This window comes from Rhizobium brockwellii, assembly GCF_000769405.2.
GTDB classification, from domain to species: domain Bacteria; phylum Pseudomonadota; class Alphaproteobacteria; order Rhizobiales; family Rhizobiaceae; genus Rhizobium; species Rhizobium brockwellii.
The window spans coordinates 3,065,910-3,523,567 of the sequence record NZ_CP053439.1; the positions used below are offsets into that span (position 1 = coordinate 3,065,910).

427 protein-coding genes, 2 tRNA genes, 1 rRNA gene and 3 pseudogenes (2 of these 433 cut by a window edge) are annotated in these 457,658 nt (G+C 60.5%); 219 read left to right on the forward strand and 214 right to left on the reverse strand.

Annotated elements, in window-relative coordinates; all coding sequences use genetic code 11:
- Both RLCC275e_RS15320 and RLCC275e_RS15325 read left to right on the forward strand, forming a co-directional pair.
- Positions 1-182 carry the 3' end of a sensor histidine kinase gene (locus RLCC275e_RS15320; protein WP_033180210.1) on the forward strand. It extends 1,687 nt beyond the left edge of the window, so 182 of the gene's 1,869 nt are visible here — the last part of the coding sequence; the start codon falls outside the window, past its left edge; the stop codon is at positions 180-182.
- A gap of 4 nt (positions 183-186) precedes the next feature.
- The gene (locus RLCC275e_RS15325) at positions 187-1,533 is read left to right on the forward strand and encodes a sigma-54-dependent transcriptional regulator (RefSeq protein WP_033180209.1); all 1,347 of its coding nucleotides are present in this window, start codon (positions 187-189) and stop codon (positions 1,531-1,533) included.
- A 31-nt stretch (positions 1,534-1,564) separates the two neighbouring features.
- On the opposite strand, the gene RLCC275e_RS15330 is transcribed toward RLCC275e_RS15325, so the two are convergent.
- Positions 1,565-2,032: an Lrp/AsnC family transcriptional regulator gene (locus RLCC275e_RS15330; protein WP_003541645.1), complete on the reverse strand. Its 468-nt coding sequence runs from the start codon at positions 2,030-2,032 to the stop codon at positions 1,565-1,567.
- A gap of 230 nt (positions 2,033-2,262) precedes the next feature.
- Between RLCC275e_RS15330 and trxB the strand changes: the two genes are divergently transcribed.
- From trxB to RLCC275e_RS15360, 6 genes are all read left to right on the forward strand, one after another.
- A complete protein-coding gene (gene trxB, locus RLCC275e_RS15335) occupies positions 2,263-3,237 on the forward strand; it encodes a thioredoxin-disulfide reductase (protein ID WP_029873321.1) in 975 nt (324 codons plus the stop codon).
- 22 nt (positions 3,238-3,259) lie between these two features.
- Entirely contained in the window at positions 3,260-4,156 is an 897-nt protein-coding gene (locus tag RLCC275e_RS15340; RefSeq protein ID WP_003561253.1) for a LysR family transcriptional regulator VtlR, read from the forward strand.
- Positions 4,157-4,709: 553 nt separating this feature from the next.
- Complete coding sequence (locus tag RLCC275e_RS15345; RefSeq protein ID WP_033180208.1) at positions 4,710-5,003, forward strand: ArsR/SmtB family transcription factor; 294 nt, start codon at positions 4,710-4,712, stop codon at positions 5,001-5,003.
- A 1-nt stretch (position 5,004) separates the two neighbouring features.
- A complete protein-coding gene (locus tag RLCC275e_RS15350; protein ID WP_033180207.1) occupies positions 5,005-6,171 on the forward strand; it encodes an MFS transporter in 1,167 nt (388 codons plus the stop codon).
- A gap of 25 nt (positions 6,172-6,196) precedes the next feature.
- On the forward strand, positions 6,197-7,321 hold the full coding sequence (locus RLCC275e_RS15355; protein WP_033180206.1) for an alkene reductase: 1,125 nt from the start codon (positions 6,197-6,199) through the stop codon (positions 7,319-7,321).
- A gap of 71 nt (positions 7,322-7,392) precedes the next feature.
- Positions 7,393-8,193, forward strand: coding sequence for an aminoglycoside phosphotransferase family protein (locus tag RLCC275e_RS15360; protein WP_033180205.1), 801 nt, complete (start codon positions 7,393-7,395; stop codon positions 8,191-8,193).
- Here RLCC275e_RS15360 and RLCC275e_RS15365 read toward each other — a convergent pair.
- On the reverse strand, positions 8,190-9,212 hold the full coding sequence (locus RLCC275e_RS15365; RefSeq protein ID WP_033180204.1) for an NAD(P)H-binding protein: 1,023 nt from the start codon (positions 9,210-9,212) through the stop codon (positions 8,190-8,192). The genes RLCC275e_RS15360 and RLCC275e_RS15365 overlap by 4 nt on opposite strands.
- A 94-nt stretch (positions 9,213-9,306) precedes the next feature.
- Between RLCC275e_RS15365 and RLCC275e_RS15370 the strand changes: the two genes are divergently transcribed.
- Together RLCC275e_RS15370 and RLCC275e_RS15375 are read left to right on the forward strand one after the other, a co-directional pair.
- On the forward strand, positions 9,307-10,206 hold the full coding sequence (locus RLCC275e_RS15370) for a LysR family transcriptional regulator (RefSeq protein ID WP_033180203.1): 900 nt from the start codon (positions 9,307-9,309) through the stop codon (positions 10,204-10,206).
- A 94-nt stretch (positions 10,207-10,300) separates the two neighbouring features.
- The gene (locus RLCC275e_RS15375; protein ID WP_033180667.1) at positions 10,301-10,816 is read left to right on the forward strand and encodes a GrpB family protein; all 516 of its coding nucleotides are present in this window, start codon (positions 10,301-10,303) and stop codon (positions 10,814-10,816) included.
- A 2-nt stretch (positions 10,817-10,818) separates the two neighbouring features.
- On the opposite strand, the gene RLCC275e_RS15380 is transcribed toward RLCC275e_RS15375, so the two are convergent.
- Complete coding sequence (locus RLCC275e_RS15380) at positions 10,819-11,100, reverse strand: DUF2188 domain-containing protein (protein ID WP_017965291.1); 282 nt, start codon at positions 11,098-11,100, stop codon at positions 10,819-10,821.
- Between the two features lie 231 nt (positions 11,101-11,331).
- Between RLCC275e_RS15380 and RLCC275e_RS15385 the strand changes: the two genes are divergently transcribed.
- The gene (locus tag RLCC275e_RS15385) at positions 11,332-12,429 is read left to right on the forward strand and encodes a calcium:cation antiporter (protein WP_033180202.1); all 1,098 of its coding nucleotides are present in this window, start codon (positions 11,332-11,334) and stop codon (positions 12,427-12,429) included.
- A gap of 96 nt (positions 12,430-12,525) precedes the next feature.
- Here RLCC275e_RS15385 and RLCC275e_RS15390 read toward each other — a convergent pair whose 3' ends face one another.
- From RLCC275e_RS15390 to RLCC275e_RS15410, 5 genes are all read right to left on the reverse strand, one after another.
- The gene (locus RLCC275e_RS15390; protein ID WP_033180201.1) at positions 12,526-13,395 is read right to left on the reverse strand and encodes a hypothetical protein; all 870 of its coding nucleotides are present in this window, start codon (positions 13,393-13,395) and stop codon (positions 12,526-12,528) included.
- Positions 13,396-13,441: 46 nt separating this feature from the next.
- The gene (locus RLCC275e_RS15395; RefSeq protein WP_033180200.1) at positions 13,442-14,347 is read right to left on the reverse strand and encodes a glycosyltransferase family 8 protein; all 906 of its coding nucleotides are present in this window, start codon (positions 14,345-14,347) and stop codon (positions 13,442-13,444) included.
- A gap of 180 nt (positions 14,348-14,527) precedes the next feature.
- Positions 14,528-14,914 (reverse strand): type II toxin-antitoxin system VapC family toxin, encoded by a 387-nt coding sequence (locus tag RLCC275e_RS15400; RefSeq protein WP_033180199.1) that lies wholly within the window; start codon positions 14,912-14,914, stop codon positions 14,528-14,530.
- A 4-nt stretch (positions 14,915-14,918) separates the two neighbouring features.
- Positions 14,919-15,179, reverse strand: a complete 261-nt coding sequence (locus RLCC275e_RS15405) for a type II toxin-antitoxin system Phd/YefM family antitoxin (RefSeq protein ID WP_011652922.1) — start codon at positions 15,177-15,179, stop codon at positions 14,919-14,921.
- Positions 15,180-15,278: 99 nt separating this feature from the next.
- Entirely contained in the window at positions 15,279-16,481 is a 1,203-nt protein-coding gene (locus RLCC275e_RS15410; protein ID WP_033180198.1) for a pyridoxal phosphate-dependent aminotransferase, read from the reverse strand.
- Between the two features lie 384 nt (positions 16,482-16,865).
- Between RLCC275e_RS15410 and RLCC275e_RS15415 the strand changes: the two genes are divergently transcribed.
- From RLCC275e_RS15415 to RLCC275e_RS15425, 3 genes are read left to right on the forward strand one after another with little or no spacing between them, the layout of a single operon-like run.
- The gene (locus RLCC275e_RS15415) at positions 16,866-19,247 is read left to right on the forward strand and encodes a marine proteobacterial sortase target protein (RefSeq protein WP_033180197.1); all 2,382 of its coding nucleotides are present in this window, start codon (positions 16,866-16,868) and stop codon (positions 19,245-19,247) included.
- A complete protein-coding gene (locus RLCC275e_RS15420) occupies positions 19,237-20,010 on the forward strand; it encodes a class GN sortase (RefSeq protein ID WP_033180196.1) in 774 nt (257 codons plus the stop codon). The genes RLCC275e_RS15415 and RLCC275e_RS15420 overlap by 11 nt, the downstream gene beginning before the upstream one ends.
- Positions 20,011-20,069: 59 nt before the next feature.
- Positions 20,070-21,212 carry a PQQ-dependent sugar dehydrogenase gene (locus RLCC275e_RS15425; RefSeq protein WP_033180195.1) on the forward strand — a complete coding sequence of 381 codons (1,143 nt, stop codon included), beginning with the start codon at positions 20,070-20,072 and terminating at the stop codon, positions 21,210-21,212.
- A gap of 4 nt (positions 21,213-21,216) precedes the next feature.
- Here the strand turns inward: RLCC275e_RS15425 and RLCC275e_RS15430 are convergent, their stop codons facing one another.
- Positions 21,217-21,687 carry a hypothetical protein gene (locus tag RLCC275e_RS15430; protein ID WP_033180194.1) on the reverse strand — a complete coding sequence of 157 codons (471 nt, stop codon included), beginning with the start codon at positions 21,685-21,687 and terminating at the stop codon, positions 21,217-21,219.
- 100 nt (positions 21,688-21,787) lie between these two features.
- On the opposite strand from RLCC275e_RS15430, the gene RLCC275e_RS15435 reads away from it, so the two are divergent.
- From RLCC275e_RS15435 to RLCC275e_RS15445, 3 genes are all read left to right on the forward strand, one after another.
- Positions 21,788-22,678 (forward strand): DMT family transporter, encoded by an 891-nt coding sequence (locus RLCC275e_RS15435; RefSeq protein WP_033180193.1) that lies wholly within the window; start codon positions 21,788-21,790, stop codon positions 22,676-22,678.
- A gap of 487 nt (positions 22,679-23,165) precedes the next feature.
- Positions 23,166-23,381 (forward strand): cold-shock protein, encoded by a 216-nt coding sequence (locus RLCC275e_RS15440; protein WP_003561293.1) that lies wholly within the window; start codon positions 23,166-23,168, stop codon positions 23,379-23,381.
- A 141-nt stretch (positions 23,382-23,522) separates the two neighbouring features.
- Positions 23,523-23,996: a BA14K family protein gene (locus RLCC275e_RS15445; RefSeq protein ID WP_027683600.1), complete on the forward strand. Its 474-nt coding sequence runs from the start codon at positions 23,523-23,525 to the stop codon at positions 23,994-23,996.
- Between the two features lie 147 nt (positions 23,997-24,143).
- On the opposite strand, the gene RLCC275e_RS15450 is transcribed toward RLCC275e_RS15445, so the two are convergent.
- Positions 24,144-25,037, reverse strand: a complete 894-nt coding sequence (locus RLCC275e_RS15450) for an oxidoreductase (protein ID WP_033180192.1) — start codon at positions 25,035-25,037, stop codon at positions 24,144-24,146.
- Between the two features lie 34 nt (positions 25,038-25,071).
- Between RLCC275e_RS15450 and RLCC275e_RS15455 the strand changes: the two genes are divergently transcribed.
- On the forward strand, positions 25,072-25,533 hold the full coding sequence (locus RLCC275e_RS15455; protein ID WP_082229717.1) for a winged helix-turn-helix transcriptional regulator: 462 nt from the start codon (positions 25,072-25,074) through the stop codon (positions 25,531-25,533).
- Here RLCC275e_RS15455 and RLCC275e_RS15460 read toward each other — a convergent pair.
- Genes RLCC275e_RS15460 through RLCC275e_RS15470 form a run of 3 tightly spaced genes read right to left on the reverse strand, consistent with a single transcriptional unit; the run spans position 25,530 to position 28,124 of the window.
- Positions 25,530-26,906, reverse strand: a complete 1,377-nt coding sequence (locus RLCC275e_RS15460; protein ID WP_003561297.1) for an ATP-binding protein — start codon at positions 26,904-26,906, stop codon at positions 25,530-25,532. The genes RLCC275e_RS15455 and RLCC275e_RS15460 overlap by 4 nt on opposite strands.
- A gap of 24 nt (positions 26,907-26,930) precedes the next feature.
- On the reverse strand, positions 26,931-27,632 hold the full coding sequence (locus tag RLCC275e_RS15465; RefSeq protein ID WP_003561298.1) for a response regulator: 702 nt from the start codon (positions 27,630-27,632) through the stop codon (positions 26,931-26,933).
- Positions 27,633-28,124 (reverse strand): MarR family winged helix-turn-helix transcriptional regulator, encoded by a 492-nt coding sequence (locus RLCC275e_RS15470; protein ID WP_003561299.1) that lies wholly within the window; start codon positions 28,122-28,124, stop codon positions 27,633-27,635.
- Between the two features lie 283 nt (positions 28,125-28,407).
- On the opposite strand from RLCC275e_RS15470, the pseudogene RLCC275e_RS34750 reads away from it, so the two are divergent.
- Positions 28,408-28,846 (forward strand): annotated as a pseudogene (locus tag RLCC275e_RS34750) (aminotransferase class IV); the annotation flags it as partial.
- Positions 28,847-28,892: 46 nt separating this feature from the next.
- Here the strand turns inward: RLCC275e_RS34750 and RLCC275e_RS15480 are convergent.
- Both RLCC275e_RS15480 and RLCC275e_RS15485 read right to left on the reverse strand, forming a co-directional pair.
- Positions 28,893-29,162: a hypothetical protein gene (locus RLCC275e_RS15480; RefSeq protein WP_003541697.1), complete on the reverse strand. Its 270-nt coding sequence runs from the start codon at positions 29,160-29,162 to the stop codon at positions 28,893-28,895.
- A gap of 183 nt (positions 29,163-29,345) precedes the next feature.
- The gene (locus RLCC275e_RS15485; RefSeq protein WP_033180191.1) at positions 29,346-29,963 is read right to left on the reverse strand and encodes a DUF1236 domain-containing protein; all 618 of its coding nucleotides are present in this window, start codon (positions 29,961-29,963) and stop codon (positions 29,346-29,348) included.
- A 287-nt stretch (positions 29,964-30,250) separates the two neighbouring features.
- On the opposite strand from RLCC275e_RS15485, the gene RLCC275e_RS15490 reads away from it, so the two are divergent.
- Entirely contained in the window at positions 30,251-30,910 is a 660-nt protein-coding gene (locus RLCC275e_RS15490) for an MBL fold metallo-hydrolase (RefSeq protein ID WP_033180190.1), read from the forward strand.
- Between the two features lie 13 nt (positions 30,911-30,923).
- Here RLCC275e_RS15490 and RLCC275e_RS15495 read toward each other — a convergent pair whose 3' ends face one another.
- The 4 genes from RLCC275e_RS15495 to RLCC275e_RS15510 all read right to left on the reverse strand — a co-directional run bounded on the left by RLCC275e_RS15495 (position 30,924) and on the right by RLCC275e_RS15510 (position 33,255).
- The gene (locus tag RLCC275e_RS15495) at positions 30,924-31,265 is read right to left on the reverse strand and encodes a tRNA-binding protein (RefSeq protein ID WP_003561302.1); all 342 of its coding nucleotides are present in this window, start codon (positions 31,263-31,265) and stop codon (positions 30,924-30,926) included.
- A 10-nt stretch (positions 31,266-31,275) separates the two neighbouring features.
- Entirely contained in the window at positions 31,276-32,103 is an 828-nt protein-coding gene (gene proC, locus RLCC275e_RS15500; RefSeq protein ID WP_033180189.1) for a pyrroline-5-carboxylate reductase, read from the reverse strand.
- Between the two features lies 1 nt (position 32,104).
- Entirely contained in the window at positions 32,105-32,605 is a 501-nt protein-coding gene (locus RLCC275e_RS15505; RefSeq protein ID WP_003541709.1) for a type III secretion system chaperone family protein, read from the reverse strand.
- 389 nt (positions 32,606-32,994) lie between these two features.
- Positions 32,995-33,255, reverse strand: a complete 261-nt coding sequence (locus tag RLCC275e_RS15510; protein WP_003541711.1) for an accessory factor UbiK family protein — start codon at positions 33,253-33,255, stop codon at positions 32,995-32,997.
- A gap of 201 nt (positions 33,256-33,456) precedes the next feature.
- On the opposite strand from RLCC275e_RS15510, the gene lgt reads away from it, so the two are divergent.
- From lgt to RLCC275e_RS15540, 6 genes are all read left to right on the forward strand, one after another.
- Positions 33,457-34,305, forward strand: a complete 849-nt coding sequence (lgt, locus tag RLCC275e_RS15515) for a prolipoprotein diacylglyceryl transferase (protein WP_033180188.1) — start codon at positions 33,457-33,459, stop codon at positions 34,303-34,305.
- Between the two features lie 16 nt (positions 34,306-34,321).
- Positions 34,322-35,422, forward strand: coding sequence for a class I SAM-dependent methyltransferase (locus RLCC275e_RS15520; protein WP_033180187.1), 1,101 nt, complete (start codon positions 34,322-34,324; stop codon positions 35,420-35,422).
- A gap of 111 nt (positions 35,423-35,533) precedes the next feature.
- Complete coding sequence (pgeF, locus tag RLCC275e_RS15525; protein WP_033180186.1) at positions 35,534-36,328, forward strand: peptidoglycan editing factor PgeF; 795 nt, start codon at positions 35,534-35,536, stop codon at positions 36,326-36,328.
- Positions 36,329-36,333: 5 nt separating this feature from the next.
- The gene (locus RLCC275e_RS15530) at positions 36,334-37,485 is read left to right on the forward strand and encodes a M24 family metallopeptidase (protein ID WP_011652944.1); all 1,152 of its coding nucleotides are present in this window, start codon (positions 36,334-36,336) and stop codon (positions 37,483-37,485) included.
- Between the two features lie 91 nt (positions 37,486-37,576).
- Positions 37,577-38,398, forward strand: a complete 822-nt coding sequence (locus tag RLCC275e_RS15535) for a hypothetical protein (protein WP_033180185.1) — start codon at positions 37,577-37,579, stop codon at positions 38,396-38,398.
- Between the two features lie 105 nt (positions 38,399-38,503).
- Complete coding sequence (locus tag RLCC275e_RS15540; RefSeq protein WP_003561319.1) at positions 38,504-39,436, forward strand: ribose-phosphate pyrophosphokinase; 933 nt, start codon at positions 38,504-38,506, stop codon at positions 39,434-39,436.
- Positions 39,437-39,680: 244 nt separating this feature from the next.
- Here the strand turns inward: RLCC275e_RS15540 and RLCC275e_RS15545 are convergent, their stop codons facing one another.
- Positions 39,681-41,225 (reverse strand): hypothetical protein, encoded by a 1,545-nt coding sequence (locus tag RLCC275e_RS15545; RefSeq protein WP_033180184.1) that lies wholly within the window; start codon positions 41,223-41,225, stop codon positions 39,681-39,683.
- 103 nt (positions 41,226-41,328) lie between these two features.
- Positions 41,329-43,413, reverse strand: a complete 2,085-nt coding sequence (locus RLCC275e_RS15550) for a putative bifunctional diguanylate cyclase/phosphodiesterase (protein WP_033180183.1) — start codon at positions 43,411-43,413, stop codon at positions 41,329-41,331.
- Between the two features lie 295 nt (positions 43,414-43,708).
- Here RLCC275e_RS15550 and RLCC275e_RS15555 point away from each other — a divergent pair, with 295 nt between their 5' ends.
- The 5 genes from RLCC275e_RS15555 (at position 43,709) to RLCC275e_RS15575 (ending at position 48,978) form a co-directional block, all read left to right on the forward strand.
- Positions 43,709-44,317 carry a 50S ribosomal protein L25/general stress protein Ctc gene (locus RLCC275e_RS15555; RefSeq protein ID WP_003561325.1) on the forward strand — a complete coding sequence of 203 codons (609 nt, stop codon included), beginning with the start codon at positions 43,709-43,711 and terminating at the stop codon, positions 44,315-44,317.
- A gap of 185 nt (positions 44,318-44,502) precedes the next feature.
- A complete protein-coding gene (locus RLCC275e_RS15560) occupies positions 44,503-46,854 on the forward strand; it encodes an EAL domain-containing protein (protein WP_033180182.1) in 2,352 nt (783 codons plus the stop codon).
- A 25-nt stretch (positions 46,855-46,879) separates the two neighbouring features.
- Complete coding sequence (locus RLCC275e_RS15565) at positions 46,880-47,593, forward strand: substrate-binding periplasmic protein (RefSeq protein ID WP_033180665.1); 714 nt, start codon at positions 46,880-46,882, stop codon at positions 47,591-47,593.
- 196 nt (positions 47,594-47,789) lie between these two features.
- Positions 47,790-48,521 (forward strand): aminoacyl-tRNA hydrolase, encoded by a 732-nt coding sequence (pth, locus tag RLCC275e_RS15570; protein WP_033180181.1) that lies wholly within the window; start codon positions 47,790-47,792, stop codon positions 48,519-48,521.
- A gap of 4 nt (positions 48,522-48,525) precedes the next feature.
- On the forward strand, positions 48,526-48,978 hold the full coding sequence (locus RLCC275e_RS15575; RefSeq protein ID WP_033180180.1) for a GNAT family N-acetyltransferase: 453 nt from the start codon (positions 48,526-48,528) through the stop codon (positions 48,976-48,978).
- 32 nt (positions 48,979-49,010) lie between these two features.
- Here the strand turns inward: RLCC275e_RS15575 and clpS are convergent, their stop codons facing one another.
- Positions 49,011-49,322, reverse strand: a complete 312-nt coding sequence (gene clpS / locus RLCC275e_RS15580; RefSeq protein ID WP_033180179.1) for an ATP-dependent Clp protease adapter ClpS — start codon at positions 49,320-49,322, stop codon at positions 49,011-49,013.
- A gap of 264 nt (positions 49,323-49,586) precedes the next feature.
- On the opposite strand from clpS, the gene ychF reads away from it, so the two are divergent.
- A complete protein-coding gene (gene ychF, locus RLCC275e_RS15585; RefSeq protein WP_012758451.1) occupies positions 49,587-50,690 on the forward strand; it encodes a redox-regulated ATPase YchF in 1,104 nt (367 codons plus the stop codon).
- Between the two features lie 72 nt (positions 50,691-50,762).
- Here the strand turns inward: ychF and RLCC275e_RS15590 are convergent, their stop codons facing one another.
- On the reverse strand, positions 50,763-51,875 hold the full coding sequence (locus tag RLCC275e_RS15590) for a hypothetical protein (RefSeq protein ID WP_033180178.1): 1,113 nt from the start codon (positions 51,873-51,875) through the stop codon (positions 50,763-50,765).
- Positions 51,876-51,956: 81 nt separating this feature from the next.
- Here RLCC275e_RS15590 and RLCC275e_RS15595 point away from each other — a divergent pair, with 81 nt between their 5' ends.
- Positions 51,957-52,448: a MaoC family dehydratase gene (locus RLCC275e_RS15595; RefSeq protein WP_033180177.1), complete on the forward strand. Its 492-nt coding sequence runs from the start codon at positions 51,957-51,959 to the stop codon at positions 52,446-52,448.
- Entirely contained in the window at positions 52,445-52,912 is a 468-nt protein-coding gene (locus RLCC275e_RS15600; protein WP_033180176.1) for a MaoC family dehydratase, read from the forward strand. The genes RLCC275e_RS15595 and RLCC275e_RS15600 overlap by 4 nt, the downstream gene beginning before the upstream one ends.
- A 24-nt stretch (positions 52,913-52,936) precedes the next feature.
- Here the strand turns inward: RLCC275e_RS15600 and RLCC275e_RS15605 are convergent, their stop codons facing one another.
- The 4 genes from RLCC275e_RS15605 to petA all read right to left on the reverse strand — a co-directional run bounded on the left by RLCC275e_RS15605 (position 52,937) and on the right by petA (position 56,366).
- Complete coding sequence (locus tag RLCC275e_RS15605) at positions 52,937-53,479, reverse strand: adenine phosphoribosyltransferase (protein ID WP_003561340.1); 543 nt, start codon at positions 53,477-53,479, stop codon at positions 52,937-52,939.
- Positions 53,480-53,594: 115 nt separating this feature from the next.
- The gene (locus RLCC275e_RS15610) at positions 53,595-54,479 is read right to left on the reverse strand and encodes a cytochrome c1 (protein WP_033180175.1); all 885 of its coding nucleotides are present in this window, start codon (positions 54,477-54,479) and stop codon (positions 53,595-53,597) included.
- 25 nt (positions 54,480-54,504) lie between these two features.
- The gene (locus tag RLCC275e_RS15615) at positions 54,505-55,773 is read right to left on the reverse strand and encodes a cytochrome b (RefSeq protein ID WP_033180174.1); all 1,269 of its coding nucleotides are present in this window, start codon (positions 55,771-55,773) and stop codon (positions 54,505-54,507) included.
- Between the two features lie 14 nt (positions 55,774-55,787).
- Positions 55,788-56,366, reverse strand: a complete 579-nt coding sequence (gene petA / locus RLCC275e_RS15620; RefSeq protein ID WP_003561343.1) for a ubiquinol-cytochrome c reductase iron-sulfur subunit — start codon at positions 56,364-56,366, stop codon at positions 55,788-55,790.
- 284 nt (positions 56,367-56,650) lie between these two features.
- Between petA and RLCC275e_RS15625 the strand changes: the two genes are divergently transcribed.
- Positions 56,651-57,583 (forward strand): endonuclease/exonuclease/phosphatase family protein, encoded by a 933-nt coding sequence (locus tag RLCC275e_RS15625; protein WP_033180173.1) that lies wholly within the window; start codon positions 56,651-56,653, stop codon positions 57,581-57,583.
- Here the strand turns inward: RLCC275e_RS15625 and RLCC275e_RS15630 are convergent.
- On the reverse strand, positions 57,539-59,452 hold the full coding sequence (locus RLCC275e_RS15630) for an ABC transporter ATP-binding protein (protein ID WP_033180172.1): 1,914 nt from the start codon (positions 59,450-59,452) through the stop codon (positions 57,539-57,541). The two genes, RLCC275e_RS15625 and RLCC275e_RS15630, sit on opposite strands and share 45 nt — an antisense overlap.
- Positions 59,453-59,614: 162 nt before the next feature.
- Between RLCC275e_RS15630 and RLCC275e_RS15635 the strand changes: the two genes are divergently transcribed.
- Positions 59,615-59,845 carry a CopG family ribbon-helix-helix protein gene (locus RLCC275e_RS15635; RefSeq protein WP_003561346.1) on the forward strand — a complete coding sequence of 77 codons (231 nt, stop codon included), beginning with the start codon at positions 59,615-59,617 and terminating at the stop codon, positions 59,843-59,845.
- A 111-nt stretch (positions 59,846-59,956) separates the two neighbouring features.
- Here the strand turns inward: RLCC275e_RS15635 and RLCC275e_RS15640 are convergent, their stop codons facing one another.
- Positions 59,957-61,813 carry an ABC transporter ATP-binding protein gene (locus RLCC275e_RS15640; RefSeq protein ID WP_033180171.1) on the reverse strand — a complete coding sequence of 619 codons (1,857 nt, stop codon included), beginning with the start codon at positions 61,811-61,813 and terminating at the stop codon, positions 59,957-59,959.
- Between the two features lie 385 nt (positions 61,814-62,198).
- Here RLCC275e_RS15640 and RLCC275e_RS15645 point away from each other — a divergent pair, with 385 nt between their 5' ends.
- Positions 62,199-62,660 (forward strand): tRNA (cytidine(34)-2'-O)-methyltransferase, encoded by a 462-nt coding sequence (locus RLCC275e_RS15645; protein ID WP_033180170.1) that lies wholly within the window; start codon positions 62,199-62,201, stop codon positions 62,658-62,660.
- A 216-nt stretch (positions 62,661-62,876) separates the two neighbouring features.
- Positions 62,877-64,523, forward strand: coding sequence for a Na/Pi cotransporter family protein (locus RLCC275e_RS15650; protein ID WP_003561350.1), 1,647 nt, complete (start codon positions 62,877-62,879; stop codon positions 64,521-64,523).
- 3 nt (positions 64,524-64,526) lie between these two features.
- Here the strand turns inward: RLCC275e_RS15650 and RLCC275e_RS15655 are convergent, their stop codons facing one another.
- On the reverse strand, positions 64,527-64,787 hold the full coding sequence (locus RLCC275e_RS15655) for a hypothetical protein (RefSeq protein WP_003561352.1): 261 nt from the start codon (positions 64,785-64,787) through the stop codon (positions 64,527-64,529).
- A 178-nt stretch (positions 64,788-64,965) separates the two neighbouring features.
- Here RLCC275e_RS15655 and hemF point away from each other — a divergent pair, with 178 nt between their 5' ends.
- The 3 genes from hemF to RLCC275e_RS15670 all read left to right on the forward strand — a co-directional run bounded on the left by hemF (position 64,966) and on the right by RLCC275e_RS15670 (position 66,550).
- Positions 64,966-65,877, forward strand: a complete 912-nt coding sequence (hemF, locus tag RLCC275e_RS15660; protein ID WP_033180169.1) for an oxygen-dependent coproporphyrinogen oxidase — start codon at positions 64,966-64,968, stop codon at positions 65,875-65,877.
- Between the two features lie 103 nt (positions 65,878-65,980).
- Positions 65,981-66,250, forward strand: a complete 270-nt coding sequence (locus RLCC275e_RS15665; protein ID WP_003561356.1) for a hypothetical protein — start codon at positions 65,981-65,983, stop codon at positions 66,248-66,250.
- 114 nt (positions 66,251-66,364) lie between these two features.
- The gene (locus RLCC275e_RS15670) at positions 66,365-66,550 is read left to right on the forward strand and encodes a DUF1059 domain-containing protein (protein ID WP_027683567.1); all 186 of its coding nucleotides are present in this window, start codon (positions 66,365-66,367) and stop codon (positions 66,548-66,550) included.
- On the opposite strand, the gene RLCC275e_RS15675 is transcribed toward RLCC275e_RS15670, so the two are convergent.
- From RLCC275e_RS15675 to RLCC275e_RS15685, 3 genes are read right to left on the reverse strand one after another with little or no spacing between them, the layout of a single operon-like run.
- Positions 66,551-67,804 carry a CCA tRNA nucleotidyltransferase gene (locus tag RLCC275e_RS15675; RefSeq protein WP_033180168.1) on the reverse strand — a complete coding sequence of 418 codons (1,254 nt, stop codon included), beginning with the start codon at positions 67,802-67,804 and terminating at the stop codon, positions 66,551-66,553.
- A complete protein-coding gene (locus RLCC275e_RS15680; protein WP_033180167.1) occupies positions 67,801-68,451 on the reverse strand; it encodes a CoA pyrophosphatase in 651 nt (216 codons plus the stop codon). The genes RLCC275e_RS15675 and RLCC275e_RS15680 overlap by 4 nt, the downstream gene beginning before the upstream one ends.
- Positions 68,448-69,071 (reverse strand): DUF1285 domain-containing protein, encoded by a 624-nt coding sequence (locus RLCC275e_RS15685; protein ID WP_033180166.1) that lies wholly within the window; start codon positions 69,069-69,071, stop codon positions 68,448-68,450. The genes RLCC275e_RS15680 and RLCC275e_RS15685 overlap by 4 nt, the downstream gene beginning before the upstream one ends.
- 158 nt (positions 69,072-69,229) lie before the next feature.
- On the opposite strand from RLCC275e_RS15685, the gene RLCC275e_RS15690 reads away from it, so the two are divergent.
- The 5 genes from RLCC275e_RS15690 to RLCC275e_RS15710 are packed head-to-tail and all read left to right on the forward strand — an operon-like array spanning position 69,230 to position 76,476.
- Entirely contained in the window at positions 69,230-70,240 is a 1,011-nt protein-coding gene (locus tag RLCC275e_RS15690) for an AAA family ATPase (protein ID WP_003541786.1), read from the forward strand.
- Positions 70,241-70,253: 13 nt separating this feature from the next.
- Positions 70,254-71,174, forward strand: a complete 921-nt coding sequence (locus tag RLCC275e_RS15695) for a DUF58 domain-containing protein (protein ID WP_033180165.1) — start codon at positions 70,254-70,256, stop codon at positions 71,172-71,174.
- Entirely contained in the window at positions 71,171-73,984 is a 2,814-nt protein-coding gene (locus tag RLCC275e_RS15700) for a DUF4159 domain-containing protein (RefSeq protein WP_033180164.1), read from the forward strand. Before RLCC275e_RS15695 ends, RLCC275e_RS15700 begins: the two co-directional genes overlap by 4 nt.
- Before the next feature lies 1 nt (position 73,985).
- Positions 73,986-76,055 carry a membrane protein gene (locus tag RLCC275e_RS15705; protein ID WP_033180163.1) on the forward strand — a complete coding sequence of 690 codons (2,070 nt, stop codon included), beginning with the start codon at positions 73,986-73,988 and terminating at the stop codon, positions 76,053-76,055.
- 4 nt (positions 76,056-76,059) lie between these two features.
- Positions 76,060-76,476, forward strand: a complete 417-nt coding sequence (locus RLCC275e_RS15710) for a GNAT family N-acetyltransferase (RefSeq protein ID WP_033180162.1) — start codon at positions 76,060-76,062, stop codon at positions 76,474-76,476.
- 44 nt (positions 76,477-76,520) lie between these two features.
- Here RLCC275e_RS15710 and RLCC275e_RS15715 read toward each other — a convergent pair whose 3' ends face one another.
- Positions 76,521-77,084 carry a GNAT family N-acetyltransferase gene (locus RLCC275e_RS15715; protein WP_082229730.1) on the reverse strand — a complete coding sequence of 188 codons (564 nt, stop codon included), beginning with the start codon at positions 77,082-77,084 and terminating at the stop codon, positions 76,521-76,523.
- Between the two features lie 194 nt (positions 77,085-77,278).
- Here RLCC275e_RS15715 and RLCC275e_RS15720 point away from each other — a divergent pair, with 194 nt between their 5' ends.
- Positions 77,279-78,289 carry a glutathione S-transferase family protein gene (locus RLCC275e_RS15720; protein ID WP_033180161.1) on the forward strand — a complete coding sequence of 337 codons (1,011 nt, stop codon included), beginning with the start codon at positions 77,279-77,281 and terminating at the stop codon, positions 78,287-78,289.
- 82 nt (positions 78,290-78,371) lie between these two features.
- Here RLCC275e_RS15720 and RLCC275e_RS15725 read toward each other — a convergent pair whose 3' ends face one another.
- A complete protein-coding gene (locus RLCC275e_RS15725; protein WP_003561377.1) occupies positions 78,372-78,848 on the reverse strand; it encodes an NUDIX domain-containing protein in 477 nt (158 codons plus the stop codon).
- A gap of 73 nt (positions 78,849-78,921) precedes the next feature.
- Here RLCC275e_RS15725 and RLCC275e_RS15730 point away from each other — a divergent pair, with 73 nt between their 5' ends.
- The 4 genes from RLCC275e_RS15730 to RLCC275e_RS15745 all read left to right on the forward strand — a co-directional run bounded on the left by RLCC275e_RS15730 (position 78,922) and on the right by RLCC275e_RS15745 (position 82,094).
- Positions 78,922-79,830: a metallophosphoesterase family protein gene (locus tag RLCC275e_RS15730; protein WP_033180159.1), complete on the forward strand. Its 909-nt coding sequence runs from the start codon at positions 78,922-78,924 to the stop codon at positions 79,828-79,830.
- 159 nt (positions 79,831-79,989) lie between these two features.
- On the forward strand, positions 79,990-80,550 hold the full coding sequence (locus RLCC275e_RS15735; RefSeq protein ID WP_033180158.1) for a tetratricopeptide repeat protein: 561 nt from the start codon (positions 79,990-79,992) through the stop codon (positions 80,548-80,550).
- A 186-nt stretch (positions 80,551-80,736) separates the two neighbouring features.
- The gene (locus RLCC275e_RS15740) at positions 80,737-81,246 is read left to right on the forward strand and encodes an RNA polymerase sigma factor (protein ID WP_033180157.1); all 510 of its coding nucleotides are present in this window, start codon (positions 80,737-80,739) and stop codon (positions 81,244-81,246) included.
- A gap of 2 nt (positions 81,247-81,248) precedes the next feature.
- Positions 81,249-82,094, forward strand: a complete 846-nt coding sequence (locus RLCC275e_RS15745) for an anti-sigma factor family protein (RefSeq protein ID WP_033180156.1) — start codon at positions 81,249-81,251, stop codon at positions 82,092-82,094.
- Between the two features lie 56 nt (positions 82,095-82,150).
- Here the strand turns inward: RLCC275e_RS15745 and RLCC275e_RS15750 are convergent, their stop codons facing one another.
- On the reverse strand, positions 82,151-83,131 hold the full coding sequence (locus RLCC275e_RS15750) for a quinone oxidoreductase family protein (RefSeq protein WP_033180155.1): 981 nt from the start codon (positions 83,129-83,131) through the stop codon (positions 82,151-82,153).
- Between the two features lie 5 nt (positions 83,132-83,136).
- Here RLCC275e_RS15750 and RLCC275e_RS15755 point away from each other — a divergent pair, with 5 nt between their 5' ends.
- A complete protein-coding gene (locus RLCC275e_RS15755) occupies positions 83,137-83,646 on the forward strand; it encodes a winged helix-turn-helix transcriptional regulator (protein WP_171816896.1) in 510 nt (169 codons plus the stop codon).
- Positions 83,647-83,737: 91 nt separating this feature from the next.
- Here the strand turns inward: RLCC275e_RS15755 and leuA are convergent, their stop codons facing one another.
- From leuA to RLCC275e_RS15770, 3 genes are all read right to left on the reverse strand, one after another.
- Positions 83,738-85,525 carry a 2-isopropylmalate synthase gene (gene leuA, locus RLCC275e_RS15760; RefSeq protein WP_406659696.1) on the reverse strand — a complete coding sequence of 596 codons (1,788 nt, stop codon included), beginning with the start codon at positions 85,523-85,525 and terminating at the stop codon, positions 83,738-83,740.
- Between the two features lie 429 nt (positions 85,526-85,954).
- On the reverse strand, positions 85,955-87,184 hold the full coding sequence (locus RLCC275e_RS15765; RefSeq protein ID WP_033180153.1) for a benzoate/H(+) symporter BenE family transporter: 1,230 nt from the start codon (positions 87,182-87,184) through the stop codon (positions 85,955-85,957).
- 432 nt (positions 87,185-87,616) lie between these two features.
- Positions 87,617-88,201 carry an ATP-dependent Clp protease proteolytic subunit gene (locus RLCC275e_RS15770; protein WP_003561390.1) on the reverse strand — a complete coding sequence of 195 codons (585 nt, stop codon included), beginning with the start codon at positions 88,199-88,201 and terminating at the stop codon, positions 87,617-87,619.
- Positions 88,202-88,530: 329 nt separating this feature from the next.
- On the opposite strand from RLCC275e_RS15770, the gene RLCC275e_RS15775 reads away from it, so the two are divergent.
- Positions 88,531-89,319 carry a DUF2076 domain-containing protein gene (locus RLCC275e_RS15775; RefSeq protein WP_033180152.1) on the forward strand — a complete coding sequence of 263 codons (789 nt, stop codon included), beginning with the start codon at positions 88,531-88,533 and terminating at the stop codon, positions 89,317-89,319.
- A gap of 105 nt (positions 89,320-89,424) precedes the next feature.
- On the opposite strand, the gene queF is transcribed toward RLCC275e_RS15775, so the two are convergent.
- The 6 genes from queF to RLCC275e_RS15805 form a co-directional block, all read right to left on the reverse strand.
- The gene (gene queF / locus RLCC275e_RS15780) at positions 89,425-89,889 is read right to left on the reverse strand and encodes a preQ(1) synthase (RefSeq protein WP_003561392.1); all 465 of its coding nucleotides are present in this window, start codon (positions 89,887-89,889) and stop codon (positions 89,425-89,427) included.
- Positions 89,889-90,803 carry a CDF family cation efflux transporter EmfA gene (gene emfA / locus RLCC275e_RS15785; RefSeq protein ID WP_033180151.1) on the reverse strand — a complete coding sequence of 305 codons (915 nt, stop codon included), beginning with the start codon at positions 90,801-90,803 and terminating at the stop codon, positions 89,889-89,891. Before emfA ends, queF begins: the two co-directional genes overlap by 1 nt.
- A gap of 154 nt (positions 90,804-90,957) precedes the next feature.
- Positions 90,958-91,629, reverse strand: coding sequence for a DUF2161 domain-containing phosphodiesterase (locus tag RLCC275e_RS15790; RefSeq protein WP_033180150.1), 672 nt, complete (start codon positions 91,627-91,629; stop codon positions 90,958-90,960).
- Between the two features lie 15 nt (positions 91,630-91,644).
- Entirely contained in the window at positions 91,645-91,884 is a 240-nt protein-coding gene (locus RLCC275e_RS15795) for a hypothetical protein (protein ID WP_003561395.1), read from the reverse strand.
- A gap of 120 nt (positions 91,885-92,004) precedes the next feature.
- The gene (locus tag RLCC275e_RS15800) at positions 92,005-94,194 is read right to left on the reverse strand and encodes an anthranilate synthase (RefSeq protein ID WP_130707834.1); all 2,190 of its coding nucleotides are present in this window, start codon (positions 94,192-94,194) and stop codon (positions 92,005-92,007) included.
- 264 nt (positions 94,195-94,458) lie between these two features.
- Positions 94,459-96,708: a TonB-dependent hemoglobin/transferrin/lactoferrin family receptor gene (locus tag RLCC275e_RS15805; protein WP_033180149.1), complete on the reverse strand. Its 2,250-nt coding sequence runs from the start codon at positions 96,706-96,708 to the stop codon at positions 94,459-94,461.
- Between the two features lie 209 nt (positions 96,709-96,917).
- On the opposite strand from RLCC275e_RS15805, the gene RLCC275e_RS15810 reads away from it, so the two are divergent.
- Both RLCC275e_RS15810 and RLCC275e_RS15815 read left to right on the forward strand, forming a co-directional pair.
- Positions 96,918-97,928 (forward strand): extensin-like domain-containing protein, encoded by a 1,011-nt coding sequence (locus RLCC275e_RS15810; protein WP_050516797.1) that lies wholly within the window; start codon positions 96,918-96,920, stop codon positions 97,926-97,928.
- A gap of 105 nt (positions 97,929-98,033) precedes the next feature.
- Positions 98,034-98,258: a CopG family ribbon-helix-helix protein gene (locus RLCC275e_RS15815; RefSeq protein ID WP_245485040.1), complete on the forward strand. Its 225-nt coding sequence runs from the start codon at positions 98,034-98,036 to the stop codon at positions 98,256-98,258.
- Between the two features lie 37 nt (positions 98,259-98,295).
- Here RLCC275e_RS15815 and RLCC275e_RS15820 read toward each other — a convergent pair whose 3' ends face one another.
- Positions 98,296-99,975 (reverse strand): formate--tetrahydrofolate ligase, encoded by a 1,680-nt coding sequence (locus RLCC275e_RS15820; protein WP_033180146.1) that lies wholly within the window; start codon positions 99,973-99,975, stop codon positions 98,296-98,298.
- Positions 99,976-100,234: 259 nt separating this feature from the next.
- Between RLCC275e_RS15820 and RLCC275e_RS15825 the strand changes: the two genes are divergently transcribed.
- The gene (locus tag RLCC275e_RS15825) at positions 100,235-100,765 is read left to right on the forward strand and encodes a TIGR00645 family protein (protein WP_012758496.1); all 531 of its coding nucleotides are present in this window, start codon (positions 100,235-100,237) and stop codon (positions 100,763-100,765) included.
- 82 nt (positions 100,766-100,847) lie between these two features.
- Here RLCC275e_RS15825 and RLCC275e_RS15830 read toward each other — a convergent pair whose 3' ends face one another.
- Entirely contained in the window at positions 100,848-102,530 is a 1,683-nt protein-coding gene (locus RLCC275e_RS15830) for a COG3904 family protein (RefSeq protein ID WP_033180145.1), read from the reverse strand.
- Between the two features lie 477 nt (positions 102,531-103,007).
- Here RLCC275e_RS15830 and RLCC275e_RS15835 point away from each other — a divergent pair, with 477 nt between their 5' ends.
- A complete protein-coding gene (locus RLCC275e_RS15835; RefSeq protein ID WP_033180144.1) occupies positions 103,008-103,733 on the forward strand; it encodes a helix-turn-helix transcriptional regulator in 726 nt (241 codons plus the stop codon).
- A gap of 46 nt (positions 103,734-103,779) precedes the next feature.
- Positions 103,780-104,241 (forward strand): PAS domain-containing protein, encoded by a 462-nt coding sequence (locus RLCC275e_RS15840; protein ID WP_033180143.1) that lies wholly within the window; start codon positions 103,780-103,782, stop codon positions 104,239-104,241.
- An 11-nt stretch (positions 104,242-104,252) separates the two neighbouring features.
- Here RLCC275e_RS15840 and RLCC275e_RS15845 read toward each other — a convergent pair whose 3' ends face one another.
- The 3 genes from RLCC275e_RS15845 to RLCC275e_RS15855 form a co-directional block, all read right to left on the reverse strand.
- On the reverse strand, positions 104,253-105,383 hold the full coding sequence (locus RLCC275e_RS15845) for a DUF2333 family protein (protein ID WP_033180142.1): 1,131 nt from the start codon (positions 105,381-105,383) through the stop codon (positions 104,253-104,255).
- 148 nt (positions 105,384-105,531) lie between these two features.
- Entirely contained in the window at positions 105,532-106,605 is a 1,074-nt protein-coding gene (locus tag RLCC275e_RS15850; protein WP_033180141.1) for a hypothetical protein, read from the reverse strand.
- Between the two features lie 75 nt (positions 106,606-106,680).
- Positions 106,681-107,283 carry a thymidine kinase gene (locus RLCC275e_RS15855; RefSeq protein ID WP_033180140.1) on the reverse strand — a complete coding sequence of 201 codons (603 nt, stop codon included), beginning with the start codon at positions 107,281-107,283 and terminating at the stop codon, positions 106,681-106,683.
- A 236-nt stretch (positions 107,284-107,519) separates the two neighbouring features.
- On the opposite strand from RLCC275e_RS15855, the gene RLCC275e_RS15860 reads away from it, so the two are divergent.
- The 6 genes from RLCC275e_RS15860 (at position 107,520) to aptA (ending at position 113,338) form a co-directional block, all read left to right on the forward strand.
- Positions 107,520-108,476 carry a choline ABC transporter substrate-binding protein gene (locus RLCC275e_RS15860; RefSeq protein WP_033180139.1) on the forward strand — a complete coding sequence of 319 codons (957 nt, stop codon included), beginning with the start codon at positions 107,520-107,522 and terminating at the stop codon, positions 108,474-108,476.
- A 72-nt stretch (positions 108,477-108,548) separates the two neighbouring features.
- Positions 108,549-109,394: a choline ABC transporter permease subunit gene (choW, locus tag RLCC275e_RS15865; protein WP_033180662.1), complete on the forward strand. Its 846-nt coding sequence runs from the start codon at positions 108,549-108,551 to the stop codon at positions 109,392-109,394.
- A complete protein-coding gene (gene choV / locus RLCC275e_RS15870; RefSeq protein ID WP_003561412.1) occupies positions 109,391-110,443 on the forward strand; it encodes a choline ABC transporter ATP-binding protein in 1,053 nt (350 codons plus the stop codon). Before choW ends, choV begins: the two co-directional genes overlap by 4 nt.
- 31 nt (positions 110,444-110,474) lie before the next feature.
- On the forward strand, positions 110,475-111,224 hold the full coding sequence (locus tag RLCC275e_RS15875) for a HugZ family pyridoxamine 5'-phosphate oxidase (RefSeq protein WP_033180661.1): 750 nt from the start codon (positions 110,475-110,477) through the stop codon (positions 111,222-111,224).
- 115 nt (positions 111,225-111,339) lie between these two features.
- The gene (locus RLCC275e_RS15880) at positions 111,340-111,657 is read left to right on the forward strand and encodes an ArsR/SmtB family transcription factor (protein WP_003561417.1); all 318 of its coding nucleotides are present in this window, start codon (positions 111,340-111,342) and stop codon (positions 111,655-111,657) included.
- 355 nt (positions 111,658-112,012) lie between these two features.
- A complete protein-coding gene (aptA, locus tag RLCC275e_RS15885; protein WP_033180138.1) occupies positions 112,013-113,338 on the forward strand; it encodes an omega-aminotransferase AptA in 1,326 nt (441 codons plus the stop codon).
- 87 nt (positions 113,339-113,425) lie between these two features.
- On the opposite strand, the gene RLCC275e_RS15890 is transcribed toward aptA, so the two are convergent.
- Positions 113,426-114,379 carry an ROK family protein gene (locus RLCC275e_RS15890; RefSeq protein ID WP_245485042.1) on the reverse strand — a complete coding sequence of 318 codons (954 nt, stop codon included), beginning with the start codon at positions 114,377-114,379 and terminating at the stop codon, positions 113,426-113,428.
- A gap of 15 nt (positions 114,380-114,394) precedes the next feature.
- Between RLCC275e_RS15890 and RLCC275e_RS34295 the strand changes: the two genes are divergently transcribed.
- The 6 genes from RLCC275e_RS34295 (at position 114,395) to RLCC275e_RS15915 (ending at position 121,084) form a co-directional block, all read left to right on the forward strand.
- Positions 114,395-114,745, forward strand: coding sequence for a hypothetical protein (locus tag RLCC275e_RS34295; protein WP_245485044.1), 351 nt, complete (start codon positions 114,395-114,397; stop codon positions 114,743-114,745).
- Positions 114,746-114,953: 208 nt separating this feature from the next.
- Complete coding sequence (locus RLCC275e_RS15895) at positions 114,954-117,539, forward strand: ATP-binding cassette domain-containing protein (protein WP_050516793.1); 2,586 nt, start codon at positions 114,954-114,956, stop codon at positions 117,537-117,539.
- The gene (locus tag RLCC275e_RS15900) at positions 117,539-118,549 is read left to right on the forward strand and encodes an ABC transporter permease (protein WP_130707835.1); all 1,011 of its coding nucleotides are present in this window, start codon (positions 117,539-117,541) and stop codon (positions 118,547-118,549) included. Before RLCC275e_RS15895 ends, RLCC275e_RS15900 begins: the two co-directional genes overlap by 1 nt.
- A gap of 51 nt (positions 118,550-118,600) precedes the next feature.
- The gene (locus RLCC275e_RS15905) at positions 118,601-119,605 is read left to right on the forward strand and encodes a rhamnose ABC transporter substrate-binding protein (RefSeq protein ID WP_033180137.1); all 1,005 of its coding nucleotides are present in this window, start codon (positions 118,601-118,603) and stop codon (positions 119,603-119,605) included.
- 67 nt (positions 119,606-119,672) lie between these two features.
- The gene (locus RLCC275e_RS15910; protein ID WP_033180136.1) at positions 119,673-120,437 is read left to right on the forward strand and encodes a glutamine amidotransferase; all 765 of its coding nucleotides are present in this window, start codon (positions 119,673-119,675) and stop codon (positions 120,435-120,437) included.
- Between the two features lie 11 nt (positions 120,438-120,448).
- Entirely contained in the window at positions 120,449-121,084 is a 636-nt protein-coding gene (locus tag RLCC275e_RS15915; protein WP_033180135.1) for a nucleoside triphosphate hydrolase, read from the forward strand.
- A 130-nt stretch (positions 121,085-121,214) separates the two neighbouring features.
- On the opposite strand, the gene RLCC275e_RS15920 is transcribed toward RLCC275e_RS15915, so the two are convergent.
- Positions 121,215-122,129: an HD-GYP domain-containing protein gene (locus tag RLCC275e_RS15920; RefSeq protein ID WP_033180134.1), complete on the reverse strand. Its 915-nt coding sequence runs from the start codon at positions 122,127-122,129 to the stop codon at positions 121,215-121,217.
- A 491-nt stretch (positions 122,130-122,620) separates the two neighbouring features.
- On the opposite strand from RLCC275e_RS15920, the gene RLCC275e_RS15925 reads away from it, so the two are divergent.
- Positions 122,621-123,724 (forward strand): branched-chain amino acid ABC transporter substrate-binding protein, encoded by a 1,104-nt coding sequence (locus RLCC275e_RS15925; RefSeq protein ID WP_033180133.1) that lies wholly within the window; start codon positions 122,621-122,623, stop codon positions 123,722-123,724.
- A gap of 72 nt (positions 123,725-123,796) precedes the next feature.
- Here the strand turns inward: RLCC275e_RS15925 and RLCC275e_RS15930 are convergent, their stop codons facing one another.
- On the reverse strand, positions 123,797-124,087 hold the full coding sequence (locus RLCC275e_RS15930) for a hypothetical protein (protein ID WP_012758511.1): 291 nt from the start codon (positions 124,085-124,087) through the stop codon (positions 123,797-123,799).
- Between the two features lie 150 nt (positions 124,088-124,237).
- On the opposite strand from RLCC275e_RS15930, the gene ade reads away from it, so the two are divergent.
- A complete protein-coding gene (gene ade, locus RLCC275e_RS15935) occupies positions 124,238-125,935 on the forward strand; it encodes an adenine deaminase (RefSeq protein ID WP_033180132.1) in 1,698 nt (565 codons plus the stop codon).
- A 71-nt stretch (positions 125,936-126,006) separates the two neighbouring features.
- On the opposite strand, the gene bglA is transcribed toward ade, so the two are convergent.
- Complete coding sequence (bglA, locus tag RLCC275e_RS15940; RefSeq protein ID WP_033180131.1) at positions 126,007-127,653, reverse strand: beta-galactosidase BglA; 1,647 nt, start codon at positions 127,651-127,653, stop codon at positions 126,007-126,009.
- Between the two features lie 285 nt (positions 127,654-127,938).
- Between bglA and RLCC275e_RS15945 the strand changes: the two genes are divergently transcribed.
- The 7 genes from RLCC275e_RS15945 to RLCC275e_RS15975 all read left to right on the forward strand — a co-directional run bounded on the left by RLCC275e_RS15945 (position 127,939) and on the right by RLCC275e_RS15975 (position 134,982).
- Positions 127,939-129,519 carry a peptide ABC transporter substrate-binding protein gene (locus RLCC275e_RS15945; protein WP_033180130.1) on the forward strand — a complete coding sequence of 527 codons (1,581 nt, stop codon included), beginning with the start codon at positions 127,939-127,941 and terminating at the stop codon, positions 129,517-129,519.
- A 48-nt stretch (positions 129,520-129,567) separates the two neighbouring features.
- Positions 129,568-130,491 (forward strand): ABC transporter permease subunit, encoded by a 924-nt coding sequence (locus RLCC275e_RS15950; RefSeq protein ID WP_033180129.1) that lies wholly within the window; start codon positions 129,568-129,570, stop codon positions 130,489-130,491.
- Positions 130,488-131,405 (forward strand): ABC transporter permease, encoded by a 918-nt coding sequence (locus RLCC275e_RS15955; RefSeq protein WP_003561446.1) that lies wholly within the window; start codon positions 130,488-130,490, stop codon positions 131,403-131,405. The genes RLCC275e_RS15950 and RLCC275e_RS15955 overlap by 4 nt, the downstream gene beginning before the upstream one ends.
- Positions 131,406-132,398, forward strand: coding sequence for an ABC transporter ATP-binding protein (locus RLCC275e_RS15960; RefSeq protein ID WP_003561451.1), 993 nt, complete (start codon positions 131,406-131,408; stop codon positions 132,396-132,398).
- Complete coding sequence (locus tag RLCC275e_RS15965) at positions 132,391-133,377, forward strand: ABC transporter ATP-binding protein (RefSeq protein ID WP_033180127.1); 987 nt, start codon at positions 132,391-132,393, stop codon at positions 133,375-133,377. The genes RLCC275e_RS15960 and RLCC275e_RS15965 overlap by 8 nt, the downstream gene beginning before the upstream one ends.
- A gap of 158 nt (positions 133,378-133,535) precedes the next feature.
- Positions 133,536-133,877 carry a hypothetical protein gene (locus tag RLCC275e_RS15970; protein ID WP_033180126.1) on the forward strand — a complete coding sequence of 114 codons (342 nt, stop codon included), beginning with the start codon at positions 133,536-133,538 and terminating at the stop codon, positions 133,875-133,877.
- 184 nt (positions 133,878-134,061) lie between these two features.
- Positions 134,062-134,982: a sugar kinase gene (locus RLCC275e_RS15975; protein ID WP_033180125.1), complete on the forward strand. Its 921-nt coding sequence runs from the start codon at positions 134,062-134,064 to the stop codon at positions 134,980-134,982.
- Positions 134,983-135,099: 117 nt separating this feature from the next.
- Here the strand turns inward: RLCC275e_RS15975 and gstI are convergent, their stop codons facing one another.
- Positions 135,100-135,291, reverse strand: coding sequence for a glutamine synthetase translation inhibitor GstI (gene gstI / locus RLCC275e_RS15980; RefSeq protein WP_018073894.1), 192 nt, complete (start codon positions 135,289-135,291; stop codon positions 135,100-135,102).
- Positions 135,292-135,724: 433 nt separating this feature from the next.
- Between gstI and RLCC275e_RS15985 the strand changes: the two genes are divergently transcribed.
- Together RLCC275e_RS15985 and RLCC275e_RS15990 are read left to right on the forward strand one after the other, a co-directional pair.
- On the forward strand, positions 135,725-136,765 hold the full coding sequence (locus RLCC275e_RS15985) for a glutamine synthetase beta-grasp domain-containing protein (protein ID WP_033180124.1): 1,041 nt from the start codon (positions 135,725-135,727) through the stop codon (positions 136,763-136,765).
- 248 nt (positions 136,766-137,013) lie between these two features.
- Positions 137,014-138,195: a glycosyltransferase family 4 protein gene (locus tag RLCC275e_RS15990; protein WP_033180123.1), complete on the forward strand. Its 1,182-nt coding sequence runs from the start codon at positions 137,014-137,016 to the stop codon at positions 138,193-138,195.
- 6 nt (positions 138,196-138,201) lie between these two features.
- On the opposite strand, the gene RLCC275e_RS15995 is transcribed toward RLCC275e_RS15990, so the two are convergent.
- Entirely contained in the window at positions 138,202-139,215 is a 1,014-nt protein-coding gene (locus RLCC275e_RS15995; RefSeq protein ID WP_033180122.1) for an alpha/beta hydrolase, read from the reverse strand.
- Between the two features lie 159 nt (positions 139,216-139,374).
- Here RLCC275e_RS15995 and RLCC275e_RS16000 point away from each other — a divergent pair, with 159 nt between their 5' ends.
- Positions 139,375-139,812 carry a MarR family winged helix-turn-helix transcriptional regulator gene (locus tag RLCC275e_RS16000; protein WP_033180121.1) on the forward strand — a complete coding sequence of 146 codons (438 nt, stop codon included), beginning with the start codon at positions 139,375-139,377 and terminating at the stop codon, positions 139,810-139,812.
- 78 nt (positions 139,813-139,890) lie between these two features.
- Here the strand turns inward: RLCC275e_RS16000 and der are convergent, their stop codons facing one another.
- The 3 genes from der to RLCC275e_RS16015 all read right to left on the reverse strand — a co-directional run bounded on the left by der (position 139,891) and on the right by RLCC275e_RS16015 (position 142,808).
- On the reverse strand, positions 139,891-141,315 hold the full coding sequence (der, locus tag RLCC275e_RS16005; protein ID WP_033180120.1) for a ribosome biogenesis GTPase Der: 1,425 nt from the start codon (positions 141,313-141,315) through the stop codon (positions 139,891-139,893).
- A gap of 18 nt (positions 141,316-141,333) precedes the next feature.
- On the reverse strand, positions 141,334-142,017 hold the full coding sequence (locus RLCC275e_RS16010; RefSeq protein ID WP_033180119.1) for a tetratricopeptide repeat protein: 684 nt from the start codon (positions 142,015-142,017) through the stop codon (positions 141,334-141,336).
- Positions 142,018-142,223: 206 nt separating this feature from the next.
- A complete protein-coding gene (locus tag RLCC275e_RS16015) occupies positions 142,224-142,808 on the reverse strand; it encodes an NnrU family protein (protein ID WP_033180118.1) in 585 nt (194 codons plus the stop codon).
- A 120-nt stretch (positions 142,809-142,928) separates the two neighbouring features.
- On the opposite strand from RLCC275e_RS16015, the gene RLCC275e_RS16020 reads away from it, so the two are divergent.
- Entirely contained in the window at positions 142,929-143,915 is a 987-nt protein-coding gene (locus RLCC275e_RS16020) for a polysaccharide deacetylase family protein (RefSeq protein WP_033180117.1), read from the forward strand.
- 269 nt (positions 143,916-144,184) lie between these two features.
- On the opposite strand, the gene sbmA is transcribed toward RLCC275e_RS16020, so the two are convergent.
- Both sbmA and RLCC275e_RS16030 read right to left on the reverse strand, forming a co-directional pair.
- A complete protein-coding gene (gene sbmA, locus RLCC275e_RS16025) occupies positions 144,185-145,450 on the reverse strand; it encodes a peptide antibiotic transporter SbmA (RefSeq protein ID WP_033180116.1) in 1,266 nt (421 codons plus the stop codon).
- Positions 145,451-145,575: 125 nt separating this feature from the next.
- Positions 145,576-146,760 carry a YbfB/YjiJ family MFS transporter gene (locus RLCC275e_RS16030; RefSeq protein ID WP_033180115.1) on the reverse strand — a complete coding sequence of 395 codons (1,185 nt, stop codon included), beginning with the start codon at positions 146,758-146,760 and terminating at the stop codon, positions 145,576-145,578.
- Between the two features lie 167 nt (positions 146,761-146,927).
- Between RLCC275e_RS16030 and RLCC275e_RS16035 the strand changes: the two genes are divergently transcribed.
- Positions 146,928-147,503 carry a PadR family transcriptional regulator gene (locus RLCC275e_RS16035; protein ID WP_003561481.1) on the forward strand — a complete coding sequence of 192 codons (576 nt, stop codon included), beginning with the start codon at positions 146,928-146,930 and terminating at the stop codon, positions 147,501-147,503.
- A gap of 68 nt (positions 147,504-147,571) precedes the next feature.
- Here the strand turns inward: RLCC275e_RS16035 and map are convergent, their stop codons facing one another.
- From map to RLCC275e_RS16060, 5 genes are all read right to left on the reverse strand, one after another.
- Positions 147,572-148,330 (reverse strand): type I methionyl aminopeptidase, encoded by a 759-nt coding sequence (gene map / locus RLCC275e_RS16040; RefSeq protein WP_033180114.1) that lies wholly within the window; start codon positions 148,328-148,330, stop codon positions 147,572-147,574.
- Between the two features lie 146 nt (positions 148,331-148,476).
- Complete coding sequence (locus RLCC275e_RS16045; RefSeq protein WP_033180658.1) at positions 148,477-149,538, reverse strand: LLM class flavin-dependent oxidoreductase; 1,062 nt, start codon at positions 149,536-149,538, stop codon at positions 148,477-148,479.
- 255 nt (positions 149,539-149,793) lie between these two features.
- Positions 149,794-150,261, reverse strand: coding sequence for an SRPBCC family protein (locus RLCC275e_RS16050; RefSeq protein WP_033180113.1), 468 nt, complete (start codon positions 150,259-150,261; stop codon positions 149,794-149,796).
- Positions 150,262-150,350: 89 nt separating this feature from the next.
- Positions 150,351-151,610, reverse strand: a complete 1,260-nt coding sequence (locus RLCC275e_RS16055; RefSeq protein WP_033180112.1) for an RNA polymerase sigma factor — start codon at positions 151,608-151,610, stop codon at positions 150,351-150,353.
- The gene (locus RLCC275e_RS16060) at positions 151,607-151,981 is read right to left on the reverse strand and encodes a YciI family protein (RefSeq protein ID WP_003561490.1); all 375 of its coding nucleotides are present in this window, start codon (positions 151,979-151,981) and stop codon (positions 151,607-151,609) included. The genes RLCC275e_RS16055 and RLCC275e_RS16060 overlap by 4 nt, the downstream gene beginning before the upstream one ends.
- A 202-nt stretch (positions 151,982-152,183) precedes the next feature.
- Here RLCC275e_RS16060 and RLCC275e_RS16065 point away from each other — a divergent pair, with 202 nt between their 5' ends.
- Positions 152,184-153,140, forward strand: coding sequence for a hypothetical protein (locus tag RLCC275e_RS16065; protein WP_130707837.1), 957 nt, complete (start codon positions 152,184-152,186; stop codon positions 153,138-153,140).
- A gap of 50 nt (positions 153,141-153,190) precedes the next feature.
- On the opposite strand, the gene glpK is transcribed toward RLCC275e_RS16065, so the two are convergent.
- Positions 153,191-154,684, reverse strand: a complete 1,494-nt coding sequence (gene glpK / locus RLCC275e_RS16070; RefSeq protein WP_033180111.1) for a glycerol kinase GlpK — start codon at positions 154,682-154,684, stop codon at positions 153,191-153,193.
- Between the two features lie 157 nt (positions 154,685-154,841).
- Between glpK and RLCC275e_RS16075 the strand changes: the two genes are divergently transcribed.
- From RLCC275e_RS16075 to xdhC, 4 genes are all read left to right on the forward strand, one after another.
- The gene (locus RLCC275e_RS16075) at positions 154,842-155,618 is read left to right on the forward strand and encodes a 3-hydroxybutyrate dehydrogenase (protein WP_033180110.1); all 777 of its coding nucleotides are present in this window, start codon (positions 154,842-154,844) and stop codon (positions 155,616-155,618) included.
- A 27-nt stretch (positions 155,619-155,645) separates the two neighbouring features.
- Positions 155,646-157,118, forward strand: coding sequence for a xanthine dehydrogenase small subunit (gene xdhA / locus RLCC275e_RS16080; protein ID WP_033180109.1), 1,473 nt, complete (start codon positions 155,646-155,648; stop codon positions 157,116-157,118).
- Between the two features lie 181 nt (positions 157,119-157,299).
- The gene (gene xdhB / locus RLCC275e_RS16085; protein ID WP_033180108.1) at positions 157,300-159,639 is read left to right on the forward strand and encodes a xanthine dehydrogenase molybdopterin binding subunit; all 2,340 of its coding nucleotides are present in this window, start codon (positions 157,300-157,302) and stop codon (positions 159,637-159,639) included.
- Positions 159,640-159,909: 270 nt separating this feature from the next.
- Entirely contained in the window at positions 159,910-160,725 is an 816-nt protein-coding gene (gene xdhC / locus RLCC275e_RS16090) for a xanthine dehydrogenase accessory protein XdhC (protein ID WP_033180107.1), read from the forward strand.
- Here xdhC and RLCC275e_RS16095 read toward each other — a convergent pair.
- Positions 160,701-160,892, reverse strand: coding sequence for a hypothetical protein (locus tag RLCC275e_RS16095; RefSeq protein WP_033180106.1), 192 nt, complete (start codon positions 160,890-160,892; stop codon positions 160,701-160,703). The two genes, xdhC and RLCC275e_RS16095, sit on opposite strands and share 25 nt — an antisense overlap.
- Before the next feature lie 101 nt (positions 160,893-160,993).
- Between RLCC275e_RS16095 and gcvA the strand changes: the two genes are divergently transcribed.
- Positions 160,994-161,890, forward strand: a complete 897-nt coding sequence (gcvA, locus tag RLCC275e_RS16100; protein ID WP_033180105.1) for a transcriptional regulator GcvA — start codon at positions 160,994-160,996, stop codon at positions 161,888-161,890.
- Between the two features lie 84 nt (positions 161,891-161,974).
- Here gcvA and RLCC275e_RS16105 read toward each other — a convergent pair whose 3' ends face one another.
- Both RLCC275e_RS16105 and RLCC275e_RS16110 read right to left on the reverse strand, forming a co-directional pair.
- Complete coding sequence (locus RLCC275e_RS16105; protein WP_003561515.1) at positions 161,975-162,307, reverse strand: hypothetical protein; 333 nt, start codon at positions 162,305-162,307, stop codon at positions 161,975-161,977.
- Positions 162,308-162,470: 163 nt separating this feature from the next.
- On the reverse strand, positions 162,471-162,608 hold the full coding sequence (locus RLCC275e_RS16110) for a hypothetical protein (protein WP_165404969.1): 138 nt from the start codon (positions 162,606-162,608) through the stop codon (positions 162,471-162,473).
- A gap of 65 nt (positions 162,609-162,673) precedes the next feature.
- On the opposite strand from RLCC275e_RS16110, the gene puuD reads away from it, so the two are divergent.
- The 6 genes from puuD (at position 162,674) to RLCC275e_RS16140 (ending at position 170,176) form a co-directional block, all read left to right on the forward strand.
- Positions 162,674-163,912 carry a urate hydroxylase PuuD gene (gene puuD / locus RLCC275e_RS16115; protein WP_033180104.1) on the forward strand — a complete coding sequence of 413 codons (1,239 nt, stop codon included), beginning with the start codon at positions 162,674-162,676 and terminating at the stop codon, positions 163,910-163,912.
- Complete coding sequence (guaD, locus tag RLCC275e_RS16120; RefSeq protein ID WP_033180103.1) at positions 163,909-165,219, forward strand: guanine deaminase; 1,311 nt, start codon at positions 163,909-163,911, stop codon at positions 165,217-165,219. The genes puuD and guaD overlap by 4 nt, the downstream gene beginning before the upstream one ends.
- A 122-nt stretch (positions 165,220-165,341) precedes the next feature.
- Positions 165,342-166,484, forward strand: coding sequence for an alpha-hydroxy acid oxidase (locus RLCC275e_RS16125; protein ID WP_033180102.1), 1,143 nt, complete (start codon positions 165,342-165,344; stop codon positions 166,482-166,484).
- Positions 166,485-166,614: 130 nt separating this feature from the next.
- The gene (locus RLCC275e_RS16130; RefSeq protein WP_033180101.1) at positions 166,615-167,772 is read left to right on the forward strand and encodes a PspA/IM30 family protein; all 1,158 of its coding nucleotides are present in this window, start codon (positions 166,615-166,617) and stop codon (positions 167,770-167,772) included.
- A 5-nt stretch (positions 167,773-167,777) separates the two neighbouring features.
- Positions 167,778-168,425, forward strand: coding sequence for an OB-fold-containig protein (locus RLCC275e_RS16135; RefSeq protein ID WP_033180100.1), 648 nt, complete (start codon positions 167,778-167,780; stop codon positions 168,423-168,425).
- Positions 168,422-170,176: a flotillin family protein gene (locus RLCC275e_RS16140; protein ID WP_033180099.1), complete on the forward strand. Its 1,755-nt coding sequence runs from the start codon at positions 168,422-168,424 to the stop codon at positions 170,174-170,176. The genes RLCC275e_RS16135 and RLCC275e_RS16140 overlap by 4 nt, the downstream gene beginning before the upstream one ends.
- Before the next feature lie 135 nt (positions 170,177-170,311).
- Here RLCC275e_RS16140 and RLCC275e_RS16145 read toward each other — a convergent pair whose 3' ends face one another.
- From RLCC275e_RS16145 to RLCC275e_RS16180, 8 genes are all read right to left on the reverse strand, one after another.
- Positions 170,312-171,052: a metallophosphoesterase family protein gene (locus tag RLCC275e_RS16145; protein WP_033180098.1), complete on the reverse strand. Its 741-nt coding sequence runs from the start codon at positions 171,050-171,052 to the stop codon at positions 170,312-170,314.
- A gap of 2 nt (positions 171,053-171,054) precedes the next feature.
- Positions 171,055-171,411 (reverse strand): hydroxyisourate hydrolase, encoded by a 357-nt coding sequence (uraH, locus tag RLCC275e_RS16150; protein ID WP_033180097.1) that lies wholly within the window; start codon positions 171,409-171,411, stop codon positions 171,055-171,057.
- Positions 171,408-171,929 carry an ureidoglycolate lyase gene (locus tag RLCC275e_RS16155; protein WP_033180096.1) on the reverse strand — a complete coding sequence of 174 codons (522 nt, stop codon included), beginning with the start codon at positions 171,927-171,929 and terminating at the stop codon, positions 171,408-171,410. The genes uraH and RLCC275e_RS16155 overlap by 4 nt, the downstream gene beginning before the upstream one ends.
- The gene (locus tag RLCC275e_RS16160; RefSeq protein WP_017994887.1) at positions 171,913-172,275 is read right to left on the reverse strand and encodes a HepT-like ribonuclease domain-containing protein; all 363 of its coding nucleotides are present in this window, start codon (positions 172,273-172,275) and stop codon (positions 171,913-171,915) included. Before RLCC275e_RS16160 ends, RLCC275e_RS16155 begins: the two co-directional genes overlap by 17 nt.
- Positions 172,272-172,772 (reverse strand): 2-oxo-4-hydroxy-4-carboxy-5-ureidoimidazoline decarboxylase, encoded by a 501-nt coding sequence (gene uraD / locus RLCC275e_RS16165; RefSeq protein ID WP_033180095.1) that lies wholly within the window; start codon positions 172,770-172,772, stop codon positions 172,272-172,274. Before uraD ends, RLCC275e_RS16160 begins: the two co-directional genes overlap by 4 nt.
- Positions 172,772-173,695: an allantoinase PuuE gene (puuE, locus tag RLCC275e_RS16170; protein ID WP_033180094.1), complete on the reverse strand. Its 924-nt coding sequence runs from the start codon at positions 173,693-173,695 to the stop codon at positions 172,772-172,774. The genes uraD and puuE overlap by 1 nt, the downstream gene beginning before the upstream one ends.
- 115 nt (positions 173,696-173,810) lie before the next feature.
- Entirely contained in the window at positions 173,811-174,518 is a 708-nt protein-coding gene (locus RLCC275e_RS16175; RefSeq protein WP_033180093.1) for a DUF1045 domain-containing protein, read from the reverse strand.
- Between the two features lie 114 nt (positions 174,519-174,632).
- Positions 174,633-175,811, reverse strand: coding sequence for an NAD(P)/FAD-dependent oxidoreductase (locus RLCC275e_RS16180; protein ID WP_033180092.1), 1,179 nt, complete (start codon positions 175,809-175,811; stop codon positions 174,633-174,635).
- Between RLCC275e_RS16180 and mnmC2 the strand changes: the two genes are divergently transcribed.
- The gene (gene mnmC2, locus RLCC275e_RS16185; RefSeq protein WP_033180091.1) at positions 175,810-176,553 is read left to right on the forward strand and encodes a tRNA (5-methylaminomethyl-2-thiouridine)(34)-methyltransferase MnmC2; all 744 of its coding nucleotides are present in this window, start codon (positions 175,810-175,812) and stop codon (positions 176,551-176,553) included. The genes RLCC275e_RS16180 and mnmC2 overlap by 2 nt on opposite strands.
- Before the next feature lie 87 nt (positions 176,554-176,640).
- On the opposite strand, the gene RLCC275e_RS16190 is transcribed toward mnmC2, so the two are convergent.
- Entirely contained in the window at positions 176,641-180,012 is a 3,372-nt protein-coding gene (locus RLCC275e_RS16190; protein ID WP_033180090.1) for a response regulator, read from the reverse strand.
- Between the two features lie 319 nt (positions 180,013-180,331).
- Here RLCC275e_RS16190 and RLCC275e_RS16195 point away from each other — a divergent pair, with 319 nt between their 5' ends.
- On the forward strand, positions 180,332-180,640 hold the full coding sequence (locus RLCC275e_RS16195) for a hypothetical protein (protein WP_033180089.1): 309 nt from the start codon (positions 180,332-180,334) through the stop codon (positions 180,638-180,640).
- Between the two features lie 126 nt (positions 180,641-180,766).
- Here RLCC275e_RS16195 and RLCC275e_RS16200 read toward each other — a convergent pair whose 3' ends face one another.
- A complete protein-coding gene (locus RLCC275e_RS16200) occupies positions 180,767-182,152 on the reverse strand; it encodes an MFS transporter (protein ID WP_033180088.1) in 1,386 nt (461 codons plus the stop codon).
- A 197-nt stretch (positions 182,153-182,349) separates the two neighbouring features.
- Complete coding sequence (locus tag RLCC275e_RS16205) at positions 182,350-183,297, reverse strand: dihydrodipicolinate synthase family protein (protein ID WP_033180087.1); 948 nt, start codon at positions 183,295-183,297, stop codon at positions 182,350-182,352.
- Between the two features lie 159 nt (positions 183,298-183,456).
- Here RLCC275e_RS16205 and RLCC275e_RS16210 point away from each other — a divergent pair, with 159 nt between their 5' ends.
- The 3 genes from RLCC275e_RS16210 (at position 183,457) to RLCC275e_RS16220 (ending at position 187,723) form a co-directional block, all read left to right on the forward strand.
- Positions 183,457-184,485 (forward strand): LacI family DNA-binding transcriptional regulator, encoded by a 1,029-nt coding sequence (locus RLCC275e_RS16210; RefSeq protein WP_033180086.1) that lies wholly within the window; start codon positions 183,457-183,459, stop codon positions 184,483-184,485.
- 154 nt (positions 184,486-184,639) lie between these two features.
- Positions 184,640-185,755 carry a DNA alkylation repair protein gene (locus tag RLCC275e_RS16215; RefSeq protein ID WP_033180085.1) on the forward strand — a complete coding sequence of 372 codons (1,116 nt, stop codon included), beginning with the start codon at positions 184,640-184,642 and terminating at the stop codon, positions 185,753-185,755.
- Between the two features lie 246 nt (positions 185,756-186,001).
- Positions 186,002-187,723 (forward strand): DEAD/DEAH box helicase, encoded by a 1,722-nt coding sequence (locus tag RLCC275e_RS16220; protein WP_033180084.1) that lies wholly within the window; start codon positions 186,002-186,004, stop codon positions 187,721-187,723.
- A 96-nt stretch (positions 187,724-187,819) separates the two neighbouring features.
- Here the strand turns inward: RLCC275e_RS16220 and RLCC275e_RS16225 are convergent, their stop codons facing one another.
- Positions 187,820-188,719: a DMT family transporter gene (locus RLCC275e_RS16225; protein WP_033180083.1), complete on the reverse strand. Its 900-nt coding sequence runs from the start codon at positions 188,717-188,719 to the stop codon at positions 187,820-187,822.
- A 218-nt stretch (positions 188,720-188,937) separates the two neighbouring features.
- On the opposite strand from RLCC275e_RS16225, the gene RLCC275e_RS16230 reads away from it, so the two are divergent.
- From RLCC275e_RS16230 to RLCC275e_RS16250, 5 genes are all read left to right on the forward strand, one after another.
- Complete coding sequence (locus tag RLCC275e_RS16230) at positions 188,938-189,105, forward strand: hypothetical protein (protein ID WP_165402813.1); 168 nt, start codon at positions 188,938-188,940, stop codon at positions 189,103-189,105.
- Positions 189,087-190,496 (forward strand): circularly permuted type 2 ATP-grasp protein, encoded by a 1,410-nt coding sequence (locus tag RLCC275e_RS16235; protein ID WP_003561791.1) that lies wholly within the window; start codon positions 189,087-189,089, stop codon positions 190,494-190,496. Before RLCC275e_RS16230 ends, RLCC275e_RS16235 begins: the two co-directional genes overlap by 19 nt.
- Positions 190,496-191,437 (forward strand): alpha-E domain-containing protein, encoded by a 942-nt coding sequence (locus RLCC275e_RS16240; RefSeq protein WP_003561792.1) that lies wholly within the window; start codon positions 190,496-190,498, stop codon positions 191,435-191,437. Before RLCC275e_RS16235 ends, RLCC275e_RS16240 begins: the two co-directional genes overlap by 1 nt.
- Before the next feature lie 12 nt (positions 191,438-191,449).
- Entirely contained in the window at positions 191,450-192,274 is an 825-nt protein-coding gene (locus RLCC275e_RS16245; protein ID WP_033180082.1) for a transglutaminase family protein, read from the forward strand.
- A gap of 361 nt (positions 192,275-192,635) precedes the next feature.
- The gene (locus tag RLCC275e_RS16250) at positions 192,636-193,697 is read left to right on the forward strand and encodes an HD domain-containing phosphohydrolase (protein ID WP_033180081.1); all 1,062 of its coding nucleotides are present in this window, start codon (positions 192,636-192,638) and stop codon (positions 193,695-193,697) included.
- Between the two features lie 69 nt (positions 193,698-193,766).
- On the opposite strand, the gene RLCC275e_RS16255 is transcribed toward RLCC275e_RS16250, so the two are convergent.
- The 8 genes from RLCC275e_RS16255 to chvE all read right to left on the reverse strand — a co-directional run bounded on the left by RLCC275e_RS16255 (position 193,767) and on the right by chvE (position 202,853).
- The gene (locus tag RLCC275e_RS16255; RefSeq protein WP_033180080.1) at positions 193,767-194,177 is read right to left on the reverse strand and encodes a type II toxin-antitoxin system VapC family toxin; all 411 of its coding nucleotides are present in this window, start codon (positions 194,175-194,177) and stop codon (positions 193,767-193,769) included.
- Entirely contained in the window at positions 194,174-194,416 is a 243-nt protein-coding gene (locus RLCC275e_RS16260; protein WP_033180079.1) for a type II toxin-antitoxin system Phd/YefM family antitoxin, read from the reverse strand. Before RLCC275e_RS16260 ends, RLCC275e_RS16255 begins: the two co-directional genes overlap by 4 nt.
- 113 nt (positions 194,417-194,529) lie before the next feature.
- Positions 194,530-196,269 (reverse strand): L-arabinonate dehydratase, encoded by a 1,740-nt coding sequence (gene araD, locus RLCC275e_RS16265; protein ID WP_027664014.1) that lies wholly within the window; start codon positions 196,267-196,269, stop codon positions 194,530-194,532.
- Positions 196,270-196,331: 62 nt separating this feature from the next.
- Complete coding sequence (locus tag RLCC275e_RS16270) at positions 196,332-197,765, reverse strand: aldehyde dehydrogenase family protein (RefSeq protein ID WP_130707839.1); 1,434 nt, start codon at positions 197,763-197,765, stop codon at positions 196,332-196,334.
- Between the two features lie 69 nt (positions 197,766-197,834).
- Positions 197,835-198,830, reverse strand: coding sequence for an AraD1 family protein (gene araD1 / locus RLCC275e_RS16275; RefSeq protein ID WP_033180078.1), 996 nt, complete (start codon positions 198,828-198,830; stop codon positions 197,835-197,837).
- A 118-nt stretch (positions 198,831-198,948) separates the two neighbouring features.
- Positions 198,949-200,160 carry a multiple monosaccharide ABC transporter permease gene (gene mmsB / locus RLCC275e_RS16280; RefSeq protein ID WP_003561801.1) on the reverse strand — a complete coding sequence of 404 codons (1,212 nt, stop codon included), beginning with the start codon at positions 200,158-200,160 and terminating at the stop codon, positions 198,949-198,951.
- Positions 200,157-201,695 carry a multiple monosaccharide ABC transporter ATP-binding protein gene (gene mmsA / locus RLCC275e_RS16285; protein WP_003561802.1) on the reverse strand — a complete coding sequence of 513 codons (1,539 nt, stop codon included), beginning with the start codon at positions 201,693-201,695 and terminating at the stop codon, positions 200,157-200,159. Before mmsA ends, mmsB begins: the two co-directional genes overlap by 4 nt.
- A gap of 93 nt (positions 201,696-201,788) precedes the next feature.
- Positions 201,789-202,853, reverse strand: a complete 1,065-nt coding sequence (gene chvE / locus RLCC275e_RS16290) for a multiple monosaccharide ABC transporter substrate-binding protein (RefSeq protein WP_003561803.1) — start codon at positions 202,851-202,853, stop codon at positions 201,789-201,791.
- 270 nt (positions 202,854-203,123) lie between these two features.
- Here chvE and RLCC275e_RS16295 point away from each other — a divergent pair, with 270 nt between their 5' ends.
- Entirely contained in the window at positions 203,124-204,128 is a 1,005-nt protein-coding gene (locus RLCC275e_RS16295; protein WP_033180657.1) for a LysR family transcriptional regulator, read from the forward strand.
- A gap of 63 nt (positions 204,129-204,191) precedes the next feature.
- Positions 204,192-204,662, forward strand: coding sequence for a hypothetical protein (locus RLCC275e_RS16300; RefSeq protein ID WP_033180076.1), 471 nt, complete (start codon positions 204,192-204,194; stop codon positions 204,660-204,662).
- On the opposite strand, the gene RLCC275e_RS16305 is transcribed toward RLCC275e_RS16300, so the two are convergent.
- The gene (locus RLCC275e_RS16305) at positions 204,663-204,944 is read right to left on the reverse strand and encodes a hypothetical protein (RefSeq protein WP_033180075.1); all 282 of its coding nucleotides are present in this window, start codon (positions 204,942-204,944) and stop codon (positions 204,663-204,665) included. It abuts the gene before it with no gap.
- A 425-nt stretch (positions 204,945-205,369) separates the two neighbouring features.
- On the opposite strand from RLCC275e_RS16305, the gene iolG reads away from it, so the two are divergent.
- Positions 205,370-206,362, forward strand: a complete 993-nt coding sequence (gene iolG, locus RLCC275e_RS16310; RefSeq protein ID WP_033180074.1) for an inositol 2-dehydrogenase — start codon at positions 205,370-205,372, stop codon at positions 206,360-206,362.
- A gap of 273 nt (positions 206,363-206,635) precedes the next feature.
- On the opposite strand, the gene RLCC275e_RS16315 is transcribed toward iolG, so the two are convergent.
- Positions 206,636-207,859: an ROK family transcriptional regulator gene (locus RLCC275e_RS16315; RefSeq protein ID WP_033180073.1), complete on the reverse strand. Its 1,224-nt coding sequence runs from the start codon at positions 207,857-207,859 to the stop codon at positions 206,636-206,638.
- Positions 207,860-208,087: 228 nt separating this feature from the next.
- On the opposite strand from RLCC275e_RS16315, the gene xylF reads away from it, so the two are divergent.
- The 6 genes from xylF (at position 208,088) to RLCC275e_RS16345 (ending at position 215,419) form a co-directional block, all read left to right on the forward strand.
- Positions 208,088-209,128 carry a D-xylose ABC transporter substrate-binding protein gene (gene xylF, locus RLCC275e_RS16320; RefSeq protein WP_003561809.1) on the forward strand — a complete coding sequence of 347 codons (1,041 nt, stop codon included), beginning with the start codon at positions 208,088-208,090 and terminating at the stop codon, positions 209,126-209,128.
- 264 nt (positions 209,129-209,392) lie between these two features.
- Complete coding sequence (locus RLCC275e_RS16325; RefSeq protein WP_033180656.1) at positions 209,393-210,706, forward strand: sugar ABC transporter permease; 1,314 nt, start codon at positions 209,393-209,395, stop codon at positions 210,704-210,706.
- A gap of 14 nt (positions 210,707-210,720) precedes the next feature.
- Positions 210,721-211,503: an ATP-binding cassette domain-containing protein gene (locus RLCC275e_RS16330; protein ID WP_003561812.1), complete on the forward strand. Its 783-nt coding sequence runs from the start codon at positions 210,721-210,723 to the stop codon at positions 211,501-211,503.
- Positions 211,504-211,708: 205 nt separating this feature from the next.
- Positions 211,709-211,785, forward strand: a tRNA-Arg gene (locus tag RLCC275e_RS16335).
- 1,030 nt (positions 211,786-212,815) lie between these two features.
- Entirely contained in the window at positions 212,816-214,192 is a 1,377-nt protein-coding gene (locus tag RLCC275e_RS16340; protein WP_033180071.1) for a peptidoglycan L,D-endopeptidase MepK, read from the forward strand.
- A 270-nt stretch (positions 214,193-214,462) separates the two neighbouring features.
- On the forward strand, positions 214,463-215,419 hold the full coding sequence (locus tag RLCC275e_RS16345) for an NAD-dependent epimerase/dehydratase family protein (RefSeq protein WP_033180070.1): 957 nt from the start codon (positions 214,463-214,465) through the stop codon (positions 215,417-215,419).
- 344 nt (positions 215,420-215,763) lie between these two features.
- On the opposite strand, the gene RLCC275e_RS16350 is transcribed toward RLCC275e_RS16345, so the two are convergent.
- Genes RLCC275e_RS16350 through RLCC275e_RS16365 form a run of 4 tightly spaced genes read right to left on the reverse strand, consistent with a single transcriptional unit; the run spans position 215,764 to position 220,454 of the window.
- Positions 215,764-217,131, reverse strand: coding sequence for a glycosyltransferase family 2 protein (locus RLCC275e_RS16350; RefSeq protein ID WP_082229715.1), 1,368 nt, complete (start codon positions 217,129-217,131; stop codon positions 215,764-215,766).
- Positions 217,124-218,308, reverse strand: a complete 1,185-nt coding sequence (locus tag RLCC275e_RS16355) for a glycosyltransferase family 2 protein (protein WP_033180068.1) — start codon at positions 218,306-218,308, stop codon at positions 217,124-217,126. The genes RLCC275e_RS16350 and RLCC275e_RS16355 overlap by 8 nt, the downstream gene beginning before the upstream one ends.
- The gene (locus RLCC275e_RS16360) at positions 218,308-219,609 is read right to left on the reverse strand and encodes an ABC transporter ATP-binding protein (protein WP_033180067.1); all 1,302 of its coding nucleotides are present in this window, start codon (positions 219,607-219,609) and stop codon (positions 218,308-218,310) included. The genes RLCC275e_RS16355 and RLCC275e_RS16360 overlap by 1 nt, the downstream gene beginning before the upstream one ends.
- Positions 219,606-220,454 carry an ABC transporter permease gene (locus RLCC275e_RS16365; RefSeq protein ID WP_033180066.1) on the reverse strand — a complete coding sequence of 283 codons (849 nt, stop codon included), beginning with the start codon at positions 220,452-220,454 and terminating at the stop codon, positions 219,606-219,608. Before RLCC275e_RS16365 ends, RLCC275e_RS16360 begins: the two co-directional genes overlap by 4 nt.
- A gap of 115 nt (positions 220,455-220,569) precedes the next feature.
- Between RLCC275e_RS16365 and RLCC275e_RS16370 the strand changes: the two genes are divergently transcribed.
- Complete coding sequence (locus RLCC275e_RS16370; RefSeq protein ID WP_033180065.1) at positions 220,570-223,620, forward strand: trifunctional glycosyltransferase/class I SAM-dependent methyltransferase/polysaccharide deacetylase; 3,051 nt, start codon at positions 220,570-220,572, stop codon at positions 223,618-223,620.
- Here RLCC275e_RS16370 and RLCC275e_RS16375 read toward each other — a convergent pair.
- Both RLCC275e_RS16375 and RLCC275e_RS34300 read right to left on the reverse strand, forming a co-directional pair.
- Positions 223,609-224,658, reverse strand: a complete 1,050-nt coding sequence (locus RLCC275e_RS16375; protein ID WP_033180655.1) for a glycosyltransferase family 2 protein — start codon at positions 224,656-224,658, stop codon at positions 223,609-223,611. The two genes, RLCC275e_RS16370 and RLCC275e_RS16375, sit on opposite strands and share 12 nt — an antisense overlap.
- 213 nt (positions 224,659-224,871) lie before the next feature.
- Positions 224,872-225,116: pseudogene (locus RLCC275e_RS34300) on the reverse strand (ATP-dependent DNA ligase); the annotation flags it as partial.
- Between the two features lie 1,207 nt (positions 225,117-226,323).
- Between RLCC275e_RS34300 and RLCC275e_RS16380 the strand changes: the two are divergent.
- A complete protein-coding gene (locus RLCC275e_RS16380) occupies positions 226,324-226,530 on the forward strand; it encodes a hypothetical protein (protein WP_003542083.1) in 207 nt (68 codons plus the stop codon).
- Between the two features lie 406 nt (positions 226,531-226,936).
- Here RLCC275e_RS16380 and RLCC275e_RS16385 read toward each other — a convergent pair whose 3' ends face one another.
- From RLCC275e_RS16385 to RLCC275e_RS16415, 7 genes are all read right to left on the reverse strand, one after another.
- The gene (locus tag RLCC275e_RS16385; protein WP_017994913.1) at positions 226,937-227,185 is read right to left on the reverse strand and encodes a hypothetical protein; all 249 of its coding nucleotides are present in this window, start codon (positions 227,183-227,185) and stop codon (positions 226,937-226,939) included.
- Between the two features lie 102 nt (positions 227,186-227,287).
- The gene (locus RLCC275e_RS16390) at positions 227,288-227,995 is read right to left on the reverse strand and encodes a TfuA-like protein (protein WP_033180064.1); all 708 of its coding nucleotides are present in this window, start codon (positions 227,993-227,995) and stop codon (positions 227,288-227,290) included.
- Positions 227,992-229,200, reverse strand: coding sequence for a YcaO-like family protein (locus RLCC275e_RS16395; protein ID WP_033180063.1), 1,209 nt, complete (start codon positions 229,198-229,200; stop codon positions 227,992-227,994). The genes RLCC275e_RS16390 and RLCC275e_RS16395 overlap by 4 nt, the downstream gene beginning before the upstream one ends.
- 42 nt (positions 229,201-229,242) lie before the next feature.
- Positions 229,243-229,455: a hypothetical protein gene (locus tag RLCC275e_RS16400; protein ID WP_033180062.1), complete on the reverse strand. Its 213-nt coding sequence runs from the start codon at positions 229,453-229,455 to the stop codon at positions 229,243-229,245.
- 20 nt (positions 229,456-229,475) lie between these two features.
- Entirely contained in the window at positions 229,476-231,323 is a 1,848-nt protein-coding gene (locus RLCC275e_RS16405; RefSeq protein ID WP_033180061.1) for a peptide antibiotic resistance protein, read from the reverse strand.
- Between the two features lie 9 nt (positions 231,324-231,332).
- Positions 231,333-231,758, reverse strand: coding sequence for a helix-turn-helix domain-containing protein (locus RLCC275e_RS16410; protein ID WP_033180060.1), 426 nt, complete (start codon positions 231,756-231,758; stop codon positions 231,333-231,335).
- Positions 231,759-231,930: 172 nt separating this feature from the next.
- Complete coding sequence (locus RLCC275e_RS16415) at positions 231,931-232,623, reverse strand: class I SAM-dependent methyltransferase (protein ID WP_033180059.1); 693 nt, start codon at positions 232,621-232,623, stop codon at positions 231,931-231,933.
- A 461-nt stretch (positions 232,624-233,084) separates the two neighbouring features.
- On the opposite strand from RLCC275e_RS16415, the gene RLCC275e_RS16420 reads away from it, so the two are divergent.
- Complete coding sequence (locus RLCC275e_RS16420) at positions 233,085-233,975, forward strand: DUF6030 family protein (RefSeq protein WP_033180058.1); 891 nt, start codon at positions 233,085-233,087, stop codon at positions 233,973-233,975.
- Between the two features lie 25 nt (positions 233,976-234,000).
- Here RLCC275e_RS16420 and RLCC275e_RS16425 read toward each other — a convergent pair whose 3' ends face one another.
- Positions 234,001-234,441, reverse strand: coding sequence for a hypothetical protein (locus RLCC275e_RS16425; RefSeq protein ID WP_033180057.1), 441 nt, complete (start codon positions 234,439-234,441; stop codon positions 234,001-234,003).
- A gap of 139 nt (positions 234,442-234,580) precedes the next feature.
- Between RLCC275e_RS16425 and RLCC275e_RS16430 the strand changes: the two genes are divergently transcribed.
- The 12 genes from RLCC275e_RS16430 (at position 234,581) to RLCC275e_RS16485 (ending at position 245,849) form a co-directional block, all read left to right on the forward strand.
- On the forward strand, positions 234,581-235,654 hold the full coding sequence (locus tag RLCC275e_RS16430) for an endo-1,4-beta-xylanase (RefSeq protein WP_033180056.1): 1,074 nt from the start codon (positions 234,581-234,583) through the stop codon (positions 235,652-235,654).
- Between the two features lie 31 nt (positions 235,655-235,685).
- Positions 235,686-236,837, forward strand: coding sequence for a glycosyltransferase (locus tag RLCC275e_RS16435; protein WP_003561850.1), 1,152 nt, complete (start codon positions 235,686-235,688; stop codon positions 236,835-236,837).
- A complete protein-coding gene (locus tag RLCC275e_RS16440; protein WP_003561851.1) occupies positions 236,837-237,343 on the forward strand; it encodes an acyltransferase in 507 nt (168 codons plus the stop codon). Before RLCC275e_RS16435 ends, RLCC275e_RS16440 begins: the two co-directional genes overlap by 1 nt.
- Complete coding sequence (pssM, locus tag RLCC275e_RS16445; protein ID WP_033180055.1) at positions 237,340-238,242, forward strand: exopolysaccharide glucosyl ketal-pyruvate-transferase; 903 nt, start codon at positions 237,340-237,342, stop codon at positions 238,240-238,242. The genes RLCC275e_RS16440 and pssM overlap by 4 nt, the downstream gene beginning before the upstream one ends.
- Before the next feature lie 151 nt (positions 238,243-238,393).
- Positions 238,394-239,896, forward strand: coding sequence for a lipopolysaccharide biosynthesis protein (locus RLCC275e_RS16450; protein WP_003561854.1), 1,503 nt, complete (start codon positions 238,394-238,396; stop codon positions 239,894-239,896).
- Between the two features lie 31 nt (positions 239,897-239,927).
- Positions 239,928-240,932: a polysaccharide pyruvyl transferase family protein gene (locus tag RLCC275e_RS16455; RefSeq protein WP_003561855.1), complete on the forward strand. Its 1,005-nt coding sequence runs from the start codon at positions 239,928-239,930 to the stop codon at positions 240,930-240,932.
- Between the two features lie 39 nt (positions 240,933-240,971).
- Entirely contained in the window at positions 240,972-241,793 is an 822-nt protein-coding gene (locus tag RLCC275e_RS16460; RefSeq protein WP_033180054.1) for a hypothetical protein, read from the forward strand.
- An 83-nt stretch (positions 241,794-241,876) separates the two neighbouring features.
- Positions 241,877-242,821, forward strand: coding sequence for a glycosyltransferase family 2 protein (locus tag RLCC275e_RS16465; RefSeq protein ID WP_033180053.1), 945 nt, complete (start codon positions 241,877-241,879; stop codon positions 242,819-242,821).
- A 24-nt stretch (positions 242,822-242,845) separates the two neighbouring features.
- A complete protein-coding gene (locus RLCC275e_RS16470; RefSeq protein WP_033180052.1) occupies positions 242,846-243,730 on the forward strand; it encodes a glycosyltransferase family 2 protein in 885 nt (294 codons plus the stop codon).
- The gene (locus RLCC275e_RS16475; protein WP_130707841.1) at positions 243,727-244,707 is read left to right on the forward strand and encodes a glycosyltransferase family A protein; all 981 of its coding nucleotides are present in this window, start codon (positions 243,727-243,729) and stop codon (positions 244,705-244,707) included. Before RLCC275e_RS16470 ends, RLCC275e_RS16475 begins: the two co-directional genes overlap by 4 nt.
- Before the next feature lie 210 nt (positions 244,708-244,917).
- Positions 244,918-245,376 carry a glycosyltransferase family protein gene (locus RLCC275e_RS16480; protein ID WP_033180050.1) on the forward strand — a complete coding sequence of 153 codons (459 nt, stop codon included), beginning with the start codon at positions 244,918-244,920 and terminating at the stop codon, positions 245,374-245,376.
- Complete coding sequence (locus tag RLCC275e_RS16485) at positions 245,373-245,849, forward strand: glycosyltransferase (RefSeq protein WP_033180049.1); 477 nt, start codon at positions 245,373-245,375, stop codon at positions 245,847-245,849. The genes RLCC275e_RS16480 and RLCC275e_RS16485 overlap by 4 nt, the downstream gene beginning before the upstream one ends.
- A 44-nt stretch (positions 245,850-245,893) precedes the next feature.
- On the opposite strand, the gene RLCC275e_RS16490 is transcribed toward RLCC275e_RS16485, so the two are convergent.
- The 4 genes from RLCC275e_RS16490 to RLCC275e_RS16505 all read right to left on the reverse strand — a co-directional run bounded on the left by RLCC275e_RS16490 (position 245,894) and on the right by RLCC275e_RS16505 (position 251,916).
- Positions 245,894-246,589 carry an SGNH/GDSL hydrolase family protein gene (locus RLCC275e_RS16490; protein WP_033180048.1) on the reverse strand — a complete coding sequence of 232 codons (696 nt, stop codon included), beginning with the start codon at positions 246,587-246,589 and terminating at the stop codon, positions 245,894-245,896.
- 144 nt (positions 246,590-246,733) lie between these two features.
- Complete coding sequence (locus RLCC275e_RS16495) at positions 246,734-248,041, reverse strand: HlyD family type I secretion periplasmic adaptor subunit (RefSeq protein ID WP_033180047.1); 1,308 nt, start codon at positions 248,039-248,041, stop codon at positions 246,734-246,736.
- A 15-nt stretch (positions 248,042-248,056) separates the two neighbouring features.
- Positions 248,057-249,823 (reverse strand): type I secretion system permease/ATPase, encoded by a 1,767-nt coding sequence (locus RLCC275e_RS16500; RefSeq protein ID WP_033180046.1) that lies wholly within the window; start codon positions 249,821-249,823, stop codon positions 248,057-248,059.
- 488 nt (positions 249,824-250,311) lie between these two features.
- Positions 250,312-251,916 carry a right-handed parallel beta-helix repeat-containing protein gene (locus RLCC275e_RS16505; protein WP_033180045.1) on the reverse strand — a complete coding sequence of 535 codons (1,605 nt, stop codon included), beginning with the start codon at positions 251,914-251,916 and terminating at the stop codon, positions 250,312-250,314.
- A gap of 685 nt (positions 251,917-252,601) precedes the next feature.
- Between RLCC275e_RS16505 and rapA2 the strand changes: the two genes are divergently transcribed.
- On the forward strand, positions 252,602-253,300 hold the full coding sequence (gene rapA2 / locus RLCC275e_RS16510; protein ID WP_033180044.1) for a calcium-binding lectin RapA2: 699 nt from the start codon (positions 252,602-252,604) through the stop codon (positions 253,298-253,300).
- 145 nt (positions 253,301-253,445) lie between these two features.
- Here the strand turns inward: rapA2 and RLCC275e_RS16515 are convergent, their stop codons facing one another.
- From RLCC275e_RS16515 to RLCC275e_RS16535, 5 genes are all read right to left on the reverse strand, one after another.
- A complete protein-coding gene (locus RLCC275e_RS16515) occupies positions 253,446-254,150 on the reverse strand; it encodes a hypothetical protein (RefSeq protein ID WP_033180043.1) in 705 nt (234 codons plus the stop codon).
- A complete protein-coding gene (locus tag RLCC275e_RS16520) occupies positions 254,150-256,426 on the reverse strand; it encodes a polysaccharide biosynthesis tyrosine autokinase (protein ID WP_033180042.1) in 2,277 nt (758 codons plus the stop codon). The genes RLCC275e_RS16515 and RLCC275e_RS16520 overlap by 1 nt, the downstream gene beginning before the upstream one ends.
- A gap of 51 nt (positions 256,427-256,477) precedes the next feature.
- Complete coding sequence (locus RLCC275e_RS16525; protein WP_033180654.1) at positions 256,478-257,176, reverse strand: hypothetical protein; 699 nt, start codon at positions 257,174-257,176, stop codon at positions 256,478-256,480.
- Positions 257,177-257,248: 72 nt separating this feature from the next.
- A complete protein-coding gene (locus RLCC275e_RS16530; protein ID WP_050516792.1) occupies positions 257,249-258,460 on the reverse strand; it encodes a polysaccharide biosynthesis/export family protein in 1,212 nt (403 codons plus the stop codon).
- Between the two features lie 300 nt (positions 258,461-258,760).
- Positions 258,761-260,185 carry an O-antigen ligase family protein gene (locus RLCC275e_RS16535; RefSeq protein WP_033180040.1) on the reverse strand — a complete coding sequence of 475 codons (1,425 nt, stop codon included), beginning with the start codon at positions 260,183-260,185 and terminating at the stop codon, positions 258,761-258,763.
- Positions 260,186-260,493: 308 nt separating this feature from the next.
- Between RLCC275e_RS16535 and RLCC275e_RS16540 the strand changes: the two genes are divergently transcribed.
- Complete coding sequence (locus RLCC275e_RS16540; protein WP_033180039.1) at positions 260,494-261,093, forward strand: transglutaminase-like cysteine peptidase; 600 nt, start codon at positions 260,494-260,496, stop codon at positions 261,091-261,093.
- Between the two features lie 268 nt (positions 261,094-261,361).
- Positions 261,362-262,690 (forward strand): UDP-glucose dehydrogenase family protein, encoded by a 1,329-nt coding sequence (locus tag RLCC275e_RS16545; RefSeq protein ID WP_003561875.1) that lies wholly within the window; start codon positions 261,362-261,364, stop codon positions 262,688-262,690.
- A 115-nt stretch (positions 262,691-262,805) separates the two neighbouring features.
- Here the strand turns inward: RLCC275e_RS16545 and RLCC275e_RS16550 are convergent, their stop codons facing one another.
- Positions 262,806-263,597, reverse strand: coding sequence for a metallophosphoesterase (locus tag RLCC275e_RS16550; RefSeq protein ID WP_033180038.1), 792 nt, complete (start codon positions 263,595-263,597; stop codon positions 262,806-262,808).
- 127 nt (positions 263,598-263,724) lie between these two features.
- Positions 263,725-263,856: pseudogene (locus RLCC275e_RS16555) on the reverse strand (TolC family protein); the annotation flags it as partial.
- 296 nt (positions 263,857-264,152) lie between these two features.
- Between RLCC275e_RS16555 and RLCC275e_RS16560 the strand changes: the two are divergent.
- Positions 264,153-264,395, forward strand: coding sequence for a KTSC domain-containing protein (locus tag RLCC275e_RS16560; RefSeq protein WP_012758625.1), 243 nt, complete (start codon positions 264,153-264,155; stop codon positions 264,393-264,395).
- 101 nt (positions 264,396-264,496) lie between these two features.
- Here the strand turns inward: RLCC275e_RS16560 and RLCC275e_RS16565 are convergent, their stop codons facing one another.
- The 3 genes from RLCC275e_RS16565 to ung form a co-directional block, all read right to left on the reverse strand.
- A complete protein-coding gene (locus tag RLCC275e_RS16565) occupies positions 264,497-265,102 on the reverse strand; it encodes an alpha/beta hydrolase (RefSeq protein ID WP_033180036.1) in 606 nt (201 codons plus the stop codon).
- A gap of 11 nt (positions 265,103-265,113) precedes the next feature.
- Positions 265,114-266,046 (reverse strand): VOC family protein, encoded by a 933-nt coding sequence (locus tag RLCC275e_RS16570; RefSeq protein WP_033180035.1) that lies wholly within the window; start codon positions 266,044-266,046, stop codon positions 265,114-265,116.
- Between the two features lie 135 nt (positions 266,047-266,181).
- Positions 266,182-266,883: a uracil-DNA glycosylase gene (gene ung / locus RLCC275e_RS16575; protein WP_033180034.1), complete on the reverse strand. Its 702-nt coding sequence runs from the start codon at positions 266,881-266,883 to the stop codon at positions 266,182-266,184.
- A 239-nt stretch (positions 266,884-267,122) separates the two neighbouring features.
- Between ung and RLCC275e_RS16580 the strand changes: the two genes are divergently transcribed.
- The 3 genes from RLCC275e_RS16580 (at position 267,123) to RLCC275e_RS16590 (ending at position 270,439) form a co-directional block, all read left to right on the forward strand.
- Positions 267,123-268,547 carry a phosphomannomutase gene (locus tag RLCC275e_RS16580; protein WP_033180033.1) on the forward strand — a complete coding sequence of 475 codons (1,425 nt, stop codon included), beginning with the start codon at positions 267,123-267,125 and terminating at the stop codon, positions 268,545-268,547.
- Between the two features lie 39 nt (positions 268,548-268,586).
- Positions 268,587-270,014: a mannose-1-phosphate guanylyltransferase/mannose-6-phosphate isomerase gene (locus RLCC275e_RS16585; protein WP_033180032.1), complete on the forward strand. Its 1,428-nt coding sequence runs from the start codon at positions 268,587-268,589 to the stop codon at positions 270,012-270,014.
- Between the two features lie 119 nt (positions 270,015-270,133).
- Entirely contained in the window at positions 270,134-270,439 is a 306-nt protein-coding gene (locus RLCC275e_RS16590) for a hypothetical protein (protein WP_033180031.1), read from the forward strand.
- A gap of 36 nt (positions 270,440-270,475) precedes the next feature.
- On the opposite strand, the gene RLCC275e_RS16595 is transcribed toward RLCC275e_RS16590, so the two are convergent.
- Positions 270,476-271,432: an endonuclease/exonuclease/phosphatase family protein gene (locus RLCC275e_RS16595; RefSeq protein WP_033180030.1), complete on the reverse strand. Its 957-nt coding sequence runs from the start codon at positions 271,430-271,432 to the stop codon at positions 270,476-270,478.
- 281 nt (positions 271,433-271,713) lie between these two features.
- Here RLCC275e_RS16595 and RLCC275e_RS16600 point away from each other — a divergent pair, with 281 nt between their 5' ends.
- Positions 271,714-272,730 carry an NAD-dependent epimerase/dehydratase family protein gene (locus RLCC275e_RS16600; RefSeq protein WP_033180029.1) on the forward strand — a complete coding sequence of 339 codons (1,017 nt, stop codon included), beginning with the start codon at positions 271,714-271,716 and terminating at the stop codon, positions 272,728-272,730.
- 45 nt (positions 272,731-272,775) lie between these two features.
- Here the strand turns inward: RLCC275e_RS16600 and RLCC275e_RS16605 are convergent, their stop codons facing one another.
- Positions 272,776-273,090, reverse strand: a complete 315-nt coding sequence (locus RLCC275e_RS16605) for a hypothetical protein (protein ID WP_012758634.1) — start codon at positions 273,088-273,090, stop codon at positions 272,776-272,778.
- A gap of 253 nt (positions 273,091-273,343) precedes the next feature.
- The gene (locus tag RLCC275e_RS16610; protein ID WP_003542181.1) at positions 273,344-273,496 is read right to left on the reverse strand and encodes a hypothetical protein; all 153 of its coding nucleotides are present in this window, start codon (positions 273,494-273,496) and stop codon (positions 273,344-273,346) included.
- 425 nt (positions 273,497-273,921) lie between these two features.
- On the opposite strand from RLCC275e_RS16610, the gene RLCC275e_RS16615 reads away from it, so the two are divergent.
- The 6 genes from RLCC275e_RS16615 (at position 273,922) to RLCC275e_RS16640 (ending at position 280,136) form a co-directional block, all read left to right on the forward strand.
- Positions 273,922-274,623 (forward strand): CerR family C-terminal domain-containing protein, encoded by a 702-nt coding sequence (locus tag RLCC275e_RS16615; protein ID WP_033180028.1) that lies wholly within the window; start codon positions 273,922-273,924, stop codon positions 274,621-274,623.
- On the forward strand, positions 274,620-275,633 hold the full coding sequence (gene hlyD / locus RLCC275e_RS16620) for a secretion protein HlyD (RefSeq protein ID WP_033180027.1): 1,014 nt from the start codon (positions 274,620-274,622) through the stop codon (positions 275,631-275,633). Before RLCC275e_RS16615 ends, hlyD begins: the two co-directional genes overlap by 4 nt.
- Positions 275,630-277,375 (forward strand): ATP-binding cassette domain-containing protein, encoded by a 1,746-nt coding sequence (locus RLCC275e_RS16625; protein ID WP_033180026.1) that lies wholly within the window; start codon positions 275,630-275,632, stop codon positions 277,373-277,375. Before hlyD ends, RLCC275e_RS16625 begins: the two co-directional genes overlap by 4 nt.
- On the forward strand, positions 277,372-278,499 hold the full coding sequence (locus RLCC275e_RS16630) for an ABC transporter permease (protein ID WP_033180025.1): 1,128 nt from the start codon (positions 277,372-277,374) through the stop codon (positions 278,497-278,499). Before RLCC275e_RS16625 ends, RLCC275e_RS16630 begins: the two co-directional genes overlap by 4 nt.
- 1 nt (position 278,500) lies before the next feature.
- Positions 278,501-279,610 (forward strand): ABC transporter permease, encoded by a 1,110-nt coding sequence (locus tag RLCC275e_RS16635; protein ID WP_033180024.1) that lies wholly within the window; start codon positions 278,501-278,503, stop codon positions 279,608-279,610.
- Positions 279,611-279,740: 130 nt separating this feature from the next.
- Positions 279,741-280,136, forward strand: coding sequence for a DUF1236 domain-containing protein (locus tag RLCC275e_RS16640; RefSeq protein ID WP_033180023.1), 396 nt, complete (start codon positions 279,741-279,743; stop codon positions 280,134-280,136).
- On the opposite strand, the gene RLCC275e_RS16645 is transcribed toward RLCC275e_RS16640, so the two are convergent.
- The 6 genes from RLCC275e_RS16645 to RLCC275e_RS16670 form a co-directional block, all read right to left on the reverse strand.
- A complete protein-coding gene (locus RLCC275e_RS16645) occupies positions 280,137-280,349 on the reverse strand; it encodes a hypothetical protein (protein WP_033180022.1) in 213 nt (70 codons plus the stop codon). It lies immediately after the preceding gene.
- A 98-nt stretch (positions 280,350-280,447) separates the two neighbouring features.
- Positions 280,448-281,983 carry a winged helix-turn-helix domain-containing tetratricopeptide repeat protein gene (locus RLCC275e_RS16650; RefSeq protein WP_033180021.1) on the reverse strand — a complete coding sequence of 512 codons (1,536 nt, stop codon included), beginning with the start codon at positions 281,981-281,983 and terminating at the stop codon, positions 280,448-280,450.
- Between the two features lie 149 nt (positions 281,984-282,132).
- Positions 282,133-283,176 carry a Gfo/Idh/MocA family protein gene (locus tag RLCC275e_RS16655; protein ID WP_003561895.1) on the reverse strand — a complete coding sequence of 348 codons (1,044 nt, stop codon included), beginning with the start codon at positions 283,174-283,176 and terminating at the stop codon, positions 282,133-282,135.
- 9 nt (positions 283,177-283,185) lie between these two features.
- Complete coding sequence (locus tag RLCC275e_RS16660; RefSeq protein WP_033180020.1) at positions 283,186-283,971, reverse strand: ThuA domain-containing protein; 786 nt, start codon at positions 283,969-283,971, stop codon at positions 283,186-283,188.
- 191 nt (positions 283,972-284,162) lie between these two features.
- Positions 284,163-284,504, reverse strand: coding sequence for an SMR family transporter (locus RLCC275e_RS16665; RefSeq protein WP_003542195.1), 342 nt, complete (start codon positions 284,502-284,504; stop codon positions 284,163-284,165).
- An 18-nt stretch (positions 284,505-284,522) separates the two neighbouring features.
- Positions 284,523-285,086, reverse strand: a complete 564-nt coding sequence (locus tag RLCC275e_RS16670) for a TetR/AcrR family transcriptional regulator (RefSeq protein WP_033180019.1) — start codon at positions 285,084-285,086, stop codon at positions 284,523-284,525.
- A gap of 169 nt (positions 285,087-285,255) precedes the next feature.
- Here RLCC275e_RS16670 and RLCC275e_RS16675 point away from each other — a divergent pair, with 169 nt between their 5' ends.
- On the forward strand, positions 285,256-285,666 hold the full coding sequence (locus tag RLCC275e_RS16675) for a group II truncated hemoglobin (protein WP_033180018.1): 411 nt from the start codon (positions 285,256-285,258) through the stop codon (positions 285,664-285,666).
- Positions 285,663-286,034, forward strand: a complete 372-nt coding sequence (locus RLCC275e_RS16680) for a DUF423 domain-containing protein (protein ID WP_033180017.1) — start codon at positions 285,663-285,665, stop codon at positions 286,032-286,034. Before RLCC275e_RS16675 ends, RLCC275e_RS16680 begins: the two co-directional genes overlap by 4 nt.
- A gap of 239 nt (positions 286,035-286,273) precedes the next feature.
- Here RLCC275e_RS16680 and hmuQ read toward each other — a convergent pair whose 3' ends face one another.
- The 5 genes from hmuQ to RLCC275e_RS16705 all read right to left on the reverse strand — a co-directional run bounded on the left by hmuQ (position 286,274) and on the right by RLCC275e_RS16705 (position 289,276).
- The gene (gene hmuQ, locus RLCC275e_RS16685) at positions 286,274-286,588 is read right to left on the reverse strand and encodes a heme-degrading protein HmuQ (protein ID WP_027663899.1); all 315 of its coding nucleotides are present in this window, start codon (positions 286,586-286,588) and stop codon (positions 286,274-286,276) included.
- Between the two features lie 8 nt (positions 286,589-286,596).
- Positions 286,597-286,869 carry a hypothetical protein gene (locus RLCC275e_RS16690; protein WP_003542206.1) on the reverse strand — a complete coding sequence of 91 codons (273 nt, stop codon included), beginning with the start codon at positions 286,867-286,869 and terminating at the stop codon, positions 286,597-286,599.
- Entirely contained in the window at positions 286,866-287,273 is a 408-nt protein-coding gene (locus RLCC275e_RS16695) for a DUF2325 domain-containing protein (protein ID WP_017989195.1), read from the reverse strand. The genes RLCC275e_RS16690 and RLCC275e_RS16695 overlap by 4 nt, the downstream gene beginning before the upstream one ends.
- Before the next feature lie 107 nt (positions 287,274-287,380).
- A complete protein-coding gene (locus tag RLCC275e_RS16700) occupies positions 287,381-288,700 on the reverse strand; it encodes an energy transducer TonB family protein (RefSeq protein WP_033180016.1) in 1,320 nt (439 codons plus the stop codon).
- 153 nt (positions 288,701-288,853) lie between these two features.
- Positions 288,854-289,276: a hypothetical protein gene (locus tag RLCC275e_RS16705; RefSeq protein WP_033180015.1), complete on the reverse strand. Its 423-nt coding sequence runs from the start codon at positions 289,274-289,276 to the stop codon at positions 288,854-288,856.
- A 176-nt stretch (positions 289,277-289,452) separates the two neighbouring features.
- Here RLCC275e_RS16705 and hemP point away from each other — a divergent pair, with 176 nt between their 5' ends.
- The 7 genes from hemP (at position 289,453) to RLCC275e_RS16740 (ending at position 294,484) form a co-directional block, all read left to right on the forward strand.
- Complete coding sequence (gene hemP, locus RLCC275e_RS16710; protein WP_012758649.1) at positions 289,453-289,635, forward strand: hemin uptake protein HemP; 183 nt, start codon at positions 289,453-289,455, stop codon at positions 289,633-289,635.
- An 8-nt stretch (positions 289,636-289,643) separates the two neighbouring features.
- Positions 289,644-290,693, forward strand: a complete 1,050-nt coding sequence (locus RLCC275e_RS16715; RefSeq protein WP_033180014.1) for a hemin-degrading factor — start codon at positions 289,644-289,646, stop codon at positions 290,691-290,693.
- Between the two features lie 11 nt (positions 290,694-290,704).
- Positions 290,705-291,634, forward strand: a complete 930-nt coding sequence (locus tag RLCC275e_RS16720; RefSeq protein ID WP_033180013.1) for a heme/hemin ABC transporter substrate-binding protein — start codon at positions 290,705-290,707, stop codon at positions 291,632-291,634.
- 2 nt (positions 291,635-291,636) lie between these two features.
- Complete coding sequence (locus RLCC275e_RS16725) at positions 291,637-292,749, forward strand: FecCD family ABC transporter permease (RefSeq protein WP_033180012.1); 1,113 nt, start codon at positions 291,637-291,639, stop codon at positions 292,747-292,749.
- 36 nt (positions 292,750-292,785) lie between these two features.
- Positions 292,786-293,580, forward strand: a complete 795-nt coding sequence (locus RLCC275e_RS16730) for a heme ABC transporter ATP-binding protein (RefSeq protein ID WP_033180011.1) — start codon at positions 292,786-292,788, stop codon at positions 293,578-293,580.
- Between the two features lie 148 nt (positions 293,581-293,728).
- A complete protein-coding gene (locus RLCC275e_RS16735) occupies positions 293,729-294,073 on the forward strand; it encodes a DUF883 family protein (RefSeq protein WP_033180010.1) in 345 nt (114 codons plus the stop codon).
- 9 nt (positions 294,074-294,082) lie between these two features.
- Positions 294,083-294,484 carry a hypothetical protein gene (locus RLCC275e_RS16740; protein ID WP_033180009.1) on the forward strand — a complete coding sequence of 134 codons (402 nt, stop codon included), beginning with the start codon at positions 294,083-294,085 and terminating at the stop codon, positions 294,482-294,484.
- A 641-nt stretch (positions 294,485-295,125) separates the two neighbouring features.
- Here the strand turns inward: RLCC275e_RS16740 and RLCC275e_RS16745 are convergent.
- Positions 295,126-295,683, reverse strand: a complete 558-nt coding sequence (locus RLCC275e_RS16745) for an RNA polymerase sigma factor (protein ID WP_003542247.1) — start codon at positions 295,681-295,683, stop codon at positions 295,126-295,128.
- A gap of 10 nt (positions 295,684-295,693) precedes the next feature.
- Entirely contained in the window at positions 295,694-295,900 is a 207-nt protein-coding gene (locus tag RLCC275e_RS16750; RefSeq protein ID WP_003542250.1) for a NepR family anti-sigma factor, read from the reverse strand.
- Positions 295,901-296,270: 370 nt separating this feature from the next.
- Here RLCC275e_RS16750 and RLCC275e_RS16755 point away from each other — a divergent pair, with 370 nt between their 5' ends.
- From RLCC275e_RS16755 to preA, 5 genes are all read left to right on the forward strand, one after another.
- Positions 296,271-297,065: a response regulator gene (locus tag RLCC275e_RS16755; RefSeq protein WP_033180007.1), complete on the forward strand. Its 795-nt coding sequence runs from the start codon at positions 296,271-296,273 to the stop codon at positions 297,063-297,065.
- 193 nt (positions 297,066-297,258) lie between these two features.
- Positions 297,259-298,254, forward strand: a complete 996-nt coding sequence (locus RLCC275e_RS16760; protein WP_171816909.1) for a sensor histidine kinase — start codon at positions 297,259-297,261, stop codon at positions 298,252-298,254.
- A gap of 103 nt (positions 298,255-298,357) precedes the next feature.
- On the forward strand, positions 298,358-298,597 hold the full coding sequence (locus RLCC275e_RS16765; protein WP_130707845.1) for a hypothetical protein: 240 nt from the start codon (positions 298,358-298,360) through the stop codon (positions 298,595-298,597).
- A gap of 64 nt (positions 298,598-298,661) precedes the next feature.
- Entirely contained in the window at positions 298,662-300,023 is a 1,362-nt protein-coding gene (locus RLCC275e_RS16770; RefSeq protein WP_033180006.1) for an NAD(P)-dependent oxidoreductase, read from the forward strand.
- Positions 300,024-300,038: 15 nt separating this feature from the next.
- Positions 300,039-301,352, forward strand: coding sequence for an NAD-dependent dihydropyrimidine dehydrogenase subunit PreA (gene preA / locus RLCC275e_RS16775; RefSeq protein WP_024319395.1), 1,314 nt, complete (start codon positions 300,039-300,041; stop codon positions 301,350-301,352).
- Between the two features lie 75 nt (positions 301,353-301,427).
- Here the strand turns inward: preA and ftrA are convergent, their stop codons facing one another.
- Positions 301,428-302,429, reverse strand: coding sequence for a transcriptional regulator FtrA (gene ftrA, locus RLCC275e_RS16780; protein ID WP_033180005.1), 1,002 nt, complete (start codon positions 302,427-302,429; stop codon positions 301,428-301,430).
- Positions 302,430-302,498: 69 nt separating this feature from the next.
- On the opposite strand from ftrA, the gene RLCC275e_RS16785 reads away from it, so the two are divergent.
- Positions 302,499-302,909, forward strand: a complete 411-nt coding sequence (locus RLCC275e_RS16785) for a rhodanese-like domain-containing protein (RefSeq protein ID WP_033180004.1) — start codon at positions 302,499-302,501, stop codon at positions 302,907-302,909.
- Between the two features lie 57 nt (positions 302,910-302,966).
- Here the strand turns inward: RLCC275e_RS16785 and RLCC275e_RS16790 are convergent, their stop codons facing one another.
- On the reverse strand, positions 302,967-303,989 hold the full coding sequence (locus RLCC275e_RS16790; protein WP_033180003.1) for a zinc-dependent alcohol dehydrogenase family protein: 1,023 nt from the start codon (positions 303,987-303,989) through the stop codon (positions 302,967-302,969).
- 101 nt (positions 303,990-304,090) lie between these two features.
- On the opposite strand from RLCC275e_RS16790, the gene RLCC275e_RS16795 reads away from it, so the two are divergent.
- The 3 genes from RLCC275e_RS16795 (at position 304,091) to RLCC275e_RS16805 (ending at position 308,229) form a co-directional block, all read left to right on the forward strand.
- Positions 304,091-304,990 (forward strand): LysR family transcriptional regulator, encoded by a 900-nt coding sequence (locus RLCC275e_RS16795; protein ID WP_033180002.1) that lies wholly within the window; start codon positions 304,091-304,093, stop codon positions 304,988-304,990.
- Positions 304,991-305,128: 138 nt separating this feature from the next.
- Positions 305,129-305,665, forward strand: coding sequence for a biliverdin-producing heme oxygenase (locus RLCC275e_RS16800; protein ID WP_033180001.1), 537 nt, complete (start codon positions 305,129-305,131; stop codon positions 305,663-305,665).
- Positions 305,662-308,229: an HWE histidine kinase domain-containing protein gene (locus tag RLCC275e_RS16805; protein WP_033180000.1), complete on the forward strand. Its 2,568-nt coding sequence runs from the start codon at positions 305,662-305,664 to the stop codon at positions 308,227-308,229. The genes RLCC275e_RS16800 and RLCC275e_RS16805 overlap by 4 nt, the downstream gene beginning before the upstream one ends.
- Before the next feature lie 5 nt (positions 308,230-308,234).
- On the opposite strand, the gene RLCC275e_RS16810 is transcribed toward RLCC275e_RS16805, so the two are convergent.
- On the reverse strand, positions 308,235-308,885 hold the full coding sequence (locus RLCC275e_RS16810; RefSeq protein ID WP_003561929.1) for a TetR family transcriptional regulator C-terminal domain-containing protein: 651 nt from the start codon (positions 308,883-308,885) through the stop codon (positions 308,235-308,237).
- A gap of 302 nt (positions 308,886-309,187) precedes the next feature.
- Between RLCC275e_RS16810 and RLCC275e_RS16815 the strand changes: the two genes are divergently transcribed.
- The 3 genes from RLCC275e_RS16815 to hydA are packed head-to-tail and all read left to right on the forward strand — an operon-like array spanning position 309,188 to position 312,535.
- Positions 309,188-310,441 (forward strand): Zn-dependent hydrolase, encoded by a 1,254-nt coding sequence (locus tag RLCC275e_RS16815; RefSeq protein ID WP_033179999.1) that lies wholly within the window; start codon positions 309,188-309,190, stop codon positions 310,439-310,441.
- Complete coding sequence (locus RLCC275e_RS16820) at positions 310,441-311,046, forward strand: hypothetical protein (RefSeq protein ID WP_033179998.1); 606 nt, start codon at positions 310,441-310,443, stop codon at positions 311,044-311,046. The genes RLCC275e_RS16815 and RLCC275e_RS16820 overlap by 1 nt, the downstream gene beginning before the upstream one ends.
- 34 nt (positions 311,047-311,080) lie before the next feature.
- Positions 311,081-312,535, forward strand: coding sequence for a dihydropyrimidinase (gene hydA / locus RLCC275e_RS16825; RefSeq protein WP_033179997.1), 1,455 nt, complete (start codon positions 311,081-311,083; stop codon positions 312,533-312,535).
- 58 nt (positions 312,536-312,593) lie between these two features.
- On the opposite strand, the gene RLCC275e_RS16830 is transcribed toward hydA, so the two are convergent.
- On the reverse strand, positions 312,594-313,007 hold the full coding sequence (locus RLCC275e_RS16830) for a cupin domain-containing protein (RefSeq protein WP_003542280.1): 414 nt from the start codon (positions 313,005-313,007) through the stop codon (positions 312,594-312,596).
- A gap of 94 nt (positions 313,008-313,101) precedes the next feature.
- Here RLCC275e_RS16830 and RLCC275e_RS16835 point away from each other — a divergent pair, with 94 nt between their 5' ends.
- From RLCC275e_RS16835 to RLCC275e_RS16865, 7 genes are all read left to right on the forward strand, one after another.
- On the forward strand, positions 313,102-313,878 hold the full coding sequence (locus tag RLCC275e_RS16835) for an ABC transporter ATP-binding protein (RefSeq protein WP_003561933.1): 777 nt from the start codon (positions 313,102-313,104) through the stop codon (positions 313,876-313,878).
- Between the two features lie 238 nt (positions 313,879-314,116).
- Positions 314,117-315,046 carry an ABC transporter permease gene (locus RLCC275e_RS16840; RefSeq protein WP_033180652.1) on the forward strand — a complete coding sequence of 310 codons (930 nt, stop codon included), beginning with the start codon at positions 314,117-314,119 and terminating at the stop codon, positions 315,044-315,046.
- Complete coding sequence (locus RLCC275e_RS16845; RefSeq protein ID WP_003561936.1) at positions 315,043-316,170, forward strand: ABC transporter permease; 1,128 nt, start codon at positions 315,043-315,045, stop codon at positions 316,168-316,170. Before RLCC275e_RS16840 ends, RLCC275e_RS16845 begins: the two co-directional genes overlap by 4 nt.
- A gap of 58 nt (positions 316,171-316,228) precedes the next feature.
- Positions 316,229-317,200, forward strand: a complete 972-nt coding sequence (locus RLCC275e_RS16850; RefSeq protein WP_003561937.1) for an ABC transporter substrate-binding protein — start codon at positions 316,229-316,231, stop codon at positions 317,198-317,200.
- 506 nt (positions 317,201-317,706) lie between these two features.
- On the forward strand, positions 317,707-318,897 hold the full coding sequence (locus tag RLCC275e_RS16855; RefSeq protein ID WP_033179996.1) for an efflux RND transporter periplasmic adaptor subunit: 1,191 nt from the start codon (positions 317,707-317,709) through the stop codon (positions 318,895-318,897).
- Positions 318,898-318,909: 12 nt separating this feature from the next.
- Positions 318,910-322,236 carry an efflux RND transporter permease subunit gene (locus RLCC275e_RS16860; protein WP_003561939.1) on the forward strand — a complete coding sequence of 1,109 codons (3,327 nt, stop codon included), beginning with the start codon at positions 318,910-318,912 and terminating at the stop codon, positions 322,234-322,236.
- 166 nt (positions 322,237-322,402) lie between these two features.
- Positions 322,403-323,086, forward strand: coding sequence for a Crp/Fnr family transcriptional regulator (locus RLCC275e_RS16865; protein ID WP_033179995.1), 684 nt, complete (start codon positions 322,403-322,405; stop codon positions 323,084-323,086).
- Positions 323,087-323,105: 19 nt separating this feature from the next.
- Here the strand turns inward: RLCC275e_RS16865 and ureG are convergent, their stop codons facing one another.
- From ureG to RLCC275e_RS16965, 20 genes are all read right to left on the reverse strand, one after another.
- Complete coding sequence (ureG, locus tag RLCC275e_RS16870) at positions 323,106-323,717, reverse strand: urease accessory protein UreG (protein ID WP_003542294.1); 612 nt, start codon at positions 323,715-323,717, stop codon at positions 323,106-323,108.
- Between the two features lie 190 nt (positions 323,718-323,907).
- Complete coding sequence (locus RLCC275e_RS16875) at positions 323,908-324,579, reverse strand: urease accessory protein UreF (RefSeq protein WP_003561942.1); 672 nt, start codon at positions 324,577-324,579, stop codon at positions 323,908-323,910.
- A gap of 6 nt (positions 324,580-324,585) precedes the next feature.
- Positions 324,586-325,182, reverse strand: coding sequence for an urease accessory protein UreE (ureE, locus tag RLCC275e_RS16880; RefSeq protein ID WP_033179994.1), 597 nt, complete (start codon positions 325,180-325,182; stop codon positions 324,586-324,588).
- 148 nt (positions 325,183-325,330) lie between these two features.
- Complete coding sequence (locus RLCC275e_RS16885; protein WP_033179993.1) at positions 325,331-326,194, reverse strand: GGDEF domain-containing protein; 864 nt, start codon at positions 326,192-326,194, stop codon at positions 325,331-325,333.
- A gap of 330 nt (positions 326,195-326,524) precedes the next feature.
- The gene (locus tag RLCC275e_RS16890) at positions 326,525-327,196 is read right to left on the reverse strand and encodes a TIGR02117 family protein (RefSeq protein ID WP_033179992.1); all 672 of its coding nucleotides are present in this window, start codon (positions 327,194-327,196) and stop codon (positions 326,525-326,527) included.
- Positions 327,197-327,227: 31 nt separating this feature from the next.
- A complete protein-coding gene (ureC, locus tag RLCC275e_RS16895; protein ID WP_003561946.1) occupies positions 327,228-328,940 on the reverse strand; it encodes an urease subunit alpha in 1,713 nt (570 codons plus the stop codon).
- 9 nt (positions 328,941-328,949) lie between these two features.
- Complete coding sequence (locus RLCC275e_RS16900; protein ID WP_033179991.1) at positions 328,950-329,360, reverse strand: type II toxin-antitoxin system VapC family toxin; 411 nt, start codon at positions 329,358-329,360, stop codon at positions 328,950-328,952.
- Positions 329,347-329,613 (reverse strand): AbrB/MazE/SpoVT family DNA-binding domain-containing protein, encoded by a 267-nt coding sequence (locus RLCC275e_RS16905; protein WP_033179990.1) that lies wholly within the window; start codon positions 329,611-329,613, stop codon positions 329,347-329,349. The genes RLCC275e_RS16900 and RLCC275e_RS16905 overlap by 14 nt, the downstream gene beginning before the upstream one ends.
- An 11-nt stretch (positions 329,614-329,624) precedes the next feature.
- Positions 329,625-330,263, reverse strand: a complete 639-nt coding sequence (locus RLCC275e_RS16910) for a hypothetical protein (protein ID WP_033179989.1) — start codon at positions 330,261-330,263, stop codon at positions 329,625-329,627.
- 16 nt (positions 330,264-330,279) lie between these two features.
- Positions 330,280-330,687, reverse strand: coding sequence for a lysozyme inhibitor LprI family protein (locus RLCC275e_RS16915; RefSeq protein WP_033179988.1), 408 nt, complete (start codon positions 330,685-330,687; stop codon positions 330,280-330,282).
- A 22-nt stretch (positions 330,688-330,709) separates the two neighbouring features.
- Positions 330,710-331,015 (reverse strand): urease subunit beta, encoded by a 306-nt coding sequence (locus tag RLCC275e_RS16920; RefSeq protein WP_003561953.1) that lies wholly within the window; start codon positions 331,013-331,015, stop codon positions 330,710-330,712.
- A 10-nt stretch (positions 331,016-331,025) separates the two neighbouring features.
- Entirely contained in the window at positions 331,026-331,277 is a 252-nt protein-coding gene (locus RLCC275e_RS16925) for a DUF1272 domain-containing protein (protein WP_033179987.1), read from the reverse strand.
- 10 nt (positions 331,278-331,287) lie between these two features.
- Positions 331,288-331,590 carry an urease subunit gamma gene (locus tag RLCC275e_RS16930; RefSeq protein WP_003561955.1) on the reverse strand — a complete coding sequence of 101 codons (303 nt, stop codon included), beginning with the start codon at positions 331,588-331,590 and terminating at the stop codon, positions 331,288-331,290.
- A gap of 33 nt (positions 331,591-331,623) precedes the next feature.
- On the reverse strand, positions 331,624-332,445 hold the full coding sequence (locus RLCC275e_RS16935; protein ID WP_033179986.1) for an urease accessory protein UreD: 822 nt from the start codon (positions 332,443-332,445) through the stop codon (positions 331,624-331,626).
- 151 nt (positions 332,446-332,596) lie between these two features.
- A complete protein-coding gene (gene urtE, locus RLCC275e_RS16940) occupies positions 332,597-333,292 on the reverse strand; it encodes an urea ABC transporter ATP-binding subunit UrtE (protein ID WP_003581844.1) in 696 nt (231 codons plus the stop codon).
- Positions 333,293-333,490: 198 nt separating this feature from the next.
- Positions 333,491-334,246, reverse strand: a complete 756-nt coding sequence (gene urtD / locus RLCC275e_RS16945; RefSeq protein WP_003561960.1) for an urea ABC transporter ATP-binding protein UrtD — start codon at positions 334,244-334,246, stop codon at positions 333,491-333,493.
- 5 nt (positions 334,247-334,251) lie between these two features.
- Positions 334,252-335,415, reverse strand: a complete 1,164-nt coding sequence (gene urtC / locus RLCC275e_RS16950; RefSeq protein WP_033179985.1) for an urea ABC transporter permease subunit UrtC — start codon at positions 335,413-335,415, stop codon at positions 334,252-334,254.
- The gene (gene urtB, locus RLCC275e_RS16955; RefSeq protein ID WP_033179984.1) at positions 335,412-337,049 is read right to left on the reverse strand and encodes an urea ABC transporter permease subunit UrtB; all 1,638 of its coding nucleotides are present in this window, start codon (positions 337,047-337,049) and stop codon (positions 335,412-335,414) included. The genes urtC and urtB overlap by 4 nt, the downstream gene beginning before the upstream one ends.
- Positions 337,050-337,163: 114 nt before the next feature.
- Positions 337,164-338,456 (reverse strand): urea ABC transporter substrate-binding protein, encoded by a 1,293-nt coding sequence (gene urtA, locus RLCC275e_RS16960; protein ID WP_003561963.1) that lies wholly within the window; start codon positions 338,454-338,456, stop codon positions 337,164-337,166.
- Between the two features lie 188 nt (positions 338,457-338,644).
- On the reverse strand, positions 338,645-340,549 hold the full coding sequence (locus RLCC275e_RS16965; RefSeq protein ID WP_033179983.1) for an acid phosphatase: 1,905 nt from the start codon (positions 340,547-340,549) through the stop codon (positions 338,645-338,647).
- 178 nt (positions 340,550-340,727) lie between these two features.
- Here RLCC275e_RS16965 and RLCC275e_RS16970 point away from each other — a divergent pair, with 178 nt between their 5' ends.
- Together RLCC275e_RS16970 and RLCC275e_RS16975 are read left to right on the forward strand one after the other, a co-directional pair.
- The gene (locus RLCC275e_RS16970) at positions 340,728-344,114 is read left to right on the forward strand and encodes a hybrid sensor histidine kinase/response regulator (protein ID WP_003561965.1); all 3,387 of its coding nucleotides are present in this window, start codon (positions 340,728-340,730) and stop codon (positions 344,112-344,114) included.
- On the forward strand, positions 344,107-345,024 hold the full coding sequence (locus RLCC275e_RS16975; protein WP_033179982.1) for a response regulator transcription factor: 918 nt from the start codon (positions 344,107-344,109) through the stop codon (positions 345,022-345,024). Before RLCC275e_RS16970 ends, RLCC275e_RS16975 begins: the two co-directional genes overlap by 8 nt.
- A 71-nt stretch (positions 345,025-345,095) precedes the next feature.
- Here RLCC275e_RS16975 and RLCC275e_RS16980 read toward each other — a convergent pair whose 3' ends face one another.
- The 7 genes from RLCC275e_RS16980 to RLCC275e_RS17010 all read right to left on the reverse strand — a co-directional run bounded on the left by RLCC275e_RS16980 (position 345,096) and on the right by RLCC275e_RS17010 (position 351,728).
- Positions 345,096-346,067, reverse strand: a complete 972-nt coding sequence (locus tag RLCC275e_RS16980; RefSeq protein ID WP_033179981.1) for a 2-hydroxyacid dehydrogenase — start codon at positions 346,065-346,067, stop codon at positions 345,096-345,098.
- Positions 346,068-346,202: 135 nt separating this feature from the next.
- Complete coding sequence (locus tag RLCC275e_RS16985; protein ID WP_003561968.1) at positions 346,203-347,318, reverse strand: branched-chain amino acid ABC transporter substrate-binding protein; 1,116 nt, start codon at positions 347,316-347,318, stop codon at positions 346,203-346,205.
- A 120-nt stretch (positions 347,319-347,438) separates the two neighbouring features.
- A complete protein-coding gene (locus RLCC275e_RS16990; RefSeq protein ID WP_003561969.1) occupies positions 347,439-347,792 on the reverse strand; it encodes a DUF6867 family protein in 354 nt (117 codons plus the stop codon).
- Between the two features lie 19 nt (positions 347,793-347,811).
- Positions 347,812-348,555 carry an ABC transporter ATP-binding protein gene (locus RLCC275e_RS16995; protein WP_003561971.1) on the reverse strand — a complete coding sequence of 248 codons (744 nt, stop codon included), beginning with the start codon at positions 348,553-348,555 and terminating at the stop codon, positions 347,812-347,814.
- The gene (locus RLCC275e_RS17000; protein ID WP_003561972.1) at positions 348,555-349,430 is read right to left on the reverse strand and encodes an ABC transporter ATP-binding protein; all 876 of its coding nucleotides are present in this window, start codon (positions 349,428-349,430) and stop codon (positions 348,555-348,557) included. Before RLCC275e_RS17000 ends, RLCC275e_RS16995 begins: the two co-directional genes overlap by 1 nt.
- Complete coding sequence (gene livM / locus RLCC275e_RS17005) at positions 349,430-350,821, reverse strand: high-affinity branched-chain amino acid ABC transporter permease LivM (RefSeq protein WP_003561973.1); 1,392 nt, start codon at positions 350,819-350,821, stop codon at positions 349,430-349,432. Before livM ends, RLCC275e_RS17000 begins: the two co-directional genes overlap by 1 nt.
- A 4-nt stretch (positions 350,822-350,825) precedes the next feature.
- Positions 350,826-351,728 carry a branched-chain amino acid ABC transporter permease gene (locus RLCC275e_RS17010; protein WP_003561974.1) on the reverse strand — a complete coding sequence of 301 codons (903 nt, stop codon included), beginning with the start codon at positions 351,726-351,728 and terminating at the stop codon, positions 350,826-350,828.
- 542 nt (positions 351,729-352,270) lie between these two features.
- Here RLCC275e_RS17010 and cysQ point away from each other — a divergent pair.
- Positions 352,271-353,068 carry a 3'(2'),5'-bisphosphate nucleotidase CysQ gene (gene cysQ / locus RLCC275e_RS17015; protein ID WP_003561975.1) on the forward strand — a complete coding sequence of 266 codons (798 nt, stop codon included), beginning with the start codon at positions 352,271-352,273 and terminating at the stop codon, positions 353,066-353,068.
- A 136-nt stretch (positions 353,069-353,204) separates the two neighbouring features.
- On the opposite strand, the gene RLCC275e_RS17020 is transcribed toward cysQ, so the two are convergent.
- Complete coding sequence (locus RLCC275e_RS17020; RefSeq protein ID WP_033179979.1) at positions 353,205-353,405, reverse strand: hypothetical protein; 201 nt, start codon at positions 353,403-353,405, stop codon at positions 353,205-353,207.
- 336 nt (positions 353,406-353,741) lie between these two features.
- On the opposite strand from RLCC275e_RS17020, the gene RLCC275e_RS17025 reads away from it, so the two are divergent.
- Positions 353,742-354,467, forward strand: a complete 726-nt coding sequence (locus RLCC275e_RS17025) for a sugar transferase (RefSeq protein WP_003561976.1) — start codon at positions 353,742-353,744, stop codon at positions 354,465-354,467.
- A 116-nt stretch (positions 354,468-354,583) separates the two neighbouring features.
- Here RLCC275e_RS17025 and RLCC275e_RS34755 read toward each other — a convergent pair whose 3' ends face one another.
- Both RLCC275e_RS34755 and RLCC275e_RS34760 read right to left on the reverse strand, forming a co-directional pair.
- Entirely contained in the window at positions 354,584-354,871 is a 288-nt protein-coding gene (locus RLCC275e_RS34755; protein WP_406660447.1) for a response regulator transcription factor, read from the reverse strand.
- A gap of 50 nt (positions 354,872-354,921) precedes the next feature.
- Positions 354,922-355,215 carry an autoinducer binding domain-containing protein gene (locus RLCC275e_RS34760; RefSeq protein WP_406660449.1) on the reverse strand — a complete coding sequence of 98 codons (294 nt, stop codon included), beginning with the start codon at positions 355,213-355,215 and terminating at the stop codon, positions 354,922-354,924.
- Positions 355,216-355,727: 512 nt separating this feature from the next.
- Here RLCC275e_RS34760 and sciP point away from each other — a divergent pair.
- Entirely contained in the window at positions 355,728-356,003 is a 276-nt protein-coding gene (sciP, locus tag RLCC275e_RS17035) for a CtrA inhibitor SciP (protein ID WP_007533628.1), read from the forward strand.
- Between the two features lie 23 nt (positions 356,004-356,026).
- On the opposite strand, the gene RLCC275e_RS17040 is transcribed toward sciP, so the two are convergent.
- Positions 356,027-356,593: a paraquat-inducible protein A gene (locus RLCC275e_RS17040; RefSeq protein WP_171816894.1), complete on the reverse strand. Its 567-nt coding sequence runs from the start codon at positions 356,591-356,593 to the stop codon at positions 356,027-356,029.
- Between the two features lie 55 nt (positions 356,594-356,648).
- Between RLCC275e_RS17040 and RLCC275e_RS17045 the strand changes: the two genes are divergently transcribed.
- On the forward strand, positions 356,649-356,927 hold the full coding sequence (locus tag RLCC275e_RS17045) for a GNAT family N-acetyltransferase (RefSeq protein ID WP_003561979.1): 279 nt from the start codon (positions 356,649-356,651) through the stop codon (positions 356,925-356,927).
- A 205-nt stretch (positions 356,928-357,132) separates the two neighbouring features.
- Here RLCC275e_RS17045 and RLCC275e_RS17050 read toward each other — a convergent pair whose 3' ends face one another.
- On the reverse strand, positions 357,133-357,483 hold the full coding sequence (locus tag RLCC275e_RS17050) for a hypothetical protein (RefSeq protein WP_003542353.1): 351 nt from the start codon (positions 357,481-357,483) through the stop codon (positions 357,133-357,135).
- Between the two features lie 436 nt (positions 357,484-357,919).
- Here RLCC275e_RS17050 and ctrA point away from each other — a divergent pair, with 436 nt between their 5' ends.
- A complete protein-coding gene (gene ctrA, locus RLCC275e_RS17055; RefSeq protein WP_003542362.1) occupies positions 357,920-358,621 on the forward strand; it encodes a response regulator transcription factor CtrA in 702 nt (233 codons plus the stop codon).
- A gap of 335 nt (positions 358,622-358,956) precedes the next feature.
- Here the strand turns inward: ctrA and RLCC275e_RS17060 are convergent, their stop codons facing one another.
- Both RLCC275e_RS17060 and chpT read right to left on the reverse strand, forming a co-directional pair.
- On the reverse strand, positions 358,957-359,319 hold the full coding sequence (locus RLCC275e_RS17060; protein WP_003542364.1) for a response regulator: 363 nt from the start codon (positions 359,317-359,319) through the stop codon (positions 358,957-358,959).
- A 121-nt stretch (positions 359,320-359,440) separates the two neighbouring features.
- Positions 359,441-360,088, reverse strand: coding sequence for a histidine phosphotransferase ChpT (gene chpT / locus RLCC275e_RS17065; RefSeq protein ID WP_003542366.1), 648 nt, complete (start codon positions 360,086-360,088; stop codon positions 359,441-359,443).
- Positions 360,089-360,282: 194 nt separating this feature from the next.
- Here chpT and RLCC275e_RS17070 point away from each other — a divergent pair, with 194 nt between their 5' ends.
- Both RLCC275e_RS17070 and RLCC275e_RS17075 read left to right on the forward strand, forming a co-directional pair.
- A complete protein-coding gene (locus RLCC275e_RS17070) occupies positions 360,283-360,870 on the forward strand; it encodes a DUF1134 domain-containing protein (protein ID WP_033179977.1) in 588 nt (195 codons plus the stop codon).
- A gap of 116 nt (positions 360,871-360,986) precedes the next feature.
- Entirely contained in the window at positions 360,987-362,153 is a 1,167-nt protein-coding gene (locus RLCC275e_RS17075; RefSeq protein WP_033179976.1) for a coiled-coil domain-containing protein, read from the forward strand.
- Positions 362,154-362,240: 87 nt separating this feature from the next.
- Here the strand turns inward: RLCC275e_RS17075 and RLCC275e_RS17080 are convergent, their stop codons facing one another.
- Positions 362,241-363,065: a TrmH family RNA methyltransferase gene (locus RLCC275e_RS17080; protein WP_033179975.1), complete on the reverse strand. Its 825-nt coding sequence runs from the start codon at positions 363,063-363,065 to the stop codon at positions 362,241-362,243.
- A 7-nt stretch (positions 363,066-363,072) separates the two neighbouring features.
- Complete coding sequence (locus RLCC275e_RS17085) at positions 363,073-363,459, reverse strand: membrane protein (RefSeq protein WP_033179974.1); 387 nt, start codon at positions 363,457-363,459, stop codon at positions 363,073-363,075.
- Between the two features lie 43 nt (positions 363,460-363,502).
- Between RLCC275e_RS17085 and RLCC275e_RS17090 the strand changes: the two genes are divergently transcribed.
- Together RLCC275e_RS17090 and rpoH are read left to right on the forward strand one after the other, a co-directional pair.
- Positions 363,503-364,528, forward strand: a complete 1,026-nt coding sequence (locus RLCC275e_RS17090) for an RluA family pseudouridine synthase (RefSeq protein WP_033179973.1) — start codon at positions 363,503-363,505, stop codon at positions 364,526-364,528.
- A 189-nt stretch (positions 364,529-364,717) separates the two neighbouring features.
- Entirely contained in the window at positions 364,718-365,626 is a 909-nt protein-coding gene (gene rpoH / locus RLCC275e_RS17095) for an RNA polymerase sigma factor RpoH (RefSeq protein ID WP_003561986.1), read from the forward strand.
- A 123-nt stretch (positions 365,627-365,749) separates the two neighbouring features.
- Here the strand turns inward: rpoH and RLCC275e_RS17100 are convergent, their stop codons facing one another.
- Both RLCC275e_RS17100 and RLCC275e_RS17105 read right to left on the reverse strand, forming a co-directional pair.
- Positions 365,750-368,242 (reverse strand): hypothetical protein, encoded by a 2,493-nt coding sequence (locus RLCC275e_RS17100; RefSeq protein ID WP_033179972.1) that lies wholly within the window; start codon positions 368,240-368,242, stop codon positions 365,750-365,752.
- Positions 368,243-368,302: 60 nt separating this feature from the next.
- Positions 368,303-369,601, reverse strand: a complete 1,299-nt coding sequence (locus RLCC275e_RS17105) for an adenylosuccinate synthase (RefSeq protein ID WP_003561988.1) — start codon at positions 369,599-369,601, stop codon at positions 368,303-368,305.
- 193 nt (positions 369,602-369,794) lie between these two features.
- Between RLCC275e_RS17105 and RLCC275e_RS17110 the strand changes: the two genes are divergently transcribed.
- Positions 369,795-370,712: a DMT family transporter gene (locus RLCC275e_RS17110; protein WP_033180650.1), complete on the forward strand. Its 918-nt coding sequence runs from the start codon at positions 369,795-369,797 to the stop codon at positions 370,710-370,712.
- 23 nt (positions 370,713-370,735) lie between these two features.
- Here RLCC275e_RS17110 and RLCC275e_RS17115 read toward each other — a convergent pair whose 3' ends face one another.
- From RLCC275e_RS17115 to RLCC275e_RS17145, 7 genes are all read right to left on the reverse strand, one after another.
- Positions 370,736-371,584, reverse strand: coding sequence for a GNAT family N-acetyltransferase (locus RLCC275e_RS17115; protein ID WP_033179971.1), 849 nt, complete (start codon positions 371,582-371,584; stop codon positions 370,736-370,738).
- Positions 371,585-371,956: 372 nt separating this feature from the next.
- On the reverse strand, positions 371,957-373,774 hold the full coding sequence (locus RLCC275e_RS17120) for a putative bifunctional diguanylate cyclase/phosphodiesterase (protein ID WP_130707847.1): 1,818 nt from the start codon (positions 373,772-373,774) through the stop codon (positions 371,957-371,959).
- 131 nt (positions 373,775-373,905) lie between these two features.
- Positions 373,906-375,690, reverse strand: coding sequence for an IlvD/Edd family dehydratase (locus tag RLCC275e_RS17125; RefSeq protein ID WP_033179970.1), 1,785 nt, complete (start codon positions 375,688-375,690; stop codon positions 373,906-373,908).
- The gene (locus RLCC275e_RS17130; RefSeq protein WP_033179969.1) at positions 375,687-376,598 is read right to left on the reverse strand and encodes an NAD(P)-dependent oxidoreductase; all 912 of its coding nucleotides are present in this window, start codon (positions 376,596-376,598) and stop codon (positions 375,687-375,689) included. Before RLCC275e_RS17130 ends, RLCC275e_RS17125 begins: the two co-directional genes overlap by 4 nt.
- A 206-nt stretch (positions 376,599-376,804) precedes the next feature.
- Complete coding sequence (locus RLCC275e_RS17135; protein ID WP_033179968.1) at positions 376,805-380,005, reverse strand: efflux RND transporter permease subunit; 3,201 nt, start codon at positions 380,003-380,005, stop codon at positions 376,805-376,807.
- Positions 380,006-380,122: 117 nt separating this feature from the next.
- A complete protein-coding gene (locus tag RLCC275e_RS17140; protein WP_033179967.1) occupies positions 380,123-381,313 on the reverse strand; it encodes an efflux RND transporter periplasmic adaptor subunit in 1,191 nt (396 codons plus the stop codon).
- Positions 381,314-381,359: 46 nt separating this feature from the next.
- Complete coding sequence (locus tag RLCC275e_RS17145; protein WP_033179966.1) at positions 381,360-382,172, reverse strand: alpha/beta hydrolase fold domain-containing protein; 813 nt, start codon at positions 382,170-382,172, stop codon at positions 381,360-381,362.
- A 163-nt stretch (positions 382,173-382,335) separates the two neighbouring features.
- On the opposite strand from RLCC275e_RS17145, the gene RLCC275e_RS17150 reads away from it, so the two are divergent.
- Positions 382,336-383,247 carry a LysR family transcriptional regulator gene (locus RLCC275e_RS17150; RefSeq protein ID WP_003561999.1) on the forward strand — a complete coding sequence of 304 codons (912 nt, stop codon included), beginning with the start codon at positions 382,336-382,338 and terminating at the stop codon, positions 383,245-383,247.
- 265 nt (positions 383,248-383,512) lie between these two features.
- On the opposite strand, the gene RLCC275e_RS17155 is transcribed toward RLCC275e_RS17150, so the two are convergent.
- Complete coding sequence (locus RLCC275e_RS17155) at positions 383,513-384,415, reverse strand: SDR family oxidoreductase (RefSeq protein WP_033179965.1); 903 nt, start codon at positions 384,413-384,415, stop codon at positions 383,513-383,515.
- Between the two features lie 87 nt (positions 384,416-384,502).
- A complete protein-coding gene (locus tag RLCC275e_RS17160; RefSeq protein ID WP_033179964.1) occupies positions 384,503-385,246 on the reverse strand; it encodes an SDR family oxidoreductase in 744 nt (247 codons plus the stop codon).
- Positions 385,247-385,365: 119 nt separating this feature from the next.
- Between RLCC275e_RS17160 and RLCC275e_RS17165 the strand changes: the two genes are divergently transcribed.
- From RLCC275e_RS17165 to RLCC275e_RS17175, 3 genes are read left to right on the forward strand one after another with little or no spacing between them, the layout of a single operon-like run.
- Positions 385,366-386,274 (forward strand): LysR family transcriptional regulator, encoded by a 909-nt coding sequence (locus tag RLCC275e_RS17165; RefSeq protein ID WP_033180649.1) that lies wholly within the window; start codon positions 385,366-385,368, stop codon positions 386,272-386,274.
- Positions 386,275-386,313: 39 nt separating this feature from the next.
- Entirely contained in the window at positions 386,314-386,628 is a 315-nt protein-coding gene (locus RLCC275e_RS17170; RefSeq protein ID WP_033179963.1) for a hypothetical protein, read from the forward strand.
- 52 nt (positions 386,629-386,680) lie between these two features.
- The gene (locus RLCC275e_RS17175) at positions 386,681-387,298 is read left to right on the forward strand and encodes a DNA-3-methyladenine glycosylase (RefSeq protein ID WP_033179962.1); all 618 of its coding nucleotides are present in this window, start codon (positions 386,681-386,683) and stop codon (positions 387,296-387,298) included.
- Between the two features lie 60 nt (positions 387,299-387,358).
- Here RLCC275e_RS17175 and RLCC275e_RS17180 read toward each other — a convergent pair whose 3' ends face one another.
- Genes RLCC275e_RS17180 through RLCC275e_RS17190 form a run of 3 tightly spaced genes read right to left on the reverse strand, consistent with a single transcriptional unit; the run spans position 387,359 to position 390,585 of the window.
- Complete coding sequence (locus RLCC275e_RS17180; protein WP_033179961.1) at positions 387,359-388,900, reverse strand: DHA2 family efflux MFS transporter permease subunit; 1,542 nt, start codon at positions 388,898-388,900, stop codon at positions 387,359-387,361.
- On the reverse strand, positions 388,893-390,128 hold the full coding sequence (locus RLCC275e_RS17185) for an HlyD family secretion protein (RefSeq protein ID WP_033179960.1): 1,236 nt from the start codon (positions 390,126-390,128) through the stop codon (positions 388,893-388,895). The genes RLCC275e_RS17180 and RLCC275e_RS17185 overlap by 8 nt, the downstream gene beginning before the upstream one ends.
- Positions 390,121-390,585, reverse strand: coding sequence for a MarR family winged helix-turn-helix transcriptional regulator (locus RLCC275e_RS17190; RefSeq protein WP_003562008.1), 465 nt, complete (start codon positions 390,583-390,585; stop codon positions 390,121-390,123). The genes RLCC275e_RS17185 and RLCC275e_RS17190 overlap by 8 nt, the downstream gene beginning before the upstream one ends.
- Positions 390,586-391,108: 523 nt before the next feature.
- Between RLCC275e_RS17190 and RLCC275e_RS17195 the strand changes: the two genes are divergently transcribed.
- The gene (locus RLCC275e_RS17195; protein ID WP_012758728.1) at positions 391,109-392,284 is read left to right on the forward strand and encodes an efflux RND transporter periplasmic adaptor subunit; all 1,176 of its coding nucleotides are present in this window, start codon (positions 391,109-391,111) and stop codon (positions 392,282-392,284) included.
- Positions 392,281-395,469 carry an efflux RND transporter permease subunit gene (locus RLCC275e_RS17200; protein WP_033179959.1) on the forward strand — a complete coding sequence of 1,063 codons (3,189 nt, stop codon included), beginning with the start codon at positions 392,281-392,283 and terminating at the stop codon, positions 395,467-395,469. The genes RLCC275e_RS17195 and RLCC275e_RS17200 overlap by 4 nt, the downstream gene beginning before the upstream one ends.
- A 29-nt stretch (positions 395,470-395,498) precedes the next feature.
- Here the strand turns inward: RLCC275e_RS17200 and RLCC275e_RS17205 are convergent, their stop codons facing one another.
- Positions 395,499-396,275 carry a metallophosphoesterase family protein gene (locus RLCC275e_RS17205; RefSeq protein WP_171816893.1) on the reverse strand — a complete coding sequence of 259 codons (777 nt, stop codon included), beginning with the start codon at positions 396,273-396,275 and terminating at the stop codon, positions 395,499-395,501.
- Between the two features lie 164 nt (positions 396,276-396,439).
- Between RLCC275e_RS17205 and RLCC275e_RS17210 the strand changes: the two genes are divergently transcribed.
- On the forward strand, positions 396,440-397,567 hold the full coding sequence (locus RLCC275e_RS17210; protein ID WP_033179958.1) for an acyl-CoA dehydrogenase: 1,128 nt from the start codon (positions 396,440-396,442) through the stop codon (positions 397,565-397,567).
- On the opposite strand, the gene RLCC275e_RS17215 is transcribed toward RLCC275e_RS17210, so the two are convergent.
- Entirely contained in the window at positions 397,568-398,032 is a 465-nt protein-coding gene (locus tag RLCC275e_RS17215; RefSeq protein WP_033180647.1) for an RrF2 family transcriptional regulator, read from the reverse strand.
- A 171-nt stretch (positions 398,033-398,203) separates the two neighbouring features.
- A complete protein-coding gene (locus RLCC275e_RS17220) occupies positions 398,204-398,992 on the reverse strand; it encodes an SDR family NAD(P)-dependent oxidoreductase (RefSeq protein ID WP_033179957.1) in 789 nt (262 codons plus the stop codon).
- Between the two features lie 142 nt (positions 398,993-399,134).
- Here RLCC275e_RS17220 and RLCC275e_RS17225 point away from each other — a divergent pair, with 142 nt between their 5' ends.
- Positions 399,135-399,905: a TIM barrel protein gene (locus RLCC275e_RS17225; protein WP_033179956.1), complete on the forward strand. Its 771-nt coding sequence runs from the start codon at positions 399,135-399,137 to the stop codon at positions 399,903-399,905.
- Here the strand turns inward: RLCC275e_RS17225 and RLCC275e_RS17230 are convergent.
- A complete protein-coding gene (locus RLCC275e_RS17230) occupies positions 399,902-400,921 on the reverse strand; it encodes a LacI family DNA-binding transcriptional regulator (protein ID WP_033179955.1) in 1,020 nt (339 codons plus the stop codon). The two genes, RLCC275e_RS17225 and RLCC275e_RS17230, sit on opposite strands and share 4 nt — an antisense overlap.
- A 180-nt stretch (positions 400,922-401,101) precedes the next feature.
- Here RLCC275e_RS17230 and RLCC275e_RS17235 point away from each other — a divergent pair, with 180 nt between their 5' ends.
- The 8 genes from RLCC275e_RS17235 to RLCC275e_RS17270 all read left to right on the forward strand — a co-directional run bounded on the left by RLCC275e_RS17235 (position 401,102) and on the right by RLCC275e_RS17270 (position 413,141).
- Entirely contained in the window at positions 401,102-403,027 is a 1,926-nt protein-coding gene (locus tag RLCC275e_RS17235; protein ID WP_130678232.1) for an ABC transporter substrate-binding protein, read from the forward strand.
- A gap of 87 nt (positions 403,028-403,114) precedes the next feature.
- Positions 403,115-405,223, forward strand: a complete 2,109-nt coding sequence (locus RLCC275e_RS17240) for a family 10 glycosylhydrolase (RefSeq protein ID WP_033179953.1) — start codon at positions 403,115-403,117, stop codon at positions 405,221-405,223.
- 104 nt (positions 405,224-405,327) lie between these two features.
- Entirely contained in the window at positions 405,328-406,314 is a 987-nt protein-coding gene (locus RLCC275e_RS17245; RefSeq protein WP_011653237.1) for an ABC transporter permease, read from the forward strand.
- A gap of 10 nt (positions 406,315-406,324) precedes the next feature.
- Positions 406,325-407,515 carry an ABC transporter permease gene (locus RLCC275e_RS17250; RefSeq protein WP_018481739.1) on the forward strand — a complete coding sequence of 397 codons (1,191 nt, stop codon included), beginning with the start codon at positions 406,325-406,327 and terminating at the stop codon, positions 407,513-407,515.
- 10 nt (positions 407,516-407,525) lie between these two features.
- Positions 407,526-409,253 (forward strand): ABC transporter ATP-binding protein, encoded by a 1,728-nt coding sequence (locus RLCC275e_RS17255; RefSeq protein ID WP_033179952.1) that lies wholly within the window; start codon positions 407,526-407,528, stop codon positions 409,251-409,253.
- A gap of 10 nt (positions 409,254-409,263) precedes the next feature.
- Positions 409,264-410,058, forward strand: coding sequence for a 2-oxo-tetronate isomerase (gene otnI, locus RLCC275e_RS17260; RefSeq protein ID WP_033179951.1), 795 nt, complete (start codon positions 409,264-409,266; stop codon positions 410,056-410,058).
- Positions 410,055-410,930 (forward strand): 2-hydroxy-3-oxopropionate reductase, encoded by an 876-nt coding sequence (locus RLCC275e_RS17265; RefSeq protein WP_033179950.1) that lies wholly within the window; start codon positions 410,055-410,057, stop codon positions 410,928-410,930. Before otnI ends, RLCC275e_RS17265 begins: the two co-directional genes overlap by 4 nt.
- Before the next feature lie 108 nt (positions 410,931-411,038).
- A complete protein-coding gene (locus RLCC275e_RS17270; RefSeq protein ID WP_033179949.1) occupies positions 411,039-413,141 on the forward strand; it encodes a beta-galactosidase in 2,103 nt (700 codons plus the stop codon).
- A 4-nt stretch (positions 413,142-413,145) separates the two neighbouring features.
- Here RLCC275e_RS17270 and RLCC275e_RS17275 read toward each other — a convergent pair whose 3' ends face one another.
- Positions 413,146-413,688: a carboxymuconolactone decarboxylase family protein gene (locus RLCC275e_RS17275; protein WP_033179948.1), complete on the reverse strand. Its 543-nt coding sequence runs from the start codon at positions 413,686-413,688 to the stop codon at positions 413,146-413,148.
- 268 nt (positions 413,689-413,956) lie between these two features.
- Here RLCC275e_RS17275 and RLCC275e_RS17280 point away from each other — a divergent pair, with 268 nt between their 5' ends.
- The gene (locus RLCC275e_RS17280) at positions 413,957-414,430 is read left to right on the forward strand and encodes a cupin domain-containing protein (protein WP_033179947.1); all 474 of its coding nucleotides are present in this window, start codon (positions 413,957-413,959) and stop codon (positions 414,428-414,430) included.
- An 86-nt stretch (positions 414,431-414,516) separates the two neighbouring features.
- Here the strand turns inward: RLCC275e_RS17280 and RLCC275e_RS17285 are convergent, their stop codons facing one another.
- From RLCC275e_RS17285 to RLCC275e_RS17305, 5 genes are all read right to left on the reverse strand, one after another.
- Positions 414,517-415,626 (reverse strand): sn-glycerol-3-phosphate import ATP-binding protein UgpC, encoded by a 1,110-nt coding sequence (locus RLCC275e_RS17285; protein ID WP_033179946.1) that lies wholly within the window; start codon positions 415,624-415,626, stop codon positions 414,517-414,519.
- Positions 415,627-415,638: 12 nt separating this feature from the next.
- Positions 415,639-416,553, reverse strand: a complete 915-nt coding sequence (locus tag RLCC275e_RS17290; RefSeq protein ID WP_033179945.1) for an ABC transporter permease subunit — start codon at positions 416,551-416,553, stop codon at positions 415,639-415,641.
- A 10-nt stretch (positions 416,554-416,563) separates the two neighbouring features.
- Positions 416,564-417,448, reverse strand: a complete 885-nt coding sequence (locus RLCC275e_RS17295) for a carbohydrate ABC transporter permease (RefSeq protein ID WP_033179944.1) — start codon at positions 417,446-417,448, stop codon at positions 416,564-416,566.
- A 222-nt stretch (positions 417,449-417,670) separates the two neighbouring features.
- Positions 417,671-419,026 (reverse strand): extracellular solute-binding protein, encoded by a 1,356-nt coding sequence (locus RLCC275e_RS17300; protein ID WP_033179943.1) that lies wholly within the window; start codon positions 419,024-419,026, stop codon positions 417,671-417,673.
- A gap of 361 nt (positions 419,027-419,387) precedes the next feature.
- Positions 419,388-420,593: an ROK family transcriptional regulator gene (locus RLCC275e_RS17305; RefSeq protein WP_033179942.1), complete on the reverse strand. Its 1,206-nt coding sequence runs from the start codon at positions 420,591-420,593 to the stop codon at positions 419,388-419,390.
- Positions 420,594-420,816: 223 nt separating this feature from the next.
- On the opposite strand from RLCC275e_RS17305, the gene RLCC275e_RS17310 reads away from it, so the two are divergent.
- The 6 genes from RLCC275e_RS17310 to RLCC275e_RS17335 all read left to right on the forward strand — a co-directional run bounded on the left by RLCC275e_RS17310 (position 420,817) and on the right by RLCC275e_RS17335 (position 426,874).
- On the forward strand, positions 420,817-422,055 hold the full coding sequence (locus RLCC275e_RS17310) for an extracellular solute-binding protein (RefSeq protein WP_033179941.1): 1,239 nt from the start codon (positions 420,817-420,819) through the stop codon (positions 422,053-422,055).
- A gap of 73 nt (positions 422,056-422,128) precedes the next feature.
- Complete coding sequence (locus RLCC275e_RS17315) at positions 422,129-423,010, forward strand: carbohydrate ABC transporter permease (RefSeq protein ID WP_033179940.1); 882 nt, start codon at positions 422,129-422,131, stop codon at positions 423,008-423,010.
- Positions 423,010-423,855, forward strand: coding sequence for a carbohydrate ABC transporter permease (locus RLCC275e_RS17320; RefSeq protein WP_033179939.1), 846 nt, complete (start codon positions 423,010-423,012; stop codon positions 423,853-423,855). Before RLCC275e_RS17315 ends, RLCC275e_RS17320 begins: the two co-directional genes overlap by 1 nt.
- Positions 423,852-424,874 (forward strand): SIS domain-containing protein, encoded by a 1,023-nt coding sequence (locus tag RLCC275e_RS17325; RefSeq protein WP_033179938.1) that lies wholly within the window; start codon positions 423,852-423,854, stop codon positions 424,872-424,874. Before RLCC275e_RS17320 ends, RLCC275e_RS17325 begins: the two co-directional genes overlap by 4 nt.
- Entirely contained in the window at positions 424,875-425,804 is a 930-nt protein-coding gene (locus RLCC275e_RS17330) for a PfkB family carbohydrate kinase (protein ID WP_033179937.1), read from the forward strand.
- Positions 425,801-426,874, forward strand: coding sequence for an ABC transporter ATP-binding protein (locus RLCC275e_RS17335; protein WP_033179936.1), 1,074 nt, complete (start codon positions 425,801-425,803; stop codon positions 426,872-426,874). Before RLCC275e_RS17330 ends, RLCC275e_RS17335 begins: the two co-directional genes overlap by 4 nt.
- 26 nt (positions 426,875-426,900) lie before the next feature.
- Here the strand turns inward: RLCC275e_RS17335 and RLCC275e_RS17340 are convergent, their stop codons facing one another.
- The 5 genes from RLCC275e_RS17340 to RLCC275e_RS17360 form a co-directional block, all read right to left on the reverse strand.
- Positions 426,901-427,728, reverse strand: a complete 828-nt coding sequence (locus RLCC275e_RS17340) for a glycoside hydrolase family 16 protein (RefSeq protein ID WP_033179935.1) — start codon at positions 427,726-427,728, stop codon at positions 426,901-426,903.
- A 51-nt stretch (positions 427,729-427,779) separates the two neighbouring features.
- On the reverse strand, positions 427,780-429,261 hold the full coding sequence (locus RLCC275e_RS17345; protein WP_033179934.1) for a lipopolysaccharide biosynthesis protein: 1,482 nt from the start codon (positions 429,259-429,261) through the stop codon (positions 427,780-427,782).
- Positions 429,262-429,332: 71 nt separating this feature from the next.
- Positions 429,333-430,577, reverse strand: coding sequence for a glycosyltransferase family 4 protein (locus tag RLCC275e_RS17350; RefSeq protein ID WP_033179933.1), 1,245 nt, complete (start codon positions 430,575-430,577; stop codon positions 429,333-429,335).
- The gene (locus RLCC275e_RS17355) at positions 430,574-431,920 is read right to left on the reverse strand and encodes a glycosyltransferase family 4 protein (RefSeq protein ID WP_033179932.1); all 1,347 of its coding nucleotides are present in this window, start codon (positions 431,918-431,920) and stop codon (positions 430,574-430,576) included. The genes RLCC275e_RS17350 and RLCC275e_RS17355 overlap by 4 nt, the downstream gene beginning before the upstream one ends.
- Positions 431,920-432,657, reverse strand: a complete 738-nt coding sequence (locus tag RLCC275e_RS17360) for a Crp/Fnr family transcriptional regulator (protein WP_003562054.1) — start codon at positions 432,655-432,657, stop codon at positions 431,920-431,922. Before RLCC275e_RS17360 ends, RLCC275e_RS17355 begins: the two co-directional genes overlap by 1 nt.
- Before the next feature lie 468 nt (positions 432,658-433,125).
- Here RLCC275e_RS17360 and RLCC275e_RS17365 point away from each other — a divergent pair, with 468 nt between their 5' ends.
- The 5 genes from RLCC275e_RS17365 to RLCC275e_RS17385 all read left to right on the forward strand — a co-directional run bounded on the left by RLCC275e_RS17365 (position 433,126) and on the right by RLCC275e_RS17385 (position 439,713).
- Complete coding sequence (locus RLCC275e_RS17365) at positions 433,126-433,827, forward strand: sugar transferase (RefSeq protein WP_033179930.1); 702 nt, start codon at positions 433,126-433,128, stop codon at positions 433,825-433,827.
- Between the two features lie 118 nt (positions 433,828-433,945).
- A complete protein-coding gene (locus tag RLCC275e_RS17370) occupies positions 433,946-435,712 on the forward strand; it encodes a polysaccharide biosynthesis tyrosine autokinase (RefSeq protein WP_033179929.1) in 1,767 nt (588 codons plus the stop codon).
- Positions 435,709-436,731: a glycosyltransferase family 2 protein gene (locus RLCC275e_RS17375; RefSeq protein ID WP_171816892.1), complete on the forward strand. Its 1,023-nt coding sequence runs from the start codon at positions 435,709-435,711 to the stop codon at positions 436,729-436,731. Before RLCC275e_RS17370 ends, RLCC275e_RS17375 begins: the two co-directional genes overlap by 4 nt.
- A 6-nt stretch (positions 436,732-436,737) precedes the next feature.
- Positions 436,738-438,123: a polysaccharide biosynthesis/export family protein gene (locus RLCC275e_RS17380; protein ID WP_033179928.1), complete on the forward strand. Its 1,386-nt coding sequence runs from the start codon at positions 436,738-436,740 to the stop codon at positions 438,121-438,123.
- A gap of 123 nt (positions 438,124-438,246) precedes the next feature.
- Positions 438,247-439,713, forward strand: a complete 1,467-nt coding sequence (locus RLCC275e_RS17385) for a hypothetical protein (protein ID WP_033179927.1) — start codon at positions 438,247-438,249, stop codon at positions 439,711-439,713.
- Between the two features lie 188 nt (positions 439,714-439,901).
- Here the strand turns inward: RLCC275e_RS17385 and RLCC275e_RS17390 are convergent, their stop codons facing one another.
- Positions 439,902-440,201: a hypothetical protein gene (locus tag RLCC275e_RS17390; RefSeq protein ID WP_033179926.1), complete on the reverse strand. Its 300-nt coding sequence runs from the start codon at positions 440,199-440,201 to the stop codon at positions 439,902-439,904.
- Positions 440,202-440,509: 308 nt separating this feature from the next.
- Here RLCC275e_RS17390 and RLCC275e_RS17395 point away from each other — a divergent pair, with 308 nt between their 5' ends.
- Positions 440,510-441,421 carry a glycosyltransferase family 8 protein gene (locus RLCC275e_RS17395; protein ID WP_033179925.1) on the forward strand — a complete coding sequence of 304 codons (912 nt, stop codon included), beginning with the start codon at positions 440,510-440,512 and terminating at the stop codon, positions 441,419-441,421.
- A gap of 177 nt (positions 441,422-441,598) precedes the next feature.
- On the forward strand, positions 441,599-442,621 hold the full coding sequence (locus tag RLCC275e_RS17400) for a glycosyltransferase family 2 protein (RefSeq protein ID WP_033179924.1): 1,023 nt from the start codon (positions 441,599-441,601) through the stop codon (positions 442,619-442,621).
- Between the two features lie 185 nt (positions 442,622-442,806).
- On the opposite strand, the gene RLCC275e_RS17405 is transcribed toward RLCC275e_RS17400, so the two are convergent.
- Positions 442,807-443,556 (reverse strand): Crp/Fnr family transcriptional regulator, encoded by a 750-nt coding sequence (locus tag RLCC275e_RS17405; protein ID WP_033179923.1) that lies wholly within the window; start codon positions 443,554-443,556, stop codon positions 442,807-442,809.
- A 453-nt stretch (positions 443,557-444,009) separates the two neighbouring features.
- Here RLCC275e_RS17405 and RLCC275e_RS17410 point away from each other — a divergent pair, with 453 nt between their 5' ends.
- Entirely contained in the window at positions 444,010-444,666 is a 657-nt protein-coding gene (locus RLCC275e_RS17410) for a sugar transferase (protein WP_033179922.1), read from the forward strand.
- Positions 444,667-444,815: 149 nt separating this feature from the next.
- On the opposite strand, the gene RLCC275e_RS17415 is transcribed toward RLCC275e_RS17410, so the two are convergent.
- Both RLCC275e_RS17415 and RLCC275e_RS17420 read right to left on the reverse strand, forming a co-directional pair.
- Positions 444,816-445,112, reverse strand: a complete 297-nt coding sequence (locus RLCC275e_RS17415) for a hypothetical protein (RefSeq protein WP_003562067.1) — start codon at positions 445,110-445,112, stop codon at positions 444,816-444,818.
- Positions 445,113-445,701: 589 nt separating this feature from the next.
- On the reverse strand, positions 445,702-446,922 hold the full coding sequence (locus RLCC275e_RS17420; RefSeq protein WP_171816890.1) for an acyltransferase family protein: 1,221 nt from the start codon (positions 446,920-446,922) through the stop codon (positions 445,702-445,704).
- Between the two features lie 143 nt (positions 446,923-447,065).
- Here RLCC275e_RS17420 and RLCC275e_RS17425 point away from each other — a divergent pair, with 143 nt between their 5' ends.
- Together RLCC275e_RS17425 and RLCC275e_RS17430 are read left to right on the forward strand one after the other, a co-directional pair.
- Positions 447,066-449,384, forward strand: coding sequence for a membrane-bound PQQ-dependent dehydrogenase, glucose/quinate/shikimate family (locus tag RLCC275e_RS17425; protein ID WP_033179921.1), 2,319 nt, complete (start codon positions 447,066-447,068; stop codon positions 449,382-449,384).
- A gap of 147 nt (positions 449,385-449,531) precedes the next feature.
- Entirely contained in the window at positions 449,532-451,325 is a 1,794-nt protein-coding gene (locus RLCC275e_RS17430) for an adenylate/guanylate cyclase domain-containing protein (RefSeq protein ID WP_033179920.1), read from the forward strand.
- Between the two features lie 95 nt (positions 451,326-451,420).
- Here RLCC275e_RS17430 and RLCC275e_RS17435 read toward each other — a convergent pair whose 3' ends face one another.
- From RLCC275e_RS17435 to RLCC275e_RS17445, 3 genes are all read right to left on the reverse strand, one after another.
- The gene (locus tag RLCC275e_RS17435; protein WP_033179919.1) at positions 451,421-452,203 is read right to left on the reverse strand and encodes a FadR/GntR family transcriptional regulator; all 783 of its coding nucleotides are present in this window, start codon (positions 452,201-452,203) and stop codon (positions 451,421-451,423) included.
- A 194-nt stretch (positions 452,204-452,397) separates the two neighbouring features.
- Entirely contained in the window at positions 452,398-453,384 is a 987-nt protein-coding gene (locus RLCC275e_RS17440; RefSeq protein WP_033179918.1) for a substrate-binding domain-containing protein, read from the reverse strand.
- Between the two features lie 48 nt (positions 453,385-453,432).
- Positions 453,433-454,413 carry an NAD-dependent epimerase/dehydratase family protein gene (locus tag RLCC275e_RS17445; protein WP_033179917.1) on the reverse strand — a complete coding sequence of 327 codons (981 nt, stop codon included), beginning with the start codon at positions 454,411-454,413 and terminating at the stop codon, positions 453,433-453,435.
- Between the two features lie 259 nt (positions 454,414-454,672).
- On the opposite strand from RLCC275e_RS17445, the gene RLCC275e_RS17450 reads away from it, so the two are divergent.
- Complete coding sequence (locus RLCC275e_RS17450) at positions 454,673-455,413, forward strand: ATP-binding cassette domain-containing protein (RefSeq protein ID WP_032987312.1); 741 nt, start codon at positions 454,673-454,675, stop codon at positions 455,411-455,413.
- Between the two features lie 40 nt (positions 455,414-455,453).
- Complete coding sequence (locus RLCC275e_RS17455; protein ID WP_003562077.1) at positions 455,454-456,452, forward strand: ABC transporter permease; 999 nt, start codon at positions 455,454-455,456, stop codon at positions 456,450-456,452.
- 903 nt (positions 456,453-457,355) lie between these two features.
- Here the strand turns inward: RLCC275e_RS17455 and RLCC275e_RS17460 are convergent.
- Together RLCC275e_RS17460 and rrf are read right to left on the reverse strand one after the other, a co-directional pair.
- Positions 457,356-457,432, reverse strand: a tRNA-Met gene (locus RLCC275e_RS17460).
- 209 nt (positions 457,433-457,641) lie between these two features.
- Positions 457,642-457,658 (reverse strand): 5S ribosomal RNA (gene rrf / locus RLCC275e_RS17465) (it continues 98 nt past the right edge of the window).

Here is a 457,658-nt window from a genome sequence, read left to right on the forward strand (position 1 = left end):
GCCCCGGTATTCCGCCTGATATTCGCAAAGGCTTGTTCACGCCGTTCAATACCTCGAAGGAAAGCGGTCTCGGCCTTGGCCTCGTCATCTCCAAGGATATCGTCGGCGACTATGGTGGCCGGATGGAGGTTGCAAGCGACAGCGACGGAACCCGGTTCATCGTTCAGTTGAGGAAGGCTTGAGGTCATGGACACACTTATGCCCGTTGCGCTGATCGACGACGACAAAGATCTGCGCCGCGCCACCGCGCAGACGCTCGAACTCGCCGGATTCTCCGTTTCCGCCTATGATGGTGCGAAAGCCGCGCTGGCGGATCTGCCGGCGGACTTTGCCGGCCCCGTCGTCACCGATATCCGCATGCCGGAGATCGACGGACTGCAGCTCTTCGCCACGCTGCAAGGCATGGATGTCGACCTACCGGTGATCCTTATGACCGGCCACGGCGATATTCCCATGGCCGTTCAGGCGATCCAGGACGGCGCCTATGATTTCATCGCCAAGCCCTTCGCAGCCGATCGGCTCGTGCAGAGCGTGCGTCGCGCAAGCGAGAAGCGGCGGCTTGTTCTGGAAAACCGCATGCTGCGGAAGGCAGCCGAAGATGCGCAGGAGAATTTGCCGCTGATCGGCCAGACGCCTGTCATGGAAAACCTCAGAAACATCCTTCGGCACATCGCCGATACCGATGTGGATGTGCTCGTCGCCGGCGAAACGGGCAGCGGCAAGGAAGTGGTTGCCCAGATCCTGCATCAATGGAGCCACCGTCGGAAGGGCAATTTCGTGGCGCTGAACTGTGGCGCCCTGCCCGAAACCGTCATCGAAAGTGAGCTGTTCGGCCACGAGGCCGGCGCCTTTACCGGCGCTCAGAAGCGCCGCACGGGCCGCATCGAACACGCAAGCGGCGGCACGCTTTTCCTCGACGAAATCGAAAGCATGCCGGCCGCCACGCAGGTGAAGATGCTGAGGGTACTGGAGATGCGAGAGATCACGCCGCTCGGCACCAATGAGGTGCGCCCCGTCGATCTTCGCGTCGTCGCGGCTGCGAAGATCGACCTCGGGGATCCCTCGGTGCGCGGCGATTTTCGCGAGGATCTCTATTACAGGCTGAATGTCGTGACGATCTCCATTCCGCCGCTGAGAGAACGTCGCGACGATATTCCGCTGCTGTTTTCCCACTTCGCCGCTCGCGCCGCGGAGCGCTTCCGTCGCGATGTCCCGCCGCTTTCACCCGACGTGCGGCGGCATCTCGCCTCGCACACATGGCCGGGCAATGTCCGCGAGCTCTCGCATTATGCCGAACGCGTGGTGCTTGGGGTGGAAGGCTGCGGAGCGGCAGCGGTCCCTCCGCAGCCAACGGATGCGACGCTTCCCGAACGGCTGGAACGCTACGAGGCGGAGATCATTCGCGACGCGCTGTCGGCCAATGACGGCGACGTCCGCCGCACCATCGAGGCGCTCGGCATTCCGAGAAAGACGTTTTATGACAAACTTCAGCGCCACGGCATCAACCGGGGCGGCTATATCTCGCGCAAGTAGTTGGCGATGACGGTCTATCTGCCGAGTGGCTTTAGACTTCCACCAGTCCCAGCTTCTTCACCTGCCGGATCGTCAGCATGGTGCGCACGGTATCGACATGTTCGTTCGCCGTCAGCACCTCGATAACGAAATCCTGGAAGCGGGTGAGATTCTCCGCCACGCAATGCAGCAGGAAATCGCTGTCGCCGGAAACCATCCAGGCCTGGCGCACCAGCGGCCATTCGGCGGTGGCAGCGGCGAAGGCTTTGAGATTTCCCTCCGACTGGTGCTTGAGGCCGACCATGCAGAAAGCGACGAGGTCGAAGCCAAGCTTCGGGCTGTTTAGCATCGCGTGGTAGCCCTCGATGATACCGGCTTCCTCGAGCTTGCGCACCCGGCGCAGGCAAGGCGGCGCCGAGATGCCGACGCGATCGGCAAGCTCCACATTGGTCATGCGGCCGTCGGCCTGCAGCTCCCGGAGGATCTTTATGTCGATGACGTCGAGTTCCGCACGACCCACATCATTGCCTTTCTTTAATTCTCCGCGGGGAGCTTCTATATAAAGCCGCGGAATACGCAAGAAAGTTTCACGCCGCTAACGGATTCTTGCACATCCGGGCGATTTGCCTTGTTGGTAACGCAAGGCTGCCCTTGAATAAAAGCATTGGACGTTCATAAATGGCGCAGGGACGCGAAACGGCCGCAATCGCTATTTAGCCGCCGCCCTCCTGCCAGTCGAAAGGAAATGACATGCCCGCCCGCCATACGAAGGTGCTCATCATCGGTTCCGGACCTGCGGGCTATACCGCCGCGGTCTATGCCGCGCGCGCCATGCTGAAACCGGTTTTGATCGCCGGTCTCGAACAGGGCGGCCAGTTGATGATCACCACCGATGTCGAGAACTATCCGGGCTTTGCCGATCCAATCCAGGGTCCCTGGTTGATGGAACAGATGCTGCAGCAGGCAAAACATGTCGGCGCCGAGATCGTCAACGACCTCGTGACCGAAGTCGACATGAATCAGCGTCCTTTCGTCGCCCGCACCGACAGCGGCCAGGTCTGGACCGCCGATACGCTGATCATCGCCACCGGCGCCAAGGCCAAGTGGCTCGGCATCGAGAGCGAGCAGCATTTCCAGGGCTTCGGCGTTTCGGCCTGCGCCACCTGCGACGGTTTCTTCTATCGCAACAAGGATGTGATCGTGGTTGGCGGCGGCAACAGCGCCGTCGAAGAGGCGCTCTATCTCTCCAACATCGCCAAGTCGGTCACATTAGTGCACCGCCGCGACTTCTTCCGAGCCGAGAAGATCCTGCAGGAGCGCCTTTTCTCCAAGGACAATGTCAAGGTCCTCTGGAATACCGAAGTGGCCGAGATAACAGGCACTCCGGCCAAGCCGCCGATGCCGCAATCCGTATCCGGCGCGCGCCTGCGCGACGTCAGAACCGGCACGATCACCGACATGGTGATCGATGGCGTCTTCGTCGCCATCGGCCATGCGCCGGCAACCGAGCTCTTCAAAGACAAGCTGAAGCTGAAGGACAATGGTTATCTCTGGACCGCGCCGGATTCGACTGCAACCAGCCTGGACGGCGTCTATGCCGCGGGCGACGTGACGGATGACACGTTCCGCCAGGCGATCACTGCCGCCGGCCTGGGGTGCATGGCAGCGCTTGAAGCCGAGCGATATCTGACGGGCCACATGCCCGTCGCCGTGGCCGCGGAGTAAGATCGGCATGAGGGGTGGGGGAATGCCATTGGATTGGGACAAGCTGCGTATTTTTCACGCAGCTGCCGAGGCGGGTTCGTTCACGCATGCGGCGGATAAACTGCATCTGTCCCAATCCGCCATCAGCCGCCAGGTCAGCGCGCTGGAGCACGATGTCGGCACCAAGCTGTTTCACCGCCATGCGCGCGGCCTGATTCTGACGGAACAGGGCGAGCTGCTTTACCGCACCGCCCATGACGTGCTGCTGAAGCTCGAAACCGTGAAGATGCAGCTTACCGAAACGACGGAAACCCCGTCTGGCAAACTGCGCGTCACCACGACGGTCGGTCTCGGCCAGGGCTGGCTGACCGACAAGATCCAGGAATTCCTGCAGCTTTATCCCGATGTGCAGATCCAGCTGATCCTCGACAATGAGGAAGTGGATGTGAACATGCGTCATGCCGACTGCGCGATCCGCCTGCGCCAGCCGCAACAGTCCGACCTCATCCAGCGCAAGCTCTTCACCGTGCACATGCATGTCTATGCGGCCCCGTCCTACATCAACCGCCACGGCGAACCGCAGAAGGTCGAGGATCTCGACAATCACCGCATCATCACTTTCGGTGAGCCGGCGCCGAGTTACCTGCTCGATGTCAACTGGCTTGAGGTCGCCGGCCGCTCATCCGACAACAAGCGTATTCCGCATCTGCAGATCAACAGCCAGACCTCGATCAAGCGCGCCGCCCTGCTCGGCATCGGCGTCGCCTGCCTGCCGGATTACATCGTCGGCCGCGACCCAGGCCTGATTCAGCTGGCGATCAATGCCGACGTACCCTCCTTCGACACCTATTTCTGCTATCCCGACGAGATAAAGAACGCCGCCAAGCTGAAAGCCTTCCGCGATTTCATCGTCAGCAAGGCCAGAAACTGGAACTTTTAAACCTGGTTTTATTGATGAATTGCCGACTATGCAGAACGTGCATGACTGGCATGCACAAATGAGGGTTGCCGTTTGCCCATTAAACCACCATATCGCACATAGCTGATGCACATGGTGGCTTTTCCTCCCAGTTCCACCGCATTAGCTGTTCCCCTCTGGAGGTTTTTGACCTTCACACTTATAAGGGCCCTGGTTTTCCAGTGGCCCTCTTTTTTTGCCCTTACTTCCTCGATAAATGCCGCATCGCAAAAAAATTGTGCGGCGCATAGCAGACATGCACAAAAAAGCATTGAAACCTGCTCAAGGAAGCACCATATTTACCTCAGCTGATGCATCTTGTGGTTTCTCTCCCAGTACCACCGCATTAGCTGTTCCCCTCTGGAGGTTTTTGACCTTCACAATTACAAGGGCCCTGGTCTTCCGGTGGCCCTCTTTTTTTGCCCAAAATTTGCGCACTAACCAAACACCGCAGCCTCACGCCTCCGTGATTTGCATATCGAAGCCTGACGATCGATATATCGGTCAGACACGATTTATAGTTCGGCGAACGACGATGGACAAAGACGAAATTATCAAGGCGCTCGCCCATCCCGCCCGGATGGACATTCTCAACTGGCTGAAAAATCCCGAGGAGCATTTCCCCTCGCAGGAGCATCCTTTCGAAATGGGCGTCTGCGCCAGCCAGTTCGAGCGCTGCGGCCTGTCGCAGTCGACGGTCTCGGCCCATCTCGGCACGCTGCATCGCGCCGGCCTCGTCACCACCAAACGCGTCGGCCAGTGGATCTTTTATAAGCGCAACGAAGAAACCATCGCCGCCTTCCTCAAGCAACTGACGCAGGATCTTTAGAATGCCCCTCGCCCTCCTCGTTCTTGCCTTGAGCTCATTTGCGATAGGCACCACCGAATTCGTCATCATGGGTCTGTTGCCGGAGGTCGCCGCCGATCTCTCGGTCAGCATTCCGCAGGCCGGATGGCTGGTGACCGGCTATGCCCTGGCGGTCGCGATCGGCGCCCCTGTGATGGCGATTTCGACTGCGAAGTTGAAGCGCCGTACCGCCCTGATTGCGCTGATGGCCTTCTTCATCGCCGGCAACCTGCTGTGCGCTCTGGCGAGCGACTACTGGGTGCTGATGATCGCCCGTGTCGTGACAGCACTCTGCCACGGCGCCTTCTTCGGTATCGGATCGGTGGTCGCCGCCGGCCTCGTCGCCGAAGACCGCAAAGCCCGCGCCGTCGCGCTGATGTTCACTGGCCTGACGCTCGCCAATGTTCTCGGCGTGCCGCTCGGCACCGCGATAGGCCAGGCATATGGCTGGCGCGCCACCTTCGGCGTCGTCACCGTCATCGGTATCTTCACCATTCTCGGCCTGATCGCCATCCTGCCCAGGGACAAGCAGCAAGAAAACGGCAGCATCCTGCGCGAGATCGCAGCACTCAGGAATGTCGGTCTGTGGCTGGCACTCTCCACCACCGTCTTCTTCGCCGCCTCTATGTTCGCCCTCTTCACCTATATCGCGCCGCTGCTGCGCGACGTCACCGGCGTTTCGCCGGAAGGCGTCACCTGGACGCTGTTCCTGATCGGCCTCGGGCTGACCATCGGCAACCTCGTCGGCGGCAAGCTTGCCGACTGGCGGCTCGGCGCGACGCTTGCCGGCGTCTTCGCCGCAATCGCCATCACCTCGATCGCCTTCAGCTATACGAGCCGCTTCTTCATCTCGGCTGAAATCACCCTCTTCCTTTGGGCGATGGCAAGCTTTGCCGCCGTGCCGGCACTTCAGGTCGGCGTCGTCGGCTTCGGCAAAGATGCCCCGAACCTGGTTTCAACAATCAATATCGGCGCCTTCAACACCGGCAATGCGCTCGGCGCCTGGGTGGGCGGCCTGGTCATCGACGCCGGTTTCGATCTGACCCGCGTTCCGCTCGCCGCGGCCTTGATGGCCATGATCGGCCTCGGCGCCACGGCACTCACCTATCTCTCCGCCAGGGGGCGGGCCGCCCTCGCCCCTGCCGAGTGATCCTCCCGCAAAAGAAAGGACCATCATGGCCAAGCTTTTCGAACCCACGAAAGTCGGCGACATATCCGTCAAGAACCGCATCGTCATGGCGCCACTCACCCGTAACCGCTCGCCGGGCGCGATCCCCAACGACCTCAACGTCGAATATTACCGCCAGCGCGCCACATCAGGCCTGATCATCACCGAAGCAACCGCGATCACCCATCAGGGCCAGGGTTATGCTAACGTGCCTGGTCTCTACAGCAAAGAGGCTCTCGACGGCTGGAAGCGCGTGACCGACGCCGTTCACGCAGCCGGCGGCAAGATCGTCGTCCAGATGTGGCATGTCGGCCGCATCTCGCACACGACGTTGCAGCCGAACGACGGCAAGCCGGTTTCATCGACCAACCGCGTCGCCAAGGCCAAGACCTATCTGGTCAATGCCGACGGCACCGGCAGCTTTGCTGACACTTCCGAACCACGCGCGCTCGAAACCGCCGAAATCCCCGGCATCATCGAGGATTACCGCAAGGCTGCCCGGGCGGCGATCGACGCCGGCTTCGACGGTGTCGAGATCCACGGCGCCAACGGTTACCTGCTCGACCAGTTCATCCGCGACGGCGTCAATGACCGTACGGATGCATATGGCGGTTCGATCGAAAACCGCACCCGTCTGACCTTCGAAGTCGTCGATGCCGTGGTCAAGGAAATTGGCGCCAGCCGCACGGCGATCCGCATCTCGCCGGTGACACCGTCCGGCGAAAGCTACGATTCCAATCCGCAGGCGACCTTCGCAAATGTCGTCGAAGGACTGGCGAAATACGACCTCGCCTATATCCATGTCATCGAAGGCCAGACCGGCGGCGACCGCGACTACAAGCAGGGCGACAATCCCTCCTTCGATTACAAGGCGCTGTGCCAGACTTATGAAAAGGCCGGCGGCAAGGCCGACTGGATGGTCAACAACGGCTACGATCGCGATCTGGCGATCGACGCCGTCGAAAGCGGCCGCGCCGATCTCGTCGCCTTCGGCAAGCCTTTCATCGCCAATCCCGATCTCGTCGAGCGCCTGGAACACAACCTACCGCTCAACACGCCCGACCAGTCGACCTTCTATGGCGGCACCGGCAAGGGCTATATCGACTATCCCATTCTCGAAAAGGTTGCCTGACCTTCACGCGAACGCGAATCCCGCCGAAAGGCGGGATTTCCATCTTCGACGTGTTTTTGTAGGGTGCCGCCATGTTTGCTCCCTATCTTAATCGCTGGTCGCTGATAGCAGACGGCGAGCCTATCATCACCCACTCCAGCCGCCTCCTGCCGGTCCTCTGGCAGGACAGGCCTGCCATGCTGAAAGTGGCGGCCGATATCGACGAACGATACGGCGCGCTTCTGATGCAATGGTGGGACGGTGACGGCGCAGCCTATGTCTATGCCCAGGAGGGCGATGCCGTGCTGCTCGAAAGGGCGACGGGAAAACGCTCGCTGCTTGCCATGGCGATGAACGGCGAGGACGATGAGGCAAGTCGCATCCTCTGCGCGACGGCGGCACGGCTGCATGCGCCGCGCAAAAAACAGCTTCCCGATCCCATCCCCCTTACTCGCTGGTTCCGCGATCTGGAGCCGGCAGCAGGCAAGCATGGCGGCACGCTTGCCGATTGCTCGGCGATCGCCAACGCCCTCCTTGCCGATCAGCGTGATGTCACCATCCTCCACGGCGACATCCACCACGACAATATCCTCGATTTCGAGGCACGCGGCTGGCTGGCAATCGATCCGAAGCGGCTCCATGGCGAGCGCGGCTTCGATTTCGCCAATATCTTCGCCAACGAGGAACTGCCTGTCATCACCGATACCGCCCGTTTACGCCGCCAGCTCGCCATCGTCTCAGCAGAGGCGAAACTGGAGCCGAAGCGGCTGCTGCAATGGATCGCCGCCTATTCCGGTCTTTCCGCCGCCTGGTTCCTCGGTGATCCGAATATTCAGCAGGCAGAAACGGCCCTGACGGTCGCCCGGATCGCGCTGGCCGAACTCGAGAGCTAACCGGCGTTCTGCGACGGATGCCCGATAAGGGCGGCTGCGGCTTGACGGTGCGGTTCGGGCAGGCAGCCAAGCGCCACGAGCGAAGCCCTGACCGCCTCGTCGATCGGCGTCTGCGGTTCCCTGCCGAGTTCGGCCGTAAGCCTGGTATTCCGCATCCGCACCGGCACCTTCCAGAGATAGCGCATTTCCTTGATCTCCCGCATCACAGGAACGAAAGGAGCGGCAAGTGGCACGATCCACCAGGGGAAGTTGCCGATCTTCGCCTTACCGCCGACGACGCGCTTGATCGCTTCGGCCATCTGCATGCCGTCCGCATCCCAGAAGCCCTCCATGTGATAGACGGCGAAAGCCGGCAGCCGGTCGGCCCGCTCGACGAGTTGGGCAATGGTTTCTGCCATGTCTGGCAGGTAAGCCCATTGATGACCGATGCCGCGCCGTGCCGGGTTCCTGATCGTACCGACCGGCTTGCCTGGGGTCACGAGACCGGACGAAAACCAGCTATTGGCCGTCGTGCCTGGACCGAAGAAATCCCCTGCCCTGACGATGATGGCGCCGGCGCCGGACTGCGACGCGGCCTTCAGCCGCTTCTCCATTTCGACGCGGATCGCCCCTTTCTTCGTCACCGGATTCTGCGGGCTTTCTTCCGTCGGCGCCGACAGGGCATCGGGACCAAAATTATAGACGTTGCCCGGCAGCACGATGCGCACGCCGACGGCGCGAGCAGCGGCGATGGTATTGTCGAGCATCGGCAGCACCAGCGTTTCCCAGTCGCGATAACCGGGAGGATTGACGGCATGGACGATCAGGCCGACGCCTTCAGCCGCCCTCAGGACGTCACCGGCATTCATCGCATCGCCCTGCACCCATTCGAAAGCCGGCTCGCTGCTCGACGCCTTGGCTGCGCCGCGGTTCAGCGCCCGGATGCGCCAGCCGCGCGCAAGCAGCTTGCGGGCAACCGCGCCGCCGATACCGCCGGTGGCGCCGAGAACGAGGGCCGTCCTATTCATTTCGCTGTTCATGACAATCATCTCCTTCGATCGGATGAGAGGATCATGCCACCAGAATGGCGTAAACGAAATTGACGAAATAAATGCATCAGCTATACATAAATATATGAATGTCGAACCGAGTTGGGATTTCTACCGCAGTTTCCTGACCGTGCTCCAGCAGGGGTCGCTTTCGGCCGCCGCCCGCGAACTGGGGTTGACTCAACCGACCATAGGCCGCCATGTCGATGCTCTGGAACTGGCAATCGGCGCCGAACTCTTCACCCGCTCACCGAACGGGCTGCTGCCGACCGACGCCGCATTGGCACTGAAGCCCTATGCCGAAACGCTGGCGGCAACCACCGCCGCCCTTTTGCGCACCGCATCCGGCCAGCGCGATCACGTGGCGGGAACGGTCAGGATCAGCGCCAGCGAGGTCATCGCCGTCGAAGTGCTGCCCGGGATTCTCGGACCGCTGCAGGAGATTTATCCGGAACTTCAAATCGAGCTCTCGGCTTCCGATACGATCGAGGACCTGGTGAACCGCGCGGCCGATATCGCCGTGCGCATGGCCGAGCCACAGCAGGGTGCGCTCGTCGTGCGCCGCATCGGCGATATCCCGCTCGGCTTTCACGCCCATCGCCGCTATCTCGAACGATACGGCATTCCGCAGACCCTGGCTGACCTCGCAAACCACCGGCTCATCGGCTTCGACCGGCAGACGGCCTATGTCCGCATGGTGATGAAACGTTATGCGGTGCCTGGCATCGAGTTCGTCTTCCGCTCCGACAGCAACCTCGCCCAACTTTCGGCGATCCGTGCTGGCGTTGGCATCGGCATCTGCCAGACAGGGCTCGCGCGTGAAAATCCCGACCTTGTTCACATCCTGCCTAAAGCCTTCAGCATACCGCTCGGCACGTGGGTGGCGATGCACGAGAGCCTGAAGTCTTCGCCGCGCTGCCGCGCCACCTTTGATGTATTGGTCAGGGGGCTTCAGGACTATCACCGATATTCGACCAGCGCATAATCGCGAGATCAGAATCGATTTTCGGAAAGAATCATGCGCAAATTTCGAAGCGATAGAGCCTCCTTAACGCGTCGAGCACCCCAGCGGGATGGAAATGATAACGCACAGCCCGGTTGAACTCGTGCCTCACGATCCGCAATGGCCGCAAGCCTTCCAGCGCATCCGCGACAGGCTGCTGGCCTTGCTGCCGCAGGCGCTCTCCATCGATCACATCGGCAGCACGTCCATACCGGGCATGACAGCCAAGCCGCTTATCGATATCGACATCGTTCTTCCCGGCCTCGGGCATATCGAGGGCGCCACACGCGTGCTCCTGGCAGAAGGCTACGAGCCACGCGGCAACCGCTATGACGACGAGGTCTGGGCGTTTCTATCGAAAGGTTCAGCGCCGGCGGAACGGGTCTATCTTTGCCCTGAAGGTAACGGCACGCATCGAAACAGGCTGGCTTTCCGGGATTATCTCATCGCGCATCCGCAAGCGGCGGCCGATTATGCCGCGCTCAAACGCAGGCTGGCAGCCGAATTCAGGATGGACGGCGACCGCTACACTGCGCATAAGCGCGAATTCGTCGATGCGATCGTCGCGTGGGCATTGACGGGCGATGCTTAGCTTCAAATGCCTTGCGAGGCTTCGGCCGTACGGTCCTTCCACAGGCCGTCCACCACTTCGGTTTCCGGCCGGTCGCCGCCCTCGGCATATTCCTCATGCCATTTGCCGTTCTCGTCCTGCCAACTGATCTCGGCGGAATCGCCGCCGACCTGCTGTTCGGCCGCGACTATGCGCGCAGCTTCGAGCGCCTCGGCATGGGTCGGGAATGCCTCGGAATAGACACCTCCCAGCCTGTAGGCCCAGCCGCCGTCATGCGGCACGACTTCGTAGACCACCTTGATCATGCATCCGTCTCCTCATCTTCTTGTTGCGCATTCGCACGCTTCCGGACAGGATCCGGATCATCGCGGCCGCTTGACGAGAATTCGAGGACGCCGCGATCTGCTTTCCGGCCCCGATAACGTTCAGTATTCCATTAAACGCCGAAGACTGCAAATGGCACTCCACCGGGGCTTGCTTGATACGCGAAATCAGCGACTTAGATAAAACGCATGAATCGGAATAGGAGCTGAGGCTTGGGGATCGCGTCACGCTTTAAAGAGGAAAAGTTTCTGGTCGCCGCACTTGCCGTTGCAGTGCTCGCCTATCTCTTGGAACACGCAGTGATCGGGATGGGGCGCGGCGTCGCGCTGATTGCCGCCGTCGCCCTGGTCGGCACCATCGTGCTCGCCTCGATCCGTGTTGCCCATCACGCCGAACTGCTCGCCGTCAAGGTTGGCGATCCCTACGGCACGATGATCCTGACGCTCTCGGCTGTAGCCGTCGAAGTCATCATCCTCGCCATCATGATGGGCGGGGAGAGTTCGCCGACGCTGGTGCGCGACACGATCTACTCGGCCCTGATGCTTGATATCAACGGCATTCTCGGCCTGGCCGCCCTACTCGGCGGCCTCAAGCACGGCGAACAGCCCTATAACGACAATTCCGGCAAGACCTACGGCGTGATGATCCTCACCGCCATGGGCATTTCGATGATCGTGCCGGAATTCGTGCCCAGCGACAAATGGCACTATTATTCCGCCTTCACCATCGTCGCGATGATCGCGCTCTACGGCCTCTTCCTGCGCATGCAGGTTGGCCAGCACAGCTATTTCTTCAGCTACAGCTACCCGCGGTCCGAACGCAAGAAGGAAAGTCCGGACGAGCATGGCCCCGACGAGTCGGCGGCGATCTCGATCGCCACCATTCTGGTCGGCGTCGTCATCATCGGCTTGCTGGCGGAATTCATGGCGGCCTTCATGACCGAAGGCCTGCGCGACAGCGGCGCCCCGATCGCCGTGACCGCCGTGGTCGTCGCGGCAATTTCGGCCGCGCCCGAGATCCTCACCGCATTAAGGGCGGCACTCAGGAACCGCATGCAGGCGACGGTCAACATCGCCATGGGCGCCTCGCTGTCGACGGTCATCCTGACGGTGCCCGTCATGGAGGCGATCGCGCTCTATACCGGCCAGCCCTTCATCATGGCGATGACGCCGGTGCAGACGGTGATGGTGGCGATCACGCTGATTGCCGCGGCGATCAACCTCAACGACGGCGAGACCAACGCCATCGAGGGCATGACGCATTTCATCCTCTTCGCCACCTTCGTCATGCTGACGGCACTTGGGCTTTGAAGGCTGCGTCTCTCCGACAGTAGCAGGCATCCGCGCACGTAGCGTCAACTCACAGAGCGGCCTGACAGCCCACCTTCTGGGGAGAGCTTTCGACGGTCATTCCTTCGACTTTTCAAGGAAACGCTGCTTGCGGGTTTTCGGCTTGAAGCGCCGGAAGAAACCCTCGATGGCGCGGATCGATTTGGTGACGGACATCAGCCTGTCGATCTGGCCGTTCGCATTGTGGAGCCGTTCCGACAGAACTTCGGCCGCCGTCATCGCGATCTCGATCGGCGGCACCTGTGGGAACCGTCTGGCAATTGCCGCATAGGGGCTGACGTCCACGCCGCCCATCATTGAGATCGTGCCCATCCTGGCAAAGAGACGCAGGAAGATCTGCTCGAACGTCCAGTCGTGCACGTCGAAGACCTTCCACTTCTCGCTCCTCTTGGCCGAGAATCCGGCAAGCAGGATCTTGCCCGGCAGTTGCAACTCGGCGAGCCAAAGCGCCATCGCAAAGCCGCTCGTCGCGATCTTGTCGGTCGGATAGAGATCGCCGAGCATTTGCGTTAGATCGAGATGACGGGTTCTGGCGCCTTTGAAGCCGCTCTCGTCACTGAAGTTCTCCTCCGGCGAGACGCGAATGTTGATGACGCCCAGAAAATCGTCGCCTGCAAAGAAACGCAGGACATCCACCACCTCGCGCCGGTGGACGATATTGGCGCCCATCACACCGCTGCGGGCAATCAGCACCGCATGGCCGGCGAAGGGTTCGTCGAGCACCTTATAAACATTGTTGAAGAAGACGTAGAGCGCCGTCCCCGGCAATTCGCCTCGCAGCCGTCCGAAATCGACTGCTTCGCTGTTTGCCACCAGCACGATGTGGGAATAGGGTGACAGCAGCGCCTTCCACGCCTCCGGCGTCAGGACGTTGAAGCCGCCATCTGCGGCGGCGGCACTCTGCGTATCACTGGAGATTGCTTCCATACCGGCTCACATGCACTTTCCAAGGACGATGCGCTCTGACCGCCTTCTAGCTGTTGCTGAAATAGGCGCGCGTTCGTGCCAGCCGCGTCAGCCCGCCGATGCGCTTTCCCAAATGCGAGAGGAAACCCGCAACCCGACCCGTCATCGACGGCTGCCTGCAGAAAGAGGCCCACGGTGTATTGCTGAGATCCTCGATATAGTGCTTGGCCATCCGCCGATGCACCCACGGCACAGTCGCCTGCCACGGCTTTTTGCGGCCGGTGAAATGGATGATCGCCGGCCGGCCGACGAAAGGCAGCAGGCCGGTCTGCGTGTTCCAGCGCGGATCGAGCACCAGCCAGTCGCCATCGAAAGTAACGTTCAGCGCATCCTGGTCGTTATTCTCGAAAAGATGCGACCGCTCCTCGAAGATCTCCCGTGTCCTGGCAAAAAGCCCCCTCGACCGACAGGCCGACCAGTCGAACAGCAGCACGCCCGCATTGAAATAGCGGCCGCCCTCGCCCATGCCGATCTTCCGCTGCCGTGCACCGGCCTTCTGGGGAAAGGCCATGACATAATCGTCTATGGCGGCAAGCGCCTTGCCCTGCAAATCCATGGCGAAGAGGTCGTCGACCGGCGCAACCGCAAGCACATCGGCGTCGAGATAGAGCAGGCGCTCGATATGATCGGGTATATGCAGATCCATGTAGAGGCGTGCCAATGTCGCGCCTGACCAGCGGCCCCGCGCCTGCAGCGCCGTATCCGGCGTATTGTAGGGCAGCACCCTGATCGCCATGTCATGCAGCCGCGCGAAATTTCCCACCTCGGCGATCTCGTTCGGCTTGAGGTCGATGCCGAGAAGCAGGAACTCCACGGCAGGGCCTGAGAGATTGCGCTTGACGGAAAGCAGGGTGCAGCAGGCGGCAGGCAGCATGTTGACATCCGAACAGACGATCACGGCACTCTGCTGCAAAATCCCGGCCTCCCGAAGCGGCAACTTAAACTTGATGCCGGATATCTAGTTGGTTTGATGCCAACCCGCAACCGCAGATCACCCGCCAGACCGTCACTCTGCGTCACGTTTTGAATCGGATTTCAACGACTTGCGAGGCGAAGCGGATTCAGATGAGGAGCATATTGTCGGAACGTGAACTTAGAGCCGCAGCGCCAATGGATGATCAACGAGCAGCCGGTCGACTGTCGCAAGCTGCAGCCCCTCGACCTTGCATTGCGCAAGCAGCAGGCGATCGAAGGGATCACGCGTCTCCGGTTCCGGGTCGGCGGCCATGATGACGTGTGCGATATCGATGGGCAGGATCGTCAGCCCCGTGCCCTGCAGGTAGGCTGGAATAACGTCCAGGGCGAGTCCAGGCTGCAACTTGCCAAGTCGTGTCTTTATCGCGATTTCCCAAAGGCTCGCGACGCTGACGAAACCTTCGGTCGCAGCGTGCAAAAGCACACGTTGGACATCAGGAAAACGGTCCGTCAGCTTTCGTTGAACGATTGCGATGATCATATGCGTGTCGAGTAGCACACGCATATGATCACGGCAGCGGCTTGAGAAGAAAATCCTCCGGCAAAGGATCGTCGAAGTCGTCGGCTATATACATCTCTGTCCTGGTGATACCCTTGGAACGAAGATAGGCTTCGCCAGCCTCCAAGTTCAAACCACCGCGTTTTTGATGCGGCACGAGATCGAACACCGGCCGGCCGTTTCGCGTCACGACAATGGTCTCGCCTTCCTCAACCTCGCGGGCCAGCTCGGTCAGGCGGTTCTTCGCATCGCGGATCGAAACGGTCTTCATGCAGCTAAATGTAGCCACATGCAGCCACATCGTCAACGCCGCCACAAAAAAAGCCCGCCGTCACCGGCAGGCCTTCGATCGGTGTTTTTGAAAACCCGCTTACTTGCAGGCGCCGCAGAAGCGCTGGATGCGGCGGCAAGCTTCCTCGAGCTGCTCTTCCGAAGTCGCGTAGGAGATGCGGAAGTTCGGGCCGAGACCGAAGGCCGAACCGTGAACGACGGCAACGCCCTCCGTTTCCAGAAGCTCGGAAACGAAATCCTCGTCCGTCTCGATCACCTTGCCTGAAGGAGCCGTCTTGCCGATCAGCCCGGCGCAGGACGGATAAACATAGAAGGCGCCTTCCGGCACCGGGCAGACAATACCCTTGGCCTGATTCAGCATCGAAACGACGAGATCGCGACGGCCTTCGAAGATCTTCTTGTTCTGGGGGATGAAGTCCTGCGTGCCGTTCAGCGCTTCGACAGCCGCCCACTGGGCGATCGACGTCGCACCCGAGGTCTGCTGACCCTGGATCATGTCCATGGCCTTGATGAGCTGGATCGGGCCGGCCGCATAGCCGATACGCCAGCCGGTCATCGCATAGGCCTTGGAGACGCCGTTCATCGTCAGCGTGCGGTCGTAGAGCTTCGGCTCGACCTCCACGGGCGTGACGAACTTGAAGTCGCCATAGGTCAGGTGCTCGTACATGTCGTCGGTCAGCACCCAGACCTGAGGATGCTTCATCAGCACATCCGTCAGCGCCTTCAGCTCGTCCTGCGTATAGGCCGCCCCCGTCGGGTTGGACGGCGAGTTGAAGATGAACCACTTGGTCTTCGGCGTGATCACCTTTTCGAGATCGGCCGCCTGGAGCTTGAAGTTATGCTCCTGGGTGGCCGAAACGAAAACCGGCGTGCCGCCGCACAGCGCCACCATCTCAGGATAGGAAACCCAGTAAGGCGCTGGGATGACGACTTCGTCGCCGGGGTTCAGCGTTGCCATGAAGGCGTTGAAAAGAATCTGCTTGCCGCCGGTGCCGACGATCGTCTGCTCCCAGGAATAGTTGAGGCCGTTCTCGCGCTTGAACTTGGCGGCGATCGCCTTGCGCAGCTCGGGAATGCCGGAAACCGGGGTATACTTCGTTTCGCCGCGGTTGATCGCGTCGATGGCAGCCGTCTTGATATTATCGGGCGTATCGAAATCCGGTTCACCCGCGCCGAGGCCGATGACGTCACGTCCTTTTGCTTTCAGCTCGCGCGCTTTCTGGGAGACGGCGATGGTGGCTGAAGGCTTCACACGGGAAAGAGCATCGGCAAGGAAAGCCATGATAACGGTCCTAATGGTTGAAACGGGCAGAAAGCCGGGACCGGAGTTCTGCGGTTAGCTCTATGTCCAATGTATGACGGCATTTCAAGCGGAAAGGCGTCATGGTGGCATGATTCTTATTGATCGGTTCGCCGCGCCACCTGCCCGGCCTGCCGCCCCCTTCAGAGAGACTTGCGTCACGCGGTCGAAACGCCATGCGCAGATCTTGAATCAATCTCTGAAGTCATCCGGATTTATCCCCTGAAATCAGTGGCATCGCCGAATTCGGCCATTGCCACGAATAAGCCGCAACAAATGCCGCGCCACGCCGCAATTCGGTCGCGAGCGCGCCGAGATCGAAGCCGCATCATCCGGCATCCGAAATTGGTTATTGAGGGTATGCCAATGTTTCTGGAAGATGAGTTTATCATAGGGCGCATTCGTGCGCGCCGAATTTCCGTTTCAGTCCTTGTTGCCGTCACCGCCTTTGCAGCCTGCATCGCCGCGATGCTGGCGCTTGCCTCCGCCGCCCGCGCCGGGCAGACGCCGCAGGCATCCGCACAGCTCGCAGCGCTTGTCCGGCCGAACGACGTCAATAGCGGCTCGCTGCTCTTTCCGTCGAAGGAGCCTGGCTTCTATGTCGAAGCGCCGCGGCTGAAGAGTGATGTCGCAATCGATGTCTCCGGCCCGATCGCCAGGGTGAAGGTGACGCAGCGCTTCCAGAATCCGAGCCAGGGTTGGGTCGAAGGCACCTACGTCTTCCCGCTGCCGGACAATTCCGCCGTCGACGCGCTGAAAATGCAGATCGGCGAACGCTTCATCGAAGGCCAGATCAAGCCGCGCCAGGAAGCCCGCGAGATCTACGAGCAGGCCAAGGCCGAGGGCAAGAAGACAGCGTTGCTCGAACAGCAGCGGCCGAACATCTTCACCAACCAGGTCGCCAATATCGGTCCCGGCGAAACCATCGTCGTCCAGATCGAATACCAGCAGATGATCCACCAGTCGGGCGGCGAGTTCTCGCTGCGCTTCCCGATGGTCGTCGCACCGCGCTACAATCCGGCGCCGATCGTCCAGACCGTCGAGTTCAACAACGGCGCCGGTTTCGCCACCCCGCGCGACCCGGTGCAAAACCGCGACAAGATCGAAGCCCCGGTGCTTGATCCGCGTGAGAACGCCAGGATCAATCCAGTCGCGCTAACAGTCTACCTGAAAGCCGGCTTCCCGCTTGGCGACGTCAAATCCTCCTTCCATGCGGTCGATATCAGCCAGGACGGCGACCAGGCGAGAACGATCAGCCTGAAGGCAGACTCCGTTCCCGCCGACAAGGATTTCGAGCTCACTTGGAAAGCCGCTCCCGGCAAGATGCCGAGCGCCGGCCTCTTCCACGAGGTGATTGATGGTAAGACCTATTTGCTCGCCTTCGTCACCCCGCCCACGGCCCCGGATGCGGCAGCACCGCCGGCAAGACGCGAGGTGGTCTTCGTCATCGATAATTCCGGCTCGATGTCCGGCCCGTCTATCGAGCAGGCAAGGCAGAGCCTGGCGCTTGCCATCTCCAAGCTGAACCCCGACGACCGCTTCAACGTCATCCGTTTCGACGATACGATGACCGATTACTTCAAGGGTCTCGTCACTGCCACCCCTGACAATCGCGAAAAGGCGATCGCCTATGTCAGAGGCCTGACAGCCGACGGCGGCACGGAAATGCTGCCTGCCTTGCAGGCTGCGCTTCGTAACCAGGGACCGGTCGCAAGCGGAGCGCTGCGCCAGGTCGTGTTCCTGACGGATGGCGCGATCGGCAACGAACAGCAGCTTTTCCAGGAAATCACCGCAAACCGCGGCGATGCCCGCGTCTTCACCGTCGGCATCGGTTCGGCGCCGAACACCTATTTCATGACCAAGGCTGCCGAGATGGGCCGCGGCACCTTCACGGCGATCGGCTCGACCGACCAGGTGGCAAGCCGCATGGGCGAGCTTTTCGCCAAGCTGCAGAACCCAGCCATGACCGATATCACTGCCACCTTCGAAGGCATCGCAGCCGAGAATATCACGCCAAACCCGATGCCGGACCTCTATAGCGGCGAGCCCGTCGTGCTGACCGCGGAGCTGCCTGAGGAGAGGCCCGCCGGCAAGCTGCAGATCATCGGCAAGACAGGCGACCAGCCCTGGCGCGTCGAGATGGATATCGCCAATGCCGCCGACGGCAGCGGCATTTCCAAGCTCTGGGCACGCCGCAAGATCGACGATTTGGAGGCCCGTGCCTATGAGCGTCAGGATCCGGCCGCACTCGACAAGGATATCGAGACCGTGGCGCTCGCCCATCACCTCGTCTCCCGCGTCACCAGCCTGGTCGCCGTCGACGTCACCCCGTCTCGCCCGGTCGATCAGCCGCTCGGCTCGACCAAGCTGCCGCTCAACCTGCCGGATGGTTGGGACTTCGATAAAGTCTCCGGCGAAAACCCTGCCCCTCTTGGCGGCGCGGAGCGCCATGGCTCGGCTACGCCGGCAGGAAACGCCGGACCGGAGCAGGCCGAAACGCAGGCACTTGTCGCGTCGCCTGAGATCGCAAACATGATGGCCGCAGCCCCAACCGCCAAGGCGGCCACCATGATCGCGCAGAAGAGTTCGACCGTGACCCTGCCGCAGACGGCGACGCGCGCCGACGAGCAGATCATCCGCGGGCTTACCATGCTGCTCCTGGCACTGTCGGCGGCAAGCGGGCTGGCCGTCTGGCGGCGGCGGATCAAGCGCATTATCGCGGTCGGAGCCAAGCGCAATGGTCTCTAGGCTCTCCGCAAGCCAAAACGAGGAAGCGGCCGAATTCGAGCCGCTTCCAACCTATCTGGAACTCGCCATGGCCGCCGCCACGGCCTATGACAGGCCGAAGCCTCGCCAGCGGAAGGGGTTCTTCCTCTGGCGTCTTTCTTCGATCGAAAAGACGATCGCCTTTGCCATCGCCGGCCTTGCCCTCTATGGCCTGGCGCTGATCGGCGACGGCTTCCTGCTGAAGGCGAAGGCGGAGCTTTCCCAGGTTCTGCTGAAACGCGCCTTCGCCGCCGAACTGCAGGGGAAAGAGACAAAACCCTGGCCCTGGGCGGATTTCACCACGGAGGCCAAGGTGCGTGCCCCGCGCCTCGGCAAGGAGGCGATCGTGCTCTCCGGCGCCTCCGGCGAAGCTCTCGCCTTCGGTCCGGCCTGGCTCGTCAACACGCCACAGCCGGGCGAGGAAGGCACCTCCGTGATTGCCGCCCATCGCGACACGCATTTCCGCTGGCTGCAATATATAAGGCCCGGTGATACGATCGAGGTCACCCGCCGCGACGGCAAACTATTGACCTTTAAGGCCGGCGAGGGCCGCATCGCCCCGTGGGATGCCAACGGCATCGATCCCTCCTCCGATGGCCGTCGCCTGGTGCTGACCACTTGCTGGCCCTTCAATGCCACCGAACGCGGGCCGCTGCGCTACATCCTTGAGGCAGAATTGGTCGACGACCAGGCGACGGGCTCGGTTCAACCGGTAAACACAAAGCCGTTATTGCAGACCGAATGAGGTTGAAGCTCTCCCCTGCCCGCTCCACGTTCAGCCTGGAGAGACGACGGGGATGCAAGATGAAGAGAATGTCCGCCTTCCATTTCGCCGCAGCGCTGGTTCTGTTCGGCGCCGTATCCGCGGATGCGGCCGACACCATCAACACGCAGGATCTCGCGGTCCGTGTCGACAAGCTCGCCGACGGTCTCGAACATCCGTGGGCGGTCGAGGTCTTGCCCGATGGCGCCTATCTCGTCACCGAGCGGCCTGGCCGCATGCGGATCGTCCGCGACGGCAAGGTCTCCGGCCCGATCGGCGGCGTGCCCAAGGTTAGCGCCCATGGCCAGGGCGGCCTGATGGACGTGGCGCTCGCGCCGGACTTTGCGACATCTCGCAAACTCTATTTCACCGCCGCCATCGCCAACAGCCAGGGCTCCGGCACCGAAGCCTTCAGCGCCACGCTTTCCACTGACGAGAAGACACTCGACGCCGTGAGGCCTATCTTCACAATGCGGCGCTTCACCTCGGGCAATATCCAGTACGGCTCGCGCATCGCGATTGCTCCCGACGGCTCGCTGTTCATCAGCGTCGGCGATCGCGGCAACCGCGACCGCTCGCAGAACTGGCAGGACGATGCCGGCTCGATCATCCACATCAATGCCGATAGCAGCATCCCTGCCGACAATCCATTCAAGGATGGGGGCAAGGCGCTGCCGGAAATCTGGTCGAAAGGCCACCGCAACCCGCAGGGCATCACCTTCGACGCCAAGGATGGCAAGCTCTATACCGTCGAACACGGCGCGCGTGGCGGCGACGAGATCAACCAGCCCGAGGCCGGCAAGAATTACGGTTGGCCGATCATCACCTATGGCCGCGACTATTCGGGTGCCGAGATCGGCGAAGGCACCGCCAAAGAAGGGCTGCAACAGCCGCTGCATTATTGGGATCCTTCGATCGCGCCTGGCGCCCTCGTCGTCTATCGCGGTGCCATGTTTCCGGAATGGGACGGCAATTTCCTCGTCGCGGCGCTGAAGTTCCAGCTGCTCTCGCGCATGCAGCGTGACGACAGTGGCGCCTTCGTTGCCGAGGAGCGCCTGTTCGAGGGTGAATACGGCCGCATCCGCGACGTTGTCGTCGCACCCGACGGCGCCCTGCTGATGGTGACGGACGAGGACGACGGCGCGCTGCTCAGGATCTCAAGAGCCCAAGCCCGTAACGGCTGAGACGTCACAGCAAGCCGCGCAATTCCTTACGGATGACGAATTTCAGCCCGGACCAGATCTCGTCGACGGCGCAGACCTTGATGTCGACGAGGCCCATCGGAAGCAGAACCTCCCGCAGCACGTCCTCGGTGACATCAGTCGGCACACTCGAACTCTTCTTAGGCCAGGAGATCCAGACCATGCCATTCGGCACCAGAACAGGCAGGAGTGCAGGCGCGGTCCGCTCTAGCACGGTCCGTTCGGTCGTAAAGAGATGCACATAGTCGAATACGCGGGCGGGCGTCTCCGGAAGTGCCCGAACGACCGAGGCAAACCCGTCGAAACCGTTGATATCGCCGATCGTTTCAGGAACGCTGAGAAGAGCCGCCGCCTGCCCGCGCGCAAGGCCGAGCTTCCTGGCCAGCGGCGTGCCGGAATAACCGGCCGCCTTGGGCGCTGTCGTGTCGTCAGCCTGCGGCCTCTCTTCGCCTCGCATGCCTTCACCTCCGCCAATCCGCGTGAAGTCTTCACCCTTGCCGAAAGGAAACGCAACTGCTAACCGCTTGGGCACATCTCCCTTCCCCATCGAGGACGACATGACGCGCGTTCAGGCGAACCTCCTCCTATTGCTCGCAGCCGCCATCTGGGGCGGCGGCTTCGTCGCGCAGTCGACGGCGATGAAGGCAATCGGCCCTTTCTGGTTCATCGGCCTGCGTTTTGCCGTCGCCACGCTGGCCGTGCTGCCTTTCGTCCTTTTCGAAGCGCGCAAGGCAAAGGAGAAGACCAGCGCACGCCATGCGAAGCTCTATATCCTGATCGGCCTTGCCCTTTTCGGCGGTGCAGCCACGCAGCAGGTCGGACTGCAGACGACGACGGTGACGAATTCCAGCTTCATCACCGGCCTCTATGTCGTCTTCGTGCCTGTTATCGCCGTGTTCTTCCTGCGCCGTGCCCCACACTGGATCATCTGGCCGGGCGCGCTGATGGCTGTCACCGGCATCTATCTCCTGTCCGGCGGCCATATCTCGGCGCTGACGCCAGGCGATCTGCTGACCGTCGTCTGCGCCGTCTTCTGGGCGATCCAGATCACCCTTGCCGGCACGACCGTTTCAGAGACCGGAAGGCCGCTCGCGCTCTCCGCAGTGCAATTCGCCGTCACCGCAGTCTGTGCGCTGGCCGTTGCCGCAGCCGTCGAACCGGTCAGCCTTTCGGCGATACGGGCCGCAGCGCCGGAGATCCTTTATGTCGGCATCTTCTCATCGGGCGTTGCTTTCGTGCTGCAGGTGATCGGCCAGCGCTACACAACGCCCTCGCAGGCCGCGATCTTCCTTTCTTCCGAAGCACTCTTTGGCGCCTCACTCGCCGCCCTGCTGCTCGGCGAGACGATGCCGGCAACAGGCTATGCAGGTTGCGCGCTAATGTTTATCGCTATGCTTGTAGTCGAACTCGTGCCGGGACTGACCCGCCGGCGCTTGCCAGCCGCGTGAAAACGCGTCCAAATATAGGCGAGTCACGCATCGGAAAAAAAATTCATTTGCCGCGAGAGACGCGTTCACGTTGCATTTTTGGGAAAATCTGCTCGGAACTTATATTGCAGACGATATAAAACGTTAATCATTCCCTATCAGCGAAGGAAATTTTGCGTTTTTGCGCAAATTGGATATAGGCAGGGGTGTGCCCGCAACGACACGCCAAAAAACTTTTGCTTGCCAAAATCCTTTAAACGCAGCACTCTCAGCGCGTTCGGGCATTTTGCGAGCATGGGAAGTCCTTAAGTATTTGCGCGCCGGGAACGCTAATATCCCGGTCAGCCGGTTCCGAAAATGGCGGGCGAAAGTCCTGCCTGGAACAGGCCGAGGTAGAGGGGACCTTTTTCTCAAATTTCAAGAATTGCCTGCCAACACCTCCCCGCAAGGAGGCAATGCTATGATGCTGCCCGTGTGGATGGCGGGCAGAGAGAAAAGGACCTGAGGCATGGCAGAGACTGGCACTGTAAAATTCTTCAATACCGACAAAGGCTTCGGCTTCATCAAGCCGGACCGGGGCGGCGCCGATATCTTCGTTCACATTTCTGCCGTTCAGGCCTCTGGCCTGGCCGGTCTGACGGAAAACCAGAAGGTTAGCTTCGACACGGAGCCGGATCGCCGCGGCAAGGGCCCGAAGGCCGTCAATCTGCAGATTGCGGGCTGAACCCTTAACAAGGCTGGCGAGTTCGAGTTGAAGCCCGGCAGCAATGCCGGGTTTTGTCGTTCAGCCTTCGTTCAGCTACAAATCTGTACTGCTCTCATCATCGAGAAAGGGGCCGGCGTTCGGTTCCCGGGATTAGGATTTATGCTTATGAACAGGCTCGCCAAGACCCTTCTGCTGACGGCAACCGCTGCAGCACTCACGCTTTCCGCCATCGGTGAAGCGTCGGCCCGCGACCGCCACTGGCGCCACGGCAATCACGGCAACAACGATGCGTGGGTCGGCGGCGCCGTCGGCCTTGCCACCGGCCTGATCGTCGGTTCGGCCATCGCCAACGCCAATAATGGTCCGGCCTACGAAGAGCGCCGCTACATCGACCCGGCCTACGAGCCGGATTATTACGAACCCGCTCCGGTCTATCGCGCCCCGCGCCGCGTCTATGTCGATCAGCCGCAATATGTTGAGCAACCGCGATACTATGCGCCCGTCCGCACAGCAGTAGAGCCCTGGTCGCCGCAATGGGAGCGCTATTGCTCCTACCGCTACCGCTCCTTCGATCCGCGCAGCGGCACCTATATCGGCAATGACGGCCGCAGCCACTTCTGCACCGCCGGCTAATCCCTCGATTATCCCCAATGCCAAGCGCCGCTTTTCAGCGGCGCTTTTGTTTTGCCTGGGTCAACCGGCCTTCTTGTTCCTAGAGCATGATGCCGAAAAGTGTGCGCGGTTTTCGGACGACATCATGCTCTATTTCTTTGATTTAGATCAGGCTTCAGATTTTAGGCCGATCGGGCCTAAAATCATCCTGATCTGGAGCATGGACTCGGCCTCGGCATCAAAATCGGTCGAGACGCTCACGGTGCGCCACATCCGATCGGCTTCGATGCGCGCCGCATCCGCCTTTTCGACATTGCGTACCGCATCGCTGCCGAGCAGCAGCCGGAACGGCGGCTCTTCGAGACCGGCAATGTGGATGACGACTGCAGCCGCTCTGGCAGGATCGCCGGGCTGGCGACCATCATACTCACGCTGGAAGCGCACCGTAGCGCCGACCGTCTCCGCGTAGTCCTGCCGCCCTTCGGCAAGCACCGTCGAGGAGCCGGCGAAATCGGTCCTGAAGCCGCCGGGCTCGATCACCGTCACCCTGATGCCGAACGGCGCGACCTCTTTCGACAGTACCTCGGAAAAGCCCTCGACAGCGAATTTCGCCGCCGAATAGGCGCCGCGCCCGGCAGGTCCGATCCGGCCGCCGACCGATGAGAACTGGATGATGTGCCCCGCCCCCTGCCCGCGCATCAGGGCGATGACCGCCTTGGTCATGATGATCGTGCCGAAGAGATTGGTCTCGATCTGGGCGCGGAAATCGGCAAGACTGGTATCCTCGATCGAGCCGACATTGCCGTAGCCGGCATTGTTGACGAGCACGTCGATGCGCCCGAACCTCTTCACAGCAGCCTCGACTGCTGCCGCTGCCGCCGCCTCGTCGGTCACGTCAAGCGCCAGCGTCAGGACCTGATCGCCATACCGCTCGGAAAGATCGGCAAGCTGGCCGGGATCGCGCGCTGTTGCCACCAGATTGTCGCCAGCGGGCAATACCGCCTCCGCCAGCGCCCGGCCGAGACCGCGCGAACTCCCTGTTATCAACCAGACTCTGAACATCGGAAACTCTCCTTCTTTGGTTCCCGGTTCATGTATGATCTATTGTATCCGATCGAAAGAAGGTACCCAGACGATCTATACACACCCTGAGGTAACTGACTTGACCAGCGACATCTTCGATTTCTGCAGCAGCATGACGGACGAACAGGATGGGCGGGCCCGTGAACTGATCGAGCGAGCGGCGGCGAAATGGCCGCTACGCATCCTGCATGTGCTCTCCGATGCCGGCGCGCCCTTGCGCTTCTCGCGCCTTATGGAGAGGGTCGAGGGCATCAGCCAGAAAGTGCTGACGCAGACGCTGCGCACCCTCGAAAGAGATGGCCTCATCATCCGCACGCTCTATCCCGAAGTGCCGCCGCGCGTCGAATACGAGTTGACGCCGCTCGGACGCGATCTCCTCATGCAGGTCGCCACGCTCTGGCGTTGGATCGTCGAACACCTCGACGATTTCGATGCGCGCAAAGCCGTCAAGCTGATGGCTACCGCCAACGCTTAAGCCGGAATGCGGATCGTTGCTCTCAGCCCACCGAGCGGGCTGTCACTGAGCGTGACGTTGCCGCCGTGGCTGCGGGCAATGTCGCGGGCGATCGCAAGGCCGAGGCCGGTGCCTGATGCATCGAGGTTGCGCGCCGTATCCAGCCGGAAGAACGGCTTGAACACGTCCTCACGGTTCTTTTCGGGAATGCCAGGCCCGTCATCGTCGAAGATGACGGTCAGCCATTTGGCATTGTGCTTGGCCTCGATGTCGAGACTATCGGCATACCGGCGCGCGTTCGAGGCAAGGTTGGTGACGAGACGCATGAAGGCGTTCGGTCTGACGGAAATATCGTCATCGCCTTCGATCGAATAGTTGAATTTTTTACCGTGCAGGGCGAAATCGGATTCCAGCTTTGCGAAGATCTCGCTGAGTTTCAGCTGGCCGACATCCTCTTCGACCTCGCCGCGTGCAAAGGCCATGTAGGCCTCCAGCATGGTCTGCATGTCGTTGACGTCATCGTTGAGGCCATGCAGGTCGGGATTGTCGCCGGCCAGCGCCAGTTGCAGCTTGAAGCGGGTGAGGATGGTGCGCAGATCATGGCTGACGCCGGAGAGCATCGCGGTGCGCTGCTCGATCTGTCGTTCGATTCGCTCGCGCATCAGGATGAAGGCAAGGCCGGCGCGCCTGACCTCGTCGGCGCCGCGCGGATAGAAATTATCGGGCTTCTGCCCCTTGCCGAAGCTTTCCGCCGCGCGCGCCAGGGTGAGGATCGGCCGGATCTGCCCGCGCAGGAAGAGGATCGAGATGCCGATCAGCACCAGCGAAGTGCCGACCATCCAGACGATGAAGATATGCGTGTTGGAGGCATAGGTCTGGCTGCGCTTGGTCAGCACCCGCAGGATCTTGTTGTCGAGTTTGATGCGGATCTCGACGAGGTTCGAGTTGCCGACCGTGTCGATCCAGAAAGGCCGATGGATCTCGTCGGTGATCTCGTCGCTGAGGATGCCGTCGAGGATCGAGAAGAACGGCTTGACGCGCGGCGGCGGCAGGTCGCCGTCCGGCTCGATCGAGATCTGCAGGCTCAGCTGGTCGCGAGCGATGCGGATGATCTCGCTGTAGTCCGAATTCTGCGGATAGGTCTCGATGATCTCGATGATCGCGGCAATGTCACGGGTGACCGCAAGCGACAGCCGCTCCGTCACCATTTGCCAGTGGCGCTCCATGAAGACGGCGGCGACGACGGATTGCAAGAGCACCATCGGAATGATGATGATCAGCAGCGAGCGAGCGTAAAGTCCCGTCGGCAGCCGGCGGCGCAGCCAGCGGACGATCGAGCGCCAGCCCGGCGCAGAAGTGCGGTCTTCCCGCCGCAAGCTGTCGATCGTCACCATCAGCGCCGGTCCCGAACCTTGAGTTTAGTCGATGCTCAGCCTGTATCCGATGCCGCGCACGGTCTGCAGCCAGACCGGATTGGCGGGATCATCCTCGATCTTACGCCGCAACCGGTTGATCTGCACGTCGATCGTCCGCTCGCCAACTTCGGTATCGTTGCCGATCAGTTCATGGCGCGGGATCGTGTCGCCGGCGCGGCGCGCAAAGAGCAGCATGATCTCCTGCTCGCGGTCGGTGAGCCGGATCACCTCACTGGCTTTCTTCAGTTCCTTGCGGGTCAGCGAGAAGGTGTAGGGGCCGAACATCACCTGTTCGATCTTCGGTCCCTCGCCGCCGACGTTGCGACGCAGGATGTTGTTGATGCGCAGCACCAGTTCGCGCGGGTCGAAGGGCTTGGAAAGATAGTCATCGGCGCCCGCCTCGAGGCCTTCGATGCGGTTGCCCGATTCTGCCAGCGCCGTCAGCATGATGATCGGGACGTTCTTGATGGCGCGAAGCCCGCGGGTAACCTCGATGCCGGATTCGCCGGGCATCATCACATCCATGATGATCAGGTCGAAATCGAGACCCGCAAGCTTGCGCTGCGCCTCGGCGCCATCGGCGGCGACGGTGACGCGGAAGCCGTTCTCGGCGAGATAACGATTGAGCAGCGCGCGGATGCGGGAGTCGTCATCGACCACCAGCAAGTGCGCCGCATCGTCGGAAATACCTGTCTTGACCGCCATTCAATCCGCCTTCTGTCTGTCCCGCATGCCGCTGAGGAAGGCTTTTACGCCTTCTCGCACCTCCGCAGAAGCCCCCTCGAATGCCCGCTCAATGCGGCGCGATTGCGGCTCGGCAAGCGCAAGCGCAAGCTCTCGTCCCGATTTCGTCGGATAGAGCTTGCGCTGCCGCCGGTCCTCGGGACCTGCCACCTGGCGAATATAGCCTGAATCGATCAGCTGTTTCAGCACCCTTGCAAGGCTCTGCTTGGTGATCTTCAGCGTATCGAGAAGATCGGCCACCGTCATGCCGGGATTGCGGTTGACGAAATGCACGACGCGGTGATGCGCCCGGCCGAATCCGCTCTTCTCAAGGATAGCGTCAGGATCGGAAACGAAGTCGCGATAGGCGAAGAAGAACAGCTCGATGATCTCGAAATCGATGATGCCTGTATCTTCCATCGGCGTGGCCAGCGGCTCTGGCTTGCCTGCTTTCGGGCCGGTCTGTCGTGACACTCGGCATTTCCTTTCTTTTCCGCGCACTGCGGGAAACTTTCGCGAAGATATGCCGCTTTATTGATATAAATTTGCGCCGCTATCAGCTTCCGCGAACTCTGCGGGAGCCCCGCACGGTCTCTCATTTCCCTGGCACTTCCCGGGAAACCAAGGCCCGTCCGGCACTCCGACGCAATACGCGATTTCCGCTTGCGTCTGTGGATAAAACGTAATGGGGACAACAATCAACAGGCATGGCGCTTGAAGTGCCGGAGGAGTTTGGGGATGGCTTCGATTCCTTTGGATGAGCTGGACGGGGGCGCAGGCCAACCGCATCAACGTCGCCATCGCCATCTGGCAATGGGGACGGCTATTTCAGCCCGACCGAAAAGCTGAAGGGCATCCGCCTCGATCCGAAGGCTCCCTGCGCCTCAAGGCTGCCGGTCTCTAAATGATCTGCACATTTCCAAACACGCCGCCGAAGCCAAGGGCCACGCCGATGAAATGATGCTCGATTATCGCGGCGAGGTCATTGAGGCGACCGGCGGCAACATCTTCTTCATCAAAGACGGCGTCATTCACACGCCGACCCTGGATTGCTTCCTGAACGGCATCATTCGCCAGACCGTCATCGACTCGGTCCCGAAATCGGCCCGTATAGCATCACGCCGTCGACGATCTCCGAAACAGGGATGAACGACTACATGAAGGCAGCCTATCCGGCGGCGATCGCCGCCGAATGAGGCCACCACGCAATCGGTCCGGCCGAGTACAGACCCCTCGGGCCGTTTATCTATGCGCCCGTGCCATGACCAGTCCGGCGAGCGTCGAGAGGATGCCGCCGCCGATCAAGCCGCCGATGCCGTCGGCGATCAGGCCGGTCATAGCCGCTTCTCCACCGACCATGCTGAGCAGCATACCGCCGGCGACGCCGCCGATCGCACCGGCGATCGTCCTGGCGACGACATTGATCGCCTGCTGCTTCAAAGCGGCGCTCGCGGCGTTGCCACCGATTGCACCGGCAATCAATTGTGTGATGAGCGGAAGTAGCGCTTCCATGATTTCCTCCTCTGGCGATCTCCCCGATCGCCGATCCATACCGAACCTTCGGCATATTAGTATTTTATCATATTTTGGAGGAAAGCGTTAAGAAAAATCAACCGAAGCGGGATTAAGGCAGGGAGAAGCGCCCCGGAACGAGGCGGTCCGACGTCCGCCTCGCCTCAGTTTCTGTCGATCACGTCATTGATAGACGTAGACGATCCGGCGCGTACCGGGATCGACCAGAACCGGCCGATCGTTGATCCTCGTATAGCGGAACTCGTAGTCGGGAACCGTCTGGAAGGTGACGTCTGCAGGCACTTCCGCGCCGACCACGACATCGCCGCCAAGCTGCACCGTCTCACCCGGATTGGTTTCGATATAGGTGCGCACCGTCTCCGGCGGGGTGATAGTCTCGACCGCTCCCACGGGGCCGAGCAACTCGTCGCCCGGTGCCGGCTGCGGATCGGCCGGAACGACACTGGCGGTCGACTCATAGGTCACGCTGGGAACACCGATCTCGGCGCGGTGCTGCTCGACGATGACAGAGCTGCCGCCGTGATCGACCTGCAGATAATCGGCATAGACCCAGCCGCGCATGCCGTTGACGTCGACACGGCACCAGCGGCTGCCTTCGATGCAACCGTCGAGAACTGCGGTGGAGCCGCGGGTGGCAAGACCGACCGAGGGATATTGCGGGCCGGGGCCAGCGCGAACGTTGAGATCGTTGACCGTCGTCGCCATCATCTCCGCCTGCGCAAGACCGGCGCTAGCCATCAGCACCGCGCCTGCCAGCAGAAAGTTTCTCTTCAAGGTCATGTGATCGTCTCCTAGGTTTCGATGGGCTGACAACGCGCGGGGTTCCACGATGTTCCCCTGTGCTCCGCCAAGCGAAACACTACTAGCGTGAGATTTCATGCAAACGTTTGGAAGAATTGAGAAAAGCTCGATTTTCTCGCCCTGCGACGATGGCGAAGAGGGCATAAATTCTTGTTGCAGTCCGTCTTTTTACCGTGAGGCACACCGCCAATGTCACAAGATTCCGGCTGTCCTTGCCGTCGTTTCGGACTATACCCGAAGCAACAGAGACACCAAGCGAGGCACTTATGGGCATGCTCCAGGCCGGCGTCATTCCGCTGACACCTTTCCAGCAAAACTGCACGATCTTCTTCGATCCCGACACCAAGGAAGGCGTCGTAGTCGATCCCGGCGGCGACGTGCCGCTCATCCTGCAGGCGATTGCCCAGAACGGCCTGACAATCAAGGAAATCTGGCTGACACACGGCCATCTCGACCATGCCGGCGGCGCCAGAGAATTGAAGGAAGCTCTCGGCATCGACGTGGTTGGCCCACATCAGGACGACCTGCCGCTGCTGCAGCGGATCGAAACCCAGGCTGAAAAATACGGCATATCAGGATTGCGTAACGTCGTGCCCGACCGCTGGCTGAAAGACGGCGACAAGATTTCTTTCGGCGCCCATGAATTCGAGGTCTATCACACGCCCGGCCATGCCCCCGGCCACATCATCTATTTCAACCGTGCGCAGAATTTCGCCCATCTCGGCGATGTCCTCTTCAACGGCTCGATCGGCCGCACCGACCTGCCGGGCGGCGATCATCAGCAGCTTCTCGATTCGATCCGCGACAAGGTATTGCCGCTTGGGGACGACGTCGGCTTCATCTGCGGCCACGGCCCCGGCAGCCGCATCGGCGACGAGCGGCGAAGCAATCCATTTCTGCAGGAGATCAAACCTCGGAGTATCTGATGCGAGCTCACGCTCACATCATTTTTCGGCCGTTCGGCACCGGCTGTTCGACCGCAGCAAGCACGATCGCGCCGTTCTCGTCCTCGAATCCCAGCGTCAGCACTTCCGAGCGGAATGGCCCGATCTGGCGCGGCGGGAAATTGACGACGCCGAGCACCTGCCGGCCGATCAGGCTTTCCGGCGTATAATGCACGGTGATCTGCGCTGAGGATTTTTTCGTGCCTATGTCAGGACCGAAATCGATCAGGAGTTTGAACGCCGGCTTGCGTGCCTCCGGAAAGGGACTGGCTTCGATGATCGTGCCGACGCGGATATCGACACGCTCGAAATCGGCGTAGGTGATCTCTTCTGCCATATGGTCTCCGTCAGCCGGCCAGTTCCTCGGCCCGCTTGCGCGCCGCCGCAAGGGCTGCGTCGAACAAGGGCTGCATGCCGTCTTCGGCCATCAGCACCGCGAGCGCCGCCGCCGTCGTGCCGCCGGGAGAGGTCACATTCTCCCGTAGCCGCGAAGCGTCGTCGGGGGACTGGTGCATGAGTTCACCAGCCCCCGCGACTGTTTCCCGCGCAAGACGCATGGCGAGGTCCGCCTGCAGGCCGAGTTTACGGCCTGCCTCCGCCATACATTCAACGAGATAGAATACATAAGCCGGACCGCTGCCCGAAAGCGCCGTCACGGCATCGATATCGGCTTCCGCAGCGACCCATTCGACCGGCCCCGAGACCCGCAGAAGGGAATGGACGCGTTCGCGCTGCTGATCGTTCACGGCACCATTGGCAAAAGCGCCGGTGACGCCGCGCCCGACCATGGCCGGCGTGTTCGGCATGGCCCGCACCATGGCGGCCTTGCCGAAATGTCTTTCGAGGAAACCGACCGTCTTGCCGGCCGCGACCGAGACGACGACCGTGTTCGGCCCGACGGCACTCTTCACCGCCGGCAGCACCGTCTCCATCACTTGCGGCTTGACCGCGAGGAAGAGCACGCTTGCCTTCAAATCCGCGGGAAGCGCAGTCAGATGGGTCGCGCCAGCCTCGCTGATCGTCGAAAGCATCGCCGGCGACGGGCCGGGATCGACAACGATGACGGCCGAGCCCGGAACGCCGCTTTTCAGCCAGCCGGAGAGCATCGCCCCGCCCATGTTTCCGGCACCGATCAGAACGACGGGATGTGTCGAGGAGAAAGCGGCCGTCGGCATCTTATGCCTCGCCGACCGTTTCAAACAGCACGGCTTCCATCGCCTTCGTCGCTTCCATACCGGACCAGACGACGAACTGGAATGCCTGAAAATAGGCTTCGCAGGTATCGAGCGCGCTGGAAAGCAGCACCTCCACCTGGCGATTGGTAGGCTCCGCACCGCCGGCAAGCAGCAGCGATTGGCGGAAAATGACGACATCTTCCTGGCGCCAGAGGTCGAAATGACCCATCAGCACCTGCCCGTTGATCGCCGAGAGCAGCTTGACCACCTCGTTGACCCTGATGTCGGGAACTTTGATATCGAAGGCGCAGCCAAGATGCAGCGCCTCGAATTCCTCCATCCAGGAGAAGGAGACGTGGTAGTCGGTCCAGCGGCCCTCGACCGTCATCGCGATCTCGTCCTCGCCAGACCGTTCGAACGACCAGTCGTTGTTGGAGGCAACGTACTCGATCATATCGACCGGGTTCGACTGACGCTCGACTTCCAATTCCATCAGGTTCATGCAGCACCTTCTTGACCGGAACGAATGCGACCTAACTTGGTGTACGAACACAAGCAAGACACACGCAAAATACCGGAACCACCACTCGGATGATCGTTGAACCGCTGCCAGACTTAACGCAGATAACCTGCCCGGAGCTTACCACGTCGCTTCGAATCATCATTTAAAATCAGTGTATAGCGCCCCTGGTCCCCTGCCAGCCCCCTGAACGGAAAATAGGACCGGCCACTGTGGAAAGGCTCTTCGAAATTCAATTCAGAAGGGAGAATAAGCGACTCTGCGAATTGGCTTTTTTGGCAGTGTCCACAGGTGGAAAACTCAACTGGTTTTTTTACGGAAGATGCGGCGTGTGGCATGAAGGCAACGCCGCATCTGTGTCGTATCGGGACTTAAGCGCCCTCGCCGGCAAGCTTCGCCTCGAGTGCTGCGATGCGGGCGGCAAGCGCCTCGTTCTCGTCGCGTGCCTTGATCGCCATCTCGCGCACGGCCTCGAACTCCTCGCGCTTGACGATGTCCATGCTGTTCAGCCAACGCTCGGCCTGGGCGTTGAAGGCGGTCTCGATCTCCTTGCGGACGCCCTGGGCTGCACCGGCCGCATCGGTCATCAGCTTGGCGAATTCGTCCATGATGCGGTTCGTTCCGGTCGTCATGGCGTTTTTCTCCCTTCGCATGAGGTGAATTCAGCCCTTCGGGGCCTCAGGAGTTGAGGTAGGGCTTCGCCATCGACGATGCAAGCGCTTTGCACGGGATAAGCTTGCCGGAACCGGCCGGGAACGGGCCATCACGAACAATGGACTTGACCGTCCGGGATCGCAGCGGCATGTTCCGCGCAACTCAACAGGTGGAAAACCTTGCCGACAGCAGCCAATCTCCTTGCCATCATGCCTTTCCCGGATATCGATCCGATCGCCTTTTCGATCGGTCCGCTGGCGATTCATTGGTATGGTCTCGCTTATGTCGCCGGCATCCTGCTCGGCTGGGCTTATGCGCGCCGCCTCGCAGCCAATGAAAGTCTCTGGCCCGGCAACGTCTCGCCGATATCAAGGACGCAGCTCGACGATTTCATCGTCTGGGCAGCGCTTGGAGTCGTCCTCGGCGGTCGTCTCGGCTATATTTTCTTTTATGATCTCCCCGCCGTCCTGCGCAGTCCCGTCCGTGCGCTCGAGATCTGGAACGGCGGCATGTCCTTCCATGGCGGCCTGACCGGCACGACGATCGCCATGATCCTCTTTGCCCGCCGCAACGCCATCCCGATCTGGAGCCTGTTCGACATCGTCGCCGCCGTCGTTCCCTTCGGTCTGTTCTTCGGTCGCATCGCCAATTTCATCAATGGCGAGCTCTGGGGCCGGTTGACCGACGTGCCTTGGGCCGTGGTCTTCCCGACCGGCGGTCCCTTCGCCCGCCATCCGAGCCAGCTCTATGAAGCCGGCCTCGAAGGCATCGTGCTGCTCCTGGTGCTGGCCGCCCTGGTCTACGGCATGCGCGCGCTGAAAAGCCCCGGCTTCATTACAGGCGTCTTCGTTTGCGGCTATGCGCTGTCGCGCATCTTCGTCGAATTCTTCCGCGAGCCCGACGCCCAGCTCGGTTACCTCCTCGGCACGAACTGGCTGACCATGGGCATGGTGCTCTCCTCCCCGATGATCCTGCTTGGCCTCTGGGCGATGCTGCGGGCCCGCCGCCAGGCTGCGCTGCAGCTCTGAAACGGCAGGACGCGACATGACCACCGCTCTAGGCGAAAAGATCAAGGCGATTATCCAGGCCAACGGCCCGATCAGCGTCACCGATTATTTCTCGCTTTGCCTCGCAGACCCCGAACACGGCTATTACCGCACCCGCGAGCCCTTCGGCCGATCCGGTGATTTCGTCACCGCGCCCGAGGTCAGCCAGATCTTCGGCGAAATGATCGGCGTCTTCATCGTCCATGCGTGGCAGCGTCACGGCACACCGACAGGCGTCCGCCTCGTCGAGATCGGCCCCGGCCGCGGCACCATGATATCAGACATGCTGCGCGTCATCTCCCGCATCGCTCCACCGCTTTTCGACGCCATGACCGTGCATCTCGTCGAAACCAGCGAGCGGCTGCGCGACGTCCAGAGCCAGACGCTCGAATCCCAGGGCGAGAAGATCACTTGGCATAATGGCTTCGACGAGGTGCCGCCCGGCTTCACGCTGATTGCCGCCAACGAACTCTTCGACGCCATCCCCATCCGCCAGTTCGTCCGCATGCCGACGGGTTTCCGTGAGCGCATGGTCGGCATCGATGCCGATGGTGAGCTGACATTCGCCGCCGGCGTCGCCGGCCTCGACCCCACGCTTCTTCCCGAACCGGTGCAGAACCTGCCGGTCGGCACACTCTTCGAGATCTCGCCTGCCCGCCAGGCGGTGATGATGGCGATCTGCGAGCGGCTGCGCGCCTTTGGCGGCACCGCGCTTACGATCGACTACGGCCATCTCGTCACCGGCTTCGGCGATACGCTGCAGGCCGTGCGCATGCATGAATTCGACCCGCCGCTCGCCCATCCAGGTGAATCCGATCTGACGAGCCATGTCGACTTCCAGCAGCTCGCCGAAACGGCGCTTGCGGCCGGCCTCCATCTGAACGGCGCCCTGCACCAAGGTGATTTTCTGACCGGCCTCGGCATCCTCGAGCGCGCAACCGCTCTCGGCCGTGATCGCGAGCCGCACACCCAGCAGGTCATTCAGGCGGCGGTCGAAAGGCTTGCCGGCGCCGGTGAAGGCCGGATGGGCGAACTCTTCAAGGTGATGGCGGTCTCCTATCCTGCCATCGATCTCATGCCCTTTCGTCCGGTGGATTGACAGGGCGCACGCGGCTGGTTCAACATCCGCCCGAAACAAGAACTTGAAGCGCGCCGCATATGCGATGCGCTTGGGATAATAACAAACCCCTCGAAAACCCCGGAATCACAGATGCAGGACGCGGCCTCTCCCGCACCGATTGAAAGCGTGCTGCTCAACCAAGCGGCGGGCGCCACGATCCGGCACGGTTATTTCACTCGGGCCGGCGGCGTTTCCGAAGGGATGTATCGTGGCCTCAATGTCGGCCTCGGCTCCAGCGACGAACGCGACAAGGTTCTGGAAAATCGCCGTCGCGTCGCCGCCTGGTTCGGCTTGCCGATCGAGCGGCTGGCAACGGTGCATCAGGTCCATTCCCCCGATGTCGTGACGATCGGCGCCGACTATGACGGCATCCGCCCCGACGCCGATGCAATGGTGACGGCAGCCCCTGGTATTGTGCTTGGCGTGCTTGCCGCCGATTGCGGGCCGATCCTGTTTGCTGACCCGGATAATCGCGTCATCGGCGCTGCCCATGCCGGCTGGAAGGGCGCGTTGACGGGCGTGCTCGAAAATACCATCGCCGCCATGGAGGCGCTGGGTGCGGACCGCGCTCGCATCGTCGCCTGCCTCGGCCCCTCGATCAGCCAGGCAAGTTATGAGGTCGGTCCCGAATTCGTCGAGCGTTTCGTCGCCGAAAACCCGGACGACGAGCGCTTTTTCGTGCCTTCCGCAACGCCCGGCCACGCCATGTTCGACCTGCCGGCGCTGACCGTCGACCGGCTGACGAAAGCCGGCGTGCGGGCCGAAAGCCTCGGCCTCTGCACTTATCCGGACAATGAGCGCTTCTTTTCCTACCGCAGGACGACACATCGCAAGGAGCCGGATTACGGCCGCCAGATTTCCGCGATATCAATTAGGGAGACTTGAGCAGAATGGCACTGCACTTCGAAAAGGCCGAATTCGCAAGCCGGCTTGCGCGCCTCACCGAGAAGATGAAGGAAGAAAAGCTCGACGCCTTGCTGCTTTTTGCCCAGGAAAGCATGTACTGGCTGACCGGCTACGACACCTTCGGCTACTGCTTCTTCCAGACGCTGGTCGTCAAGAGTGACGGCACCATGGCGCTGATCACTCGCTCGGCCGATCTTCGCCAGGCCAGACATACCTCAATCCTCGAGGACATCCATATCTGGGTCGACCGGGTCAACGCCGACCCGACGCTCGACCTGAAGAACCTGCTGGTCGAGATGGATCTGCTCGGCGCCCGCATCGGTGTCGAATACGATACCCACGGCATGACCGGCCGCGTCGCCCGCCTGCTCGACGCGCAATTGACCACCTTCGGCCAGATCGTCGACGCCTCCTACCTCGTCAGCCGCCTGCGCCTGATCAAGAGCCCGACGGAGGTCGCCTATGTCGAACGTGCCGCCGTTCTCGCCGACGATGCGCTCGATGCTGCGATCCGCCTGACAAAACCCGGCGCCGACGAGGCCGATATCCTCGCCGCCATGCAGGGTGCAATCTTTTCCGGTGGTGGCGACTATCCGGCCAACGAGTTTATCATCGGCTCCGGCGCCGACGCGCTGCTCTGCCGCTACAAGGCCGGCCGCCGCAAGCTCGACGCCAACGACCAGCTGACGCTCGAATGGGCCGGCGCCTATGCGCATTACCATGCCGCCATGATGCGCACGATCGTTATCGGCGAGCCGACGCATCGCCACCGCGAGCTTTACAACGCCTGCCGCGAAACCATCGAGGCGATCGAGACTGTGCTGAAGCCCGGCCAGACCTTCGGCGATGTCTTCGACATGCATGCCAGGATCATCGACGAGCGCGGCCTGGCCCGCCACCGGCTGAATGCCTGCGGTTATTCGCTCGGCGCCCGCTTCTCGCCCTCCTGGATGGAGCATCAGATGTTCCATGTCGGCAATCCGCAACCGATCGAGCCGAACATGTCGCTCTTCGTGCACATGATTATCGCCGATTCCGATACGGGCACGGCGATGACGCTCGGCCAGACTTATCTGACGACAGCGGATGCGCCGCGCGCACTATCCCGCCATCCGCTCGATTTCATCGGGCTCTGACGGGTGAGAATCCGGAATTGACAGACGACCGTCCCCACCCGCATAAATTCGGGTGGGGCTGATTGCGATTGCGGGAAGGACGGATCAAGGGATGACGCGAGCTGCGATTGTGCCCACGCTCCTGTTCGTCATGGCTCTGCTGACCGCCTGCAATACTACCGATGCACTGACACCGCAGGTCGATATCGGCGATTCCTCCGGCCGCGCGTCATCGAGCCCGGTGACGCAGAGCGAAGCCGAGCGTTTGGCGGGCACCCGCCAACCGGGTTTCTCGGGAAGCTCGCAGCAGGGCGGCTACCATCCAGCCTATGATCAGTCGCAGCAGGCCTATCGGCCCGGCACCGGAGCGGCGCCGACGACGATGCAGGAACAGGCAGACGCCCTGTCGAGAAGCGGCTCCTCACCCGCCGCCTCTGCCCCAATCGACGGACAATCGCTGCCCCCGCCGGCGGCCAGTGGTGGACTTCCCGCACAGCCGGCTCCACCGGGCGAGGCGCAACAGCCGCAGCAGACCGCCGCCCTCCCCTCCAATTCCCCCTCCGTTCGCGGCAGTACCGTGCGCTTCCTGCCGATCATCGGCGCGCCGGTGCAAGCCGTGACACCGCTCTCGCGCCAGCTCGGCACCGAGGCACGCGCGCACGGCCTTTCCATCAAGAGCTCGACCGATGCGAGCAGCGATTACATCCTTAAAGGCTATCTCTCCGCCTTCAGCGACGACGGCAAGGTTACCGTGGTCTATGTCTGGGACGTTCTCGACGGCGGCGGCGCTCGCCTGCACCGTATCCAGGGGCAAGAGAGTGTGCCGACGGCCGCAGCCGATCCCTGGGCGGGCGTTCCAGCCTCGGTGATGCAGCAAATCGGCTCAAAAACCATCGCGGAATTCTCCTCTTGGCGGCAGACTCAAGGCGGTTAGTCACAAACTTTTTGCAAATATAGGAGCCTGTGGCGCCTTTGCCCTTGCATTCACGGGGAAGCTGACTAAAAAGCGCGGCTATCAGCGCATAACAGGCGGACCAAAATGAAGGTTTTCGCAGGCAATTCGAACCGGCAACTCGCCGAAGCGATCTGCAACTATCTCAATGTTCCCTTGGGGAAAGCCAGTGTTCGAAGGTTTGCCGATCAGGAAATCTTCGTGGAAATCCAGGAAAATGTGCGCGGTGAGGATGTTTTCCTCGTGCAGCCGACTGCCTTTCCTGCCAACGACCATCTGATGGAACTGCTGATCATGATCGACGCGATGCGTCGTTCGTCAGCCCGCCGCATCACCGCCGTCCTACCCTATTTCGGCTATGCCCGTCAGGATCGCCGAGCCTCCGGCCGCACGCCGATCTCCGCCAAACTGGTCGCAAACCTCATTACCGAAGCCGGCGCCGACCGCGTCATGACGCTCGATCTCCATGCCGGGCAGATCCAGGGCTTCTTCGATATCCCGACCGATAACCTCTTTGCCATGCCCGTGCTGACCCGCGACATCAAGAGCCACTATGACCTCAGCAACGTCGTGGTCGTCTCGCCCGACGTCGGCGGCGTGGTTCGCGCCCGCGCGCTCGCGAAGCGGCTGGACTGTCTTCTGGCCATCGTCGACAAGCGTCGCGATCGGCCGGGTGAATCCGAAGTCATGAACATCATCGGCGACATTGCCGGCAAGGACTGCCTGCTGATCGACGATATCGTCGATTCCGGCGGCACGCTCTGCAATGCGGCCGACGCGATGCTGTCCAAGGGCGCATCCAGCGTCACCGCCTATATCACCCACGGCGTTCTCTCCGGCGGCGCGGTCACCCGCGTCACCTCCTCGAAGCTGCGCGAACTCGTCATCACGGATTCCATCCAGCCGACCACCGCTGTGCTATCGGCCCACAATATCCGCGTCGTAACGACGGCGCCGCTGATCGGCGAAGCCATCAGCCGAACGGCTCAGGAAGAGTCCGTCTCCAGCCTCTTCGATTAAAAAGAGCCGGCGTTCGACCGGCTCTTTCAATTTCTGCATCAGATGAACCAAGCCATTGCCTGGCATGCTCTCCGAGCCGCATGAATTGCTGGCCGTTGATTGTCGCGGAGCCGCCTTCGTTAACAACGAAAGCCCCGAATAAACCGCCGTCCCGATCGTTGGTCTCGCGAAGCTTGTGACCTACGGCGCAAAAAAGCCGGCACAGGGCCGGCTTCCTTTCATTTCTGATCCCAATTGATAACGCTCAAGGCTGTTGCGGCGGCGCAGGTACAGCGTCCTGACCCTGATCCGGTTCCTGCTCCTGGTCTGGCTCCAGCCCCGGATCTTGATCCGGACCATCCGGCCCCTTGACCACCTGCCCATTGACGGCGACTGCGCCGTCGCGGCTGACGCTGATGTCCCAGCGCGAACGGCCATCCGCATCGGTCTTGGCGAAACCCTTTACCATCATGATGCCGAAGGAAACCTGGTTGAGGTCGGGATCCGTCTTGGCAAGTTCCTGAACCGCGGCGATCGTCTTGTCGAGATCACGGGCAAGGATCGTCGCCTCCATCGAATAGTCCTTCTCTGTGTCGACCCGCCCCTCGATCTTGCCCGTTACGTCGACGTCGTAGACATCGGACTTGGCGCTGACCTTCGGAAACTCGACGGCGAGCCGTCCGTCGCGGAAGAGCTTCTTGCTCATCTCCTCGCCGCTCGTCTCCGGCGCCTTGTCATTGAAATCCATCGCCATGAGGGCTTCGCCAAAGGTGGCGAAATCCAGATTCGGCATGGCGAGTTGCAGCTCGAAGCTGGTCGGCATGAAAGGCGAATAGCTTGGCGGCATCAGCGGGCTGTCAAGGCTGATGTCCTGCGCATTCATGCCGAAGCCGAAGCGCATGGCATCGCTCGGCCCATCGATGGCCAGGTTGTAACCGAACGCCTTGACCCCGCCATTGCCCATCTGGCTGCTGATGGTCAGATTATTGACCCCGATCGTCTCGCTGAACGAGGCAAGAATCGGGAAGGCTTCTTTCAGCATTCCCTTTATCTTACCGCTATTCTCCGGGCTTAGTTCCTTCTCCTCGAGATGGTCGAGAACGAAAAGGACGATCTCGCGGATTTGCTTGGCCGGCAGGCCGTTCACCTTGGCATCGAAATCAATCGAGTCCGCACGGATTTCGACAGGCGGCATTTGCAGGCCGGAAACCTGCTCGACGAAAGTCGACATCGAGCCGCTGCCCGCAAAATCGATACGCCCGTTGCCGCCTGCGCTGTCCGTTGAAGTCAGCTTTTGGTCCATCCCGGCAAAGCTGGCATGGACTTCCTCGGTGTCGGACTTGCTGGCGACTTTGATGTCTTTGGCGGCGAAAGTGCCGGAGCGCAGATAGCTGATCGCCGGATCGAAGACGCCGGTGTAGACAAGTGAAGCGATGGAGTAGGAAAAATCCGTCGGCTTCTGGTCGGGGCCTTTGAAATGGCCGGAGACGTTGAGTTTGTTGTCACCTTCAATGTTCCAGAGCCCGCTGTCGAGCGGCGTAGCGAACATCGAGAACGGCGTCAGCCCGTTGATCGCGAATGCCGCCGGATCGGCCTTGGCAAGCAGCTTCGCCAGATCGTAAATGATCTCGTAGCGGGAGCCAGCCGGATTGACGGCAATCAGGCCGCTCTTCGCCAGATCCGCGGGAAGTAGTTTCGTCAGCGTGTCCTTGACCGCATTGGCGCCATCCTGATTGATCTCGACACCCTGGGCCGTGGTGACAAGGCAAAGTGCCAGCAAGCTCGTTGCCGTGACAAGTTTGAGACGCATAGTCCGATTTCTCCTCAGCCGCTTTTTTTAAATGCGGGCCATCCAAAGATGCGAAGCGCGCCGATGTCAACCTCAGCTGCGGCAGAGAATGGCAATTTGCCGCTCACGCGGCCGCGGATTTCTTCACGGCCGGCGCAAGAACCGTTTCCTGTTGTACGGCCGGCACCTCGCCGTTGACGATCGCCTCGATGCCCGAGCGCGGTCCCGGCTTACCGAAGAGGAAGCCCTGCACCTGCAGGCAGCCTTCCCGTCGCAGGAAGTCGATATGGTCTTCGTTTTCGACGCCTTCAGCAAGCACCGGTATGTCGAGGCTTGCGGCAAGAATGAGCGTCGAACGCACGATTGCCGCAGACTGCTTGTTGGTGACGACGCCGTCGACGAAGGCGCGGTCGATCTTGATCTTGTCGAACGGGAAGCTCTGCAGTGTCGACAGTGACGAATAACCGGTGCCGTAATCGTCCATCGCCACCTTGACGCCGAGCGCCTTCAGCCGGCGGATGGCCTGAAGCGCATGTTGATGATCGGCGATGATGCCGGATTCGGTGATCTCGATCTCCAGTCGCGACGCCGGCAGGCCGGTCTCAAGCAGGACCTGATGCACGATCTGCGGTAGGCGGTTGTCGCCGAGCTGCTGCGGCGCGACGTTGACGGCGATGCGCAGCGGGTTCTTCCAGGTCGCCGCTTCCGCGCAAGCGGCCCGCAGCACCCATTCACCAAGCTCAATGATAAAGCCGGTCTTCTCCGCGATCGGAATGAATTCGACGGGTGAGATGTAGCCGCGCACAGGATGTCTCCAGCGCAGGAGCACTTCCAGGCCAACGATGTCGCGCGTCACCGTGTCATTCTGCTGCTGGTAGAACAGCTCGAATTCGCCGCGCGCCAACCCCTCCCGCATCTCGCTCGCCAGCGCGTTGCGTTCGCGCGCTGCCTGGTCCATCGAGGGCTCATAGAAGCATATGCTGTTGGTCGCTGTCGATTTTGCCCGATACATGGCGATATCGGCCTGCGACAGCAGGTCGTCCAAAGTGTCCGCCTGTCCGGGATAGGTGGAGATACCGATACTGGAGCCGACGGTCAGCGCATGGCCGTTCCATTCGATCGGCCGGGCGATCTCGTCGAGCATGCGTTGTGCCAGTCCCTTGGCATCCGAACGGACGAAATAATCGCACATGACGGCCACGAACTCGTCGCCGCCGACCCGCGCCACGAACTGGCCGTTCTGCATGATCTTGGACAGCCGCTCGGCGACGGCGCGCAGCACGGCATCGCCGGCGGCGTGGCCGTGAACGTCGTTGATTTCCTTGAAACGGTCGAGGTCGAAGGAGAGCACGGCGATATTGGCCGTCATGTCCTTCGGCTTGTTGACCAACGCCGACAGATGCTCATTGAAGGCGGCGCGATTGGCAAGATTGGTCAGCGGGTCATGCAGCGACAGATGGCGGTAACGCTCGACGGCTGCCTGCGTCGACTGCATGTCGATGATATAGGTGGAGGCGCCCAACGCCAGGATGATGATCATGACGGCGCTGACGAGACCGGTCATGATGCCGTCCGAGATGATCTCGGTGGGTGCCGCAACAGTGGCATCCGGCAGGATCGTCAGCCCCGCCATGCCGGTGAAATGCGTGAGCACAATCGCAAGGATCAGCGAAAGGGCAGCCCCGTGGCGGCAGAAACGCGTGATCGGCCGGCCGACGCGATTGGTGGCGACCGCGCCGAACAAGCCGGCCAAGACCAGCGAGGCGACGACATAGGAGGTCTGCCATTCGAGACGACCCTCGATCTCGTAACCGGCGATCCCGACATAGTGCATGACCGCAATGCCGAGGCCGACGATCACGCCGCCTGCCTCGATAAGCGCGCTCTTCTGCGCGATTGACGCGATGGCAAAGCCGATCATCGTCGTCGCGACGGCGGCAAACAGCGACAGCAGCGTCAGCGTCGGCTCATAGCCGTTCGCCACCGGCGTCTGGTAACCGAGCATGGCGATGAAATGCGTCGTCCAGATGGTCGAGCCGCCAACGAAACCGGAGAGAAACAGCCAGTTGGCTTTCTGCAGCCCCTGCGATCGGCGCACCCGGGTGAAGAGGCGCATCGACAGCATCGATCCGAGCACACAGATAACGGTGGCGAAGATCAGATGCGGAAGGCTGTGTTCGACGGTGATGCAGGAAAGGACGCGCAACATGAGAGGCAACCGGCAATTGAGACGGCCCTGCTTATATTGGCGGGTAAACGCAGGATTTATTAATCGCCGCCGATTTCGTGTTCGATGGTTAAACCTTGGCGAAAGCGTGTATATGGGCAAAAAACAACCCAAATCCGCAACTTGCGTTTCCGATCGACTTATAATATAGGCCACCGGTCCGTGTAGACACCCTTGGAGGCAACGCGGATGAGGTCGGATAATACCGCCTCCGGTTCGTCGGAACAAGGCTTTTGCCCGCCGCCGAACTCTCCAAATAACCTCGAAAGGAATAGCCATGAGCCAGGAAACTTACGAGCTCAAGGCCGAGGCGCGCGAACGGGTTGGTAAGGGGTCCGCCCGTGAACTTCGCCGCAACGGTTTGATTCCCGCTGTCATCTATGGTGACAAGCAGGCCCCCATTGCCATCGCTCTCAACACCAATGAGGTGACGAAGCGCATTCACGCCGGTGGTTTCATGACCACCGTGGCCACGATCGACGTCGACGGCAAGAAGCACAAGGTTCTGCCGAAGGACTACCAGCTCGATCCGGTCCGTGACTTCACCATGCATGTCGATTTCCTTCGCGTCTCCGGCAACACCCAGGTGACCGTCGAAATTCCCGTGCACTTCATCAACGAAGAGAAGTCCCCGGGCCTCAAGGTCGGCGGCGTTCTGAACATCGTTCGCCATGAAGTCGAAGTTCATTGCCCGGCCGATGCGATCCCGGAGTTCTTCAACATCGACCTCAGCGGCAAGAAGATCGGTGACAGCATCCATATCGCGGAAGTCACCCTGCCGAAGGGTGTCACTCCTGTGATCGACCGCGACTTCACGATCGCGACCATCATTGCCCCGGCTGGCGGCATTGACGAGACTGCTGCGGAAGGTGGAGCCGAAGCCTGATCGCTTCGACCAATTTGTAAAGCATATGGCCCGCTTTCCCCTGGAAAGCGGGCTTTTCATTGTCCGGAAACGCCCCGTTTCAGCAACATTTAACAAATTCGTGAAAGCATGTTTCGTCAGCTGCGAAGAAGCCCGCCTCAACGCGCGACAGCAAATATGGCCGACCTGGGGGAGTAGACGGAACCATGAACAATTCCGTTGAGAACAGATTTTTTGCGATAGTTTGCGGAGCGCTGCTTGTTTTTGTCGCTCCCCTCTTTGTTCTCTTCCTATTTCTTTCCTCGGAACGGGCCGACAAGGAAATACGCGACCATATCTCTGTTCTTCTTGTCGCCAATGCCCAGGCGCTGGCCAAACCGCTGTGGGACCTCGATGAGGAGAGCGTCACTCAAATCAGCGCGACGGTCGTTTCCCAGGGCGCCATCGTCAAGGTCGAAGTGCGTGACCAGTCAGGCCAGCTCGACGTCAGCCAGTCCACCATTCCGCGCTCCTTCGACGGCAAGCTCGTGCAGGTGTCGCGCGCCATCATTTACAACACCGTTGACGGTCCGAAGAACCTCGGCAGCATCAGCGTCTATTATCCCGCGCTCGGCCTGTTTTCCGGCCTGAAGCAGGAAGAGGTCGTCTTCATCTCGATCTTCATCTTTGCGGTATTGACCGTTTTCGGCACGGCGCTGATCGGCAACCGCTTCTTCGTCATCCAGCCCCTGATGCGGCTGACGGCGGCGATCGAGGCCACCCGCCAGCTGGGCTCCCGTCATCATGTCGACTGGCAGTCGAACGACGAGATGGGGCGGCTTGCCCATAGCTTCAACGAGATGCAGACCAAGCTCGAAAGCGAGGAAAAGGAGCTGAAGTTCGCCCACCGCCGCGCCACCGACATCTACAATCTGACTCCCGCCATGCTCTTCTCTCTCGACGAGGAGGATCGCATCACCGCCGTCAGCGATTATTGGTTGCTTGCCACAGGTTATAACCGCGCTGCCGTCATCGGCCGCAACTTCGCCGATCTCGTCACCCCCACCACCCGCGACAAATTCGTCAAGCGCCGCCGAGCCGAAAGCGGCTTGACCGTCACCGTCAAGTTTGTCTGCCTGGATGGCCGCGCCATGGACGTCCTCATCATGGAATCGGAGGCGGGAGCCGGCGCTCACGACCGCCTCTCGCTATCGGTCATGACGGATGTGACCGAACTCAAGGCCTCCGAGGACCGCAACCACCGCCAGGCCATCACCGATCACCTGACCGGGCTTCTCAATCGCCAGGGCTTCGAAGCCGTCCTCGACAACAAGATCGCCGCCGCCGATGCCGCCGGCCAGGAACTCGCCTGTCTATTCGTCGATCTCGACCGCTTCAAGTGGATCAACGACAACATGGGCCATGCCGCCGGAGACATGGCGCTGGTCGAGCTCGTCGAACGCCTGAAGGCCCATCTTGCCCCCTCCGACGAGGCAGCCCGTCTCGGCGGCGACGAATTTGCCATCCTGCTGCCGGCGAAAGATGCCGAAAGACGCGCCAGGGCGATGTGCGAGCAGATTGCCTCGATCTTCGAAACGCCATTCGCTCCCGACATGCATCTGAGCGCTTCCGTCGGCATCGCCATCTATCCGCATCATGCTGCAACCGCGGCCGAACTGCTGCAGAAATCCGACATGGCGATGTATGCAAAGAAACGCGACGGCAAGAACGGCGCGCAGCTCTTCGACAATGCCATGCTCGACCGTGCCCGCAGCCGCGCCGAAATCGAGGCCAACATCGAAGCCGGCCTCGTCGACGACTGGTTCGAGGCCTTCCTGCAGCCAATCGTCAACCTGAACGGCCGCGGGATTGCCGGTTTCGAGGCGCTGATGCGCCTCAACCATCCGCAGAAGGGCTTGATGCCGCCGGCCGAGATCATCAGCGTCGCCGAGGAGACGGCAAAGATCGTCCGGGTCGGCAACGTCATCATGGAAAAGGCGATCGCCAACCTCGCGAAAATTTCCCGCATATCAGGCATGCAGGATACCTATCTCGCCGTCAACTTCTCGCCGCTGCAGTTCGAACCGGCGCTGCCGGCCCGTCTTGCCGCCTTCGTCGGCCGCCACGGCATCCGCCCCGAGCGCATCGTCGTCGAGATCACCGAAGCCGTGCTGATGCACGACAACCCTGAGATTCGCATGATCGTCACGGAGCTCCGTCGCTTCGGCTGCCGCATTGCGCTCGACGACTTCGGCACCGGCTATTCGTCGCTGAGCTATCTCAACCGCTTCCCTGTCGACATCATCAAGATCGACCAGTCCTTTACCCGCGCGATCAACGACGGCGACGACGACGTGCGCCAGAAGAGCCGCATGCTGATCGAAGGCATCACCACGCTCTCCCACAAGATGGATTGCACCGTCATTGCCGAGGGCATCGAGACCGAAGAGGAATGCCGCACGCTCCACCAGATGGGGCTTGACTATGGTCAGGGCTATCTCTTCCATCGTCCGCAGCACGCAGCCACGCTGATCGAGGAACTGATGGCCTCGCAATCGGCCGTCGCCCGCGCCTCGTAAACGAAGAACGAAGGAGATGATGCCGATGAAAAAGCTCCTGCTTCTCGCATGCCTGGCGCTGCCCTGCACCGCCCATGCACAAACGGTGACGTTCACGACCGAGGACTATGCCCCCTTCAACTATCGCGAAGGCAAGGAGATCAAAGGCGCGACCGTCGAGCAGGTCGAAAAGGTGATGGCCGCGATCGGCGTCGACTACACAATCGAGATCATGCCCTGGGCGCGCGCTTTTAGCCTTGCCCGCACGGCGCCGATGACTTGTGTCTTTGCGACCGCCCACAACGGCGCACGCGACCCGTTGTTCAAATGGGTCGAGCCGCTGCTCATCGACCGCAACATCCTGATCACCCGCAAGGGGTCGGGCGTCACTGCCGGGAATCTGGACGAGGCGAAGAAATATACGGTTGGTACTCAGCGCGAGGATTACACCGAGACGATCCTGAAGGAGAAGGGTTTCACCAAGATCGATGTCGCCAGCGACTTCAATGCGACGCTGCGCAAGCTGCTTGGCGGACGCATCGACATGATGCCGATATCCGAACTCTATTTCGAGAAGCTGAAGGTCGACCAGCCGGTGGAGATAGTGACCGTGCTCTCCTCGCAGCCGATGGGCATCGCCTGCGAGAAGAACTTTCCGGCCGATCTGCTTGCCAGGATGCAGGCTGCCCTCGACAAGCTGATCGCCGATGGCGACCAGAAGCAGATCTTCCTGAAATACGGCATGAACCTCTCGGAATGATCCTGCTCGGCGGATTGCTGCCCTTTCCGCTTGACTTTGCTTTCGTTTCGCGGTGGTGAACGGCGGGAAGTTCTAAAACGCGTCGCGATCTTTCAGATTCGCTTATCGCGCTTTAGGTCTTTGTTTTTACGCATGTCGTTGTCGCAAAACCACTGCACACTTTTGCGCGACATGCTTTGGTGAGGAAAGACAGGCCATGCTGATCATCGCGGGTCTCGGCAATCCCGGCGGCAAATACGCCGGCAACCGCCATAATATCGGCTTCATGGCCGTCGACGCCATCCATCGGCGCCACGGCTTCTCGCCCTGGTCGAAGAAGTTCAGGGCCGAGATCGCCGAGGGCGAGCTCGCCGGCGAAAGGGTGCTGCTGATCAAGCCGCAGACCTTCATGAACCTCTCCGGTGAGGCCGTCGGCGAGGCGATGCGCTTTTACAAGCTCCAGCCCGCCGACCTCGTCGCGATCTACGACGAACTCGACCTTCCCCCGGGCAAGGCGCGGCTGAAGACCGGCGGCGGCCATGGCGGCCACAACGGCATCAAGTCGCTGGACGCCCATTGCGGCAAGGAGTACCGGCGGCTACGCCTCGGTATTGGCCATCCCGGCGTCAAGGAAATGGTGCAGAACCATGTGCTCGGCGATTTCGCCAAGGCCGACAAGGCCTGGCTGGAACCGCTTCTCGACACGCTCGCCGACAATGCCGACATGCTTGTGCGAAACGAGGATTCGCAGCTGATGAACAAGATCGCGCTGGCGCTCGGCGACAAGGCCGAGGAGGAGAAGCCGCGAAAGGAAAACAAGAATACCGAAAAGGGGCCGGCCGGCCAGTCGCATATCCATCAGGCCCGCAACCACAATCAGCCGAAGCTGCTCACCACCGGGCCGATGGCCGACATGTTGAAGAAGATGTTCGGCAACAAGGGCGACTGAAGCCATGACGGACCGGGACTTCATCATCCGCGCTGCTGCCCGCAGCGATCTCCCTGGTCTCATGACGCTTTACCGTCACCTGAACCCGACCGATCCGGTTCTCGACGAGGCACTTGCCGAGGAACGCTTCTCCGACATCCTGGCGCAGCCGGGCATGACCGTGTTCATCGGCTATGCCGGTGATGTCGCCGCTGCAACCGTCACAAGCGTCGTCGTGCCGAACCTGACGCGCAGCGGCGCACCTTATGGGCTCATCGAAAACGTCGTCACCCACGCCGATCATCGCAAGCGCGGTTACGCCGGCGCCGTTATCCGCCACGCGATCGCAGACGCCTGGAACGCAGGCTGCTACAAGGTGATGCTGCTCACCGGCTCCAAGAATCCGGCCACGCTGCGCTTCTACGAGAATTGCGGCTTCGTTCAGGACAAGACCGGATACCAGATCCGCCGGCGCTGAGCCCCTCTTCGGGACGGCCCCCGGCAAAGCGCCTATTCTTCCGGCTCTGTGGTGAACATCAGCGGAAAGCCCATGCCCTTGGCAAGGTCGATGCCTTCCTTGGCCTTGGTCTCGGCGATGTCTCTTACGCAGACCACGACCACACAGGAGCCGAGCTTGTGCGCCGTCATCATCACCCGGTAGCCGGCCTCCTCGCTCATGCGGAAGACGGACTTCAGGATCATGATCACCAGTTCGCGCGGCGTATAATCGTCATTGACCAGAATGACCTTGTAGAGCTTCGGCTCGTCCAGCTTCGGCTTCACCTTGGTCTTCGGTTTAAGGGCAATGTCATTGTCACTCATCGGAAAAATCCACCCGTTGATGACATGGAAAGGCGGAGAAAACGTCCGCCGACAATATATTGCACCGTAAGCACGGCAGTTCAATGACGCAAATATCATTGAGCGGAAAGCAGGAGGCAATCCCGGCCCCGTTTTTCGAGAATCGCCGCAGCCTTCCTGTCATCCGGAGAGCCATCGACCTTCAATTCCTGTTGCGAACCCTTGACCCAGGGCGGCCATTCCCGCATAGGCAGGGCAAAGTTACAAATAGATATGGATCAAGCCATGGGCTTCAAATGCGGTATCGTCGGGCTGCCGAATGTCGGCAAATCGACCCTCTTCAACGCGCTCACCAAGACGGCGGCGGCACAGGCGGCGAATTATCCCTTCTGCACCATCGAGCCGAACACCGGTGAAGTCGCCGTTCCTGATCCGCGCATGCGCAAGCTTGCCGACATCGCCAAGTCCAAGGAACTGATCCCGACCCGCATCTCCTTCGTCGACATTGCCGGCCTGGTGCGCGGCGCCTCGAAGGGTGAAGGCCTCGGCAACCAGTTCCTCGCCAATATCCGCGAGGTCGATGCCATCGTCCATGTGCTCCGCTGCTTCGAAGACAGCGACATCACTCATGTCGAGGGCCGCATCAACCCCGTCGCCGATGCCGAGACGATCGAGACCGAACTGATGCTTGCCGACCTCGAAAGCCTGGAGCGCCGCACCGAGCAGACGCGCAAGCGCGCCACCGGCAAGGACAAGGAATCGGTGGCGATGCTGCCGATCATGGATGCCTCGCTGAAGCTGCTCAACGAAGGCAAGCCGGTTCGCACGCTGCTGTCGACGCTCGATGCGGAAGAAATCGTCATCCTCAAGAGCCTCAATCTTCTGACCTCGCATCCGGTGCTCTACGTCTGCAACGTCGCCGAAGGCGATGCCTCGACCGGCAACGAATTCACCGAGGCCGTTGCCGTCATGGCGAAGGAACAGGGTGCCGAAACCGTCGTCATCTCGGCGGCGATCGAATCGGAGGTTGCCCAGCTTCCCGAAGAGGAAGCCAAGGAATTCCTCTCCGCCCTCGACCTTGACGAGGCCGGCCTCGACCGGCTGATTCGTGCTGGCTACAAGCTGCTCCACCTCATTACCTATTTCACTGTCGGCCCGAAGGAAACGCGCGCTTGGACGATCGAGCGCGGTACCAAGGCACCACAGGCCGCCGGCGTCATCCATTCGGATTTCGAGCGTGGCTTCATCCGCGCCAACACCATCGCCTATGACGACTACATCAAATACAACGGCGAAGTCGGCGCCAAGGATGCCGGCAAGGCGCGCGACGAAGGCAAGGAATACGTCGTCCAAGACGGCGACGTCATCCATTTCCGCTTCAACACCTGATCGCAGACCGCTGCTGTCTCGGCCAATGCATTTCGCCCAAACTGCTCAGCGGTTTGGGCGAAATCATAAGATCTACGATACCGCCCCCGAGACGGCAGGCGGCAATCTCTGCGAGATTACCAGCGGCAGCGCCCGCAGCACGATACGGCGCAGCGGCATCCAGCCTGTTCCGATGATGAGCACGATCGCTCCGACGACGATCAGCGTCGTGAAGATATAGGTGTCAACAGTCGCGCTCCCCTGCCGGAAAATGCCGTAGATCGCAAAACCGAGCGACAGCAGGCCTGACGTGACGAAGGCGCGCCGGTCGATGACAAGGCCGATCAGCATCAACGCCGCCACGCTGATGACAATGATGGGCGTCTTGATCGACACGGCCTGGGCAACATCCAGCAAATTGCCGTCGAACGACATCAGCAGCCTTACGCTGAAGAGCAGTGCCGGTGCCGCACCCAGATGAAGCCAGAAGGCGATATCGGAGCGTATCGTCCGGCGCAACCGGTCGCCGAGGTCGAAATAGAGCGCCGTTGCAAACAGCCCGAGCGCGCAAACGAGGAAGACCACCGCGAACAGGAGGGGATGGTTGGAGAAGAATTGCGGATCGCCGCTCGCCCATTGCGTGAGGCGCAATAGCAGGGTGAGCACCAGCGCAAGCGCAGACATGATGCAGAGCGCCAGCGACAGCGGCACGCGGTACCGGGCATAATAGAGGCCGAGAACGATCGGGAAACCGGCGATGAACTGCGTCGCCCCCGCCCCAATATCATTGAAGGCTGAGGTCCCCGGTTTGAAGAAGAAGGACATCAGCAGGAATGTCCAGCAGAACAGCGCGATCGTCAGGCTGACGGCCGGCAGGGCAAGCCGCTGGCGGCGCACCAGGATTTCCGAAAGCAAGATGATCGCAGGCAGCACGGCATAAAGCGCGGCAAGCCCCCAGAGGCCGGCGAGCGCCACCGCGACGCCGATGGTGATCAGCACGTCGTGGAAGCCGCGCACGAAGCTAGGCGTCTCTGTATCCGACCAGGCCTGCCCTTCCGCTTCCATTGCCGGCTGTGCCTCAGCGACGCCGCCTCCGACGACGGCGACTCCGCGCTCCATCAGGAAGGGCAAGAGCCGCCCGCCCGCCTCCGGCGAAATCAGCTCTTGGCGTACGGCCTCATCGAGTATCGACCTTAGTTCAGTCATGCCGGTTTATCTCCCCGGAATCATTGAGCCCGCGCGGATGCTATTGTAAGCATTGTGCGCTGCATATGGCGGGAGGAACGAATGTCGGCAGAAAAGCTTTCCTTCGAGGATTTCCAGCCCGGCCGCCGCTTCGCGCTTGGCCCGAAGCTGGTGACCACCGAGGAAATCATTGAGTTCGCAAGCGAATTCGACCCGCAACCGATGCATCTCGATGAGGCTGCCGGCCGCGCCAGCATTCTCGGCGGCCTTGCCGCTTCCGGCTGGCATACCTCTTCGATGTTCATGCGCATGATGGCCGACAGCTATGTCCTGCATTCGCTCTGCGAAGGTGCGCCGGGCGTCGACCTGATGGAATGGCGAAAGCCGGTGCTTGCCGGCGACGCGCTATCTGGCCATTCGACCGTGCTTGAAGCCCGGCCGATGCGCTCGCGCCCCGGCATCGGCATCGTCAAGTTTCGCCACGAGGTGCAAAACCAGCGCGGCGAACTCATCTGCGTCTCTGAGAATTCGGTCATGTTCGGCATGCGCGCCCGGCCCGCAGATATCGGCATAAGCCCGGAGACATCAGCATGAGGATGTCCGAGCTTTACGCGGTTGGCGAGAAGGCCGAGATCGGCAAGTACACTTTTACCGAGGAAAACATCATCCGTTTCGCGACGCGCTACGATCCGCAGCGTTTCCACGTCGACAAGGAAGCCGCCAAAGACACCCTCTTCGGTGGCCTCTGCGCCTCGGGCTGGCACACCACCGCCGCCTGGATGCGGACCTTCCTCGCCTTTTGGGAAAGGCAGAGCGCCGCACTCGCGCAAAAGGGCCTGGCGTCGCCGAATCTAGGTCCTTCACCGGGCTTCCAGAAACTGCAATGGCTGCGGCCTGTCTTCGTCGGCGACGTCGTCACCTATTCCGTCGCCTTCCTCTCCAGCCGAGCGCTCGCGTCGCGATCGGGCTGGCACCTCAACACCATCCTCTGCGAGGGCGTCAATCAAAACGGCGATGCGGTTATCCGCTTCGAAAGCGGCGTGCTCGAATTCGACTGACGCTGCAGGCACGAGGACGAGGGCTCAATGGCCGGAAAATTCCACCAGCGTATGCACAACGACGCCGAGTTCTTCCAGCTTCTTGCGGCCGCCGAGATCCGGCAGATCGATGACGAAGCAGGCGCCGACCACCTCCGCGCCGATCTGGCGCAGCAGCTTCGTGGCGCCGACCGCCGTGCCGCCGGTGGCGATCAGGTCGTCGACCAGGATCACCTTCTCGCCGGGCTGGACAGCATCGCGATGCATCTCCATCTCGTCGACACCATATTCCAGGCTGTAGGCGATGCGCACGGTCTCGTGCGGCAGCTTGCCCTTCTTGCGGATCGGCACGAAGCCTGAGGAAAGCTGGTGGGCCACCGCGCCGCCGAGAATGAAGCCGCGCGCCTCCATTCCGGCGATCTTGTCGATCTTCGTGCCTGCATAGGGCTGCACGAGTTCATCGACCGCCCGGCGGAAAGCCCGAGGATTGCCGAGCAATGTGGTGATGTCGCGGAAGATGATGCCGGGCTTGGGGTAGTCGGGAATGGAGCGGATGCTGGCTGCGAGCTCCGAAGTCGTATTGTTCATGGAAAATCCATATCTGCGAAGGCATGAAACTGGCCGGACATTATCAATTGCCAGGAGCGGAACCAACAAAAAAGGCGGCCCGTAGACCGCCTTTCGAAATCCGGCGAAGAACCGCTCAATGTTCCTTATTGGCGTAGATCGAGCGCTTCGTCAGGTAGATCAGTACCGTGAAGATCGCCAGGAAGATCATGACCATGAAGCCGGTGCGCTTGCGCTCCTCGAGATGCGGCTCTGCGGCCCACATCAGGAAGGCGGAGACATCCCTCGAATACTGGTCGACCGTCGCCGGCGCGCCGTCGTCATAGGTCACCTGCCCGTCGGAGAGCGGCTTCGGCATGGCAAGGACGGCTGCAGCGTGGAAATAAGGGTTGTAATGTGAGCCCTGCGCCACCTGGAAGCCGGCTGGCGGCTCTTCATAGCCGGTCAGCAGCGCATGGATGTAATCCGGGCCACCTTCCTGATACTGCGTGAAGATATCGAAGACGAATTGCGGGAAGCCGCGCTCGACTTCGCGAGCCTTGGCGATCAGCGAAAAGTCGGGTGGAGCCGCACCGTTGTTGGAAGCAGCAGCGGCCTCCGCATTGGCGAAAGGCGCCGGGAAGTGATCGGAGGGGACCGCCTTGCGGGTAAACATCTCACCGGCGGCGTTCGGGCCGTCCTGGACCTCATAGTTCGCGGCAAAAGCCTTTACCTGCGCCTCGGAATAACCGAGCTCGTCGAGCATGCGGAAGGGCACCAGGTTCATCGAATGGCAGGCGGAACAGACTTCGGTGTAGACCTTGAGGCCGCGCTGAAGCTGACCCTTGTCGTAGTGGCCGAACGGACCGGCGAAAGTCCATTCCTCCTCCTTCGGCTCCTTCAGCGGATAGTGCGGCGTCTCACTTTCCGCGTGATGGGCAGGAGCCGCGCTGTTGGCGGGCGTCGCCTCCTGGGCCAGCACGGCACTGCCGAGACTGGCAGCGAATGCGAACGAGAGAATGCTTGTAACAAGCGTTTTCATATTTCTAGTCCCTTCCGTCGCTCGCTTATGCTTTGACCGCTGCGGTCTTGTTGCGCTTTTCGAGCACTGCTTCGGTGATCGAGTTCGGGATGCGGCGCGGTGTTTCCACCAAGCCGAGAACCGGCATCGCGACCAGGAAGAAAGCGAAGTAGAGGAGTGTGCAAATCTGCGAGATCGTGGTGAACAAGCCTTCCGCCGGCTGCGAGCCGAGCCAGCCGAGGATGATCGCATTGATCACGAACAGCCAGTAGAACAGCTTGTACCACGGGCGGTAGACGGCGGAACGGACCTTCGAGGTATCGAGCCAGGGCAGGAAGAACAGCACGATGATCGCGCCGAACATCACGAGCACGCCGCCGAGCTTGGAGTCGATCGGGCCGATGTTGAAGGTGATCGAGCGCAGCATCGCATAGAAGGGCAGGAAGTACCATTCCGGAACGATGTGGGCCGGCGTTTTCAACGGGTCGGCCGGGATGTAGTTGTCGGCATGGCCGAGGAAATTCGGCAGGTAGAACACGAAATAGGCATAGACCAGCAGGAAGACCGAAACGCCGAGCGCATCCTTCATCGTCGCATAGGGCGTGAAGCGCACCGTGTCGGTCTTCGTCTTGATCTCGATACCCGTCGGGTTGGTCTGGCCGACGACGTGCAGCGCCCAGATGTGCAGGACGACGACGCCGGCGATCATGAAGGGCAGCAAGTAGTGCAACGAGAAGAATCGGTTCAGCGTCGGCTGGTCGACGGCAAACCCGCCGAGCAGGAACTGCTGGATCCATTCGCCGACCAGCGGGAAGGCCGAGAAGAAGCCGGTGATGACGGTCGCACCCCAGAAGGACATCTGGCCCCAGGGCAGGACGTAGCCCATGAAACCGGTCGCCATCATCAGGAGGTAGATGACCACGCCGAGAATCCAGAGGATTTCGCGCGGCGCCTTGTAGGAGCCGTAATAGAGGCCGCGGGCGATGTGCAGGTAGACCGCGACGAAGAAGAAGGACGCGCCGTTGGCATGCATGTAGCGCAGCAGCCAGCCGTGGTTGACGTCGCGCATGATCTTTTCGACGGAGTTGAAGGCGATCGTCGTGTCGGCGGCGTAGTGCATGGCGAGCGTGACACCTGTCAGGATCTGCACCACCAACATGACGGCCAGCATGGCGCCAAAGGTATAGGCATAGTTCAGGTTCCGCGGAACCGGATAGGCGATGAAGCTGTCATAGACCATGCGCGGCAGCGGAAGGCGCGCATCGACCCATTTCTCGAGGCCGGTTGATGGCTCGTAGCTGGAATGGCCACTCATTAATCAGTCTCCCCTCAACCGATCTTGATCTTGGTATCGGACAAAAATGAAAAGGTCGGAATCGCCAGATTCTGCGGCGCCGGGCCTTTGCGGATGCGGCCGGCCGTGTCGTAGACCGAGCCATGGCAGGGACAGAACCAACCATTGTATTCGCCAGCCTGGCCGAGCGGCACGCAGCCAAGATGCGTGCAGGTGCCGATCATGACGATCCAGTTTTCCTTGCCCTTGCCGCCCGAACGGTCAACACCCGTTGCCTGAGCGTCAACAGGAAGATTTGCATTGCGTGCGATCGGATCCTTGAGGTCCGACAGCGGAACATCGGCAGCGGCCGTCACTTCTTCCGGGGTGCGATTACGGATGAAGATCGGCTTGCCGCGCCATTTGACTGTCAGCGACATGCCTGGCTCGAGGCTGGCAACGTCGACTTCGATGGAGGCGAGTGCGAGCGTCGAAGCATCAGGACGCATCTGATCTATGAACGGCCAAGCGACCGTAACGGCGCCGACGGCGCCTGCCATACCAGTGGTGAGATAAAGGAAATCACGGCGAGTGGGTTCGCCCATGCCCTCGCTTGTCGTTTCGTGTTCGCTCACGGCTAACATCCTCTGCGCAATTTTCGCGGAATTCCGCCCTGCCCCCTCTACCGGCGAATCTCTATGGACACAATTCGGCCATAGATTCCCCGGCAATCCGGCGCGTTCTATGCTTGATCGCAAATTATGTCCAGCCTTGGCAAGGGGATGAGGGCACAATGTCGCGGGAAATTTCGGATGAATTTTTTAAGGCAAACACGCGCTTGCCATTATGTTGCATTGCAACAAAAATGCCCCCGTGATAGGCGCAGTCGCAGCCATGCCAGCGAGCCGGACCGGAGCGGATGAGAGACACGATTTTTTGCGTATTCAGCGTCCTCACGACCCTCGTTCTCGCCATCGTCTCCCTGCGATATGTCACCGATTTCTATCTGCTGTCCTTCTTTTACAGCTTCCAGGTCCATCTGGCGGTGGCCGGCGCCGTGGCCTCGGTCGCTGCCCTTCTCGTCAAGCGGCACTGGTATGCACTGCTGACCCTTGCAGTGTCGGTAGTCCTTGCCGTCCACGGTGTCGTGATGATGCGCGAATTCGTCGAGCCGGCTGTCGAGAAGAGCCGTCCCGCCCTGTTCAGGCTGATGTCCTTCAATATCGAGAACGATAATTTCGCAAACGGCCCTGCGATCGCCGATATGGTCATTGCCTCAGGCGCCGACATCGTCAGCATCCTGGAGGCCGAACCGCTGCTGTCGGAACTGCCGCGGTTGTTGAAGATCTATCCCTATTACATCGGCTGCGGTGTCGGCATGGAGCAATGCGATACGCTGGTGCTGTCGAAGCGTCCGCTGATCGAACCCCGCATCCGCAATCTCGGCCTGCTCTGGCGCAACCGGCTGACGATCTCGACGATCGATTTCGATGGCCAGAAGGTCAATTTCCTCGCCGCGCACCTGACCAAACCTTATTACGACGAATTCCACGGCCTCGAAATCTGGGATCTCGCAGAGATCATCCCTACCCTTTCGGGACCGCTCGTTCTCGCCGGTGATTTCAATACGTCGATTCTGGCGCCCGACGTGCAGTATCTCATGCGCACTCAAGGCTTGGGCACGGTATCGCTGGAGCCCGCGACGTGGCCGATCCGCGCCGGTGCTTTCGGCATTCCGATCGATCATATCTTTACCCGAGCGCCGCTGCGGCTAAAATCGGTGCGCCGCATCGAGAACGGCTTCGGGTCAAATCATTTTGGCCTCATGGCGGAGTTCGTCGTCGACCCTTGAGCCCGCATCCTCATCCGCAGCAAGGAAGCCGCCGGACTGGCGCGCCCAAAGTTCGGCATAGAGCCCGCCGTGGCGAAGCAGTTCGTCATGGCTGCCTTCCTCGATAATCCGTCCGAGATCGACGACGATCAGCCGGTCGAGCGCGGCGATCGTCGACAGCCGATGGGCGATCGCAAGCACCGTCTTGCCTTCCATGATCCGATGGAGATTGGACTGGATCGCTTCCTCCACTTCCGAATCGAGCGCCGACGTCGCTTCGTCGAGAACGAGGATCGGCGCGTCCTTCAGCATGACGCGGGCAATGGCGATACGCTGCCGCTGCCCGCCTGACAGCTTGACGCCGCGTTCACCGACATGCGCGTCGAAACCCTTGCGCCCCTGCTGATCCTGCAGCCGCGCGATGAAGTCGATGGCCTCCGCGCGCCTGGCCGCCTCGACCAGCCGCTCCTCGCCGGCATCCGGCCGTCCGAACAGGATATTGTCTCGCACCGAACGATGCAGCAGCGAGGTATCCTGGCTGACGACGCCGATCTGCATCCTGAGAGATTCCTGCGTCACGGCTGCAATATCCTGGCCGTCGATGAGAATGCGGCCGTCCTGGATGTCGTAGAGACGCAGCAGCAGGTTCATCAGCGTCGATTTCCCCGCGCCTGAACGGCCGACGATCCCGACCTTTTCGCCCGGCCGAATGGTCAGAGAGAAATTCTCGACGACCGGCTGATGACCCTTGCCGTAGCGGAACGAAACATTGTCGAAGCGAATGCCGGGCTGCCGGATCACCAGGCTTTTGGCATCCGGCCGATCGACCAGCCCCAGAGGCTGGGAGATCAGCTCGGCGGCGTTCTGGATGGTGCCGAGATTGCGCATGATGCCGTTGAACTGCGTCATCAGCCGTCCGAGCAGGAAATTCAACCTGAGCACCAGTGCCAACGAGAATGCCACGGCACCGGAGCTGACCAGGCCGCGCAACCAGAGATCGACGCTCAACCCCGCCATCGTCACGATCATCAGGCCGGAGAGCAGCGCCATCGAGGCCCTGACGCCCGTGATGAACCGCGTAAAGCGCAGCACCGTATCCTGATAGATATCGAAACCCTGCCGCATATAGCGGTCGCTCTCCTCGTCGCGCGCAAACAGCTTCAGCGTCTGCATGTTGCTGTAGGAGTCGACCATCCGGCCATTCAGCATCGATCCGGCTTCCGCCGTTTCACGGGAGTGATGGCGGATCCGCGGAACGAAGTGGCGCGCCAGAAGGCTGAAGGCGCAAAGCCAGAACAGCACGACGGCAGCCAGAGAAAAGTCCAGCCGGGCGACGAGCACGAGAGTCGTTGCGGCATAGATGCCGACGAACCAGACGCTTTCCATCAGCGAGGTGACGAGATCACCGGTTGCCTGCCCGGCCGACCAGACTTTGGTGACGATGCGCCCGGAGAAATCACTCTGGAAAAACGACAATGACTGCCTGGAGACGTGGAGATAGGATTGCCAGCGTGCTAGATTGTAGAAGCCCGGCGTGATCACCTGTTGGTCGACGAGCGCAATCAGGAAGGCGACGACGAAACGCACGATCCCGATAAGGGCGAGCATGCCGAACAATTCGCCGCCATGGGCGGCGAGAAGACCGTTCCAGCCGGCCCCAGGCGTGATGCTGCCGAGGATATCGACCAGGCGTCCGACGAACCAGAAGAGTGCAGCCTCGATTGCCGCCGATGTCCCACCCAGAACGAGCATGGCGACGAACGGCATCCTCGCCTGGCCGATATAGAACCAGATGAATCCGAGCGTCGAGCGCGGCGGCTGGAGATTGGCGCGTGGGCGGAACGGATCGATCCAGGTTTCGAACCGGCGGAGGATAGGGTTCAGCAACATAGAAGCGATATAGGCGGATTAGCCGGGCCGGCAAAGGGAATGAAAAGCGGACAGAATGTTATATTTTGGTAATTATCGGTAACATCGGCGGCATACCCATTGAATGCCCCCGAACTGGTCACAATCTCACGTTACGATCGCGCTTTACCGGAGACCACTTCCATGGAAACGAAAATGCTCGATGTGCATGTTCCGCTTCCGCTTGCAGAAAGGCTGGATGCCCTGGCATTCGCCCTGGGGTTGCCGCGCGACGAGATCATCGCCGAGGCCATTACCACCTGGATCGATCAGGAGGAGCACCGCCGCCTCGTCGCACTGCGCACAATCGCGGCCGCCAACACCATGGTCGTCGTCGAGCATCACCGCGTCATCGACTGGGCCGACAGTCTTTGAGGGGATAAGAGGCAAACGCAGTCAGGCTTCAGCAACCATCCGGCAAGCTTATAGTCATCCTAAGAATTCAAGAGGCCCTCCCCGCTTTCGCAGGGAGGGCCTCATTTCATCTTATTCCGCCGCCACTTCCGATTCCTCGGCGTGATCGGAGAGGAAGCCGCCGGACTGCCGGTTCCAGAGGTCGGCATAGATGCCGCCCCCTTCGACTAGCTCGCTATGCGAGCCCGCCTCGATAATCCGGCCCTTGTCGAGCACGATCAGCCGGTCCATCTCCGTCAGCGTCGAAAGCCGGTGGGCGATCGCGATCACCGTCTTGCCCTCCATCAGGGCGAAGAGGTTTTCCTGGATCGCCGCCTCGACTTCCGAATCGAGCGCCGAGGTTGCCTCGTCGAGCACCAGGATCGGCGCGTCCTTCAGGAAGACGCGGGCGATCGCGACGCGCTGCCGCTGACCACCGGACAACTTGACGCCGCGTTCGCCGACCTGTGCGTCGAGCCCCGCGCGGCCCTGCATGTCGACGAGTCCTTCGATGAACTCCCAGGCATTGGCGCGTTTGGCGGCCTCGATCACCTCGTCGTCCGTTGCTTCGGGACGACCATAGGCAATGTTGTCGCGGATCGAGCGATGCAGCAGCGACGTGTCCTGCGTCACCACGCCGATCAGCGAGCGCAGGCTTTCCTGCGAGACGCCGGCGATGTCCTGCCCGTCGATGGTGATGCGGCCGGCCTCCAGGTCGTAGAAGCGCAGCAGCAGGTTCATTAGCGTCGTCTTGCCGGCGCCGGAACGGCCGACCAGACCGACCTTCTCCCCCGCCTTGATGTCGAGCGACAGGTTTTCGATGACGCCCTTGCTCTTGCCGTAGTGGAAGCGGATGCGGTCGTAGTGGATCGCGCCCTTCTTCGCCGTCAGGGTGGGTGCGCCCGGCTTGTCGACGATGTCGTGCTGTTTGCTCATCATCTCCATGCCGTCATAGACCGTGCCGATATTCTCGAACAGCGCCGAGACTTCCCACATGATCCATTGCGACATGCCGTTAACGCGCATGGCAAGACCGATGGCGATGGCGATGGCGCCGACCGAGATCGCGCCGTTCAGCCAGAACCAGATCGACAGGCCCGAGATGACGAAGAGCGCAACACAGTTGTTCACGTAGACGCAGATATGGAAGAGCGTCACCTTGCGCATCTGCTTGTGCACGGTCTGCAGGAACTCGTCCATGCCCTCCTTGGCATAGACCTCCTCGCGGCCCGCATGCGAAAACAGCTTGACGGTCGCAATATTGGTATAGCTGTCGACCACGCGCCCGGTCATCATCGAGCGCGCATCCGCCTGCGCCGCCGCGATCTTGCGAAGCCGCGGCACAAAATAGGCGACGATGGTGATATAGACCGCGAGCCAGACAAGGATCGGGATCATCAGCCGCCAGTCGGCCGCTGCGATGACGATGATCATCGTCAGGAAGTAGGTGACGACATAGACGAAGACGTCGAGGATCTTCATCACCGTTTCGCGCACGGCAAGCGACGTCTGCATCACTTTGGTCGCGACACGCCCGGCAAATTCGTTGGCGAAGAACGACATGCTGTGGCGCAGCAGGAAGCGGTGCATCTGCCAGCGTGCGATCATCGGATAATTGCCGAGCATCATCTGATGCATGATCAGCGAATCGAGCCCGGCCGTCAGCGGCAGGCCGACCAGCACCAGCGCCGCCATCCAGAAAAGCTTGTGGCCTTCTCTCTCCAGGAATGTGGCGCGGTCGGCATTGGTCAGCCAGTCGACGATATCGCCGAGGAACTGGAAGAGCGCCACTTCGCCGATCGCGATCAGCGCGGTGAGCACGGCCATCAGGCCGAGCCAGGGCGCAGCCGGTTTGCTGTAGTGCCAGCAAAAGGCAAAAAGACCTTTCGGCGGGGCGACAGGGTCCTCGCTTGGAAAGGGATTGAGTCGCTGTTCGAACCAGCCAAACATGAAATTGCTCCGAAACGTCACCGTTCCGGCTCCCGGCTTCGCGCCATCCCAGCGCTATGCAAGCACATATGGGAACCGAACGTTCAAGGGGCGAGGCTGAGACAGCCGCACAAGGGATCAAAAAGGAAATTCAGGGAAGAAATCCGCACTATCGGCGGAAAATCGCACCGCTTGGCATCACGGCCGGGAGGCGCACATACAGCAAAATATTCATTCTGGCGCTCCTTGCTGGCGATTAAAGATATGCACCGATAACGCGAAAATGAGGAATTTTCCAGCCCTGTTCTGCCAAATATTTCATCTTTTCGGGTCCAAACGCGCCCTGTTGCGTCGAAATCACAGTTGCATTAGGCCTTTGGCGGCGAGAGCGGGAAGACGGCGCATCATGACTTCACTCAGACTGGCACTCTATCAGCCGGATATTCCCGGCAACACCGGCACGATCCTGCGTCTTGCCGCCTGCCTTGGCTTTGCGGTCGATCTGATCGAGCCAGCCGGCTTCGACATCTCCGACCGCAACCTGAAACGGGCCGGCATGGATTATATCGCCGCCGCCACCCTCACCCGCCATGTCAGCTGGGACCGCTTCGAGGCATGGCGTCTGACCACCGGCCGCCGCCTGATCCTCGCCTCGACCAAGGCTGCGGAGCGCTACATCGATCTTGCCTTCCGCCCGGACGATATCCTGCTCTTCGGTCGCGAAAGCGCCGGCGTGCCGGATCAAGTGCATGAGAGGGCCGACGCCCGCGTCCTGATCCCGATGCTCGAAGGCCAGCGCTCGATCAACGTCGCCGTGTCGGCCGCGATGATCGTCGGCGAGGCGATGCGCCAAACCGTCTGGGCCTGACGGAGGCCGGCGCTGGTCGAGCAAAGCCCGCGGAGTTGCCGATCCGCTCCAGAATATGTCGCAAAATAGCGTTGTCTATCTGTCAAACCGGCGTATATTTATTAGCCGGGCAATCAAAAATTCAGTATTGGCCTCCATGATTCCAAGAAGTTGGAATGGCGATGCGAGGAAAACGGCATTTCTCCAGATCTGTGAAAGAAGAATAAAAACAACAAAATGGACTCTACAATCATCATGATCAACTTGTTCGGCGCCGTGGCTCTGCTGCTCTTCGGCCTCGCGCAGGTGAAAGATGGCGTATCCAGAGCTTTTGGCGCCCGCCTGAGAACGGGGCTAGCGACCGGCACACGCGGCAGTCTTCGTTCGTTCCTGTCAGGCCTCGTTGCAACCGTCGCGCTGCAGAGCTCGACGGCAACGGCGCTGATGACGGCCTCCTTCGTCGAGCGTGATCTGATCAAGCCGCGCATGGCGCAGATCGTTCTGCTCGGCGCCAATGTCGGTACCGCGATCACTGCCTGGATCGTTGCCACCGGCATCGAATGGCTCTCTCCTCTTCTGATTCTTGTTGGCATTGTGCTTTACCGCGGCCGTTCAAGCACCAGCCAGGGCGGCGGCACAGCGCTGATCGGCATCGGGCTGATGCTGCTGTCGCTGCACCTCCTTGGTCTTGCGACGGAGCCGATGCGCGCCTCCCCTGCTCTCGCCGCCTTCATCGGCCTGCTGGATGGCGCCCTGCCCGTAGCAATGATCGTCTCGGCAGCACTTGCCTTCGCATCCTCGTCGAGCCTTGCGGTGGTGGTGCTCATCCTGTCGCTCGCCTCGGCCGGCGTCGTCTCCGCCGAACTCGTCATCGTGCTCGTGCTCGGCGCCAATCTCGGCGGCGCGATACCGCCTGTCGTCGCGACATTGTCCGGTCCGGTTTCGGCGCGGCGCGTCACCCTCGGAAATCTCGCCGTCCGCACGCTCGGCTGCCTTATCGCCCTGCCGCTGGCGGGTTATGGCGCGGAATTCATCCAGATGCTGCCCTTCGGTCCTGCCAAGCTGCCGGTCGATGCGCATCTTGCCTTCAATCTTCTGCTGGCGGCGCTGGCCTGGCCATTCTCCCGGCCGCTCGCCACCCTGATGGCCCGGCTGGTGCCGGATCAGGCCGAGCCTGACAGCGCCCCGAAATATCTGGATGCGCAAGAGCTTTCGACGCCGGTCGTGGCCCTGGCCAGCGCTACCCGCGAAGTGCTCGGCGTCGGCGACTTGATCGAGCGCATGCTGATCCGGGTCTCCGAAGCCTTCGAGCGTAACGACGCATCGAAGCTTGCCGAGATATCCGCCCTCGAAGAGCGCGTCGACCGGCTGCAGCAGGCGGTGAAGGTCTATCTCTCGAAGCTTGGCCGCGAGGGTCTCAGCGACGAGAACGCCCGTCGCTCCATCGTCGTCATCGACTATGCGATCAACCTCGAACATATGGGCGACATCATCGAGAAGGGCTTGCTGGAGCAGGTGGCGAAGAAGATCTCCCTCGGCCTGAAATTTTCCGAGGACGGTCATCAGGAACTGCGCAAGCTGTTCGATCTGACGATCGACAATCTGCGCGTCGCCCAGACGATCTTCGTCACCCGCGATTTCAATCTCGCCCGCCAGATGATGGAGGTGAAGGTCGAGGTGCGCCGGATGGAGAAGCAGTCGGCCGAGCGCCATCTCGAACGTCTGCGCGACGGCCGCGCCGACAGCCTGCAGACGAGTTCGCTGCATCTCGACATGCTGCGCGACCTGAAGCGCCTCAACGCCCACATCGTCTCTGTGGCGCATCCGATCATGGACGAAAGCGGCCTCTTGATCGAAAGCCGCGTGCGCGCTGACGCGAAGTGACGGTCAGTCGGCCGAAGGCAGGCGGCGCATGGTGAATTCGATCTGGTCGCCGTCGAGCTGACGCCAGCTCTCCACCTCGGTCCAGTAGGCGGCTTTCGGATATTCGTCGAACCATTCGCGCGCCTTGGCCCGTGCGTCCATGAGGCCGAGGCAATATGTCTCACGCACGAAATGGTCTTTCTTGCTCGGGCGATTTTCCGCCCGATGTCTCGCTATCCTGCGCTTCAGGCCGTCGAAGGACGGAGGCCCTGGAACATTCTTCATCAAACCTACCTCCTCCGAAAAGGTAGTATTGAAATTCTTGATTTGCGAGTCGAATCTTGGAAGCGCACGGCGGTGTTTGCCTCGGCTTGGCGAGATGCAGCACCAACTGCTAATCATGACATGCAATCAAGAATGAGCGAGTCGCCTCCGAAGGAGATGTCGACCGTCGGAGGCGTAAATGGAAAGACCGGAACTGCCGATCGGCTTGCCTGACGATATCGAAGAGAAGAAGGCTGCCGCCCGCAATTGGTTCGAGGGATTGCGCGACACGATCTGCGCCTCCTTCGAGGCGCTCGAGAATGAGTTGGAAGGGCCGCTTTCCGACCAGGAGCCCGGTCGCTTCGTCGCCAAGGACTGGTCACGCGAAAACGGCGCCGGCGGCGGTGGCCGGATGTCGATGATGGAAGGCCGCGTCTTCGAAAAAGTCGGCGTCCATACCTCCACCGTCTACGGCGAATTCGCCCCGGATTTCCGCGCCCAGATACCCGGCGCCAAGGACGATCCGCGTTTCTGGGCCTCGGGCATCTCGCTGATCGCCCATCCCGTGAACCCAAACGTTCCGGCCGTGCACATGAACACTCGCATGGTCGTCACCACCAGCCGCTGGTTCGGTGGCGGCGCCGACCTGACGCCGGTGCTGTCGCGCCGCCGCACGCAGGAGGACGAAGACAGCCAGCTCTTCCACAAGGCCATGGAGATCGCCTGCCGCAATCATGCCGTCGCCGATTACGATGCGTACAAAGCCTGGTGCGACGAATATTTCTTCCTGAAACACCGCAACGAGGCCCGCGGCATCGGCGGCATCTTCTACGACTGGCTGCATTCAAGCGAGGAAGCCGGCGGCTGGGACGCCGATTTCGCCTTCACGCGTGATGTCGGCCGGGCCTTCGCCATGGTCTATCCAAAAATCGTCCGCTCCAACTTCAATAAATTGTGGACAGAGGCCGATCGCGACGAACAATTGATCCGCCGGGGCCGCTACGTCGAATTCAATCTGCTGTATGATCGCGGCACGATCTTCGGCCTGAAGACCGGCGGCAACGTTGAATCCATTCTCTCTTCGATGCCCCCCGTCGTCCGCTGGCCATGAAACTGTGATATCTCGTCGATAAATTCGAGGTGATAGACCTTCACGAAAATTCAGTGCGTCCTAACTTTATATGTATGTGCGTAACAATCGGAGGAGGATTGTCATGACGATACAAAGTGGCTCGCCAGCGTCTACGGATGTCCAGGAAACATCCCGCACGATCGACACATCCGAGTTTCTGACGCGCATTGCCGAGAAACTGCGGACCAAGAGCGGCTCGGATCTGCCGCTGTCCTGCTTTATCGAGCAGGTCAAGCTGCAACTGGCCGGCGGAAAGTCGCCGGAACAGCTGCAGAACGAAGCAGCGGCCGCCAACAGCAACATGCCCGAGCACCTTTCGGATACTTACAAAGCCTGGGCGATGCCCGACTGATACTGCTTTCGCCGGCTGGCATGTCGATGCCGGCCGGAACCTTCTCCCCTCCCGCACATTCATCAGTCGCGTGAAAGCGCGATTGTCGTTGTGTTCAGGATAGAGGAAAAGACCATGCGACTCTTCGAATGTGGCACACTTGTTCCGGGCTGCGCCTGGCATACACGGGCGGATAATGACGCCGAGGTGGTCCGCCGGGCCGTCGAGCACCTGAAAGACGCTCACGGCGAAACCACGATCCGCGAGAACATGGTGGATAATATCAAGGCTCGCATCCGCGACGAGGCTAACGCAGCCTGATTATTGCACGCGTTCCTGCAGCCGGGCGAGCAGCGCCGCCCGGTCGGAAACGAAGTTTTCCTCCACCCACTGGTTTTCCAGGCCGGCAAGCAGCTCGCCGACGCGCGGGCCGGACGCGATTCCTGCCGAAATCACGTCGCCGCCGTTCAACGGAAACTGTGGCTTTTTCCAATGCATTGCCTTGTCCAGCAGCTTGATGAGCCGCGCCGACCGCGCCATTTCGTCGAAATCGCTTTCAGCCTTGCCGCGCGCAACCGCAAGCGCCAGCTTCAGCCGTGTCGTGATGCCGTCGGCGCCGTTGCGGTAAAGCAGCCGTTCGAAAGCCGCCGACGACATGTCGTCATTAACAGGCGCTGCCATTGCCCAGGCCTTGAGAGTGGCCGCTTCCGCATTCGAGAGCTTGAGCCGGACTGCGAGCGCCTCCATGCGCGCCGCATCGGGCGGCACGATCGCCGCAAGGCGCAGCAACGGATCGGGCGTCCAGCCGAGCGCCTTTTCGGTGGTGATCAGCGAAGGGATCGCATCGATCCCCCATCGTTCCGATTCCGGCAGGATTTCCGTCAGCACTGCCACCTGCCGCATCCAGAGCAGCGCCCGGCCGGGATCGTCGGCGCCAAGCAGCTTTCGCAGTTCAGACCAGACGCGTTCTGCCGAAAGCGTCGTCAGTTTCGAACGCGAGAGGGAACACGCCTTCAGCCCCTCGGCATCCGGCCGCCCCGAACCGTAATAGGCAAAGAAGCGGAAGAAACGCAGGATGCGCAAATGATCCTCGGCAATACGCCTTGCGGCATCGCCGATGAAGCGGATGTTGCGCGTCTTAATGTCGTCTAGCCCGCCAACGAGATCAACCACCTCGCCCTTTGCATCGGCATAAAGCGCGTTGATCGTCAGATCCCGCCGTTCGGCATCGGCCTTCCAGTCGGTGCTGAAGGCAACCTTGGCATGGCGTCCGTCGGTCTCGACGTCGGTGCGAAGCGTCGTCACCTCGAAGGGCTTGCCGTCGATGACGAGCGTCACCGTGCCATGCTCCAGGCCGGTCGGGACTGCCTTGATGCCGGCAGCCGCCGCCCGCTCCATCACCGTCTCCGGTCTGAGTGTCGTGGCTATGTCGACATCATTGACCTGCAGGCCCATCAGGCTGTTGCGCACCGCACCGCCAACCACCCGCCCTTCCCCGCCATCGGCGCCGAGAAGTGCTAAGATCCGGCCGAGCGCCGGGTCGCGAAACCATGCTTGGTCGGCAAGGCCGGTCATGCATAAAGCCTTTCGTAAAGCGTGCGGACGATGCCGGCGGTGATGCCCCAGATCATTCTGGTTTCATAGGGCACGCGGTAGAAATGCCGGTCGATGCCATCGATGACACGCCTGTCGCGGGTGTGATTGGCAGGATCCATCAGGAAGGAAAGCGGGACCTCGAACACGTCGTCCACCTCGGCCGGGTTCAGCGTCAGCGCAAAGCCAGGCGTGACGACGCCGAGCACCGGCGTGATGCGGAAGCCCGTCGAGGCAAGGTAATTCGGCAGCCGCCCGACGGTTTCGACGAAAGAACCGGCCAGGCCGATCTCCTCCTCCGTTTCGCGGATCGCCGCCATTTCGGGCGAGATATCGGCGGGATCGATTGAGCCGCCGGGAAAGGCGATCTGCCCGGAATGTTTGCGCAGCGTCGCCGTGCGCTTGGTGAAGATCACATGCGCTTCATCGCCGTCGTCGACGACGGGCACGAGCACGGCGGCGTCGCGCAGCTTGAAGGTCTCGACCTCGGCGACGATATCGGGGTTGAGGATATGATCCCCGTGATCGCGCCAGGCATGGTCGACCGGCCCGCCGTTTTGGTTGAGCGCACGGCGGCGGAATTCGGCCGCGGAAAAAAGCGGGTAGCGGTGGGTGATCGCATCATTCATCGGCAAAGCGCATCCAGTTCGTCGGCCGGCATCATCGCAAAGACCTCGCCGGCGGAGCGGATCGCAAACATCGCCCGCCCCTCCACCTCGAAAGTCTCGCCGAGCGCGACCAGTTCATACATCACTGCACGCGACACCAGCGCCTCCAGCCGCCCGCGCACATGCAGATAGGGTTTCAATTCGGCATTCTCGCCCGCAATGGCAAAACGCAGCCGATGCTCTCCTCCCGCCTCCACGACATCGCCGACATTGGTGCGGAAGGTCAGCACCTGCTGGCCTTGCCCTTCCGTCACGCTCATCTCCACGGCGATGAAAGGCGCGTCGACGACCCTTATACCGACCTTTTCCACAGGAGTTACGAGATAGGTCTTCTGATCGTCGTCTTTTCTTAAAACCGTCGAGAACAGCCGCACCAGCGCCGGTCGGCCGATCGGCGTGCCCATGTAGAACCACGTGCCGTCCGCCCGGATTTCCATGTCGATATCGCCGCAGAAAGGCGGATTCCACCGCTCGACCGGCGGTAATCCTCGTTTTTTACCGGCATTTTCCTGAGACGCGCGCGAAATCAGTGCGGCAAGTCCCGCCGCATCCGCCTGTCCGCTGATTTCCTCGGCTGCCATTCTTCCGTCCCGGTTTGTCCTTAACGAAGTAAAGTCACGAGATAGTCATTCGCAACGAACTTGTCAGCCCGTCACATCTCCATAACTCTATCGGGTATGAGGCACATGTATAAGTCCGCCGATTCGCTGCCGAATGATTTCAGCCGTTGGAGATACGCATGGGTATGATGAAGACCGAAGCCAGCCTCGATGAAAAGGCGATCGTCGCCGCCGCCGAAAAGGCGCTCTCCGATATCGCCGCCATCCGCGGGGAAGTCTCGAAAGTGATCTTTGGTCAGGAAAGCGTCGTCGAGAACACCATTCTCGCTGTGCTCTCAGGTGGTCATGCCTTGCTCGTTGGCGTTCCCGGTCTTGCCAAGACCAGACTGGTGACCACGCTCGGCGAGGTGCTCGGCCTTGCCGCCAACCGCATCCAGTTCACGCCCGATCTGATGCCCTCGGATATTCTAGGCTCCGAAGTGATGGACCAGGACGACAGTGGACGCCGCTCCTTCCGTTTCGTCAAGGGCCCGGTCTTCGCCCAACTCCTGATGGCCGACGAGATCAACCGTGCCTCGCCGCGTACCCAGTCGGCTCTTCTGCAATCCATGCAGGAATATCACATCACGATCGCCGGCCAGCGCTATGACCTGCCTGCGCCCTTTCATGTGCTCGCCACGCAGAACCCGCTCGAGCAGGAAGGCACCTATCCTCTGCCCGAAGCCCAGCTCGACCGCTTCCTGCTGCAGGTCGACGTCAACTACCCCGAACTCGCCGCCGAGCGCCAGATCCTGCTTGAGACGACGGGCTTGGGCGAAACCCGGCCGGAAGCCGTCATCGATGCGCAGCGGCTGATCGAGATTCAGACGCTGGTGCGTCAGATGCCGGTGAGCGACACGGTCGTCGATGCCATCCTGGCGCTGGTGCGTTCCGCCCGCCCCGGACAGGGCAACGCCTCGACCGACAAGAACGTCGCCTGGGGTCCAGGCCCGCGCGCCGGCCAAGCAATGATGCTCTGCGCACGCGCACGCGCGCTCTACGAAGGCCGTCTCGCACCGTCTCTGGACGATATCTTCGCGCTCGCCGAACCCATTCTCCAGCACCGCATGGCGCTGACCTTCGCCGCCCGCGCCGAAGGCATGTCGGTGCGTGATGTCATCGCCGGACTGGTCAAGCAGGCAAAGGGATAAGGAAGCCGGACGCGTGGCATCTATCGGACAGATCGTCAACCCGACGTCAGGCAGCGATGCCCTTTCCCGCGCCAGGCAGCGGGCCGCCCTGGTGCCGGACTGCCTGGTGGAAGCCAAGCGCATCGCCAACACCGTGATCGCCGGCTGGCATGGTCGCCGCAAGCGCGGCATCGGCGAGAATTTCTGGCAGTTCCGTCCCTATTCCGAGGGCGAGAGCCTGTCGCGCATCGACTGGCGCCGCTCCGCCCGCGACGACCATACTTACGTGCGCGAGCGCGAATGGGAGGCGGCGCACACGATCTGGCTCTGGTGCGACATGTCGCCCTCGATGATGTACAAGTCGAGCTACGGCAGCGTCTCCAAGGAAAGCCGCGCGCTGGTCATCATGCTGGCGCTTGCCGAAATCCTCGCCCGCTCCGGCGAGCGCATCGGTTGCCCCGGCATCATGGAACCCGCCTCCGCCCGCAATGCCGCCGAACGCCTCGCAGCCGCGCTCATGCACACGCCGTTGACCGGCGGCCTGCCGGAAACGGCGATGATCCGCGGCTGGAGCGACCTCGTCCTCATCGGCGATTTCCTCGACGATGCGCCGGCAATCATGGAACGGCTCGGCCCGCTTGCCCGCCGCGGCCTGCGTGGCCACGTGGTCGAGATATCAGATCCCGCCGAAGAGATTTTCCCCTATAGCGGGCGCACCGAATTCACCGATCCGGAGAGCGGCGCCAAGCTCGTTTCCGGCCGCGCCGAACACATCCGCGAGGCCTATCGCAACGCCTACCTCGCCCGCAGGGACAGCCTCGGCCAGTCCCTGCGCCATCTTGGCTGGACCTTCGCGTCCCACCGCACCGATCATCTTGCTTCTGAAGCGCTGGTCGCGGTGCACATGTATCTGTCCGGCATGCCGGCCAAGGCAACGCATGGAGGGCAGCTATGAACGCCCTTCCCTTCGCTTTCGCCTATCCCGCCATTCTCGGCGCGCTCGTTGCCTTGCCCGTCATCTGGTGGCTGCTGCGGCTGACGCCGCCACGTCCGAAGTCGGAAGTCTTCCCGCCGCTGAAGATCCTCGCCTCAGTGCTGAAGCGCGAGGAGACGCCGGCACAAAGCCCCTGGTGGCTGACGCTGCTGCGCATGCTGCTCGCCGCCACCATCATCCTTGCGATCGCCGATCCGGTTTTCAATCCGCGCACCAGTTCGCTCGCATCAGGTGGCCCGCTCGTCCTCTTCGTCGACAACAGCTGGGCGGCGGCACCCGACTGGGAGCGCCGCATCCAGACCGCCGACGCGTTGATAGACGATGCCGAATCCGCCGGCACACCTGTGTCTATCGCCTTCACCGCCGATCCGACCAACGACGCCGTGCCCGGCACCGCAGCTGCCGCCCGCGACAAGCTGCGCGCCGCCGAGCCGCGACCGCTGGTACCGGACCGTGAGCGCGCCTTCCAGGCGCTGCGCGCCGCGCTGAACGGCATAAAGCCCGGCACACTCGCCTTCCTGACCGACGGTGCCGCCGCCAAGTCCGACGACGCAACCGTGCGCAGGCTGGCCGAACTCCAGCCCGCTGATCTGCGCCTGATCGAAGGCGATGCCGCAAGGACAGTCGCGATCACCGCGGCCAACAATGCGGCGGATGCCATGACCGTCAAGGTCACTCGACTCAACACCTCGCAGGCCGCATCCGTGGCGCTGAACGCCGTCGATACCCAAGGTCGCTCGATTGCCAATGGCAGGGTGGATTTCCGCCCCGGCCAGAGCGTTGCGACAAGTTCGATCACAGCACCCTTCGAGATGCGCAACGATTTCGCGCGCGTCAGCGTCGACAATGGCGCGACGGCCGGCGCGGTCCATCTTCTCGACGATGCGTTCAAGCGTCGCCGTGTCGTCTTGCTGTCAGGCGAAGGAGGGGATGAATTCCAGCCGCTGCTCTCGCCGCTCTATTATATCCAGCGAGCACTGCAGCCCTATGCGGATCTGATCCAACCCGCCGATTCCGATCTCTCGGTCGCGATACCAAAACTTCTCGCCAACAATCCCTCCATCATCATCATGGCCGATATCGGCCGGCTACCGGAGGAGACCTACGAACCTCTGACGCGCTGGATATCGAATGGCGGCATGCTCCTGCGTTTTGCCGGCCCGCGCATGGCGGCTGCTCCCGCAGACGATCCGCTGATCCCTGTCATCCTGCGTCAGGGAGAACGGGCGCTGGGCGGCACTTTGTCCTGGAGCGAGCCGCAGTCTCTTGCCGAATTTCCGAGTTTCGGGCCTTTCGCCGGCATAGCGCGTCCCGCCGATATCGTCGTCAAGCGGCAGGTGCTTGCCGAACCGACGCCCGATCTTGCCGAACGCACGTGGGCGAGCCTGGCTGACGGCACACCGCTCGTCACGATGAAGCAGATCGCCTCCGGCCAGATCGTCCTGTTTCACGTCACCGCGGAAGCGACCTGGTCCGATCTGCCGATCTCCGGCACCTTCGTCGACATGCTGCGTCACCTCCTGCAGATATCGCGCTCGGGCGGCGTAACTTCGGAAGCGCGCGGCAATGCGCGTGTCTCCGAAACCCTGCCGCCATTCCGTATGCTGACGGCCAAGGGCACGCTCGTCTCCGAGACGGGTTCGGCGCGGCCGCTCATCCCATTGGCCGGAGCCGAACCGACGGCGAATTTCGACAATCCGCCCGGGCTCTACGGTTCGGAGGACGGTTTCACATCCCTGAACGTGCTGCCCGAGAACGCCGAACTGAAGCCGCTCGACACAACAGGGACCAATGCCGTGCGCGAAGGCCTGATCGGCGGCGAAAGCTGGTCGGCAAAACCCGCGCTCTTTCTCGCAGCCTTTCTGCTGCTCCTGGCCGATAGCCTGATCGTCCTCTTCATGAATGGCGCGTTCTCGCGATTGCGCCCGGCCGTCCGCACCGCAGCGATGATCGCGATCGCCGTCGGCGCCGGCTTTCTCATGCAACCCGGCATACTTCACGCCGACGACTCCCAGCCCGGCGACGACCTCATCTTACAGAGGCTTGACAACACCCACCTCGCCTATGTCGTCACTGGCGAACAGGACGTGGACAATATTTCCGAGCGCGGTCTCGAGGGTCTCACCCAGTTCCTGACTTTCCGCACGACGCTCGAGCCGGCGCCGCCGGTGGGCATCGACCTTACCAAAGACGAGCTCTCCTTTTATCCGATCATCTACTGGCCGGTTTCGGCAACGGCGCCGATGCCATCGTCGGCGGCGATCAGCCGTATCGACGCCTATATGCGCAATGGTGGCACCGTGCTGTTCGATACGCGCGATCAGATCAGCGCATTGGACAATGGCGGCAATGTCAGCGCCAACGGTGAGAGACTGCAGGCAATCCTCGCCAATCTCGACATTCCGCCGCTCGAGCCGGTGCCATCCGATCACGTGCTGACGAAATCCTTCTATCTCCTGTCGAGCTTTCCCGGTCGTTATACCGGCAGCCCCCTCTGGATCGAGGCGCGGCAGGGCGGTCAGGAGCCGAGCGAAAAATCGGCCGCGACGGCCGATGGCGTTTCGCCGATCCTGATCACCGGCAATGATTTCGCCGGCGCCTGGGCAATCGACGATAACGGCGTACCGATACTGCCGACCGTGCCGTCCGATGAAACGCAGCGCGAATATGCCTACCGTTCCGGCGTCAACATCATGATGTATATGCTGACCGGCAACTACAAGACCGACCAGGTCCATGTTCCCGACCTCCTCGAACGGTTAGGACAATGAGATGACGTTCGACTTTTCGCCCTTCCTGCCCTGGTCGATTCTGGCTGCACTTGCGGTCGTCAGCGCTGTTATCGCCGCCTTCGCGATCTGGCGCGGCATTCGCGGCGCCTGGATCAGAACGCTCGCAGCGCTCGCCATGCTGGCCGCCCTTGCCAATCCTGTGCTTCTGCAGGAAGACCGGGATCAGTTGTCGACGATTGTCCCGGTGCTTGTCGATCGAAGCCAGAGCCAGCAGACGCCCGATCGCGTCAAGGTTACCGACGATGCGCTTGCGGCCTTGAAGGGACAGCTCGCCCGCTTTCCCCAGATAGAGCCCCGCTTCGTCGATGTCGAAGGCGACGTCAATTCCGACGTGCCGTCCACGCGCCTGTTCGACGCGCTGTCGGCCAACATCGCCGATGTCCCGCCCGCCCGTATCGGCGGCGCCATCATGCTAACCGACGGTGAAGTCCATGATGTTCCGGCTGCCAATCAGGCGCTCGGTTTCGACGCGCCGATCCATGGCCTCGTAACCGGCAAGCCCAACGAATTCGATCGCCGCATCGAAGTCATCAAGGGGCCGCGCTTCGGCATCGTCAACGAAGAGCAGCAGGTGATCTTGCGCGTCTTCGACGACGGCCCGAGCCCTGGCGGTACGGCCGATGTCACGGTGAAGCTGAATGGTGACGAGATCGCCACCCTGCAGGCAACGCCCGGGCAGGATACGCCCTTCTCCTTCAAAGTTCCGGGTGGCGGCAGCAATGTGCTCGAATTCTCGGTCGCAGCACTTCCTGGCGAAGTGACCACCGCCAACAACCGTGCCGTCCACGTCATCGACGGCATCCGCCAGAATCTCCGCGTCCTGCTTGTCTCCGGCGAACCACATGCCGGTGAGCGCGCCTGGCGCAACCTGCTGAAATCCGACGCGTCAGTCGATCTCGTCCACTTCACCATCCTGCGTCCGCCGGAAAAACAGGACGGCACGCCGATCAACGAGCTGTCGCTGATCGCCTTCCCGACGCGTGAGCTCTTCGTCGACAAGATCAAGGATTTCGACCTGATCATCTTCGATCGCTACCAGCACCGTGGCGTGCTGCCGCTGCTCTATTACGATTACATCGCGCAATATGTCGACAATGGCGGCGCGCTGCTGATCGCCGCCGGTCCCGAGCACGCCGGCCCCGATTCCATTGCACTGACGCCACTTTCCTCGGTCCTGCCGGCAACGCCCACTGGAGAGATGATCGAGAAGGCCTTCTATCCCCGCCTCTCCGAGGAAGGCCGCAAACATCCCGTCACGCGCGGCCTCGACGGCTCGGGCGAGGACCCGCCGCATTGGGGCCGCTGGTTCCGCAGCGTCGATGTCGACCGGCCGCAGGGCGAAACGATCATGCTCGGCGCCGACAACCACCCGCTGCTGGTGCTGAACCGCGCCGGCCAGGGCCGCGTCGCCATGCTGCTTTCCGATCAGGGCTGGCTCTGGGCGCGCGGCTTCGAAGGCGGCGGTCCGAACGTTTCGCTCTATCGCCGTATCGCCCATTGGCTGATGAAGGAGCCAGCGCTCGAGGAAGAAGCGTTGACGGCGCGCGCTTCTGGCCGGACCCTTGAGGTCACGCGCCAGACGATCGGCGACAATCCCGGCAACGCCACTGTGCGTTACCCCTCCGGCAAGACCGAAACCCTGCCGCTCACCCAGTCCGAACCGGGCCTCTACAAGGCCGAGAAGAGGATGGACGAGATCGGCCTCTTCGAAATCCGCAACGGCAAGCTGTCGACGCTTGTCCATATCGGCGCCGTCGACGCGCCGGAATTCAAGGCGATGATCTCGACGACCGATGTGCTGCAGCCAGTCGCCGACAGAAGCAAGGGTCTCGTCGCCCGCGTCTCCAATGCAAATGGCGCGATCTCGGTGCCGCCGATCCTGCCGGTGCGCGGCCAGGTGCGCGTCTCCGACAACGATCGCATGATGATCCGCATGACCAGCGAGACGGTCTTGAAGGGCATCAACACGCTGCCGCTCTTTGCCGGGTTCGCCGGCGTTGGCATCCTGCTGCTCGCCTTCGGCGCCATGTGGTGGCGCGAAGGACGATAATTTCATGCCGGAATTCGAGCTCACCGCTTCGCCCTCGCCGGAAGAGCTCGCGGCGATCACCGATGCGCTCTCGGCCTTCAACAACCGCGATGTCGGCCCCTCGGATCGCCGGCCGCTTGCGGTCCTCATCCGCGATACCGACGGCAAGGTGACCGGCGGCCTTTCCGGCTTTACCGCCTGGGGCTGGCTCTTCACCCAGATGCTCTATATTCCCGTTACACTGCGCGGCACCGGTATCGCAGGCAATATCCTCGCAAAGGCGGAAGAAGAGGCCAGGGCACGGGGGTGCCGCGGCGCCTGGATCGACACGTTCAGCCCTCAGGCTTTGAGTGTCTATCTGCGTCAGGGTTATGAGGTTTTCGGAGAGCTTAAGGACTTCCCGGAAGGCCGCACGCGCAGCTTCCTCCGGAAAAGTCTCTAGCGCATCGTCCTTTGTGCGTCCGAAAGGACGCACGGCGCTCTAAATCATTCGCGCCAGGCGATCGTACCCTTCAGCTGCGCGTGCACGCCCTCGACGATCGGAACGACGAGTACACGGCCGGGATCGACCGGGCCTGGAAAAGAAAGGGCGTTATAGGCGACCTTCTCGAAGCCGAGCGGGCCGTAATAGGGCGGATCACCGACGAGGATGACGGCTTCCGAGCCCTTGCGTCTTGCTGCCTCCACCGCGATCCGCACCAGTTCCCGGCCAATGCCCTTGTTCTTGTGGGAGGGCCGCACGGCGAGCGGGCCGAGCAGATGGCCCTTCACGGTGCCGGCCAGCACCGGCGTCATGCGCACGGAGGCGATCGTCTCACCGTTATCGGTGCAGATGAAGGAGAGCGACAGATCATGCGGCCCCTGCTCACGGATGCGCGCCGCAGCGCGCGTGAAACGGCCCGGACCGAAGGCTTCTTCGTTGATATGTTCGATGGCGGCGTCATGAGACGCCTCTTCAGTGAGGTAGACGAGATCGTGCTTGTACATGATGACAGAAACCGGATGGACAGATTGATGGGTCTCGAACACGCCTTGGGCGTTCGGGAACATCAGCGTCGTCGCGGGTTTCTGGAAATGAACATCAGGCAGGGGTCCGAAAATCGTGAAAAGGCCGATAGCAGGAAAAATTTCCGCCGTCCAACGCAAAATGCGCGACGTGACGCACTGTTCAATCTTTGCTGCCTGTAAAGCCCTGCCATCTGCGATATCTTCGGTTCCAACACGCAATCAAGGGAATGAAGACCATGGGAATGCTGGTGGACGGCGTCTGGCATGACGTCTGGTACGACACGAAGGAGAGCAAGGGCCATTTCAAGCGGCAGCCCTCGCAGTTCCGCAACTGGGTGACATCAGACGGTGAGGCCGGCCCTTCCGGCAGCGGCGGCTTCAAGGCCGAGGCCGGGCGCTATCATCTGTATGTGTCGCTCGCCTGCCCCTGGGCGCACCGCACGCTGATCTTCCGCAAGCTGAAGGAGCTCGAGGAACTGATCTCGGTTTCGGTCGTCGATCCGCTGATGGTCGAGAACGGCTGGGAGTTCAAGCTCGGCGACGGCGCCACCGGCGATCACCTCTTCGGCGCAGCCACGCTCTGGCAGATCTACGTCAGGGCCGATCCGCACTATTCCGGCCGCGTCACCGTTCCCGTCCTCTGGGACAAGAAAACCGGCACGATCGTCAGCAACGAATCCGCCGAGATCATCCGCATGTTCAATAGCGCCTTCAACGGGCTGACCGGCTCGAAGACCGATTACTATCCCGAGAACCTTCGCTCCGAAATCGATGCACTGAACGCCACCATCTACGACACCGTCAACAACGGCGTCTACAAGGCCGGCTTTGCCACCGCCCAGCAAGCCTATGAAGAAAATGTCGCCAAGCTGTTCGAAACGCTCGACATGCTCGATGAACGCCTCGGCAAGGGCCGCTACCTCTTCGGCAGCAGGCAGACCGAGGCTGACTGGCGCCTGTTCACCACGCTGGTACGCTTCGACGCCGTCTATGTCGGCCATTTCAAGTGCAACATCCGCCGCATCGCCGACTACCCCAACCTGCACAACTATCTCAGTGATCTCTACCAGACGGCGGGCGTTTCGGAGACGGTGAACCTGAAGCACATCAAGGAACACTATTACCGCAGCCACAAGACGATCAATCCGACCGGCATCGTTCCCGTCGGCCCGGCGCTCGATCTCGATAGTCCGCACGGTCGTACGACAGCGCCGCACGTCTTTCTAGACGCGCAAAGGACGCTGTAGCACTCCTGAATTGCTGCATAATTTTATCCCTAAATCGATTCCGATTTAGGAAATTGTGCAGTCGCTTGCCGCCGCCTGAGGTTCACCAGCGGTGGGCGGGCTCCTGCTCGCCGCGAAGCTCAGCGAGACGACGGTGCGTCGCCTTGGTCGTGCCCTCGGGCAGGCTGTCGAGGGAAAAGAAGCCGCAGTCGGAGATCTCCCAGTCCGGCGGCCGCGGCGCGGTCTGCTCGACGATCGCCCGGTAGAAGACGACATGGTCGCGCCTTGTGGTCGTGGTATTGAAATAGACTTGGATCAGCTGCGGCTTGCCGATGATCCTAAGGTTGCCCTCCTCGCGCAGTTCCTTGACAAGCGCTTCCTCGACCGTCTCGTTGCGCTCGAGCCCGCCGCCCGGCATATGCCAGCCGCCGATATAGCTATGGCGCACGAGAAAGATGCGGCCGTCTGCATCGAAACAGGCGGCCCGCACGCCCACGGTCATGCTGCGGACGAAACTGAAATAGACATGCAGCAGGCGCAACGCCAGCCTCATGTACAGGGGCCGGTTTTCTTTATCCACTATCGCTCCGTTTCAGCTCTTCATCGCGCCCGATGTGTTTGATTTGTCAATAAGCTGGTCTATGTCTCGTAACATGTTCAAGCTCGCGCATATCTCCGACGTCCACCTCGGGCCGTTGCCCAGTCTTTCCATTCAAGAGCTGTTTTCTAAACGCATAACAGGCTTTGTGAACTGGCATCGAAATCGACGCAAGCACCTTTTCGGCAGCACGTTGGATCTGCTGCTCGACGACATTCGCGCCCATCAGGCCGATCACGTGGCCGTCACCGGCGACCTCGTCAATCTGGCGAGCGGCATTGAGATTCGCGCCGCCGCTGCATGGCTGCGCGCGCTCGGCGATCCTGCCAACACGTCAGTCGTTCCCGGCAATCATGACGCCTATGTGCCAGGCGCCTATGAGAAGTCGATGCGCGCCTGGTACGATTATGTCCGCGGCGATCTGGCCCCGCCGCAATGGCAGGACGACCGCCATATCTTCCCCTATCTGCGCATCCGCGGCAAAGTCGCGATTGTTGGCTGTTCGACGGCGGTCGCCACCCCTCCCTTCGCCGCGTCTGGCTTTTTCGGCGCGCGACAGGCCCGCGATACTGTCAACATACTGCGTGCGGCTGGCGAAGCCGGTCTCTTCCGCGTCGTCATGATCCATCACCCGCCGATCCGCGGCGCCACGGCCTTCTACAAACGGATGATCGGCATCCGCCGCTTCGCTGCCGTGATTTCGACGGGCGGCGCCGAACTCGTCTTGCACGGCCATACGCACCTGAACACGCTGCATTGGCTGCGCGGCCAAGTGCAGCCAGTGCCTGTCGTCGGCATCGCGTCAGCCTCACAGGGACCGGGCAGCACCAAGCCGCCCGCTGCCTACAACCTCTTCTCTATCGACGGCTCTCCCGGCGCCTGGGAGCTCAGCGGCGAGCGCTTCAGTCTTAACAGGGCCGGCGATGCAGTGATGCCGGAAAGCACCGATATTTTCGCGCCTTAGCGCCGGCTCCTGACTCTTTTTGTATAGCACTTGAATCGATCTGCGAGGAGATCGGCCCACCGTCGCAACATTTGCCATGGAGGTTGCTTACCCTCTTGGTATTTTTAGTGGTAAGCGTACAATTCAAGCAACTGCATTGCCTGAGAACGGAGCGCGCCGATGACTTCTTCTTTCCGTCAACTGTCCAGACTTTCGCTCGCCGCCGGCTTTGCCTTCGGCATCGCCACGGCCGCTTTCGCGGTCGGAGACAACAATGATGACACCAATCCGCCGCCGAAGACCCAGACGACCAAGACCTGCACCGGCGGCAAGGTTTGGGACAAGGCCAAGAAGGAATGTGTCAACCCGAAGAAGAGCAGCTTCAACGACGACGATCTCTACAAATTCGCCCGCGAGTTTGCCTATGCCGGCCAGTATGACAATGCCATCACCGTGCTCAATCTTGCCCGCAACCAGAACGACCCGCGCATCCTGAACTATCTCGGCTACGCCAACCGCAAGGCCGGCCGCATGGAGCTCGGCATGTCCTACTACCGCAAAGCGCTGCAGGCGGATGAGAACTACATCCTCGCCCGCTCCTACATGGGTATGGCGCTGGTGGAACAGGGAGACATCCAGGGCGCCCGCGTCCAGCTTGTCGAAATCCGTGATCGCGGCGGCGAAGGCACCTGGGCCTATCGCGCTCTGCTGCAAAGCTTGAACGGCTACAAGACATATTGACGCAAGCTTTGCGGGCCACAATACGAAAATCCCTTGGGAAAGAGGGATGAAGACGACCGGATGCTTGCGAAGTGCAGGAGACTTGTTTCATAAAGCACATGTATCGCCGGCGCCAACCATGTCGGCTTCGCGCCGAGGGCGAACCCTTCGTCCGCGAAACCATTGTGAATGTTTCTTGGATAGACAATGCGTCAGCCCGCAACGACCATCGATCTCCGGCGTGATCTCGTCGGCCTCCTGCCCCGCCTTCGCCGCTTCGCGATCACGCTCGCGGGTGAGGTTGCTGTGGCCGATGAACTCGTTCAGGCCGTCTGTCAGCGCGCCATCGCCAAGGGTCATCAATGGAGCGGCGAGGGCCGGCTGGAAAGCTGGATCTACACGCTTGCCCGCCAGCAATGGACCGACGACAACCGCAAGCGCAAGCCGAAGGCTTCCGTCCGCGGCAACGTCACCGATATCCGCGAGGCCGCGCGCGAACGTTCGGCAGCGGTCGATCCCGACACCATCCATCACATGATTTCCGATATGCCGGATGGCGTTTCCAGCATGTTTCTGCTTGTCGACGTCGAAGGCCACAGCTATCAGCAGGCGGCCGATATCATGGGCACTCCGGTGGCAAACGTCGTCTCGCAGCTCGCCACCGCAAGACTGCAATTCGCCGGGCTTGCCGGCACCCACCCGATCCACAGGTTCTGAATTTGCTCGATCTTAGGAAATTGCCGCTCGAAGCCCAGCTCACCGCCCTTCTCGACGGCGAAGTCTCGCCCGAACAGCGGCACGAACTGGAGCAGCGTCTGGCAAGCGACGAGAATGCGCGCCGGCTGCATGAGCAGTTGCGCCACGGGGCTGATTTCGGCCGCCGCCGCCTGGACGATATCCTGAAGGAGCCGGTGCCGCTCGCCCTCGTCCGTTCCATCAAGAGCACGCAACTGCCGAAAACGTCGATCGCCCAGCGCGCTACGCGCCCGCAAGTGAAATTGGCGCCGAGCGGCCCGCAGGCGCTGGCCGCTGCCCTCATTCTCTTTGCCGTCGGTTGCGGTATCGGCTATTTCGTCGGCACCGCCCCGGATGCCGACGAAATTGCCACCACGGCCACCACCAATACGGCTCCGACCAATACCAACGACTGGCTCGGCGACGTCACCGCCTATCAGCGCCTGCTGATCCGCCAGCCCCGTCATCTCGTCGAAGTGCCTGCTTCGCAGGCCGAGGAAATCTCCAGCTGGCTGACGACCGCGATCGGCGTGCCTTTCCGCGTGCCGGATCTGAGCGCCGAAGCCTGGACCTTCCAGGGCGCGCGGGTCATCCTCGGCGACAGCCGCCCTGTCGGGCAGCTCGTCTATTCGAATACCGATGGCGACATCATCTCCATTTGCTTCCGCAAGGACGCGCAGCCGCCTGAGACCGACGACTTCAAGGAAACGATCAAGGACGAGATCGGCCTCGTGACCTGGCACAATGCCGGCACCTCCTACGTGCTCGCCGGCCCCTCGGCCGAAGCAACGCTCGGCCAGCTTGCCATCAAGATCGCCACCGCGATCTGATTGCCGGAGCATGATGACGAGCGGTTTCGCACGGCGTCGTGTTTGTCTTCTTTGATTTAAGGCATCAGCACCACCTTGCCGACCGCCCTCCGCTCCTCGATGGCGCGATGCGCTTCCGGCGCTTGATGCAGTGGGAAACGACCGCCGTCGATAACCGTCAGGGCACCCGCCGCGGCAAGCTCGAAGAGCGCGGCAAGATCCTCCTGCGCACCCTGAGGCGTCAGTAGCGGCAATAACGAAAATCCCTTGATTGACTGATTGTCATCGAGCATGTGCTCGACATCGGCCGCCTCAAGCCCAAACCGCCCCATCGCCGCCAGCACCAGTTCGCCGCAAGGCGCCAGCGCATCGAGCGCCGCCCTTGAAAACGCGCCGCCAACGGTCTCATAGATGATATCCGCGCCGAGCCCACCGTTCAGTCTCTTGACGTCCTCCTGCCAGCCGGGCGCAGTATAATCGGCCGCATGATCGGCACCAAGAGATAGGGAAAGCGCCCTCTTCTCGTCACTGCTCGCCGCTGCGATCACCATCTTCGCCCCGTCGCGCCTTGCAAGCTGCAGCAGCAGCGAACCGACACCGCCGGCTGCCGCATTGACGAGAACGATTTTGCCTTTCACTGGACTGCGGCGTAGAAGGTGCAGCGCCGTCAACCCCTGCACCATCAGCGCGGCAGCCACCTCGAAGGAGACCGCATCCGGCAGCGGCACTACCGCCCCGCCATCGACTGCGACGAACTCGGCATAGCCGCCTGAACCGCGCCCGATCGCGAAGAGAGGAACAGCAACCCGCTTGCCAATGAGCAAGTGGTCGGCACCAGGTCCTGCTCGCTCGATTATACCCGCGACCTCGACACCGGGAAACATCGGCAGGTCGGGCGTCACGGCATAGCGGTCAGCCCGCATCAACACCTCGAAGAAGTTGACACCCGCCGCATGGACGCGGACGAGAACCTCGCTCAGGCCCGGCTCGGGAACCGGCAGTTCCACGAGCTCGAGGACATCGGGCGGACCGAAGCGAGTGAATTGAACGGCTTTCATGGCAAATGAACCTCACGTCTGATTGGCGTGAGGCAGGTTTAGCAATAGGATATCCGGCAAAAATACACACTCTTTCGTGCCATACCCACCAGGAGGTGACCATGGCTGAGCCGATGAAAAGACTCCCCGAGCTGCCGGTCGAGCGCGCGCTGAAGGTGATCTCCGGACGCTGGAAGCCCGTCATCCTCTATTACGTCTTCTCCGGCCCGAAGCGTCTTTCGGAGCTGAAGCGGATGATGCCCGCCATTACTCAGAAGGTGCTGATCCAGCAGCTGCGCGAGATGGAGGAGCACGGGCTGGTCGCCCGCCAGATCTTCGCCGAAGTCCCCGCCCGCGTCGAATACAGCGCGACCGAACTTGGTCTCGGTCTCGAACCGGTGTTGCTGGCGCTCTGCCAATGGGGCCAGCGCCACGCCGAAGCACGCAACGAAGCCGACGAGATCACCGACTGCATCGTCAGGCCGCGCCGCGTTACAGCGCCGCACGTCTTTTCAGACGCGCATAGGGCGCTGTAACACTTTGAATTGCTGCATAATTTTATCCTTAAATCGATTCCGATTTGAGGAATTATGCAGTAGTGCGATCACGGCCTGAGAACTTCCCAAATCAAGCCTTGCCAGCCTTGACCTCGAGCACGCGGTTGGCGGCCGAGACGATCGCTTCCAGCGACGCCGCGACGATGTTGGTATTGATGCCGGCGCCGAAGAGTTTGCCGCCGGGATAGGAAGTCTCGACATAGGAGATCGCCGCTGCGTTCGAGCCATGCTGGAGCGAGTGCTCGGAATAGTCCTCAACCGACATCTCGATGCCGAGATAATGCGACAGCGCGTTGATGAAGCCGTCGATCGGACCGTTGCCGCGCCCTTCGATGCGCTTGATCTCCCCATTGTCGGTGATCTCGGCTGCGACGATCCGCTGGCCCTTGTGCTCGGTGTCGGGATAGGTGTGATGGTCGACGAAGCGCAGGCGCCCTTCCGGCTGCGTCACGTAGCGCTCGATGAAGCGGTCGTAGATGCGCCGGGACGGAAGCTCTTTGCCCTCTACGTCGGTGATGCGCTGGATATCCTCGCGGAATTCCACCTGCAGGTTACGCGGCAGGTTCAGCCCGTAATCCTGCTGCAAGATATAGGCGATGCCGCCCTTGCCGGACTGCGAATTGATACGGATGATCGCCTCGTAGGAACGACCGACATCACGCGGATCGATCGGCAGGTACGGGACCTCCCACACGGGATGGTTGGCGACCTGTGCTGCCTTCATGCCCTTGTTGATCGCATCCTGATGCGAGCCGGAAAACGCCGTATAGACCAGCTCGCCGACATAGGGATGACGCTCGCCGATCGCCATCTGGTTCGAATATTCGAACACTTCCTTGATGCGTTCGATATTCGAGCAGTCGATCTCGGGATCGACGCCTTGCGTGAACATGTTCAGCGCCATCGTCACCATGTCGACATTGCCGGTACGCTCGCCATTGCCGAACAGCGTGCCTTCGACGCGGTCGGCACCTGCCAGCAGTGCCAGTTCGGCGGCGGCAATGCCGGTGCCGCGGTCATTATGCGGATGCAGGGAAACGATCAGGTTCTCGCGATTGTCGAGGTTGCGGCACATCCATTCGATCTGGTCGGCATAGACGTTCGGAGTCGCCATCTCGACGGTAGACGGCAGGTTGATGATCAGCTTATTGTCGGGCGTCGGCTTGACGACCTCGATGACCGCGTTGCAGATCTCCAGCGCCACATCGAGTTCGGTGCCGGTAAAGCTCTCCGGGGAATATTCGAAACGGTAACCGCCGCCGGCCTTGGTGGCCATATCGGTGATCATCTTGGCGGCATCGACGGCGATCTGCTTGATGCCCTGCACATCCTTGGCGAAGACGACGCGGCGCTGCAACTCGCTGGTGGAGTTGTAGAAATGCACGATAGGCCGGTTTGCGCCTTCCAGCGCTTCGAAGGTGCGGGTGATGAGTTCCGGGCGGCACTGCACCAATACCTGCAGGGAGACGTCGTCGGGCACACTGCCCTCCTCCACGCACCAACGGGCAAAGTCGAAATCGGTCTGCGAAGCCGAGGGGAAACCGATCTCGATTTCCTTGAAGCCCATCTCGATCAACAGCTGGAACATCCGCGCCTTGCGATCGTGGCCCATCGGGTCGACAAGCGCCTGGTTGCCGTCGCGCAGGTCGACCGAGCACCAGACCGGCGCCTTGGTAATGGTCTTCGTCGGCCATGTGCGGTCGGGAATGTTCACCTGCGGATAGGCCCGGTATTTTGCCGCGGCATCGGGCATGCCTTTTGCGGGGGCCGTCTTGTTAGTGGGGGCCATCTTATTCTCGGAGGCCATCTTATTTTGGGAGGCCACCTTATTTTGGGAGGATTGCGTCTTCGCGTCCATCGTATCGTCTCCTCGTCCCGGCATTTGCCCGCTCTTAGCCGATCACGTCGGGCTTGGCGATAAACAAATGCGGACCTTGTCGGTCGTTAGGTCAATTTTGAAAGTGAGTCGCGAGGAGCGATGGCCGGGCGGGCTTACGGCCGCCGGGCGCTCCTCAAAGGACCCGGCAACCGCGCGTAAGGCCGAGGAGAAGAAGCGAGGTCAGGGCGCGCGTATTGTCACGCAGGGCGATGCGGCCGCGTGCAATCGTGTCAGAAATTCTGGCGCCAGTGGTCTTCATGACCGCGCTTATAGCCTCGGACGGTAAAGCTGGCAAGTCCTTGTCCGGCTTTTGGCCGCCGCCAACATTCGACCAACGGCGCAGCTACTGCCGGCGGAGCTGCTTGAAAGCGCCAGGATCCGGCATTTGAAGAGCAGAACGACCTTCCGTTACTCCGACTGAGCTCGGTCTTTCCAAATCTTCACCAGCCGCGACAGCGCCAGCATCAGCCCACCCGCGATCAGGCCCCAGAAGGCGCCGGAAATGCCGCCGAAGGAAACGCCGGAGGCGGTGACGAGGAAGGTGATTGCCGCCGCCTCGCGCGAGTCCGGCGCCTGGAAGGCCGACATCGCCGAGGAAGAGAAGGCTCCAATCAGCGCCAGCCCCGCTACCGCCTCGATCAGGATCGAAGGCGCGAGTGCGACGAAGGCCGTCACCGCGCCTGCGAGCAGCCCGAGAATGATATAACCGACGCCGGCGATCAGTGACGCCCAATAGCGCCGCTTCGGATCGGTGTGGGCGTCCTGTCCGGCGCACATCGCCGCGGTGATGGCCGCCAGATTGACCGCGTGGCCACCGAACGGCGCCGACAGCAGCGAAAAGAAGCCGGTGACGGCAAAGAGCGGGCCGGGCTTCGGATCGTAGTGGTTGACCTTCAGCACCGCGATACCCGGAATGTTCTGCGAGGCCATGGTCACGATGAAGAGCGGCAGCGCAATCGAGATGAGGCCGGCAAGATTGAACACCGGCCGGACGATCTCCACCGTCGGCACCAGTGATTGTTCCAGCGAGCCGAGCGCACCGTCTGGGATATCGACGCCGAAGGCGAGCACCAGCACGAAGGCCGCGAGTGCTGCCGGCACCGCCCAAAGCCGCTTGAAGGCGCCGACGACGATCCAGGCAACGACGATCGGCAGACCGAACAGCGGATTGAAGCCGATCGCTTTCACCGGCGCGAAGCAGAGACCGATCAGCACACCGGAAAGCATCGCATTGGCAAGCGGCGCAGGAATCGCGGCAACCGCCCGGCCGAGCGGCTTGAACAGTCCCGCAACGATGATCAGCGCAGCGCAGACCAGGAAGGCCCCGACCGCCGCATTGAAGCCGCCATCGATCGCCCCGGTGCTTGCCAGCAGTGCGGCACCCGGTGTCGACCAGGCGATGCTGATCGGCAATCGGGTCACGGCACTCAGCACGATCGCGCAGACGCCCATGGAAATCGACAATGCCATCAGCCCGGATGCCGCCTGAGCATCCGTCGCGCCGACCGCCTCAAGCCCGTGCAGCACGACGGCGAAGGAACTGGCGGAGCCGACGAAGGCGGTCAGCAGCCCCATGAACAGAGCTTGGACGGAAAAATCTTTGAGCATGGCGGGACTCGAGCTGCGCGAATGGCGCATGGAGCATGATGGTTGCCGCAGGCGCAAGTCCGGATTCGGTGCTTTCCGTTCAGACCTTGCCGCCAGGAGATCATCTCCGTTCAAGCACTAGAGCCTTTCCTGGTCAGATTGCAGCATTCTGCCGGAGCAGGGTTTCGTCAGGGCAGAGGCGATTGGCGACGGGCATACCCCAAGGTACGTCCGAGCCGATCGCCTTTGATCCTGGCGGAAAGATGCCCGGCCCTTCGGGTTGGCTGAAACGGGCCGCCTGCTCGACCGGCCGGCTTGGCCGTAGAAATGGGCTACGACGCGCGCCGGCCGGTCGACCATCCGACTCCGTTTGAGCCAACAGAATGCTGCAATTTGACCAGGAAAGGCTCTGGCCGAAAACAGAACGCCCTCACCTGCGATCGGCAGGCAAGGGCGGGTTCTTGGCAGCTTGGCTGAGAAAACTTAGATATCGGCCTGCGACGTCACGATCCGTGAAACGAGGCCATACTCCTTCGCCTCTTCGGCCGAAAGCCAGTAGTCGCGATCCGTATCCTTGTCGATCTTGTCGAGCGGCTGGCCGGTGGCCGCTGCCATGATCCTGTTCAGGCGCTCGTTCATCTTGATGATCTCGCGCGCCTGGATTTCGATGTCGGATGCCATGCCGCGCGTGCCGCCGGAGGGCTGATGCAGCAGGAAGCGCGTGTTCGGCAGGCACAGGCGCCGCTCCTTCGGAGTGGCGACATAGATCAGTGCGCCGGCAGAGGCGACCCAACCGGTGCCGATCATCCAGACCTTCGGCTTGATGAACTTGATCATGTCATGAATGGAATCGCCGGATTCGACGTGGCCGCCGGGCGAATTGACATAGATGCGGATGTCCTCGTCGCTGGCCGCGGCAAGCGCCACAAGTTGCGAGCAGACTTTCTGCGCCAATTCCTGATTGATCGGTCCGTAGATGAAGATCGAACGCGACTTGAAAAGATTCGCCTCCGTTTCCTTACCGAGCGGCAGTTCCTTCGTCTTGTCGTCCTGGTCTTCGTCGTTCATTCGAACCTCTTGGAGATGAATTCGGGTTCCTCGCACATAGTGCGACTCAATGCCTAAAACAATGCGGGAAAAACACAAGGCACCGAAGCGATGGAGATATCCTTAAGAAGCCGCGCGCCGTTCTGCAAGCCTTACTGAATTGTAACGACGAAAGGCTTTGAAAAGCCTAAATCGGTTCCTACCTCAGCCCTCACGCGGCAAACGCCGCCAGCGCATCACCCCGACAATCGGAAGCGATTGTCGGGGTGATGCGCAGTTTTAAATTGATAGAGCGTCCTTAGCGCGTCCTGTCGGACGCGCGGCGCCCTAGATCATTAGGAGGCAGGACAATGTCACCCGAAGAACGCCAGTTGCTGACCGCCCTCTTCGACCGCGTACGCACCGCCGCGGCCACACCGCGCGACCGCGACGCCGAGGCCCTGATCGACCAGGCGACGCGCGAACAGCCCTCCGCCACCTACTATCTGGCCCAGGCCGTCATCGTTCAGGAAAAGGGGCTGGAGGCGGCCGCCAACCACATCAAGGAACTCGAAGAGCGTGTCCGCCAGCTGGAAGCCGGCGAGAGCGAACACCGCCAGGCCGAGCAGGGCGGCGGCTTTCTGAGCTCGATCTTCGGCAACACCCAGACGCAGCAACCGGCGCCTGTCCCCTCCAATCCTGGCCCTTCCAATCCCGGTCCCTGGGGCCAGCAGTCCCGCGGCTATGACGATTCCCGCGGCTACGACCGCGATGTCCGCCAGCCGCCGCAACAGCCGACCGGCCCCTGGACCCAGCAGGCCGCTGCGCCGTCTGCCGGCGGCAGCTTCCTGCATGGCGCGCTCGGCACGGCGGCGGGTGTCGCCGGCGGCATGCTGCTTGCCAACTCGCTGAGCGGCATCTTCGGCAACCACATGTCCTCGCTCGGCTGGGGCTCGCCCTTCGGCACCAATCCCTTCGGCAATGCCAGCGCGCCGACCGAAGAAACCGTCATCAACAATTATTACGGCAATGACGACACCCGCCAGGCCGCTGATACCGCGTCAGACGACAAGGACAACGACAATATCCAGCAGGCTGATTACGACGACAGCAACGATGATTCCGACGACTCGTCCGGTGACGACGTCACGGATGTGTGAGATCTAGCGGCCGGAGACGGGCAGCGATTGCCGCGCCGTTGCCCGGCCCTTCGCCGCTGCAATCGATTCACTGGATCGATTGCTCGGGCTGCGCTCGACCGCGGCTCACCCACGGCCGCGATAGGTGGCAACGCCCTGTTCCGGCAGCCACACGCCTTCCGGCGGCTTGCCCGTCTGCCAGAAGACGTCAATCGGAATGCCGCCGCGCGGATACCAGTAGGCACCGATCCTGAGCCACCGGGGATCGAGCAGTTCGACGATGCGCTTGGCGATGTAGACCGAGCAATCCTCGTGGAAAGCGCCGTGATTGCGGAAGGAATGCAGGAAGAGCTTTAGCGACTTCGATTCCACCAGCCATTCGCCCGGAATGTAATCGATGACGATATGGGCAAAATCCGGCTGCCCGGTCATCGGGCAGAGCGAGGTGAATTCCGGCGCAGTGAAGCGCACGACATAGTCGATGCCCGCATGGTTGGACGGCACTTTTTCAAGCACCGCCTCCTCAGGCGATTGCGCGGTTTCGGTTTGCTGGCCCAGCATCGACAGGCTGGAAACATCTGTATTCGGCATCATGCCTCCTTGACGACTTTGACGCGGATGCCGTGAGCCTTTTCGCCCTCCGGCTCCACATGAATTGCGATGGTGGCGCCCTCGTGCACCGCCCTGACGGCATCCTCAAGGCGGTCGCATATATCATGCGCCTGCCGCACCGACATCCCGCCGGGCACCACCATGTGAAAATCGATGAAGGTGACTTTACCAGCGCGGCGCGTTTTCAGATCGTGCACGCCGATTGAGCCTTCGGCGTGGGTAGCGATCGCCTGCTTGATCGCCTCCTCCTCCTGCGGCTCGACCGCCTGGTCCATCAGCCCGCCGATCGATTGCGAGATCACCCTCCAGCCCTGATAGAGGATGTTGACAGCAACCAGAATGGCAAGCACTGGGTCGAAGATCGCATAACCCGTTGCCAGCGCCAGCAGCAGGCCGACGAGCACACCGACGGAGGTCACGACGTCGGACATGATATGTTGGCCATCCGCCGTCAGCGCTGCCGAGCGATGTCTGCGTCCAGTCCGGATCAGCAACCGCGCCCAGACCGCATTGATGACACCGGCCGCGAAGTTGATCGCAAGGCCGAGCACGGGTGCATCCAGCATGCGCGGCTCGGCCAGATAACCAACCGCCTCGTTGACGATCAGTAGGGCAGCGACGACGATCAGCACGCCCTCGGTGACCGCAGACAGATATTCCGCCTTATGATGGCCGAAGGGATGGTCGTGATCGGCCGGCTTCTGCGCATAGCGAATGACGAAGAAGGCGATGAAGGCGGCAACGACATTGACCGATGATTCGAGCCCGTCCGACAGCAGCGCCACCGATCCGGTGACCCACCAGGCCACCATCTTCAGTCCCATGACTCCGAGCGACAGCGGGATGCCCCACATCGCCAGCTTCCGAACCGTAAGATCGCCGTTATCACTCATATCGTCCCCCTGCGGTTGCGAATGAATTGCAGAATTCAAGCCGTTGAAACGCAAAACCGCCCACGCGAATGTCGCGCAGGCGGTTCAGTTCAGGGTGATATGGGGGAAGACGGCGGATTTGTCAAAGGGCAATAAAGTTCCCCTTCCGCATGGCTCAAGGAGCAGGCTCGGAGAGAATAGTCTGCGGCCAGCGCAAGAGCGCGGCCTGCCCTGCAGGCGTCAGGGCGTAGACGCCCTTCTCCCTCCGTTCGAACCATCCGTAGACGTTGTCGAGCAGGATTCGGCCGGCATTGGGGACCTGAACCTTCATATCCCGCGGCCGCTCGACCCCCCGCTCGATTGCGGCGGCGCAGAGCAGCACCTGCTGGCGATAGGCGGTCATGATCGGCGCCCGCGTGCTGCCGCCGATGGCGGGATCGCCACGGCGGCGCTGATGCTCCTTGACGAGGCGCGTCCGCCGCTTGGGATTGGTGCGCGGCATCGGTGAGACGGAACTGACGATGATGCTGACCTCGCCGGCATCGGAGACGCCGAGCATGCCGATGCCGAGCCTGCGGCAGAGATCGCGATAGCGGTTGTCGGTTTCCCGCCCCCGACCCTTGGCGGAGACGCGGGCCGCGATCCAGACCTCATCGCTCATCGCCGCGCGGTCGACCGCCTGGAGAAGCAGTTCGAGGTTGAAGGAGAGCTTGAGTTCGCAGACCACCACGACCGGCGGATCAGCATCGCTGAGGCCTACGAGATCGCACCCGCCGACCTCACCCTTCACGACATAACCGGCCGCCTCCAGGAAAGCTTTGACCGGCAGGTAGAGCGATGTCTCCATATTGAAAACGGCGTCTCAGGCAGCGTTGAGATCGGCAATCTCGCCATATCGTGCAAGCAATCGCGGCGACGACATGTCGCCGGTTTCCTCGTCGACGATCACGGCATAGGCCGCTACGCCGACGAAACGCTCAGCCATCGCCGAAGCGATCTTTTCCGCGCTGACGGAGTTCGATGCCTGGCGCATTTCGCCGGGCACGAGATTGCCGCGGTTCTTGCGATACGGAAGAACGATGAACTTTTCAGCATTGGCCACGTCGAATATCCCGATTGATCGTTCCTGAAATGTTCTGATTTGCCGGAAGAAGTCAAGCCGCGGCCCAACGACCTGATGACTGGCCCTTCCAACAGCAGGAAGGGCCAGGCTAAATTGCGCTCAGGCAGCCTTCGTCTTCACCTTGCGCGCCAGATGCGCCACGACATTTTCGATCATCCGCATCCCGGCATCGCCACCGAGCGTCATGATGGATTCCGGATGGAACTGCACCGCGGCGATCGGTTCCTTCGCGTGTTCGATGCCCATGATCGTGCCGTCGTCGCTTTCCGCCGTGATGATGAACTCGCGCGGCAGCGTCGAAGGATCGGCGAAGATCGAGTGGTAGCGGCCGACCGTCACCTCCTTGGCAAGGCCGGAGAAGACGATGCCGGGCTCCAGCACGCGGATGCGCGAGGGCTTGCCGTGCATCGGCACCGCCAGATGACGCAACTCCCCGCCATAGGCTTCGGCGAGCGCCTGCAGGCCGAGGCAGACGCCGAAGATCGGCAGGTTGCGCGCCCGCGCCTTCTTGATCGTCGCCTTGCAATCGAAATCCTTGGGCGTTCCGGGTCCCGGCGACAGCACAACGAGGTCCGGGTTCAGCCTGTCGAAGATTTCCTCCGGCACCGGCGTGCGCACGGTCGAAACCGTCGCCCCCGTCTGGCGGAAATAATTGGCGAGCGTGTGGACGAAGCTGTCCTCGTGATCGACGAGCAGGATGCTGACGCCCTTGCCGACGCCTGCGACGTCGCGCTGAACCCTGCCGGAATTACCCGTCTTGGCGTCTCGGATGGCGGAAAGCATGGCAGAGGCCTTCAGTTCTGTTTCGGCTTCTTCTTCGTCAGGAATGGAATCGTTGAGCAGCGTCGCACCGGCGCGCACCTCGGCGATACCATCCTTGATGCGCACGGTGCGCAGCGTCAGGCCGGTGTTCATATCGCCATTGAAGCCGACCATGCCGATCGCCCCACCATACCAGGCGCGTGGGCTCTTTTCATGGCTCTCGATGAAGCGCATCGCCCAGAGCTTCGGGGCGCCGGTGACGGTGACGGCCCAGGCGTGGCTGAGGAAACCGTCGAAGGCGTCCATGTCGTCGCGCAGCCGCCCTTCGATATGGTCGACCGTGTGGATGAGGCGCGAATACATCTCGATCTGCCGGCGGCCGATCACCTTGACCGAACCCGGCTCGCAGACACGGCTTTTGTCGTTGCGGTCGACATCCGAGCACATGGTGAGCTCGGACTCGTCCTTCTTGGAATTCAGCAGCTTCAGGATCTGCTCGCTGTCGGCGATCGGGTCGTCGCCGCGCTTGATCGTGCCCGAAATCGGGCAGGTCTCGATGCGACGGCCGGAAACGCGCACGAACATTTCGGGCGAGGCGCCGACCAGATATTCCTGATGGCCGAGATTGATGAAGAAGGAATAGGGTGACGGATTGATCGCCTTCAGCCGCTTTGAAATGTCGGACGGCTTGCTGTCGCAGCGCTCCATGAATTTCTGCCCGGGCACGACTTCGAAAAGGTCGCCCTTGCGGAAACTTTCCTTCGCCTTGGTGACGAGCTCGGCATATTCGCCCGGTCGGTGATCGCTCTTCGGCGGAATGGCATCCGTGTGTTTGAAGGGCTCCGCGGCGATATCCTGGGCCTTGCTCTCGGTCGACACGCCGCCTTTTTCGAAGTCGTAACGGTCGACCCAGGCCTTGGCGGAATAGTTGTCGACGACGAGGATCTCGTCCGGCAGGTAGAGCACCATGTCACGCTGATCGGAGGGCCGCGTCAGCTTCAGATTAATCGCGTCGAACTGGAAGGCGATGTCGTATCCGAAGGCGCCGTAGAACCCGAGGCTTGCATCCGCCTGCGAATAAAACAGGTCGGTGACGGCGCGCAGCACGGTGAAGACCGTCGGCATCTTCGAGCGTTCTTCCTCGGTGAACACCCGGTCCGGCGTCTTGACGGTGAGGTCGAGGCGGCGGGCCGAGGAAGCGCCGAGCACGATGTCGGACACGGTCTTCAGCCGCTCGATCACGAAGCCGAGGATCACCTCGCCGCGTTCATTATAGGCCTCGATCCAGACGTCGCGCCCGAAGGAAGAGATTCCGAGCGGCGGATCGACGACGGCGGTATCCCAGCGCGTATAGCGGCCCGGATATTCGTAGTTCGACGAAAACACCGCGCCGCGGCGCTCGTCGAGCTTGTCGACATAGGAAGAGACCGCATCGCCGTAGGGGATCGCCCGCCGCTGCCGCGTGACCGTAATGCCGCCCTTGGTCTCGTAGATTTCCGCACCATCATCCCGCAGGATCGTTACCATTGTTCCACTCCGTTATCGGGGCCCGGACGACAGGCGGCCATAAAACAAAAAAAGCCGCCTCGAAGTTTCGGGCGGCTCACTCGTCGTCTTTGGACACGATTGGTCGAGGCCGCCTTAGCGAACCCACCACCAAACAGCAATGTTCAAGGACTTGATCATGAAAAATTGTTAGCCTGAGATCAGCAATTGCGCAAGAGGCGAATGCGGAATGAAAAGGGCGGCCCGAAAGCCGCCCCTCCCTCAGCCATGAAGGCGTGATCGCGATCAGAAAGTCTTGGTCAGCGAGATCTTGAAGGTGCGGCCGGGCTCGGAATACCAATCGCGCGGCTGCGACGCCGTCGAGATCAGGTTAACATCGCGCACGGCGAGCGCGTTGAAATATTCCTGGTCGAAGATGTTATAGACACCTGCCTGCACGCGCAGGCCCGGCACCTGGTCCGGCGTCCACCAGCCGGTCAGGTCGACGATCGCGTAGCCGGGCGCATCGAAGGTCGTGTCGGTGGTGTTGGTGACGGGCGTATTGAGATGATCGGTAAGCATGCCCGCCGAAAGCGTCGAAGAAAGATCGAAGCCGAAAGTCTCGTTGCTCCAGCCGCCGCCGACGATCGCCTTGAACGGTGCCACCGATCGCAGGCGCTGGGCGGTATCCTCGTTCCTGCCATAGGCATAGGCAAGTGACGCATGCAGATTTATACCGTTGTTGAATGTCTTGGCGGCGCTGGCTTCAATACCCGAGATCGTGGCCGCAGACACGTTCGTGTAGTTAAATTCCGTAAAGCCGGTCGCGTCGACGCTCGTCACCGTCTCGATAAAATTCTGGTAGCGGGTGTGGAAGGCCGCAACCCGACCGGTAAAATCGCCCGTGTCAAAATTAGCGCCGATTTCGACGCCGCGGCCGATTTCAGGCTCCAGATCGGGATTGCCGAGCTGAGCGTAGCGGCCCGTAGGGTTGTAGAAGCGGCTGTAGAGTTCGTCCACAGTGGGTGCGCGGAAGCCGACTGCCAGCTGCATGTAGAGCTGCACTTCGGGCGTCAACTCGTATGTCGCAAGAATCTTCGGTGACAGGCCGACTTCCGTTCGGTCGTTCAGATCCCCGAAACGGGTAAGCCCGGTATTGCTTGCGAAACTCCCGCCGGTCGAGGGATTGTAGTTGAACCAGTCAAAGCGAAAGCCGGGTGTCAGCGCGAAGCCGGTATTGCCGATTTCGATCTTGTCTTCGACAACAAGCCCAAGATTCTGGCTGTCGACATTGGGCACTTCCGCCTGATTGTTCAGCGACGGGCAGGTCGTCGGTGTGGGGCAAAGGGCCCAGCTATACTGGCTCCAGCTGGAAACGCCGACGTCGAGGCCAACACGAACGGAGTGGCTGAGACCGGAATATTCGAAATCCTTCGTCGCAGTGCCGCTGAAGCCCCAGGTTTCGTTTTCAATCTCGTTGTTACGGCCATAGGCCACATTCGCCGCGGTACGCCCCTTACTGCCGGATTCCTTCTTCAAGTCCTGCCAATAGAGCGTGGCGCGCGCACTGCTGAAGAACGCATCGGAAGACTGCGCTTCATAATCATAATCGAGCGAGACACGATCACGATCACGCAGTTCGCGACCGTCGTAATTGTCGATCATATAAGTGCGTCCGGTACCTTGCTGTTCACGCAGATCAGTCTGCAGGTCACGACGGAAACGCTCAGCAGTCAGACCGATGCGGTGGCCACCCTCCAGCTCCTGACGCAGCTTGAAGAGCAGATTATGCTGATCGAAATCAGCCGGATCCGCCTCGGTGCGGAAACGACCATAGCTGTTATTGTCGCCCATGTTGTCTCGTTCGTGCCCCTTCCGATAGCCACCCTGGAACAGGATCGACGTACCGCCGATCTTCTTGGCGGCAGCGGCTGAGCCGGAAATGCTGCGGTCTTCGCTGTCGTAGGTCGACTTGACGATCGCACCCCAGTCGCGGCCTTCAGGAATGAGATCCTCCGGCTCCAGCGTATTGAGAACGATGGCGCCGCCGAGCATGCCGGAACCACCCTTGCTCGAATCCGCGCCGCGCACGATATCGAGCGACGACAGCGAATCGAAATCGAACGTATCGCCACCGCCATTGGCATTGCTGAGGGCGAAAGCGCCCTGGCGCGAGCTGTTCGAAATATAGGGAATTGGAATGCCGTCGACGGTGGTCAGGATGCGAGCGCCCGAAAGGCCGCGCAGGTTGAAGCCTGCGTCACCACGCGAATAATTCACGCCTGCATCGACGCTGCGGCCGATATCGTCAAAATTGGTCACCTGCTTTTCTTCGAGCTGCTTGGCAGTGATCTCGGTGGCCAGCGGCGTGTCGGCGACGCTGCCCGGCGCCACGCGCTTGCCCTTGACGACGATTTTCTGCAGGACAGTGCTATCCTCTGCGGTGGCTTGCGGCGTGGTGGCCGGAGCGCTTTGCGCGAAAGACTGCGAAACAGGAAGAATAACTGTGGCTGCCGTGCAGACCAATAGAACCGAGCGCCAATGCCGGACGATCATAACCTACCCTCTAATGATGATTACCGGGCTGGCTGGTCGTGGCGCGTCGAACGCTCGAGGGGCTGGCTAGGCTTTTGCGGATGAAGACGAAGAAGAACTTCGCCTTCTTTTCGCCGCATAAAAAACATGAGAAGTATTGTCAACATAAGTCATCGTTTTATGTTGAATTTACCTGTCAAGTTTTAGCGATCTTCAACGACGTTGCACAATTGCAACGAAAACCGCCCTCATGCGTTGTCTTTGGCCACGGATACGAGGAATCGGACGCGTTGAGAAAACTTTCGACATTGGCGATTCTTTTCGCCGCTACCGCCTTTCTTGCCGGCGCCCGCCTGCCCCCGCAAGGCCCGCTGCCCGAACCTCGGCCAGATGCCGGCCAGGCGACCAGCCCCACCTCCCCTTCCTCGGAAAAGCCGGAACCGCCCGCGCCTGAAGAGGTCCCGGCCCCGCAGCCGAAACCCGATGTGAAGGGTCCGGAGGAACCGGCATCGAGCCAGCCGCCAGCACCGCAGGCCGCACCGTCAAAGCCCGGGCCGGCAGAGCCGATGCAAGGTCCGCCACGGCCGCCGGGCAGCCCCGAAAGCTCGCAGCCGCCGGAAGAAGCTAAGCCACCCGGCGAGCAGACACTTGAAGAGCAAAACCTGACGATCAAACCCGAAAGCGATGCCGAGCATGCCGAATGCACGGCCGCCCTTCAATCCCTGGGCGTCGTCTTCAAGGACACGCCGCGCATCGACGACGGTAACGGCTGCGGCATCGACAAGCCGATCATCGTCTCCGAAGCCCTGCCCGGCATCAAACTGAAGCCGGAGGCGACGATCCGCTGCCCGGCGGCACTCGCCCTTGCCCGCTGGATGAAGGACAGCGTCATCCCGGCGGCTTCCGCCGCCCTGCCGGAGCAGGGCCGCATCACCACCGTCAACCAGGCAACGTCCTATATGTGCCGCCTGCGCAACGGCGCCGGAACCGGCAAGATCTCCGAGCATGCCCGCGGCAACGCCATCGATATTGCCAGCTTTCATTTCGAAAAGGGTGAGGATGTCGCCGTCCGCTCCCGCCGCGAGGATTCGACCCTCACCGGCGCCTTCCAGCGTACCGTCAGCGCCGCCGGCTGCCTCTACTTCACCACCGTCCTCGACCCCGAAAGCGACGCCGCCCACGAAACCCATTTCCATCTCGACGTCATCGAGAGGAAGGGCGGTTATCGGTATTGTCACTAATCATTTCAAGGATTTGCAATTCCCGCTTGAATCAGACTGTCCAGTCACTAAACTTCGACATGAAGAACCGACGGAGCCTATCTCATGACCGTATTGAGCTTCCAGATGAAGGATTCCACGGTTTCCCGTCTGAATAGCCTGGCCGAAAAGCGAAAGCTTTCGCCGGCAGATATCGCAGTGGTGGCGATCGGAGAATTCATCGAGCGGGAAGAACGGCAGCTTTCCGAGATTGAGGCTGCTATTCGCGAAGCCGAACGGAGCGACTGCGCCTCCGATGAAGACGTGGCCGCCGTGCTGTTCAAATATACAGAAATCCCCTCTGAAAAATGACCCTGCGCGCCGATCGTGCAAGCAAGACGTCACCGGATCAGAACAATCCCTCGATATAGCCCTGATCGTTCAAGAAAATCCGTTCCGCCGACGGCGATTTCGGCAGGCCCGGCATCGTCATGATCTCGCCGGTGATGGCGACGACGAAGCCCGCTCCCGCCGAAAGCCGTACCTCGCGCACGGTGACGATGTGGCCTTCCGGCGCGCCGCGCAGGTTCGGATCGGTGGAGAAGGAATATTGCGTCTTCGCCATGCAGATCGGCAGCTTGCCGTAACCTTGCTCCTCCCATGTCTGCAACTGATCGCGCACCGCCTTGTCGGCCGTCACTTCACCGGCATGGTAGATCTTCGAGGCGACGATCTCGATCTTCTCGAACAGCGAAATGTCGTCGCCATAGAGCGGCTGGAATTTCGCCTGCCCGGACTCGGCCAGTTCCACCACCTTGTGCGCCAGTTCCTCGATGCCGGCCGAACCCAGCGCCCAGTGGCGGCAGAGGATCGCCTCGGCGCCAAGCCTTGAGACAAATTCCTTGACCGCCGCGATCTCGGCGTCGGTATCCGAGACGAAATGGTTGATCGCCACGACGACGGGCACGCCGAAACGACGCACATTGGCGACGTGGCGGCCAAGATTGGCGCAGCCCTTCTTCAGCGCCGCGACATCCTCGGTGCCGAGATCCTCCTTCTTCACCCCGCCATTCATCTTCAGCGCCCGGACGGTCGCGACGATGACTGCCGCATCCGGCTTCAGCCCGGCCTTGCGGCACTTGATATCGAAGAATTTTTCCGCTCCGAGATCGGCGCCGAAGCCTGCTTCCGTCACCACATAGTCACCAAGCTTCAGCGCCGTCTTGGTCGCCGTCACCGAATTGCAGCCATGGGCGATATTGGCGAAGGGCCCGCCATGCACGAAGGCCGGATTGTTCTCCAGCGTCTGCACCAGGTTCGGCTGCATCGCATCTTTCAACAGCACCGCCATGGCGCCGTCGGCTTTCAGGTCGCGCGCATGCACTGGTGTCCGGTCGAAACGATAGCCGATGATGATGTCGCCAAGCCGCCGCTCCAGATCCTTGAGGTCGGTGGCGAGGCAGAGGATCGCCATCACCTCGGAGGCGACGGTGATGTCGAACCCGCCCTGGCGCGGGAAACCGTTGGCGACGCCTCCGAGCGAGGAGACCATGCTTCTGAGTGCCCGGTCGTTCATGTCCATGACCCGCCGCCAGGTGATGCGGCGGATGTCGATATTCTCTTCGTTGCCCCAGTAGATGTGGTTGTCGATCATCGCCGCCAGCAGGTTGTGCGCCGAGGTGATCGCATGAAAATCGCCGGTGAAATGCAGGTTGATGTCTTCCATCGGCACGACCTGCGCATAACCGCCGCCGGCCGCCCCGCCCTTGACGCCGAAGCAGGGACCGAGCGAGGCCTCGCGGATGCAGACAACGGCTTTCTTGCCGATCCGGTTCAGCCCATCGCCGAGCCCGACCGTGGTCGTCGTCTTGCCCTCGCCGGCCGGTGTCGGATTGATCGCCGTGACGAGGATCAGCTTGCCGTCCTTCTTGCCCGCCTGCGCGGCGATGAACTCGGCGCTGACCTTCGCCTTGTCGTGACCATAGGGCACGAGCTGCTCGACCGGAATGCCGAGTTTCGCCCCGATTTCGAAGATTGGCTTTTTGGCCGCGGCGCGTGCGATTTCGATATCGGATTTGATGGATGGCATAGATGTTCCCCCGCCCGACCTCCGCGGGCGCGGAGTCGTTATTTTTCTCTTCATCGAGATAGCGAAATATCGACGGGGTGTGAATAGTGCTGCGCCTTGCGGCCGCCACGCTTACAGCGCCGCGCGTCTTTTCAGACGCGCAAAGGACGCTGTAACACTTTCAATCCTCGCATCGACCCGAAAATCGGTTTCGATTTTCGGGTCGATGCGCTAGGCGTTTATGTGGCGGACGACAATTGCGGTTTCACAGGCTGAAAACATGAAATCACTGGAACTCATCATCGAGCGCATCATCCTGTCGAGCCGCTGGATCCTTGTCGTCTTCTATATCGGCCTGGTAGCGGCGCTCGCCGTCTATGCCGTTTCCTTTGCCTACAAGTTCCTGAAGATCGCCTCCGGCGTCTTCGAGCTTGACGAGGCGGAGATGATCCTTGCTATGCTCGGCCTGATCGACGCTGCCCTCGTTGCCAGCCTGATCGTCATGGTGATGATTTCGGGTTACGAGAATTTCGTCAGCCGCTTCGACGAGGCCAGCGAGGCCGACAACGAGGTCTCCTTCCTTGGCAAGCTCGATTCAGGCAGCCTCAAGATCAAGGTCGCCTCCTCGATCGTCGCTATCTCCTCCATCCATCTACTGCAGGTCTTCCTCAATGCCGACAAATATGCGGACGGCAAGATCATGTGGCTGACCCTCATGCACCTCGCCTTCGTCGCCTCCGCCGTCATGCTCGGTTTCCTGGAGAAGCTGATGAGCGTCACGTCGAAAAATGATCTGAAGGATAAGGACTGACAGGCGTCACGAGGCGCCTTCGGAGCTTCAACAAGCAGCAGCCCGACGAAAACGCCGAGCTATGCTCTTTCGAGTCCTGAGATCAATTGACCGAAGCAGCAACAGGAACGATCTCTGCCTCAGCTTTTCTGGGGCATCGAAGGCTTTCCTTCGCCTCCGGCCCACAGACATGCAAGCCGGGCTCTTCATCATAGGGGATGATACCATTGATGATGCCAAGCTTGAGGGCCTCAGAAGGAAGTATGATACTTCCTCGCTCAGTTGATGTAGCGGGCATCATCGTCTCGTATGTGTCGGCGCTCACGCCCATCTCGTCGAAATAAGCTAAAATTCTCGTATATTCAGCCGTCGTGGGCCTGACGATGCCGATTGCCGAATATCCGACCATCCGCGGCGTTCCGCTCATCAGGACAAGAGTGCAGGTCGAAAGACAGTACGCACGGCCGGCAAAGACTTCGCCCTCGGTCGGTCCGCTTTTGGCGATGCTGGCTTTGCAACGCGGATCCAGCTTTGGACAATTCGGCAACTGCGTTCTGCCAATCGAGGTTTCCAGACCTGCAGCACGGATCATGCGCCCCATCACGAAAGCCGCATCCGTGTCCCCGCCATTAGATTGAAGGACGATCGGCAGCTTTCGTTCGCCGAGCGTCGTCAACATCGCCTTCAGCCGAGCCGGCGTATCCGGCATGATGTCTCCGTCCGCAGAAATCCACTGCGTGCACTCTTCCTGGCAGTTGCCATTGGACATCAGGAGGAAGTCCATCGGCTGGGTTTTCGGCAGTTTCTCGCTTGTCTCCGCGACCGCATTCTGCACGGGGGCTTGAGATACAGGCGCCTTAGCCACCACAGGGGCTTCGGCCACCGGATGGCTGTGACAGACAGCCTCGGCCACTGCATCTGGGGCGCAGAGCGGCATACCAGGCCACTCATTGTAGGACAACATGTCCGTGATGAGACCTGTTCGAAGTGCCTCTGTAGCCGGTACTATATTGATGTTGTCAGGCGTGGCGCTCATCATCAGACCGATCACATCTTCGCTGACGCCCATTTCCTTCAAATAGGCCGTCAAGGCAGCGGTAGCCTTCTTTCCAAGTTTGGTGGAACTGCTCTGCCCCGCCACCTTGCGTCCGACCTCCTTGCGGGAGATCTCCTTTTTCTTGCCGTTCACGATCTTGTATTCGATGCGATAGGAAACACGCACCTTATTATAGATGGTCGTGATCTGGTGGACGCCGATCAAGGCCCATTGCGACGAGACACGCGACACACCGCCCGCCAACGCCAGCGGACAAGCAGAAAAGCAGTATGCGCCGGACGAATAGGTGTAACCGACCGCGCTACCGTCCTTGGCAATAGCGGCTTGGCAGCGCGTATCCCCAACCGGGCAATCTTTGAGCCGCGTGCCGCCGACCGCCGTTTCCAGCCCGGCCTTGCGGATCATCCGGCCCATCGCATAGGCGGCATCGACGTCGCCGCCTTCGGAACGGAAAACGACAGGCAATTTACGGCCACCGATCTTCTTGAGTATTTTTCTCAGCCTGGCGGGCGTATCGGACGTTATACGCCCCTCCGCTGATATCCATTCCGGACAGTTTTCCTGGCAGAGAAGACTACGCACGAGGATGAAATTCATCGGAGGATGCGCTGCCTTTTTCTCCCCGGCGGCCTGCGAGGTTGCCGCGCCGATCGGCAAGGTCAAAACGAGAAAAACAAGTAATAATCGGGAAAATAGACACTTCACCAAAAAGGAAATTGCAAAGCGCACGATTAAATTGCCTCAGTTGTACTGAGCATACGCTTAGCAATTGGCTTGACTGCCAGCAAGTCGGATTTCGCCGCCTGCTACCGTCCCTATTATCTCTGTTCTCTCACCGCAATCGGCCTGAAACAGCGACCCGCTGCGGCCGCGTTCACGCAGATCACCTGCTCCAGCGCAAGGCGCTGCAGGCAGATCGGTCCTCCGCCTTTGCGCCCGTGCTAGAGAGACCCGAGTTCTCCCACGAAACTCTCCCAAGTGATTCTCTCCGCCCGGCTGCGCGAGACCGTTGTCATGCCGCCATGAAGGAACTCAACGATACCGGAACGCTATGTTTGCAAGTCGAAACTCAACCGAAGCGCGAGAGACTGTGGCTAATTTTTCACAATTCGAATGAATCGGCTTGCCTTAAGTCAATTGGGGCTAGCATCCCGCAGATTTTCTGTATTTGATAGCGGTAACATTGGGGCTGCCGGGGGCGTACAAATGTCTTACATGACTACCTCTGAAAGACAGTCATTGCTTTCCGCAGAGCTTTCGACCGCACGAACGCGCAGCCTGTTTGCGCAGGCGCTTGGCAGGGTCTCCGCAGCCTTCGGATTGTCGCATGCGACGCTGATGCATGCCCCCTCCCCGGAAGACCTCCTCCTGAAACCTCTGCTGATCGAGAGCTCGCTTCCGGCCGCCTATGTAAGGGATTTCGACCGCGCTCACATGATGCGCGGCTGCCCTTTCGGCCTAAGGCTGAGGCAGTCTGCTGTGCCGCCGGCATGGCATCTCAACGACGCCTCCAATGGCCAGGCTTTCCCCGCCGAACTTCGTGCCCTGATGCTGCGCCATGCCATACCGGCAGGCGTTGCCATGCCGACCATTGCAGCTGACGGCCAGCGCCTGGTCTTTTGGTTCTGCGGCGAGCGTGCCGCACTCGGCCAAAGCGAAATCAACGAGCTGGCAATGATCATTCTCCATGCACTTGATGCATACAATGCAGTCAAACGTAACGAGGAATGCACGCATAACGCGCTGTCAACCAGAGAACTAGAAGTTGTGCGCTGGACTGCCCAGGGCAAGACCTCGATCGAAATCGGTCAGATCCTCACACTCTCGGACCATACGGTGAATGCCTATATGACGAACGCGATCAAAAAACTTGATTGCGTCAACCGGACCCAATTGGTAGCTAAGGCAATTCGATTGAAGCTGATCAACTGAGAAATCAGAAGAGAGTCGGCACTTCGTCCCGTGATCTGGGGGAAACGTGCCTCTTCACTTCGAACAGCCCGTCATTGACAAGACAGAACAATCCCGCGCCCACATCGGCATTACCGATGCGGAAGTCGTCCAGATGCTCGCTGCCTATCGTCTTTTCGGCTTCTGGCGCATCGACATCGAGACCGGACATTTCTTTGCAAGCGAGGATGTCCACGCGATCTTCGGCCTCCCCTACAGCGACGGCCCTGTCAACCTGACAGAGCTGATGTCGCGCATCCACGAGGAGGACCGCAGCCTGATCGCCCAAACCTTCGAGGAGGCGAGCCTTCATGGCGTCGGCTTCCATTTCGTCTATCGCGTCGACAATCGCCTTGGCGGCCACAAGCTGGTGCGCAGCGTCGGCCGCTTCCGTAATGATGAAATCGGCGGCGGCATCGTCGGCATCACCTATGAATTCGTCGAGAAACTGCGCGTCGTCGGCTTCGAGGACAACACGATACCCCGCTGACTCCAGACGTTTTAGCGGTCAAGCACCGAGCGGATCTCGACGAGGTTCGAGCGCACCCTCAGAATATAGAAGCCCATCGTGGCGAGATGGCTCGGCATGATCCAGCCATCCTCGCGCCCGTTCGAGATGATCGCCGGCTGGATGCGCAGTGCGGCCTGGAACTGCCGCGTCGTGCTGCCCCAGATCGCGCCGAGATTGCGTTCCTGCACCACCTGCGAGAAATCCGCCTGGGCGGCCGCCATGATCGCGTAATAGCCGTAGAGCTGGCCATAGGCGAACCAGAACCGGTCGTCGGCGCGTGTATCGAACCAGCCGCGATTGTGATTTTCCGAGCGCTCGGCGAGCATGTCGGAGGTGCCGCCGAGATCGTTGGCGATACGGTCGATGAACTGCACAAGATTGTCGGCGCGGCCGTCGAAGGTGGCGTTGCAGGCGGCAAGATCGGTGTTGAACTTGCGCAGCTTTTCGATCGCCGTGCGATAATAGGAGGGCGTCGGCGTCTTCGGCCCGAACGGATTGAGCCCGAAATACCAGCTGTATTCGTCAAACTGCAGGTTGCCACGCGCGCTCTGCAGGTCGTTATTGATGCCCGATGTGCCGCGCACGCGCCCGAGCGTGTCGACGAGTTCCACCGAGGTGCGCCGCACTGCCTGGTTGACGCCACGCTGGAACGACGCCTTGTTGTCGAAAAACGGCGTATGGTCCCAGTCGATGCCGAAGAAGCCCGCCTTGTAGAGCACCATGGAGGAAATCCATGCGTTCTGGTTGACGTTAAAATCGGTCAGGTCGGCCGCGACGTCGACGATCGCCGAGCGCTGGCAGGTCTTCGGCGCCGTGGCAGCAGCCCCCTCGGCGACCGGCACATCCTGCCCGGCTGCAACCTTGCGCTCCGAAAGCCGATATTGGTCGACGAATGCGGGATTGAAATTCGTCCAGGCCTGCGTCTGCCAGAAGAAATAGCCGTAGAGCCCGACGAGCAGCACCACGAGCGCGATCACAGGCAGCCGGATCATCCAGCTCCGGCGCTGATACCAGCCGTGCGCAGCAAGAAAGGGCCAGAAAGCCCAGGCGGAAAACAGGCGGGCCCAACGGCCGATCGTCTGGCCGATCAGCTTGAAAAAACCGGCTATCCGGTCAAGCATCGTCGTCTCCTGTCAGGCGAGGCGAACATCGGGACATTGCCGCCCCGCTGCATCCCACATATGCGCTCGATGGGCCGAGCACAACACGAACCCTTCGATTTTCCGGAATGAAAGCATTGGGAGAGGGGTATTGCCCGCGCCCTGCTGGTCAGGAGCGCAAGAAAGGCCGGCTGAAACGGAAGGACCTGCGCGCCGTATCGATCAGAGGCGCTCCCGATGTTTCCGGCGGCGGATCGGCATAGGCCGGGAACCTTCTGGCGAATTCGAGATCGGCGCGGCTCTTGCGCCGCTCCAGATCCTGGGCGACCAGCATGCCCTTCTCGAACAGCCTGATCGGCGCAGCGATATCGGGAAATAGCTCCGGCTTGATCCTCACCTTCATACCCGGCCGGTCGGTATCGACCTGCGCCTGGTAGATGATCAGCCGCTCCTCCACGTCGATCAACAGCTTGCGCAGCAGCGCGTTGCGGGCGGCGATCCGGCCGTTCAGCGAATCGACAAAGGTCTGGAACAGGCCGATGAAGCGCTCACGCCGCTGGCTGTCGTCGCGCATCTCGTGCTCCCCGGCGGAAATCCGCTCGGCCTCCGCCTTCAGCGCCCGCCGCTCCGCCTCCATCTGCTCCCAATGCGCCCTGTTGCCATAGACGCCGATACGGCCCTGCGTCGTCAGCGCCTTGGCATTGAGCTCCTTCATCTTGAGGCGGGCGATATCGATGGAAACGACCAGCCGGCGCCGCTGCTCGACGATATCGACAAGGCTGAGTTCAGCCGCCTTGTGCCGTTCGGTAAGCGCGGCGCGCTGGCTGGCAATCAGCCTGGCGAGCGCGTCCGATTTCGTCAAAAGATCGAGCAGCCGCTCGATGACGGGCGCCTCGCGCACGCGTTCGGTATACATGCGCCACATCCGCTGGCGCGACACCCAGCCGGCCATCTTCTCACGCAGCGTCAGCCCCCGGAAACTGTCGAGATCGGCAGAAACCTCGGCCGTCAGCCGGTCGAGGGAAACGACCAGCTCGGCCAGTTGGGCGTCGAGCGCCGCAGCATCGGCGATATGGGCCTGGAAGCGGGCATTCTGCTCGAGGAAGACCTCGTCGGCCGATCGTGTTTCGTCGCCGCTGAAGGCGCCGATCGCAGCCACGCAATAGGCCCCCTCGGCCGCAATCCTCTCGGCAAGGCTGCCTGTGGCTTCATACTGGCTGTCGAATGGCAGGGGTTTGCGCACCTGATCTCTCCAGGGAATCTCCTGACCCAAGCTAGTCGCTTGCGGCGCCAAAGAAAACAGGCGGTGTCGCCGGCTTCAGACTGGCTCGGCGATCCAGGCACCGTTCATAGCATCGTCCCAATGCTTGCGGCAAAGTGAGACATATTTCTCGTTGCCGCCGACATCGATCTGGGCGCCTTCGTGCAGCACTTTTCCTTCCGCGTCGAGCCGCACAACCATCGTCGCCTTGCGCCCGCAATGGCAGATCGTGCGCACCTCGCGCATTTCATCGGCGATCGCCAGCAGTTCCTGCGAGGCCGGAAACAGCTTGCCCTGGAAATCGGTTCTCAGCCCGTAGACCATCACAGGGATTCCGAGCCTGTCGACGACGCGGGCAAGCTGCCAGACATGGACAGGCGTCATGAAATGCGCCTCGTCGACGAAGATGCAGGAAATCGGTGCTCCTTCGCCGCTCAGCGTTGCAACCAACCGGAATAGATCCTCATGCGGTTCGAAGGGAATGGCGCTCGCCTCCAAGCCGATCCGCGAGCCGATGACGCCTCGGCCCGCGCGCTCGTCGAAAGCAGCGATCAGCTGTACCGTGCGCATGCCGCGCTCCTGATAATTATAGGAGGCTTGCAGCAGCATCGTCGACTTGCCGGCGTTCATCGTCGAGTAGTTGAAATAGAGTTTTGCCATCCGATTTCTCCTTAATCGGCTTATTGAAAGCTTGGAATGGCAAAGAAAAGCCCTGAGGGAGCGATAATCACAGGAATCCAGCTCGAAAACCACTGAAAGCCCCGAAAACAAGGCTTTGCGAAAAAATCCGCGGACGTCGCAATCGCATGGGTCGATACGGCGCAAACGCACTGAGGTCGCTTGTCAAACTCGGTTATTGATGGTTGGCTTGGGAACTTAAAGACTGGGAGTCTAAAATGAAAACAACAAGCACGTTCAAACTCGTTACCGCAACTGCCGTCGCCGCCCTCTCCGTTGCGACCGCTGCCTTCGCCGCCGATCCCGACAGCTGCTCCACCGTTCATTTCTCGGACGTCGGCTGGACGGATATAACCGCCACCACCGCCACCGCATCCGTTGTCCTGAAGAGCATCGGCTATCAGACCGACATCAAGGTTCTCTCGGTGCCGGTCACCTACACCTCGCTGAAGAACAAGGACATAGACATCTTCCTCGGCAACTGGATGCCGACACAGGAAAAGGACGTCCGGCCGTATCTCGACGACAAGTCGGTCGAATCCTTCGGCCCCAACCTGGTCGGCGCCAAGTATACGCTCGCCACCAACGCCAAGGGTGCGGAACTCGGCATCAAGGACTTCAAGGACATCGCCGCTCATAAGGACGATCTGGACGGCAAGATCTATGGCATTGAGCCTGGCAATGACGGCAACCGCCTCGTCATGGACATGATCGAAAAGAACACCTTTGGCCTGAAGGATCTGGAAGTCGTCGAATCCTCCGAACAGGGCATGCTCGCCCAGGTCGCCCGTGCCGACAAAGCGGGCAAGCCCGTCGTCTTCCTCGGCTGGGAACCCCATCCGATGAACACCAACTTCAAGCTGACCTACCTCACCGGCGGCGACGATATCTTCGGTCCGGATTTCGGCGGCGCCAAGGTCTTCACCAATGTCCGCGCCGGTTATCTCGACGAATGCCCGAATGTCGGCACGATGCTGAAGAACCTGACGTTCTCCCTCGACATGGAGAACCACATTATGGGCAAAATCCTGAACGACGGCAAAGAGCCGGAAGCTGCAGCTTCCGAATGGCTGAAGGCGAACCCCGCAGCGATCGAGCCCTGGCTCGCGGGCGTCAAGACCCGCGACGGCAAGGGCGACGCTCTCGCCGCCGCCAAGACCGGCCTCGGCCTCTGATGATACGAACGGGGCGGCTCGCCGCCCCGCTTCATTTTTGTCCGATTGTTGTTTTTCTGGATGGGCGCGCCCTTGAATTGGATCACCGAATTTAAGATTCCCGTTGGCCCCTGGGCCAAATCCTTCGTGGACTGGCTGACCTCGAACGGCGAATGGTTCTTCAACCAGATCGCCTTCCTGCTGTCGAGCGCCATAGACGGCCTGCTTTTCGTGCTGCAGAAGCCCCATCCGTTGATCGTCATTGCTGCCATCACCGCCATCGCCTTTTGGCTGCGCCGGTCGATCGCAGTCGCCGTCTTTACCTGTCTCGGGCTGCTGCTGATCGTGAACCAGGACTATTGGAAGGAAACGACGGAGACGCTCGCCCTCGTGCTCGCCGCCACCTTCGTCTGTATGGTGATCGGCATTCCGCTCGGCATTGCCGCCGCCCGCCGCCCTTGGGTCTATGCTGCCATGCGCCCGGTACTCGATCTCATGCAGACCATACCGACGTTCGTCTATCTGATCCCGGCGCTCATCCTGTTCGGCCTCGGTATGGTGCCGGGCCTGATCGCCACCGTCATCTTCGCAATCCCCGCTCCGATCCGGCTGACGCGCCTCGGCATCATCTCGACGCCGCCGTCCCTCGTCGAAGCCGCCGTCGCTTTCGGCGCGACGCCGATACAGGTGTTGCGCAAGATCGAGCTTCCCTACGCCACGCCGCAGATCATGGCGGGTCTCACCCAGACCATCATGCTATCGCTGTCGATGGTCGTCATCGCCGCGCTTGTCGGCGCTCCCGGGCTTGGCGTGCCCGTCGTCCGCGCGCTGAACACCGTCAATATCGCCAAGGGCTTCGAGGCGGGCTTCTGCATCGTCATCCTGGCAATCATTCTCGACCGGATGTTCCGCACGGCGGGTGAAGGAGGCGGTGCATGACCGCGGTAAGCTTTAACAATGTGAGCATCGTCTTCGGCGATCGGCCGGAAACCGCACTTGCCATGGTCGATCAGGGCAAATCGCGCGACGAAATCGGCGCCGCGACCGGCTTGGTGCTCGGCGTCGCGGATGCCTCGCTGACAATCGAGGAAGGCGAGATCCTGGTGCTGATGGGCCTTTCCGGCTCCGGCAAGTCGACGCTGCTGCGCGCCGTCAACGGGCTCGCTCCCGTAGTGCGTGGCGATGTCGCCGTCTCCACGACCACCGGCCCCGTCAACCCTTACAGATGCAATGCCAAGGCGCTGCGAGATCTGCGCACCCACACCGTCTCCATGGTGTTCCAGCAGTTCGCCCTCCTGCCCTGGCGCACCGTCGCCGACAATGTCGGTTTCGGCCTAGAGCTCGCCGGCATGCCGGAGGCCGAACGCAAGCTCCGCGTCGGCGAGCAGCTTGAACTGGTCAACCTGACGAAATGGGCAGGCCGCAAGGTCAACGAGCTTTCGGGCGGCATGCAGCAGCGTGTCGGCCTTGCCCGCGCCTTTGCCACCGGCGCCCCCATCCTGCTCATGGACGAGCCGTTCTCGGCGCTCGACCCATTGATCCGCACCCGTTTGCAGGACGAGCTCCTGGAGTTCCAGCGGCGGCTAAAGAAGACCATCCTCTTCGTCAGCCACGATCTCGACGAGGCCTTCCGCATCGGCAATCGCATCGCCATCATGGAGAGCGGCCGCATCATCCAGTGTGGGACGCCGCACGACATCGTCAAGAACCCCGCAGACCAGTATGTCGCCGACTTCGTGCAGAACCTCAATCCGATCAACATGCTGACGGCCGCCGACGTCATGCAGCCAGGCCTCGGCCAGACTGCCGCCGGCATGAGCGTCAGCGCCACGGCCCGCGCCGCGACCCCGCTCATCGATATCCTCGATGCCCTTGCCCGCCAGCCGGGCAGTATCGGCATCGTCGAGAACGGCGCGATCGTCGGTACCATCTCGGCTCAGGATATCGTTGCCGGCCTCACCCGCCATCGCCGCAAGCAGGAAGCTTGATGTTTTCCATCCGCTTTGTCACAAAGCGGATATGAAAGATCAGCCCTCGCCCTTACGCGAAACCGACGACGATGCCCGCAAGCTTGCCCGCGTGCTTCTGCGCTCCGCACGATACGCGGCGATTGCCGTTCTCGACCCTGAGACCGGCTTCCCCTTCGCCAGCCGCGTGCTCGTCGCCACCGATATCGACGGCACCCCCGTCATCCTGGTTTCGCAGCTGTCGGCCCATACCAGGGCGCTCACTGGCGACCCGCGCGCCTCGCTCCTGACTGGCGAGCCCGGCAAGGGCGATCCCCTCGCCTATGCTCGTCTGACGACCCAGTGCGTGGCAGAACCCGTCGAGCGCAGCAATGCATTCTACGAGCGTATCCGCACGCGTTTTCTTGCTCGCCACACCAAGGCGAAGCTTTATATCGACTTTCCTGATTTCGTGTTCTTCCGTCTCAAGCCTGAACAGGCCAACCTCAATGGCGGCTTCGGCCGCGCCTACCAGCTGGATGGGAACGATCTCGTAATCCAGTCGGCCGCGAATGAGGCGATTGCCGTCGGGGCAGCAGAAGCAGTGCGAGATTTAGTAGAACGCCACCCCGACGTCGAGGAAAGCCTCGCTATCAGGCTAAAGGCGCCGGAATCCGGCTCTTGGCGCATTTGTGGTATCGATTCCTCAGGTTTCGACATGATTTCCGGCGATTTGCTGCTGCGATACGAGTTCGAAACCCTCGCTGTGGATACCGATCACATTTGTTCAAACATGTCTAAAATAGCATACTCGATACCTTAAATTTAGGTATATACAATCTTCGAGCCCAGTTGCTAGTTTTTGGTGTCAGTCAAAATCCCGGCTGGCGGCCTGCGCCAACACGCTTGATGTACGTTTTGCATTAGGAAGATAACATATGGAAACCTCTGATTTGGCCGATCACACGAACGTGGCGGCAGCTTTATTGTCGGCCATGGCAAACCCGAAGAGATTGCTGATCCTGTGTAGCCTCGTGAAGGGCGAAGTGGCCGTCGGCGTGCTTGCGACGCAGGTCGGGCTCAGCCAGTCGGCTCTCTCTCAGCACCTGTCGAAGCTGCGCGCTCAAAAGCTGGTCAAGACCCGCCGGGACGCACAAACCATCTATTATTCGAGCACCTCGGAGCCGGTCATGAAGATCCTGGCAACGCTCGAAGACATCTACCTGGTGCAGAACCGGAACAGATCCGCCGCCTGATGATAGCGCTGACATGAATGTCGGCCGATGCCGTGCTGCAAGGGAATGTTCCCGGAGGCCTGGCAACGATGTTTCAGCACGTGAACCTTATGGCACGACCGGCAAATTTGCGATTTGCCGGTCGTGCCTTTGAAAGCCTGGCCTTTCTGCTCCTTTCGCCGCAGGGAAGGAATTGCAGCCCGACCGCGCTGAAGCGCTCGCCCCGTGATCGATCGAAGCTGCTTGAGCCTCCTGTCAGGGGAGCTTTCGGGACTTTTCCCGTTGACGCCTTGGGAAGCCCTGATAATTTGACCGGGCAGTAAAAATTTGGGCGTACAGCCCCCGGGAAAGGGCCGTCAGCGGCCAGGAGAACAGCATGTCCAATCGCCTCAATGCACCGAACGATCTTCGCGCCTTCTGGATGCCGTTTACGGCGAACCGCCAGTTCAAGAAGGAGCCGCGTTTGTTCGTCGGCGCCAAGGACATGTACTACACCACCCATGACGGCCGTCAGGTGCTGGACGGCACGGCTGGCCTCTGGTGCGTCAATGCCGGCCACTGCCGGCCGAAGATCACCGAGGCGATCCGCGAGCAGGCCGGCGAGCTCGATTACGCGCCGGCCTTCCAGCTCGGCCATCCCAAGGCCTTCGAACTGGCAAACCGCCTGGTCGACATTGCTCCGGAAGGCCTGAACCACGTTCTCTATACCAATTCCGGTTCCGAATCCGTCGAGACCGCGCTCAAGGTGGCGCTCGCCTATCACCACGTGAAGGGCAATGGATCCCGCTTCCGTCTGATCGGCCGCGAGCGCGGCTATCACGGCGTCAATTTCGGCGGCATCTCCGTCGGCGGCATCGTCACCAATCGCAAGATGTTCGGCACGCTTCTGACCGGCGTCGATCACATGCCGCACACCCACCAGCCCGGCAAGAACAACTTCACCCGCGGCGAGCCCGAGCATGGCGGCGACATCGCCACCGAGCTCGAGCGTATCGTCACCCTGCATGACGCCTCCACTGTCGCAGCCGTCATCGTCGAGCCGGTGGCGGGGTCCACCGGCGTCTTGATCCCGCCGAAGGGCTACCTGCAGAAGCTGCGCGAGATCTGCACCAAACACGGCATCCTTCTGATCTTCGACGAGGTCATTACCGGCTTCGGCCGCCTCGGCGCCCCCTTTGCCGCGCAATATTACGACGTCAAGCCTGACATGATCACTGCCGCCAAGGGATTGACCAACGGCGTCATCCCGATGGGCGCCGTCTTCGTCACCTCCGAGATTCATGATGCCTTCATGAACGGTCCGGAGCACATGATCGAGTTCTTCCACGGCTACACCTATTCCGGCAACCCGATCGCCTCCGCCGCGGCCCTCGCCACGCTCGACACCTACAAAGAGGAGGGCCTGCTGACACGCGCCGCCGAGCTTTCCGACTATTGGGCCGACGCGCTGCATTCGCTGAAGGACTGCCCCAATGTCATCGACATCAGGAACACCGGCCTGATCGGCGCGATCGAACTCGACCCGATCGCCGGCGAGCCCACCAAGCGCGCCTTCACCGCTTTCCTGAAAGCTTACGAAAGCGGCCTGCTGATCCGCACCACCGGCGATATCATCGCGCTCTCCCCGCCGCTGATCATCGAGAAGCACCACATCGACGAGCTCTTCGGCAAGCTGCGGACAATCCTGCAGAACAACGTCTGAGAAAGCTCTGAGGCTTCGCAGCCCACGGCCCGCGGCGGACGAAATCCTCGCGGGCTTTTCGTTTCTGAAGACGAGCGAGCTTAGCTCTTATGAGCCAATCAAAAGAGGCTTCTTATCGTTGCCCTTTTTCATAAGGACGCCAGTATCGGGACCAAACATCAGGTAGAGCGGGAGGATGCTTGCTCCGAGCGCAGACCCCCGTGCGCCTAATGCTCCGGCGGTTATGGTGGGCGCGATCAATCCGGGTGGAACCATCTCGGAGAAACATTGCCGGACGCGAGCCACGGTTTCCATGAGCAATGGTGCGGGAAGAAGCCCGTCGATGACGACAGCTTCGACATCCACGACGGCAATGCTTCCTATGATTGCCTGAGCAAGAGCATCCGCGCAGTCATCCTGCCACTCCGAGACCAGGGTCCGCGCGGTCGCCGGCATCGGGTCGAGATCCCGGACACGTTTTATGTCTATCCCGTTTGTTCTGAGATGATGGACCAGCGTGTAGATCGACGCTCGATGCAGCAGGACTTCGAATTTTCCTGTCGGCTTTGGAACGGAGCTCAAAGTTGAATGCGTGACCGGGAAAGGACCGAAGGCGGCCGTATTGCCGTTCGGACCGGTCTGCAATGTTCCGTCGAGAACGAGCCCTCCGCCGACGAAGGTGCTGAGCGAAATATGCAGGAAATCAGAAAATTTCTTCCCCAACCCGTACACCAGTTCCGCGACGGCAGCCGCTGACGCGTCGTTCTCGATCATGACAGGAAGATTGTGCGTGTCTGAGAAATGGGCCTTCAGGTCGAAGGACCGCCAGGCGAGCTGGACATCACCGGGAAAGCCGAGTTCCTCGTCCCATCCGCCGATGAAGTAAGGGGCTGATATCCCGATGCCGATCAGGCGCGAACTCTCAACGCTGCCGAGCTGGGATCTGAACCGCCCGATCGCCCCGCCACCGAGGCGCCTTATGCTCTCCGGATCCGGATGGTCGTAGTCGTGGGTCTCAAACGCGCAAGTTTGTCCCGCAAAATCGATCAGGATGGCATCCATGGCTCTGCGGCCGATATGAAAGCCGATCGAATAGGCCCCGCTGCTGGCAAGTCCGTACATGGCAGACGGCTGGCCCTTGCCGCCGAAACGCTTGCCGTTTTCGACCAGGTAGCCGCCAGCGACAAGAGCCTCGACTATCGCCGCAACAGCTGGTGGCGTCAGATGTGCGAACCTCGCGATCTCCGCCTTCGACGCCTGGCCGAAACGCCGCACGGCATCCAGAACAACGCGCTCGTTGTAATGACGGAGCTGGACGGAATTGCTGCCTTTTCCTGCCATCCGATTCCACCGTTGAAAACCCATAGTCAAAAGCACTTTGCTTTAAGCTTATGCCGGTGCGCCACACCTAGCGCGACCGCTGAATGAACGCAACTCGTTGCGCAGGAAGCAAAAAGTGTCTCCCCAGATAATCATTAAAACGAGGCTTGACGACATTCAAGCATTATTATAGTAAACTGCTTTAATAAATACCCGATGGCAGTTGGGCGAGAGATACGCTCTTGGGTTTGAGGAGGCACCAGACAGATGACGTGCTGTGCAGGGTTAGCGATTCCGGTTAGTTCGGATGCTCGGGATGCTTGATATTTCAAGCCGGCAAACGGCCGCGCCAACGATGGAGACCGGCCAGGTCGTTGCGTCGCTCGACAGCGTCACGAAGGTTTTTGGCGGCACCGTCGCCGTAGCAGATGTATCCATTCAACTGCGTGCAGGCGAAGTGCTTGCACTGCTTGGGGAGAATGGTGCGGGCAAAAGCACCTGCGTCAAGCTGCTCGCCGGCGTGCATCGCCCAGATGGCGGCCAGGTCTCTATTCTGGGCAAGGCCGTCACATTTGCGTCGCCGCTCGAAGCACAGCATGCCGGCGTCGCGGTGATGCATCAGCATCCCGGTCTCTTTCCCGATCTCAGCATCGCCGAAAATCTCTTCATCGGGCAGACCGGGTTGCGCTGGAAACTGGACCACCTGTTTATGCGCAAGGAAGCCGCGCGCCTCCTGACGCTCGTCGGCCTCGATGTGGATGTCACGGCGCCTTTGGGTCGGCTGCGGACGTCCGAGCAACAACTGGTCGAAATTGCCCGTGCGCTTTCGCTCGACGCGCGCGTTCTGATCATGGACGAACCGACCGCAGCCTTGTCGCAAAGAGAGGTGGAGCGGCTGTTTACGGTCGTCGACAATCTCCGGCTCCAAGGGGTGGCGATGATGTTCGTCGGCCACCGTATGGACGAGATTTATCGCGTCGCCGATCGTATCGCCGTCCTGCGCGACGGGCGACATGTCGGAACGGAAGTCGCGGCTGATCTGTCGCGAGAACGTGCCGTTCAAATGATGGTCGGGCGTCCCCTGGATGGGCTCTATCCTCGCAACACTGCCTCCCCCGGCGACGTGGTTCTAGATGTCCAGGGACTGTCCTGCGACGGCTCGTTCAAGGACGTATCGTTTCAGTTGAGAGCGGGCGAGATCCTGGGGTTCGGCGGATTGGTCGGCAGCGGCCGTACCGAGATCGCCCGGGTGCTGTTCGGGATCGATCAGCCGACTGCCGGAACGATTACCATCGATGGCAAGGTAATGCGCTTCGCCTCTCCGAAAGATGCAATGGACAATGGCATCGCTTATGTTTCCGAAGACCGGATCGGGCAGAGCCTGGTCATGGACTTCCCTATTCTGAACAACGCGTCGTTGACCGTGCTCGACAAGGCGACCCGCGGCGGGTTGATGTCGCGGGAGAAGGAAATCGGCATTGCAAAGCCGTTTCTCGACCGTCTTCGGCTGCGGTTCAAATCCTTTGATCAGCCGGTCGGCGCGCTGTCCGGCGGCAACCAGCAAAAAGTCGTTCTGGCAAAATGGCTGGCGACCAATCCCCGCATCCTTATCCTCGACGAGCCGACACAAGGCATCGACGTTCAGACCAAGGCCGATGTGCATGCGATGATGACCGATCTCGCCGGCAAAGGCATGGCGATCATCCTGATCTCATCCGAGCTGCCGGAGCTTCTTGGCATGGCCGACCGGATGATCGTGCTGAGGGAAGGCTCGGTCACGGCTGAATTCCCCCACGACGAGGCCACGCAGGAAAAGGTAATCGGCGCTGCGACCGATTCGATCGTCAGAAAGGTGGACGGCGAGATCATTGCCAAGCCGGTCCCGCATCAAGACGAAAAATCTGAGATCCCGGAAAGAGCGGCGCAGGGCACGTGGCGGCGGGTTCTGGCCCGCCGGGAATTGGGGCTGTTTGCGGCCATTGCGGCTGTCGTCATTCCAATTTCCATATTGAACATACGCATGCTGAGCGGCGCAAATCTATCTGCCCTCGCAATGGATGCCGGCCTGCTGATGATCGTCGCCGTCGCCCAGATGCTTGTTGTGATCACCCGCAGCATCGATCTTTCCGTGGCCGCGATCATTGGTCTTGCAGCCTATGGAGCGGCCTCGACGATCCATCTGCATCCCGAGATCGGCGTCATGGGTGGTGTCGCCCTGGCTTGTGTGATCGGGCTCGCCGCAGGCTTCCTGAATGGGCTCATCGTCACCTACGGCCGCGTGCCGGCCATCGTCGTCACGCTTGGCACCATGTCCATCTTTCGGGGCATCAACAGCCTTTGGGCAGGTGGAACGCAGGTGAGCGCCGACCAGGTACCGCAGGCCTGGCTGGATATGACGGCGGCCAATATTTTCGGGGTTCCGGCGGTCCTCCTGATCGCCATCGCCACATTGCTCGTCGTTGCCTATATCCTCCGCAACACCTCGATCGGCAGGGAACTGTTTGCCATCGGTTCCAATCCAGGCGGAGCGAGCCTCATCGGCATTCCCTCGCGGGCGCGCATCCTGATGGCGTTTTCGGCAGCCGGGCTTCTGGCCGGGTTCGACGGTGCGCTCTGGGCTTCGCGCTATGCCACGGTCGATGCACGCGTTGCCTACGGTTTCGAGCTGACCGTGATTGCGGCTGTCGTCGTCGGGGGCATTGCCGTCCGCGGCGGCTCCGGCACCGTGCTCGGCGTCGCCGCCGGCGCCCTGATGCTGCTGATCATCAACAATGGGCTGACACTTGTGCGTGTCGATCCTCTATGGCTGCAAGGGGTCTATGGCCTCGTCATTCTTGCCGCCATCGGCATCGACTCGCTCGTCGCCCGCCGCGCCGCCGGCAAGCGCAAGGGAGCACATTGATGAACGCAAATTCCGAGCGTAATCCCGACTTCGTCACCCGCTTTGCCAACTGGGACAATTTCCTGGCGGCGCTGACGATCGCCGTCGTCGCCTACGCTCTCTTGGGCGTGCCGAACTTCGCTTCCGTCTTCAACATCTCGCAGGCTGTCGCCGGCATTTCGGAGCGGGCGCTCATCGTGTTGCCGATGGTCCTGCTGATCATTGCGCGCGAAATCGACCTGTCCGTCGGCAGCATATTGGCGCTGACCAGCGTGATCTTCGGACTGCTCATCCAGCAGGGCGCGCCACTCCTTCTGGCCATTCCGGTAACGCTTGTCGCCGGCGGAATTTGCGGCGGCTTCAACGGCCTGCTGGTCACGAAACTCGGTCTTCCCTCTCTCGTCGTGACGCTCGGAACCATGGCTCTGTTTCGCGGCATTGCCTATATTCTGCTCGGCTCGGACTCGATCAACGACTTTCCCGACAGCTTCCTCGACTTCGGTATCGATACTGTCGGCACATCGCCGGTGCCGCAGACCATCCTTCCCTTTCTGCTGCTTGCCCCGGTTTTCGCCATAGCGCTTCAAAAGATGCCGCTCGGCCGGCGCATCTATGCAATCGGCGGCAGCCCTGATGCTGCGCGTTATTCCGGCATTCGTCTCGCCCGAACGGTGTTCGGCCTGTTCGTCACCTCAGGTGCGGTGTGTGCGGCGGCTGGTATGGTCTATGCGGCGCGGCTGGCAAATGCCCGCGCCAACAATGCAGTCGGCATCGAACTCGACGTCATCACCATCGCGCTTCTGGGCGGGATCAGCGTCTTCGGCGGGCGTGGCCGGCTGACCGGCGTGCTGTGGGCATTGTTGCTGGTCGCCACCATTCGCAACGTCCTTGGTCTGCTTCAGATTGGCGGCGACGCGCAGGGAACGGTCATCGGCCTCCTGCTGATCGTTTCGCTGCTGGCCAGCAATGCGGCGGAGCGCGTCTTCGCCAGCGTTCGAACCCGATATTTCAAAGTCAAAACAGGCAAGTAGTTCCGGGGCTAGCCTGCTTCACCGAACCGGATATCTTGAGGAGGAACCGACATGACATCGCATCTTATCAAAACTCTACTTGTCGCGGGTAGCTTGATCGCAAGCATCGCGGCGGCAAACGCGCAGGAATGCGCCAAGGAGCCGGTCACGGTCGGCTTCCTGCCGAAGCTGGACACCGACCCCTATTTCCAGGTCGCACAAACAGGCGCGGAAGAGGCCGCAAAGGAGATCGGCGGCAAGGCGATCAAGCAGGCTCCGTCGCAGGCAACCGCTGAGGCGCAGATCGATTTCATCAACAATCTGGTTTCTCAGAAAGTGGGCGTCATCGCGATATCCGCCAATGACGCCAATGCCGTGGCCCCCGCTTTGCGCCGCGCAGCCAAGCAGGGTGTAAAGGTCGTATCCTATGATTCCGACGTATCGACGGCCGCCCGTTCCGTCTTCCTCAACCAGGCGGCCGGCGACAGCCTGGCCGAAATGATGCTGGAATCGATGGGGCAGATGATCAACTACGACGGCGAGTTTGCGATCCTGTCCTCGACGCCGACGGCAACCAACCAGAATGCTTGGATCGACTTCATGAAGAAGACGATGGCGGGTGACAAGAAATTCGCCAAGATGAAGCTCGTTCAGGTCGCCTATGGCCAGGAGAGCGAGCAAGTCAACCAGCAGCAGGCCCTGGCCCTGGCACAGGCATTTCCGAACCTCAAGGGCATCATCATTCCGGCCGGCATCGGCTTGCCCGCGGCTGCCCGTGCAATGGACCAGGCGGGTCTTCTCGGCAAGGTCAAGCTGACCGGTCTGGCGCCGGCGACCCTCATCAAGAAATACATCCAGAACGGCTCGGTCCAGGATATCTGGTGGAACGTCAAGGACCTTGGCTATCTGACCTACTATGCGGCCCAGGCCGTTGCGCAGTGCAAATTGACGGGCAAGGAGGGAGAGACCTTCGAAGCCGGCAGGCTTGGTTCCTACAAGGTCGGCCCCAAGGGCGAAGTGCTTCTCGGACCGGCTGACATCGTGACGCCGGCAAACGTCGAAGAATTCAAGTTCTGACATCCTCGACCTGAAGGGTGGCGCCGCTACGGCGCCACCCGTTTCCAATGGATATCGGGAGGCCACCATGAAGCCAGTGTTGCTCGCCGGCGAGACGTTTCACGTCACATCCTTTGCCGCTAAAGGCTATGAGGTTGGGGCTTCGTCACGCTATTCCAACGGTGCCGAGCGCTACATCAAGGGCCTCGCGGCGCATGATATCGCGGTCGTCCAGATCGGTGGCGAGCGTTGCGAAAGCCAATTCCCGACGACGATAGAGGCACTCGCCCCCTATTCGACGGTCGTTCTTTCCGACGTGGGTGCGCTGTCGCTCCTCTATACCCCTCAGACGAGAGCTGGCCGACGCTCCGTGAACCGCCTCGCGCTTCTAAGGGAATGGGTGGAGAGAGGCGGCGCGCTGATGATGGCGGGCGGATATTGCAGCTTTCAAGGTATCGATGGTCTTGCCATGTTTCGTGGCACTGATGTCGAGGAATGCCTACCGATCGAGTGCTTTCCAGGCCCTGATGGAATGGAAGCGCCGGAAGGCCTGGACCCTGTCGTTGATGAAATCGATCATCCGATACTGGCACGAGTGCCATCACCGATCCCCTACGTCCTCGGTATGAACCGCGTTGCCGCCCGCGCTAGCACAGACACGAAAACCCTGATCCGTTGCGGCCATCGTCATGGACAAATGCCATTGCTGTCGGTTCGCGACTATGGCGCGGGGCGCTCGCTCGCCTGGATGACCGACATTGGTCCTCATTGGCTGTCCGAGGATTTCATGCAGTGGTCCGGCTACGATCTGTTGATGGCCAACATGATCCGTTGGCTCGCGCGGGAAATCTAGGGCATCCTGTCATGCAATTGATTTCTGCCGCAGACCTTATCGCTGGTATTGCCCATCGGCATGATGAACGGCGTTGCATTGTTGCCATCGCTGGGCCACCGGGATCCGGCAAATCCACCTTTGCAGAGAAACTCGGCGCTGAGCTCAACGCTCGCGCAGCCGATAGCGCCGCCGTCTTGCCGATGGACGGATATCACCTTGACGACATGGTACTTGTGCCCCGTGGTCTGCGGCCACGCAAAGGCGCACCGGAGACGTTCGATGTTGCGGGGTTCGCACATATGATCGGCCGTCTCCGGGAAAATGCGGAGCCCGAAATAGCTGTGCCGGTGTTCGACAGGAGCCTTGAGATCGCAAGGGCTGGCGCCCGGCTCATTTCCCGCTCTGCGCGCACGGTGATTGTCGAGGGCAATTATCTGCTGCTTGATCAACCGCCATGGAATGCATTGAATTTTGATATCACGGTGATGATTGATGCGGAACGCAAGGTTTTGCGTGAACGTCTGATAAAGCGCTGGCTGGATCTGGGACTGGACCCTGCGGAAGCCAACGCGAAGGTCGATAAAAATGACTTGATCAACCTTGACCTTGTCAAAAATGGCAGTCGGTCGGCTGATTTCCTCGTTGCGCACGGCCTTGTCAGCTGACACCGTGTCATATCTGCTCTCTAGGTTTCAACACAAAATCCAAGCCCACACACTTGTCAGGTTATTCCGTTAAAAGACAGCTCTTGACTCACAACAACACTCATTTGGGAATTCTAAGAGTCCCCACTTTTTAGCTCACGGCGGCGACGGAAAGGCAGAGGGCGAATTTCTTCAGCAGCCGTCGATCGAATTGCCCTTCGCTGCCAAGCATCCACTTCAGTGCTTGGCTCGCGCTCCATGGCGCCTTGTACGGCCGCACGGAGGTCACGGCGTCATAGACGTCGCAAATCGCAGCAAGACGGGCATGGAAGCTGACCTGCGTCTCGGAAAGCCTGCGAGGATAGCCCTTGCCGTCGATACGCTCATGATGGTTGAGGCATACGTCGAGAACGATCTCCGACATACCTTCCTGGCGCGCCAGGATTGCATGCCCCTTTTCGGGATGATCGCGGATCATCTTGATCTCGTCCTCTTCAAGGCGCCCTTCCTTGTTGAGTATCTCAAGCGGAATTTCGAGCTTGCCGACGTCATGCAGCAATCCTGCTGTGCCGAGCGTCTGCACCGTAGCCTCGTCAAGTCCGAGATGACGGCCGAAAAGGATCATCAGCGCACTCACCGAAAGGGAATGCAGAAACGTCACTTCGTCCTTGGATTTCAGACGCGTAACGCTGAGAAAGACAGTGGGATTGTCATCCATCGACTTAGAGACCGAGGAAATCACCGGCGCGACCTGATCGACGCTGATCCCATCGCCATGCTTGAGCCGGCCGAAAACACTTTCCAGTACCTGCACGGATTTCTGGATGGTCTCGCGTGCCGCCTGGGTGTCGATCTCGATATTGCCGCCTGGCAGGCCGTCGATGTCGAGGCCTCTGCTGGTGTTGATGATAACACCTTCAATACCGCTCTTCCGAAGTTTCAGGGCATCGGCTTCACGCCGCAACAGAAATCTTCGCTTGGACAGAAAGGGATCCTGCCATGCACCTTCAATCGCCTCCACAAACATTCCGTTGCGCACCCGCCTGGCTTCGATACGCTTGAGCATCCAGATCTCAGTTCCCGAAATATCTCTCTGTTTATTATCGACCGCTCTTTTGCATCGCAGCAATATATGCACGAACAATGGTTCTACTCTAATTGGTAGAATCAAGTGTTAATCTCAAAACGGAATTCGAATATTCAGAAAGACGAGGAGGTTCCCCGAAATCCAGCAGGTTTATCAGCCAACCGCGCTGATGCCCCGAGGTACCGCACCCTCTAGAAATCGGCAGACGGCGCCAGGATCGACGATTCCGGGACGATTTCGTGCCGGATCGGCTCGATTTTCGTTTCATTTTGTTATCAACTTGCGGAATCCCACCAAAATTCCTAGAAATCTTGCCGTTGCGCCCATTCGAGCCAAATATGGTCGGAGGGCGCTTTGATCGCGCCGATATCGATCGTCCTTGGCATGGCCTGGGGGCCGTTGAACGATCCGGAAAAGCCGGCGCGGCACCTCATCGCGGGTCGAATGACCCCCATCCAAGGAGACAGACAATGACCCTCAAGACATTGACGGCGACCCTCGTCGCGTCACTCGCCTTTGCGCCGCTTGCCTATGCCGATATCACCATCGGCCTGATCGCGCCGCTCACCGGCCCCGTCGCCGCCTATGGCGACCAGGTGAAGAATGGTGCGCAGACCGCCGTCGACGAAATCAACAAGAAGGGCGGAATTCTCGGCGAGAAGGTCGTCCTCGAACTGGCCGACGATGCCGGCGAACCGAAACAGGGCGTTTCCGCCGCCAACAAGGTCGTCGGCGACGGCATCCGCTTCGTCGTTGGCCCGGTGACATCGGGCGTCGCCATCCCCGTTTCGGACGTGCTTGCTGAAAACGGCGTGCTGATGGTCACCCCGACCGCGACGGCCCCTGACCTGACCAAGCGCGGTCTCACCAATGTGCTGCGCACCTGCGGCCGCGACGACCAGCAGGCCGAAGTCGCCGCCAAATATGTGCTGAAGAATTTCAAGGACAAGCGCGTCGCCATCGTCAACGACAAGGGCGCCTACGGCAAAGGCCTCGCCGACGCCTTCAAGGCGACGCTGAACGCCGGCGGCATCACCGAAGTCGTCAATGACGCGATCACGCCTGGTGACAAGGATTTCAGCGCGCTTACCACCCGCATCAAGTCCGAGAAGGTCGACGTGGTCTATTTCGGCGGCTACCACCCGGAAGGCGGCCTGCTGGCCCGCCAGCTGCATGACCTCGCCGCCAACGCGACGATCATCGGCGGCGACGGACTCTCCAACACCGAATTCTGGGCAATCGGCACGGATGCGGTAGCAGGCACCATCTTCACCAACGCTTCGGACGCCACCAAGAGCCCGGATTCCAAAGCCGCAGCCGATGCGCTCGCCGCCAAGAACATCCCGGCGGAGGCCTTCACGCTGAACGCCTATGCCGCCGTCGAAGTGCTGAAAGCCGGCATCGAGAAGGCCGGCAGCGCCGAAGATGCGGAAGCCGTCGCGGCCGCGTTGAAGGGCGGCGAAGAAATCCCGACCGCCATCGGCAAGATCACCTACGGCGAAACCGGCGACCTGACCTCGCAGAGCTTCTCGCTCTACAAATGGGAAGCCGGCAAGATCGTCGCCGCCGAGTAATTGACGGATACAGAGAAACAGGATCGAGCGCCTCACGGCGCCCGATTTGTATTTTGAGAGATGGGCTGCCGGTCAATCCCGCGTCCTCTTATCCTCACGCAGATAGCTTTCCACTGTCGGGTGTTCGATAAGTACCATCGGTTGAACATACGTCCGATTGGGTGTTGGATTTGAAATCCGCGCGTAGAAACTGGCGACCACGACGCGCTTAAGATTTTCATCGGAAGCGACACTTCCGGTCGATTTTTTGAGAATGATCTGACTGACCTTCCCGTGCTTGTCGGTCGTGAGTACCGCAGAGTTGTTCACACAGCCGCTCAACAGAAAAACTGCTGCGCAGGCCGCCGAAATAATTGCTTTCATATCATGACCTTGAGTTGGAAAACGACATCTGTATTCTCGCTTCACTAGCACTGCTGCCACCGAGGCAAAAGCAGCGGGAAATACAATCCAAATGTTTCCAGCATCCGTTCGGCATCAGCGGCAGAAAAACAATCGACGAGGTAGCAATCCATGACCACGAAGCTCGAACGTCTCATCGATCAGGGCGTTGGCCGTATGCCGGCCGATATCGTGCTGAAGGGCGGCCGTTTCTTCGATCTCGTCACCGGCGAACTCGTCCAGTCGGACATTGCCATCGGCGCCGATCGCATCGTCGGCACCTCAGGCAATTATGAGGGCGAGACCGAGATCGACATCTCGGGCAGGATCGTCGTTCCCGGCTTCATCGACACGCATCTGCATATCGAATCTTCGCTGGTGACCCCGCATGAATTCGATCGCTGCGTTCTGCCCTACGGTGTGACGACCGCCATCTGCGATCCGCACGAAATCGCCAATGTCCTCGGAACCGCCGGCATCGAATTCTTTCTCGAATCCGCGCTGGAGACGATCATGGACATCCGCGTCCAGCTCTCCTCCTGCGTTCCGGCGACACATCTCGAAACCTCCGGCGCCGACCTGCCGATCGAAAGCCTCCTGCCCTACCGCCACCATCCGAAGGTCATCGGCCTTGCCGAATTCATGAATTTCCCCGGCGTCATCCACAAGGATCCCGTCTGCATGGCCAAGCTCGACGCCTTCCAGGGCGGCCATATCGACGGTCACGCGCCGCTGCTCTCAGGCAACGACCTCAACGGTTACCTCGCAGCCGGCATCCGCACCGAGCACGAATGCACGACCTCCGCCGAAGCGCTGGAAAAGATCCGCAAGGGCATGCATATCCTCGTGCGCGAGGGTTCGGTATCCAAGGATCTCGCTGCGCTGATACCCATTATCACCGAGCGGCTTTCACCCTTCCTCGCGCTTTGCACCGACGACCGCAATCCGCTCGATATCGCCGAACAGGGCCATCTTGATCATATGATCCGCACAGCGATCGCGAGCGGCGTCGAGCCCCTGGCGATCTACCGCGCCGCCTCGATTTCGGCCGCCCGCGCCTTCGGCCTCAGGGACCGCGGCCTGGTCGCGCCGGGCTGGCGGGCCGATCTGGTGGTTCTCGACAGCCTGGAAAACTGCCGCGCCGACATGATCTTCTCCGCCGGCCGCCGCGTCACCGATGCACTGTTTTCCTCGCGCAGACCGGTTGCCCCGATCGGCCTCGACAGCGTCAAGGCAAGGCCCGTCAACGCCGCCCATTTCGGCGTCCCGGTCGCCGAGGGCGAAACACCTGTCATCGGCGTCATGCCGGGCAAGATCATCACCGAGCATCGCCGCTACCGCCTGCCCGTCAGGGGCAACGAGACGACCGTCGATCTTGCCAACGATATCATCAAGGTCGCCGTCATCGAGCGCCACGGCAAGAACGGCAACCATGCCAACGGCTTCGTCCAGGGCTTCGGCCTGAAGAAGGGTGCGATCGCCTCGACCGTCGGCCATGACAGCCACAATATCTGCGTGGTCGGCGTCAGCGAGGACGACATGGCCTGCGCCGCAAACCGCCTCGGCGAGATCAAGGGCGGCTTCGTCGTCGTCGAAGACGGTAAGGTCACCGGCGAAATCGCCCTGCCCATCGCTGGTCTTATGAGCCTAGAGCCCTACGAGACGGTTCGCGACATCCTCCACCATCTGCGCAAGGCCGCCTTCGCGCTCGGCGCCACGCTGGAAGAACCCTTCCTTCAGCTCGCTTTCCTGCCGCTGCCGGTCATCCCGCACCTGAAGATATCCGACCGCGGCATGGTGGATGTGGACAAGTTCGCGCTCATCGGGTGATGCAATTTCACGGCCGACTCCCCAGTGGGGCAGCCTTTGACCGTCGACTTCAGAGATACAGCAGTCGAACGTCAAATCCGCGCGCAAAACCCGTCGAGCGCGGCAAGCTTCACCGATCCCGCGCCAGCCACCGCCCCGAAGCCCGGCATCTCAAGCGTTTCCTCGATCACCATGTCATCGGGCAGGCGGAATTCCGCCGGTTTGCGCGTCAGGTTGAAAACGAAGAGCAGTTTTTCTCCGTCCTTTTCGCGGGTGAAGGCGAGTAGGTCCTGATTGGTGCCGATGAAGCTCATCTCGCCGTCGATCAGCGCCGGATGGCGCCTCCGGAATGCGAGCGTCTTGCGGTAGTGGTGCAGCACCGAGCTGTCGCTCGCCTCCTGCGTATCGACGGAAAGTGCTGCCTGCTCATAAGGCACCGGCAGCCAGCTCTTTTCCGCGGATGTGAAGCCCGCATGCGCCTTGCCGGCTTCCCAGGGCATCGGCGTGCGGCAGCCGTCGCGGCCCTTGAAGGCCGGCCAGAAGCGGATGCCGTAGGGGTCGCGCAGATCCTCGAAGGCGAGCTCGGCCTCGGGCAGGCCGAGTTCCTCGCCCTGGTAGAGGCAGATCGAGCCACGTAGCGCCGCAAGCACAGAGATTGCCAGCTTGGCGATGACTGGCCGTTCTTCCTCCGACCGCGCGAAACGGCTGACATGGCGCATGACGTCGTGGTTGGAAAAAGCCCAGCAGACCCAGCCGTCCGTGACTGCCTTCTGGAAGGCCTCGACGCAGCCGCGAATATGCTCGGCGGTGAAATCCGGCCCGAGCAGATCGAATGTGTAGCACATGTGCAGCTTGTCGCCGCCACTCGTATAGGCGCCAACCGTCTTCAGCGAACGCGCGCCATCGCCGACTTCGCCGACGGTCGTGCGATCCTCGTACTGATCGAGCAGCGCCCGGAAGCGCTTGAGGAAATCGACATTTTCCGGCTGCGTCTTGTCGTAGAGGTGGTTCTGCATGCCGTAGGGATTGCTGTCGGGCGCATCGAGGCCCGCGTCATTCTCATCAGGCTCGTGCGGCGGATTGCTCCTGAGCAGCTTGTCGCAGAAATAATAGTTGACCGTGTCCAGGCGGAAGCCGTCGACGCCGCGGTCGAGCCAGAACTTCACCGTCTCGAGGACCGCATCCTGCACGGCTTTGCTGTGGAAGTTCAGGTCCGGCTGCGAGGTCAGGAAATTGTGCTGGTAATATTGCCGGCGCACGCCATCCCACTCCCAGCCCGGCCCGCCGAAGATCGACAGCCAGTTGTTCGGCGCTGTACCGTCAGGCTTCGGATCGGCCCAGACATACCAATCCGCCTTGGGATTGGTCCGGCTCGATCGGCTCTCGACGAACCAGGGATGCCGGTCGGAGGTGTGCGAGATCACCTGGTCGATGACGACCTTGATTCCGAGCCTGTGCGCTTCGGCCATCATCTCGTCGAAATCGGCGAGCGTCCCGAAGATCGGATCGACGTCGCAATAATCGGAAACGTCGTAGCCCATGTCGGCCATCGGCGACTTGAAGAAGGGCGAGAGCCAGATCGCGTCGACGCCGAGGCTGGCTATATGCGGCAGCCGGCGGGTGATTCCCCTGAGATCGCCGAGACCGTCGCTGTTGGTGTCCTGAAACGAGCGCGGATAGACCTGATAGATCACCGCGCCGCGCCACCAGTCCGCACTCCCGCCTGCCTGCAATGCCATCGGCTACATCTCCTGCCTCGTTTGCGCTCGCCACACTAAAGCGGACGAAACAAAAGACAACCATGTGAAGCCGTTATGAGAGCGTGGCTGATGTCGCGGCACATCGTCGCGATCCGACAAGGGGGAGACGTATATGGACTTGTCCACAACCCGTTTCCACGCTCCGGATTTGGGGTTGCAACGCAAAGCCTTTGCGATAATGTGCGCGCTGACCTGCACGTAAGAGGTCAAACACCGGGAACAAATGTCTAATAAAGGCGAAAAGCCTAGAAAGGTGGACCCACCATGAACCATTTCGCGAAAAAATTTCTCGCCTCTGCGATGCTTGGCACATTGCTGGCGTTTTCGGCCCACGCGGCCACGCTCAACATTCACAATGGTGGCGACCCGCAGTCGCTCGATCCGCAGAAGCTTTCCGGGGACTGGGAAAATCGTATCGCCGGCGACATTTTCGAAGGCCTCGTCACCGAGGACGCCAAGGATAATCCGATCCCCGGCCAGGCCGAAAGCTGGACCATTTCGCCTGATGGCAAGGTCTACACCTTCAAGCTTCGCGACGGCATCAAGTGGTCCGATGGCCAGCCGGTAACGGCAGGAGACTTCGTCTTCGCCTTCCAGCGCCTCGTCGACCCGAAGAATGCCGCCGACTATGCCTATCTGCAGTTCACCATCAAGAACGCGGAAAAGATCAACAAGGGTGAGATCACCGATCTCAACCAGCTCGGCGTCAAGGCGATCGACGACAAGACGCTCGAAATCACCCTTGAAAACTCGACCCCTTATTTCCTCAATGCCTTGATGCATTACACCGCCTATCCGCTGCCGAAGCATGTCGTCGAGGCGAAGGGTCAGGATTGGGTCAAGATCGGCAACATCGTCACCAACGGCCCTTACAAGCCGGTCGAGTGGGTTCCGGGTTCCCATGTCACGACTGTCAAGAACGACCAGTGGTATGACACCAAGGACCTGAAGATCGACGGTGCGAAGTTCTTCGTGCTTGAGGATCAGGAAGCCGCGCTGAAGCGTTACCGCGCCGGCGAATTCGATATCCTCACCGACTTTCCGACCGACCAATACGAGTGGATGAAGAAGAACCTGCCGGGCCAAGCGCATGTCGCCCCCTTCTCCGGCCTCTATTATTACGTCGTCAACTCGCAGAAGCCGCCCTTCAGCGACAAGCGCGTCCGCCAGGCTCTCTCCATGGCGATCAACCGTGAAGTCATCGGCCCGCAGATCCTCGGCACCGGCGAACTGCCGGCCTATTCCTGGGTTCCGCCGGGCACGGCGAATTACGGCGAGCCCGCCTACGTCAGCTGGAAGGACCTGCCCTATAGCGAGAAGGTCGCTGAAGCCAAGAAGCTTCTGGCCGAAGCCGGCTTCGGCCCGGAAAAGCCGCTGCACGCTGTACTCAGCTATAACACCAACGACAACCACAAGCGTATCGCCGTTGCCATCGCTTCCATGTGGAAGCCGCTCGGCGTCGATGTCGAGCTCGTCAATGCCGAAACCAAGGTGCATTACGACCAGATGCAGCGTGGTCAGGTCGAAATCGGCCGCGCCGGCTGGCTCGCCGACTATAACGATCCGGACAACTTCCTGAACCTCCTGGTGACAGGTGTGCAGATGAACTACGGCCGCTGGTCCAATCCCGAGTACGACAAGATGATCAAGGAAGGCAACGCCGAGACGGATCTCGCCAAGCGTGCCGCGATCTTCAAGAAGGCCGAACAGTTGGCGCTGGATGAATCCGCCGCCCTGCCGATCTACTACTATGTCTCGAAGAACGTCGTTTCGCCGAAGATCGAAGGCTTCGTCGACAACATCCAGGACATCCACCGCACCCGCTGGCTGTCGATGAAAGAGTAAGGGAAAACGGTCCTTTCCGCGCACTGCGGTAAGGACCGGCCCACGATCATGATCAAATACGCACTCCGTCGCCTGCTGTCGACGATCCCCGTCATGTGGATCGCCGTGACAGCCTCGTTTTTTGTTTTGCGCCTTGCCCCCGGCGGCCCTTTCGATGGCGAAAGGCCATTGCCGCCGGTGATCCTGAAGAACCTTGCGGCCCACTATAATCTAGACAAGCCGCTCATCCAGCAGTACCTGATCTATGTCGGTGACCTGCTCCGGGGCGATCTCGGCCCCTCCTTCGCCAGCGAAGATTTCACCGTCGCCCAGCAGATCATGATCGGTCTGCCCTATACCTTTACCATCGGTACGGCTGCCTTCCTGATTGCCATCATTGCCGGCGTGGCCGTCGGCTGTCTCGGGGCACTCTATCAGAACAAGGCACCGGATTATATTCTGGGCGCGCTCATTCTGGTGGGCGTCGTGCTACCGAACTTCTTGATTGCGCCCATCCTGCAGCTCGTCTTCGGCATCCATCTCGCGTGGTTTCCGGTCGGCGGCTGGGGTGACGGCTCGATCAAATACCTCATCCTGCCGATCGTCGTTCTGGCGCTGCCGCATGCCGGCCGTATCTCGCGCATCACGCGCGGCTCGATGATCGAGGTGATGAATCAGAACTTCATTCGCACCGCCAAGGCCAAAGGCATCGGCCCCCGCCTGACGGTCATGCGCCACGCGCTGAAACCTGCGCTGATGCCTGTCGTCTCCTATCTCGGACCGGCTGCAAGTTACCTTCTCACCGGCTCGCTGGTTGTCGAGAGCATCTTCGGATTGCCCGGCATCGGCCGCTATTTCGTCAACGCAGCGCTGAACCGCGATTACGGCATGGTTCTCGGCACGGTCATCTTCTACATGGTGCTGATCGTGTTCCTGAACCTTCTCGTCGATATCGCCTATGCGTGGCTCGATCCGAAAGTGAGAAACAGATGATCCTCAACCCCGCAAAACGCGAGCTGCTCGCCCAGGAGCTGCTGGAGGCGGAGGGCCTTGCGCCCGAAAGCCGCTCGCTCACCAAGGATGCCTTGCGCCGCCTCGGGCGCAACAAGGCCGCGGTCCTGTCGATCGTCGTCCTGACGCTGTTAATCCTCGTAGCCTTCATCGGCCCCTGGTTCATTCCCTTCAATTATGAAGATCCTGATTGGGCGGCCTTCCGCATACCGCCCTCGATCGAAACCGGCCACTATTTCGGCACCGACCCGAACGGCCGCGACCTTCTCGCCCGCGTCCTTTACGGCACCCGCGTCTCGCTCGCCGTAGCGCTGACGGCGACCGTCGTCTCAGTCTTCATCGGCGTGCTCTACGGCGCCGTCTCGGGCTATATCGGCGGCAGGCTCGATGCAATCATGATGCGCTTCGTCGATATCATGTATGCGCTTCCCTATATCCTCTTCGTCATCCTGCTGATGGTGATCTTCGGCCGCAACGTCTATCTGCTGTTTGCCGCCATCGGCGCGCTGGAATGGCTGACGATGGCCCGCATCGTGCGCGGCCAGACGCTGTCGATCAAGCACCGCGAATTCATCGAGGCGGCCCGCGCCTCCGGGCAGCGGCCATTCAAGATCATCATCAAGCACATCATCCCGAACCTCGTCGGACCCGTGGTCATCTTCGCAGCATTGACGGTGCCTGAAATCATCGCCACCGAAAGCTTCCTTTCCTATCTCGGCTTCGGCGTGCAGGAACCGCTGACCTCGCTCGGCACGCTGATCGCCGAGGGGACCGACGCCATGGAAAGCATGCCTTGGCTGCTGGTCTTCCCGGCAAGCTTCCTCGTGGCCCTGCTGCTCAGCCTGCTATTCATCGGCGACGGCCTGCGCGACGCGTTCGACCCGAAGGATCGTTAAATGACGGATACCCTCCTCGAACTCAAAGACTACTCGATCACCTTCAAGACGCCTGATGGTGAGGTGAAGGCGGTCTCGAACATGAACCTGACGGTCAAGCGCGGCGAGCGCATCGCCATCGTCGGCGAATCCGGCTCCGGCAAGAGTCAGACCTTCCTCGGCATCATGGGCCTGCTCGCCAAGAACGGCAAAACCACGGGACAGGCGCTGCTCGAAGGCAAGGACGTGCTGGCGCTGAAACCGCGCGAGCTCGACCAGATCCGCGGCAAAGATATGGCGATGGTCTTCCAAGACCCGATGACGGCCCTCAATCCAACGCTGAAGATCTCCCGGCAGTTGACGGAGCAGCTCGAGGTTCACGGCGGCCTGACGGCGCGCGCCGCCTCCGCCGCCGCACTCGATATGCTGAAACGCGTCGGCATCCCCGACCCGACACGACGCTTCCACCTCTACCCGCATGAGCTCTCCGGCGGCATGCGACAGCGCATCGTCATCGCCATGGCGCTGCTCACCCGGCCGAAGCTTCTGATCGCCGACGAACCGACGACGGCACTCGACGTTACTATCCAGGCGCAGATTCTCGATCTCTTCAACGACCTGACGGCGGAGATGAACACGGCGCTCGTCATGATCACCCACGATCTCGGCGTCGTTGCCGGCCTCGCCGACCGCGTCGCAGTCATGTATGCCGGCCGCATAGTCGAGGAGGCGCCCGTCGACGAGCTCTTCGACAACCCGGCACATCCCTATACCGCAGCACTGCATGCCTCGATCCCGCGGCCGGACCAGGATGTCGATGACCTCGTCGTCATCCCCGGGCGTCCGCCGAACCTGCAGCACCTGCCGAAGGGCTGCAATTTCTCACCGCGCTGTTCGCAGGCCCAGGACGATTGCATCGACCGTCCGCCATTGCTCGAAACGCTGGCGCCGCACCACTGCGCCGCCTGCTACCACCCTTTCCCGCGCCGTGAGGAGTTGCTGAACCATGGCTGATCGATCGCTTCTGAGGGTCGAGAACCTGACGACCCAGTTCGAACTGCCGGCGAAAGGCCTCTTCAAGCCGCCGGTCTTCCTCACCGCCGTCAACAATGTCAGCTTCGACCTCAGCGAAGGCCGCACGCTCGGCATCGTCGGCGAATCCGGCTGCGGCAAGTCGACGCTCGGCCGCTCCATCCTACGGCTCTTGAAATCGCAGAAGGGCCGCATCCTCTGGCAGGGTCGCAACCTGCTCGACCTCACGGACGAGGAAATGCGCGCCGCCCGCCGCGACATGCAGATCATCTTCCAGGATCCGATCGCCTCGCTCGACCCGCGCATGACGGTTGGCGACATCATCGCCGAACCGCTCACCGTCTTCGAGCGGAAGCTCTCGAGGGCCGAGCGCACCGAACGCGTCCGTGAGATCATGACCGCCGTCGGCCTGGTGCCGGAGATGATCAACCGCTATCCGCACGAATTCTCCGGCGGGCAGGCGCAGCGCATCGGCATCGCCCGGGCAGTGGTCACCAAACCGAAGCTCATCATCTGCGACGAGCCGGTTTCGGCTCTCGACGTCTCGATCCAGGGTCAGGTGATCACGCTTCTGCGCAAGCTGCGCAAGGAGTTCGGCCTGACGTTGATCTTCATCAGCCACGACCTCTCCGTCGTGCGCCTGATCTCGGACGATGTGCTGGTGCTCTATCTCGGCAGGGTGGTGGAAGCAGGCGACTGTGCCACCGTCTTCGATCATCCGGCCCATCCCTATACGCAGGCGCTGTTTTCGGCCGCACCGATCCCCGATCCGAAGCTTGCGCGCCTGCGCACGCGCATCCGCCTGCAGGGCGACCCGCCCTCGCCGCTCAATCCGCCGAAGGGCTGCGTCTTCTCGCCGCGCTGCTGGAAGGCGACCGACATCTGTCGCACCGAGATGCCGCCGACCGAGGAGGTCCGCCCCGGCCAGAAGGCCGCCTGTTATCACATGGACAAGCCATGAACGGAACGAAGGCCGCGCAGGCGGCCTTCGCCAGCCTGATACGCCAGCCATATCGGGACGAAACGGACTATTTTTGGGTCCAAAACCCCTGATAAGATAGCTTTTATAAGCATGTGCTATCCCATTTCGGCCTAATCGCAAGCCAGGGGAACGCATATATGAAATCGAAAATATCAGGTTTGATTGCAATTGTCGCCGCGGTGATCGCCGCCTCCGCTGTTTCAGTGCATGCCGAAGATCTGACGTTCAAGCTCACCAACGGAACGAACTCCGTGCTGACGCGCTTCTACAGCTCGCCGACCGGCGTCGACGAGTGGGAAGAAGACGTGTTCGGCGAGAACGTTCTCGATCCGGGCGAAACCATGGACATTACCATCGCCGATGGCCGCACCGTCTGCAAATACGACATGCGCTTCGAATTCGAGGAAGGATCAAACCTCGCAACCACCGAAGATAGCCAGGATCTTTGCGCGATGGGCAGCTACACCATTAACGAATAGGCGTCCTTCTTAAAGCCCGCCTTCGTCTCGTCCGCGAAGGTGGGCTTTCATCTCCCGTGATATCGACGCTTGTCACTCCGCCCGGCTCCGCGTATCAGCGAATGAAGACCTGCGGATAATCCGCCAATTCAAAGTGATAGAGCGTCCTGTTGGATCCATAGCGCTCTAATGCCGGGAGGACGAGGTGAGCAGACGGTTTCTATCGATCGGTGAATGCATGGTGGAACTCTCGCAGGCAGGCGACGGCCTGCTGCGCAAAGGCTTCGCCGGCGATACCTTCAACACCGCCTGGTATGCCCGCGCCTGCCTTGCCGCCGACTGGTCGGTCGATTATTTCACCGCCCTCGGTGACGACGCCATGTCGGACGAGATGCTGGCCTTCATCAACACATCAGGCATCGGCACCGGCCTCATCCGCCGCATCAAGGGCAGGACGCCTGGCCTCTATATGATCAACCTGAAGAATGGCGAGCGCTCCTTCAGCTATTGGCGCGACAGCTCGGCCGCCCGCAGCCTGGCGGCCGATCCCGACCGCCTGCGCGAGGCAGTGGAAAGCGCTGAAGTCGTCTATTTCTCCGGCATCACGCTTGCCATCCTGCCGCATGAGGATGCCGAGACGCTGCTTGCCGAAGTCCGTCGCGCCAAGGCCGCCGGTAAGCTCGTCGTCTTCGATCCGAACATCCGCCCCCGCCTCTGGTCGAGCTACGACGTGATGCACACGACGATCAGCGAAGGCGCCCGCTCCTCCGTGCTCGTCATGCCGAGCTTCGATGACGAGGCTGCTCATTTCGGCGATGATTCCATTGAGGCGACGATCCACCGCTATCGCGCACTGGGCGCCGTCGATATCGTCGTCAAGAACGGTGCTGACGGTGTCACGCTGAATTTTGCCGGCGAGCAAACCTTCGTTCCGGCCGAAAAGGTGGAGAAGGTGGTCGACACGACCAGCGCCGGCGACAGCTTCAACGGCGCTTTTCTCTCACGATATCTCGAAGCTGGCGATGCGCCTGCCGCCGCCCGCTTCGCAGCAAAGGTCGCTGCCCGCGTCGTCAGCGAACATGGGGCATTGGTCGTGAAAGAGAAGCTTGGATTGGATGGCGGCTAGCCGCACATGCTGACGCAGTACGAACGCCGTGCGCAGGCGCGTCCCGCCGTCTCGGCATCGTTTCTCCGCTGATCCCCCTGAAATCGATTCCGATTTCAGGGTTATACGACAGAAAAATCAGGACTTCGTCGGCCGATCGGACTCGCGAACTGCCTCGTCATGGTACCAGCAGCTGTCGAGCGCTGCATCGCAGACTTCGGCTGCCTCGCGCTCCATCAGGCGGGCGCGTTCGAACCGGTTGGCGTTTCGTATCGCCTTAACGGGAAACTGGTAGATCGTTGCGGATTCACGGTGGAAACCGGTGGGCATGAGATCGCCTCCATTCAGTTCGGCGCATCAACATTTCAGGACCATCTACATAGCACAATGCACATAGTTTATGCAAATTGCACAAAATAAGAGCAATGTTGCAATTGTAGCCGGTCGGCATGCTGTCTCGAGCAAAAGCTTCCGCTAATTTGTTTAACACTTCATCATTTCAGCCTAACGCTGCAATTTTCATCCGGTTCCGGAGCAGAAAAAGCGTATTCCGTAGGCCGATACGGCTTTTGCCCGTCGAAACAGCCCGATTTTGCGAAAGTGCGAAAAGCCCAGCCGGCCGCTGATTCGCGATTTTTATTTCGCGCAGCGCCAAACTGGCACGCTACATGCTTTGAATTCGTCATCCCCTGGCGGTCGGACGCGCACGCGCGCCGAGATCGCCTCCGGATTTGCTCACCTTTGTAGCACTGAGAGAGTCGCGATGACAAAATTTAAGCTCGAGTACATTTGGCTCGATGGGTACACACCGGTACCGAACCTGCGTGGCAAGACGCAGATCAAGGAATTCGATGAATTCCCGACGCTGGAACAGCTTCCGCTGTGGGGTTTCGACGGTTCGTCGACCATGCAGGCCGAGGGCCGCAGCTCTGACTGCGTGCTGAAGCCCGTCGCCATTTATCCCGATCCGGCCCGCACCAACGGCGCTCTCGTCATGTGCGAAGTCATGATGCCTGACGGTGTCACGCCGCACGCATCGAATGCCCGCGCCACCATCCTCGACGACGAAGATGCCTGGTTCGGCTTTGAGCAGGAGTATTTCTTCTACCAGAACGGCCGTCCGCTCGGCTTCCCCGAGCAGGGCTACCCGGCTCCGCAGGGTCCTTATTACACCGGCGTCGGCTACTCGAACGTCGGCGATGTCGCCCGCGAAATCGTCGAAGAGCACCTCGACCTCTGCCTCGCTGCCGGCATCAACCACGAAGGCATCAATGCCGAAGTGGCCAAGGGTCAGTGGGAATTCCAGATTTTCGGCAAGGGCTCCAAGAAGGCCGCCGACCAGATCTGGATGGCACGCTACCTCCTGCAGCGCCTGACCGAAAAGTACGGTATCGACATCGAGTATCATTGCAAGCCGCTCGGCGACACCGACTGGAACGGCTCGGGCATGCATTGCAACTTCTCGACCAAGTTCCTGCGCGAAGTTGGCGGCAAGGACTATTTCGAAGCGCTGATGGCGCAGTTCGACAAGAACCTGATGGACCACATCGCGGTCTACGGCCCCGATAACGACAAGCGCCTGACCGGCAAGCACGAGACTGCTCCGTGGAACAAGTTCTCCTACGGCGTTGCCGACCGTGGTGCTTCGATCCGCGTGCCGCACTCCTTCATTAAGAACGACTACAAGGGCTATCTGGAAGATCGCCGCCCGAACTCGCAGGGCGACCCCTACCAGATCGCTTCGCAGGTTCTGAAGACGATCTCGGAAGTTCCGACCGCAAGCTCGGCTTCTGCTGCCGCATAGACTCCCGAACGGCGCCGGTCCCTGGACCGGCGCCGTGACCTTTTCTTTTCCAGCGTGAAAAGCCGCCACCGGGCACCGACACAATCGGCGCGACCGGACAGGCGAAAGCCCTGCAAACATTGCGATATGGGCTGTAATATTTCCATCATGGTCATGCCTCAAAATAGGCAAGCGGGAATCGCCGTTCCGGAACCCCGCTTTGGGGTCGAGCGTTGGCATATCACTGCGACGCGGATGGAAATCGTGACATGCTGCAACGTCCGGCAAACACTTATAGCGGCGAGAGCTGGGTCAATGCCGCAGCCGCCGGAAACCTGCCTGAGAGGCTGGTGATCGTCACCGATGCCTGGCATCCTCAAGTCAACGGCGTCGTGCGCTCGATCGAGAACACCAATCGCGAACTGGCGAAGATGGGCGTCGAGGTTTCGATGGTGACGCCCGAGCGCTTCAACAGCATCCCCTGCCCGACCTATCCCGAGATCCGCCTGTCGATCGCCAATTACCGCCGCATCGCCCGCGAGATCGAAAAGTACAATCCCTCCTACGTGCATATTGCCACCGAAGGTCCGCTGGGGCTGACCGCCCGCCGCTGGTGCCTGAAGAACCGCATGCCGTTTTCGACGAGCTACCACACCCGCTTTCCCGAATACGTCTCCGCGCGCCTGCCGATACCGAAGAGTTGGCTCTATTCCTTCGTCCGCTGGTTCCACAATGGCGGCGCCGGCTGCATGGTGGCGACACCGAGCCTTGCCCGCGAACTGTCGGAAAAGGGCATCCGCAACCTCATGCCCTGGAGCCGCGGCATCGACGCCACGCAGTTCCATCCGATGGCGCTCGAGGAAAACCCGTTCGGCCTGCCGCGTCCGATCTTCATGACCGTCGGCCGCGTGGCGCTGGAAAAGAACCTGCCGGCCTTCCTCGATCTCGACCTCCCGGGTTCCAAGGTCGTCGTTGGCGATGGTCCGGCCCGCGTCGACCTTGAAAAGCAATATCCCGACGTCTTCTTCGCCGGTGTGCAGTTCGGCGAGGATCTGGCGAAAACCTATGCCCAGGCCGACGTCTTCGTCTTTCCCTCGCTCACCGACACCTTCGGCAACACCATCCTCGAAGCGCTGGCATCGGGCGTGCCCGTCGCAGCCTACCCGGTCACCGGCCCGCTCGATATCATCGGCGAGGACAGCGACGTCGGGGCGCTCGACGCCAATCTGCAAGCCGCCTGCCTTGCCGCCCTCTCCGCCTCGCGCAGCAAGGCGCGTGAACTCGCCATGCAATATTCCTGGGAAGCCGCGACACTGCAGTTCATCAACAATATCCGCGCCGCCAATGGCGTCATCACGCCAAAATGGCGTAAGGCCTGGCAGTATGCCAAGTCGCTTCCGAGAAGCAGAAAGCCCGGCGAAACCGCCGGGCCTCTTCCGTCCGTAGACTGATTGGTTTTACTTGTGAAGCGCGCTGCGAAGCGTGTCGTTCGCGACCGCAATCGCGCTGCGCGCGGCAGGCGTTTCGGCAATTGCGTTCAGGAGCACGAAATCGTGGATCGTGCCATTGTATCGCATCGACGTGACCTTGACGCCGGCCTGGCTGAGCTTGCGGGCATAGGCCTCACCCTCGTCGCGCAGCACGTCGTTTTCGTCAACGATGACGAGCGCCGGCGGCAGGCCGTTCAACTGCTCCAGCGACGCCTGCAGCGGTGAGGCAGTCGGCTCCTTGCGCTTGGCTTCATCAGGCAGATAGGCGTTCCAGAACCACTTCATCGCTTCCTTCGTCAGCCACGGGCCATCGGCGAACTGGTTGTAGGAACCATTGTCGAAATTGGCGTCGGTGACGGGGTAGAACAGCACCTGCTGATCGATGGCAGGACCGCCGCGTTCCTTGGCAAGCAGCGTCACCACCGCCGCCATGTTGCCGCCGACGCTATCGCCTGCGACCGCGAGCCTGGAGGCGTCGACCTTGAACTCGTTGGCATGCTCGGCGACATATTTGGTCGCGGCATAAGCCTGCTCGATGGCAACGGGATAGCGGGCTTCCGGCGAGCGCTCGTACTCGACGAAGACGACGGCGGCATCGGCGCCGTTGGCGATCTGGCGCACAAGCCGGTCATGCGTATCCGCATCGCCCAGCACCCAGCCGCCGCCGTGGAAATAGAGAATGACCGGCAGCGTGCCCTTGGCATGTTCCGGGCGGACAACGCGCAGCCTGATGCTGCCTGTCGGGCCAGCCTTGATGACCCTGTCCTCTTCCTTGGCGGCAAGCTTCTTCATATCGCCCTTCTGCGCGCCGGCCAGGACATTACGGGCATCGGCCGGCGACAGCGTGTAGATCGGCTTGCCGCCGGCAAGCCCGTCGATGAATTTCTGCGTTGTCGGTTCGAGTACCGGATCGGCAAGCGCGCCAACGGCGGAGGCTGCGAGCAGTGCTGCTGCGGAAACTGCGGTCTTGATGGTCGACATTGTCTTGTCCTCTCGGTTTCGATGTTCGTCGTGAACACGATTTCATATCGTGCACGATTTTTTATTGCGCAATTTAAATTTCCGCATAGCTGCCATGCGCAAAAAGCGCCTACGATTATTTATCGCGCGATATATACTTACCGGTTTTGGAGATATCCCATGCAGGATCAACTGAAGCTCGACAATTTCATCTGCTTCGCCGTCTATACGGCAAGCCACGCACTGAATCGTGTCTACAAACCGCTGCTCGACACGCTCGGCCTCACCTATCCGCAATATCTGGCGATGGTTTCGCTCTGGGATCAGGACGGCCAGACCGTCGGCGGCTTGGGTGAAAAGCTCTTCCTGGAATCGAGCACGCTGACCCCGCTGCTCAAACGCCTTGAAACCGCAGGTTATGTCAGACGCGAACGCAGCCGGAAGGATGAACGCGTCGTCGTCATCCGCTTGAGCGAAGAAGGCATTCGCCTGAAGGAAAAGGCGATCGGCATCCCGGGTTGCATCGCCGCTGCCAGCGGTCGCGATGCAGTGGACCTCTCCCGCTTCCAGGCCGAGATCGTCGCGCTGCGTGAAGCGCTGAACAAAAGCGTGGCTTAGATTGCCGGATAGCTATCACACTACCTATGATACCCACGACGCCCGCGCTATGACCCACCAATCAGCGTGAGCTCCCAGCTACGTCCGCCTCTTCTTGCCCTCGAACGGATTTTCAGGCGAGCGGAAATGGATGCGGATCGGCACGCTCGGCATGTCGAAATCGGCGCGCAACCCGTTGATCAGATAGCGTGTATAGGATTCCGGTAGCGCATCCGAGCGGGTACAGGAGATCATGAAGGCCGGCGGGCGGGCCTTTACCTGAGTCATGTATTTCAGCTTGATGCGGCGGCCGGAAACGGCCGGAGGCGGATGCTGAATCTGCTGCGTCTCCAGCCAGCGGTTGAGCCGCGCCGTCGAGATGCGTTTGTTCCACACCCTGTCCGTGTCGATGATCGACTGCATCAGCTTGTCCAGTCCCCAGCCGGTCTGGCCGGAGATCGGCACGGCGCGGATGCCGCGCGCCTGCGGCAGCAGCCGGTCGGTCTTTTCGCGCAGATCCGCAAGCACCGCCTGCCGGTCCTCGATCATGTCCCACTTGTTGAAGGCGAGCACAGCGGCACGGCCCTCTCGCAGCACGAGGTCGACGATCTGCAGGTCCTGCTTCTCGAAGGGGATCGTCGCATCGAAGACGATGACGACGGTTTCGGCGAAGCGGATGGCGCGCAGCGCATCGGCAACCGAAAGCTTCTCCAGCTTCTCGATCACCCGCGCCTTGCGGCGCATGCCTGCGGTATCGAACATCTTGATGGTGCGGCCGCGCCAGTCCCATTCGACCGAGATGGAGTCGCGGGTGATGCCTGCCTCCGGCCCGGTCAAAAGCCGGTCCTCGCCGAGGAAGCGGTTGATCAGCGTCGATTTTCCGGCATTCGGCCGGCCGACGATCGCCACCCTGAGCGGCTTCGTCTCGTCATAGGCCGGCTCTTCGTCCGCGTCGCTGTCCTCGCCTTCCGTCTGTGGAATTTCGACATCGGTAACGGCGACATCCTCCTTGGCGGGATAGGCTCGGTCCTCGCCGATTGCCGCAACGATCGCATCGCGCAAGTCGAGCATACCCTGCCCATGTTCGGCCGAAATCGGCGTCGGCTCGCCGAGCCCGAGCGTATAGGCGTCATAGAAGCCGCTGTCGGAGCCCCGCGCTTCGGATTTGTTGGCGACGAGCACCACCGGCTTGCCGCGACGGCGCAGCATTTCGGCAAGGTCGGTATCGACGGGCGTCAATCCGCTCTTGGCGTCGACGACGAAAAGCGAAAGATCCGCCTCGTCGATCGCCGCTTCGGTCTGTGCCCGCATCCGGCCCTGCAGGCTTTCCGCGTCGGCCTCTTCCAGACCAGCCGTGTCGATGATCGTGAAGGTCAGCCCCAGCAGCCGCGCATCGCCCGGCCGGCGGTCGCGGGTAACACCCGGCGTGTCATCGACAAGCGCCAGCTTCTTGCCGACCAGCCGGTTGAAAAGTGTCGACTTGCCGACATTCGGACGACCGACGATGGCGACCGTGAAACTCATATCTTGTCCTTAACGCGATCAGCCCTGAGCGGCGGGCGCCTTGCCGGATGCGGTAATCAGATCAAGCATCATATGGGCGCGATTGGCAACATTGCGTGGGCTGTCGGTATCGTCGACGATCGACTGGAACCACTGCCGCGCCTGCGCCATGTTGCCGGCTTTGTAAGCGGCAAGGCCGAGTGCCTCGCGCGCCGAATGACGGAAGGCGTTGCCCGGAACGGCCATTTCCTCGATCGCGGCCGAAACCTGTTCGTAAGAGCCGTTCTCGATCAGCAGCCAGCCGGCACGCATCTTGGCGGCATCACGCACGGCGGCCGGAACGGCATTGTCCTTGCCGATTTCGTTGAAGGCGGCGATCGCCGCGGCGGTATCGCCCTTCTGCACCTGGACGGTCGCGGCCCGCATCCGCGCCAACACCGGATAGGCGCCATGACCTTCCTTCTCGAGCTTGTCGAGCGCGGCCAGAGCCTCGTCGTTCTTGTTTTCGTCGGCAAGCTTCATCGCCGCCAGAAACTGGTCGCCGGTGCCGGAGGAACGGTTGTCGTCCCAATAGTCATAGAGAACCTTGCCGGCTGTGCCGGCGACGATCAGAATGGCGACGACGATGATATAGCGGCCGAACCGGCGCCAGACGCCCTTCATCTGGTCGGATCGCAATTCCTCATTGACTTCACGGATGAAGCTGTCGTCGTTGAATGCCATTCTCGTCTCCGGCCGCGGAAATACCCATACACCATGCAAAACGCATATTGTCGGGCCTTCTACTCCATTTTGCCGCCGTTGTAAGGGGGATGTGAAAGATTAGAGCGCCGCGCGTCCAACAGGGCGCGCTAAGGACGCTCTAACACTTTGAATCCGCGCATAATCCTTTCCAAAAATCGGAATCGATATTTGGGGTTATGCGCAGGTCAGATGACGAGCGGAGAAACGCCGATCAACCATTCGTGCACCCTCCAGATGATCAGCGCCCAGACGACGATCCCGATGATGATGGCATAGAGGTCGTATTTGGCCGAGACGAACGGCCGGAGCGTGATCTCGCCCGCCCGCTGCCGCCGTTTCAAGGAAATGCGCAGGATGACGCCCCAGGCGAGAAAGGCGGCAAACAGCAGAACCGACGACGTCTCGCCATTGGCAAGCAGGTGCGCCAGCGCCCAGATCTTCACCGACAGCACCATCGGATGTTTGGTCTTGGTCGCGATATGCCCCGCCGGCAGCAGCGAGGCGACGAAACAGATCATCGCGATCAGCATCAGCGTGATTGTTATATGCGCCATCCAGACCGGCGGATTGTAAAGCACGCCGGTCACATCACGCGCCTGCCCGAAGCCGTAGATCAAAAGGATCAGCGTGGCGATGCTGGCAATCGAATAGGCCGCCCGCCAGCCCTTCTCGCCGAGGCTTGCGATCATCGAACGGCGAAAGTCCGGCGACACCACTCGCACCAGATGCACCCCGAGGAAAAGTATGATGCCGACGATAAGCAATGTCATTGTGGATCCCTTCCGTACCGTTTGTCATGGCTTAGAGCCTGGCGTGAAAAAATGCCAGCGAGACCGCAGCTTCGCCGCAATTCTATTGGAGGAAACCCCGAACAAATTGTCGCGGTGTCTATGTCCCGTCTTCTCCTCTCCACCTGCCTTTCTGTTTCGCTCCTCATCCCGGCGTTTGCCGAGGCGGCCGACCGGCCGAAACAGCTCGTCATCATTTCCTTCGACGGTGCCCACGACAATGCGCTCTGGTTGAAGAGTCGCGAGATGGCGGCGAAGAACGGTGCCCACTTCACCTATTTTCTCTCCTGCACCTTCCTGATGAACGAGGCGGCGAAGAAGGCCTACCAGGCGCCGCACCAGAAACGCGGAAAATCCAACGTGGGCTTCGCCCAGAGCGACGACGAGATCCGCGAGCGCCTCGGCAATATCTGGCACGCCCATCTCGAAGGACACGACATATCGAGCCATGCCTGCGGCCATTTCGACGGCCGCCTCTGGAGCGAGGCCGACTGGTCGGCCGAATACGCCACCTTCCACGCGACGCTTGAGAATGCCTGGAAGAGCGTCGGCCTGCAGGAGCCGGCCGGCTGGCAGGATCTGGTCGATCACGGCATGAAGGGCTTACGCGCCCCCTATCTCTCGGCAACCGCGGGCGCCGACATGATCGTCGCCGAAAAGAAGGCGGGCTTCACTTATGACGCGAGCCTCGTCACCAAAGGGCCTGCCATGCCTGTCGAGGAAGACGGCATCATTCGCTTCGGCCTGCCGCTGATCCCCGAAGGCCCGAACGAGAAGCCGATCATCGGCATGGACTACAATCTCTTCGTCCGCCATTCCAAGGGTGAGGAGGATACGGCCGATTCCGCGGAATTCGAGGATCGCGCCTATGCCGCCTTCAAGGAGGCTTTCGACAAGCAATATGCCGGCGCCCGCATCCCGCTACAGCTCGGTTTCCACTTCGTCGAAATGAACGGCGGCGCCTATTGGCGCGCGCTCGACCGACTGGTCAGCGACGTCTGCCACCGGGATGACGTCGCCTGCGTCAGCTATTCGGAAGCGATCCCGATGATCGAGGACCGCGGGAAATTGCAGACGTCAGGTCTTTGATGGCGGCTATGGAAATGCTGTAGAGACGGCAGGTGTCTCCAGATTTCCCTGAACGAGACGGCATGCCGTGCCGCCCCCTCATCTGCCTGCCGGCATCTTCTCCCCGCTGGGGAGAAGAGATTCGTTGCGACGCTGCGATTTCCCCTCCCACCCAGCGGGGGTGCGAAGGACGGGTCGAGACCTGTGGCTCGACCCCGGTCGGTGCCCGATAGGGCGGATGAGGGCGCCCCAAACGCGACCTTCCGATTGCCTGCAGGATTCCCCGTCGATCAACCGTCGGCGTGCACGACCCCCGTCTCACGCTCCAGGTAGCGCTGGTCGATCTCAGGCAGCGGTTCGTCGTCGATTGCCGCCTCGAAGGCCTTGAGGCGTTTGTGGATCGAAAGCAGTTCGATGATCGTCGTCCAGGAGTTGACGAGATACTGGAACGAGTTGCTGACCTGTCCGAAGGCGGTCGAGATCTGCTGGAAGATACCGTAAGTGATCGTGCCCGCCACGATCGTCGGCACCAGCATGAAGACCACGAAGAGCGCGTCGGCCTGGATATAGAAATAACGGGCGACATTGAAATACATGTAGTGGAAATACATGCGGTAATAGTTCCGGCGAACGTTGCCGAAGAGCTCCCTGACGGTCAGCGGCTCAGCCCGTTCCGCATGGTCCTCGCCATAGACGAGCTCCTTGCGATACGCCGCTTCGACGCGCTGGTTGCGGAAATTCAGCCCCGGCAACTTGACGCCGGCGACCGCCAACAGAAGCGTGCCGAACGCCGACCAGAACAGCGCCAGCCAAAAGAGCGAATTCGCCACCGGCCCGATGAACGGCAGCTCGGTCACGTAATGCGACAGCGCCAGAAGGATTGGAAGAAATACCACGAGCGTCATCACCGAGTTGATGAGGCTGATACCAAGACCTTCGAGCGTGCTGGAAAAGCGCATCGTATCTTCCTGAACGCGCTGTGAGGCACCTTCGATGTGACGAAGCTTTTCCCACTTCGACATGTAGAAATTGTTCATCGCCGTGCGCCAGCGGAAGATGTAATGGCTGGTGAAGAAGTCAGTCATGATCGATACGAACATGCTGAGGAACGCGATCTGGCAGAAGACCCACATCAGGCTGTAGAAATTGTCGACCGAAATGCCGGGCTGCTTCGACAATGCGTTCTGCAGAAGGTCACCAAACGGCCGGCGCCAGTTATTGATCACAACGCTGATCTGGACGCCGAAGTAGGTCACGAAGATGATCAGTGCCGATCCCCAGATCGACCAAATCTTCCAGGGGTGGTTCAGCGCCTTCAGATGCCATGCACCGCAGAAGATCACCGCCGACAGAAGGAAATAGCCGTAGAACCAGACATTTTCGGGCAGCAGGAAAAACGAAAGGTCGATCGGCTGCTGCTCTTCGGGAACCGGCGCATAGCCGAGCGATGCACCGAGGCTGGCGGCGAAGAGATACCAGCCGGCAATAGAAATCAGGGTCCAAACGACGAGCGAAGTAAAGAACGTCTTTGGCTGCGGAAAAAAGGAATGAAACACGGGAGGCTTTGCTTTCCTGAACTGTGAGTCTCGGGAGTGTCATCGAACACTGATTGTGCCGGAAACTAAGGCAGTTCGAAGGAAGCAGCAATGGGTTCGGCCGATTGTTACGGAGATGTAACCGGTTAAGAGATTTTCTTGATCACCGGCATGACCAGCGCCGCGCAGGCGACGAGCGCCACGGCGGCGATCACCGTCGGGACGGTAAAACTGCCGCTGCGCTCGGCGATCCAGCCGGCAACAACAGGCCCAACGATCTGGCCGACGCCGAAGGCCGCTGTCATCATCGCCAGGATCCGCCGCGGACTCTCAGGCGAAAGCTTGCGGCCGATCTGCAGCCCGTAAGCAGTGATCGCCAGGAACGTCGCCCCGAACAGCGCCCCGCCGATCAGCGGTGCGGCAGAAGGCGGCAGCGCCACGGTCGCGACCACGCCGGCGGCCTCGACCAGAAGGGCTGCAACATAGACTCCGCCAAGCCCGAGCGGCCTGACCAGAGGCTTCCAGGCAAACAGCGCTACCGTGGCTGTCAAGCCGGCGATGAACCAGCAGAGGAATTCGACGATGGGTCCCGTTGCCGAAAGGCGGGCGATGGTGACGAGGAAGGTCGCGGTGATGACGTAGCCGAAGCCGAATAGACCGTAGGACAGCGTCAGCAGCACCATCGGCCGGTTCCATACCAGCGCCGGCTCCTTGCCTGCCTGCGCCGATTGCGCCGGAGCTGGCGGCAGCAACAGGAACACGACGACAAGGCTTACGGCGCAATAGAGCGCGCCGCCGATCCAGTCTGCCCGCCAGCCGCCCGGCCCATCGTGAAAGCCGAGGCCGATCAGAAACACCATGACCGAGGACAGCGCGATGCCCGCCCCCGGCCCGCCGAAGTGCGCCGCCTGCACATGGTCGTTGCCGGCAGCCGACCCGTGGCTGAGCACGATCGACGAGGTAAAGACCAAGGCAAAGGCGCTGGCGATGCCAGCTAGGAAGCGGATGCCGGCAAAGACGGCGACGGAATCGGTGGCGGCCATGGCGGCAAGCAGGATCGCGGTTGCCAGCAGCGACAACAGCGCCACCAGCCGCTCCCGCCCCGCCGCCCAGCCATAGGCTGCAAGCACGGCGCCGACGAGATAACCGACGAAATTGGCCGACGCGATGAAGCCTGCATCCGCTGCCGAAAGCGGCACGCCGCTGATCATGCCCGGCAGGATCGGCGTGTAGGAGAAGCGCCCGAAGCCCATGGCGGCGGCCATGGCAACGGCGCCGGCAGCGGCGGTGGAGACGAGGTTCGGTGGGGAGTTTCGGGTGCGGGCGAGCATGCCCGTGTTTATCGCGCTGCAGCATCTGTGGCACAATCAAGTAATTCTGATCGATCGATCAATTTCCCGAAACGTCGGAAAACTTCACCCCCTCTTGAAAAGAATTATCTTACGATATATGTTTTAAGACATATTCAACGATACATCTAACGATGAAAGGAAGAACCATGAGAGGTTTTAAGGGCGGAATGTTCGGCGGAGATTTCCGCATGGGCCGCAAATTTGCGGCTGGCGATCTCCAGCTCGTCATCCTGGCCCTGCTCGCTGAGCAGCCGCGCCACGGCTATGAATTGATAAAGTTGCTGGAGGAGCGATCCGGCGGCTTCTACGTGCCGAGCCCCGGCGTCATCTATCCCGCCCTCACCTATCTCGAGGAAACCGGCCTTGCCGAGGTCGAGGTGGAGGGCGCCAAGAAGCTCTACCGCATCACCGAGGCCGGCCGCGGCCGCGTCGAGGAGAACCGCGCCATGATCCTGCAGACCTTCGCCAAGCTGGAACGCATCGGCGAGAAGATGGCCCATGTGAAGCGTGTCTTCGAAACGGACCGTCACAGCGCCGACGAGGGTGATGACGGCGACTTCATGCAGGACGGTGGTGATATCCGCGCCGCCCGCATGCTGCTGCGCTCGGCCATGCGGATGCGCTATCCTTGGTCGAAACCCGAAGCCGCCCGCATCGCCGGCATTCTCGAACGCGCCGCCACCGAAATCCTGCAAGGCGACAGACCGGGAACGCGGGGCTGAGACGAAGACTGTACGGCGGGATTTGAGACAAAGTCAGTTCCCGCCATCTTCATTGTCCAGTGCCGGTCTTACGCCCGCTCATCCGGCAAGGTCAGAATCACCGGCCCGTTGCGCGTCGCCACCACCGTGTGTTCGTATTGCACGGTCGGCGCCTTCGGATCGGCATAGAGCGTCCAGGCATCGTCGCCGCCTTCGGCCCATGTCGCGCCGAGTGAGAGAAACGGCTCGACGGTGAAGACGAGGCCTTCGGTCATCATCCGTTTTTCCGAAGGGTCCGGCCAGGTCGAGAGCTCGGCCGGCTCCTCGTGCAAGGAGCGGCCGACGCCGTGGCTCGCGAGATTGGCGACTAGCGTATAGCGGTTCTTCTGCGCGAAGGCACCGACGGCAGTGCCGATCTTTGCCAGAGGCTCGCCCGATTTGACCTGGTTGAGCCCGACCCAGAGCGCCCGCTTGCCGTCGCGGCAGAGCCGCTCGATCTTCGGCTTGACCGGCGGCATCGCGAAGGAGGCGCCTGTATCCGCAAAGAAACCATCCTTCTCAGCCGAGACGTCGATGTTGATGAGGTCGCCGGCGCGGATGACGCGCGGGCCGGGAATACCGTGGGCGATTTCCTCGTTGATACTGATGCAGGTGGCACCGGGAAACTGGTAACAGAATTCCGGCGCCGAGCGCGCGCCTGAATCCTCGAGCACCTTGCGGCCGATCTGGTCGAGCTCCAGCGTCGTCATGCCGGGCTCCATCGCCGCCGCCATCACCTGTATGGCGTTGGCGCAGATGCGGCCGATCTCCTTGAGCTTTACCAGTTCGTCGTCGTTTGCGATAACCATTCGTCTGTTCCGGCCTTGCGCAGGACGGCCGCGGCCGCCTTAGAGCGCCGCGCCTCCAACAGGAAGCTCTAGGGACGCTCTGTCACTTCGAATCTGCACATACTCAGTTCAGAAAATCGATTCCGATTTTCGGCGTTATGCGCTCGTCAAGCCGTGGCTTTCGCCTCTTCGCTGCTGTCAGTCAACGCCTTTCTGACGATCGGCGCGACTTTCGTGCCGTAAAGCTCGATGCCGCGCATGATCTCGGCATGCGGCATCAGGCCAATGGCCATCTGCAGCAGGAAGCGGTCGTTCTTGAAGAGCGCATGATGGGCGATGATCTTTTCGGCGACCGCCTCGGGATTACCGACGAAGAGCGCGCCGTTCGGCCCGCGCGACATGTCGAAATGCGCCCGGTTCGTCGGTCCCCAGCCGCGCTCACGGCCGATGCGGTTCATCACCTCGGCTTGAGGCCCGTAGAACTGGTTGGCCGCCGCCTCCGTTGTATCGGCGATGAAGCCATGGACGTTGATGCTGGTCTTCAGCTTCGCCTGATCCTGCCCTGCCCGGCGCGCCGCCTCGCGATAGAGATCGAAGAGCGGCGCGAAACGCCGCGGCTCACCGCCGATGATTGCCAGTGCCACCGGCAGGCCCAGCGCGCCGGCGCGCGCCACCGACTGCGGCGTGCCGCCGACGGCAACCCAGAGCGGCAACGGATCCTGCAGCGGCCTGGGATAGACGCCGCGCCCGTTGATCGGCGCGCGAAGCTCGCCCTTCCACTCCACAACCTCGCTGTCGCGCAGCGCCAGCAGCAAATCGAGCTTCTCCTCGAAAAGCTGGTCGTAGTCTTCGAGATTATAACCGAACAGCGGGAAGGACTCGATGAAGGAGCCGCGCCCCGCCATGATCTCGGCCCGGCCATCGGAAATCAGGTCGAGCGTCGAAAACTGCTGGAAGACGCGCACCGGATCGTCGGAGGAGAGCACGGTGACTGCACTGGTCAGCCGGATATTCCTGGTCTTGACGGCAGCCGCCGCCAGCACGACCGCCGGAGCAGACGCTGCATAGTCCGGCCGGTGATGCTCGCCGAGGCCGAAGACGTCGAGCCCAACCTGATCGGCAAGCTCGATTTCCTCGATAAGATGCTTCAGCCGTTCGGCCGCCTCGGCGCCCTTGCCGCGCGAGGGGTTGGGATTGACGTCGGCGAATGTGTAAAGCCCCAGTTCCATCATCGGCATCCTGTTGAATTCTCGGCTGAGATAAGGATGCCGGGGATAGAGCGCAAATACAAATTCTGGAACGGAATGTTCGAGAATTTCGATGGGCGGCATGATGACTTTGGGAATCTGGAAGATCGATCGGCGACCAATTCGAATCTGAATTCAACGACTTCGAAGCGCCGGCGGAATCATCTTTCGAACCGTCTTAGATGGTGCTTCAACTGCCAGGGCGACGCGGTCTCGCCGCGCCGCCTCGCCTCCCGCTCACATCTTCGCCAGCAACTCCGCCAACTGGTCCGCAGCCTTGCCCCATCCTTCGTGGAAGCCCATCTTCTCGTGCGCCTCCTTGTCCTCGGCGCGCCAGTGCAGCGCCTTGGCCGTATATTTCGTGCGACCGTTGCCGAGATCTTCGAGCAGGATGACGCCAGTGAAGAAAGGTTTTTCGGACGGCACCCAGGCGCTGGTATAGGCATCGGTGAAGACGATCTTCTCGTTCTCGATGACCTCGAGATAGACGCCGCGGTTCGGATACTGATTGCCCTCGGGATCCTGCATGACGACAACGCTGGAGCCGCCGGGGCGGACGTCGAGCTGGGCTTCCGCGACACCCCAGGGACGCGGCACGAACCACTGCTTCAGCAGATCAGGATTAGTCCATGCCTTGTAGATCTTCTCGCGCGGCGCGTCGAATTCGCGAACGAGGACGAGTTCATGTTGCGTGCTGGCAGTCATGTCGACATCTCTCCATTTGAATGAAACCTGTTTCCTGTCAGGTTGTTACAAGGACGTGTCGAAGTCCCCCATTCCGACAGCATACCGAATTATCTTGCGACCGGCTGTGCGGCTTCTTCCTGCAGCTTGTCGATCTGTCGGCGGATATGGGCGGCCTCGGCCGCCGAATGGGCAAGCGCAATGGCGCGGTCGAAAGCCTCGCGCGCCTGGCCTGTCAGGCCAAGCTGCTTCAGCAGCCCGCCCCGCAGGCCATGATAATAGAAATAACCTCCGAGCTTTTCGCCGAGCGGATCGATGAGGTCGAGCGCATCCTGCGGACCTTGGAGCTTGGAGACGACGACGGCGCGGTTGAGCGTGATCACGGGCGACGGCTGGAGACGCTCCAGCGCGCGATAGAGCAGATCGATCTCCACCCAGTCGGTATCCTCGGCGCGTTTTGCGCGGGAGTGAACAGCGGCGATGGCCGCCTGAATCTGATAGGGGGCGGGCTTGCGATGGCGCAACGCCTTGTCGAGCAGCGCCAACGCCTCATTGATATATGGCTGGTTCCAAAGCGACCGGTCCTGATCTTCGAGCAGCACGATCTCATCTCCAGCGTTGAAGCGTGCCGGCCGGCGCGAGATCTGCAGAAGCATGAGCGCAAGCAGCCCCATCAGCTCCGGTTCGGACGGGAAGATATGCAGCATCAATCGCGCCAGCCGGATCGCTTCGTCGCTGAAGGCAGCCGCCTCATGCCTGGGATCGGCCTGGCTGTAGCCCTCGTTGAAGATCAGGTAGATCATGGTGCTGACGATCGAGAGCCGTTCGGCCCTTTCCTCAGGGCTCGGTGTTTCGAAAGGCAAGCCGGCTTTCGCTACCCGCGCCTTGGCCCGCGTGATGCGCTGTTCCATGGCGCTTTCCGACACCAGGAAGGCCCGGGCGATCTGCGGCACCGAAAGGCCGGAGACGATGCGCAGCGCCAGCGCGATCTGTTGGGTCGCGGGTAGATCGGGATGGCAGCAGATGAACAGCAGCCGCAGGATATCGTCGCGATAGTGGGAATCGTCCAGCCGCTCGACGATATCGCTTTCGGCATCCTCGGTATCGGAGATGACGTCCTCATCCGGCAGAGCCTGGATCTTCGCCCGTTTGCGCACCGCGTCGATGCCGCTGTTGCGGCCGACGAAGATGAGCCAGGCTGTGGGATCACGCGGTGGCCCTTTCTCCGGCCATGTCCGGATCGCCCTCAGACACGCTTCCTGAAACGCCTCTTCCGCGGTATCGAGATTGCGGAAGTAGCGCAGCAGCGCGCCGAGCGCCTTCGGGCGGGCCGATGCAAGCGCGAGGTCGATCCAGGCAATGTCTGTCATGATGAAGCATCTCCGGGCCTGAAGACGTAGAAAGGCCGAATTTCGTAAGAGGTGGAACCTGGATTGACGGATGAAAGCTGCTTCGAGAAGGCGATCGCCTCGTCGAGCGTTTCAAAGTCGACGACATAGAAGCCGAGAAGCGCCTCTTTCGTTTCCGCAAAAGGCCCATCGATGACCAAGGGCTCATCCTTGCCCTTGCGCACCGTGGTCGCAGCCGTCGTTGGCATCAGTCGGCCGACGGGGCCGAGCTTGCCAGATGCGGCAAGCGGCTCCTGCACGGCGTAGAGTTTCTCCATGACGGCAGCCTCCTCCTCCTTGGTCCAGGCGAAAACGGTTTCCTCATGGGCGTAACAAAGGATTGCATAAAGCATTGCTCACTCCTCTTTCCGAATGACGAAGGAGTACCGCCTCGGCCGACAGCGTGCATCAAAAAATTATTGATGGAGAAATGAGCAATTCGATTGGAGAGCCACAGTTGGTCAAGCTTCCGGTGCCATCTCGCCCGTCATGGAGTTGCCCTTTTTAGCCTTAAGAGCTTCGGGCGCCTCCATCACCTTTTCATTCGAGAACCACATGAACAAGCCTCGAACACGTCTCATTGCCCTCGCCGCCCTCATGCTGCCGATGAAAACAGCCCTCGCCGCCTCCGCACCCGAAAACTTCCTCTATACGAGCGCCGGCGAGCTGGAATCGGTGAAGACGCAGCTTGCGCGCCCGGATATCTCAGGCGTCCAAATCGTGTACAACTGGAAGGGCCTCGAGCCTGCCAAGGGCCAATATGATTTCTCGCAGATCGAGAGGGATCTGGCGCTCACCCAAAGCCTGAACAGGAAGCTCTTCATCCAGGTCCAGGACCGCTTCTTTGATCCGAAGGCGCGCAATATCCCCGACTATATGCTGGCTGATCCGGAATATGACGGCGGCCTCACCGCTCAGTTCGACAATCCCGGCGAAAACAAGCCGGTCGGCTGGGTGGCGCAACAATGGAACCCTGCCGTACGCGAGCGTTATCAGGCGCTGCTGAAGGCGCTGGCCGAAAAGTTCGACGGCAAGGTCTACGGCGTCAATCTGCCGGAAACGGCGATGGATCTCGACCCCAAGCACGAACCGAAAGGCTATAGCTGCGATGCCTATTTCCAGGGCGAGATGGCAAACCTCGCCTTTGCAAGGAAGGTCTTCGCCAAGTCGATGGTGGTGCAATACGTCAACTTCTGGCCCTGCGAATGGGAAAACGACCATAATTATATGGGCCGCCTTTTCGACTTCGCGGCGAAGAACAATGTCGGCCTCGGCGGCCCCGATATCGTGCCCAATCGCAAGGCGCAGATGAAGAACTCCTACCCCTTCTTCAACAAGTACAAGGGCAAGCTCACCTATGTCGGCATGGCCGTGCAGGAGCCGACGCTGACCTACAAGAACCCGGCGACGAAGAAGCCCTTCACCAAGGTCGAATTCACCGCCTTTGCTAGGGATTATCTCGGCGCGAACGTGATCTTCTGGAGCACGGCGACGCCGTGGTTGAAGAAATAGCCAACCAGCTCGCGGAAACGAGCGGGGCTACGACGCGGCTCTCATCGCCTCTACCCCTCGCTCAGTGTTCGCCGGACAGCATTCTTCCAGCCCTTGAGCTTCGCCGCCCGCACCTTCTCGTCCATGTCGGGCGCGAATCGCCGATCGCGTTTCCACGTCGCGGAGAAACCATCCCTGTCCGGCCACACCCCTGCCCGGCTGCCGGCGAGCCAGGCGGCCCCCAACGCCGTCGTCTCCAGGATCACCGGGCGATCGACCGGCGCATCGAGCAGGTCGGCAAGGCGCTGCATCGTCCAGTTAGAGGCGACCATGCCGCCGTCGACGCGCAGCACGGTGTCGTCGGCGCCGTTCTTCCAGTCTTTCTGCATGGCATCGAGCAGGTCGCGGGTCTGGTAGCAGACGGCCTCCAGCGCCGCCCGGCAGAGTTCCGCCGGGCCGCTGTTGCGCGTCAACCCGAAGATCGCACCGCGCGCCTTGGCATCCCAGTGCGGCGCGCCGAGGCCGGTGAAGGCGGGCACGAGATAGACCTCCTGGGTCGGATCGGCCCTTTCGGCAAGCGCATTGGTCTCGGCAGCGCTGCCGATGATGCCGAGCCCGTCCCGCAGCCACTGCACGGCCGCACCCGCGATGAAGATCGAACCCTCCAGCGCATAGGTCGTCTCGCCGTTCAGGCGATAGGCGATGGTGGTCAGCAGCCGGTTTTTGGAGCGCACCATGTCGGCGCCGGTGTTGAGCAGCGCGAAACAGCCAGTGCCATAGGTCGATTTCATCATGCCCGGCGCAAAACACGCCTGGCCGATGGTGGCCGCCTGCTGGTCGCCGGCAACGCCGAGGATGGGGATCGCCGCACCGAAGATATCAGGATCGACCGTGCCGAAGTCGGCGGCGCAATCCTTGACCTCCGGCAGCATGGCGGCGGGCACGCGGAGAATATCGAGCAGATCCTCGTCCCAGGCGTTTTCGGCGATGTTGTACATCAGCGTGCGCGAGGCATTGGTGGCGTCGGTGACGAAGCTCTTGCCGCCCGTCAGCCGCCAGATCAGGAAAGTGTCGATCGTGCCGAAGCAGAGATCGCCCCTGGCGGCGCGCGCCCGCGCGCCCTTCACGTTAGCCAGCATCCAGGAGAGCTTGGTGCCGGAAAAATAGGGATCGAGGATCAGGCCGGTCTTCTTCGTGAACAGCCGCTCGAAATCCTGTCGTTTCAGATTGTCGCAATAGCTTGCCGTACGCCGGTCCTGCCAGACGATGGCATTCTGGATCGGCCGGCCCGTTTCGCGCTCCCAGACGACGACCGTTTCGCGCTGGTTGGTGATGCCGAGCGCGGCAAGATCCCTAGCCTCGATCCCGGCATCGCGCAGCGCCATGTGGACGGTGGAGACGACGGAATCCCAGATCTCCTCGGGATCGTGCTCGACCCAGCCGGATCGCGGATAGATCTGGGTGAATTCCTTCTGGCCCTTGCCGGCGACATGCATGTCGCCATCGAAGACGATCGCCCGCGTCGACGTCGTTCCCTGATCGATCGCCAGAACATATCCGCTCATGAAAACCCTCCCTCAGCATGTCAATTGTCGAAGCAAATCAATAGGACACGGATGCGGGTGAGAAAAGCGAATAAAGCGGAATTGCCAGCCCGCCGGCTTTGGGCATAACTTCGCAGCCAACGCTGCAACGCAGCATCGCGATTTAAGGGAGAACAGCATGAGTAGAACAGTCGTCGTCACCGGTTCCACCAGCGGCATCGGCCTTGCGATCGCCACTGCCTTCGCCGAAACGGACGACAACATCGTCATCAACGGTTTCGGAAAGGCAGATGAAATCAAGGCGATCGTCGAACGACTTGAATCATTATCCAAAGGCCGGGCGCTCTATCATCCGGCCGACATGACGAAGCCCGCCGAGATCGCCGACCTGATCGAAACGGCTGCCAAGACCTTCGGCGGCGTCGATGTCCTGGTCAACAATGCCGGCATCCAGCACGTCGAGAAGATCGAGGATTTCCCGATCGAGAAGTGGGACCAGATCATCGCGATCAATCTGTCGAGTTCCTTTCATAGCATGCGCGCCGCGATCCCGCTGATGAAGGCGAAAAAACACGGCCGCATCATCAACATCGCCTCGGCCCACGGGCTCGTCGCCTCCCCCTTCAAATCCGCCTATGTCGCGGCAAAACATGGTATATTGGGCCTGACGAAGACGGCAGCCCTGGAACTTGCCGAATTCGGCGTAACCGTGAACGCCATCTGCCCCGGCTACGTGCTGACGCCGCTCGTCGAGAAGCAGATACCGGATACCGCCAAGGCGCGCGGCATGACCGAGGAACAGGTAAAGAGCGAGGTCATTCTCAAGGCGCAGCCGACGCATGAATTCGTCAAGGCCGAGGAAATCGGCGCACTGTCACTCTATCTCGCCAGCGACGCGGCCCGGCAGGTGACCGGAACGCATATCTCGATTGACGGTGGCTGGACGGCGGCATAACCATTTGGAAAAACAACCGGGAATATCATGAACGACAGTATCCGCTTCATCCTGAATGGCGAGGACATCGCGCTCACCGATGTCAGGCCAACCGAGACGCTTTTGGATTTTCTGCGGTTGAAGCGACGGCTGACGGGCACCAAGGAAGGATGCGCGGAGGGCGATTGCGGCGCCTGCACCGTACTCGTCGGCCGGTTGGCGGACGGCAAGCTCGCCTATGAATCCGTCAATGCCTGTATCCGTTTCATGGGCTCGCTGCACGCCACCCATGTGGTAACGGTCGAGCATCTGGCCGGCAGGGACGGCGCGTTGCATCCGGTGCAGCAGGCACTGGTCGATTGCCACGGCTCGCAATGCGGCTTCTGCACCCCTGGTTTCGTCATGTCTCTTTACGGTCTCTGGCTCGCCAAGGAAAAGCCGAGCCGCCAGGAAATCGAAAAGGCACTGCAGGGCAATCTCTGTCGCTGCACGGGCTACGAGCCGATCGTCAAGGCCGCCGAGCAGGTGAGCATGATGCGGCCGAGCACGCTCTTCGATCCGCTGCAGCGGACACGTTCGGAAATCGTCGCCCGGCTCTGGGCGATGCAGGCGAGCGGCACCATCAGCATTACGAATGGCGAAGACCGACTGATCGTACCAGCTTCCATGGAGGTGCTGGCAGGAATCCTTTCGCAGGAACCCGACGCAATCATCGTCGCCGGTGCGACGGATGTCGGCCTCTGGGTGACGAAGCAGATGCGCAGGCTGAGCCCGGTGGTCTTCATCAATCATTTGAGCGAACTGCAGTCGGTCAGAGAAGACGACGACGAAGACGGCGTCACCATCGGCGCCGGCGTCAGCTACACCAAGGCCTTCGAAGCAATCTCCAAGAAAATCCCGGCGCTCGGCCGGTTGATCGATCGCGTCGGCGGCGAGCAGGTGCGCAACATGGGCACGATTGGCGGCAACATCGCCAACGGCTCGCCGATCGGCGACAGCCCGCCGCCGCTGATCGCGCTCGGCGCGACGCTGACGCTGCGGTCCCTGCAAGGCCAGCGCAGAATGCCGCTCGAGGATTTCTTCATCGCCTATGGCAAGCAGGATCGGAAGCCCGGCGAATTCGTCGAGAGCGTCTTCGTGCCCTACCCGGCAGCAACCAATCGCTTTGCCGCGTATAAGATCACCAAGCGCCGCGACGAGGACATCACCGCCGTGCTCGGCGCCTTCCTGCTGACGCTCGACGATGCCGAGATGATCACCGACATCCGCATTGCCTTCGGCGGCATGGCGGCGACGCCGAAACGCGCCCGAAGGGTGGAAGCCGAACTGATCGGCAAACCGTGGACGGAAGCGACGATCGAGGCGGCCCGCCCCGCCTTCGACGCCGACTACAAGCCGCTGACCGACTGGCGCGCCACGGCGGAATACCGCCAGCTTACGGCGAAGAACCTGTTGACGCGGTTCTATCTCGAGACGGTCGGCGCGCCGGCGGAGTTGAAGCGGTTCGAGGAGGTGGCGTGATGAAGATGATACATGTCAGCGCAAGCCACCCCCCTCATCCGGCTGCCGCCACCTTCTCCCCGCTGGGGAGAAGGGACTGCCGCGCCGTCTCTTTTCCCCCTTCTCCCCTCGGGGAGAAGGTGCCCGAAGGGCGGATGAGGGGGCCGCGCGGCACCACACGTCCTCACGAAGGAGGCATCTAATGGACAAGTCCACCTTCGAAGACCGCAAGGCCATCATCGCAGGCCCGATGCACGGCTCGCTGCGGCATGATTCAGCGCATAAGCATGTCACCGGAACCGCTGATTATATCGACGATATTCCCGAACCCGCAGGTCTGCTGCACGGCGCCCTCGGCCTCTCCGGCCGGGCGCATGCCGAAATCGCCGGCATCGACCTTTCCGCGGTCGCCGCCTATCCCGGCGTCGTCTGGGTCTTCACCGGCAAGGATGTCCCTGGCGTCAACGACGTCAGCTCTAACGGCAGCCATGACGAGCCGCTGCTGGCCGAAACTTTAGTTCAGTTCCACGGCCAGCCGATCTTTGCCGTTATCGCCGAGACGCGTGATGCCGCCCGCCGCGCCGCGCTGTTGGCGAAGATCGACTATCGCGACCTGCCGCATTGGAGCGATATCGACGGCGCGCTCGCCAATGGCGGCCCGCTGGTCATCACCCCGATGACGCTCAGGCGCGGCGAGCCGGATACGGAAATGAGCAATGCCGCCATGCGTCTGAAAGGTCAGATGCGCATCGGCGGACAGGAACATTTCTACCTCGAAGGCCATATCGCCGTGGCGATCCCCGGCGAAGACGACGAGGTCACCGTCTGGTCCTCGACGCAGCATCCAAGCGAGATCCAGCACATCGTCGGCCACGTGCTCGATATTCCCTCCAACGCCGTAACCGTCAACGTGCGCCGCATGGGCGGCGGCTTCGGCGGCAAGGAGACGCAGGGCAATCAGTTCGCAGCACTTGCCGCCATCGCCGCCAAGAAGCTCGGCCGCGCGATCAAATTCCGTCCGGACCGCGACGAGGATATGAGCGCCACCGGCAAGCGCCACGATTTCCTCGTCGATTACGAGGTGGGCTTCGATGCCGAAGGCCGCATCCACGCGGTCGACGCGACCTATGCTGCGCGCTGCGGCTTCTCCTCCGACCTCTCAGGGCCGGTAACCGACCGTGCCCTGTTCCATGCCGATTCCAGCTATTTCTATCCGCATGTGCATCTGATCTCGAAGCCGCTGAAGACGCACACCGTCTCCAACACCGCCTTCCGCGGTTTCGGCGGGCCGCAGGGCATGCTCGGCGCCGAACGCTTCATCGAGGAGATCGCCTATGCCCTCGGCAAGGATCCGCTTGATGTCCGCAAGCTGAATTTCTACGGGCAGCCGGGCTCCGGGCGCACGCTCACCCCCTACCATCAGGAGGTCGAGGACAACATCATCGCCCGCATCGTCGAGGAGCTGGAGGAAACGGCCGAATACCGGGCGCGGCGCAACGCCATCATCGCCTTCAATCGCGACAGCCGCTACATCAGAAAAGGCATCGCTCTGACGCCGGTCAAATTCGGCATCTCCTTCACCATGACCGCCTTCAACCAGGCTGGCGCCCTCGTCCATATCTACCAGGACGGCTCGATCCACCTGAACCATGGCGGCACAGAAATGGGCCAAGGCCTCTACACCAAGGTGGCGCAGGTGCTGGCCGACAGCTTCCAGGTCGATATCGACAGGGTGAAGATCACGGCGACGACCACCGCCAAAGTGCCGAATACCTCGGCCACCGCGGCGTCCTCCGGCTCGGACCTCAACGGCATGGCCGCCTATGACGCTGCCCGCCAGATCAAGGAACGGCTGGTGGCCTTTGCCGCCGAGAAATGGGATGTTGGCCCCGCCGACGTCGTCTTCCTGCCGAACCGCGTGCGCGTCGGCGAGATCGAGATCCCCTTCCCCGATTTCATCAAGCAGGCCTATTTCGCCCGCGTCCAGCTTTCCGCCGCCGGCTTCTACAAGACGCCGAAGATCCACTGGGACCGCAAGGCCGGCCGCGGCACGCCCTTCTATTATTTCGCCTACGGCGCCTCCTGCACCGAGGTCTCGATCGACACGCTGACGGGCGAATATCTGATCGACCGTACCGACATCCTCCACGATGTCGGTCGCTCGTTGAATCCGGCGATCGACATGGGCCAGGTCGAAGGCGCCTTCGTCCAAGGCCTGGGCTGGCTGACGACGGAAGAACTCTGGTGGGATGACAAGGGCCGGCTGCGCACCCACGCCCCCTCGACCTATAAGATCCCGCTCGCTTCGGACCGTCCGAAGATCTTCAACGTGCGCCTCGCCGAATGGTCCGAGAACACTGAGGCCACCATCGGCCGCTCCAAGGCCGTCGGCGAACCACCCTTGATGCTGGCGATCTCGGTGCTGGAAGCACTGTCGATGGCCGTGGCAAGCGTCGCGGATTATCGGGTCTGCCCGAGGCTCGACGCGCCGGCGACACCGGAGCGGGTGTTGATGGCGGTCGAGCGGATGAAGCGGGTGTAGGATGCGTCCGGCTGATTTGTTGTTTGAGCGGCACCCGCAGAGAGGTTGGAGTGGGCGGCGCCCCCCTCTGTCCTGCCGGACATCTCCCCCACAAAGAGGGAGATCGGCAAGACCGAACGCACCGCACCTTAATGCCCTAGCATTACGTCATGAAACTCTACGCCACAGCTGCCTTGTCCCGGGAAGCTCGCGCCTCGTGCTAATCTCCGGGGAGATGTCCGGCAGGACAGAGGGGGGTGCCACGCCCACCCGCTCATCGGCCTTTCACCCATGACCGACCTCTCCAGCTTCATCACCGCCCACCCAGACTGCATCCTCGTCGATATCACCGGCACGCAAGGCTCGACCCCACGCGAGGCCGGCACCTTCATGCTCGTCTCGGCTGAAGCCCTGTGGAGCACGATCGGCGGCGGCCAGTTCGAATTCATGGCGATCGCGAATGCGCGGGACATGCTCGCGGGAACCGGCGGGATGGCGGAGATGGATATCCCGCTCGGGCCTGATATCGGCCAGTGCTGCGGTGGGCGCACGCAGTTACGGTTTCGCCGGGTGACGCAGGCGGTTGCTGAAGAAATCGAAGCCAGGCTAACCAGTGAGATCGAGCGCCTCCCCGAGGTTTATCTCTTCGGTGCCGGCCATGTCGGCCGGGCGCTGGCTGCGGCCTTGGCGCCGCTGCCGCTGTCGGTGACGGTCGTCGAAACGCGGCAGGAAGAGCTCGCCAACCTGCCGGCAGAGACCAAGGCGCGACTTGTGCCGATGCCGGAAGCACTGGTGAAGGATATTCCGGCCGGCGGCGTGGTGGTCATCCTGACGCACGACCACGCGCTGGATTTCCTCATCGCCCGCGAGGCACTGGAAAAGACCGACCTCGCCTATACCGGCATGATCGGCTCGGCCACTAAGCGCGCCACCTTCGCCAGCTGGCTTTCCCGCGAAGGTGGCGGAGAACGCGGCTGGATGGAGCGGCTGACGCTGCCGATCGGCGGCTCGGCAGTCAGGGACAAGCGTCCTGAGGTGATCGCCGCCATGACCGCCGCCGAGATCCTGACGGCGCTCGCTGCCTACCGCATGCGCTCGTCTTCGTAATAGGGATCGCGCCCGTCGAGGAAACCGAGAGCGCGCTTGACGCGATCGGGCGCCGTGTCGAGATCGAGGCTGGGCATGCGCCAGATCAGCGCCAGCCGGCCGCCGATGCGCCGGAAAATTCCGATGGTCTGCTGCGGCGGGCTCTGTTCGATAGCATAGCAATCCATGACATCACCTCAATGGTTTGATGGTATGAGTTGCAGTTTGCAGCCAAAAGTGCTGCAATTCCAATCGAACGACCGTATGTCTGCATCAAGAGAACTTATCCATGAAACTCTCCAAACAATTCCCGCTGAATGCGTTGCGCGTCTTCGAGGCAGCTGCCCGGCTCGGAAGTTTCACCAAGGCGGGCGACGAACTCGGCATGACGCAGACCGCCGTCAGCTACCAGATCAAGCTGCTGGAGGAGAATGTCGGCGAGCCGCTCTTCCTGCGCCGTCCCCGCCAGATCGCACTGACGGAGACCGGCGAGCGGCTGGCGCCGAAGGTGACCGAAGCCTTTGCCATGCTGCACGACGCGATGGCGACGGCGCGCGACAGCGTCGAAGGCACGCTCGCCATCAGCTCCACCCATACCTTCGCCTCGAAGTGGCTGGCGCCGCGCCTTGGCTCCTTCCACTTGAAACATCCGGCAATCGCTGTGCGCTTTCAGGCGAGTTCGGATATTATCGACTTCGCCCGCGAGCAGATCGATGTCGGCATCCGCTGGGGCGACGGCAACTGGCCGGGGCTGGCGCTGCACCGGCTGATGGGCCTGGAATTCACGCCGATGCTGAGCCCGAAGCTGGCGGAGACGGCAGGCGGCATCAAAGAACCGCGCGATCTCCTGAAGTTCGATCTTTTCGACGCCGGCGACATCTGGTGGAAACAATGGTTCGAGGCAGCCGGCGTCACGGAGACGGATCTCGATCGGCGCCCGCGCAACCAGCTTGGCTCCCAGGCGGTGGAAGCCGATGCGGCGATCGCCGGCCATGGCGTCGCCATTCTCCATCCGGCCTTCTATGCGGCTGAGATCGCGCTCGGCCGGCTCTATCAGCCCTTCGAACTGACCCGCAGCGACGGCAAGGCCTACTGGCTCGTCTACCCCGAAAACCGTCGCAACGTGCCCAAGATCAAGGCCTTCCGCAACTGGATCCTTGAGGAGATGAAGGCAGCCGGCAATTGATGCCGCCTAAAACTGTAGAGCGGTTTTCGGACAACGACATACCGAACCCAGTTCAAGAGCCGGGTCCGGTGCTGTGGTCCGTCTTCAATATCCCAGTTCCGGCGCATAAAAACAGCGCGGCGTATCCTCGTTCGGGAACAGACAGAGATGATAGTCGTTATCGCCGGATTGCATTGCCTTCGTCATTGGCAGCAGGAAGACATGAGCATGCGTGACCAACCGGTGGTCGCCCGGCATCAGCGTCACACGATATCCACCTGGCGTCACTGCCACGCTTTTCGAAGGGATCATCTGGCAATCGCCATTATGACTGTCGCCGTTGCAACAATAGGGGTCATAACTCCACCCCGAAGGTGCGTCGTGAGCCGTCGCCAACGACGCATACGCAATCATCACACACGTCAGAATGCTGCGCATGGGCATCTTCTCCGTCGATGAATGCGCCGCCGATGATCTAACGGTTCTTATTTTATTCCGGCGGCCCGCAAAATAACTGTAATCGAGTCGTCGCAGTTCAAGGCCTGCTGAATTAGCAGATCAAGTATAAGGCAGGGATAATACACAGCCTTCTCGGCAGCTTTTAGGCACGCGACAGCAGATCGGCGATGCGGCTGCGATCGGCAGCTTCGGCAAAACCGCTGAAGATCTCGACAAGCGCAGCGATCATTCCATTGCTCCTGTGGTCAGCGTCAGCTGTTGCGCGTGTGCAGTTCTTCAATCTCCTCTTCCCTCCCCGCCAAAATTTCCGCAATGTCACGAGTCGGAGGAAGATAGGGGAACTCGATGTATGAATATGCCATAGCATGGGAATGGCTCGCCTTTGCGGCGCGCTGGTTCCATGTCATTACCGCGATCGCCTGGATCGGATCGTCCTTTTATTTTATCGCGCTCGATCTCGGACTGGTGAAACGCCCGCATCTGCCGCCCGGCGCCTATGGCGAGGAATGGCAGGTTCATGGCGGCGGCTTCTACCATGTCCAGAAATATCTGGTGGCGCCCGCCCAGATGCCGGAGCACCTGACCTGGTTCAAATACGAGAGCTATTTCACCTGGATTTCCGGCTTTCTGATGCTGTGCATCGTCTATTACGGCGGTGCCGACCTGTTCCTTATCGACCGGCATGTGCTCGATATCAGTCCGCCCGTCGCCATCCTGATCTCGCTGGCGTCGCTTGCCCTCGGCTGGATCGTCTACGATCTGCTCTGCAAGTCGCCGCTTGGGCGGAACACCTGGGGACTGATGGCGGTGCTCTATGTCGTGCTGGTCTTCATGGCCTGGGGCTATACGCAGCTCTTCACCGGCCGCGCCGCCTTCCTGCATCTCGGCGCCTTCACCGCGACGATCATGTCGGCCAATGTCTTCATGATCATCATTCCGAACCAGAAGATCGTCGTCGCCGACCTCATCGCCGGACGGGTTCCCGATCCTAAATATGGGCAGGTCGCCAAGCAGCGTTCGCTGCATAACAACTACCTGACGCTGCCCGTCATCTTCTTCATGCTGTCGAACCATTATCCGCTCTCCTTCGGTACGCAGTTCAACTGGGTGATCGCCGCTCTGGTCTTCCTGATGGGCGTCACCATCCGCCACTGGTTCAACACGACGCATGCCAGGAAGGGTCGGCCGACCTGGACCTGGATCGTCACCGTCATTCTCTTCATCCTGATCATGTGGCTTTCGACCGTGCCGAAGCTGCTGACCGGCGAAACCGATGCGGCGGCGGTCGCCCCCGCCTTCCAGCAATTTGCCGGCGATCCGCATTTCCCCGCCGTCAAGCAACTGGTCTCGACGCGCTGTTCCATGTGCCACGCGGCCGAGCCGGTCTATGAGGGCATCGTGCGGCCGCCGAAGGGCGTGATGCTCGAAAACGACGCGGAAATTGCCGCCCATGCCCGCGAGATCTATATACAGGCGGGCCGCAGCCATGCCATGCCGCCCGGCAACATCACCGACATCACGCCGGACGAACGCAAGCTGCTGGTCGCCTGGTTCGAGAGCGCAGTCGAAGGCAAGAAACAATGACGACGACACTCCTGCGCGGCCGCCTGCTTTCCTTCCATCGCGCACCGCTAAGCCTCGCCGACAGCCAAAGCTATCTCTACGAAGAGGATGGCGGCCTGCTAGTCGAAGATGGGCTGATCACGGCAGTCGGTCCCTATGGTGACGTCAAGGCAAAAGCAGCGGAAGACACGGTCGAGATCGACCACCGCCCGCATCTGATCATGCCCGGCTTCATCGATATGCACCTGCATTTTCCGCAAATGCAGGTGATCGCCTCCTACGCCGCCAATCTGCTCGAGTGGCTGAACACCTACACCTTTCCCGAGGAATGCCGTTTCGTCGAAAGTGCGCATGCTGAAAGGATCGCCACGCATTTCTACGACGAGTTGATCCGCCACGGCACGACGACGGCGGTCGCCTATTGCTCCGTGCACAAGACCTCGGCCGACGCTTTCTTTGCCGAGGCGATGAGGCGCAATATGCGCATGGTCGGCGGCAAGGTGATGATGGACCGCAATGCCCCGCAGGGCCTGCTCGACACGCCCGAGATGGGCTATGACGAGACCCGCCAGGTGATATCGGACTGGCACGGCAAGGGCCGCAACCACGTCGCCATCACCCCGCGTTTTGCCATCACCTCGACACCGGCGCAGTTGGAAGCGACATCAGCGCTTGCCCGCGAATTTCCCGATCTGCACATCCAGACGCATCTTTCGGAAAATCGCGACGAGATCAGATTTACCTGCGAGCTCTATCCCGACGCGCTCGACTATACCGACATCTATGCCCGCTACGGCCTGCTCGGGCCAAAAAGCCTCTTCGGCCACGCCATCCACCTGTCCGAGCGCGAGGCCGACGCGATGAGCGAGGCGGGTGCCGTCGCCGTCCACTGCCCGACCTCGAACCTCTTCCTCGGCTCGGGCCTGTTTCCGCTGAAGGCGCTGGCGCGGCGCGAAAAGCCGGTTCGCATCGGGGTGGCGACCGATATCGGCGGCGGTTCCAGCTATTCGATGCTGCGGACGATGGACGAGGCCTACAAGATCCAGCAGTTGCTCGGCGAACGGCTGAACCCGCTGGAAAGCTATTACCTGATGACCCTCGGCAATGCCGAGGCCCTATCGCTGGCGGACCGGATCGGCACGCTGGAACCCGGCACCGAGGCCGATCTCGTCGTTCTCGATGCGACGGCGACACCCGCCATGGCGCTGAAGATGGAAGTGGTGAAGACGCTGACCGAGGAACTCTTCCTGCTACAGACGATGGGTGACGACCGGACGATCGCCGAGACCTATGTGGCCGGTGTTGCGTTGAAGGCGGGGCTTCGATGACACGGCCTGTTACTCTCGAATTTGGACCGTGAAAAGCTGCCCGGCACGGCCAATTTCCCGTCACGCTCCTGCGAAATTCATGGTATGGCCGATGGCCGCATTCAGATGTGAAGGTTCAATTCATGGCCGCTCCGCTCACCATCGCCGACCTGAAAAAGCTCGCCCGGCGGCGTGTGCCGAAGATGTTTTTCGACTATGCGGATTCGGGCGCCTGGACGGAATCGACCTATGCGGCGAACGAGAGCGATTTCAGCCAGATCAAGCTGCGCCAGCGGGTGATGGTCGACATGACCAACCGCACGCTGGAAACGACGATGATCGGCCAAAAAGTGTCGATGCCCGTGGCGCTGGCGCCAACCGGCCTGACCGGCATGCAGCATGCCGACGGCGAGATGCTGGCGGCACGCGCTGCCGAGGAGTTCGGCGTTCCCTTCACGCTTTCGACGATGAGCATCTGCTCGATCGAGGACGTGGCGTCAGCGACGACACGTCCCTTCTGGTTCCAGCTCTACGTGATGAGGGACAAGGATTTTGTCCTCAATCTCATCAACCGCGCTAAGGCGGCCGGATGCTCGGCGCTGGTGTTGACCGCTGATCTGCAGATCCTCGGCCAGCGGCATAAGGACCTGCGCAACGGCCTGTCGGCGCCGCCGAAATTCACCCCGAAACATGTCTGGCAGATGGCGACCCGGCCCCTCTGGTGCCTGGATATGCTGCAGACCAAGCGCCGCACCTTCGGCAATATCATTGGCCATGCGAAGAATGTCTCCAATATCGCCTCGCTCTCCGTATGGACGCACGAGCAGTTCGACCCCCGGCTGTCCTGGGCCGATGTAGCCTGGATCAAGGAACAATGGGGCGGCCCGCTGATCATCAAGGGCATACTCGATCCGGAGGATGCGAAGGCGGCCGTCGACACCGGCGCCGATGCGATCGTCGTCTCCAATCATGGCGGGCGTCAGCTTGACGGCGCCCCCTCCTCGATCAGCATGCTGCCGAAGATCGTCGACGCCGTCGGCGACCGTATCGAGATCCATCTCGATGGTGGCATCCGCTCCGGCCAGGACGTGCTGAAGGCCGTGGCGCTCGGCGCCAAGGGTACCTATATCGGCCGCCCCTTCCTCTACGGCCTCGGCGCCATGGGCAAGGAAGGCGTATCGCTGGCGCTCGGCATCATCCGCAAGGAGATGGACATTACCATGGCGCTCTGCGGCAAGCGCGACATCAACGACGTGAATTCGTCGATCATCGACGGGCGGCAGTGACCTGCCGCCAGCGACGGAAGCAACAACGGCTAACTGAATATCTCGATACTGGACGCTGCTCTCGGTCTTTCTAACCGCACGTTAAGCTTAGGTTGTATTTTCAGCGTGACCTCTTGAAAGCACAAAAGCGGTGCTTTATGTTTTACCCATGGCTACCACAGGCAAGACACCGCATCCATCGCTGCTGCGCTACACGCTGGCGCCTGACGACAGTGCCCGGCAGGCGCTGGACGACACCATTGCCGCCTATTTCAGGATGATCGAAATCCTGACCGGCCTCGTCTCCGACAGGACGGGGGCCAATCTCGTCGTGCTGCATGACCTTGCCTATGAAACCGTCCGCGAGCAGACGGGCTTGCCGGCAAGGCTGGTCACGCTCGGCCTTCGCGATTTCGCCGCCAATCGCGGCGTCACCGCCGATCCGCCGCATCTGCCGCTCGATGACAAGCTCTTCGCCATCAAAGGCCCCTCGGACCTGACGATCGCCACGGTGCACGGACGTGTTGCCGTGCCCTTCGATGTCGCGGGTTATTCCAGGGGATGGGAGAGTATTTTTCCGGCCTACCTCGTTGCAGGCCAGGATCGCTACGAGATTCACATCGGCGTTACGCCGAATTCCGCTCGGATGGAGGAAAACATGACGAACGAAGGCATTCTCTCACGTATGGGCCGTCTGATCGCGGGCATCGCGAATGCGGCGGTCGACAAGGCGGAAGGCGTCAATAAGATCGCCGTCATCGAACAGGCTATCCGCGAGATCGACGCAGCGGCGGATGAGGCCCGCACCGATCTAGGCAAGGCGCGCGCCGAGGAATATCGCATCCAGAGTCGCAGGGACGAAATCGTCGAAGACCTGAGCGCGCTCGACCAGAAGATCCGCCTCGCTGTCTCTTCTCAGCGGGATGACCTGGCAAAGGCCGGCGTTGCCCGCCAGATCGATCTCGAATCCCAGATCGCAGCTCTGGATAAGGCGCTGGCCGATGCCAGGGAACAGTTGGACGAGGGCCAGAAAGCCTTGCAGGCCGTGCTCGCCACGCGCCGCGAGGCGGACGCTCGCCTTGCCGATTTCAAGCGCAGCATTGCCAGGCATCCCGAACACGCCGCAACCGGTCATAGCCAGCCCGCGCCGGGCGCAGATGCTGCCCGCGCTGCCGCGGCGGTCTCGCGGCTGACCGGGGTTCCCACTGGCGAGCATGCCCATAGTTCCGAATTGGACGAACTCGACCGACTGCACCGCGAACAGGCGATCGAGGCACGCCTCGCACGCTTCAAGGCGGATAACCGGTAACGCCGATGGCCCTTCTCTTCGCCCCCGAATGTGCTCCCTTTGCCATCGCCGCTGCCGTGCTTGCAGGTCTGACCGCGATCGAGATGCTCGCGATGGTCATGGGTTTTTCTGTGACGGAATTTCTGGGAAAGCCGGAGGTTCATGGCCATGACGGCATCCTGGCATACCTGTCCTGGCTCAATCTCGGCGGTGTTCCCCTGCTGATTCTTCTGATGATGACACTCGGCTTCTTCGCGATGACGGGCTTTGCCTTGCAGGCCGTCGCCAACGCTTTCTGGGCGCCGCTGCCAAGCTTGATAGCCGTCATACCTGCCGCGCTCGCAACCATCCCCATGGTCAGGGCATCGAGCAGAACCGTGGCGCGGATCGTACCGCACGACGAAACCTATGCGGTCGATCTCGACGCCTTGCTCGGACGGACAGCCGAGGTCTCGATCGGCCCGCTCGATCAGGGACTGCCGGGCCGCGTCCGCGTCAAGGATCAGCACGGAAACTGGCATGTGCTTCGAGCCAGAGCCGCCAAGGGCGAAGGTCCGCTCGCGATCGGCGCTTCGGTTCTTCTCGTCGATCACAAGGCAAATGTGTTTATCGCCATTCCCGCGCCGGTCGACCCCGCCGATGCAAACAATCAATCTTTCACGGAGCAGCAATGATGTACGACGTTATTCTACCAGCCGGCATTGGGATTGTTCTGATCTTCGGCATCGGTTTTGTCCTCGCCTCTCTTTACACGCGCTCCAGCCGCGATGAGGCCTATGTGCGCACCGGTCTCGGCGGCCAGAAGGTCGTGCTCGACGGCGGTTCGGTCGTCCTGCCGATCTTCCATTCGACTGCCCGGGTGAACCTGAAGACACTGCGGCTCGAGGTTCGCCGCGGCGAAGGCGATGCACTGATCACCAAGGACCGCATGCGCGTCGACATCGGCGCCGAATTCTATGTGCGCGTGAAACCTGATGCCTCCTCGATTGCGCTTGCAGCCCAGACACTCGGCAACCGCACCAACGACGCCGAGGCTCTCCGCATCCTGATCGAGGCGAAATTCGTCGACGGCCTTCGCTCGGTGGCCGCGACGATGAATCTCGACGCGCTGCAGGAACAGCGCATGGATTTCGTCAAGGCCGTGCAGGAGGCTGTCGGCGCCGATCTCCAGTCGAACGGCCTCGAACTCGAATCCGTGTCGCTGACACGCCTCGACCAGACCGATATCAAGCATTTCAACGCCAACAACTTCTTCGATGCGCAAGGCTTGGCGGCATTGACCCGCATCACCGAGGGACGCAAGAAGGAACGGAACGAGATCGTTCGCGACACCGAAGTCGCCATCGCCCAGAAGGATCTCGAGGCACGCCAGCAATCGCTGACCATCGAGCGGACGAAGCGGGAAGCCGAACTCAGCCAGGAACGGGATATCGCCAACAAGTCCGCGGCGACACGCGCCGAAACCGCGCAGCAGGAGCAGGCCGCAAAACGCGCCGAGGAGGAAGCCCGCATCGCTTCCGAACAGGCGATCGCCGAACGCGAGGCATCTGCCAAACAGGCCCGCGAAAGCGCCAACATCGACGCCGCCCGCGCCGTCCAGCAACGCGAAACCGAAGCCAAGCGTGACCTCCAGATCGTGGCACAGGAGAGCGCCATCGCCGTTGCCAACAAGAGCCGTGAAGAATCCGAGGCGAAGGCGGCTGCGGAAACGGCCCGCGCGCTGGCGATAGCGGCAGAAGAAAAGGTTGGCACCGCCAAGGCGATCGAGATTGCCGAACGCGAAAAGCAGATTGCCGTCATCGACGCACGCAAGAAAGCCGAGACGGAAGCGACTGCCGTCACCGTCGGCGCCGAAGCCGAAAAACAGGCGGCAAGCGACCAGGCCGAGGCTATCAAGACGCTCGCGACCGCCGAAGCGGATGCGGCGATCATCAAGGCCAAGGGCATTCTCGAAACCGGCAAGGCCGCGGCCGAGAGCGAGGCATTGCTCAACGACGCGCGCAACAAGTTGAGCTCTGCCATCATCGAGTTCGAGATCACCCGCGAACGGATCCGCATCATTCCGCAGGCGCTCGCCGAAGCGGTCAAGCCGATCGAGAAGATCTCCGATATCAGGATATTCGACACCGGCGGCATGCTCGGCCGCGGAAACGGAGCGGCCGGCGGAAACGGTATCGGGCTCGGCGAAGGACTGGCCAGCCAGCTCCTCTCCTATCAGGCGAATAAACCGATCCTCGACAAATTGCTGAAGGAAGCCGGCTTCGACGGCGACGATGCCATCTCATCCCTTCTTGGAAATCTCGATGGCGCAAAACCAGGAAGACCGGCAACCGCCGCAGCTCCGGCAAAGCCGGCAACACCGACCGTAGCCCCGACACAAACGATCATCCCTCCGGCGCCGAAGCCGGCACCAAAGAAGGACTGATCGCCGCGCAAGCGGGTCTGGACTAGAACAGGATGATTTTAGGCCTGTTCGGCCTAAAATTTGAATCCTGTTCTAAATTAAATAGTTAGAGCATGATGTCGTCCGAAAACCGCTCACACTTTTCGGCATCATGCTCTATCTCACCCAACCCGTTGCCAGCGCGCCTGCCCAGTCGGCACGGCCGCTTTCGGCGGCCAGTGCCGACATCGCCATATGGTCGTAGGCGACGGTTCGGAACTGCCATGTCCATCCCACTGCCGTCTTTTTCAGAATGGCATAACTCGCCAGCGGATGGCCGGCTTCCACCCTGTGGTAATAGGGCAGCTCGTCGTCATAGGCCGGGCAGCCGACGCTGCCGGGATTGACGATGAGGCGGCCATCGGAGAGGCACACGGCGCGGGGAATGTGGCTGTGGCCACAGAGGATCAGCGGCAGGTCGATGCCTTCGGCCAGCGCCTCGATCGCTTCGATCGGCTTCAGGAAGACGAAGCCCTCCGGCGAGACCGATTCCAGCCAGTAGAGATTGTCATCCTTCGGCGTCGCGTGGCAGAGATAGACCTCGCCGCGATAGACGGTATCGAATGGCAAGCTGCGAACCCAATCGAGATGCGACGGCGACAATTGATGATAGGCGGCAGCATCCGAAATGTGCATCGCCGCCGGCTCCTGCTCGATCAGGTATCGATCGTGATTGCCGCGAACCGATGTCAGGTTAAGCGGTATCAGCAGATCTGCCGTCTTGCCGGCTTCAAGCGGCCCGCTGAAGAAATCACCGAGATTGACAATCTCATCGATCCCCTGTGCGCGAATATCAGCAAGCACAGCCTCGAGCGCCAGATGGTTGCCGTGGATATCGGCAATTGCCGCAAAACGCATTTTTAGCTCCCTCGATAAGTAGAATAGCCATAGGGCGAAATCAGCAACGGCACATGGTAGTGCGCCGTGACGTCGGCAATACCGAAGCGGATCGGCACGAGATCGAGGAAAGCGGGATGCGGCAGCGGCGTGCCAGTCGCCCTCAGATAATCGCCGGCGTGGAAGACCAGTTCATAGGTGCCGGCCCGAAAATTTTCGCCAATGAGGATGGGGCCGCCGTCGACCCGGCCGTCGGCATTGGTCTCCACCGTCTTCAGATGCCTGCGGATCTCGCCGTCGAGCTGGAAAAGATCGATCCTCAAGCCTTCGGCCGGCTTGCCGAGAGCGGTATCGAGAACATGCGTGGTCAGTCCGGTCATGGGGCTGGCTCTTTGATGATATAAGGGGTTTCGAAGAAGTATTCTTCCAGATTATTGCCCGGCCCGTCGCGGTCGACGACCAGGAAATTTGAGGCCTGGCCGAGCGCCATCAGCGGATGATGCCAGACATTGCGGCGGTAGTTCACACCCTGGTCGCCGCGCGCCAGAAACACCTGCGGCCTGCCCGGGCGACCGTTCTCATCCTCGGAGACGACGACGAGAAAAGGACGGCCGGAGACCGGCGAAAAACTCTGGGTGCCGAGCGGATGGCGCTCCATCATGGCGACGTCATAAGGGAAGCTTCGTGGCTGGCCGCGAAAGAGGTTGATGATGACGCGTGCGCCTTCGCCCGTCGCCTCAGTGGCGGCCAGCGCATGAAACCGCTCCGTCGTACCGCCATTGATCAGCCGCATCGAGACGGGATCGGCTTCGATCACCTCCCCGAAGGGAGCAAAGGCGGATCTCGTAAGCGGACGGATGTCGAGATGTGGGGGCAATCGCTTACTCACCTTCGGCATGCCAGTGACGGATGGCATCGATCGCGGAAAGAAGCTCCGGCAGCGTGCGATACGTCGCCTCCCATATGTCGGAAGGATCAAGATCGAAGACGCCGTCGAGGATACGGTTGCCCGTGCCGCAGATTTTCGTCCACGGCAGATCGGGATGCTCGCTCGCAAATTCCGGATGAGTCACGAGCAGACGGGATGCTGCAGCACCGATGGTGAAGTGGCAAAAGGTGACAGCCTTGAAAGTGAGCTTGTCCCCGGCGAACGCCGCGCCATCCATTCCGCCGACGAAAGACAACGCTTCGGATGCCGCCTCATACATCTCATTAAGATAGTCGATCGCGCGTCGCTCGTTCATTCAGCCTCCGGCAGCATTGACGTCAGGCGCAGCAGTGCGATCCGCTCGACTTGCGCCGTCGCGGTCGTAAATTCTTCGTCTTTGCCATTGCCGATCCGTGTTTCGAAAGCCGCCAGGATGTCGTCCTTGCCGAGCCCCTTGACGGCAATGATGAAGGGAAAGCCGAATTTTTCGACATAGGCCGAATTGAGTTCGGTGAAGCGGGCATGTTCGGCCGCGCTCAGGCGGTCGAGACCGGCGCCGGACTGCTCCTTCCGGCTGTCTTCGGTGAGTTCGCCCGCTACTGCGAGGCGCCCGGCAAGGTCGGGATGGGCGCTGAGCACGCCGAGACGCTCCTGCGGGCTTGCCGCCCGGAAGGCAGCGGTTAGCGACGCATGCACACCGGCCGCCGTCAGCGGCTCCGTCACGTGGCCGGCGTCATAGGCGCGCTCGGCGATGAAAGGCGAATGTTCAAAGACGCCGCCGAAGCGGGAGACGAAATCCTCTCGCGACATCATCAGAGCGCTTCCGGCTGATGGTGCTTGTGCCAGTGCTCGGCGATCTCGATGCGGCGCGGAATCCAGACCTTGTCGTGCTTCAGCACATATTCGATAAAGCGCTTCAGCGCCGCCGCCCGGCCGGGACGTCCGACGAGGCGGCAATGCAGGCCGACCGACATCATCTTCGGACTGCCCGCCTTGCCTTCCTCATAAAGCGTATCGAAGGCGTCCTTCAGATAGGTGAAGAACTGATCGCCGGCGTTGAAGCCCTGCGGCGTCGCAAATCGCATGTCGTTGGTTTCGAGCGTATAGGGGATGATCAGGAAGGGCTTCCCGTCGACGCCTTTCACCCAGTAAGGCAGGTCATCGGCATAGGAATCGGAGGAATAGAGAAAACCGCCCTCCTCCTGCACCAGTCGAAGCGTATTGTCGGAAGGCTTGCCCTGATACATGCCGTAGGGCCGCTCGCCGGTGAGTTCGGTGTGCAGGCGCACGGCTTCGAGGATATGTTTGCGCTCCAGATCTTCGGGAAAATCCTTATATTCCAGCCAGCGGTAACCGTGGCTGGCGATTTCCCAGCCGGCCTCCTTCATCGCGGCGACGGCCTCGGGGTTGCGGGCCATCGCCAGCGTCACGCCGTAGACGGTCGCCTGCACCTTGAGATCGGTGAACATGCGCCAGAGCCGCCAGAAGCCGGCACGTGAACCGTATTCGTAGATCGATTCCATGTTGAGGTTGCGCTGCCCCGGCCAGGCGGCCGCACCGACGATCTCCGACAGCAGGTTTTCGGACGCCGGATCGCCGTCGAGAATCGAGCTTTCACCGCCCTCCTCGTAATTGATGACGAACTGCACGGCGACGCGTGCCTCGTCCGGCCATTTCGGATCGGGCGTCAGGCGCCCGTAACCAACGAGGTTGCGCGCATAAGTCTCGGATACCATCAAATCACCTTCTGAAAAGACGGGGAACGGTAGCATCCGCAGCCGGAATGTCGAGACGGAAACTGCTCGGCCGGATTTTGCCTTTGCGGCACAAGGCTTTAGCTCATCAGGAGATTCAAGCGATTTTGCGCGCGCTGACCTTGCCCATCGGATGCAGCGAATGAACGCGGAAAGGACCGCCTGTGCCCTCCTCGATCATCAGCGCCACGTTCGAAACCGTGACAGGTTCGCAAAGGACAGGCTCGAAGATCGTCCGCAACACCGGCTCGATGCGCGGCATGTCGATCGCGTTGACGGGGCCCGTCACAGGCATATGAAAGCGGAACTCCTCCATTACATAGGGATTGCCCCAGCGATGCAGATTGGAAAATTGAGCCGCCGATAGCCCGTCCGGATCGCTGCGTTCGATCTCGGCCTCGCTGAGCGGTGCGCGGAAACGATCGAATTCCTGCACGATCGCCGAGGCGAGATACTGGATCTGCTCGCAGGGCCTACTCGGCAGCAGGCTGTAGAAATTGCCGAGCCGGGCGACTTCGATACGCGGAATCTGGAAGGGAACGAAGGTCCCGGAAAAACGCATAAGATCGCGCAGGAGTTGCGATTCGGGCATGTCGCGGGACAAGTGGAACGGCGCCTTCAAAACGCCGTGAAATCCGTAGCGCCGCGGCACGGCGGTATGGAAGGCGATCTCGTGAATGCCGAGGCCACGAACTGCCGGAGGCTCCATCGTATCGCCCGAAAACACGTTTCGGCCGAGCCAATTGGCGGCTACGAGCGACAACGGATCGCTCGCCGGAGGCGTGAAGCAAATGGCATAGCGCATGCAATTTCCTCCATCAAGGAAGTGAGCGCCGGTGAGATCCGACGCTGTAGATGCGCAAGCAGATAGGTGATTTGCATGACAGAATAACGAAACGCAGCGGCGCATAATTCACGTTTAACGTGAAGCCGCCGCAATATGGCTTGAAATTGCGAAGCTTTCCGGCAGCAAAAATCCGCAATCTGTATCGCCTACGATACATATCGCCGCCTCCGCCAGCCGGTGAGCGAGGCCGAAGCTGACCTTGAAGCCGCCGGTCAACGCGATCAGGCGCCGGTGATCGGGATGGCGGCCGATCATTGGATCCCGGTCGATCGCCTTCGGACGAAGCCCGGCCCAGCGCTCGACAACGGGAGCGTCGCGAAGCGTCGGCACGATGCCGCGCGCCGCCTCGATCAGCACGTCGAGCTGGGCGTCGGTTGAGCTGGGATCGTCAAAACGGTTCTCGCTGGTGCTGCCGATTGCCGCGTGCCCGCCCTCATGCGCGACGACATAGAGCCCGTCCAGAAAGATCGTCGGTAGCGCCGGGTCGATATCGGCTTTCAACAGGGCTGCCTGCCCCTTGACCGGCTGGCCGAGCGGTTGCTTCAGCCCCGCTGTCAGCGCTTGCAGCAATGGAAAGGAGCGATGGCCGGCGGCCAGGATGCAGTGACTGAAAGCGATCGTTTCGCCGTTGATTTCGGTCGTGCCGCGATCAGGATCGAGGCCGGCAACCGTCGCATGCTCCAGGATACGAACATGCTTTGCCCGCCGCAGGAAGGCGATGAGCGCTGCGATCAGCAAGCGGGGCGCAACGCGGGCGGCGAGCGTGTCGTGCACGAAGCCGCTCTCGCCGGCAGACGCCTCGATCCAGCCGTTGACCGGCGGCCTGTCGAGCACATGCCAATGGAAGCGGCGCTCGCCCACCCGCCAATGCTGTTCAGCGTCCTCGAAACGGCCGCGCGCTATTGTGTTGAGATGCGGCTTCGGCAGCGGGATCAGCCGTCCGGACCTGCTATAACCGGCGGAAAGCCCGGTCTCGGCCTCGAGCGCTGTGATTTCGGTTTCGAGCGAGACCAGCGCATCGAACTGGAACTGCTTCTTCTCCGACCACCGGTCCGGCATATGCGGCATCAGCGCGCCGAGCAGGCCGCCGCTCGCACCTTCGCCCAACCTGCCGGCGTCGGCAATAACGGCACGTATGCCCCGGCGCTCGGCATGGACGGCCGCCCAGAGACCCATGATGCCGCCGCCGACGATCAGCAACTCTGAGGACGATTGACCTGAGACCGGCTGAGGACTATCGGCTTTTTCCATGACAGACGTGAACCCCGATCAGATTGGCGCGGGCGCGCCGCAGCCGCTCGAATGGCGCGACGGCGATATGCCCTATTCGACAGCCTTTGGCGATCATTTTTATTGCCAGACCGATGGGCGGCTGGAATGCGGCCACGTTTTCCTCGCCGGCAACGGCCTGCCGGAGCGCTGGAACGGGCGGCAGAGATTCCGGATCGGAGAACTCGGCTTCGGCACCGGCCTGAACTTCGCCGAAACCTGGCGACAATGGAAGCTCCACCGTGCAGACGGCCAGCACCTGCATTTCATCTCCTTCGAACTGCACCCGATGCGCGGTGAAGAAATCGGCCGGGCGCTGTCGCACTGGCCGGAGATCGATGCCGAACGTCAGGTGCTGACGGCGGCCTGGCCGGAAATACCGACCGGTATCGTGCGCCTCGATCTCGATGCCCAGACGACGCTCAGCGTCGTATGCGGCTATGCCTTGGACGGCGTCGCGACAGCCGAAGACGACTTCGACGCCTGGTATCTCGACGGCTTCGCCCCGTCGCGCAATAGCGATATGTGGTCGCAGGAACTGATGCGGCTCGTCTGTGAGAAAAGCTCAGCCGGCGGCACTTTCGCCACCTATGCAGCGGCCGGCTTCGTGCGCCGCAATCTCATCGCCGCCGGCTTCGCCGTCGAGCGCCGCAAGGGCTTTGCCGGCAAGCGCGAAATGCTCTGCGGCGTCAAGGCATCCCCCAGTCAGCGCGCAGATCAGTAGCCGCGCATAATTTTGTCCTTAAATCGAAATCGATTTAAGGACAAAATTATGCAGCCATTCAAAGTGCTACAGCGTCCTTTTCGCGTCTTAAAAGACGCGAGGCGCTGTAGTGCGCTCCGGCTGCTGCTCGCTCGTTCCGAGCCACTGGCGGATTTTTTCCTCGAGCAGCTCGGGGCTGATCGGCTTCGACATGTAGTCGTCCATGCCGGCGTCGAGGCAAAGCTCGCGGTCGCTTTCGAGCGCATGGGCGGTGACGCCGATGATCGGTACCCGGTGCCCCTGCCCCTTTTCCCGTTCGCGGATCATCTGCGTCGCCTGATGGCCGTTCATGACGGGCATCGAGACGTCCATCATGATAATGCGCGGCGTATACCGCTCCCAGGCGGCGACCGCCTCCTCGCCATTCTCGACGACGAGGAAGGAGAGGCCCGTTCCCTGCAGGATCTGCGTGAAGACGATCTGGTTGACCTCGTTGTCCTCGGCAACGAGCACGTCGACGAATTCAGCGGCGCGTTTCTGCGGCACGGGCGCTGGTGCCGGCACGATCGCTTCCGTCTGCAGCCGGGCGATCTCGGTCTCTGAGACCTGCTTGACGCGGCTGGCGCGCACCACCTCGACGACGGTATTGCGCAGCACGTTGGCGCGCGCCGGCTTCATCAGATGCGCGTGGCCGTTCAGCGCTGCGAATTCCTTTTCTGTGCCCGAAATATCCATCGACGTCAGGAAGATGATCGGCAGTTCGACGAAGCGGGGATCGGCGCGCAGCTGGCGCGCAACATCGGCGCCGTTCATATCAGGCATGTGATAGTCGAGCACGACAGCGTCGACGGTAACGCCGAGATCGGCGGCCGCCTCCAGTATCGCAAGCCCGGTGCCGCCGCCTTCGGCGGCCACGCCGTCAAAACCCCAGAGCGAAAGCTGCTCGGTGAGGATTCGCCGGTTCACTTCGTTGTCATCGACGACCAGGATGCGCGCACCCTGCACGTTGATTGGCAACGGCTTCGGCTCAAGGCGGGCGGCCGCCACCGCAAACGGCAGGTTGATGGTGAAAACAGAACCCTTGCCCCATTCGCTTTCGACGTTGAGATAACCGCCGAAAAGGTCGACGAGCCCGGCGGTGATCGCAAGACCGAGGCCGGTTCCTTCGTGTCGCCGGGTCGATGAGGCGTCCACCTGCGAGAATTTGTCGAAGACCGATTCAAGCTTCTCCGGCGGGATGCCGATCCCGGTATCCTCGATGCGGATGCTCGCCATGATCTCGCCGCCGGCGGCCGGCTGGAAGCCGACATCGACGAAGACATGGCCCCGCTCGGTGAACTTGACAGCGTTACCGACAAGATTGGTGACGATCTGGCGGAAACGCCCGGCGTCGCCGATTACGGCGGCGGGCAGATCGGGTGCAGCCCGCACCAGGAGCTCGATGTTCTTCTCGGCAGCGTGCGAGGACAAGAGTGTCGCCACGTCCTCTAACGCTTCGGTGATATCGAAGGCAGCTTTGCGCAGTTTCATCTGCCCGGCGTCGATCTTCGAAAAGTCGAGGATGTCATTGATGATCGTCAGCAGCGCGTTGCCCGACTTGACGATGATGTCGACGAAGGTCTTCTGCCGGGTATCGAGATTGGTCTTGGCAAGCAGTTCCGCCATCCCGAGCACGCCGTTCATCGGCGTACGGATCTCATGGCTCATATTGGCGAGGAATTCGGATTTGGCGCGATCGGCGGCTTCGGCGCGCGACAGTAGCTGGCGCAACTCCTCTTCGCGGCTCTTGAGTTCGGTGACGTCGGTAAAAAGCGCCACCCAGTGCTGCCCCTTGCTGACCGTCGCATCCATGTTCACCCAGCGCTCGCCGCCGACATGGAAGACGGTGGAAATCGGCAGCCTGGCCGCGATATTGTCGCGCCAGCCCTGCAGGATTTCGGCGGCGGCATCGTGGAAATCGCCACGCGCCGCGCAAAATTCGAACATGCCGATCCAGCCCTCGCCGGGCTCGAGATATGTGGCCGGAATCTGCAGGATGTCAGAAAGCGCCTCGTTGGACATCTTGATGATGCCGTCCTGAACAACGGCTAGGCCCTGCGGCATGGCATGGGTCGCATCGCGCATCATTTCGCCAAGCCGCTCCAGCGCGGCACGGGCCTCGTGGATCTCCTTTTCCCGCTCACGCACGGCCGTGATGTCGGCATAGGTCAGCAGGATCCGGTCGTTCGAGATACGGCGGCTATCGAAGATGACGGATTTGCCGCCCCCCCAGCCGAGCTCAATCGGCTCGGGCTCCTCGGTCTCGAACAGGTGCTTGCGGAAATCGTAGATCTCCTCGGGCGTCTGAGTGCCGTCGTAACGACCGAGCTCATAATTGCGGCGGATGACGTCGATGAAGGGGCGGCCGTCGAAGGGATCGTCGAGTGGCAGCTCCCAGATGCCGTAGAACTCGTCGTTGACGTAGAGGATCCGGTGGTCGTTATCGAGGATCAGCACGCCGACCGGCAGCGAGCGCAGGATATTCTCGATATCCCGGTGCAGCACCTCTTTGTGTTTCTGCGCTTCGATCAGCGCCTTCTCTCGTTCCTTGAGTGGCGAGATGTCCGAAAAAGAGCCAACGACATAGGGCCGTCCGTCCGCTGTCACGACGCGATTGACGCGCGAAAGGACGGAATAGATATGGCCGTCCTTGCTCGGCAGCAGGCTTTCGATCTCCTTCGACGTGCCGCCCTCCAACGCCAGCAGGTTTTCTTGATAGATCGCCTCGCCGCCGTCCAGCCCGAACATTTCATGTTCGGTCAGCCCCAACACCCGGGAACGGCTATGGCCGCTGAAGGTCTCGTAATACTGGTTGGCATAAACGAGGCGATGCTTCTCGTCGCGCACGAAGGCTGCCACTGGCAGGTCCTCCAGAATGGTGCGCAGCAGATCGAGCTCCTTGACGCTCTCGTGCCAGGTCCTGTTGCCGACAGCCGCAGGCTTCGCGCCGTTGCGATAGGCGGCATTGACGACCAGAGGGCGGCCATCCCCTGCAAAGATGCCGATCGGATGGTCGAGCTTTTCCAGCGCCTCGCGCACGCGGGCGAAATCGGCGGCGATGTCGCTACCGTCAACGGCACGGCGCGGCGACTCTCGCATTTCGAAGATGCCGAGCACGTAGGCTCGATCCGGCGATGGCGAGAAGCTTTCGATCTGAATGCGTTCATGGCTAAGGCCCGCCGCATCGAAGCAGATGGCGTTTTCCTCGGTGCCGAACACCAGCGCTCGGCGTTCCTTGTCCTCACGATCCTCTTCCTCGGGGCGATCGAGGAGCTCGCGGCTGCGCCTGCCGATGAAATCGGAAATCTCGCGGCCCAGAAAACGGGCATAGGCCTCGTTGACGGCGATATAACGCAGCTCGCTATTCTTGACATAGGCCGGGGTATCCAGATCAGCGATCCGGCGGCAAGCCAACTCCAGAAGTTCCCCGGCTGATTTCAAAAAATATCGCTCCCGCAATGAATGAAATATCGACTACAAAAACTATAACGCCAAGGCTTTTAACAAGGTTTTAACCATAAATTTCGACAGCGGAATTTTAGGAGCCAGCTCACCAAGCTGAAGATAATTCGGGATTACCAGCCCCGGCTTGCACGAGACTGAAAGGACGCCCGCCATAATTCCTTTCGACGTCGGGATCCGTTGAAATCATGACGAAAATTTAATGCCGAAACCGCTTGCGCGGCCATTGCGCCGCCGCGATCCGGGCCGAATCTCCGGCATGGCTTTATGGAAGCCATGCCCATGAAAGGAAAATACCATGTCCGTTCTTCATAAGACCATGGCGACGGGCCTGATCGCGCTGACCTTTGCCGGCGCCTCGCTCGCCACCGCCACCACCGCCAATGCCCGTCCACGCGATGCCTTCTGGGGCGGCCTTGCCGCCGGCGTCGTCGGTGGCGCCCTGCTGTCGGAGGCAGCCCGTCCCGCCTACCCGGTCTATCCGGCCTATCCCGCTTACCGCCCCTACCCCGTTTACCGGACCTATTACCGGCCGGACTACTGCCACTTCGAATGGTTGCACGACGATTGGGGCAATCCCTATCGCGTCAAAGTCTGCCAGCGATAGCGCAAACCGCATCAGGCGCCGCTTGACCTCCCGGCGGCGCCAACCCAGTGCCCTCAACGATGACCAAATGAAACTGGCGGATTTTCATCCGCCAGATCAAAGCCGATCAGACCGTATTTTCAACCGTTAGGGAGAAAGCTCCTCCAGTACGCGGCCCTTGGTTTCGACCGCAAACAACATCGTGATGATTGCACCGACGATCAAAATGGCTGCGAAGCTCGCAAAGACATACTGGATGCCCATGGAAGACATCACCGTGCCGACGAGGATCGGGCCGGCCGATGATCCCAGGCGAAGCCAGGCACTGCCGGTTCCGGTTCCCAATGCCCTGAGGCGCGTCGGGTAGATCTCTGCAGAGTACAGGTACAGGGAGAATGTGACGGTCTGGACAATCGCATAAGCGAGGCCGGCTAGAACCAAAACCTGGATGGGAGAGGTCGCGCCGAGCCATGCGAGAGCCAGCAGCGGCACGGGAGCGAGAAGCAGTGCACCCGTATACCAGCGCTTGCGTCCCACTTTGTCGATGAGCAGCGCGCAGATGACAGCCGCGATCACGCCGCCGACCGACGTCAGGAAACCATAGAAGATGCTGGTTTGAAGCGGCAGGTTGAAGACCTGTCGATACAGGGTCGGCAGCCAGGTGATCGTACCGTTGGCCACCGTATAGGCGGTAAACCACATTGCCCAGATGGAAAGCGTCCGCTTCAGGTAAATGCCCTGGAAGAGCTCGCGCCAGTCCGACTTGCGGCGGACCGGCGCCTGGATGAGCTTCGGCTCGGGCAGTTCCTTGCCGGCTGCGCGAGCGCTCTCTTCCATGCGGGTGACGATAGCGTTTGCTTCGTTATAGCGGCCGTTGGCAGCCAGCCAACGCGGTGATTCCTTCAGGAACCAGCGCAGAGGAACCATGATGATTGCGGGAACGAGACCGACGACGAACATCGCCTTCCAGCCGTAAACCGGTACCATGAAGTAGCCGATCAGCCCGGCGCCGACGAGGCCCAGCAGGAACATGACCTCATAGAGGAGGAAGAACTTGCCGCGCCCCTTCGACCCGATCAATTCGTTGATATAGGCGCTGGCGACCGGAACCTCGCCGCCCGTGCCGATCCCCTGGACGAAACGGAAGGCCATCATCGTGCCGGCCCCGGCGGCGAACAGGCATGCGACATCCATGCTGACGAAGAGCAGGATGGTGAACAGCAGAACTTTCAGCCGGCCGACCTTCTCGGCAAGCCAGCCAAACAGGATCGCACCGATCAACTGCCCCAGATAGCCCATCGACAGGATCATGCCGGTCTGTGAGGGAGTCAGGCCCCACTCGCGGACGAGGACGGGCATGGCATAAGCGATGGCGATGACCGTGTAGCCGTCGAAGAACGTTGCGGCGCCGACGATATTGCGCGCCCAGAATACCTCGCGGGTGATGGGAAGGCGCTCCAGACGAGCGCTGATTTCGGCCTGAGGATCAGCGGCATTCGCCGTCTCAGCCGGTATAGGCTGCATGACATTCATTGGTTCCTCCTTCTCGCCCCGTGGCCTACCACTCTCCCGGCCAGGGGCGCTCCTGCTTGATGGTTGCTACTGCGCGTCAGTTCGTCCTGTCAGAGCAATGGCCTTCAAAGACGTTCAAGTCTGCCTCGGCGGGTTTCCATGGTTTCCTCCTCCCTTGCGAATGCGCCCCTGCGACCTGCGCAGGGGCGTCAAAGAGGTCACTCGGCAGCCAGCAGCTGGTCAACGCGACCAATACCGGCGGCGTCGAAGGCAGCAAAGATCTCCGCTTCGGCCTTTTCGCCAAGGCTCTTCAGCGGCTCGCGGATTGTAGCGTGGTCAAGAATTCCGCGGTGCACGAGGCCGAGTTTCAGGGCCACGGTGCCTTCCATATGAGAGCCGCGATGATAGACTGCACGCGTCACCGGAAGAAGGCGCTCGAAGATCTTGCGTGCTTCCGGATAGTCCTGCGCCTTGCCGGCTTTGATCAGGTCGATGAGCAGCTCGGGCGCGATATTGCCATAACCGACGAGCAGACCGTCAACATCGAACATGGTCGGCAGCAGCCATTCATCGTGGCAGCTCAGAACCTGCAGCTTTGGATTGGCCTTCTTCAGCTCCGGAATTTCGACATACCAGCGCTTCATATTGCGCACGCCGTTCTTGGTGGCGACGACGCCTTCCTGCGTGGCAATCGCAAGCTGTGTATCGAGATCGTATGATGCTTTGGTGGCGTCGGGATATTGGAACAGGATGCACTGGAGGCCGGACTCCTGCCAGATTGCCTTGTAGCGATCCTGAGGCGCTCCTTTCTGAAAGCCGAAACGCAGCCAGCCGTGATTGGGATAGACGAGTGCGCCGGTGGCACCAGCGGCCTTGCATTTCCTGGCCTCTTCAGCGGCGACCTTCGTCCCTTCACCGGTAATCCCGGCAATGATCGGAACGGCACCGTCGACTGCTTCAACATAGGTGTGGATGAGAGCAAGGCGCTCCTCTTCCGTGAGGAAGGTGCCCTCACCGGCATGACCGAGGATGACGAGGCTTTTGACGCCTCCCATCGAGACCAGCCATTTGGCGAGTTTGGCGTTGGCTTTGTGATCAACTTCACCGTCACGGGTGAAAGCGGTAACGGGGGCCGGGCTCAGCCCGCGCATATCCATCGATTGCATATTGGTCTCCTCCTTCGTGCGATCGCGGTTCACTCACGACCGATATAGGATCGTTTACGGGAACGTTCCCACTATCGTTCTCGAATTCTCTGGAGTCAATATCTTTTTTGGTGCATGCTTAGAATGGCGGCCGATGCCGACTCGAATGGAAAAGGCTCAATGAATTCAAAGACGGATGAAGTTCCGGGGCAGACCCGCATCACTATTCACGGCGTCGCTGCCGCGGCCGGTGTCTCCAAGTCTACCGTATCCCGCATTCTCGACGAGAGGCTTCCGCGCTCCGACAGCGAGACCGCTCGTCGCGTGCGCAAGGTTGCCGAAGAGCTGGGATACGTTCGGGATGTCTCCGCAGCGAGCCTTAGGCGCGGCAACACGATGACAATCGGGGTGATCGTGCCCAGGTTGACGGATACGGTCATGGCCATGCTTTACGAAGCGCTGGCCAAGGCCTGCAGCCGTAGTGGTCGCTTCGCGATTGTCGCAACGACAGACGACAAACCAAAGGCAGACCGGCTTGCGGCCGAGTCTCTGCTGAAGCGCGGTGTCGATGGACTGATTCTTTCGACAGCGCGGGAAGACGATGACTTTCCGGACGAGCTGGCAAAACGCGGTATTCCCTATGTCCTGGCACTCCGGACGGATGGCCACAGCCTCTCGTCGGTCGGCGATGACAGGCTCGGTGGCTACCTCGCGGCCCGCCACCTCCTCGATCTCGGCCATCGCAGAATTGGCGTCATTGCCGGTCCATCCTATGCCTCGAGTTCGCGAGGCCGCGTGGAGGGTTTCCGCCACGCCTTGGAAGAGGCTGGACTGAATGCAGATCCCTCGTACATCATTCCCTCGACATTCGGCATCGAGTCCGGTGCGGTGGCCGTCGAAACCCTGATGCACCTTAGTCCGCGCCCAACCGCTATTTTCGCGGTCAACGACAATACCGCCATCGGCGCCTTGTCGGGACTGACGAAACTTGGTCTTTCCGTGCCGCAGGACATCTCGATCGTAGGCTATAACGACATTCCGATTGTCAGCCACCTCCCCACACCGCTCACGACGTTGCGAGTGCCGTTTGAGCAAATTGCAGCAAACGCCCTCGATCTTCTTGCCGGCGACAACAGTCCCGCCGACGAGCGTATTCGGATCTCGGCCCCCACCCTCATTCCAAGGAAATCGACGGCACCGATACGCTAGAATTCGCGCCACACGCACCCCCACTATCTGCACGCGATTGCTCGAAGGGGTGCGATCGCTCTATTCTCCGATAGCAAATCGCCAGATGTTTCGCAGACCATGCTGCCCTTATGCGGCCGGCATGCGGCGGCGGCACAAGAGGGAAAGGACCAGCATGCCGGAACCGCTCAAGAACCTGCTGCATGAAGCATTGGTCGGCGATATGGCCGATCGCATTGCTGGCAAAGCGCCGTCCTTCGACAGAAGCCGCTTCGCGATGCTGGCGACCGACGGCCTTGCTGCGCTGGAGCTGATGGAGCGCTCGGCTCTGATCCGCGACGCGCTGTTTGCCACGCTTCCCGGTGATTTCCGGGAGGCCGCAGCCATTCTCAAGGCCAGCCTGCCCGCCGCCGGCAAGCCGGGGCTGTCCGGCTGGATGCTGCTACCGATCAATCAGTTCATCGCCGCACACGGCCTCGATCATTTCGATCTCGGCCTCGATCTCCTGAAGGCGCTGACGCCGCATTTCACCGCCGAATTCGGCATCCGCGCCTTTATCCACCGCGACCAGCAGCGCGCGCTGGCGATCATTTCCGGCTGGGTCGACGATCCCGACCAGCATGTGCGCCGGCTGGTGAGCGAGGGAACGCGGCCGCGCCTGCCCTGGGCGATGCGCCTGCCGCAGCTCGTCAAGGATCCGGCGCCAATCCTGCCCATCCTGACCGCGCTGCTGGATGATCCGGAGGATTATGTGCGCCGATCCGTGGCCAACAGCCTGAACGACGTCGCCAAGGACCATCCGGACCTGGTCGCCGCCTTCATCGCCGGCCATATCGACGGCGCCTCCCCCGAACGCCGCTGGCTGCTGAAACATGCCTCGCGCACGCTGCTGAAGAACGGCCACGCGCAGGCGCTGGCCAATTTCGGCTTCGCCGCCAGCGATTCGCTCGAGTGCGAACTGCGGCTCGTAAACGGCGAGGTGATGTTCGGCGAAGGGCTGGATTTCGAAATCCGGGTGACGAATGCCGGCGAGCGAGCGCAGTCGCTGATGATCGACTACGCCGTTCACCATGTGAAGAGCGACGGTTCGCTCTCACCCAAGGTCTTCAAGTGCAAGGCGATAATGCTCGCTCCGGGGCAAAGCCATACAATTGAGCGTCGCCACGCCATGCGGCCGATCACGACGCGGCGCTATTATCCAGGCGAACATCGCATCGCCGTCCTCGTCAACGGCGCGGAGACCGCATCGCAAAGCTTCGTCCTCGTCATGCCCTTACCTGACCAAGGCTGAGGCTTTCTTGTGCACCGCACTTGACTTTCCACGCGAACTAGCCCAAATGCGGGTCAGCTTTCACCCTTCCGGCCGCCGCGTGAGCGTGCCCCTGCTGAAAAATACAGATGCAGGAAGAAGGGACAAAAGCGCATTTCGATAGAGCGCCGCACTCCCATGAGCGGCCAGAAGCGCTGGAAAGCTTTTTCCAACTCACAAGTTCCCACTTCACGCGGGGTTCTTGACGCCAGAATGAAACCGGATCGCATGGTGCGTTCCGGCGATAGTCATTGTGGCGCCCCGAAAGGTTATACCTTGACTAATTTTGAATCGCTTGGTGTCTCCAAGCCGATCGTCGCTACTTTGTTCCAGCTCGGCATCGAAACGCCGACGCCGATCCAGGAACATGCCATTCCTCTCCTCCTCGAAGGCCGCGACCTGATCGGCCTTGCCCAGACCGGCACCGGCAAGACGGCCGCCTTCGGCCTGCCGCTCATCGAAAAGCTGCTTGCCGACGAACGGCGCCCCGACAACCGCACGACGCGCACGCTGATCCTTGCGCCGACCCGCGAACTGGTGAACCAGATCGCCGAGAGCCTTAAGAAGTTCATCCGCAAGTCGTCGCTGCGCATCAATGTCGTCGTCGGCGGCGTTTCGATCAACAAGCAGCAGCTTCAGCTTGAAAAGGGCACCGACATTCTCGTCGCCACGCCCGGCCGCCTGCTCGACCTCATCAATCGCCGCGCGATCACCCTGACTGCGGTTCGCTATCTCGTGCTCGACGAAGCCGACCAGATGCTCGACCTCGGCTTCGTCCACGATCTGCGCAAGATCGCCAAGATGGTGCCGAAAAAGCGCCAGACCATGCTGTTCTCGGCGACCATGCCGAAGGCGATCGCCGATCTCGCCGGCGAATATCTCGTCGATCCCGTCAAGGTCGAAGTCACGCCTCCAGGTAAGGCTGCCGACAAGGTCGAGCAGTACGTTCATTTCGTCGCCGGCAAGAACGACAAGACGGAGCTGCTCCGCAAGTCGCTGACCGAAAACCCCGATGGCCGCGCCATGGTCTTCCTGCGCACCAAGCACGGTGCCGAGAAGCTGATGAAGCATCTCGAAAACATCGGCTATTCCGTCGCCTCGATCCACGGCAACAAGAGCCAGGGTCAGCGCGAGCGGGCGCTGAAGGCCTTCCGCGACGGCAGCATCAAGACGCTGATCGCCACCGACGTCGCCGCCCGCGGCATCGACATTCCGGCCGTCAGCCACGTCTACAACTACGACCTGCCTGAAGTGCCTGACGCCTATGTGCATCGCATCGGCCGCACGGCGCGTGCCGGCCGCGACGGCATCGCCATCGCTTTCTGCGCACCCGACGAAGCCAAGCTGCTGCGTGATATCGAGCGCCTGATGGGCATCGACATCACTGTCGCAAGCGGCGAAGCGCCGGCAAACATCAGCGGCGGCCCCCGTCGCGCCAACGGCAACAACCGCAATCGCAATGGCGGCCAGGGTCGCGAAGGTCAGGGTCGTGGCGAAGGCCGTGGCGACCAGAATCGCTCCGAGCATCGCGGCAACCGTCAGGAACGCCGCCCGCGCCGCGAAGGTGAAGGCAGCGAAGTCCGCGCCGGCGGCGAGGAGCGTCGTCCGCGTCCGGAGCGCCCGACCAGCCGCAACGAGGATTTCCGCGGTCAGCGCCGCGGTGAAACGACCCCGGATCTCGGCCCCGACAACGATCTGGCCTCGACCTCCGATTTCCGCGCCTCGGCAAAGCCGCAGCGTCCGGCCCATCACGGCGCCCATGCCAACGGTGAGCCGAGCGGTCATCACCGCGGCAACAGCCGCCATGCCCACGGCCGCCCGGCCCGCAAGCACGGCGAGGACCGCGGCCCGCAGCAGGCCCAGGCCGGCGAACCACGCCGCGACGGCAACGGCGGCAACCACCGAGGTGGCTCCCGCAACGGCGGCGGCCAGCGCCGCGAACGCGCCTGATCGTTGAAAGATTGAAAAGCAAAAAGGCCGGGGATCTCCGGCCTTTTTGTTATCTAGCGCATCGTCCTTTGGGCGTCCGAAAGGACGCACGGCGCTCTAAACCTCCGCAGGCCTGTGCTCGCCGGACGCCCCGCGGTTCGTGAGATAGACGCCTGTCACGACCACCGCGGTGCCGACGACCAACGGCAGGGTCAGCGGCTCCCCGAAGGCGATGAAGGCTTCGAGAGCAACCGCTGGCGGCATCAGATAGATCAGCGAGGCGGCGCGTGACACCTGACCCCGGCGGATCAAATAGAGCAGCAGTCCGACGCCGCCCATCGACAGGCCGAAGACCGACCAGACCAGCGCGCCATAAGCCGGCGCGGCGCCGTCGAAATGCTGGTGCTCGAAGATCAGCGACAGCGGCAAAGTGAGGATCAGTGCGCCGATATATTGCAAGGTCGCGATGGTTCTGAGGTCGCCGGATTGCAGGTGTTTCTTCTGATAGAGCGTGCCGTAGGTGACGGACGCCATGGCGACGAGATTGATTGCCAGCGGCAGGGCGGCATGCGTGAGATCGGCGGTCGCCGGATCGAACAACTTCGGCGAAATGGCGATGGCAATGCCGATGAAGCCGAGGGCAAGGCCGAGTTTTTGTGCCGACTGCAGCCGCTCGCCGATGAGGAAGGGAGCTGCCATTGCCGTCAACAGTGGCTGCAGTGCCGCGATGATGCCCGATATGCCGGCCGGCACGCCATTGGCGATCGCCCACCAGAGACCGGCGAGATAGAAACCATGAAGGAAGAAGCCGGAATAGACGGCGCGTAGCGCCGTCGCCCGGCTCGGCCATTGCGCCCGCACCACCAGGCAGAGAGCCAGGAATGCCGCCGCCGACAGCGCATAGCGTATCGAAAGAAAGGTGAAGGGCTCGGAATGCAGCGAGGCATATTTCGCCACCACCCAGCCCGTAGACCAGAGTAGGACGAAAACGGCGGGGGCAAAGCGATCGAGGGACATTGGGCGCGCGGCTCGACAAAGGAGGGTTCGCCGTGCTGATAGCCCCACCCGGCGGCTGCAGTCAAAAGCGAAGCGTTGATGCTTATTTGAAATTTCACTGATGCAAAGACCGATGGCGGTTCTGCAGGGGGCGGCGAGCCTGGCACGCATGACCACATTCGATCGCCTTCATAGAACGAAAAACGGTCACATGCTCAGATTTTGCGCAGACACCTGGGATGAATATCCGCCATGCCACAGCGCATCACTTCAAATGCCCAGATTTTCACCCGTTTCCCGCAGCGCAAAATCTTTTCCCCGAACTGCGCATGGTTCTTGCATTGCCATTTGCGTTGTATTCAAATGAACAAAAAGGGGAGCCGAGCTTTTGGCATTTGATGAAATGATTACCGGGGACGAAAGCCCTCGCCCGCCTTACGACAAATACTTCGAGTGGTACAACAGCCAAGACCGGGCGCATCTGATTGCCAAGTCCCGCGATGCGGAAAACATCTTCCGGAAGACCGGCATCACCTTCGCGGTCTACGGCCATGCCGACAGTTCCGAAAAGCTCATCCCCTTCGACATCATTCCCCGCATCATCTCCGCCCGCGAATGGCGCAAGCTCGCCCAAGGCATCGAGCAGCGGGTGATCGCACTCAACGCCTTTCTCGACGATATCTACCATAAGCAGGAGATCATCCGCGCCGGCCGCGTTCCGCGTGAGCTGATCGAGAATAACGTCACCTTCATCCCCGAGATGATCGGTTTCCGACCGCCCGGCGGCGTCTACACCCACATTGTCGGCACCGACATCGTGCGCACCGGAGAGGACCAGTTTTACGTGCTGGAGGATAATGCCCGCACGCCCTCCGGTGTCAGCTACATGCTGGAAAATCGGGAAACCATGATGCAGATGTTCCCTGAGCTCTTTCATGAGAACAAGGTGCAGCGTGTCGAGGATTATCCCTATCTGCTGCGTCAGAGCCTCGCCTCGCTCGCCCCTCCCGGCTGCAAGGGCAAGCCGCGCGTCGCCGTGCTGACGCCGGGCATTTACAATTCCGCCTATTACGAGCATTCGTTCCTCGCCGATATGATGGGCGTCGAACTGGTCGAAGGCGCGGATCTGCGCGTCATCGACGGCAAGGTGAAGATGCGGACGACACGCGGCTACGAAGCGATCGACGTACTCTACCGCCGCGTCGACGATGACTTCCTCGATCCCCTGACCTTCCGGTCCGATTCCGCGCTCGGCATTCCCGGCATCATGGATGTCTACCGCTCCGGCAACATCACCATCGCCAATGCGCCGGGCACCGGCATTTGCGACGACAAGGCGATCTACTCCTACATGCCCGAGATCGTCGAATTCTATACCGGTCGCAAGGCGCTGCTCGAAAACGTGCCGACCTGGCGTTGTTCGGAAGCCGACAGCCTGAAATACGTACTGGAGCATCTGGAAGAGCTGGTGGTCAAGGAGGTTCACGGCTCCGGCGGTTACGGCATGCTGGTCGGCCCGACGGCATCGAAGAAGGAACGCGCCGATTTCGCCGAGAAGCTGAAGTCCAAGCCGAACAATTACATCGCCCAGCCCACGCTGTCGCTCTCCACGGTGCCGATCCTCGTCAACAAGGGCATTGCGCCGCGCCATGTCGACCTTCGACCCTATGTGCTTGTATCCGACAAGGTGCAGATCATTCCGGGCGGGCTCACCCGCGTAGCGCTGAAGCAGGGCTCGCTGGTGGTCAATTCCAGCCAGGGCGGCGGCACCAAAGACACTTGGGTATTGGAGGACTGATGCTCGGAAGAACAGCAAACGGCCTCTACTGGATGTTTCGTTACATCGAGCGCGCCGAAAATATAGCCCGCCTGATCGATGCGGGGTTGCGCATGTCGCTCACCCGCAGCAGCACCGGTGATGACAATTGGGATGGCGTTCTGCAAAGTGCGGGCGTGCGCGAGGCTTATGACGAGGGCCATAACAAGCTGACCAACGCCGACGCGATCGACTATCTGCTGCGCGATCGCACCAATCCGTCGAGCGTCATGTCTTGCATCGATTCCGGCCGCAACAATGCCCGCATGGTGCGCACGGCGCTGACGCGAGAGACCTGGGAAGCCACCAACGAATGCTGGATCGACTTGAAGTCGCTGCTCGAAAAGCGCGTCAAGGCCGCTGAAATGCCAGAGGTGATCGATGTCATCAAGCGCCGCGCCGGCCTCATTCGCGGTGCTTTCCATGGCTCGACACTGCGCAACGAACTCTATAATTTTGCCCGCATCGGCACCTTCATCGAGCGGGCCGACAATACCAGCCGCATCCTCGACGTAAAATATTACGTGCTGCTGCCCTCGGTCTCGGCCGTCGGCTCCTCCCTCGACAATGTACAGTGGGAATCGATCCTGCGTTCGGTCTCTGCGCACCGTGCCTATAGTTGGGCCTATGACGGCGAATACCGGGCGATGAACATCGCCGACTTCCTGACGCTGAATGTCCAGATGCCGCGCTCACTTGCCTATTGCTACGAGAAGATCGTCAGCAATCTCGGCTATCTCGCCCAGGATTACGAGGCGCGGCTCCCTGCCCACGATACGGCGGATTCGATCCGCACGACACTGCAGACGAGGGCGATCCGGGATATCATGGATCAGGGCCTGCATGAGTTCCTGGAGGATTTCGTCTCGCGCAACAACAAGCTCGGCGCGGAAATTTCCGATGGCTACCGGTTCTATGTATAAGCGGATAACAACATGAGACTGAAGATCAGCCACCTCACCGAATACCGCTACGACGAACCGGCGCAGTTCTCGCTGCAACGGCTACGGCTGACGCCGCCGACGAACTCCACTCAAAAAGTACTCGGCTGGGCCCTGAAGGTCGAGGGCGCTACGCCGGAGGTCGAATATGACGACCAGTACGGCAATCATGTCAATCTGGTCTCGCTGGAAGGTGAACAGGAGATGACGCGCATCCTCGCCGAAGGCGAGGTCGAGACGGGGGACAACAACGGCGTCACCGGCCCGCATACCGGCTTCTGCCCGCTTTGGCTCTTCCTGCGCGACACGCCGCTGACCAAGGGCGGCAAGCTGGTGAAGGAACTGATCAAGGGCGTCGGTGGCGATAACGAGCTTGCCCGCATGCATGCGCTGATGGCGGCGATCCACGAAACGGTCGATTATAGGCCCGGCACCAGCAATACCGAGACGACGGCCGAGCAGGCGCTGGAGAGGAAGAGCGGCGTCTGTCAGGACCATGCGCATATTTTCATTGCCGCCGCCCGCACCCTGCAGGTGCCGGCGCGTTACATCTCCGGTTATTTGATGATGGAGGAAAAGATCGAACAGGCGGCGACCCATGCCTGGGCAGAGGCCCATATTCCCGGCCTTGGCTGGGTCGGCTTCGATCCCGCCAACGAGATCTGCCCGGATGCCCGTTACATCAGAGTCGCCTCCGGCCTCTGCTATCGCGACGCCGCGCCGATTTCAGGCATGCGCATCGGCACGCCGGGCGAAACGCTGTCGGTCACCGTGAAGGTCGAGGACGGCGGTCAGATGCAAAGCCAGAGCCAGAGCTGAACATACAGGCAGCTTTATCGCACCCTGCGATTGGCCGGTAGAATAGCTGCCGAACTCGCCGCGAAACAAGCATGTTGGACTTGAATATAGCAACAGAGAGTCCCGAAATTCCGCCGGCTTCCGGCACGCGTCGCACGCCATAATTGCCATTCGTCAATTTTTCATTGCAGACTAACTCTATTTTAAGGCCGCAGGCACAAGCTTGTCTGCGGCGACGCCTGGTGTATTTCGGCAGGCGTCGTTTAAGAAGCGGCATGATGCAGGCTTTAATGATGATGTACAGCTGCCGGTATGGATGAGGCGACGAACGCGCCCTCCGATGAGGGCAGCCTGTTTGCTTCTGGGATTAACGAGATCGTCCATGCCTCTTCTTATCGTCGACGACAGCGAATCCAGCCTTCTCGCCCTTGAGACCGCGGTCCGTGGTTTCGCCGGCTGTGTGGTCGAAAGCTTCACCAATCCGCTCGAAGCCCTTGCCCGCTGTCGGGAGGTCGATTTCGACGTCGTGCTGGTGGATTACCTGATGCCTGAGATGAACGGTATCGAGATGATCCGCAGGCTGCGCCGCCAGCCGGGTTATGAGGATGTGCCCGTCGTGATGATCACCTCGCAGGCGAAGCGGGCGGTTCGGCTGGAAGCGCTGGAGGCCGGCGCCACGGACTTTCTCGCCAAGCCCTTCGACCCCTTGGAACTGCAGGCACGTGTCCTCAACCTGATGGCCCTGCATAAGGCCCAGCTGGCGCTTGCCGACCGGGCGAAATCACTCGATATGGCCTTCCGCCACGCCACCGAACAGGCCGACATGCGCGAGCAGGAGATCATCTGGTGCCTTGCCCAGGCAATGGCCTCGCGCGATGGCAATACCGGCGACCATATCGAGCGCGTCGCCAACATCGCCGAGCTGATCGCCGAAGGCCTCGGCCTCGACCGCATCCAGCGGCGCAATATTTATCTCGCCGCTCCCCTGCACGATATCGGCAAGATCGCCATTCCCGATGCCATCCTGCAGAAGCCGGGCAAGCTCGAGCGGCACGAGATCGAACGCATGCGCGAGCATGTCCCGATCGGTGTCGCCATTCTGGCCAACAGTTCCGCCGAGCTTTCCCGCGTCGCCACCGCCATCATCGCCGGCCATCATGAAAAATGGGACGGAACCGGCTATCCCAAGGGCCTGTCCGGCGACGCGATCCCGATCGAAGCGCGCATCGTCGCCGTCGCCGACGTCTTCGAAGCGCTCTGCTCCGACCGGCCCTACAAGCAGGCCTGGCCGATCGAGCATGCCTACGAGGAAATCATCGCCTGCAGCGGATCGCATTTCGACCCGGCCTGCGTCGCCGCCTTCCGCCGCAAATGGCCGGCAATCCGCGCGCTCTTCGAACGTGGCGCAGACGAAGATCACAGCATGGCGGTCTCAAACGGCTAGAGTCGGATGATTTTAGGCTGGTCAACCCGGCCCTGTCCCAAGACGGCAACTTGAACTCTCACCCCAAGCCTAACCCGCTGCAAGAACCTGGAGGTGGCCGCGCACGCCGTAGCTGAAGATCGCCTGGTCGGCCGTGAGCAACGGTACGCGATGAAAACGGGCCGTGGCAACGATGATGCGGTCGGCGGGGTCGGCATGAAACTCACCAGGCAGCCGAACGCTGTCTATCGCGATGGAAGGCTCAATCGGTGCGAGTTGGATTCCGGGCAGGGACAATGCGCTGTCGATCCACCGCCCCACGTCGTCGCCGAGTGCCAGGCGTCCCTTCTGCACAAGCATCGCGATTTCCCAAGGTGTAATCGCCGAAATCAGGATCCGGCTTTTCTCCGTCATCTCGTCGATGACGCGTCGGGCCTGGGAACCGAGGCGTGCATCGTCCTGCATTGCCCAGACGAGAATATGCGTGTCGATGACGATCAACGAACGGCGTCCCAATCTTCTGCTTCAGCAGCCGGAGACAGCGGATCGTCATAGCGCAAGACGCTGCCCTTCATCGCGCCGATGATACTCCTGCGTCCGCTGGGGTCAGGTGCCGGCGAAAGCACGGCAACTGGCCTTCCGCGCTTGGTGATGACGATAGATTCGTCGTCCTTCCCCATCTGATCGATAAGGTTCAGACATTTCGCCTTGAACTCCGCCGCACCGATCGTCTTGGACATGACTATATCTCCTGTACATCTATACGGAATATAGAGCCATTTTCGTATTGAACAAGTGCAAAGAAAAAGGCGGGGTCGTGCCCCGCCTTTTTCTCGTTATGGATTGAACCGCGCTAGTGGCTGTCTTTGCCGACCGCGTTTCCGCGACATCCCTTGAGGAAATCGAGGTCGGCGCCGGTATCGGCCCCTTCGACATGCTGCTGATGCAGGAAGGCATAGCCGGATGTGGGCAGATCATGGTTCGGCTGCCATTCGGCAAGCCGCCGCGCCAGCTCCTCATCGGAAATGTCGAGATGCAGACGACGGTTCGGCACATCCAACTCGATCATGTCGCCGTTTTTCACGACCGCCAGCGGCCCGCCGACAGCCGCTTCCGGCGAGGTGTGCAGGACGACGGTACCGTAGGCCGTTCCGGACATGCGGGCGTCGGAAATGCGCACCATATCGAGGATGCCCTTCTTCAGCACCTTCGGCGGCAACCCCATATTGCCAACCTCGGCCATCCCGGGATAGCCCTTCGGCCCACAGTTCTTCATGACCATGATGCAGGTTTCGTCGATGTCGAGGTTATCGTCGTTGATCTTGGCCTTGTAGTCGTCGATGTCCTCGAACACGACCGCCCTGCCCTTGTGCACCAGCAGATGCGGCGAAGCCGCCGAAGGCTTCAACACCGCGCCCTTCGGCGCGAGGTTGCCGCGCAGCACGACGATGCCGCCCGAAGCTGTCAGCGCCTTTTCGGCCGGCAGGATGACGTCTTCGTTCCAGTTGACGACGTCTTTGACCTCGTCCCAGACGGTTTCGCCGGATACCGTCAGCGCATCCTTGTGCAGCAGGCCCGCCTCGCCGAGGCGCTTCAGCACCACCGGCAGGCCGCCGGCATAGAAGAACTCCTCCATCAGGTACTTGCCCGACGGCATCAGGTTGACGATGGTCGGGACGTCACGGCCACAGCGATCCCAGTCGTCAAGCGAAAGATCGATGCCGACACGGCCGGCGATCGCGAGCAGGTGGATGACGGCGTTGGTCGATCCGCCGATGGCCGCGTTGGTGCGGATGGCATTCTCGAAGGCCTGCTTCGTCATGATCTCGGAGGGCTTCAGGTCGTCCTTGACCATCTGCACGATACGCCGGCCGGTCAGCTGCGCCATGACCTTGCGGCGGGAATCGACGCCCGGGATCGCGGCGTTGCCTGACAGCGCCATGCCGAGCGCCTCGGCCATGGAAGCCATGGTGGAGGCGGTGCCCATGGTGTTGCAGGTGCCCGACGAACGGCTCATCGAGGCTTCCGCCTCGAGGAATTCGGCCTGCGTCATCTCGCCGGCCTTCACCATTTCGGAAAACTTCCACAGATGCGTGCCCGAGCCGACCCGTTCGCCGCGGAAATAGCCGTTCAGCATCGGCCCGCCAGTGACGACGATCGAAGGCAGGTCGCAGGAAGCCGCCCCCATGATCAGCGACGGCGTGGTCTTGTCGCAGCCGACCAACAATACGCAGCCATCCATCGGCTGGCCGCGGATCGCCTCTTCCACCGCGAGTGCCGCAAGGTTGCGGTACATCATCGCGGTCGGGCGGAAGGTGTTTTCGGAGGCCGAGAAGACCGGCACCTCGAGCGGGAAACCGCCGGCTTCCCAGACGCCCGCCTTCACCTTCTCGGCGAGCTCGCGCAGATGACCGTTGCACGGCGTCATATCCGACCAGGTGTTGAGGATGCCGATGACCGGGCGGCCGTCGAACAGGTCGTGCGGATATCCCTGGTTCTTAAGCCAGCCGCGGTGGTAGATCACGTCGCGGCTCGTGCCGCCGTACCATTCCTGCGACCTCAGCCTGCGCGGCCATTCTGCTTTCTTCTTCATAGTCTCTGTCCTTCAGGATATCCCCTGATCGCCTCGTACGATCAGGGTTATCGCGCTTCGTCTCAAGCCAGTGTGTAGGCCGTCTTGACGGTTGTGTAGAATTCGGCGGCGTACTTGCCCTGCTCGCGCGGGCCGTAGGACGAGCCCTTGCGGCCGCCGAAGGGAACGTGGAAATCGACGCCGGCGGTCGGCAGGTTGACCATCACCATGCCGGCTTCGGCATTGCGCTTGAAATGCGTCGCATGCTTGAGGCTGGTCGTGGCAATGCCTGACGACAGGCCGAACGGCGTGTCGTTGGCGGTCGCCAGCGCCTCCTCGTAATCCTTCACCCGGATCAGCGAGACAACCGGTCCGAAGATCTCTTCGCGCGAGATGCGCATCTCATTGGTCGCTTCGGTAAACAGCGTCGGCTGCAGATAGAAGCCGGGCGTTTCGCGCGAGACGAGTTCGCCGCCGAAGGCGAGCTTGGCGCCTTCCTTTTTGCCGATCTCGATATAGTCGGTATCGGTCTTCAGCTGCCGGTCATCGACGACGGGGCCGATATGGGTGCCGGGCTTCATGGCATTGTCGACGACGATGGTCTTCAGCTTTTCGGTGAGCGCAGCAACGAACTTGTCGTGGATGCCCTCGGTGACGATCAGCCGCGACGAGGCGGTGCAGCGCTGGCCGGTGGAGAAGAAGCCGGAATTGGCGGCGGCCTCGACGGCGACGGTCAGATCGGCATCGTCGAGCACGACCATCGGGTTCTTGCCGCCCATTTCGAGCTGGAACTTGCGGTTATGTTCGAGCGAAGCGGTAGCGACGCGTTTGCCGGTGCCGACCGAACCGGTGAAGGTGATGCCGGAAATATCGGGGCTGTCGAGCATCGTCTGGCCGACCACAGAGCCCTTGCCCATGACGAGGTTGAGAACGCCCTTCGGCAGGCCGGCGCGATGCAGGATATCGACGATCGCCCAGCCGCAGCCAGGCACCAGATCGGCCGGCTTGAAGACGATGGTATTGCCGTAGCAGAGCGCCGGCGCGATCTTCCAGGCGGGAATGGCGATCGGGAAATTCCAGGGCGTGATGATGCCGATGACGCCGAGCGGCTCGCGGGTGATCTCGACGCCGATATTCGGACGCACCGACGGAAGAACCTCACCGGCCAGCCGCAGTGCCTCACCGGCGAAGAATTCGAAGATCTGCGAAGCGCGGATAACCTCGCCGGTGGCTTCCGGCAAAGTCTTGCCTTCTTCGCGGGCAAGCAGCGCGCCCAGTTCGTCTTTGCGCGCCATGATCTCGTCGCCCGTCTTCTTCAGGATGACGTGGCGCTCCCAGATGCCCGAGTGCGACCAGGCCGGGAAGGCAGCCTTGGCGGCAGCGATGGCGTTTCTGGTGTCATCTGCGCTGCCATCTGCATAGAGGCCGACGACCTCATTCGTATCCGACGGGTTGATATTCTTCGTCGCGTTCGAGCCGACCCATTCGCCGGCGATCAGGTTTTGATAAATGGTCATGGGCTTAACAAGCCTCCTTTACCGTTTACGAGCAAAGAGCCGGCCGCCGGATGCGGCCAGGTCTTGAATTCAGAGCTGCCTGACGGCGATCTCTTCCTCGGCGGCCACCTTCAGCGGATTGCGGAGCGCCAGGCCGAATTCGGCAACTTCGATCTCGAAGACGTCGCCCTCTTCGGTCTTGACGCCGTCGGCAAAGGAAAGGGTCGCCGTGCCGAACATATGGACATGCACATCGCCCGGAACACGGAAGAGGCCATATTTGAAATGGTGATATTCCAGATTGGCGAAGGTGTGCGACATGTTCGCTTCACCTGATAGGAACGGCTTTTCGAAGATCACCTTATCGCCGCGCTTGATGCGCGAGGTACCGCGAATATCGTCCGGCGCCGCGCCGATGCGGATTTCCGGACCATAGGCGGCCGGGCGCAGTTTCGAGTGGGCCAGAAAGAGATAGTTGATCCGCTCGGTGACGTGGTCCGAAAATTCGTTCGACAGCGCAAAGCCGATGCGGAACGGCGTGCCGTCCTTGGCGATCACGTAAATGCCAGCCATTTCAGGCTCTTCGCCGCCGTCGAGCGCGAAGGAGGGCGAGATGAGCGGCGCGCCGGGGGCAGCCGTGCCATAGCCGTTGCCCTTGTAGAACCATTCGGGCTGGACGCCCTTTTCGCCGGCCTTCGGCTTGCCGTTCTCGAGGCCCATCTTGAACATCTTCATCGAGTCCGTGAGGGTTTCCTCCGCGGCCTCGGTGGTCTTCTTATGCATGGAATCGCGCGTTGCCGCCGAGCCCAAATGCGTCAGGCCGGTGCCGGTCAGATGCAGGTGCGCGGCATCGGGATGGGTGATCGGCGGAAGGAAACGGCCTTCCGCATTGGCCTTCTCAAGATCGACGGCGTCCCCGTAGCCATGCGCTTCGATGACCGAGGCAAGAGACTTGCCGCCATCTGCGGCTTCCATCGCCAGTGCATAGACGCTGACGGCGTTCTTGACCGACCTTGCAGCGCCGCCCTGCTCGCGTACGGCGACGATGATCTCTCCGTTTGCACCCTTGATCTGTGAAATAAGCACGTCTTCGATCCTTCTCGTTTCGGCGAAGACAGGAAAAAGCTCCGCCTGTCCGGCTCCATCAGGAGCCGGAATCCATCATTCATAGGACTGCGAATGCCTGGCTAGCGCCTTGAGACGCTCAGCCCTTGTTCTTATTGTAGACGTCGAAGAACACGGCAGCGAGAAGCACCGCACCCTTGACCATCTGCTGCGAGTCGGTGCCGAGACCGTGGATCGACATGCCGTTGTTCATGATGCCCATGATCAGAGCGCCGATAACAGCGCCGGTCACTTTGCCGACGCCGCCCTGGGCGGATGCGCCGCCGATGAAGCAGGCCGCGATCACGTCGAGTTCAAGGCCGAAGCCGCCCTTGGCCGTCGCCGAGTTCAGACGCAGGGCAACGATAAGTCCGGCCAGTCCGGCAAGCAGGCCCATGTTTGCGAACGTCAGGAAGGTCAGCCGCTCGGTGTTGATACCGGAAAGCTTCGTCGCCTTCTCATTGCCGCCCATGGCGTAGATGCGGCGGCCGATCGTCGTCCGGCGGGTAATGAAGGCATAGGCAGCAACCAAAACGAGCATGACCATCAGCACATTCGGGAAGCCGCGGTAGATGGACAGCTGGTAGCCGAGCGCCAGAATGGCGAGGGTGACGAGGGCGTTCTGGGCGAGGAAGAAGCCCAGCGGCTCGACGTCATTGCCATGCTTTTCATTCGACAGGCGCTTGCGCCATGCCAGATAGAAGAGGGTTACGGCGCCGACAACGGTCAGAATGATCGAGGTCGAGTTGATGCCGCCCATATCGAAAGCGTTCGGCAGGAAGCCGATGCTGATCAGCTGGAAAGCCGGCGGGAAAGGACCGATGCTGGTGCCGGTCCCCGATGCCGTCATCACGAACAGCGTCAGTCCGCGGAAGACCAGCATGCCAGCCAACGTGACGATGAAGGACGGGATCTTGTGATAGGCGACGAAATAGCCCTGGATGCCGCCAACAAGCGCACCCATGGCGAGACATACGATACCCGCCAGGACGTAGTTGGTGTGCCATTGCACCGTCATTACACCGGCGATAGCGCCGATAAAGCCGACGACGGAACCAACCGAAAGGTCGATATGGCCGGCAACGATCACCAGCAGCATGCCGAGCGCCATGATGACGATGAACGAGTTCTGCAGAATGATGTTTGTCAGGTTGAGCGGCCTGAAGAGAACGCCACCGGTCGAGAACTGGAAGAACACCATGATCGCGATGAGCGCGATAAACATGCCATATTCGCGGATGTTGCCGCGAACGTAGTCTCCGATGGAGACGACACGCCCTTGCTCAGCGATAGGTTGATTGATCGGTGTCATTGTTTCTTCTCCCCTGAGCGCATGATAGCGCGCATGATGGTTTCCTGGCTTGCTTCTCCCTTCGGCAGTTCCGCGACGATGCGTCCTTCGTTCATCACGTAGATGCGGTCACACGTACCAAGCAGTTCGGGCATTTCCGATGAGATCATCAGAACGCCCTTTCCATCGGCGGCAAGCTGGTTGATGATGGTATAGATTTCGTATTTTGCGCCAACATCGATGCCGCGGGTCGGCTCGTCGAGGATCAAAATATCGGGATTGGAGAACAGCCATTTCGACAGCACCACCTTCTGCTGGTTGCCGCCGGAAAGATTGACCGTCTCCTGGAAGATGCTGGAGGAACGGATGCGCAATTTCGACCGAAAGTCGGTCGCAACCCGCGCCTCCTTGAAGCTGTCGATAACAGACGCATTCGACACCGCCTTCAAATTGACGAGCGTCGTATTGTGCAGGATCGTGTCATTGAGCACGAGGCCGAGCTGCTTGCGGTCTTCGGTGACGTAGGCGAGACCCGCATCGATTGCCTTGCGCACGGTGCTGACGTCGACCGGCTTGCCGTGCATCAGCGCCTCGCCCGAAACCTTGTGGCCATAGGCCTTGCCGAAGAGGCTCATGGCGAATTCGGTGCGCCCTGCCCCCATCAGGCCGGCGATGCCGACGACTTCGCCCTTGCGGACGGTGACGTTGATATTGTGCAGGACCTGACGATCGCGGTGCTGCTGGTGGTAGGCGTTCCAGTTCTTCACTTCGAGAATGGTTTCGCCGATCGGCACCGAACGCGGCGGATAGCGGTCTTCAAGATCGCGGCCGACCATGTTGCGGATGATGATGTCTTCGCTGATCTCGTCCGCATGACAGTCGAGCGTCTTGACGGTCATCCCGTCGCGCAGGACCGTGATCTGGTCGGCGACCTTACGGATCTCGTTCAGCTTATGGGAAATGATGATTGACGTGATGCCCTGCTTGCGGAACTCGATCAGCAGGTTGAGCAGAGCGTCGGAATCGCGTTCATTGAGCGATGCTGTGGGTTCGTCGAGGATAAGCAGCTTGACGCTCTTCGACAGCGCCTTGGCGATCTCGACGAGCTGCTGCTTGCCGACGCCGATGTCGGTGACCAGCGTGTTCGGAGATTCGGACAGGCCTACTTTCTTCAGCAGCTGCTTCGTGCGGTTGAATGTCTCGTCCCAGCTGATGACGCCGCTCTTGGCATTCTCGTTGCCAAGGAAGATGTTTTCGCCGATCGACAGCAACGGCACGAGCGCCAGTTCCTGGTGAATGATGACGATGCCGATTTCTTCGGAGTCCTTCAGGACCTTGAAGTTGCGCGTCTCGCCTTCATAGACGATGTCGCCTTCATAGCTTCCTGTGGGATAGACGCCTGATAGCACTTTCATCAGGGTCGATTTGCCGGCCCCGTTTTCGCCCACCAATGCGTGGATCTCACCCTGGCGAACCTTGAGGTTCACATTCTCCAGCGCCTTGACGCCCGGGAACGTCTTGGTGATGCTCCGCATTTCGAGGATTGTATTTTCCATAGTCAAAGTTCCAGCGCCTGCAGCCGTCAAGCGGCTGGGCGATCATAAAATCGAAGACCGGAACCCGCAAGCGCGGGCTCCGGTCCTTCTCAATTACTTCAGCTTGTCTTCAGAGTAGTAACCGCTGTCGACGAGGATCTGCTTGTAGTTGGTCTTGTCGACGGCAACCGGCTTCAGCAGATAGGACGGAACGACCTTGACGCCGTTGTCGTAGGTCTTCGTGTCGTTGACCTCAGGCTCCTTGCCGGACATCACGGCATCAACCATGGCAACGGTGACCTTGGCGAGTTCGCGGGTGTCCTTGAAAATCGTCGAGTGCTGTTCGCCAGCGATGATCGACTTGACCGACGGGATTTCAGCGTCCTGACCGGTGACGATCGGCAGCGGCTGAGCCGCAGTACCGTAACCAACGCCCTTCAGCGAGGAGATGATACCGATGGACAGACCGTCGTAAGGCGACAGAACGGCATCGACCTTGGCGTCGGTGTAGTTGGCCGAGAGCAGGTTGTCCATGCGGGCCTGGGCCGTTGCCGGATCCCAACGCAGCGTGCCGACCTTGTCCATGCCGGTCTGGCCGGACTTCACGACGAGCTTGCCGCTGTCGATGTAGGGCTGCAGGACAGACATTGCGCCATCATAGAAGAAGAAGGCGTTGTTGTCGTCCGGCGAACCGCCGAACAGTTCGATGTTGAACGGGCCCTTGCCATCCTTGAGGCCGAGGCCGTCAACGATGGAGCCAGCCTGCAGAACGCCGACCTGGAAGTTGTCGAAGGTGGCGTAGTAGTCGACGTTGCCCGAATCGCGGATCAGACGGTCATAAGCGATGACCTTGATGCCGGCGTCGTGTGCCTTCTGGAGAACGTCAGAAAGCGTCGTGCCGTCGATCGAAGCGATGACGAGAACCTTGGCACCCTTGGTGACCATGTTTTCGATCTGCGAAAGCTGGTTTGGAATATCGTCGTCGCCATACTGCAGGTCAGTGCCGTAACCGGCAGCCTGGAGCTGCTTGACGATGTTGTTGCCGTCGTCGATCCAGCGGGCCGAAGCCTTGGTCGGCATCGCGATACCGACAGTGCCCTTATCCGCGGCTAGAGCCGGTGCAACGAACGAAGCGACGCCGAAGGCAGCCGCAGCCATCAATGAGATAATGGATTTCATTTCTCTCTCCCTTGTTAATAAGCAGCGGACGAAAAATCGCCCGCCCCGAAACTGTGGCAGGTTCCGTATTGGATAGTTACTTCAGATGGTGAGAAACGAAGTAGGTCTCCTCCACGATCTCACACGTGTTGAGTGCCAACCAGCACACGGCGGCAAACTGGTATGGATTCCTATAACTGTCAAATAGAATAAGTGCTAACGTGCATAACAATTTTGGTATATCGTTAAAAAGTATTACTTTTGATGGAGCGCAGCGAGGAGGCTGCAACCATGACGGTTATTTCCGAGCCATTTTCGATGGATCATGTCGATATCCACAGTGATAATTTCGGCGATGACAGCCTTTTGCGTGCAGGACTTAAGCTGAATCACCTGCGGATGATCGTCGCAATCGAAGATAGTGGACAGATTTCCGCGGCTGCGGAAGTCCTGAACATCTCGCAGCCCGCCGCGTCACGGATGTTGTCCGAAATGGAATCAATCACCAAGACATCGCTCTATGAGCGCGTGGCCCGCGGCGTGGTGCTGACGACCTTCGGCGCAGCGCTAGCGCGAAGGGCTCGGAAGATCCTCCTGGAGCTGCGTGAGGCGAGCCGCGAGATCGGTGAACTGAAAAGCGGCAAGGGCGGCTCGGTCTTCATCGGCTCGGTGACGGCACCGGCCATGAGCCTCGTCGTGCCGGCGATCAACAAGGTGCGCAAGGCCTATCCCGGCATCGAGATCAACATCCAGGTGGAGACGAGCAACGTGCTTGCCCGCGAACTGCTCGCCGCCCGCCATGATTTCATCATCGGCCGCATTCCTGATGATCTCAACCCGCGCCTGTTCGAGGTAACGGAGATCGGCATCGAACGGGCTTGCCTGATTGTGCGCAGCCGCCATCCGCTCATGAAGCAGAAGACTAGCAGCCTCGCCGACGTCAGGGATTACGACTGGGTGTTCCAGCCGCCGGGCACGCTGCTGCGCCGCACGATCGAGGACGTTTTCCTGTCGCAGGGTGTGGCGCTGCCGGAAAATATCGTCAACACCTCCTCGCTGCTTCTGACCTGCGCCATCATCTGTGAAACCGATGCGATCGCTCCGGTCGCCGTCGACGTCGCCCAGTTCCTTGCCAGCCAAGGCTCGAATGCCTCGGATGTGCGCATGCTGCCGATCGATTTCGACATCAACGTCAAGCCCTACAGCATGATCACGGCCAGGGAGCGGGCGCTGCCGCCGAGCGCGAGGCTGCTCTACGACATCATCCTCGAGGAGAGCCGCAAGCAGGCCGGCTGACGACACCCGCAAGCCCTGCGCCATCTTGTCCGTTTTTAATGCATGCTTCGAAGGGAAGGCGGGATGCTGTTCGGACAGTCGGTATTTCAATCAGTCCTCGAGCGGCTGAAGGCAGAGGACGAGACGGCCGAAGACGCCGAAGCGCCGGCTGCCCATCGCGTCTCCGGCCTCGGCACCGGGCTTGCCTTCGATGTCATGGAGGGCGTCTCGGCTGCTTCGCAACGCGTCGGCCAGGCCTATTTCGACAATCTGGATCTCGATGCCGCCGCTGGGGTCGTGGAAAAGCCGGCGCCTGCGCCTCCAGCCGAGCCCGTCATGCCGGACCATCTCGTCCGCACGACACCGCAGGAGGTTGCCGCCGAACTGGCGATATCCGCCGCCGATACGCCGCTGACGCTCCGCGAAAAGCGCCGCGCCTTCGCCCGCGCCAATCATCCCGATGGCGTAGAATTGCCCTTCCGTGACAACGCGACGAAGCGCATGATGCTGGCCAATCTGCTGATCGACGAAGCGCTGCGGCGATTGAGCCGCTGACTATTCCGCCTGCCCGTCCTTCGAAGGTTTTTCAGCGGTCGCCGCGGGTTCGTCCTCGTCCTCGGCGTCAGGCTGCACGGGCGGCTCGATGGCCGGAGGCTGCGGATTGAAGGTCCAGAACAGCATATAGAAGGAATAGGCGCCTGCCCCGCCGGCCAGCACCGCCCAGAACGGATCGCCGGTGACAAGTTCGACCACGGCCCAGCCGAAGCAAACGGCAACGATGGCAATTCGCACCCAGAGGCGCCGATATGCCGGATGATTCGGATCGATGAGTTGCATTCCTGCCCCGCGGTCGCATGTGTCGCACTGCCGTCGGCCCGTGCCGCGATTGTCTCTAGAGCATGATGCCGAAAAGTGTAAGCGGTTTTCGGACGACATCATGCTCGAACTATATAATGTAGAACAGGATTCAGATTTTAGGCCGACCCGGCCTAAAGTCATCCTGTTCTAGAGCCTTTCCTGTTCAGATTAAAGTATTCTCTTGGCTGAAAGTCCGGGCATCTCTAGCCGGGATCAGAGGCTATCGGCTCTGCCCTGACCAAAACCTGCTCCGGCAGAATACGTCAATCCGAGCAGGACAGGCCTCGTTCGAATCTTGCAAATGTGAGAGATCCCCGGGCTTGACGCGGTCCACAGAAGATGGAATGAAAATTCCAGAAATTCGATAATTCGGTTTATTTGTTCCGAATTCAAGGGAGGTTAGAATGACAGTGAGATTTGGTCTTCTCGGCGCCGGCCGCATTGGTAAAGTTCATGCGAAGGCTGTCAGCGGCGACGCCAATGCAAAGCTCGTCGCGGTCGCCGACGCCTTTCCGCAGGCTGCCGAAGCGATCGCCTCCGCCTATGGCTGCGAAGTCCGCACCATCGAGGCGATCGAGGCCGCCAAGGATATCGACGCCGTCGTCATCTGCACGCCGACGGATACCCATGCCGATCTGATCGAGCGCTTCGCCCGCGCCGGCAAGGCGATCTTCTGCGAAAAGCCGATCGATCTCGACGTCGCCCGCGTCAAGGCCTGCATCAAGGTGGTGGAGGAGACCGGCGGCAAGCTGATGGTCGGCTTCAACCGCCGCTTCGACCCGCATTTCATGGCGGTGCGCAAGGTCATCGACGAAGGCAAGATCGGCGATGTCGAGATGGTGACGATCACCTCGCGCGATCCCGGTGCCCCGCCGGTCGACTACATCAAGCGCTCGGGCGGCATCTTCCGCGACATGACGATCCATGACTTCGACATGGCCCGCTTCCTGCTCGGCGAAGAACCGGTGTCGGTTTTCGCGACCGCTGCCGTGCTCGTCGACAAGGCGATCGGCGAAGCTGGTGACTATGACAGCGTTTCGGTGATCCTGCAGACGAAATCCGGCAAGCAGGCCATCATCTCCAACTCCCGCCGCGCCACCTATGGCTACGACCAGCGCATCGAGGCACACGGCTCCAAGGGCCTCGTCTCGGCCGAAAACCAGCGCCCGGTCTCGATCGAAGTCGCAAACGACGAAGGCTACACCCGCCCGCCGCTGCATGACTTCTTCATGACCCGTTATACCGAAGCCTATGCCAACGAGATCGCCAGCTTCATCGCCGCAATCGAGAAGGGCTCGAAGATCTCTCCCTCAGGCGCCGATGGTCTCGCAGCGCTCGCGCTCGCCGATGCCGCGGTCCAGTCGGTCAAGGAAGGCAAGCTCATCAAGATCGGCTGACGGTCCTCTCCCGACCGGAAGCCATGCATGAGATGGCCGGGCACCAGCCCGGCCATTTCGCGTTTGGTGACACCCGCAGGTGCGTGAACCGAAGACCCCTCCCCATCCCCTCCCCACAAGGGGGAGGGGCTAAGATGCCGCGCCCGCGGCTTTCCATTTCACGATTCATCCGCAGAAAGGTTGACGCTTGCCGCCGTCGGCCACCGCACGTTAGTCCCTCCCCCCTGTGGGGAGGGGTTTCGGCAGCCGTCGGAGCACAGCAGGCTCTCTCCCTCAATCCCCGCTCTGAACGCCCGAGAGAACGATATCCTGGTCGATCACCGACAGTGCCCGGTTCAGATGTCCTTCGAAGACGAGGATCTGCTCGTCGGGCACCACCCTGATCTCGGGCATGCCTTCCATGCGCACGATATGCGACTGCCCCAGACCCTCTTCGATCCCTTGCCGAAGAAGGTCGTAATAGCGCGTGCCCGGCCCGGTGATGGCGATCGGCATGCGCTCCGTCAGGCTCAGCATGCGCGACAGCCCGTTGCCGAGCGCCAGCCCCGCCTGGCGAAAGGCAAAGGCGGGGACGCGGTGGCCCTGGCGCGCCTTGGCAGCGATCTTGTCGAGTTCCGCCACCGGCACGAACTTTGCCGGGATCGTATCGAGCGGCACTTCGAAGGCGCTGCGCAGGATGGCGTAGAAACCGGCATAGGCCTCGATGCAGCCGCGCGTGCCGCAGCGGCAGAGCCCACCATTGGCCATGTGCAGCATGTGCCCGAAATTGGGCGCCGATATCTCCTGGCCTGTCTGGTTGCCCCGTCTGACGATCCCGAGCCCGATGCTATGGCCGAGCGAAAGGGCGGCGAGCGAGCGGAAATCGGCGCCTTTCACCATCTCTTCACGCGCGCCGAGCGCTGCTGCGACCAGCAGCGTCTCGTTGTCGAGGATCACCTTGGCCTGCCATTCCGGCCGAAGCGCCGATTCGAAATCGATCTGGTCGCTGCCGAAGATCGGCGACCAGACGAGAACCGGCTCGGTGGAATTGACCAGCCCCTTGCTGCTGATCGAGATCAGCAGCACCTTTTCTTGGCTGATCTTAGAACGATCGAGAATACGCAAAAGCCCGGCCCGCACCGCCGCGACGAAGCGGACAGCGCCTGCCGGATCATGCGAACGTTCCTCGCTGAAGCGGTCGATCAGTTTACCGGCATAATCGACCAGCGAATATTGCACCGCATCCGAGGAGATGATGACGACGATGAGATAGCCGCAATCGCGTCGCTGGCGCAGCAGCACGCGTGGCCGGCCGCGGCCGCTTGCCGGTTGATGTTCCGATTTCTCGATGATCTGGGCTTTTTCCAGCTCAGTGGTGATCGCCGAGATGGTGGCCGACGACAGCCCGGTAAAATCGGATATTTCGGTATGCGCGAGCGCACCGTGGCGACGCAGCACGGACAGCACGAGCACGCTGTTTCTCTGCCGGACCAGCTCCGTGCTCGACTTGGTCAGCATGAATGCCGCCCTCTCTCCCTGCTTGCTCCACCCTTGGTTTCCACTGCATCTCCAGCTGAAGTTTCGCAAGGAAATTAAGCTGGCAGTGCAGTGTTGACAGTTGAAAAAATCTCTGACACTAAATTTCTCGACTGTCGAGAAAAAAATCCGAACCTTTCCTCGACAGCTTTTCGCGGTGGCCGGAGGAAGCATGGGCTGGGCCGGTCGCAATCCACTCGGGAGGACATTATGAAGTCTATTTTGAAATTGATGGCCGGTGCTGCCATCCTCGTTTCCGTACATACCGCTGCCATGGCTGCCGATCTCGTCGTCGGTGTTTCCTGGTCGAATTTCCAGGAAGAACGCTGGAAGACCGACGAAGCCGCCATCAAGAAGGCTCTCGAAGCCAAGGGCGCCAAGTATATTTCCGCTGACGCGCAGTCTTCTGCCGCAAAGCAGCTTACCGACGTCGAATCGCTGATCTCGCAGGGCGCCAACGCGCTGATCATTCTCGCCCAGGACTCCGATGCAATCGGCCCGGCCATCGAGAAGGCCGCCGCTGAAGGCATCCCGGTCGTCGGCTATGACCGCCTGATCGAAAACCCGGCTGCCTTCTACATCACATTCGACAACAAGGAAGTCGGCCGCTTGCAGGCTGAAGGCGTTTTCAAGGCCAAGCCGGAAGGCAATTACGTCTTCATCAAGGGCTCGTCTTCCGATCCGAATGCAGACTTCCTGTTCTCGGGCCAGCAGGAAGTCCTGAAGGCCGCCATCGACGCAGGCAAGATCAAGAATGTCGGCGAGGCCTATACTGACGGCTGGTTGCCGGAGAACGCTCAGCGCAACATGGAGCAGTTCCTGACCGCCAACAACAACAAGGTTGACGCCGTCGTCGCCTCGAATGACGGCACCGCCGGCGGCGCGATCGCTGCTCTCGACGCACAAGGCCTCGCCGGCTCCGTTCCGGTTTCCGGCCAGGACGGCGACAAGGCAGCCCTCAACCGCATCGCTCTCGGCACGCAGACGGTTTCCGTCTGGAAGGACAGCCGCGAACTCGGCAAGCGCGCCGCTGAAATCGCTCTCGACCTCGCCGGCGGCAAGGACATGAGCAAGATCGACGGCGCCCAGGCTTTCAAGGGCGGCCCCAAGGGCGTCGAAATGCAGTCGGTCTTCCTGAAGCCGCTTGCGATCACCAAGGACAATCTGAACGTCGTCATCGACGCCGGCTGGATCTCCAAGGCGGAAGCGTGCCAGGGCGTCAAGGCCGACAGCGTCGCTGCCTGCAAGTAAGCCAAGGGCTGTGAACTGAAATTGCCGGCGCCGCAGCGGAACACCGTTGCGGCGCCGGGTGCGGATGAGACCTCCAACGACGAAGTTTTCTCCGCCTCGCCGCACCATAGCGGGTTTTCATTCCCTGCCGGAACGGTGTCGCGACGCCACGCGACCGGTTTCCGGAAGCATCGCGATGGTGAGTTGAAGAACAGACGCATGACGCCGATGCAGCTCGGGCACGCCGGCGCATCCGTCCAAACAAAGTGGGGGAACGGCAAACCCATGGCCGAAATGGTAAAATCCACAACATCAAGCGGACCGCGAGCGGCGGAAGCCAGTCCGGTGACCCGCTTCTTCCGCGCCACCGAGATCGACACGCGTCTGCTCGGCATGATCGGCGCGCTGATCATCATCTGGATCGGTTTCCATATCATCACCGGCGGCCTCTTCCTGACCCCGCGCAATCTCTGGAACCTCTCGGTCCAGACGACCGACATCGCCGTCATGACGACGGGCATGGTGCTGATCATCGTCACCCGCAATATCGACCTGTCGGTCGGTTCCGTGCTCGGCCTCTGCGGCATGATCATGGGCGTGACGCAGGCCAAGATCCTGCCGGAATATATCGGCTTCGACAGCCCCTTCACCTGGGCGATCACGCTGCTGGTCGGATTGGCGGCAGGTTGCCTGATCGGCGCCTTCCAGGGCATCATCATCGCCTTCCTCAACGTTCCCTCCTTCATCGTCACGCTCGGCGGCCTGCTGGTCTGGCGCGGCGCCACCTGGCTCGTCACCAGCGGCCAGACGGTTGCCCCGATGGACCAGACCTTCCGCATCATGGGCGGCGGCGCCGAAGGCTCGATCGGCGCCACCTGGAGCTGGATCGTCGGCATCTGCGCCTGCCTCTTCGTCATCGCAAGCATCGTCGGCTCACGCCGGCAGCGCCGGCGCTTCGGTTTCCCGCGCCGGCCGATGTGGGCTGAATATTTCCTCGCGGTCCTCAGCTGCGTGCTCATCCTCGGCGCGGTCTGGATCGCCAACAGCTATTACTGGCCGATCAACATCGCCAAGAAATATGCCGAGGCCAACAATATTCCCTGGCCCGAAACCGGTCTGGACATTCCCTACGGTATCGCCGTGCCGGTGCTGATCGCGATCGTCGTCGGCATCATCATGACCTTCATCGCGACAAGGTTGCGCTTCGGCCGCTATGTCTTCGCGATTGGCGGCAACCCCGAAGCGGCAGAACTCGCCGGCATAAAGACGCGCTGGGTCACCGTGCGCATCTTCGCGCTGATGGGCATTCTCGCGGCCATCGCCGCGGCGATTTCCACCGCCCGCCTCAATGCCGCGACGAACTCGCAGGGTACGCTCGACGAGCTCTATACCATCGCCGCCGCCGTTATCGGCGGAACGTCGCTGGCCGGCGGCACCGGCACCATTGCCGGCGCCATGCTCGGCGCCCTCGTCATGCAGTCGCTGCAGTCGGGCATGGTGCTCGCGCATGTCGATACGCCGCTGCAGAGCGTCGTCGTCGGCACCGTCCTTGTCGTGGCAGTCTGGCTCGACACCGTCTACCGCGCCCGTGCCAAGTGAGAGGAGCCCTAGACATGGCTGATCAACGCACTCCCCTCGTGGAACTGAAAAACATCTCGATCTCCTTCGGCGGCATTCACGCCGTGGACAATGCCTCGGTCGATCTCTACCCCGGCGAAGTCGTGGCATTGCTCGGCCATAACGGCGCCGGCAAGTCGACGCTCATCAAGATCCTCTCCGGCGCCTACAAGCGCGATGGCGGCGAGATCCTGATCAACGGCGAGCCGGCCGACATCCGCAATCCGCGCGATGCCAAGAAATACGGGATCGAGACGATCTACCAGACGCTCGCCGTCGCCGACAATGTCGACGCCGCCGCCAACCTCTATCTCGGCCGCGAGCTGAAGACCCGCTGGGGCACGCTCGACGACGTCGCGATGGAAGCCTCGGCCCGCGAGGTGATGGGGCGCCTCAACCCCAACTTCAAACGCTTCAAGGAGCCGGTGAAGGCGCTTTCGGGCGGCCAGCGGCAATCGGTGGCGATCGCCCGTGCGATCCTCTTCAACGCCCGCATCCTGATCATGGACGAACCGACGGCAGCGCTCGGCCCCCAGGAGACGGCGCAGGTCGGTGAGCTGATCAAGCAGCTGAAGAAGGAAGGCATCGGCATCTTCCTCATCAGCCACGACATCCACGACGTCTTCGACCTCGCCGACCGCGTTTCGGTGATGAAGAACGGCCAGGTCGTCGGCCACGCCCGCACCGAAGACGTGACCAAGGACGAAGTCCTCGGCATGATCATCCTCGGCAAGGTGCCGTCAAAGGCGATCCCCGGCCCCGGCGCCATGCAGATCTGACTGCCGCGGACCGACAGCCACACTAACCACGCTCCGCCGCCCGCAAGGCCGGCGGAGTTTTTATGCAACGGTCCTCTTGGCTGATGGATAAAAACACCCTGCAAAGCGCAAGCACCCGTATTTCTGAGAATTTCGCGATTGAAGCCGGCCGCAAGCTAGGCTAAGAACCACCCATCGGACAGGCGATTCAAACCGCCTCAAGCATGCACCCGTAGCTCAGCTGGATAGAGTGTTGGATTCCGATTCCAAAGGTCACAGGTTCGAATCCTGTCGGGTGCGCCACAAAACACATTGAAATTATTGACTTATTGCCCTTTACTTGCTCTTCCTCCGAGCGGTGGTATCGGTAGCACAAGGCGAACCGCGTCGAAAAAAACCTTTGTATTCAGTATCCGGAAATTGCCGCCGAAGCGGGCGTTAGCACAGTGTTAGCGCGAGCCAGCTAGTGTGGTGACGCCATGGGAAACCCGGTTGTCCGTTGAAAACAGGACAAAAACGAGCCCTGCCGCGGCTTACGGAGGTTAAATGAGACTGGTTCTAGGCAGCGTAATATTGACGTCTGGGATACTGCTATCCAGCCTGTCAGGATTCGCAGCTTCGGGCGGATGGCATTCGGATGGGCAAGGGAGGAGATACTGGCACGTTACTCCGCGGCCCGGTCAATGTAATATAAGCCAAGCGAAAAACCAGGCGCTTCGGGCCGGCATCTATCGTAGCGAGATTATACAGCAGGATGACAATGTCATCGTGCTCCGAGGTCTGGATGAATCGGGCGACCGGCGAACGATCGGTTTCGGCAACATCAGGGGGTGCCCTGAGTTGGAGGGCCATGAGGATAGTCCGAACTTCTGAGGGCATAGCAGAGTTTGTTCAGCGAACTTTCCCAATTCTGACCGAGGCACGCTTTTCTGAGCAAGCGTCGCGTCTCTACCGATCGACGAGGCTGGCGGTTGGCAGCGCATCGGATGCCTCATTCCCAGCTGGCTCGCCCTATTGATTGATCCGGGTTTAAGGTCGATGCATGTTCTGGTCAGCCGCTAGGCTGGAGTTGAGATCGCCTGTTCCGGGAGACTGAAGATCGGGAGCGGTGGTAACCGTTTCAGAGCGGCGGGGATTTCAGAGCAGCACACAATGCGCTCGATGCTCTCCTCCCGCGGGCGTAGGGTCCGATTGCGCTTGAGATGACCCGCTTCCTCAAGTCACCGAGCTTACGAATCCCCTTGTTAGGAATTTATTGACCATAAGCTGGCTTTACTGAGCCTGATGGATGCGGAGATACCCGCACACCGTCGAGTGTTTGGTGTAGGCGGGATTGTTCGTGTTGAAGTATCCAGTGCAAGGATTATCGGGCGGGGCCTTGGGTGGAATTGCCACGCTGCTGTCGCGTGCGGAACGCTTCGCAGCGCAGACCATTCTGCCGGCTCTGTTTGCGCTGCCGGCGCTTATCGGTTCGGCATCATTTGCCTCAGCGGAAGATCGGGCCCTGAAGCTGTTCTTTACCCATACGGGCGAGAGGGCCACGATTACCTACAAGCGGGACGGAAAGTTCGATCCGAAAGGCCTTGCCCAGATCAATCGGTTTCTGCGCGACTGGCGAAGGAACGAGCCGACCCGGATGGATCCCCGGCTGCTCGACCTGGTCTGGGAGGTGTACAAGCGCAGCGGCGGCAAGGACTACATCCATATCGTCTCCGCCTATCGTTCGCCCACCACCAACAACATGCTCCGCAACCGCTCGCGCAGCACGGGCGTCGCCAAGAAGAGCCAGCACATGCTGGGCAAGGCGATGGACTTCTACGTTCCCGGCGTGAAGCTTTCGACGCTGCGTGCGCTTGCCATGCAGATGCAGGTCGGCGGTGTCGGATATTATCCGACCTCGGGATCGCCCTTCGTGCATCTCGATGTCGGCAACGTCAGGGCCTGGCCCCGCATGTCCCGGCAGGAACTCGCTCGACTATTCCCGAATGGGCAGACGATGCACCTGCCGGCCGATGGCCGGCCGCTGCCGGGATACAATCAAGCGGTTGCGAACTACAAGAAGCGCGGCGGCCCCACCTCGATCCAGATCGCCAGCACCGCGGGAGAAGACGAAGACGCAGGAGCGTCGACCACGTCAAGTCGCGATACCGCAGACAATAAACTCGTGACGGCGCTTCTGCCCGCGCCCCGAAGCCGGGCATTGAATGCGCTGGCGCTGCAGACCGGCGCGGCCGAGCGGGATGACAAGCGGTCCGCTCCAGATGTTTCATCTTTGCCGATTCCGATACCGGCGATGCGGCCACCCGCCCTCGAGCACGACGCTGATATGGATGACAAACTGGAAACGGCGTCGATCGGCCCAATTGATGTCCTTCCGGACAGGCCGGCGCCGGCATTGCCGGGCTACGCCCGCTTCGAACCCCTCCGTGTTGCACACCAGGCCTCCAAGCAGGGCGCTGATATGATCGCCTCCCTGCCCATGACCGCTTCCTGGGAGGAAGCAAGTTTCTTTGGATCGACGTCCGACGCGGCGCTGATGAAATGGGCGCTGCATTCTCCCGGCGAGGCGATTGCTTTGAACGCGCCTCGCGTTTCTCCCCGCACGGTTCATCGTGAGGTTAATGCCGCGACATCAGGTAAGGATATCATTCCGGTGGCCGCCACCGACCTGTTCGATGCGAGCCGGTTTGCGTCGCCCCCGGAGGGCTGACCTCAATCATCAGGGCTTGATGCGCGGCACGAAACCGATCGGAAGTGCCGGAACGACCATGGTGAGAACCGGGCTGACGTGTTCGATGTGACGATTGCCGGGCTCCGCGCAACCGACAGCATGCCCAGCGTCCCGCAACGTGACTTCGAGACGCCCGTTTCCGCGCGCGCAAACTCAGACCAAAGTCCGATCCACCCCGGACTTCGTGCCCATACAAAACCTTCGCCCGCTATAATAACAATAATATCCTTAAGTAACGAGGCGGATGATGTGAGAAACGTATTAATTTCTGGCGGAGCAGGCTTCATTGGATCGCATTTATGCGACCGACTTCTACTTAGGAATGACATCCAGAAACTGGTTGTTGTTGACAATCTCTGGACGGGACTTTTCGAAAATATTGCACATATTCGAGACGCCCGTTTCCACTTCGTCAAATCGGACGTCGAAACGCTGCAGACTTCGGAGAAGTTCGACGAAGTCTACCATCTCGCATCCCCCGCATCTCCGCCATGGTACATGAAGGAACCGAAGAGAACGATTTCCGCCAACCTTCTCGGAGCGTTCCGGCTTCTGGATGTGCTGAAGAAGGGCGGGCGTTTCTGTTTTACTTCCTCCTCCGAAGTCTATGGCGACCCGTTGGTGTCGCCGCAGCCGGAAGCTTATAAGGGCCAGGTAGACTGCACCGGACCGCGCTCTTCCTACGACGAGAGCAAGCGATGCACTGAGTCGCTGCTATTCGAGATGCAGCGCACCCAAGGGCTCGACGTCAAGGTCGTCCGCCCCTTCAACATCTACGGTCCCCGGACGCGTTTCGACGATGGCCGCGCTGTGTCCAACTTCATCACCCAGGCGCTTTCGGGCCGCCCGATTACCGTGTTCGGCGACGGCCTTCAGTCCCGCAGTTGGGGCTATGTCGATGACATTGTCGACGGCTTCGCGCGATATTTCTGGATGAACCAAACCGACTACAAGGGGCCTCTGAACGTCGGCAACGATCGGGAGATTTCGGTTCTGGAGGTGGCGCGATATGTTTCAAAGCTCGGCGGCGGCGTGCCGATTGTCTTCCAGCCCTCCCCTCCGCAGGATCCGACGAACAGACGGCCGGATCTCACCAATGCGCACTACGTCATGCCGGAATGGTCGTGCAAAATCACCTACGAACAGGGTGTCGCCATGACGCTCGACTGGTTCAGGGATCAAATGAAGGCACGCGCGGCGCAATGAGCCATCACGGCTTTGGAGCTTCGCGCCTTTGCTGGGCGGCGTGTGCTCACGGTGCAATTGGGAGAGTGATGATGCCAGAACCAATGCCGTCTGATCTGAAGGATATGAGTTTCCTCGTCTCGACTAGAGGGCGAAAATCCCCGCGCTCGGCGATATACTGGAGACGGCCTGGTATTGGCATCAGCGAAACAAGCTTCCGCCATCCAGCGATGAAACGCCTGAATTCCTCTAAGCATTGAGCTTTACTTTCTCCGCGACAGCCGGAACTGGCCCCACGGCGGGCGCATCGGCACGGGCGCGGTAGGGCGTCGGAACATTGCGCTCGGCTGCAGCAGCGTCGGCCGCTACGATCTACTCGTATTGTCATAGAGTGCTGAACGCAGTTTCGCCTGCATCCACTGGACGTGCTGTTCGATCATATGGGCGTGGAAACTGGGGTTATTGAGAGTGTTCAATGTGAAGTCGGACAATTGCGGGGGGACGTTGATCGGCTGACCCTGCCATTCGGCAAGCGCCACAGGAAGATATCCATGTATTGCCTGGCGGTTCAGCCACGGACGGAGATGCCGTGCGTCCCACGGTTCGGCGCCGATCTGGTGACACATGTCGCCGACGGGTACCGTCCCATTCGCGATACGAGCAGCGAGGGGTCGGCGTTCCGCCAGCATAGCTTCGGCTGCCTCAAGGCCTTGGTCCAGATTGATCTCGAGCACGTCGATTTCGTCAGTGGAAGCTGTCGGATCCGTCGGAAGCCGCCAATCCTCACCCAACACTTCGGCGGCGCCACGAAGATAATGATATCCATTGAGCTGCCGCTCTACCTTCTCATAGAGCCTGCGAAGGCCAGCCTTCTCCAACATTTGGAGGAGGCGGGGGCCAGCCTTGACGAGGGGGTCAAGGACAGAACCGGCGCGGGTAGCCATGGCCCTTTGCAGACGCTTCTTCCGCCCCTTTTTTCCGGCAAACCGATGGATCTCGAGCAGCCGCTGTATGTCGGGGTGCTTGCGAGCCATCAAGGCATCGGAGCGTCCCTCTTGATGCCTGCGTACCATCTTTCCGGTGAGTGTCGCCGTTTGATGTTCGAGATGATAGCCCAATGCGTCAGGAGCAAAACGAATTGGAACTCCTTTTTTGATCAGACGCAGACCAAATTCGAAGTCTTCTCGTGCACGGGCGAATTGAGGATCGAGCCCGCCCATTGCGTGAAAAAGCTCCGCCTCCAGCGAAAGGTTTCCTGTCAGCACATCGGTAAAGGCGAACTGATGTCCAGGGCGGGACACGCGCTCGAAGTGCCTCGTCCACCATGCGCGCGCGCTGAGGCGGAAGCGATCCTTTGCAATGTGCGGAAGTGGCGGGTAAGGGCCCATCACGACGCCCCCAGGGTGGCGCTGATGTTCAACGACGTGCGCCCGAACGAAGTTTTCCCCAGGCTCAATGTCGTCATCAAGGAAGATCAATAAACGGCCGCTCGCGACCTGCGACCCCGCATTGCGGGCGAGTGCCGGACCGACGCCCGGCAACGACAGGGTACGAAGCGGAACGCGGGTACGAAGCGACGAGAGCATTGTCGACGTGTCGTCCTCACACCCGTCCGCCACAACCAGGACTTCGAACGCTGGGGTCCCATCTCGCTGAGCGTCGAGCTTACCCAGAAGCGATCTCAGCATGGCAGCACGATTATGCGTTGGTATGATAACGCTGATGTCAACCACGCTTGTGCCCTGCCCCCACGACTCGCGCCCGCGCCCTCAGATAACGAACCGGGCCGCTCGCAGCCCCTCTGACCTGGGTTAAGGCGTCGTTGTAAGGCAGGCTGAATTGGTGTGTCCGTCGAGGTTGAAACAATCGCCGAAGAAGCCTGATGTACGAACGAACCATGCGAGGGAGCGCACGCGGGTTTCGCTCGAACAGGAGGGCCTTCGTCAAGATGGCGAGCGATGCAACCTCGTAGCCATACATCTGCTGCTGCAGTTCCTTGCTTGAGCGACGATGGCGGTGCCAGTTCAGAGCCTCGGGATCGTAGACGATCCGATATCCGGCTTCGAGCACACGCCGGAACATGTCTGTGTCGCCACCAGCCAGACTTAGCGTTCCAGCGTCGAGGGCCTCGTCGAACCACCCCACCGCGTCAACGATCGTTCGGCGCAATGCCATGTTGACACCGGCACCCGCATGCCATCCGGTGAATGGATCCAGGTTGTGGGCGTCATAGACCTGACGCCTGAAACCACGGCAAAAACCGCCAAAATGTTGAAAGGCGATCTGCGCGTCCGTTTCCAGCTCTGCCGCCATAGTAAGGCCGGTTACGGCCAGCACCAGCGGGTCCTCGAAATTGCGAAGCAAGGTTCTAAGCCATAGCGGGTCGGGGACCGCATCGTCGTCGATGAAGGCGACGACGTCTGCATCTGCGTTGCGAAGGGCAGTATTGCGCGCGACGTCAAGACCAGGACGCGGTTCGCGCAGATATCTCACAGTGTCGAAGCGCCCGACTAAATCTCGCGTGGCCTCATTCGATGGGGCATTGTCGACGACGAGAATATCGACCTTATCGGGCATAGCCATAAGCCCGGTGAGGCAGCGCTCCAGATCTTCGGTACGATCGCGCGTGCAAATCACGACGGAAGCTTTCGGCAGTTGACTTGGAGCCGGCGACGGGTCAGGGAGGGCCAGCCGATGCCTCAGCCAAGCCTCGAATACCGACGAACTGGCCGCAGACAGAATCCGGTCCTTAATTGGCGTCTTGCCGCCATCGGTGTCGAAGGCGATCACAGCTTGGCCGCACGGACGACCGGCGACCCGGATCAGCACAAGTGCACCCTGATAGTCAGCGGTCGGTTCAAAATCTGGCGGAAGGTCAAGAATGTCGATGTCTCGAACCGCAAGGCGCATCAAGAGTTCCGATCCAAGCTGTGGTGACCCAATGAGCCGTGGTCCGGCGAGGCCGCGGTGGGGCGCGACTGCACCTGCTGCCACTGTGTCGGGGGATTCAGCATCCCCTTTCTTGGGCCGGGGCCGGTCACGGCGAGAGGATAGACTTCGGCATGGTAATCGTAAACCTGCTGCCAGTCTGCCGAAAAAAGGCCCACCGTAACGCGATAGTCGCCCGGCGCTAGGTCGATGCGATTGAGTGTTGTTTCGATGCGCACCGTGTCCGAGTCTACGACAGGGTCGAATTCGGCCAACTTGCTGTCGGTCTCGAAGCAGCACGTATCGTCCGCCGCGTAGATGCCGATGACGATAACGGCGTTGCGATCTCTGGTAGCGCCAACATAGGTCAGTGAAATCGACAGCCGGTCGCCCGCAACGATGGTACTTGTCGGCGTGCCTTGCTCGTTCAGCAACACTACGGCTGTGATCTGGAGTTCGCCATTGCCGAACCGGCTGACCTGCGGCACAAGTTCGACGGGCAGTTTTGTAACGGCGAACGGTTCGTGCTGGACACTGGCGACCTTCGCCTCGACTGCCGAGGTATAAAGCGGGAGCATTTCGTCGATTGGTCCGTAGCCCACGACGCGTCCGCCTCTCAGGAACAGCACGTGATCGCAGATTTCTCTTACCTGCGAGACGTCGTGTGACACAAAGAAGATAGTGGCGCCGTCGTTCAGTATCTCCTTCACTCTTGCAATGCACTTCTGCTGGAAGGCTTGGTCGCCTACAGCGAGGGCCTCATCGATAAGCAAGATGTCCGGGCGCACATGGACTGCCACGGCGAATGCCAGGCGCATACGCATCCCGGTGCTATAACTGCGAACCGGGTTCTCAACGGCCGCCTCCAGCTCGGCGAAGGCTACAATCTCGTCAAACCGCTCGGCAACCTCGGTCCGCCGCATTCCCGCGATAACACCCAGCAGGAAGATGTTCTCGCGCCCCGTCAAATCGTCGGTCAGGCCCGCCCCGATGTCGAGCAAGGCGCCAATTCGACCCATCACCTTGATCTGCCCTTCGTCGGGACGACCAACGCCGCCGATCAGACGCAGCAAAGTGGACTTCCCGGCCCCGTTTAGCCCGACCACGCCGACAGCTTGTCCTGGCGCAACCGCGAAGCTGATGTGGCGCAGGCCCCAAAAGCTTTTCGACTGTACCACGGACCGCCCGGACAAAAGGTAACCCTTCAAGGTGGTGGAGCGTGCCCCCCCTTGCGCACGGTAGCGCTTGCCGACGTCGTGGACGGTGATGGCGCCTTGTCTCATAGTTCGTCCACTAGGCGTGCGCTGCCACGCTCGACCAGCCAAATGCCAGCAAATAGCATCGGCAAAGAAATCAGCGCAGTCTTCCAATAGATATCAACGGGAGGCCACGCGTGTTCGACGAAAATGGCGCGGTAGCCCTCGAGAATCCAGGCCATCGGGTTCCAGGTGTGAATTAACGCCATCGGCTCACTCGCCTTAAGTGGGCTGTAGAACACGGGTGTCAGGTAGAAACCCAGCATCAAAACTACGCCTACCAAATGTTGAGTATCCCGGAAGTGGACATGCGCAATCGCAACAAGATAGGACAGGCCCATCATGAACAGCGCCTGCGCAAGGAAGACGAGTGGAAGTGCGACGACGCTCAATGTCGGGGCCCCGGTCTCGATAAACGAGATGACGAAGAGGAGTGGCAGAGCGAGCAGAAGGTGCACTGCCTGTGTGATGACTGCGACAACAGGAAGTATCCCGATCGGAAAGCCCGGCCGGCGCACCAGTTCGCTGCTGCCGGTTATGGAAGTCGTCGCTGCGGGTACCGCAGTGCTGAGCCAACCCCAGGCCAACACGCCGGAAAAGACGAAAGTGGTGTAATGGGGAATATCCAGGGGCAGGACGTGACGAAAGATCAGCGAAAAAACCAGCAGCTGGCTCAATGGCCGCATCAAGGACCAGCCGAGGCCAATTGCGGACCGTTGATATCTCATCTTCAGATCGCGTGTCAGAAGTTCTAACAGCAAATCGTTCCATTGCAGACAGATATGGATCAAGGGCTTCCACTGATCACGGCGCCAGTATTGGTCCCGTCGCTTCGCGCGATCAAGCGCATCATCCTTGAGCTGGTCAGGCATTTCGGCTCACTTTTGCCACCGGTCAAATACACCTTGCCTCAAAGTAGTAAAGATCATCATACTCGCGAACTGACACGGTACACTAGCGTGATCGTTATCGTAGGAAGCAGCAATTATGCCGATGGTTTCCATCATCACACCGGCGCATGGAGCGGAAACAACGATTTCTTCGACTTTGGAGAGCCTGATAGCGCAAAGTCATGCCGACTGGGAATGCTTCATCATTGATGATGGTTCAACCGATCAGACCGCTGAGATCGCAGACCGTTTCGCGGCTCAGGATACGCGCTTCCGTGTGCTGCGGCAGGAGCAGAGCGGCGTTTCAGCTGCTCGCAATGCGGGACTGGCACAGGCGAAAGGCGACTGGGTCGTCTTTCTCGACTCAGACGACGCGCTGGCACCCTTCCACCTCGAAACCATGCTGAATCACACACGAACTTTGCCGCAGGCCGACATTCTGCATTGCGGTTGGCGCCGTCTGAAAAATGGTGCTCCCTGGTGGCAGTCTCACCCCGCAGTGAAAATGGACAATCCGTTTGCCGAAGCAGCGCGCTATTGCCCCTTCGCGATCCACGCCGCCTTGCTTCGCCGGTCCCGGCTTGCCGAACTCGGCGGCTTCGATCCAGAGATGACAATGTGCGAGGACTGGGACCTGTGGCAGCGCCTCGCTCGAGCTGGCGCCGAATTTGCGCCGGTCGAAGGCCTGATGGCTGACGTTAGCGTAGAGGCCGGTTCGCTGTCGTCAAACAGGCTTAGGCATCTCGATTTTGGTCTTAAGGTGATCCGGCGCGGCCACCATTCCGATCCGCGCATCGCCTATCCGGTGCCGGCGCTCGCCCAGGGAATAACAAAAGCTGCGTTGGGAATGGCGTGCTGGTATCTCGCGATCTGGCTTGTCGGCGCCTCAATAGGTCAGGGCGACAATCCTGGCGAACTGCTTGACCGGGTGGTAGAGCCTATCCCACCTGACGCCGATGCCTACGCGCTCAGCGCAATAATGATAGACGGGATTGTGGTCGGCGCCTTCCCCGACGAGCCGATTTGGCCCGGACTCTGGTCGAAGATCCAGGGCAAGCTTCCGGACCTAGAGGCTTGGCTTAATCGGCATGGTCCCCAAGAAGCTTTTGGTTCCCTGTTGGTTCGTTCACTGGAGCGAAAGGTCGCTGACCAGCTGCCGACCAACGTGCCCACCACGATCGGGAGAACAAGGATACAGCCAATTGATTTGGATCGACCTATCGTCGACCTTATCTTGCCCGGCATTGAGCGGTTGCGCTGTTGCATCTGGCGAGGTTCGACGCTGCTGGGGCAACTGGAGTTTGTTGTCTTCGGAGCAATCGAAGCGGATGCTATACGAAATCGGCTTAGGAGGGAGTTCGGCCCGGAGTTCGACGATCTGGAGCACCCAACAGTGGCTTTGTCGGCAGAAGATGGCTTCGTCAATCTTCCTGATCATGATGACGGGCGCGCCGCCTCCGCCAGCATGGCAGCGCCAAGCTCCAGCGGAGTAGCTCAACAGGTGCTGAAGCTCATGGCGAAAATATCATATTGGGCCGAAGCTAAAACAGTAACGGGCTGGTGGGGCAAGGAGGAGCCGACACCAACACGTGTCGACTCGATATCGGGCATGGCGCATGCCGGGCGCGCCGAATTCGATCGAATCGTTGAAGAGGAAAGCCAGCGGGCGGTTGCAGCCTCAACACAGATGTTAAAGGAGACGCCGTCGAAAAAAACCGGCCCAGTGGGCGATGAGGTGCCGAGATACGATACGGAGGCGTACTGGGAGGAGCTGTTTTCCCAAGTCGACCCTTGGGACTACCGAAACAACTATGAGACTGTGAAATATCTTCAGACACTCTCGTTGTTGGACGATCGGCGCTTTTCAAACGGCCTTGAACTGGCCTGCGCGGAAGGAACCTTTACACGGATGTTGGCCTCCCGTGTCGACAACTTGCTGGCGACCGACATTTCGGCGTCGGCCGTCGCTCGAGCGGCCTCGCTTCAGGGCCATGATTCCGCGGTAGCCTATCGGCAGTTGGATCTTTTGAGCGACGAGCTAGAAGGGCCTTACGATCTCATCGTCTGCAGTGAAGTTCTGTACTATTTCGAGAACAGAGAAAAACTCAGGCAGATAGTCGACAAGATTGCGGGCAGTCTTCGCACTGGTGGTTGGTTCGTTACCGCCCACGCCAACCTCCTGATTGATATGCCGAATGAGACGGGATTTGGGTGGCCGCATGAATTCGGTGCGGTCGGCATAGGTGAGATGTTTGACCAGCATCCGGACTTAACCCTCTCGGTCGAAGCCAAGAGTCCGCTCTATAGAATCCAAAGGTTCGAGAAGGTGGAGCACGGGGGCTTCCTCGAGCCGACACGCATGGAAATTAACACGGCGCAGCCTTTGCCTCTTCAGGTCGCCAGCCAAGTACGCTGGAGAGGGGGGCAAGTTGTAGAAGCGGCCGCCGACTGGAACGATGTCCCGATCTTGATGTATCATCAGGTTTCGGATGACGGTGCTGAACAACTTGCTCGATACCGCCAGTCTCCGGAGGCTTTCGAAACTCAACTGGCCTTCCTGCGCGACGCCGGATGGCGCGGGATGACTTTGGATCGGCTGCTTGCTTGTTTCGATGAAGGTACCAAACCGCCCGAAAAGACATTGGTTCTGACTTTCGACGACGCTACACGCGATTTCATGACGCATGCCCTCCCACTGCTCCATCGATACGGCTTCCCATCCTCACTCTTTGTCCCAACCGATAGGGTCGGCGGCTCTGCAATATGGGATTCGGCCTATGGATCGCCGGCTTCACTGCTAACGTGGGAGGAACTTGCGGCAGTCGCAAACAGCGATGTGACGCTGGGCGCCCACGGTGTCCGACATGTGCGTTTATCTGCCCTGGCACCGGAGAGCCTATTGCGAGAGCTTGCTGGCTCCAAAGCTATGCTTGAAAAATGCCTAGGTCGAGAAGTGCTGGCGGTCGCCTATCCGTACGGCGACTTCGACCCCGCTATCCGGGACATAGCCGAACAATGTGGTTACCGGATCGGGTTAAGCTGTGTCGGTGGCACGGTGCGGGCGGATGCCGATAAGCTCGCATTGAAAAGACAGGAGGTTTTTCGCGGGATCACCCAGTCGGAATTCGCAAATCTGCTATTTGGCTGAGACAAGAACGGGGGGGTCCACCGTCCAACCGGCATCGTATTTTGTTCCCAGAGCAAAGCGATGATTGGGATTTGGAGAGAAATATGGTTCCCGCTTCAGCCATGATCGGGCCTTTTTTTTGAAGTTCTTCATTGCCTTTGATCTCGCGTCGACCACGAGCATCTCGGCGGCAATTGGCTTGTCATGTCGGGACATGGTAGCCACAAGTCCGATTAGCGCGCGGTATTGGCCTTGTTCAACCGCCCTCTGGGCGAGCCACCGGCCACAGCGGCGTAGGCCGGCCCGGATTGCAAAACCCTTTTCCGGGTGTCTCTTTAGCATTTCATCCGCGACCAGAATCCAGGACCGAAGCATTCGCGTCAGGTTGGCTGACATGTTGTCGGGGGTTTGGCGATAGCCGACAAGATGATCCGGCACCACCACAAAATGCGAGAGTTCAGCGGCCAGGCAGTAGAAGAGGTAATCTTCACATCCCTGCGCCTCGCGCTGTTTGAGTGAGGAGTCAAATCCTCCCGTCGCGTCGAGGACATTCCGCCGTACGAGTGGCGAGCTTCCATTTCCAATGAAGTTTTTGGCAAGTACGTCGTCGAGCACATCTCCCTCGACGGAAATCTCATTGCTCCGGTAAATGACGTAATTCTTGTGGTCGATCATCGCATACCAAGTGTAGACCAGCCCGACTTGCGGGCCGCCTGTCTCCAATGCCACCAATTGTCGCTCAATTTTATCAGGTGACCAAAGGTCATCAGCATCCAGGAATGCCACTAGGTCGGCATGGGTAGAGCGCCAACCCGCATTTCGAGCAGCAGCGACGCCGGAATTCCTCTGCTTCAATACCCGCACGCGCGGATCAATTTTAACGATTTCTTGCGCAATAGCCAAGGTATCGTCCTTAGAACCGTCATCCACCACGACGATATCCAGCGCATGATGCGTTTGATTGCGAACGCTGCTGATTGTTTCAGCCAGGGTTCGTTCCGCGTTGTAGGCAGGGATTACAACAGCAACAGTTACGTCACTTCTTGCCGATTTCTTCAAGCTCGCAACTCCGAAGTCCACACGATCGCAAAGAAGTTACACCAAGATGGACGTTTGAGTTTCAATAAATGGAGCAATGGTTATTCGACAAAGATATTTCTAGCCGGCAGCTGTTCGTAGTCGATAGATTGCCGGTGCAAAAGCGACGCGCGCCGCCAAAAAGACGGTTACCATTTACCTATGAGGAAGCTGATCTGTATCCATCGGTACGCAGCTGTGATTGCCAGCTTTCTTGCCGGGTGCGCCCAGCGATCGCTGCAGCAGCCTGAAATCCGGCCGCCCTCCTCGTCGAGCACAACTGCCCCGCCATCGATGATCATCGACGCCGGCCCGAGCGCTCGGGCAGCCTGTTCGATGGCCGGAAACCGATGTGTCCAGTTATGGCCGTCTCGGGTGAGTATCCGGATATCCTGGGGTTCGATATGAATGGCGAGGCGCTAGCCATCCCATTTCACCTCCCGATCTCGCAGAAGGCTTGATGACTATCTCCACTATTTTGTACTACAAAAATTCATATTGAAATAGAATTGGAATTGCTAAAAAATGGAGTAATCTACATAAAAAAGAACTACCCCAATAATGAACTTCGACAATGTCGACTTTAACTGCAATCATACCTACGCACTGTGCAAGCATTCCTACTGGAGGACCCGCCAACCACCCCGGCGGGTCCTCCATTTTGCTTCCCGGCTGGTTGCCACAAATGCGACAGCCATTATCGCTGCATCAGCATAAATAGATTTTACTTCGGATGGCGATATCATGCTGCTGAGATCGGCTTGATCGGAAAATCCGCCATCATCGGCAAGCGAAGGTCAAAGCTCGGGTTTTTTGTCAATATTTCGACCGACGCTTCAATTCATCTCGGGGATGCTTTCGGATGCGCAATGAAATTGCGGAGACAGAAAGAGCGTCATCAAGTCGATATTACCATCCGATAGAACTTCATAAAGTATCTATACAGCACGGAAGAAGAATGCATCGTACGATTATTATGATATAGAAACTTAATCATCTTATAATTTATTTTAAATACAACCATTGTCTGAAATTCATAATTTTACCTTTTGATAAAATTTTATTTGCTACACTCAATTATCGATACCAACTTGTTGTGCCTAAAGTTTCAAAAGCATCGGCATTACCTTCGACGCAGGAACAGAAGATCTACCGACAGTCACCTGCCGCCCCGGGCTCTCAGCGACCCGGCAACTGCCTTCATCATTGGTGAGGTCGTCACAGCCGATGGCCCAACAATCCCAGGATGGTTGCGCGGGAAAAAGCTGCCGATGCAATTCAAGACTGCCGTATGAAACCATAATGCATTGATAAATAAAGATATTTTATAAATCCCTGCGACCTGCACCGATCAATTCAGCCAACAGCATTCGGTCTGTCATTTCAAAGGCCGGCATACGAGCCTGTCCTCGCCATTGGAAATATCGACCCAAAACCCGCCGCGTATGACATGCCTATCCCCTTTGACGAGCCTCCCGCTACGAAACAACCGATATGCTTGGGCGAAGTTGGTCAGTCCTGGCTCATCACGCCGACCTGTGTCGAAATGGTCGCACTTCACAAACGAATTAACCCTTCATAAAGCATTTACTTGCTCAACTTATAATTTGTGTCATGGTCACTGTAAGTAGTGATGGAGCTGACCTGATGAGTGATATAGCATCGCAGATTCCGGAATTTGGTTACGATGAGCGCGTGATGATCTGCCGGAAGCAGATCGAGAAGGCGGTCTATCAGTTCATTGCAAATACGAAGGTCGAAGGATGCGATCCGGCGGAAGTCGCAATGGCTATCGCAGACATCGCCGACGACTACATTCTGCTGCTGGCCCAGAAGCGCAACCTGACCCATTAAGATGAAGGGTCGGTCGTCGAACGGCTGGTCGTGCAGAAGACTTTGAGTGCGAAATCGCGCCGCCTCCCTGCCCGGAGGCAACGTCAGTGAAGCCGTTTGCCCCTGGCTCGAAACCATCCGTGAGATGGATGTCGAACAGCTTCTGAATAAAGCGCCAGTGGCCGGAAACGAGCCGGGCTTCCCTAACTTACAATTGACATGAAACGCCGAAGCATTGGCCGTTACCGGGCGTCCGCTTCAGCGCGTTGTCTCACAGCGGTTGAAACAAACGGCCCCGTTCGATTGACGACTGCCCGGCTGCACGCGACCACAAGCAATAGCCCCGAAAATCGAAGCTGATTTTCGGGGCTATGCGCGGGTTTGAAGCGGTGGAGCATTCTCGGCGCGTCCGATCGGACACGCCGTACTAATGACTTCTCACACTCACTTGCGGAACCGGAGAACTCAATTCAGCCAGTTCCCTGGTCAAACCCTCCCCCACCTCCTGCTTCACGGCCTCGAGCGCAAGGTCGAGGCAATTCGTCGCGAACGGCAGTTTGACATCCTGAGCGACCTGTCGCGCATAGGCGATCATTCGCGCCAACGCGACGAGCTCTTCCAGACCGTCTTCCGCCCCTTGGTCTGCATCTATCTTGAAAACCGATGTCACGCCCATGCCCATTTCTCCAATGAATTGAAGAAATGATACGCGTGTGGAGGTGATCCAGCCCGTGAAAAAAGCGTGACACAACCCTCGGTGACTATTGCCAGCTTCGGTTCACAATGCAGGGCGCGTGAGGAATGAGGTTTCGTGCAGTTTCCAGGGCAGATCGGCACTCGAGCGAATGTCGCGGGCGTCCTGCACGGCTTTCAGCAACGCCAAGGCATCGATGCGTTTTTGATCGATGGCATTCGACAGTAGTGCTGCCAGCAGGTCCGTACGATCGCGCTCGGCCAGCCCTCCACATTGCTCGACGACCGCCCGCCACGTTCGCTTCTTGAAGAAGATCGCGCTTGCGGCATCTTCGAGCTCTTGGCGCACCCCCCTTGCCAGCAGTCCGCGATCCTCCATCACATCGAGCGTTGCTCTGACATTGACGAGCGGTACCGTCAGCGGTTTGCTGCCCAGCGCGCTCGGGGCGTGCGTGAGTGCGACGGCGGCATCGTCGACCAGCCGGCCGGTGCGATAATCTTCGAAAATGCGGCCGATCCCGATCATGCCGAACGGATGGCATTCCGCAGCGCGCAACGCGCCCATGCTTGCCGCCCCGAAAACCGCGACGCCCAGCGAAAGAGCATGGAGAATTTCCTTGTGCCAGACCGGTGCGGCATATTCGAAGCCGCCGTCAATCAGGCCGATGACATTGGCGCCCTGTTCCGTCGCAGCCAGGACATCGCCTTGCGTGGCAGGCGGCAGAATTCGTATCCCCTCGCCGGCAAGCGATGCCGCATCGGGAAGACTGGGACCTGCGAAAATGATCTTCAAAACCCTATTGCCCTGGAAAGCGCCCTCGTTCCAAACCGCCGGGCGCGCGCTCCCTCCGGATTTTCTAGCTCGGGAATGACAATCTTGACGACGCTGAAGGGAAGCGTATCCTCGCTGAGGCGCACGGCGATCACCGAAGCGATCCGCCTGTTTCTGAGCGCATCGAGCACATGCTGCAGCAAGTGCGCCAGATCTTGTTGCCGATGTCCTGCCACCCCGTCATTGCCGATGGCTGCAGCGGGCGGTGCGGCAACCGCATCGAAGGCCCGCCGCATCAGCGGCGGCAACGATCGTGAGAAAGTTGCGGGAGAAATATCGTCCCTGGCTCCGCTGATATAGGTCAGCCGGGATTGCACGGCTTCCGTCACCGCGCGAATGGCCGCGCGTACGGGAGACGGATGAGCTCCGGTGCCGCCGGTCACCTCGACGAGGCGAATGTCCCCAAGCCTAATATGCCCGGCGCCGTGAAGATCCCGGGGGCCGAGAATCGGATCTCCGGGGCCTAGCATGGCAGTGAAACAGGGGATCCCGATGTCGCTGGTGATATCGAAGAGCCTGAGCGCCAATCCCGATGTTTCGATCTTGTCGATCAGCCCGTCCAGGGCGCCGTCCTTAAAGCCGCGGGGATCGATGCAGCCGGCATAACGATCCGCTTCGCCGCCCACCTGCCACAACACATGGGCGTCACGCTCGATACGCTCCAGGACGCCGTGAAACATCGCCTCCTCGGCATTGTTTCCCGATGCCAGGCCATCCGAAGACATCCAATATCGCGCGTCACGTGTGCGGTCGAGCACCACCGCCTCAAAGGGGATATAGACCTCGTCGCCGGTGAGAATATTGACGCCGGCAACCCATTCCGTCTCCTCGTCCGATCCGAGATCGGGTTTATGAAGAGCGGTCAGGCAGTTCAGCGCGTCTGTCTTGTGGCCTATTGCCTGCAGACGGGAAGAGGTGCCGCGGACGAGATCGACGGTGGGTTCGCCGGCGACCGCCCGTTCGAGGGCTTCCATGACGGTGGAGACCTTGGCATCGAGATCGGTCAGGCCCTTTCCCTGGGCAATCACGATCGAGCGGGAATTCGGGGCGTATGCTGACCAGACGGGGATTCCGATGTCGTCCAGTCCCGTATGTCGCGCAACCCTGGTAATGCCGAACCCGGCCAAAAGAGGTTCGACGCGGGAAAGAGTTTCCCGCGGCGACATAACCCTGTCGGAATATATGGGCCGGTGCGTCAGAATGCCCGCTCAGCCGTCGACGTGACCGGAAAGGGCAACCTGCGCCGACGAAACCGCGACGGCGAGGTCGACGCCCTTCACGAAGGTGCCGCCGGCCTTGCGCAGGCCGTTTGCGGTCGCCAATTCCCCCGTCGGATTGAGAGGCGTGACCGTACCCGCGTCGAGATCGGCAAGCCAGAGACCCGCCTCACCAGGTATTCCTATAATAACAGCTTTTGCCATGTAGTGCCCCTCAGCTATTGTTAAAAACCGGCCTTCAGCAGGCCCTCGCGATAAAGCTCTTTTTGCCAATTTTCCTTGAAGGGAACGATGGCGAGCCACTTCTCGACGTCGAAGACCGGGTTGATGCTTTCGGCCCGTTGCCGATGGAATAGCGCCCGTTTTCGATCGCCGATCATTGCGCAACTGGCCGCAGCGATGCGATGGGCCGGCGCTTTGTCTTTCATCGCCTCGACATAGGCGATAGCCTCCTCATACTGTTCCAGGAAGAAGCTCGCTCCCGCAGCGCACCAGAGGTAGGCGTCAGGCGCGATCGGATTGAGCGAAATCGCTCTTCTGATCTTGGCGAGCGCGTCGCCAGGGCGGGATGCATGCACGAGCGTGTCGGCATGGCTATAGATGACATCGGCAAAATGCGGGCTGAGTTGTTCCGCCAGATCAAGTGCGGCGACACTGGCATCGACATCGCCGAGATAGAGTTTGGTGACGCCAAGCTCGCGATGGCCCGCCGCCGATGCCGGATCCCGCTCGATGGCCCGAAGCGCGTTCTGCTCCGCCAGATGCAGCAGCTCATTGTTTCCCTGCGCCGTCACGAGCCACTCGCTGGTGAAGGTCCTCGCCAGCCCGGTAAATGACGGAGAGAAATCCGCCTTATGCGAAAGCGACTGCTTGAAAGCTTTTCGTGCCCGGCGGATATGCGGCAATGTCAATTTGCTCATCAGGCTCGAGCCGACCAGATAGGCGTGATAGGCCTCCGGATTGGCTTCGAAGCGTAAGCGCTCTTCCTCGTTTTCGGCCAGCTCGCGGGCCACCGACATGGTCAACTGCTGCGCGATCAGCCGTCTCTGACGCGGCAATATATCGGGCGTCATCGTAAAGCGATTGGCCCAGATGATCTCGTCCGTGGGAAAATAAACCAGCTGGGCGAATAATCCCTCTTCGGAAAACCGCGTATCCAGAAGATAGGCGATCGAGTGACGGGCGACCACAGCAGCCTTCTCGGAATCGCGGCGGATCTGGCCGGCCGTATGGGGCGCCACGATGGAAATGTTTCTGAGCGCGCAGAGTTCGATCGTGACGTCTTCGATCAGGGCATTGGCAAGCGCAAGCCCGGCATCGGCATGTTTCGATGTCGGGGGAAGCAGCACCAGTCGAGGCAGGATCAGCGGCGCTGGCGACATGCGTTCGATGTCGGCAGTTGCCTCACCGCCGGCCTCGGAACGCTTCACCTGTACCCTGGCATGGCCGTCACCGGTCGGCAATCTTTCGCTGAGGGACGAACCGCCGGATAACAGGTGCAGCAAGGCTCTGACCTGCTCGTCATTCGGATCCCGTTCGAGGATCTGCAGAGCGGCGCCGGAAATGGAGCGTGTAGCGCCGGGCTTTTGCGCATCCGGCAACGCGTCCAGCAGTGCCTGCCGCAATTGCAGCGCCTGAGCGTCCCGTTGCGCCCTGATCCAGGCGTCTATCAGCTTTGTCGCTGGTTTGATATTTCCGATGAACCCGCGCTGGGTTAGTTCGGCGATCGCGTTCAGCCGCTCCAGCGGCGAACCGCCGGCGCGAAAAATATCCAGATCGCTGGAAACTACCTGGGTGTTGAGACGAACCGTGGTGGCGGTGAAATCGAAGGGCAATTCGGCGCGCCCGCCGTCTGTCTCGCGGATGCGGGAAAGCAGTTTGCGCAGATTGAGCCGCGCCAGCTCTGGTTCGACATCATTCCACAGAAACTGGGCCAATTCGTACCGGCTGAGTTCATGGCTCGCGCCGGCATAGAGATGGGCCATCATCAACAGGCCCTTGATCGGATAGCGAACCGGGTCGCCATTCGTCTCGATCAACCGCAGATCGCCAAATGTCTGCAGATGAAGCACGATCCATCCTCAGCTGTTCACAACCGAATCTTGCAACTCATTGTCGCCATCAGACAATCCCGCGACTGCCAGGCTTTTGGCCAACGCCACGAGCTTTTGCCTGATATTCGGGTCTTCGATGGCGATGAATGCCTTGTTGAGCGCCAACCCCTCTTTCGAGGACAAAAAGCTGTTCAATTCATTCGTCGCGCCGTCGATCGGTCCGGCGCCGCCGTTCTCGAAGAAAAAGCCGATGGGCACGCGAAGAATCTCGGATATGCGCTGAAGACGGCTGGCGCCTATTCTATTCGTTCCCTTTTCGTATTTCTGGATCTGCTGGAAGGTAATGCCCAGAAGTTCGGCCAAGCCGTTCTGGGTCATCCCGAGCGTCTTTCGCCGAACGCGCACGCGGTTGCCAACATAAACGTCGATCGAATTCGGCGATTTAGCCTTCATGTGAATAAGTCTCCCGCTCTATCAGCACGCCCGGCTGTATAATGGAGAGTTTAAGCAAGAATGCAACTAAAAGTAAATATTACGTAAGGACTTTTTTCAGCAGCACACACAGTAAAAAACAACCTGTGGATTATCGAAGCCAGCACCATCTGGCGCGGATGCGCATCGTACTCTATCGCACCCGTCGCAGCGTACGAATGCCCTCCGAAATCAACGTCGCTCCGACGCCATCTCTAAGAGGCTTTCGCGCAACGGCAATCATCGACTTGGCGAAAACGGGAATCCTTCCAACATAGTCAAAACGAACATTGTCGAAGCCGGCATCCAGCAGCAGCGTGCTCAGCGTGTCTTTCGACCAGAACTTGATATGCCCATGATCCTTCAACGGCATGAAATGGTCGTCCATTTTCCCCATCGCAGCCAGGGCAAGGTTCTTCAGATAACCGTGATAAGGCGTCGATATCACGGCGATGCCGCCCGGCTTGACGAGATCGTACATCGTCGAGGTGAAAGCCTTCGGATCGTAGACATGTTCAACGACCTCCAGGCTGATGACGGCATTGAAGGTGCCATATTCCCTGGAAAGGTCGTCATAGGCCGAGCCGACATTCAACGGCAGTTCGGGATATTTGCCATTGGCCTTGGCGATGCCATCGCTGGAAGGATCGACGCCGACGACATAATATCCTTTTCCCGCGAGAGCCGCTGCCGCGCCGCCGGTACCGCATCCCAAATCAAAGACGTCTTTCTCAAGAGAACCATCGAAATGGCTCTCCAGCACGTCGACCACCGCGGGCAAGATATAGGCGTGCGCGGTTGTTGGTTTGGCGTGAACATAGGTGCTTGCGTCTAGCTCGACGGACATGCTCCTCCCCCTCGGCGATTGCGCGGCAAACCCTATCGAAGAATACGTCGAAAATTTGATGCAATCCACCAAGCTGCAAGGATAACAAAAATATAATCTATAGTTTTATAATAAAAAACAAAACTTTTGCGCGAAAATTATTTATAAATTATGCAACACAATAATATTGTTAGATATTAAACCTAAGAGTTTTTAGAAAAATCCTAGATAATTAATCGCCATCACAATGAGAACGAAAACAAACCTATGCAAAAGCGGCCAATTCATAGGCCGAATAGCGAGATCATCCGGATTGAAAGGGTGTCACAGCGGCGCCGCCGAAGTCTGCAGCGCCCTTCCTCATGACCAGGCACAAAGGTGCCCAATTGCCGACAAGAAGCCAAAGATATTTAACGGATAAATGTATACTGCTGGATTTAGACAGCCCGATCGAAACCCTTCTCGCGCCGGAGAAGACACGCTTGCCCGATAATTCGTCGTCCGCATATGCGAAACAGCCTGTGGGAAAACCGCGGATTCCCGTGGTCTTCTGGTTGCTGCTGACGATTTCCCTCTCGCTGGTCATGGGAACGGTCCTGCTTTCCAACAGCATGAAACACTTAAAGACGGTCAGCCATTATTTTGGCTTCGATCTCCTTCCCCAGGAGGTCAGAGCGCCTCCCCCCAAAGCCCTTCCTCGCCCGACACCACCGGCCACCTTCACGCTTCCATTGCATGTCATCGAACCGCCCGTGGTAGAAAGCGCGTCGACTTTCCTGCGGACATGGCGGATATCCGGCGCCGCAATGTGTGCGGCGTTGCGCAATGCCGGCATCGAAACCAGCGATTGGGCGGCGGCGAGCTTCAACGCCGATACGTTCGAATGCTTTTTCGAGTGGAGCGGCAAGCGCGAAAAGGATCAGCTCCCGAGCTCCATCTTCGTCATCGTTCGCGGCGACGCCGCCGGCACGATCAACAATATGCGCGTGAAAATCATCAATCCCGGAACCGATGAAAATGGCCAGCTCGATCCCGGCATTCTGCGAATTTTCGAAATCATGCTGCGGCAACCGCAATGGCTCGATTTTCACGAGACCCTGAACGCGATCAAGAATCTGAAGGACATCAAGGAAGACGGCTTCGGAGCCAGCATCGGCTTCACCCGCGAGGTGCTCAATCCCGGGAACTACAACTTCACGCTCTCGCTGGATGCGACGTCAGGATCTCAGAAAAGAACCAGAAATTATTTTTCCGGCAGAAGATGGCTGCCGTTGCCGGACCCCGCAGTCGAGATCGACAGCGCGCAACCCGAATCAGTCTCCAAGCCCCCCGATGCCGAGGCGCCGGCTGAAGGCCAGGAACATCGGCACTAGGGTTTTCATGCCACGCGCCGACTGATCACGCCATGTGACTGGCATCGTCGTGGTGTCTGGCCAGAATCTTGTAAAGCTCTTTCAAACTGTCCGCACTCGGCCGTTCGGTGCTGTCCCCACCTGCCAGGCGCCAGACACGCTCGACATTGAGGTCCTGCGTGACTTGCGCAAGGTCGTCGTTCAGCGAACGAATGACAATCTCCGATCGGCGCAGCCGCCACGACATTCTGACGAGCGCTGCGAACGGGAGGAAAATGACGCTGCTGATGCCGAGAACAAGGGCTGCGAACTGCCAGTCATCGAGAAGAGACAGGCCGTTTCGAACGGTCGCCATAAAAAAAACGGCATTTTGAAATGCCATATGAAAATAGCTCATCAGATAGCTGGACCAATCTTCCATCACGAGCGCCCTCCCCGAGCGGTTTATATCTTGGAATATGCTGAAAAGTCTAGCAGACGCCAACAATATCCCCTGCTGGGAAAGTATATTTGAGGTTGTATTACTCTGCTGAATTGAACGCGAACCCCGTGATGGATCGGTGCCGACGCGCTCGGCCTTTCAAATTCCACCGCGGACATGAAAAAAGCTAACAGTGAGAGATAGAATGAATAGAAGACGTTTCCTCGCCTCGGTTCCGCTCGCTCTGTTGTATGTCCGTGCGGGCCAGGCCTTGGCGCAGGCGCCTGCCGCCGCAGGGCTGCGCGTCCTTGCCGACAGGAAATCGTTCCGATTCGGATCGGCAATCGACCTGCAAAACATCAACGATCCAATCGCTGCCGAGATCTACATCGACAACGTCAATTCAATAACGCCACGAAACGAGTTGAAGTGGAATTCGACGGAAAAGAGACCGGGTGTTTTCAGCTTTAACAGCGCCGACCGCATGGTTGCATTTGCACGAAAAAACAACATGAGGGTTTATGGCCATACGCTGATCTGGTATCGCGTCCCGGGCTGGGTGTCTGACATCACCGACGCAAAGACCATTCAGGCGACGATGAACCGTCATATAAAACAGGTTGTCACTCGCTATAAGAACTCGATCGATGCTTGGGATGTGGTGAACGAGCCGTTGGAGTATGATGCACCGGATCTGCGGGATTGTGTTTTCCGACGCCTTCTTGGCGACGATTATATCCGTATGAGTTTCGACATGGCGCACCAGGCCAATCCCGGCGCGACGCTGGTCCTCAACGAAACGCATTTGGAGAAAAAATCCGACGTGTTCGAACAGAAGCGAGCGCGCATCTTGAAAATCGTCGAGGATCTCGTCGCCAAAAAAACACCGATCAATGCGGTGGGTCTGCAGGCGCATTTCCGCCCCGGCCTCGACCGGGTCGATCCGGAAGGAATGGGGCGCTTTTGCGCGGCGCTGAAGGACATGGGTGTCGGCGTTTTCATCACCGAACTGGATGCGTCCTGCCACTTCCTGAACCGCGACAAAGCCTTCACGCCGGCGTCCTACGCCGATATTTTCAGTGACGTTATTACCGTTGCCGCCGAACATGGTGACTTGAAAGGCGTGACGGTATGGGGCATGTCGGAAAAATACGGCGAGCCCGATGAGAAAGCGACCGATCCCGCTGCAGCTTGCACGAAGCGCGTTAATCTTTACGACGAAAACAATGCGCCAAGAAGTGCGATCGACGGTATCCGGCGGGCAATAGAGGCGATGTGATGCACAAGACAACGGAGACGCGAACAGATTCATGAAAAAAGCCGTTATTTATGTGGAAAAATTTTTGCCTGCCAGCCAGGCATTTGTTCTCAACCAGGCGGTAGCGTTTCGTTCTTTCGAAGCTGAAATTCTTGCCGGCTCGCGAATTTCTTCGGCGCATACTAAAAAATCCACTGTTCCGGTTCATGACATCCGTCGGTCTCCCATTGCGCGGGCCGGTGAACTGCTCCTGAAAATCCCGCAGATCGGCCTTCCCTTCCTCTTTCCTGCGATCGGCAAAGCCGATCTCGTTCACGCCCATTTTGGCAAGAACGGATATGTCATCGGCCCGCTGGCCCGGGCCGCCGGCAAGCCGCTGATCACGACGTTTCACGGCTTTGACGCCACCTATCGTGGCGATCCGAAAAAGCCGGGCGGCTTCAATCAGGTGCGTTTCTTCGCCAAAGGCCGAAGCGAGATGGCCGGCTGGAACAGTTGGAACATCGCCGTTTCCGATTTCATCCGCGACCGGCTGCTGGCACTCGGCTTTCCAGCCGAACGCGTCTATCGCCATCATATCGGCATCGATCTCGATCTCTTCAAAATGGAGCCTCGTCCGCGAAAAAAAGGGCGCGTGGTTTCAATTGCCCGCTTCGTCGACTATAAGGGCCATCGTTTCATGATCGATGCGCTTTCACGTGTGGCCGCCGCCGGCACTCCGGTTGAATTCGTCATGGTCGGCCAGGGTCCCTTGAAGGAGGAAATCGAAGCACTGGCGCGTCGTTCCTTGCCAAGCGTCACGATCCATGAAAATCTGTCGCAGACTGAGATAAGAGATCTGCTCGCCAGTGCGGAGCTTTATCTCCATGGAAGCGTGACCCTCGACAATGGTCACGCCGAAGCTTTCGGCCTCGCAAATCTCGAGGCGGAAGCCGTCGGTACTCCGGTTGTCGCATTTCGCTCGGGAGGCGTCGGCGAAGCGATCGAAGAGGGGAAAACTGGTTATCTCGTGGAGGAGCGGGATGTCGCAGGAATGGCGGAGGCGGTCGGAAGACTGCTCAACGACCAGGCTCTGTGGACAGCCTTTAGCGCGCGGGCACCGCTTCTGGTGGCCGAACGCTTCGACTTACGTCGTCAGACGGGGACGCTCGAGGACTATTACAGTTCCGTGCTAGACGAATTTTCCAGCCGGGGTCGGACTTGATGGTGCAGACAGGAAAAAAGCCGAAGTGGGGACTGAATGTATTTCGGCCACTGCGCAACGGATTTGTGAAGGCCAAGTGGCTCTACTATACGAAATTCTGGGGAATGGACATCGATCCGACGGCCAGCTTTTCCTTGAGCGTGCGCTTCGACAAGACCAACCCGAAGGGATTGCATATCGGCGCGGAAACTTACGTCGCCTTTGAGGCGGCGATTCTGACCCACGATCTCACGCGCGGGCTCTATCTTCACACGAGGATCGGCAAGCGCTGCTTCATCGGCGCCCGAAGCATCATTCTGCCCGGCGTCGAGATCGGCGACGAATGCGTCATCGGCTCGGGCTCGGTGGTGACCAAGAGCGTGCCGCCGCGCTCGCTCGTCGCTGGCAATCCGGCAAAGATAATCCGCAGCGACATCAAGATCATTTCGCGTTACGGACGCATGGCACGCGAAGACGAGACGGTCTCGCAGATCGTCACGCACTTGCCGACTGGAGAAGCACGATGAAGATGTTTGCCTACCGGGGGAAACACGAGAATTTTGGCGACGAACTGAACCATTGGCTTTGGGAGCGCCTGCTGCCCGGCTTCTTCGACGACGACGAAAGCCAACTCTTTCTCGGCATCGGTTCGATCCTCTACGACAATTTCGACCCGAACATGCAGAAGATTGTCTTCGGCTCGGGCTATGGCGGCTACACCAACCCGCCGAAGGTCGATCGCAACTGGACGTTCTATTTCGTGCGCGGAAAGAAGACTGCCGAAGTCCTCGGCATCGATCCGAGCTACGCCATCGGCGATTCGGGTATCCTCACGCGCAGCTGCTGGGATGCAAAAAGCATCGAGAAGCGTTACCCGGTCTCTTTCATGCCGCATTACGAAAGCGCCATGTATGGCAGTTGGGATAAGGCCTGTGAGCTCGCAGGGATTCACTATATCGATCCGCGCTGGTCTGTGGAAAAGGTTCTGACCGAAATCAGCGCATCGCATAAAGTGGTCTCCGAGGCGATGCATGGCTGCATTATCTCAGACGCGCTGCGCGTCCCCTGGCGGGCTATCCGGCCGATCGCGCCGGGGAATCGAGCCAAGTGGTACGATTGGGCAAGTGCGCTTGATCTCGAGATCGACTTCGACGCGATTGGCCCGTCAAACCTCGTCGAAGCAGGCGCGTCACTGGTACGGAAAAACACCTACCTTTTGAAGAACATAACGTTCCGCCACCGCCGCATCCGTCAGCTCACTGGCAATTACGTCTTCGGGTCGACGGTCAAGACGCTGCAGCGGGTGGCGCAGAAACCAGGACAGCTGAGTTCCGACGAGTCCATGGTCAATGCACACAACAGAATGCTGCTGGAGCTGGATCGGCTGAAGCAGGATTTTTCCAAGAAAACGGCAAGCGTCCTGTGATGCTGCAAACCGGATTCGTGACGAGGCGATAAGGCATGATCCTTTCTAACTCCACCGACGCTCCCTCCTACGGCAAGGGGGACAAGCACTTTGGATGGGCGCTCGGCCCGCTTAAACGGTTAGTATCCTTGACGTGCGGAGCCGTTCGACCATGAGCAGTGTTACCGATCGACTGATTCAAGGCAGCATGTGGCTGAGTCTATCCCGCGCCATCGTCAACGGGCTCTCGGCGCTCAGCACCTTCGTTCTCGCCTGGTACCTCGCACCGGCCGACTTCGGTCTCGTTGCCATTGCAACGACGATCCAGGTCATCTTGAGCTCCGTCACCGAACTCTCACTCAACCAGGCGCTCATTCGTCACGAGGCGCCGAGCGAGGTTCATTTCAGTGCGGTTTGGACGTTGAGCGTCACAAGAAGTGCGATCTTGGCGTTGCTGTTTGCCGCCAGTGCCTATCCAATTGCCGAATTTTATAACGAGCCCCGGCTGACAAGCGTCATGCTTGCTTTGAGTTTCAGCTTGCTCCTGAGCGGCTTGGCCAATCCGCGTCGCGTCATGCTCCAGCGTGATCTGATCTTCTGGCAAGAATTCGTTCTCAACGTATCGCAAAAGCTGGTTGGCTTTGTCGTGACGGTGGCAATCGCTGCCATCTACCAGAGCTACTGGGCTCTCGTCCTTGGTACCCTCGCCTATCAGATTACCAATATCATCGTTTCCTACACCGTCTTGCCATTCTGGCCACGGGTGACCTTCCGGCATGCACGAGAATTGTTTTCGTTCTCGCTCTGGCTGACGGCCGGACAGATCGTCAACACGCTGAACTGGCGGGTCGAGTATCTGTTAATTGGCAAGATGCTGGGCGCCACGCAGCTCGGCCATTATACCGTCGGCAACACCCTTTCGACTCTGCCGACGCGCGAGGCGACGGCGCCGTTGAACCAGACGATTTACCCGGGCTTTTCGAAAGTCCGCAACGACCCGGTCCGGCTTGTCGCCGCCTATCAGCGTGCACAGGCGCTTTTGGCGGCGGTGGCGCTTCCGGCCGGAATCGGGATGGCAGTCGTAGCTGATCCGATGATGCGGCTTGCCTTGGGGGAAAAGTGGGTTCCCGCCATCTTCATCGTACAGGCACTCGCATCGGTCTTCGCTCTGCAGACCCTCGGTTCGCTCGTCCAACCGCTGGGCATGGCAAAGGGCCATACCAAGATGCTGTTCATCCGCGACACGCAGATGCTGGTGGTCCGCGTGCCCATCATCATCGCCGGTCTGATGATGGCCGGGCTTCCGGGCGTCGTTTATGCCCGCGTGTTGACGGGTCTGATTTCCACAGTAGTCAACATGCTCCTCGTCAAGCGCTTGATCAATCTGCCATTCTTCCAGCAGCTCGCGGCAAACTTCCGCGCGCTTGCCAGCGTTGCCTTGATGGCTGCCGGCGTCTGGGGATTGTCGCATCTTCTGAACACCCCTACCGACAAGCTGGCGCTGGCACTCCACCTGGCCATCCTCGTCGTCACCGGCGGCATTCTCTATCTCGGTTCCAGCTTTGTCCTTTGGCTCGCTATGAAGAAGCCAAATGGCCCGGAAACCGAAGTTCAGCGTATCTTTGTCAAGTTCCTGTCAAAAGCCAAACGTATGGCCGTACCCAAGTCGGCCTAAAAGCTAAACGAACATCAACAAGCGAGGCAGAATGACCAGCCAATCCAGAACGGAGCTGATCGCAAAACTTAATGGTATGATCCACGATTGCCTGAAAGACTATGTCTCACGCGATGAACCGCTTGCGATCCTCGATTTTCCCGACATCCGCAATTGCGGCGACTCCGCAATCTGGCTGGGTGAAATGGCCTATCTGAAGGATCGCTTCGGCAAACGCCCGGACTATGTTTCGAGAACGGCGGACTTTTCTGCAGATGAGCTGAAAAAGCGCGTGCCGACCGGTCCGATTTTCATTCACGGCGGCGGCAATTTCGGCGACATCTGGGTTTCCCACCAGGATTTCCGCGAAGCCATCATGGAGCGTTTCCCGGATCGGCAGATCGTCCAGTTCCCCCAGTCTATCCACTACAGTTCACCTGAGCGCATCGAGCAATCCGCACGCGCAATCGCGCGTCATAAGAATTTCGTGCTGCTCGTCCGCGACGAGGAATCGAAGGAATTTTCCGAGAAGCACTTCGACTGCACCGTACGGCTATGCCCCGACATGGCCTTCGCCATCGGGCCGCTGCCGGACAGGGCAACGCAAATTTCCGTCCTCGCCATGCTGCGAGAGGATGCGGAACGGGTTGGCGGCACCGATCGCAAGATCCCTTCTGATATTCCTGTGGAGGACTGGATCACCGAGTCGAAACGCAAGGTTGATATCGCCAAGAAATTGGGGGCAGCTTCGGCTTTCCTGGCACTGAAGCCGAGCGAAGTAGCATTGCGCAAGCTGGACGCGGCAGCGCACAACCGCTTCGAGCGCGGCATTAGCCAGATTTCACGCGCCCGCGCCATCGTCACCGATCGCCTGCACGTTCATATCTGCTCACTGCTGCTTGGTCGGCCGCATGCCGTATTGGACAACAGCTACGGAAAGATCCGCCGCTTCATGAATGCCTTCTCCGGCGGGACGGACCTTTCTTATAAGGCAACATCGCTTGAAGATGGAATAGAATGGGCGCGTCACCAGGCCGGGCAAGGAGCTCGCGGATGACGGAGACGCTGCGCGCTTGCAGGATCAGGAGGTAATCCGATGACCCTTGTCACCTTCATTATCCCGGTCAGACATCAGGACAATGCCCGCGACTGGAGCAGGCTGAAGGCAAATCTGACCCAGACCGTGGCCTCAATTTCCAACCAGACCAATGGGGACTGGCGTGGCATCATCGTGGCCAACGAAGGCGCCGATCTGCCAGACCTGCCGGAGAAATTCTCTGCTGTGCGTGTCACCTTTCCGCCGAACGACCTGCATGAGCTTGGAAAGGGCAGCAAGGAAGACTTCCTTGATGCCTTCCGGGCAGACAAAGGCCGTCGCGTTCTAAGTGGCATGTTGACCGCCACCGACAGCCGCTTCTTCATGATTGTCGATGACGACGATTTCGTCAGCTCTCGGATCGTTCAACACGTGTCAGAGAATCGGGACGCCAACGGATGGACGATCGACCATGGTTATATCTGGGACGATGGCGGTAGTTTCCTGTTTGGCCACGACGACTTCAGCCATCTTTGCGGTACCTCGTTGATTATTCGCGCCGATCTCTACGAACTGCCGACCCGGTTTGAAGACGCTTCGCTCGACTGGATCAAGTCGATGCTGGGCAGCCATGTCCGCATAGCGAATATTCTTGCGCAACGGGGAGCGCCGCTCACGCAGCTTCCCTTTCGCGGGGCGGTCTATCGGGTCGCCCATGGCGGATCGCATAGTCAGGCACCGAGCCTGCTGCGGCAGTATTTCCTCAACCGCGGCGTACTCACCAAACCGCGGCGGTGGTTGCGCAATCTTCGTAAGCTGAGGGTAGTCGGTGAGGGGCACAGGCGCGAGTTTTTCGGCAAGACGCGGTCGAACCCCGCGTAAGAGCCGATCTCGTTCGAACATCGCACAGGCAGTCAAAATATGAAGCTTTTCTCTTTCGACTTCACCAAGAGGGTTGGTAACTGATGTCGGATCTATTGGTCAGCGTGCTCTTTTCATCCTACAATGGCGCCAGCCGCCGGCTGCGCCATACTTTGGATTCCTTGGTGCGCCAGGACCTTCCCCATGATCGATGGGAATTGATTGCTGTCGACAACAATAGCAATGACGATACGTTTGAACTTTTGAACTCGTACAGCGAGAAGCTTCCCATCACCGTCCTGCAGCAGCGCAAGCCCGGAAAATCCGGCGCGCTGAATTTTGCTTTGGATCGGGTCAAGGGCGATCTCATCGTCTTTACGGACGACGACATCCGCGCAGAACCCAACTGGCTGCAGGCGATCGTCGACTGCGCCATCACCCATCCGGGTTATGGCGTGTTCGGAGGCAGAATCGTCCCCGATTGGGAAAAGGAGCCGAAGGGCCGCTTTATCGATTGGATTCCCATGGGCTCCACGTTTGCGATCGTCGACGAAACGCAAAGCGGACCGTGTGACCCGACGAAAGTCTGGGGTCCCAACACGATCATTCGGCGAGAGTTGCTCGGAACAAGCGTCCGCTACCGGGAAGATATCGGCCCTCTTCCAGGAAAGATATTTGCCATGGGCGAAGATGCGGAAATCATCATTCGTCTGGCGGCAAATGGCGCCAAATCCTATCGATGCGCAGAGGCCGTGGTTCATCACTGGATACCGGCATCAAGTGTCACCGAGGATTGGGTGCAGAAACGAGGCGAACGGCTTGGCTATGGCATGCCGGCGCTCTTCCCTGACGAAATACCTGGAGGGGTGAGGCTGAGCGGAGTTCCGCTACCGATCTGGATCGAAAGCGCACAGTGGGCATTTCGGGCAGCCATGCTTTATCTCTTGCCGCAATCGAAGAAGCGTTTCTGGGCTATCTGGAAATATTACTACATGCGTGGATATCGTGCTGGAATTCGCCGATATGCGCCCCAGACACTTGCGCGGTGATCGATTGGCCCAGGAGGCAGTAATTTGAAACTCTCGGTGCTAGTCAACAATTTCAATTATGGTCACTTTTTGCGTCCATGCATCGACAGCGTTTTGTCGCAGGCCTATCCCGACTTCGAAGTGGTGGTGGTCGACGACGGATCGACGGACGATTCCCGCGAGATCCTTACCTCCTACGGGGAGCAGATCCTGACGGTATTGAAGGAAAATGGTGGTCAGGCCTCAAGCTTCAATGCGGGTTTTGCGGCCGCAAGCGGCGATATCCTCTTTCTCCTCGATGCCGATGATGCATTTTTGCCGGGCAAGCTCGCTCGTATCGCCGAGATCTACGATCGCAACGAGATCGACTGGTGCTTCGATCGGGTGACGACCGAGGAAAGCGACCAGCCTCCTGCAGAGCTGCAAGTGACGCAGTTCGACAAGCGGGACACGCTTCGAAGGGGTGGCTTTCCCTCGCTTCCGGTTCCGACATCGGGCCTGAGCTTCCGCCGCAATCTGCTGTCCCAGATACTGCCGATGTCCGTCGCGACAGACGTCGTCCTCAGCGACAATTATATCAAGTTTGCCGCTGCCTTTCTCGGCCGCGGCGCGATCGTCGAAACACCCCTGACGTTTCAGCGCATTCATGAGTCGAACCGCTACACCGGCACAAGCAGGGCAAAGACGCTGCGCCCGCGGATCATGATCGCGACAGGGCTAGAACTGGCACGCCGCTATGATGGGCTGCAGGCACTCGGCAAGAGCCTGGTGGCCGGCGGAATTGCCGAAACGACATCGTTGCTGAAGCTGCGGGGCGAAGCTCGCAATACGGTGGCCGGCGGTCCGTTCGGCGATGCTGCCGCGACCGAAGTGGCCTTGATGGCGGCGCGCAAGCGTTTGGGAAATATGCTGCGGAGAGGACAGTCATGAATCAGCAGGAGACTTTTCCGCATTCATCCGTGGGCACGGAAGCAAGCGCCGTACCGTTGAAGATCGCCGTCGGTGTGCTGACCTATCGGCGCCTCGACGGGATCGCCAAGTTGCTTGACGTCATGACGCGCCAGGTCAGGCACCCGGCCCGCCCCTATCATCTCACCATGGTGATCGTGGATAATGATGCGGCCGGCAGCGCAAGAGCTACGGTAGAGAGCTTTGGCCAAACAGGTGCCTACGACCTGATCTACGTCATCGAACAAAACCAGGGCATACCCTTTGCACGCAATCGTGCACTGGATTCGGCACCTCCAGGCACCGACCTCTTCTGCTTTCTCGACGATGACGAATGGCCGGTCGACGGCTGGCTGGATGCGATGCTGGAGACACGGGAGAAAACTCGCGCCGATTGCGTCTATGGCCCCGTCCAACCGGTCTATCCCGAAAACCCGCCGGAATATTTCATCAAGGCACGGGTGTTCGAGCGCAAGAAGAACAAGGACGGTCAATCCATTTCTTATGCGGCATCGAACAACGTCATGTTCGACTATCCCCTGATCCGCTCATGGAATCTGCGTTTTGAAGAGAAGATGCGCTTCACCGGGGGCACGGATTACCTTTTCTTCAACCAAGCCATCCGCCGTGGCATGCAGGTCTTCTGGGCTGACAAGGCGCTTGTCCATGATATCGTTCCGGCTAGCCGGATGACCTGGAAATGGGTATTGCAAAGACAATACCGGCTCGGCAATACCTTCGCAGTCAGCGAGGTCCTGCATGGCAACCTCAAGCGCCGGATCTATCGCGGCGCCTATGGCACCACGAGAGTTGTGCTTGGGCTCGTCATGCTACCCTCGATCTTGATTTCACCCTATTGGGGCATGCGAGCCCTCACCCACGTTTTACGCGGCGCGGGCATGGTTAATGGGATTCTCGGACATGCATACCAGGAGTACAAGCCCAATGCCGCTCTCTGATATTGTTTGCGCACGCGCCCTTGGAAGAGTTCTGACCCGTATTATGTTCCAGCTGAAACATCACAAGTGATTGGCTGTCCATGAACTTCAAGGCTTCAATCAACCGGGCCAAAAATGGTACACTTCTATTGAACTATCGTGACACAATCGCTGTTCGAACAGAACGGCTTTCGCCTTTATGCATCGGTCAAATATGGGAGATGCCTGTCTATGACTGAGAAAAAATTGAAGGTTCTCGCTGCCTCGTCGGGAGGCGGCCACTGGGAACAGCTGATGGCCATGCGCGGCGCATTCGAGGGCTGCGATATCGTCTTTGCAACGACCATCCCGGGACTGCTTGCAAAATACGACATTCGGGGGGGACTAGTGCTTCCCGATTGCAGCCGCGACTCGATTACCATGTCGATCCGGTGCTTTTTCACCGCCTTCTCCATCGTCATCAAGCAGAGGCCGGATGTCATCATCTCGACCGGTGCCGCACCCGGCCTTTTTTGCCTGCTGGCCGGCAAATTGACGGGCAAGCGGACGATCTGGATCGATAGCGTCGCCAATGTCGAGAAGCTATCCCTATCGGGTAAATTGGCCGGCCATATTGCGACGCTCTGGCTCACGCAGTGGCAGCATCTTTCACGGCCGGATGGCCCCCATTACGCAGGAGCTGTCCTTTGATCCTTGTCACCGTCGGAACGCAGCTGCCGTTTGATCGCCTCGTCAAATCCGTCGACACCTTCGCAAACGAACTGTCGAAACCAGTTCTGGCGCAGATCGGCAAGGGCACCTACACGCCACAGAACATGAAATGGATCAAGAATATCGAGCCCAAAGACTTTGATAACGTCTTTCGCGATGCAAGTGTCATCGTCTCTCATGCGGGAATTGGCACTGTGCTTACGGCCAAGCGTTTTGGGAAGCCGATCATTCTCGTTCCCCGACTGGCGGCTCTCGGCGAACACCGAAACGATCATCAGCTCGCCACGGTGAGCCAGCTCGTGGGCCGGCCGGGCATCTATGTCGCAAACACCGATGACGATCTCCGGAACTATCTGCTCGAAGAGCTGGATAGCCCATCTCACGAAGATTCGTCGGAAGCCGGTCGGGCTTCACTGGTCACCTACCTGAAAAACTATATTATGACAGTCTGACCCCCAAGAGCCGTCATAGACTTTTGACGCTTACGAGCAAATTTTCATTCTCCGCAATCGTTGCCGGCGATACGTTTGACGAGTTCAGGCGCGATGATTTTGGAGGCCATGTCGGGCTGAGGATGCACGCCATCAGGAATCGCCGTGGCCAGATCATCCGGCGTAAGACGCTCCCAGTTGGGCCGGTGGTCGACAAACTCCAGACCACGTTTTTTCGCCTCTGCCTGATGGGCTGAGACATAGCTGTCGGCGAAGGGGCGGATTAGCCCACGCAATCCTGAAAACGGATTCATGGCCATGACAATGATCCGCGCCTGCGGCAGGCGCTGCCGGAGCTGGTCGAGGATATCGCCGATATTCTTTCGGCTTTGCGCAAGCGACACGAACCGATGCAATGTCGCATCGTTGGCGTAGAGTTCAATCAGGATGATATCCGGCTGCGCGGCAATGACGCGATCAACTTGGGTTAGGGCCCATAGTGACGTCTCGCCGCTCTTTGCAACGCTCTCGACGTTCACGGGCCTTTGCAGGCAGGCTGAAAGCCCTGTCTCGAGAGCGGACTGCCATCCCCCGCGGGCAGTCAAGGATGTCCCGAATGCCACTATTTTCAGCGGCTGAAGACTATCGGCTTGGCCGCTTTTGACCGCTGAAAACATCACCAGACACGCCAGAAACAGAACCAATCCATAAGCCGGTCGCCTCGCAGTCGGCACGGCTCGCCAAGGCAGCAAACACATCATGGGGAGACCTTGCAGCAGGCTTGAGACAGTTTCGTGAAATGGCCGATCATGCCCCTTAGAGCAAGGCGAAACTATCCAACCTCACCTTGGCGGATGGCTGCTTTTGGGACGTCGAGGGTATTAACGACGTGAAACCGCCGCCAATCACTCCTGGCGAAATACGTGCTGCATCTGATCGGTCAGCGGCTTCGTCAGATAGGATATCACGGTCCGATCGCCGATCTTGATGAAGACCTCCGCCGGCATGCCGGGATAGAGCTTTATCGTCTTCATCCTGGCAATGCTTTCAGCCTTCGGCTTGACGCGCAGGGGATAGTAGCTGATGCCCGTGCGCTCATCCTTGACGATATCAGGCGCGATCGAGGTAATCTCCCCGGCCACATCAGGCGTCGTGCGTTGATCGAAAGCGCTGAAACGCACATCGACCGACTGGCCGACATGAACCTGGTCAATATCGCGGGTGGCGACTTTCGCCTCGACCATGAGTTCGTTATTTTCGGGAACGACGAGCATCAGCGTCTGGCCGGGATCGATGACGCCATTGACGGTGTGAACCGAAAGTTCGTGAACGCGCCCAGTCAGCGGCGCGGTAATATCGAGACGGCGCAATTGATCGAGCGCGGTTTCGCGACGCTCTTCATATTCTGCGGTCTGCGCCTCGACGTCGGTCAAGTCCTTGGCGATCTCGGATCGGCGATCCTCATCGAGCTGGATCGACTGCCGATCGATCTCGATAGCTTTACCTTCGGCCTCGGCCTTTGCTGCGATTTCCTGGCCACTGTTGCCCTGGAGATCGGCGCGTGCCCGCTTCAGCGTATTCAGACGCTGAAGCGTTACAAGCCCCTTTTTGTAGAGCGTATCAATGCCTTGAAGCTCCTGCTCGATTAGCCCCAGGGAATCATTGGTTGCGTTGATCTGGACGACCAATCCCTTGATCTGTTCGCCAAGCTGATCCTTGCGTGATGCCAACTGGCTCTTCATGCCGATAAGCGCAGACCTGCGGCTGTCGAACAGCTTCTGCTCGCCATCGAGGAGCTTCGCCGCAGAGGTACTGGACGTCAGGCCGGCGATATTCTCCTCGACCTCGAAGGACTCCGCGCCGATTCGCTCCGCCTTCAGGCGGGCGCGGCGCGCATAAAGCTGAGCGAGCGTGCTTTCGACAATCGAGAGGTTCGCTCTTGTCGTCGTCCCATCGAGCCGTATCAGCACCTGCCCTGCCGTCACATGGTCATTTTCGGAGACCAGCAATTCCGACACGATACCGCCTGTCAGGTGCTGGACCTTCTTGACATCGCCGTCGACGACGATCACGCCCTCGCCGATGACTGCGCTCGAAAGCTCTGTCGTCGCCGCCCAACCGCCAATGCCGCATACGAGGGCTATCGACAACACACCGACAACGGCAACATGCCGATTGAGGGAGCGTTTCGATTCACTGATAACTTTATTCACAATCTTCCCTCTGGCCTATTCGGCCGCATTCATGCCGTCGACCACGACTTTAAGCTGAGCCACGCGCTCGGCAATCGGCGTGCGCGCCGCTTCCGGCCGGCTGACTCTTGCCAGAACTTCTTCTTTGGGACCGAACGCGATCATGCGGCCATCCTGCATCATCAGCACGAAGTCGCAGACCGCCAGAACGCCGGACCGATGTGCGATGACAACGACAATGCCGCCTCGCGCCCGCACGCTCATGATCGCGGCACTCAGCGCCCGCTCGCCTTCCTCGTCGAGATTGGAGTTCGGTTCGTCGAGCACGACGAGGAACGGTTCGCCGTAAAGCGCTCTTGCAAGCGCGATACGCTGCCTCTGGCCGGCTGAAAGCGCGGCACCACCTTCGCCGATTTCGGTCTCATAACCGTTCGGCAGACGAAGAATGAGATCGTGAACACGCGCCGCCTTCGCTGCGGCAACCACCGTCTCTGGCGACATTTCCTTCGCGAAACGGCAGATATTCTGCGCGACGGTCCCCGAGAAAAGCTCCACATCCTGCGGGAGATAACCAATATGCCGGCCAAGTGCGTCGCCGTCCCACTGGTCGAGTGCCGCGCCATCAAGGCGAATGGATCCTCTGACGGTCGGCCAGATGCCCATCATCGCCCGCGCCAGCGACGACTTACCCGAGGCACTGTAACCAATGACCCCAAGCGCGCTCCCCGCCCGTAAGCCGAAGCTGACATCGGAGATGACCAGGCGCTGGCCCGCTGGCGGTCCGCTTGCCAAGCCCTCGACGGTGACTTGCTTAGTGGGAGCCGCGAGCGCAAGGGGGGCTGGAATCTCAGGAATGGTTTTCAGCAGGCTCGAAAGCCGCGCCCAGCTCTGTTGGGCAGAAACGAAACCACGCCAATTTCCGATCGCCGCTTCGACAGGCGCCAGGGCGCGAGAGGTCAATATCGAGCCGGCGATGATAATTCCCGAAGAGGCCTGTCCTTGGATGACCAGAATTGCGCCGGTCGCGAGTGTTCCCGATTGCAACGCAATACGGAAAATCTTCGATAAGGTGGCATACCCATTGCCGACATCAGATGCCTGCCGGGTGATCGTCCGGTATTCACTGTTCTTGCGGTCCCAGATCTCGGCCATCGTACCCGCCATGCCCATGGCGTGAATGACCTCGGAATTGCGGATGGAGGTCTGCGCAAAGGCATTTCGCATATTGGCGGAGTCGGACTGCCTTTTTGAGAGCGTACGCGTTCCCTGATTGGTCATGAACGTCAGGATGGCGAGAACCAGCGATCCACCGATCGCGATATATCCGATCGCCGGATGAAAGAGGAAGCAGATCACGATATAAAACGGCAACCAGGGCAGATCGAACATCGCCGTCGGGCCCATGCCGGACAGGAAGGTTCTGATCTGGTCGAAGTCGCGCAGCGGCTGAAGCCCGTCGCCGCCGATTTTGACCTTCAACGGAGCCTTGATCAGCGCCCGGAACACACGTCCGTTCACCATCTCGTCAAGCGCACCGGCAACACGCACGAGCATCCTGCTTCGCAGAACCTCGAACGCTCCTTGAAAGACATAAAGCATTAACGCAAGTATTGCCAGGACCGCCAGCGAGGGTATGCTTTTGCTGGGGATGACCCGGTCATACACCTCAAGCATAAAAAATGAACTTGTAAGATAGAGGATGTTGATAAGCGCGCTTGCTATTCCAATGAAGACAAGCCCCCCCTTGCATTTCCTCAATGCTTTGGATGGCTCGCTGACATCAGCTGCTGAACTCTGAAACACGAAGTAATCCCTCTCTTACCGCATGGCGCACAGGCAAACATGCCAGCGTACCGCAGCTACCGGTCCATCAAGCCCGATCAATGACACAGCCGCATTTGGATCGTCGGCACCGGCGCCCATCCTCCGCTTGCAAACTCACTACTTATTATATGAATCCCACCAAAAAATGACCAAATAAAATCCCAATTTATAGCGCGCAATTTCAGGGGTTCTAGCGTAACGCTACGCTAAATATACGGGCCTAAGCAAGTGAAAATCGCAAAGCGCCCAATAACGGTTCAAAGGGATGGCCGCGCCATATGCATAAACCTGATGTGTACTCGGACGTTAACTATATATTCAGTCTATAGTTCACCCTGAAGATGAACGGTTGAAATATTCTGTCAACGGACATTCCCAGTTCCACCGTCGGCGAGCCGCCATGCATCGAGCTTTGACGTCGAGAAAAACGACTGCCAAAAGGCGGCCCTCCGACCTGACCCGCCGGCTCAGACCAGCACATGGGAGCCATGGAATGCATCCACGTTGATGGAGACACTCAACGAGTCCGTATCGATGTGCGAAGCACCGTCAGAGATCTTGTACTGGAAGGATTCGCTGACGTTACCGCTAATGCCGGCGAGTTTAGCCGCATCGACCGTATAGGTGTAGTCACCATCGCTGTCGACATGGATGACGCCGTATTTTCCGGTAAGCGTCAGGCCATGCTTATCCACCGCGCTATCACCGAAGCGGCGGAGCAGCACAGCCCCGTTGGAGGCACTGTCGTTTTCGAGAAGATTGCCATGATAGGCGCTGCCGGTGTCGGTCGAGATCTTCAGATTGTCATGGATTGCGACAATCTTCTGAACGACCGTTGCGGCATGAGTTTCGGTCGTAGGCGCCGGGGTACTTGTCTGCGGCTGCGCCGACACTTCCGAATGCTGCTCTGCGACCGATGCCGCAGGCGTCTGCTCATTGTTCGATGACGTATTGCTGTTCGTGCTGCCAGCGGCGCTGTCGAGCTCGGCCTGCGCTTGTTCGAGCGTTTTGTTTTCGCCGATGGAGAACGTGTTCTGAGCAGCAATTGCGGCCGGCATCGTCAGCGTCGATACCAGGCTGTCGATGATATTGTCATGGAAAGAACCTGATGCAGGCCTGTCAACCTTCAGCGCTGACGAGGATAGGTCGTCAAAGACATTGTCATGGATATCGATGTTCTCACGAATATAGTTGGGATTGCCGGCGGCGCTCACCAGGACGCCATACACGCCACCATGTACATAATTTCCGCTGATATCATAGTTCTTCGCGTTGCCCTGATCGCCAAGGCCGATGCCGTAGGACCAGCTATAGCCGCCGTACCCCGAGATATCGTTGTCGTGAATGGCGATATTCGTGCCCGCCTGAGCACTTAACCCAAAGCCGCCGCCGACCAGCGTATTGCCCTCGACCACCGCATTTACAGCACGGACCAGCACGAGGACACCCTTGGCGCTATTGGTCTCCGTCTGCTCCAGATGATTATCCTTGACCAGGATATTGGTGCTATCATTAAGCTGGATGGCGTCGGCTGCGCCACCTTGGCTGTTGGTGACGGTATTGTTGATCAGGGTGACACCGTTAACCTTATCCATCCAAATGCCATCGGCATGCACACCGGTCAGCTTGCTGTTCTCAATCGTAATATTCTGGCTGCTTTGGAAGCTGACCGAGCCGGGCTTTCCAGAAAGGCCCGTATTTGTCACCTCGACGTTGCGCACCGTCCAGTTCGACACATTCCCTGCATAAATCGCGTTGGCGCCGGTATCGGCGATCTTGATGTTCTCGATGACGATATTTGAAGCCTTGGAACCGTGGATGCCGTCATTGCTGCTATGAATGACCGGCGCATCGCCAACACCGTAACTGCCGATCGTGATCGGAGCGGCGACGCTGCCGGAGTATTTCAAATCGAACTGTTCGTTGAACACGCTTCCGGCAGCCAGGAGCACGCTATCGCCCGGATTGAGCTTGAGCGCCTCGACAGCGGAAAGTGTCGCGAAAGCCGATTGCTCGCTCACTCCACTGTTCTGATTGGATCCAGTTGCCGAATTTACATAGTAGACGGTCACGCCATGATCTCCCAAAGATACTGGAAAATCTTTACGCGCGGACCTCTCTCTGCCGGCTAAAATGGAACACTAAAATGCGTTCTATCTGGCGATAATTCTTACGTTCCCCAAAAATAACTTCATTTATCGAATGTTTCGCATTGCAAAAAAAGTTGCACTGCACAATTATGAGCAAGTTACCTGATATCGGCAGCAGCAACAAGATTACCTTCTAGAACACGCATCTTAATTTGTAAAAGTTGCGCCTCGAAAGAGGAGTTACTTGATAAACATATATTACAAGCGAGCAACATCAGTTACTTCGCCGAAAAGCATGAGATAGAGCGGACAACGAAACAAAACAGCGATATCGGGCCATAGCCCATAGTGATTATATCAACATCTCATCTGCACATCAGAACCTCAGCGTATTCTTATAAATTGCCCCTGAATAAACATTGTCCCGTTCCGAAGAAATGGGAATTAATATCTGTCGTTTGACAATTTCACTTATTATTAACGCAACAAACCATGGGCATTTCATTGTCTTATGCGAGTTGCAGGTGTGTCATTATTGTACAATACACCAGAAATGTTCATTTGCTATTAATTGCACCCTTGACTCTCTTTATTAAGATATCCTTAATCAGGTAGCTCGCTGAAGGTCAAAATTGACCTAGCAAAGAACTATTCAAGGAGAGAACTGATGGCTGTTCACGCAACCGACGATAGTGCAACATTCCTGGAAACCGCCGCCATTTCGGGAAATCTGCTTTCCAACGATTCATCCGATAACGGACACCTGTTCCTGCGCGCCTTCGATGGCGCGAGCGTTGGCGCCAAGAGCGGCAACAGCCAGATCACCGAGATCCAGGGCGACTACGGCACCTTCTTCGTCAAGCCCGACGGCAGCTACACCTATGTCTTGAGCGACGCTGCCAAGGTCGGCTTCACCAATGGTGAATTGCTCCAGGAGAAGGTTTCCTACAAGATCTCCGACGGCAGCGGTCATACCGATGTCGGCCTGTTCACCCTGAACATCCAGGGCGTAACCCAGGTAAAGCCGATCGCAGTCGACGACCACTACAGCTTCACCGAAGGCGACGCCATCGGTGGCAACGCCCTGGATAACGACATTGCCGGCGACAATGGTCATCTCTTCCTCCGCCAGTTCGCGAACACGCCCGTAAACGGCGACCCGAGCGCAACGACCGATGTCGCCGGCACGTATGGCACGTTCCATGTCAAGGCGGATGGAACATTCACTTATGATCTGGCAGTAGATGTCGCTCCGGGCGATCATGTCACGGAAACCATCCAGTTCTACAAGATCTCCGATGGCGAAGGCCACACCGACGTCGGCGTTCTGACACTCAACATCACTGGCGCGGACGCAGAAGTCTGATCGTCAATAGCCAATCAAAAACAACGCCCGCCGCGCAGATGGCGGGCGTTGTTTTGTGCAAGTTGAGTCGCGTCAAGAGAAAGAGCCGTAGGTGCTCAGCCTGGCAACGAGCTCGGAACTGTCTTTAAAAACCTGCCTCGACGATTTACTTGCTGCAACGCTGACGGAACCGCGCCGTCGCGGCCTCTCCGACGCTCGTCCAGCTTCGATCGAAGATTGGCCGAAGCTGAGGGCTGATCTCTTTTATCGTGGCATTCACCCTGCAACGATCGCCCCGTTTCAGCATGGTCATGAGATCGCTGTCGAGCGCGCGCGCTGCCGCGGCGAGTGTTGAATCGGTGAAATCGTTCCAGAAATAAAATCGCGTCAGGACCATCAGTTGGTCGTACGGCGCGAGCGCAACCGAACGCTTCATCATTCCCGCGATCGAGGCCGGCTCTTCCGAAATTGTCGACTGCACGGCCGCAAGACGAAGCCAAAAATTGCTGTTCGTCGGCATGCACGAAAGCGCATGCCGCAGATACTGGTGTGCACTCGAGGCCGCAGCGGCCCAGGCGTCGTAATTGACATTGACATTCTGCCGATCGAGTTGCGCCAGAACGAGGGTTACTCCAGCAGCCACAATGTCTGATCGACAATAATGTCCCTCAACGACGTCGACACTGCGCGACGCATATTTGGTCACGACATCGTCCGCAACGGTCTCGCCACGCTCGATCCTTTCGGCGACAATCGAGATGCTCGCCGTTCTTATCGAAGCGTACAGCTCTCGACCGGCAAGCACCACCAAGATGACGGTAACGATAACGAAAGCGATCCTGGTAATCGAAACGGACTGACTGCGGAACATCAGCTTTCGGTATAGTATCGCGAATAACGCTTATAATAATATTCGCTCGAACCGAATGTCCGATAGAGTTTCATCTGCGACGGGTCGACTTTGGTCAATATGGTACCGACGCATTTCGCATAGAGCTCCGGCTCGGACAGCAGGGTCGACTGCACGACCTTGCGCGATGTCTTTCCCCACTCGATAACGAAAACGACCGCATCGAGCTTCGAATTGATAGCGCGCGCATCCACGACCGGCGCCAAGGGTGGCAGGTCGACGATAATATAGTCGAAGCTTTGACGCGCCGTTTCAAGAAGCTGATCCATACCGCGTGACGCGAGCAGCTCCGACGAATGCGGAACACGATATCGTGCCACCGTCGGCAAAAATGCGAGCTTTGTTTTCGGATCGAGAAGGATCAGATCCTTGAGCGGACGGCTGTCGACGATCGCCTCGAGCAAGCCGGCCTCGGCATGGCGGCCGATCGCCCGGGTGGCACCGGGATTGCGCATATCGCCGTCGATAAGCAGGCAACGCGCGCCCTGCATTGCCAGGAGTTTTGCAAAATTGATGGAGGTCGTCGACTTCCCCTCGCCGGGCAAGCTCGACACGACGCCAATGACCTTGCAGCGCTGATCGGCAGCACTGAGGTCGATGGCAATCTTGGCGCTTCGAAGCGTCTCGGCAAATGCCGAGAGCGGATGCTCCTCGACATAGGTCGTGGTCTTCCCGCCCCTGGCGATGCTTCGCGGATTGCTGGGATCAACGAGCGTCGGATCGTCGACGTTATTCTCAACCAGCGGCATGACACCGAGAGACTCGACATCGAGCACCTCCCGGACATCGTCGCCGGTGCGGAAGAACCGGTCCCGGAATTCGCGGAAGGCAGCTACACCACTTCCAAATGCACATCCCACGAACATCGCGAAAGCAACGACGAGAGCTCTCTTCGGAGCGCTCGGCTTCGTCGGCGTCTCCGCCGTCGTGATGATGCGCGCAGCGGTAATCGGAAAGCTCTGCTGCTGAATTGCTTCCTGATAGCGCGTCAAGAAGCTCTGATAGAGATTCTTGTAGGTATCGCGCGTGCGCTCGAGCTCGCGAAGCTGCACCTGCGTTTCGCCAGCCGTTGCGGCAACGCCCGTCGCCTGCGCGACACTGTCACGCAAAGAATTTTCCCGCGACTTTGCGACCTGCAGCTCGCTTTGGTAGCTCTCGGCGATGCGGTTCAACTCATCGAACATGAGCCTTTTATATTCTTCCATTTCCGCACGAAGCCGAACCGCCTGGACGTGATCGGGGCCGAGCCGCGCCTCGATTTCGGTCTCGAGCTTGGAAGCCTCCAGATATTTCTTGCGCAGGTCGTTGGAAATGGAACTGTCGAGCACATCCGTGACGATCGCATCGGTCTGCTTGGCGTCGATGATCGACTTGACGCGCGCATACCGTGCCTCGGCCTTTGCCGTCTCGGCCTGCGCATTGATTAATTGGGTATTGATCTCGGAAAGCTGCTGCTCACTGATCAGCGTACCGGATCCGGCCTCGACAAGCCCATGCTCGCCGCGGAATTTCTGAACCGCAAGGTCGGTGTCCAGCGCCTGTTGCCGCAGTTCTTCGATACGCTCCTGCAGCCAAGCGCCGGCCCGGCGTGTCGCCTCATATTTCGAATTGAGCTTGTCGACCAGATAGACGTCGGCGATTGCAGCGGCGATATCACGGGCCAGATCCGGTGACTGCGCGGTATAGCTGACATCAAGGACGTAGGATTTGCCAACGCGTTCGACATCGATGTTGGCCGCGACAGTCTCGGCAGCGCCTCGCCGCCTCATTTCCGGATCAGGTGCGACGGCTGCGTCATCGGCAAACCACGACCGAAAATTCATAAAGGATTTCAACGTTGAGACAGAAAAAAGCGAGCTTTTCGGTCCCATGAACTCCGGATTGTCGACGAGTTTCAGCTTGTCGACAACAGCATAGGCGATGGTGTCGGACTTCAACAGCTCGACCTGACTGAGGACAGTACCTTCGTCATCGTCCATCTGGCCGAAAGCCGCCAGCTGGTTGATCACCTGACTATCGCTGCGGTCGATCAGCACGCTCGTGTCGGCGGTGTAGACAGGCACCGAAGTCAAGACATACACAATGCCGAGAATGGCAAAGGCGAAACCGCACGCCGCAACCATCCGCCACTGTCGGCGGGCGATTGCGATGAGCTTGTCGAAATCGATGAAATCAGCATCATTTCCGGTATCGCGGGAGGGGTCGATACGCGGCGTAAGTTTATCTGGCGATAGCAATTTCGATCTCCAACAAAGGCGTCAAGCGCTAAGATCTAAGGGCAATTCCAGCTATTGTATGACCGGGACACTCTGACTCGTCGACTCCGTCGGGTCGGTAGACGACTGGCCTCCCGCTCCGGTGCTGACGATCGTCGTCGTTGAATCATCCGAGCCGGCATTCGAAACCTTCAGCGTACCCGCAGTCGTCGCAGCGCCGTCGAACGGCGTACCATCGTCCGCTCCAGGCCCCGTTTGTCCAACTTGCCCGTCATTGCCGATGCCGGATGCGGCGGCGGCACTTGCACCCGGGCCGAGCGCCGCGGTCCCGCCTTCGGCAAGGACCTTTGCAAAGGCTGCAAGCAGCGGCGCCAGGTTCGGATCAGCGCTCGCCGCGTCGGCAACGGCCTTTTCGATCGCCAGCTTGAATTGCGGATCCGTCACCTGGCAGCTGTTTGCAGCCCGCCCGAGACCGGAGCCGATCGCCGCCATCTGTGCAACGTTAGCCTTCTTGGCCTGCTCGATCACCGGCAACAGCGCGTCATTGCTGCTTCCGACCAGCGCGCGAACACGCGAGGACAGAACCAACGGATCGGACATGTCGAGCAGTACGGCGGGGTTAGCCGTAAATCCACTGACATCGACGGAAGTCAGATTTGCCGGTCCTAGGCAGGCTGCCGCAAAGGCGCTTGAATTCATGCCGACAAACATCGCGACGGCAATTCCGCTATATGCAAGCTTACGATAAACAGCTGATCTTGCCACAACCACAATTTCCTTCATCAAATCCGCTATAGGTCGCCGGCATCGATCATTCAGATCGATGCCGGCGACCTATTTCAATCAATTTCCAAGATCCTGTACCGCGTTGCGGGTATCCTTCGCATCGTCGGTCACTCCGGAAACAGTGGATGATACCGAGTTCACGATGTCAAGGAACTTGACCAGTTCAACAGAGTCCGAATTGGAAATATAGATAATATCCTTGTCTTCCATCTTGAACTGCTGAACAGCAAACAAGGTTGCCGGGTCGCGCATATTCGCACGGATGATCACCGGAACCATTTCACCCGCAAATCTCGTCGTGTCCACGTGCATCGCTTGAACCGTTTTCTTCGGGACAAGACGATATAGCAGGACCTGAGCCGGATCGGCGCGGTCGTCACGCAGGCCGCCCGCCTTGGCGATTGCCTCTCCAAGGGTCAGGTTGGACTCTTCGAAATCGAAGCGGCCACTGGTGCCTGCGGCGCCGAGCATAAGAAAAGTACGGCGCTCATGATCGATCGAGATCGTATCATCCGGTGCGACATAGATATTTTCGGCCGGGTTCTTCAACAGCGTAGTGTAGGCGACGGTTGCCGTCTTGCCGCGGCGCTGCAGCGTCACATTCGTTTCGATATTGTTGGTCGTCAAACCGCCCGCGGCGGAAATGACATCGAGAACACGCTCACCCGCCGGGCTGATCTCAACGCGCTGCGGATTGTTGACATCGCCGAGGATGGCAACCTGACTGGAGCGGCTTGTCGTTGTCGTAATAACGACCTGCGGTTCGATCGCGCGGCTCGCCAGGCGATCCTCGACGTCCTGCTCTACGGTCTCCTTCAGGCGACCGGCAGCCGGAACCCGACCCGCATAGGGAATTGTGATCGTTCCGTTTCTATCGATGGTCTGCTCTGGCAGCGAGATGTAATTACCGGGTCGGCTACCTGCGTCCGATGGAATGAAGAGACCGCCGGACTGAGCTTCGAAGATGGCAACCGAAACGACATCGCCGTAACCGAGCGGAATTTCGGGCGCCCCGCCTCGACCACCACCAAAACCTTTGAACGAGGTCGGCTGGGGAGCGGTAAAATACGACAGGACGTTCTTGCTGAGATCAACCAGGGCGTAGTCGATACCGACGCGACGCTCCTTCGTTGTCACTTTCACCGCCGCATCTCGATCAACGTCTTTGTGATCGGGACCGGATCTTGGCAACGATGTGCAGCTTGCCAATATAGTCGTCAGCGCTACAACAATGGCTACACGTGTACTACCGATACGAGAACAACCCATAGAATACCCTGTGTTGACGCCCCTGAAGCTACTGCCCCGCGATCTGACAAAATACAAGACAATCCCCGATCAATAACACTGAAAGCCGATTAACATTCCCCTAACTGTGGCAGGCTGGCAACGCCGAGCCCCTTAGGAAGCGAAAAACGACTTCGGCCCGACTTTTCTTGCGTCGCAACAATCCCAACGCTGCACCCGCTATAAAATTTCTTGGGTTTCAGAGTCAACCGTTCGCACCTGCACAATGGACTTTAAATCGCTCTTTTCCGAAAATCTTATTAAAATCCATCCATTTAAACTTTACGTGGTTAACGGCCGCTCATATGCCATGTCCGCCTCTCCATTGCTGCGTCCGAGGCATATCGCGACAACCGCACTCAGGAAGGCGGAGTAAAACACAGCAAAACCCGGTATCTGCAGCGAAAAATCGACCGCCGCATGAAGGGCGACCAAAACGGTCGCCGCTAGGCCAAGAAGTACATAGTGCCTCAGACGCCGCCTTTGGGCGAGCCCGTACCAGAACGCTCTGGCAAGCACCGAGAAGGCAAGGACTGTCGCAATCGGGAACAATATTCCAAGGCCCAGAAATCCTTCGAGATAGAAATTATGCGCACGGTCGAAGACCCCGAAAATTCCGCAAGCCGGATCGCGGTAAGCGGAAAACACGGTCCGGAAGGTTCCGAGCCCCGTTCCCGTCAACCAATGATCCGATATGGCACGCCATATGCCGGGCAGGATGCAGAACCGATCATCATCCTCGAGCCGCCGCTCTTGCGCGCGCAAAATCGCCTGACCCGCAAACACCGTCAGCAGCACGACCACGAAAGCAATCGCCGAGAGGAGCTTCAGCATCGAACGCCATCTTGGCGCCGGTCTCAGATGACGCCTCGAGCCGTTCCAGTTGATGACAAGCCAGGGAAAATAGATGAGAGCGGCAACAAAGGTCGCAAATATCCCGGCGCGCGAGCGGCTCAGCATCAGCGCGGTGAAGCATGCGCATAAGAGCAAGATATAGATCCACGATCTCAAGAGAAGAGCGTTTCGACCCGGCTCGCCGGGCGGATACTTCGAATAGGCTCGGGTAATGTCCCTGACGAGGGTCAACATCAGCAGCGTTCCAAGCCCGAGGAAGGTCGCGGCGGTATTGCGGTTGACGAAGACCGCAGTCAGGCTGTCGAGGTAGGCGTGTTTTTCGACGACGATCAAAATTTTGGGAAACAGCAAAAACTGCATCAGGCCGAAAACAGCGACGATACCCGCCGTAAGCCCGAGCCCGGTGAGCACTTTCCTCGCGCGCTGATCGGTATCGCATAAGAGAAGCCCGGTCAGAAACGTGACGAAAGGCAGCGCGACCCAGAGGATCGACGCGAGCGTGTCGGCCGGTTCGACCGAAATCGCCGCGGACTGGGCACCCGCAAGGTCACGCGCAGCATTCCAGGCGGGATTCGCCAACCAATTGGCGGGCAGTTCGATGGTTTGGATGAACGCCCAGCCCGCCAGGACGACGAGTAGAAACAAAGCGATACTGAAAACCCATCTGCTTTGTCTCGGCTCTCTAAACAACAGTCCCGAAATGATGGCGAGGGCAAACATCCCGATCGCGGCGAAGGCGAAGGGAAAGGGTGTAACGCTCCCAAACGGTATGAGCGTCAATATAACGAGGCCGATGAAGGCAAAAAGCAAAACCTCTCGCAAGACCCGCTTATTGATGAGGTTGGAGAACATGTGAATTCGTTTACCAGAGTAGACGGCGACCAAAGCCATTGCAACCAGAGAGATTAATTTACTCGTACTAACATAAGTTGAACATCAAGCACTTGCGTGCTAAAGTGTAACAGAATTCCACATCGTTTAAAATTGTCGCGAAAGGTTTAAGCCAATCGAGACAAGGCCCGGCTATGCTCCTTCCAAGCAGCAGAAACGGGACAGATATTCTGTGCCCAATACTTGGCAGATTATCAGATCGCCATGCCATTGACCGAGAAGAAAGGCAAGCCTGATCTCAATCGGTTGTCCTGACGGGGATTTAAGAGATGAAGAAAACAGTCGTTACACTTCTGGCACTGGCCCTTACAGCAGGCAATGCGTGCTCGGCATTTGCCGCCGGTCCCGCGGGTTTTGCCCGCGGTCTGACCGGTAATTCGGCGGTCAGTTATATCTCTGAAAAAGGCAAGATCATTCCGCCTTTCGCCCAGGTACTGTTCTGTGCCCAGAATCCGACCGAATGCCGCGACAACAATGGTTTGGCGATCGTTGCGCTGACGGACAAGCAAATGCTGCAACTGAAGGATGTCAACACAGCCGTCAATCGTACGATGATCGGCCGGAACGACTCCCGCAACGAACTGAATGGCGACGTCTGGAAGGTGAATGTGCGTAGCGGCGACTGCGAAGATTTCGCGTTGACCAAGCGCAGCCGGCTGATCGCGATGGGCTGGTCGTCGCGCGCTTTGCGGATCGCAACGGCCTATACGCCCTCCGGTGAAGGACATGCGGTCCTCGTCGTCAGAACCGACAAGGGCGATCTCGTCCTCGACAACCGGAAAAGCAGCATCAAGAACTGGCGCGATACCGATCTGCGCTGGGACAAGATTCAATCGGGAACAGACCCCTACGTCTGGTACCGGCTATAACAGCCGAGCCAGCGACATAGACTGATTGATGCTGTTTCCGGATTGAAGTCGAGCCTGCTCTGACGAGCGGCTCGACTTGTCATATCGCCCACACAAACCTATGTTTTGGCTATCGACGGGACAGCGCGCGGTAAGCTGCGGTGCCCGGAGTTCGATTTCCGATATGGGTACCAGGCGATCTTCGGTATTGTCTTTTCGTCCAGATTAACTATGACGAACTCATGCTGCGACGCAGCATGACGTTCTACTCTAATGATTTGAGGGAAATATGCGCATCACGATGATTGGATCAGGCTATGTCGGCCTCGTTTCAGGCGTTTGCTTTGCGGATTTCGGCCACGACGTCATCTGCGTCGACAAGGATCTGAGTAAGATCGAAGCCCTTCGCGAAGGCCGCATTCCGATCTACGAGCCGGGTCTGGAACAATTGGTCGCCGAAAATACCAGCACCGGCCGGCTGTCGTTTTCGACGGATGTCGGCGAAAGTGTCCGCAGCGCCGATGTCGTGTTCATCGCAGTCGGCACGCCGTCCCGGCGCGGCGACGGCCACGCGGATCTCTCCTATGTCTACGCCGCTGCTCGCGAGATTGCCACCTATGTGGAAGGCTTCACGGTTATCGTCACCAAGTCGACGGTGCCGGTCGGCACGGGAGACGAGGTCGAGCGCATCATGCGCGAAACCAATCCTGCGGCGGATGTCGCCGTCGTTTCCAATCCGGAATTCCTGCGTGAAGGTGCGGCGATCGAAGACTTCAAGCGTCCAGACCGTATCGTCATCGGGCTGAACGACGACCGGGCGCGCGAAACCATGACCGAGGTCTACCGCCCGCTCTATCTCAACCAGGCCCCCTTGGTATTCACCACCCGCCGCACCTCGGAACTGATCAAATATGCGGCCAATGCCTTCCTCGCAATGAAGATCACCTTCATCAACGAGATCGCCGATCTCTGCGAACGGGTCGACGCAAACGTCCAGGACGTTTCGCGCGGAATCGGTCTCGACGGCCGTATCGGCTCCAAGTTCCTGCATGCCGGCCCGGGTTACGGCGGTTCGTGCTTCCCCAAGGATACGCTTGCTCTTGCCAAGACGGCGCAGGATTACGACGCGCCGATGCGTCTCATCGAGACGACGATCTCGATCAATGACAACCGCAAGCGGGCAATGGGACGCAAAGTCATTTCGGCCGTCGGCGGAGACATTCGCGGCAAGAAGATCGCGATCCTCGGCCTGACCTTCAAGCCGAACACCGACGATATGCGCGACAGCCCGGCGATCGCAGTCATCCAGACCCTGCAGGACAACGGCGCACAAGTGGTCGGCTACGATCCGGAGGGCATGGAAAATGCCCGCAAGGTAATCGACAACATCGAATATGCAAGCGGCCCTTATGAAGCGGCCGCTGATGCGGATGCGCTTGTTATCGTCACCGAATGGAACCAGTTCCGCGCGCTCGATTTCAATCGCTTGAAGCAGTCGATGCGCGCTCCCATCCTGGTCGATCTGCGCAATATCTACCGCAGCGACGAGGTGCGCAAACACGGCTTTACCTATACCGGCATCGGCACCAACCTTTACCAGGACGTCACCGGCGCCTGAGATCGTCTCCTGATATCTGATCGTCCTGACGCCGCGGAGCATAATCCGCGGCGTTTGGTTTTGAGCATGATGCCGAAAAGTGGAAGCGTTTTCGGACGACACTATGCTCGCCGATTTAAAGAATTCCGACCCGCGTCCCCTTTATCGTCAGCACGGTCAGCCGGCCCGTCGCCGAAACTGCGGTGTCGATGCCGATGCGTTGCGGACCGAATGTCGGGATTCGCGCCGGGGTGTGCCCATGGATCACCAGGACAGGAAGCTGCGGCCCTTCATCCAGGAAGGGCTGACGGATCCACATAAGGTCGCTGTCTTTCTGCCTCTTGAGGTCGATGCCCGGCTTGATGCCCGCATGAACAAAGAGGATCCTTCCCATCCGCAGCATGACCGGCAGCGATTCCAGAAATTGGATATGCCGTTCGGGTATCATGTTGCGAATGACGCGGGCGATTGTTTCGCTTCCAGCCGCCGACTGCAGCAGATGCTCGATGTCGATACCGTATGAGTGCAGCGTCTCCGTTCCGGCAAAGCCGAGCCATTCAAGAATGCGCGCCGGTTTGTGATAGAGATTCACCAACTCCGCGTCATGATTGCCGCACAGAACGAAACGCTGAAACCCCGGCGGCGGGGTCTTGCTCAGGAACTCCAGCACCGCGCTCGAATCGGGTCCGCGATCGACATAGTCGCCGAGCATGACGATGAGTTTCGGTCCCGGAATGCGCGCAGCATCCTGCTCGATGCGGCGATGTGCCTCGACGAGTTCATTATAACATCCGTGAACGTCGCTCATCGCGTAGACCGCAGCGAATTCGCCTTCGGAAAACGTTAGCCGAGCGCGTTTTTTACGGCCGCCAGCCAGTATCGGTATCTGTTGTCGCCATGGCCTTAGATAGTTAAACATGAAACCCATTTATGAGACCCGACGGAATGGCGGGTTGCCGGAAATAATCCATCTCTTATACACCGTTGTAACGGCATGAGGCTCAGTGTTCATAAGAATTTGACCTGATCGCGGCCCCCGCGAAGTTGTAACCGGAACCAGCGCTACCCGCTTGTTTTGTGAACGACGGCGAAATCGAACCACTGAGAGTGATGCTCGGATAAAGCTGCGACTCGGCAACGCCGATGTTGGCCGTTGCAGCGGCGAAGTCACGCTCCGCCTTGCGGATGTAATCATTCATACTTGGGAGGGTGCTGCGGTTAATATTACGCTATATTTTGCTGTACGATGGTTAATCCGGCGTTAAACCGGCGATTATTGCGTCTCTCGCAACCTTATCGGCTAATATTCCCCAAATGGAGCAGCCACAGGTATCGGATTTTCCACAGGCGAGACCTTCGAAAAAGCTGCAAAAATCAACCATAACGAGAGCAATCGGAAAAAAATAAACGTTAAAGAAGATGATGCTTGACGCCCCCGCGGCGCAGCATAATGATGGCGCGTTGCGAGTGTGAATGACATTTCTTGATCAGGAATCTCAGATCCAAAACTGCGGGGTGCAAAGTGGAAACTGCGGTTGATTCGAAACTTATCGAGGCGATCACCTACGACGAAGACAGCCGGCATCTACGGGTCTATCTGACCAACGGTCAGAGGCGAGAATATGAAGGCGTTCCCAAGGGCGTCGTCGTCGGGTTGACGATGGCGGAATCACCGGGAAATTTCTATATGAAGGCAATCAGGGGCAAATATCCTCCTCGCCCCTAATGTCCTATCGATCACGACGATAGGATCCTTGTTCCAGCAAAGATGCGGGACCGGCATTCCCGGTCCCGCAATCATTTTCCCGCCGAGCGGCGGTGCACACGTCAATAACGGCCGAGAAAATCGCGGACCGCATCGATTTCGAGCGGCGCAATCTCGTGACCGCCGGGATGCCAGACCGTCCTGACCTCCGCCCCTCGGTTTTTCAGATGTTCGGACAGCGCCTCGGTCATGGAGACAGGCGCAATCGGGTCTCGCTGCCCTGCCGTCATGAGCACCTTTCTTCCCGCCAGCGGCGACTGGGCTTCGGGTTGAAACGGAATGAGCGGGTGCATCAGAACCGCGGCATCGAAGATACCCTTCTCGATCAGGACATTGGCAAGAATATTTGCGCCATTCGAAAAACCCAGGCCGAGAATATCGGAAGCCTGGTACTCGTCCGCGAATTCCTTGACGTAGGCGGCCATCTTCTCCGTCGCCCGGGAAAGGTCGGGCATGTCGTAGACCCCCTCCCCGGTGCGGCGAAAGAACCGCGCCGCGCCGTGTTCGGAAACATCGCCGCGCGGCGAGAGGATCGTCGCTTCGGGCAGCAGGTGCCGACCGAAGTCGAAAAACTGGTTCTCGTCGCCACCCGTGCCGTGCAGCACCAGCAGGATGGGTTTATCAGGTGCACCGGCATGCAGCCGGTGCACATATCCTGTTTCGGTCATATCGCCTCTCCTTAGGCTTCGAGCGGCTGCAGGTGCTGCTCGAGCAGCGCGCGAAGATGGGCGTGCTGCTGCGGCAGTTTCAGGGCTTCGCCGAGATGAGCCGTATCCTCGTCGCGGTCGAAGCCAGGCTCATTGGTCGCGACCTCGAACAGCACGCCGCCCGGCGTGCGGAAATAGATCGCCCAGAAATAGTCGCGGTCGATCACCGGCGTGACCTGATAGCCGGTGTCCATCAGTGCCTTGCGCACTTCGAGCTGCTTCTCGCGGTTTTCGACGGCGAAGGCGACATGGTGGACGGAGCCGGCGCCGGGAAGCGCGCGGGCAATGTTCGGCATGGTCTCGAGATCGATGAGGTGCGCGCCATTGCCGGAGGGCATGATCAGTCGCCTGACGCCGTCCCTTTCCTCGGCAACCTCATAGCCCATGAACTTCAGGAGTTCGGCTGTGGCGCCCTCGTCCCTCAGCCGCATGGCGACGGAGTGGAAGCCGCGAATGGCATGGTCCTCGCTGATGCCGCCATGTGTCCAGGACTGGCGGGCATCATCCTCGACCTCGACGAGGGCAAAGCCATCGCCATCGGGGCCGGAGAAGTTCAGCCGCTTTTCGCCGAAACTTTCCTCGGCCTTCAGGCCGCCGACACCTAGCGCGGCAAGGCGATCGCTCCAGAAGCCGAGCGAACCCTTGGGAACGGAAAACACCGTCGTGCCGACCTCACCGGTGCCGGGACGGCCCTGCGCCATCTTCGGGAACGGGAAATAGGTCATGACCGTGCCGGGCGCACCGGTCTCGTCACCATAATAGAGGTGATAGACATCCGGCGCGTCGAAGTTCACCGTCTTCTTAACGCGGCGCAGGCCGAGCGCATGGGTGAAAAAATGGTTGTTGGTGCGGGCGTCCTGCGCCATCGACGTGACGTGGTGCAGACCCTTGATCTGATCGAGCATGTCAAACCCCTTTCATGCCCGCCGTTGCGGGCTTTCGATGAGGCTAAGATGCGCGCTGAAGCGCCCACAGAACAGACCCGCAGAGCAAAACGCATTGTCTTCTTTTAGTGAACGAACATCAACTTGCGTTCACACCTATGCACTATGGGGATCAGCCGGCAATTGCCAGTCGATCGGTGCACGGCCGCGCGACTGCAGGAAGGCATTCGCCTTCGAAAAATGCCCGCAGCCGAAAAACCCGTTATGGGCCGAAAGCGGCGAGGGATGCGGTGCTCTGAGCACGAGATGCCGCGTCGTATCGACGAAGGCGGCCTTGCGTTGGGCATAGGAACCCCAGAGCATGAAGACGACGGATTCGCATTCATCGTTGACCTTGCGGATGACGGCGTCGGTGAAGCGTTCCCACCCCTTGCCCTGATGAGCAGCCGCCTGCCCTTCCTCGACGGTCAGCACGCTGTTCAGCAGGAGCACGCCCTGCTTTGCCCAATGTTCGAGAAAACCGTGACGTGCCGGCGCTATGCCGAGATCCGTCTCCATTTCCTTGTAGATATTGACCAGGGAGGGCGGTATGCGCACGCCCGGCCGGACACTGAAACACAGTCCATGGGCTTGCCCAAGTCCATGATACGGGTCCTGGCCGAGGATGACGGCCTTGACGTTGGAGATCGGCGTAAGATCGAGGGCGCGGAAATATTCGCTGCCCTTGGGGAAAATCCGCTTGCCGACCTCTTTCTGCGCGACGAGGAAGGATTTGAGCTGTTGCATGTAGGGGCTTGAAAACTCCCCCTCCAGCGCGGCCTTCCAGCTCCCCTCGAGACTGACGGATGTATCGCTCATCTAGGAAAATCCTTCGCATAGGACGAAACAACGGACACACGGTTCTAACAAAATCGATCTACGCTGCAATGCCTGTCGGCTCGGCAATGGGTCTACACCTCCAGAATTCGGTGAGAGAAGATTGCGAGAGGCTGTCCGAGGCATCGTCGTCCGTATTTAACTATATGATGGCTTTGGTATTTACGCCGGCAGGCGGCCTGAGTAGAACCTTGATGGTGAAATCGGAGCCATGTCTTCCCATGAAATTCGGCACGAGCGGCCTTCGCGGACTTTCAGTCGACCTCAAGGGACGCGCCTCTGCCCTCTACGCCACCGCGTTCGGCAAGTATCTGCTGCAGACCGGCAAGGCGCGGGCCGGCGACGTCATTCTGATCGGCCGCGATTTTCGCGATTCAAGCCCTGAAATCTCGGGAAATTGTGCCGGTGCGCTTGCCGCGCTCGGCTTCCGGATTTTCGACTGTGGCACCGTCCCCACACCCGCCCTTGCCCTCTATGGCCTCGAGAGCAACGCCGCATGCCTGATGGTTACGGGCTCGCATATTCCGGCGGACCGCAACGGCATCAAATTCTATCGCCCGGATGGTGAGATCGACAAATCGGACGAGGCTGCCATCACCGCATTGGCCGCCGAGATCGAGCGAACCGGTGAAGCGGTGGCGCAGGCGCCAGCCGAGACGGAGGAGCATGAAGCGATCTGCCGGCAGCTCTTTTTCGAACGCAATGCAGCCCTGCTTCCGCAGGGCGCGCTGTCCGACATGAAGATCGGTGTCTACCAGCACAGCAGCGTCGCCCGCGACCTGCTGGTGGACGTTCTCGCCCATTACGGCGCCGAGATCACCGCTCTCGGACGTTCGGAGAGTTTCATTCCCGTCGACACCGAAGCCGTTTCAGACGAGACGATCACGCGGATGAAGCGCTGGGTGTCCGAGCACAAGATCGATGCGATCGTCTCGACCGATGGCGACGGCGACCGTCCGCTGGTCGCAGACGAAACCGGCACGCCGTTGCGCGGTGACCTTCTCGGCCTTGTGGCAGCCAATTTCCTCGGCGCCGGCACGGTGGTGACACCTGTTACCTCCAATTCCGGCATCGAGGCCGCGGGCTCTTTCGCCGTCCGGCGTACCCGCGTCGGCTCACCCTTCGTCATTTCAGCCATGGAAGAGGCCGTGGCGGCTGGCAAGGGTCATGTCATGGGCTTTGAAGCCAATGGCGGGCTGCTGACCGCAACCGCCTTTGATATCAACGGCCGGAACGTGCGTGCCTTGCCGACACGCGATTGTTTTATCCCGATACTCGCGATCCTGTCGCTCGCGGCCATCCGCAGGCAGCCTCTTTCTGCCGTTGCCGCCTCCTACCATCTGCCCTTTGCCGCCGCCGACCGCCTGGAGAATTTTCCGCTGGAGACGAGTGCCGCGCTGATGGAGCATCTGCGCGCTTCGGACGAAAATCTCTCGGCTTTCCTGCAGCCGATCGGCGAGGTGGCGACGAAATCCGACATTGACGGACTTCGGGTGACGCTGAGAGATGGCGGCATCATTCATTTCCGCCCGTCCGGCAATGCCCCGGAAATGCGCTGCTACACAGAGGCCGGCAGCGAAGCTGCAGCCCTGGAGCTGCTGAATACAGGGCTCAACCGAATAACAGACTGGGCAGGCGCCCGGTAACATGCGACGAACAAGCCGTTTACTTCAAGGAACCCGCCTATGACGCAGAAAATCGTTCCCGTGATCATGGCCGGCGGCAAAGGCACGCGGCTCTGGCCGCTTTCCCGTGCCACCGCACCGAAACAATTCATCCAGTTCGTCGGCGACAAGACGTTGTTTCAGGAAACTCTTGAGCGCGTTTCCGATCCCGAGCTCTATGAAGCCCCGATCGTCGTCACCAATGAGGAATTCCGCTTCCTGGTCGCCGAGCAGGCACGCGAGCTTGCCATCCCGCTCGCCGCCGTCCTGCTCGAACCGGTCGCCCGCAACACAGCCGCAGCAGTGGCCGCCGCCGCAACGCTCGCTGGCGAGCTGTTCGGCAAGGGCACCATCATCCAGATGCTCGCCTCGGATCACGAAATTCTCGCCGACAAGAGCTATTTCGATTGCATCCGCATCGCCCGCGATGCCGCCGCCGACGGCAACCTCGTAACTTTCGGCATCAACCCGACGGAGCCGGCGACAGGCTACGGCTATATCGAGATCGGCGATGCCCTCAAAAACGGTGCGCACAAGGTCAAGCGCTTTGTCGAAAAGCCGGCACTTGAGAAGGCCGAGCAGATGCTCGCCGACGGCGGCTTCTACTGGAACTCGGGCATCTTCATGTTCCCGGTGACGGAACTCATCGCCGAACTGCAGGAATATGCACCCGATGTGCTGAAGGCGGCCAGCAAGGCCGTTTCGAAGGCGAGCCGCGACCTTGATTTCACCCGTCTCGACGCCGACCATTTCGCCAAGAGCCCCGATATCTCCATCGATTATGCGATCATGGAAAAGACCTCCAAGGCAGCAGTCGTCCCCTCGCCGTTCAAATGGTCGGACATGGGCAGCTGGGATTCTGTCTGGAAATCAGGCGCCCGCGACGACAACGGCAATGTTGCCGCCGCAAACACCACCGTCGTCAATACCCGCAATTCGCTCGTCATGACCCGTGGTGTGCATCTTGCGGTCCAGGGCATGGAGGATGTCGCCGTCATCGCCAGCGAGGACGCTGTCTATGTCGGACCGCTCAAAGACAGCCAGAATGTCGGACAATTGGTCAAGATGCTGGCGTCTTCTTCCACTACCGCGAAATTCACCGAAACCCATCCGACATCTTATCGACCCTGGGGCGGTTATACCTCGATCTTCAACGGCGACCGCTTCCAGGTGAAGCGTATCTTCGTCACGCCGGGCAAGAAGCTCTCGCTGCAAAAACACCATCATCGTTCCGAACACTGGATCGTCGTCAAGGGAACGGCTGAGGTGACGGTCGGCGAGAACGTGCGTATGCTGCGCGAGAACGAAAGCGTCTACATTCCGCTTGGCGAAGTCCACCGCCTCGCCAACCCCGGCAAGATTCTTCTCGAGCTCATCGAGGTTCAGACGGGCTCCTATCTCGGCGAGGACGACATCATCCGTATCGTCGATGAGTTTGGAAGAACGTAAAATCGCAGCCGGAGCGATGGTCGGGCCTTTTCCGGCGCGACCATCCTCGCTGTTGAATTTCCTCTTGGGGTTCTCGTAGAATGGATGTACCGACAGACATGACCGGAGATATCCCCCTGATGCGTACCTTGCCCGTCCTTGCCGGATTTGTTGCAATCATGGTGCCGGGAATGGCGTTTGCCGAAACGGCAAGCATGCGAACCGCAAACGAGTCGGAAATTCGCCAGCACCTGCCCGGTACGTCCGAACTGAAAGAAGCCAAGAACGGCTACGAATATCGCGACGGCAATAAGAATGGCTACAAGATAACCAATGGCCAGGTGTGCGTCCTGTTCCCCAGCAAGAAGACCGATTGCGTCAACGTGAAAACCGACGGCAAGACCTTTCAGATGATCGACAAAAAAGGCGGCCGAACCCGATTCTGATTTGTCGCCCGGCAAGATTTCCGTGCCCAGGCAAAATCATTTTGCCGGTGAAGTTTCGCCGTCCTTGTCGAGAACGAAGTCGGCGACCAGGCCCAAGTGATTCGAGCCGAGATTATCATCGAGACGTTCCAGCGATGTCAGATGAAGCGGCGCGCGCGCAAATATGTGGTCGATGGCGATCCCGAGCGCGCCGGCGCCGATCGGCCATGTTGCCGGTTCTGGCGTGATCGTTTTCAGCTTCTGCTCGCGCAGGAAAGCTTGGATGCTCGGGGCGATCGCCGAGGAGTTGAAATCACCTGAAAGCACCACAGGGCCGTCGATCGAGCCAAGCGCTTTGCCGAGATCTTCCAATTCAGCCATCTGGAAATCGTCGAAATATGGTTTGGTCAGGTGCGCGGAAACCAGATTGATAGTTTCGCCGCCGAAGTCGACGCTTGCTATAACAAGCCTGTTTTTTCGAAGACTGCCCATGCTTGCGACCTGCCGGCTGACGAACGGGCGTTTGGAGAGCACCAGCGTATCGCATGTATCCTTCCCGGCATCGCAACCGATATGATAGGGATAGGCCTTGAACAATTGCTGCAGGTGAAACGTCAGCGGCTTGGCTTCGAGCAGATTGACGACGTCGGCATTCGACGCGATCACCATGTCCGTGATTTCAGTCGAGTTTTTCCAGTTGTCGATCGCGATGTTGAACGACATCAGACGAAAAAGCGGCTGCCTGTCGGTGCCTCTGTCGCCCTCCGAGAACTCGCGCAGCATGACGACGCCGTGAACGACGAGAAGAAGCGAGGCAAGCAAAAGGATGAAGCCGTAAATCTGTCTCTTGATGGCCAGAATGATCAGGCTGGCGGCGACAAACACGACGCCGAGGTGAACCTGAAAGCTGTAGACGAAGGACAGAAGCCAGAAGTTCGTGACATAGCGTAACGACACGATCGCGATGGCAACGGTCAGAAACGCGCAGAGAATCCAATAAATTATATCTCTCATCGATCCTGACCTGCCTGCAGACGACCGGCCGGCCATAACATGCAAGCAATCATGTTGCAACGCAGCATGACGGCCGAGAGTTGCGGCTAACCGGCAGACGATATCGATGGTCTCGCCCTCATCAAGCAAGGCAGCGGCGGGCAGGCCGCCGACAGTAGAGACAGCGCTGTGACCTTCTCTTTCAAAGACCTATCGACTCGGCCTCTTTTTATCTTGTAAGTGGGGTCACTTGATACGGAATCGGCTCTTTGCCGTCGGCAGCGAGCCGAGAAAAGGTGGGAATGCGCTACTTCATTACAGGGACTGCCGGCTTTATCGGTTTTCATCTGGCCAGGCGCCTGCTGCAAGAAGGGCATGACGTCACAGGCTTCGATGGCCTCACTCCCTATTACAACGTCAAGCTCAAGGAGATGCGCCATGCGGCACTCTCCCAGTTTCCGACCTTCAAACCCGTTATCGCGATGCTCGAGGACCGCCCAGCGCTAGAAGCGGCTGTTCTGGCGGCTAAGCCCGACATTCTGATCCACTTGGCCGCACAGGCCGGCGTGCGCTACAGCCTGGAAAATCCAGAGGCCTATCTCCGTTCGAACGTCGAAGGCTCGTGGAACATCATGGAAATCGCGCGGCGCGTCGAAATTCGCCATCTGATGCTGGCCTCGACATCATCGATCTATGGCGCCAATGCGACCGTCCCCTTTCGCGAGACCGATCGCGCCGACGAGCCGCTGACCATCTATGCGGCGACCAAGAAATCGATGGAACTGATGGCGCACAGTTATGCCCATCTTCACAAGATTCCAACCACGGCTTTTCGCTTTTTCACCGTTTATGGCCCATGGGGCCGGCCCGACATGGCGCTGTTCAAATTCACCAAAAACATGCTTGAAGGCCAGCCGATCGAGATCTACGGCGAAGGCAACATGAGCCGTGACTTCACTTATATAGACGATCTCATCGAGGCGATCGTCAGGCTATCGGCGGTCGTCCCGTCCGAGGAAAATCGCCTCGAAAACACGGCTGTCGAAACGCTCTCGCGCCAGGCGCCCTTCCGTGTCGTCAATATTGGCGGAGGCCAGCCGGTCAGCCTGATGGATTTCGTCGAAACGGTGGAAAAGGCGCTCGGCCGTCCTGCCATTCGCAAGATGCTGGCAATGCAGAAGGGTGACGTGCCGCGCACCTTCGCAGCCCCGGATCTGCTGGTCGCGCTGACCGGATACAAGCCGGATACGACCTTGGATGTCGGCGTCAAGGCCTTCGTCGACTGGTATCTCGACGTACGCAGCGAACTCGACGCCTAGATCAGGATGATTCGAGGCCGGATCGACCTAGAATCTAGCCAGGTGTCAGCGGAGAAACGCAACCGCTTGTACGGCCTCGACCGCCGTCGAAAACACGTAGTCGACAACAACGGTCAGGCTCTGCGAATAGGTCTTGAGCCGGTAACCCTCGCCTTCGATCTCGGCCGGGCTGCGCAGGACGAACGGAACGCCAGGGCGCACGAAACCGGCGCGGGTCGTCAACGGAACCTCGGGCGAATGGCCGATGGCGGAGGTGTACATCAGGTCGCGGGCAAGGCTGGCTGGGCCGATGGCGAATGCCGGCTCGGCAGCGGCAGTGATGGTCAGGCTCAAGGCGATGGCGGCAAAAGTTCTGTGCATGTCGAAGTCCCCGTTTGCGGATCGGCGGGCTTTCGGTTTGCCCGGCTCCAAACGATCGATGCGTCTGTCCACGCTTCGGTCGCTTTGATGAGACCACTCTACACATCAGTATTTTCAGGGCTTTTAAGCGGATCGGTCAAATTTTACGAAATTTGATTTTCTGTCCGGAAGGGCTCGGAACGCACAAGGAAATAGGTCCCGGCCGCTGGCCGGGAATGCAACATCGGCAATGACCTGGACGGTGTATCGCAGTCTACAAAATGCGATCCAGCTTCTTGTTGATATGCAGGTTCGGCATCACTCCCGCGCTTTGCGCCGCATGATAGGATTCGCGGGCCGCATCGAACGAGATCGACCACATGATGGCGCTGAGCAGCAGCGCGATGATATAAATCTGAATACGCATCGAACCGGGGATACGGAACGAGCAAGGCAGTTTTGTGTCAAAACATGGTCACAAGAATCACGAAAAAGTGGCGGGCTTTTTGTTTCGCAGTCGGTTGACGCCGGACACATTAGTGTCGTGAAAATTAGCGATATTGTATCGCTACCTGTTAGCAGCCGACCCCGAGGCTTGGTACCCTGAGAGACCCGTTCCCACGGGTCTCTTTGCCTTGTTTCCGAACGTTTTCCAGAACAACTGAGATCGCCCTGATCCGAATTGGCGCTGAACCGCTGAACGGCACATCTCGCCCCCAATCAGACCACGCGTCCAACCGTGAGCGATGTCGCGTTCTTGCCTTTGCCTCAGCAATGGCATCGGCCGATAACATCTGTTCTAAAATATATCAATCGATTGACTTATTTTCCTGTCAATGTTATAAAATTGTCATGATCCTAGAACACGACAACCAGCCAGCGGCCTCCGCCCGTGCAGAGATCGCACGCCAGAAGATGTTGTCCGCCGCCCTCGACGTCTTCGGCCGTTATGGCTTCGACGGCGCCTCGACGCGCCAGCTCACGGAAGCGGCCGGCGTCAACCTGCAGGCCATCCCCTATTACTTCGGCAGCAAGGAAGGCCTCTACATCGCCACGGCCGAATATCTGATGATGCGGATCAATACGCATGTCGGTGACATCAGGGCCCGCGTCGGCGCGCATCTGCTGGCGCTTGATGCTGCGGGCAAACAGCTGAGCGAAGCTGAGGCCCGCCATTTCCTGACGGAGATTTTGCAGACCATGGTGACGCTATTTGTCGGCAGGGAATCCGAATCCTGGGCGCGCTTCCTGATCCGCGAGCAGATGGAGCCGACAGAAGCCTTCACACGGGTCTATCAGGGCCTCATGCGTCCGATGATCGAGATGGGCCGGCGGCTAATCGGCGCCATCCTTCGTGAGGATCCCGCCTCGGAACATGTGCGTCTGCGCACCTTCACCCTTCTCGGCAGCATCCTCGTCTTTCGCGTCGCCCATGCAGCCGTGCTCGCCCAGATGGAGTGGGATGGCGTCGGCCCGGAACAGGTGGAAACGGTGCGCGGCCTGGCCGCAGAGCTGGTCGATGCCATCGGCCCGCTGAAAGGAAGTGCCGCATGAAGCGCATCCTTCCCATCGCCATCCTTCTTCTCGTTGCGGCAGGGGCCGCCGCCTGGTGGTACGCCCTGCCCGAAAAGCTCGGCTGGTGGCCTGAGGCTAGCCGCGAATTCGTCCTTTATGGCAATGTCGATATCCGCCAGGTCTCGCTCGGCTTCCGCGTCAGCGGCCGCCTCGCCGAACTCCATGCCGACGAGGGCGACGTCATCAAGAGCGGAGACGTTCTCGCAAAGCTCGATGCAGCTCCTTATGAATTCGCGGTCCGCTCGGGCGAAGCCAATGTCGCAGCCCTCCAGGCAACGCTCGACAAGCTGAAGGCCGGTCCGCGACCGACAGAGATTGCCCAGGCGCGCGCCGCCTATGACGAAAGTATCGCCGATCTCCGCAATGCCAACCTCGCCTATGACCGCGCCCGCCAGCTGCGCCCGCAGGGCACGATCTCCGAGGCAAGCCTTGATCAGGCGACCGCTGCGAGGGCGATGGCCGCCGCACGCTCCGATTCCGCCAACGAGGCACTGAAACTGCTGCTGGAAGGCTCCCGTGTCGAGGATATCGCCGCCGCCGACGCCCAGCTGAAGGCGGCTGAGGCAACACTCGCCTCCGCCCGCACTTCGCTTGATGATACCGAGCTGCGCGCCCCGAACGACGGCGTCATCCTCTCGCGCGTGCGGGAAAATGGCGCGATCGTCTCGCCGGCGGACACCGTCTTCGTGTTGTCTCTGACCGAGCCTGTCTGGGTGCGAAGCTATGTCGCCGAGCCTGATCTCGGCCGCATCCATCCCGGCATGAAGGTTTCTGTCGCCTCCGATACGGCGCCCGACAAGCCCTATGAAGGTACGATCGGCTTCATCTCGCCGGTCGCCGAATTCACCCCGAAGTCGGTGGAGACGCCGGAACTGAGGACCGACCTCGTCTATCGCCTGCGTGTTGTCATCGACAAGCCCGGCCCGGATCTGCGCCAGGGCATGCCAGTCACCGTGCGCTTTTCTACGCCGACGGCGAGCGGACAATGACCGCCGCCGAGACCGGCCGCGACGACAAGCCGCTCGTCCGGATCGACGGCGTCACCAAGCGCTTCGGCGATGCGCCAGCCGCCCTGGACGCCGTCTCCGGCATGATCGGCGGCGGCGCAATCACCGGTCTCGTCGGCCCTGACGGCGCCGGCAAGACGACGCTGATCCGCCTGATGACCGGCCTGATGCTGCCCGACACGGGAACGATGGAGGTTCTCGGCTTCGACACGCGCAAGAACCCCGCCGGCATCCAGGCGGCGATCGGCTACATGCCGCAGCGCTTCGGTCTCTATGAGGACCTTTCGGTGCAGGAAAACCTCGATCTCTATGCCGATCTGCGGGGCCTGCCGAAGAGCGAACGCGCCAGCGCCTTCGACGAGCTGCTCACCTTCACCGATCTCAAGCGTTTCACCGGCAGGCTCGCCGGAAAGCTCTCCGGCGGCATGAAGCAAAAGCTTGGCCTTGCCTGCGCGCTTTTGAAGAAACCGCGGCTGCTGCTGCTCGACGAGCCTGGCGTCGGCGTCGATCCGATCTCGCGCCGCGATCTCTGGAAGATGGTCGAGAACCTGACCAAGGAAGGCATCGGCGTCCTTTGGTCGACCGCCTATCTCGACGAGGCTGAAGCCTGCGACCATGTGCTGCTCTTGAACCAGGGAAAGCTGCTCTTTTCGGGAAAACCTGATGACATGACCGGCCGCGTCAGCGACCGGGTTTTCCGCGTCTCGGGCATGACAGGGCGCCGCCGGCAGGTGCTCGCCGGGCTTCTGCAAGCCGATGGCGTCATCGACGGCGTGATCCAGGGGGAAGCGATCCGCCTCGTCGCCGCCAAGGACAAGAAACCGGATATCGGCTCGGTCGGCAATGGCGCGACGCTCACCCCTGCCCCGCCGCGTTTCGAGGATGCCTTCATCGACATGCTGGGCGGTGGTCCTGGCGGCCGCTCGAGGCTGGCCGAAGCGCAAGAACCGACGAAGGGCGATGACGACCGGCCGGTGATCAAGGCCAAGGGACTGACCAAGCGCTTCGGTGATTTCACCGCAGCCGATAATATCAGCTTCGAAATCCGCCGCGGCGAGATCTTCGGCCTGCTTGGCCCAAACGGTGCCGGCAAGTCCACCACCTTCAAGATGCTCTGCGGCCTGCTGAAGCCGACCGGCGGCGAAGGCCGTGTTGCTGGCTTCGATCTTCGCCGAGATGCCGCCGAAGCCCGCAACCAGCTCGGCTACATGGCGCAGAAATTCTCGCTCTACGGCGATCTGACCGTCATGCAGAACCTCGAATTCTTCTCTGGTGTCTATGGGCTTCGCGGAAAACACCGGCGCGAACGCATCGATCTCATGGCCGGCATCTTCGATTTCGGCCGCCATATCGGCCAACCGGCCAAGGACCTGCCGCTCGGCCTGAAGCAGCGCCTGGCGCTTGCCTGCGCCGTCATGCACGAGCCGCGCGCCCTTTTCCTCGACGAACCGACCTCTGGCGTCGATCCGATCACCCGGCGCGAATTCTGGACGCATATCAATGCGCTGGTCGAAAAAGGCGTCACCGTGCTCGTCACCACCCATTTCATGGACGAGGCGGAATATTGCGACCGCATCTCGCTGATCTACCGCGGCCGCTCGATTGCGCTCGGCTCGCCCGATGAATTGAAGGCCCGGGTCGCGACCAAGGAGCAGCCGGACCCAACGATGGAGGACGCCTTCATCGCCCTCGTGCAGCAATCGGAAGCGGAGGATGCCGCATGAGCGCCTCTTCCGGCAGGCTTCGGCGCCTTTCAGCCCTGGTGCGCAAGGAAAGCTTCCAGGCGATCCGCGATCCGAGCAGCATCCTCATCGCCTTCGTGCTGCCGCTGATCCTGCTCTTTCTCTTCGGCTACGGCGTCTCGCTCGATACCACCCGCACGCGCATCGGCCTGGTGACCGAGGAGATGACGCCGCTGACGCAGGATCTGTCGGCCAGTTTCCAGGCCTCGCGCTATTTCGATGTCGCCATCGGACGCGACCGCCGTCTGTTCGAGGAAGACCTCGTGCTCGGCAAGGTGCGCGGCATCGTCGTCATTCCGGCCGACTTCACCACGCGCTACACCGCCGGCAACCGCCCCGATATCCAGGTGATCGTCGACGGCTCCGATCCGAACACCGCGAATTTCGTGCAGAATTATGCCCAAGGCACTGTTGCCAACTGGGAGCGGCGGAGGCAGGCGGACGTCGCCTTGCATAGTCCTGCCATCTCGGTCGAGCAGCGCTTCTGGTTCAATCCCGAGCTGACCAGCCGCAATTTTCTCGTGCCCGGCTCGATCGCCATCGTCATGACACTGGTCGGCACGCTTCTGACCTCGCTCGTCGTCGCCCGCGAATGGGAGCGCGGCACGATGGAGGCGATGATGGCGACACCAGTGACGGCGGTCGAACTGCTCGCCGGCAAGATCCTGCCCTATTTCCTGCTCGGCCTCACCTCGATGACGCTCTGCGTGCTGCTTGCGGTCTTCCTCTTCGGCGTGCCGTTCCGCGGCTCCGTCGCAGCCCTCTATGCACTGTCGGCCGCCTTCCTGGTCCCGGCGCTCGGCCAGGGCCTGTTGATCTCGACGGCAACGAAGAACCAGTTCCTCGCCTCGCAGCTGGCTCTGATCTCGGCCTTCCTGCCTGCTTTCCTGCTGTCTGGCTTCCTCTTCGAGATCAATTCCATGCCGACCGTGATCCAGTGGATCACCTTTATCGTGCCGGCGCGCTACCTGATCCCCAGCCTGCAGACGGTATTCCTCGCCGGCGACATCTGGCCGATGTTTCTGCAGGCGATCGGCATGATGCTGACCATCGGCGCCATCATGTTCGTGCTGGCGGCCCGCAGCACCAGAAAGAGGATCGGTTGAGATGTGGACAAGGCTCTACGCCCTGATCGTCAAGGAACTGCTTGCTGTGCTGCGTGATCCGAAAGGCCGCGCCATCCTGATCGGCCCGCCGATCGTCCAGCTTCTCGTCTTCTCCTATGCGGCGACGCTCGAAGTCCGCAATGTCGACGTGATGATCCTCAACCGCGACAGCGGCCACTGGGGCCAGGAACTGATCGAGCGCATCGACGGCTCGCCGACCTTCCGGAAAATCGAGATTGCAGGAAGCCAGGCGGAGGTCCGGATGGCGATCGACAACCAGACGGCCATTGCCGCCGTTGAGATCGGCCCGGACTTTTCGCGCAATATTGAGGCGGGAACGCCGGCCGACCTGCAGGTGGTGCTCGACGGCCGCCGCTCCAACGCCTCGCAGATCGTCGCGGGCTATCTCTCACAAATCGGGGCGGCGCTTGCCGCCGAGACGCCGGCCGGCAAACGTACCGGCGCCGAGATCGTCTCCACAGTGCCGCGCAACTGGTTCAACCCGAACCTCACCTATCAGTGGTTCATGGTGCCGAACCTGATCGCCAGCATCGCGCTGCTGATCGGCCTGATCGTCACGGCGCTGTCGATCGCCCGCGAGCGCGAGCTCGGCACCTTCGACCAACTGATGGTCTCGCCGCTGCGCATCCATGAGATCCTGATCGGCAAACTGATCCCGCCGATGATGATCGGCCTCTTCCACATCACCGTCTATATCCTGGCCGCCGTCTTCCTCTTCGACGTGCCGCTGCGCGGCTCGCTATTACTGCTGTACGGCAGCGCAATTTTCTATCTCGGTTCGGTCGCCGGCCTCGGCCTGTTCATCTCGGCGCTGTCGATGACACAGCAGCAGGCGATCCTCGGCGCCTTCCTTTTCATGGTTCCGGCCATGCTGCTCTCAGGCTTTGCGACGCCGATCGAGAACATGCCAGGGTGGCTGCAGCCGGTCACATTGATCAATCCGCTGCGCTATTTCCTGGTGATCGTCAAAGGCGTCTTCCTCAAGGATATTCCGCTGAGCGAGGTAGTGAACCAGACGATTCCGCTGGCGCTGATCGCCACTGTTACGCTCAGCGCCGCCGCCTGGCTTTTCCGCCGGCGGCTGGAATAATGCCTTCGGACCCATGCTTCAGCCGCCTCACATAATGTGAACCGGCCGTCCAAAGCGTGACTCTCTCCTGCTGGAACCTAGGATTGGCGTGGTCGTTACCCCAGTGCAATCCAAGAAAAGGAGAAGCAAAATGTACAAGATTCTCGTTGTCTCCAGCGCCCTTGCGCTGTCGTCACTTGCAACCAATGCGCTCGCTGATGGAGCCGTGACCGGTGCAGCCGGTGGCGCCATCACCGGCGCAATCGTCGGCGGCCCTGTGGGTGCTGCCATCGGCGGTGTGGCCGGCGGTGTCGCCGGTGCCGTTGTCGATCCGCCGCCGCGCGAGGTCGTCACCTATGTCGAGCAGCAGCCAGCCCCGACCGCCTCCGTGGTGGTCGAGCAACCGATCGTCGTCGGCAAGCCGCTTCCGGCGGACGTCGTCGTGACGCCGGTGCCTGACAATCCGAAATATGCTTATACGGTCATCAACAATCAACACGTGATTGTCGAACCCCGTACCCACCGCGTGGTGCAGGTCATCGAATAATCAGGCGACCGAAGCCGCCTGTTGCGGCTCGGCAACTTCCGGCCCCGCTTCGGCGGGGCCGTTTTTCGTGCGCCTGCGCCGGGCGCCGATCAGCGCAAACAGGCGAAGAAGGCGACGTGGCAGCGTAAACCCCTGCGGCAGCGCCTCTATCGGAATTCGCTCACCGTAAAGCTTGCCCTGTTTGAGCGATAGAATATGCATGCTCGAAAGCATGAACCGATCCTCCATCCTGATTGATGGGATCAGCGTGGCCGAAGCGACGGGGCTGGGTCCTTAAAGTCCGACTAAAAGCTGCAAAAACTTGCAAAAGCCTATGGCCGCGGCCGCATCCCGGCGCGCGCCAGCCCTTCCAGAACAGGTGCAAAACGCTGTGGATCCTTGGCCGGTTGACCCGCCAGAATGCCTTCCAGCGTCACCTCAGGTGCAATCGCCTCGAGCATATGCAGGAACTGGCGCGCCTGCTCCATATTGCCGAGATGCGCGTGTGCGGCGATCAGCATCCAATAGGTCGGGTCGAAATGGGCGTTGAGCGCCAGCGAACGTGACGCGTGTGATATTGCAGCCTCGTAATTGCCGCGGAAGATTTCGGCCATGGCGATGCCCGTCAGCGAAAAACGCGCATCGGGATCGCGGGGTCCGAGCCTCACGGCGCGATGCAGGCGCTCGAGCGCGTCATCGATATCGCCGCAGTGCAAGGCCGCAATGCCCGAGCAGGCCGCAACCAGAAGATCGTTGGGATTGGCAGCCGCAGCAGCCTCCAGCACGGCCACGCCGCCTTCATAATCCTTGCCTGTCTGCAGCAGCGCCATGCCGCAATGAGCCATCACCCGGGGATCGCCGGCCGAATGCTGAAGCCCGCGACGGGCAAGACTGATGCATTCCGCCTTGTCGTCCTTCCCGAGCCGCGGCCAACCCATGGTCATGCGATGTTCGAGCGCCCAGGCAGCATGCGAAAGCAGCATCGCATTTTCCGGCTCCATGGCCAGAGCCTCCTGCAGCAAGGCATAGGCGACGGCGTTGTTTTCGATCGACTCGTCGATGATCGCAGCAAGGGCACGCAGATAGAGATCGTAAACTGCCGGACTGTTCGGCCTGTCGCGTCGTGACCTATGGATCTCGGCGATCTCGATCGCCGGCTCGACGATCGAGGCGACGCGTTCAGTGATACGGTCCTGGAAGGCGAAGATGTGGCTTATGCCGTCTTCAAAATGATCGGCCCAGAGATTGGTCGCCGTCACGCCGTCGACCAGTTGCGCATTGATACGCACCTGCGCGCCTTCCCGCCGGATGCTGCCTTCGAGCACGTAGCGTACTCCCAGCTCCGCCGCCACCTGTCGCACATCGATGCTGCGCCCCTTGTAAATGAAGGCGGAATGGCGCGAGACGACCGAAAAGGAGCGGAAACGCGCAAGAGCCGTGATGATCTCCGCCACCACGCCATCGGCAAAATAATCCTGGTCGACATCGCCGCCGAGATTGACGAAGGGAAGAACCGCGACGGAAGGCGGCTGCGGTGCCACAGGCACCATCCCGGCAGCCTCCTGGCGCGGCAGGCGATAACCGACCCTGGGAACGGTGACGATCCAGTCCGTGCCATCGGGGCTTGCACCGAGAAGCTTCCTGAGCGTGGCAATCTGAACCGTGAGATTGCCTTCTTCCACGGCAAGCCCCGGCCAGGCCCGGTCCATCAGATCCGCCTTGGTGACGACGCGGCCCTCAGCCTCCAGCAGCATGCCGAGCAGTGCTGCCGGCCGTGGTCCCGTCGCAACGGACTTCCCTTCCCGCCACAGGCTTCCTGTCACGGGATCGTAAACGAACGGACCAAAGGAGAGCCTCAAGCTGCCCATGCTGAAGCATAGCGTCAAAATCTCGCAAACGAAAAGCGGATGACGCGCCGATACGCCACAAAAGCCGCCGTCGGATGAACTGACCCTGGAAAGTTGGGCATCCACTTTCGGGGGTAGTTCACCGGCGGCAGCTTGTCAGTAAAGCACGTTCAGACCTTCAGCTCGCGCCGCTCGCGTTCGGTCACCATCGCAAGGTCGAGCACCTTCTGCAGGTTGGCGGCGTGGCGGAAGTTCGGGTCCGGCTGAACGCCGCTTGCCACGGCCTCGGCAAAACGCTCGTAGTTGGTCGCCACCGGTTCAACCTCGATCTTCGTCCAGGTGGCAGTCTCGACATCCTCGCCGAGGCAGCCGTGCAGCTCGGAACCGCTGGGACGATGGATGACCTCAAGGCTGCCCCTCTCGCCATAAATACGCAGCTTCAACTCGTTCAGATGTCCTGTCGCCCAGCGGCTGGCATGGATGACGCCGAGCGCGCCATTGGCAAAGTCGACAGACATGGTGAAGCTGTCATTGGCATCGAGCAGATATTCGCCGATCTGGCCGCCTGGCGCCTTGTTAAAGGTCTTCAACCGCGCAAAGACGTGGTCGATGTCGGTCGCCGCGCCATAGGCGGCGAAATCCAGAATATGGATGCCGACGTCACCGAGCACGCCATTCGAACCATGACCGGTGGAAAGCCGCCACAGCCAGGTGGATTCCGTGCGCCAGTCGCCCCAGGCGCGCGACACCAGCCAGCTCTGGAGATAAGAGGCTTCCACATGTCTGATCGTGCCGAGCTCGCCGGCGAGCACCATCTCACGGGCGCGTTGCAGCGGCGCGACGTTGCGATAGGTGAGGTTGACCATGTTGATGACGCCGGCCTTTTCGGCCGCCTCCGTCATCTCCAGCGCCTTCGCATAGTTCTCCGCCAGCGGCTTTTCGCAGAAGACGTGCTTGCCCGCGGCAATCAGCGCCATCGTCGTCGGGTGATGGATGCGGTCGGGCGTGACATTTGTTGCCGCATCGAATTCACCCCAGGCGATCGCCTCCTCCAATGAAAGAAATCGCTTTTCGATGTTGAACTTGTCGGCGAAGGCCGAAAGCCGCTCGGGATCGGTGTCGACGGCGCCGACCACCGTCACGCCGTCGATGAGGGGGAAGCGGGCGAGCTGGTTTTTCGCCATCACCCCCGTGCCAAGAACGAGTAGTCGCATGGGTGCTCCTCAGCGGTAACCGGCTTCGCCGGCCTGGTGCAGTCTCGGGCCGCGTTCAACGATCGGCTCCAGTGCTTTTTCTACCGGCACATTTGGGGCGTCGGTGATACCAGTCAACGACCCCTCAGGGTTATAGGCCCACTTCACGCCGTTGATCAGCACCTTCTGCACATTGGCATCGTGGTAGGTCGGATAGGTCTCGTGGCCGGGGCGGAAATAGAAGATATTGCCGGCGCCACGGCGCCAGGTCAGGCCCGAGCGGAACACTTCGCCGCCCTGGAACCAGGAGATGAACACCGTTTCGAGCGGTTCCGGCACCGAAAACTGCTCGCCGTACATTTCCTCGTTCTCAAGCTCGAAATGTTCACCGATGCCGGCGGCGATCGGATGGCGCTGGTTGATCGTCCACAGACGCTCGCGCTCACCCGCCTCGCGCCATTTCAGCGCGCAGGGCGTGCCCATCAACCGCTTGAAGATCTTGGAGAAATGGCCGGAATGCAGCACGAGCAGGCCCATGCCTTCCCAGACGCGTTTGGCGACCCGCTCGACAACGACGTCGGAGACCGCGCCGTGATCCTTGTGGCCCCACCAGGTCAGCACGTCGGTCTCAGTAAGACGGGCTTCGCTGAGGCCGTGTTCCGGCTCCTGCAGCGTCGCTGTCGTCGCCGAAATACTGGGATCGGTGTTCAGCGCATTGGCGATCGTCGTGTGCATGCCCTCGGGATAGATGCCCCGGACGATCTCATTGGTAGTCTCGTGGATATTCTCTCCCCAGACGACGGTGCGAATGGCCATGATGTGCTCCTGTAGAACCTGGAAGTATCGATAGGCGGGAAGGCAGGATTCAAAGCGCTTTGGAAAACGGCGCCGGCTGCGCCTCGTCTCCTCCACGTCCAAGGAACACATAGACCTTTGTCAGTATTTTGACAAAGGGGAAAATTTACCGGCCGAAGACGGACAAAACGCCTGGCAATATCGCAGCAATATCAATGTGAAACGGATTTCGAGAACAGATTGACGACCATAACGCCCGATATGATCAGCCCAAGGCCGACGATTGCCGGCAGGTCGAGGCGCTGCTTGAAGAAGACCAGGCCGACCGAGGAAATCAGCACGATTCCCAAAGCGCTCCAAATCGCATAGGCGATACCGACCGGGATGCTTTTCAGAGTCAACGACAGGCAATAAAAGGCGGCCGCATAACAGGCGACGACGAGTGCCGTCGGTCCGATGCGGGTAAACTGCTGTGACAGCTGCAGCGCGGTCGTGCCGATGACTTCGAGCACGATGGCTGCAAACAGCAGCCCGTAGACGGCGGCCTGGCTCATGGCGAATTCCTTTTCGAATCACTTGCCGGTCAGTTCAACAAGGCGATCGATAAGATCCCGCCTCAGAACGCCGTTGATATCATGGCTTTCCAACGTATCTGCGAACCAAAGTCCGTCGGCGGCGAAGCGCACGACTTGTGCGTCGAGGGAGGAATCGGTGCCGATATATTCCTCGGCCCGCGCCTGCACCCATTGGCGCCAGCGAAGACGCAGCCGGGGTTCGGCAAGAAGCGCGATCGTCACCTGCGTCCAACTCCTGGAATCGTCGGGACGCTCCTTGAGACCGGACACCGCCCTGAGATAGGCGCGGGTGAAGCGCCCCTGCGGCAGCGGATCGCCGCGCATCAGTTCCTCTATATCGGTGTCGAACTTTTCGAGCAGGCTCTCGAACAGGGCATCGAGCAGCGCATTCTTCGTCGGGAAGTGATGCAGCAGCCCGCCCTTGCTGACGTTGGACGCGGCCGAAACCGCATCGAGCGTGACGCCCGCCATGCCGTCGCTGGCAGCAAGGCGCGCGGCGACCTCCAGCAACTGCTGGCGCACGAGCACGGGCTGTTTCTTGCGATGATGAGCGTTCGACATGCAGATTAAAAGATACCGTCCGGACGGTTTTGTCAAGCAGAATCGGGCGCAACCCCCGCCATCCCGGCATTATGCGCGAAATGCCGCGGCGCTTTGATGACAGTTGCGATCATTTTCCGCCCGGTGCATGAAGAGGCCGGGGAATGGTTGAGGCAATGGGGATGGTTTCGTGACGGAGAAGGTCACCACCTTATATCAAGCGATCGGCGGCGACCCCGTCGTGCGGGCACTGACGCACCGCTTCTACAAATTGATGGACAGGCTTCCGGAGGCGAGAAACGTGCGGGCCGTGCACCCGCCGAGCCTTACGGGCAGCGAAGAAAAATTCTACGAATATATGACCGGCTATCTCGGCGGCCCGCCGCTCTATACCGACAAGCGCGGCCATCCACGCCTGCGCAGCCGCCATTTCGTCGCCGAGATCGGCCCTGTCGAGCGCGACGAATGGCTGCTCTGCTTCCGCCGCGCCCTGGACGAGACGATCGCAAGCCAGGCGCTGCGCGATCTCATCTGGGCGCCGGTGGAACGGCTCGCCTATCACATGCAGAACAAGGTCCCTGACAACAAGGAACAATCATGAGCTTGAACGCGCGTCTGGAACCGGTGTTTTATCTCTTTGCCGGCCTGTTTGGCGTAGCCGGCGTGGCGCTCGCCGCCCTTGCTGCCCATGGCGGCGGCGAGGCCAATCTTGCGGCATCCGCATCTGCCATGTGCCTTGCCCACGCCCCTGCCCTGCTGGCATTGGCTCTCGGCAACGTCAGGCTCAGAACCGCCTGGCTGGCCGGTTTGCTGATGATTGTCGGAACGCTGCTCTTTGCGGGCGATCTCGTCACCCTGCGCTTTGCCGGCTCCAGCCTCTTCCCCTATGCCGCGCCGACCGGCGGCTGGGCGATGATGCTTGGCTGGCTGGCCGTTGCGGCAGGCGCTATCTTCCACGTCAGGAATTGAGAGAGCTTTTACTGACCGCTCAAGCCCTCTCCTCCCTCATTCCTGTGCCAGTCACAGGAATCCCGTGCGCCCAAGTCCTTGGGCGCGAAAGACTTTTCCCCCGCGGTGTTGGTTCATTCACGGCGCAGACGCGCCGTGGCTGGATTCCTGTGACGATCACAGGAATGAGGGTGGTGGGCCAGGACGAGTACAAAATCAAGATTTTAGCCAAGAGCCAAGTCGCTCTGCATCAACCACAATCAAATCCCGTCGACCACATTGAAACCCTCGAAAACAGGCGGCCCCTTGTAGATCGCCTTGTGATCGCCAGCATTGCGGTGCGCCGCGCGAAAGCTCTCGGACTTCGTCCAGTTCTGAAAATCCGCTTCGCTTTTCCAGACCGTGTGCGAGGAATAGAGCGTATAGCCCTCCTCTTCGTTGGCCTTGCCGCGCAGCAGCCGGAATTCGACGAAACCGGGCACCTCGGGCAAGCTGGAATCGCGATTGCGCCAGACCGTCTCGAAATCGCCTTCGCTCCCGGTTGCAACCTTGAAGCGGTTCATTGCGATATACATGAATCTCCTTACGCCTTCCTCTTGCCCGCCCTTGCAGAACGCAAGGGAAAGGCGAGAACATTATCACCGTTTGCCGCTGCCGGGCCAAGCGGTCTTGTTGTCGCTTCCCCGGGCATGCGCGCTTCCCAGGTCGGGAACAGCGTCACATTCTGGTAGATCTGCTGGCGTTCGGCATGCTGCTGGAAAAGTTCGTAGAGTTCGGGCACGAGGCCCTCGCCTGTCTGCGCGGCGAGCTTGTGCAGGCCGATCATGGTGAAGCCGTCGGGGCGCTGGTCGTTCATCGGGAATTGTCTCGTTCGTTCATCGTCTGCAGCGCACGCTCCAGACTGGACTTGCTGCCGTTGCGAAGCGGGATGAAGGTCTTGCTGAACTTCTTGCAGCCGGTCTTCACACGCAGGCAGGCATCGTGGCTGATACAGTCGATCGGGCAGAACACGCAGTCGACCGAGGGAAGCAGAGTATCGATGCGGGAAACCGCTTCGCGCAGACCGCCATCATGGTGGATGAGCTCAGCGCCGAAATTGCTGCAGATCTGGCGAAGATGCGCCACCTGGCAGTCACGGCCACCGACATAGAGGAAACTGCGGCCATCCAGTTTGGATCGCCCGAGGGATGCTTGACCGGCGTCCTCGCCCGCGCTATCGCGGACCTCCCGGTTCGAACCCTTCTTGCCCTTGCGAGCCATATGCCACCCGTTCGCTCGTTGATCGTCACACGATTCCTGCGTGTGCGGGTGGACCTTATTAAACTTGATTTTTAGAGTAAAGTATAAAGTTGATTATTTTTATCATATTAATTCACTGTGATTGGCAAGGAGGTGAAGTTTCTCCCGTTACCACCAGGCGTCGGGCCAAATGGTGCGGCGCGCCGAACAGCCTCAACGGCGAGTTGGTCGATTTCAGGCACGCCGGAACCGCGTGTGACGCGAACCGAAGTCAAGCCGCCGCTACCATTCACTGAAAACGAGACGACCACGGTTCCCTCGACGCCACGAGGTGTTCTGATTGAACGACGAATGCGACTACGAACCTTTCCGTCGTAATTGGCATTGGCTGCCGTTCCGATCCCGTCGTTATTGCCGGCCGAACGCGAATTGCTATCCGATTGAGCCGTCGCGTTACCTTCGGCGACACCTCGTTCAGAATCCTGCTGCGCCTCACCCTCCGAACCAGCAGCCTTTTTCGGCGGGCGCTTCTTCTCGACCGGCTTCGGCTTTTCCTGCGCCACCACCTTCGGCTTCTGCGTCGGCGTCACGATCTCCTGCGGCACCTCCGGCTCCGGCTGGATTTCCGCCGTTTCGACTGGCTTCACCTCTTCGGGTTCGGCAGCAGCGACAGGCGGCACCTCCGATGGCTGAACTTCCGGGGAGATCTCTTCAGCAGGTTTCGGCTCTTCCGGAACGACGGTCGACATCGGCTGCGCTACAGCAGTTTCAGCCGGCACTTCGGAAACGATAATCTCCGGCTCCGCAGCGGTGACGGTTTCGGGCGAGACGCGCGTCACCTCGGGAGGAGGAGCCTGCTGGACGGTATCCTGGGTCTCGACCGGCGCGACTTCGGTCGGCTGAACGGTTTCCAGTTGAAGTTCCGCCGCTTCGGTCGGCTGGATCTTATCCGGCTCGACGGCTTCCGGAATGATTTCTTCCTGCACCGTGACTTCGGTCTCGCCGGCAGCAGTCTGGTCGACATCCGAGTTGCCGTACATCACCACGCTCACGGCTTCGCCCGCTTCCTCGATCGCCTCTTCCGGAGCATTTGGGAAGGCAATGAGCAACACCGCAGCCAAGGTCATATGGAAAATCAGCGAACAAACACAAGTCAGCGCCACCCGTCTCCGCACCGGTGCCTTCTCGTCCTCCTGCTTTTCCACCGCCGCATCCATCGGCGGCGGAGGAACAGAGGCTATCGGCTCGGCTTCCGGATGGTCGGGAAAGGAAGGGATCTGCGCGAAGCGCGCGTAGTGGACCACCGCCTCGCCGGCCGGCTGCCGCTGCACATTGCGCAGGTCGGAAAGCTCGTGGCCGGGATGCATGTTGTTGTCGTTCAGACCGCCGTCAGCGTCCGGCTCCCCGATGAGCACCTGTCTCGATCTGGTTTTCGCTGAAATTGTCATTTGTATGCCTCGGACAGCCTGAAACAGGTCCGCCGGGACCCCGGCGTATTCTCAAAGCAATTCCAGGAAAAGCGCGAAGCGGTTTTCCGTCCGGAACTGCGTAAAAACAAAAGGTTAGAGCGGTTCTGCGCTTCCTTCAAAAGCTGAACCGCTCTAGCCCTCGAAGGGAACGGAAATCTGCGAGCGGGTGACGAGACCCTTCATGCATTCGCCCGCCGCCGGGCCGTCGCAGACCGGCGTATCGTTGATGATGATGCGGGTGACCGTCTCGCACTTCACATTCGGCATATCGAACTGGCGCACGCGCTTCTTGCCCTTCGGCAGATCGCGGAAGTCGAGCACGGTGATGCGGTCGACGGCATTCTTGTCGTTGAAAAAGGCGAGCTCGAAGGAGATCTTGTTGATCGGGGTCTGGAGATTGTTCTCGGCGACGAAAGTCATCATGCAGCCCTTTTGCGATGGCGCCAGAGCGTTGAGTTCGACATCGAGCTTGGTGGTTGCCGCATCCTGCGCCTGGCATATGCTTGAAACCGCCATCACCATGCCGGCTGCAACAGCCGCAAACCTAACCGTCATCATCTTCTCCGCCATTGTCGCGAACCGCCGCCAGGCGGCCTCATATCAGCAATCTCAAAAACTTGACTGCAATAGTCTCCTATTGCGTCTTTAAAAAACTATGAGTAAGAAAGTCAAGATAATTGTCATCACAACCGGGGACCCTGATCGCCGGCCTCATGGAATTGCCAACCGAAATGATGGTTGAAAAGCCAGATAACTTTAAGCACGTGCCGCTGCAGAGCGAGCCTGCGGCGCAGCACCGGATAGTCGAAAGCGCGGATCTTTTCCGCGGCACGAACGAGATCATGATTAGACACGACGGCTTGGTCTATCGCCTGAAGATCACCCGTCAGGGCAAGCTCATTCTCAATAAGTAGGGTAGGATATGACTGAACAGACAAGACCGGCGCCAGCCGAAATCCGCGCGTTTCGCGCCGACAATCCGAAGATGCGCGAGCGCGATATCGCCGCCCAGCTGAAGATTTCCGAGGCCGCCCTCGTCGCCGCCGAAACCGGCATAAGCGTGACACGCATCGATGGCAGTGCGCTGAAGCTTCTCGAACACGTGGCCGGCCTCGGCGAAGTGATGGCGCTGTCGCGCAACGAAAGTGCCGTGCACGAGAAGATCGGCGTCTACGAAAACATCAAGAGCGGCGCGCAGGCCGCGATCGTTCTCGGCGAGAATATCGATCTGCGCATCTTCCCGAGCCGCTGGGAGCATGGTTTCGCCGTATCCAAGAAGGATGGCGATCAGGAGCGCCTCAGCCTGCAATATTTCGACAAGGCCGGCAACGCCGTGCACAAGGTGCACCTGCGCCCGAGCTCGAATATCGCGGCCTATCACGCGATCGTCGCCGAGCTGAAGCTGGAAGACCAATCGCAGGAATTTGTCGAGGCTGAAACCTCGAACGCCGCCGATGAGACCACTGACGTCAGCCGCGACGAGCTGCGCGACAACTGGAGCAAGCTCACCGATACGCATCAGTTCTTCGGCATGCTGAAGCGCCTGAAGATCGGCCGCCAGGCGGCCGTGCGGACCGTCGGCGACGACTATGCCTGGAAGCTCGACAACAGCGCGACGGCAGAGATGATGCATGCCTCGGTGAAATCCGGCCTGCCGATCATGTGCTTCGTCGCCAATGACGGCATCGTCCAGATCCATTCCGGCCCGATCTTCAACGTGCAGCCGATGGGACCGTGGATCAATATCATGGATCCGACCTTCCACCTGCATCTGCGCCAGGATCACATCGCCGAGACCTGGGCCGTGCGCAAGCCGACCACGGACGGCCACGTCACCTCGCTGGAAGCTTACAATGCCGAAGGCGAGATGATCATCCAGTTCTTCGGCAAGCGGCAGGAAGGTTCCGACGAACGCGCCGAGTGGCGCAAGATCATCGAAAACCTGCCGCGGGCAGCAAGTGTGGCCGCATAAGGATCGCAACGATGACGATGCGTAACAATCTCCGCCGGATCCGCCCTTGGGAACTGGCCCTGACGGCGGCCGTCATGGCGCTGCCGCTGATCCCGATGGCGCGGGCGGTCGACGGCTTTGCCTTCGTCCGCGCAGCCCATGCTGAGGAAAAGAAGTTCGACACGTCGCGCCTGGTTTCGGTCGGTGGCGACATCACCGAAATCGTCTATGCGCTCGGCGAGGAAAACCGGCTGATCGCCCGCGACACGACGAGCATCTATCCGGAGGCGGCGCTGAAGCTGCCCAATGTCGGTTACATGCGCGCACTCTCGCCGGAAGGCATCCTCGCCATGAACCCGACGGCGATCATCGCCGTCGAAGGTTCGGGCCCGCAGGAGGCGCTGGCCGTGCTGAAAAATACCAGCGTGCCCTTCGAGTCCGTGCCGAGCGCCTTTACCCGCGACGGCATCATCGCCAAGATCGACCGTGTCGGCACATTGCTCGGCGTGCCCGACAAGGCGAAGGCGCTTGAAGAAAAGGTCTCAGCCGATCTCGACGCGGCGATCGCCGATGCCGAAAAGCGCCCGGAGGCCGAGCGCAAGCGCGTTCTCTTCATCCTCAGCGCCCAGAACGGCCGGATCATGGCATCGGGCACCGGCACGGCCGCCGATGGCATCGTCAAGCTCGCCGGCGCCATCAATGCCGTCGGCGCATTCCCGGGCTACAAGCCGCTGACGGACGAGGCGATCATCGAAGCCAAGCCCGACATCATCCTGATGATGAACCGCGGCGATGGCGCCGGCACCAAGAACGAGGACCTGCTGGCTCAGCCGGCGATCGCGCTGACACCGGCAGGTGAGAAAAAAGCGATCATCCGAATGGATGGCGTTTACCTGCTCGGCTTCGGCCCGCGCACTGCCGCCGCCGCGCGTGAGCTCAACACGGCGATCTACGGGGGCTGATCATGGCCCTGCCGCAAGCCATGATGGAACGAAGGCGATCATTCCCGATCGCGGACATCCGCGAAATCAGGCAGGCCGGCGACAGGACGCGGCTCGCCTTGCTGGCGCTCGCTCTGCTCGTCGCCGGCTCGGTCTTCTCAATGCTGTTTTCGGTGACGACAGGCGCCTCGGATGTCTCGATCCTCGACGTGATCAGCAACATCGCCGGCTCCGAGGCGGCGCTCAGCACGCGTGACCGGATCATCATCTTCGATATCCGCCTGCCGAGAGCGATCCTTGGTTTCCTGATCGGCGCCTCGCTGGCCGTCTCCGGTACGGTGATGCAGGGCCTGTTCCGCAATCCGCTAGCCGATCCCGGCCTCGTCGGCGTCTCCTCCGGCGCAAGCTTCGGCGCAGTCGCGATGATCGTGCTCGGCGGCGGCATCGCAGCTCCACTAGAGGCTCTTCTCGGCATCTACGCTCTGCCGGCAGCTGCTTTCGGCGGCGGCCTCGTCACGACGCTGCTGCTCTACAGGATCGCCACCCGTCATGGCCAGACCTCGGTGGCGACGATGCTGCTTGCCGGCATCGCGCTCGGCGCGCTCGCCCTCGCCACAACAGGACTGCTGATCTACATGGCCAACGACCAGCAGCTGCGCGACCTGACCTTCTGGAGCATGGGCTCGCTTGCCGGCGCCACATGGACGAAGATCGCCGCCGCCACTCCGATCATCCTGTTGTCCTTCACCGCCCTGCCCTTCATGGCCCGCGGCCTCAATGCCATCACGCTCGGCGAGGCGGCCGCCTTTCATATGGGCGTGCCGGTGCAGCGGCTGAAGAATGTCGCGATCGTCGGCGTCGCTGCGGCGACCGGCGCGTCCGTTGCCGTCAGCGGCGGCATCGGTTTCGTCGGGATCGTCGTGCCGCATATCCTGCGCATGGCGATCGGTCCCGACCATCGTTTTCTGCTGCCGGCCGCAGCTCTTCTCGGCGGCTCCCTGCTGATCTTCGCGGATGTCCTGGCGCGCACCCTGGTTGCCCCGGCCGAGCTGCCGATCGGCATCATCACCGCGGCGGTCGGCGGACCGTTCTTCCTGTGGATCCTGCTGAGGCAGCGTTCGCGCCTTGCCCTGTGAGCGATGTCGTGAGTGACCCCCGTGAGTGACATTGCGATGATCGAAGTTTCCGGCGTCTCCGTGCGCCTTTCCGGCAAAACCATCATTAGCGACGTCACTTTTACGGCAAATGCCGGCGAGCTGACGGCGATTGCCGGGCCGAACGGCTCCGGCAAGACGACGACGATGAAAGCCATTTCCGGCGAACTTGCCTATGGCGGCTCGGTGCGCATCGGCGACGACGAAGTAAAGGCGCTGAAACCCTGGCAGCTTGCCGCCATTCGTGGCGTGCTGCCGCAGGCAAGCACCATCTCCTTTCCCTTCACCGTGCGCGAGATCGTCCGCATGGGCCTGACGTCAGGCCTCAACCTGCATCCCGACAAGGCCGAGCAGACGGCAGCGGCAGCGCTTGCCTCCGTCGACTTGACCGGCTTCGAAGGCCGTTTCTATCAGGAACTCTCCGGCGGCGAGCAGCAGCGTGTGCAGCTTGCCCGCGTGCTCTGCCAGATCGCCGAGCCCATCGTCGACGGCAAGCCCTGCTGGCTGCTGCTCGACGAGCCGGTCTCAAGCCTCGACATCAGCCACCAGCTGACCATCATGACGCTCGCCCGCAATTTCTGCGAACGCGGCGGCGGTGTCATCGCCGTCATGCACGATCTCAACCTGACGGCGCTCTTTGCCGACCGCATCGTGCTGATGAAATCCGGCCGCCTCGCCGCCGCCGGCAACATCGGCGAAGTGCTGACGAACAAAACGATGCTCTCGGTGTTCGGCTGCGCGCTGCGCATCAACCAGGTGCCGGTCGATGGCACGCCCTTCGTGCTCGCCCACAGCGCCATTTCCCGCCCCTGAACACCGCGCGAGCGGAACTTTTGATCGCCCGGCACGTTGTCGGCAGTGATCTGGGTCAATGCCGGGCGATATCATTCATGCAACGGACGGTGGTGACCCTCGTGCCAAATAGGCGGGCTTGCGCGCGCCCCAGCCAATGGAGACAGCCATGAGCTATTCTATCTTCCAGTCCGGCCGCAGCCGCCGCAACGGGACCTTCCACAATTTGGAATCCGGCATCGAGGAGCAGGTCGAGGCGCTGCGCGGCGAGCTCGCGGAACTGACGCGTCTCGTCGGCAAGAGCTCACGCCACCAGAGCGAAAAAATCCGCAGCCAGGCCGGTGCCGGCTATGAGGAACTGCTCGGCCGCAGCGAGGATCTGCTGCGCGAATTGCAGCACGGCTATGAGCGCGGCGCGACGGAAATGCGCGATACCGTGCGCAAGCATCCGCTGGCAACCATCGGCGCTGCAGCCGCTTTCGGCCTTGCCATCGCCTTCCTCGCCCGGCGCTGAGGAAGCGCGATGCTATTTTCGATCCTCAGCCTGCTGACGGGGGCAAGCGTGCACCGGACCGTTGCGCGCGCAAAGCGCAATGGCATCTTCATTGCGCTTGCCGTGCTCTTACTTCTCACCGCCTACGCGCTGGCCGTCACCGCCGGCGCCGTCTGGCTCGCCGGCATCTACGGCCCGGTCGGAGCTGCCCTCTTCCTGGCCGCCTGCGCGCTGCTGATCGCAATCATCGCCCTGGTGGCGATGTCAATCATCAACGCCCGGGAAGCACGCCGCGCCCGTGAACGCCGTGCGTCGCTCGAATCGCTGGCAACGGTGGGGCTCGGTCTTATCCGCGCCCAGCCGCTGCTGACCGCCGGTGTTCTGGCAGCAATCGTCGCCGCCAATCTGGTGGGGTCAAAGCGCGAGGATTGATGCCTGGGACAAGGCCGCCCCGCACCAAAACCAGGGAGAAGGCCACTCAATTGGTATGGGATGGATGCTTTAACGGCTCATCCCATCTCTCCAGCCTTCAGTTCCTGGTGTCCGGAGCGGCGCGCGAAGTCCACTCATGCTTCGGCCGTTGAGCATCAAGCCAGAGGAGTCTGGGGCAGGCCAGAGCGGGATAGCTGCTCTCCAGACCGATTGCCAGCCCCTCGGGAGAGTTTTATCTTGGGTGGGTATAGGCTATGCAACGTTGTCTACGGTTTGAGAGTTCGTGGACAACCGCTCATGAACGCCGGTGCTGGCAGCGATCATCGCAACCACCTCCTCGTGCGCCAATGAAAAATTAGGCAAGGACGGTCAGCCCATCCTCGCTCATTCGTGTGCCCGTCACAGTAATCCAGCCACGGCGCGTCCGCGCCGTGAGTGAACCAATACCAAGTGGAAAGAGTCTTTCGCGCCCAAGGACTTGGGCGCACTGGATTCCTGCGACAAGCACAGGAATGAGGATGAGAGGTAGTGCCTCGAATGGCCGTCCCATCCCGTGGAGCCCGTCCTTCTCCCCACCCTTCAACGCAAAAAAAAGCCGGCTCCCCGAAGGTAGCCGGCTTTCCTCCCAAATATAACTCTTGTCAGAACGCGAAAGCCTTCGATGTCAGTGGCGCCGAAGTGGCGTCGGGGCCGAAATCGGCCTCGCCTGAAATCTGCAGCAACTCCTGCAGCCGCTGACGGGCCCGGTTGACGCGGCTCTTGATCGTGCCCACGGCGCAGCCGCAGATTTCGGCCGCCTCCTCGTAGGAGAAACCCGAGGCGCCGACGAGGATGATCGCCTCGCGTTGATCCGGCGGCAACTGGTCGAGTGCTTTCTTGAAGTCCTGCAGATCGAGCGCGCCATATTGCGAGGGGTGCATCGCCATCGATTCGGTGAACAGCCCGTCGCTGTCCTGCACTTCGCGGCCGCTCTTGCGCATCTGGCTGTAGAGTTCGTTGCGCAGGATCGTAAAGAGCCAGGCCTTCATATTGGTGCCCATCTCGAAATGATCCTGTTTGGCCCAGGCTTTCATGATGGTGTCCTGGACGAGATCGTCGGCACGGTCGTGCCGTCCGATAAGCGAGATCGCGAAGGCGCGAAGGCTTGGGAGTGCCGCCAGCAGTTCCCGCTTGAAGCTGGGTTGCGATTTGTCTTCCATGCGGGCGATCCTATTCGGCCATCTTGGCAGAAGCCATCATTTCAGCATGGTCGAGCTTTTCGAGAAGGTCGAGAAAACGATCGGGAATCGCCTCATCCTGTGCGGCCGAATAGAGCGACCGTAGCCTGACGCCGATCTGGTTGTTCGGGTCCAGGATGTCGCTTGCCCGCAGCTCCAGCTTTCGCTGATCGGCTGCTTCTTTCTTGCGTGTAGTCATCAATTCGTCTTCTCGCCGGTTGTCTGTTCCAGAGCATGATGCCGAAAAGTGTGAGCGGTTTTCGGATGACATCATGCTCTAACTTTTTAATTTAGAACAGGATTCAGATTTTAGGCCGGCCCGGCCTAAAATCATCCTGTTCTAGGGGGCGTGGATGGGATCGAACACGATTTCAACCATCGACATCGAACGTTCCGTTGTCGATGTCTATGGTATTTGTCGCTGGATGGGTCAAAACGCTTCGCCCTTTCTTCGTCGGCTGGAATAATGCGGGGCAACGAAAAAAGTTCCTGCCGATCCGGAACTTTTTTATCAAGGCGGCGTTAACCGCTCATTGAAGCCAATGCCGGCCTGTATGCAGGAGCCATGAATGACACTTTCTACTCGGATTGCGCCGCACCTTCCTTATCTGCGCCGCTATTCTCGCGCCCTTACCGGCACTCAGACTTCGGGCGACGCCTATGTCGCCGCCGTTCTCGAAGCCATCATCGCCGATCTGTCGATTTTCCCGGATACGGCGAATGACCGGGTCGCACTCTACAAACTGTTCACGCAACTGTTTGGTTCCACCGCAGTCCAGATTCCAGAGCCGACCTCGCCCTATGCCTGGGAGCAACGCGCCACGCTGAACCTTTCCAAGGTATCGCCGCGCGCCCGTCAGGCCTTCCTGCTCGCCTCCGTGGAGAACTTCCGCGTCGCTGAAATCGCCGAAATCCTGGCAACCGAGGAACAGGATGTCATGCGTCTGCTCGACGTGGCGTCGCAGGAGATTTCCCGTCAGGTCGCAACCGATATCATGATCATCGAGGACGAACCGCTGATCGCCATGGATATCGAGCAGATGGTCGAGAGCCTCGGCCATCGCGTCACCGGCATTGCCCGGACGCATGCCGAGGCCGTGGCGCTCTACAATAAGACCAAGCCGAGCATGGTGCTGGCCGACATCCAGCTTGCCGACGGCAGCTCCGGTATCGACGCAGTCAACGACATCCTCAAGACGTCGAGTGTGCCGGTGATCTTCATCACCGCTTTCCCGGAACGGCTTCTGACCGGCGAGCGCCCGGAACCGACTTTCCTTGTCACCAAGCCCTTCAATCCCGACATGGTCAAGGCACTGATCAGCCAGGCTCTTTTCTTCAATGAATCGACCAGAGTAGCTGCCTGAGACGCAATTTTCCGGCCTTCGGAACCAAATCGCCAAAGCAGGCGTTCCGGTGCTACCGGGACGCTTCGGTAGCTTTAACGGTTTTTTGCAGCGCTTTGTTCTAGAGTTGGCAGGCGGTGTCTGTAAGGGCGCTCCCTTCAGCGACGTTCAAGATGTCACAAGGAAAGGCGGCCGCGTGAATACGACTGAACCATTGTCCGGCATGCCATTCACCTTCGAAGGCAAAGCCGTAATGATGGAACGCGCGCTTGGCAGCGCCGGGATTTCGATCCTCTGCCAGGACGCCCGACTGTCTATCTTCTACGCCGAAAATCTGCCACCGCATTTCGCAGCGCTCTTTATGCCCGGCGGCAGCGACGCCGCCCTTTTCGGCGACGCCCATGGGCGATATCTGACGGCACTGAAACACAAGGTGCTGGAAACCGGCATCCCTAACAATGCCGAGGTTGAGATCGACGTTGACGGCGAAAGGCGCACGTATGAACTGAAGATCCAGCGCACCGGCGAACGCGGCGCACATGGACTTCTGTCCGTCATGACTGAAGTCACCGAAAGCCGGCATCGCGAAAAAGTTCTGAAATCTCTGCTGCGCGAACTCTCTCACCGCTCGAAGAACCTTCTCGCCATCATCCAGGGCATTGCCACGCAGACGGCGCGCAATACGCTCTCTCTCGACAGCTTCCTCCTCAAGTTCCGCGGACGGCTGCAATCGCTTTCCAATTCGCAGGACCTGATCACGGATTCGAGCTGGCGCGGCGCCTACCTCTTCGAACTCGCCGAAAAGCAGTTCGCCCCCTATTGGCCGGAGACGGCCGGCTCCATGCCGATCTATGGCATCAACGCTCACCTGACACCGAATGCCGCCGTGCACCTCGGGCTCGCCCTCCACGAACTCATCGTCAACTCCGCCTCCTTTGGCGCGATATCAGGCGGCGCCGCCTCCATCACGCTGAATTGCCGCGAAGCCATGATCAACGACAGGAAGGCGATCGAAGTCGCCTGGGCGGAAGTTCTGCATGATCAGTCGGAAGTCCACGAATTCAGCGACAACAGCTTCGGCCGCACAGTGCTGGAGCGTGTCGTGCCTTCGTCGGTCAACGGCAAGGCGGAGTTGAACCTCGTTCCCGGCCGAATTGAATATCGTCTGACCATTCCGGAAACCGAATTCGAGATCTTCAAGCGAGTGTGAAAGCCCTGGAGACAGCCCCGAACGAAAAACAGCCGGTGCGAGGGCGGCGCACCGGCTGTCTTCACTCACCGGGAGGGGACCGTGAGTACGTCCGGATAGTGGGTTGGGGGCGCGCATGTTGGGTCGATGCGATCACCATCCGGATATCGCATTAACGACGACATCAAACTTTGGTTCCCTGCCATCTAAAAAAAATTCGACTTTTTTGAATCTTTTTGCGGATGCCCTTGCCTCGTCGCGTGCTCAGCCATTTCACCGACGCAGGCAGAATAAATTCTTCCAGCAAAAACAGTGGATTACTTACGAAGCAGCCAAAGAAAATCGTCAAAATTTTACCGTTTGATAAATTTTTAAACCTGAGTTACGCTTTCCCTCACAGGCCGTTTACCAATAATGAGGGAACTTCAATGGAACGACTGGAAACGGGGATTCATGCCGGCCGGCTTTCGCCCGCCGAGTATGAGGCTAATTTTTCCGATCTTCATCCGCGCCTCGACAATCATGAGGCGCTGGTCGCCGCCGACCGCTGTTATTTCTGTTATGACGCGCCGTGCATGACGGCCTGTCCCACCTCGATCGACATTCCACTGTTCATCCGCCAGATTTCGACCGGCAATCCGATCGGCTCGGCAAAGACGATCTTCGACCAGAACATCCTCGGCGGCATGTGCGCCCGCGTCTGTCCCACCGAAGAACTCTGTGAACAGGCCTGCGTGCGCAACACGGCTGAAGAGCGGCCCGTTGAGATCGGCCGCCTGCAGCGTTACGCCACCGATGCCGCCATGCAGGCCGACAAGCAATTCTATGCCAGGGCCGAACCGACTGACAAGACGATCGCCGTCATCGGCGCCGGTCCTGCCGGCCTTGCCGCCGCCCATCGCCTAGCCGTCAAGGGCCATTCGGTCGTCATCTATGACGCCAAGGAAAAATCCGGCGGCCTCAACGAATACGGCATCGCCACCTACAAGACGGTCGACGACTTCGCCCAGAAGGAAGTCGATTACGTCCTCTCGATCGGCGGCATCAAGGTTCGGCATGGACAGCGTCTCGGCCACGATTTCTCGCTTTCCGATCTGCAGGCCCAATATGACGGCGTCTTCCTCGGTATCGGCCTTGCCGGCGTCAACGCGCTGCGCATCGAGGGCGAGAACCTCGCAGGCGTCGACGACGCCGTCGATTTCATCGCGGCACTCCGCCAGGCCGAAGACAAGAGCGAAATCGCCGTCGGCCGCCGCGTCGTCGTCCTTGGCGGCGGCATGACCGCGATCGACGCTGCCGTACAGGCAAAGCTGCTCGGCGCCGAGGAGGTGACGATCTGTTACCGCCGTGGCAAGGAGCACATGAACGCGTCGGAATTCGAGCAGGATCTGGCAAGCTCCAAGGGCGTCATCATTCGCCACTGGCTGGCGCCGAAATCGATCCTGTCGCAGGACGGCAAAGTCGCCGCCATCGAGGTGGAATATACGAGGATTGTCGAAGGCCGCCTGGTCGGCACCGGCGAAACCGGTGTCATTGCCGCCGACCAGATCTTCAAGGCGATCGGCCAGAGCTTCGACGCCTCTGGTCTCGGTTCGCTGCGCATGGAATCCGGCCGCATCGCTGTCGATGGCGAAGGCCATACCTCGCTCGACGGCGTCTGGGCCGGCGGCGACTGCGTCTTCGGCGGCGACGACCTCACGGTTTCCGCCGTCGCCCACGGTCGCGACGCGGCTGAATCCATCCATCGTGCCCTCGCCGCAGCAGCCGCTCCGGCTGTCGCGGTTGCTTGAAGGGGAGAATGAACAATGGCTGATCTCCGTAATAATTTCGTCGGTATCAAGTCCCCGAACCCGTTCTGGCTGGCGTCTGCGCCGCCGACCGACAAGGCATACAATGTCGAGCGCGCCTTCAAGGCCGGCTGGGGCGGCGTGGTCTGGAAGACGCTGGGCGAGGAAGGCCCGCCCGTCGTCAACGTCAACGGCCCACGCTACGGTGCGATCTGGGGCGCCGACCGCCGCCTGCTCGGTTTGAACAATATCGAGCTCATCACCGACCGCGACCTCTACACCAACCTGCGGGAAATGAAGCAGGTGAAGATGAACTGGCCGGATCGGGCGCTGATCGCCTCGATCATGGTTCCCTGCGAGGAAGAAGCCTGGAAGGCGATCCTACCCTTGGTCGAAGAGACCGGCGCCGACGGCATCGAGCTCAACTTCGGCTGTCCGCATGGCATGTCCGAGCGCGGCATGGGCTCCGCGGTCGGCCAGGTGCCTGAGTATATCGAGATGGTCGTGCGCTGGTGCAAGCAGTATACCCGCATGCCTGTCATCACCAAACTGACCCCCAACATTAGCGATATCCGCCGTCCCGCCCGTGCCGCCAAGGCCGGCGGCACCGATGCCGTCTCGCTGATCAACACGATCAATTCGATCGTCTCCGTCGATCTCGACAACTTCGCCCCCAACCCGACGGTCGGCGGCAAGGGCAGCCATGGCGGTTATTGCGGCCCGGCGGTAAAGCCGATCGCGCTCAACATGGTGGCCGAGATCGCCCGCGATCCGGAAACCTACGGCCTGCCGATCTCGGGCATCGGCGGCATCACCACCTGGCGCGACGCGGCCGAATTCCTCGTGCTCGGCGCCGGCAACGTCCAGGTCTGCACGGCGGCGATGACATACGGCTTCAAGATCGTCCAGGAGATGATCACTGGCCTCTCCGACTGGATGGACGAAAAAGGCCACCGCAGCCTCGACGACATTACCGGCCGCGCCGTGCCCAACGTCACCGACTGGCAATATCTCAACCTCAACTATATCGCCAAGGCGAAGATCGACCAGGACGCCTGCATCAAATGCGGCCGCTGCTACATCGCCTGCGAGGATACTTCGCACCAGGCGATCACCAACTTCGTCGATGGCGCGCGTCATTTCGAGGTGATGGACGAGGAATGCGTCGGCTGCAATCTCTGCGTCAGTGTCTGTCCGGTCGAGAACTGCATCACCATGGAGCAGCTTCCCGCCGGCGCCCTCGACAAGCGCACCGGCCGCGTCGTCGACCCGAACTATGCCAACTGGACCACGCACCCGAACAATCCGATGGCGCGCCAGGCGGCGGAGTAAGGATCTGCAACGCCGCGGGAAGATCGATCCGCGGCGTTGCGATCTTGCCAGCCACGTTCGAAGCACCTGGCCAGTCTAACCGCCGAATGACTTCCGATAGGCACTCGGGCTCGTCCCGAGCCTCCTGCGGAAATGATGGCGCATCGTCGCCAGCGTTCCAAAGCCGCTGGCGGCGGCGATGTCATCGAGCGAAACAGCAAGTTCCTTCTCCAGCAGATCGCGGGCATGCCGCAGCCGCTCCTTCAGCAGCCATTCGCCGACGCTGAGGCCCGTCGTCGCTTCGAAGCGCCGCTGGAAGGTGCGCATGCTCATGCCCGCTCTTTTCGCAAGCTGGCTGATCGGCTGCTCCTCAGAAAGGCTTTCGCGCATCCATTCGATCAGCGGCCCCAGGCGGATGCCCTCGCGTTCCTCGGGAACAGGCGCGTGAATGAACTGCGCCTGTCCGCCTTCGCGGTGCGGCGGCACGACGAGGCGGCGGGCGACGCTGTTTGCGGCTTCCGAACCGAAATCGCCGCGCACCACATGCAGGCAGAGATCGATGCCGGCCGCACTGCCCGCCGCCGTCAGCAGGCTGCCTTCGTCCATGTAGAGAACGTCGGCATCGAGCGTGATGTCGGGATAACGTGCGGCGATCGAGACGACATAGCGCCAATGTGTCGTCGCCCTGCGGTTGGCAAGCAGCCCCGATCCGGCAAGAACCGCAACGCCGGAGCAGAGCGACATGATGCGCGCGCCGCGTTGATGCGCTGCCCTGAGCGCTGAAACCAACGGCTCGGGAACGGCCGCATCGATCGACCGCCAACCCGGCACGACGATCAGGTCCGCTTCGTCAAGCACTTCCAGTCCCTTGTCAACTGCGACCGTCAGCCCTCCCGCAGCGCGAAGCGGACCCGGTTCGATGCCGCAGACCGAGAAGCGATACCAGCCTTCGCCCATCTCCGGGCGTGGCAGGCCGAAGACCTCGTAGGCGATGCCGAATTCGAAGGTGCAGAGCCCATCATAGGCAAGCGCGGCGACCAGCGGTCCTTTGCTCTGCTGCGGCGATGAGTTTGGCATGATCTTTACGCTGTCGGTCATGTTGGCCAATTTCGCACAGCTTTAGCATCGGCGATACCAGGCGGCAACTTCAGAAAAAAGGAAAGACCGATGCCAAGTCCCGTTTCCCAAATACCTGCTGCGGCTCCGGATGCCGCTGTCGCTCACTTTGCCGCCAAGCTCGCTTTCGAAACCGATTGCTCGGACGTGCATGCCGCCTTTGTGGCCGGCAAAGTCGATTTCGTTCTCCTCGACGTGCGCTCGCCGCAGCTCTTCACAGAGTCCCATATTCCAGGAGCGATCAACCTGCCGCACGGCAAGATGACGGCGCACCGTATGTCGACATGGGCAAGCGATATGCTGTTCGTCGTCTATTGCGCCGGCCCGCACTGCAACGGCGCCGACAAGGCTGCCTTCCGCCTCGCCAGTCTCGGCCTCCAGGCCAAGCTGTTGATCGGCGGCATGACCGGCTGGGCCGATGAAGGCTTCGCCTTCGAGCAGGGCGTCCCCGCTGCCGCCTGAACGGCCCCCGTCTCCCCCTTACAATTATACGGCGGGGAGACGGGAAATTCGCCGCCGTCAGAACTCGACGACCACCTTGCCGAAGGGCCCGCGATAGAGATGATCGAGCGCCTCAGGGAATTCGTCGAAGGCATAACGCTTGTCGATCACAGGCTTCAGCCCGGTCTGGTCGATTGCCCGCACGAAGTCCTCCAGCGCACGGCGATGGCCGACGGATATGCCCTGCACAACCGGCGCCTTGAGCAGCAGCGGGCCGGCCGGGCCGGAAACCTCGAACCCCTCGAACACGCCGATCACGGAAATGCGACCATTGATCGCCACCGCCTTCAGCGCCTGACCGAGATGCGGGCCGCCGACGATCTCGAGCACGTGATCGGCGCCATAGCCGCCGGTCAACTGATAGAGTTGCTCCACCCAGTCGCCCTCATGGCGGTTGATCGCGTGATCGGCGCCCAGCGCAGCCGCGCGGCCGAGCTTCTCGGCGCTGCCTGACGTGATGAAGACCTCCGCACCATGCGCCTTGGCGATCTGCAGACCGAAGAGCGCCACGCCGCCGGTGCCTTGCACCAGCACCTTGTCGCCGGCCTTCAGACCGCCGCGTTCGATCAGGGCGAACCAGGCAGTCAGCCCGGCACAGGGCAAGGTGCTCGCCTGCGCCGCATCGAGCGTATCAGGCGCGTGTGAATACCACTCCTCGGACAGCACGGTGTATTGGGAGAGGACGCCGGGATAAAAGCCGCCGCGCGTCTTGTAAGGTGGCGTGCGCGCATCACCCAAGCCGCGTCCGTCGATCCAGTCGGGAGAAAAGGTCGAAATGACCCGATCGCCCGGCCTGAACCGGCTGACCTCAGGCCCGACTGCTTCGACGACCCCAGCCATGTCGGAAGCCGGCACGAAGGGAAATTGCAGCGGCAACCCCATGCCGCTCTCCATCACCAACCGATCGCGGAAATTGAGCGAGACGGCTTCCGTCCGGACCAGAATCCTGTTTCCCGAAACCGGTTCGAGCTTCCGCTCGCCGATCGTCAGCTGGCGCTCCGGTCCAACCGCGTCGATCTGCCATTGCCGTGTTGTCTGCATTGTCTTGCTCCTTGTTCCTTGCAGGGATGACAAGGATATCGTTGAATATTTCGCACCAGTTGCGATATTAATTCTCCAGAATGGTTCCAAAGAGGAAACAAATGGAACAGCTGAAGGGTATCTCGATCTTTGTCGAAGCCGTCGAGGCAGGTGGCTTTTCGGCTGCCGCCGAACGGCTCCATCTCACGCGTTCGGCGGTCGGCAAGACGATCGCACGTCTTGAACAGCGTCTCGGCGTGCGCCTCTTCAACCGTACGACACGCATGCAGAGCCTCACCGAGGAAGGCCGCTTCTTCTACGAGCGCTGCCTGCGGGCGGTTGAGGAAATCCGCCTCGGGGAAGCCATGCTGGAATCCGGCCGGCGTGACGTGCGCGGCCGCCTGCGCATCTCGATGCCGGTGCTTTTCGGCCGCCACTGCATCGCGCCGATCCTGGCACGCCTGCTCGATGAACATCCGAACCTCGAACTCGACCTTTCCTTCAACGACCGTATCGTCGACCTGCTGGAGGACGGGTTCGATCTTGTCATCCGCAACGGGCCGCTGAAGGACAATCCGGATCTGATGGCCCGCGCGATCGCCCGACAACGCATGACCGTCTGCGCATCGCCCGCCTATCTGGAAAAACATGGCGCGCCGCAAACGGTGTTCGATATTCCGCAGCATGAAGGCATCGTCTACAGGCGGGGCGATGACGACAAAGGTTGGATCTTTCCGACTGCAACCGATCCCGGGCGGCGGATGCCGCCAAAGGCGCGACTGCGGCTCGACGACCTCGCTTCGATTTCCGATGCGGCCGTCGCCGGACGCGGTCTTGCCTGGCTCCCCTGCTGGCTGGTCCGCGAGGAGGTGCTTGCAGGCCGGCTCATTCAGGTGCTGAAGCAGGAACCGGCCAATGTCTTCGATGCTCATGCCGTTTGGCTGCGCTCCCCGGTCATGCTGCCGAAGGTGCGGCTCGCGATCGATACGCTCGCCGCCGGACTGCCGGCAATGATGGGCTGAAGCGATCGCCGCGCATCGAGCGACGAGAAACCCATGTTATTCCTGGGCGTTTCTCTGGAAATAACCCGATGCCGCAGTATATCCGCTAGTTCGTCGTCTCTTTAGGGCGACCGCCATATCACTCGGAAAAACGTCAGCATGTCACTTCGCAGCGCCCTCCGCGCACAAACTGCAGATTGCCACGCCGCGGTCGACACCCTCTTCGGCAGTTTCAACCTCTCACGCACCCAGGATTATAAGGCTTTCTTGCGCGCGCATGCGCGGGTCGTACCGGCTATCGAACATGCGCTTGAGAATGGAGGAATCGGCCGTCTGCTGCCGGACTGGCCGGACCGAAGGCGCGCACATCTATTGGCTGCCGACATAAGGGAACTCGATGATCGATTGCCGGTGCTGCTTCCGCAACCGGTATTGCGCTGCGAAGCAGCGGTCTGGGGTGCCGCCTATGTTCTTGAAGGCTCCAAGCTCGGCGGCGCGCTGCTCGCCAAGGCTGTGCCCGACCACTTGCCCAACAGCTATCTGAAGCCGCAAGGCCCGAAGGGCGCCATGCGGCTTTTCATGGATCGTCTTGACGCGAGCAAGGTGGAGGATCCCCATGCGGCGGTCGCCGCCGCCCGCGATATTTTCGATCTCTTCCTCAAAGCCGGGGAAGTCGAACTGGAAGCCGTCCCATGAGCGGCACGCACGAACCGGTCGATCTCACCAATTGCGACCGTGAGCCGATCCACCAGCTCGGCTCGGTCCAGCCCTTCGGCTTTCTGTTGGCGGTATCCTCAGACTGGATCGTCATGCGCGCCTCCGCAAATCTGGCGGAGTTTCTCGGAGTGACAGAGGTCAACGCGATCGGCCGTCCTGTTCTCTCTCTGATTACACCCGAAGCACTCCACACAATCCGCAACAAGCTTACCACGTTGCGCGGTTCGGACGTCGTCGAGCGCATTTTCGGCATTGCCCTGATGCACGATCAAAACAGGTTCGACCTTGCCGTGCACCTGAACGGAGGTCAGGTCATCATCGAAGGCGAGCGCTGCCAGGAAGACAGGCACGACGCCGCGTCACTCTCGATGCGCAGCATGATGTCCCGCCTCGACCACACGGAAACACTGGAAGCTTTCTTCCGTGAGGGTGCAAGACAGGCGCGCGCGCTCACCGGTTTCGATCGGGTCATGGTCTATCGTTTCGACGAAAGCGGTTCCGGCGAGGTCGTGGCGGAAGCCGCCCGGGCCGGCATCGGATCGTTCCTCGGGCTGCACTATCCGGCTTCCGACATTCCGGTACAGGCGCGCGCCCTTTATCTGCGCAACCTGTTCCGTATCATTGCTGATGTCGACGCCGTCCCGGTCCCGATCCTGCCGCCGCTCGATGAGCACGGTCAGCCGCTTGACCTCTCCATGTCGGTCTTGCGTTCGATCTCGCCGATACACATCGAATATTTGAAAAACATGGGCGTTGGCGCTTCGCTCTCCATATCGATCGTTGTCGACGGTAGGCTCTGGGGCCTGTTTGCCTGCCATCATTACGGCCCGCGGCTGCCTTCGGCCCAAAGCCGCTCTACTGCCGAACTCTTCGGCCAGATGTTTGCGTCGCGCCTTGAAAGCCGCGAACGGCGACTGGCTCTCGACTACGAGACCAAGGCGCGGCGCATTGCCGACCGGCTTCTCACCTCCGTCGCAGACAATGCGAGCCTGCTCGACGATCCGGCCTGGCTGATCGAGGCGCTCGCCGACGCCATTCCTGCCGACGGGATCGGCGTCTGGATCAACGGCCGGCTGGCACTTGCCGGCATCGGGCCGGATGAGAGAAGTTTCGCAGCCCTCGTCCGTCACCTCAACCGCAACGCCGCCGGCCGCATCTATGCCGTGGACAGGCTCGCGGAAGCCTATCCGGATCTTGAGGTCGACGATGCGGTGGCAGGCATGCTCGCCATCCCGATCTCGCGTTCGCCGCGCGATTATGTCGTGCTTTTCCGTCAGGAATTGGTGCGAACAGTTCGCTGGGGCGGCGATCCCCACAAGCCGGTGGAATACGGTCCGAATGGCCCGCGGCTGACGCCGCGCAAGAGTTTCGAAGCCTGGTCGGAACTGGTGCGCGGCCGCTCCCTCCCCTTCACCGAGGCCGAGCGCCGTGTCGCCGAAACGATCCGCGTCACATTGATCGAGGTGGTGTTGCGCCTCACCGACGAGGTCAGCATGGCGCGCCAGACGGCAAACGAGCGCCAGGAACTGCTGATCGCCGAGCTGAACCACCGCGTCCGCAACATACTGAGCCTTATCACCGGCATCATCCGGCAGTCGCAGGCAACGTCGGTCGGCCTTGGCGACTACATCCGCCAGCTCGAGGGCCGCATCCAGTCGCTCGCCCGCGCCCATGACCAGATCACCCGCGATCACTGGGCGCCCGCTTCGCTCCGGCAATTGCTGCTGGCAGAGACCGCCGCCTATCTCGGGAAAAATGCGCAACGCATCCAGATGGGCGGCGAGGACGTGCTGCTGGAACCGCAGGCCTTTTCCACCGCCGCCCTTGTCTTCCACGAGCTGATGACCAACAGCGCCAAATATGGCAGCCTTTCCGGCACCGGCAGCGGCACGGTCCAACTTGGCTGGCACCGCGACGACGAGGGCAATCTGCGTATCGGCTGGCGCGAAAAGCATGGTCCGCCCGTCGTCGAACCCAAACGCCACGGCTTCGGTTCGACCATCATCCGCCGCTCGATCCCCTATGACCTCGGCGGCAAGGCGGAGGTCCGCTACCTCAGGGATGGGCTCGAGGCGGATTTCTGCATTCCGGCGCGACATGTCGTCGGCCCGGCGAGCGAACGGTCAAATCCGGCTCCGGTCGGAACGACCGAACCCAGGACCAATCCCGACGATCAGCCGCTCTCCGGCCTGAACGTGCTGTTGGTGGAAAACAATCTGATCATCGCCATGGATGGGGAGGACATCCTGCGCCGCCTGGGCGCCGACGTCGCTACGGCGCCAAGTGTCACTGAGGCGATCGAAATTCTGGCAGGCCAGTCCTTCGATCTGGCGCTTCTCGATGTCAATCTTGGCGATGAGACGAGTTTCGGAATTGCCGACCGGCTGGCAGCCGAAGGCGTGCCCTTCGTTTTTGCCACGGGCTATGGGGAGGGCATCGCTCAGGCAAACAGCCACTCGGACGCGCCCGTGCTACAGAAACCTTATACGATGGAAGGCGTGACGAATATTCTTGCCCGGGTGCCGCTTCGCAGGAGCGGGTAAAACCCTCACCCTCCGAGAGGATCCGGTCGCAGCCCGCCGATGAAGAGCTGTTCCAGAAACCGCGCCGCATCCTCGAAGCGCCCTTCGCCCGAATGTTCCTGCCCCAGCACGGCACGCACCTGAACGTCGAAATCGGCGTAATGCTGCGTCGTCGACCAGATGGAGAAGATCAGGTGGTAGGGATCGCATTTGACGATCTTGCCTGATTTCGCCCAGGCCCGGATGACCTCCGCCTTCTCGTCGACCAGTTCCTTCAGCGGCCCCTTCAACTCGTCCTCGATATGCGGCGCACCCTGCAGCACCTCATTGGCGAAGAGCCGGCTCTCGCGGGGAAAATCGCGGGCCATCTCCAGCTTGCGGCGGATGTAGCTGCGGATTTCCGACTCCGGATTGCCCTCGGCGTTAAAGGCCCGCAACGGCTCCAGCCAGGTGTAGAGCACCCGGTCGATCAGTGCCCGGTGCATGGCTTCCTTGGTGCGGAAATAATAGAGCAGGTTGGGTTTCGACATGCCGGCCACTTCGGCGATCTGGTCGATGGTCGAACCGCGAAAGCCGCTTGCCGAAAACACGTCGAGGGCCGCTTCCAGGATCTGCTCTTCCTTCTCCTCCTGGATTCGCGTCCGCCTCAGGGTTTTCGCTGCTCTCGGTATGGTCACAGGCTGTTATTTCCCCTTGAAATTCAACTTCTTCGCTCAAGTTTAGACCGGAAACGTTCCCCGCCCCTTTCTTGAGCAACTGCCCGTATTTTTATCGGCAATTTTCGTGTTTTTCGTCTTGAGCCCGGCGGTGGAAGTTGTAATGTTTACCAATCGGTCAAATTATCCGCCAGATGCAAAACAAAGGCAACTGACGATTTTCCGGCGCTCGACAAAACCAATAAGGGAGCGCAGGAAAGGACCACGGGAACAGGCGGGCATGCCCTTTGCATGACTGCCGCAAACAGGTGAGGGCATACAAAATGGTGGCAGCACCAGGCGAGAACATGCGCGTCAATGGCGACCGTCTCTGGGACAGCCTCATGGACATGGCGAAGATCGGCCCCGGCATCGCGGGCGGCAACAATCGCCAGACACTGACGGATGCCGATGCGCAGGGCCGCAGCCTTTTCAAAAAATGGTGTGACGATGCCGGATTGACCATGGGTGTCGACCGCATGGGCACGATGTTCGCCACCCGCCCCGGCACCGATCCCGATGCCCTGCCCGTCTATGTCGGCTCGCATCTCGACACCCAGCCGACCGGCGGCAAATATGACGGCGTGCTCGGCGTCCTTGCAGCTCTCGAAGTCGTGCGCACGATGAACGATCTCGGCATCAAGACCAAACATCCAATCGTCGTTACCAATTGGACGAATGAGGAAGGCGCGCGTTTTGCCCCTGCCATGCTGGCGTCAGGCGTCTTCGCCGGCGTGCACAGCCTGGACTTTGCCTATAATCGCAGGGACCCCGAGGGCAATCTGTTCGGCGACGAACTGAAGCGCATCGGCTGGGTCGGCGACGAAGAGGTCGGCGCTCGCAAGATGCACGCCTATTTCGAATATCACATCGAGCAGGGGCCGATTCTCGAAGCCGAGGAAAAGCAGATCGGCGTCGTCACCCATTGCCAGGGCCTCTGGTGGCTGGAATTCACGCTGACCGGCAAGGAAGCCCATACCGGTTCGACGCCGATGAACCTGCGCGTCAATGCCGGCCTCGCCATGGCCCGCATCCTGGAGATGGTCCAGGGCGTGGCGATGGGCGAACAGCCGGGCGCCGTCGGCGGCGTCGGCCAGGTATTCTTCTCGCCAAACTCCCGCAATGTGCTGCCCGGCAAGGTGGTCTTCACCGTCGACATCCGCTCGCCCGACAAGGAGAAGCTCGACCGCATGCGGGCAAAGATCGAGGCGAAAGCGCCTGAGATCACCGATGCACTCGGTGTCGGCTGTTCCATCGAGGCGATCGGCCATTTCGAGCCGATCACCTTCGATCCGAAATTGGTCACGTCGGTGCGCGACGCCGCCGAGCGGCTCGGCTACAGCCACATGAACATCATCTCCGGCGCCGGCCACGACGCCTGCTGGGCCGCCCAGGTCGCCCCCGCGACGATGGTCATGTGCCCTTGCGTCGGCGGGCTTTCGCACAATGAGGCGGAAGAGATCTCCAAGGAGTGGGCGACGGCCGGAGCCGATGTGCTGTTTCATGCGGTAGTGGAAACGGCGGAGATTGTGGTGTGATGGCGCCAGACCTGCCAACGACTTATCTCGATTATGCTGATATCTTTAAGTTCGAAACTCAGCGAACAGCCGACGACCTTGCATGGGCTAATGCCAATGCGACGCCGGTGAACGAAGGTCCGTGGGACGATATACCCGGCGTGCAGATCTTCTACATTGGCATCAACACGGCAGGCGAGCGGATCAAGCTTCCGCAAATATCGAGCTTTTGGCGCTATAAACCTTCTAGCATTCAGCTGGCCGATCCAGATGACCGGGACTCGCCCCACCAAACCTATTATGTCACTGGGCGGCCTGGCTCCATTGATATCGTTCGGATCGAACTCGGTCCTTCCATGCCCGGCATACTGATCGAACGTCCCAAGGGCAGCCAACCCGTACAATCAACCGGGCTGATCGACGGCAAGGATTTTTACTTTCGCGAAAGCGATGGTTTTTGGTCTTTGTCTGTCGGTGGCATCGACGTCGTTGAACAGCCCGACTGGTATTGCGAGGAAAAGCACGACAAGCCGGATGAGTTGAGTGAGGAGGCCGTCTACAGCCTTATCGCCAAGGGTGCGGCGCTCTTTAGAAACGGCACGCCCACGATGGCAGTGGAGCCGTAAGACAATAAGACCGCTGGGAAAAGGAACAGCAGCCATGACCACAGTCATCAAGAACGGCACCATCGTCACCGCCGACCTGACCTATAAGGCGGATGTCAAAATCGACGGCGGCAAGATCGTAGAGATTGGTCCGAACCTCTCCGGCGACGAAACACTCGACGCCTCCGGCTGTTATATCATGCCCGGCGGCATCGATCCGCACACCCATCTCGAAATGCCCTTCATGGGCACTTACTCCTCCGACGATTTCGAGAGCGGCACGCGCGCCGCCCTTTCCGGCGGCACGACCATGGTGGTCGATTTCGCCCTGCCCGCCCCCGGCCAGTCGCTGCTCGAGGCGCTGACCATGTGGGACAACAAATCGACCCGCGCCAACTGCGATTATTCCTTCCACATGGCGGTCACCTGGTGGAGCGAGCAGGTCTTCAAGGAGATGGAGACCATCGTCCGCGACAAGGGCATCAACACCTTCAAACACTTCATGGCCTACAAGGGCGCGCTGATGGTGGACGATGACGAGATGTTCGCGTCGTTCCAACGCTGCGCCGAACTCGGCGCCCTGCCGCTGGTGCACGCTGAAAACGGCGACGTCGTCGCCTCGATGTCGTCAAAGCTGCTGGCCGAGGGCAATAACGGCCCCGAGGCGCATGCCTATTCCCGGCCCGCCGAAGTGGAAGGTGAGGCCACCAACCGCGCCATCATGATCGCCGACATGGCCGGCTGCCCGGTCTATATCGTCCACACCTCCTGCGAACAGGCGCACGAGGCGATCCGCCGCGCCCGCGCCAAAGGCATGCGCGTCTATGGCGAACCGCTGATCCAGCACCTGACGCTCGACGAGAGCGAATATTCCAACCCCGACTGGGATCATGCGGCCCGCCGGGTGATGTCGCCGCCCTTCCGCAACAAACAGCATCAGGATTCACTCTGGGCAGGGCTTGCCTCCGGTTCGCTGCAGGTGGTCGCCACCGATCATTGCGCCTTCACCACGGCGCAGAAGCGCTTCGGCGTCGGCGATTTCACCAAGATCCCGAACGGCACCGGCGGCCTCGAAGACCGCATGCCGATGCTCTGGACGCATGGCGTCAACACTGGCCGACTGACGATGAACGAATTCGTCGCCGTCACCTCGACCAACATCGCCAAGATCCTCAACATCTATCCGAAGAAGGGCGCGATCCTTGTCGGCGCCGATGCCGACATCGTCGTCTGGGACCCGCAACGTTCCAAGACCATCTCGTCCAAGGCCCAGCAGTCGGCGATCGACTACAACGTCTTCGAAGGCAAGGAAGTGACCGGCCTGCCGCGCTATACGCTGACGCGCGGCGTTGTCGCGATCGAGGAAAACACCATCAAGACCCGCGAGGGTCACGGCGAATTTGTCAGGCGCGAGCCGGTCACGGCTGTCAGCAAGGCGCTTTCCCAGTGGAAGGACATCACCGCGCCGCGCAAGGTGACGCGTAGCGGCATTCCGGCAAGCGGCGTATGACGATGGCGCAAGACGATACGGCCATCAACCGGGGACCGCTGCCTCTATGCCGATAACCTCACGCCGGCACCAAAGCGTCCAACTCCGGCAGAAGCACGACGCTTTCCTGCTCGTTCGGATCGGTGCGGGCGATGATCGCCGTGCACGGCGTGCTGCTGAGGTTTGCCGGCAGGTGTGGCACGCCGGCCGGGATATAGAAAAGTTCGCCGGCATGGACGATGACGTGATGCTCCAGCCGGTCTCCGTACCAGGTATGGGCCTCGCCGGAGAGCATGTAGATCGCCGTCTCGTGCGCCTCGTGCAGATGCGCCTTGGCGCGTACACCCGGCGGGATTGTCAGGAGGTGCATGCAGATGCCCTTGGCGCCGACCGTCTCGGCCGCGACCCCCTGGAAATAGCTGAGCCCCTGCTTGCCGTCATAGGCATGATTGGGGCGAACGATGTGGCAGGTGGGCTTTGATGTCACGTCCATCCTCATCCTCCATGGAGTGTGTCGTCGATAAAACCGGCGATATTGATAGCACGCAAACCGCGTTCCCGCGGCGAAAACAAGACTGGTCGCATTGATGCAAGCACCCTCCGTCGTATCCGCCAAGGATCTCTGTCTCACTTACCAGGCGAATGACGGCCCGGTGCGTGCACTGAGCAATGTCAATCTCGATGTCCGCAAGGGCGATTTCGTCTCTTTCATCGGTCCCTCGGGCTGCGGCAAGACCACTTTCCTGCGTGTCATCGCCGATCTCGAGAAGAGCACCTCAGGCGAGATCTCGATCAACGGCATGACACCGGAAGAGGCTCGCAAGGCCCGCGCCTACGGCTATGTCTTCCAGGCGCCAGCGCTCTATCCCTGGCGCACCATCGAAAACAACATCGCCCTGCCCTTGGAGATCATGGGCTATTCCGGCGCCGAGCGGACGCGGCGCATCGCCGAAGCGCTCGATCTCGTCAGTCTTTCGGGCTTCGAGAAGAAATTCCCCTGGCAGCTTTCCGGCGGCATGCAGCAGCGCGCCTCGATCGCCCGTGCGCTCGCCTTCGACGCCGACCTGCTGCTGATGGATGAGCCCTTCGGCGCCCTGGACGAGATCGTCCGCGACCATCTGAACGAAGAGCTGCTGAAACTCTGGACCCGCACCAACAAGACGATCTGCTTCGTCACCCACTCCATCCCCGAGGCGGTCTACCTCTCGACCAAGATCGTGGTGATGTCTCCGCGCCCGGGTCGCGTGACCGATGTGATCGACTCGACCCTGCCGGCCGAACGCCCGCTCGACATCCGCGAAACCCCCGAGTTCCTGGAGATTGCCCATCGCGTCCGCGAAGGGCTGAGGACTGGGCACGCATGAGGAGCGGGAGCGTGCGCCCTGGGACCACCCCCCTTTGCCCTGCCGGGCATCTCCCCCACAAGGGTGGAGATCGATATGCCGCGCCGGCTTCCCCAAACAAGGATCGCCGTTCCGTTCGCTGCAGAGCTAACAAGGAGCGAGGCGCTACCCTCCTGCCGATCTCCCCCCTTGTGGGGGAGATCGGCAGGGCAGAGGGGGGTGGCTGCGCGTTCGACGCCAACCAATGGGGGCAGTCGCTGTGAAACCCGACACCTTCAAGGACAAGATCGTCCCCGTCACCACAATCCTGCTGGCGCTCGTCGTCATCTGGTATGTCGCCGCCATCCTCATGAACGCGCCGTTCCAGCGCGACATGGACGGCCGCGCCGGTGTTACACCTACGACCCTCGAATTCATCGGCAAGACGCTGGCGCAGCCGAAGCCGATTTTGCCGGCGCCGCATCAGGTGGCGCAGAACGTCTACGAGAACACCTTCATGCGCAGCCTTTCGAGCAACCGCAGCCTCGTCTATCACAGCTGGGTAACGCTCTCCTCCACCCTTCTCGGCTTCGGCTTCGGCATGCTGCTCGGCATCCTTCTCGCCGTGCTCATCGTCCACAACCGCGCCATGGACCGCTCGCTGATGCCCTGGCTGGTGGCGAGCCAGACCATACCGATCCTCGCCATCGCGCCGATGATCGTCATCATCTCCTATAACGTGCTGACCGGCGACAATGCCGTTGCACACCTCCTCAATCTCGATTCCGACGCCTCCCGTCTTGTCTCGAAGGCGCTGATCTCCACCTATCTCTCCTTCTTTCCGGTCGCCGTCGGCATGGTGAAGGGGCTGCGTTCGCCTGAAATCATGCATCTCGACCTGATGCGCACCTATTATGCCAGCCCGATGCAGACTTTCTGGAAGCTGCGCGTTCCAGCCTCGATCCCATTCCTCTTCACCTCGATGAAGGTCGCGATCGCCGCCAGCCTCGTCGGCGCCATCGTCGGCGAGCTGCCGACGGGTGCTGTCGCCGGCATCGGCTCGAAGCTGCTCGCCGGCTCCTATTACAGCCAGACCATCGATATCTGGGCCGCCCTCGTCGCCGGATCGCTGCTCGCGGGCATCCTGGTTGCGATTGTCGGCGTCGCGGCGAAAATCGTCGACCGCGCCATGGGCGGGAGACCGGCATGAGACATCTGACCTTCTCCTGGCAAGGCGTGCTCGCCCTACTCCTCTGCGTCGGAGCGCTGACGTCCCTCCCGCTCCTGGCCGACGGCGCGACGCGCCCCCTTACCGATGGCACGGCAAGCCTCATTTTCATCATCGTCATCGCGGCTGCCCTGCTGTCTCTAGCACCGCAGCCGCCGGCCTATCGGGCCACCGTGCTGTTTATCGGCGCGCATGGCGCCGCCTGGATGCTGCTTTCGGCTCTTTCCGGCAACGAGGGCGCGGCGACGCGGGCATTCTTCCTGCTGCTCTTTGCGTGCTGGCTGCTTGCCTGGCGATGCGTCACCGAACTGTCGAAACTGCAGCCCGTCACCACTTCCGGCAAGTCGGCGCTCCAGCTCCTGATCCCGGCGATCTTCGGCGCCTGGATCCTCATTCTCTGGGAGGCGGTCACGCGCGGCGCCGGCGTTCCCTTCATCCTGCTGCCGCCGCCGAGCGCCATCGGGGCGCGGTTCATGGCGTCGCTGCCGATCCTCGGCGCGGACGTCAGGCAGACGATTTTCAAGGCGGTGCTGATCGGTTATATCGTCGGCTGCCTCAGTGGCTTCGTCGTTGCGGTGCTGGCCGACCGCATCGCCTTCCTGCGCCGCGGCCTTCTGCCGATCGGCAACATGGTTTCAGCGCTGCCGATCATCGGCGTCGCCCCTGTCATGGTCATGTGGTTCGGCTTCGACTGGCCGTCGAAGGCCGCCGTCGTCATCATCATGACCTTCTTCCCGATGCTGGTGAATACCGTCGCCGGCCTTGCCGCCTCCGGCAGCATGGAGCGCGACCTGATGCGCACCTATGCTTCCGGCTATTGGCAGACGCTGCTGAAGCTCAGGCTTCCGGCGGCAATGCCCTTCATTTTCAACGCACTGAAGATCAACTCGACGCTGGCGCTGATTGGTGCCATCGTTGCGGAATTCTTCGGGACGCCGATCGTCGGCATGGGCTTCCGTATCTCCACCGAGATCGGCCGCATGAATGTCGACATGGTCTGGGCGGAAATCGCCGTCGCGGCGCTGGCCGGCTCGATCTTCTATGGCATCATCGCCCTGACCGAACGGGCGGTGACGTTCTGGCATCCGTCTATCCGTGGTGGCTAGGCGCGCACGGGCTCCAGAAACGGGTCCGGGCATAACTTCAGAGGGTAAGGATAAGAAAATGAGAAAGTTGATGGTTGCAATGATGGCGAGCGCGATGTCGCTTGCATCGGCCCATGCGATGGCCGCCGACAAGGTGGTGCTGCAGCTGAAATGGGTCACGCAGAGCCAGTTCGGCGGCTACTACGTCGCCAAGGAAAAGGGCTTCTATAAGGAAGAAGGCCTCGACGTCGACATCAAGCCGGGTGGCCCTGATATCGCCCCCGAGCAGGTGATTGCCGGCGGCGGCGCCGATGTCATCGTCGACTGGATGGGCGGTGCCCTGGTTGCCCGCGAAAAGGGCGTTCCGCTCGTCAACATCGCCCAGCCCTACCAGAAGGCGGGCCTGGAAATGGTCTGCCGCAAGGACGGCCCGATCAAGACCGAAGCCGACTTCAAGGGCCACACGCTCGGCGTCTGGTTCTTCGGCAACGAATATCCCTTCTTCGCCTGGATGAACAAGCTCGGCCTGTCCACAGAAGGCGGTCCGAACGGCGTCACCGTGCTGAAGCAGAGCTTCGATGTGCAGCCGCTTGTCCAGAAGCAGGCCGACTGCATCTCCGTCATGACCTATAACGAATACTGGCAGGCGATCGATGCCGGCTTCAAGCCGGAAGAACTCACGGTCTTCAACTACACGGAAATGGGCAACGACCTTCTTGAAGACGGCCTCTATGCGATGGAAGACAAGCTGAAAGACCCGGCCTTCAAGGAGAAGATGGTCAAGTTCGTCCGCGCATCGATGAAGGGCTGGAAATATGCCACCGAGAATCCCGACGAAGCCGCCGAGATCGTCATGGACAATGGCGGCCAAGACGACAACCATCAGAAGCGCATGATGGGTGAAGTCGCCAAGCTGGTCGGCGACAGCTCCGGCAAGCTGGACGAGGCGCTCTATGCCCGCACGGCAAAGGCGCTGCTCGATCAGAAGATCATCAGCAAGGAGCCGTCGGGCGCCTGGACGCACGACATCACCGACGCCGCTTCCAAGTAGTTTCGGCAGGATTGCGAAGCGAAACGCGCGGGAATTTTCCCGCGCGTTTTGTCTTTTTGTGGAACGTGATGCCAAAAACTGTCCGCGGTATTCGGACGACATTCTCTATCTATTTGATTTGGATGCTGATTCAGATTTCCGGTCAGTCGGCCTAAATCATCTGCATCCAGCAACCGAAAAAAATGCCTTGCAACTGTCGCATTTATCGGGCGTCAAACGTCTTAGGGATGAGGCGCGATCAATCTTCGTAATGTTGACATAACCTTGCGGTGATTGATTGACGTCGGAATGGTAATTATTATCGCCTAATGGGGAATTGTTTTCTGCCGGACTTGTAGATCGAGCAAATCGATACCACCTACAAGCCGAATTTGCCGGCGAGGGATGAAGACGGCAAAGGATCGGCGGATACCTCTGAGAATGCAGGAAGGGCAGTGGCCTGATCGCGCGCTGAGTGGCAGACGCTCGAGTTCGGCCAACCTTATCATAAGATTGGACGAAGACGCATGGCACGCAAGCCGACTGGAATTCTAGGCGCCTCTACTCTTTTTGCAGCGGCACTTGCTGCATCCACCGCATTTTCGCAGGAAGCGCCGGTCGCAAAACCGCAGCAGAACCTGCCGGCGATCGTCGTCACCACGGCGGTGAACCGCACCCTCGTTGACCGTGTCATCGGCACCGGAACGGTCAAGCCCGTCGAAGAAGTCTATATCCAGCCGCAGGTCGAGGGCCTCTCGATCCGCACGCTGAAAGCCGATATCGGCGATAAGGTTCAGGCCGAAAGCACGTTGGCGACGCTCAACGATGACGCAGTGGTCCTGGAAAAGAGCCAGATGATGGCGACGAAGGCCAAGGGCGAGGCAAGCCTCGCCCAGCTGCGCGCCCAGCTCATCGAGGCGCAGGCCAATGCCGAACAGGCAAGGCAGCAGCAGGCCCGCGCCCAGGAAATGGTCAAGAAGGGCACGGTTTCCACGGCCCAGGTCGAACAGGCCGAGGCGACTGCCGCCGCAGCCAATGCCCGCGTCGTCTCAGCCGAACAGGCGATCGAGGTCTCCGAAGCGGATCTCAAGGTCTTCGACAGCCAGATCGCCGATGCGGATTTGAAGCTGGCGCGCACCGACGTGAAGACGCCAGTCGCCGGTACGGTCTCGGCGAAGAACGCCAAGGTCGGCGCCATTGCCGCCGGCAACGGCGATCCGCTGTTCACCATCATCCGCGACGGCGATATCGAGCTTGTCGCTGAGGTCGCCGAAAGCGATGTCGTCAGGATCATGGCCGGCCAAAAGGCAACGATTTCGCTTTCCGGCAGCCGTGAGAAGCTTTCCGGCGCCGTACGCCTGGTTTCGCCGACTGTCGATCCGGTCACCCGCCTTGGCCTCGTCCATATCTCCATCGATGACGACAGCAAGGCGCGTTCCGGCATGTATGGCAGCGCCGAGATCATCGTGCGCGAGACTGAAGGCGTAGCGCTTCCCCTGACCGCAGTACTTACCGCCAACGAAGGCTCCTCCGCCCGCAAAGTCGAGGACGGCGTGGTGAAATTCGCCAAGATCGAGACCGGCATCCAGGACGGCGCCTATGTCGAGGTGATCGATGGATTGAAGACCGGCGACGAGGTCGTGGCCAAGGCGGGCGCTTACGTCCGCGACGGCGACCACATCACGCCGGTGCGTGAACAGCTCCCGGCTTCCAACTAAAGAGACCATCCGATGAATTTTTCAGCCTGGTCCATCCGAAATCCCATTGCACCGCTGCTGGCCTTCTGCCTGCTGGTGTTCATCGGCATGCAGTCCTTCAACGCGCTGCCGATCACGCGCTTTCCGAACATCGACGTGCCGCTCGTTTCGATCAATGTGACGCAGAGCGGCGCTTCGCCGGCCGAGCTCGAAATGCAGGTGACGAAGGAGATCGAAGACGCGGTGGCCTCCATCACCGGCATCGACGAAATCCAGTCGACGGTGACCGACGGCAGCTCGCAGACCGTCGTCATGTTCCGGATGGAAGTGCCGACCGAACAAGCCGTGCAGGACACCAAGGATGCGATCGACCGCATCCGCAGCGATCTGCCGACTACGGCCGAAGCACCGATCGTCTCCAAGGTCGATGTCGAGGGACAGGCGATCCAGACCTTCGCCGTTTCCTCGCCTGCCATGTCGCTGGAAGAACTTTCGTGGTTCGTCGACGATACGATCAAGCGTTCGCTGCAGGGCCAGGCCGGCATCGGCCGTGTCGACCGTTACGGCGGCGCCGAGCGCGAAGTGCGCATCGAACTTACCCCTGACAAGCTCAATGCCTACGGCATCACCGCCGCGAGCGTGAACCAGCAGCTGCGCGGCACCAACATCGACCTCGGCTCAGGCCGCGGCCAGGTGGCGGGAAGCGAACAGGCGATCCGTGTTCTCGGCGACGCCCGCAACGTCGCCGACCTCGCCAACACGACGATCGGCCTGCCAAACGGCCGCTTCGTCAAACTATCCGATCTCGGCGTCATCAAGGACACCTATGAGGAGCCGAAATCCTTCTCGCGCTTCAACGATACGCCAGTCGTTACCTTCGGCGTTTTCCGCTCCAAGGGCGCCAGCGAGGTCAGCGTCGCCGAAACCGTGGCGCAGAACCTCGACAAGGTGCGGACCGAAAATCCGAATGTGAAGATCGAACTGATCGACGATTCGGTCTATTTCACCTACGGCAACTACGAAGCCGCCATCCATACGCTTCTCGAAGGCGCGCTACTCGCCGTCATTGTCGTCTTCCTGTTCCTGAGGAACTGGCGCGCGACGCTAATTTCGGCAATCGCCCTACCCTTGTCCGCGATCCCGACCTTCTGGATCATGGACATGATGGGTTTCTCACTGAACCTCGTCAGCTTCCTCGCTCTGACGCTCGCCACAGGTATCCTTGTCGACGATGCGATCGTCGAAATCGAAAACATCGCCCGCCACATCAAGATGGGCAAGACGCCCTATCGAGCGGCGATCGAGGCGGCTGATGAAATCGGCCTTGCCGTCATCGCCACCACCTTCACCATCATCGCCGTTTTCGTGCCCGTTTCCTTCATGCCGGGCATTCCGGGCCAGTACTTCATCCAGTTCGGCCTGACCGTCGCCTTCTCCGTCTTCTTCTCGCTGATGGTCGCGCGACTGATCACCCCGATGATGGCCGCCTATCTGATGCGCGCCGAAGACGGCATGGAAGACCATCACGACAATGATGGCCTGCTGATGCGGGGATACACCCGTCTCATACGTGGCACGACCGGACGCTGGTACACGCGTTATGCGACGCTGATTGTCGCGTTCGCTTTCCTGGTCGGCTCCGTTTTGCTGCTGATGCAGGTTCCCGGCAGCTTCCTGCCGCCGGAAGATGCCTCACGCATCGTTCTCTCCGTCGAACTGCCGCCCAATGCGCGCCTTGACGACACCGAGAAGACGACGGATGCGATCTATGACAGGGTCAAGGATATCAATGGCGTCGATAGCGTCTTCGTCCTCGGTGGCGCATCGCCGAAGGGCGATCTCGAACTGCGCCGTGCGACCATTACACTGGCACTCGATAAGCTCGACCAATCGCTGGTCAAGAAGATGGTCAACGACGTGATCGGCCGTATCCCCGTCATTGGCCCGAAACTGCCGAAGGTGGAGGTCCACGGCCGTGAACGCCCGCAGTGGGATATCGAAAAGGAAGTCTTCGCCAAGCTGCGTGACATTCCCGACGTCCGGATCCTGAAGCTCAATGACCGCGGCGAACGCGACCTCTCCTTCAACTTCCTTTCCAAGAACGACAAGGACCTGAACGACGCCGTGGGCATTCTGGAATCCAAGCTGCGCGCCGATCCGCTGCTTGCCAATGTCAGCGCCGACGGCTCCCTGCCCCGTCCGGAACTGCAGGTTCACCCGCGCATGGATGAGGCGGCCCGCCTCGGCATTACGCCGCAGCAGATCTCCGAGACGATCCGCGTCGCCACCATCGGCGATGTCGATGCCGCCCTTGCCAAGATCTCGCTCGACGATCGCCAGATCCCGATCCGCGTTCAGGCCGCACTCGACATGCGTCGCGATCTCGCGGCCATCCGGACATTGAAGATCCAGACCGCCAGCGGCGGCACCGTTCCGCTCGCGAGCGTCGCCAATATCGACTATTCGGAAGGGGTAAGCTCGATCAAGCGCAACAACCGCTACCGCGTCGTCTCGATCGGTTCCGACCTGCCGCAGGGCGTAGCACTCGACACTGCTTCGGCCCGCTTCCGTCAGATCGTCAACGACGCCAATATCCCGGCCACGGTGCACCTTGCCGAAAGCGGCGACACCAAGGTGCAGAGCGAGATGCAGCAGAGTTTCGTCAACGCCATGTTGATGGGCCTGCTGCTGGTGCTGACGGTGCTTATCCTGCTCTTCAAGGACGTGATCCAGCCCTTCACCATCCTGTTCTCACTGCCGCTCGCCATTGGCGGCGTCGCAGCCGGCCTGATCCTCACCAGCAATCCGCTGTCGATGCCTGTCATGATCGGCATCCTGATGCTGATGGGTGTCGTCACCAAGAACGCGATCCTGCTCGTCGATTTCGCAATCGAGATGCGCCATCAGGGCATGCCTCGTGTCGAGGCCATGGTCGAAGCCGGCCGCAAGCGCGCCCGGCCGATCATCATGACCTCGATCGCCATGTCCGCGGGCATGCTGCCTTCCGCGCTTGGTGTCGGCGAAGGCGGCTCGTTCCGCGCGCCGATGGCAATCGCGGTGATCGGCGGCATCATCGTTTCGACCGTGCTCTCGCTCGTCGTCGTGCCCTCCTTCTTCCTGATCATGGACGATCTGTCCCGCCTGCTTGGCTGGGCTTTCGGTCGCCTGGTCGGCAGGAAGGACAACGAGGAACTGCCGCTGTCGCGCGAGGATCTCACCCGCGTCACCCGGGAGAACCGCGACGACATCGACTCGCTGGAGGAGCGCCTGACCGCGATCGAAAAGCCGGAAAGCAAACGCAAGAACGCCAAGGGCAACGACACCAACGTGCTGCGCTTGCCGCCCTTCGCGGCGGAATAAGCAAAACCCAGGAAATGAACGGGCCGGGAGCGATCTCCCGGCCCGTTTCGTTTTTTTGGTCATGTCTGACGGTTGACCAAAATCAATTCCGTCGCCGTCTCCCTCCCGTATTTTGCCCGGCATGCACATGGAATTGGAAAGACCGGCCATATCAGGAGACCGGGAGATGAACAGCACGCTGACATTCAACGGCCATGAGACCGCTGTGCTCGCCAAGGCCGACTTCATGGCCGGGCTCGACCACAACGAGGCTGAAGCCCTGCGCGCCTGCGCCACCGTTCTCTTCTGCGACCCGCACGACGTTCTCTTCGAGGAGGGCGACGAGGCGGCCTATTTCTATTGCGTGCTCAGCGGTTATGTCAGGCTCTATCGCCACAACAGTGACGGCAGGCAGGCCGACATCCGCATCTGCGAGCCTGGCGACAGCTTCGCTGAATGCCTGATCCATACCGACGAAACCTATCGCACCGGCGCGCAGGCGATGGATCATGCCGTGCTGGCGCGCTTCCACATTCCCAAGGTTCGGCTATTGCTCGAGGAACGGCCGCGGATCGGCAAGGCGATCATGCGCAGCCTGTCGCTGCATCTGATCTCGACGATGGAATGCCTGGCAAGCGATCGCATGCAGACCGCACCGCAGCGCGTGGCGCACTATCTGCTGACCCACTGCGCCGGGAACGGTGCAGCCGCTTCGCTGCGGCTGCCCTTTCCCAAAAATCTGCTTGCCCGCAAGCTCGGCCTCGCACCAGAGGCGCTCTCGCGCGCCTTTTCGACGCTGAAGACGAAAGGCGTCACCGTGCGCGGCCGGGCGATCGCCATCAGCGACGTCGACCTGCTGCGGCAGGTCTGACCGCCAAAATCATCCCGCTTTAGAGCCCGCCCTGCTCCCTGAGGAAGCTGACGATCGAGCTGACGCCGTCGCCGCGCTTCATGTCGGAGAACACGAAGGGGCGGCTCGCACGCATGCGTGTCGCATCCCGGTCCATCACCTCGAGATCGGCGCCGACATAGGGCGCCAGATCCTTCTTGTTGATGACGAGCAGGTCCGATCGGGTGATGCCGGGGCCTCCCTTGCGCGGGATTTCCTCACCCTGGCAAACCGAGATGACATAGATGGTGATATCGGCAAGATCGGGCGAAAAGGTCGCCGCCAGATTGTCGCCGCCGGATTCGATGAAGACGACGTCGAGATCGGGGATTCGCTGGTTGAGGCCGGCGATCGCCTGCAAATTGATCGTCGCATCCTCGCGGATGGCGGTATGCGGGCACCCACCCGTTTCGACACCGACGATGCGGTCCGAAGTCAATGCCTGCATCCGCACCAGCGCCTCGGCATCCTCTGTGGTGTAGATATCGTTGGTGACGACGGCGACGGAATAGTCGTCGCGCATCGCCTTGCAGAGCTTTTCGGTCAGCGCCGTCTTGCCCGAGCCGACCGGCCCGCCGATGCCGACACGCAAAGGTCCGTTTCTTGATTTCATGTGCCTTACTCCAATCGAACCCGGATGATAACGAACCCGCCCGCCCGCGCCACCGTCAAATGACTTAGAGCGCCTATTTTTCTTCGCATCACGGAAGCGCTCTATCTCTTTGTTTTCACGCAATTCCGGACGAAAAACCGCTGCGCACTTTTGCTGGAATTGCTCTCACCGCAGCGATAATTTCGGACAATCACGAACGGAACAGCCGCGTCGCCTGCGTCTCGTGACGCAGGCTGGTAATATCGGCCTGCACCGTCGCCGAACCCAGATCGTCAAGCGTCGAGGCTGCCGCCCGCCGGGCGACCTCCGCGATATGGTCTTCCAGACCGGCAAGCACGGCGACGCCATCCCTCTGCCCGGCGACACCGAGGCGGATGCCTGATGAAACCGCTTGTGAGACATAGGCATGCAGGAACGCGGCGAGCGCCTTCTCGGGCCTTATGCCATGAGCGCCCGTCACTGCCCCGACCGCAATGGGATACGCGACCTTGTCAGTTAGCCGCTCGAACACCGCGTCCGGCCAGGCCCGCGCCGCTGCGAGGAAAGCCTCACCGAGCAGCATCGTTTCCTGATGCCGCTCGCGTGATCCGGCCAGCGCCTCGGCGAGTGCAGCGACTTCGGCAAGACGTGCGGCTTCTGCCTGTTGCCTGTGGCTTTCGGCCAGCAGCACCGCATCGTTCCAGGCCGAACCATTGCCGACCAGCGTGCCGATCCAGGCCGCAAGCGAGGTCGCATCCGTAACGAGCCCGTCGGCCACCGCACGCTCCAGCCCGCCCGAATAGGCAAAGCTGCCGATCGGAAAAGCCGGCGAGAGCCATGCCGTCAGGCGCAACAATGCCTGCAGCTCGCGATCCCTGGTCATCAAGGCTCAGTCGTGCTTGTGGTCATGATCATGACCGCGATCGTGGCGGTGCTCATGCTCATGCTCGTAGCCATGTTCGTGATCATGGTCATGGCCGTGATTATGATCATGTGCGTGGTCATGCCCGTGGTCATGATTGTGATCGTGATCATGCCCATGCGAGTGCCCGCCTGGGGAATGATAGGCGCCGCGCGCCGGCTGGAACGGCTCGTCAATCTCGAGGACGACGGCGCCGAGGCCCTGCAGCATGGCGCGGATGACATGATCGCGGAGGATGACGATGCGGTCTTCCTCGATCTGCGCGGCAAGATGCCGGTTGCCGAGATGCCAGGCGAGCTCGACCAGATGGGTGCGGTCGCGACCGCGGATTTCGAAGAGTTTCTCATCAGCGGCGAGGATCTCGATCAGTTCGCCGTCGTCGCGCACCAAAAGGTCGCCATTGGAGAAAAGCACCGGATCCTTGAGATCGAGCATGACCATTTCGCCATTTTCCAGATGCAGCAGCTTGCGGCGCAGATGACGCAGATCATGCGGCAGCTTGACTTGGGCGATCGGGTGGGAGGAAGGGGTTCCGGCGGGAAGATAGGAGGTGACGCGCTGCATGACATGTCCGTTTTTCTGAGAGGACGACCATGCAAAATAGCTCTTCCCGATGCAAGCACCAATGGCCTTTCATCTAAATCAAAAAATAGAGCATGATGTCGTCCGAAAACCGCAAACACTTTTCGGCATCATGCTCCAGACCTGGCTTTTATATTCCGTAAGCCTGCATCACATTGTCGCTCTCCGGTCCTCTGTTCTCGCCATCGACGCCGTTATCGACGAGCCCGTGCCAAGCGTGATGCAGACCTTCCCGTTCGTGTACGACGCGATTGCGCCCAAGCGCCTTGGCGAGATAGAGCGCCCGGTCGGCGGAAGCATAGACCGCCTGCTTGTTGCGCCCGGCGACCAGATCGGCAACGCCGCCGGAAACGGTGATGCGGATATCGTGGCCCTCGGCCCTGATGGCGCCGCCGGCGATCCGGCATCGGACGCTTTCGATGCGCTCCATCCGCGCCTCCAGCGGTTCCCCGGAGACGATGACGCCGAACTCCTCCCCACCCAGCCGTGCGACGACGGACATCTCATTGAAGGCGGATGTGAGCATGGCCGAAACGGCGACGATGACGGCATCGCCGCAGCCATGGCCGAAGCGGTCGTTGATCGCCTTGAAACGGTCGACGTCAAAAATCACCAGCGACGCGTTGCCATCGGTATTCTCAAGCGCCTCGGTAAAGGCGCGCCGGTTGAGCAGCCCGGAAAGCGTATCCGTGCGGCTGAGCTTTTCGAACTCCGCCCGCGAGAGCGCGAGGTCGCGCATGGCAAAGCCGGCAAACAGCGACAGCATGCCGGAAACGGTACCGCCGATCAGCCAAGAAAAGATCGCGCTGAAGCCGATTGCATGGGCGAGCGTCACCGGTAGAAGCCCGAGAAGATCGAGCGACGGCATCGTCAATGCGATGATGACTCCTGAGAGAATAACCGCAAGAAAAGCCATCTTCAGGGCGAAGACGTAGACGTTCTTGCGGTATTGAAGATCGCCAAAATCGGCCTGCAGCGAAATCCAGTTTCTCATGAGAATCAACCTTCTGCTCGGCGTTTCCAGGCATTGATAAGAGCCCAATTGCTGCGGGTGTCTTAATTGACTCGTTAAAATTCGAACGGTTTTGGACGTTTCGGTGGACAGAATTTTTCTAGCAGGGGATGCAGTTTTCCAATCCCTGAATCGAACAGTGTGGAGAGAGAGATAAACAATTGATATGAAAGGGATTTATTGAGCTTCTAGGTGCGGCTGTTCCAGAATGACGTAGCTGAAGAAAATACCGGCTTTTCCACCGATTTTTACAACCAGATGGAGAGCGCTATTCACAATTCACTTTAAGAGCGGACTGGCCCGACAGCTGCTTCAATTGTAGACGGAAACAGACAATCGCAATGCTTGTGGAAGCGGGTTCCATATGCCGGTTCGAAGCCCGGCCGAGCGCAGGGCAGCGGCAGTCCAGGTGTTGCAGCCGAAGAGGGCGTTGAAGTATCCCCTGGCCTCGAAGAACCGATCGATCTCGCCGTATCCGGCATCCGGAATCGGCACCACCGCGCCCGCATCGCGGACGAAGCTCCGCGAGATAAAGTCGCGCAGTTGCGCCAATTGATCCTCACTGACATCGAATGCCGTCACAGTGGACTGTGGCTCGGTGATAGGACCGGCAAGATCCACATGCAGCACCGAACGGTCGATCGTCAGCGCGCGCAACACCGGCAGCGGCTTCAGTTCCGCCCATGTGGGAGTTTCCAGATAGAAGGCACGACCGCCCCAGCCGATAATGAGCCACTCCGCATTCGGATGGCCGAGCGGAAAACCGGTATCGTCGAGGAAGGAAAAGGCAGCCCGCGTTTCCGCGTCGAGCGGAATGGCAATATCGGTATGGATCGGTCCTGACAACAGGAGAATCCGATGCGTCACCGCCGCGGACGACGCCTTGACCGGCGCAATCAGCGGCCGGGGAATGAAGGTCCCGCAAGCCACCGAGAGCAGAAGCAGAAATACGATCCGCAACAACCAGCGGATACCTGTCCTCATCGCAGCCGTCCGTCACACATCGGACGTGGGCCTAGAACAGGAAATAGCGCTGCGCCATCGGCAGCACCGTCGCCGGCTCGCATGTCAGCAATTCGCCGTTCGCCCTGACCTCGTAGGTCTCGGGATCGACCTCGATCTCAGGTGTCAGGTCGTTATGGATCATCGATGCCTTGGAGATGCCGCCGCGCGTATTCTTTACTGCGACAAGTTCCTTGGCCACGCCGAGCCGGCCCTTCAGGCCGGCATCGAGCGACGCCTGGCTGACGAAGGTGACGGAGGAATTGGTGAGGCTCTTGCCGTAGGAGGCAAACATCGGCCGGTAGTGAACCGGCTGCGGCGTCGGGATCGAAGCGTTCGGATCGCCCATCGGCGCGGCCGCGATCGAGCCCCCGAGCAGCACCATATCGGGCTTCACCCCGAAGAAGGCCGGATTCCACAGCACCAGGTCGGCACGTTTGCCGACTTCGACCGAGCCGATCTCACGGCTGAGGCCATGGGCGATCGCCGGGTTGATCGTGTATTTGGCGATATAGCGGCGGACGCGGAAATTGTCGTTGTCGCCCTTTTCCTCCTTCAGCCGGCCGCGCTGGCGCTTCATCTTATCGGCCGTCTGCCAGGTGCGGATGGCCACTTCGCCGACGCGGCCCATGGCCTGACTGTCGGAGGAGATGATCGAGAAGGCGCCGATATCGTGCAGGATGTCTTCGGCAGCGATCGTTTCCTTGCGGATACGGCTTTCGGCAAAGGCGATGTCTTCGGGGATCGACGGCGACAGATGGTGGCAAACCATCAGCATGTCGAGATGCTCGGCGATCGTATTGACCGTATAGGGCCGTGTTGGATTGGTCGACGACGGAATGACGTTCGGCTGGCCGCAGATCTTGATGATGTCAGGCGCGTGGCCGCCGCCCGCCCCTTCCGTGTGGAAGGCATGGATGGTGCGGCCCTTGATGGCGCCGATCGTATCCTCGACGAAGCCGCTTTCGTTCAGCGTATCGGTGTGGATCATCACCTGCACGTCGTATTCGTCGGCAACCGACAGGCAGCAGTCGATGGCGCCTGGCGTCGTGCCCCAATCCTCGTGCAGCTTCAGCGAGGTGGCGCCGGCCAGCACCATTTCGGTCAGCGCCCCCGGCAGCGAGGCATTGCCCTTGCCAGCAAAGGCGAGGTTCATCGGAAAGGCGTCGGCCGCTTCGATCATGCGCGCCAGATGCCAGGGACCGGGCGTGCAGGTGGTGGCGAGCGTGCCGTGTGCAGGACCGGTGCCGCCGCCGAGCATGCAGGTCATGCCGCTCATCAGCGCTTCCTCGATCTGCTGCGGCGCAATGAAATGGATATGGCTGTCCATGCCGCCAGCGGTGACGATCTTGCCTTCGGCGGCGATCGCCTCCGTGCCGGGACCGACGATGATATTGACACCCGGCTGCATGTCGGGATTACCGGCCTTGCCGATCGCGACGATGCGCCCGTCCTTGAGGCCGATATCGGCCTTGTAGATGCCAGAATGATCAACGATCACCGCATTGGTGATGACGGTATCCACTGCGCCATCCGCCCGCGTCACCTGGCTCTGGCCCATGCCGTCGCGGATCACCTTGCCGCCGCCGAACTTCACCTCCTCGCCATAGGTGGTGAAATCCTTCTCGATCTCGATGAAGAGCTCCGTGTCGGCAAGGCGCACCTTGTCTCCAGTGGTCGGTCCGAACATGCCGGCATATGCGGCGCGCGAGATCTTGTAGGGCATATTCTGGTTCTACCTCTGGAGTTCCGAAAAATTGGGAGATTTCGATGCGGCCCTGTCGAAAGTCAGGGTCGTGCGGCAGCCGTTTCGCTTATTGATTTCGCCGATGAGATGGTCAGAAAAATCGCCCGGATATGCGATGAAGCCGCTCAACGATGCCTCCACGATCGCAGCGTCCTGGACCATTACATTTGACATGTGCAGCAGCCTTGTCATGACCCCGGCAATGATCACCTTGCTGTATTTCAGCTTCTGCCGAAGCACCCAGATCGTCTCGACAACGACCACATGGTTGACGAAGAACGGTTCGCGGCTCCCCACGACGGCATCGCGAACCAGGGCGAACTGGTCCGGCGTGTGGTCCCCCTCGGAAAGATCGGTGAGGAAGATCCTGAGAAGGATATTCGTATCAATCCCCAGCATTCCACGATCCCGTCGCCATTGCACCGCGCGCCTCGGCGATCCATTTTTCAATGTCGTCGCCCGAAACCGGTTCGTCGCTCTTCAGAACTCCTATCAAGTCGGCAAGACTTTCTCTCAGCACGCGAACCTCGAAAACGCCGTCGGAATTCGCGACGAAATCGATCCGGTCGCCGGCATGAATGTCCAACGACTTGCGCAACCCCGCAGGCAGCGTGATCTGATTTTTCGATGTGACCTTTGCCGATGTCGCCATAACAAATCTCCTTACCTTTTGTTCAAAATGTAAGGCGTCTTGCCGGATGCCGCAATGTCTGTCCCAAGCCGTCGAAGCCGTCCCTCGTCGATATACCGGTCCACCAGCTGCCGCTCGGCGGCGAACGGATGCCATTCCCAGCCGACATGGCCGAAGCCAGCGAGCGTCACCTCGGCCTCGTCATGTCTCTCCAGCACCTCACCGATCACGATCATGCCGCTGCTCGGCACCACGTATGGCTGAGGATCAAAAGCCGAAATCGCTGTATCGACGGCATCGTGAATCGACTTGCCGATGACGACGTGCCTTTTGCCGGTGTCTGTGCAGAAGGCGCTGAACTCAGCGGTATAGTCGTCGCAGAAATCGTCGAGTTCCGGATGAGAGACGGCAAGCGGCGCCCGCATCGCGGCGAATTTTTCCGGGTCGCGTACGCTCCAGATTTCTCCAGCCGAAACGACGCCCGGATGGGCGTGCCACTCACGCGAACCGAGCATCGCCTTTGCCGGCCTGCCGGTATTGCAGACCGCGACGGCATCCGTGCGGCTGCCGCCGGCGCCATAGGAGCGGCAATCATTGAAGCGGATGACAATATCGGCGGCATCGATGATGCCAGCCCCGCCCTCCTCAATGTCGCCATTGCCGACGATCATAATTTTCCTGATCACCTTAGTTGCTCATCGTATCTTCAAGCTCTTTCAGCTCTTTCGTGCGTTTGTCCGTGATGTTGGCGAGACACCCGGCGACCAGCATCGGCTCCATCGTGCCGCCACGGGCCTGAAATCCAAAGGCGTCGCATTCGGCGTCACGATAGTCGATCCAGGCGCGCTGCGCCTTGACCAGCGCCTGCTCTGCGCCCTTCATGTCGCCATCCAGGCCCTTGTCGATCGCCGCCAGGGCGGCGCGCGTCTTCTTATATTGCGCATTCAGCGCCTTGTCGGCAGTCTCGTGGCGCGCCGCCTCGCAGCCAGTCATGTCCGATTGCGTCTTGGGATTGTTGCAATCCATATCCTCAGCAGAGGCAGCACCTGCCGTCAGCAGCATCGCCGCCCCGACGAGGCAGATATTCAAGCGCATGCACTTCTCCCGTATTTTGTCCTTAAAGCTTGCCCATCACCAGCTGACGGAAACCGTAGACCTCGCGCTTGCCGGAAAGCGGGATCAGCGTCACCGAGCGCGTCTGCCCCGGCTCGAAGCGCACCGCCGTCCCCGCCGGGATATCGAGCCGCTTGCCGTGTGCTACCGCGCGATCGAAGGAAAGCCCAGCATTGGTCTCGGCGAAATGATAGTGGCTGCCGACCTGCACCGGCCGATCGCCGGTATTGGAAACCTCCAGCGTCACCGTCGGCGCGCCGGCATTCAGTTCGATGTCGCCGCTTGCGGCAATGATCTCGCCTGGAATCATCTCGTCCTCCTTAAGCCGCCTTGGGCGCGCAGCCCTCGGCCTTCAGTACGCGCTTCGTCGATGCCGGATTTTTGGCGAGCATGGCCGCCGGCCGAATAGGCCTCGCGACGAGATTGCCGCCGCAGTTCGGGCAGACACCCTTCAGCACGCCGTCCACGCAATCGGCGCAGAAGGTGCATTCGTAGGTGCAGATCCGTGCCTCAGCGCTGTCAGGCGACAGATCCTTGTCGCAGCATTCGCAATTGGGCCTGAGTTCCAACATTCCTATCTCCTCACCGGATCGGTTCGTGCACGGTGACGAGCTTGGTGCCATCGGGAAACGTTGCCTCCACCTGCACGTCATGGATCATCTCTGCAATCCCCTCCATCACCTGGTCGCGGCCGATCACATGGGCACCGGCTTCCATCAGCTCGGCAACCGGACGGCCGTCGCGGGCGCCTTCGACGACGAAGTCGCTGATCAGCGCGATCGCTTCGGGATAGTTCAGTTTGACGCCGCGCTCCAGCCGCCGCCGCGCCACCATCGCCGCCATCGAAATCAACAGCTTGTCTTTTTCTCTCGGAGTGAGGTTCATCGCTTGTCCATCTGCTTGATCGAATGCTGTAGTTCATAGATTCCAGACTTTCGGCACAGGCGCACCATTGCGCAAGGCGGAAATGACCGGGATCAGGATTTTTCTGAGTGAGAAGCCGTCGGCTGCGGCAAGGCGAATGACGAGCTTGCCATTCCAAGCGCTTGCACCGCCCATCGATCCTTCGACGAGCGGCCGGACTTTGCCAAGATAGGCTTCTGAAAGCGGCCCGGCATAAAGCAGGGTCGCAAAGGCCACCTGTCCGCCGAGCACCGCCTGTCGCGCCGTCAGCGCCGCCACACCTTCGGAAAGTCTGAGTTCCTCGGCGTGGATCAGTTGGCTCGAACGACGGATGCGCCAGCGGTCGCGGAACAGCCCTGATACCACCGCCTCACCCATCGCCTTGCGGCCGAGCAGCACGGCTTCCACAGCGAGAAATTCGGCGCTCTCGTCAAGATCGACATCCAACCGGCGGAAAAGTGCGGCCCGATCGAAGAGGATCGTTTCCTGCGGCAGCCAGTCGACGCGGGCTTGGGCTCCGACCTTGATGCTGGTCGCCACCTCGGCGATGCCGGCCGAAGCCTTGTAGATCTTCTCGCAAGCTTGAGTGGTGACGTCGATGCGCGTACCGGCACCGGCATCCACGCTCCAGGCCATGCGGTCACCGCCCGTCAGCCCGCCAGCGGTATTGATGATGACGGCTTCCATGGAGGCGTCGAAGGTATCGGGCAGGCGGATCTTCGCTGCCCCCTCCTGATAGAGTTCACGGATGCGCGTGCGGCCATCGAACAGCTTTGCCACCAGATGTCCGCGTCCTTCCGCTCTTTGAGGTCTCGTGCCTGCCGCCGCAATCGTCATATCGTCCCTTTCGGTCGCGCCCCTGGTTTTCATTCAAGCGCGCGGATAACGGAAAGCAAGCAATTCCTATGCCGCCCCGAGCAGACCTTTGGCAACGGCGGAAGGTTTTCCAGGCGCCGCGCCCTCTGCTGCAAAATGCGGCATCTGCCGGTCAGACAGTCAGGTGGCGGCGGGCCTCCGGCGTATCCAGCGTCTCGGCAAGCCCTTCATGCACGATTTCGCCACGGTCCATGATGTAGACATAGTCGGCAAGCTCGCGGCAGAAATCGAGATATTGTTCGACGAGCAGGATCGCCATGCCTGTGGAGTCACGCAAATAGCGGATCGCCCGGCCGATATCCTTGATGATCGATGGCTGAATGCCCTCGGTCGGCTCGTCGAGCACGAGAATCCTCGGCCGCGTCACCATGGCGCGCCCGATTGCCAGCTGCTGCTGCTGCCCGCCGGAAAGATCGCCGCCGCGACGTGACAACATCGACTTCAGCACCGGGAAGAGACTGAAGATGTCATCGGGGATGTTGCGGTCGCGGCGGCCAAGCGGCGCAAAGCCGGTTTCGAGATTTTCCTTGACTGTAAGTAGCGGGAAGATTTCGCGCCCTTGCGGCACATAGCCGATGCCCTGCTTGGCGCGGGCAAAGGGCGGCAGGCCGTTGAGCCTGGTATCGTTGAAGGTGACGGTGCCGGCCGACAGCGGATGCTGGCCGGTAACGGCGCGCAGAAGAGAACTCTTCCCCACGCCGTTACGCCCCAGCACGCAGGTGATCTTGCCCATCTCGGCCTTGATCGAGATGCCGCGCAGCGCCTGAGCGGCGCCATAATGCAGGTTTGCGTTTTCGACTGTCAGCATCGGTTTCCCTTTACATTCAAACTACTGTCGGAGCAGGCCGCTGCCCCTCATCCTGCTGCCGCCACCTTCTCCCCGCTTGCGGGGAGAAGGGAATATGCCGCGACCTATCCGTCCCTCGTCCACCTCTCGCATGGCACGTCCCCTCGCCCCGTTTACGGGGAGAGGGTTAGGGTGAGGGGCATCCGGCAAACACGACGCTCACCGCCCCAGATAATTCTCGATCACCTTCGGATCCGAACTCACAAAATCGATCGATCCCTCCGCCAGCACCGATCCTTCAGCAAGGCAGGTCACCTTGACGCCGAGGTCACGGATGAAGCCCATGTCGTGCTCGACGACGACGACCGACCGGGTTTTGGCGATATCCTTGAGCAGGATCGCGGTTTCCGCCGTCTCCGCATCGGTCATGCCGGCCACCGGTTCGTCGACGAGCAGAAGCTTCGGCTCCTGCGCCAGCAGCATGCCGATCTCCAGCCACTGCTTCTGCCCGTGCGAGAGATTGGCGGCGAATTCGTCGCGGCGATGCGTCAGCCGCACCGTTCCGAGGATCTCCTCGATGCGCGCCTTGTCCTCGCCGGAAAGCCGGTAGAGCAGCGTCGAGAACACACCACGACGTCGGTTCAGCGCCAACTCCAGATTGTCCCACACCGTATGGCTTTCGAAGACGGTCGGCTTCTGAAACTTGCGGCCGATGCCGAGCTGAGCGATATCGGCTTCGTCCTTCTTGGTGAGATCGATCGTGCCGTTGAAGAACACCTCGCCCTCATCGGGCCGGGTCTTGCCGGTGATGATATCCATCATCGTCGTCTTGCCGGCGCCGTTCGGGCCGATGATGGCACGGAGTTCACCGGGCTCGATGACGATCGACAGCGAGTTCAGCGCCTTGAAGCCGTCGAAGGAAACCGACACGCCGTTGAGATAAAGCACGCTGGTGGGTTTGACGTCGGGGATCATGGCGCTCACTCCGCTGCCTGGATTTTCGGCTCGATACCGTCTTCCTCAGCCGCCGGTGTACCCGCCTTGGAGACAGGCTTCCGCTTGCCGAGATATTGCGCAATCGTGCCGACGACACCCTTCGGCAGGAACAGCGTGACCGCGACGAAGAGACCGCCGAGTGCAAACAGCCAGAATTCCGGGAAGAGACCGGTGAAGATAGTCTTGCCGCCGTTGACGAGGATCGCGCCGATGATAGGCCCGATCAGCGTCGCCCGCCCGCCGACCGCGGTCCAGATGACGACTTCGATCGAGTTCGCAGGGGCGAATTCGCCCGGATTGATGATGCCCACCTGCGGCACGTAAAGCGCGCCGGCAATACCCGCCATCATCGCCGAGACGACGAAGGTGAAAAGCTTGAAATGCTCGACGCGGTAGCCGAGGAAGCGCGTGCGGCTTTCGGCATCGCGCACGCCGACCAGCACCTTGCCGAACTTAGAGCGCACGATCGCCGAGGCGATCATCAGCGATAGAGCGAGGAAGATCGCAGTTGCGGCAAAGAGGGCTGCACGCGTGCCGTCAGCCTGGACGTTGAAACCGATAATGTCCTTGAAATCAGTGAGGCCGTTATTGCCGCCGAAGCCCATGTCGTTGCGGAAGAAGGCCAGCAGCAGCGCGTAGGTCATCGCCTGGGTGATGATCGAGAGATAGACGCCGTTGACGCGTGAGCGGAAGGCAAACCAGCCGAAGACGAAGGCGAGCAGGCCGGGTACGACGAGCACCATCAGCGCCGCAAACCAGAAATGGTTGAAGCCGTACCAGAACCAGGGCAGATCCTTCCAGTTCAGGAACACCATGAAGTCGGGCAGAACAGGGTCTCCGTAGCTGCCGCGCGTGCCGATCTGGCGCATCAGATACATGCCCATCGCATAGCCGCCGAGCGCAAAGAAGGCACCGTGGCCGAGGGAGAGGATGCCGCAGAAGCCCCAGACGAGATCGAGCGCCAGCGCCAGCAGCGCATAGGTCAGATACTTGCCGAACAGCGACATGATATAAGTCGGCACGTGCAGCGGATTGGTCGGCCCCGTCATCAGGTTCATGACCGGCACGAGGACCGCGACCAGAAGCAGGAGGGCGATGGCAATAACGATCTTGCGATCGAGTGATCGGAGAAGGAAGGCCGTTATCATGCTTCCACCGCCCTTCCTTTGAGTGCGAAGAGCCCGCGCGGACGCTTCTGGATGAAGAGAATGATGAGGACGAGCACCAGGATCTTACCGAGCACGGCGCCGGCGAAGGGCTCGAGGAACTTGTTGACGACGCCGAGCGACAGTGCGCCGACCAGCGTCCCCCAGAGATTGCCGACACCGCCGAAGACGACGACCATGAAGCTGTCGATGATGTAGCTCTGGCCGAGGTTCGGCGAGACATTGTCGATCTGGCTGAGCGCCACGCCGGCGATGCCGGCAATGCCCGAGCCGAGCGCGAAGGTGAAGGCATCGACCCAGCCGGTGCGGATGCCCATCGACGACGCCATGCGCCGGTTCTGCGTAACGGCGCGCATCTGCAGGCCGAAGGCGGACCGCTTGAGCAGCAGGAGCAGCGCCACAAAGACCACCATCGAAAAGACGATGATCCACAGTCGGTTCCAGGTGATGGAGAGCCCGCCGAGATCGAAGACGCCGGACATCCAGCTCGGATTGCGGACCTCGCGGTTGGTCGGACCGAAGCTGCTGCGCACCGCCTGCTGCAGGATCAGCGACACGCCCCAGGTGGCGAGCAGCGTTTCCAGCGGCCGGCCGTAGAGATAGCGGATGACGGCGCGCTCGATTACCAGACCGACGAAGCCGGTAAAGACGAAGGCCGCAGGCACGGCAAAGGCCAGCGAATAATCGGCAAGTTTAGGAAAGGCGGAGGTGATGTACTCCTGCACCACATAGGTGGTGTAGGCACCGATCATCACCATTTCGCCATGCGCCATGTTGATGACGCCCATGACGCCGAAGGTGATGGCAAGGCCGATCGCTGCAAGCAGCAGTACCGAGCCGAGAGACAATCCGTACCAGATATTCTGGACGATATCCCACAGCGCCAGGCTGCGATTGATGGAGCTGATATCCGCCTGGATCACCGGCTTCAGGTCGTCAGGCGCGGTTTCGAGCGTCGCCGTGAGGATGGTCAGCGCATCGCGATTGCCGCGCGCCGCGATCGTATCGATCGCAGCCTTCTTGTCTTCGACGCTGGCATCCGTCTTGAGCAGCAGCACGGCGCGCGCCGCTTCCATCGTATTCTTGATCTCAGCGTCCTTTTCGGCCGCAAGCGCCGAGTTCAGCAGATCGAGATTGGCGGGATCGGCATCTTTCAGAAGGCCCTGCGCCGCGGCAAGCCGCGCGGAACGGTCCGTGCTCATCAGCGTCAACTGGCTGGTGGCAGCGCCGATGACGCCGCGAAGCGCGTTGTTGATCTTGACCTTCGTCATCAGATCCGGATCGACATCGGCAGCGGCTTCGCCGGTGATCGGATCGGAATAGGTCGGTTCGTCATCGGTACCGCCCTGGAGGAGAACCGGGCCGCCATCGGAATTGACGTAGAGAAGGCCGTCGCTCAACTGCTGCAGGATCTGGCTGACATGCTGGTCCTTGGAAGCGACCAGCGCTTTGATAGCCGCTTCGCGTTCCGGGAAGTCGCCGACGCCGAGCGCGTCGATCAGCACGTGGATATCGTCCTGGGCCTGGACTTCGCTCGAGATCGTCACGCCCGAAAATGTCAGGCCCGAAAATGTCAGGCAAACCGTGATGAGGAAAATCTTTATGGCGCGATACATCGGCTTTCTCGCCCTTGATAGTGTTGGCCTCGCGGCGCAATCGCTGGGACGGAGCTTCCGCCCGGGATCAACCCCGGACGGAATCCTTCAGGCAATCATCGGATCGGGTCGTACTCAGGAGCCCTTGCCACCGCACTTGCCCGTAGCGACGTTGAAGTTGCCGCAGGACATCGGCTTGCGCCAATCGGAGATCAGGTCCTTGGAATCAGGCAGGAAGTCGGACCATTCGTCGCCGACGACGGCAGGTGTCTGCTGGACGATTTCGAACTGGCCGTCGGCCTGGATTTCACCGATCAGCACCGGCTTGGTGATGTGGTGGTTCGGCATGACGGTTGCATAGCCGCCGGAGAGGTTCGGAACGCTGACGCCGATGATGGTATCGAGAACCTTGTCGGTATCGGTCGTGCCGGCAGCCTGGACGGCCTTAACCCATGCGTTGAAGCCGATATACGCAGCTTCCATCGGGTCGTTCGTCACGCGCTTGTCGTTCTTGGTGAAAGCGTGCCAGTCCTTGATGAACTTCTTGTTGGCAGGGCTTTCGACCGACTCGAAATAGTTCCAGGCAGCGAGATGGCCGACGAGCGGCTTGGTATCGAGGCCGGCAAGCTCTTCTTCGCCGACCGAGAAGGCGACGACGGGGATGTCTGTTGCCTTGATGCCCTTGTTACCCAGTTCCTTGTAGAACGGAACGTTGGCATCGCCGTTGATCGTCGAGACGACGGCGGTCTTCTTGCCGGCCGAACCGAATTCCTTGATCTTGGAAACTTCGGTCTGCCAGTCGGAGAAGCCGAACGGCGTGTAGTTGGTCATGATGTCTTCTTTCGGAATACCCTTCGAAATCAGGTATGCCTCGAGAATCTTGTTGGTCGTGCGCGGATAAACGTAGTCCGTACCTTCGAGAACGAAGCGCTTTACGCCTTCTTTTTCCATCAGGTAGTCGACAGCTGGAATGGCCTGCTGGTTCGGAGCAGCACCGGTGTAGAAGATGTTGCGCGAGGACTCTTCGCCTTCATACTGGACCGGGTAGAAGAGGATCGAGTTGGTCTCTTCGAAAACCGGCAGAACGGACTTGCGCGACGAGGACGTCCAGCAACCGAAGACGGCGGCAACCTTGTCCTTCTGGATCAGCTCACGTGCCTTTTCGGCAAACAGCGGCCAATCGGAAGCCGGGTCGACGACGACGGCCTCGAGCTTCTTGCCGAGAAGGCCGCCCTTCTTATTCTGCTCGTCGATGAGCATCAGCATGGCGTCCTTGAGCGTGGTCTCGGAGATGGCCATGGTGCCGGAAAGCGAGTGCAGAATGCCGACCTTGATCGTATCATCGGCGGCAACCGCACCGCTGAAGGCAGCCGAGGCCGCCATGACGGCGCCGAGTGCAGCGCCCGTAATAGTAGTTCTGAGATTCATCTGGTTGAGCCCCTCTTCTTGTTCCGCAACAGGCCGGAAACGGAGATTAACTGTTGCTTAAGGGACTATCGGGTGCTGCAGCGCAAAAACACATACGCAAAATGACGTAGGTCCGGGGGCCAAACAGGCAGGTCAGAGAAGGAAGGGCATCCCTGCGGCGGGAGATGCCCTGTCTCGATACCAGCAATTTATCCGTCGATCGTCAAAGTGACTGATGTCGGGCCGTAGGAGAGGCTCGCCTGGTGGCCGGAAACCGTGACCTTGCCGAAGGTGCCAGTCACCGCACTCGCCTTGAGGATTTCGATCTTCGTTCCGGGCGTTGGGGCATAGCCGTCGACAAGCGTCACATCGAGGTCGCCGGCCAGCGCCGCCTTGCCCTCGACGACCAGCGTCCCCGCGCCGTTTGCGCCGAGCGCCGGCTTCGTCGTGGCATTGGCGACCTGCTGATAGTCACCGCTCACGGTCAACGGCTTGGCGGCCGCCAGAACGAGCGAGCCGCCGTTGACCGTCAGCCCGCCACGACCGAAGGCCGACGACGACAGGGCCACCAGCGCGCCTTCTTCCAGCACGGTGCCGCCGGCATAGCTGTTGGCGCCCGAAAGCCCGAGGATGCCGTTGCCGCGCTTCACCAGCCTGCCCCTGCCGGTGATGTCGTTCCGCCAGGTGTCGATCGAATTGAACCCGCCCTTTGCCGCGTCCATCGTCACGGTCACGTCCTGTTCGAACGCACCGTAACCATCGGCGGCGGCAAAGAGGTTGAGACGGCCGTAACCTTCCGCATCGTCGAGCAGCGGGTAGCCGGAGGCGATCTCCGTCGTCTTCAGCACGGCGCGGCGCTGCTCGCCGTCCAGATAGGGCAGACGCGTTTCGAGAAGCGCTTCGGCGCCCTGCGGCACGCGCGCCGGCTGATCCGTCGAATGGATCGTCGGCAGGCCATAGCTCAAGCGCTGCAGCACGTAGGCGCGATTGGCGTCATGATCGGCGAAACGGTCTGCAGCGAGCGGTGCCGCGTGGGCGGCAACCTCGAGCGCACCCGCATCCGCAACGCCTGATTTGGCGACGAGCCATGACTGCGCTTGGGCGTAGGCATCGCTCTTCAGCGCCGCATTGTCGGCCTTGTTCAGATTGTAAACGACCGCAGCCGTGCCGAGCATCCGGCCGCCCATGACGTCGAGAGGAGAATGCATGCCCGCGAGAATACGGTCTTCACCCAGCTCGCTGGCGCGCGTGATCATTTCCTGAAAGCGCTGCGGTACGAGATAGGCCATGGCGAGCGCATCCCGCCAGGCTTCCGCCGTATGCCCGCTCGGGAAACCACCGTCCTCGACCGGCTTGCCGCTCTTGGCGGGCTCCAGCGTCGGCACCACCAACACGTCCTGGCTCCAGCGGTAGGGACGGCCATATTTGAAATAGCGTTTTGTGGGCTCCGTCGAGCCGTCACCGCTTGCGGCGTTGATGAAGTCGATTGCAAGGCCCATGTCGGGGTTGGCATCGGTCTTGTTTTCCGAGTCCGGCTTGCTGCCGGCGCCGCGATTGTTGCCCTTGTCGTCATATTTGACCGTCGTCGCGTCGGCCGCCACCTCGGTGATCGTGGTGGTCTGCTTCGAGCCGGCCTTCCAGGCATCCGTCAGCGGACCGAGGCCATCGACGATGCTGGCATTCTTGCCACGCCGATCGTCGAGGTAGGCAGCCACCGCCTGATCGGCAGTTCGCGCCCGCGTCGCTTTGACGACATAGGCGATGTTGGCGTCATGGACGGACTGGTTGACGATATGGCCGTCGGTCTTGCTGGCGGGAATGCCGTCCCAATCCGTCTTGGCGACAGCCGGGCAATTATCCTTGGCCGGGGCTTCGACACCCGCATCGACGAAAGGCGTGCGCGGTGTCCAGATTTCGAGGAAGCCGGAGAGAAGATGAACGGCGGCGTTGGTGTCCACCGTCGAGAAGCAGGCGTCACCGCGTTTGTTGGTGTTTCCGGCCTGCGCATAAGGCGCTTTCGCTGCGGTGGCCTGCTCGGCGCTGGCAAGCGATGGCACGATGGAAAGGAGGCAGACGAGGGCAGTGCTCAGGCGACAAAAGCTTAAAGCAGACATGGTGATACCCGAAATGGTTGAACGAACGCCGGGAGAGTTAGAGTTCTTATGTGACAGATCAATTGCAAAAATATTGCCATTCTGTGAACCAGTTGGCGTCCGCCTCTTGCCTTTCCTATCCATCCCGCCAAAACTGGCTGGAAGACGATGAGCCCAACCAGATTGCCGGAAAGAGGGCATGACAGCGCGCCAACGCATCATTCCGGTGAGACGCGAATATAATCGCTGGGTCGCCAACCAAACGCTGGAAGATTATGCGTTGCGCTTCACTGCCAAGAGCGCCCGCCATTTCTCCTCGCAGCGCATCTCGCAGACGGCGATCGGCGCGATCTCCTTCCTGGCGCTGGAGGCGATCGGCGGCGCGATCACCCTCTCCTACGGCACCACCAACGCCTTTTACGCCATCATCGTCGCCTCGATCGCCATGCTGGCGATCGGCCTGCCGATCAGCCGCTACGCCATCCGCCACGGCGTCGACATCGATCTTCTGACGCGCGGCGCGGGCTTCGGCTACATCGGCTCGACCATCACCTCGCTGATCTATGCAAGCTTCACCTTCATGCTGTTTGCGATCGAGGCCTCGATCATGTCCGGGGCGCTGGAGCTCACCCTCGGCATCCCGCTCTGGATCGGCTACATCATCAGCGCCGTCATGGTAATCCCGCTGGTGACGCACGGCGTGCGGCTGATCAGCAAGTTTCAGCTGATGACCCAGCCCTTCTGGATCGTGCTGAATATCCTGCCCTTCATCTTCATCGCCTTGCTGGACTGGGAAAAATTCGATCTCTGGCGCGCCTTTGCCGGCATCCGTCATGCCTCAGGCCCACCCGGCACCGTCGCCGAGTTCGATCTGGTGGAGTTCGGCGCTGCTTCTGCCGTCATCCTGGCGCTGATGTCGCAGATCGGCGAACAGGCCGACTTCCTGCGCTTCCTGCCGCCAGACCCGCAGCGCAAGTGGCGCCACCGCCTGGCGATCTTTCTCGCCGGGCCTGGCTGGGTCATCATCGGCGCGCCGAAGCTGCTTGCCGGTTCCTTCCTGGTCGTGCTGACCTTCACCTCAGGCGTCCCCCTCGACCGCGCCGCCGACCCGGCGCAGATGTATCTGACCGCCTTCGGCTACATGGTCCCCTGGCACAATGCCGCGCTGCTATTGATGGCCGCTTTCGTCGTCGTCTCGCAGCTGAAGATCAACGTGATGAACGCCTATGCCGGCTCGCTCGCCTGGTCGAACTTCTTTTCGCGGCTGACCCATAGCCATCCCGGCCGTGTCATCTGGCTGGTCTTCAACGTCGCAATCGCCCTGCTTTTGATGGAACTCGGCATCTACCGGCTGCTGGAGGAGACGCTCGGCATCTTCTCGATCATCGCCATGGCCTGGCTCTGCACGATTTCCGCCGATCTCTTCATCAACAAGCCGCTGGGGTTGGCTCCCCCCGGCATCGAGTTCAAGCGCGCCCACCTCTACGACATCAACCCGGTCGGCCTCGGCGCCATGACGCTGTCGGCGGCGGTGTCGCTGACCGCCCATTTCGGCGCCTTCGGCGAGATCGCCGCCTCGCTCGCCCCCTACATCACCCTCGTCATCGCCCTGATCGCCTCGCCTGTCATCGCCTGGGCGACGAAAGGCAAGTTCTATCTCGCCCGCAAGCCGCGCCAGAGCTGGAAGAACCTGACGAGCATTACCTGCTCGGTCTGCGAACACCCGTTCGAGCCGGAGGACATGGCCTGGTGCCCGGCCTATGCCGCGCCGATCTGCTCGCTCTGCTGCTCGCTCGACAGCCGCTGCCACGACATGTGCAAGCCGGCGGCCCGTTTCAACGCTCAGGTCGGCACCGTCGCCAAGGCGCTGCTGCCGGAAGCCATTCTGGGGAAGCTGACGACGCGCCTTGGCCGCTACGGCATCGCCGTCGTGCTGGCATTGACCGCCATCGGCGCGATCCTGGCAATGATTGCCCATCAGGTCGCCTCCGCCTCACCCGCGACGGGTGAGGTCGTTAACCGCACCATCCTCATCGTCTTCTTCGTCTTCTCGGTGATCTCAGGCGTCGTCTGCTGGTTCTATGTGCTCGCCCATGACAGCCGCGTCGTTGCCGAGGAGGAATCTTCGCGCCAGAACACGCTGCTGCTCAAAGAAATTGCCGCCCACAAGAAGACCGACGCTGCCCTGCAGAACGCCAAGGAAACGGCCGAGGCCGCCAACCGCGCCAAGAGCCGCTATGTCGTCGGGCTCAGCCATGAATTACGCACGCCACTGAACGCCGTGCTCGGCTACGCCCAGATCCTCGAACGCGACGAGACCATTCCGGCACCGCGCCAATCCTCGATCAAGGTCATCCGCCGCAGCGCCGAACACCTCTCGGGACTGATCGACGGCCTGCTCGATATTTCCAAGATCGAAGCCGGCCGCCTGCAGGTCTATTCCAATGAGATCAACATCCAGGATTTCCTCGACCAGATCGTCGATATGTTCCGCCCGCAGGCGCAGGCAAAAGGGCTTGCCTTCATCCATGAGCGCGCGCCGGCCTTGCCGCAATTCGTCCGCACCGACGAAAAGCGCCTGCGCCAGATTCTCGTCAACCTGCTCTCCAATGCCATCAAGTTCACCGACGAGGGCAGCGTCACCTTCGATGTCGGCTATCGCAGCCAGGTAGCAACCTTCACCGTCGCCGATACCGGCCGAGGCATCACGGAGAAGGACCTGCCTCGTATCTATGAACCTTTCCAGCGCGGTGAGGCCGAAAGCGTACGGCCAATGCCGGGGCTCGGCCTTGGCCTCACCATCACCCGGCTTCTGACCAACACGCTCGGTGGCGAGATTTCGGTTTCGAGCATAAAGGACGAAGGCTCGACCTTCCGCGTCCGGCTGATGCTGTCCGCCGTCATGCGCGCCGTGGCCGCAGCGCCGCAGGAGAAGCGCATCGTCGGTTATGACGGCCCGCGCCGAACGGTCGTCGTCGTCGATGATAACGAGGACCACCGCGAGATGATGCGCGAGATCCTGGCGCCGCTCGATTTCATTGTGCTGACGGCGGCAGGCGGCGGCGAATGCCTGACGCTGATCGAGGGCATCATGCCGGACCTTTTCCTCGTCGATATTCTGATGCCCGGCATGAACGGCTGGCAGCTCGTCTCGCGTCTGCGCGAGGCCGGCCAGATGGCGCCGGTGCTGATGCTGTCGGCCAATATCGGTGATGCGGCCGTTCTCAGCGACAGCGACGACAGCCACAATGATGCGATCGGCAAGCCGGTCGACATCCGCCAGCTGCGCGACAAACTCGCCCTGCATCTCGGCGTGACATGGATCTATGCCGATGCCACGCCAGCCGTTCCTGTCAAGATCGAAGCGCCGATGCTGAGCCCAGGTGCTGCCCATGTGCAGGAATTGCTGCGGCTCGGCGAGATCGGCTATATCAGAGGCATTGAAGCCAAGCTTTCGGACCTTGCCAAGGTGGAGGCAAATCAGCCATTCACGGAGGAACTTCGCGCCTATGTCGCCGCCTTCGATCTCGCCGGCTTCATGACCTTCCTGCACGACTTCGACGAAAAGGTGGAATCCATTGGCTGAGCCGGCCCTCCCCCGCGACATCGTTCTGCTCGTCGACGACTCGGCCGAAGCACTCGGCTTTATGACCGACGCGCTCGAACAATCCGGCTTCTCCGTGCTGATCGCCACATCGGGCACGGCGGCACTTGGTATCGTCGAGCGCATCACGCCCGATCTCATCCTGCTCGACGCGTTGATGCCGGGTATGGATGGCTTCGAGACCTGCCGCCGACTGAAGGCGAATGCCGCGGTAGCTCAGGTGCCTGTCGTCTTCATGACCGGCCTGACCGAGACCGAGCATGTCGTGCACGCGCTGGAATCCGGCGGCGTCGATTATCTCAGCAAGCCGATCAACATCGATGAACTGCGCGCCCGCATCCGCGTCCATCTGCGCAACGCTCGCTCGGCCCAAAGCGCCCGCATCGCCCTGGACGCAGCCGGCCGCCATCTGCTGGCAGTCAAGGGCGATGGCGCCATCCACTGGTCAACGCCGCAAGCGACACGGCTGGTCAATGCCGCCATGGGAAGCGACGACGGCATGGAAATCGTCGTCCGCCATATCGCCGGCTGGATGCACGACCGCGTCGCCGCGGTGCGCGACGGCATCATCTCGATCGCCCATGCCGGCCAGGCGGCGCTGCAGCTCGCTTTCCTCGGCGCAATCGGCCCTGACGAATATCTCTTCCGCCTCACCGCCGCCAGTCAGCGCAGCGACGACGAGGTCCTGCGCCAGCGCTTTTCGCTCACCCAGCGCGAATCCGAAGTGCTGCTCTGGATCGCCAAGGGCAAGGCCAACCGCGACATCGGTGAAATATTGGGACTGTCGGCGCGGACGGTGAACAAACACCTCGAACAGATTTACGTGAAGCTCGGCGTCGAGAACCGGGCCTCGGCCGCCGTGAAAGCCACGCATGTGCTGTACGAGATGTGAGATGGTGTTGGCGGCTAGAACAGGATGTCGTCCGAAGACCGCTCACACTTTTCGGCATCATGCTCTAGGCGCTAAACCACCCGATCCGGCACATCCCTGCCCTCGAAAAACGCCGTCACGTTGTCGACCACCTTCATGCCCATGGCGGTCCGCGTCTCTTCCGTGGCGCTGCCAAGATGCGGCAGCACCATGACGTTCTCCATCCGCCGCAGCGTCTCCGGCACATCAGGTTCCGCCTCGTAGACGTCAAGCCCGGCGCCGCGGATCGTGCCCGCCTTGAGCGCTGCAATCAGCGCCGCCTGATCCACCACGTCGCCACGCGCCGTATTGATGAGAAAGGCGCCCGGCTTCATCGCCGCAAGCCGCGCCGCATTCATCAGGTGCCGGTTCTCTGCTCCACCTGGACAATGCAGCGAGACGAAATCGGCCACCGCCAGCACGGCCTCGATAGTCGGCAGCTGCCGCGCGCCGTAACGCGTCGCCTCAGCCGGATCAATCGGTGAACGGTTGAAGAACACCACATCCATGCCGAAGCCGAAATGGCAGCGTTGAGCGAAGGCCTTGCCGATTCGGCCGAAACCGATAATGCCGACCGTCTTCCCCGTCACCTTGGTGCCGACCATATGCGTCGGGCACCAGCCCTTCCATTCACCAGCGCGTAGCTGTCGCTCGCCCTCACCGCCGCGCCGGGCAACGGAGAGCAGCAGCAACATGGCGATATCGGCCGTGCAGTCGGTCAGCACGCCCGGCGTGTTCGTGACCGCAACGCCTCTCTCCTTGGCAGCGGATATATCGATGTGATTGTAGCCGACGCCGAAATTGCCAAGGATCTTGGTGACAACCGGCGCGCCGTCGAAGACGGCGGCCGGCAACCGATCGGAAACCGTCGGCAATACGGCATCATAGGTAGAGAGCGCCAGCCTTAGCTCGTTTTCACCGAGCGGAATATCGCCAGGATTGAACGTCACGTCGAAACGTTCGGCAAGGACGGTTTCCACCGTGGCTGGCCAGCGCCGGGTGACGAGAATGCGGGGTTTAGACATGGACGGTTCCGCTCAATGCTTCAAAACGATGCCAAGAGTTAGACCAGCCGGGCGAAAATTGAAACGTCAGCAAAAAGAAAGAAGCCCGGTCGGAACCGGGCTTCGATAATCATGTCCCATAAAGGGGGGCGAGGCTTACTGCGGGAAGTAGCTGTACTTGCCGTCCGGACCCTTCTTCCATTCGTACATGATGTAGCCAGGAATCTTCGGGTCGCCCTTTTCGTCGAACGAAATGTCGCCGAGAACGGTCGGGAACGGGCCCTTTTCCTTCATGGCCTTGGCAACGGCCTCAGGATCCAGCGAACCGGCAGCCTTGGCAGCCCCGGCGATCGTCTGCATGGCAGCGTAGGAATAGAGCGTGTAGGCTTCCGGATTGAAACCAGCGGCCTTGAACTTTTCGACGAGTTCCTTGTTCGCAGGGTTCGCCGTCGGATCGGGGCCGAAGGTGTTCAGCGTACCGGCGACTGCGTCGCCAGCGATCGAGGCCAGTTCGTTCGAAACGATACCGTCGCCCGAAACCAGCGTCGCCTTCAGGCCCTGGTCAGCCGCCTGGCGGATGATGAGACCGGCTTCGGTGTGCAGACCACCCCAATAGATGATCGAGACGCCGGCTTCCTTCATCTTGGCGATGAGGGCCGAGAAGTCCTTGTCGCCGACATTGATGCCTTCGTAAATGACTTCCGTGACGCCGGCGGCGTTCATAGCCTTCTTGGTTTCGTCGGCAAGGCCCTGACCGTAGGGGGTCTTGTCGTGAACGACAGCGATCTTGGCGTCCTTGAAGTGATCGGCAAGATACTTGCCGGCGATGGCACCCTGCTGGTCGTCACGGCCGCAGGTGCGGAACGTGTTCCAGAGGCCCCGTTCCGTGAAGGTCGGGTTCGTCGCGGCCGGGGTGATTTCAAGGATGCCGTTTTCGGCATAGACTTCCGAAGCCGGGATCGAAACGCCCGAGTTGAAGTGGCCGATGACGAACTTGACGCCGTCAGCAGCGAACTTGTTGGCGACCGAAATGCCCTGCTTCGGGTCGGAGACGTCGTCGCCGAGTTCGATCTTGATCTGCTCGCCGTTGATGCCGCCAGCCGCGTTGATGTCGGCGGCTGCCTGTTCAGCACCCTTCTGGAGCTGAGCGCCGAACGCGGCGTTCGGGCCAGTCAGCGGACCAGCGACAGCGATGAGGACGTCGGCCCAAGCGTTGCCGCTGAAGGCGACCATCGCCGTCAGAGCCACTGCCGACAGAAGAGACTTCTTCATATTATTACTCCCAATTTTTGGGCGGGTTCCGGTCCAAGGCCCAGCGCACTACCCACCATTGACTGCGCCAGGAAAGCTGTTCCACTCGAAAGGCAATTCATGCCTAGTTTCAACGGACTGTCAATGTTTGTCCTTCCACGAAAACGCGGAAGTCTTTTCGTACAGCCAGTAATAGTTGTTAACCATCTGATTGGTGCGGCGGTAGCGGAAGCCGGCCGTCGAGAACACCAGCAGCGTCACGAAGTCGAGGATATAGTAGAAGGCGTTGAGCATCGGACCATTGAACAGGGCATGATGCAGGAACTGCATCGCCCAGGCGAGCAGGAATGTATAGACGATGACCAACGGATAGTCGGCCCAGCCTTCGGCAACCGCTTTGCCGGCGCGCCAGGCCGTCCAGAAGCCCAAGAGCAAGACGATGACACGGATCGCCACAAGGGGGCCGGCATCCGCTTCGAAGAAAAGTCCCTGCATGTCAAACTCTCCTTTCGACCTAGTGTCTTCCGCCTTCGAGATAGGCGGCGCGGACCTCGGGATTGGCAAGAAGCTCCTTGCCGGAGCCGCTCATCGTCACCTTGCCGTTCACCATCACGTAGGCGCGGTGAGAAAGCCTGAGGGCGGCGAATGCGTTCTGCTCGACGAGGAAAACGGTCAGCCCCTCCGCCTCGTTGAGCTTCTTAATCGCCTCGAAGATGCCCTTGACGATCAGCGGCGCAAGACCGAGCGAGGGTTCGTCGAGAAGCAGCAGCTTCGGGCGCGCCATCAGCGCGCGGCCGATCGACAGCATCTGCTGCTCACCGCCCGAAAGTGTTCCGCCGCGCTGAGCGTGACGTTCCTTGAGACGCGGGAAGAGCGTGAAGATCTTCTCGACGTCTTCCGCGAAGTGTTTCAGATTGTCGAGGCCAGCGCCCATCTGAAGGTTTTCCAGAACGGTCATGCGCGGGAAGATGCGGCGGCCTTCCGGTGACTGTGCAATGCGCAGACGAGCGATTTCATGCGTCGGCATGTGGGTGATGTCGCGGCCCTCGAAGACCACCGAACCGCTGCGGGCCTGCGGGCTGCCGCAGATCGTCATCATCAGTGTCGACTTGCCGGCGCCGTTGGCGCCGATCAGGCTGACGATCTCACCCTTGTTGACGTGGACATCGACGCCGGCCAGCGCCCGGATATTGCCGTAATAGGTTTCGACGCTATTCACCTGAAGGAGCGGTTGACCCGTCATGACTTCATCGCCCATCAGTTTGCGCCTCCTTCGAGCTGCTCGACGGCTGCGATCACCTCTTCCACTTCTTCATCCTCGACACCGAGATAGGCCGCGATGACCCGCGGATCGTTCTTCACGTGATCCGGTGTGCCATCGGAAATCTTCTGACCGTATTCCAGGACGACGACGTGGTCGGAGATTTCCATGACCACAGACATATCGTGCTCGATCAGCAGGATCGACGTTCCGGTTTCGGCGCGAATGCTTTTCAGCAGCGCGTTGAGCGTTGCCGATTCCCGTGGGTTGAGGCCGGCAGCCGGTTCATCCAGGCAAAGCAGCTCCGGGCCGGTGCACATGGCGCGGGCGATTTCGAGACGCCGCTGGGCTCCGTAAGGCAAATCGCCGGCGGGGTCGTCTGCGCGGTCGATCAGGTCCGCCTTCTCGAGCCAGAAACGGGCGAGCTCGATTGCAGCAGCCGCTTCCCGCCTATAGGGGCCGACACCGATAAGGCCGAGGATCGTATAACCCGATGCCTTCATCAGCTTGTTGTGCTGGGCAACCAACAGGTTTTCGAGAACGGTCAGGCCGGAGAACAGCCTGATGTTCTGGAAGGTGCGTGCGACCTTGGCTTCCCTGGTGATACGAAAGTCCGGCAGGCGCTCCAGCAGATATTGCTTGCCGTTCTTCTGGTTGAACGTGATCATGCCCATCGTCGGCTTGTAGAAGCCGGTGATGCAGTTGAAGACGGTGGTCTTGCCGGCGCCGTTCGGCCCGATCAGCGCGGTGATATCGCCACGCTTGGCTTCGAAGGAAAAGTCGTTGATGGCCATCAGGCCGCCGAACTTCATCGACAGGTGTTCGACCTTGAGAAGAGTGTCGTCAGACATCGTATTCGTTACGGGGCTCATCAACCATGGCCCTCCTTGATGAAGCTTCCGGATATCGCCTTGCGCTCTCTGAGGAAGGCTGTCGGCTCACGCGAGCCGACGAAGCCGCGCGGCTTGAACAGCATGACGACGACCATGGCGAGGCCGAAGATCAACATGCGGTAGAGTTCGGGCGTAAAATCGGGTCCGAAGATGAGTTTTAGGAAGTCCATGCTGCGCAACAACTCGGTGCCGCCGACCATGACGATCGCGGCAATCGCGATGCCGGTCAACGAACCCATGCCGCCGAGAACGACGATAGCAAGAATGACGGCCGATTCCAGGAAGACGAAGGATTCCGGCGAGACGAAGCCCTGGCGGGCGGCGAAGAACGAGCCGGCGAAACCGGCAAACATCGCGCCCGTCGCAAAGGCGGTCAGCTTGGTCGTCACCGTGTTGATGCCGAGCGAACGGCAGGCGATCTCGTCTTCGCGCAAGGCTTCCCAGGCGCGTCCGATCGGCATGCGGCGCAGCCGGATGGTGACATAGGCCGTCAGCATGCAGAGCATCAGAATGAGATAGAAAAGGAAAATCTTGTAGTAGGCCGAGGAGATCGGCAGGTGAAAGAGCTTGGCAAAGCCGCCGGCCGTCGCATCGAAGGGAATGCCGAAGAGTGTTGCCTTCGGGATGCTCGAGATACCGAAGGTACCCTTCGTCACGTCAGTCCAGTTGATGAGGACGAGACGAATGATTTCACCGAAGGCAAGCGTCACGATGGCGAGGTAATCGCCGCGCAGGCGCAGCACCGGGAAGCCGAGAATGACGCCCCAGAGTGCCGCGAAGATGCCCGAAAGCGGCAGCAGCACCCAGAAGGACAGGCCGAAATAGCTCGAAAGCAGCGCGTAGGAATAAGCGCCGACGGCATAGAAGGCGACATAGCCAAGGTCGAGCAGGCCGGCGAGGCCGACGACGATGTTCAGCCCCCAGGCCAGCATCACGTAGATCAGGATCTGGATGCCGAAATTGTCGACATATGTCAGCGAGCCCTGAGGGCCTTTGATCGCCACCACCACCATGGGATAAAGCAGAAGCGCGATCAGCGCGATCTTCAGGAAATGCCGGTGGAAGAAGCTCTTCTCGGTTGAGATGTCGAGTTCGCCCTGTCTCGCCTTTGCCAGCTTGCGGCTGTCGAGATGCGGCCGCAGGAAAACCACTGTGGCGAAGCGGCCGATGGCGGCGACCGCGACGAAGATCGCAAGCAGGCCCCAGCGCTGGACAATGATCAGCTCGTTGCTGATGTTCTGGTCGGTCTTGAGGCCGACATAGAGAACGAACATGCCGAACGACAGGACAGCGGCGAAAAGAGCTTCGGTAAGGCCTTTGCGGACAAGTCCGGCATCGGGCTTGCCTGCAGAATTTTCAATGTTTGCCATGACGTTATACCTTCTCGACTTCCGGCCGCCCGAGGATGCCGGTCGGCTTGAAGATCAACACGAAAGCCAGGATCGCAAAGGTCGCGACGTCTTTGTAGGCGATGGTGAAGTATGCCGACCACAGCGACTCGATAAGGCCGATAAGCAGGCCGCCGAAGACGGCGCCGGGTAACGAACCGATACCGCCGAGAACGGCTGCCGTGAAGGCCTTCACACCAGGCGTGAAGCCGTCGTTAAACGAGGCGACGCCATAATACATCAGGTACATCGTGCCGGCGACGGCTGCGAGAGCCGCACCCATAACGAAAGTGATCGAGATCGTCTGGTCGACGTTGACGCCGAGCAGCGCCGCCATCTTGCGATCCTGCTCTGTAGCGCGCTGGGCACGGCCGAGTGCGGTGCGGTTGACGATGTACCAGAAGATCGTCAGCAGCACTGCCGTGATCACGATGATGATAATCTGTTTCAGCGACACCGAGATGTTGCCGAACTGGTAGACCGTGCTCACCATCGGTGGAATCGGCTTGTTGCGCGGGCCCTGCGTCACCTGGATGAAGTTGGACAGCGTGATCGACATGCCGATCGCGGTAATCAGCGGCGCCAGGCGGAAGGAACCGCGCAGGGGACGGTATGCGACGCGCTCAATCGTCCAGTTCCACAAACTCGTCATCAACATCGCAACGACAAGCATCGCCAGCAGCAGCACGGCCACCGGGAGACCTGCGAAGATGGATGTGAGGACGAGGAAGACGATAAGAGCGGCGAAACCACCAAGCATGAAGATGTCGCCATGGGCGAAATTGATCATACCGATAATGCCGTAAACCATCGTATAGCCAATAGCCACGAGGCCATAGATGGATCCGAGCGTCAGCCCGTTTAAGAGCTGCTGGACGAAATACTCCATATGTCGTTTTCCCCTGGATGCGAGCCGAAAATGCTGCATCTCTTTTTGGTTCTTCAGTTCTCCGTTTCAGAGAACCTCATAGGCCGAATGCATAGCGGTTTCGTTGGAAATGTGAAGACAAAAAGGATTTACTCCGACAGATTCTTGTCAGAACAGGCCTAACTGGCGCGTTTTGAACCAAAATCCACAGAAAAACGGCAGAGCAGGGCCTATTTTTAGCCAGAAACTGCCACTGGGTTAACCATCCGGAGGTATCGCCGTCGATTTCCTGCTCGGCTTGCTGCGTAAGCTATTCCACAGAATTGGAAGATGGAGCAAATTCAGACCCCAAGGCAGCCTCTTTGACGAATGCCATTTCACGAGCGATGCCCCATCTTCGTCTGACAAGGCCGAAAACTTATGGTAGCATCATCAAGCTGTGTATTGAGGGATGCAGAGCACGACGGGGAACACCATATAGCTTAAGTATCGGGTTGTAATAGGGATGGTTTGCGGACGAGCGACAGCGGGGTGCTCGCCGCGTGGCGAATGGCAAAAGGACGATGCTGAGGACATTTGAAAAGGCGGCGCTCGAAGCCGGCAGGGCCATCATCACGGTCCTGCGCGAAGGCTTCCCCGTCGCCATGAAGGCGGATGCAAGTCCGGTCACGGTCGCCGACGAGGAGGCCGAGCGCATCATCCTCGCTCATCTCGCCAGAGATTATCCCGAAATACCCGTCGTGGCGGAAGAATCGGTCGCCGCCGGCAAGGTGCCCGACATCGGCGGCCGAGGCTTCTTCCTGGTCGACCCTCTCGACGGCACCCGTGAATTCGTCGACGGACGACAGGAATTCACCGTCAACATCGCCTATATCGAGAACGGCGCCCCGGTGGCCGGCATCGTTTATGCGCCGGCGCTGGGGCTTGCCTTCTCCGGAGAACGCGGCCACGCCGAAAGGCTCGTCGTCATGGACGATTTCACGGTCGGCGCACGCAGCGCGATCACGGTGCGCGAACAGCCGGACGACAGGCTGGCGCTTGCAAGCCTTCGCCACAACAGTCCGGAGACTGGAAGCTTCCTCGCCGATCAAGCGATCTTCAAATGCACCAATATCGGCTCCTCGCTGAAATTCTGCCTGCTGGCCGAAGGCAAGGCCGACGTCTATCCGCGTTTCACCCGCACGATGGAATGGGACACCGCAGCCGGCGATGCGGTGCTACGCGCCGCCGGCGGTTCGACGGTGACGCTGGACGGGACGCCACTAACCTACGGCAAAACGGGAACGGCCGCCGATTTCGACTTCGCCAACCCGAACTTCATCTCCTGGGGCGGCAGGAAACGCGTCCTCGAACCGGCGTGACGATCCGCGGGAATCGCTGAAGACCGGCGCAAGCGGCGCAATCCTTTGCATCGCCGCCACGTGTTCAGGCCCGCCGCTACGATCCGCGGTCGACCTCAGGTCAGCGCGCCATCCGAGCGGGTCGTCCCTTTACCTGTCAAATATCCTTCCTCTGCGCATCAGGAAGCGTGTCCACGATCCCATTCCGGCTGTGGAGTGATTCGCACGATCGGGCGTCATCAAGTGATTCTGGCCGGAACTCGTCGCTCTGCAGCCTTTTAAGACGCTGCGCCGCCACCAATCTCGCCTTGATTTTGTCACATTCTGACACGACTTCGGCGATGATCGAGATCTTCATCAGAAAAATTTCGCATCGTCTTCCGTTAAGAAATACGCTTAAGAGCCACGGGCCACGTGTCGAAACGGCACGTCGCCAGCCCGCGGCGAACCCCTCCAAAGGCCTAAAAACTTTGACAAAATTCCAATTATTAACGAAATATCATGAGCTTGCCTCAACTTAACGCAAATGCGAAAGATTTGCTGCGATGCGATATTTCTCTGGACACCATTACACAATTGTCGCATTTTTCCGTTCTAGTAGGGTTACCAAGACCTAAGTGCAGCCCTGGTGACAGGGTAAACCATTGATCGCCTATTGCCGCCGCGCCCCCTCGAAGACAACAGAGTACGATCCTTGAGCATCACGGAACTAAACAACAGCATTTCGACAGAGTCCTTCCGGCCGAGCCGCCGCCAGCAGCCGAGCCTGAAGATCCAGACCCCTGTTATCCACAGCGATGCGCCGCAGGCGCCGTTGCTGGATCTGGTCCTGAAGCGGGCGTTCGACATTGTTTCGTCGTTGAGCGCCCTCCTCGTCCTCGCCCCTTTCCTTCTGTTCGTCGCCCTGCTGATCAAGATCGACAGCCCGGGGCCGGTGCTCTTCAAGCAGACCCGCTGGGGCAAGAACTGTAAGGCCATCAAGGTCTACAAGTTCCGTTCCATGCGCACCGACCTCTGCGACGTCTCCGGCGTTGCCCAGACGGTAATGAACGATCCGCGCGTCACGCGCATCGGCGCCATCCTGCGCCGTACGAATGTCGATGAGTTGCCGCAGCTGCTGAACGTGCTGCTGGGCCACATGTCGGTCGTCGGTCCGCGCTGCCATGCGATCGGCATGCGCGCCGGCGGCGTGCTCTACGAAGAACTCGTACCGGAATACCATCAGCGCCATGCGATGCGCCCCGGCATGACGGGCCTTGCCCAGATGCGCGGCCTGCGCGGCCCGACCGATCGTCCGGCCAAGGCGCGCGCCCGCATCGCCAGCGATCTCTACTACGTCGGGAATTTTTCGATCTTGATGGACATGCGCATCATTTTCGGAACCGTCGTGTCGGAGCTGACCCGCGGAAAAGGCTTCTAAGCTTTAAGCTTTGTGAGAAGAGACCGGCCGCCTTGTGCATGTCGCCCAAAAGTGTGCAACGGTTTTAGGAAATCGACATGCATAAAACAAAGACCTAAAGCGCGATGCCACGCGCTTTAGAGCAGCCGGTACCGGAATGCTCTGGCGACCGCCTGCATGCGGTTGACCCAATCGAGCTTGCGCATCGCGCTCTTCAGATAACCTGCCACCGTATGCGACGAGAGATCGAGAATGATCGCGATCTCGTCGCTGTTCTTGCCGGCCGCCGACCAGCGCAGGCATTCGATTTCGCGACGGGTGAGCATCTCCAACCGACCATCCTCCACGCCGCCGCCACGCGAAACCTTGTCCAGAAGCTCCATGCAGCCGTAAAGCAGCGCCATCGCCTGCTCTCGCGTGGGCATAGGACAGCTGCCTGAGAACCGAAGATGTATTGTTTCAGGTCAGCGTCGTGCTACGCGAAGGCGAAGGTATTCTTCAGCCCGTGCATCTGAAAGAGACTGTCGAGTTTGCGGTTTTCCCGGTTGGCGGCGCTGCCCGCAAACGACCCCTCCTCGCAGAAGACCGGCATGATCGTCCGCTTCATCGCAGTCACCAGTCTGCTGCAATAGAAGAGATCGGCGGCCTCGTAAAAGCCGACAAGGCTTTGCGGCCAGTTACTGATCAGTCGGTTTTCGATGAAAGCCGTACGGTCGCCGCGCGGGAAAACCGAGAGCAGATAGAAATCGAAGCCCACAAGCTTCGCCATCGCCCCGAGCCGTTCCTTACCGTCGTTAAACAAAACCCCGACGCCATCGGCCTACGAACACGAAAATGCAGCATCCTCAGCGCAGTCGCCGACTGCGCGTCCACGTCTTTGCATCTTCGTATCGTCGAATCGCCAGCTTCGGCTCGGCCTTGCTGCCGGCGGCGAAAAGTTCGCGCCGGGCCATCGGCAAAGACGGCTTCTTCCCCGCATCCCGAGGACAAGAAGCATCCGAGTGCGAACTGGATTGATACAGCGGGAAGAACGGAGACGAAGTCTTGCGCTCATTCTTATGTTGCCGCACGTATCAGATCGTCCCGGGAAATCAGCTAATATTTATTCCGCATGACTCCCATGCAGGCGCTGCAAATTGACGTAGCAGCAGGCCGCCGCCCCACATCACCCGCCGGGCGGGCGTCTAAATTTGTTATCAAAGTCTTACGATGGGTTTAGGCAATTTTTAAATGTGGCAGGCTAGAGTGGGGCTCGTGGTCTTGCGTTGTGTAGAGAGTCCAATGACCGAAATGATACGTCCCCGAGTAAAATATGTCATCGGCCCCGATGGCAGCCCCCTGACGATCGCGGATCTTCCGCCGCCCAATACGCGGCGCTGGGTGATTCGCCGGAAGGCAGAGGTTGTCGCGGCTGTTCGCGGTGGCTTGTTGAGCTTGGAAGAGGCCTGCGAGCGTTACACGCTCACGGTCGAAGAATTCCTCTCCTGGCAGTCGTCGATCAACAGCCACGGTCTTGCCGGCCTGCGCACCACGCGCATCCAGCAATATCGTCACTGATCACACCCCAGCATTGACGACATTTATTTCGGGCCGGACGCATCTCCCATGAGGGAATGAAGAAGGCCCGAAATCATTGACGAGGCTGCGTAGCACCAAAGGCCCGGCTGCGTGAAGGCATCCGCCAGCCCCGTCGTCTTCGCCGCCGCAATGACGATCGCGACCAGCAGCACATCCATCATCGACCACTTGGACAGATGCGGTACGACGCGACGATAGAACAGGCTGCCGGCCCCACCGCCGGCGGCCGTCGCTTCTGCGGTGATCCCTGTCGCCTCCACGGTGATGCCGACCATCTTCACAAACGGGAGCAGGATCGAAACCAGGGCGACGATTGCCGCCAGCAGCCCGTCCCCGCCTTGCCATAGCGAGACGATGATTTCGATCAGCGACGGCGTCTTGTCGAAGAAATACAGCGTCTCGAAACGGACCAGCGGCAAGACGAGGCCGAGCGCCAGGAAGAACGGCGCGGCCACGAGAAGCACGGGGCGAGCCATCGAAAGCGCACTCATTGCATTGAACCTCTCATCGATCCGACATTTTGCATGAACACTCTGTCTCCTGCCTGTATTGCCTCCACGGCTTGGCACGACCGCGCCGCCATGTCACGGTCCGCTACGACAATATCGGTTATGAGGAAAGACAATGGACATTCGAAGTGAGGAAGGCGTCTCCGGCGGCCGCTATGCGGCCGAGATCGAAGGGCACGAGGCTGAGATGACCTATTCGCGCACATCGCCGAAGCTCGTCATCATCGATCACACGGCCGTTCCCGATGCGCTGCGCGGCAAAGGTGTCGGCCAGGCACTGGCGCTCCACGCCGTGGAGGCAGCCCGAACCGGCGGCTGGAAGATCATCCCGCTCTGCCCTTTCTTCAAGGCGCAGGCGCAACGCCATCCGGAATGGAAGGATGTCGTGAATTAATGCATGTCGCCAAAAGCGCACAGGGGGTTTTGGGATAAGGACATGCATGAGACAAATCGTCCCCGTGGGTGACGAATCTCGTCTCCGATGGGAGCGACACCGTAAGGCAAACACCAAAAGCCATGTATGACGGACGGCGCGCCCATCATACATGGCTTCTCAGTGGCGATCCCAGGGCGCCGAAGCCGGCACCCAGCCGTTTCTGTTACGCCCTTGCTCTGGCGCCGCCGTCACGCTCTTCCAGCGCTGTGGCCCTTGCATATTCCGCCTGCATCTCCTCGAGCGCCATTTCCAGCGTCTCTTCCTGCATCTTCAGTTCCTTGATCGAAACCTGCAGGTTGTCGGCCCGCTGACGCGCGGCCTTGGCGAAGGTCGGATAAGCAAAGTGATTCGGGTCGGAAATACCGGACTTCTTTTCCTCGACGACGATCTGGCTCTCCAGATCCTTCGTCATCCGTTCGAATTCGGACATCATCATCTGCAACTGCTGCAACTGACGTCGTTTTTCGTTCACCTGAAATTCCTTCAGGCGAACGAGACTTTCTCGCGACTTCATACGCATTACTCCCGTGATGCGAGACCCCGGCTCAACTTGAAACTGCCCTGCGCGCCGCTTTGACACGGTTTGCTAAAAAATTTCCCACGATATTAACAAATACCTACCGCTGGTAACCTTTCGTTTACGGGCATCGTTAATGATAGGCCCGATGATTTAAGGGTCGGTAAATGCCGCGGCATTAAGTTCGAACCTTTTCATTGGCGAGTCGGATGAATCACTTAGCGCTGTTTCCTAATGTTAAAGTTGAGGAGCACCTTTTTGAGATTCCTATTGGAAAACAGAGAAATGGAAAAATTGTTTAATAAATTCGATACTCCTTGCCAGAGTGAATTAGAATTTGTTAACCATTTCGTGGCAGCTTTCAAATCACGTAACGTGTTCGGTATCGTGTAGGGGGCCAGACCACCTTTCGGCGGCGGTAAAGGGGATAATTATGCGGGTACTTCTAATCGAGGATGACAGCGCAACGGCGCAGAGCATCGAGTTGATGCTGAAATCAGAGAGTTTTAATGTTTATACCACCGATCTCGGTGAAGAAGGCGTCGATCTGGGCAAGCTGTATGATTATGATATCATCCTTCTCGATCTGAACCTGCCCGACATGTCCGGATATGAAGTGCTTCGCACTCTTCGGCTGTCCAAGGTCAAGACACCGATCCTCATCCTGTCGGGCATGGCCGGCATCGAAGACAAGGTTCGCGGCCTCGGTTTCGGCGCTGACGACTACATGACCAAGCCGTTCCACAAGGACGAGCTCGTCGCCCGCATCCACGCTATCGTCCGTCGCTCCAAGGGCCACGCACAATCGGTCATCATGACCGGCGAACTGATCGTCAACCTCGATGCCAAGACTGTCGAAGTCGGCGGCCAGCGCGTCCACCTGACGGGCAAGGAATATCAGATGCTGGAGCTGCTTTCGCTCCGCAAGGGCACCACCCTCACCAAGGAAATGTTCCTGAACCACCTCTACGGCGGCATGGACGAACCGGAACTGAAGATCATCGACGTCTTCATCTGCAAGCTCCGCAAGAAGCTCGCCAACGCTGCAGGCGGCGCCAACTACATCGAGACCGTCTGGGGCCGTGGTTACGTTCTTCGCGAGCCGGATGGTGCCGAATACGCCGAAACCGCCTGATATTTTTTTCCGATCCCCCTTATCGGACAAACGAAGATCCCGCCTTTTCGGCGGGATTTTTCGTTTCTGCCTGCGGGCAATAAGAACCCGCCTTCACAACACATGATCTCAGGCCGGATCGGCTTGAGATGCTCTGTCATTTCGATCTAGAGCATGTCTCGCAAATGTGTGCAGCGGTTCTGCGATAAAGACATGCGGAAAAGCAAAGACCTAAAGCGTGGCAAGCGAATCTGAAAGATCGCGACGCTTTAGGAAATAGCGTAGGGCGGCCGAAACCGCTTGCACTCGGCATCATGCGCCAGTGATGCCGATATCGGCAAAAAGAGATCTGCCGGTCAGGCGGCGATCGCGCGGTTTCCGAAAACGGCGGTCAGGATCTTACGATCGAACGGCTTCAGCAGGAAGTCGGTAGCACCGGCCCGTTTGCCCGCCATCAGTTTCTTCAGATCCGCCTCGACGACGCAGTAATAAATCTTGACCTCTTTGCCGCCTTCCATGGCACGGATGGCGGCGATGAGGTCGAGGGCGCCTTCCATGCCGGAATCGACGATCAGATATTCCGGCAGCTCCGCCTGGCAGCGCTGCAGCGCCTCGCCGGCGTTGGAGGCTTCGCTGACGAGAAAGTCGAGTTCGGAGAGAATGCGCTTGCCGACCTTGCGGACGATGTCCGAATTATCGGTGATCATGAACCTTTGCATGGCCGCTCCTTTGCCCCCGCATTCGTCGCAGCAAGAGGCCTCTTACAACCCTGGAGAATAGGTCCATCAGGCTAACGAATCGTTACCGGACAGAGCGCCGACGCACGTCTGCGCTCCGAAATCAGGCTGCCGCAGCCACTGCCGTGAACACCAGTTCGTCGGCGCTGGCGCTGTGATCAAGCGTCATTCCGCACTCCTGCGCCAGAAGCACGGTGTAATAGGGCTGGATCGAATGGGCATCGATGGCCTCCTCGATCGTGCCGGTCGATATCTCGACGAATTTCGGCGGCAAGCGCATCAACTTGCCTTTGGACGTGAGCTTGAACTTGGCATCGAACTCGGGATTTTCGAGCGTTACCTCGAGCACGCCGCCGCGCGGAATGGCGGAATAGGCAACGAGGAAGAGGTTGAGCAGCAGCTTGACACGGTTCTTGGCGACGATCGCGCGCGGTCCGTTCCAGATCACCTCGGTCTTCTTCTCGGCGACGGCGAAATCCTTGGCTGCACGCTCGGCCTCGCCGGTGTCGATCGATGCGCCGACGGAACCCGACGCGCCGAAAGCGAGGCGTGCGAATTTCAGGCGGACGGAAGCGTTGAGCGCGCTGGTGCGGATCAGGTCCATTGCATCGGCATCGGCGCCGCCCTCATCCAGGAGTTCCAGTCCGTTATTGATCGCGCCGACGGGCGAGATGACATCGTGGCAAACTCGGCTGCAAAGAAGCGCGGCCAGATCTGGGCCGGACAGGGTGAGATTGGGGTTCTTGGACATCATTGTCTCCTGATGGGCGGCAATTTCATTGCGCCCGGAATATGCTTCATCAAAATTGCGCGAAGTTTGCGATCGTACTCGATGCCATAATGACACCATATTTGGTAAACCGATTGTTAAGATCATCGGCGCAAAATGCACCAATCGCCGCGAGCGGTTGCCCGCTCCTAGCCAAACGACGAACGGATGACACCATGCGCCCTCGATTTCCGCACCGATTCATCGGCTTCTGCAGGTTACTTTCGGCCCTCATCTTCTCCTCGCTGATGGTTGCCGGGCCGGCCGCCGCCCAGGACAACGGCCAGTATACGATGCAGGAAATCGTCGACGCCGGCCACTCCTTCTTCGGCTCCGCCAGCGGCGGACTTGCCAAAGTGGTCGAGAGTGCCTTCCAGAAATACGGCCTGCCAAACGGCTATATCCTCGGACAGGAAGGCGGCGGCGCCTTCATCGCCGGCCTGACCTATGGCGAAGGCCAGTTGAACACCAAGAACGCCGGCGAACATAATCTCTACTGGCAGGGACCCTCGCTCGGCCTCGATTACGGTGGCCAGGGCTCGCGCGTGATGATGCTGGTCTACGACCTGCCTTCCGTCAACGGCATCTATGACCGCTTCGGCGGCGTCAGCGGTTCGGCCTATGTGATCGCCGGCTTCGGCATGACGCTGCTCAAGAACAACGACGTGCTAGTCGTGCCGATCCGCACCGGCGTCGGTGCTCGCCTCGGCGTCAATGTCGGCTATCTCAAGATCACCCAGGCGCCGACCTGGAACCCCTTCTGAGGCCTCAAAGCCGCTGGAATCTGCCGCCGTCCCCACCGGCGGCCTTGCCATGCGCGTCACGCGTGCTTAATCATCGCGGCTGACCTCGTATCAACCTTCTTACCGATGGCCGCGCCGTGATCGAATATGCTCTCTTGTTCGGATTGGGCTTCCTGACCGCGGCCTTCCTCGTCTTTCTGGTCTCGCCCGCCGTCCACCGCCGCATCGTCTGGTATACCGAGAACCGGCTGAAAGCGACGATGCCGCTGAGCCCGCAGGAGGTTCGCGCCCAGAAGGATATGGTGCGCGCGCTCTATGCCGCCGAAAACGCCCGCACCGCCCAGGACCTTCTGCGTGAGCGCGAGAAATCTCTGTCACTCCAGCTTCGCCACGACGCCCTCGCCGTCGACGCTGGCAGGTTTGCCGCCGAGATCGGCGAATTGCAGGCCCAGATCGGCGAGATGCATGTCGAGGCGGCCGACCAACGCTCGCATCTTCGCAAGGACGAGAACTATATCAGCCAGTTGAAGACCAATCTGCATATTGCCGAGCAGTCCGCTGCCAATAAGGAGAGCGAACTGACGACGATGAGGACGCGGCTGAGCAAACTCGGTGAACAGGCCGATGGGCTGAGGATAGACCTGGCCGCGCGCGAGACCGAGGCAGAGAGCCTGAAATTCCGGGTCAACGCGCTGCGCGACGAACGCGACACGCTGCGCCAGGACGTCAGCCTGCTGCAGAAGCGCGCCAAGGATGCCGAACAGAAACTGACGCAGCAGCAGCATATGGTGATCCGCCTGGAGGATAAGGCCGCGCGCGACAGCGCTTCCGCCACCGAAAAGGAAAACCTGGTCGCTCGTCGGCAGCAGGAGATAGCCAAATTGAAGGAGCAATTGAAGGCCGCCAACGCCGAGATCCGCAAGGTCAACCGGGTGCTGCGCGACGCCGGCCTTGCCGGGATGGTCGCGGAGATGCCGGCGGAAATGACGGCCGAAGACACAACCACATCCACGCTCGACACCGCCATGATCACGGCTGAGATGGGCGAGGATGTCCGCAAGCGCAGCGCCGCCCTTGCTGAGCGTCTGCAAAAGGCAAAGGCCGTAACCGGACGCGATGGTGCGATCCGTGAGGAGATCGCCTCGATCGCCGCCAATATGGTGGCGCTGACCGCACTCAGCGAGGGTCCCGCCTCGCCGATCCGCACGTTGCTCGTCGAAGCTGCGGAAAAGAACACGAACGATCGTGTCAGCCTTGCCGACAGGGCAACCGCGATCATCGCCGATCCCCCGAGCGTCCGATAGGACGCGCGGCGCGCCATCATGTTCGACCATCATGTTTGAATTCACGCAGAACCCTGAAAATCGATTCCGATTTGAGAGGGATATGCGTTAGATCCGGCCCATCGCCGAGGCCATGGAAAATAACGCGATCCCCGTCGCCGTCGCGGCATTGAGGCTGTCGAGTTCCTCCGACTGCGGAATGCGCGCGCTCTGGAACCGTGCAAGCAGCGCCTGCGGCAACCCCTCGCCTTCGGTGCCGACGACGAGCGCCATGCGCGTCGAGGCCGGAATGGCGCGGATATCGGTCTTGCCGTGAGGCGAAAGCGTCCAGATAGCAAAGCCCCGTTCGGCGAGCGCCAGGAGCACATCCAGCGCCCTGCGGCCGCGACGGTGCGGAACGCTCAGCACCGAACCGACAGAGACACGCAACGCCTTGCGGTAGAGTGGATCACAGGAGGTTTCGTCGAGCAGCACTGCGTCCGCCCGGAAGGCGGCCGCATTTCGGAACATCGAGCCGGCATTGTCGTGATTGGAAATGCCGCAACCGACGAGCACCAGCGCCCGTTCCGGCAGCGCGTCGAGAAGGGCCGCCTCGCCGCGATCCTCCCGCCGGCCAAGCCCGAGAACACCGCGGTGCAGATGGAAACCGACGACGCCGTCGAGCACATCCGCCTCGGCGACATAGACCGGCACATCGGCCGGAAGCCGCTCCAGGATGGGCAGAACGCCCTCGACGCGGTTGCGCAGCAGCAAGATCTTCTCGGCGGAAAAGCCGCGGCCTGCCGCATGCGCCTCGGCGAGCATGCGCAGCACGACGGTGCCTTCGGCGATGAAGCGGTTCTCTCGGCCTGTCAGGTCGCGCTCGCGGATCTCGCGGAATTCAGCGACGCGCGGATCGTCGGCGCTGTCGATGTCGATCGGGACGGCGGCCATGCCGGCCTCAATTGCCCGTAACAGTGACGTCCGCGACGGTGCGGCCGGTCCTGAGATCGTAAACCAGCGCCTTGTTCTTGCCCTCGGCCGTTTCGCCGTAGAACAGGATCTGCCCGGCCGAAAACGAGGTGGACTGCACCTTGAAGCCGAGCGGCAAGGAAACGGTCGCCGCAAGCGGCGCATCCGAGGGCACGCCGGAGGCAGCAACAGCGGACACCGGCTCCTTCGGTTCGCTGTGCATCACCTTGTAGACAACCGCGCCGAAGACCGCCATAAGGCTCACGAACATGATGGCGCCGGAAACGATCTGCAGGCGGACCATCTTGCGCCGGACACTTTCCATCGCCGGATCAAGGGGCTTCTCTTCCTGGTCGTCTGGCTCGATTGCTGTCATCTGTGCGTCCCGTTCTAAAAAAATTCGTCGGAGAAGAAGCGTCTTGAGCGACCCCTTTAAACAAGCAGCCGGCAATAGAAAAGTCCTGACCGCCGATGAAAGCGCCGAAGGCCGGCTGGACGCCTGGCTGACGGCGCAGGTCGGCGAGGAATTTTCGCGCAGCCGCATCAAGGCGTTGATCAAGGACGGCCAGGTTTTTCTCCGCGGCGAACCCGTCACCGACCCGCAGCGCAAGGTGCGCACCGGCGATAGTTTTGAACTCACGCTGCCCGAGCCGGAAGATCCGACGCCGCAGGGCGAGGACATCCCGCTGGATATCCTCCATGAGGATGACGACGTCATCGTCATCTCCAAGCCTTCCGGCCTCGTCGTCCATCCCGGCGCCGGCAACTGGACAGGGACGCTGGTCAACGCGCTGATCCACCATTGCAGCGATACGCTCTCCGGTATCGGCGGCGTGCGCCGCCCCGGCATCGTCCACCGTCTCGACAAGGACACGACAGGCGTCATGGTCGTCGCCAAAAACGACATTGCCCATCGCCACCTGTCACTGCAATTTGCCGACCATGGCCGCACCATGCCGCTGGAGCGGGCCTATCAGGCAGTCGTCTGGGGCCGGCCCCGCTCACTGTCCGGCATGGTCGACGCCCCGCTCGGCCGCGCCACCGGCGACCGCACGCGCCGCGCCGTCAAGCGCCCCGACAGTCAGGACGCCGACGAGGCTATCACGCATTACCAGGTGATCGAGCGCTTCCATGAGAAGCCGGATGCGACCGCGTTCGCCTCGCTGGTCGAGTGCCGCCTCGAAACCGGCCGCACCCATCAGATCCGTGTCCATATGGCCCATATCGGCCATCCGCTACTGGGCGACACGGTTTACGGCGCCGGCTTCAAGACCAAGGCCAATCTCCTGCCCGAAGAGATCCGCAAGATCGTCAACGGTTTCGGCCGCCAGGCGCTGCATGCCTTCATGCTGCAGTTCGAGCATCCCCGCACCGGCGAAATCATGCATTTCGAGGTGCCGCTGCCGGATGATATGGTCGAACTGGTCGAAGCGCTGCGGCGATAAAGCCGGGCTCCGAATGCCGCCTGCCCAACTCACACCTGCGTGAGCGGCACCTTGAACCGCGGTTTCGCCACACTTATCTGTACATTGACTTAGTGCGGGCTCGGACAGAGCCGCACGTCCCGGTTCGCCTTTTTTAACGCGAGGATGCGTTTCCATCGGGAACCGGAATTCACTTTAGGAGGGTGCACTATGGCCCGAAATACCTTGCCGTCCATTACCGCCGGTGAAGCCGGTCTCAATCGTTACCTCGACGAAATCCGCAAGTTTCCGATGCTGGAGCCGCAGCAGGAATACATGCTCGCCAAGCGTTATGCCGAGCATGGTGATCGCGATGCCGCCCACAAGCTCGTCACCAGCCACCTTCGCCTCGTCGCGAAGATCGCGATGGGTTATCGCGGCTACGGCCTGCCGATCGGCGAAGTCGTCTCCGAAGGCAATGTCGGCCTGATGCAGGCCGTCAAGAAATTCGATGCCGAGCGCGGCTTCCGCCTCGCCACCTATGCCATGTGGTGGATCAAGGCCTCGATCCAGGAATATATCCTGCGTTCGTGGTCGCTGGTGAAGATGGGCACGACCGCCAACCAGAAGCGCCTGTTCTTCAACCTGCGCCGGCTGAAAGGCCGCATCCAGGCAATCGATGACGGCGACCTGAAGCCGGAGCACGTCTCGGAGATCGCCACCAAGCTGAAGGTCTCGGAGGAGGAGGTCATTTCGATGAACCGCCGCCTCTCCGGCGACGCCTCGCTGAACGCGCCGATCAAGGCGGCCGAAGGTGACGGCGGTCAATGGCAAGATTGGCTGGTGGACGACCATGACAGCCAGGAAGACGTGCTGATCGAACAGGATGAGCTCGACACCCGCCGGCGCATGCTGGCGAAAGCGATGAGCGTGCTGAACGAGCGCGAACGCCGCATCTTCGAGGCTCGCCGCCTCGCCGAGGATCCAGTGACCCTGGAAGACCTCTCGACCGAATTCGACATCAGTCGCGAACGTGTTCGCCAGATCGAGGTTCGCGCCTTCGAAAAGGTGCAAGACGCGGTTCGCAAGGAAGCCCTGGAACGGGCCAAGGCCGTCCGCGTCGTTGAAGCAACGGCGTAAACCTGCCGCGTGATACAATTGAAGAAGGCGGGCCCTTGCGGCCCGCCTTTTCTTTTTCATTCATCTTTATCCGCAGCCTCGGCACCGCGCCAAGATCCGGGAACGCTGGCGTTGCCGAAACCGTCACTGGCTCGTCGACACATCTCCGAGCGCAGTCCATTCCTTGATCGCGGTATTGAAGGCGTCCGTTCCCGTACCGCCCTTTTCCATCGTCAGCAGCGCGCGGCGGCCGTTGCGGTAGGTGATCGGAATATCGATCCAGTTGCGGGTCGACATCAGGTCGAGATTGGCCTTGCGCGCATCAGGGTAGTCGTTGAGCGCGATCATGTGGAAATCGTCGGTGATCTTGGCCGGAACCGCGATCAGCGCGTCACCGCGGTCCTGCTCCGTGCGCTTCATCGAAATGCGCTGGACGCTGTCGATGCTGCCGCCTTCGAAATTCGGCGGCACTGAGAAGACGATCTCGACGAGATGGCTTGCCGGCAGCGACGGATCGGAATTGCGTTTGAAGGTGACGAGAGCCGAGAGATTGCGCTCGGGAACCGTGACATTGCCCTGCACCGTCGCCTCCTGCCGACCGCCCTGGCCGGCCTCGTGCTGCACGCTCCATACGACCGATCCTTCGATCGCCGTCGGCGAACTCTGGCCGATGCGCTCCTCATAGAGGAACATCTTTTGCGACGAACCGACGGGCACGGCCTGCGGCGGCGATGCCGCCGCACCGTTCGGCGGCGGCGTCTCGGCGGGTGCCGCATCGCCCTGCGCGCTGGCAGGCGGCGTATCGGCTGCCGCGACATTCTGTTCGGCCACCGATTTTCCTTCAGCAGTCGGCGTTCCAGGCACGGTCGCCGGTCCGCTGTCGACCTCGGTTCCATCGGTCAGCAGCCGCTGGGTGAATTTCGAATTGGCCGCAGCGCCGTCATTGTTCACTGACGCTACCTGCGGGTTCGGCTGCGCCGGCGTCGCTGGAGAGTTCTGCGCTCCTGGTGCGGTCGGCTGGGCTGGCGTCACCGCGCCCGGCTGGGCAGGCGTCGACGAGCCATCCGGCGGCGGCGTTGCCGCCTCGTTCCTGGTCGCCTGCGACGGTGCCGAGCTGACGAGCCCGTCGACCATCGCCACCAGTGCCTCTCTGTTCGTCCAGCCGGCATAGGCGCCGCCACCGATCAGGATGAGTGCGAAGATGAGCGTGATCACGGTGCCGATGCCGAAGCGGCGGCGCTTCGGCTCCATACGGAAGCTTTTGCCCTGCAGCTTGGAGGCGACAATCTGATCGATATCCATCGACGGATTGGCGTCATCGTCGTCAGCGGCGACCGAGCCGCGGCGGTCGTAGCCGCGCAGTGCTTTCGCTTCTCGCCAGTCCTCGCTCGGCGCGCCGCTGGCAGGCGCCGGCTTGCCATTGTGCACTTCCGCGAAAATATCGACATCGTCGAAATGAGAGGCAACCGGTGCCTTCTTAGCGCTGTCGGCCTCGATCGGCGGTAGATCGTCGAAGGCGGCCGTCTCCCAGGAAAAACTTTCCTTGGCGGCCGGCATGACGGCGGCGGGTGCCACTTTTTCGAGGCTCGATATCACCTCCTCGAAGGCGCGCGCCGAGGCATCGGCGGTAATCGGCGCCGGCGCCGTCTCCGAATATTGCCGGAGCTCCTCTTCCGCCCATTCGGTCTCCGCATCCCTGGGCGCCGGAGCCGGCGTTTCGGCAACGGGCTCGGTCCAGACGGGGTCGAAATGCGCCGCAGCTTCGGCCTGCAACGGCTCCTCGCGGCTGTGCTCGACGAACTCCTGCGGACGATCGAAATCGGCAACCGGCTCTACAAGGCGGTTGGATGCATGGTCTATGCCGCGGGTGATCGGCTGCAACGGCTCGACGGGCTCGTAAGCCTCCTCGGCCTCCGGCTCCACGCTTTCCACCGCCGCCGGTTCGGCCGCAATCTTGTCGGCTTCCAGGGGATGCTGCTCGTCGGCACGCTGTTCGTCGGCTTGCTCGCTGCGATGCGCGGCAGGCGGCTCCCAGCCGCCATGTTCGGCCGGCAGGTCTTCAGCAGCGACATCGCGCGCCTCGCTGGCATGCCATTCCTCGGCCGGCGCTTCCTCCTCGTGCGAGGGATGCCAGTATGTTTCGGCCGGACCGGATGTCTCCGGCGAAACAGGGGTTTCCGCGGAAACGAGTGCTTCCTGGGGAAGAGGCTCTTCGACAGCGACCTCTTCCTCAGCCTCCTCAGGCGCGGCGGCTTCAACGTGATCGGGCTCGTCGACGGCCTCGGCCGCCTGCGGTTCTGCAGAGGCTTCGTATACCGGTTCCTCGACAGCCGTCTCCGGCGCCGGTTCGCTTTCGTCGTGAACCGCTTGTTCTTCGAAGGATTCCGCCGCGGTGACGACCGCAACCGGCTCATCGAGCGGCATCGCCTCGGAGTGTTCGCCTTCCACTTCGCGGATGGCAGCCTCGAGCTTTTCGAGCTGGCGTTGCAGCATGGCTTCCGGCGGACGCGGCTTCATGTTCTCGAGCTGCCGCTGCACTGCGCCGCGGGCACGTTCGTAGACCTTCACCCGCATCTCGGGGGTATTTTCAGCCAGGCCGTCGACGGCCCGCCGAATGACTGCAATAAAATCCGCCATCAGTACTTTCTCAAGAAGTCCGGTACTCTACCGAACCATCCTCCACAGTGACCCGTGAGCTTAATCCTCAAACGGATCGGTCACAAGTATCGTGTCATCCCGCTCCGGGCTGGTGGAAAGGAGCGCGACGGGTGCCCCGATCAGCTCTTCGACCTGGCGAACATATTTGATCGCCTGTGCCGGCAGATCCGCCCAACTGCGGGCGCCGACGGTCGATTCCTTCCACCCTTCCAGGGTGATGTAGATCGGTTCGACCCTAGCTTGCGCTCCCTGGCTTGCGGGAAGATGATCAATCTGTTCGCCGTCGAGCATGTAGCCGACGCAGATCTTCAATTCCTCGAGACCGTCGAGCACGTCGAGCTTGGTGAGCGCGATGCCCGTGATCCCGTTGGTGGCGACCGACTGGCGCACCAGTGCAGCGTCGAACCAGCCGCAGCGGCGCTTACGCCCCGTCACAGTACCGAACTCATGCCCCTTCTCGCCCAAGAACTGGCCAATTTGGTCGGTGAGCTCCGTCGGGAACGGGCCTTCGCCGACGCGCGTCGTATAGGCCTTGGTGATGCCGAGGATATAACCGAGCGAGCCGGGTCCCATGCCGGAACCAGCTGCCGCCTGGCCGGCTACCGTGTTCGAGGAGGTCACGAAGGGATAAGTGCCGTGATCGATATCGAGCAGGCTGCCCTGCGCGCCTTCAAAGAGGATGCGAGCACCCTTGCGGCGCTCCTTGTCGAGGAAAAGCCAGACGGTGTCGCGGAAAGGCAGTACCCGATCGGCGATCGAGGTCAGTTCGTCCATGATCGCCTGGTGGCTGACTTCGGCAACGCCGAGGCCGCGGCGAAGCGCATTGTGATGCGTCAGGATACGGTCGACCTTACCGGAAAGACTATCGAGATCGGCAAGATCCATGACGCGGATGGCGCGGCGGCCGACCTTGTCTTCATAGGCTGGGCCGATGCCGCGGCGCGTCGTGCCGATCTTGGTGCCGCTGTTCGACGCAGCATCCTCGCGCATCGCGTCGAGCTCGCGGTGCAGCGAAAGAATGAGCGTCGCATTGTCTGCAATGCGTAGATTGTCAGGCGTGACCGTCACGCCCTGCGCCTCCAGCCGGCCGATCTCGGCGATCAGCGCATGCGGATCGACGACGACACCGTTGCCGATGACGGCCATCTTGCCCGGGCGCACGACGCCGGACGGCAGCAGCGAGAGCTTATAGCTCGTGCCGTCGATGACGAGCGTATGGCCGGCATTGTGTCCGCCCTGATAGCGCACAACGATATCCGCACGCTCCGAAAGCCAGTCGACAATCTTGCCTTTGCCTTCGTCACCCCATTGCGAACCGACCACGACTACGTTCGTCATCCAACTCTTCCTGTTACCGGCGCGGAACCGCGCACCTGCTCAAACCCGCGCATCTATAAAGCTTTGTTTTTTGGAAAGCGACCCTGTTGTCACAGCAGATTGGGCTTTTTACGTGACAAATCAGCAGCCGGCAGGCTATTTCCCGTCACAAAACGCCGCGCTCGGCGATCTCGGAAAGACGGGAAGAACGCTCTTGCAAGCCACGGCCTATATCTGCCTCGTTATTGCCACCCTCTGCTGGGGCGGCAACTCCGTCGCCGGCAAGCTCGCGCTCGGGCATATCAGCCCGATGATGCTGACCTTCCTGCGCTGGTTCCTCGCCGTGGCGATGATCGCCGCAATTTCGCTACCGCAACTGCGGAAGGACTGGCCGGTGGTGAGGAAGAACCTGCCGCTGCTCATCTTCTACGGCGTCATCGGCTACACCCTTTTCAACGCTATGCTTTACTCGGCCGTGCAATATACGACGGCGATCAACGTCGCCATCGAGCAGGCCGGCATCCCGATGCTGATCTTCCTGCTGAATTTCATGTTCTTCCGTACCGGCATCTCGCTGGCGCAATGTCTCGGCTTCGGCATGACGCTGATCGGCGTCGCTCTGACCGCCGCGCATGGCGACCTCGCAACGCTGCTGCAACTCAGCCTCAACCGCGGCGACGGGCTGATGCTGATCGCCATTGCCGCCTATTCGGTCTACACGATCTTCCTGCGCTGGAAGCCGCCGCTCGACTGGCGCACGCTGATGGCGGTCCCGGCGCTCGGCGCCATGCTGACCTCGCTGCCGCTGCTCCTCTGGGAGGCCGGCCGGGGTGCCGCGCAGTGGCCGGACCAGGCCGGCTGGGTCATCACTCTCTACACGGCGATCTTCCCCTCGCTGGTGGCGCAGATCCTCTATATCAAGGGCGTCGTCGCAATCGGCGCCAACCGGGCCGGCCTCTTCATCAATCTCGTGCCGGTGTTCGGAACGCTGCTCTCCGTCGCCCTGATCGGCGAGCAGCTGCAGTCTTTCCATGTAATCGCACTGGTGCTGACCTTAGGCGGCATTGCGATCGCCGAAAAGGGCCGTCCGAAAGCTTCGTCGCCGACCGTGCCCGCCTCACCCGTGGATTAAAGCCTTCCCGGTAGGGAAAGGTTTTAACCAAGCTCCAGCGTCGTCACGCCGAAGACGTGCTTCAGCGGAATGGCCGGCGCCGACCCGCGATACATGCGTGTCGTCTCGAACACCGGTTGAAGACCGATGCCTTCGGCAAGCGCGACCGCCTCGTGGTTCTCTGCGGGAATATCGATGAAGACCGCGGCCCCCTTCGCCTCGGGGATCAATTCGGCAAGCAACGCCGCGGCGCTGGCGGCATCATTGGCAAAGAGCGGGCCGATCTTGTAGCCCTCGTAGCAGCGGCGGATCGTGCCGTAACCGCGGATCTTGCCGCTCTTGCGCACCACCGCCGAACGGCGGCCCTTGCGGCCGGTGCACCAAGAGGTGAGGAAGGCATCCCGCGGCTGCGGAAAGATCGCCGAATCATAACGCTGCAGGCCTTCAAGGCGTGAATCCAGCACCGGCTGCGCGACAAGCGTCGAGACCGGCAAGGAGGTGGCGACGCCACCGTAGCGAATGGTGGAATAGGCGGGCTCGAAACCGGCCTTGCGGTAGTTGTCCTGCTGTGCGGCGACGCCGTCGAGACCGATCGTGCGGTCTCCCGCGCTGGCAACGCCCGTCTCCCAGATCGCCTTGCCATAACCCTTGCCGCGAAAATCGGGATGGACGATGTAGAGGCCCAGGAAGGCGAAACTCTCGCCATATTTGACGACCGAGATCGAACCGACGGGGACTTCGCCGATGGAGCCGACGAAAAATCCTGACGGATCGGCCTCGTTGAATGCAAGCGAATCGTCGAGGCCGGGGTTCCAGCCTTCTTGACGCGCCCATTCGAGCACGAGTTCCAGTTCGCCGGGCCGCATCGAACGAACGGCAAATTCCGAATTCATGCGACTTTCCTAGATTGAATGTCCCGCAAGTCCATCCCGGCAACGTCAAAGCAATTGTCAGGCCCCAGTTCCCCGATTGCACCTGCGAATGATGGAGAGCCGCGCTCATGGACTTGACGACGCGTATAATCATTTTTTTCGATGCAATGCAGAAAGCTACGTTTCCGGATTACCATGAAACAATGCCGTTGCAAGCTCAAGAAAATTACTTGCGCGCCAATTATCTTCCTGCTGATGCAAATAAAACGCCGCGCCGAAAAGAGACAGCCTGCCAATTTGAAAGGCGAGAAAAGCATTCGTCCGAAATTACCTCCGCGACGCGGCAAAAAACCGGGAGCGACGGCAGTCGCCAGCGGACGGATCACCGGCCGTTCAACTGCCCATTGCGGTCTTCTGCTTTTCGATTCGGCTCGTCATCGATGAGAAGAGACGGTCTGTCTCCGCCGCCGGTGCGGGATAACCGAACGCATAACCCTGCAGGCCGTCGCAGCCGAGCTGCGCCAGCACGACGGCATGCGCCTCGGTCTCGATGCCCTCGGCGATCACCTCGACATCGAGCGCCTTGGCGATTTCCACGATCGAACCCACCACGCGCCGCTGCTCGGCGGAGCTGACGACCTCGGTGACGAGCTGCCGGTCGATCTTCAGCCGCTTCGGCCGCAGCCTGACGAGACCGATGAGCGAGGCATGGCCCGATCCGAAGTCGTCGATCTCGATGTCGATGCCCATCTGTTTGATATCGCCGATATGATCGAGCAGTTTTTCGTCGCTGTCGTCGAGGAAAATCGTCTCGACCAGTTCGAAGACGATCACGCCGGGCGGGATGTCGAGTTTCCTCAGCTTGTCGAGCAGCGCCGGATCGGCAAGCCGCGAGGCCGAGATATTGACAGCGATGCGCGGAACCGCAAGGCCGCGCAACAGCCAGAATAGCCGGTCTTCGAGAACGCTTTTGAGGATCGCCGCGTCGATCTCCGCCGCAAGTCCGTGTTCGTCGGCAATCTTCAGGAACACCCCTGGGGCTAGCACGCCCTTCTCCGGATGTTTCCAGCGCGCCAACGCCTCAAAGCCGATGACCTCCCGCGTTCGGGCGTCGAGCTGCACCTGATAATAGGGAAGGATCTCACCGCGCTCCAGTCCAAGCTTCAGCTCTTCGGCGAGGCGACGCTTGGAACGCAGATCCTCCTGCAATTGCCGCGTGAAGAATTCGACGCGGTTGCGCCCGAGCTTCTTGGCCTGGTAGAGCGCCAGATCGGATTCCGCAAGCAGGTTGCGCGCCCGCCGATCGCCGCTCCAGGAAACGCCGATCGAGGCGCCGGATTGCAGCATCTCCTGGCCGAAGCGGATCTTCTTCCGCAGCCGGCGCTGGACATCCTCGGTGATCAGCTTCAGCTCAGTGAGATCGGTGAAATTGACCAGCACGATGACGAATTCATCGCCACCGACGCGGGCGACCACGCCATCTGCAGGAATGGCGGCGGTGATTCGAAGTGCTGCGGCCCTGAGAACGGCGTCGCCTGCTGCATGACCATGGCTGTCGTTGATCTGCTTGAACTGGTCGAGGTCGAGGTGCAGGACCGCAAGCGTGGTGATGCTTTTGTCGGCCGGCAACTCCGCCAGCCGCTTGTCGAGAAGGCGCCGGTTCGGCAGGCCGGTGAGATAGTCATGATCGGCGACATGCTCGATGCGGGCATTGCTTTCCTCGAGTGCCAGCGCCCTCGCCTCGGCCACCACCTTTTGCCGCGCCAGTTCCGCGTTGAGCAGTATGTCGGCCGTCACATCCCATTCGGCGCCGATGAAGGAAGGCAGACCCTCCGCATCGACATAGAAATGCGCGCGCGAACGCAAATGGCGGATTTCACCGCTCGGCAGCACGATGCGGAATTGTGAATTATAGGCGCCGCGCGTCGTTATCGCCTGCTCGAAGTCGCGTTCGGCCCGCTCGCGATCATCGGGATGAATGGCATTCGACCAAAGCGATGCCGGCACCAGCCGGCACGTCTCGCCGGTCTCGTAGAGACGATGCATCTGTGCATCCCACAAGATCCCGTCCTGCTCGATGCTGTGCTCCCAGACACCGATCTGGGATGCATCGAGAGCGAGTTCGAGCCGACGCAGAAGATCCTGAAACTCCCGTTCGGATCGTGTGGCTTTGATCTCTGGCAACGCGGTCCCAGCCTTAGAAGCTTGCATAACGGCAATATGGTCTCAGGCCGGCATTAATGAAGCCTTGTGCTGATGACCGAACTAATGACTAGGTGAACTGTTCGTTACAACTTTCCCCTTTTGGATCAAAGGACTTGCAGTCTGCGGCATCTTCAAGATCAGTGGTTGTGCCGGGGCGGGTTTTTTGCGATCTGGCGGAATTCCGCCGCTCCCTCCAGCACCGCACCGTCCGACAATTGCGTAACCGAGCGGCGATAGATCTGCTGCCACGGCGTCGCATCCGCCGGCACCGGCGGGATGCCGTCGCCCTTGCGCCGTTCGATCTCGGCGTCCTCGACCAGCATGTCGCAGCGCCCGTGATTGAAGTCGATGCGGATGATATCGCCGGTACGAAGCCAGGCGAGGCCGCCGCCAGCGGCACTTTCCGGCGAGGCGTTGAGGATCGAGGGACTGTCCGCCGTGCCCGACTGGCGGCCGTCGCCGATGGTCGGCAGGCTGCGGATGCCGCGCTTCAGGAGATGATCCGGCGGCTGCATGTTGACGACCTCAGCCGAACCCGGCCAGCCGATCGGCCCGGCGCCGCGGATGGCGAGGATTGTATTTTCGTCGATACCGAGTTCGGGATCGTTGATGCGCTTGTGATAGTCCTCGGAACCGTCGAAAACCACCGCCCTGCCCTCGAAGACGCCTTCGTGCCCGGGTTCCTCAAGGTAGCGCCGGCGGAAATCCTCCGAGACCACGCTCATCTTCATGATCGCGAAATCGAAGAGATTACCTTTGAGAACGAGAAAGCCCGCCCGCTCCTTCAGCGGCTCGGCGAACGGCTTGATAACCTCGCGGTCGCGCGCTTCCTTGCCCTCTAGGTTCTCGGCCATCGTCCTGCCCGTCACCGTGCGACAGTTGCCGTCGAGCTTTCCGGCCTGCAGCAGTTCCCACATGATCGCTGGCGTGCCGCCGGCGCGATGGAAGCGCTCGCCGAGATAGGCGCCCGCCGGCTGGACATTGGCCAGCAGCGGAATATCGAAACCATGCACCTGCCAGTCGTCGGGATGGAGTTCGACGCCGGCGTGCTTCGCCATCGCAGCCAGATGCGGCTGAGCGTTGGTCGACCCGCCGATCGCCGAATTGGTGCGGATCGCATTGAGGAAAGCCTCGCGCGTCAGGATATCCGACGGCTTCAGATCTTCGAATACGATCTCGACGGCGCGCCGCCCAGTGCGGTAGGCCATCTGGCCGCGTTCGCGGTAAGCGGCCGGAATGGCGCCACAGCCGGTCAGCGAAAGGCCGAGCGCCTCGGCCAGCGCATTCATCGTCGAAGCGGTGCCCATCGTATTGCAGTGGCCAACGGAAGGCGCAGAATCGAGCGCCGCCTGAAGAAACTCTTCCCGATCGATCTCGCCTGCCGCATATTTCCGCCGCATCCGCCAGATCACCGTGCCGGAGCCCGCCAGCTCTCCCTCATGCCAGCCGTCAAGCATCGGCCCGCCGGAGAGCACGATCGCCGGAATATCAACCGTCGAAGCAGCCATGATCGCCGAAGGCGTGGTCTTGTCGCAGCCGGTGGTCAGCACGACACCGTCGAGCGGATAACCGTAGAGGATTTCGACGAGGCCGAGATAGGCGAGATTGCGGTCCAGTGCCGCCGTCGGGCGCTTGCAGTTCTCGAAGATCGGATGCGTCGGAAACTCGATCGGAATGCCGCCGGCATCGCGAATGCCGTCGCGCACGCGCTTGGCAAGCTCGACGTGCACCCTGTTGCAGGGCGTGAGATCGCTGCCGCTCTGGGCAATCCCGATGATCGGCTTGCCGGAGCGTAGCTCTTCCGGCGTGATGCCGTAATTCATGAAGCGCTCCAGATAAAGCGCTGCCATGTCGATATGATCGGGATTGTCAAACCAATCCTGCGAACGCAGGCGCCGCTTCGGCGAATGGCTGTCCGTCACTGTTTTTCTCCCGGCCGGGCATTCTTCTCTTCGAGATGGAGGAGCAGGCCACTGTGATCCTTTTCGCCATTGCCATTGGCGACGAATTCGCTGAATTCGGCATGCACCGCCGCTGTCAGCGGTAGCGACAGCGATAGAGCGTTCGCCGTCTCCATGGCGGCGTTCAGATCCTTCAGCTGGTTGCTGGACGAACCGCCTGGGGTAAATTGCCGCTCGACCATGCGCTTGCCGTGCAGTTCCAGGATACGGCTCTCGGCAAAGCCGCCGCGAATGGCGTCGCGGAATGCCGCCTGCGAGCCGCCGCCTGCTTCGATCAGCATCATCGCTTCGGCGACGGCGCCGATCGTCACCGCGACGATCTGCTGGTTGGCAAGCTTGGCGAGCTGGCCTGCCCCGCTCGGACCGACGCGGGTCACCCGCCCCATCGGCGCAAAGATATCCGCAAGCCCGTCGATCACGTCCTTGTCACCGCCCGCCATGATCGCAAGCGTACCCGCTTCCGCCCCGACGACGCCGCCTGATACCGGCGCATCGACGTGATCGACGCCGCGTTCGGCAAGCCTTGCAGAATGGTCGTGGGCGAAATGCGGGGCAATCGAACTCATGTCGATGACCGTTGTGCCAGGCGTCATCGCATCGGCCGCTCCGCGGTCGAACAACACGTCCTTCACCGCCTCGGCGTTGGTCAACATGGTGATGACGACATCGGCGCCTGAAACGGCATCATCAGGTGTTTCCGCGCGGACCGCACCATCTCCCGCAAGCGCCTCGGCCTTGCCGGGATCGCGATTCCAGACAGTGACGGCAAAACCCGCGCCTAGCAGCCGGCGAGCCATCGGCGCGCCCATCAGGCCGGTGCCGAGAAAGGCGATCCGCCTGCCCTCATCACCTTTTCTCGAACCTGTCATTCAGTCCTCCCAACTGTTGTCCGTCTTTGATAGTCCCCTCGCCCACCGTTGCAAACCGTTTTGACGGACGTAACGCATATTTGTCACATGCCCTCGAGGGCGTCGTCCGAAGGCCGCGCGCACTTCGGCCTCATGCCCTGAAAACGATACGGGCGAGAACCGAAGTTCCCGCCCGATTTACCCGACAAAGGAAGGTTGAATTCCGTTTATTCCGCCGCGAGCCGGATGACCTCCGCCTCTTCTTCCTTGTGTTCGTCCGGCTTGTGCTGGACGAGCGGACGGTTGCCCGTCAACCGCCGCAGCAGCACGTAGAACACCGGCGTCATGAAGATGCCGAAGAAGGTCACGCCGATCATGCCCGAGAAGACCGCGACACCCATGGCCGCGCGCATTTCCGCGCCGGCGCCGGTGGAGATGACGAGCGGCACGACGCCCATGATGAAGGCGAGCGAGGTCATGAGGATCGGGCGAAGGCGAAGGCGGCTGGCCTCGATCGCGGCCTCCCGCGGTGTCCTTCCCTCGAACTCCAGTTCGCGGGCGAATTCCACGATCAGGATCGCGTTCTTCGCCGATAGACCGACAAGCACCACAAGTCCGATCTGGGTGAAGATGTTGTTGTCTCCACCGGTGAGCCAGACGCCGGTCAGCGCGGCCAGTACGCCCATAGGCACGATCATGATGATCGCAAGCGGCAACGTCAGGCTTTCATACTGGGCGGCCAACACGAGGAAGACGAGCAGCAGCGCCAGCGGGAAGACGACGATGCTCGAATTGCCGGCCAGGATCTGCTGATAGGTCAGATCCGTCCATTCGAAGTCGATGCCCGCAGGCAGGGTCTCGTGAAGGATCTTCTCGATTGCCGCCTGCGCCTGGCCGGACGAGAAGCCCGGTGCCGGACCGCCGTTGATATCGGCGGCAAGGAAGCCGTTATAGCGGTTCGCGCGTTCCGGACCGGTGCTCGGCTCCACCTTCAAGAGGGCCGAAAGCGGGATCATCTCACCCGATGCCGAACGGACCTTCAACTGGCCGATATCTTCCGGCTGGGCGCGGAATTTCGCATCGGCCTGAACGCGGACGCTGTAGGTGCGGCCGAAAGCGTTGAAGTCGTTCACATAGAGCGAACCGAGATAGATCTGCAGCGTCTGGAAGACGTCGGTGACGGAAACTCCGAGCTGCTCGGCCTTGGCACGGTCGAGATCGGCGTAGAGCTGCGGCACGTTGATCTGGAAGCTGGAGAACAGCCCGGCGAGCTCAGGCGTCTGATAGGCCTTTGCAAGCACTGCCTTAGTCGCCTCGTCGAGTGCCTGGTTGCCGAGGCCGGCACGATCCTCGATCTGCAACTTGAAACCGCCCGTCGTGCCGAGACCATTGACCGGCGGCGGCGGGAACATGGCGATGAAGGCATCCTGGATGACGCCGAACTTCTGGTTCAGCGCCATGGCGATTGCGCCGCCGGAGAGATCAGGCGTCTTGCGCTCCTCGAAGTCCTTCAGCGTCACGAAGACGATGCCGGCATTCGAGGAATTGGTGAAGCCGTTGATCGACAGGCCTGGGAAGGCGATCGCATTGGCAACGCCCGGCTGCGCCAGCGCGATGTCGGTCATGCGCTTGATGACGTCCTCCGTGCGGTCGAGGCTTGCGGCATCCGGCAACTGGGCGAAGCCGATCAGATACTGCTTGTCCTGCGACGGCACGAAGCCGCCGGGAACCGTGCTGAACAGGCTGTAGGTCGCGCCGACCAGTGCCAGATAGATTACCATGACGATGCTCTTGCGCGACAAGAGCCCGCCCACACCCTTGCCGTAGGCATTCGAGCCCGCGCCGAAGACACGGTTGAAACCGCGGAAGAACCAGCCGAAGATGGCGTCCATGAACCGCGTCAGCCAGTCCTTCGGCTGATCATGGCCCTTCAGGAGAAGGGCTGCCAGCGCCGGAGACAGGGTGAGCGAGTTGAAGGCCGAGATGACGGTCGAGATTGCGATCGTCAGCGCGAACTGGCGATAAAACTGACCTGACAGGCCGGAGATGAATGCGAGCGGCACGAAGACCGCGACGAGGACCAGCGCGATCGCGACGATCGGACCGGAAACTTCCCTCATCGCCTTGTAGGTGGCAGCCCGCGGCGACAGGCCTTGTTCGATATTGCGCTCGACGTTTTCGACCACCACGATCGCGTCGTCGACGACGATACCGATCGCCAGCACCAGGCCGAACAGACTGAGCGCGTTGATCGAGAAGCCGAAGACATACATGACCGCGAAGGTGCCGATAATCGATACCGGTACCGCGATCAGCGGGATGATCGAGGCGCGCCACGTCTGCAGGAACAGGATGACGACGAGGACGACGAGAGCAATGGCTTCGAGCAGCGTGTCGATGACCTTCTCGATCGAGGCGCGCACGAATTTCGTCGTATCGTAGACGATCTCGTATTTGACGCCGGCAGGCATGGCGAGCTGCAATTGATCCATGGTCGCGTTCACATTGTCCGCGATTTCGATCGCGTTTGAACCCGGTGCCTGAAGAACGGCGACGGCGACGGCGGGCTTGCCGTCGAGCAGCGAACGCAGCGTATAGTCCGCAGCACCGAGTTCGATGCGGGCGACATCGCGAAGGCGGGTGATTTCGCCATTGGCGCCCGTCTTGACGATGATGTTGCCGAATTCCTCAGGCGTGCGCAGGCGGCCCTGGGCATTGACGTTGAGCTGCAGGTCCACACCGGGCTGGCTTGGCGATGCGCCGATGATACCAGCGGCGGCCTGGATGTTCTGGGAGCTGATCGCGCTGCTGATGTCGCTGGCGGCGAGATTGTGCTCGGCGGCCTTCTGTGGGTCGATCCACACACGCATGGAATAGTCGCCGGCGCCGAAGACCTGCACCTGACCGACGCCCGCGATACGGGCGAGCCGATCCTTGATGTTCAGGGTCGCGTAGTTGCGAAGATAGGTGATGTCGTGATCGCCCCCGTCAGAGACGAGGTTCACCACCATGATGAAGTTGGGCGAGCTCTTGACTGTCGTGATGCCGAGCGAACGGACTTCCGCCGGCAGGCGCGGTTCGGCCTGCGATACGCGGTTCTGCACGAGCTGCTGCGCCTTGTCCGGGTCGGTGCCGAGCTTGAAGGTGACGGTGACGTTGAGCACGCCGTCCGACGTCGCCTGGCTGGCCATGTAGAGCATGCCCTCGACGCCGTTGATCTGCTCTTCGAGCGGCGTCGCCACTGTTTCAGCGATGACGCTTGGGTTGGCGCCGGGATAGGTGGCGCGCACGACGATCGACGGCGGCACGACCTCCGGATATTCGGAAATCGGCAGCGCGCGCAGGCCGATCAGGCCGGCAACCAAGATGAGGACCGAAAGAACGCCGGCAAAGACCGGGCGGTCGACAAAGAATCTGGAGATGTTCATATCAAAGCCCTCTCCGGGGTGAACATGGATGCAACGTCCCTCTCCGGCGATTGGGGAGCCGCCGGCGGGTCATATCATTTCGGGTATTGGCCTTCCCCCGGAGGGGAAGGCAAAGTCTTACTGCGCGGTCGCGACCTTCTCTTCCATCTGAGGCGCGACGACTGCACCAGGACGGATACGCTGCAGACCGTTGACGACGATCTTTTCGCCGACGTTCAGGCCGCTTTCGACAACCCGCTGGCCGTCAGCCAGCGTGCCGAGCTGGACCTGCCGATAGGCGACCTTGTTCTCGCCGTCGACGACGAAGACGAACTTCTTGTCCTGGTCCGTGCCGACGGCGCGGTCACTGATGACGATCTTGTTCTCTGCCTTCGGCTGGCCCATCCGCACCCGCACGAATTGGCCGGGGATGAGACGCCCGCCCGGGTTATCGAAGACGGCGCGCACGCCGATCGTGCCGCTTGATGCATCGACCTCGTTGTCGATCAGTTGCAGCTTGCCCTTGATCGGTGTGCCGCTGTCGGTCAGCGTACCGACCTCGACCGGGATCTGCTCGACGGCCGGCACGGCGCTATCCGTCTGCGGAAGCTGGGCAAGCGCGCGCGTCACCATCTCTTCGCTGGCATTGAAGCTCGCATAGATCGGATCGACCGAAACGAGCGTCGTCAGCGCCGGCGAGGTGGATCCGGCGGCGACAAGGTTACCGGCAGTCACTTCGATCTTGCCGATGCGGCCGGAAACCGGAGCCCGCACTGCAGTGTAATCGAGATCGAGCTGGGCCGACTGCAGTGCAGCCTGCGCCGAACGCAGCCCCGCCTGAGCCTCGGCCAGCGAACTCTGGCGCTGATCGAGATCACTCTGGGAGATGGTGCGGTTGTCGGAAAGCCTGCGGCCGCGGTCGAGTTCGGTCTGCGCCAGGCTGACCTTGGCTTCGGCCGAAGCGACCTGGCCTTGCGCCTGCGCCACGCTCGCCTGGTAGGGAGCCGGGTCGATGCTGAAGAGCAGGTCGCCCTGCTTGACCAGCGCCCCTTCGCGGAACGCCACCGACAGGATGGCGCCGGCGACACGGGAACGCACCTGCACACGGTCGACAGCTTCCAGACGGCCGGAGAAATTCTCCCAGGCCGTCACATCACGCGCCGCAACGACGGCGACCGTCACCGGCACAGCGGGAGCCTGTGCGGGGGCGGAAGCGGCCGTAGCGGTCGTGCTCATCGGCAGTTCGAAAAACAATGCGGCGCCGGAAACGGACGCAACAAGCCCTATGCCGGCGCCCACAAGGGCCCAGCGCTTCTTTCTGGACGTCATCGGTACTCTCCTTGCGGCTCAAGGCCGCCGAAATATCAGGTCTTCTTCAATGCAATTGCGGTTGAACGCTTACGTCCCGAAGGAAGCTTTCGAAATGGTGGCTGACGTTTTCCTGCCAGTCCGGCGCTCCCTCGGATTTCCCACCATAAATCGAGGGCCAGCCCGTCCCGGCGGGAAGGACATGCTGGCGCACACCGACGCCGGCCTGTTTCAGGCGGGCACCGTAACCAATTGTTTCGTCGTGCAGAGGATCGTCCTCCGCGGTGAATATCAGCGCCGGCGCAACGCCTGAAATACGCGAACAGAGGCAAGGCGCCGCATAAGGGTGGCAACCGCCGCCGCTCAGATAGTGGCTCCAGCCCTCCGTCCAGCGCTGGCGCATGCCGATGGCATCGGCCTTGCGGATCGAGGACGTGCCCATGAAGGGATCGAGCAGCGGCGAAATCAGGACCTGGCCGTCGAGCGCGTCCGGCATCTGGTCGCGCGCCTTCAGCGCCACGCCGGCGGCAACATTGCCGCCTGCTTCTTCGCCGGCGACGAAGAGCAGCGACTTGCGGTCGCCGAGACCGGCGCGTTTGTTGGCGAGATAGGTGAAAACGGAGAAGGAGACTTCCAGCGCCTTCGGAAATACATTGCCGGAAAGGCTGCTGTAATCGGCGGCAACGACGATGGCGCCGGCTTTGGCGAGACTCATCGCTACCGGCCGGTCGACGTGCCTGTCGCTGTCCAGAAACGCGCCGCCATGCAGGTAAAGCACGATCGGCGGACCCTTGCCGTAGTCGGCGCCCTGGTAGATGCGTGCCGAAACGGGGCCGATGGCCACCTTATCCAGCATCATATCTTTCCATTCCACCGTCATGCTTCGGTCTCTTTTGCACCTGCGAAAAGCAGACAACACCTGTCGCTTGCATTTTGTACAAAAAAGATATTGTTATTCCAACCAAGGAATAAGAAGCTATAACGCGATAACACTGTTCCAGATCTCGAACAATGGTGCAACGCAAACTGCGGATTTGAAACCGATGGATCAGCTCTCGGCAATGCGCGTCTTCATTCGCGTCGTGGAGACGGGCAATTTCACCCGCGCCGCCGACATGCTCGCCATGCCCAAGGCGACGGTGACCAATCTCATCCAGGGTCTTGAGGCGCATTTGCGCACCAAGCTTTTGAACCGTACCACACGCCGGGTGATGGTGACCACGGACGGCGCGCTTTATTACGAACGCGCCGCCCAGATCATTTCGGAACTGGAAGAGCTCGACGGCAGTCTCTCCAATTCGCAGAGCCTGCCGAGCGGACGGCTGCGTGTCGAGATGGCCGGCGCTTTCGCCGATTGGATCGTCGTTCCGGCACTTTGCGATTTCTACCAGCGTTATCCCGATATCCGTATCGACCTCGGTGTCGGCGACCGCACGGTCGATTATCTTGCGGAAAATGTCGATTGCGCGCTGCGGGCCGGCACGCCGGCCGACCAGTCGCTGATTGCGCGGCGCGTCTCCGAAGTCGAGATGATCACCTGTGCTTCGCCGAGCTACATCCAGAAATTCGGCATGCCCGAGCGGCCGGAGGATCTGGAGGCGGATCATTACTCCGTCAACTATTTCCGCGCCCAGAACAACCGGACGCTGCCCTTCGAATTTCGCCGGCACAACGAGGTGATCGAGACCAGTCCGCGTTACATCGCCTCGGTCAACGATAGCCGCACCTATCTGACGGCTGCGCTGACGGGTCTCGGCATTGCGCAGGTGCCGATCTTCATGGCGCGCGAGCCGATGGCAAGAGGCGAACTCGTTCGCGTGCTGCCGGATTGGCGTCGCGATCCGCTGCCGCTTTACGTCGTCTACCCCCCGAACCGCCATCTCAGCAACAAGGTCCGTGTCTTCGTCGACTGGCTGGTGAAGCTTCTGGTCGAGGCGAGATTGAACGACGTCTGAGCGCCAAGACAAATACGGCCCGGAAGGCAGGGGAAACCTTCGACGGGCCGCAATGTACAACTTTGAACATCAAGGCTGTCGCACCGTGGAAAGGGCGCGGCAGGCTTTGGAGGTCGGAAGAGAGCGGCAGGGAATTCCACTCTCTCGCTCTAAACAGATATATGCACTCCCCACAGGATTGTAAGGAAAAATTCCGCAATCACGTTCACATAATTGCGATGACGGCTTGGCGCCCATGGTCCCGCGCGCGGTGGCGGGCCAGATTTCAATTCCCGACAACCGGCTTCAGCAAATCCTCGAGGCCGATGCGGCGGAACAATTCTGCCCGGACACGGTCAGCGACGCCGTTGACGATCTCCGCGCCGTCCTCGGATGGATCGATATGGACGCGGAACGGTCTCGTACCAAATGGCTTGCCGACGACATCGACGATGGCCGCGGCAACCGCGCCGGCATCGGCGTCGGCAGGTTCGAGTGCTGCTAGGCCCTGCAGCGCCTGTTCCGGCAAGCCCTTGTAGGGTCCTTCATTATATTCGGCGGCGCGGGCAGTATCATCAGGCGAGCCGGAATGGGCGAAATGGTTGGTGCCCTTGGTGAAGGCGCCGGGCACGATGATCGAGGTCTCGATGCCCCAGCGGGTAAGCTCGCCGGCATAGGAGACGGCAAGTGAATCCATCGCCGCCTTGGCGGCGAAATAGGGCGAGAGATAGGGAGGGGTGCCGCCGCGGCTGCTCGATGACGACACCCAGACCACCAGGCCCCTGCCCTGCCTGCGCAGATACGGAAGTGCCGCACGATTGACGCGCTGGGTGGAGAGCACGTTGATGTCGAAGAGCTCGGCGAACTGTTCCGGCGTGAAGGCTTCGGCCGGGCCGAAGGACATATGGCCGGCATTGTGAATGATGACATCGAGGCGGCCCGCATCGGCGATGATCCTGGCGATGCCTGATACAACCGAAGCGTCGGAGGCGACATCGAGTTCGACAGAGCGCAGATCGACATTGTTCTCCCTGGCGAATTCAGCCGCATCGGCGACGGCCGGAGCGTTGCGGCCTTCCGTGGCGCGCATGCCGGCACAGACGGTATGGCCGGCCTTGGCGAGGGCGCGGGCGGTGAGCGCGCCGAAACCGCTGGAAGCGCCGGTGATGACGATGACTTGTTTGCTCATGGTCCTATTCCTTCTGGATTCGATTGGGGTTGCTTGAAGTGGAAACTTTGAGTTGGCGGCAGCCTGGAGACTGCCGCCGGTCTTTCGTCAGATCACGCCGCCATTGGCGCGCAGCGTCTGGCCGTTGATCCAGCCACCATCAGGGCCGGCGAGGAAAGCAACCGCAGATGCGATGTCTTCCGGTGTGCCGAGGCGTTCCAGCGGGTTCATTTTCGCCGTGCGGGCGATGAGTTCGTCCGACTTGCCGTTAAGGAAAAGGTCGGTGGCGACTGGACCGGGCGCGACGGCGTTGACGGTGATGTTGCGGCCCCGCATCTCCTTGGCCATGATCGCCGTCAGCGTTTCCACCGCAGCTTTGGTAGCGGCATAGACGCCGTAGGTTTCGAGCTTCAGGCCGACGACTGAGGTCGAGAAGTTGACGACCCGGCCGCCGTCGCGCAGACGCTTGGCTGCCTCGCGCAACGTATTGAAGGTGCCCTTCAGATTGACGCCGATCTGCCGATCGAAATTGGCGTCATCGGCCTCGGCGAGCGGGGAGAGCATCATGATGCCGGCGTTGTTGACCAGCACGTCGACGCCGCCGAAGGCGGTTTCCGCGGCATCGAACATGCGGCGGACGGCTTCGGCATCGCTGACATCGGCTTTCGCCGTCAGCGCCTTGCCGCCGGCCTGCTCGATCTCCTTTACCAGTTCCTCGGCCGGAGCGGCATTGCCGGAATAGTTGATGACGACGGTGAAACCGTCATTGGCGAGGCGTCGGGCGACTGCCGCTCCGATGCCGCGGGAAGCGCCGGTGACCAGTGCCACCTTGCCGTTTTCTGTGGAAGCCATTGTCCTTCTCCTTCATCCTGCGCCGCAGCGCGTTTTCGATGAGGAGAAGATAAACCTGTTCATTCTGCGGATAATCGTGCATTCTTCGGCGTCACTATCCGGGAATGACGAACAAACAGATGGACAGATTTGATGCCATGCGCGTGTTTTGCCGTGTCGTGGAACGCCGCAGCTTCACGCTTGCCGCCGAAGACACCGGCCTGCCGCGCTCGACCGTCACCGATGCGGTGAAGCAACTCGAAGCCCGCCTCGGTGTGCGCCTGCTCCAGCGCACGACGCGCCATGTCAGCCCGACGCTCGACGGCGAAGCCTATTACCAGCGCTGCCTGTCTATCCTCGCCGATATCGAGGATGCCGAAGGCGCCTTTGCCGGCGCCAAGCCGAAAGGTATGCTGCGCGTCGACGTGCACGGCACGCTTGCCCGCCATTTCGTGCTGCCGAGCCTGCCGTCCTTCCTTGAAAACTATCCCGACATCGAATTCTACATGAGCGAGGGCGACCGGCTGGTCGATCTGGTGCGCGAAGGCATCGACTGCGTGCTGCGCGTCGGCACGCCGCAAGACAGCGACATGGTCGCCCGGCGCGTCGCCATGCTTGATGAGGTGACACTCGCCTCTCCCGATTATATCGCCACCCACGGTTTGCCGCAGCATCCCGACGGGCTTGCTGGCCATCGCATGGTCGGCTTCCGTTCAAGCAGCACCGGCAGTCTGTTGCCGCTCGAATTCATCGTCGACGGCACAGTGCGTGACGTCACCATTCCCGCTACCGTCGCGGTCAACGCCGCCGAAAGCTATATTTCAGCGGCGAGGATAGGCCTCGGCATGATTCAGATCCCGCGCTATCACGCTGAAAAAGACCTTGCCGAGGGAACGCTGATCCATGTGCTCAAGGATTTTCCGCTGACTCCGACACCGGTTTCCCTGCTCTACCCCCGCAACCGCCAGCTTTCGCCGCGCGTGCGCGTCTTCATCGACTGGCTGGTGAAGGTCTTCGCTCGACAAAATTCCGAAAACGCGCTTCACTAAAATGCGCCTTGCTAATATGAGCGCCTTTGGAGAACGGCCATGGCACTCAACGATATCACCGTCTACCAGACGGAAGACGGCTTCGTCGTCGAATTCGGCGGCGAAGGCGAAGACAGTATTGCTGTGACGCTGCGCAGCACGCCTGAACTGACCTCGGAAAACGCCGTCTTGCGGGCCAAGGCCCTGCTTGTCGCAGCAATCGAACCTGCCCATGGCGACGGCGCGCGCAGCAAGGATCCTACTTTGCTCGAAGAAGAGCTGGAGGAGGGTCTGGAAGATTCCTTCCCGGCGAGCGACCCGGTCTCGGTCACATCATCCTCGATCCCGATGCGCGACCCGAATGCCGGCCGCTGATGTCTGTGGCCGAAAACATGAAGCGGTTTCGGGATGACGGCGAGCGCGCTGAATGTTATCTGCGTCTGATATGACCGACGGTGGAACGATATCAGGCGCGGTCGGCGCCGGCCCCCTTACGGGCGAAAGCCTCAGGAAATTTTTCGAGCGCGATGCGGTCACCGTCTCTCGCGACCTGCTCGGCTGCCATCTGACCGTGGATGACGTCGGCGGACGCATCACCGAGACCGAAGCCTATTATCCCGACGACGAGGCCTCGCACAGTTTCCGCGGCCCGACAAAACGCAACGGCGCCATGTATGGCAAGCCGGGCAACGTCTATATCTACCGCATCTACGGCATGTACTGGTGCCTGAATTTCGTCTGCCATCCGGGCTCGGCTGCACTCATCCGCGCCCTGGAGCCGGAAACGGGAATCCCTCAGATGATGGAGCGGCGCGCCACCGATATGCTGACGTCGCTCTGCAGCGGCCCCGGCAAGCTCTGCCAGGCGCTTGGCGTCGATATCGCGATCAACGACCGGCTGCTCGATCGCCCGCCCTATGCGATCGCGCCGTCGGCACCTGTGCCGATCGTCTCGGGAAAACGCATCGGCATCACGAAAAATGCCGAAGCACCATGGCGCTTCGGCATTCAGGGGTCGCGTTTTCTCAGCAAGCCGTTTCGCTAAAGCAATTCCAGGAAAAGTGCGAAGCGGTTTTCCGTCCGGAATTGCGGCAACGCCTGGAGTTCATTCCATGACGGCGCTGTGGTCGACGGCGGGTGCTGCTTTCGGCTTGCGCAGCAGCAGAACCAGCGGAATGACCGCAAGCGACATCAGCATCAGCAGCTTGAAATCGTCCATATAGGCGATGATCGTCGCTTGCAGCGTGATGATCTCGTTGAGCGAGGCGCGGCCGGCCGCCGTCACCGGGCTGAGCCCCTGCGCAGCCACCGCATTGAAGGCGTGGTTGAACGGCGTCACATAGGCCGCGATCGATTCATGATTGCTCTGCGTGTTCTCGACGATCAGCGCCGAGACGATCGAGATGCCGACCGCCGAGCCGATGTTTCGCGACAGGTTGTAGAGACCGGTGCCGTCGCCACGCATATGGGCGGGCAACGTGGAAAAAGCGATCGTCGTCAGCGGCACGAACAGAAAGCCGAGGCCGGCACCCTGGATGAAGCCGACCGAGACGATCGTCCATTGCGAGACGTCGGGTGTCCAGCCGGTCATGTCGTACATCGCCCATGCGGTGAGGCCCAAGCCGAGCGCCAGCAATGCGCGCGTATCGACCTTGCCGACCAGCCGCCCGACGATGAACATGCAGAGCATGGTGCCGAGCCCGCGCGGCCCCATGACGATGCCGGCAGTGATGACGGGATAGCCCATCAGCGTCTGCAGATAGGGCGTCATCAGCGCCAGTGAGGCGAGATAGGTGATGCCGACCACGAAGATGAAGATCATGCTGATCGAGAAGTTCTGGTCGAGGAACAGCTTCGGATTCACGAAGGATTTCTCCGCCGTCAGCGTATGCACGATCAGCAGATAGAAGGCTGAGGCGCAGATCAACGCCTCGAGCATGATCTCACCGGAAGAGAACCAGTCGAGCTGCTCGCCGCGGTCGAGGAAGAGCTGCAGCGCGGCGATGCCGAGGCTCATCATCCCGAAGCCGAACCAGTCCAGTTTGGCGAGCAGATCCCTCTTGGTCTCGGTGACGTAGACGACAATGCCCATGAAGGCCAGCGCGCCGATCGGCACGTTGATATAAAACACCCAGCGCCAGCTGATATTGTCGGTCAGCCAACCGCCGATGACAGGCCCAAGCACCGGCCCGACCATGACTGAGACGCCGAAAAGGGCCATCGCCGAGCCGCGCTCCTCGACCGTGTAGATGTCGAGGAGGATGCCCTGGGAAAGCGGCACCAGCGATGCCCCAAACAGGCCCTGCAGCAGACGGAAGGCGACGATCTGGTTCAGCGATTGCGCCAGGCCACAGAGAACGGAGGCCGCCACGAAGCCGGCAATGGCGACGAGCAGCACGCGTTTGCGGCCGAACTTAGCGGCAAGGAAGCCCGACGGCGGCGTCATGATTGCCGCCGCGACGATATAGGAGGTCAGCACCCAGTTGATCTGGTCGGCAGAGGCCGACACGCTGCCCTGGATATAGGGCAGCGCCACGTTGGCAATCGTCGTGTCCAGCGCCTGCATGATGACGGCGAGAATGACGCAGGCCGTGATCGCACCGCGATTGGCAATCGGCGTCGCCGGAGAAGCGGGAGCGTTACTCATGATCCTTGCCCTGAGGCCGGCCCAGAAGCTTGTTGACGAAATCAGGCAGGCCGCGGGCATGGCCGGTCTCGACATCGACCACCGTGCTCATGCCGACGCGCAGCGGCGGCTTGCCGTCGGTGTCCTCGATGCTAACGCGCATCGGAATGCGCTGGACGACCTTCACCCAGTTGCCCGTCGTGTTCTGCGCCGGCAGCAGCGAGAAGCTGGAGCCGGAGGCCGGGCTGATGCTCTCGACCTTGCCCTTCCATGTCACGCCGGGATAGGTGTCGACATAGATATCGGCCGTCTGGCCGGGCTTGACGTAGGTAAGTTCGGTTTCCTTCGGGCTGGCGGCGATCCACAGATGGTCGGTGGCAACAAGCGAGAAGGCCTGTTGCGAAGCCTGCAGGTAGGAGTCGACCTGCAGCGCGTTGACATTGGTGACGATGCCGTCGAACGGCGCCTTGACGACGCTGTGGTCGAGTTCGCGCTGGGCATTGTCGACCTGCGACTTGGCCTGCAGATAGAGCGGGTTTTCCTCGGCCGGCTGCTCGGCATTGCCGCCGAGCTGGGCGAGTGTCGTTGCGGCTTCCGCCTTGGCGACGGCAACCTTCTGCTGCGCGGCTTCTAGATTGTGCTTGGCTTCGTCATAGGCCGACTGCGTCGCGCTGCCGTTGTTGACGAGGTTCTGTTGCCGGTCGAACTGATCCTGATGATAGGGCAGATCGGCTTGCGCCTGCGTGATCTCGGCAAGCGACTGCTGATAGCTGGCCTTGAGATTCATGATCTGGTTGCGCTGCGCGCCGAGCTGCGCCTTGGCGCCATCAAGCGCGATCTTGAAAGAATCCGACCGCAGGCTGAAGAGCACCTGTCCCGCCTTGACCGCCTCGTTCTCATGCACGTTGATCTGGTCGACGATGCCCGAGACGTCGGTGGTAAGTCCGACCATGTCGGCCTGGATATAGGCGTTGTCGGTCGACATCACCTGGCCGCCATTTACGTAATAATAACCGCCGACGACGAGCGCCACCGGCAGCACGGCAAACAGGATCGGCCGCGTGAGACTGCGCCGGCGGCGGACCTTGTTGCCGCCAGGCGCAGCCACGGCGGCAGCCGGCGCTGAATTGGATGAAGGCGCTTCGGCTACCGTTTCCTGCTGTTTCGCTTCATTGTCTTCGACAGGAGTCTTGGTCTTGGTCTTGGCATTGGCGTCGGCAACGACACGGAGGGGGGATTGATCAGCCATCGTTCGTCTCATTCTCGTCAACCGGGCTCCGGCATGCCTGAACCAGGTTCGTCTTCATTACGGATAGGATGTGGAAAAGCAGCTCGCGCTGCTCTGGCGAAACGCCTTGCAACGCTTCTGCGCGGGTGGTGTCGCCGAGCTCGCGCATTTCGGCGAGCAACGGGTGCGCCTCGTCGCGCATATAGAGCAGCCAGATGCGCCGGTCGGTCGGGTGCTGGCGGCGCTCGATCAGCCCGCGCTCGGCGAGCTTGTCGAGAATGCGAACCAGCGTGATCGGCTCGACTTCGAGGATTTCGGCAAGGCCGCCCTGATGGATGCCTTCATTGTTCGAGAGATAGGCAAGCGTTTGCCATTGCGACCGGGTCAGCCCAAGGCACTTCGCGCGCTGCTCGAACCGCTTGCGCAGCAACCGTGCGACGTCGTGGAGAAGGAAACCGAGGGTCGGAGTGGCATTCATGAAAACCTATGACTGTTATTTATAAGCACCCTTATAATATCGGTAGATATATTGAGCATGTCCACTGCGCAAGGGCATGGATGGCAGATTCAACGGCAGCGGCCAAAATGCCGCAGACCGGGTCAAGCATTTCTGCGGTTCCTCCCTTTGTCTCGCACCGACGAGATCGACGGTGATGTCTTTCACATGCTGGAACAGGAGCTCGACTGGGCCGAACTCGCCGCCCTGCCACCTGGCAGAGACGAGATCGTCGAGAGCTGATGCCCTCTGTGACGTTTTGATGGATTCCAGAATCGTTACCAATTGGCATTTGCAATTTTTCGCCGCTGCCGTTTATAGTCCAATTCCATAGGGTTACGATTTTTCGGATGTGCATTGCGTGCCGGCCTTCCTTTTCCAAGGGATTGAACGCCGGGGGAATCATGGGGGCAGAGGCCCTCGTTCAAAGCAGCAAGACATGAACAGCATCACTTCATCTTGAGGTTGGCGGCAGTGAATCGGCCGTCGAGATTGGAGGACCGGTATGACTTACGCGCTTCGACAGATGGTGGTGCTTGGCTGTATTGCCGCATTCATGCCTCTCCCCGCGCTGGCCCAGAGCGCCCCACCACCCCCGCCCGTCACCGTTGCCAAGCCGGTCGTTCGCGATGTTGTCGACAGCGACGAGTTCATCGGCCGCTTCGAGCCGGTCGACGAGGTCTCGGTTCGCTCGCGCGTCGGTGGTTACCTGCAGGAAATTCATTTCCAGGACGGCGCATTGGTCAAGCAGGGCGACCTGCTCTTCGTCATCGATCAGCGGCCGTTCGTAACCGCGCTCAATCAGGCAAAGGCCACACTCGAATCGGCGCAATCCGCCCTGGTCTTTGCCGACGCGCAATATAAGCGCACGCAATCGCTAACTTCGAGCGGCAGCCAGTCAGCCCAGACGCTGGATGATCGCCGCCGCGAATTCGATTCGGCCGAGGCCAATGTCCGCGGCGCACAGGCCGCAGCCGACCGCGCCTCTCTCGACATGGAATATACCGAGATCAAGGCGCCCCTCAGCGGCCGCATCGACCGCCGGCTGATCTCGGCCGGCAACCTCGTGCAGACCGACCAGACTGTGCTGACGACGATCGTTTCGCTCGATCCGATCGATTTCTATTTCGACGTCGACGAGCGCCGGCTGCTGAATTTCGCCGACACGGCGCGCAAACTGGGCAAGGATCTACAGCAGGGCGGTGGCGGACTGGATGTGTCCGTCACGATCTCGGATCCCAGTGCCAAACCGTTCAAGGGAAAGCTCGATTTCGCCGAGAACCGGGTCGACAATGAGAGTGGCACCATTCGTCTGCGTGCCCGCTTCCCCAATCCTGATCTCGTCCTTCAGCCCGGCCTGTTCGGTCGCATACAGGTCGAAGCCTCCAACACCTACCAGGCCATTCTCGTCCCCGACGAGGCCATCGGCTCGGACCAGAATGAGCGCGTCGTTTATGTCGTCGCCGAAGATGGCACGGTGTCGACCAAGCCTGTGAGACCCGGGCCGCGCCTCTACGGCTACCGCGTCATACGCGAGGGCCTTGATGGCACCGAGACGATCATCGTCAATGGCCTGATGCGCGCCCGGCCGGGCGCAAAGATCACGCCTCAGATGACCGAACTGCCGCAGGAGCGGCAGGACGCTCCGCCGGAAACTGCCGGCGCGGAGAGCGGACAATGAGATTTGCTCATTTTTTCGTGGACCGGCCGATCTTTGCGGCCGTCATCTCGATCCTTTTCCTCGTCGTCGGCAGCATTGCCTACACGCAATTGCCGGTATCGCAGTATCCGGAGATAGCGCCGCCGACCATCGTCGTGCGCACCTCCTATCCGGGTGCCGACCCGCAGACGATCGCCGATACCGTTTCGACGCCGCTCGAACAACAGATCAACGGCGTCGAAGACATGCTTTATATGTCTTCTTACTCCAGCGCCGACGGCGCCATGTCGCTGACGATCACCTTCAAGCTCGGTACCGATCTCGACAAGGTCCAGGTGCTCGTCCAGAACCGCGTTTCCATCGCCCTTCCCCGTCTTCCCGAGGAAGTCCAGCGGCTTGGCGTGACCACCGACAAAAGTTCACCGGATCTGATGATGGTGGTGCACCTGCTTTCGCCATCGCACCGCTATGACCAGCTTTACGTCTCGAATTACGCCCGCAACCGCATCCGAGACGTTCTCGTGCGCCTTGACGGCGTCGGCGACGTGCAGATCTTTGGCGAGCGCCAGTATTCGATGCGAATCTGGCTGGATCCGGAAAAGCTCTCCGCTTACGGGATGACATCCGATGACGTCGTCTCCGCGTTGAGAGATCAGAACGTCCAGGTGTCGGGCGGCAAGATCGGGGCTCCACCCGTCACCGGCAAGAATGCTTTCGAATATACGGTGCGAACGGACGGCCGCTTCTCCGACGTGCGCGAGTTCCGATATGTCATTGTGAAATCGACGACATCGGGCCGGCTCGTGCAGTTGCAGGATGTCGCCCGGATAGAACTCGGAGCACAGGATTACGTCACTAACAGTTATCTCAACAACGATCCCGCGGTTGCTCTCGGCATCTTCGCCCGGCCGGGAACCAACGCCCTGGACACGGCCCACCAAGTCCAGACGCTCATGAAGGACATATCCCAGAATTTCCCGCCTGGTCTGGAATATCGTATCGTCTACGACACGACCGAATTCATCTCCGATTCGATCAATGAGGTCTACAGAACCATTGCAGAAGCGGCCATACTGGTAGCAATCGTCGTTCTTGTCTTCCTGCAATCCTGGCGAACCGCGATCATTCCGATCATTGCCATCCCGGTATCGCTGATCGGCACCTTCGCCGTCCTGCTCGCCTTCGGCTTCTCGCTCAACATGCTCACGCTGTTCGGTCTCGTGCTGGCGATCGGTATCGTCGTCGACGACGCGATCGTGGTGGTGGAAAACGTCGAGCGCAATCTGGCACGTGGCATGACGCCGAAGCAGGCGTCCCATGTCACGATGGACGAAGTCGGAACCGCCGTCGTCGCCATCTCGCTGGTGCTGATCGCCGTGTTCGTGCCGACAGCCTTCATTCCGGGCATTTCTGGCCAGTTCTACAGGCAGTTCGCGGTCACGATCTCCGTCACCACTGCAATTTCCGCATTGAATTCGCTCACGCTGTCGCCCGCGCTCGCAGGCATATTGCTGAAAACCCATGACCATGAAACCAAGCGCACGAATGTCGCGTCCCGGCTGGGAAGGGGGCTGGCAGACGGCTTCAATCACGGATTCGATCGGCTGAGCTCCGGCTATTCATGGACCGTTCGGCATCTGGTCAGCAGCTGGGTTGGGTTGACAGCCGCGATGGTCACCTTCGTCTGCCTGCTCGGAGCAACCTGGTACATGGGCACGAAAGTTCCCGCGGGCTTTATCCCGACCATGGACCAGGGTTACGCCATCATCGTCATACAGCTACCTGATGGAGCCTCGCTCGCCCGCACCGATGCCGTCGTCAAACAGGTGGGCGATATCGCCCGCACCGTGCCCGGCGTCGGCAATGCCGTTCAGTTTGCCGGCTTCAGCGGAGCGACATTCACCAATGCCTCTAATGCCGGCGTCGTCTTCGTCCCGTTCAAATCCTTTGCCGAACGCGAAGAAGGCGGCGAGAACGCCAACAAGATCATCGGCGAGCTTTACGGAAAGCTGCAAAGCATCCAGGAAGCCTTCATCATCGCCATCCCGCCGCCATCCGTGCGTGGCGTCGGCAATTCCGGCGGCTTCAAGATGCAGATCTCCGATCTCGAGAACGCCGACATGACGCGCGTGCTCGGCCTCGCCCGGCAGATGATGGGCGCGGCGGCTACCACCGAGGGGCTGACCGGCGTCTTTACGACATTCTCCGATGCAAGCCCGCAATATTTCCTGGCGATCGACCGCGACAAGGCGCGTTTCCTGAATGTGCCGATTCCCAATATCTTCAACGCCCTTTCCATCAATCTCGGCGTCGCTTATGTGAACGATTTCAATGCGTTCGGCCGCGTTTACCAGGTTCGCGCCCAGGCCGACCGACAATACCGCATGGACAAGGAAGACATCCTCGCCCTGAAGGTCCGGTCGGCGACCGGCGCGCTGGTTCCGCTTGGAACCTTGATGGATATCCAGGATGCCAGCGGCCCGGCGCTTGTCCAGCGTTACAACATGTACGTCTCAGTGCCGCTTCAGGGCAATCCGACGCCGGGCACGTCGACGGGCGATGCCATTGCCAAGATGGAGGCCTTAGCAGCGAAGATCCTGCCGCAGGGGACGACCTTCGAATGGACGGAACTCGCCTATCAGGAGACCCACACCGGCAACACCGCCATCTACATCTTTGCCCTGTCCGTCGTCTTCGTCTTCCTGGCGCTGGCGGCGCAATATGAAAGCTGGGTTCTGCCGCTGGCGATCATTCTCATCGTCCCGCTTGCGGTGCTTGCGGCGCTGATCGGGGTCTCGCTGAGGGGAATGGACAACAATGTCATGACGCAGATCGGCCTGATCGTTCTGATCGGCCTTGCGGCCAAGAACGCCATTCTGATCGTCGAGTTCGCCAGGCAGGCGGAAGACGAGGGCAAATCGCCGGTGGAGGCGGCCATCGAGGCCAGCCGTCTTCGCCTGCGCCCGATCCTGATGACGGCATTCGCCTTCATCTTCGGTGTTCTGCCGCTTGCGATCGCCACCGGCCCCGGCGCCGAAATGCGCCAGTCGCTCGGCACCGCCGTCTTCTCGGGCATGCTCGGCGTGACGATCTTCGGCCTGTTTCTGACGCCGGTCTTCTATGTCGTGCTGCGCGGCTGGCGCCGCAAGCGGCCGGCTACTGTAGAGCCAGCGAAGACGGAGCCGGTCGAGGAAGGGGTCGTCTGACACGACCCCACCGGCCGAGGAAACGGAAGTCAGGTCGAAAACAGATGCACTTGGCCTTGCCACAGGCGGGCGACGGTGAGCTTGCCGCTGCGATAGGCGCGCGTATCGAGATTGAGCCGCTTTGGCCGTATGTCGGGTTCATCGTTCGGCGTATGACCGTGAACGACGAGTTTCGGCAACGGCACCCGGCTTTCGAGAAACCGCTGGCGGATGATGACCAGATCCTCGTCCGTCTGCTCACTGAGCCGCAGCTTCGGATTGATGCCGGCATGCACGAAAATCACGCTCGGGGTCTCCAGCAGGACAGGCATCGCCCGCATGAAATCGATATGCGTGCGCGGCAGCGACTGGCGGATGAAGGCATCGAGCTTCGCGCCGGAGGGAAAGACCAGCGGTAGATGCTCCGGATCGAGGCCATAGGATTTCAGCAGCTCCGCCGACCCCATCTGCATCCAATCGTCATAGGAGATCCAGCCATCGATATAGTCGAGCATGGCGACTTCGTGATTGCCGGCAAGGCAGATACGGTCGAATCCATCAGGCGGAGGCTCCATCAGATGGGTGATGACCTGTGCCGATTCAGGGCCGCGGTCGATATAGTCGCCGAGCGTCACGATCAATTTACGCCCGGGCAACTGCCCGCCATCGCGCAGGATCGCCGCCTCGGCTTTCACGAGCAGATCGTACCGACCGTGAATATCGCCGATCGCATAGGTTGGGATAGCGGCAATATCCAGCGTCAGGCGCGGTCTCGGCTGGCGCGCCATTTTCGAAACCTCGCTGTTGCGAGCACGAGAGTCGCTCATCATACTTCTCGATTAAGGAAGCCCCACTTTACCGTAAGTAGCGTGGAGAACAGGGCAATCAAGCTGGTAAGAAAATCCAAACCATTCTGGTTTTGTAGAAAAACCGGCCTTATCATTTGAGGGGCAATCCCTCACTCCTATATCCATAGAGAAAAGAGTGACCGATGGGAACGGTATCGCAGTTTCATCAGAGCCTGAGGCCACCCGCGCATCGCATCGAAAGCGAAGAGGAGGCGATATCCACGGCCCGCGACCTCGCCGCCGCATTCCGGCATCAGGCGAGCGAACGGGATATCAACCGCATCCTGCCCTTTGCCGAGCTTGACGCGCTGTCGGTATCGGGGCTGACGGCAATTGCTGTTCCGCCAGACCATGAAGGGCTCGATATGTCGAACGCCCTGCTTGCCGAAATCGTTGCAATCATCGCCGAGGGCGATGCTTCGATCGGCGAGACGCTGGAAAGTCATTTTTCTGCGCTGGAAACGCTCCGCACCCAGGCTGCCGAGGATTTGAAGGCATCGCTGTTTGCCCGCGTGCTGCTCGGCGACCGCTTCGCCGGCGCCGCCTTCACCGACGGGGCCGAACTGACCGCCGAAGGTCCGGGCTACCGCCTGAGCGGGCGCACGCGCCAAGTGCCCGGTATACTCTTCGCCGACTGGATCGCCGCTGCCGCCACCGCCCCGCCCAGCCGCCCGGTGACGCTCTATCTCGCACGCGCTGAGGAAGGCGTGCAGGTGGTCGACGATTGGGACGGCTTCGGCCAGCGCACCAATGGCTCGGCGACGGCGATCGTCGCCACGCTTCATGTCAATGCCGATGCGATTGCCCCTGCCCCCTCGTCCGGACATTCGACCGCCATCTCGCTCGGTCTGCTGCTCAAGGCGGGCGTCAGCCTGGGCATCGCCCGGGCCGCATGGAGCGACCTCATGATCGCAATTGGCGATCGCAGCACCAGCGTCCTTCCCCGGATCGGCGAACGCGCCATCCGTATCGAAATGGCGGCGGCCGCCTTGGAACGGGCTGGCCGCAAACTCGACACTGCCCAGGTCAATCCTGTGGAGGCTGCGATGGCGGACGCGCATTTTTCCGCCTCGGCGGCCGCAATCCTTGCCGGGGAAACGGCGCTTGCCACCGCAAACGCGTTGTTCGAACTTGCAGGGGAAACATCGGCCGGCATCGGCCTCAATCTCGACCGCCATTGGCGCAATGCCCGCATTCATGCGCTATCGCTGCCGCGGGATAAGCTGGTGCACACCGCGGGCGAATATATGTCGAAGGCCGGCGGCGCCTAATCAGCTGGCGGCGGAGATCGGGAATTCTTCCTTGGCGCCGTCGATGCTGCCGCCATCGGCGACGAATTGCTCGAGAGTCATGTTGTCGAGAATGGCGGCGATCGCGTCCCGAACATCGGTCATCGAGCGCCGCACCTGACAGGTCTCGGGATCGGCGCAGTCGTCGCAGGCCTCGTAAGCCGTACGGCTGGCGCAGCGGATCGGCGCCAACGGCCCGTCAAGCGTGCGAATGACATGGCCGATGCGGATTTCAGTTGCCGGCCGCGACAAAGAATAGCCGCCGCCCGGTCCCTTTTTAGAGCGCAGGATGCCGACATTGCGCAGTTCCAGCAGGATCGTATCGAGAAACTTCTTCGGGATATTGTTGCGGGCCGCGATGTCATTGATGAAGGCAGTCTCGCCCGGCGCCAGCCGCGCCAAGTCGACCAGCGCCTTCAGCCCGTATTTTCCCTTTTTCGTCAACATCGTCGTCGCCCTGTAGAAATTGCAGTATTTATCCTGCCAATAGCAGGCAAATAGCGTCAAAAGCGTGAACATACAACAAAATAGCTATTATTTATAGCTTGTATCGGCAACGTCCACAGAAACGCCGGCAGCATCGAGAAAGACCGGCCGCCGCGCGCCCTGCCGTCTCGGTCAGATCGTCTTCAGCATGCCGCCATCGACGAAATAGGTCGAGCCGATGCAATAGCTCGCGCGCTCTGAACTCAGGAAGACGAAGACGTTTGCCAGTTCCTCCGGCGTGCCGAAGCGTTTAGAGGCGGCGTGCTCATTGGCGACGCTCTGCAGGTAGCCTTCCCAGTTCCCGCCAGTCTCGGCCGTCAATTGTTTTGCGGTCTTGATCCAGTCGGGCGTCAGGATCAGACCGGCATTGACGCAGTTGACACGGATATTGTCCTTGATGAGCTCGGTCGAGAGCGTCTTCGAAAACATCATCAGCGCCGACTTGCTGACATTGTAGATCGGCTCGTACCAGAGTGGTTGAACGGCACAGATCGAGGCGTTGTGCAGGATCACACCGCCGCCGCGCTCCTTCATCTGCGGCGCGATGCCGCGCGCCAGCCGCACGGCGGCCATCACATGCAAGTCCCAATAGTCCTGCCACTTCTCGTCGGGCGCCTCCATCACCGTCTCGTTCGAGCCGGTGCCGGCATTGTTGATGAGGATATCGGCGCCGCCTTTTTCGGCCGCCGCCGCAATGATCGCCTCGGTTCCCGCAACCGTCGCCACATCGGCCGCGACAGCGGTGGCGCTGACGCCGTACGTCTTGGCGATACGGGCGGCTTCCGCCTCGAGCCGTTCGCCGCCGCGCGCTGCCAGCACGAGGTCGGCGCCCTCAGCCGCCAGTCCTTCGGCGATTGCCAGCCCGATGCCGACCGACGCACCTGTTATGACGGCAATCTTTCCCTTCAATCCGAGATCCATGTCTTCCTCCGCAAACGGCCGGAGATTCCGGCCTGATTGCCGAGTGTTCCGCCAATGAACCCGGGCGTCAAGCGCCTGAACTCCTCTTGCGGCAGTCTCCAATCTGTCGCATGCCTGCATCAACAGGATGGGAGGAGTTTTCATGCGACGTTATTCAGCCTGCATAGAGTGGCTGTTTGCCGAAGAGGGCGACAGCTTTCCCGATCGCATCCGCCGCGCCCATGCGGCCGGCCTGACGGCGATCGAATTCTGGCGCTGGACCGACAAGGATCTGGACGCAATCGAGGCGGCGCTGAAGGAAACCGGCCTTGCCGTCACCAGCCTCGTCGCCGAACCGATGATCGCGCTGACCGACGCCGCCAACCGGCAGGCCTGGCTGAAAGGCCTTGCCGAATCCGTCAGTGTCGCGAAGCGTCTCGGCGCGCCAGTGCTGATTGCCCAGGCGGGCGACGATCTCCCAGGCTTGACCCGCAAAGAACAGCGCAGGGCACTCACCGAAACGCTGAGAGCCGGCGCCGATATCCTCAAAGGCAGCGGTGTCCGCCTCGGCGTCGAGCCGCTCAACATCCGCATCGACCATGTCGGCTATTTCCTCGATTCGACCCGCGAAGGTCTCGACATCATCGATGACGTCGCTCGCCCCGAGATCGGTATCGTCTACGACATCTACCATTCCGCCGTGATGGACGAGCGCACCGAGGAGGTACTGAACGGCCGTCTCGACCGTATCATCCACGTCCATGTCGCCGATCACCCCGGCCGCAACGAACCGGGCTCCGGCGATATCGACCTTGCCCGACGCCTCGGCTGGATCTTTGCCAACGGTTACGACGGCGCCGTCGGTCTGGAATACCGGCCGACCAAGTCCGGCGCGGACGCAGTCAAGGCTGCGATTGCTTCGCTCGGCGGTTAAACCTCGGCGGCATCGACGCTCGCCGCCGCCTTGCAGGGTCCGGCCGAGCGGCGCTCGATAATGCGGGAGGCAATCATGATGCGCCGCGCCGGCATTCCGGGCAGGCGTGGATTCTCGATGCGCTCGAGCAAGAGCCGCAGCCCGACCGCCCCGCATTCCTGCCCCTCCATCCTCACCGTCGTCAGCGCCGGCGAGATCTGCGTTGCGGGCGAGTAGTCGCCGAACCCGACGACCGAAATATCGTCGGGAATGCGGTATCCCTGACCGAGCAACTCGGAAACCACGGTCAGTGCCAGCCCGTCATGGGCGCAGAAAAAAGCCGTCGGCTGGATGCCTTTTTCCACGAGCGCTCGGAAGGCCGCTCTGAAGCCATTCTCTTCGTCGAACTGCATAACATGAAGCGCAACGTCAGGATAACGTTCGGCGACTTCGCGGGCGCCGTAGTGCCGCTCTTGGCGTCCCCGCAGGCCCGGCATGCCATAGACGTAAACAATGGACCGATGGCCGAGCCCGACCAGATACTCCACCACCGCCTGCCCTGCCTCATGGTCGGTGCCACCCACATGGTCGATCTGTTCGAGCGCATCGACCCAGCCGAAACGCACGATCGGAACGCCGGTGGCACTCACCGCCGCCACTGCCTCACGGGCATGCGGACCGACGAGCATCAGCCCGTCGCAGGTGCGCGCCAGCTCTTCCAACTGGCCCGAATCATGGGTCCAGCGTACCCGCAGCGTCATACCAAGCAGATGAGCCTCGCGCTGCACACCGTTCTGCACTTGCATATAGAGCTCACTGTTAACGGCATCGAGATCGTGAAAGACAACCGCGACCTCGCCCGCACCACCCTGCCCAGCGGGCTTGGTATAGCCAAGGCGCTGCGCCGTCTCGCGGATCAGCGCGCGCGTTTCCTCGCTGACGCCGCTCTTGCCGGCAAGCGAGCGCGACACCGCATATTTCGACAGGCCGACCTCCCTTGCGATGGTCTGCAATGTAACCCGGCCTCTGCTTCCCACCTGGCACCCCTACATTCGGTTGATGGGACGCTGGCTATATCAACCGCATCCCAAAAGCAAATTTTCGCACTAACGAAAACATAACGCTTTACCTAACAATATCCAAATGTAATCTTTCCCTCATCCCAAGCCCAATAGCAAAATAATGAATAAGGGCACGGTTTTTGGAGGAGATCCCCTATGATCAAGCTGAAACGACGTGCGTTTCTGGCCGGGACGTCGGCCGCCCTGATATTGCCGGCCCTGCCGGTTTTCGCCGCTGACTTCAAGGAAGCGGATATTCTGAAAACGAAGGTGTCGAGCGGCGCCCTGCCGGGTCTGAAGGACCGGCTTCCTGAAAATCCGCTCGTCGTCAAACCAGTCGAAAGCGTCGGCAAATACGGCGGCGACTGGAACATGGCGCTGGTCGGCGGCGGGTCGCTGTCGATGCTGTTCCGCTACCAGGCCTACGAGCCGCTGCTGCGCTATACGCCCGACTGGTCTGGCGTGACGTTGAACGTCGCCGAGTCCTTCGAGGGCGATGCCGACTCCAAGGTCTATACGATCCGCCTGCGCAAGGGCATGAAATGGTCGGACGGCCATCCCTACACCACCGCCGACATCAAGTTCTGGTACGACACCGTTTTCACCGACAAGCGCGTCGCCTTCGTCGGTCAGGATCATTGGAAGTCTGGCGGCAAGCCGGCCAAGCTGGAGATCGTCGACGAACAGACCTTCAAGGTCATCTTCGACAAGCCGAACGGCCTGTTCCCGCTGCAGGTCGCCTGGGCAAACAACGACCAGACGACGCGCACGCCGAAGCATTATCTGGAGCAGTTCCACATCGACCACAATCCGAAGGCCGATGAACTCGCCAAGCAACGCGGCTTCGAAAGCTGGATCGCCTCCTTCCAAGCTGCCGCCGGTTTCCAGGACGACAATGCCTTCTTCCTCAACTCCTCGAAGAAGCCCTGCGTCCATGCCTGGATGTTCACGATAGCGCCCGGCGAAAACACCGAACGCGCCGTTGCCGAGCGCAATCCCTACTATTGGAAGGTCGACACCGAGGGCAACCAGCTGCCCTATATGGACCGTATCGTCTACCAGATGGTCGCCGACCCGCAGGTTCTATTGCTGAAGGCCATGCAGGGCGAAGTCGACCTGATGGACCAGTATATCGCCACACCGAACAACAAGTCGGTTCTCTACGATGCGCGTGAGCAGGGCGGCTATGATTTCTACACACTGACCTCGACCGAAGCCAATGTGATGAATTTCATCTTCAACCTGAACCACAATGACGAGACCAAGCGGAAGCTCTTCCGAAACAAGGATTTCCGCGCGGCACTCTCGACAGCACTCGACCGGCAGTCGCTGATCGATGCGGTGCTCGTTGGCCAGGGCGCACCTGCTCAGCCGTCGATCAAGAAGGAAGATCCGCTTTACAACGAGCAGCTCGCCACGCAGTTCACGGCCTATGACGTCGACAAGGCGAATGCCATGCTCGACCAGCTCGTGCCGAAGCGCGACGACCAGAACTTCCGCCTCGACGAAAAAGGCCGCCGCCTGACGATCATCTTCGAGATCGACCAGGCGCGCGCCGTCTTCCTCGATCTCTTCCAACTTGTCATTCCGATGTTCCAGGCGGTCGGCATCGATGCGCAGATGCGCTCGATGGACCGTTCGCTCTGGGAGACGCGCGTCCGCCAGGGCCGTGATTTCGACGCAACCGCCCACCAGTTCGGCGCAAATGGCGGCGTCGCTGCCATGCTCGACCCGCGCTATTACGTGCCGACCGATGCCAACGCCATGTATGCCCCGGCTTGGCAGCTCTGGTATCGCGACCGCGCCAATGCCAATGCCGAGGAACCGCCGGAAAGCACGAAGAACCAGCTTGCGCTCTACGACAAGCTGAAGGCGACCTCCGACGCATCAGGCCAGCGCGAGGTCATGAAGCAGATCCTGCAAGGCGCCGCCGACAATTTTTATGTCTTCGGCATCTCGCTGCCGCCTGATGGCTACGGCATCGTCAAGAATAACATGAAGAACATCACCAAGATCATGCCGAACTCCTTCGGCTGGCCGACGCCCGCTCCGACCATGCCGGAGCAGTTCTACAAGGCCTGATGGCCTTCAACCTCATGAGCCATACCAGGCGCCGGCCTCTCCGGTTGGCGCCGAGGCCCTTCTTTTGCCAATGATTGGATGAAGACGATGCTCGACGCCAGAAAACAGAACACCCACACGCTGAGGACGCCGGACTGGTTCAAGACCGCGACCCGATGGACCCAGCTGACCTTCGTGGAAGACGACCCGGAGAAATACGACCCGGCATTCTGGATCGATGTCTTCAAACGCACCAAATCGAACGCGGTCTGCCTCAGCGCCGGCGGCTATATCGCCTATTATCCGAGCGACGTGCCCTACCACTATGTGAGCAAATATCTCGGCGACAAGGATATCTTCGGCGCGCTCGTCGACGCCGCCCGCAAGCTCGACATGCATGTCATGGCCCGCGTCGACCCGCATGCGATCCATGACGATGCCGCCAAAGCCCATCCGGAATGGGTGATGATCAATGCCGACGGCACGCCGCGCCGCCACTGGGCCTATCCCGATGTCTGGGTCACCAATGCCTATGGCGACTACAACAGCATCTTCATGCCTGAGGTGGTCAAGGAGATCGTCCGCAAATACGATATCGATGCGGTCTTCGCCAATCGCTGGCAGGGCCACGGCGTCGATTATAGCGAAGACAGCGCCCGCCGCTTCAAGGATATGTCCGGCCACGCCCTGCCGGTAAAACCCGATGCCGAGGATCCGGCCTGGCAGGCTTGGGTGCAATGGCGCCGCCGCGTGCTGACAGACATGATCGCGCAATGGGACGATGCCGTCAAAGCGATCCGCCCGCATGCGAGCTTCATTCCGAACATGGGCGGCGCGTCGCTGATGGAATTCGACCTCTCGGTCATCGCCAGGCACTGCCCCTTCCTCGTCGTCGACCATCAGGGCCGCAAGGGCCTCGAGCTCGGCTGGTCGGCTGGCCGCAACGGCAAGCGCATCCGCGCCACCTTCCCCGACCGCCCGGTCGTGCTGATCACCTCGATCGGCCCAGAGGAGGAATATCGCTGGAAGGATGCCGTCACCTCGGGTGAGGAGATGCAGCTCTGGATCAATGACGGCACCGCCCACGGCCTCTACGCCTGGTTCACCAAGTTCAACGGTGTCGTGCCCGACAAACGCTGGGTCGAGCCGGTGGCCGACGCCTTCGGCCTGCAGGCAGCCGTAGAGCCGGTGCTGGAAAGCATGAAGCCGACCGCTGAAATCGCCGTCATCGATCCATCGACAACGCTGCGCCACTGGGCGCCGGAAGAGCGGCATTCCGCCGAGAAGCACGATCTCGGTCTCTATCACGCCCTCGTCGAAGCCCGGCTGCCCTTCGAGCTGCTCTCGGACCAGGTGCTGACCGAGGAAAACCTCGATCGCTTCAAGCTGATCATTCTCGCCAACGCCTCCTGCCTTTCGGATGCGCAGAACGCCGCGATCCGCGCCTATGTCGATGGTGGCGGCAGCGTGATTGCCTCTTATGAGACCTCGCTGCGTGACGAATTCGGCAAGAGGCGTGCCGACTTCGGCCTGGCCGACGTGCTCGGCGCCAGATACGTCTCCGGCCCGCGCGGCATCGTCAAGAACACCTATGTCGCCCTTTCCGGCGATCACCCGATCAATCGGGATTTCGACGGCGCCGAACGCATCATGGGCGGCACCCGCCTGATCCACGCCGAACCGTCGGCCGATGCCAAGACGCCCTTCCTCTATGTCCCCGATTTTCCCGATCTGCCGATGGAAGAGGTCTATCCGCGTGAAGAGCCGAAAGGTGCTGCCGTCATCGCCCGCGAAACCGGCAAGGGTGGCCGCACGGTCTATATTCCCTGGAATATCGGCGAGATCTTCTGGGAGGTCTTTGCCGTTGACCACGCCCGTCTCATCGCCAACGCCGTCCATTGGGCACTCGGCAAGACGCCGCGCGTCACCGTCAAAGGCAAGGGCGTCGTCGATCTGGCGTTGCGCGAAAACGGTGAGGGCCTGGCGCTCAGCCTCTTCAACCTCAACAATCCGATGATGATGAAAGGTCCGATCCGCGACAATTACCCCCTGGCAGCGCAGACCGTTTCGGTGGAGATTCCGGAGGGCCGATCGGTGGCGAAGGCATGGCTCGTCGTAGCCGACCGCGCCGCAAGCTTCAGCTTCGGGAATGGCCGCGCCCAGGTGGAGGTGCCTGGTATCGATCGGCTGGAGGTCCTGCATCTCACCTGGAAATGAGGTGATACGCGACGAAGGAGCGCTTTCGGCCTGGAGGGCCGAAGGCGGGTGAAGATCCGGGGGAAGCGCGTCACAGCGTTCCCGACGGGAGGAGAAACGTTTCGATGCTTGGCTATATCTTCAAGCGCGTGCTCTACATGATCCCGACCTTGTTTGGCATGTCGCTGATCTCGTTCCTGATCATTCAGCTGCCGCCGGGTGACTATCTGACGTCGATGATCGCCACCATGAGCGACAGCGGCCAGACCGTCGATCCCGCGCAGATCGAGCGGCTGAAGGAAATCTACGGCTTCGACGACCCCTTCTATGTGCAATATCTGAAATGGATCTGGGGCATCGTCAGCCGCGGCGACTTCGGCTACTCCTTCGAGTGGGGCCAGCCCGTCTCCGGGCTGATCTGGGCGCGCATGGGCTCGACGCTAGTAATCTCGCTCTTGAGCCTGCTCTTCGTCTGGATCGTGGCTTTGCCGATCGGCATCTATTCCGCTGTCCGCCGCCACTCCATCGGCGACCACGTCTTCACCTTTCTCGGCTTCATCGGCCTTGCCGTGCCGAACTTCATCCTGGCGCTGACGCTGATGTACGTCGCCTATAAATATCTCGGCCAGAGCGTCGGCGGGCTGATCTCGCCGGAATATGCCGAGGCGCCCTGGAGCCTCGCCAAGGTCGGCGATTTCCTCGCCCATCTCTGGATCCCGATCATCATCATCGGCGCATCCGGAACGGCAGCGATGATCCGCATCCTGCGCGCCAACCTGACCGACGAACTGCATAAGCCCTATGTCGTCACCGCCCGCGCCAAGGGACTGCCGGAATACAAGGTCATCTTGAAATATCCGGTCAGAATCGCCCTCAATCCCTTCGTCTCGGCGATCGGCTGGGTGCTGCCGCATCTCGTCTCCGGCGTGACGATCACCGCCATCGTGCTGAACCTTCCGACCGCAGGTCCCCTGCTTTTCCGCGCGCTGATCTCGCAGGACATGTATCTCGCCGGCAGTTTCATCCTGCTTTTGAGCGCGCTGACCCTTGTCGGCATGCTGCTGTCGGATCTGCTGCTGGCGCTGCTCGATCCGCGCATCCGGTTCAATTGAGGGGAATGCGATGAGCACGCACGAAACCTTCGGAAACCACGCTGGTCCGCTTCACACTGTTGCCGATGGCCCCTCGATCAGCCCGCTGAAACAGGGCAAGACCGTCTCGACCGCCGCGATCGGCCCCTGGCGGCTGGTCGCCGGCAAACTGGTCCGCCAGAAGGTGGCGATGGTGGCCGGGGCAATCATTCTCTTCCTCTATCTGGTCGGTCTCTTCGCCGAATTCCTGGCACCGGCTTTGCCGATGACCTCGCGGCCGCAATATACCTATGCTCCGCCGCAGGGCTTCAGCTTCTTCGTCGAAAAACCGGACGGCAGCTCGGAGTTCAATTTCCATGTGAAGGGCTACAAGGTCGAGATCGACAAGGTGGCGCTGCGCCGCACCTTCGTCGTCGACGACACCAAGGTCGTCCCGATCGGCTTCTTCGTCAAAGGCGCGGCCTACGATCTCTGGGGCCTGATCCCGATGAACCGCCACCTGATCGGCCCCCTCAACCAGAACGACCCGATGTATCTGCTCGGTGCCGACCGGCTCGGCCGCGACGTCTTCTCGCGCCTCGTCTACGGCACCCGCGTATCCATGTCGATCGGCCTCGTCGGCGTCGCCATGTCGCTGATCCTGGGCGTCGTGCTCGGATCCATCTCCGGCTTCTACGGCGGCTGGGTCGATACGCTGATCCAGCGCGTCATCGAGGTCGTCAGCGCCATGCCGACCATCCCCCTATGGCTCGGCCTGGCGGCGGCGATCCCGCTGACATGGTCGCCGGTCAATGTCTATTTCGTTATAACGATTATCGTCTCGCTGCTCGGCTGGACCAGCCTCGCGCGAGAGGTGCGCGGCAGGTTCCTGGCGCTGCGCAGCGAGGATTTCGTCGTCGCCGCCCGGCTCGACGGATCGAGCGAAGCACGGCTGATCTTCCGCCACATCCTGCCGTCGCTGACGAGCCACATCCTTGCGGTCGTGACACTGGCCGTGCCGACCATGATCGTCGCCGAAACCTCGCTTTCCTTCCTCGGCATCGGTCTCAAACCACCGGTCGTCAGCTGGGGCGTGCTGCTGCAGGACGCCCAGAACATCCGCACCGTCGCGACCGCGCCGTGGCTGTTGATCTGGCCGTCGCTCGCGGTCGTCGTCGCCGTCCTGTCCTTCAATTTCTTCGGCGACGGCCTCCGCGATGCCGCCGACCCCTACGACAATTGAGGAGGAAACCATGACCGATCTTTCAGACGACGTCGTTCTCTCCGTCGAAAACCTTTCGATCGATTTCAGGCTGCGCACCCACATCCTGCACGCCGTCGAAAATGTCAGCTTCGAGCTGAAACGCGGTCAGACGCTCTGTCTCGTCGGCGAAAGCGGCTCCGGTAAGAGCGTCACCGCCCGCTCGCTCCTGCAGATCGTCGACAGCCCCGGCAGCATCGTTTCCGGCCGCATCCTGCTCAACAACGGCGACGGGGTCACCGGGAGTAACGGCATCACCGATATCGCCGCGCTGAAACCGTCAGACCGGGCGATGCGCGCCATCCGCGGCCGTCGTATCGGCCTGATCTTCCAGGAGCCGATGAGCTCGCTGTCACCGGTCCATACCATTGGCTCGCAGATCATCGAGGCCGTGCGCCTGCACAGCAATCTCGATCAGCGTGCCGCCCGCGAAAGGACCATCGAACTGCTGCGCCAGGTCGAAATTCCGAACCCGGACAAGATGGCCGACCGCTACACCTTCGAGTTCTCCGGCGGCATGCGCCAGCGCGCCATGATCGCCATGGCACTTGCCGGCAATCCCGACATTCTCATCGCCGACGAACCGACGACGGCGCTCGACGTCACCACCCAGGCCGAAATCCTTGACCTGATCAAGCGGTTGCAGGTCGAACGCGGGATGGCCATGCTGCTCATCACCCATGACATGGGGATCGTCGCAGAAGTGGCTGATGATGTTGCCGTCATGCGCTTCGGTCGCATCGTCGAGCACGGACCGGTGGATGCGATTTACCATGCCGCCGAGCATCCCTATACCCGCCAACTGCTGGCCTCGACGGTCAAGCTGACCCACCATGTCGAAGGGCGGCTGCCGGCCGTGGCGCTGTCGCCGGATGCGCCGCAGCCGATCCTGTCCGTCCGCAATCTTGGCAAGATCTACGGTTGGCACGGCAAGGCCAATACGCTGCGCGCCGTCGACGACGCCAGCTTCGATCTCTATCCCGGCGAAAACCTCGGCATTGTCGGTGAAAGCGGTTCCGGCAAGACGACGCTCGGCCGGCTCATCCTGCGCACCGTCGAGCCGACATCGGGCAGCATCAGCTATCGCGGCAAGGACGGTAGCGAGATCGACGTCACGAAACTCACCAAGCGCGAACTCCGCACCTTCCACCGCGAAGTCCGTCTGGTCTTCCAGGACCCCTTCGCCTCGCTCAATCCGCGCATGACCGTCAAGGAGGTGATCGGCGATCCGCTTGTTGTCAACGGGCTGGCCAAGGGCAAGGCGCTGGAGGAACGCGTCGCCGAGCTGATGCGTCTGGTCGGCCTCGATCCGATGGGCATGGAGCGTTATCCGCATGCCTTCTCCGGCGGCCAGCGCCAGCGCATCGGCATCGCCCGCGCCCTTGCGCTCGATCCGCGCATCATCATCGCCGACGAGGCAACGTCGGCACTCGACGTCTCCATCCGCAGCCAGATCCTCGACCTGCTGCTCGATATTCGCCAACGGCTGAACCTGAGCTTCATCTTCATTTCGCACGACATTTCGGTTGTGCGTTATTTCTGCGATCGCGTCGCCGTCATGCATCGCGGCAAAATCGTCGAACTCGGCGAGGCCGAACAGATCTGCACCGCTCCCGAGGAGGCCTATACCAAGAGCCTCATATCCGCCGTTCCCAATCCCGACCCCCGCGACAAGCGCATGCTGCACCGGCATCGTTTCGTCGCGCCTGCCAATATTTAAGGACGATCCCGTGCCAAAATTTTCCGCCAACCTTTCCTTCCTCTACCAGGACCTGCCCTTTCTCGACCGTTTCAAGGCAGCCGCAAAGGACGGCTTCGGCGCCCTCGAATATCTCGGCCCCTATGCCGAACCGAAGGAGAAGGTCGCTGAGGCGCTGAAGGCGAGCGGCCTGAAACAGGCGCTCTTCAACGTGCCATCAGGCGACTGGGCCGGCGGCGAGCGCGGCATCGCCTGTCTGCCGGGGCGCGTAGAGGAGTTCCGCAACGGGGTCGCGCAGGCTCTCGACTATGCCGCAGCGCTCGATTGCCCACAGGTGAATGTCATCTCCGGCCTGGTACCGAAGGGTGCGAACCTTCAAACGCTGGAAAATGTGCTGGTCGACAATCTGAAATATGCTGCAAAGCGTTGTGCCGACGCCGCCGTCAGGCTGTTGGTCGAGCCGATCAATCTGCGCGATATTCCCGGCTTCTTCCTGTCGACCACCGCTGATGCCGAACGCATTCTCGACCGGGTCGGCTCGGACAATCTCTACATCCAGTATGATTTCTACCACATGCAGATCATGCAGGGCGACCTGATCCCCACCTTCATCCGGCTGAAGGAGAAGATTGCCCATGTCCAGATCGCTGACAATCCCGGCCGGAGCGAACCCGGCACCGGTGAGATCAATTACAGTTTCATCCTCTCCGAGCTCGATCGCCTCGGCTACGACGGCTGGGTGGGTTGCGAGTACAAGCCGAAATCCGGCACCAGCGAAGGCCTCGGCTGGATGAAACCTTATCTGACGTCAGCGAGGACAGCATGAACATCGGATTTATAGGACTGGGCGTCATGGGCCGCCCGATGGCGGAACACCTGATCGACGCCAGCCACACACTGCATCTGAGCCGCGTGAAGGAAACCTCGCAGCATCTTGTCGACAAGGGCGGCAAAGCCGCAACAAGCGCCAGGGCGGTGGCGCACGCTTCCGACATCGTCATCCTGATGCTGCCGGATACATCAGATGTCGAGGCGGTTCTGTTCGGCGAAGACGGCGTCGCCGCCGGCCTTTCCCAGGGCAAGCTGGTTATCGACATGAGCTCGATCTCGCCGGTCGCCACCAAGACTTTCGCCAAGCGCATCGAGGCACTCGGCTGCGATTATCTCGATGCCCCGGTTTCCGGCGGTGAGGTTGGCGCCAAGGCCGCTTCGCTGACGATCATGGTCGGCGGCAAGGAGCAGATTTTCGAACGCGCCAAGCCGCTTTTCGAGAAGATGGGTAAGAACATCACCCATGTCGGCGGTAGCGGCGACGGGCAGACGGCCAAGGTCGCCAACCAGATTATCGTCGGCCTGACGATCGAGGCGGTTGCCGAAGCACTGCTCTTTGCCAGGAAGGCCGGCGCCGATCCGGAAAAGGTGCGCGCAGCACTGATGGGCGGCTTTGCCGCCTCGCGCATCCTCGAAGTGCACGGCGAGCGCATGGTCAAGGAGACCTTCGAGCCAGGCTTTCGCATCCGCCTGCATCGCAAGGACATGACGCTTGCCGTCGATGCCGCCCGCGCACTCGATCTGTCGCTGCCGAACACGGCCGCCACGCAGCAGCTGATGAATGCCGCGATCGCCAATGGCGACGGCGAACGCGACCATTCCGCCCTCATCCGCACCCTGGAACTCCTCGCCGGAGGACCGCGCTAGATCAACGCTTTTTAGAACAGCCGGACGACATCTTCGATTGCCGACCGCCGGAGCCTTCTTTCCGGACGGCGAAGCCATGTCCGGACATCGATAGAGAAGGACAGGACAATGCTCAACAAAGATATCCAATTGCCCTACGGCGCCGTCTATTTCCGCAAGTCCAACCCGCCCCGCGAAGATTGGGAACGCGACTACGCCACCGCAGGGCAAGACGGCCTCAACATCTTCCGCCACTGGTTCATGTGGAGCGCGATCGAAACCGCCCCCGGCGTCTACGACTGGGAGGAATATGATCGTCAGATGGACCTTGCCGCCGCAAACGGCATCAGGACCGTTATCGCCGAGTTGATCCATGCGGTGCCCGACTGGGCGGTGCGCAAATACGCTCATGCATTGCAGGTTAATGCCGACGGCACCAAACTCGGTTCCTATATGGGCGTCTCGTCGGCGACCGGCGGTTTCTCCAACAATGGTGGCGGCGCCGGCGCCCTGACGCTGAACTGCCCCGAAGTGAAGGAAGCGGCGGGCAAGTTCCTGACTGCGCTTGCCACCCGCTATAAGGATCATCCGGCGATCTATGGCTATGACGTCTGGAACGAGTGCAACTATTCCGCCGATGTCGATTACAGCCCCTATGCCAAATCGGCCTTCCGCAAATGGCTGGAAAAGAAATACGGCAGCCTGAAGGTTCTGGCAAAAGCCTGGTACCGCTACAGCTATGCCGAATGGGACGATATCGAGCCGCCGGTGCACATGGCGCCCTATCCCGAATGCATCGACTGGCTGCAGTTCAAACGTGACAATTTCTACGATCAGATGCAGTGGCGCATCGACACGATCCGCGCCGTCGACCAGAAGAACACCATCGCCGCCCACGGCATATCGGGCGCAATTCCCAACATGGCTGCCAACGGCTGCGACGACTGGCTCGCCGCCTCCAAGGTCGAGGTCTATGGCTTCACCTGGATCCAGGCCCGCAAGGGGTCGGAAGCCTGGAAGAACTGGTACGGCGTCGACATCAACCGCGCCGCCGCCCGCGGCAAGCCGTTCTGGCATGCCGAACGCCAGGGCGGGCCGCTCTGGCTGCAGCCGCAGGTGATCGGCCGCGACAAGGAGGATGGCCGCGTCGTCGAGCCCGAGGATATCCGCCTCTGGAGTATGACCTCGCTTGCCGGCGGCGCCCGCGGCGTGATCAATCTGCGCTGGCGCCCGCTGCTCGACGGTCCGCTCTTCGGCGCTTTCGGCTCCTACGGCATGGACGGCTCGCGCACGCCGCGCTCCGACATGGCAAGCGCCATGGCGAAATGGGCAAATGACAAGGCGCAGGCTCCCCTCTGGGAGGCAAAGCCCTTGCGCGGCGAGGTCGGCATCCTCGTCGTTCGCGAAACGCAGGAATTCGATTACCTCCTGAACCACGACCGCAAGGAGAAACCCTATCCCGAGGCCATGTGGGGGGCCTATCGCGCCTTCCTCGAAAACGGCGTGCAGCCGGACTGGGTGCATATCGACGACATCGCGGCCTATGACTTCCTTTATTTCCCCTATCCGATCATGTTCACATCGGAACAGGCGAAACGCCTGAAAGCCTGGGTCGAAAACGGCGGCACGCTGATTGCCGAGGCATGCCCCGGCTATTTCGGCGATCGCGGCCATGTCGGCACCGTCCAGCCGAACATGGGCCTCGACGAGGTCTTCGGCGCGCGCGAGGAGGAAGTCGAATTCATGCCCGATATCGGCGACCGCATCCATTTCGATCTGGACGGCGCGGCGGTCGACGGTGGCGGCTTCCTGCAGTCTTATCGGCTGACCGGCGGAACGGGACGCGGCCACTTCACCGACGGCCGTCTTGCCGTCGTCGAAAATACCTACGGCAAGGGCCGCACGCTGCTGATCGGCACCAATCCTTCCGTCGCCTATTACCGCACGCAGGGGAAGGCGAATGGCGCTTTCTTCGCCGAGTTGCTGGCATGGAGTGGAAAGAAACGGCATGTGACGCTGTCGAATGCCGCACTCTTCGCCCGTATCCACGAGGGGGAAAAGGGCAGCTTCCTCTGGCTCGTCAATCCGACGAGAACGGCGCAGAAGACCGAGGTGACGCTAGCCGAAGGAGCGCTTGCGCAAAGCCAGGCAGTCTGGCCGATCGACTATATCGGCAATAGTGGCATCGAGGTGCCGCCGCGCGATGTGCTGATCCTGCCGCTCGATAGCTGAAACTTCAGGATGCGGATGAACTGTTGCCTTCGGCAAAAGCTTCAAGCTCGGGGTCGAAATCGACCTCGACGACATTGTTGAAGACGGCGGTGGCAAGCATGATGCCGGCAAAGGCGATGAGATCGACGAGCACCTTGGTTTCGTAGCGCTGTTTCAGCTTCGCCCAGATTTCGGCGGGAACGGCGCTGGAATCGGTAACGATCGCCTTACCGAAAGCGTCCAGCAGCGCCTCCTCTTCGGAAAGCTCCAGCACGTCGGGATCGAAGCCGTTGTTGATCAGCGCCCGGCGAAAGAAGGTGATGGCGATCTTAGATTTCGCCGCCTTCGAGATCGCATGCGAGAAGATCCAGATTTCCCGGTCGCTGATGGCGGGAGCGAGCTCGGCCCGCAGAGTAAACCATTCGGCATAGATACGATGGGCGGCCGGCGAGTGCAGTAGCGTCCGCTTCATGTTGGTCATGCGACCGCGCAGCCTGACTTCCTCGTCATGCGCCGCACGAACCTCTTCCGAAGCGGTGTCGTAATCGATCTGCGGAAGGTGGCTCATCGGCTCGGCTCTTTCGTTGTGCAAAGAAGCTATCGAGGTGCCGACATATTGTGCAGTCCAACTTCGTCTAGCTTTTCCGGCTTTCGACAAAAACTATTCCGCCTGAGGCGACCAGCCGGCATGTTCGTGCCAATCAGATATATCAGCATCCAGCGGCTCATCGGCGCCGCTTGCAGCCGCACTGATGAAACCGCCGGGCAGCGACGAATCCACTTGGCCGCTGCCCGGCTCCCGCCTAGACTGATCAAATAGAAGCTGGAGGCAAGACATGAGTGGCGACCACGAGCATCATCATGTCGACTGGCGGGAACATGGCGTCAAGGTCATACCCGGCAATTCGCTCGATCCAAACACCGCGCAGACGCCGGGCATGAATCGCGCGACCGCGATCAACAATGCGCGCGCCGGCGCCGAGAAGATCTGGGCCGGCACGGTGACGATCCATGCCAACGCCAAGACCGGCGCCCATCATCACGGCGATCTCGAAAGCATCATCTACGTGGTCAAGGGAAAGGCCCGCATGCGCTGGGGCGAGCATCTGGAATATACCGCCGAGGCCGGCCCCGGCGACTTCATCTATGTTCCGCCCTATGTGCCGCATCAGGAGATCAACGCCAGCCGCGACGAGACGCTGGAATGCGTGCTCGTCCGATCAGGTCAGGAACCGGTCGTCGTCAACCTCGACATCGAGCCGGTCGAAAAGCCGGAAGACGTCGCGTGGATCGACCCGATCCACGGATAGAGCAATTCACCGTCGAGCAAGCGGCTGACATCCTCAGCCGCCGAACGCTCTGCCAAGATCATCGCAAAGGATCGTCGCAGACCGCTTTAGGCGTGGACGGCGCCTGCGCCGCTCATAACAGCGTTCTCGATGATCCGGCCGGTATCGGCGGCATAGAGGTGGATCTGGTCGTAATCGATCGCGATGCCGATCGGATCGCCCGACTTCACCTTCACGGCCTCGGTCAGCGCCACGGCAAAGGGCAGCCCATCGAAATCGGCGTGAACGATGCGGCTGGCGCCGAGCTCTTCGATGAAGTCGGCCGTTGCGACAAGGGCGCCTGGCGCATCCGGGGCCACCAGCCGGGCGGCCTCGGCACGCATGCCGAGCACGACGCGTTTGCCTTTCAGCGGTGCGGCGCGCTCGCGTGGCAGCGCCACCTTGCGGCTCTGATCGTAGACGAAGACGCCCTCGTCATTGATCGTGCCCTCGAGCAGGTTCATCGCCGGCGTGCCGACGAAGCCCGCAACGAAGCGCGAGACCGGATGATGATAGACCTCTTCCGGCGTGCCGACCTGCTCCACCCTGCCGCCGTTCATCACCACCAGCCGGTCGGCCAGCGTCATCGCTTCGGTCTGGTCATGCGTGACGAAGATCGAAGTGGCGCCGAGGCGGCGGTGCAAGCGGCGGATTTCGGCGCGCATGGCAATGCGCAGCTTGGCGTCGAGGTTCGACAGCGGCTCGTCGAAGAGGAATACCTTCGGCTCGCGGATCATCGCCCGCCCCATGGCGACGCGCTGGCGCTGACCGCCGGAAAGAGCGGCCGGCCGGCGTTCGAGGAAGGGTTCGAGGCTGAGCGCCTTGGCGACCTCGCCGATGCGCCGGCTCCGCTCTGCCTTCGAGACACCGGCCACCTTCAATGCATAGCCAATATTCTCGGCAACGCTCATATGCGGATAAAGCGCATAGTTCTGGAACACCATGGCACAGCCGCGCTCGCGCGGCTCCAGCTGGTTGACGACGCGGCCGTCAATGGCGATTTCACCACCGGTTATTTCCTCGAGGCCGGCGATCATGCGCAGCAGCGTGGACTTTCCGCAGCCGGACGGGCCGAGGATGACGATGAACTCACCCGACTGGATGTCGAGATCGACGCCGTGAACGACGGGGGTCTTGCCGTAGTTTTTCTTCACGCCACGAATGGAGATCGGTGCCAAGGGAGTACTCCTTCACTTCTCGGTGGAGATAAGGCCGCGTACGAACCAGCGCTGCATCAGAATGACGAGGATCAATGGCGGCGACATAATGATCAGGGTTCCGGCCATGGCGACGTTCCAGTCGGGCAGACCGAATTCAGATGGGATGAGGGTCTTGAGCTGCGTCACGGCGATGCCGAAATTCGGATCGGTGGTGATCAGCAGCGGCCAGAGATACTGGTTCCAGGCCCAGACGAACATGATGGTGAAGAGCGCGATCATATTCGGCCGTGAAAGCGGCAGCAGGATATCCCAGAAGAATCGAACCGGGCCCGATCCGTCCATCTTCGAGGCTTCGGCAAGCTCGTCCGGGACCGTCAGGTAGAACTGCCGGTAGAGGAAGGTGCCGGTCGCGGTTGCAACCAGCGGCAGAACGAGACCGGGATAGGAATTCAGCAGGCCCCATTCGAGCTTGATCTGGATGCCGGTGATCTGCGCAACGAGCCAGCTTATGCCGGTGACGTCGAGGATCGTCTGGAAAGGCTGCAGGGCGTTGGCCGCGATCGAATAGGTCGGCACGATGCGGACTTCCAGCGGCAGCATCAGCGTGATGAAGATGATCCAGAAAGTCACATACCGGCCACGGAAGCGGAAGTAGACGATCGAGAAGGCTGCCATGGAAGACAGCGTGACCTTGCCGGCGCCGACGGTTGCGGCGAAGATGATGCTGTGGAACAGCTTGTTGCCGAGATCGGCGCGAACCCAGGCGGTCTCAGCGTTTTCCCAGAAATGCGAGCCCGGCGTTAGCGGCAGCGGCACGCGATTGACCGTCTCCAGATCAAGCGTCGACGCGATGATGACGACGGCGAAAGGTAAAAGCGCGATCACCATGCCGAGCGCGAGAAGGCTATAGCAGATGAAGTTGAATATCGGCGTGCGTTCGATCATGTCCGCGACCTCACTTGTAGTGCACGCGCCGCTCGATGAAGCGGAACTGGAAGATGGTGAGTAGGACGACGAGCACCATCAGGATGATGGACTGCGCTGCAGCGCCCGAATAGTCGAGACCTCTGAAGCCGTCGAAATAGATCTTGTAGACCATGAGCTCGGTGGCACGCGCCGGGCCGCCCTGCGTCATGATGTCGACGATACCGAAGGAATCCTGGAAGCTCTCGGTGATGTTGATGACGAGCAGGAAGAACAGCGTCGGCGTCAGCAGGGGCAGCTGGATATCCCAGATACGGCGCATCGGCCCCGAACCGTCCATTGCGGCGGCCTCGATCAGCGAGCGCGGAATGCCTTGCAGCGCCGAGAGGAAGAAGATGAAGTTGTAGCCGATATATTTCCAGGAGAAGGCGACGACGACCGCGATCATCGCGTCCTTGCCGTCGAGCGCGGGATTCCAGAGGCCGGGCCAGACGTGGTTGATAACAGACAGAAGGCCAGCCTCCGGTGCCAGGATGAAGCGGAAGGCGAGGCCGAGAGCGGGAGCGGCAATTGCGTAAGGCCAGATGAAGACCGACCGGTAGACTTTGTGGCCGCGCAGTTCACGATCTGTCAAAAGCGCCAGGATCAGCGCCAGCCCCATGGCAATGGCCGTCGAGCTGAAGCCGAAGATCATGCTGCGGGTGATCGAGTCCCAATAAACAGGGTCGGTGAGCAACTGTCTGAAATTGTCGAAACCGACCCAGGCATTACCGCCGCCCCATGGCTGCTCGAGCGTGAACGCCCAATAGAGCGCCTGCGCACTCGGCCAGTAGAAGAAGACGAAGATCAGCAACAGCATCGGAAATGCGAAGAGCAGTCCGATCGTCGTCGAGGAGAAAGTGACGCGCTTTTCCATGAGTGGTCGTTTTCGTCCTGGTTTGGTTTAAAGCATGTCGCGCAGCAGTTTTGCTGTAGCAACATGCGTCAAAATATAGATCTAAAGCGCGAGGAGCGAACCTGAAAGATTGCGGCGCGCTTTAGGCGCGCGCGGCGAGTCCGCATCCGCGACAATTGGAGACTTACAAAGACGCACCCGGCGCGCAAAACGCGGGCCGGGTGCGTCTCATTATCCAAGCGATCAGGGGAGCTGAACGTTCTTGTAGGTCTGCTGGAAGCGACGGAGCAGCGTATTGCCGCGTTCGGCAGCACTGTCGAGCGAAGCCTGGACATCGGCATTGTTGACGAAGATTGCCTGCAGACCATTGGCGATTTCGGTGCGGACCTGCAGCAGGCCACCGAGGCGGATGCCCTGCGGAGCCGCATCGCCAGCGGGCGATGCGGTCAGACTCTGAATGGCGAGTTCGCGGCCGGCATAAGGCGCCTTGCCGTAGAAGCCCTGCTTATTCAGATATTCGAAACCGGAGTTGCGAACCGGGATGTAGCCGGTAACGGTCGACCAGGTAAGAGCCTCTTCCGGCTTTGCGATGAAGTTGAAGAAGGCAGCGGCAGCCTTGTATTCGGCGTCGGAGTGACCCTGCAGAACCCAGAGCGAAGCGCCGCCGACATAAGAGCTGTGACGGGTTGCGTCGCCGTAGGTCGGGAGCATGGCAACGTCCCAGTTCATGCCTTGCTTGGCGGTGCGGCCGACATTGCCGTGGTCGCCGACCGAGGTCAGGATGACCTGGCAATCGCCAGCGGCAAAGGCTTCGACGAAGGTCTGGCCGACAGCCTTGTTCTTGATGACGACAAGCTTGTCGTCATACCAGGACTTGAGATCCTTGACGTAGCTGACGAGAAGCGGGTTCTTGTTGAACACCAGCTCGGCGTCCAGACCTTCAAAGCCGTTCTTCTTCGTGGCGATCGCTTCGCCGTTGACGGCTTCGAACTGCTCGATGTACTGCCAGACTTCATTGTTGGAGATGTCAAAGCCGAGTGGGCAAGCATAGCCTGCATCCTTCAGAGCCTTGAGGTCCTCGCCTGCTTCCTTCCAGGTTGCCGGAGCATGATCCTTGCCGATCTTGGCGAAGGCGTCCTTGTTCCAGTAGAGAAGAGCGGTCGAGGAGTTGAAGGGGAAGGAGTACATCTCGCCCTTCGATGTCGCGTAGTAGCCGGAGATCCCGGAGAAGTAGTCCTTCCAGTCGACGGTGTAGCCCATGTCCGTCATCAGCTTGTTCGCCGGGTAGTAGGCGCCGGAGAGCATGATGTCGAGGGTGCCGGCGTCGGAGACCTGGGCGATGGTCGGCTGCTTGCCGGCGCGGAAGGCAGCAATGGTGTTCTGCAGGGACGCGTCATAGCTGCCCTGGCTGGTGCAGACGATTTCGTAGTCGGCCTGCGACTGGTTGAAGCGATCGCACTGCTCCTGGACACGCTTTGCGATGTCACCGGAATTGCCGAACCAGAAGTCGATCTTGGTCTTATCGGCGGCGGCAGCGGGACCAGCAAGAAACGCTGTAGCGAGAAGGGCGCCAACGGCGCCGAGAAGCTTGGCTTGCATGAGAACCTCGAACGTAAAAGGACGCGCACTTTCAGCGCACGCCCTATTAGCTGGTTGAAATTGCCGCCGCCAATGAATATTACATGACATGAAATGTTCCAATTCCAGTTGTCACAAAGCAGTCATACAATCATTATTCGTAACATTCCGGGAAATATTTAAAAGAATTTTGTAGAGATCTCAAATGTATTTGAAATACTATATATCTACATTAAAATAAACGCAATTTTAGAACTCGTTTAATGTTCAATTATATTGGAAAAGAGCGCCTTTATTCGTGTGTCCAGCCGGAACGAAACTTTGCAAAACCGCCGCATTTTGCCGTTGCACTGCTGTGCAACGCTCGGTTTCAGCCGCAAAATCAAAGGCAGTCCTTCAAAATTGCAGCAAAACGCGGGTCGAATGCACGGCTGATCGGTCCGGCGGCAGCGCCAAGCGCCACCGACCAGGGATCGGCCATGCCGGACTGCAGGCGCGGCAGCGTCCGGCCACTACGTTCGGCGATCGAAGGCAGCAATGGGCCGATTGTCGCAATCAACCTGTTCACCAGCGCTTCCGGCGCGCTGCCGCAGAGGATCACGGTCTGCGGATCAAACAGCGTCTCGATGAGATGGATGCTCCAGCGCAGGTCCACAGCCGCCGCCTCGACCCAGGCGTCGATGCTTTGATCGCCTCTCAAGGCAAGGTCGTTGATGCGCGCGTGGAGATGAGGATCGGCGGGATCGACCGATAGATGCTGATAGAGCGAGGCGAGCGAGGCACGATGTTCGAGCGGCGTCGATTTGCCGTCGGCAAACAGCAGCGCCATGCCGATCTCGCCGGCATTGCCGTTGGTGCCGCGGTAGAGTTCGCCGTTCAGAATGAGGCCGGCGCCGATGCCATAGCCGACGAAGAGGCAGACGGCGTGGTCGAGGCCATGGGCAACTCCCACCATGCGCTCGGCGGTCGCCGCTGCCGCCGCATCGTTCTGCAGGCCGACATCGAGCCCGGTGCCGGCGGTCAACGTTTCCAACAACGGAAATTTCTGCCAGGCTTCCATCATCCACGGATCGTCGCCGCTGCCGGAAACCCCGAAGGGCCCGGGCATGGCGGCGCCGAGGCCGACCAGCCGCTTTTCCGACTGCTGGACGATCCCGGCAAGCTTTGAGCGTACGCCGGCGACGAGATCGAGAATGACCTTCGTCCCGTTCGACGGACCTCCAGGTGGTAGGCCAGCCTCATCACGCACGAGAACACTGCCGACGAGATCGACGGCGACCGCCCGCGTCACATGCCGGTCAATCTGCAGGCCGATCGCAAAGGCGCCCTCGGGCACTAGGCCGTAGGGTGTCGAGGGCTGGCCCCTGCCCCTTCTCACCGCCTCCTGCGAACTGACGAGACCGTCGCGCTCGAGTTCCTCGATGATATTGGACACCGTCTGCTTGGTCAGCCGCGTCGCCCGCGCCAGATCGGCGCGTGAAAGCGCGCCGTTGATCCTTAGGGCATCGATCATCACGCGCCGGTTATGTGCGCTGGTGCCTTCGTGATTGGTGCCGCTCTTGGCCCGGATCGGGCGGCTGTCATTCATGTGCAATTCCCTCTTGACTCCAATAGAATGTTGAAGAAGTAATAAGTCAAGACACTTGACTTAATGAGGAACCGGAGAGTTCCAGGGAACGCAGGAGGCGGGCAACGGCTCCAACGACGCACCGAGACGACGAACCGGCACGCTTTCCGCGCGTGCTTACTCGAACACCGATGGCGGAGAACCGCCCTCGGCAATGCGTAAATGTCAAAAACTGGAGGCTGCAATGCTGAAATCCTTTAACAAGACGCTTCTCGGTGCGGCCTTGATCGGCGCATCCCTTGCGCCGCATGCTTTCGCCGAAACGACGCTGAACGCGCTTTTCATGGCCCAGGCCGCCTATAGCGAGGCCGATGTACGCGCCATGACCGACGCCTTCGCCAAGGCGAACCCCGATATCAAGGTCAATCTCGAATTCGTTCCCTATGAAGGCCTGCACGACAAGACGGTGCTGGCGCAGGGTTCCGGCGGCGGTTACGACGTTGTCCTCTTCGACGTCATCTGGCCGGCAGAATACGCCAGCAACAAGGTGCTGGTCGACGTCTCCTCTCGCGTCACCGACGAGATGAAGAAAGGTGTGCTGCCGGGAGCCTGGACCACCGTGCAATATGATAGCAAATATTACGGCATGCCGTGGATCCTCGACACCAAATACCTGTTCTACAACAAGGAGATCCTCGAAAAGGCCGGCATCAAGACTCCGCCCAAGACCTGGGACGAGCTGACCGAACAGGCAAAGACCATCAAGGACAAGGGCCTGCTCGCCACGCCGATCGCCTGGAGCTGGTCGCAGGCCGAAGCCGCGATCTGCGATTACACCACGCTCGTCAGCGCCTATGGCGGCGATTTCCTGAAGGACGGCAAGCCGGCCTTCCAGACCGGCGGTGGCCTCGATGCACTGAAATACATGGTCTCCAGCTATTCCTCGGGCCTCACCAATCCGAACTCCAAGGAATTCCTCGAAGAGGACGTCCGTAAGGTCTTCGAAAACGGCGATGCCGCCTTCGCGCTGAACTGGACCTACATGTACAACATGGCCAACGATCCGAAGGACAGCAAGGTCGCAGGCAAGGTCGGCGTCGTGCCGGCGCCGGGTGTTGCCGGCAAAAGCGAGGCTTCGGCCGTCAACGGCTCGATGGGCCTCGGCATCACCTCGGCCAGCAAGCATCCTGATGAGGCCTGGAAATACATCACCTTCATGACCTCGCAGGCGACGCAGAATGCCTATGCCAAGCTCAGCCTGCCGATCTGGGCGTCCTCCTATGAGGATCCGGCCGTCACCAAGGGCCAGGAAGAATTGATCTCCGCCGCCAAGATCGGCCTTGCCGCGATGTATCCGCGTCCGACGACGCCGAAATATCAGGAGCTCTCGACCGCGCTGCAACAGGCGATCCAGGAATCGCTGCTCGGCCAGTCCTCTCCCGAAGATGCGCTGAAGTCGGCGGCCGACAATAGCGGCCTCTGATTAAGCCATGAAACCCCGGGCGGCGCCCGCCGTCGCCCGGTCTCCAAACCGATAATGAAGAAGGGTCGCCTTGATGTCGGGCACTTGGCTGACAACGCGCGCGTGGCTTTTGATGGTGCCGCTTCTCGTGGTCATGATATCAGTCATCGGCTGGCCTCTGATCGATACCGTCGGCCTCTCCTTCACCGATGCCAAGCTCGTCGGCACGGAAGGCAGCTTCGTCGGCATCGACAATTACGCAAAGATGATCTCCGGCTCGAATTTCCAGCGCACGCTTGTTACCACCGCATGGTTCGCGATCGTCTCGGTCGCCGCCGAAATGGTGATCGGCGTGTTGGCAGCCCTGCTACTGAACCAGCAGTTTCGCGGCCGCACCGCGCTTCGCGCCCTGATGATCCTGCCCTGGGCACTGCCGACCGTCGTCAACGCCACACTCTGGCGGCTGATTTACAATCCCGAATACGGCGCACTGAACGCCGCATTGACCCAGCTCGGCCTGCTGGAGGCGTACCGCTCCTGGCTCGGCGAACCGGGCACGGCGCTGGCGGCCCTCATCGTCGCCGACTGCTGGAAGAATTTCCCGCTGGTGGCGCTGATCGCGCTGGCCGCACTTCAGGCCGTGCCGCGCGATATCACCGCCGCCTCGCTGGTCGACGGCGCCGGCGCTTTCGCCCGCTTCCGCTTCGTCATCCTGCCCTATCTCGCCGGTCCATTGATGGTGGCCCTGGTGCTGCGCACGATCGAGGCCTTCAAGGTGTTCGACATCATCTGGGTCATGACCCGCGGCGGGCCGGCCAACAGCACGCGCACGCTGTCGATCCTCGTCTATCAGGAAGCCTTCTCCTTCCAGCGGGCAGGCTCCGGCGCCTCGCTGGCATTGATCGTCACTCTGCTGGTGACGCTGCTTGCCGCCGGCTACGCCGCTCTGGTGCGCAAGACGGCCGGGAGCGCCTGATGGAACGCCAGAGCCCGCTTTTTTCTGTTTTCATTTACCTCTGCGCGCTGCTGCTTGCCGCTGTCATCCTGGCGCCGATCCTGTGGTTGTTCATCATGAGCATCTCGCCGGCCGCCGACCTTGCGGCAAAGCCGCTGCGCTGGTGGCCGCAGACGGTAGATTTCTCTCGCTATGGCGTACTGCTCTCGACGCTCGAAAACAGCGCCGGCGCCGCCTTCACCTCGTCGCTGCGCAACAGCATCGAGGTGGCGGGCATGGCGACGATCGCCGCCATCGCGCTCGCCATTCCGGCCGGCTGGGCCGTGTCGCGCACGCCCTCGGTCGGCTGGTCGCTGTCGATGGTAATCGCCACCTACATGCTGCCGCCGGTGGCGCTCGCCGTGCCGCTCTATATGGGGCTTTCCCATCTCGGATTGCTGAACAACGTCTTCGGCCTCGCCCTCGTCTATCTGACAATTCTCGCGCCCTTCACCACCTGGTTGATGAAATCGGGCTTCGATTCCATCCCGCGCGAGATCGAATCCGCCGCGATGATCGACGGCGCCGGCCTGTTTCAGACGCTGCGGATCATCACGCTGCCGCTGGCCGCCCCTGTGGTGGCGACCTCAAGCCTCTTTGCCTTCCTGCTTGCCTGGGATGAATTCTTCTATGCGCTGCTCTTCACCTCGGACCAGCGCGCCAAGACGCTGACTGTCGCCATTGCCGATCTCGCCGGCGGCCGCGTTTCCGATTACGGACTGATCGCGACGGCAGGCGTGCTCGCCGCCCTGCCGCCGGTACTGATCGGTCTTATCATGCAACGCGCCCTGATTTCGGGGCTCACCAGCGGCGGCGTCAAGGGATGAACATGACAGCAGAGAAAAAGCGGCCGGCCGGCCTTGCGGCAATCGATCGCGAAATGGCGCGCCAGCATGTCGATGCGATCGCCTCCTATGAAGCGGCCCAGCCGATGGCGGCAGGAGCCGCCGCTTCGCTGAAAAAGACCGGCAGGCTGCTGCTCATCGGTATGGGCGGTTCGCATGCCGTCAACCGCACCGTCGAGCCGCTCTACCGGGCCCTCGGCATCGATGCCGTCGCCCTGCCGCTGTCCGAGCAGCTCGGCCAGCCGCTGCCGATCGCCGGTAGGACGATCTTCGTCACCTCGCAATCCGGCGAAAGCGCCGAGGTCGTGCGCTGGTTCAATGAGACCGATGGCACCGAGGAGACCTTCGGCCTGACCCTCGAAGGCAGTTCCTTCCTCGCAAGAACCGCCCCGTCGCTCATCGGCGCCGGCGGCACCGAGCTTGCCTTCGCTGCGACACGCAGCCTGACGGTGACCTTCGCCCTGCATCTGGCGATCCTTTCCGCCCTCGGCGAAGATCCAGACGCCGCGATTGCCGCCCTCAAAGCGCCGGAAGACCATGACATCGCTGCCGCGCTCACCGCGCTCGAAAATGTCGCGACCATCGTCACGTCAGGCCGCCGGCTACAGGGTATCGCCGAGGCGCTGGCGCTCGGATTGACGGAACTGTCGCGCCGTCCCTGCTTCTCGCTCGAAGGCGGCCAGCTGCGCCACGGACCGATGGAGATGCTGGGGCCGGAGATCGGCGTCGTGCTGTTCCGCGGCATGGACGAAACGGCCGGCCTGGTCACCGCAATGGCGACATCCGCCGTCGAGACCGGCGCCCCCGTTATCCTGTTCGACGCCTCGGGCGAAGCGTCGGTCGCCGGCGCGGTGACGATCCGCTTTGCCCCGGCAATCGGTCTTGCTGCGATCTTCGCCATGCTGCCGGTCGCCCAGCGGCTGATGATCGCCTTTGCCGACGCCCGCGTGGAGAATGCCGGAACGCCGGTCCGCTCCACCAAGATCACCCGGAGCGAATGAATGCGGCCGCTTGCAGTCATCGGCAACGTCAACGTCGACCTGATCCTCGGACCGGCCGCCCCCTGGCCGAAAGCCGGGACGGAGATCATCGTCGACCATGACGAGTTGCGCGTCGGCGGAGCCGCCGGCAACAGCGCGCTCGCCTGGCAAGCGCTCGGCGTCGAATTCGAGATCGCCGCCAATATCGGCAGTGACCAGTTCGGCCACTGGCTGAGCGAAGCCTTCGGCCACCGTTCCGACAAGTGGCCGGTACGTCCTGAGAAAACAACGCTCTCCGTCGGCATCACCCATCCGGACGGCGAGCGCACCTTCTTCACGACGAGGGGCCACCTGCCGCGTTTCAGCCTGGCCGATGTCTTCGCGGTCATCGAGGGTGCCAGGCTGCAGGGCGGCTACGCCCTTCTCTGCGGTTCGTTCCTGACCGACGACCTGACAGCGGATTATGACGCCTTCTTCGACTGGGCCGACAGCCATCGCATCACCGTCGCGCTCGATACCGGCTGGCCGCTCGACGGTTGGACCGACGAGAACTGCGCAGCGACACGCGCCTGGCTCTCCCGCAGCGGTGTCGCGCTGCTGAACGAGGTCGAATCGACGACGCTTGCCGGCATCGCCGATCCGATCGAGGCGGCGCGTCACATCCGGTCGCATATGCCGGAGGGTGCGATTGTCGTCGTCAAGCGCGGTCCGGACGGCGCTCTCGCGATCGGACCGGACGGCAACTTGGTTTCGGTGGCGGCACCCGCTGTCGAGGTCGTCGATACGATCGGTGCCGGCGATGTCTTCAACGCCGCCTTTCTCGCCGCGCTCGCAAGCGATGAGCCGCTGGTTTCCTGCCTGATGGCGGGAACCGAGGTTGCCTCGCGCGCCATTTCCACCCTGCCCCGCAACTATGGCGGCCCGACATCTCTTCAGGAGCCCGTGCGATGAGCGCGCTCGAAATTCAGAACATCCGCAAGACCTATGGCGACGTCGAGACGCTGAAAGGCATCGACATCTCATTGGAAAGCGGCGAATTCCTGGTGCTGCTCGGCTCCTCCGGCTGCGGCAAGTCCACCCTGCTGAACATCATCGCCGGCCTTGCCGAGGCGACGAGCGGCGATGTCAGGATCGGCGGCCGCTCAGTGCTCAGCGTGCATCCGAAGGACCGCGATATCGCTATGGTCTTTCAGTCCTACGCGCTCTATCCCAATCTGACGGTGCATCGGAACATTGGCTTCGGCCTGGAAATGCGCAAGGTGGCAGTACCCGAGCGCGACAGGGCCGTGCGCGATGCCGCAAAGCTCCTGCAAATCGAAAGCCTCCTCGACCGCAAGCCGAGCCAGCTTTCCGGCGGCCAGCGCCAGCGCGTCGCCATCGGCCGCGCGCTGGTGCGCAAGCCGGAGGTATTCCTCTTCGACGAACCGCTCTCCAATCTCGACGCCAAACTGCGCATGGAGATGCGCACCGAAATCAAGCGGCTGCATCAAATGCTGAAAACCACGGTCGTCTATGTCACCCATGACCAGATCGAGGCAATGACGCTTGCAAGCCGCATCGCCGTGATGCGCGACGGCCGCATCGAGCAGTTGGGCACGCCGGAAGAGATCTACAACCATCCGGCAACGCTCTATGTCGCGACCTTCGTCGGCGCGCCGCCGATGAACCTGCTGAAGGCGACGGCGCGTGACGGTCGGCTGGCGCTTTCAGGTTCCGATGCCAGCCTGCCCCTGCCCGCCCGTTTCCGCGAGACGGCCGGCAATGGCCGCGACCTTATCCTCGGCATTCGTCCCGAGGCGCTTCGCACGGACGGCACCGGCCCGTCGATCGAAGCAACCCTTGAGGTTGCAGAGCTGACCGGCCCGGAACTCGTCGTCACCGCCCTTGCTGGAAATCAGCGCCTGATGGCCTGCCTGCCGCCACGCACGCCGATCCGCGACAACGAGAAGCTCACCCTTTTCTTCGACGAAGAGGCAATGCATCTCTTCGATCCGGAAACCGGTCTCAGCTGCGGCTTTTAACGACAGAACGGCTTCCCGTCAGCCATTCAATTCGCCGCGTCGACGGGCTTTCGTTGGTAGACGTGAATATAGTCGACCAGCAGAATGGAAGGGTTTGGCGTTTCATCGATCGGCCAACCCGAGCCGAGCGCCAGGTTCACCAGCGGATAGAACGGCATGTGGAACTCCTTCGGCGTGTCGAAGCTCCAGATGAACTGACGGTCGAGGTAGAAGCTCGTCTTGTCAGCTTGGATATCGACGCCATAGGTGTGATATTCGTTGTTCAAACTTCCTTCCGGGACAGTTTTCCAATTGCCGCCGGTGGTGTTCTCGCCACCCTGGCTCTGACGCCAGATATGAAAGCCCATGCTGAATTCGTAAGGCGCGCGTCCATAATATTCCAGGACATCGATCTCGGCGGTGTATTTCGTCCGGTCGAGGCCGATAAGCCAGAAGGCCGGCCAGACACCCTTGCCGGGCGGCAGCTTCATCCGCGCTTCGAAATAGCCGAATTGCTGAGAGAAGCCTTCGCCTTTCGGGTTCACGGACGAGAGCAGACCCGAGCGCCAGGTTCCATCGGCCCCCTTGCGCGCTTCGATCTTCAGAATTCCCTGATCGGTGGTAAAGGGAAAGCCGGGGGCCGGATCTGTGAAGCGGGCGTCACCGAAATCGCCGTTCCAGGGCGTATGGGCGATCCAGCGGGAGCCGTTCTCGCCCCAGGTCGAAACGTCGAGACTGTCGAAATTCTCCTCGAACGTCAGCTGGTACGCATTGATATTGAGCGGTTCCTGGGCCACGCTGGGCTGGCCGGGCAGCGCACCCATGGCGAGGACGACGAGCAAGCCGAGCCCCTTAGACGATATCCCGTAACGCATAGCTACTCCTTCGAAAACGCCAAACAAATCGTTGGACTGCACTTCACTCGATTACGACGTCAAAACGCCGTTTCGTCGCGGCATGAGCCTTTGAACGATAATGGTCTCGATACCATCAGGCCTTCCGACGACCTGCCATAGCAGCAGCGCGAATGCCCAGAAGATCGCCGCTGACGCCCCGCCGCAAAACGCCAGGCCGAAGATAAGATTGAGGCCTACGGGCATCGCGACAAGCATCGGCTCTACCCAGAGCAGGAAAGCGATCATCGGCAAGCTTGCGACCATGGGCCGCAAAAACGAATTCAACTGCGCAGCAAATGTCGCGCCGATCAGCCGCCGCGTAATGATGAGCGATGCGGCATAGGCGACGAGCACTGCCACGATCCGCGCGCCGAGTGCGCCTGGCACCTGAAAATAAGCGATGCCGAGGACGGTGACCGGTACCCTGACGGCGAACTCGGCAAACATCCTGAGAGCGACGTAACGCGTATTGTTCATGACCATGGCCAATGCCGGCATCATATTCGTCGGAAGACCGAGAAGGCTGACGAGGCAGAGCCATTGCAGGATCGGCGCGGCGGAAGCCCATTTCTCGCCGACGATGATACGCACGCTCGGCTCGGCAAGAAAGGCAAGCGCGATGAGGATGGGTGCTGCGACGAAAGTGATCGCGTTCGTCGCCTTCAGATAGGCGGCCACCATGTTGCGGCGGTCGTCGACAGCGGAGAATGCCGCCATCAGCGGGCGCAACAGCGGTCCGACGAAAGTCTGGTATGGAATGCCGGCGATATTGTCGGCGACGCTGAAGGCACCGAATGTCGACAGGCCGGTAAAGCGCGGCAAAAGCAGCCGGTCCAGCTGCCAATTGATCGAATTCAGCACCTGCGACACGGTGTTCCAGCTGATCATGTCCTGGAAATGCTTCCATTCGGAAAGGCTGAACTTCGGCCGCATCGGCGCGAACACATAGGAGGTAATCGCCGCTGCGGTCGGGCCTGCAACCGCTCCGATCGCCAGCCCCCAATAGCTGCCGGTCGCCACCGCCACGCCCACACCGAACAGCAGCGTCGATCCTTTGGCGATGAGATCGAGCGCGAACTCGCGTCTGAAATCGAACCGCTGCATAAAGAGTATCATGCGCGGGCTGATCACGCTTCGCATCGCAGGCGCGATGGAGAGAACGGCGACAAGCGAGAATAGCCGGGAATCTTCATAGATCAGCGCCATCGGCCAGGAGATCAGCATCATCAGCACGCTGATGGCCACCCCACGAAGCAGGCTGAGGGTGAAGGCCGTGGCAAACATATCATCCGAAGGCGACGGCAGACGCATCAGCGCCTGCGTCAACGGCAGATCCAGCACCGCCTCGACGATGACCAGAACCGAGGTGGCGATGGCAACCAGACCGAAATCCGCCGGGCTCAGCAGCCTGGCGAGGACCAGAAGGCTGACGAAATCGAGCGATCTCGCGAGGAATTTGCCGCTGATGGTCCAGATACTCGCCGTCGCCGTCCTCTGCGATACGCTTGACATAGTCTATTCCTCGTCGGCGGCATGAAACGCGTCAGGCCAAGGCAGGGAGGCAAGGTCGCTGTCCTGGCCCATCAACCCGCCCGTCTTCTGAAGGGGTCGACGGATCGATCGGCACGCTTGGACAGTTGCTGATCGATGAGGCCGGTCAGCCGCTCGCGGAATACGGTGGAGGAAAATTTCAGCGAATGCGCGCGGATCGCCTGCGGATCGATGTCATCCTCGATCTCCTCGAACGCCGCCATTGTTTCCAGCAGGGCTTCCGTGGTCTGTTGCGCGAAACGCAACCCGACCAGCGGCGAGGAAACGGTTTCCCTGGCGCCGCCGGCATCGAAGGCGAGCACCGGCCGGCCGGATGCCATGGCTTCCACAGGCAGAATGCCGAAATCCTCCGTGCCCGGAAACAGCAGGGCGCGGCATCGCGACAGGTGGTCGCGCAGAACATTGAAAGGCTGGTGACCAAGGAACTGAACGGTCGGCCCGGCAATCGACTTCAGATAGGCCAATTGCTCTCCCTCGCCGATCACGACCAGTTTCCGGCCGGCTTCGGTGCAGGCGCGAACGGCGATATCCGGCCGCTTATAGGTGGTCAGCTGTCCCGCATAGAGATAGAACTCGCCTTTGCCCTTCCCCACCGCGAAATCATCGGTCGCAACCGGCGGGTGGATGACGACGGAATCCCGGTCGTAGAAACGCCGGATGCGGCTTGCGACATAGTCGGAATTGGCGACGAACGTGTCGACCCGTGATGCGGTCGTCACATCCCACGCGCGCAGCATCGGCGCGGTGAGCGACATCATTGCCCGACCGACCCAGGGAAGGCCATGCCGGTACACATGGAACTGATCCCAGATGTAACGCATCGGCGAGTGGCAGTAGCAGATGTGAAGGGCGTCGGCGCGCGTGATGATGCCTTTGGCGGGTCCGGATTCGCTCGACAGCACGAGATCGTATTCCTGCAGATCGAACTGCTCCAGCGCGAAGGGCATCAGCGGCAGCATCTTGGTATAATGCCGTTGCGCGCCGGGGATCTTCTGCAGGAAGGATGTGCGGATATTCCGCGTCTTCAGAAAATCGCTGATGCGATCGCGGTTGCAGACGAGGGTGAAGATGTCGGCCTGCGGAAACATCCGGCACAGCTCTTCGACGACCTTCTCGCCGCCGCGCATCGAAACGAGCCAATAATGCACGATGGCGACACGAAGCTGCTTGGTGTCGCTCGCGCTTCCAGCCTCAGTGACACGTCTTTTCGCCATGACAGGCGCATCGCCGAGAAATGCCCTCGCGTCGGGAAGAGAGGTCGTTGCTTTAAGGGTCAACTGAATACTCCTTGTATCGCCACCCCGTCCGTTGGCTCGGGAACCGCATGCGTCGAAATCAGGCTGTGGTATTCCGCAAGAAGCGCATCGCGCCACTCTTCATGTGTCGATGCGAGATCGCGCGATAGCCGGAAGGCGCGATCGCTCATGGCGCGAACCTCATGGCTCGGCATCTCGCTGAATCTCGTCAACGTATCGGCAAAGGCGCGTTCGTCAGCCGTGTCGCAGGAAAGCGCCATGCCTGCCCTCTCCATCTCTTCGGCCAGGAAGGCGCTGCGCGACAGGATGACCGGCAGGCCGCTTCTGGCCGCTTCGATAGCGACGAGGCCGAATGGCTCCGGATAACGCGAGGGCATCAACAATGCGCGCGCGTTGCGGATGGTCGAGCCGATTTCCGCATGCGACTGCCAGCCGACGGCCCTGACGTGATCCCCCGAAGCCTTAACCAGCGGCATCAGCGGCCCGTCCCCGATCACGCAGAGCTTGACACCGGCCCTGCGTGTTGCAGCCACGGCGTCCTCCGCGCCTTTCTCCTCGTCCAGCCGTCCGATGAAGACGAACTCGTCGTTGGCTTCCGCCTCGATGCGTTTGATCGACAGTGGAGCGACGGGATTGCGGATCGTCGTCAGCCGCTCAGCTCGGTAGCCGGCGCCTACGAGGAAACTCGCCATCTTCTCATGCAGCAGGATGATCCGGCCGAAATCGGCCTGGTCCTTCAGAAGCCGAAGGATATTGGAACCGCGGGCAGCCCGCCACAATTTGTGCGAATAACTTCTCTTGTCGCAGGCTGTCGCAATGCAGCTTCCGCCGAGCGGGCGTCGAAGGCAGATTTCCTGCGCCTGATAGTCGAAGAAGGCGCCGTTGGGGCAGGCCGTGAAGAAATCATGCGCGTGCACCACGCAGCGTCTGGCGACCGGCAGCAGCGCCCTGAAAATTGCAGGAGACAGAATCTGGTGCCAGCCATGCACATGGTAGACGGTATTGGCGGTGTCGTTGGCGGCAATCCAGTTCGCGACCATACGGACGGCGGCGCCATTGTGAATGCCGGTCACGAAAGCCTTCGCTCGCTCGGCGCTGAGCAGGTCGCGGCTGTTCAGCCCGACCATTGAGACTCCAAGGGCGACAAGCTCGACATTGGCGGCGTCATCCCCGCAAATATAAGTCACGGGGATGTCGAGTTCCCGAAAAAGCTTGGCGGACAGCACCGCCAGCGCCGTCGCACCGCCTCTGGCGACCGAATAGTCGTCGATGATGACCACGCGATCGATCTTTGTGATGCCGGGGCCGGGAAACCGGCCGACGCTTGCGGCGGATCGCAGGACCTCTGGAAGCGACGGGCGCATCACTTCACCGAAACTGCGCCGTTGGCACAAGCCTCCAGCGCCTTGCGGTTGAGGATGCGGATCTTACCCTGGCCCCCGTCGATGATCTTACCTTCCCGCAGGCGCCGCAGGCATTGATTGACCTTCTCGCGGGACGCCGGCAGCGTCGCGGCCAGATCATTTTGCGAGATGATCAGTTCGTCGCCGCTGTTTGCTGCATCTTTTCCATAAACAATAGAGAGCCGCAGCAGCGTGCTGGCCAGCCTCGACTGCAGGCTCGACGCCGCATTCGCAATGATCCGAAGTTCAAGCTCTGAAATACGCGCCAGAGCCCTGGAGAAGACCTTTTCGCGAAAACAGGGATCGCTGGCGTACATGTCACGCAGCAGCCGGCCTTCGAAGAAATGCAGTTCGCAGGCGGAACCGGCGCGGTATTCGAGGTTCAACGTCTGCCTGCGCAGAACCTCGAGCTCGCCGATGAGGCCGGATTTCGGAATGATCTCGACGATGAATTCCCTGCCGTCGGGCAGCATCGTGCTTGCGCTGACCACCCCCGAATGCACGCGCGCGAACGTATCGACGAGGACGCCGGCCCCGGCAATGATCTCGCCGCGCCGGAAACGCCGGACGCTCGACCGGCAGGAAAGGAATTCGTCGTCGATGACGATGCGGCTGTTGAGATGAATTCCGCCGTTAGCTGATATCGCCGCCTTGCCGATGCCGGCCCTGCGATCTGATGCGTGTGTTGCCCCATCCATGCGCCTAACTCCACTCGATAACCATAGGCAATGCTGCACTGCATCATTTATATTGCCTTAATATGAGAGTCAAATAACATCACGGAGATATGACGTAAAGATAGAGTATATATTTAACTTCAGAACAAAATATACACCATACAAAGGACTCAAAATCTCAACTAAGCCAAAAAACCGCCACGTGACCGAAGATCGCTGCCTAATAAAATGGCTTAGTGAATAAAAAACAGCAATAATCGAAATGATGATATCAAAACTAATAAAGAATCAGCAGCAGATAATCACCACGAATTAGATTAGATTGTCGTTTTAATTGAAAAGAAGGCCATCCAGGTGTAGTCCTAATTCTCGATTGCCCGTTAGTAGCATAAAGAATTTGTTAAGGATTATGACCTTGGTAACAGACAACCAGAGTGCGGCGCAGCAAAGTTTGAACGGTTCTTAATCGGAATGTTTTGGAGACCACCGATGACATGGGAAGCACATAGTTTCGAGGCTTGGTCGCGTGTCGGACGGTCCGCGAAAGGCGGCGATCTCCATTCGTCCCGGCCTCGTGCGGCAGGCAGATCGTCGAAGCGCGCGCTAGACCTTCTCATTGCAGTCACGGCCCTGATTATGCTTTCCCCGCTTCTGTTGATCGTCGCGATGATCGTGAAGATAAGCGACCGCGGCCCGATCTTCTATTCCCATACGCGCATCGGCGTCGGCGGTACGCCGTTCGGATGCCTCAAGTTTCGCACGATGAAGACCAATGCGGGTGCTCAGCTTGCCGAATTGCTGCAAAACAACCCGGCTGCGCGAAGCGAATGGGAAGAGACACGCAAGCTGAAGGACGATCCGAGGATCACGGCCGTCGGTGATATCCTCAGGCGGTCGAGCATCGACGAGCTTCCCCAACTGATCAATATCGTGCGTGGCGACATGAGCCTTGTCGGTCCCCGGCCGATCACCGCCGAGGAATTGCCGCGCTACGGCGAGCATATATGGGCCTATATGGCCGTCCGCCCGGGCCTGACCGGTCACTGGCAGACCAGCGGGCGCAATGATGTCAGTTACGAGTACCGAGTTTCCCTCGACGTTCACTATCTCAGCAATTGGTCGCTCGGCCGGGACTTCATCATCATTGCCAAGACCATTCCCGCGCTGTTTTCCCAGCGCGGCTCGTATTGAGCATTCATGGGGAGAGCAGCCGATCAGGCCTGGAATCGGAAGACACGCTACTCCCCCGTCCCTCCAAGCTGCCACTACCTGGTTACTCCGTGATCTCGCCATTTTGGATTAGGACGACATGACCTCAAGCACGATCTTCAGCGGTGTTTCTCCGATATCTCTGCCTGCCGCAGCCACCGGCGGGAATTCGCCGCTCACCTTGCGGGATATGCTCTTCTTTCTCAGAATGCGCTGGCTGTGGATTGCGGCGACGACTTTCGCTTTCCTCGTATTGGCAGGGAGCTACGTGCTGACCGCCGAACCGACGTTCGTTGCCAACACGCAACTTGTGATCTTCCCCCAGGTCAGCGGCTCCGAAGCACAGAGGGCTTTCGCGGAAGATGCGTTCATCGAGGGACAGTTGGAGATCGCCAAATCCAGCGATGTCGTCGGTGGAACGGTAACCGCACTTGGTCTCGATACCGATCCTGACTTTGTCGATCAGACGCCTTCGCTGCAGGTCAGGGCAAAGAACTGGTTGATGGGCGCTTCTTCCGAACCGGATACGGCATCGCAGGAAGCGGCGGGCGCAGGACTGCCTGGCACACAGCCGCAACAGCAGATCGAGGACGGGCGGATCCATGACCGGGCGATCGCCACGCTGCTGAACATGATGGGAGTACGCCGGATCGGGAGTTCGACGATTATCGAGATATCGGCTGCAGCATCGACCCCGCAAAAGGCCGTCGACATCGCCGACACGCTCGCCGGGCAGTATATCCAGAAGAATATCGCGATGAAGGCCAATGCGTCCCGACAATACAGCGAATGGCTGACGAGATTCGTCAGCGAGCAGCAGCGCGGACTGGCCGAAGCTGCCAGTGCCCTGGCCAGCTTCATGAGCAATCCGCGCGATCAGTTCAAGCTTGCGGAACTGCAGAGCGCGACTGACGCCCGCCGCACCCTCTATGAAAATACCTTGAATCAGCTGACCGAAGCCAGGCAGCGCATCACTTATCCGGTGTCCGATGCCACGATCGTCTCTCGGGCGACCCTGCCTCTTTCGAAAGCCAGACCACGCAGCACGCTCATCATCGCCTTTGCGGCAGCGGTTGGTCTTGGCGTCGGCTTCGCACTCGCCATGATCAGACACGCCGGCGATCGCCGGATCGTCCGGCCCAATCAGATCGCGGAAGCCGGTGGGCTGCCCTTTGTCACTTTGCTGGCGACATCGAGGACCCGCAATGGTCACTCCGCGCGTTTCCTCGCCGCCGGTACCAGCAGCAGCGGCACCGCAGCCGCCTATCCAGTTATTCCAGGCATGGCGGAGCTGAGCGCTACGGTCGTCGGTCTTCGACGCAAACGCCGGGTCGTCATTGGAATCGTCGCGGTCAATCCCGGCAGCGGAGCCTCAACCATAGCATGCGAACTTGCAGTGCTGTCGTCGATAACAGGAGCTCACACGCTGCTGATCGATGCGGCTGCGCAGAAGTCGTCACTCAGCAAATCGATCGCGCCCCAAAGTTCCACTGGCCTCGTCGATGTTCTCGACAATGGCGAACTGATCCAGACGGCGGCATTGCCCCTCACCCCGACGCTGAAATTCCTTCCCCTCGGCAAGGTCGAAGCGGTGACGCCGGCCATTCGCCTGAGTTCCCGCCGCACACAGTTGAGCTTCGCCGATCTGAAAAAGGAATTCGACGCCATATTCGTCGACATTTCCGCATTCGCCGCTTCGCCGGATGCCAATGCAATCGCGCCAGAGCTGGACGGTGTCCTCGTGGTCACCTCGCATGGGCGCACCTCGATCGACGATACCATGCGCGTCATTGACACACTGCGAAATGTCGGCGCGGAGATCCTCGGCGCAGTCATCAACCATGCACCGGAAAGAATGCAGTCATGACCTCGCCTTCGGCAGAAGCAATCAGGCAGGACGGCCCGATCGGACCGGCGCCTGTTCCTTGCCGTGCTAAAGCCATGGCGGGCCACGCGCGCCGACCATTGCGAATGGCTGTGGGGATTGCTTCGGCAGGCCGCCCCTCGATACTCAAGGAGACCGTCGACTATCTCGCCGCCCTGCCGGACCAGGCCGAGCGGCTGATCGTCTGTGTACCCGTGATCGACGACGCCGCCGGGCTCGCCGACCGCCCCGATGTGGAAGTCATCGTCGGCAGCCGTGGCCTGACCTCTCAGCGCAACAGGATCATCCAGGCGGCCGCCGCCGATACGGATGTTCTGATCTTCCTGGATGACGACTTCATTCCCGCAGCAGCCTTCCTGTCGCGGATGGCAGCTGTCTTTGCGGCAAACCCCGACGTGGCGATCGCCACCGGTGAAGTTCTGGCCGATGGCATCCTCGACGGCGGCCTCAGCATGTCAAACGCCCTGCAGGTTCTTGAAACTGCGGCCGAAGGAGCCGAGCAGGTGACGGAAGTCTATAACGCCTACGGATGCAACATGGCGGTTCGCCTTTCACCCATTCTCGAGCACGCGCTGGCCTTTGATGAACAACTGCCACTCTACGGCTGGCTCGAGGATGTCGATTTCAGCCGGTCCATTGCCCGCTACGGCAGGTCGGTGCGTGTCGAAGGCGCCTGCGGCGTGCATCTCGGCGTCAGATCCGGGCGCCAGCCCGGCCGAAGACTCGGCTATTCGCAGGTTGCCAATCCTGTCTACCTGATCCGGAAGGGCACGATGTCGAAGGGCCGCGCCATCACGCAGATCGGCCGTAACATCCTGGCGAATATGCGGGGTCTATTGTTCAATGACCGCTTGATCGACCGCTGGGGACGTTTGAACGGCAATTTGCTGGCGCTGTCCGATCTTCTTGTCAGCCGCGCCTCTCCGTCCCGCATTCTCGAATTCGGCAATCCCTCGCCGCGCGAGATGCCTTCGGCGTCGATCACAACGAAACGGAGATAGCAGACAATGCAGCGCACATTCTTGTCCGATCGCCTCATCTCCGCCGCCCTTGCCTTGCTGGTATTTTCCTGCGTGACCGGCTGGAGCGTCGCCCATGCGGAAAACTATACCCTCGTGCCTGAAGATCAGGTGAGACTGCGTGTCGTCGAATGGCGATCGTCGGATTCCCGGTATGCCAGCTGGGAAGCACTCGGCGGGACATATACAGTCGATGATGCCGGCAATCTGGCAATCCCGATCGCCGGCCAGGTGCAAGCGATCGGGAAGACGACGGAACAGGTTTCCGATGCGATCGCCACTGCGCTCGCCGAAAAGGCAGAACTGCCTGGAAAGCCATTCATCGCCGTGGAAATTGCCCAGCATGCGCCGATTTTCGTGACCGGGACGGTGCAGACCCCCGGGCGCTATGCTTTTGAGGCCGATATGACGGTCATGAAGGCCGTCAGCATCGCCGGCGGCTTCCTTCGCGAGCGCGAGGAGAATACCGTCTTCGAGCGCGACCGGATCCAGGCTGCCGGCGCCTATCGAACGGCCATTCTCAACCGGCGCGATCTTCTGATGCGTCAGGCGCGGTTGCGCGCCGAAATCGCCGGCGAACAAAGTTTCGAGATCCCCGCCGAACTCGCCGGAGCGCCCGATATAGACAAGCTGAAGGCGCAGGAATTGAACCTGATGCGGCTGCGACGTGTCGATATTGAAAGCCAGATCGATGCGGCGAGCGACCTCACCCGTCTCTACGGCCAGCAGGTCCAGTCGCTCGAGGCCAAGATCAATTCGCAAAAGCGGCAGATCGACCTCGCGCAAAAGGAACTGGATAATGTCAACAGCCTGGTGAGCAAGGGCCTAGCCAGCAATTCCCGTCAGGTCTCGGTCGACCGCGGGGTCGCGGATGCACAAGGCACCCTGATCGATCTCGAAGTCGCCCTGACTACGGCTCGCCAGGGGCTCAGCGAAGCCGATCGTTCGAAGATCAATATCGTCAATCGGCAGAACAGTGAAAACCAGGAACTGCTGAACCAGGTCAATCTCGCGATCGGCAGGGCGGCGATCGACATTCAAGTGGCCCAGCTTCTCGGCGAGCAGGCTGGCTACAGCGCTCAACTCGCCCAGATGAACATGGACACGCCGGGTCTTGGCAGAGCGCAGAAGAACTACAGGATCGTGCGCCGCAACGACGATGGCACTTATCGCAATATTGAGGCGGACGAGACGACCAACTTGCGGCCGCATGATGTCGTCGAAATCGGCATCGACACGGATCTCCAGACGTCGTCGCCTACGCTGCAGTTACAGTCCGCGCCACAGCAGCAAAGCTTGGCAGTCCCGCTGTCTGATGTAGCAGGCGACAATCAAACGGCTCCCGGCTGGATATCCCAGACGGGATCGAATTAGGGGGCGGCCGTGACCATTGACGACAGCTGGCGGCTTCCGCCTCGGGCATTGCGTCGGAAGGCGGATGCCGGTTTTCGGCAAACCCGATGCCTCCGCCGCTCCGTCCGGATCGGGATCTGAAGCATGTCGATAGAACCGATCGGCTTCATCGTTCTGCTACTTGGCCTGCTCAGCATGGTCAACGGCGCGCGTTTTGCGATCACGACCCTTTGCCTGTCGACGCTCTTCGGAGCGGCAGCGGCTCTGCAATTGCCCGCGCTAGGCGGCAGCAGCATCCAGCCGAGCCATCTTCTCGTGCTTTTTCTCGTAGTGGCCGCCCTGTTGCGCCCGGCTCAAACACAGGCGATGCTAGCCAGCATGGCCTATCCGGGTCCCGGTTTCTGGTTTGCCGCCTACATCCTGTTTTCGGTGGCATCGTCTTTCTTTTTGCCGCGCATCTTTGCAGGCGCGACCCTCGTCTACTCCTCTGCGCGAGACAGCACGGGCATGATGTCGACGGTGGCCGCTCCCCTGTCGCCTGGTTCGTCCAACCTTAGCCAGTCTGTCTATCTGCTCGGAGACCTCGCCTGCTTTGTCGTGGTCTCCGCGCTTGCCAGGCTCGGATATGCCCGTTTCATTGCGAAGCAGTTAATCGTAGCATCGCTGGTATGTTTCGCCTTCGCGCTGATCGATATGGGAACGTTCATGATCGGCGAGTCCCAACTGCTCGATGTCATCAGAAATGCGAATTACACGATGCATACGGCGGAGGCGATCAACGGCTTCAAGCGCATCGTTGGTCCCTTTCCTGAAGCGAGCATTTACGGCGCCGTCGCATTGGCCTATTTCTCCTTCACGCTTCTGCTGTGGCTGGAGCGCGTTCAAAGCCGCATAGCAGGGCTTGCAACTATCCTCATCGGCCCGACGATCGTTCTGTGCACATCGACAACCGCTTATGTCGCAGGTCTTTTCGTCCTCTCCATGCTCGTGCTGTTCTGCCTGAAACGAGTGATCAGCGGCCCGGCCACGGCGCCGCATGCGACTTTCCTTGTCATCACGCTTTTCTTGATACCCTGCGCCATCACCGCGCTCAGTCTTATGCCCGATGCGTGGGATTCCATTGCCGGTCTCGTGAACACCACCGTGTCGGATAAACTCCAGTCGCAATCCGGCGAAGAACGCACTGCCTGGAATACACTGGCATTGATCGCATTTATCGATACTGCCACCTTCGGCGCCGGGCTCGGCACGGTTCGAGCATCGAGTTTCATCGCGGCATTGCTGTCCAACGTCGGATTGACCGGTACGCTTCTCTTCGCCGCCTTCCTGTACAGCCTTGTGAGGGCATCTGGCCGGCACGTGTCCGGCGACCGGGAGACGCACGCGATCGGAAACGCCGCCGTGATGGCATCCATCGCCCAGATCACCTCGGCGGCGATCTCAGGAAGCGGCACCGATCTCGGTTTGCTGTTCAGCACCTCGGCGGGTCTGGCAGCCGGCTGCCTGGCAACCAATACCTCCCCCCGGCGCGCGACCCGATCGCTTGCTAATCGAACCCCGCTGGAGACATCGACATCTCTGATGAGAGCGCCGATGTTTTCAACACGATGACGCCCGCTTTGGAACTGCGCCACGGCGCGGGATGGCAATCTCGTCGAGCCATCGGCGTGCCCGCATTAGGCCGAAGCCGGCCGACCGCACCGCATCGTTCAAGCATCGCCTGTAAATGCAGTCCATCGGACAAACGCCGTCCTGCGAGGCCAGTCGCAGAAGGCAATGCTGCGGGTTTTATGTCGCCGTCAGCCTTGCGGGCGCTCGCTGGTGGTCGCGACGCTATCTGCAACGGAATTGTTTTCGCGCAGCCTGGCATTGCGCCGCAAAAGCCCCGACAGGAACACGCCTCCCAGATAGCCGATTTCCATGAGCACGAGGATGGCGATACCGGAGAGCAGGGCCGCGATCATCGAAGACCCGCCGGCAAAAGCCACCCCGCCGAAGCCGATTGCCACCAGGATTGCAAAAATTGCGAAAGCCCAGGCGCGGATGGAAGCCCCGGCAGCGATGGAAATCACGGCTGCCCCGAGTGTGGTGATCAACATGAAAATCCCCCTTCCCCCCGCATTCCGACAAGGGTCCCGACACCAACCGCCGTACCGCAAAACAACATGTCGAAACATAGCCTTATGACAGGCAAGGCACTCTTCATGGCGAATATCTCAACAATGAAACATACAAAAGCCGCCGACAGCCCGACACCGATTCAGCACCGGCGCACTGGATGCTGGCCTATATATACCGAACAGGGCCTTCATATGACAGACCCGTCGGCTCAATTCACAACTGGTCCCTCGCCTCGCAAAGACAATACCGATTCACTTGTATTGCGCACAATCGGAAAGGTGATGACATGAACAACCAGTGCGTCGTCTACGTCACGGATGTCGAGTATTCATTTCCGACCATTCTCTCGGCGCTTCAGGCTCGCAAATTCGCAAGCCCCGCGACCGATGTCTGCGTTCTGCTGTCGGAACCTCTGGATAACTTCGCAGAATTGAAAGCCGTGCTCGCAGCGAGCGGGGTCGAACTGATCGACGCGACCGAAGCGCTGCAGACGTCGCTCAGCAAGCTCGATGGCTCGCATTTCAGCAGGCGCATCAGTGTCAGCGCAATGGCCAAGCTGGTTCTTTGCGATGTCCTGCCTGCTCACTACACCCAGATCATCTACCTCGACGGAGATACGCAGATCGTCAGCGATCTCGGTGAGTTTGAAACTACCGTCGTGCCTGAAGGCAAGTTTTTCGCGGCGCGTGACTACCTTGCGATAGCCGACTTCCTCAACGCGGGAAAGGATAGCCACTATTTCAACACAGGCGTCCTGAAATTCAATCGCAACGGCTGGATCGGGCAGGAGGCGTTCGAGCTTTTTGTGAAGAATCCCGAGGCCTGCGACGGCAGACACGACCAGGGCGCATTGAACTATGTCTCCGGCTCCTCGCTCATCCTCATATCGAACCGCTGGAACTTTCCCAAGCAGTTCCTTCATCTCGTGACCATGTCCTCCCTGTCGATTGTCCATTATATGGCGCATCCGAAGCCGTGGCATGGAACCTTCTTTCCGTGGACAGACATGGAAAGCCAAGTCTATGTCGATCTGCGCAAAGCGCATCCGGCCTATAACGCGCTCTATCGCGGAATCACCTTCGACCGAAAAATGCTGTACAAATATCGGTCGATGCGCGAGCGCATCAAACACACGATCCAGAGGGACGGACCCAATCCCCGAGTCCAGAGCCTGCTGGTTGGCGACTATGTCGTATGATGATGCAGCTTTGGTCCGTGATCATCGCCTCCCGCACAACCGCGGCCTGCCAACGGCCGGAATTGCTTTGCAGCTCGGCGGTCAACCAGGCAGACTGCGGGCGGAAGCGCAGATCTTCCTTCATTCCAGGAATTGATAAGGGCGTTCCTTCGCCGGCATGAATATTCAGGACGGACTATGACCCTCAGTGCCTCTGTCGCCAGCATCTCGCATTACGCAAAGGCCCGCTTTCGCCGGTCTCTAAAGGCCAAGCAAGTCCATTACGATTTGATGCGCGGCGGGCTGAAGCAGGCACGCCACGTCGTCATCTGCGTTATCCGCGACGAAGTGCACCGGCTGGCTTTCTTCCTGCAATATTACCGCGATCTCGGCATCGAGCATTTCATCTGCATCGACAACGGATCGACGGACGGCACGGCGGAACTGTTGTCCAGCTTCGAGGATGTCTCCCTTGTTTCGGCCCACGGGTCCTACAAGGCAGCTAGGTTCGGAAACGACTGGATCAACGAAGTCATCAACCGGCACTGCCAGGAAAAGTGGGTTCTTTACGTCGATGCCGATGAGTTTCTCGTCTATCCGCATTGCGACACCCGACCGATCGATCAATTGACCGCCTACATCGACTCCGTGGGCGGCCGCTCCCTCCGCGCGGTCATGGTCGATATGTACAGCCCGCATCCCGTTCTCGAAAACGTATGCGAACCCGGCCGCAATCCGCTGGAGGTCTGCAATCTCTTCGACCGGTCAGGTTATGTCTCGCATTTCGACAGGCGCAGCCGGACGATATGGATCAAGGGCGGCGTTCGCGGACGCGTCTATTTCAAGGAGCGCCTCTGGGACGGCCCCGCGCTCAACAAGATACCCCTCGTCTACGTGGGTGGGGAACGTCTGTTTCTCAGATCATCGCACCAGGTCTGGCCGCTCTCCCTGAACTTGGGCGACATGCGCGGAGCACTCGGCGTATCCGGCGCCCTTCTGCATTTTAAGTTCCTGTCGACCTTCGTGCACAAGGTCGCCGATGCGGCACACCGGTCCCAACATACGGAAGAATATACCGTATACTCCTCAGCCGAGGACATGGAGGACTTCGTCTATGACGATACGGGCACCTACAGAAGCTGGAAGGACCTGTCCGATCACGGGCTCATACAGGGTGAAGGCTGGAAATACTGGAAGAATGCTTCCGAGAGCGAAGTCTAAGTATGCCGCGCCAAAATGGGCAGCGGTTTTGGGACGACGAGTATAAAGACAAAAGCCAACACGCAAACCTGATCTTTCAGCCTGCTTCGTCTGACTACTACTCGCAGTGTCATCAACCACAAAACCCGCCGGCGGCGGGTTTTGTCGAAGCTTTCTGCCGTTCCGCTTTTTATCGTAGCGACGCCTCAGGCGAGACCCGCCCCCTCGGCATAAGCCTCCAGCGCCTTCCGATTGAGAATGCGGATTTTGCCCTGTGTTCCGTCGACCACTTTGCTCTCGCGCAAGCGCCGCAGGCATTGGTTGACCTTTTCACGCGACGCCGGCAGTGTTGCGGCCAGCTCATGCTGGGAGATGATCAGCTCGTCGCCGCTATTTTGCGCATCCATTCGGTAGAGGGCAGAAAGACGCAGCAGCGTTCGGGCAAGTCTCTGCCTTAGACTCGATCCTGCATTGGAAATGATCCGCAGTTCGAGTTCGGAAACACGTGCCAGCGCTTTCGACAGGATCTTCACCTGAAATTGCGGATCGTTCGCGCACAGGTCCCGCAGCAACCGACCGTCGAAGTAATGCAGTTCGCAATCCGACGAGGCCCGATATTCCAGGCTGAGAGACTGCTTGCGGAGCACCTCCAATTCGCCGATCAAGCCGCCTTTCGGAACGATTTCCACGATAAACTCTCGTCCATCGGCAAGCGGGGTGCTTGCGCTCACCATTCCGCGCTGTACGCGGGCGAACATGTCGAGGACGACGCCAGCGCCGGCAATAATCTCACCGCGGCGAAACTTTCGAACACTCGAGCGGCAAAACGGGAACTCGTGATCCAAATCCGCCCGGCCGTCGTAAACAATACCTGCAGACCCGCAAGTAACCGCTTCGCCTGTTCGCGCTGCGTTTCCTCTAGGTCTGTTGTCTCTGGTGCTGATCACCCCGTCCATACGCACAACTCCACGCAGACTAAATAACTTATTATCTGGAGCGACATTCGTAATAGGTTAAATTAGAAAGTCAAACAGTAATAAAATAAAAACTTCGTGTTCAAACTATACATTATTATGAATAATCCTCATTTTTATATATCATGAAATTCATATTGAATTCTATCTCAGACAAGTCTTTGAGGCTGTATGACGATTTTTATACAATTTATGACAATTACTCAACCGCAGAATAAACCTAACAAGTATAATAACAATACCGATTTTTAAAATAAAGCTAAATAACACCGATGATATATAGTCAAAACAAACGGTAATAATTTTAATATTCTCAAGACTTTCTTTAGAGTATAAAGAATTTATTCATGACTATGACCGCGGTCACAGACATCAAACTTGCATTAAAACAAAGCTTTGTTTGTGATTTCTGGAATTCGTCTAACGGAGACGCGGGTGGCGGGGAAAAATCAGGGCATCAACCCAACCGGACTTTGGCGGGATATCGCCAGGGCTCGACAGGAAAGGCGTCCATTCAATTCATCACAACCCCGTCCGATCAGCAGAATTCTGAAGCGCGCATTGGACATTATCATTGCGGCAAGTTTCTTATTCTTTCTGTCGCCGCTCCTTCTATCGGCGGCAGTCATCGTCACGCTAAGTGATTGGGGCCCTGTTTTCAATTCCCATCGCAGGATCGGTTATAAGGGAAAAGAGTTTCGTTGCCTCAAGTTTCGGACCATAGGATCCGACGCAACGACCGACGCGCACGTCACGGTCGTCGGCGATATTTTGAGGCGATCGAGCCTCGACAAGCTCCCGCAACTGATTAACGTGTTGCTAGGTCAAATGAGCCTCGTCGGGCCTCGTGCAATTACCAAAGAAGAGCTGCCGCGTTACGGTGAACATGCCTATGCCTACATGGCCGTCCGTCCCGGCCTGACTGGCCATTGGCAAACCAGCGGGCACAACGACGTCAGCTATCGGAATGGAATTTCCCTCGACGTCGAATATTTGTCCAAATGGACGCTCACGCTGGATTTCGTGATCATGGCAAAAACGCTGTCGGCGCTGCTTTTCCGGCACGCGTTGCTGCCCAAAGCGGATTCCTAAAGCATGTCGCGCAAAACTGTGGTGCGGTTTTGCGATAAAGACATGCGCAAAACCAGAGACTAAGGCGTGGCAAGTGAACCTAAAAGATCGTGACGCGCTTTGCACCCTGACATAGCGCAGCCGTGCATACTGCCGCGTCGGTCATGTCATTACCCATGAGGACGCTTGCCCGTAACATGGGAGCGCTCAGTGATGGAGTTCTTTTTCCGGCGCTTTTGAATATGCCACAAGGAGAAGGCGAATAGACCCGCCAGATAGCATATCTCCATCAATACAAGCACTTCGACGCAGGAAACGAGCGCCTCCGTCAAGGAGGAACCTTTCAGCAGGATCACGCCGCCCAAGGCCGTGACCACCAGAAATGCAAAGATTGCAAAGGCCGAGGCGCGAATGGTCGCTCCGGCGGCGATAGAGACGGCAATCACGACGAGCGTGCTCTTCAGCATTATTCTGATCCTCTCTTCACACCTCCTTCAAGCCACCGTCAGCCCTCGATGACATGACAAAACCCGAAGTCGAAACGAAGTCCGATCAAAGTATTTTACCTATTACGGTTAAAATATTGCTAATACCGGCCCAACAAGTCGACGGAACAATGCCGAAGAATATTCGACTATTCATCCAGCAGGGCCGTTCTGCCGACTAAACCCAAGAAATCCTTGGATGTTGCAGTCAGAAAGATTTAGCTATCGGAGGCTTATACAGGAGCGAGCAATGCAGCTACGGCGTTCTCCCGCCGAATTGAACGTTCATTTGTTGTTCCTGAAAAGATGAGTTTGGCCATAGGCTTACGCTCGAGCGCATATGCGCTGGCAACGATCGGGCTTACGCTCGTCCGGCAAGCGTGACATCGACGGCATCAAGGTTCAGCAGCCTATGGAAAACTCGGCCCTACGATGGACCCGGATATTTATCTGAGGTGATCGGCACGCAACAACGAAGCAGGGCCCGCCGCTATGGCGAGCCCTGCTGATCTCCTTGCCGGTTGAGCACCTGCGATGGAATTGCCAGCCTCGAGGCCGAGATCGACAAACCTTATTTCGAGACCGCGCCCGCCAGTTGCCGCTTTACGCCGCGTTGGAGACTGAGGTTTTCCAGCCAGGTGACTTGTTTCCTCAATTTCAACGCCGGCTTTTCGATGAATCTCCACGAGAATGCGGCAAAGCAAGCGGCAACAATGCTGCAGACGATGCCGTTCAACCACCAGTTATGCGCCCAGGGGCCAAGCGCTATGAACGCCTGTTGGATCGGATAGCCATAGAGGAAGACGCCATAGGAGTAGTCGGCCCCACGCAGGACGCCGAGCTTGCGGGGCGAGGTAAGACCAAGGAAGACCGTGACATATCCCATGGCCGGAATGGCAATGAAGTCCCCAAAGGAGGTGAACCAGTAGGCCCACAATATCATTGCCACAGAGGCGAGGAAAATTCGGATATCCCAAAGAACCTTGTCCTTGTAGAGATAGAAGGTCACCCCCACAAGAAAAGCACAAATGAGCAGATTGCCCGACGCGGTCGTCGGCATGGTTGCCCAATCGCTTTCATGTTTCCAATATCTTGCAATACCGAAGGCTATGATCAACGCCGGCGTGGCGATAAGGGCAATCACCCGCCGCCTGACCACGCCGAGTAGGAAGAGAACGGCGATCACGGCATAGCACTCAAGCTCGAAGGGCACCGTCCAGAGCTGCCCGTTCACCATTGCGGCGTCAGGATTATCCAGGAATACCCCGGGAAGATTGAAGTGAATGTGCCCTGTGACATTCATCAGATATGTAAAGAACTGAGGATCGGTGAAATAGTCACGCAGGTCATACTCAGTGTAGATCGCTCCGAGTATAAAGGCAGCCAACAATACCTCTACCGCGAGAGCGGGGTAGATCCGGATAAATCGATTACCGAGAAAGGAGATCAATGTCTTCGATCGTTCAAGACTGCCGGCCACCAGGAACCCGCTCAGGACAAAGAACATGGGCAGCACTGATTTGATAAATGGACGGAATGACGACTCCCAAAGAAACAGGTCGTCGCCATAGGTGACGCGGGCCGTGTGTATCCAAAGCACTGAAAAGGCTAACAGTAATCGCATATAGTCGAATCCTGTCGGTCGCCCGTTCGCTAGATCAAGCTTTTCGCCGAGAACCATCTGTGCCCCTTTCAGAAGTATTGACTCGATTTGGAATGGCAAGCCGTTGCCGCATTGCGGCGGCGGCATCATTGCCGGGTCGGGGCCGCGTGTCAGTGACCACAGGTACATCAGGTAAAAATTGAACGAGAGAGCAGCCCTCTCCCGAAGACGCGTCTCTGACCATCAACCCATGGCCTTGTGCTTCCCGAGGGCCATGCGACGGTCGGAGTTTGGAATCCAGATGATCGGGCGGCGGATTGGATGAGGAAACTATGAAATTTCTGGCCACCCTGTTCTGTATTGTGCTCGCCTCTATCGGATTGGGGCTGATCGTTGGCGGCGCCTGGCTGCTGCGCCTCGGCGGCTCGCCATATTACGCCATCGTCGGGCTTGCCTATCTGGTTGCGGCGCTTCTGCTATGGCGCCGGAAAACGTCAGGTGGGCTCATCGTCCTGCTTGTCGCCATTTTCACCCTTCCCTGGGCGCTTTGGGAGTCGGGGTTCAATTTTTGGGCGCTTTTTGCCCGCTTGATGTCCCCTATCGCGCTTGCGGGCTTTGCCCTTGCCTTTGCACCATCGCTTTCCCCGACCGCCAACCGAAAGCTCTTTTATGGCGGCGCCTTGGTGACCGCTCTCATCTTTGTCGCGGGTTTCGGTCTCAGCTTCGTGCCGCATGGGATCATCCACCCCTCCGCCGACATCACCGCCTATAAAACCGCCAAGGGCGACAACTCTCCCTCCGACTGGACATCCTATGGCCGCACCACGGCAGGAGATCGTTATTCCCCGTTCGACCAGATCAACCGCGGCAATGTTTCCAAGCTCGATCTCGCCTGGACATATCGCACCGGAAAAGGCGATGGCGCCGATCAGAACACGCCGCTGCAGATCGGCGACACGGTCTACACCTGCACGCCGACAGATGTGATCGCAGCGCTCGATGCAGATACCGGCAAACCCCGCTGGACTTTCGATCCCAAGGCGACGGCGCCTTATTGGCAACGCTGCCGCGGTCTCGGTTACTATAAGATGCCGCAGGAAGCCCAGTCCGCCGATGGTCTTTGTAATGAGCGCCTGGTGCAAACGACGATTGACGCCCGTCTCCTGGAGATCGACAGCAGGACCGGCGCGCCCTGCAGGGACTTCGGGGACAATGGCACCGTGCAGCTTTCGCAGGGCATGGGTGAAGTCAAACCAGGCTATTATTTCCAGACATCAGCACCACTGATTGCCCGCAACCTGATCGTCGTCGGAGGTTGGGTCACGGACAATCAGGAGGTCGGCGAACCCTCGGGCGTCATCCGTGCGTTCAACGTGGTCACCGGCGAACTCGAATGGGCATGGGATCTCGGCAATCCTGAGATCACCAAACTTCCGCCGGCGGGCCAGACTTATACACGGGCCACGCCCAACATGTGGACGACGGCCGCATTCGACGACAAGCTTGGCCTTATCTATGCACCGCTCGGCAATACCACGCCGGATTATTATGGCGTCAATCGCCCTGCCTTCGCCGATCAATACAATGCGACATTGGTGGCGCTCGATGTGACGACGGGTCGGGAAAAATGGAAATTCCAGACCGTGCATCACGACATCTGGGACTATGATCTGCCGGCCCAACCGGTCCTGATCGACCTGCCTGACGGCAATGGCGCCACCGTGCCTGCTCTGCTGCAGACCACCAAACGCGGACAGCTTTTTCTCCTCGACCGCCGAACCGGCACACCGCTTGCCGAAGTTCAGGAGAAACCGGTGCCGCAGCAAGGCGGCGCGCCGGAAGAGAAACTCTCCCCGACGCAGCCCTACTCCGTCGGCATGCCGACAATCGGTGCGGAGCGCGTGACGGAGCAGACGGCCTGGGGCCTGACGATGTTCGATCAGCTGGCATGCCGCATCGCCTTCCGCAAAATGCGCTATGACGGCGATTTCACCCCGATCGGGACGCAGTATGCGATCCAGCAGCCGGGAAATCTGGGTGGCCTCAATTGGGGAAGCGTATCGGTCGACCTGCCCAACAACCGGATCTTCATGAACGATATCCGCGTCCCCAGTCTCTTCGCACTCATCCCACGCGAGGAATATGTCGACTTTGCCCTCACCACGACCGCGCACGGCCCCTCCGCCCCGCAGCGCGGTACGCCTTACGCCATGGCCACCGAGATGTGGACATCGAGGCTCCGCGTTCCCTGCACGCAACCACCCTTCGGTACCGTCACCGCAGTGGATCTGAACACCCGCAAGATCGCGTGGCAGGTTCCGGCCGGCACTGCCGAAGAACTCGGGCCGTTCAAGATCAAAACCAAACTGCCTATGCCGATGGGCCTGCCGAGCTACGCCGGCACGTCGGCGACCGCCGGCGGCGTCGTCTTCTTCGCCGGCTTCCAGGACTATTATATGCGTGCCTATGACGCCGAGAACGGTGCCGAGCTCTGGAGATATCCCCTGCCGGTCGGCTCGAGCGCAACGCCCATGACCTACGTCTCACCGAAAACAGGCAAGCAATATGTCCTGATATCGGTTGGCGGCGCACCCTATTCGAAGGACGTCGGCGACTACGTGCTTGCCTTCTCTTTGAAAGACAGAGATTAGCCGCGGGTATCGCGGTGGCTTCACCGATCATCGTCAAGTCCAAGCAACCCGCCACCGGACGGCTTCTCAGCGTCGGCAGTCGGATTTGACGGCGTTGCCGGTCACACTGTGTTACTTTGATCCGACGAGGAATTGGGACTTACGAGCGTGACGCGAAAACTTGCGGCGATCCTGGTCGCAGATGTGGTCGGCTACAGCCGCCTCGCCGGTGCGGACGAGGATCGCATCCTGGCGCGGCTGAGAACGCTGCGCAGCGACCTGGTCGATCCAACAATTGCCGTGCACAATGGCCGTGTGGTCAAGCGTACCGGTGACGGAAGCCTCATCGAGTTTCGCAGCGTCGTGGACGCCGTGCGTTGCGCGATCGAAGTGCAGACTGCCATGGTCGAGCGCAATATCGGCGTGCCGCCAGAGCATCGCATCGAGTTCCGGGTGGGGATCCATCTGGGCGATGTAGTCGAGGAGAGTGACGGCGACTTGATGGGCGACGGCGTCAATATCGCCGCGCGGTTGGAGGGAGTTGCCAAGCCCGGCGCCATCTGTCTCTCCGAAGATGCCTACCGCCAGGTGAGAGCGCGGCTTGATCTTGCCGTAACCGATCTCGGTCAAATCCCTCTCAAGAATATCGCTGAGCCGATGCGGGTTTATTCACTTCAGATCGGAGCCGTCCCTCCACCCAACCCAGCACGACAAGCGCAACCGGACGCAACGAAAATGCCTCCGGCTGCTACCGTTCCCGACAAGCCGTCCATCGCCGTACTGGCGTTCAACAACATGAGCGGCGATGCCGAACAGGAGTATTTCTCCGACGGTATCAGCGAGGACATCATCACCGATCTCTCGAAGCTGTCCGAATTGCACGTGATCGCCCGCAACTCATCCTTCGTCTACAAGAATGTAACAGCCTCCGTGCCTGAGATGGCCAAGGCGCTCGGCGTCCGTTATGTCCTCGAAGGCAGCGTCCGCAAGGCCGGCAACCGCGTGCGTGTCACCGCCCAATTGATCGACGCCAGCAACGGCGGACATATCTGGGCCAGCCGGTTCGATCGCGACCTCACCGACATTTTCGCGGTTCAGGATGAGCTCACGCAGGAGATCGTAGCCGCACTCAAGCTGAACCTCACGCACAGCGACCAGGATCGATTAGCCCAAGGGCGCGCACTCAATGTCGACGCTTACGAGTTGTTATTACGTGGCCGCGAGCAGGCGTCGGCCCATACCCGAACCGGAAATAGAGCCGCCCGCAGCCTGGCGGCCGACGCCCTGGCCATCGATCCGCAATATGCCGCCGCCCAGGCCCTCATTTCCTTCACCCACGTGCTCGACTACGTCAACGCCTGGAGCACCGATCCGGAAGGCTCGCTGCGGATCGGGATGGATCTCGCGCAACAGGCCGTGGAGATGGCCGAGGAACAGCCCAACGGCCGTTTCGCACTGGGCATGGCTTGCATGTGGAACCGGGAGCTGGACCGGGCGCGGGCAGAAGTGCAGCAGGGCCTCGCGCTACAGCCCAACTCCGCCGAGCTCCTGTTGCTGATGGCCCATATCCAGATATTCTCCGGCGATCCCGCTGGCGCCCTGGAAACACTCGATGCATCGATGCGGTTTGACCCGCACCATCCGGAAATTCTCTTCCAATTTCGCGCCGATGCGCACTTTTCTCTCGGCGAATATGAACAAGCGATTTCAGCCATCGAGCAGCGGCTCCAACAAAATTCCCAATCGGAGACCGCCTACGCCCTGCTTGCCTCATGCTACGGCCACCTCGGCCGGCCGGAGGAGAGCCGGAAGGCCTGGGAGAAGGCGCTCCGGATCAATCCTGATTTCTCTGTAGAACGCCGCCGCCGCGTCCTTCCATTTCGAAACCCCGAGGACTTTAACAACCGCGTGGAAGGACTCCGTAAGGCGGGACTTACTATGACGGATCTTGGTCTATGCTGAAGGCCGTCGAGACGATACGGAGGATAGCTCATTCTTTGACGGAAGCGTGCACGCGGGACTGGCGACCGTTTCCTCAGCCCGCCGGCTGCAAACGTCTATCGTGACCACCGGGCTATGATGTCGTCGGTATTTGCCAGCGCCTTGCGGACTGCGTTGCGCGCCATGTTCGGTCGCTGCAATCGAATGTTTTTCTCAATATTTTCATGAAGTTTCAGTGCATACCGCAAGTTGTCTTCCTCCCGCGTGACATGGGCGAAGAGGTGGTTCAGCGCCGATTCGATCAAGACGCCGAGCGGCACCAACAGATCATTTCCCGAGGCGCGCAAGATCGCGATATGAAATCGTGCATCGGATTCTGTTCGCTGCTGGAGCGATGTCGCCTGATCCATGTCATGCAGGGCCTGACTGATCGCGGTCATCTGCTCCTCAGTTCGGCGCTCCGCAGCAAGTGCCGTCGCTTCCGGCTCGATCATATGCCTGAGTTCTTGCACGGCCCTCAGAAAGGATTCACGATCGGGAGATGCCGCATACCAGCCCAAGACATCTCGATCCAGCAGGTTCCAACGTTCCTTGGGTTCGACCCAACTGCCGATTTTCGGGCGGGAAGAAAGCAGGCCCTTGGCCATCAGCATCTTGATCGCTTCGCGCACCGCCGATCGGCTGACGTCAAAGACTTCCGACCACTTTGCCTCATTTGGCAGGATCGTGCCCGGAGGATAGTCGCCGCGCACGATTCGCAGACCGATCTCGCCTGCCAAAGACACATGAACACTCGCCCCAGTCATGCGGGGAGAATTTGGGCGCCTTGTGGTGGCAGAGCGGTCAACCATCACCACTTCGACCGCAGCCGTTGGCTTTCCCGATTTTTTGTCAGGCATTTACTTCTACTGCCTCAGCATTCTTTCGACTGTCTGCACGTATGATCAAAACAATCGTAATAACGAGGAAGTCGCCTGCGATTGACGCCGGCACAAAGCGTGGAATTCAGGGCGCGTCAAGCCCAGCGGATCTCTCGATCCGTCTCGTCACGACAGTTGGCGCACCCTTTGAACCGGGTGCGCCAACCGTGAACCTACTTTTGAATGCAGGTGTCGACTGTATCCTTCGTGCACTCATCGAGCCCGGTGAAGACCGGATCTTCAACCGGCTTGCCGGCAATCAGATCCATCATCACCGACGGTGCCTTGTAGCCCATCTCGAATGGCCGCTGGCCGACGAGCGCCGTCACCAATCCTTCCTTCGCAATGGCGACCTCGTCGCCGATCGTGTCGGCGGCACCAATGACGAAATCGTTGCTGGCGATCTTGTCGGCCATCGGCTTGAACAGGTCGCGATAGGGTTGCGGTGCGCCGAACAATGGCCAGCCACCCATAATGCCGAATGCGTCCAAGTCGGGATTGGCCGCGAGGATATCGGTCATTGCCTGAACGCCCTTGGCACCGTCGTCATTGGTGAACACCGGGCAGCCGGCGACCTCGGTCCAGCCACCCTCGCCTTTCAGCGCGGTCAAGCCTTTCTGGCCAGTAAGCGTGTCGCGCATTCCTTGTGCGCGGCGTAGAATATTGTCCGCTCCCGGATTGCCTTCGATCGTGCAGATCTTGCCGCCCTTCGGCTTGCCCTTCTTGATGTATTCGCCGATGCGGGCGCCCATCAGATAGTTGTCGGTGCCGAGATAGGTCTTGCGCAACGCTGCATCCTCGGCGGCAAGATCGGCATCGAGCGTCATCACCGGAACCGTCGGATTGGCCGTCTTCAAGGTCTGGGCGATCAGCTTTGCATTTGACGGCGAGATTGCGATTGCAGCCGTGTCCGCCTTGCCCAACATATCCTGAACGATCTGCGCTTCGCCGGCTTCATCGGATGTCGATGCGGGACCGGTGTAGAAGCATTCGTATTCCGCCGTGGGGTTCTCCTTGTTCCATTTCTGGCAACCTTGATTGATTGCTTCGAAGAACGGATTGTCGAGGCCTTTGACGACGATGACGAGTTGCTTCTTGGCCAAGGCCTGCCCGGCGGTCAGTGCTAAAACTGCGACTGTAAGTAGTAATGCCTTCCTCATAGTTTCCTCCCTTGAAACAGACGGACACCGCGTGCCCGCCACACGAAATCAACCCGGATACCAGACGATGCGAGGCTCCTCCTTCGAACGCTCATATTGCCAGGCCGCGTTGATAAGCATTTCGAGATCGTAGTTTGGCTGCCAATCCAGCAGGTATTTCGCCTTGCTGTTGTCCATCCAATTGGAATGGAAGCGGCTTGGTATGTCGACAGAGCCGAGATTGCGCGTGCGCAAGAGATAGGCGGCGACTTCAGCATAGTCGACGGGGCGATCCATGCAGATATTGAAGAGCTGCCGCTCCGCCCGCGGGTTGTCGATCGCTGCCAGTATTGCCGATACAAGGTCGTCGACATGAACGAAGTTGCGTTTCAGCGGACGACCGTCAGCATCGAGCAGCAGCGGCACCGTACCCATCGCCGCATACCGCCGCGCCGCGTCTTCCGGAACGAGCGTCTTCCAGTCCGGACCGCCAAAGACGTCGTCTCCAAAAGACAGCGAATACTTGAAATCGTCCTTTTCCATGATCCAGGGCGCGCGCAGACAACAGCCATTGAGGCCATACTGAATGCCAAACTGCTCCAGCATGACCTCTTCCAGGACTTTGGAGAGCGCATAGCTTCCCGGATAGGCACAATGGCGGGCGTTCTCGGTGATCGGGCCGTCGTGGCGATAGTGGAAATGTCCCACACCCGCATCACCGCCGATCAGGATGAACTGGCGTGCGGTGACGCTCGTACGGAACTCCTCGAGCAGCCAAAAGAGACCTTTGACCGTGACATCCATGATGTCTTCAGGCGTTTCCTTGCATGTGGCGAGATGCACGACATGGGTAACGTCATCCAGCGCCTTTGCCACGACATCCCGATCGGCGATCGAGCCTTGGAAGACATCGACACGGTCGGTCGCCTCGTACAAACGATTATGACAAAGCGCACGAATACGGGCTTTGGAAAATCTCGGATCGTCAAGCAGCCCAGCAATGAAGCGCCGCCCGACCTTGCCCGTCGCACCGGTCACAAGGATCAGCATACAGTTTCTCCCCCATTGATAGCTAATATCCGAGCGCCACCCTCGTCAAATGATATTTGTCTGACAAAACAGATTTTTGCGACAATAAGGCCAATTGCCGGGACAATGAGTTGACGCTGTCGCAGGGTTTTGCGTAAATGCTCGCAATCGCTTTTCCTGGGAGGATACTGGAAAAGTGAACTCGCCGGCGCCTTGCCTTCAAGACAAGCAGGGTTCGGTGCGATGGATAGCCCGCAGGTTTTGGGAGGCGGTGAGGCTGGTGGCGGTTCTTGAGCTCATCAATATTTCCAAACATTTCGGCGCCATCCAGGCAGTCAACGATGTTTCGTTTTCACTCGAAGCGGGGCAGGTTGTCGGCCTGATGGGCGACAACGGGGCTGGCAAGTCCACCCTGGTGAAGATGATTGCCGGCAACTTCCGGCCGAGCCATGGAACCATGCGGCTCGACGGCGCCGATCTCGTGCTTCATCGGCCAAAGGAAGCACGCCAGCATGGCATTGAGATCGTTCACCAGGATTTGGCGCTCTGCAACAATCTGACGGCGGCAGCGAACGTGTTCCTCGGACGAGAATTGCGCCGCGGCGTATGGCCTCTTCGCATCCTCGATCACAAGAGCATGTACAAGCGCGCCGGCGAGATATTTCGCGAGCTTAAATCCGAGACGCGGGCGCGCGATCTCGTCAAGCAAATGTCAGGTGGCCAGCGCCAAGCGGTCGCGATCGGCCGCACGATGCTGTCGGAAGCGAAAATCGTATTGATGGACGAACCGACCGCAGCCATTTCCGTGCGCCAGGTGGCTGAGGTTCTGAATCTGATCCGCCAGTTGCGGGACCGGGGCATTGTCGTTGTCCTGATCAGCCACCGCATGCCCGACGTCTTTTCGGTCGCCGACCGCGTGATCGTGATGCGGCGAGGCAGAAAAGTAGCCGACAAGCAGATTGCGGCAAGTTCGCCGGAGGAAGTAACGGGACTGATCACCGGCGCCATCGAACAGGTGTGATCGATGCTATCCGTTGCAACAGGAAGGAAGTAGGTCGACGATGGCGATTACACTTGACCAAACGATCGGACAGAAGCAACGGAGCTGGCTCGCAACGATCATGAGCGGCCAGACATTCTGGGTGCTGATTGCAGTCATTCTCGCCTGCATTTTTCTGTCGCTGGCGACGGACTCCTTTGCGACGGCGAAGAACATCTACAACATCACCCGCAACGTCACCTTCGTCGCAATTATCGCGCTGGGCATGACGCTGGTCATCATCACCGGCGGCATCGATTTGTCCGTTGGCTCCGTACTTTGCCTGTGCAGCATGGTGCTGGCGGTGGTCATGCACGCGGGCTATAGCATTGAAGTCGGCATCGCCGCCTCAATCGGTACTGCTCTGTTGGTCGGAGCTTTCAACGGCGTCTTGATTGCCTATCTCGGCTTCCCGCCTTTCGTCGTCACACTCGGCATGTTGTCGATTGCGCGCAGCCTTGCGATGGTTGCATCAAACAACACTGTCGTTTTTGAGTTCGGGCCTGATCACGACAAACTACTGGCTCTGGGTGGCGGCGCCTGGGTTTTTGGCATCGCCAATCCAGTGCTTTACATGGTCGTACTGGCACTCATTACCGGTTTCGTGCTGCGCTGGACCAAGTTCGGCCGCTATGTCTTTGCGATCGGCGGCAATGAGCACGCCGCGACACTGACGGGGGTTCCAGTGCCGAGGATCAAGGTCATCGTCTATATGATTTCTGCCCTCTCGGCGGGGGTTGCCGGCATCATTCAAACCGGCTGGCTCGGCGCCGTCACCACAAATATCGGCGCCGGGATGGAACTTCAGGTCATTGCCGCCGCGGTTATCGGCGGAGCCAATCTGGCCGGCGGCGTCGGCACCGCCTTTGGAGCCTTGGTCGGCGCCGCACTCATCGAAATCATCCGCAACAGTCTTGGCCTGCTTGGCATCAACGCGTTCTGGCAGGGCTGCTTTATCGGTGGGGCAATCGTGCTCGCCGTCCTTTTCGATCGACTTCGCAACTTGCGGCAGGGCGAGTAGGCGAATCCGGCCCTTGAGAGCACGCTGGTCTTGAGTTTGAGTGAGTAACCGGATTTGTTAGATTGTCCCGAAGCGTGTCCTATTAAACGCTCTGCGGTTCGCGCCCGCGCCAAGAGCGGCCGCGTTCAATCAATCCAGCCGCACTCGATTGTGCCGCCAACGCGGGTGCCGCCCTTGAACGGCTCCGCATGAGTGAGGAGCCCGCCGCACGCAAGACGGACCTAGTGCCGGAGACCATCGCCCGGTGGAACCGGCGACGGCAGCTCAGCGAGCGACGCCGACCGCGTCTGCATTGACGATTGTTGCTGCGATGTACTGTAGACTAGACACACAAAAGCCCGCACGTGGCGGGCTTTTGTGTGTCTATAGTCGTCTATAAGGTAAGGTTTGGTTGCGGGGGCAGGCTTTGTCCCGTTCGGGTCTTAAAACAGTCCACTGGACTGTTTTATCGGGCAGGCCCGAGCGACCGCTCACCCTTCAGGCTATGGTCCGCGGGACGAGGAGCTACCATCGCCAGCGAAGATGAAGTCTTCGCGCCAGCGATATTGCTCTGTTCTGGCGACGCAAAAAGCCCCTGCATGACAGGGGCTTGGGAGCATCTAAGAGAAGGTTTGGTTTTGGTTTCAGGCTTTGTAGTTTTCTGTCCGGCTGCGTCGGCTACGCCTTCTTGCGGGCCCCTGAAGATGCGTTAACTCCTCGATCCGTTACCAAACAAAAAGCCCGCACGAGGCGGGTTTTTGCGTATTGTTTTTATGGGATTTGGTTGCGGGGGCAGGATTTGAACCTGCGGCCTTCAGGTTATGAGCCTGACGAGGCGAGGCGGATAAGCAATCGATCCAGTGAATCGATTGCCCGCCGAGTGGGCTGCTCCACGAGGAGCGTCTTGATTTTTGGAAGGGGATTTGGTTGCGGGGGCAGGATTTGAACCTGCGGCCTTCAGGTTATGAGCCTGACGAGCTACCGGGCTGCTCCACCCCGCGCCTAGCGCAAATCCCGAAGGGATTTGTCGCGTCTGAGTAAACTGCTTTGGCGGTTTACTCTTACTGCCCGAGCAAATTGCTTTTTGCAATTTGTCTCGTGTTTTCCTGCTGATGCATTTTAACACGAAAGGCCGCTTGTGAGCGGCCCTTTGTTTCGGCTTTGGGCCGTTTGTTTTGTGATGAGAAGATTGATTAGTTGCGCTTTGCAGACCTGGCAGCGACCTAC

Coding starts and splice junctions, on each gene's coding strand:
- RLCC275e_RS15325 (WP_033180209.1), top strand. CDS start 187: ATGGACACACTTATGCCCGTTGCGCTGATCGACGACGACAAAGATCTG.
- trxB (WP_029873321.1), top strand. CDS start 2,263: ATGCCCGCCCGCCATACGAAGGTGCTCATCATCGGTTCCGGACCTGCG.
- RLCC275e_RS15340 (WP_003561253.1), top strand. CDS start 3,260: ATGCCATTGGATTGGGACAAGCTGCGTATTTTTCACGCAGCTGCCGAG.
- RLCC275e_RS15345 (WP_033180208.1), top strand. CDS start 4,710: ATGGACAAAGACGAAATTATCAAGGCGCTCGCCCATCCCGCCCGGATG.
- RLCC275e_RS15350 (WP_033180207.1), top strand. CDS start 5,005: ATGCCCCTCGCCCTCCTCGTTCTTGCCTTGAGCTCATTTGCGATAGGC.
- RLCC275e_RS15355 (WP_033180206.1), top strand. CDS start 6,197: ATGGCCAAGCTTTTCGAACCCACGAAAGTCGGCGACATATCCGTCAAG.
- RLCC275e_RS15360 (WP_033180205.1), top strand. CDS start 7,393: ATGTTTGCTCCCTATCTTAATCGCTGGTCGCTGATAGCAGACGGCGAG.
- RLCC275e_RS15365 (WP_033180204.1), bottom strand. CDS start 9,212: ATGAACAGCGAAATGAATAGGACGGCCCTCGTTCTCGGCGCCACCGGC.
- RLCC275e_RS15370 (WP_033180203.1), top strand. CDS start 9,307: ATGAATGTCGAACCGAGTTGGGATTTCTACCGCAGTTTCCTGACCGTG.
- RLCC275e_RS15375 (WP_033180667.1), top strand. CDS start 10,301: ATGATAACGCACAGCCCGGTTGAACTCGTGCCTCACGATCCGCAATGG.
- RLCC275e_RS15380 (WP_017965291.1), bottom strand. CDS start 11,100: ATGATCAAGGTGGTCTACGAAGTCGTGCCGCATGACGGCGGCTGGGCC.
- RLCC275e_RS15390 (WP_033180201.1), bottom strand. CDS start 13,395: ATGGAAGCAATCTCCAGTGATACGCAGAGTGCCGCCGCCGCAGATGGC.
- RLCC275e_RS15400 (WP_033180199.1), bottom strand. CDS start 14,914: ATGCGTGTGCTACTCGACACGCATATGATCATCGCAATCGTTCAACGA.
- RLCC275e_RS15405 (WP_011652922.1), bottom strand. CDS start 15,179: ATGAAGACCGTTTCGATCCGCGATGCGAAGAACCGCCTGACCGAGCTG.
- RLCC275e_RS15410 (WP_033180198.1), bottom strand. CDS start 16,481: ATGGCTTTCCTTGCCGATGCTCTTTCCCGTGTGAAGCCTTCAGCCACC.
- RLCC275e_RS15415 (WP_033180197.1), top strand. CDS start 16,866: ATGTTTCTGGAAGATGAGTTTATCATAGGGCGCATTCGTGCGCGCCGA.
- RLCC275e_RS15420 (WP_033180196.1), top strand. CDS start 19,237: ATGGTCTCTAGGCTCTCCGCAAGCCAAAACGAGGAAGCGGCCGAATTC.
- RLCC275e_RS15425 (WP_033180195.1), top strand. CDS start 20,070: ATGAAGAGAATGTCCGCCTTCCATTTCGCCGCAGCGCTGGTTCTGTTC.
- RLCC275e_RS15430 (WP_033180194.1), bottom strand. CDS start 21,687: ATGCGAGGCGAAGAGAGGCCGCAGGCTGACGACACGACAGCGCCCAAG.
- RLCC275e_RS15435 (WP_033180193.1), top strand. CDS start 21,788: ATGACGCGCGTTCAGGCGAACCTCCTCCTATTGCTCGCAGCCGCCATC.
- RLCC275e_RS15440 (WP_003561293.1), top strand. CDS start 23,166: ATGGCAGAGACTGGCACTGTAAAATTCTTCAATACCGACAAAGGCTTC.
- RLCC275e_RS15445 (WP_027683600.1), top strand. CDS start 23,523: ATGCTTATGAACAGGCTCGCCAAGACCCTTCTGCTGACGGCAACCGCT.
- RLCC275e_RS15450 (WP_033180192.1), bottom strand. CDS start 25,037: ATGTTCAGAGTCTGGTTGATAACAGGGAGTTCGCGCGGTCTCGGCCGG.
- RLCC275e_RS15455 (WP_082229717.1), top strand. CDS start 25,072: ATGATCTATTGTATCCGATCGAAAGAAGGTACCCAGACGATCTATACA.
- RLCC275e_RS15460 (WP_003561297.1), bottom strand. CDS start 26,906: ATGGTGACGATCGACAGCTTGCGGCGGGAAGACCGCACTTCTGCGCCG.
- RLCC275e_RS15465 (WP_003561298.1), bottom strand. CDS start 27,632: ATGGCGGTCAAGACAGGTATTTCCGACGATGCGGCGCACTTGCTGGTG.
- RLCC275e_RS15480 (WP_003541697.1), bottom strand. CDS start 29,162: ATGGAAGCGCTACTTCCGCTCATCACACAATTGATTGCCGGTGCAATC.
- RLCC275e_RS15485 (WP_033180191.1), bottom strand. CDS start 29,963: ATGACCTTGAAGAGAAACTTTCTGCTGGCAGGCGCGGTGCTGATGGCT.
- RLCC275e_RS15490 (WP_033180190.1), top strand. CDS start 30,251: ATGGGCATGCTCCAGGCCGGCGTCATTCCGCTGACACCTTTCCAGCAA.
- RLCC275e_RS15495 (WP_003561302.1), bottom strand. CDS start 31,265: ATGGCAGAAGAGATCACCTACGCCGATTTCGAGCGTGTCGATATCCGC.
- proC (WP_033180189.1), bottom strand. CDS start 32,103: ATGCCGACGGCCGCTTTCTCCTCGACACATCCCGTCGTTCTGATCGGT.
- RLCC275e_RS15505 (WP_003541709.1), bottom strand. CDS start 32,605: ATGAACCTGATGGAATTGGAAGTCGAGCGTCAGTCGAACCCGGTCGAT.
- RLCC275e_RS15510 (WP_003541711.1), bottom strand. CDS start 33,255: ATGACGACCGGAACGAACCGCATCATGGACGAATTCGCCAAGCTGATG.
- RLCC275e_RS15520 (WP_033180187.1), top strand. CDS start 34,322: ATGACCACCGCTCTAGGCGAAAAGATCAAGGCGATTATCCAGGCCAAC.
- pgeF (WP_033180186.1), top strand. CDS start 35,534: ATGCAGGACGCGGCCTCTCCCGCACCGATTGAAAGCGTGCTGCTCAAC.
- RLCC275e_RS15530 (WP_011652944.1), top strand. CDS start 36,334: ATGGCACTGCACTTCGAAAAGGCCGAATTCGCAAGCCGGCTTGCGCGC.
- RLCC275e_RS15535 (WP_033180185.1), top strand. CDS start 37,577: ATGACGCGAGCTGCGATTGTGCCCACGCTCCTGTTCGTCATGGCTCTG.
- RLCC275e_RS15540 (WP_003561319.1), top strand. CDS start 38,504: ATGAAGGTTTTCGCAGGCAATTCGAACCGGCAACTCGCCGAAGCGATC.
- RLCC275e_RS15545 (WP_033180184.1), bottom strand. CDS start 41,225: ATGCGTCTCAAACTTGTCACGGCAACGAGCTTGCTGGCACTTTGCCTT.
- RLCC275e_RS15550 (WP_033180183.1), bottom strand. CDS start 43,413: ATGTTGCGCGTCCTTTCCTGCATCACCGTCGAACACAGCCTTCCGCAT.
- RLCC275e_RS15555 (WP_003561325.1), top strand. CDS start 43,709: ATGAGCCAGGAAACTTACGAGCTCAAGGCCGAGGCGCGCGAACGGGTT.
- RLCC275e_RS15560 (WP_033180182.1), top strand. CDS start 44,503: ATGAACAATTCCGTTGAGAACAGATTTTTTGCGATAGTTTGCGGAGCG.
- RLCC275e_RS15565 (WP_033180665.1), top strand. CDS start 46,880: ATGAAAAAGCTCCTGCTTCTCGCATGCCTGGCGCTGCCCTGCACCGCC.
- pth (WP_033180181.1), top strand. CDS start 47,790: ATGCTGATCATCGCGGGTCTCGGCAATCCCGGCGGCAAATACGCCGGC.
- RLCC275e_RS15575 (WP_033180180.1), top strand. CDS start 48,526: ATGACGGACCGGGACTTCATCATCCGCGCTGCTGCCCGCAGCGATCTC.
- clpS (WP_033180179.1), bottom strand. CDS start 49,322: ATGAGTGACAATGACATTGCCCTTAAACCGAAGACCAAGGTGAAGCCG.
- ychF (WP_012758451.1), top strand. CDS start 49,587: ATGGGCTTCAAATGCGGTATCGTCGGGCTGCCGAATGTCGGCAAATCG.
- RLCC275e_RS15590 (WP_033180178.1), bottom strand. CDS start 51,875: ATGACTGAACTAAGGTCGATACTCGATGAGGCCGTACGCCAAGAGCTG.
- RLCC275e_RS15595 (WP_033180177.1), top strand. CDS start 51,957: ATGTCGGCAGAAAAGCTTTCCTTCGAGGATTTCCAGCCCGGCCGCCGC.
- RLCC275e_RS15600 (WP_033180176.1), top strand. CDS start 52,445: ATGAGGATGTCCGAGCTTTACGCGGTTGGCGAGAAGGCCGAGATCGGC.
- RLCC275e_RS15605 (WP_003561340.1), bottom strand. CDS start 53,479: ATGAACAATACGACTTCGGAGCTCGCAGCCAGCATCCGCTCCATTCCC.
- RLCC275e_RS15610 (WP_033180175.1), bottom strand. CDS start 54,479: ATGAAAACGCTTGTTACAAGCATTCTCTCGTTCGCATTCGCTGCCAGT.
- RLCC275e_RS15615 (WP_033180174.1), bottom strand. CDS start 55,773: ATGAGTGGCCATTCCAGCTACGAGCCATCAACCGGCCTCGAGAAATGG.
- RLCC275e_RS15625 (WP_033180173.1), top strand. CDS start 56,651: ATGAGAGACACGATTTTTTGCGTATTCAGCGTCCTCACGACCCTCGTT.
- RLCC275e_RS15630 (WP_033180172.1), bottom strand. CDS start 59,452: ATGTTGCTGAACCCTATCCTCCGCCGGTTCGAAACCTGGATCGATCCG.
- RLCC275e_RS15635 (WP_003561346.1), top strand. CDS start 59,615: ATGGAAACGAAAATGCTCGATGTGCATGTTCCGCTTCCGCTTGCAGAA.
- RLCC275e_RS15640 (WP_033180171.1), bottom strand. CDS start 61,813: ATGTTTGGCTGGTTCGAACAGCGACTCAATCCCTTTCCAAGCGAGGAC.
- RLCC275e_RS15645 (WP_033180170.1), top strand. CDS start 62,199: ATGACTTCACTCAGACTGGCACTCTATCAGCCGGATATTCCCGGCAAC.
- RLCC275e_RS15650 (WP_003561350.1), top strand. CDS start 62,877: ATGGACTCTACAATCATCATGATCAACTTGTTCGGCGCCGTGGCTCTG.
- RLCC275e_RS15655 (WP_003561352.1), bottom strand. CDS start 64,787: ATGAAGAATGTTCCAGGGCCTCCGTCCTTCGACGGCCTGAAGCGCAGG.
- hemF (WP_033180169.1), top strand. CDS start 64,966: ATGGAAAGACCGGAACTGCCGATCGGCTTGCCTGACGATATCGAAGAG.
- RLCC275e_RS15665 (WP_003561356.1), top strand. CDS start 65,981: ATGACGATACAAAGTGGCTCGCCAGCGTCTACGGATGTCCAGGAAACA.
- RLCC275e_RS15670 (WP_027683567.1), top strand. CDS start 66,365: ATGCGACTCTTCGAATGTGGCACACTTGTTCCGGGCTGCGCCTGGCAT.
- RLCC275e_RS15675 (WP_033180168.1), bottom strand. CDS start 67,804: ATGACCGGCCTTGCCGACCAAGCATGGTTTCGCGACCCGGCGCTCGGC.
- RLCC275e_RS15680 (WP_033180167.1), bottom strand. CDS start 68,451: ATGAATGATGCGATCACCCACCGCTACCCGCTTTTTTCCGCGGCCGAA.
- RLCC275e_RS15685 (WP_033180166.1), bottom strand. CDS start 69,071: ATGGCAGCCGAGGAAATCAGCGGACAGGCGGATGCGGCGGGACTTGCC.
- RLCC275e_RS15690 (WP_003541786.1), top strand. CDS start 69,230: ATGGGTATGATGAAGACCGAAGCCAGCCTCGATGAAAAGGCGATCGTC.
- RLCC275e_RS15700 (WP_033180164.1), top strand. CDS start 71,171: ATGAACGCCCTTCCCTTCGCTTTCGCCTATCCCGCCATTCTCGGCGCG.
- RLCC275e_RS15705 (WP_033180163.1), top strand. CDS start 73,986: ATGACGTTCGACTTTTCGCCCTTCCTGCCCTGGTCGATTCTGGCTGCA.
- RLCC275e_RS15710 (WP_033180162.1), top strand. CDS start 76,060: ATGCCGGAATTCGAGCTCACCGCTTCGCCCTCGCCGGAAGAGCTCGCG.
- RLCC275e_RS15715 (WP_082229730.1), bottom strand. CDS start 77,084: ATGTTCCCGAACGCCCAAGGCGTGTTCGAGACCCATCAATCTGTCCAT.
- RLCC275e_RS15720 (WP_033180161.1), top strand. CDS start 77,279: ATGGGAATGCTGGTGGACGGCGTCTGGCATGACGTCTGGTACGACACG.
- RLCC275e_RS15730 (WP_033180159.1), top strand. CDS start 78,922: ATGTTCAAGCTCGCGCATATCTCCGACGTCCACCTCGGGCCGTTGCCC.
- RLCC275e_RS15735 (WP_033180158.1), top strand. CDS start 79,990: ATGACTTCTTCTTTCCGTCAACTGTCCAGACTTTCGCTCGCCGCCGGC.
- RLCC275e_RS15740 (WP_033180157.1), top strand. CDS start 80,737: ATGCGTCAGCCCGCAACGACCATCGATCTCCGGCGTGATCTCGTCGGC.
- RLCC275e_RS15750 (WP_033180155.1), bottom strand. CDS start 83,131: ATGAAAGCCGTTCAATTCACTCGCTTCGGTCCGCCCGATGTCCTCGAG.
- RLCC275e_RS15755 (WP_171816896.1), top strand. CDS start 83,137: ATGAACCTCACGTCTGATTGGCGTGAGGCAGGTTTAGCAATAGGATAT.
- leuA (WP_406659696.1), bottom strand. CDS start 85,525: ATGGACGCGAAGACGCAATCCTCCCAAAATAAGGTGGCCTCCCAAAAT.
- RLCC275e_RS15765 (WP_033180153.1), bottom strand. CDS start 87,184: ATGCGCCATTCGCGCAGCTCGAGTCCCGCCATGCTCAAAGATTTTTCC.
- RLCC275e_RS15770 (WP_003561390.1), bottom strand. CDS start 88,201: ATGAACGACGAAGACCAGGACGACAAGACGAAGGAACTGCCGCTCGGT.
- RLCC275e_RS15775 (WP_033180152.1), top strand. CDS start 88,531: ATGTCACCCGAAGAACGCCAGTTGCTGACCGCCCTCTTCGACCGCGTA.
- queF (WP_003561392.1), bottom strand. CDS start 89,889: ATGCCGAATACAGATGTTTCCAGCCTGTCGATGCTGGGCCAGCAAACC.
- emfA (WP_033180151.1), bottom strand. CDS start 90,803: ATGAGTGATAACGGCGATCTTACGGTTCGGAAGCTGGCGATGTGGGGC.
- RLCC275e_RS15790 (WP_033180150.1), bottom strand. CDS start 91,629: ATGGAGACATCGCTCTACCTGCCGGTCAAAGCTTTCCTGGAGGCGGCC.
- RLCC275e_RS15800 (WP_130707834.1), bottom strand. CDS start 94,194: ATGGTAACGATCCTGCGGGATGATGGTGCGGAAATCTACGAGACCAAG.
- RLCC275e_RS15805 (WP_033180149.1), bottom strand. CDS start 96,708: ATGATCGTCCGGCATTGGCGCTCGGTTCTATTGGTCTGCACGGCAGCC.
- RLCC275e_RS15815 (WP_245485040.1), top strand. CDS start 98,034: ATGAAGGATTCCACGGTTTCCCGTCTGAATAGCCTGGCCGAAAAGCGA.
- RLCC275e_RS15820 (WP_033180146.1), bottom strand. CDS start 99,975: ATGCCATCCATCAAATCCGATATCGAAATCGCACGCGCCGCGGCCAAA.
- RLCC275e_RS15825 (WP_012758496.1), top strand. CDS start 100,235: ATGAAATCACTGGAACTCATCATCGAGCGCATCATCCTGTCGAGCCGC.
- RLCC275e_RS15835 (WP_033180144.1), top strand. CDS start 103,008: ATGTCTTACATGACTACCTCTGAAAGACAGTCATTGCTTTCCGCAGAG.
- RLCC275e_RS15845 (WP_033180142.1), bottom strand. CDS start 105,383: ATGCTTGACCGGATAGCCGGTTTTTTCAAGCTGATCGGCCAGACGATC.
- RLCC275e_RS15855 (WP_033180140.1), bottom strand. CDS start 107,283: ATGGCAAAACTCTATTTCAACTACTCGACGATGAACGCCGGCAAGTCG.
- RLCC275e_RS15860 (WP_033180139.1), top strand. CDS start 107,520: ATGAAAACAACAAGCACGTTCAAACTCGTTACCGCAACTGCCGTCGCC.
- choV (WP_003561412.1), top strand. CDS start 109,391: ATGACCGCGGTAAGCTTTAACAATGTGAGCATCGTCTTCGGCGATCGG.
- RLCC275e_RS15875 (WP_033180661.1), top strand. CDS start 110,475: ATGAAAGATCAGCCCTCGCCCTTACGCGAAACCGACGACGATGCCCGC.
- RLCC275e_RS15880 (WP_003561417.1), top strand. CDS start 111,340: ATGGAAACCTCTGATTTGGCCGATCACACGAACGTGGCGGCAGCTTTA.
- aptA (WP_033180138.1), top strand. CDS start 112,013: ATGTCCAATCGCCTCAATGCACCGAACGATCTTCGCGCCTTCTGGATG.
- RLCC275e_RS15890 (WP_245485042.1), bottom strand. CDS start 114,379: ATGGATGCCATCCTGATCGATTTTGCGGGACAAACTTGCGCGTTTGAG.
- RLCC275e_RS34295 (WP_245485044.1), top strand. CDS start 114,395: ATGAAAGCCGATCGAATAGGCCCCGCTGCTGGCAAGTCCGTACATGGC.
- RLCC275e_RS15895 (WP_050516793.1), top strand. CDS start 114,954: ATGCTTGATATTTCAAGCCGGCAAACGGCCGCGCCAACGATGGAGACC.
- RLCC275e_RS15900 (WP_130707835.1), top strand. CDS start 117,539: ATGAACGCAAATTCCGAGCGTAATCCCGACTTCGTCACCCGCTTTGCC.
- RLCC275e_RS15905 (WP_033180137.1), top strand. CDS start 118,601: ATGACATCGCATCTTATCAAAACTCTACTTGTCGCGGGTAGCTTGATC.
- RLCC275e_RS15910 (WP_033180136.1), top strand. CDS start 119,673: ATGAAGCCAGTGTTGCTCGCCGGCGAGACGTTTCACGTCACATCCTTT.
- RLCC275e_RS15915 (WP_033180135.1), top strand. CDS start 120,449: ATGCAATTGATTTCTGCCGCAGACCTTATCGCTGGTATTGCCCATCGG.
- RLCC275e_RS15920 (WP_033180134.1), bottom strand. CDS start 122,129: ATGCTCAAGCGTATCGAAGCCAGGCGGGTGCGCAACGGAATGTTTGTG.
- RLCC275e_RS15925 (WP_033180133.1), top strand. CDS start 122,621: ATGACCCTCAAGACATTGACGGCGACCCTCGTCGCGTCACTCGCCTTT.
- RLCC275e_RS15930 (WP_012758511.1), bottom strand. CDS start 124,087: ATGAAAGCAATTATTTCGGCGGCCTGCGCAGCAGTTTTTCTGTTGAGC.
- ade (WP_033180132.1), top strand. CDS start 124,238: ATGACCACGAAGCTCGAACGTCTCATCGATCAGGGCGTTGGCCGTATG.
- bglA (WP_033180131.1), bottom strand. CDS start 127,653: ATGGCATTGCAGGCAGGCGGGAGTGCGGACTGGTGGCGCGGCGCGGTG.
- RLCC275e_RS15945 (WP_033180130.1), top strand. CDS start 127,939: ATGAACCATTTCGCGAAAAAATTTCTCGCCTCTGCGATGCTTGGCACA.
- RLCC275e_RS15950 (WP_033180129.1), top strand. CDS start 129,568: ATGATCAAATACGCACTCCGTCGCCTGCTGTCGACGATCCCCGTCATG.
- RLCC275e_RS15955 (WP_003561446.1), top strand. CDS start 130,488: ATGATCCTCAACCCCGCAAAACGCGAGCTGCTCGCCCAGGAGCTGCTG.
- RLCC275e_RS15960 (WP_003561451.1), top strand. CDS start 131,406: ATGACGGATACCCTCCTCGAACTCAAAGACTACTCGATCACCTTCAAG.
- RLCC275e_RS15965 (WP_033180127.1), top strand. CDS start 132,391: ATGGCTGATCGATCGCTTCTGAGGGTCGAGAACCTGACGACCCAGTTC.
- RLCC275e_RS15970 (WP_033180126.1), top strand. CDS start 133,536: ATGAAATCGAAAATATCAGGTTTGATTGCAATTGTCGCCGCGGTGATC.
- gstI (WP_018073894.1), bottom strand. CDS start 135,291: ATGCCCACCGGTTTCCACCGTGAATCCGCAACGATCTACCAGTTTCCC.
- RLCC275e_RS15985 (WP_033180124.1), top strand. CDS start 135,725: ATGACAAAATTTAAGCTCGAGTACATTTGGCTCGATGGGTACACACCG.
- RLCC275e_RS15990 (WP_033180123.1), top strand. CDS start 137,014: ATGCTGCAACGTCCGGCAAACACTTATAGCGGCGAGAGCTGGGTCAAT.
- RLCC275e_RS15995 (WP_033180122.1), bottom strand. CDS start 139,215: ATGTCGACCATCAAGACCGCAGTTTCCGCAGCAGCACTGCTCGCAGCC.
- RLCC275e_RS16000 (WP_033180121.1), top strand. CDS start 139,375: ATGCAGGATCAACTGAAGCTCGACAATTTCATCTGCTTCGCCGTCTAT.
- der (WP_033180120.1), bottom strand. CDS start 141,315: ATGAGTTTCACGGTCGCCATCGTCGGTCGTCCGAATGTCGGCAAGTCG.
- RLCC275e_RS16010 (WP_033180119.1), bottom strand. CDS start 142,017: ATGGCATTCAACGACGACAGCTTCATCCGTGAAGTCAATGAGGAATTG.
- RLCC275e_RS16015 (WP_033180118.1), bottom strand. CDS start 142,808: ATGACATTGCTTATCGTCGGCATCATACTTTTCCTCGGGGTGCATCTG.
- RLCC275e_RS16020 (WP_033180117.1), top strand. CDS start 142,929: ATGTCCCGTCTTCTCCTCTCCACCTGCCTTTCTGTTTCGCTCCTCATC.
- RLCC275e_RS16030 (WP_033180115.1), bottom strand. CDS start 146,760: ATGCTCGCCCGCACCCGAAACTCCCCACCGAACCTCGTCTCCACCGCC.
- RLCC275e_RS16035 (WP_003561481.1), top strand. CDS start 146,928: ATGAGAGGTTTTAAGGGCGGAATGTTCGGCGGAGATTTCCGCATGGGC.
- map (WP_033180114.1), bottom strand. CDS start 148,330: ATGGTTATCGCAAACGACGACGAACTGGTAAAGCTCAAGGAGATCGGC.
- RLCC275e_RS16045 (WP_033180658.1), bottom strand. CDS start 149,538: ATGGAACTGGGGCTTTACACATTCGCCGACGTCAATCCCAACCCCTCG.
- RLCC275e_RS16050 (WP_033180113.1), bottom strand. CDS start 150,261: ATGACTGCCAGCACGCAACATGAACTCGTCCTCGTTCGCGAATTCGAC.
- RLCC275e_RS16055 (WP_033180112.1), bottom strand. CDS start 151,610: ATGACAGACATTGCCTGGATCGACCTCGCGCTTGCATCGGCCCGCCCG.
- RLCC275e_RS16060 (WP_003561490.1), bottom strand. CDS start 151,981: ATGCTTTATGCAATCCTTTGTTACGCCCATGAGGAAACCGTTTTCGCC.
- RLCC275e_RS16065 (WP_130707837.1), top strand. CDS start 152,184: ATGAACAAGCCTCGAACACGTCTCATTGCCCTCGCCGCCCTCATGCTG.
- glpK (WP_033180111.1), bottom strand. CDS start 154,684: ATGAGCGGATATGTTCTGGCGATCGATCAGGGAACGACGTCGACGCGG.
- RLCC275e_RS16075 (WP_033180110.1), top strand. CDS start 154,842: ATGAGTAGAACAGTCGTCGTCACCGGTTCCACCAGCGGCATCGGCCTT.
- xdhA (WP_033180109.1), top strand. CDS start 155,646: ATGAACGACAGTATCCGCTTCATCCTGAATGGCGAGGACATCGCGCTC.
- xdhB (WP_033180108.1), top strand. CDS start 157,300: ATGGACAAGTCCACCTTCGAAGACCGCAAGGCCATCATCGCAGGCCCG.
- xdhC (WP_033180107.1), top strand. CDS start 159,910: ATGACCGACCTCTCCAGCTTCATCACCGCCCACCCAGACTGCATCCTC.
- RLCC275e_RS16095 (WP_033180106.1), bottom strand. CDS start 160,892: ATGGATTGCTATGCTATCGAACAGAGCCCGCCGCAGCAGACCATCGGA.
- gcvA (WP_033180105.1), top strand. CDS start 160,994: ATGAAACTCTCCAAACAATTCCCGCTGAATGCGTTGCGCGTCTTCGAG.
- RLCC275e_RS16105 (WP_003561515.1), bottom strand. CDS start 162,307: ATGCGCAGCATTCTGACGTGTGTGATGATTGCGTATGCGTCGTTGGCG.
- puuD (WP_033180104.1), top strand. CDS start 162,674: ATGTATGAATATGCCATAGCATGGGAATGGCTCGCCTTTGCGGCGCGC.
- guaD (WP_033180103.1), top strand. CDS start 163,909: ATGACGACGACACTCCTGCGCGGCCGCCTGCTTTCCTTCCATCGCGCA.
- RLCC275e_RS16125 (WP_033180102.1), top strand. CDS start 165,342: ATGGCCGCTCCGCTCACCATCGCCGACCTGAAAAAGCTCGCCCGGCGG.
- RLCC275e_RS16135 (WP_033180100.1), top strand. CDS start 167,778: ATGGCCCTTCTCTTCGCCCCCGAATGTGCTCCCTTTGCCATCGCCGCT.
- RLCC275e_RS16140 (WP_033180099.1), top strand. CDS start 168,422: ATGATGTACGACGTTATTCTACCAGCCGGCATTGGGATTGTTCTGATC.
- RLCC275e_RS16145 (WP_033180098.1), bottom strand. CDS start 171,052: ATGCGTTTTGCGGCAATTGCCGATATCCACGGCAACCATCTGGCGCTC.
- uraH (WP_033180097.1), bottom strand. CDS start 171,411: ATGACCGGACTGACCACGCATGTTCTCGATACCGCTCTCGGCAAGCCG.
- RLCC275e_RS16155 (WP_033180096.1), bottom strand. CDS start 171,929: ATGCCGAAGGTGAGTAAGCGATTGCCCCCACATCTCGACATCCGTCCG.
- RLCC275e_RS16160 (WP_017994887.1), bottom strand. CDS start 172,275: ATGAACGAGCGACGCGCGATCGACTATCTTAATGAGATGTATGAGGCG.
- uraD (WP_033180095.1), bottom strand. CDS start 172,772: ATGATGTCGCGAGAGGATTTCGTCTCCCGCTTCGGCGGCGTCTTTGAA.
- puuE (WP_033180094.1), bottom strand. CDS start 173,695: ATGGTATCCGAGACTTATGCGCGCAACCTCGTTGGTTACGGGCGCCTG.
- RLCC275e_RS16175 (WP_033180093.1), bottom strand. CDS start 174,518: ATGCGCTATGCCATTTGCTTCACGCCTCCGGCGAGCGATCCGTTGTCG.
- mnmC2 (WP_033180091.1), top strand. CDS start 175,810: ATGACAGACGTGAACCCCGATCAGATTGGCGCGGGCGCGCCGCAGCCG.
- RLCC275e_RS16180 (WP_033180092.1), bottom strand. CDS start 175,811: ATGGAAAAAGCCGATAGTCCTCAGCCGGTCTCAGGTCAATCGTCCTCA.
- RLCC275e_RS16195 (WP_033180089.1), top strand. CDS start 180,332: ATGTCCGTTCTTCATAAGACCATGGCGACGGGCCTGATCGCGCTGACC.
- RLCC275e_RS16200 (WP_033180088.1), bottom strand. CDS start 182,152: ATGAATGTCATGCAGCCTATACCGGCTGAGACGGCGAATGCCGCTGAT.
- RLCC275e_RS16205 (WP_033180087.1), bottom strand. CDS start 183,297: ATGCAATCGATGGATATGCGCGGGCTGAGCCCGGCCCCCGTTACCGCT.
- RLCC275e_RS16210 (WP_033180086.1), top strand. CDS start 183,457: ATGAATTCAAAGACGGATGAAGTTCCGGGGCAGACCCGCATCACTATT.
- RLCC275e_RS16215 (WP_033180085.1), top strand. CDS start 184,640: ATGCCGGAACCGCTCAAGAACCTGCTGCATGAAGCATTGGTCGGCGAT.
- RLCC275e_RS16220 (WP_033180084.1), top strand. CDS start 186,002: ATGGTGCGTTCCGGCGATAGTCATTGTGGCGCCCCGAAAGGTTATACC.
- RLCC275e_RS16225 (WP_033180083.1), bottom strand. CDS start 188,719: ATGTCCCTCGATCGCTTTGCCCCCGCCGTTTTCGTCCTACTCTGGTCT.
- RLCC275e_RS16230 (WP_165402813.1), top strand. CDS start 188,938: ATGAATATCCGCCATGCCACAGCGCATCACTTCAAATGCCCAGATTTT.
- RLCC275e_RS16240 (WP_003561792.1), top strand. CDS start 190,496: ATGCTCGGAAGAACAGCAAACGGCCTCTACTGGATGTTTCGTTACATC.
- RLCC275e_RS16245 (WP_033180082.1), top strand. CDS start 191,450: ATGAGACTGAAGATCAGCCACCTCACCGAATACCGCTACGACGAACCG.
- RLCC275e_RS16250 (WP_033180081.1), top strand. CDS start 192,636: ATGCCTCTTCTTATCGTCGACGACAGCGAATCCAGCCTTCTCGCCCTT.
- RLCC275e_RS16260 (WP_033180079.1), bottom strand. CDS start 194,416: ATGTCCAAGACGATCGGTGCGGCGGAGTTCAAGGCGAAATGTCTGAAC.
- araD (WP_027664014.1), bottom strand. CDS start 196,269: ATGAAGAAGAAAGCAGAATGGCCGCGCAGGCTGAGGTCGCAGGAATGG.
- RLCC275e_RS16270 (WP_130707839.1), bottom strand. CDS start 197,765: ATGACCATTTATCAAAACCTGATCGCCGGCGAATGGGTCGGCTCGAAC.
- mmsB (WP_003561801.1), bottom strand. CDS start 200,160: ATGACACCGATCAATCAACCTATCGCTGAGCAAGGGCGTGTCGTCTCC.
- mmsA (WP_003561802.1), bottom strand. CDS start 201,695: ATGGAAAATACAATCCTCGAAATGCGGAGCATCACCAAGACGTTCCCG.
- chvE (WP_003561803.1), bottom strand. CDS start 202,853: ATGAAATCCATTATCTCATTGATGGCTGCGGCTGCCTTCGGCGTCGCT.
- RLCC275e_RS16295 (WP_033180657.1), top strand. CDS start 203,124: ATGACGGTTATTTCCGAGCCATTTTCGATGGATCATGTCGATATCCAC.
- RLCC275e_RS16300 (WP_033180076.1), top strand. CDS start 204,192: ATGCTGTTCGGACAGTCGGTATTTCAATCAGTCCTCGAGCGGCTGAAG.
- RLCC275e_RS16305 (WP_033180075.1), bottom strand. CDS start 204,944: ATGCAACTCATCGATCCGAATCATCCGGCATATCGGCGCCTCTGGGTG.
- iolG (WP_033180074.1), top strand. CDS start 205,370: ATGACAGTGAGATTTGGTCTTCTCGGCGCCGGCCGCATTGGTAAAGTT.
- RLCC275e_RS16315 (WP_033180073.1), bottom strand. CDS start 207,859: ATGCTGACCAAGTCGAGCACGGAGCTGGTCCGGCAGAGAAACAGCGTG.
- xylF (WP_003561809.1), top strand. CDS start 208,088: ATGAAGTCTATTTTGAAATTGATGGCCGGTGCTGCCATCCTCGTTTCC.
- RLCC275e_RS16325 (WP_033180656.1), top strand. CDS start 209,393: ATGGCCGAAATGGTAAAATCCACAACATCAAGCGGACCGCGAGCGGCG.
- RLCC275e_RS16330 (WP_003561812.1), top strand. CDS start 210,721: ATGGCTGATCAACGCACTCCCCTCGTGGAACTGAAAAACATCTCGATC.
- RLCC275e_RS16355 (WP_033180068.1), bottom strand. CDS start 218,308: ATGCGCCTTGCGGTTCGAGACATCGACATTCTTGACCTTCCGCCAGAT.
- RLCC275e_RS16360 (WP_033180067.1), bottom strand. CDS start 219,609: ATGAGACAAGGCGCCATCACCGTCCACGACGTCGGCAAGCGCTACCGT.
- RLCC275e_RS16365 (WP_033180066.1), bottom strand. CDS start 220,454: ATGCCTGACCAGCTCAAGGATGATGCGCTTGATCGCGCGAAGCGACGG.
- RLCC275e_RS16370 (WP_033180065.1), top strand. CDS start 220,570: ATGCCGATGGTTTCCATCATCACACCGGCGCATGGAGCGGAAACAACG.
- RLCC275e_RS16380 (WP_003542083.1), top strand. CDS start 226,324: ATGAGTGATATAGCATCGCAGATTCCGGAATTTGGTTACGATGAGCGC.
- RLCC275e_RS16385 (WP_017994913.1), bottom strand. CDS start 227,185: ATGGGCGTGACATCGGTTTTCAAGATAGATGCAGACCAAGGGGCGGAA.
- RLCC275e_RS16395 (WP_033180063.1), bottom strand. CDS start 229,200: ATGTCGCCGCGGGAAACTCTTTCCCGCGTCGAACCTCTTTTGGCCGGG.
- RLCC275e_RS16400 (WP_033180062.1), bottom strand. CDS start 229,455: ATGGCAAAAGCTGTTATTATAGGAATACCTGGTGAGGCGGGTCTCTGG.
- RLCC275e_RS16410 (WP_033180060.1), bottom strand. CDS start 231,758: ATGAAGGCTAAATCGCCGAATTCGATCGACGTTTATGTTGGCAACCGC.
- RLCC275e_RS16415 (WP_033180059.1), bottom strand. CDS start 232,623: ATGTCCGTCGAGCTAGACGCAAGCACCTATGTTCACGCCAAACCAACA.
- RLCC275e_RS16430 (WP_033180056.1), top strand. CDS start 234,581: ATGAATAGAAGACGTTTCCTCGCCTCGGTTCCGCTCGCTCTGTTGTAT.
- RLCC275e_RS16435 (WP_003561850.1), top strand. CDS start 235,686: ATGAAAAAAGCCGTTATTTATGTGGAAAAATTTTTGCCTGCCAGCCAG.
- RLCC275e_RS16440 (WP_003561851.1), top strand. CDS start 236,837: ATGGTGCAGACAGGAAAAAAGCCGAAGTGGGGACTGAATGTATTTCGG.
- pssM (WP_033180055.1), top strand. CDS start 237,340: ATGAAGATGTTTGCCTACCGGGGGAAACACGAGAATTTTGGCGACGAA.
- RLCC275e_RS16450 (WP_003561854.1), top strand. CDS start 238,394: ATGAGCAGTGTTACCGATCGACTGATTCAAGGCAGCATGTGGCTGAGT.
- RLCC275e_RS16455 (WP_003561855.1), top strand. CDS start 239,928: ATGACCAGCCAATCCAGAACGGAGCTGATCGCAAAACTTAATGGTATG.
- RLCC275e_RS16460 (WP_033180054.1), top strand. CDS start 240,972: ATGACCCTTGTCACCTTCATTATCCCGGTCAGACATCAGGACAATGCC.
- RLCC275e_RS16465 (WP_033180053.1), top strand. CDS start 241,877: ATGTCGGATCTATTGGTCAGCGTGCTCTTTTCATCCTACAATGGCGCC.
- RLCC275e_RS16475 (WP_130707841.1), top strand. CDS start 243,727: ATGAATCAGCAGGAGACTTTTCCGCATTCATCCGTGGGCACGGAAGCA.
- RLCC275e_RS16480 (WP_033180050.1), top strand. CDS start 244,918: ATGACTGAGAAAAAATTGAAGGTTCTCGCTGCCTCGTCGGGAGGCGGC.
- RLCC275e_RS16490 (WP_033180048.1), bottom strand. CDS start 246,589: ATGATGTGTTTGCTGCCTTGGCGAGCCGTGCCGACTGCGAGGCGACCG.
- rapA2 (WP_033180044.1), top strand. CDS start 252,602: ATGGCTGTTCACGCAACCGACGATAGTGCAACATTCCTGGAAACCGCC.
- RLCC275e_RS16515 (WP_033180043.1), bottom strand. CDS start 254,150: ATGTTCCGCAGTCAGTCCGTTTCGATTACCAGGATCGCTTTCGTTATC.
- RLCC275e_RS16530 (WP_050516792.1), bottom strand. CDS start 258,460: ATGGGTTGTTCTCGTATCGGTAGTACACGTGTAGCCATTGTTGTAGCG.
- RLCC275e_RS16535 (WP_033180040.1), bottom strand. CDS start 260,185: ATGTTCTCCAACCTCATCAATAAGCGGGTCTTGCGAGAGGTTTTGCTT.
- RLCC275e_RS16540 (WP_033180039.1), top strand. CDS start 260,494: ATGAAGAAAACAGTCGTTACACTTCTGGCACTGGCCCTTACAGCAGGC.
- RLCC275e_RS16545 (WP_003561875.1), top strand. CDS start 261,362: ATGCGCATCACGATGATTGGATCAGGCTATGTCGGCCTCGTTTCAGGC.
- RLCC275e_RS16550 (WP_033180038.1), bottom strand. CDS start 263,597: ATGGGTTTCATGTTTAACTATCTAAGGCCATGGCGACAACAGATACCG.
- RLCC275e_RS16565 (WP_033180036.1), bottom strand. CDS start 265,102: ATGACCGAAACAGGATATGTGCACCGGCTGCATGCCGGTGCACCTGAT.
- RLCC275e_RS16570 (WP_033180035.1), bottom strand. CDS start 266,046: ATGCTCGATCAGATCAAGGGTCTGCACCACGTCACGTCGATGGCGCAG.
- ung (WP_033180034.1), bottom strand. CDS start 266,883: ATGAGCGATACATCCGTCAGTCTCGAGGGGAGCTGGAAGGCCGCGCTG.
- RLCC275e_RS16580 (WP_033180033.1), top strand. CDS start 267,123: ATGAAATTCGGCACGAGCGGCCTTCGCGGACTTTCAGTCGACCTCAAG.
- RLCC275e_RS16585 (WP_033180032.1), top strand. CDS start 268,587: ATGACGCAGAAAATCGTTCCCGTGATCATGGCCGGCGGCAAAGGCACG.
- RLCC275e_RS16590 (WP_033180031.1), top strand. CDS start 270,134: ATGCGTACCTTGCCCGTCCTTGCCGGATTTGTTGCAATCATGGTGCCG.
- RLCC275e_RS16595 (WP_033180030.1), bottom strand. CDS start 271,432: ATGAGAGATATAATTTATTGGATTCTCTGCGCGTTTCTGACCGTTGCC.
- RLCC275e_RS16600 (WP_033180029.1), top strand. CDS start 271,714: ATGCGCTACTTCATTACAGGGACTGCCGGCTTTATCGGTTTTCATCTG.
- RLCC275e_RS16605 (WP_012758634.1), bottom strand. CDS start 273,090: ATGCACAGAACTTTTGCCGCCATCGCCTTGAGCCTGACCATCACTGCC.
- RLCC275e_RS16610 (WP_003542181.1), bottom strand. CDS start 273,496: ATGCGTATTCAGATTTATATCATCGCGCTGCTGCTCAGCGCCATCATG.
- RLCC275e_RS16615 (WP_033180028.1), top strand. CDS start 273,922: ATGATCCTAGAACACGACAACCAGCCAGCGGCCTCCGCCCGTGCAGAG.
- hlyD (WP_033180027.1), top strand. CDS start 274,620: ATGAAGCGCATCCTTCCCATCGCCATCCTTCTTCTCGTTGCGGCAGGG.
- RLCC275e_RS16625 (WP_033180026.1), top strand. CDS start 275,630: ATGACCGCCGCCGAGACCGGCCGCGACGACAAGCCGCTCGTCCGGATC.
- RLCC275e_RS16630 (WP_033180025.1), top strand. CDS start 277,372: ATGAGCGCCTCTTCCGGCAGGCTTCGGCGCCTTTCAGCCCTGGTGCGC.
- RLCC275e_RS16635 (WP_033180024.1), top strand. CDS start 278,501: ATGTGGACAAGGCTCTACGCCCTGATCGTCAAGGAACTGCTTGCTGTG.
- RLCC275e_RS16640 (WP_033180023.1), top strand. CDS start 279,741: ATGTACAAGATTCTCGTTGTCTCCAGCGCCCTTGCGCTGTCGTCACTT.
- RLCC275e_RS16645 (WP_033180022.1), bottom strand. CDS start 280,349: ATGCTTTCGAGCATGCATATTCTATCGCTCAAACAGGGCAAGCTTTAC.
- RLCC275e_RS16650 (WP_033180021.1), bottom strand. CDS start 281,983: ATGGGCAGCTTGAGGCTCTCCTTTGGTCCGTTCGTTTACGATCCCGTG.
- RLCC275e_RS16655 (WP_003561895.1), bottom strand. CDS start 283,176: ATGCGACTACTCGTTCTTGGCACGGGGGTGATGGCGAAAAACCAGCTC.
- RLCC275e_RS16660 (WP_033180020.1), bottom strand. CDS start 283,971: ATGGCCATTCGCACCGTCGTCTGGGGAGAGAATATCCACGAGACTACC.
- RLCC275e_RS16665 (WP_003542195.1), bottom strand. CDS start 284,504: ATGAGCCAGGCCGCCGTCTACGGGCTGCTGTTTGCAGCCATCGTGCTC.
- RLCC275e_RS16670 (WP_033180019.1), bottom strand. CDS start 285,086: ATGTCGAACGCTCATCATCGCAAGAAACAGCCCGTGCTCGTGCGCCAG.
- RLCC275e_RS16680 (WP_033180017.1), top strand. CDS start 285,663: ATGAGCTTGAACGCGCGTCTGGAACCGGTGTTTTATCTCTTTGCCGGC.
- hmuQ (WP_027663899.1), bottom strand. CDS start 286,588: ATGTATATCGCAATGAACCGCTTCAAGGTTGCAACCGGGAGCGAAGGC.
- RLCC275e_RS16690 (WP_003542206.1), bottom strand. CDS start 286,869: ATGAACGACCAGCGCCCCGACGGCTTCACCATGATCGGCCTGCACAAG.
- RLCC275e_RS16695 (WP_017989195.1), bottom strand. CDS start 287,273: ATGGCTCGCAAGGGCAAGAAGGGTTCGAACCGGGAGGTCCGCGATAGC.
- RLCC275e_RS16700 (WP_033180016.1), bottom strand. CDS start 288,700: ATGACAATTTCAGCGAAAACCAGATCGAGACAGGTGCTCATCGGGGAG.
- RLCC275e_RS16705 (WP_033180015.1), bottom strand. CDS start 289,276: ATGACGGTTAGGTTTGCGGCTGTTGCAGCCGGCATGGTGATGGCGGTT.
- hemP (WP_012758649.1), top strand. CDS start 289,453: ATGATGGTTGAAAAGCCAGATAACTTTAAGCACGTGCCGCTGCAGAGC.
- RLCC275e_RS16715 (WP_033180014.1), top strand. CDS start 289,644: ATGACTGAACAGACAAGACCGGCGCCAGCCGAAATCCGCGCGTTTCGC.
- RLCC275e_RS16720 (WP_033180013.1), top strand. CDS start 290,705: ATGACGATGCGTAACAATCTCCGCCGGATCCGCCCTTGGGAACTGGCC.
- RLCC275e_RS16725 (WP_033180012.1), top strand. CDS start 291,637: ATGGCCCTGCCGCAAGCCATGATGGAACGAAGGCGATCATTCCCGATC.
- RLCC275e_RS16730 (WP_033180011.1), top strand. CDS start 292,786: ATGATCGAAGTTTCCGGCGTCTCCGTGCGCCTTTCCGGCAAAACCATC.
- RLCC275e_RS16735 (WP_033180010.1), top strand. CDS start 293,729: ATGAGCTATTCTATCTTCCAGTCCGGCCGCAGCCGCCGCAACGGGACC.
- RLCC275e_RS16740 (WP_033180009.1), top strand. CDS start 294,083: ATGCTATTTTCGATCCTCAGCCTGCTGACGGGGGCAAGCGTGCACCGG.
- RLCC275e_RS16745 (WP_003542247.1), bottom strand. CDS start 295,683: ATGGAAGACAAATCGCAACCCAGCTTCAAGCGGGAACTGCTGGCGGCA.
- RLCC275e_RS16750 (WP_003542250.1), bottom strand. CDS start 295,900: ATGACTACACGCAAGAAAGAAGCAGCCGATCAGCGAAAGCTGGAGCTG.
- RLCC275e_RS16755 (WP_033180007.1), top strand. CDS start 296,271: ATGACACTTTCTACTCGGATTGCGCCGCACCTTCCTTATCTGCGCCGC.
- RLCC275e_RS16770 (WP_033180006.1), top strand. CDS start 298,662: ATGGAACGACTGGAAACGGGGATTCATGCCGGCCGGCTTTCGCCCGCC.
- preA (WP_024319395.1), top strand. CDS start 300,039: ATGGCTGATCTCCGTAATAATTTCGTCGGTATCAAGTCCCCGAACCCG.
- ftrA (WP_033180005.1), bottom strand. CDS start 302,429: ATGACCGACAGCGTAAAGATCATGCCAAACTCATCGCCGCAGCAGAGC.
- RLCC275e_RS16785 (WP_033180004.1), top strand. CDS start 302,499: ATGCCAAGTCCCGTTTCCCAAATACCTGCTGCGGCTCCGGATGCCGCT.
- RLCC275e_RS16790 (WP_033180003.1), bottom strand. CDS start 303,989: ATGCAGACAACACGGCAATGGCAGATCGACGCGGTTGGACCGGAGCGC.
- RLCC275e_RS16795 (WP_033180002.1), top strand. CDS start 304,091: ATGGAACAGCTGAAGGGTATCTCGATCTTTGTCGAAGCCGTCGAGGCA.
- RLCC275e_RS16800 (WP_033180001.1), top strand. CDS start 305,129: ATGTCACTTCGCAGCGCCCTCCGCGCACAAACTGCAGATTGCCACGCC.
- RLCC275e_RS16805 (WP_033180000.1), top strand. CDS start 305,662: ATGAGCGGCACGCACGAACCGGTCGATCTCACCAATTGCGACCGTGAG.
- RLCC275e_RS16815 (WP_033179999.1), top strand. CDS start 309,188: ATGGTGGCAGCACCAGGCGAGAACATGCGCGTCAATGGCGACCGTCTC.
- RLCC275e_RS16820 (WP_033179998.1), top strand. CDS start 310,441: ATGGCGCCAGACCTGCCAACGACTTATCTCGATTATGCTGATATCTTT.
- hydA (WP_033179997.1), top strand. CDS start 311,081: ATGACCACAGTCATCAAGAACGGCACCATCGTCACCGCCGACCTGACC.
- RLCC275e_RS16830 (WP_003542280.1), bottom strand. CDS start 313,007: ATGGACGTGACATCAAAGCCCACCTGCCACATCGTTCGCCCCAATCAT.
- RLCC275e_RS16835 (WP_003561933.1), top strand. CDS start 313,102: ATGCAAGCACCCTCCGTCGTATCCGCCAAGGATCTCTGTCTCACTTAC.
- RLCC275e_RS16845 (WP_003561936.1), top strand. CDS start 315,043: ATGAGACATCTGACCTTCTCCTGGCAAGGCGTGCTCGCCCTACTCCTC.
- RLCC275e_RS16850 (WP_003561937.1), top strand. CDS start 316,229: ATGAGAAAGTTGATGGTTGCAATGATGGCGAGCGCGATGTCGCTTGCA.
- RLCC275e_RS16855 (WP_033179996.1), top strand. CDS start 317,707: ATGGCACGCAAGCCGACTGGAATTCTAGGCGCCTCTACTCTTTTTGCA.
- RLCC275e_RS16860 (WP_003561939.1), top strand. CDS start 318,910: ATGAATTTTTCAGCCTGGTCCATCCGAAATCCCATTGCACCGCTGCTG.
- RLCC275e_RS16865 (WP_033179995.1), top strand. CDS start 322,403: ATGAACAGCACGCTGACATTCAACGGCCATGAGACCGCTGTGCTCGCC.
- ureG (WP_003542294.1), bottom strand. CDS start 323,717: ATGAAATCAAGAAACGGACCTTTGCGTGTCGGCATCGGCGGGCCGGTC.
- RLCC275e_RS16875 (WP_003561942.1), bottom strand. CDS start 324,579: ATGACCAGGGATCGCGAGCTGCAGGCATTGTTGCGCCTGACGGCATGG.
- ureE (WP_033179994.1), bottom strand. CDS start 325,182: ATGCAGCGCGTCACCTCCTATCTTCCCGCCGGAACCCCTTCCTCCCAC.
- RLCC275e_RS16885 (WP_033179993.1), bottom strand. CDS start 326,194: ATGAGAAACTGGATTTCGCTGCAGGCCGATTTTGGCGATCTTCAATAC.
- RLCC275e_RS16890 (WP_033179992.1), bottom strand. CDS start 327,196: ATGAGGACAGGTATCCGCTGGTTGTTGCGGATCGTATTTCTGCTTCTG.
- ureC (WP_003561946.1), bottom strand. CDS start 328,940: ATGCCCTACAAGATCTCGCGCGCCGCATATGCCGGCATGTTCGGACCG.
- RLCC275e_RS16900 (WP_033179991.1), bottom strand. CDS start 329,360: ATGCTGGGGATTGATACGAATATCCTTCTCAGGATCTTCCTCACCGAT.
- RLCC275e_RS16905 (WP_033179990.1), bottom strand. CDS start 329,613: ATGGCGACATCGGCAAAGGTCACATCGAAAAATCAGATCACGCTGCCT.
- RLCC275e_RS16910 (WP_033179989.1), bottom strand. CDS start 330,263: ATGATCGTCGGCAATGGCGACATTGAGGAGGGCGGGGCTGGCATCATC.
- RLCC275e_RS16915 (WP_033179988.1), bottom strand. CDS start 330,687: ATGCGCTTGAATATCTGCCTCGTCGGGGCGGCGATGCTGCTGACGGCA.
- RLCC275e_RS16920 (WP_003561953.1), bottom strand. CDS start 331,015: ATGATTCCAGGCGAGATCATTGCCGCAAGCGGCGACATCGAACTGAAT.
- RLCC275e_RS16925 (WP_033179987.1), bottom strand. CDS start 331,277: ATGTTGGAACTCAGGCCCAATTGCGAATGCTGCGACAAGGATCTGTCG.
- RLCC275e_RS16930 (WP_003561955.1), bottom strand. CDS start 331,590: ATGAACCTCACTCCGAGAGAAAAAGACAAGCTGTTGATTTCGATGGCG.
- RLCC275e_RS16935 (WP_033179986.1), bottom strand. CDS start 332,445: ATGACGATTGCGGCGGCAGGCACGAGACCTCAAAGAGCGGAAGGACGC.
- urtE (WP_003581844.1), bottom strand. CDS start 333,292: ATGCTGACAGTCGAAAACGCAAACCTGCATTATGGCGCCGCTCAGGCG.
- urtD (WP_003561960.1), bottom strand. CDS start 334,246: ATGATCCCCGACGTCAAACCCACCAGCGTGCTTTATCTCAACGGCGTG.
- urtC (WP_033179985.1), bottom strand. CDS start 335,415: ATGATAACGGCCTTCCTTCTCCGATCACTCGATCGCAAGATCGTTATT.
- urtB (WP_033179984.1), bottom strand. CDS start 337,049: ATGTATCGCGCCATAAAGATTTTCCTCATCACGGTTTGCCTGACATTT.
- urtA (WP_003561963.1), bottom strand. CDS start 338,456: ATGAATCTCAGAACTACTATTACGGGCGCTGCACTCGGCGCCGTCATG.
- RLCC275e_RS16965 (WP_033179983.1), bottom strand. CDS start 340,549: ATGTCTGCTTTAAGCTTTTGTCGCCTGAGCACTGCCCTCGTCTGCCTC.
- RLCC275e_RS16970 (WP_003561965.1), top strand. CDS start 340,728: ATGACAGCGCGCCAACGCATCATTCCGGTGAGACGCGAATATAATCGC.
- RLCC275e_RS16980 (WP_033179981.1), bottom strand. CDS start 346,067: ATGTCTAAACCCCGCATTCTCGTCACCCGGCGCTGGCCAGCCACGGTG.
- RLCC275e_RS16985 (WP_003561968.1), bottom strand. CDS start 347,318: ATGAAGAAGTCTCTTCTGTCGGCAGTGGCTCTGACGGCGATGGTCGCC.
- RLCC275e_RS16990 (WP_003561969.1), bottom strand. CDS start 347,792: ATGCAGGGACTTTTCTTCGAAGCGGATGCCGGCCCCCTTGTGGCGATC.
- RLCC275e_RS16995 (WP_003561971.1), bottom strand. CDS start 348,555: ATGGGCGATGAAGTCATGACGGGTCAACCGCTCCTTCAGGTGAATAGC.
- RLCC275e_RS17000 (WP_003561972.1), bottom strand. CDS start 349,430: ATGAGCCCCGTAACGAATACGATGTCTGACGACACTCTTCTCAAGGTC.
- livM (WP_003561973.1), bottom strand. CDS start 350,821: ATGGCAAACATTGAAAATTCTGCAGGCAAGCCCGATGCCGGACTTGTC.
- RLCC275e_RS17010 (WP_003561974.1), bottom strand. CDS start 351,728: ATGGAGTATTTCGTCCAGCAGCTCTTAAACGGGCTGACGCTCGGATCC.
- cysQ (WP_003561975.1), top strand. CDS start 352,271: ATGCTGAGGACATTTGAAAAGGCGGCGCTCGAAGCCGGCAGGGCCATC.
- RLCC275e_RS17020 (WP_033179979.1), bottom strand. CDS start 353,405: ATGAAGATCTCGATCATCGCCGAAGTCGTGTCAGAATGTGACAAAATC.
- RLCC275e_RS34755 (WP_406660447.1), bottom strand. CDS start 354,871: ATGCCCACGCGAGAGCAGGCGATGGCGCTGCTTTACGGCTGCATGGAG.
- RLCC275e_RS34760 (WP_406660449.1), bottom strand. CDS start 355,215: ATGGCGAAGCTTGTGGGCTTCGATTTCTATCTGCTCTCGGTTTTCCCG.
- sciP (WP_007533628.1), top strand. CDS start 355,728: ATGACCGAAATGATACGTCCCCGAGTAAAATATGTCATCGGCCCCGAT.
- RLCC275e_RS17045 (WP_003561979.1), top strand. CDS start 356,649: ATGGACATTCGAAGTGAGGAAGGCGTCTCCGGCGGCCGCTATGCGGCC.
- RLCC275e_RS17050 (WP_003542353.1), bottom strand. CDS start 357,483: ATGAAGTCGCGAGAAAGTCTCGTTCGCCTGAAGGAATTTCAGGTGAAC.
- ctrA (WP_003542362.1), top strand. CDS start 357,920: ATGCGGGTACTTCTAATCGAGGATGACAGCGCAACGGCGCAGAGCATC.
- RLCC275e_RS17060 (WP_003542364.1), bottom strand. CDS start 359,319: ATGCAAAGGTTCATGATCACCGATAATTCGGACATCGTCCGCAAGGTC.
- chpT (WP_003542366.1), bottom strand. CDS start 360,088: ATGTCCAAGAACCCCAATCTCACCCTGTCCGGCCCAGATCTGGCCGCG.
- RLCC275e_RS17070 (WP_033179977.1), top strand. CDS start 360,283: ATGCGCCCTCGATTTCCGCACCGATTCATCGGCTTCTGCAGGTTACTT.
- RLCC275e_RS17080 (WP_033179975.1), bottom strand. CDS start 363,065: ATGGCCGCCGTCCCGATCGACATCGACAGCGCCGACGATCCGCGCGTC.
- RLCC275e_RS17085 (WP_033179974.1), bottom strand. CDS start 363,459: ATGACAGCAATCGAGCCAGACGACCAGGAAGAGAAGCCCCTTGATCCG.
- rpoH (WP_003561986.1), top strand. CDS start 364,718: ATGGCCCGAAATACCTTGCCGTCCATTACCGCCGGTGAAGCCGGTCTC.
- RLCC275e_RS17100 (WP_033179972.1), bottom strand. CDS start 368,242: ATGGCGGATTTTATTGCAGTCATTCGGCGGGCCGTCGACGGCCTGGCT.
- RLCC275e_RS17105 (WP_003561988.1), bottom strand. CDS start 369,601: ATGACGAACGTAGTCGTGGTCGGTTCGCAATGGGGTGACGAAGGCAAA.
- RLCC275e_RS17115 (WP_033179971.1), bottom strand. CDS start 371,584: ATGAATTCGGAATTTGCCGTTCGTTCGATGCGGCCCGGCGAACTGGAA.
- RLCC275e_RS17120 (WP_130707847.1), bottom strand. CDS start 373,774: ATGCAAGCTTCTAAGGCTGGGACCGCGTTGCCAGAGATCAAAGCCACA.
- RLCC275e_RS17130 (WP_033179969.1), bottom strand. CDS start 376,598: ATGACAGGTTCGAGAAAAGGTGATGAGGGCAGGCGGATCGCCTTTCTC.
- RLCC275e_RS17135 (WP_033179968.1), bottom strand. CDS start 380,005: ATGAACATCTCCAGATTCTTTGTCGACCGCCCGGTCTTTGCCGGCGTT.
- RLCC275e_RS17140 (WP_033179967.1), bottom strand. CDS start 381,313: ATGACGTCCAGAAAGAAGCGCTGGGCCCTTGTGGGCGCCGGCATAGGG.
- RLCC275e_RS17145 (WP_033179966.1), bottom strand. CDS start 382,172: ATGACGGTGGAATGGAAAGATATGATGCTGGATAAGGTGGCCATCGGC.
- RLCC275e_RS17150 (WP_003561999.1), top strand. CDS start 382,336: ATGGATCAGCTCTCGGCAATGCGCGTCTTCATTCGCGTCGTGGAGACG.
- RLCC275e_RS17155 (WP_033179965.1), bottom strand. CDS start 384,415: ATGAGCAAACAAGTCATCGTCATCACCGGCGCTTCCAGCGGTTTCGGC.
- RLCC275e_RS17160 (WP_033179964.1), bottom strand. CDS start 385,246: ATGGCTTCCACAGAAAACGGCAAGGTGGCACTGGTCACCGGCGCTTCC.
- RLCC275e_RS17165 (WP_033180649.1), top strand. CDS start 385,366: ATGGACAGATTTGATGCCATGCGCGTGTTTTGCCGTGTCGTGGAACGC.
- RLCC275e_RS17170 (WP_033179963.1), top strand. CDS start 386,314: ATGGCACTCAACGATATCACCGTCTACCAGACGGAAGACGGCTTCGTC.
- RLCC275e_RS17175 (WP_033179962.1), top strand. CDS start 386,681: ATGTTATCTGCGTCTGATATGACCGACGGTGGAACGATATCAGGCGCG.
- RLCC275e_RS17180 (WP_033179961.1), bottom strand. CDS start 388,900: ATGAGTAACGCTCCCGCTTCTCCGGCGACGCCGATTGCCAATCGCGGT.
- RLCC275e_RS17185 (WP_033179960.1), bottom strand. CDS start 390,128: ATGGCTGATCAATCCCCCCTCCGTGTCGTTGCCGACGCCAATGCCAAG.
- RLCC275e_RS17190 (WP_003562008.1), bottom strand. CDS start 390,585: ATGAATGCCACTCCGACCCTCGGTTTCCTTCTCCACGACGTCGCACGG.
- RLCC275e_RS17195 (WP_012758728.1), top strand. CDS start 391,109: ATGACTTACGCGCTTCGACAGATGGTGGTGCTTGGCTGTATTGCCGCA.
- RLCC275e_RS17200 (WP_033179959.1), top strand. CDS start 392,281: ATGAGATTTGCTCATTTTTTCGTGGACCGGCCGATCTTTGCGGCCGTC.
- RLCC275e_RS17205 (WP_171816893.1), bottom strand. CDS start 396,275: ATGAGCGACTCTCGTGCTCGCAACAGCGAGGTTTCGAAAATGGCGCGC.
- RLCC275e_RS17210 (WP_033179958.1), top strand. CDS start 396,440: ATGGGAACGGTATCGCAGTTTCATCAGAGCCTGAGGCCACCCGCGCAT.
- RLCC275e_RS17215 (WP_033180647.1), bottom strand. CDS start 398,032: ATGTTGACGAAAAAGGGAAAATACGGGCTGAAGGCGCTGGTCGACTTG.
- RLCC275e_RS17220 (WP_033179957.1), bottom strand. CDS start 398,992: ATGGATCTCGGATTGAAGGGAAAGATTGCCGTCATAACAGGTGCGTCG.
- RLCC275e_RS17225 (WP_033179956.1), top strand. CDS start 399,135: ATGCGACGTTATTCAGCCTGCATAGAGTGGCTGTTTGCCGAAGAGGGC.
- RLCC275e_RS17235 (WP_130678232.1), top strand. CDS start 401,102: ATGATCAAGCTGAAACGACGTGCGTTTCTGGCCGGGACGTCGGCCGCC.
- RLCC275e_RS17240 (WP_033179953.1), top strand. CDS start 403,115: ATGCTCGACGCCAGAAAACAGAACACCCACACGCTGAGGACGCCGGAC.
- RLCC275e_RS17245 (WP_011653237.1), top strand. CDS start 405,328: ATGCTTGGCTATATCTTCAAGCGCGTGCTCTACATGATCCCGACCTTG.
- RLCC275e_RS17250 (WP_018481739.1), top strand. CDS start 406,325: ATGAGCACGCACGAAACCTTCGGAAACCACGCTGGTCCGCTTCACACT.
- RLCC275e_RS17255 (WP_033179952.1), top strand. CDS start 407,526: ATGACCGATCTTTCAGACGACGTCGTTCTCTCCGTCGAAAACCTTTCG.
- RLCC275e_RS17265 (WP_033179950.1), top strand. CDS start 410,055: ATGAACATCGGATTTATAGGACTGGGCGTCATGGGCCGCCCGATGGCG.
- RLCC275e_RS17270 (WP_033179949.1), top strand. CDS start 411,039: ATGCTCAACAAAGATATCCAATTGCCCTACGGCGCCGTCTATTTCCGC.
- RLCC275e_RS17275 (WP_033179948.1), bottom strand. CDS start 413,688: ATGAGCCACCTTCCGCAGATCGATTACGACACCGCTTCGGAAGAGGTT.
- RLCC275e_RS17280 (WP_033179947.1), top strand. CDS start 413,957: ATGAGTGGCGACCACGAGCATCATCATGTCGACTGGCGGGAACATGGC.
- RLCC275e_RS17290 (WP_033179945.1), bottom strand. CDS start 416,553: ATGATCGAACGCACGCCGATATTCAACTTCATCTGCTATAGCCTTCTC.
- RLCC275e_RS17295 (WP_033179944.1), bottom strand. CDS start 417,448: ATGGAAAAGCGCGTCACTTTCTCCTCGACGACGATCGGACTGCTCTTC.
- RLCC275e_RS17300 (WP_033179943.1), bottom strand. CDS start 419,026: ATGCAAGCCAAGCTTCTCGGCGCCGTTGGCGCCCTTCTCGCTACAGCG.
- RLCC275e_RS17305 (WP_033179942.1), bottom strand. CDS start 420,593: ATGAATGACAGCCGCCCGATCCGGGCCAAGAGCGGCACCAATCACGAA.
- RLCC275e_RS17310 (WP_033179941.1), top strand. CDS start 420,817: ATGCTGAAATCCTTTAACAAGACGCTTCTCGGTGCGGCCTTGATCGGC.
- RLCC275e_RS17315 (WP_033179940.1), top strand. CDS start 422,129: ATGTCGGGCACTTGGCTGACAACGCGCGCGTGGCTTTTGATGGTGCCG.
- RLCC275e_RS17320 (WP_033179939.1), top strand. CDS start 423,010: ATGGAACGCCAGAGCCCGCTTTTTTCTGTTTTCATTTACCTCTGCGCG.
- RLCC275e_RS17325 (WP_033179938.1), top strand. CDS start 423,852: ATGAACATGACAGCAGAGAAAAAGCGGCCGGCCGGCCTTGCGGCAATC.
- RLCC275e_RS17330 (WP_033179937.1), top strand. CDS start 424,875: ATGCGGCCGCTTGCAGTCATCGGCAACGTCAACGTCGACCTGATCCTC.
- RLCC275e_RS17335 (WP_033179936.1), top strand. CDS start 425,801: ATGAGCGCGCTCGAAATTCAGAACATCCGCAAGACCTATGGCGACGTC.
- RLCC275e_RS17340 (WP_033179935.1), bottom strand. CDS start 427,728: ATGCGTTACGGGATATCGTCTAAGGGGCTCGGCTTGCTCGTCGTCCTC.
- RLCC275e_RS17345 (WP_033179934.1), bottom strand. CDS start 429,261: ATGTCAAGCGTATCGCAGAGGACGGCGACGGCGAGTATCTGGACCATC.
- RLCC275e_RS17355 (WP_033179932.1), bottom strand. CDS start 431,920: ATGCGCCCGTCGCTTCCAGAGGTCCTGCGATCCGCCGCAAGCGTCGGC.
- RLCC275e_RS17360 (WP_003562054.1), bottom strand. CDS start 432,657: ATGGATGGGGCAACACACGCATCAGATCGCAGGGCCGGCATCGGCAAG.
- RLCC275e_RS17365 (WP_033179930.1), top strand. CDS start 433,126: ATGACATGGGAAGCACATAGTTTCGAGGCTTGGTCGCGTGTCGGACGG.
- RLCC275e_RS17370 (WP_033179929.1), top strand. CDS start 433,946: ATGACCTCAAGCACGATCTTCAGCGGTGTTTCTCCGATATCTCTGCCT.
- RLCC275e_RS17375 (WP_171816892.1), top strand. CDS start 435,709: ATGACCTCGCCTTCGGCAGAAGCAATCAGGCAGGACGGCCCGATCGGA.
- RLCC275e_RS17380 (WP_033179928.1), top strand. CDS start 436,738: ATGCAGCGCACATTCTTGTCCGATCGCCTCATCTCCGCCGCCCTTGCC.
- RLCC275e_RS17385 (WP_033179927.1), top strand. CDS start 438,247: ATGTCGATAGAACCGATCGGCTTCATCGTTCTGCTACTTGGCCTGCTC.
- RLCC275e_RS17390 (WP_033179926.1), bottom strand. CDS start 440,201: ATGTTGATCACCACACTCGGGGCAGCCGTGATTTCCATCGCTGCCGGG.
- RLCC275e_RS17395 (WP_033179925.1), top strand. CDS start 440,510: ATGAACAACCAGTGCGTCGTCTACGTCACGGATGTCGAGTATTCATTT.
- RLCC275e_RS17400 (WP_033179924.1), top strand. CDS start 441,599: ATGACCCTCAGTGCCTCTGTCGCCAGCATCTCGCATTACGCAAAGGCC.
- RLCC275e_RS17405 (WP_033179923.1), bottom strand. CDS start 443,556: ATGGACGGGGTGATCAGCACCAGAGACAACAGACCTAGAGGAAACGCA.
- RLCC275e_RS17415 (WP_003562067.1), bottom strand. CDS start 445,112: ATGCTGAAGAGCACGCTCGTCGTGATTGCCGTCTCTATCGCCGCCGGA.
- RLCC275e_RS17420 (WP_171816890.1), bottom strand. CDS start 446,922: ATGTACCTGTGGTCACTGACACGCGGCCCCGACCCGGCAATGATGCCG.
- RLCC275e_RS17425 (WP_033179921.1), top strand. CDS start 447,066: ATGAAATTTCTGGCCACCCTGTTCTGTATTGTGCTCGCCTCTATCGGA.
- RLCC275e_RS17435 (WP_033179919.1), bottom strand. CDS start 452,203: ATGCCTGACAAAAAATCGGGAAAGCCAACGGCTGCGGTCGAAGTGGTG.
- RLCC275e_RS17440 (WP_033179918.1), bottom strand. CDS start 453,384: ATGAGGAAGGCATTACTACTTACAGTCGCAGTTTTAGCACTGACCGCC.
- RLCC275e_RS17445 (WP_033179917.1), bottom strand. CDS start 454,413: ATGCTGATCCTTGTGACCGGTGCGACGGGCAAGGTCGGGCGGCGCTTC.
- RLCC275e_RS17455 (WP_003562077.1), top strand. CDS start 455,454: ATGGCGATTACACTTGACCAAACGATCGGACAGAAGCAACGGAGCTGG.